This is a genomic window from Marinobacter sp. (genome assembly GCF_044799475.1).
Classification (GTDB): domain Bacteria; phylum Pseudomonadota; class Gammaproteobacteria; order Pseudomonadales; family Oleiphilaceae; genus Marinobacter.
This window is the reverse complement of sequence record NZ_CP085217.1, coordinates 971,050-1,426,473: the sequence shown is the minus strand read 5'-3', so window position 1 is coordinate 1,426,473 and position 455,424 is coordinate 971,050. Positions and strand designations below refer to the sequence as shown.

432 protein-coding genes, 2 tRNA genes, 5 pseudogenes and 1 riboswitch (2 of these 440 cut by a window edge) are annotated in these 455,424 nt (G+C 58.0%); of the genes and pseudogenes, 180 read left to right on the top strand and 259 right to left on the bottom strand.

Annotation, left to right across the window (positions count from 1 at the left end; translation table 11 throughout):
- The 3 genes from LG327_RS06655 to LG327_RS06645 all read right to left on the bottom strand — a co-directional run.
- Positions 1-1,371 carry the 5' portion of an ABC transporter substrate-binding protein gene (locus tag LG327_RS06655; protein WP_404367511.1) on the bottom strand. The gene continues 195 nt to the left of window position 1, outside the view, so only the first 1,371 of its 1,566 coding nucleotides appear in the window; it begins with the start codon at positions 1,369-1,371; the stop codon falls past the left edge of the window.
- A 148-nt stretch (positions 1,372-1,519) separates the two neighbouring features.
- Positions 1,520-2,251, bottom strand: coding sequence for an LrgB family protein (locus LG327_RS06650; RefSeq protein ID WP_404367508.1), 732 nt, complete (start codon positions 2,249-2,251; stop codon positions 1,520-1,522).
- Complete coding sequence (locus LG327_RS06645; RefSeq protein ID WP_404367505.1) at positions 2,244-2,609, bottom strand: CidA/LrgA family protein; 366 nt, start codon at positions 2,607-2,609, stop codon at positions 2,244-2,246. Before LG327_RS06645 ends, LG327_RS06650 begins: the two co-directional genes overlap by 8 nt.
- 176 nt (positions 2,610-2,785) lie before the next feature.
- On the opposite strand from LG327_RS06645, the gene LG327_RS06640 reads away from it, so the two are divergent.
- Positions 2,786-2,862 (top strand) — tRNA-Arg (locus LG327_RS06640).
- Positions 2,863-3,350: 488 nt separating this feature from the next.
- Here LG327_RS06640 and LG327_RS06635 read toward each other — a convergent pair.
- From LG327_RS06635 to LG327_RS06620, 4 genes are all read right to left on the bottom strand, one after another.
- Positions 3,351-3,629, bottom strand: coding sequence for a hypothetical protein (locus LG327_RS06635; RefSeq protein ID WP_404367503.1), 279 nt, complete (start codon positions 3,627-3,629; stop codon positions 3,351-3,353).
- 144 nt (positions 3,630-3,773) lie between these two features.
- Positions 3,774-4,349 (bottom strand): DUF6448 family protein, encoded by a 576-nt coding sequence (locus LG327_RS06630; protein ID WP_404367500.1) that lies wholly within the window; start codon positions 4,347-4,349, stop codon positions 3,774-3,776.
- Entirely contained in the window at positions 4,333-5,658 is a 1,326-nt protein-coding gene (locus LG327_RS06625; RefSeq protein ID WP_404367497.1) for an ATP-binding protein, read from the bottom strand. The genes LG327_RS06630 and LG327_RS06625 overlap by 17 nt, the downstream gene beginning before the upstream one ends.
- A complete protein-coding gene (locus LG327_RS06620) occupies positions 5,648-6,313 on the bottom strand; it encodes a response regulator (RefSeq protein ID WP_404367494.1) in 666 nt (221 codons plus the stop codon). The genes LG327_RS06625 and LG327_RS06620 overlap by 11 nt, the downstream gene beginning before the upstream one ends.
- 167 nt (positions 6,314-6,480) lie before the next feature.
- On the opposite strand from LG327_RS06620, the gene LG327_RS06615 reads away from it, so the two are divergent.
- The 8 genes from LG327_RS06615 (at position 6,481) to LG327_RS06580 (ending at position 16,811) form a co-directional block, all read left to right on the top strand.
- Positions 6,481-7,794, top strand: a complete 1,314-nt coding sequence (locus tag LG327_RS06615; RefSeq protein ID WP_404367491.1) for a ferric reductase-like transmembrane domain-containing protein — start codon at positions 6,481-6,483, stop codon at positions 7,792-7,794.
- Positions 7,795-7,881: 87 nt separating this feature from the next.
- A complete protein-coding gene (locus LG327_RS06610) occupies positions 7,882-8,280 on the top strand; it encodes a PepSY domain-containing protein (protein ID WP_404367488.1) in 399 nt (132 codons plus the stop codon).
- Between the two features lie 57 nt (positions 8,281-8,337).
- Positions 8,338-8,808 carry a DUF2271 domain-containing protein gene (locus LG327_RS06605; RefSeq protein WP_404367485.1) on the top strand — a complete coding sequence of 157 codons (471 nt, stop codon included), beginning with the start codon at positions 8,338-8,340 and terminating at the stop codon, positions 8,806-8,808.
- Positions 8,809-8,830: 22 nt separating this feature from the next.
- A complete protein-coding gene (locus tag LG327_RS06600) occupies positions 8,831-11,050 on the top strand; it encodes a PepSY domain-containing protein (protein ID WP_404367482.1) in 2,220 nt (739 codons plus the stop codon).
- 71 nt (positions 11,051-11,121) lie between these two features.
- Complete coding sequence (locus LG327_RS06595) at positions 11,122-11,676, top strand: cytochrome b/b6 domain-containing protein (protein WP_404367479.1); 555 nt, start codon at positions 11,122-11,124, stop codon at positions 11,674-11,676.
- 1,260 nt (positions 11,677-12,936) lie between these two features.
- Positions 12,937-14,349, top strand: a complete 1,413-nt coding sequence (locus LG327_RS06590; RefSeq protein WP_404367476.1) for an OmpA family protein — start codon at positions 12,937-12,939, stop codon at positions 14,347-14,349.
- A gap of 42 nt (positions 14,350-14,391) precedes the next feature.
- Entirely contained in the window at positions 14,392-15,969 is a 1,578-nt protein-coding gene (locus LG327_RS06585; RefSeq protein WP_404367473.1) for a hypothetical protein, read from the top strand.
- Positions 15,966-16,811, top strand: a complete 846-nt coding sequence (locus LG327_RS06580) for a hypothetical protein (protein WP_404367471.1) — start codon at positions 15,966-15,968, stop codon at positions 16,809-16,811. The genes LG327_RS06585 and LG327_RS06580 overlap by 4 nt, the downstream gene beginning before the upstream one ends.
- A gap of 243 nt (positions 16,812-17,054) precedes the next feature.
- Here the strand turns inward: LG327_RS06580 and LG327_RS06575 are convergent, their stop codons facing one another.
- The 4 genes from LG327_RS06575 to LG327_RS06560 all read right to left on the bottom strand — a co-directional run bounded on the left by LG327_RS06575 (position 17,055) and on the right by LG327_RS06560 (position 20,000).
- A complete protein-coding gene (locus LG327_RS06575) occupies positions 17,055-17,222 on the bottom strand; it encodes a hypothetical protein (RefSeq protein WP_404367468.1) in 168 nt (55 codons plus the stop codon).
- A gap of 128 nt (positions 17,223-17,350) precedes the next feature.
- On the bottom strand, positions 17,351-18,367 hold the full coding sequence (locus LG327_RS06570; RefSeq protein ID WP_404367465.1) for an Acg family FMN-binding oxidoreductase: 1,017 nt from the start codon (positions 18,365-18,367) through the stop codon (positions 17,351-17,353).
- A 104-nt stretch (positions 18,368-18,471) separates the two neighbouring features.
- Positions 18,472-19,350 carry a carboxylate/amino acid/amine transporter gene (locus LG327_RS06565; RefSeq protein WP_404367462.1) on the bottom strand — a complete coding sequence of 293 codons (879 nt, stop codon included), beginning with the start codon at positions 19,348-19,350 and terminating at the stop codon, positions 18,472-18,474.
- 122 nt (positions 19,351-19,472) lie between these two features.
- A complete protein-coding gene (locus tag LG327_RS06560) occupies positions 19,473-20,000 on the bottom strand; it encodes a cytochrome b/b6 domain-containing protein (RefSeq protein ID WP_404367459.1) in 528 nt (175 codons plus the stop codon).
- 542 nt (positions 20,001-20,542) lie between these two features.
- Between LG327_RS06560 and LG327_RS06555 the strand changes: the two genes are divergently transcribed.
- Complete coding sequence (locus LG327_RS06555; RefSeq protein WP_404367456.1) at positions 20,543-21,796, top strand: diguanylate cyclase; 1,254 nt, start codon at positions 20,543-20,545, stop codon at positions 21,794-21,796.
- 36 nt (positions 21,797-21,832) lie between these two features.
- Here the strand turns inward: LG327_RS06555 and rlmE are convergent, their stop codons facing one another.
- Positions 21,833-22,456 (bottom strand): 23S rRNA (uridine(2552)-2'-O)-methyltransferase RlmE, encoded by a 624-nt coding sequence (gene rlmE, locus LG327_RS06550; RefSeq protein ID WP_404367453.1) that lies wholly within the window; start codon positions 22,454-22,456, stop codon positions 21,833-21,835.
- A 162-nt stretch (positions 22,457-22,618) separates the two neighbouring features.
- Between rlmE and LG327_RS06545 the strand changes: the two genes are divergently transcribed.
- The 20 genes from LG327_RS06545 (at position 22,619) to LG327_RS06450 (ending at position 40,115) form a co-directional block, all read left to right on the top strand.
- Positions 22,619-24,268, top strand: coding sequence for an NAD(P)/FAD-dependent oxidoreductase (locus LG327_RS06545; RefSeq protein WP_404367450.1), 1,650 nt, complete (start codon positions 22,619-22,621; stop codon positions 24,266-24,268).
- Entirely contained in the window at positions 24,265-25,002 is a 738-nt protein-coding gene (locus LG327_RS06540; protein WP_404367447.1) for a TrmH family RNA methyltransferase, read from the top strand. Before LG327_RS06545 ends, LG327_RS06540 begins: the two co-directional genes overlap by 4 nt.
- 139 nt (positions 25,003-25,141) lie before the next feature.
- Positions 25,142-25,924, top strand: a complete 783-nt coding sequence (gene phnP, locus LG327_RS06535; protein WP_404367444.1) for a phosphonate metabolism protein PhnP — start codon at positions 25,142-25,144, stop codon at positions 25,922-25,924.
- The gene (locus LG327_RS06530; RefSeq protein ID WP_404367440.1) at positions 25,917-26,771 is read left to right on the top strand and encodes an EamA family transporter; all 855 of its coding nucleotides are present in this window, start codon (positions 25,917-25,919) and stop codon (positions 26,769-26,771) included. Before phnP ends, LG327_RS06530 begins: the two co-directional genes overlap by 8 nt.
- 175 nt (positions 26,772-26,946) lie before the next feature.
- Positions 26,947-27,795, top strand: coding sequence for a phosphonate ABC transporter ATP-binding protein (gene phnC, locus LG327_RS06525; protein ID WP_404367438.1), 849 nt, complete (start codon positions 26,947-26,949; stop codon positions 27,793-27,795).
- Between the two features lie 54 nt (positions 27,796-27,849).
- Positions 27,850-28,860 carry a phosphonate ABC transporter substrate-binding protein gene (gene phnD / locus LG327_RS06520; RefSeq protein ID WP_404367435.1) on the top strand — a complete coding sequence of 337 codons (1,011 nt, stop codon included), beginning with the start codon at positions 27,850-27,852 and terminating at the stop codon, positions 28,858-28,860.
- Positions 28,861-28,957: 97 nt separating this feature from the next.
- Positions 28,958-29,767: a phosphonate ABC transporter, permease protein PhnE gene (phnE, locus tag LG327_RS06515; RefSeq protein ID WP_404367432.1), complete on the top strand. Its 810-nt coding sequence runs from the start codon at positions 28,958-28,960 to the stop codon at positions 29,765-29,767.
- A 71-nt stretch (positions 29,768-29,838) separates the two neighbouring features.
- Positions 29,839-30,570 carry a phosphonate metabolism transcriptional regulator PhnF gene (phnF, locus tag LG327_RS06510; protein ID WP_404367429.1) on the top strand — a complete coding sequence of 244 codons (732 nt, stop codon included), beginning with the start codon at positions 29,839-29,841 and terminating at the stop codon, positions 30,568-30,570.
- Positions 30,567-31,043 (top strand): phosphonate C-P lyase system protein PhnG, encoded by a 477-nt coding sequence (gene phnG / locus LG327_RS06505; RefSeq protein WP_404367426.1) that lies wholly within the window; start codon positions 30,567-30,569, stop codon positions 31,041-31,043. Before phnF ends, phnG begins: the two co-directional genes overlap by 4 nt.
- Before the next feature lie 3 nt (positions 31,044-31,046).
- Positions 31,047-31,676 carry a phosphonate C-P lyase system protein PhnH gene (gene phnH, locus LG327_RS06500; protein ID WP_404367423.1) on the top strand — a complete coding sequence of 210 codons (630 nt, stop codon included), beginning with the start codon at positions 31,047-31,049 and terminating at the stop codon, positions 31,674-31,676.
- A 2-nt stretch (positions 31,677-31,678) separates the two neighbouring features.
- A complete protein-coding gene (locus LG327_RS06495) occupies positions 31,679-32,884 on the top strand; it encodes a carbon-phosphorus lyase complex subunit PhnI (RefSeq protein WP_404367420.1) in 1,206 nt (401 codons plus the stop codon).
- On the top strand, positions 32,881-33,774 hold the full coding sequence (locus tag LG327_RS06490; protein WP_404367417.1) for an alpha-D-ribose 1-methylphosphonate 5-phosphate C-P-lyase PhnJ: 894 nt from the start codon (positions 32,881-32,883) through the stop codon (positions 33,772-33,774). Before LG327_RS06495 ends, LG327_RS06490 begins: the two co-directional genes overlap by 4 nt.
- An 11-nt stretch (positions 33,775-33,785) precedes the next feature.
- On the top strand, positions 33,786-34,580 hold the full coding sequence (phnK, locus tag LG327_RS06485) for a phosphonate C-P lyase system protein PhnK (protein WP_404369267.1): 795 nt from the start codon (positions 33,786-33,788) through the stop codon (positions 34,578-34,580).
- Positions 34,581-34,626: 46 nt separating this feature from the next.
- Positions 34,627-35,331 (top strand): phosphonate C-P lyase system protein PhnL, encoded by a 705-nt coding sequence (phnL, locus tag LG327_RS06480; protein ID WP_404367415.1) that lies wholly within the window; start codon positions 34,627-34,629, stop codon positions 35,329-35,331.
- On the top strand, positions 35,328-36,515 hold the full coding sequence (locus LG327_RS06475; protein WP_404367412.1) for an alpha-D-ribose 1-methylphosphonate 5-triphosphate diphosphatase: 1,188 nt from the start codon (positions 35,328-35,330) through the stop codon (positions 36,513-36,515). Before phnL ends, LG327_RS06475 begins: the two co-directional genes overlap by 4 nt.
- Before the next feature lie 20 nt (positions 36,516-36,535).
- Positions 36,536-37,171, top strand: coding sequence for a ribose 1,5-bisphosphokinase (gene phnN / locus LG327_RS06470; RefSeq protein WP_404367409.1), 636 nt, complete (start codon positions 36,536-36,538; stop codon positions 37,169-37,171).
- Between the two features lie 31 nt (positions 37,172-37,202).
- The gene (locus LG327_RS06465) at positions 37,203-37,814 is read left to right on the top strand and encodes an acetyltransferase (RefSeq protein ID WP_404367406.1); all 612 of its coding nucleotides are present in this window, start codon (positions 37,203-37,205) and stop codon (positions 37,812-37,814) included.
- Between the two features lie 48 nt (positions 37,815-37,862).
- Positions 37,863-38,180 (top strand): ArsR/SmtB family transcription factor, encoded by a 318-nt coding sequence (locus tag LG327_RS06460; RefSeq protein WP_404367403.1) that lies wholly within the window; start codon positions 37,863-37,865, stop codon positions 38,178-38,180.
- Positions 38,181-38,229: 49 nt separating this feature from the next.
- Positions 38,230-39,276, top strand: a complete 1,047-nt coding sequence (locus LG327_RS06455; protein ID WP_404367400.1) for a permease — start codon at positions 38,230-38,232, stop codon at positions 39,274-39,276.
- Positions 39,273-40,115: a transglutaminase domain-containing protein gene (locus LG327_RS06450; protein WP_404367398.1), complete on the top strand. Its 843-nt coding sequence runs from the start codon at positions 39,273-39,275 to the stop codon at positions 40,113-40,115. Before LG327_RS06455 ends, LG327_RS06450 begins: the two co-directional genes overlap by 4 nt.
- Positions 40,116-40,201: 86 nt before the next feature.
- Here the strand turns inward: LG327_RS06450 and LG327_RS06445 are convergent, their stop codons facing one another.
- Complete coding sequence (locus LG327_RS06445) at positions 40,202-40,819, bottom strand: OmpA family protein (protein WP_404367395.1); 618 nt, start codon at positions 40,817-40,819, stop codon at positions 40,202-40,204.
- Positions 40,820-41,060: 241 nt separating this feature from the next.
- Positions 41,061-41,474: a DUF4398 domain-containing protein gene (locus LG327_RS06440; RefSeq protein WP_404367392.1), complete on the bottom strand. Its 414-nt coding sequence runs from the start codon at positions 41,472-41,474 to the stop codon at positions 41,061-41,063.
- A 534-nt stretch (positions 41,475-42,008) separates the two neighbouring features.
- On the opposite strand from LG327_RS06440, the gene LG327_RS06435 reads away from it, so the two are divergent.
- The 3 genes from LG327_RS06435 (at position 42,009) to LG327_RS06425 (ending at position 44,698) form a co-directional block, all read left to right on the top strand.
- Complete coding sequence (locus LG327_RS06435; RefSeq protein ID WP_404367389.1) at positions 42,009-42,479, top strand: Crp/Fnr family transcriptional regulator; 471 nt, start codon at positions 42,009-42,011, stop codon at positions 42,477-42,479.
- A gap of 257 nt (positions 42,480-42,736) precedes the next feature.
- Entirely contained in the window at positions 42,737-43,465 is a 729-nt protein-coding gene (locus LG327_RS06430) for a Crp/Fnr family transcriptional regulator (RefSeq protein ID WP_404367386.1), read from the top strand.
- 153 nt (positions 43,466-43,618) lie between these two features.
- Positions 43,619-44,698 (top strand): diguanylate cyclase domain-containing protein, encoded by a 1,080-nt coding sequence (locus LG327_RS06425; protein ID WP_404367383.1) that lies wholly within the window; start codon positions 43,619-43,621, stop codon positions 44,696-44,698.
- Positions 44,699-44,718: 20 nt separating this feature from the next.
- On the opposite strand, the gene LG327_RS06420 is transcribed toward LG327_RS06425, so the two are convergent.
- From LG327_RS06420 to LG327_RS06395, 6 genes are all read right to left on the bottom strand, one after another.
- Entirely contained in the window at positions 44,719-46,773 is a 2,055-nt protein-coding gene (locus LG327_RS06420) for a nitric oxide reductase activation protein NorD (protein WP_404367380.1), read from the bottom strand.
- 38 nt (positions 46,774-46,811) lie between these two features.
- Positions 46,812-47,630 carry a CbbQ/NirQ/NorQ/GpvN family protein gene (locus LG327_RS06415; RefSeq protein WP_404367377.1) on the bottom strand — a complete coding sequence of 273 codons (819 nt, stop codon included), beginning with the start codon at positions 47,628-47,630 and terminating at the stop codon, positions 46,812-46,814.
- A 2-nt stretch (positions 47,631-47,632) separates the two neighbouring features.
- On the bottom strand, positions 47,633-48,997 hold the full coding sequence (locus LG327_RS06410; protein ID WP_404367374.1) for a cbb3-type cytochrome c oxidase subunit I: 1,365 nt from the start codon (positions 48,995-48,997) through the stop codon (positions 47,633-47,635).
- A 60-nt stretch (positions 48,998-49,057) separates the two neighbouring features.
- Positions 49,058-49,888, bottom strand: a complete 831-nt coding sequence (locus LG327_RS06405; protein ID WP_404367372.1) for a c-type cytochrome — start codon at positions 49,886-49,888, stop codon at positions 49,058-49,060.
- A gap of 14 nt (positions 49,889-49,902) precedes the next feature.
- A complete protein-coding gene (locus tag LG327_RS06400) occupies positions 49,903-50,028 on the bottom strand; it encodes a hypothetical protein (protein ID WP_404367370.1) in 126 nt (41 codons plus the stop codon).
- 219 nt (positions 50,029-50,247) lie between these two features.
- Entirely contained in the window at positions 50,248-51,123 is an 876-nt protein-coding gene (locus tag LG327_RS06395) for a DMT family transporter (RefSeq protein ID WP_404367367.1), read from the bottom strand.
- Positions 51,124-51,222: 99 nt separating this feature from the next.
- Here LG327_RS06395 and LG327_RS06390 point away from each other — a divergent pair, with 99 nt between their 5' ends.
- Both LG327_RS06390 and LG327_RS06385 read left to right on the top strand, forming a co-directional pair.
- Positions 51,223-52,158, top strand: a complete 936-nt coding sequence (locus LG327_RS06390) for a LysR family transcriptional regulator (RefSeq protein ID WP_404367364.1) — start codon at positions 51,223-51,225, stop codon at positions 52,156-52,158.
- 94 nt (positions 52,159-52,252) lie between these two features.
- Positions 52,253-52,876, top strand: coding sequence for a LysE family translocator (locus LG327_RS06385; RefSeq protein ID WP_404367362.1), 624 nt, complete (start codon positions 52,253-52,255; stop codon positions 52,874-52,876).
- 126 nt (positions 52,877-53,002) lie between these two features.
- Here the strand turns inward: LG327_RS06385 and LG327_RS06380 are convergent, their stop codons facing one another.
- The 6 genes from LG327_RS06380 to LG327_RS06355 all read right to left on the bottom strand — a co-directional run bounded on the left by LG327_RS06380 (position 53,003) and on the right by LG327_RS06355 (position 61,378).
- On the bottom strand, positions 53,003-53,626 hold the full coding sequence (locus LG327_RS06380) for a cytochrome c peroxidase (protein ID WP_404367359.1): 624 nt from the start codon (positions 53,624-53,626) through the stop codon (positions 53,003-53,005).
- A gap of 100 nt (positions 53,627-53,726) precedes the next feature.
- Positions 53,727-54,293 (bottom strand): DinB family protein, encoded by a 567-nt coding sequence (locus LG327_RS06375; protein WP_404367356.1) that lies wholly within the window; start codon positions 54,291-54,293, stop codon positions 53,727-53,729.
- 150 nt (positions 54,294-54,443) lie between these two features.
- Positions 54,444-54,734 carry a hypothetical protein gene (locus tag LG327_RS06370; RefSeq protein WP_404367354.1) on the bottom strand — a complete coding sequence of 97 codons (291 nt, stop codon included), beginning with the start codon at positions 54,732-54,734 and terminating at the stop codon, positions 54,444-54,446.
- Positions 54,735-54,926: 192 nt separating this feature from the next.
- A complete protein-coding gene (locus tag LG327_RS06365) occupies positions 54,927-57,371 on the bottom strand; it encodes an amylase (protein ID WP_404367351.1) in 2,445 nt (814 codons plus the stop codon).
- Positions 57,372-57,614: 243 nt separating this feature from the next.
- A complete protein-coding gene (locus LG327_RS06360) occupies positions 57,615-60,242 on the bottom strand; it encodes an AAA family ATPase (RefSeq protein WP_404367348.1) in 2,628 nt (875 codons plus the stop codon).
- Positions 60,239-61,378: an exonuclease SbcCD subunit D gene (locus LG327_RS06355; protein ID WP_404367345.1), complete on the bottom strand. Its 1,140-nt coding sequence runs from the start codon at positions 61,376-61,378 to the stop codon at positions 60,239-60,241. The genes LG327_RS06360 and LG327_RS06355 overlap by 4 nt, the downstream gene beginning before the upstream one ends.
- 262 nt (positions 61,379-61,640) lie before the next feature.
- Between LG327_RS06355 and LG327_RS06350 the strand changes: the two genes are divergently transcribed.
- Positions 61,641-62,168, top strand: a complete 528-nt coding sequence (locus tag LG327_RS06350) for a DUF309 domain-containing protein (protein ID WP_404367342.1) — start codon at positions 61,641-61,643, stop codon at positions 62,166-62,168.
- On the opposite strand, the gene LG327_RS06345 is transcribed toward LG327_RS06350, so the two are convergent.
- The 14 genes from LG327_RS06345 to LG327_RS06280 all read right to left on the bottom strand — a co-directional run bounded on the left by LG327_RS06345 (position 62,169) and on the right by LG327_RS06280 (position 77,603).
- Positions 62,169-63,086 (bottom strand): helix-turn-helix transcriptional regulator, encoded by a 918-nt coding sequence (locus LG327_RS06345; RefSeq protein ID WP_404367339.1) that lies wholly within the window; start codon positions 63,084-63,086, stop codon positions 62,169-62,171.
- A gap of 52 nt (positions 63,087-63,138) precedes the next feature.
- The gene (locus tag LG327_RS06340) at positions 63,139-63,888 is read right to left on the bottom strand and encodes an ABC transporter ATP-binding protein (protein ID WP_404367336.1); all 750 of its coding nucleotides are present in this window, start codon (positions 63,886-63,888) and stop codon (positions 63,139-63,141) included.
- Positions 63,885-64,655 (bottom strand): ABC transporter ATP-binding protein, encoded by a 771-nt coding sequence (locus LG327_RS06335; RefSeq protein WP_404367333.1) that lies wholly within the window; start codon positions 64,653-64,655, stop codon positions 63,885-63,887. The genes LG327_RS06340 and LG327_RS06335 overlap by 4 nt, the downstream gene beginning before the upstream one ends.
- Positions 64,656-64,659: 4 nt before the next feature.
- Positions 64,660-65,733, bottom strand: a complete 1,074-nt coding sequence (locus LG327_RS06330; RefSeq protein WP_404367331.1) for a branched-chain amino acid ABC transporter permease — start codon at positions 65,731-65,733, stop codon at positions 64,660-64,662.
- Positions 65,734-65,747: 14 nt separating this feature from the next.
- A complete protein-coding gene (locus LG327_RS06325; protein WP_404367328.1) occupies positions 65,748-66,608 on the bottom strand; it encodes a branched-chain amino acid ABC transporter permease in 861 nt (286 codons plus the stop codon).
- A gap of 74 nt (positions 66,609-66,682) precedes the next feature.
- A complete protein-coding gene (locus LG327_RS06320; RefSeq protein WP_404367325.1) occupies positions 66,683-67,861 on the bottom strand; it encodes an ABC transporter substrate-binding protein in 1,179 nt (392 codons plus the stop codon).
- Between the two features lie 194 nt (positions 67,862-68,055).
- Positions 68,056-68,505: an acyl-CoA thioesterase gene (locus LG327_RS06315; protein WP_404367322.1), complete on the bottom strand. Its 450-nt coding sequence runs from the start codon at positions 68,503-68,505 to the stop codon at positions 68,056-68,058.
- A gap of 10 nt (positions 68,506-68,515) precedes the next feature.
- Positions 68,516-69,691 (bottom strand): benzoyl-CoA 2,3-epoxidase subunit BoxA, encoded by a 1,176-nt coding sequence (gene boxA / locus LG327_RS06310; protein WP_404367319.1) that lies wholly within the window; start codon positions 69,689-69,691, stop codon positions 68,516-68,518.
- An 85-nt stretch (positions 69,692-69,776) separates the two neighbouring features.
- Positions 69,777-71,234: a benzoyl-CoA 2,3-epoxidase subunit BoxB gene (gene boxB / locus LG327_RS06305; RefSeq protein ID WP_404367317.1), complete on the bottom strand. Its 1,458-nt coding sequence runs from the start codon at positions 71,232-71,234 to the stop codon at positions 69,777-69,779.
- Positions 71,235-71,237: 3 nt separating this feature from the next.
- A complete protein-coding gene (boxC, locus tag LG327_RS06300; protein WP_404367315.1) occupies positions 71,238-72,881 on the bottom strand; it encodes a 2,3-epoxybenzoyl-CoA dihydrolase in 1,644 nt (547 codons plus the stop codon).
- Between the two features lie 182 nt (positions 72,882-73,063).
- Positions 73,064-74,644: a 3,4-dehydroadipyl-CoA semialdehyde dehydrogenase gene (locus tag LG327_RS06295; protein ID WP_404367312.1), complete on the bottom strand. Its 1,581-nt coding sequence runs from the start codon at positions 74,642-74,644 to the stop codon at positions 73,064-73,066.
- A complete protein-coding gene (locus LG327_RS06290) occupies positions 74,637-75,449 on the bottom strand; it encodes an alpha/beta fold hydrolase (RefSeq protein WP_404367309.1) in 813 nt (270 codons plus the stop codon). Before LG327_RS06290 ends, LG327_RS06295 begins: the two co-directional genes overlap by 8 nt.
- Positions 75,446-77,041 (bottom strand): benzoate-CoA ligase family protein, encoded by a 1,596-nt coding sequence (locus LG327_RS06285; protein WP_404367307.1) that lies wholly within the window; start codon positions 77,039-77,041, stop codon positions 75,446-75,448. Before LG327_RS06285 ends, LG327_RS06290 begins: the two co-directional genes overlap by 4 nt.
- A gap of 91 nt (positions 77,042-77,132) precedes the next feature.
- Positions 77,133-77,603: a DUF4863 family protein gene (locus tag LG327_RS06280; protein ID WP_404367304.1), complete on the bottom strand. Its 471-nt coding sequence runs from the start codon at positions 77,601-77,603 to the stop codon at positions 77,133-77,135.
- 205 nt (positions 77,604-77,808) lie between these two features.
- Between LG327_RS06280 and LG327_RS06275 the strand changes: the two genes are divergently transcribed.
- The gene (locus LG327_RS06275; RefSeq protein ID WP_404367301.1) at positions 77,809-78,627 is read left to right on the top strand and encodes an enoyl-CoA hydratase/isomerase family protein; all 819 of its coding nucleotides are present in this window, start codon (positions 77,809-77,811) and stop codon (positions 78,625-78,627) included.
- Between the two features lie 70 nt (positions 78,628-78,697).
- Here LG327_RS06275 and LG327_RS06270 read toward each other — a convergent pair whose 3' ends face one another.
- The 7 genes from LG327_RS06270 to LG327_RS06240 form a co-directional block, all read right to left on the bottom strand.
- Positions 78,698-79,150, bottom strand: coding sequence for a DUF6455 family protein (locus LG327_RS06270; RefSeq protein ID WP_404367298.1), 453 nt, complete (start codon positions 79,148-79,150; stop codon positions 78,698-78,700).
- Between the two features lie 161 nt (positions 79,151-79,311).
- Positions 79,312-80,493, bottom strand: a complete 1,182-nt coding sequence (locus tag LG327_RS06265; protein WP_404367296.1) for a thiolase family protein — start codon at positions 80,491-80,493, stop codon at positions 79,312-79,314.
- A gap of 18 nt (positions 80,494-80,511) precedes the next feature.
- Positions 80,512-81,663, bottom strand: a complete 1,152-nt coding sequence (locus tag LG327_RS06260; protein ID WP_404367293.1) for an acyl-CoA dehydrogenase family protein — start codon at positions 81,661-81,663, stop codon at positions 80,512-80,514.
- Positions 81,664-81,835: 172 nt separating this feature from the next.
- Complete coding sequence (locus LG327_RS06255; RefSeq protein ID WP_404367291.1) at positions 81,836-82,597, bottom strand: SDR family NAD(P)-dependent oxidoreductase; 762 nt, start codon at positions 82,595-82,597, stop codon at positions 81,836-81,838.
- Positions 82,598-82,696: 99 nt separating this feature from the next.
- Entirely contained in the window at positions 82,697-84,322 is a 1,626-nt protein-coding gene (locus LG327_RS06250; RefSeq protein WP_404367288.1) for an acyl-CoA synthetase, read from the bottom strand.
- Positions 84,323-84,504: 182 nt separating this feature from the next.
- The gene (locus LG327_RS06245) at positions 84,505-85,911 is read right to left on the bottom strand and encodes a sodium-dependent transporter (protein WP_404367285.1); all 1,407 of its coding nucleotides are present in this window, start codon (positions 85,909-85,911) and stop codon (positions 84,505-84,507) included.
- A gap of 79 nt (positions 85,912-85,990) precedes the next feature.
- The gene (locus LG327_RS06240) at positions 85,991-87,091 is read right to left on the bottom strand and encodes a Glu/Leu/Phe/Val dehydrogenase (RefSeq protein ID WP_404367282.1); all 1,101 of its coding nucleotides are present in this window, start codon (positions 87,089-87,091) and stop codon (positions 85,991-85,993) included.
- A 645-nt stretch (positions 87,092-87,736) separates the two neighbouring features.
- Between LG327_RS06240 and LG327_RS06235 the strand changes: the two genes are divergently transcribed.
- From LG327_RS06235 to LG327_RS06180, 12 genes are all read left to right on the top strand, one after another.
- Complete coding sequence (locus LG327_RS06235) at positions 87,737-88,924, top strand: thiamine pyrophosphate-dependent dehydrogenase E1 component subunit alpha (RefSeq protein WP_404367279.1); 1,188 nt, start codon at positions 87,737-87,739, stop codon at positions 88,922-88,924.
- Between the two features lies 1 nt (position 88,925).
- Entirely contained in the window at positions 88,926-89,903 is a 978-nt protein-coding gene (locus LG327_RS06230; RefSeq protein ID WP_404367276.1) for an alpha-ketoacid dehydrogenase subunit beta, read from the top strand.
- A 26-nt stretch (positions 89,904-89,929) separates the two neighbouring features.
- The gene (locus LG327_RS06225; RefSeq protein WP_404367273.1) at positions 89,930-91,582 is read left to right on the top strand and encodes a dihydrolipoyllysine-residue acetyltransferase; all 1,653 of its coding nucleotides are present in this window, start codon (positions 89,930-89,932) and stop codon (positions 91,580-91,582) included.
- 9 nt (positions 91,583-91,591) lie between these two features.
- Positions 91,592-93,457 carry a protein kinase gene (locus tag LG327_RS06220; RefSeq protein ID WP_404367270.1) on the top strand — a complete coding sequence of 622 codons (1,866 nt, stop codon included), beginning with the start codon at positions 91,592-91,594 and terminating at the stop codon, positions 93,455-93,457.
- 148 nt (positions 93,458-93,605) lie between these two features.
- Positions 93,606-94,094, top strand: a complete 489-nt coding sequence (locus LG327_RS06215; protein WP_404367267.1) for a MerR family DNA-binding transcriptional regulator — start codon at positions 93,606-93,608, stop codon at positions 94,092-94,094.
- Positions 94,095-94,189: 95 nt separating this feature from the next.
- Complete coding sequence (locus tag LG327_RS06210) at positions 94,190-95,356, top strand: isovaleryl-CoA dehydrogenase (protein ID WP_404367264.1); 1,167 nt, start codon at positions 94,190-94,192, stop codon at positions 95,354-95,356.
- A gap of 83 nt (positions 95,357-95,439) precedes the next feature.
- Positions 95,440-96,984 (top strand): carboxyl transferase domain-containing protein, encoded by a 1,545-nt coding sequence (locus LG327_RS06205; RefSeq protein WP_404369264.1) that lies wholly within the window; start codon positions 95,440-95,442, stop codon positions 96,982-96,984.
- Positions 96,985-97,032: 48 nt separating this feature from the next.
- Positions 97,033-97,863 carry an enoyl-CoA hydratase-related protein gene (locus LG327_RS06200; protein ID WP_404367262.1) on the top strand — a complete coding sequence of 277 codons (831 nt, stop codon included), beginning with the start codon at positions 97,033-97,035 and terminating at the stop codon, positions 97,861-97,863.
- Positions 97,853-99,850 (top strand): acetyl/propionyl/methylcrotonyl-CoA carboxylase subunit alpha, encoded by a 1,998-nt coding sequence (locus LG327_RS06195; protein WP_404367259.1) that lies wholly within the window; start codon positions 97,853-97,855, stop codon positions 99,848-99,850. Before LG327_RS06200 ends, LG327_RS06195 begins: the two co-directional genes overlap by 11 nt.
- Complete coding sequence (locus LG327_RS06190; RefSeq protein WP_404367256.1) at positions 99,847-100,791, top strand: hydroxymethylglutaryl-CoA lyase; 945 nt, start codon at positions 99,847-99,849, stop codon at positions 100,789-100,791. Before LG327_RS06195 ends, LG327_RS06190 begins: the two co-directional genes overlap by 4 nt.
- The gene (locus tag LG327_RS06185; protein ID WP_404367253.1) at positions 100,778-101,368 is read left to right on the top strand and encodes a peroxidase-related enzyme; all 591 of its coding nucleotides are present in this window, start codon (positions 100,778-100,780) and stop codon (positions 101,366-101,368) included. Before LG327_RS06190 ends, LG327_RS06185 begins: the two co-directional genes overlap by 14 nt.
- Positions 101,369-101,408: 40 nt before the next feature.
- Positions 101,409-103,097 (top strand): AMP-binding protein, encoded by a 1,689-nt coding sequence (locus LG327_RS06180; protein WP_404367250.1) that lies wholly within the window; start codon positions 101,409-101,411, stop codon positions 103,095-103,097.
- A 77-nt stretch (positions 103,098-103,174) separates the two neighbouring features.
- On the opposite strand, the gene LG327_RS06175 is transcribed toward LG327_RS06180, so the two are convergent.
- The 12 genes from LG327_RS06175 to LG327_RS06120 all read right to left on the bottom strand — a co-directional run bounded on the left by LG327_RS06175 (position 103,175) and on the right by LG327_RS06120 (position 115,196).
- The gene (locus tag LG327_RS06175) at positions 103,175-104,170 is read right to left on the bottom strand and encodes a branched-chain amino acid ABC transporter permease (RefSeq protein WP_404367247.1); all 996 of its coding nucleotides are present in this window, start codon (positions 104,168-104,170) and stop codon (positions 103,175-103,177) included.
- Positions 104,171-104,172: 2 nt separating this feature from the next.
- Entirely contained in the window at positions 104,173-105,060 is an 888-nt protein-coding gene (locus tag LG327_RS06170; RefSeq protein WP_404367244.1) for a branched-chain amino acid ABC transporter permease, read from the bottom strand.
- 122 nt (positions 105,061-105,182) lie between these two features.
- Positions 105,183-106,397 carry an ABC transporter substrate-binding protein gene (locus LG327_RS06165; protein WP_404367242.1) on the bottom strand — a complete coding sequence of 405 codons (1,215 nt, stop codon included), beginning with the start codon at positions 106,395-106,397 and terminating at the stop codon, positions 105,183-105,185.
- 120 nt (positions 106,398-106,517) lie between these two features.
- Entirely contained in the window at positions 106,518-107,240 is a 723-nt protein-coding gene (locus LG327_RS06160) for an ABC transporter ATP-binding protein (RefSeq protein WP_404367235.1), read from the bottom strand.
- Entirely contained in the window at positions 107,237-108,010 is a 774-nt protein-coding gene (locus LG327_RS06155) for an ABC transporter ATP-binding protein (RefSeq protein WP_404367232.1), read from the bottom strand. The genes LG327_RS06160 and LG327_RS06155 overlap by 4 nt, the downstream gene beginning before the upstream one ends.
- 154 nt (positions 108,011-108,164) lie before the next feature.
- A complete protein-coding gene (locus tag LG327_RS06150; RefSeq protein ID WP_404367229.1) occupies positions 108,165-108,989 on the bottom strand; it encodes an alpha/beta fold hydrolase in 825 nt (274 codons plus the stop codon).
- Positions 108,986-109,402: a PaaI family thioesterase gene (locus LG327_RS06145; RefSeq protein ID WP_404367226.1), complete on the bottom strand. Its 417-nt coding sequence runs from the start codon at positions 109,400-109,402 to the stop codon at positions 108,986-108,988. Before LG327_RS06145 ends, LG327_RS06150 begins: the two co-directional genes overlap by 4 nt.
- Positions 109,399-111,051, bottom strand: coding sequence for an AMP-binding protein (locus LG327_RS06140; protein ID WP_404367224.1), 1,653 nt, complete (start codon positions 111,049-111,051; stop codon positions 109,399-109,401). Before LG327_RS06140 ends, LG327_RS06145 begins: the two co-directional genes overlap by 4 nt.
- 126 nt (positions 111,052-111,177) lie before the next feature.
- Complete coding sequence (mmsB, locus tag LG327_RS06135) at positions 111,178-112,071, bottom strand: 3-hydroxyisobutyrate dehydrogenase (protein WP_404367221.1); 894 nt, start codon at positions 112,069-112,071, stop codon at positions 111,178-111,180.
- A gap of 24 nt (positions 112,072-112,095) precedes the next feature.
- The gene (locus LG327_RS06130; RefSeq protein WP_404367218.1) at positions 112,096-113,193 is read right to left on the bottom strand and encodes an enoyl-CoA hydratase/isomerase family protein; all 1,098 of its coding nucleotides are present in this window, start codon (positions 113,191-113,193) and stop codon (positions 112,096-112,098) included.
- Positions 113,194-113,208: 15 nt separating this feature from the next.
- On the bottom strand, positions 113,209-113,988 hold the full coding sequence (locus LG327_RS06125; protein ID WP_404367215.1) for an enoyl-CoA hydratase: 780 nt from the start codon (positions 113,986-113,988) through the stop codon (positions 113,209-113,211).
- A gap of 41 nt (positions 113,989-114,029) precedes the next feature.
- Entirely contained in the window at positions 114,030-115,196 is a 1,167-nt protein-coding gene (locus LG327_RS06120) for an acyl-CoA dehydrogenase family protein (protein ID WP_404367211.1), read from the bottom strand.
- 165 nt (positions 115,197-115,361) lie between these two features.
- On the opposite strand from LG327_RS06120, the gene LG327_RS06115 reads away from it, so the two are divergent.
- Positions 115,362-116,237 (top strand): AraC family transcriptional regulator, encoded by an 876-nt coding sequence (locus LG327_RS06115; RefSeq protein ID WP_404369262.1) that lies wholly within the window; start codon positions 115,362-115,364, stop codon positions 116,235-116,237.
- Positions 116,238-116,243: 6 nt separating this feature from the next.
- On the opposite strand, the gene LG327_RS06110 is transcribed toward LG327_RS06115, so the two are convergent.
- Positions 116,244-117,143, bottom strand: coding sequence for a LysR family transcriptional regulator (locus tag LG327_RS06110; protein WP_404367208.1), 900 nt, complete (start codon positions 117,141-117,143; stop codon positions 116,244-116,246).
- 148 nt (positions 117,144-117,291) lie between these two features.
- Here LG327_RS06110 and LG327_RS06105 point away from each other — a divergent pair, with 148 nt between their 5' ends.
- A complete protein-coding gene (locus tag LG327_RS06105) occupies positions 117,292-118,800 on the top strand; it encodes a CoA-acylating methylmalonate-semialdehyde dehydrogenase (RefSeq protein WP_404367205.1) in 1,509 nt (502 codons plus the stop codon).
- A 171-nt stretch (positions 118,801-118,971) separates the two neighbouring features.
- Entirely contained in the window at positions 118,972-119,418 is a 447-nt protein-coding gene (locus LG327_RS06100) for a very short patch repair endonuclease (protein WP_404367202.1), read from the top strand.
- A gap of 41 nt (positions 119,419-119,459) precedes the next feature.
- On the opposite strand, the gene LG327_RS06095 is transcribed toward LG327_RS06100, so the two are convergent.
- Complete coding sequence (locus LG327_RS06095; RefSeq protein WP_404367199.1) at positions 119,460-120,473, bottom strand: DUF2235 domain-containing protein; 1,014 nt, start codon at positions 120,471-120,473, stop codon at positions 119,460-119,462.
- Between the two features lie 193 nt (positions 120,474-120,666).
- Between LG327_RS06095 and LG327_RS06090 the strand changes: the two genes are divergently transcribed.
- Positions 120,667-121,608, top strand: coding sequence for a sodium-dependent bicarbonate transport family permease (locus LG327_RS06090; protein ID WP_404367196.1), 942 nt, complete (start codon positions 120,667-120,669; stop codon positions 121,606-121,608).
- A 52-nt stretch (positions 121,609-121,660) separates the two neighbouring features.
- Positions 121,661-122,290: a metallophosphatase domain-containing protein gene (locus tag LG327_RS06085; RefSeq protein WP_404367193.1), complete on the top strand. Its 630-nt coding sequence runs from the start codon at positions 121,661-121,663 to the stop codon at positions 122,288-122,290.
- Positions 122,291-122,329: 39 nt separating this feature from the next.
- Here the strand turns inward: LG327_RS06085 and LG327_RS06080 are convergent, their stop codons facing one another.
- Positions 122,330-124,006 carry a methyl-accepting chemotaxis protein gene (locus LG327_RS06080; protein ID WP_404367190.1) on the bottom strand — a complete coding sequence of 559 codons (1,677 nt, stop codon included), beginning with the start codon at positions 124,004-124,006 and terminating at the stop codon, positions 122,330-122,332.
- Positions 124,007-124,187: 181 nt separating this feature from the next.
- On the opposite strand from LG327_RS06080, the gene LG327_RS06075 reads away from it, so the two are divergent.
- Complete coding sequence (locus LG327_RS06075; RefSeq protein ID WP_404367186.1) at positions 124,188-125,651, top strand: patatin-like phospholipase family protein; 1,464 nt, start codon at positions 124,188-124,190, stop codon at positions 125,649-125,651.
- Positions 125,652-125,680: 29 nt separating this feature from the next.
- Here the strand turns inward: LG327_RS06075 and LG327_RS06070 are convergent, their stop codons facing one another.
- Complete coding sequence (locus LG327_RS06070) at positions 125,681-127,939, bottom strand: YgiQ family radical SAM protein (RefSeq protein ID WP_404367183.1); 2,259 nt, start codon at positions 127,937-127,939, stop codon at positions 125,681-125,683.
- 167 nt (positions 127,940-128,106) lie between these two features.
- Entirely contained in the window at positions 128,107-128,805 is a 699-nt protein-coding gene (locus LG327_RS06065) for an SDR family NAD(P)-dependent oxidoreductase (RefSeq protein WP_404367180.1), read from the bottom strand.
- 194 nt (positions 128,806-128,999) lie between these two features.
- Between LG327_RS06065 and LG327_RS06060 the strand changes: the two genes are divergently transcribed.
- Positions 129,000-129,284, top strand: coding sequence for a YebG family protein (locus LG327_RS06060; protein WP_404367177.1), 285 nt, complete (start codon positions 129,000-129,002; stop codon positions 129,282-129,284).
- An 18-nt stretch (positions 129,285-129,302) separates the two neighbouring features.
- Here LG327_RS06060 and LG327_RS06055 read toward each other — a convergent pair whose 3' ends face one another.
- From LG327_RS06055 to LG327_RS06015, 9 genes are all read right to left on the bottom strand, one after another.
- Positions 129,303-130,238 carry a DMT family transporter gene (locus LG327_RS06055; RefSeq protein WP_404367174.1) on the bottom strand — a complete coding sequence of 312 codons (936 nt, stop codon included), beginning with the start codon at positions 130,236-130,238 and terminating at the stop codon, positions 129,303-129,305.
- Positions 130,235-131,431 carry a MalY/PatB family protein gene (locus tag LG327_RS06050; protein WP_404369259.1) on the bottom strand — a complete coding sequence of 399 codons (1,197 nt, stop codon included), beginning with the start codon at positions 131,429-131,431 and terminating at the stop codon, positions 130,235-130,237. The genes LG327_RS06055 and LG327_RS06050 overlap by 4 nt, the downstream gene beginning before the upstream one ends.
- 43 nt (positions 131,432-131,474) lie before the next feature.
- A complete protein-coding gene (gene ggt / locus LG327_RS06045) occupies positions 131,475-133,028 on the bottom strand; it encodes a gamma-glutamyltransferase (RefSeq protein ID WP_404367171.1) in 1,554 nt (517 codons plus the stop codon).
- 680 nt (positions 133,029-133,708) lie between these two features.
- Complete coding sequence (locus LG327_RS06040; RefSeq protein WP_404367168.1) at positions 133,709-135,274, bottom strand: indolepyruvate oxidoreductase subunit beta family protein; 1,566 nt, start codon at positions 135,272-135,274, stop codon at positions 133,709-133,711.
- A 24-nt stretch (positions 135,275-135,298) separates the two neighbouring features.
- Entirely contained in the window at positions 135,299-137,434 is a 2,136-nt protein-coding gene (locus LG327_RS06035) for a thiamine pyrophosphate-dependent enzyme (protein WP_404367166.1), read from the bottom strand.
- Between the two features lie 114 nt (positions 137,435-137,548).
- Positions 137,549-138,862, bottom strand: coding sequence for a TRAP transporter large permease subunit (locus LG327_RS06030; protein ID WP_404367163.1), 1,314 nt, complete (start codon positions 138,860-138,862; stop codon positions 137,549-137,551).
- 1 nt (position 138,863) lies between these two features.
- Positions 138,864-139,391: a TRAP transporter small permease gene (locus LG327_RS06025; RefSeq protein WP_404367160.1), complete on the bottom strand. Its 528-nt coding sequence runs from the start codon at positions 139,389-139,391 to the stop codon at positions 138,864-138,866.
- Positions 139,391-140,362, bottom strand: a complete 972-nt coding sequence (gene dctP, locus LG327_RS06020) for a TRAP transporter substrate-binding protein DctP (protein ID WP_404367158.1) — start codon at positions 140,360-140,362, stop codon at positions 139,391-139,393. The genes LG327_RS06025 and dctP (LG327_RS06020) overlap by 1 nt, the downstream gene beginning before the upstream one ends.
- 303 nt (positions 140,363-140,665) lie before the next feature.
- Positions 140,666-141,919, bottom strand: coding sequence for a CynX/NimT family MFS transporter (locus LG327_RS06015; RefSeq protein WP_404367155.1), 1,254 nt, complete (start codon positions 141,917-141,919; stop codon positions 140,666-140,668).
- Between the two features lie 250 nt (positions 141,920-142,169).
- Between LG327_RS06015 and LG327_RS06010 the strand changes: the two genes are divergently transcribed.
- The 4 genes from LG327_RS06010 (at position 142,170) to LG327_RS05995 (ending at position 144,238) form a co-directional block, all read left to right on the top strand.
- Positions 142,170-142,637, top strand: coding sequence for a MarR family winged helix-turn-helix transcriptional regulator (locus LG327_RS06010; RefSeq protein ID WP_404367153.1), 468 nt, complete (start codon positions 142,170-142,172; stop codon positions 142,635-142,637).
- 253 nt (positions 142,638-142,890) lie between these two features.
- Positions 142,891-143,319, top strand: a complete 429-nt coding sequence (locus LG327_RS06005; RefSeq protein ID WP_404367150.1) for an acyl-CoA thioesterase — start codon at positions 142,891-142,893, stop codon at positions 143,317-143,319.
- 50 nt (positions 143,320-143,369) lie between these two features.
- The gene (locus LG327_RS06000) at positions 143,370-143,828 is read left to right on the top strand and encodes an acyl-CoA thioesterase (protein WP_404367147.1); all 459 of its coding nucleotides are present in this window, start codon (positions 143,370-143,372) and stop codon (positions 143,826-143,828) included.
- Between the two features lie 17 nt (positions 143,829-143,845).
- On the top strand, positions 143,846-144,238 hold the full coding sequence (locus LG327_RS05995; RefSeq protein ID WP_404367144.1) for a RidA family protein: 393 nt from the start codon (positions 143,846-143,848) through the stop codon (positions 144,236-144,238).
- A gap of 335 nt (positions 144,239-144,573) precedes the next feature.
- Here LG327_RS05995 and LG327_RS05990 read toward each other — a convergent pair whose 3' ends face one another.
- The 10 genes from LG327_RS05990 to LG327_RS05945 form a co-directional block, all read right to left on the bottom strand.
- Positions 144,574-145,254, bottom strand: coding sequence for an ABC transporter ATP-binding protein (locus tag LG327_RS05990; RefSeq protein ID WP_404367141.1), 681 nt, complete (start codon positions 145,252-145,254; stop codon positions 144,574-144,576).
- The gene (locus tag LG327_RS05985) at positions 145,242-146,000 is read right to left on the bottom strand and encodes an ABC transporter ATP-binding protein (protein ID WP_404367138.1); all 759 of its coding nucleotides are present in this window, start codon (positions 145,998-146,000) and stop codon (positions 145,242-145,244) included. Before LG327_RS05985 ends, LG327_RS05990 begins: the two co-directional genes overlap by 13 nt.
- Positions 145,993-147,030 (bottom strand): branched-chain amino acid ABC transporter permease, encoded by a 1,038-nt coding sequence (locus LG327_RS05980; protein WP_404367135.1) that lies wholly within the window; start codon positions 147,028-147,030, stop codon positions 145,993-145,995. Before LG327_RS05980 ends, LG327_RS05985 begins: the two co-directional genes overlap by 8 nt.
- A complete protein-coding gene (locus LG327_RS05975; protein ID WP_404369256.1) occupies positions 147,023-147,877 on the bottom strand; it encodes a branched-chain amino acid ABC transporter permease in 855 nt (284 codons plus the stop codon). The genes LG327_RS05980 and LG327_RS05975 overlap by 8 nt, the downstream gene beginning before the upstream one ends.
- A gap of 210 nt (positions 147,878-148,087) precedes the next feature.
- Positions 148,088-149,230, bottom strand: a complete 1,143-nt coding sequence (locus LG327_RS05970; RefSeq protein ID WP_404367133.1) for an ABC transporter substrate-binding protein — start codon at positions 149,228-149,230, stop codon at positions 148,088-148,090.
- Between the two features lie 151 nt (positions 149,231-149,381).
- The gene (locus LG327_RS05965) at positions 149,382-151,064 is read right to left on the bottom strand and encodes an AMP-binding protein (RefSeq protein WP_404367130.1); all 1,683 of its coding nucleotides are present in this window, start codon (positions 151,062-151,064) and stop codon (positions 149,382-149,384) included.
- 30 nt (positions 151,065-151,094) lie between these two features.
- A complete protein-coding gene (locus LG327_RS05960) occupies positions 151,095-152,249 on the bottom strand; it encodes an acyl-CoA dehydrogenase family protein (protein WP_404367127.1) in 1,155 nt (384 codons plus the stop codon).
- Complete coding sequence (locus tag LG327_RS05955; protein ID WP_404367124.1) at positions 152,249-153,058, bottom strand: enoyl-CoA hydratase family protein; 810 nt, start codon at positions 153,056-153,058, stop codon at positions 152,249-152,251. The genes LG327_RS05960 and LG327_RS05955 overlap by 1 nt, the downstream gene beginning before the upstream one ends.
- 43 nt (positions 153,059-153,101) lie before the next feature.
- Complete coding sequence (locus LG327_RS05950) at positions 153,102-153,845, bottom strand: SDR family NAD(P)-dependent oxidoreductase (protein WP_404367121.1); 744 nt, start codon at positions 153,843-153,845, stop codon at positions 153,102-153,104.
- A 4-nt stretch (positions 153,846-153,849) separates the two neighbouring features.
- On the bottom strand, positions 153,850-156,141 hold the full coding sequence (locus LG327_RS05945; protein WP_404367119.1) for a bifunctional salicylyl-CoA 5-hydroxylase/oxidoreductase: 2,292 nt from the start codon (positions 156,139-156,141) through the stop codon (positions 153,850-153,852).
- Positions 156,142-156,387: 246 nt separating this feature from the next.
- Between LG327_RS05945 and LG327_RS05940 the strand changes: the two genes are divergently transcribed.
- From LG327_RS05940 to LG327_RS05930, 3 genes are all read left to right on the top strand, one after another.
- On the top strand, positions 156,388-157,617 hold the full coding sequence (locus LG327_RS05940; RefSeq protein WP_404367116.1) for an acyl-CoA dehydrogenase: 1,230 nt from the start codon (positions 156,388-156,390) through the stop codon (positions 157,615-157,617).
- A gap of 141 nt (positions 157,618-157,758) precedes the next feature.
- Complete coding sequence (locus LG327_RS05935; RefSeq protein ID WP_404367113.1) at positions 157,759-158,616, top strand: alpha/beta hydrolase; 858 nt, start codon at positions 157,759-157,761, stop codon at positions 158,614-158,616.
- Positions 158,617-158,641: 25 nt separating this feature from the next.
- Positions 158,642-159,322 (top strand): isochorismatase family protein, encoded by a 681-nt coding sequence (locus LG327_RS05930; protein ID WP_404367110.1) that lies wholly within the window; start codon positions 158,642-158,644, stop codon positions 159,320-159,322.
- Positions 159,323-159,526: 204 nt separating this feature from the next.
- On the opposite strand, the gene LG327_RS05925 is transcribed toward LG327_RS05930, so the two are convergent.
- The 5 genes from LG327_RS05925 to LG327_RS05905 all read right to left on the bottom strand — a co-directional run bounded on the left by LG327_RS05925 (position 159,527) and on the right by LG327_RS05905 (position 167,033).
- Complete coding sequence (locus LG327_RS05925) at positions 159,527-160,879, bottom strand: sigma-54-dependent transcriptional regulator (protein ID WP_404367107.1); 1,353 nt, start codon at positions 160,877-160,879, stop codon at positions 159,527-159,529.
- The gene (locus tag LG327_RS05920) at positions 160,876-162,690 is read right to left on the bottom strand and encodes an ATP-binding protein (protein WP_404367105.1); all 1,815 of its coding nucleotides are present in this window, start codon (positions 162,688-162,690) and stop codon (positions 160,876-160,878) included. The genes LG327_RS05925 and LG327_RS05920 overlap by 4 nt, the downstream gene beginning before the upstream one ends.
- 95 nt (positions 162,691-162,785) lie before the next feature.
- Positions 162,786-164,966, bottom strand: coding sequence for a TRAP transporter permease (locus LG327_RS05915; RefSeq protein WP_404367102.1), 2,181 nt, complete (start codon positions 164,964-164,966; stop codon positions 162,786-162,788).
- 84 nt (positions 164,967-165,050) lie between these two features.
- On the bottom strand, positions 165,051-166,007 hold the full coding sequence (locus tag LG327_RS05910; protein WP_404369253.1) for a TAXI family TRAP transporter solute-binding subunit: 957 nt from the start codon (positions 166,005-166,007) through the stop codon (positions 165,051-165,053).
- Between the two features lie 327 nt (positions 166,008-166,334).
- Positions 166,335-167,033, bottom strand: a complete 699-nt coding sequence (locus tag LG327_RS05905) for a GntR family transcriptional regulator (protein WP_404367099.1) — start codon at positions 167,031-167,033, stop codon at positions 166,335-166,337.
- Positions 167,034-167,209: 176 nt separating this feature from the next.
- Here LG327_RS05905 and dctP (LG327_RS05900) point away from each other — a divergent pair, with 176 nt between their 5' ends.
- The 6 genes from dctP (LG327_RS05900) (at position 167,210) to LG327_RS05875 (ending at position 173,897) form a co-directional block, all read left to right on the top strand.
- Positions 167,210-168,208, top strand: a complete 999-nt coding sequence (gene dctP, locus LG327_RS05900; RefSeq protein WP_404367097.1) for a TRAP transporter substrate-binding protein DctP — start codon at positions 167,210-167,212, stop codon at positions 168,206-168,208.
- Positions 168,209-168,403: 195 nt separating this feature from the next.
- On the top strand, positions 168,404-168,859 hold the full coding sequence (locus LG327_RS05895) for a TRAP transporter small permease subunit (RefSeq protein WP_404367094.1): 456 nt from the start codon (positions 168,404-168,406) through the stop codon (positions 168,857-168,859).
- Between the two features lies 1 nt (position 168,860).
- On the top strand, positions 168,861-170,198 hold the full coding sequence (locus LG327_RS05890) for a TRAP transporter large permease (RefSeq protein ID WP_404367091.1): 1,338 nt from the start codon (positions 168,861-168,863) through the stop codon (positions 170,196-170,198).
- A 36-nt stretch (positions 170,199-170,234) separates the two neighbouring features.
- On the top strand, positions 170,235-171,596 hold the full coding sequence (locus LG327_RS05885) for a malonyl-CoA decarboxylase (protein WP_404367088.1): 1,362 nt from the start codon (positions 170,235-170,237) through the stop codon (positions 171,594-171,596).
- Complete coding sequence (locus LG327_RS05880; protein WP_404367085.1) at positions 171,593-173,116, top strand: malonyl-CoA synthase; 1,524 nt, start codon at positions 171,593-171,595, stop codon at positions 173,114-173,116. The genes LG327_RS05885 and LG327_RS05880 overlap by 4 nt, the downstream gene beginning before the upstream one ends.
- A gap of 25 nt (positions 173,117-173,141) precedes the next feature.
- Positions 173,142-173,897 (top strand): Asp/Glu racemase, encoded by a 756-nt coding sequence (locus tag LG327_RS05875; protein ID WP_404367082.1) that lies wholly within the window; start codon positions 173,142-173,144, stop codon positions 173,895-173,897.
- Positions 173,898-173,988: 91 nt separating this feature from the next.
- Here LG327_RS05875 and LG327_RS05870 read toward each other — a convergent pair whose 3' ends face one another.
- Complete coding sequence (locus LG327_RS05870) at positions 173,989-175,071, bottom strand: TRAP transporter substrate-binding protein (protein WP_404367080.1); 1,083 nt, start codon at positions 175,069-175,071, stop codon at positions 173,989-173,991.
- Positions 175,072-175,250: 179 nt separating this feature from the next.
- Here LG327_RS05870 and LG327_RS05865 point away from each other — a divergent pair, with 179 nt between their 5' ends.
- The gene (locus LG327_RS05865) at positions 175,251-175,748 is read left to right on the top strand and encodes a TIGR00645 family protein (protein ID WP_404369250.1); all 498 of its coding nucleotides are present in this window, start codon (positions 175,251-175,253) and stop codon (positions 175,746-175,748) included.
- A gap of 14 nt (positions 175,749-175,762) precedes the next feature.
- On the opposite strand, the gene LG327_RS05860 is transcribed toward LG327_RS05865, so the two are convergent.
- From LG327_RS05860 to LG327_RS05850, 3 genes are all read right to left on the bottom strand, one after another.
- Positions 175,763-176,326, bottom strand: a complete 564-nt coding sequence (locus LG327_RS05860; RefSeq protein ID WP_404367077.1) for a gamma-glutamylcyclotransferase — start codon at positions 176,324-176,326, stop codon at positions 175,763-175,765.
- A gap of 37 nt (positions 176,327-176,363) precedes the next feature.
- Positions 176,364-177,749, bottom strand: a complete 1,386-nt coding sequence (mltF, locus tag LG327_RS05855) for a membrane-bound lytic murein transglycosylase MltF (protein ID WP_404367074.1) — start codon at positions 177,747-177,749, stop codon at positions 176,364-176,366.
- Between the two features lie 162 nt (positions 177,750-177,911).
- Positions 177,912-178,508 (bottom strand): phenylacetic acid degradation protein PaaY, encoded by a 597-nt coding sequence (locus LG327_RS05850; protein ID WP_404367070.1) that lies wholly within the window; start codon positions 178,506-178,508, stop codon positions 177,912-177,914.
- 476 nt (positions 178,509-178,984) lie between these two features.
- Here LG327_RS05850 and paaG point away from each other — a divergent pair, with 476 nt between their 5' ends.
- From paaG to paaZ, 11 genes are all read left to right on the top strand, one after another.
- Complete coding sequence (gene paaG / locus LG327_RS05845; protein WP_404367068.1) at positions 178,985-179,776, top strand: 2-(1,2-epoxy-1,2-dihydrophenyl)acetyl-CoA isomerase PaaG; 792 nt, start codon at positions 178,985-178,987, stop codon at positions 179,774-179,776.
- A gap of 4 nt (positions 179,777-179,780) precedes the next feature.
- Entirely contained in the window at positions 179,781-181,301 is a 1,521-nt protein-coding gene (gene paaH / locus LG327_RS05840; RefSeq protein ID WP_404367065.1) for a 3-hydroxyacyl-CoA dehydrogenase PaaH, read from the top strand.
- A complete protein-coding gene (gene paaI / locus LG327_RS05835; protein WP_404367062.1) occupies positions 181,298-181,741 on the top strand; it encodes a hydroxyphenylacetyl-CoA thioesterase PaaI in 444 nt (147 codons plus the stop codon). Before paaH ends, paaI begins: the two co-directional genes overlap by 4 nt.
- 17 nt (positions 181,742-181,758) lie before the next feature.
- Positions 181,759-182,988, top strand: a complete 1,230-nt coding sequence (gene pcaF / locus LG327_RS05830; protein ID WP_404369247.1) for a 3-oxoadipyl-CoA thiolase — start codon at positions 181,759-181,761, stop codon at positions 182,986-182,988.
- A gap of 57 nt (positions 182,989-183,045) precedes the next feature.
- A complete protein-coding gene (paaK, locus tag LG327_RS05825) occupies positions 183,046-184,347 on the top strand; it encodes a phenylacetate--CoA ligase PaaK (protein ID WP_404367059.1) in 1,302 nt (433 codons plus the stop codon).
- Positions 184,348-184,669: 322 nt separating this feature from the next.
- Positions 184,670-185,659 carry a 1,2-phenylacetyl-CoA epoxidase subunit PaaA gene (gene paaA, locus LG327_RS05820; protein WP_404367056.1) on the top strand — a complete coding sequence of 330 codons (990 nt, stop codon included), beginning with the start codon at positions 184,670-184,672 and terminating at the stop codon, positions 185,657-185,659.
- A gap of 16 nt (positions 185,660-185,675) precedes the next feature.
- Positions 185,676-185,957 carry a 1,2-phenylacetyl-CoA epoxidase subunit PaaB gene (gene paaB, locus LG327_RS05815; protein WP_404367053.1) on the top strand — a complete coding sequence of 94 codons (282 nt, stop codon included), beginning with the start codon at positions 185,676-185,678 and terminating at the stop codon, positions 185,955-185,957.
- Positions 185,958-185,968: 11 nt separating this feature from the next.
- A complete protein-coding gene (paaC, locus tag LG327_RS05810; RefSeq protein WP_404367050.1) occupies positions 185,969-186,733 on the top strand; it encodes a 1,2-phenylacetyl-CoA epoxidase subunit PaaC in 765 nt (254 codons plus the stop codon).
- Positions 186,717-187,286 (top strand): 1,2-phenylacetyl-CoA epoxidase subunit PaaD, encoded by a 570-nt coding sequence (gene paaD / locus LG327_RS05805; RefSeq protein ID WP_404367047.1) that lies wholly within the window; start codon positions 186,717-186,719, stop codon positions 187,284-187,286. The genes paaC and paaD overlap by 17 nt, the downstream gene beginning before the upstream one ends.
- A gap of 13 nt (positions 187,287-187,299) precedes the next feature.
- Entirely contained in the window at positions 187,300-188,379 is a 1,080-nt protein-coding gene (paaE, locus tag LG327_RS05800; RefSeq protein ID WP_404367044.1) for a 1,2-phenylacetyl-CoA epoxidase subunit PaaE, read from the top strand.
- 58 nt (positions 188,380-188,437) lie between these two features.
- Positions 188,438-190,480, top strand: a complete 2,043-nt coding sequence (paaZ, locus tag LG327_RS05795; RefSeq protein ID WP_404367041.1) for a phenylacetic acid degradation bifunctional protein PaaZ — start codon at positions 188,438-188,440, stop codon at positions 190,478-190,480.
- Between the two features lie 94 nt (positions 190,481-190,574).
- Here paaZ and LG327_RS05790 read toward each other — a convergent pair whose 3' ends face one another.
- The 6 genes and pseudogenes from LG327_RS05790 to LG327_RS05765 all read right to left on the bottom strand — a co-directional run bounded on the left by LG327_RS05790 (position 190,575) and on the right by LG327_RS05765 (position 195,829).
- Positions 190,575-191,279: an ABC transporter ATP-binding protein gene (locus tag LG327_RS05790; protein ID WP_404369244.1), complete on the bottom strand. Its 705-nt coding sequence runs from the start codon at positions 191,277-191,279 to the stop codon at positions 190,575-190,577.
- A gap of 258 nt (positions 191,280-191,537) precedes the next feature.
- Positions 191,538-191,939, bottom strand: a pseudogene (locus LG327_RS05785) (ABC transporter); the annotation flags it as partial.
- 17 nt (positions 191,940-191,956) lie between these two features.
- A complete protein-coding gene (locus LG327_RS05780) occupies positions 191,957-192,715 on the bottom strand; it encodes an ABC transporter ATP-binding protein (RefSeq protein WP_404367038.1) in 759 nt (252 codons plus the stop codon).
- A complete protein-coding gene (locus tag LG327_RS05775; protein ID WP_404367036.1) occupies positions 192,712-193,719 on the bottom strand; it encodes a branched-chain amino acid ABC transporter permease in 1,008 nt (335 codons plus the stop codon). Before LG327_RS05775 ends, LG327_RS05780 begins: the two co-directional genes overlap by 4 nt.
- The gene (locus LG327_RS05770; RefSeq protein ID WP_404367033.1) at positions 193,719-194,594 is read right to left on the bottom strand and encodes a branched-chain amino acid ABC transporter permease; all 876 of its coding nucleotides are present in this window, start codon (positions 194,592-194,594) and stop codon (positions 193,719-193,721) included. The genes LG327_RS05775 and LG327_RS05770 overlap by 1 nt, the downstream gene beginning before the upstream one ends.
- Positions 194,595-194,674: 80 nt before the next feature.
- On the bottom strand, positions 194,675-195,829 hold the full coding sequence (locus LG327_RS05765) for an ABC transporter substrate-binding protein (protein ID WP_404367030.1): 1,155 nt from the start codon (positions 195,827-195,829) through the stop codon (positions 194,675-194,677).
- Between the two features lie 413 nt (positions 195,830-196,242).
- Here LG327_RS05765 and paaX point away from each other — a divergent pair, with 413 nt between their 5' ends.
- The 7 genes from paaX (at position 196,243) to LG327_RS05730 (ending at position 202,851) form a co-directional block, all read left to right on the top strand.
- Positions 196,243-197,208 (top strand): phenylacetic acid degradation operon negative regulatory protein PaaX, encoded by a 966-nt coding sequence (gene paaX, locus LG327_RS05760; protein ID WP_404367027.1) that lies wholly within the window; start codon positions 196,243-196,245, stop codon positions 197,206-197,208.
- Between the two features lie 130 nt (positions 197,209-197,338).
- Positions 197,339-198,364: a TRAP transporter substrate-binding protein DctP gene (gene dctP / locus LG327_RS05755; protein WP_404367024.1), complete on the top strand. Its 1,026-nt coding sequence runs from the start codon at positions 197,339-197,341 to the stop codon at positions 198,362-198,364.
- Between the two features lie 98 nt (positions 198,365-198,462).
- Positions 198,463-199,056 (top strand): TRAP transporter small permease, encoded by a 594-nt coding sequence (locus tag LG327_RS05750; RefSeq protein ID WP_404367021.1) that lies wholly within the window; start codon positions 198,463-198,465, stop codon positions 199,054-199,056.
- Positions 199,057-199,088: 32 nt separating this feature from the next.
- Entirely contained in the window at positions 199,089-200,372 is a 1,284-nt protein-coding gene (locus LG327_RS05745) for a TRAP transporter large permease (RefSeq protein WP_404367018.1), read from the top strand.
- Positions 200,373-200,399: 27 nt separating this feature from the next.
- On the top strand, positions 200,400-200,840 hold the full coding sequence (locus LG327_RS05740) for a universal stress protein (RefSeq protein ID WP_404367015.1): 441 nt from the start codon (positions 200,400-200,402) through the stop codon (positions 200,838-200,840).
- 62 nt (positions 200,841-200,902) lie between these two features.
- Positions 200,903-201,991 (top strand): diguanylate cyclase, encoded by a 1,089-nt coding sequence (locus tag LG327_RS05735; protein ID WP_404367012.1) that lies wholly within the window; start codon positions 200,903-200,905, stop codon positions 201,989-201,991.
- A 128-nt stretch (positions 201,992-202,119) separates the two neighbouring features.
- Complete coding sequence (locus tag LG327_RS05730; protein ID WP_404367009.1) at positions 202,120-202,851, top strand: sulfite exporter TauE/SafE family protein; 732 nt, start codon at positions 202,120-202,122, stop codon at positions 202,849-202,851.
- A 10-nt stretch (positions 202,852-202,861) separates the two neighbouring features.
- On the opposite strand, the gene LG327_RS05725 is transcribed toward LG327_RS05730, so the two are convergent.
- On the bottom strand, positions 202,862-203,284 hold the full coding sequence (locus LG327_RS05725) for an ion channel (RefSeq protein WP_404367006.1): 423 nt from the start codon (positions 203,282-203,284) through the stop codon (positions 202,862-202,864).
- Between the two features lie 203 nt (positions 203,285-203,487).
- On the opposite strand from LG327_RS05725, the gene ccoM reads away from it, so the two are divergent.
- Entirely contained in the window at positions 203,488-203,607 is a 120-nt protein-coding gene (gene ccoM, locus LG327_RS05720) for a cytochrome c oxidase subunit CcoM (protein ID WP_404367003.1), read from the top strand.
- Positions 203,608-203,639: 32 nt separating this feature from the next.
- Here the strand turns inward: ccoM and LG327_RS05715 are convergent, their stop codons facing one another.
- Complete coding sequence (locus tag LG327_RS05715) at positions 203,640-204,026, bottom strand: gamma-glutamylcyclotransferase (protein ID WP_404367000.1); 387 nt, start codon at positions 204,024-204,026, stop codon at positions 203,640-203,642.
- A gap of 144 nt (positions 204,027-204,170) precedes the next feature.
- On the opposite strand from LG327_RS05715, the gene LG327_RS05710 reads away from it, so the two are divergent.
- Positions 204,171-204,587: a YkvA family protein gene (locus tag LG327_RS05710; protein WP_404366997.1), complete on the top strand. Its 417-nt coding sequence runs from the start codon at positions 204,171-204,173 to the stop codon at positions 204,585-204,587.
- A 17-nt stretch (positions 204,588-204,604) separates the two neighbouring features.
- Here the strand turns inward: LG327_RS05710 and LG327_RS05705 are convergent, their stop codons facing one another.
- Positions 204,605-205,270 (bottom strand): energy-coupling factor ABC transporter permease, encoded by a 666-nt coding sequence (locus tag LG327_RS05705; protein ID WP_404366995.1) that lies wholly within the window; start codon positions 205,268-205,270, stop codon positions 204,605-204,607.
- 206 nt (positions 205,271-205,476) lie between these two features.
- Here LG327_RS05705 and LG327_RS05700 point away from each other — a divergent pair, with 206 nt between their 5' ends.
- Positions 205,477-206,256 (top strand): adenosylcobinamide-GDP ribazoletransferase, encoded by a 780-nt coding sequence (locus LG327_RS05700; RefSeq protein WP_404366992.1) that lies wholly within the window; start codon positions 205,477-205,479, stop codon positions 206,254-206,256.
- A gap of 143 nt (positions 206,257-206,399) precedes the next feature.
- Positions 206,400-206,561 carry a DUF1328 domain-containing protein gene (locus LG327_RS05695; protein ID WP_404366989.1) on the top strand — a complete coding sequence of 54 codons (162 nt, stop codon included), beginning with the start codon at positions 206,400-206,402 and terminating at the stop codon, positions 206,559-206,561.
- Between the two features lie 44 nt (positions 206,562-206,605).
- Here the strand turns inward: LG327_RS05695 and LG327_RS05690 are convergent, their stop codons facing one another.
- A complete protein-coding gene (locus LG327_RS05690; RefSeq protein WP_404366986.1) occupies positions 206,606-207,154 on the bottom strand; it encodes a YaeQ family protein in 549 nt (182 codons plus the stop codon).
- Between the two features lie 226 nt (positions 207,155-207,380).
- Here LG327_RS05690 and LG327_RS05685 point away from each other — a divergent pair, with 226 nt between their 5' ends.
- Both LG327_RS05685 and LG327_RS05680 read left to right on the top strand, forming a co-directional pair.
- Positions 207,381-207,803: a CBS domain-containing protein gene (locus LG327_RS05685; RefSeq protein WP_404366984.1), complete on the top strand. Its 423-nt coding sequence runs from the start codon at positions 207,381-207,383 to the stop codon at positions 207,801-207,803.
- A 144-nt stretch (positions 207,804-207,947) separates the two neighbouring features.
- Entirely contained in the window at positions 207,948-208,196 is a 249-nt protein-coding gene (locus LG327_RS05680) for a YkoF family thiamine/hydroxymethylpyrimidine-binding protein (RefSeq protein ID WP_404366981.1), read from the top strand.
- Here LG327_RS05680 and LG327_RS05675 read toward each other — a convergent pair.
- The gene (locus LG327_RS05675) at positions 208,193-211,060 is read right to left on the bottom strand and encodes an AMP-binding protein (RefSeq protein WP_404366978.1); all 2,868 of its coding nucleotides are present in this window, start codon (positions 211,058-211,060) and stop codon (positions 208,193-208,195) included. The two genes, LG327_RS05680 and LG327_RS05675, sit on opposite strands and share 4 nt — an antisense overlap.
- Before the next feature lie 188 nt (positions 211,061-211,248).
- On the opposite strand from LG327_RS05675, the gene LG327_RS05670 reads away from it, so the two are divergent.
- A complete protein-coding gene (locus tag LG327_RS05670) occupies positions 211,249-212,562 on the top strand; it encodes an MFS transporter (RefSeq protein ID WP_404366975.1) in 1,314 nt (437 codons plus the stop codon).
- A 130-nt stretch (positions 212,563-212,692) separates the two neighbouring features.
- On the opposite strand, the gene LG327_RS05665 is transcribed toward LG327_RS05670, so the two are convergent.
- Entirely contained in the window at positions 212,693-213,286 is a 594-nt protein-coding gene (locus LG327_RS05665) for a rhomboid family intramembrane serine protease (RefSeq protein WP_404366972.1), read from the bottom strand.
- Between the two features lie 76 nt (positions 213,287-213,362).
- The gene (locus LG327_RS05660) at positions 213,363-213,695 is read right to left on the bottom strand and encodes a low molecular weight protein tyrosine phosphatase family protein (protein ID WP_404366969.1); all 333 of its coding nucleotides are present in this window, start codon (positions 213,693-213,695) and stop codon (positions 213,363-213,365) included.
- 175 nt (positions 213,696-213,870) lie between these two features.
- On the opposite strand from LG327_RS05660, the gene LG327_RS05655 reads away from it, so the two are divergent.
- The gene (locus LG327_RS05655) at positions 213,871-214,614 is read left to right on the top strand and encodes a spermidine synthase (protein ID WP_404366966.1); all 744 of its coding nucleotides are present in this window, start codon (positions 213,871-213,873) and stop codon (positions 214,612-214,614) included.
- Positions 214,615-214,630: 16 nt separating this feature from the next.
- Here LG327_RS05655 and corA read toward each other — a convergent pair whose 3' ends face one another.
- Positions 214,631-215,584 (bottom strand): magnesium/cobalt transporter CorA, encoded by a 954-nt coding sequence (gene corA, locus LG327_RS05650; RefSeq protein WP_404366963.1) that lies wholly within the window; start codon positions 215,582-215,584, stop codon positions 214,631-214,633.
- A 282-nt stretch (positions 215,585-215,866) separates the two neighbouring features.
- On the opposite strand from corA, the gene LG327_RS05645 reads away from it, so the two are divergent.
- Complete coding sequence (locus tag LG327_RS05645) at positions 215,867-218,008, top strand: TonB-dependent siderophore receptor (protein ID WP_404366960.1); 2,142 nt, start codon at positions 215,867-215,869, stop codon at positions 218,006-218,008.
- 69 nt (positions 218,009-218,077) lie between these two features.
- Here the strand turns inward: LG327_RS05645 and LG327_RS05640 are convergent, their stop codons facing one another.
- The 8 genes from LG327_RS05640 to LG327_RS05605 form a co-directional block, all read right to left on the bottom strand.
- On the bottom strand, positions 218,078-218,830 hold the full coding sequence (locus LG327_RS05640) for a (2Fe-2S)-binding protein (protein WP_404366957.1): 753 nt from the start codon (positions 218,828-218,830) through the stop codon (positions 218,078-218,080).
- Positions 218,817-220,829, bottom strand: coding sequence for a Fe(3+)-hydroxamate ABC transporter permease FhuB (gene fhuB / locus LG327_RS05635; RefSeq protein WP_404366954.1), 2,013 nt, complete (start codon positions 220,827-220,829; stop codon positions 218,817-218,819). Before fhuB ends, LG327_RS05640 begins: the two co-directional genes overlap by 14 nt.
- Positions 220,819-221,784, bottom strand: a complete 966-nt coding sequence (locus LG327_RS05630; protein WP_404366951.1) for an iron-siderophore ABC transporter substrate-binding protein — start codon at positions 221,782-221,784, stop codon at positions 220,819-220,821. The genes fhuB and LG327_RS05630 overlap by 11 nt, the downstream gene beginning before the upstream one ends.
- A complete protein-coding gene (locus LG327_RS05625; RefSeq protein ID WP_404366948.1) occupies positions 221,774-222,559 on the bottom strand; it encodes an ABC transporter ATP-binding protein in 786 nt (261 codons plus the stop codon). The genes LG327_RS05630 and LG327_RS05625 overlap by 11 nt, the downstream gene beginning before the upstream one ends.
- Positions 222,560-222,680: 121 nt before the next feature.
- The gene (locus LG327_RS05620; protein WP_404366945.1) at positions 222,681-224,471 is read right to left on the bottom strand and encodes an ABC transporter ATP-binding protein; all 1,791 of its coding nucleotides are present in this window, start codon (positions 224,469-224,471) and stop codon (positions 222,681-222,683) included.
- 95 nt (positions 224,472-224,566) lie between these two features.
- Positions 224,567-225,313 (bottom strand): substrate-binding periplasmic protein, encoded by a 747-nt coding sequence (locus tag LG327_RS05615; RefSeq protein WP_404366943.1) that lies wholly within the window; start codon positions 225,311-225,313, stop codon positions 224,567-224,569.
- Positions 225,314-225,410: 97 nt separating this feature from the next.
- The gene (locus LG327_RS05610; RefSeq protein ID WP_404366940.1) at positions 225,411-226,502 is read right to left on the bottom strand and encodes a calcium/sodium antiporter; all 1,092 of its coding nucleotides are present in this window, start codon (positions 226,500-226,502) and stop codon (positions 225,411-225,413) included.
- A 117-nt stretch (positions 226,503-226,619) separates the two neighbouring features.
- Complete coding sequence (locus LG327_RS05605; RefSeq protein WP_404366937.1) at positions 226,620-227,516, bottom strand: mechanosensitive ion channel domain-containing protein; 897 nt, start codon at positions 227,514-227,516, stop codon at positions 226,620-226,622.
- A gap of 144 nt (positions 227,517-227,660) precedes the next feature.
- Here LG327_RS05605 and LG327_RS05600 point away from each other — a divergent pair, with 144 nt between their 5' ends.
- On the top strand, positions 227,661-228,239 hold the full coding sequence (locus LG327_RS05600) for an HdeD family acid-resistance protein (RefSeq protein ID WP_404366934.1): 579 nt from the start codon (positions 227,661-227,663) through the stop codon (positions 228,237-228,239).
- Between the two features lie 33 nt (positions 228,240-228,272).
- Here LG327_RS05600 and LG327_RS05595 read toward each other — a convergent pair whose 3' ends face one another.
- The 3 genes from LG327_RS05595 to LG327_RS05585 all read right to left on the bottom strand — a co-directional run bounded on the left by LG327_RS05595 (position 228,273) and on the right by LG327_RS05585 (position 230,958).
- Positions 228,273-229,760 (bottom strand): M17 family metallopeptidase, encoded by a 1,488-nt coding sequence (locus LG327_RS05595; protein WP_404366931.1) that lies wholly within the window; start codon positions 229,758-229,760, stop codon positions 228,273-228,275.
- A 122-nt stretch (positions 229,761-229,882) separates the two neighbouring features.
- The gene (locus tag LG327_RS05590) at positions 229,883-230,572 is read right to left on the bottom strand and encodes an aspartate/glutamate racemase family protein (protein ID WP_404366928.1); all 690 of its coding nucleotides are present in this window, start codon (positions 230,570-230,572) and stop codon (positions 229,883-229,885) included.
- Positions 230,573-230,643: 71 nt separating this feature from the next.
- Positions 230,644-230,958: an antibiotic biosynthesis monooxygenase family protein gene (locus tag LG327_RS05585; RefSeq protein WP_404366926.1), complete on the bottom strand. Its 315-nt coding sequence runs from the start codon at positions 230,956-230,958 to the stop codon at positions 230,644-230,646.
- Between the two features lie 130 nt (positions 230,959-231,088).
- On the opposite strand from LG327_RS05585, the gene LG327_RS05580 reads away from it, so the two are divergent.
- Positions 231,089-231,313, top strand: coding sequence for a hypothetical protein (locus tag LG327_RS05580; protein WP_404366923.1), 225 nt, complete (start codon positions 231,089-231,091; stop codon positions 231,311-231,313).
- A 288-nt stretch (positions 231,314-231,601) separates the two neighbouring features.
- On the opposite strand, the gene LG327_RS05575 is transcribed toward LG327_RS05580, so the two are convergent.
- Positions 231,602-232,354 carry a BON domain-containing protein gene (locus tag LG327_RS05575; protein ID WP_404366920.1) on the bottom strand — a complete coding sequence of 251 codons (753 nt, stop codon included), beginning with the start codon at positions 232,352-232,354 and terminating at the stop codon, positions 231,602-231,604.
- 270 nt (positions 232,355-232,624) lie between these two features.
- Here LG327_RS05575 and LG327_RS05570 point away from each other — a divergent pair, with 270 nt between their 5' ends.
- On the top strand, positions 232,625-232,801 hold the full coding sequence (locus LG327_RS05570) for a hypothetical protein (RefSeq protein WP_404366917.1): 177 nt from the start codon (positions 232,625-232,627) through the stop codon (positions 232,799-232,801).
- Here the strand turns inward: LG327_RS05570 and LG327_RS05565 are convergent.
- The 7 genes from LG327_RS05565 to LG327_RS05535 form a co-directional block, all read right to left on the bottom strand.
- Positions 232,777-232,998, bottom strand: a complete 222-nt coding sequence (locus tag LG327_RS05565; protein WP_404366914.1) for an amphi-Trp domain-containing protein — start codon at positions 232,996-232,998, stop codon at positions 232,777-232,779. The two genes, LG327_RS05570 and LG327_RS05565, sit on opposite strands and share 25 nt — an antisense overlap.
- Positions 232,999-233,055: 57 nt before the next feature.
- Positions 233,056-233,622, bottom strand: coding sequence for an MgtC/SapB family protein (locus LG327_RS05560; RefSeq protein ID WP_404366911.1), 567 nt, complete (start codon positions 233,620-233,622; stop codon positions 233,056-233,058).
- 100 nt (positions 233,623-233,722) lie between these two features.
- Positions 233,723-234,127: an acyl-CoA thioesterase gene (locus tag LG327_RS05555; RefSeq protein ID WP_404366908.1), complete on the bottom strand. Its 405-nt coding sequence runs from the start codon at positions 234,125-234,127 to the stop codon at positions 233,723-233,725.
- A 55-nt stretch (positions 234,128-234,182) separates the two neighbouring features.
- Positions 234,183-234,605 carry an MAPEG family protein gene (locus tag LG327_RS05550; protein WP_404366905.1) on the bottom strand — a complete coding sequence of 141 codons (423 nt, stop codon included), beginning with the start codon at positions 234,603-234,605 and terminating at the stop codon, positions 234,183-234,185.
- Positions 234,606-234,638: 33 nt separating this feature from the next.
- Positions 234,639-235,382 (bottom strand): ParA family protein, encoded by a 744-nt coding sequence (locus LG327_RS05545; RefSeq protein ID WP_404366902.1) that lies wholly within the window; start codon positions 235,380-235,382, stop codon positions 234,639-234,641.
- Entirely contained in the window at positions 235,379-235,801 is a 423-nt protein-coding gene (locus tag LG327_RS05540; RefSeq protein ID WP_404366900.1) for a thiol-disulfide oxidoreductase DCC family protein, read from the bottom strand. The genes LG327_RS05545 and LG327_RS05540 overlap by 4 nt, the downstream gene beginning before the upstream one ends.
- Positions 235,802-235,970: 169 nt before the next feature.
- Entirely contained in the window at positions 235,971-237,614 is a 1,644-nt protein-coding gene (locus tag LG327_RS05535; protein WP_404366897.1) for a methyl-accepting chemotaxis protein, read from the bottom strand.
- A gap of 277 nt (positions 237,615-237,891) precedes the next feature.
- Between LG327_RS05535 and LG327_RS05530 the strand changes: the two genes are divergently transcribed.
- Positions 237,892-239,652, top strand: coding sequence for a GGDEF domain-containing protein (locus LG327_RS05530; protein ID WP_404366895.1), 1,761 nt, complete (start codon positions 237,892-237,894; stop codon positions 239,650-239,652).
- A 180-nt stretch (positions 239,653-239,832) separates the two neighbouring features.
- Positions 239,833-240,048, top strand: a complete 216-nt coding sequence (locus tag LG327_RS05525; protein WP_404366892.1) for a hypothetical protein — start codon at positions 239,833-239,835, stop codon at positions 240,046-240,048.
- A 153-nt stretch (positions 240,049-240,201) separates the two neighbouring features.
- Here LG327_RS05525 and LG327_RS05520 read toward each other — a convergent pair whose 3' ends face one another.
- The 4 genes from LG327_RS05520 to LG327_RS05505 all read right to left on the bottom strand — a co-directional run bounded on the left by LG327_RS05520 (position 240,202) and on the right by LG327_RS05505 (position 244,010).
- The gene (locus LG327_RS05520; protein WP_404366890.1) at positions 240,202-241,497 is read right to left on the bottom strand and encodes a cation:proton antiporter; all 1,296 of its coding nucleotides are present in this window, start codon (positions 241,495-241,497) and stop codon (positions 240,202-240,204) included.
- A 121-nt stretch (positions 241,498-241,618) separates the two neighbouring features.
- A complete protein-coding gene (locus LG327_RS05515) occupies positions 241,619-241,909 on the bottom strand; it encodes a hypothetical protein (protein ID WP_404366887.1) in 291 nt (96 codons plus the stop codon).
- A gap of 246 nt (positions 241,910-242,155) precedes the next feature.
- Positions 242,156-243,757, bottom strand: coding sequence for a diguanylate cyclase domain-containing protein (locus tag LG327_RS05510; protein ID WP_404366884.1), 1,602 nt, complete (start codon positions 243,755-243,757; stop codon positions 242,156-242,158).
- 58 nt (positions 243,758-243,815) lie between these two features.
- Entirely contained in the window at positions 243,816-244,010 is a 195-nt protein-coding gene (locus LG327_RS05505; RefSeq protein WP_404366882.1) for a putative inorganic carbon transporter subunit DabA, read from the bottom strand.
- Positions 244,011-244,053: 43 nt separating this feature from the next.
- On the opposite strand from LG327_RS05505, the gene LG327_RS05500 reads away from it, so the two are divergent.
- The gene (locus tag LG327_RS05500; RefSeq protein ID WP_404366879.1) at positions 244,054-244,203 is read left to right on the top strand and encodes a hypothetical protein; all 150 of its coding nucleotides are present in this window, start codon (positions 244,054-244,056) and stop codon (positions 244,201-244,203) included.
- 16 nt (positions 244,204-244,219) lie between these two features.
- Here LG327_RS05500 and LG327_RS05495 read toward each other — a convergent pair whose 3' ends face one another.
- Together LG327_RS05495 and LG327_RS05490 are read right to left on the bottom strand one after the other, a co-directional pair.
- Positions 244,220-245,509 (bottom strand): DUF2254 domain-containing protein, encoded by a 1,290-nt coding sequence (locus LG327_RS05495; RefSeq protein ID WP_404366876.1) that lies wholly within the window; start codon positions 245,507-245,509, stop codon positions 244,220-244,222.
- Positions 245,510-245,661: 152 nt separating this feature from the next.
- Positions 245,662-247,674 carry a methyl-accepting chemotaxis protein gene (locus LG327_RS05490; protein ID WP_404366873.1) on the bottom strand — a complete coding sequence of 671 codons (2,013 nt, stop codon included), beginning with the start codon at positions 247,672-247,674 and terminating at the stop codon, positions 245,662-245,664.
- 465 nt (positions 247,675-248,139) lie between these two features.
- On the opposite strand from LG327_RS05490, the gene LG327_RS05485 reads away from it, so the two are divergent.
- Positions 248,140-249,324, top strand: coding sequence for a phosphatidylserine/phosphatidylglycerophosphate/cardiolipin synthase family protein (locus LG327_RS05485; RefSeq protein WP_404366871.1), 1,185 nt, complete (start codon positions 248,140-248,142; stop codon positions 249,322-249,324).
- Between the two features lie 73 nt (positions 249,325-249,397).
- Here LG327_RS05485 and LG327_RS05480 read toward each other — a convergent pair whose 3' ends face one another.
- The 3 genes from LG327_RS05480 to LG327_RS05470 form a co-directional block, all read right to left on the bottom strand.
- Positions 249,398-250,438, bottom strand: a complete 1,041-nt coding sequence (locus LG327_RS05480) for a CNNM domain-containing protein (RefSeq protein WP_404366868.1) — start codon at positions 250,436-250,438, stop codon at positions 249,398-249,400.
- On the bottom strand, positions 250,435-250,704 hold the full coding sequence (locus tag LG327_RS05475; protein WP_404366866.1) for a hypothetical protein: 270 nt from the start codon (positions 250,702-250,704) through the stop codon (positions 250,435-250,437). Before LG327_RS05475 ends, LG327_RS05480 begins: the two co-directional genes overlap by 4 nt.
- A gap of 99 nt (positions 250,705-250,803) precedes the next feature.
- Positions 250,804-252,774, bottom strand: coding sequence for a winged helix-turn-helix domain-containing protein (locus tag LG327_RS05470; protein ID WP_404366863.1), 1,971 nt, complete (start codon positions 252,772-252,774; stop codon positions 250,804-250,806).
- A gap of 187 nt (positions 252,775-252,961) precedes the next feature.
- Between LG327_RS05470 and LG327_RS05465 the strand changes: the two genes are divergently transcribed.
- Positions 252,962-253,567: a DUF1326 domain-containing protein gene (locus tag LG327_RS05465; protein ID WP_404366860.1), complete on the top strand. Its 606-nt coding sequence runs from the start codon at positions 252,962-252,964 to the stop codon at positions 253,565-253,567.
- Positions 253,568-253,580: 13 nt separating this feature from the next.
- Positions 253,581-254,354 carry a DUF2182 domain-containing protein gene (locus LG327_RS05460; protein WP_404366857.1) on the top strand — a complete coding sequence of 258 codons (774 nt, stop codon included), beginning with the start codon at positions 253,581-253,583 and terminating at the stop codon, positions 254,352-254,354.
- A gap of 78 nt (positions 254,355-254,432) precedes the next feature.
- Here the strand turns inward: LG327_RS05460 and LG327_RS05455 are convergent, their stop codons facing one another.
- From LG327_RS05455 to LG327_RS05435, 5 genes and pseudogenes are all read right to left on the bottom strand, one after another.
- Complete coding sequence (locus LG327_RS05455; protein ID WP_404366854.1) at positions 254,433-256,637, bottom strand: OsmC domain/YcaO domain-containing protein; 2,205 nt, start codon at positions 256,635-256,637, stop codon at positions 254,433-254,435.
- A 98-nt stretch (positions 256,638-256,735) separates the two neighbouring features.
- Positions 256,736-257,671, bottom strand: coding sequence for a DMT family transporter (locus LG327_RS05450; RefSeq protein ID WP_404366852.1), 936 nt, complete (start codon positions 257,669-257,671; stop codon positions 256,736-256,738).
- Between the two features lie 141 nt (positions 257,672-257,812).
- Positions 257,813-259,873, bottom strand: a complete 2,061-nt coding sequence (locus LG327_RS05445) for an ABC transporter permease (RefSeq protein WP_404366849.1) — start codon at positions 259,871-259,873, stop codon at positions 257,813-257,815.
- Positions 259,874-260,142: 269 nt separating this feature from the next.
- Positions 260,143-260,943, bottom strand: a pseudogene (locus tag LG327_RS05440) (glycine betaine/L-proline ABC transporter ATP-binding protein); the annotation flags it as partial.
- Between the two features lie 149 nt (positions 260,944-261,092).
- Positions 261,093-262,022 (bottom strand): ABC transporter substrate-binding protein, encoded by a 930-nt coding sequence (locus LG327_RS05435; protein WP_404366846.1) that lies wholly within the window; start codon positions 262,020-262,022, stop codon positions 261,093-261,095.
- 663 nt (positions 262,023-262,685) lie between these two features.
- On the opposite strand from LG327_RS05435, the gene LG327_RS05430 reads away from it, so the two are divergent.
- From LG327_RS05430 to LG327_RS05420, 3 genes are read left to right on the top strand one after another with little or no spacing between them, the layout of a single operon-like run.
- A complete protein-coding gene (locus LG327_RS05430) occupies positions 262,686-263,936 on the top strand; it encodes a TolC family protein (RefSeq protein ID WP_404366843.1) in 1,251 nt (416 codons plus the stop codon).
- Positions 263,933-265,087, top strand: a complete 1,155-nt coding sequence (locus LG327_RS05425) for an efflux RND transporter periplasmic adaptor subunit (protein ID WP_404366840.1) — start codon at positions 263,933-263,935, stop codon at positions 265,085-265,087. Before LG327_RS05430 ends, LG327_RS05425 begins: the two co-directional genes overlap by 4 nt.
- Positions 265,074-268,274: an efflux RND transporter permease subunit gene (locus LG327_RS05420; protein WP_404366838.1), complete on the top strand. Its 3,201-nt coding sequence runs from the start codon at positions 265,074-265,076 to the stop codon at positions 268,272-268,274. Before LG327_RS05425 ends, LG327_RS05420 begins: the two co-directional genes overlap by 14 nt.
- Before the next feature lie 31 nt (positions 268,275-268,305).
- On the opposite strand, the gene LG327_RS05415 is transcribed toward LG327_RS05420, so the two are convergent.
- The 4 genes from LG327_RS05415 to LG327_RS05400 form a co-directional block, all read right to left on the bottom strand.
- The gene (locus tag LG327_RS05415) at positions 268,306-269,004 is read right to left on the bottom strand and encodes a ZIP family metal transporter (RefSeq protein WP_404366835.1); all 699 of its coding nucleotides are present in this window, start codon (positions 269,002-269,004) and stop codon (positions 268,306-268,308) included.
- Positions 269,005-269,134: 130 nt separating this feature from the next.
- Positions 269,135-269,596, bottom strand: coding sequence for a methyltransferase family protein (locus LG327_RS05410; protein WP_404366832.1), 462 nt, complete (start codon positions 269,594-269,596; stop codon positions 269,135-269,137).
- Between the two features lie 102 nt (positions 269,597-269,698).
- A complete protein-coding gene (locus LG327_RS05405) occupies positions 269,699-270,100 on the bottom strand; it encodes a hypothetical protein (RefSeq protein ID WP_404366829.1) in 402 nt (133 codons plus the stop codon).
- A gap of 61 nt (positions 270,101-270,161) precedes the next feature.
- Positions 270,162-270,425, bottom strand: a complete 264-nt coding sequence (locus tag LG327_RS05400; RefSeq protein WP_404366827.1) for an SHOCT domain-containing protein — start codon at positions 270,423-270,425, stop codon at positions 270,162-270,164.
- 162 nt (positions 270,426-270,587) lie between these two features.
- Between LG327_RS05400 and LG327_RS05395 the strand changes: the two genes are divergently transcribed.
- Positions 270,588-270,839 (top strand): type II toxin-antitoxin system Phd/YefM family antitoxin, encoded by a 252-nt coding sequence (locus tag LG327_RS05395; RefSeq protein WP_404366824.1) that lies wholly within the window; start codon positions 270,588-270,590, stop codon positions 270,837-270,839.
- On the top strand, positions 270,836-271,090 hold the full coding sequence (locus LG327_RS05390) for a Txe/YoeB family addiction module toxin (protein WP_404366821.1): 255 nt from the start codon (positions 270,836-270,838) through the stop codon (positions 271,088-271,090). The genes LG327_RS05395 and LG327_RS05390 overlap by 4 nt, the downstream gene beginning before the upstream one ends.
- 95 nt (positions 271,091-271,185) lie before the next feature.
- Here LG327_RS05390 and LG327_RS05385 read toward each other — a convergent pair whose 3' ends face one another.
- Both LG327_RS05385 and LG327_RS05380 read right to left on the bottom strand, forming a co-directional pair.
- On the bottom strand, positions 271,186-271,590 hold the full coding sequence (locus tag LG327_RS05385; protein WP_404366819.1) for a VOC family protein: 405 nt from the start codon (positions 271,588-271,590) through the stop codon (positions 271,186-271,188).
- Between the two features lie 115 nt (positions 271,591-271,705).
- Positions 271,706-272,242 (bottom strand): GNAT family N-acetyltransferase, encoded by a 537-nt coding sequence (locus tag LG327_RS05380; protein WP_404366816.1) that lies wholly within the window; start codon positions 272,240-272,242, stop codon positions 271,706-271,708.
- A gap of 184 nt (positions 272,243-272,426) precedes the next feature.
- Here LG327_RS05380 and LG327_RS05375 point away from each other — a divergent pair, with 184 nt between their 5' ends.
- Both LG327_RS05375 and LG327_RS05370 read left to right on the top strand, forming a co-directional pair.
- The gene (locus LG327_RS05375) at positions 272,427-272,672 is read left to right on the top strand and encodes a type II toxin-antitoxin system CcdA family antitoxin (RefSeq protein WP_404366813.1); all 246 of its coding nucleotides are present in this window, start codon (positions 272,427-272,429) and stop codon (positions 272,670-272,672) included.
- Positions 272,672-272,989, top strand: a complete 318-nt coding sequence (locus LG327_RS05370) for a CcdB family protein (protein ID WP_404366810.1) — start codon at positions 272,672-272,674, stop codon at positions 272,987-272,989. The genes LG327_RS05375 and LG327_RS05370 overlap by 1 nt, the downstream gene beginning before the upstream one ends.
- Positions 272,990-273,063: 74 nt before the next feature.
- Here the strand turns inward: LG327_RS05370 and LG327_RS05365 are convergent, their stop codons facing one another.
- The 35 genes and pseudogenes from LG327_RS05365 to LG327_RS05195 all read right to left on the bottom strand — a co-directional run bounded on the left by LG327_RS05365 (position 273,064) and on the right by LG327_RS05195 (position 296,916).
- Complete coding sequence (locus tag LG327_RS05365; RefSeq protein WP_404366807.1) at positions 273,064-273,345, bottom strand: type II toxin-antitoxin system RelE/ParE family toxin; 282 nt, start codon at positions 273,343-273,345, stop codon at positions 273,064-273,066.
- Entirely contained in the window at positions 273,342-273,614 is a 273-nt protein-coding gene (locus LG327_RS05360; protein ID WP_271979996.1) for a CopG family ribbon-helix-helix protein, read from the bottom strand. Before LG327_RS05360 ends, LG327_RS05365 begins: the two co-directional genes overlap by 4 nt.
- Before the next feature lie 144 nt (positions 273,615-273,758).
- Positions 273,759-274,022, bottom strand: a complete 264-nt coding sequence (locus LG327_RS05355) for a Txe/YoeB family addiction module toxin (protein WP_404366804.1) — start codon at positions 274,020-274,022, stop codon at positions 273,759-273,761.
- Positions 274,019-274,261 (bottom strand): type II toxin-antitoxin system Phd/YefM family antitoxin, encoded by a 243-nt coding sequence (locus LG327_RS05350; protein WP_149600852.1) that lies wholly within the window; start codon positions 274,259-274,261, stop codon positions 274,019-274,021. Before LG327_RS05350 ends, LG327_RS05355 begins: the two co-directional genes overlap by 4 nt.
- An 88-nt stretch (positions 274,262-274,349) precedes the next feature.
- A complete protein-coding gene (brnA, locus tag LG327_RS05345) occupies positions 274,350-274,619 on the bottom strand; it encodes a type II toxin-antitoxin system BrnA family antitoxin (RefSeq protein WP_074396173.1) in 270 nt (89 codons plus the stop codon).
- Positions 274,609-274,872 (bottom strand): BrnT family toxin, encoded by a 264-nt coding sequence (locus LG327_RS05340; protein WP_404366800.1) that lies wholly within the window; start codon positions 274,870-274,872, stop codon positions 274,609-274,611. The genes brnA and LG327_RS05340 overlap by 11 nt, the downstream gene beginning before the upstream one ends.
- A gap of 20 nt (positions 274,873-274,892) precedes the next feature.
- Positions 274,893-275,048 carry a transposase gene (locus LG327_RS05335; RefSeq protein ID WP_404369241.1) on the bottom strand — a complete coding sequence of 52 codons (156 nt, stop codon included), beginning with the start codon at positions 275,046-275,048 and terminating at the stop codon, positions 274,893-274,895.
- Between the two features lie 321 nt (positions 275,049-275,369).
- Complete coding sequence (locus tag LG327_RS05330) at positions 275,370-275,810, bottom strand: hypothetical protein (RefSeq protein WP_404366797.1); 441 nt, start codon at positions 275,808-275,810, stop codon at positions 275,370-275,372.
- 88 nt (positions 275,811-275,898) lie between these two features.
- Positions 275,899-276,468 carry a Crp/Fnr family transcriptional regulator gene (locus LG327_RS05325; protein ID WP_404366794.1) on the bottom strand — a complete coding sequence of 190 codons (570 nt, stop codon included), beginning with the start codon at positions 276,466-276,468 and terminating at the stop codon, positions 275,899-275,901.
- A 373-nt stretch (positions 276,469-276,841) separates the two neighbouring features.
- Positions 276,842-277,156 carry a group II intron maturase-specific domain-containing protein gene (locus tag LG327_RS05320; RefSeq protein WP_404369238.1) on the bottom strand — a complete coding sequence of 105 codons (315 nt, stop codon included), beginning with the start codon at positions 277,154-277,156 and terminating at the stop codon, positions 276,842-276,844.
- A 162-nt stretch (positions 277,157-277,318) separates the two neighbouring features.
- Positions 277,319-277,980 (bottom strand): annotated as a pseudogene (locus LG327_RS05315) (reverse transcriptase domain-containing protein); the annotation flags it as partial.
- A gap of 759 nt (positions 277,981-278,739) precedes the next feature.
- The gene (locus LG327_RS05310) at positions 278,740-279,036 is read right to left on the bottom strand and encodes a hypothetical protein (RefSeq protein WP_404366791.1); all 297 of its coding nucleotides are present in this window, start codon (positions 279,034-279,036) and stop codon (positions 278,740-278,742) included.
- Positions 279,037-279,141: 105 nt separating this feature from the next.
- On the bottom strand, positions 279,142-279,696 hold the full coding sequence (locus LG327_RS05305; RefSeq protein ID WP_404366788.1) for a hypothetical protein: 555 nt from the start codon (positions 279,694-279,696) through the stop codon (positions 279,142-279,144).
- 65 nt (positions 279,697-279,761) lie between these two features.
- Complete coding sequence (locus LG327_RS05300) at positions 279,762-280,175, bottom strand: hypothetical protein (protein WP_404366786.1); 414 nt, start codon at positions 280,173-280,175, stop codon at positions 279,762-279,764.
- A gap of 111 nt (positions 280,176-280,286) precedes the next feature.
- Positions 280,287-280,829 carry a hypothetical protein gene (locus tag LG327_RS05295; protein WP_404366783.1) on the bottom strand — a complete coding sequence of 181 codons (543 nt, stop codon included), beginning with the start codon at positions 280,827-280,829 and terminating at the stop codon, positions 280,287-280,289.
- 87 nt (positions 280,830-280,916) lie between these two features.
- Positions 280,917-281,164: pseudogene (locus tag LG327_RS05290) on the bottom strand (DUF1272 domain-containing protein).
- A 109-nt stretch (positions 281,165-281,273) separates the two neighbouring features.
- Positions 281,274-281,675, bottom strand: coding sequence for a hypothetical protein (locus LG327_RS05285; protein ID WP_404366780.1), 402 nt, complete (start codon positions 281,673-281,675; stop codon positions 281,274-281,276).
- A 75-nt stretch (positions 281,676-281,750) separates the two neighbouring features.
- Positions 281,751-282,137, bottom strand: a complete 387-nt coding sequence (locus LG327_RS05280) for a hypothetical protein (RefSeq protein WP_404366778.1) — start codon at positions 282,135-282,137, stop codon at positions 281,751-281,753.
- A 94-nt stretch (positions 282,138-282,231) separates the two neighbouring features.
- Positions 282,232-282,534, bottom strand: a complete 303-nt coding sequence (locus LG327_RS05275) for a type II toxin-antitoxin system RelE/ParE family toxin (protein WP_404366775.1) — start codon at positions 282,532-282,534, stop codon at positions 282,232-282,234.
- Positions 282,522-282,779, bottom strand: a complete 258-nt coding sequence (locus LG327_RS05270; RefSeq protein ID WP_022992576.1) for a type II toxin-antitoxin system Phd/YefM family antitoxin — start codon at positions 282,777-282,779, stop codon at positions 282,522-282,524. Before LG327_RS05270 ends, LG327_RS05275 begins: the two co-directional genes overlap by 13 nt.
- 499 nt (positions 282,780-283,278) lie before the next feature.
- On the bottom strand, positions 283,279-283,746 hold the full coding sequence (locus LG327_RS05265) for a hypothetical protein (protein WP_404366769.1): 468 nt from the start codon (positions 283,744-283,746) through the stop codon (positions 283,279-283,281).
- Positions 283,747-283,832: 86 nt separating this feature from the next.
- Positions 283,833-284,312 carry a hypothetical protein gene (locus LG327_RS05260; RefSeq protein ID WP_404366766.1) on the bottom strand — a complete coding sequence of 160 codons (480 nt, stop codon included), beginning with the start codon at positions 284,310-284,312 and terminating at the stop codon, positions 283,833-283,835.
- A gap of 151 nt (positions 284,313-284,463) precedes the next feature.
- The gene (locus LG327_RS05255) at positions 284,464-284,901 is read right to left on the bottom strand and encodes a hypothetical protein (protein WP_404366764.1); all 438 of its coding nucleotides are present in this window, start codon (positions 284,899-284,901) and stop codon (positions 284,464-284,466) included.
- Between the two features lie 332 nt (positions 284,902-285,233).
- Positions 285,234-286,178: an IS5 family transposase gene (locus LG327_RS05250; RefSeq protein ID WP_404366761.1), complete on the bottom strand. Its 945-nt coding sequence runs from the start codon at positions 286,176-286,178 to the stop codon at positions 285,234-285,236.
- Between the two features lie 517 nt (positions 286,179-286,695).
- Complete coding sequence (locus tag LG327_RS05245; RefSeq protein WP_404366759.1) at positions 286,696-287,646, bottom strand: endonuclease domain-containing protein; 951 nt, start codon at positions 287,644-287,646, stop codon at positions 286,696-286,698.
- A 208-nt stretch (positions 287,647-287,854) separates the two neighbouring features.
- Complete coding sequence (locus LG327_RS05240; protein WP_404366756.1) at positions 287,855-288,697, bottom strand: hypothetical protein; 843 nt, start codon at positions 288,695-288,697, stop codon at positions 287,855-287,857.
- A gap of 291 nt (positions 288,698-288,988) precedes the next feature.
- Positions 288,989-289,552 carry a hypothetical protein gene (locus tag LG327_RS05235; RefSeq protein WP_404366753.1) on the bottom strand — a complete coding sequence of 188 codons (564 nt, stop codon included), beginning with the start codon at positions 289,550-289,552 and terminating at the stop codon, positions 288,989-288,991.
- Positions 289,553-290,261: 709 nt separating this feature from the next.
- Entirely contained in the window at positions 290,262-291,104 is an 843-nt protein-coding gene (locus tag LG327_RS05230; RefSeq protein WP_404366750.1) for a DUF2971 domain-containing protein, read from the bottom strand.
- Between the two features lie 45 nt (positions 291,105-291,149).
- Positions 291,150-292,694, bottom strand: coding sequence for an IS66 family transposase (gene tnpC / locus LG327_RS05225; RefSeq protein ID WP_404366747.1), 1,545 nt, complete (start codon positions 292,692-292,694; stop codon positions 291,150-291,152).
- A gap of 75 nt (positions 292,695-292,769) precedes the next feature.
- Complete coding sequence (gene tnpB, locus LG327_RS05220; protein WP_404366744.1) at positions 292,770-293,105, bottom strand: IS66 family insertion sequence element accessory protein TnpB; 336 nt, start codon at positions 293,103-293,105, stop codon at positions 292,770-292,772.
- Positions 293,102-293,476 (bottom strand): IS66-like element accessory protein TnpA, encoded by a 375-nt coding sequence (gene tnpA / locus LG327_RS05215; RefSeq protein ID WP_404366741.1) that lies wholly within the window; start codon positions 293,474-293,476, stop codon positions 293,102-293,104. Before tnpA ends, tnpB begins: the two co-directional genes overlap by 4 nt.
- A gap of 198 nt (positions 293,477-293,674) precedes the next feature.
- The gene (locus LG327_RS05210; protein ID WP_404366739.1) at positions 293,675-294,085 is read right to left on the bottom strand and encodes a hypothetical protein; all 411 of its coding nucleotides are present in this window, start codon (positions 294,083-294,085) and stop codon (positions 293,675-293,677) included.
- Positions 294,086-294,161: 76 nt separating this feature from the next.
- Positions 294,162-294,488 carry a hypothetical protein gene (locus LG327_RS05205; protein WP_404366736.1) on the bottom strand — a complete coding sequence of 109 codons (327 nt, stop codon included), beginning with the start codon at positions 294,486-294,488 and terminating at the stop codon, positions 294,162-294,164.
- Positions 294,489-294,943: 455 nt separating this feature from the next.
- On the bottom strand, positions 294,944-296,065 hold the full coding sequence (locus LG327_RS05200; protein WP_404366733.1) for an IS91 family transposase: 1,122 nt from the start codon (positions 296,063-296,065) through the stop codon (positions 294,944-294,946).
- Positions 296,065-296,916 carry a tyrosine-type recombinase/integrase gene (locus tag LG327_RS05195; RefSeq protein WP_404366730.1) on the bottom strand — a complete coding sequence of 284 codons (852 nt, stop codon included), beginning with the start codon at positions 296,914-296,916 and terminating at the stop codon, positions 296,065-296,067. The genes LG327_RS05200 and LG327_RS05195 overlap by 1 nt, the downstream gene beginning before the upstream one ends.
- 325 nt (positions 296,917-297,241) lie before the next feature.
- On the opposite strand from LG327_RS05195, the gene LG327_RS05190 reads away from it, so the two are divergent.
- Positions 297,242-298,207 (top strand): integron integrase, encoded by a 966-nt coding sequence (locus tag LG327_RS05190; RefSeq protein ID WP_404366727.1) that lies wholly within the window; start codon positions 297,242-297,244, stop codon positions 298,205-298,207.
- 9 nt (positions 298,208-298,216) lie between these two features.
- Here the strand turns inward: LG327_RS05190 and LG327_RS05185 are convergent, their stop codons facing one another.
- Entirely contained in the window at positions 298,217-299,104 is an 888-nt protein-coding gene (locus tag LG327_RS05185; protein WP_404366724.1) for a cobalamin-binding protein, read from the bottom strand.
- A 138-nt stretch (positions 299,105-299,242) separates the two neighbouring features.
- A riboswitch (cobalamin riboswitch) is annotated at positions 299,243-299,458 on the top strand.
- Positions 299,459-299,608: 150 nt separating this feature from the next.
- Here LG327_RS05185 and LG327_RS05180 point away from each other — a divergent pair.
- The 6 genes from LG327_RS05180 (at position 299,609) to LG327_RS05155 (ending at position 307,530) form a co-directional block, all read left to right on the top strand.
- The gene (locus LG327_RS05180; RefSeq protein ID WP_404366721.1) at positions 299,609-301,582 is read left to right on the top strand and encodes a TonB-dependent receptor; all 1,974 of its coding nucleotides are present in this window, start codon (positions 299,609-299,611) and stop codon (positions 301,580-301,582) included.
- Between the two features lie 33 nt (positions 301,583-301,615).
- Positions 301,616-302,803 (top strand): hypothetical protein, encoded by a 1,188-nt coding sequence (locus LG327_RS05175; RefSeq protein ID WP_404366718.1) that lies wholly within the window; start codon positions 301,616-301,618, stop codon positions 302,801-302,803.
- Positions 302,804-303,006: 203 nt separating this feature from the next.
- Positions 303,007-304,059 carry a nicotinate-nucleotide--dimethylbenzimidazole phosphoribosyltransferase gene (cobT, locus tag LG327_RS05170; RefSeq protein WP_404366715.1) on the top strand — a complete coding sequence of 351 codons (1,053 nt, stop codon included), beginning with the start codon at positions 303,007-303,009 and terminating at the stop codon, positions 304,057-304,059.
- Complete coding sequence (locus LG327_RS05165; RefSeq protein WP_404366712.1) at positions 304,049-304,663, top strand: histidine phosphatase family protein; 615 nt, start codon at positions 304,049-304,051, stop codon at positions 304,661-304,663. Before cobT ends, LG327_RS05165 begins: the two co-directional genes overlap by 11 nt.
- 208 nt (positions 304,664-304,871) lie before the next feature.
- The gene (locus LG327_RS05160; protein WP_404366709.1) at positions 304,872-306,749 is read left to right on the top strand and encodes a putative nucleotidyltransferase substrate binding domain-containing protein; all 1,878 of its coding nucleotides are present in this window, start codon (positions 304,872-304,874) and stop codon (positions 306,747-306,749) included.
- 40 nt (positions 306,750-306,789) lie between these two features.
- Positions 306,790-307,530: a 3'-5' exonuclease gene (locus LG327_RS05155; protein WP_404366706.1), complete on the top strand. Its 741-nt coding sequence runs from the start codon at positions 306,790-306,792 to the stop codon at positions 307,528-307,530.
- On the opposite strand, the gene LG327_RS05150 is transcribed toward LG327_RS05155, so the two are convergent.
- The 6 genes from LG327_RS05150 to LG327_RS05125 form a co-directional block, all read right to left on the bottom strand.
- On the bottom strand, positions 307,527-309,155 hold the full coding sequence (locus LG327_RS05150) for a histidine kinase N-terminal 7TM domain-containing protein (protein ID WP_404366703.1): 1,629 nt from the start codon (positions 309,153-309,155) through the stop codon (positions 307,527-307,529). The two genes, LG327_RS05155 and LG327_RS05150, sit on opposite strands and share 4 nt — an antisense overlap.
- A gap of 90 nt (positions 309,156-309,245) precedes the next feature.
- On the bottom strand, positions 309,246-309,683 hold the full coding sequence (locus LG327_RS05145; protein WP_404366700.1) for a hotdog fold thioesterase: 438 nt from the start codon (positions 309,681-309,683) through the stop codon (positions 309,246-309,248).
- A gap of 51 nt (positions 309,684-309,734) precedes the next feature.
- Entirely contained in the window at positions 309,735-311,150 is a 1,416-nt protein-coding gene (locus LG327_RS05140) for an aldehyde dehydrogenase family protein (protein WP_404366698.1), read from the bottom strand.
- Between the two features lie 248 nt (positions 311,151-311,398).
- Positions 311,399-312,583 carry an acetyl-CoA C-acyltransferase gene (locus LG327_RS05135; protein WP_404366695.1) on the bottom strand — a complete coding sequence of 395 codons (1,185 nt, stop codon included), beginning with the start codon at positions 312,581-312,583 and terminating at the stop codon, positions 311,399-311,401.
- A gap of 93 nt (positions 312,584-312,676) precedes the next feature.
- Positions 312,677-314,773: a 3-hydroxyacyl-CoA dehydrogenase NAD-binding domain-containing protein gene (locus LG327_RS05130; protein ID WP_404366693.1), complete on the bottom strand. Its 2,097-nt coding sequence runs from the start codon at positions 314,771-314,773 to the stop codon at positions 312,677-312,679.
- A 278-nt stretch (positions 314,774-315,051) separates the two neighbouring features.
- Entirely contained in the window at positions 315,052-315,858 is an 807-nt protein-coding gene (locus tag LG327_RS05125; protein WP_404369236.1) for an IclR family transcriptional regulator, read from the bottom strand.
- A gap of 297 nt (positions 315,859-316,155) precedes the next feature.
- Between LG327_RS05125 and LG327_RS05120 the strand changes: the two genes are divergently transcribed.
- Both LG327_RS05120 and LG327_RS05115 read left to right on the top strand, forming a co-directional pair.
- Positions 316,156-317,085: a 2-hydroxyacid dehydrogenase gene (locus LG327_RS05120; RefSeq protein ID WP_404366690.1), complete on the top strand. Its 930-nt coding sequence runs from the start codon at positions 316,156-316,158 to the stop codon at positions 317,083-317,085.
- 456 nt (positions 317,086-317,541) lie between these two features.
- A complete protein-coding gene (locus tag LG327_RS05115; protein ID WP_404366687.1) occupies positions 317,542-318,708 on the top strand; it encodes an acyl-CoA dehydrogenase in 1,167 nt (388 codons plus the stop codon).
- On the opposite strand, the gene msrA is transcribed toward LG327_RS05115, so the two are convergent.
- Positions 318,701-319,945, bottom strand: coding sequence for a peptide-methionine (S)-S-oxide reductase MsrA (gene msrA / locus LG327_RS05110; protein ID WP_404366684.1), 1,245 nt, complete (start codon positions 319,943-319,945; stop codon positions 318,701-318,703). The two genes, LG327_RS05115 and msrA, sit on opposite strands and share 8 nt — an antisense overlap.
- Before the next feature lie 276 nt (positions 319,946-320,221).
- On the opposite strand from msrA, the gene LG327_RS05105 reads away from it, so the two are divergent.
- Complete coding sequence (locus LG327_RS05105) at positions 320,222-320,812, top strand: hypothetical protein (RefSeq protein ID WP_404366681.1); 591 nt, start codon at positions 320,222-320,224, stop codon at positions 320,810-320,812.
- Between the two features lie 33 nt (positions 320,813-320,845).
- Here LG327_RS05105 and LG327_RS05100 read toward each other — a convergent pair whose 3' ends face one another.
- The 3 genes from LG327_RS05100 to LG327_RS05090 all read right to left on the bottom strand — a co-directional run bounded on the left by LG327_RS05100 (position 320,846) and on the right by LG327_RS05090 (position 322,961).
- A complete protein-coding gene (locus LG327_RS05100) occupies positions 320,846-321,613 on the bottom strand; it encodes an ABC transporter ATP-binding protein (RefSeq protein WP_404366678.1) in 768 nt (255 codons plus the stop codon).
- On the bottom strand, positions 321,613-322,581 hold the full coding sequence (locus LG327_RS05095; protein ID WP_404366675.1) for a FecCD family ABC transporter permease: 969 nt from the start codon (positions 322,579-322,581) through the stop codon (positions 321,613-321,615). The genes LG327_RS05100 and LG327_RS05095 overlap by 1 nt, the downstream gene beginning before the upstream one ends.
- Before the next feature lie 200 nt (positions 322,582-322,781).
- Positions 322,782-322,961, bottom strand: coding sequence for a periplasmic nitrate reductase, NapE protein (locus tag LG327_RS05090; RefSeq protein ID WP_404366672.1), 180 nt, complete (start codon positions 322,959-322,961; stop codon positions 322,782-322,784).
- A 219-nt stretch (positions 322,962-323,180) separates the two neighbouring features.
- Here LG327_RS05090 and LG327_RS05085 point away from each other — a divergent pair, with 219 nt between their 5' ends.
- Both LG327_RS05085 and LG327_RS05080 read left to right on the top strand, forming a co-directional pair.
- Complete coding sequence (locus LG327_RS05085) at positions 323,181-324,392, top strand: alginate export family protein (RefSeq protein ID WP_404366669.1); 1,212 nt, start codon at positions 323,181-323,183, stop codon at positions 324,390-324,392.
- A 161-nt stretch (positions 324,393-324,553) separates the two neighbouring features.
- Positions 324,554-325,948 (top strand): MATE family efflux transporter, encoded by a 1,395-nt coding sequence (locus LG327_RS05080; protein ID WP_404366666.1) that lies wholly within the window; start codon positions 324,554-324,556, stop codon positions 325,946-325,948.
- 3 nt (positions 325,949-325,951) lie between these two features.
- Here LG327_RS05080 and LG327_RS05075 read toward each other — a convergent pair whose 3' ends face one another.
- Positions 325,952-326,968, bottom strand: a complete 1,017-nt coding sequence (locus LG327_RS05075; protein WP_404366664.1) for a GGDEF domain-containing protein — start codon at positions 326,966-326,968, stop codon at positions 325,952-325,954.
- 234 nt (positions 326,969-327,202) lie between these two features.
- Between LG327_RS05075 and LG327_RS05070 the strand changes: the two genes are divergently transcribed.
- The 6 genes from LG327_RS05070 (at position 327,203) to LG327_RS05045 (ending at position 332,087) form a co-directional block, all read left to right on the top strand.
- On the top strand, positions 327,203-327,652 hold the full coding sequence (locus tag LG327_RS05070) for an acyl-CoA thioesterase (protein WP_404366662.1): 450 nt from the start codon (positions 327,203-327,205) through the stop codon (positions 327,650-327,652).
- A gap of 129 nt (positions 327,653-327,781) precedes the next feature.
- The gene (locus LG327_RS05065; RefSeq protein ID WP_404366659.1) at positions 327,782-328,906 is read left to right on the top strand and encodes an HD-GYP domain-containing protein; all 1,125 of its coding nucleotides are present in this window, start codon (positions 327,782-327,784) and stop codon (positions 328,904-328,906) included.
- Between the two features lie 167 nt (positions 328,907-329,073).
- A complete protein-coding gene (locus LG327_RS05060) occupies positions 329,074-329,754 on the top strand; it encodes a type 1 glutamine amidotransferase domain-containing protein (RefSeq protein WP_404366656.1) in 681 nt (226 codons plus the stop codon).
- Positions 329,755-329,807: 53 nt separating this feature from the next.
- Positions 329,808-330,776, top strand: a complete 969-nt coding sequence (locus tag LG327_RS05055) for an NAD(P)H-quinone oxidoreductase (RefSeq protein ID WP_404366653.1) — start codon at positions 329,808-329,810, stop codon at positions 330,774-330,776.
- Between the two features lie 76 nt (positions 330,777-330,852).
- A complete protein-coding gene (locus LG327_RS05050) occupies positions 330,853-331,215 on the top strand; it encodes a thiol-disulfide oxidoreductase DCC family protein (RefSeq protein WP_404366650.1) in 363 nt (120 codons plus the stop codon).
- Positions 331,212-332,087, top strand: a complete 876-nt coding sequence (locus LG327_RS05045) for a DUF6279 family lipoprotein (RefSeq protein WP_404366647.1) — start codon at positions 331,212-331,214, stop codon at positions 332,085-332,087. The genes LG327_RS05050 and LG327_RS05045 overlap by 4 nt, the downstream gene beginning before the upstream one ends.
- Here the strand turns inward: LG327_RS05045 and fghA are convergent.
- The 3 genes from fghA to LG327_RS05030 are packed head-to-tail and all read right to left on the bottom strand — an operon-like array spanning position 332,057 to position 334,468.
- Positions 332,057-332,905 (bottom strand): S-formylglutathione hydrolase, encoded by an 849-nt coding sequence (fghA, locus tag LG327_RS05040; protein WP_404366644.1) that lies wholly within the window; start codon positions 332,903-332,905, stop codon positions 332,057-332,059. The two genes, LG327_RS05045 and fghA, sit on opposite strands and share 31 nt — an antisense overlap.
- A gap of 22 nt (positions 332,906-332,927) precedes the next feature.
- The gene (locus LG327_RS05035) at positions 332,928-334,037 is read right to left on the bottom strand and encodes an S-(hydroxymethyl)glutathione dehydrogenase/class III alcohol dehydrogenase (protein ID WP_404366641.1); all 1,110 of its coding nucleotides are present in this window, start codon (positions 334,035-334,037) and stop codon (positions 332,928-332,930) included.
- Positions 334,038-334,039: 2 nt separating this feature from the next.
- The gene (locus LG327_RS05030; RefSeq protein ID WP_404366638.1) at positions 334,040-334,468 is read right to left on the bottom strand and encodes a CBS domain-containing protein; all 429 of its coding nucleotides are present in this window, start codon (positions 334,466-334,468) and stop codon (positions 334,040-334,042) included.
- A 180-nt stretch (positions 334,469-334,648) separates the two neighbouring features.
- On the opposite strand from LG327_RS05030, the gene LG327_RS05025 reads away from it, so the two are divergent.
- A complete protein-coding gene (locus tag LG327_RS05025; RefSeq protein WP_404366636.1) occupies positions 334,649-335,089 on the top strand; it encodes a VOC family protein in 441 nt (146 codons plus the stop codon).
- Positions 335,090-335,094: 5 nt separating this feature from the next.
- Here the strand turns inward: LG327_RS05025 and LG327_RS05020 are convergent, their stop codons facing one another.
- Positions 335,095-336,045, bottom strand: coding sequence for an alpha/beta fold hydrolase (locus LG327_RS05020; protein WP_404366633.1), 951 nt, complete (start codon positions 336,043-336,045; stop codon positions 335,095-335,097).
- A gap of 210 nt (positions 336,046-336,255) precedes the next feature.
- Here LG327_RS05020 and LG327_RS05015 point away from each other — a divergent pair, with 210 nt between their 5' ends.
- The gene (locus LG327_RS05015) at positions 336,256-336,909 is read left to right on the top strand and encodes a peroxiredoxin (protein ID WP_404366630.1); all 654 of its coding nucleotides are present in this window, start codon (positions 336,256-336,258) and stop codon (positions 336,907-336,909) included.
- Between the two features lie 130 nt (positions 336,910-337,039).
- Here the strand turns inward: LG327_RS05015 and LG327_RS05010 are convergent, their stop codons facing one another.
- The 3 genes from LG327_RS05010 to LG327_RS05000 are packed head-to-tail and all read right to left on the bottom strand — an operon-like array spanning position 337,040 to position 339,531.
- Entirely contained in the window at positions 337,040-337,819 is a 780-nt protein-coding gene (locus LG327_RS05010) for a MetQ/NlpA family ABC transporter substrate-binding protein (protein ID WP_404366627.1), read from the bottom strand.
- A 39-nt stretch (positions 337,820-337,858) separates the two neighbouring features.
- Positions 337,859-338,524, bottom strand: coding sequence for a methionine ABC transporter permease (locus LG327_RS05005; RefSeq protein ID WP_404369233.1), 666 nt, complete (start codon positions 338,522-338,524; stop codon positions 337,859-337,861).
- Positions 338,524-339,531: a methionine ABC transporter ATP-binding protein gene (locus tag LG327_RS05000; protein WP_404366624.1), complete on the bottom strand. Its 1,008-nt coding sequence runs from the start codon at positions 339,529-339,531 to the stop codon at positions 338,524-338,526. Before LG327_RS05000 ends, LG327_RS05005 begins: the two co-directional genes overlap by 1 nt.
- 188 nt (positions 339,532-339,719) lie before the next feature.
- Here LG327_RS05000 and LG327_RS04995 point away from each other — a divergent pair, with 188 nt between their 5' ends.
- Positions 339,720-341,132, top strand: a complete 1,413-nt coding sequence (locus tag LG327_RS04995; protein WP_404366622.1) for an HDOD domain-containing protein — start codon at positions 339,720-339,722, stop codon at positions 341,130-341,132.
- Positions 341,133-341,159: 27 nt separating this feature from the next.
- Here the strand turns inward: LG327_RS04995 and LG327_RS04990 are convergent, their stop codons facing one another.
- Both LG327_RS04990 and LG327_RS04985 read right to left on the bottom strand, forming a co-directional pair.
- Positions 341,160-341,735 carry a hypothetical protein gene (locus tag LG327_RS04990; protein WP_404366619.1) on the bottom strand — a complete coding sequence of 192 codons (576 nt, stop codon included), beginning with the start codon at positions 341,733-341,735 and terminating at the stop codon, positions 341,160-341,162.
- Between the two features lie 120 nt (positions 341,736-341,855).
- A complete protein-coding gene (locus LG327_RS04985) occupies positions 341,856-343,343 on the bottom strand; it encodes an amidase (protein WP_404366617.1) in 1,488 nt (495 codons plus the stop codon).
- Between the two features lie 186 nt (positions 343,344-343,529).
- On the opposite strand from LG327_RS04985, the gene LG327_RS04980 reads away from it, so the two are divergent.
- Positions 343,530-344,627: a hypothetical protein gene (locus tag LG327_RS04980; protein WP_404366614.1), complete on the top strand. Its 1,098-nt coding sequence runs from the start codon at positions 343,530-343,532 to the stop codon at positions 344,625-344,627.
- Between the two features lie 33 nt (positions 344,628-344,660).
- Complete coding sequence (locus LG327_RS04975; protein WP_404369231.1) at positions 344,661-345,431, top strand: sulfite exporter TauE/SafE family protein; 771 nt, start codon at positions 344,661-344,663, stop codon at positions 345,429-345,431.
- On the opposite strand, the gene LG327_RS04970 is transcribed toward LG327_RS04975, so the two are convergent.
- Together LG327_RS04970 and LG327_RS04965 are read right to left on the bottom strand one after the other, a co-directional pair.
- Positions 345,408-346,328, bottom strand: coding sequence for a DMT family transporter (locus LG327_RS04970; protein ID WP_404366611.1), 921 nt, complete (start codon positions 346,326-346,328; stop codon positions 345,408-345,410). The genes LG327_RS04975 and LG327_RS04970 overlap by 24 nt on opposite strands.
- On the bottom strand, positions 346,325-348,685 hold the full coding sequence (locus LG327_RS04965) for a diguanylate cyclase domain-containing protein (protein ID WP_404366609.1): 2,361 nt from the start codon (positions 348,683-348,685) through the stop codon (positions 346,325-346,327). The genes LG327_RS04970 and LG327_RS04965 overlap by 4 nt, the downstream gene beginning before the upstream one ends.
- A 160-nt stretch (positions 348,686-348,845) precedes the next feature.
- On the opposite strand from LG327_RS04965, the gene LG327_RS04960 reads away from it, so the two are divergent.
- The 5 genes from LG327_RS04960 to LG327_RS04940 all read left to right on the top strand — a co-directional run bounded on the left by LG327_RS04960 (position 348,846) and on the right by LG327_RS04940 (position 351,919).
- Complete coding sequence (locus LG327_RS04960) at positions 348,846-349,619, top strand: MotA/TolQ/ExbB proton channel family protein (RefSeq protein WP_404366606.1); 774 nt, start codon at positions 348,846-348,848, stop codon at positions 349,617-349,619.
- Positions 349,620-349,638: 19 nt separating this feature from the next.
- Positions 349,639-350,007 (top strand): ExbD/TolR family protein, encoded by a 369-nt coding sequence (locus LG327_RS04955; RefSeq protein ID WP_404366603.1) that lies wholly within the window; start codon positions 349,639-349,641, stop codon positions 350,005-350,007.
- 3 nt (positions 350,008-350,010) lie between these two features.
- Positions 350,011-350,421, top strand: a complete 411-nt coding sequence (locus LG327_RS04950; RefSeq protein WP_404366600.1) for an ExbD/TolR family protein — start codon at positions 350,011-350,013, stop codon at positions 350,419-350,421.
- Positions 350,418-351,107, top strand: a complete 690-nt coding sequence (locus LG327_RS04945; protein WP_404366597.1) for an energy transducer TonB — start codon at positions 350,418-350,420, stop codon at positions 351,105-351,107. The genes LG327_RS04950 and LG327_RS04945 overlap by 4 nt, the downstream gene beginning before the upstream one ends.
- A gap of 110 nt (positions 351,108-351,217) precedes the next feature.
- The gene (locus LG327_RS04940; protein WP_404366594.1) at positions 351,218-351,919 is read left to right on the top strand and encodes a hypothetical protein; all 702 of its coding nucleotides are present in this window, start codon (positions 351,218-351,220) and stop codon (positions 351,917-351,919) included.
- A 55-nt stretch (positions 351,920-351,974) separates the two neighbouring features.
- Here the strand turns inward: LG327_RS04940 and LG327_RS04935 are convergent, their stop codons facing one another.
- Both LG327_RS04935 and LG327_RS04930 read right to left on the bottom strand, forming a co-directional pair.
- Positions 351,975-352,376 (bottom strand): NINE protein, encoded by a 402-nt coding sequence (locus LG327_RS04935; RefSeq protein WP_404366592.1) that lies wholly within the window; start codon positions 352,374-352,376, stop codon positions 351,975-351,977.
- 45 nt (positions 352,377-352,421) lie between these two features.
- A pseudogene (locus tag LG327_RS04930) lies at positions 352,422-352,628 on the bottom strand (helix-turn-helix domain-containing protein); the annotation flags it as partial.
- 114 nt (positions 352,629-352,742) lie between these two features.
- Here LG327_RS04930 and ftsH point away from each other — a divergent pair.
- On the top strand, positions 352,743-354,818 hold the full coding sequence (ftsH, locus tag LG327_RS04925; RefSeq protein WP_404366589.1) for an ATP-dependent zinc metalloprotease FtsH: 2,076 nt from the start codon (positions 352,743-352,745) through the stop codon (positions 354,816-354,818).
- A 49-nt stretch (positions 354,819-354,867) separates the two neighbouring features.
- Here ftsH and LG327_RS04920 read toward each other — a convergent pair whose 3' ends face one another.
- Entirely contained in the window at positions 354,868-355,524 is a 657-nt protein-coding gene (locus LG327_RS04920; RefSeq protein WP_404366586.1) for a phosphoribosyltransferase, read from the bottom strand.
- A gap of 201 nt (positions 355,525-355,725) precedes the next feature.
- Between LG327_RS04920 and LG327_RS04915 the strand changes: the two genes are divergently transcribed.
- The 3 genes from LG327_RS04915 to LG327_RS04905 are packed head-to-tail and all read left to right on the top strand — an operon-like array spanning position 355,726 to position 357,930.
- On the top strand, positions 355,726-356,112 hold the full coding sequence (locus tag LG327_RS04915; RefSeq protein ID WP_404366583.1) for an encapsulin-associated ferritin-like protein: 387 nt from the start codon (positions 355,726-355,728) through the stop codon (positions 356,110-356,112).
- A 2-nt stretch (positions 356,113-356,114) separates the two neighbouring features.
- Positions 356,115-356,921, top strand: coding sequence for a family 1 encapsulin nanocompartment shell protein (locus LG327_RS04910; protein ID WP_404366580.1), 807 nt, complete (start codon positions 356,115-356,117; stop codon positions 356,919-356,921).
- A 7-nt stretch (positions 356,922-356,928) separates the two neighbouring features.
- The gene (locus LG327_RS04905; RefSeq protein WP_404366578.1) at positions 356,929-357,930 is read left to right on the top strand and encodes an FAD-binding oxidoreductase; all 1,002 of its coding nucleotides are present in this window, start codon (positions 356,929-356,931) and stop codon (positions 357,928-357,930) included.
- 21 nt (positions 357,931-357,951) lie between these two features.
- Here LG327_RS04905 and LG327_RS04900 read toward each other — a convergent pair whose 3' ends face one another.
- Both LG327_RS04900 and LG327_RS04895 read right to left on the bottom strand, forming a co-directional pair.
- Positions 357,952-359,037 (bottom strand): GGDEF domain-containing protein, encoded by a 1,086-nt coding sequence (locus tag LG327_RS04900; protein ID WP_404366575.1) that lies wholly within the window; start codon positions 359,035-359,037, stop codon positions 357,952-357,954.
- A gap of 93 nt (positions 359,038-359,130) precedes the next feature.
- A complete protein-coding gene (locus LG327_RS04895) occupies positions 359,131-359,946 on the bottom strand; it encodes an SDR family NAD(P)-dependent oxidoreductase (RefSeq protein WP_404366572.1) in 816 nt (271 codons plus the stop codon).
- A 213-nt stretch (positions 359,947-360,159) separates the two neighbouring features.
- Between LG327_RS04895 and LG327_RS04890 the strand changes: the two genes are divergently transcribed.
- Together LG327_RS04890 and LG327_RS04885 are read left to right on the top strand one after the other, a co-directional pair.
- On the top strand, positions 360,160-360,615 hold the full coding sequence (locus tag LG327_RS04890; protein WP_404366569.1) for a nodulation efficiency, NfeD-like protein: 456 nt from the start codon (positions 360,160-360,162) through the stop codon (positions 360,613-360,615).
- 2 nt (positions 360,616-360,617) lie between these two features.
- On the top strand, positions 360,618-361,652 hold the full coding sequence (locus tag LG327_RS04885) for an SPFH domain-containing protein (protein WP_404366567.1): 1,035 nt from the start codon (positions 360,618-360,620) through the stop codon (positions 361,650-361,652).
- A gap of 23 nt (positions 361,653-361,675) precedes the next feature.
- Here LG327_RS04885 and yfbR read toward each other — a convergent pair whose 3' ends face one another.
- Complete coding sequence (yfbR, locus tag LG327_RS04880) at positions 361,676-362,269, bottom strand: 5'-deoxynucleotidase (RefSeq protein WP_404366564.1); 594 nt, start codon at positions 362,267-362,269, stop codon at positions 361,676-361,678.
- Between the two features lie 123 nt (positions 362,270-362,392).
- Positions 362,393-365,329, bottom strand: a complete 2,937-nt coding sequence (locus LG327_RS04875; protein ID WP_404366561.1) for a DUF748 domain-containing protein — start codon at positions 365,327-365,329, stop codon at positions 362,393-362,395.
- Between the two features lie 203 nt (positions 365,330-365,532).
- On the opposite strand from LG327_RS04875, the gene pdxH reads away from it, so the two are divergent.
- From pdxH to LG327_RS04855, 4 genes are all read left to right on the top strand, one after another.
- Positions 365,533-366,168: a pyridoxamine 5'-phosphate oxidase gene (gene pdxH / locus LG327_RS04870; protein ID WP_404366558.1), complete on the top strand. Its 636-nt coding sequence runs from the start codon at positions 365,533-365,535 to the stop codon at positions 366,166-366,168.
- Complete coding sequence (locus LG327_RS04865) at positions 366,146-366,904, top strand: 4'-phosphopantetheinyl transferase family protein (protein ID WP_404366556.1); 759 nt, start codon at positions 366,146-366,148, stop codon at positions 366,902-366,904. Before pdxH ends, LG327_RS04865 begins: the two co-directional genes overlap by 23 nt.
- A complete protein-coding gene (locus LG327_RS04860) occupies positions 366,901-367,527 on the top strand; it encodes a DNA-3-methyladenine glycosylase I (protein WP_404366553.1) in 627 nt (208 codons plus the stop codon). The genes LG327_RS04865 and LG327_RS04860 overlap by 4 nt, the downstream gene beginning before the upstream one ends.
- 98 nt (positions 367,528-367,625) lie before the next feature.
- Positions 367,626-368,075 (top strand): DUF3429 domain-containing protein, encoded by a 450-nt coding sequence (locus LG327_RS04855; RefSeq protein ID WP_404366550.1) that lies wholly within the window; start codon positions 367,626-367,628, stop codon positions 368,073-368,075.
- An 8-nt stretch (positions 368,076-368,083) separates the two neighbouring features.
- On the opposite strand, the gene LG327_RS04850 is transcribed toward LG327_RS04855, so the two are convergent.
- The 8 genes from LG327_RS04850 to LG327_RS04815 form a co-directional block, all read right to left on the bottom strand.
- Positions 368,084-369,082, bottom strand: a complete 999-nt coding sequence (locus tag LG327_RS04850; protein WP_404366547.1) for an RNA polymerase sigma factor RpoD/SigA — start codon at positions 369,080-369,082, stop codon at positions 368,084-368,086.
- 169 nt (positions 369,083-369,251) lie between these two features.
- Positions 369,252-370,718, bottom strand: coding sequence for an aspartate kinase (locus LG327_RS04845; protein WP_404366544.1), 1,467 nt, complete (start codon positions 370,716-370,718; stop codon positions 369,252-369,254).
- Between the two features lie 37 nt (positions 370,719-370,755).
- The gene (ectB, locus tag LG327_RS04840; protein ID WP_404366541.1) at positions 370,756-372,027 is read right to left on the bottom strand and encodes a diaminobutyrate--2-oxoglutarate transaminase; all 1,272 of its coding nucleotides are present in this window, start codon (positions 372,025-372,027) and stop codon (positions 370,756-370,758) included.
- Between the two features lie 155 nt (positions 372,028-372,182).
- Positions 372,183-372,695 carry a diaminobutyrate acetyltransferase gene (ectA, locus tag LG327_RS04835; RefSeq protein ID WP_404366538.1) on the bottom strand — a complete coding sequence of 171 codons (513 nt, stop codon included), beginning with the start codon at positions 372,693-372,695 and terminating at the stop codon, positions 372,183-372,185.
- Between the two features lie 114 nt (positions 372,696-372,809).
- Positions 372,810-373,718, bottom strand: a complete 909-nt coding sequence (locus tag LG327_RS04830) for a hypothetical protein (RefSeq protein ID WP_404366536.1) — start codon at positions 373,716-373,718, stop codon at positions 372,810-372,812.
- Positions 373,719-373,785: 67 nt separating this feature from the next.
- Positions 373,786-375,189, bottom strand: a complete 1,404-nt coding sequence (locus LG327_RS04825) for a sodium:solute symporter (protein WP_404366533.1) — start codon at positions 375,187-375,189, stop codon at positions 373,786-373,788.
- Positions 375,190-375,427: 238 nt separating this feature from the next.
- Complete coding sequence (locus LG327_RS04820) at positions 375,428-376,429, bottom strand: radical SAM protein (protein ID WP_404366530.1); 1,002 nt, start codon at positions 376,427-376,429, stop codon at positions 375,428-375,430.
- Positions 376,430-376,570: 141 nt separating this feature from the next.
- Positions 376,571-378,748 (bottom strand): FAD-dependent oxidoreductase, encoded by a 2,178-nt coding sequence (locus tag LG327_RS04815; RefSeq protein WP_404366527.1) that lies wholly within the window; start codon positions 378,746-378,748, stop codon positions 376,571-376,573.
- A 490-nt stretch (positions 378,749-379,238) separates the two neighbouring features.
- Between LG327_RS04815 and LG327_RS04810 the strand changes: the two genes are divergently transcribed.
- The 4 genes from LG327_RS04810 (at position 379,239) to LG327_RS04795 (ending at position 383,451) form a co-directional block, all read left to right on the top strand.
- The gene (locus LG327_RS04810; RefSeq protein ID WP_404366524.1) at positions 379,239-380,261 is read left to right on the top strand and encodes an amino acid ABC transporter substrate-binding protein; all 1,023 of its coding nucleotides are present in this window, start codon (positions 379,239-379,241) and stop codon (positions 380,259-380,261) included.
- Positions 380,262-380,359: 98 nt separating this feature from the next.
- Entirely contained in the window at positions 380,360-381,547 is a 1,188-nt protein-coding gene (locus LG327_RS04805; protein ID WP_404366521.1) for an amino acid ABC transporter permease, read from the top strand.
- Positions 381,547-382,632 carry an amino acid ABC transporter permease gene (locus LG327_RS04800; RefSeq protein WP_404366518.1) on the top strand — a complete coding sequence of 362 codons (1,086 nt, stop codon included), beginning with the start codon at positions 381,547-381,549 and terminating at the stop codon, positions 382,630-382,632. The genes LG327_RS04805 and LG327_RS04800 overlap by 1 nt, the downstream gene beginning before the upstream one ends.
- 108 nt (positions 382,633-382,740) lie before the next feature.
- Positions 382,741-383,451 carry an amino acid ABC transporter ATP-binding protein gene (locus LG327_RS04795; protein WP_404369228.1) on the top strand — a complete coding sequence of 237 codons (711 nt, stop codon included), beginning with the start codon at positions 382,741-382,743 and terminating at the stop codon, positions 383,449-383,451.
- A 77-nt stretch (positions 383,452-383,528) separates the two neighbouring features.
- Here the strand turns inward: LG327_RS04795 and LG327_RS04790 are convergent, their stop codons facing one another.
- Positions 383,529-384,152, bottom strand: a complete 624-nt coding sequence (locus tag LG327_RS04790) for a YbhB/YbcL family Raf kinase inhibitor-like protein (RefSeq protein ID WP_404366515.1) — start codon at positions 384,150-384,152, stop codon at positions 383,529-383,531.
- A gap of 342 nt (positions 384,153-384,494) precedes the next feature.
- Here LG327_RS04790 and LG327_RS04785 point away from each other — a divergent pair, with 342 nt between their 5' ends.
- Together LG327_RS04785 and LG327_RS04780 are read left to right on the top strand one after the other, a co-directional pair.
- Complete coding sequence (locus LG327_RS04785) at positions 384,495-385,805, top strand: NAD(P)/FAD-dependent oxidoreductase (protein ID WP_404366512.1); 1,311 nt, start codon at positions 384,495-384,497, stop codon at positions 385,803-385,805.
- Between the two features lie 94 nt (positions 385,806-385,899).
- On the top strand, positions 385,900-386,871 hold the full coding sequence (locus tag LG327_RS04780; protein ID WP_404366509.1) for a sterol desaturase family protein: 972 nt from the start codon (positions 385,900-385,902) through the stop codon (positions 386,869-386,871).
- Here the strand turns inward: LG327_RS04780 and LG327_RS04775 are convergent.
- Positions 386,837-386,910: transfer RNA gene (locus LG327_RS04775), tRNA-Gly, on the bottom strand. The genes LG327_RS04780 and LG327_RS04775 overlap by 35 nt on opposite strands.
- Positions 386,911-387,053: 143 nt before the next feature.
- On the opposite strand from LG327_RS04775, the gene LG327_RS04770 reads away from it, so the two are divergent.
- From LG327_RS04770 to LG327_RS04755, 4 genes are all read left to right on the top strand, one after another.
- Positions 387,054-388,778, top strand: a complete 1,725-nt coding sequence (locus LG327_RS04770; protein WP_404366507.1) for a potassium/proton antiporter — start codon at positions 387,054-387,056, stop codon at positions 388,776-388,778.
- Complete coding sequence (locus LG327_RS04765; RefSeq protein ID WP_404366504.1) at positions 388,768-389,760, top strand: CobW family GTP-binding protein; 993 nt, start codon at positions 388,768-388,770, stop codon at positions 389,758-389,760. Before LG327_RS04770 ends, LG327_RS04765 begins: the two co-directional genes overlap by 11 nt.
- A gap of 90 nt (positions 389,761-389,850) precedes the next feature.
- Positions 389,851-390,399, top strand: coding sequence for a murein L,D-transpeptidase family protein (locus tag LG327_RS04760; RefSeq protein WP_404366501.1), 549 nt, complete (start codon positions 389,851-389,853; stop codon positions 390,397-390,399).
- A gap of 227 nt (positions 390,400-390,626) precedes the next feature.
- Positions 390,627-390,911: an Lpp/OprI family alanine-zipper lipoprotein gene (locus tag LG327_RS04755; RefSeq protein ID WP_404366498.1), complete on the top strand. Its 285-nt coding sequence runs from the start codon at positions 390,627-390,629 to the stop codon at positions 390,909-390,911.
- Between the two features lie 62 nt (positions 390,912-390,973).
- Here the strand turns inward: LG327_RS04755 and LG327_RS04750 are convergent, their stop codons facing one another.
- From LG327_RS04750 to LG327_RS04715, 8 genes are all read right to left on the bottom strand, one after another.
- Positions 390,974-391,750 (bottom strand): slipin family protein, encoded by a 777-nt coding sequence (locus LG327_RS04750; protein ID WP_404366496.1) that lies wholly within the window; start codon positions 391,748-391,750, stop codon positions 390,974-390,976.
- A 55-nt stretch (positions 391,751-391,805) separates the two neighbouring features.
- Positions 391,806-393,293 (bottom strand): nodulation protein NfeD, encoded by a 1,488-nt coding sequence (locus tag LG327_RS04745; protein WP_404366493.1) that lies wholly within the window; start codon positions 393,291-393,293, stop codon positions 391,806-391,808.
- Between the two features lie 50 nt (positions 393,294-393,343).
- On the bottom strand, positions 393,344-394,096 hold the full coding sequence (locus LG327_RS04740) for an SDR family oxidoreductase (RefSeq protein ID WP_404366491.1): 753 nt from the start codon (positions 394,094-394,096) through the stop codon (positions 393,344-393,346).
- A 22-nt stretch (positions 394,097-394,118) separates the two neighbouring features.
- Positions 394,119-395,189 (bottom strand): L,D-transpeptidase family protein, encoded by a 1,071-nt coding sequence (locus LG327_RS04735; RefSeq protein ID WP_404366488.1) that lies wholly within the window; start codon positions 395,187-395,189, stop codon positions 394,119-394,121.
- A gap of 21 nt (positions 395,190-395,210) precedes the next feature.
- Positions 395,211-395,780 carry a TMEM165/GDT1 family protein gene (locus tag LG327_RS04730; RefSeq protein ID WP_404366485.1) on the bottom strand — a complete coding sequence of 190 codons (570 nt, stop codon included), beginning with the start codon at positions 395,778-395,780 and terminating at the stop codon, positions 395,211-395,213.
- 226 nt (positions 395,781-396,006) lie between these two features.
- A complete protein-coding gene (locus LG327_RS04725; protein WP_404369225.1) occupies positions 396,007-397,398 on the bottom strand; it encodes an MDR family MFS transporter in 1,392 nt (463 codons plus the stop codon).
- 25 nt (positions 397,399-397,423) lie between these two features.
- Positions 397,424-397,864 (bottom strand): MarR family transcriptional regulator, encoded by a 441-nt coding sequence (locus LG327_RS04720; protein ID WP_404366482.1) that lies wholly within the window; start codon positions 397,862-397,864, stop codon positions 397,424-397,426.
- 143 nt (positions 397,865-398,007) lie between these two features.
- Positions 398,008-399,291: an MFS transporter gene (locus tag LG327_RS04715; protein WP_404366479.1), complete on the bottom strand. Its 1,284-nt coding sequence runs from the start codon at positions 399,289-399,291 to the stop codon at positions 398,008-398,010.
- A gap of 316 nt (positions 399,292-399,607) precedes the next feature.
- On the opposite strand from LG327_RS04715, the gene LG327_RS04710 reads away from it, so the two are divergent.
- The 3 genes from LG327_RS04710 (at position 399,608) to LG327_RS04700 (ending at position 403,576) form a co-directional block, all read left to right on the top strand.
- Entirely contained in the window at positions 399,608-400,513 is a 906-nt protein-coding gene (locus LG327_RS04710; protein ID WP_404366476.1) for a helix-turn-helix transcriptional regulator, read from the top strand.
- The gene (locus tag LG327_RS04705; protein ID WP_404366473.1) at positions 400,488-402,254 is read left to right on the top strand and encodes an ExeM/NucH family extracellular endonuclease; all 1,767 of its coding nucleotides are present in this window, start codon (positions 400,488-400,490) and stop codon (positions 402,252-402,254) included. The genes LG327_RS04710 and LG327_RS04705 overlap by 26 nt, the downstream gene beginning before the upstream one ends.
- Before the next feature lie 167 nt (positions 402,255-402,421).
- A complete protein-coding gene (locus LG327_RS04700) occupies positions 402,422-403,576 on the top strand; it encodes an AraC family transcriptional regulator (RefSeq protein ID WP_404366470.1) in 1,155 nt (384 codons plus the stop codon).
- Here LG327_RS04700 and queE read toward each other — a convergent pair.
- Both queE and queC read right to left on the bottom strand, forming a co-directional pair.
- Positions 403,510-404,166, bottom strand: coding sequence for a 7-carboxy-7-deazaguanine synthase (queE, locus tag LG327_RS04695; RefSeq protein WP_404366468.1), 657 nt, complete (start codon positions 404,164-404,166; stop codon positions 403,510-403,512). The genes LG327_RS04700 and queE overlap by 67 nt on opposite strands.
- Complete coding sequence (gene queC, locus LG327_RS04690; RefSeq protein WP_404366465.1) at positions 404,166-404,831, bottom strand: 7-cyano-7-deazaguanine synthase QueC; 666 nt, start codon at positions 404,829-404,831, stop codon at positions 404,166-404,168. Before queC ends, queE begins: the two co-directional genes overlap by 1 nt.
- 112 nt (positions 404,832-404,943) lie before the next feature.
- On the opposite strand from queC, the gene LG327_RS04685 reads away from it, so the two are divergent.
- Positions 404,944-405,462 carry a hypothetical protein gene (locus LG327_RS04685; protein ID WP_404366462.1) on the top strand — a complete coding sequence of 173 codons (519 nt, stop codon included), beginning with the start codon at positions 404,944-404,946 and terminating at the stop codon, positions 405,460-405,462.
- A gap of 598 nt (positions 405,463-406,060) precedes the next feature.
- A complete protein-coding gene (locus LG327_RS04680) occupies positions 406,061-406,384 on the top strand; it encodes a hypothetical protein (protein WP_404366459.1) in 324 nt (107 codons plus the stop codon).
- Positions 406,385-406,419: 35 nt separating this feature from the next.
- Here LG327_RS04680 and LG327_RS04675 read toward each other — a convergent pair whose 3' ends face one another.
- The 3 genes from LG327_RS04675 to LG327_RS04665 all read right to left on the bottom strand — a co-directional run bounded on the left by LG327_RS04675 (position 406,420) and on the right by LG327_RS04665 (position 410,989).
- On the bottom strand, positions 406,420-406,833 hold the full coding sequence (locus LG327_RS04675; protein WP_404366457.1) for a response regulator: 414 nt from the start codon (positions 406,831-406,833) through the stop codon (positions 406,420-406,422).
- A 74-nt stretch (positions 406,834-406,907) separates the two neighbouring features.
- On the bottom strand, positions 406,908-407,447 hold the full coding sequence (locus tag LG327_RS04670; RefSeq protein ID WP_404366455.1) for a hypothetical protein: 540 nt from the start codon (positions 407,445-407,447) through the stop codon (positions 406,908-406,910).
- 17 nt (positions 407,448-407,464) lie between these two features.
- Entirely contained in the window at positions 407,465-410,989 is a 3,525-nt protein-coding gene (locus LG327_RS04665; protein ID WP_404366452.1) for a 7TM diverse intracellular signaling domain-containing protein, read from the bottom strand.
- A 167-nt stretch (positions 410,990-411,156) separates the two neighbouring features.
- Here LG327_RS04665 and LG327_RS04660 point away from each other — a divergent pair, with 167 nt between their 5' ends.
- Positions 411,157-412,182 (top strand): hypothetical protein, encoded by a 1,026-nt coding sequence (locus LG327_RS04660; RefSeq protein WP_404366450.1) that lies wholly within the window; start codon positions 411,157-411,159, stop codon positions 412,180-412,182.
- Positions 412,183-412,203: 21 nt separating this feature from the next.
- Here LG327_RS04660 and LG327_RS04655 read toward each other — a convergent pair whose 3' ends face one another.
- Positions 412,204-412,449: a hypothetical protein gene (locus tag LG327_RS04655; protein WP_404366447.1), complete on the bottom strand. Its 246-nt coding sequence runs from the start codon at positions 412,447-412,449 to the stop codon at positions 412,204-412,206.
- 255 nt (positions 412,450-412,704) lie between these two features.
- Between LG327_RS04655 and LG327_RS04650 the strand changes: the two genes are divergently transcribed.
- On the top strand, positions 412,705-413,052 hold the full coding sequence (locus LG327_RS04650; protein ID WP_404366444.1) for a hypothetical protein: 348 nt from the start codon (positions 412,705-412,707) through the stop codon (positions 413,050-413,052).
- Here LG327_RS04650 and LG327_RS04645 read toward each other — a convergent pair whose 3' ends face one another.
- Entirely contained in the window at positions 413,053-414,339 is a 1,287-nt protein-coding gene (locus LG327_RS04645) for a serine hydrolase domain-containing protein (protein WP_404366441.1), read from the bottom strand.
- Between the two features lie 147 nt (positions 414,340-414,486).
- Here LG327_RS04645 and LG327_RS04640 point away from each other — a divergent pair, with 147 nt between their 5' ends.
- A complete protein-coding gene (locus tag LG327_RS04640; RefSeq protein WP_404366439.1) occupies positions 414,487-415,329 on the top strand; it encodes a zinc-dependent peptidase in 843 nt (280 codons plus the stop codon).
- Here LG327_RS04640 and LG327_RS04635 read toward each other — a convergent pair.
- The 10 genes from LG327_RS04635 to LG327_RS04590 form a co-directional block, all read right to left on the bottom strand.
- Entirely contained in the window at positions 415,284-416,858 is a 1,575-nt protein-coding gene (locus tag LG327_RS04635) for a diguanylate cyclase (RefSeq protein ID WP_404366436.1), read from the bottom strand. The two genes, LG327_RS04640 and LG327_RS04635, sit on opposite strands and share 46 nt — an antisense overlap.
- Before the next feature lie 102 nt (positions 416,859-416,960).
- Complete coding sequence (locus LG327_RS04630) at positions 416,961-418,340, bottom strand: sodium:solute symporter (RefSeq protein WP_404366433.1); 1,380 nt, start codon at positions 418,338-418,340, stop codon at positions 416,961-416,963.
- A gap of 112 nt (positions 418,341-418,452) precedes the next feature.
- Entirely contained in the window at positions 418,453-420,693 is a 2,241-nt protein-coding gene (locus LG327_RS04625) for an NADP-dependent isocitrate dehydrogenase (protein ID WP_404366430.1), read from the bottom strand.
- 258 nt (positions 420,694-420,951) lie between these two features.
- A complete protein-coding gene (locus tag LG327_RS04620) occupies positions 420,952-422,940 on the bottom strand; it encodes an acetoacetate--CoA ligase (RefSeq protein WP_404366427.1) in 1,989 nt (662 codons plus the stop codon).
- 39 nt (positions 422,941-422,979) lie between these two features.
- Positions 422,980-423,759: a 3-hydroxybutyrate dehydrogenase gene (locus LG327_RS04615; protein ID WP_404366424.1), complete on the bottom strand. Its 780-nt coding sequence runs from the start codon at positions 423,757-423,759 to the stop codon at positions 422,980-422,982.
- 77 nt (positions 423,760-423,836) lie between these two features.
- Positions 423,837-425,207 (bottom strand): TRAP transporter large permease subunit, encoded by a 1,371-nt coding sequence (locus tag LG327_RS04610; RefSeq protein WP_404366421.1) that lies wholly within the window; start codon positions 425,205-425,207, stop codon positions 423,837-423,839.
- A 16-nt stretch (positions 425,208-425,223) separates the two neighbouring features.
- On the bottom strand, positions 425,224-425,850 hold the full coding sequence (locus LG327_RS04605; protein WP_404366418.1) for a TRAP transporter small permease subunit: 627 nt from the start codon (positions 425,848-425,850) through the stop codon (positions 425,224-425,226).
- A 97-nt stretch (positions 425,851-425,947) separates the two neighbouring features.
- Entirely contained in the window at positions 425,948-427,033 is a 1,086-nt protein-coding gene (locus LG327_RS04600) for a TRAP transporter substrate-binding protein (protein ID WP_404366415.1), read from the bottom strand.
- A 280-nt stretch (positions 427,034-427,313) separates the two neighbouring features.
- Positions 427,314-428,726 carry a sigma-54 interaction domain-containing protein gene (locus LG327_RS04595; protein ID WP_404366413.1) on the bottom strand — a complete coding sequence of 471 codons (1,413 nt, stop codon included), beginning with the start codon at positions 428,724-428,726 and terminating at the stop codon, positions 427,314-427,316.
- A 647-nt stretch (positions 428,727-429,373) separates the two neighbouring features.
- Complete coding sequence (locus LG327_RS04590) at positions 429,374-429,802, bottom strand: OsmC family protein (protein WP_404366410.1); 429 nt, start codon at positions 429,800-429,802, stop codon at positions 429,374-429,376.
- 192 nt (positions 429,803-429,994) lie between these two features.
- Between LG327_RS04590 and ybaK the strand changes: the two genes are divergently transcribed.
- Positions 429,995-430,465, top strand: coding sequence for a Cys-tRNA(Pro) deacylase (gene ybaK / locus LG327_RS04585; protein ID WP_404366407.1), 471 nt, complete (start codon positions 429,995-429,997; stop codon positions 430,463-430,465).
- Between the two features lie 31 nt (positions 430,466-430,496).
- Here the strand turns inward: ybaK and LG327_RS04580 are convergent, their stop codons facing one another.
- On the bottom strand, positions 430,497-430,856 hold the full coding sequence (locus tag LG327_RS04580; RefSeq protein WP_404366404.1) for a DUF6164 family protein: 360 nt from the start codon (positions 430,854-430,856) through the stop codon (positions 430,497-430,499).
- Positions 430,857-430,976: 120 nt separating this feature from the next.
- On the opposite strand from LG327_RS04580, the gene LG327_RS04575 reads away from it, so the two are divergent.
- The 4 genes from LG327_RS04575 to LG327_RS04560 are packed head-to-tail and all read left to right on the top strand — an operon-like array spanning position 430,977 to position 435,513.
- On the top strand, positions 430,977-432,434 hold the full coding sequence (locus LG327_RS04575) for a DUF2868 domain-containing protein (protein ID WP_404366401.1): 1,458 nt from the start codon (positions 430,977-430,979) through the stop codon (positions 432,432-432,434).
- Positions 432,431-433,861, top strand: a complete 1,431-nt coding sequence (locus tag LG327_RS04570) for a GTPase/DUF3482 domain-containing protein (protein ID WP_404366398.1) — start codon at positions 432,431-432,433, stop codon at positions 433,859-433,861. Before LG327_RS04575 ends, LG327_RS04570 begins: the two co-directional genes overlap by 4 nt.
- 48 nt (positions 433,862-433,909) lie before the next feature.
- Complete coding sequence (locus LG327_RS04565; RefSeq protein WP_404366395.1) at positions 433,910-434,302, top strand: ectoine synthase; 393 nt, start codon at positions 433,910-433,912, stop codon at positions 434,300-434,302.
- 20 nt (positions 434,303-434,322) lie between these two features.
- Positions 434,323-435,513, top strand: a complete 1,191-nt coding sequence (locus tag LG327_RS04560; protein WP_404366392.1) for a CynX/NimT family MFS transporter — start codon at positions 434,323-434,325, stop codon at positions 435,511-435,513.
- A 62-nt stretch (positions 435,514-435,575) separates the two neighbouring features.
- Here the strand turns inward: LG327_RS04560 and LG327_RS04555 are convergent, their stop codons facing one another.
- The 9 genes from LG327_RS04555 to LG327_RS04515 form a co-directional block, all read right to left on the bottom strand.
- Positions 435,576-436,751, bottom strand: a complete 1,176-nt coding sequence (locus LG327_RS04555) for a type III PLP-dependent enzyme (protein ID WP_404366389.1) — start codon at positions 436,749-436,751, stop codon at positions 435,576-435,578.
- Between the two features lie 164 nt (positions 436,752-436,915).
- A complete protein-coding gene (locus LG327_RS04550) occupies positions 436,916-437,119 on the bottom strand; it encodes a DUF3185 family protein (RefSeq protein ID WP_404366386.1) in 204 nt (67 codons plus the stop codon).
- Between the two features lie 91 nt (positions 437,120-437,210).
- The gene (locus LG327_RS04545; protein ID WP_404366383.1) at positions 437,211-438,029 is read right to left on the bottom strand and encodes a RimK family alpha-L-glutamate ligase; all 819 of its coding nucleotides are present in this window, start codon (positions 438,027-438,029) and stop codon (positions 437,211-437,213) included.
- Between the two features lie 90 nt (positions 438,030-438,119).
- Complete coding sequence (gene hrpB, locus LG327_RS04540) at positions 438,120-440,618, bottom strand: ATP-dependent helicase HrpB (RefSeq protein WP_404366380.1); 2,499 nt, start codon at positions 440,616-440,618, stop codon at positions 438,120-438,122.
- 32 nt (positions 440,619-440,650) lie between these two features.
- The gene (locus LG327_RS04535; protein ID WP_404366377.1) at positions 440,651-441,328 is read right to left on the bottom strand and encodes an SCO family protein; all 678 of its coding nucleotides are present in this window, start codon (positions 441,326-441,328) and stop codon (positions 440,651-440,653) included.
- Positions 441,329-441,355: 27 nt separating this feature from the next.
- The gene (gene cyoE, locus LG327_RS04530; protein ID WP_404366374.1) at positions 441,356-442,267 is read right to left on the bottom strand and encodes a heme o synthase; all 912 of its coding nucleotides are present in this window, start codon (positions 442,265-442,267) and stop codon (positions 441,356-441,358) included.
- Positions 442,264-443,310 carry a heme A synthase gene (locus tag LG327_RS04525; protein WP_404369222.1) on the bottom strand — a complete coding sequence of 349 codons (1,047 nt, stop codon included), beginning with the start codon at positions 443,308-443,310 and terminating at the stop codon, positions 442,264-442,266. The genes cyoE and LG327_RS04525 overlap by 4 nt, the downstream gene beginning before the upstream one ends.
- Before the next feature lie 62 nt (positions 443,311-443,372).
- Positions 443,373-443,996 carry a hypothetical protein gene (locus tag LG327_RS04520; protein WP_404366371.1) on the bottom strand — a complete coding sequence of 208 codons (624 nt, stop codon included), beginning with the start codon at positions 443,994-443,996 and terminating at the stop codon, positions 443,373-443,375.
- Positions 443,989-444,729 (bottom strand): SURF1 family protein, encoded by a 741-nt coding sequence (locus LG327_RS04515; protein ID WP_404366369.1) that lies wholly within the window; start codon positions 444,727-444,729, stop codon positions 443,989-443,991. Before LG327_RS04515 ends, LG327_RS04520 begins: the two co-directional genes overlap by 8 nt.
- Positions 444,730-444,787: 58 nt before the next feature.
- Here LG327_RS04515 and LG327_RS04510 point away from each other — a divergent pair, with 58 nt between their 5' ends.
- Positions 444,788-444,994 (top strand): twin transmembrane helix small protein, encoded by a 207-nt coding sequence (locus LG327_RS04510; RefSeq protein WP_404366366.1) that lies wholly within the window; start codon positions 444,788-444,790, stop codon positions 444,992-444,994.
- Positions 444,995-445,021: 27 nt separating this feature from the next.
- On the opposite strand, the gene LG327_RS04505 is transcribed toward LG327_RS04510, so the two are convergent.
- From LG327_RS04505 to coxB, 4 genes are all read right to left on the bottom strand, one after another.
- Positions 445,022-445,909 (bottom strand): cytochrome c oxidase subunit 3, encoded by an 888-nt coding sequence (locus LG327_RS04505; protein ID WP_404366362.1) that lies wholly within the window; start codon positions 445,907-445,909, stop codon positions 445,022-445,024.
- Positions 445,910-445,925: 16 nt separating this feature from the next.
- Complete coding sequence (locus LG327_RS04500; protein ID WP_404366359.1) at positions 445,926-446,507, bottom strand: cytochrome c oxidase assembly protein; 582 nt, start codon at positions 446,505-446,507, stop codon at positions 445,926-445,928.
- A 39-nt stretch (positions 446,508-446,546) separates the two neighbouring features.
- Positions 446,547-448,166, bottom strand: a complete 1,620-nt coding sequence (ctaD, locus tag LG327_RS04495) for a cytochrome c oxidase subunit I (RefSeq protein ID WP_404366355.1) — start codon at positions 448,164-448,166, stop codon at positions 446,547-446,549.
- Between the two features lie 99 nt (positions 448,167-448,265).
- Positions 448,266-449,390: a cytochrome c oxidase subunit II gene (gene coxB, locus LG327_RS04490; RefSeq protein ID WP_404366352.1), complete on the bottom strand. Its 1,125-nt coding sequence runs from the start codon at positions 449,388-449,390 to the stop codon at positions 448,266-448,268.
- A gap of 373 nt (positions 449,391-449,763) precedes the next feature.
- On the opposite strand from coxB, the gene LG327_RS04485 reads away from it, so the two are divergent.
- From LG327_RS04485 to LG327_RS04465, 5 genes are all read left to right on the top strand, one after another.
- Entirely contained in the window at positions 449,764-451,095 is a 1,332-nt protein-coding gene (locus LG327_RS04485; protein ID WP_404366349.1) for an MATE family efflux transporter, read from the top strand.
- Positions 451,096-451,257: 162 nt separating this feature from the next.
- Positions 451,258-451,908, top strand: a complete 651-nt coding sequence (locus LG327_RS04480) for a hypothetical protein (RefSeq protein ID WP_404366346.1) — start codon at positions 451,258-451,260, stop codon at positions 451,906-451,908.
- A gap of 135 nt (positions 451,909-452,043) precedes the next feature.
- Positions 452,044-452,715 (top strand): methylamine utilization protein, encoded by a 672-nt coding sequence (locus LG327_RS04475; protein ID WP_404366343.1) that lies wholly within the window; start codon positions 452,044-452,046, stop codon positions 452,713-452,715.
- Positions 452,715-455,078: a putative bifunctional diguanylate cyclase/phosphodiesterase gene (locus LG327_RS04470; RefSeq protein ID WP_404366340.1), complete on the top strand. Its 2,364-nt coding sequence runs from the start codon at positions 452,715-452,717 to the stop codon at positions 455,076-455,078. Before LG327_RS04475 ends, LG327_RS04470 begins: the two co-directional genes overlap by 1 nt.
- Before the next feature lie 50 nt (positions 455,079-455,128).
- Positions 455,129-455,424, top strand: the beginning of a protein-coding gene (locus LG327_RS04465) for a DUF3034 family protein (RefSeq protein ID WP_404369219.1). 529 nt of this gene lie beyond the right edge of the window; 296 of the gene's 825 nt are visible here — the first part of the coding sequence; it begins with the start codon at positions 455,129-455,131; the stop codon falls past the right edge of the window.

Below are 455,424 nucleotides of genomic sequence, written 5' to 3'. Positions count from 1 at the left end.
CTCGTTCACCATGGCATCAATGACCGGATTACAGTAGTTGCCCGCATTGTACTGGCCAATGCCTGTTTCCTCGCTCGGACACATGGTCAGGAACTCGTAGAAGTTCGCAGAATCTTCGGTATCCGCGTGCCAGCCAATCATCATCATGTCCCCGGACCGCTTGTCATACTCGGGCCAGTACTGGGCCTTCGGCAGGGTTTTGAGGTTCACCTTGATGTTGATCCGGGAGAGCATGGACGCCACTGCCTGGGCAATCTTGGCATCGTTCACGTACCGGTTGTTGGGCGCCATCAGGGTAATGGTGAAACCGTCCTCGTAGCCGGCTTCCTTCATCAGGGCCTGGGCTTTGGCAACATCGTAGCGGGGTTTCAGGGTTTCGTTATGGCCCTGATAGCCTGCAGGTGACAGCTGGGCCGCAGGGGTGGCAAAGCCTTTCATGATCTTGGCTGCGATACCTTCCTGATTGATGGCGTGGGCTACCGCCTGGCGAACACGGACATCCTGGAAGGGCTCAAAGCGCTTCTGATTGAGCTGGAAAAGGATGATGCGGGTGCCGCTCATGGTGACCAGGCTGGCATCGGGATCCTGCTTTATCCGCTCAAGATCGGTGGGAGGAACCGGAGCAATGAAATCCACGCCGCCGGACAGCAGAGCCGAGACCCTGGTGTTGTTTTCCTTGATCGGCGTCAGAACCACCTTGCCCACATTGCCCGGGGAGTTCTCATCCCAGTAGTCAGCAAAACGCTCGAACTCGACCCTCACTCCCTGCTGCCGGGACGTTACCCGGAAAGGGCCTGTGCCGGACTGGTTCCGGGAAGCAAAGGTGCTGCCCTGCTTGCTGATCTCGCTCTTGTCTCTGCCCTCTTCGTCCGTGCCGGAGTAGAAGGCCTTGTCCATCGGGAAAATATAGGTGGCAGCATTAAGGGCCAGAGGATAGGCCTCACTGGTGACCAGCTCAAACGTATGGTCATCAATTACTCTCAGCTCAGTGAAAGGCTTGAAAATGCCCTTGTAATCCTGGCTCTGCTTGAGGCGGTCAAAGGTAAATCTGACGTCTTCGGAGGTGAGCAGGTTTCCTGAATGGAACTTGACGCCTTCACGGAGATGAAACCGCAGGGTTCTGTCGTCGATCCGCTCCCAGCTCTCGGCAAGCCGGGGCTCAAACTCCAGATTCCTGGTCCAGCGCAGCAGCGGATCAAACGTCATGTGAGACAGCTGCACCACCCCTCCGGACAGCTGCTCGTGAATATCCAGTGTCACCGGGTCGGCATCATATGCCATTTTCAGTTCCCTGTTCGCCTCGGCAGAGGAGGCAATGGGTGCAACAGCAAGCACCATACAGCCCGCAAAAGCAGTCAAAAGTTTTTTCATGACTATTCCGTCGCTCTTGTAATTGAATTTTTCGACCGGCACACAGCAGCTCATGGCTCCCTGTGCGATGCTGAACAAAGTTAGTGTGACCGGGGGTAATGAGCAATCGAAATAACGACATGGCCTCATGCGCGGGATGAATCAGCGTTCAGGGAACGAAAACACTGAACGCCAGCGGCAGCATCAGGGCGGTGAACAGGCCGGTCAGGCCCATTCCCAGAGAAGCGAAGGCGCCGGCAGCAGGACTGATCGCAAAGGCCCGGGCAGTACCGATGGCATGACCATTCAGGCCCAGGGCGAAGCCCAGGATGCGGTCATCGACAATCCCCAGCCAGCGGCCCAGTCCATCCACACAGAGGGTGGCGAGCACACCGGTCACCAGCAGCCCGCCCATCATCAGCGAAACAGAGCCGCCAAGCTGTTCAGTAATGCCAATGGCGATAGGTGCAGTCACAGATTTGGGCGCCACCGAGGCCAGCACCTCGGGAGAGGCACCGAACAGAGCTGCAAACGCCAGGGCATAAACCGCCGCCAGGGTGGCGGCCACTGGCAGGGTCACCAGAATCGGACGCCAGAGCGCACGAATATGATGCATCTGCTGATACAGCGGCACACCCAGCGCCACCGTTGCCGGACCCAAAAGCCAGGTCAGCCACTGGGCCCCCTCACGGTATTGGCCAAACTCCAGCCCCAGGACCAGCAGAAAGGCACTGAGCAAAAATGCAGAAAGCAGCACAGGCGGGCACCAGATGGGCTGGCGCAGCAGCCGAAAACCCCGCTCTCCGACAAAAAAAGCGGCCAGGGTGAGAGCCACCGCGAGCATGGGAAGGCCGGACAGCTCGTCCACCAGAGCCCTGAAGCGCAACCACAGGTCACTCATCGGATGTCTCCGCACCTTGGCGGCTCACCAGCGCGCGCATCAGCAGAAGCGTAGTCAGAACACTGAGCAGCGTCCCCACGCCAAGCGCGACACCCACCGCCAGCCACTGGCCAGCGAACTCGTCTGCGAGAAAGAAAACACCCACCACGCCCGGCATGATCAGCAGTACCAGCACACTGATCAAAGCCTGGCTGGCACCGGCCAGGCCCTGCCCGATCTGCCCGCGCAGCATCAGCATCAGGGTCATCAGAGCCATGCCAATCACTCCACCGCTCACCGGCAGCACAAACAGATGCTGCAGGGCTTCACCCAGCAAATAGAAGAGCGTCAGACTCAGAAAACCGCGCAGAACTGCCATGAACCGCCTCAGTTGAATACCGGGAAACAATGGATACCGGGAAGGCTAACCCGGAACGGCACGGTGCACCACGCCAGCAACACAAAAGCCCGACATTCACCGCGAGGGGCTGGACAGACGCAGGCGTCACACGTAAGATTGCGCACTCGAAATTGACGCACCGCTGTCGGTTTCATGCGCCCGTAGCTCAGCTGGATAGAGCGCTGCCCTCCGGAGGCAGAGGTCAGAGGTTCGAATCCTCTCGGGCGCGCCATCTTTCATAAAAAACCCCGCCACAGTGCGGGGTTTTTTATGAAAGATTGTTTGCCGGAGCGATTTGATGAGAACCTCAGGTTCGACAAATCACGAACGCGATTTGGGCGCCGCAGCAAAGCGAAGGCGGGGCAAAGCCCCGAAGATCGCCCACAGGGCGATCTGAGTCCATCCTCTTTTGTCAGGTCTCCAACCACGGCCGACCTGAGCGCAGATCCTTTTTTATTTCCTGTGTCCAAATTGTGTCCAGGGTCTGTCCGAGGCTTTGGCCCGATAGTTTTAGAGTGAAAAATTTTGACCTTTGCCTGCAAAAACCGCCCTGCTGAACTCCCGGAGGCTTCATCGATCCGAGTGTCGTGGCCTCAAATTTCTGGGTCCGACCGGCGCTATGAACCCGTATTTCACCAGCGCCTTCTGCTTCGCATCCTCGTTCAAATCAAAGAAAGCAAGGCTAGCTGAACAGCCTTGCTAGCAGTGTTGCAATATGGTTTATATGAGGTGACCTGCCTGGAGAGCCGCCATGTTCTGCTCCATGTTTATCATAATTGCCAGCAATGGCAGGGTACCCTCAGGAGGTTGGGTGATCTGAAAGGGGATACCAGTTCTCTGTCTCAGCCCGTCCGATTGGTTGTTTCCCTTTTCTTCCTTCGAGTTGGTTGCGTGAGCATTTTGCTCGTCCGTTTGGGCATTGGCAGGGCCACTGGCCCCGGACCCGGCCATGAGAACAACGAGCAATGCGCCAAGGCTTAGTGAGTAGAACCGTTTCATCTTTGAATCCTCCTGATCGTGCGTCATCTAGCTGGACTGGAACGTTAAGCTGTTCTTTCAAGATAATTTAAATCGTTGAGGGGCGACAGCATAAGGCAGTGCTTTGTAGCAATGTGCCCCCCTTACCACTCGGATTGCCTTCCCCTAAGTCGGAGTTACCTTTCTCAGCCGGCACGGACTGCGTTTGTACTCAAGAGAGGCTTGGTGCCCTCCTCCCCCTGCGGCACCATGTACGCCTTCGACGTAATGGATGTAGTTGACGTAGTCAGTGACGAAGTCGCGGCCTTTCTCTACGCTCTGATCGGCACGGGTCCGGGCGCGGCGCGCCTCCTCGTATCGTTCACGAATACCGTCTTCGGTCTTGCCGGTGATGTTCTCGACCAGGCGATCGATCTGTCCGGGCGGCTTGATGCCGGTATACGGCGCACCTTCGGAGGCACGATGCACCTTCACGAGGGTCGCGTACAGATAGAGCGTCCCCGCTTGCAGAAGTCCGAGGAGAGTCCCAAGGCAAGCGATGTCAGGATACTCAAGCGCAAGTCCGCTTCCGTACAGAAAGATCTCACCTAGCCAGGCAGCGAAGGAGACCAGTGTAGCGACCAGGAGCCGATTGCTGACAAGACGGACGTTGAAGGGAAGCAGCAGGAAAACGGCCAGACTCAGTGACTGAATGATGCTCGTCAGCAGCAGAAGTCGGTAAGTGTCAGGTACATGCCACATCCAGCTCCGCTTCAAAGCCGTCCTGCCGCCCGGTTGCCGGCGAGCGCAAATGCAACGTCATGCCGGCACCTGTGGCAATCGCGTCCGCAATAGCCAGGCCCAGGCCGGAACCGGCGGCATCCGTTTTTGAGCGTGCAAACCGGTTTCGCAACAGGACGAGTTGTTCTGGTGGCACGATGTTACCGCCATTGCTTACCTTCAACGAACCATCATCGGACATGGTGACCGCCACGGGCTGTTTCCGGGAGCCATGTTTGAGTGCGTTCTCAATAAGGTTGCGTACCAGGATGGCAAAGGTGTCTGGGTCCAGAAAGGAGTGCACCTCACTCTCTGGCACGCTCAGAACAATCCTCCCGGGTACCTGTCTCTCAAAATCCCCAACAATCATCGTCAGTATTGGCACAAGGTTATGCCGGGTTTGCGATGTTGCGCCGCCTCCTTCTGCCTTCGCCAGTTCGAGCAGCTTCCCGGTCAGTAGCGACAGGCTGCGCAGGGTTTCCTCAATCTCGCCAACATTGTTCCTGAGTTGGTCGCTCTGTACCTGGGTCTTCAGCCGCTGCACTTTGGCAAGTGCTGTTGCCAGGGGGGTCCGCAATTCATGGGCACTGTTGGCGGTAAAACTTCGTTCTGTCTCAAGAGCACGTTGCAAGCGCTCCAGCAACCGGTTGACGGCAACGGCGATCGGCTCAAATTCTGCTGGTAACTGCTCCCTCTCAACGGGAGAGAGATCTCCTGCACCCCTGGATTCTATCGATTGCCTGAATTCGACCACCTCGCGCAGGGAAAGCCGGACAATCCACCAGACACCCATAAGGCTGATCGGGATCAGGATGATCAGAGGCACCAGCAATGCCAGCCCCGCCTCCAGAGCGGATTCGCGACGGTGAGCCAGGGGTTCGGCTACTTCAATATAGACGGTATCGCTGACGGCAGACGCGCCGTATATCCGGTGCGTCGGTGTGTTTGAAAAACCTTCCTGTGGCAGTTTTCCAAAAACGCCGGGATCGGCATCGTGCGACTGGAGCAGAAGGTTGCCCTTTTCGTCCCGGACCAGGTATGTGAGGTATTCGTCATGGTCTTTAAGAGAAGGGGCTGTTTGATTCCCCGTGCCATTTTCCCGGTTCAGGATGTCGGTAACGGCCAGCGGTAGAATTCGTTGGGCCGTTTCCTGAAGGGCACTGTCAAACACCTCGTTCATCTCGTGCTGGGCCACCAGTCCGGAAGCGGTAACACCCAACAGCCAGAGAAGGGTGACGCCAAGTGTAAGGCCGATGCTCAGGCGTTTCTGTAAGCTGGTTCTATTGGTCATGTGTGTCCAGGCGATAGCCCATGCCCCTGACGGTTATGATGGCATCCTTTCCCAGTTTTTTACGCAAACGGCTGATATAAACTTCAATGGTGTTACTTTCGATTTCCGCCCCGAAGGCGTAGAGACGGTCCTCCAGCTGCGATCGCGATAACAACATTCCAGGGCGTTGGATGAAGCCCTCGAACAGGGCCCATTCCCTGGCAGTAAGCTCCACCGGCTCACCGTTGCGCCTGATGCGGTGACCACCGAGATCCACCTCCAGATGCCCCACGCGTATCAGCGGGCTCGGATTGCCTCGGTAACGACGGGCAACGGCAGCCACACGAGCCGATAACTCGGAAAGATCAAAGGGCTTTACCAGATAGTCATCGGCACCGGCGTTCAGCCCTTCAATCCGGTCAGACACCTGATCTCTGGCCGTAAGGATGATGACGGGTGTCGTGTGTTTGGTTGTCCTCAGCTTTCTCAAAAAATCCAGGCCATGGCCGTCCGGCAGGATCAGGTCAAGCAGAATAAGGTCGTAGGCGATTGTCTGAATACTGGCTTCAGCAAAGTTCAGTGTTTGCGCCCAGTCCACCGCGTGGCCGTCATCGGCGATCTGATCCCGCACCGCCTCACCAAGCCCGACAGTATCCTCAACCAACAGTACCCGCATCGTTCGCCTCTATTCCAGCCCTGGGAGAAAGATACTACAGCCGGAAGCTGACAGCAGCCTGAATGGCGTTGAACCTTGCCCTGGCACCTCACCGACCTTCAGCTGGCTGTCAGGTTCGGACGCTAGTCTGGCCCCAAGTATTTCAGGATCTGGTCGGAGGAGATGTCATGATCCGGATAATTTTACCTTTCATTGTGCTGGTTGTGGGCCTCTGGAGCTGGAGTCTCGCCGCAGGTCCAGGGGCCGGTTCGCCCTGGGCGGTCTATGAACAGAGCCTGTTACTGAGCGGGTGGTTAGCCATCGCGTTGATGTCGCTGACCATGATGCTGGCATTGCGCCCGGCCTGGTTGGAAAGGCCGATGGGCGGACTGGACAAGATCTATCACACCCATAAATGGACCGGTATCCTGACGGTGGTATTTGCTGCTGCTCATTGGCTGATTGAAATGGGTGATGATGTTATCGAGTCGGTTTTCGGCGAAGCGGGGGAGCAGCACGAGCCCCATTATTCCGGGTTTATAGAGATGATGCGCGACGCCGCCGAAGACATTGGCGAGCTCGCCATTTATCTGTTGTTCGCCATGTTGCTGATTACCCTGTGGCGCAAGTTCCCCTACAAATACTGGCGCTATCTGCACCGGTTGATGCCCGTGCTTTACCTGTTGCTTGCTTTCCATGCGGCCTGGCTCGCTCCGCTGCAGTGGTGGCAGCAGCCGATTGGTATGCTGATGGCCATTCTGCTGCTGGGAGGCAGCATCGCCAGCGGGCTTTCCCTGGGCGGCAGAGTTGGCCGTCGTCGTCAGGTTCGCGGCACGATCACCGGTATCAGCACCCTGGCCCGGGATGTCACCGAGGTTACCTGCGATTTGGGGCCGGCATGGCCCGGACACCGTGCAGGGCAATTTGCGTTTGTAACCTTTAACACCGTCGAAGGCGCCCACCCGTTTACCATTGCCAGTGCTGACCAGGGAAATGGCACTGTCACATTCCTCATTAAATCGCTCGGAGACTTCACCCGTAATCTCAGTGACAAGATCAACATGGGGCAGACCGTGAAGATTGAAGGGCCTTACGGCTGTTTTGATTTCGACCGACGAAACCGTAAGTTCCATCAGATCTGGATTGCTGGTGGCATCGGTGTGACACCGTTCCTGGCCTGGCTTGAGGCAATTGATCCCAGCACAGTGACCGCGCCGGAGGCAGACCTTCACTACTGCGCCCGAAATGCCAGCCAGGATCCCATAGTGGAACGACTACGGAAGCTTTGCTCGCGCTTTGACCGCATCAATCTGCAGGTTCACGACAGCAGCAAGGGCGAGAAGCTCTCACCAGAAAAGCTGGCTACCGACGGGCGTTCTGCCGCAGGCGCGGAAGTATGGTTTTGCGGCCCGGCAGGGCTGGGACGGACCATCCAACAGGGGTTGTGGTCAGCGCCCTTCCGCTTGCGGCGATTCCACAAAGAGGAATTCCAGTTCCGCTGATCCTCAGTAATCCAGACCGGCCCCGTTCAGGCCAGTGTCAGGAAAACCTCATAAAGTGGTCATTGTGGATTCAACAGGAGACATTTCATGAAGACCAAACCCGTGATTTTGAGCCTCTCTTTATTGTTGGTGGGCACTCCGCTGCTGGCTGACGATGACTGTGATGATCCGGTGGCCAACTGGCAGCCCCGGGAAAACCTGCGCCAGAAACTGGAAGCTGAAGGCTGGACGGTGTACCGCATCAAGGTGGATGACGGTTGTTATGAGGTGAAAGGTCTCGCCCCGGAAGGGTTTCGGGCAGAGGCGTCCTATGCACCGGCCTCCCTGAAATTGATGGAACTGGAGCGGGAAGAAGACGATGACGATGATGAGGACGACGATAACCGTTATGGAAATCAGAGACAAAAAGGTGCTGAGGCCAATGGCCAAAGGCCGGCTCCCAGCAATGGCATCGTAAAGGGTCGCCCCAGCGTAACGGTTGAATAATCCGGCGTTTCTTTCTGTCTACTTTTTCGCGGTTCACGTTTTTACCGGAGAGACTGTATGAAAAAGCTCTTTTTTGCTCTGGGCCTGGCAATAGCCGTTGCCTTGCCCGCGCTTGCCCAGGCCCGTGAAGTAACCTTCACGACCGAATTGCTCAACTATGGCGGCGATGGCGCCTATCTGGCGCTTTACCTCACGGACGCTTCCGGCAGATACCAGGGTACGCTCTGGGTCGCAGGCAAGAAATCCAAATACTACAAGCACCTGACCGGCTGGGCCCGTGGCAGCAGGCTGGACCCGGCGGAGTACGATGGCCTGACCGGAGCCAGCATAACCAGCGGGCGAACCCTGAAAATCACTCTTGACCTGGATGATGCCCTGATTGACAGCGGCCACGAGATCCGTATCGACACCGCCGTTGAGGATATACGGGATAATCGGGCGGACATCGCGGTACCACTGACCAGCGAAGGTGCCGGCAAACCGGTCACCGGCCGCGGCTATGTTCGCTCCTTCCGGTACGATTTCTGAGGGACTGGCAGGAGCCAAGGTGATGTTACGACAATTGCACGGTTTACCGGGTCTGCTTGCGGCCTTGTTCCTGATGTTACTTGCCGTCACCGGAGCGGTTCTGGCCCTGGCGCCCGCCATGGACAGAGCGTCAGCGGTAATCCCGCCCGTCGGCGAAGTGAGCGTGGCAGAGCTGGCAGGGCGTGTGGTGGATCATTACCCGGGAACCGAACAGATTGTACGCGGCCCTTCCGGTGGAGTAATCGTATATTACAGCCGGAACGGCCAGCCCGGAGCCGATCTGGTCAACCCCCTGACCGGGGAAGGCATTGCACCCTACGAACCATCGGCGTTATTCACCTGGGTCAGGGATCTGCACCGCTCCTTTCTGCTGGATGACACAGGCCGGATGCTGGCTGGGGTGATGGCCGCAGTCATGCTGCTTCTCTGTATTTCCGGAATTTTTCTGCTGGTCCGTCAAACCGGTAGCTGGACAGCATTACTACGGCCGTTACCCGGTTCCGGCGGCAAACGCATCCATGCCGAACTGGCACGGTTTGCTGTTCTGGGATTGCTGCTGCTGGCATTGACCGGCAGTTATATGTCCGCGCAGCGGTTTGGCTTGCTGCCGGGAGTTTCCGAAATCGGGCCAGCATTTCCCGCTGAGGTCACCGGCGGCCAACCGGCGCCGGTGGCCACACTGGACGCCCTCTCGAAAGTTGATCTCACTGAACTGCGGGAACTGGTGTTTCCCTATCCTGATGACCCCCAGGATATCTATTCCCTGACAACCCGCGGCGGTTTCGGGTTTGTTGATCAGGCAACCGGGGAGCTGCTGAAGTACCAGCCGCGCTCAGAGGATGGCGTGATCCAGCAGTGGATCGTCAGTTTGCACACCGGCGAGGGGCTATGGTGGCTGGGCCTGATTCTGGGAGCGACTGCGCTGACCGTACCAGTGCTCTCGGTAACAGGAATAACAATCTGGTGGCGGCGTCGTCGGGCGCTGGAGCAGTTGCCGGACAATGCTAACGTCTCTCAGGCTGAGGCCGTAATCCTCGTCGGTTCAGAAGGCAATACCACCTGGGGGTTTGCCCGCGCGCTCCATGCCAGCCTGAATCAGATCGGTCTTCGGGTGCATTGCAGCGAGATGAACGCCCTGGCGGACCATTACCCACAGGCATCCATGCTTTTTGTACTGACCTCGACCTATGGTGACGGCGATGCGCCGGCATCGGCCCGGCGATTTATCGCCAGGCTCAGTGAGTTCAGGGAGGAGAAAGCTCTGAAATATGCTGTGTTGGGTTTTGGCGACAGGCAGTTTCCGAACTTCTGTCAGTTTGCACTGGATGTGGATGCGGCGCTCGCCAGCAAAGGGCTGAGCCGTTTGCATAGCGTTGAACTGATTAATCGGTGTTGCGCGTCGCAATTCAGCGAGTGGGGCGACAAGATCAGTGAGCTTATCGGGACTCCGTTTTCGTTGATCTACGATCCGTTACCGCCGCGCACGGTAAAACTGGAGCTTGTGGAACGGGCGGATTACGGTCTCGCGGTGCAGGCGCCTACCAGTATTCTTCGTTTCGAGGCGGCCGAGCAGCGCGGGTGGCCGAAGTTTCTCCCCCGGGCCCGCAAGGCTCTGCCCTCGTTCGAAGCTGGCGATCTTCTTGGTGTTATACCTCCTCAGGGGCAGGCCGCGCGATTCTATTCTCTGGCGTCCTCGTCTGCGGACGGTGTGCTGGAGATATGCGTCCGCAAAAAACCTGGTGGTATCTGCTCCGGCTATTTGCATGATCTGAAGCCGGGCGACCGTATTGATGGTTTTCTCCGCCACAATCCCGACTTTCGACCAGCAACCGGTAACACCCCGGTCATTCTGATCGGGGCCGGTGCCGGAATTGGCCCATTGACCGGGTTTATCCGGAAAAATACCAAAGGTAACCCGATGTACCTTTATTGGGGCGGACGCAATTCGCAATCGGATTTTCTGTATCAACCGGAGCTGGGGCGCTACCTTGAAGACAATCGGCTGACCGGGCTGAATACCGCTTTCTCTCGATCTGATGAGCGCGCTTATGTTCAGGACAAGCTCAGGCAGGATGAGATCGCCGTGCGCCAGATGGTCAGGACCGGAGCTCAGATTCTGGTCTGTGGCGGCCGGGATATGGCCGAGGGGGTAAAGCAGGTCATTGAAGAGATTCTAAAGCCCTTACCGGTGGATGTGGAAACACTCAGAGCGGAGGGGCGCTACCTGGAAGACGTTTATTGATGGAAGACCATACGAATATCAACGACTACGGGGTGGCCGGCAGCTACCCAGCTACTCAGTAAGGAGAAAGGATGAACGCACCGCGCAGCTACTCAGGCATCTCAACTCTCAATCACTGGATCACCGCCCTGTTGGTTATCGCCATGCTCGTGCTGGGTTTCGTGGCCGGCTACGCACCTACCGAAAACGCAGGGAGCTACATCATGGGCGTACACATCGCCTTGGGATTCTTCGTTTTCTGGTTCATCCTCTGGCGGGTGGTCTGGCGGCTCCATGAAGGCTTTCCGCCCAATCAGGGGCGCACACGATTTGAGCACCTGGCAGCTTACTGGATACACAGGCTGATCCTTCTGGCCCTTGTTTTCCAGGTGATCACCGGACCTCTGTATATTTTCACGGAAGGCGAGGCCATGGATGTCTTTGGCTGGTTCAGTGTTTCTCTGCCACTGGAATCGCTCGGGGTACTGCACGAGCCAGCTGAAATCGTGCATATCTACCTGGGTAGCTACGTGTTGCCCATTATCATAGGTCTTCATTTTCTGGGAGCGGCCAGACACTACCTGACAAAGCGCCAGGAGACACCCGCGGATCTGTCCCCTCTTGAGCAAGGACGAGGAGACTTCTAAGTCGGCTTTGAAGCTCAACTTATTCCGTCAGCGACTCTGTGCATCCACATAATACTGAGCTCGGTATCACCCGGCGGCTACTTTTACACAGGACGATCCACTGGCATCAAAACGTCCGCCGGGGAATTCCGGTGAACCGGCTCTACCGTTAACTCACGGAAACAATTGAAAGAGACCAACGACCTCATCGTTGTCCGATTTCCGGACACTCGTTACCTAACAGTTGCAGACGAACCAGGGAGCGTAAAATACAGAGGACCAACGGCAAAAACCGGTTTGGGGCACCGATCAAATGTCCGCTTTCCGCACATCCAGCTCCTATCAGTCTTGTGCCCCAAATCGGCCTAAATCTGTCAAGATACTGATATATTGGGGTTTTTACATCAATAGTTTTTGGAGCAAGTAATTGATCATGCGGGTTTTTGGTCCATTAAGACCACTTGCTATCGGGTAGTAGCGGCGCTCTCCGGAGGCAGAGGTCAGAGGTTCGACAAATCACGAACGCGATTTGGGCGCCGCAGCAAAGCGAAGGCGGGGCAAAGCCCCGAAGATCGCCCACAGGGCGATCTGAGTCCATCCTCTTTTGTCAGGTCTCCAACCACGGCCGACCTGAGCGCAGATCCTTTTTATTTCCTGTGTCCAAATTGTGTCCAGGGTACGTCCCACACTTTCAGAACCGTCTCTTCGAAACCGAGCTTCTGATCTTTGCGCCCGTCCTTAAAATCACGCCCTGTATCGGGTGCTCGCCAATTGTTGCGATCATCATGAATTACGTGAAGCGCGGCGCAATGACCAATCCGGTCATGCAGTCACACCTCAAGTGGCTGATTTAAATGATCATTAGCGGCTGGCGGGCTATCCATGACTGACAGTCAGCTATGCCTGCCCGTGTCCAATTCCACCAAAGACCATTTTTGCTACAGAGCTTCCTCGTTAACTCCGTCACCATTTCAGCCTGGGGTTCATGACGGCAACCACACTGAGTCATTGAACCCCAATCCAGAATGTCATTCGGCCTACTCCCAAAGAGGCGAAGGTATGTATATAGCGACGGCGCCATAAAACCAAAAAGCCCAAAAAAATACCTGAACGTCCACCTTTATGAGCTTAATAATCATTCATTTGCGTTAAAAAATGTGAAATCTTGCGCAGCAGTTGCATTTAAATCACATGACGTATATTTAATGCGCAGCCCAATTAATAGCGTTCAAATCATCGCAGACCAATCATCAAAAAAAACACCGAAGGAAGATGAGACTAATGAATCGATCAAATCTCGCGCTGGCTGTTGCACTTGGATCTACAGTGCTCGTGTCAGGTTGTGCGACGATGGACCAGCACGGAGGCAAGATCCTTGGCGCAGTCAGCGGTGCGGCTATCGGCGCTCTGGCCTGCGATGGCGAACCAACGTGCATTGCCGCTGGCCTGATTGGCGGACTTGTTCTGGGTGACCTCTATGACAAACGTCAGGAAAAGCTCCGCAAGCTGGCCCAGGAGCGAGGCATCTCTCTGGAAAGCCAGCAGGTAAAAACCTTTAACTCCAGCAAGAAAAACGCGCTGGAAATGGCAATTAATGATGGCGGAATGTTTAAAGTTGGCTCGGATAAGCTGAAGACAAAAGCCAAACAGGATCTCATGGCGATTGCCTCGGTCTACCGCGGAGACAATCCGCAGAAACTTCTTGTGATTGGTCATTCCGATGCAAGCGGATCGGATGCGTTCAATCAAACCTTATCCGAGAGCCGCGCGCGCACTGTCGCAAGACTGTTCGAAGAAGTCGGCGTTCCCTCTGACCAGATTTATTTCCAGGGCGCAGGCGAATCGCAGCCGATTGCCACCAATGATACCAAAACCGGACGCTCAGCAAACCGGCGGGTGGAGATCGTCGAAATCGACTCTGAGAAGTCGCTGGCGGCCTACAATCTGCAACGTCAGAACGACAGCAAGTACCTAGCCCACTCCAACCGCACAGCGAGCGAGAAGGACGCAATCCGCAAGCGCGTCAAGGACACGCCAAAACCAGAGCCCATTGTTGCCGAACAGACAAAAAAGGCGAAACCGGCACCTGCTGTAAAAGCTCTGGTAGATTTCGGTGGCAAACCGGCGTCCTCCGACTTCAGCCAGATCGCTCAGGCTACCGGCGACACCAACACTGATTCAGGTGGCATCAGTTTTTCTCTGTTTTCAGAAGCAGTGGCTGGCGGGCCAGCAGAACTATCGCCCTGCTATATGGACGCACCTCGTGTGACGGGCAGCATTCAGAATCTGGCCACCGGCCAGAAGCTGAATGTGGCTGATCTGGATATGTCGGACTACTGGCCCGGTCTGAATGGCAATGTATGGCACGACACAGTCAATGGCCACATGGTTGCCTATCAGGATCTGCGCGTCATGCGGGCGTCTGGCTCCCCGGAGGGCCGGCCAACTGTTCGTGTCTACGAGGACATTGGAAATGACAAAACCGCAGATTTTGTGGCTCAGCCTCACATAGAGTCTTATCCCGGCCAGAGTGGCCTTCTCCTGCGCACCTACTTCACCCCGGAAGACCCGATGGAATGCATGGATGTAGTGATGCCCAACACTGGCAGTAAAACCGCTAAAGCTGGCGTCCTCTACTACGCCCAGGGCGAGGGCATTTACGAACAGAATGTCACGCTCCAGCGTCTCCGCTAACTGATTCTTACTGACCACAAAAACACACGAAAGGAATTCACAATGGATAGTCTCCTGAGTGCCATCAATGAATACCGCATCATCCTTGGTGCGATTGTCCTGACGCTGGTTGCTGTCTTGCTCGTACGAAAGTTCTGGCAGGAAGTGTCATTCTTCGTTCTTCGCATCCGGATGAACCTGCCCTTTATCGGGAAGATCGCTCGACTGACAAAGAACCCGGGCCGTGACGAGTCCGGCTGGTTTCATTCCGAGAAGGACCTTTGCGGCGAGTTTCGGCCCTACTTCACTGATGTGGACCAGAGCCCCAAGCTTTACGATAACTGTAAAAGCTATCTTCGAAAAGTCGAAGAGCTTGGTCGTAAAAAACTCGGCGTTTTCGGGTGGGTAGCCATCTGCATCATGGTCTTCATCGAAGCGATGGGGTTCTCCTACGTGCTGGCGGGCTTCACCATCCCTGGAGCCAGTGAGTCACTGCAACAGCAGGGAGCTATCGGTATTGCTTTGTTGATCTCCGGTCTGCTTGTCGCCCTGACCCACAATACCGGTCACGAGTTGCACAAGAACAGCCTCGTCAACAAAGTGCGTACCTGGTGGTCCCAAACTGACACCAAAGACCCCATGCACCCGAACCAGGAGGTATCGCTTGAGCATGACACCAAAGACGACCAGGATCCCGCCTGGCGCAGAATCCTCAGTCGTGTCGATACCAATGCCTCGGTTAAACCATCGTTCAAGATAACTGTCTGCACCGCGATCTTTGTCATTCTGGTAGGCGTTGGTGCCACTTATGTCCGCGGCCAAGTGCTTCAAGCCGAAACAATCGAAGTTCACAAAGCCGACATCGCGGCAGCAACTGGCCCGATCAACTCAGCTGATCCATACGCACAAAGCGCGTTCCCGCAGGAACTGCAGGAGAGCCAGAAGGAAGCCGATACTGCAGTTGCCGATCAGCTCATGGACGCGAACCTCAAAGGCGGCTGGGCGACCTTTATCGTGCTGGCAGTCATCTTTGCCTTTCTGCAAATCCTCGGTGTGCTGATCGGTTACAAAACAGGATTTGCTGGCAAAGAAGCTGAAACGGCATACGACTTCAGCCACAAGTTTAAAAATCGCGATGAATTCGAGGCGTATCACGAGCGCAAGCGCAACTTCATCTCCCAGGTTGCACAGCGAAGCCTGACCAAGCTTCAGGCAAAGATGGCCGAGAGGCTTAGCAAGACGGCAACCGACAAAGGTTTACTAAAGACGCTCGGAGAGGGTAACGGACGCACCTTCCTCGCCTACGCCCGGAAGGATAACCAGGACAAAGGCTCCTACGATGTCGAGTCTTCCGTCGAGCGGCGTGAACGCAATGCGAAACTGGCAGAAGCACATTCTGACCAAGCCAGGTCTTCTGCTTCGCCAACACAGCCAGAAACCCCTGCTGCAGCGCCAGAACTCGCTACCAATGACCAGGATCTGGCAGAAGAGGATATCCAGCAGTGGATGGACAAGTTGGGCTGGGACCGCCAGCGTACAGTCGATCTGCTGATCAAACAGCGAGAGAAGAAGCAGGCTGCGCAGAAGCAGGAAGTTTCCGAGGAAGAGGCTCTGCGCATGATGGAGGTGGCCAGCAAATGACAAAAGAAATCAGATCCGTCATTGCGAAAGCTTTGACGGCCTGCCTGATTGCGGGGGCGGCTTCGGCCGCCCACAGCGCCAGCCGGGACGACTTCCCAACATGTTATGGCATGCTGGGTGGTAGCGCAGAAATGAAGCAAGCTGAGCGCGAGCTGTTTGTGGTGATCGACCAAACCCTCATATTCAATCTGGATCTCAAGCGCCACGTTCACAACAAGGTGCATGAGTATCTGCGGCCGGGAGACCGAATCACCGTTTTGACATTCAGTGCTTACGCTGAAGGCCGTTATTCACAAATGCCACTGACTGGGAAGCTTGATCACACCTTGAGTGAAGAGGACCGGTTTAACACCGGCAAAACAGCTCTCAGAAAGTTTGATCAGTGCATGGAGCGCCAGAAGGCGTTTGTTCGCGGGAAAGTGGATCAGGTACTGAAGACAGCCTTTGAGGAGGCGAGCACAGACTTGCCCAAGACCGAGCTGATGGGCTCATTGGTCAACTTTGGGCAAGGCGTCATCAGCGCATCCCAGTCGCCCAGGAAAGCTGTTCTGCTCGCGTCAGACATGATGGAGAATTCTGCTGTCGTTTCTTTCTATGGCAATGGCGGAATCAACAACCTGGACATTGATACGACGCTCAGTACGACCAAGAAGGCAAACCTGTTAAGCAATATGGGTAATGCAACGGTGAATGTGGTCGGGGCCGGAATTTCCGGAAATCAGGGTTATCTCAGCCAGACCGCCATGCAGAACATGCAAGACTTCTGGACCAGATACTTTGAACAGTCCAACGCCACACTGGCGGGCTGGGGCCAGCCTCAGCTATTCGGGCCCATCCAGTAAGCTCTCCTACTCTGGCCCGGCTCTCGAGCCGGGCCAGATCAGCTCGCACACTCAGAAAATCGCGAACTGCAACCTTCCCGAAAACTGCGTCATTAACTGGGGCCGAGCTATACGGAAACCTCTGACGACAGCCGGTGGTCCTACAAATTCAGTTAAAGGCCCACTAACCGAGTGGTCCGTTATGCGCCTCGAAGCCCCTGGGTTGTATTTCCTCACGCCAACGATCCCAGGGCGGTAGGTGGCCTAATGATTCGAACAGATAGTCGAGGAAAGCGCAGACCTTGTGGGAGCGGGCGCACCGAGACGCCGTTCCGTGAATCCGAGCCCCGTGTCCCTGGCGACTTCTATTACCCGCTGGAAGATGTGCTGCTCGAAACCGCCGAGCATCAGGGCTTCGCCTGGAACGTGCATCGTCCGCACACCGTGATCGGCTACGGGCCGAGAAGATCATTGCCTGATCGCAGCAGCCGGAAAGATACCGAGCCAGCCCAATAGCAGGAAAGGCAGGAGCAACTGGGTAAATAACGTGATCCAGGGCATCAGTTTGTCCTCAAGACCTCATCCACCGGGCGACGCAAGGATCGTGGCGCTTCAGGCCCACGACCGATTCTCACGATGAGATCCGGCCGCCGATTCCCGATGCCCAGAAAACGGGCGAACTCCGCGCGTAAGGGTGCCACCTCAACCGGCTGGTTAATAAAGGCGGTCTTTAAGTCCAGCACAGTTGCCGTCAGGGCGAGTCGCTCATAGCAGCGGCCTGCCTCAATCCAATGGGGTTTGTCGTCAATATCGGAAACCAGTATGGCAATGGCGGATGAGCTCCGGATGTTCCGGTAGTCTTTCTGGTTCTGCTTTTTCGCGGAGAAGCCGAAGCGCATCGCCAACAACCCAAGCCACCGGGGCACATCGGGGCTGCCCATGACCGGTCCATACAGACCGTCACCGCTAGCGACGGCCTCTCGCCCGTTAAACCGAATCCAGGATTCAAGCTCCCGGGCCCAGGCATTGTCCCGAAATTGGGCGGAGTTACCTTCAGCGACATATCGGGCTATCTGCTCTTTTTGGTCATCAGCAGTGAACAACATGATGGAGACACCGTCGCCCTGCCCCGCTTCCTCCAGCTGCTGCAACTGCTCGGTGGAGATTTGCGAACCATCGTATTTCACCCGACTACACTGCCTGCGGGAAATGGCTTCAAACAAAGGTGATCGAAAAGGGGGCGCTTCCTCAAAGTCAATTTGAACACCCGAGGTCGAGGCGTCGTAGGAGCAGTGGCCCTTTAGCCCCGCCGCTTCCGCTGCCAGCAACAGATTCTCGGCGGCACAGCCCAGGCTTACATAGAGGTGGTGGTCATCGGGATCTACAGCGGGACAACGCCGTGACAGATCTGGAAGAATCCGGATCCGATGCTTTTCCAGCCTGAAGATCCAGGGCTGGGTGTTGTGGCTGGATGCCGCCAGGGTCGCGTACCGCACCAGGTTTCTGTAATCCGGCGTCACTGTTTCAGGCTCAGGCGGCTGCCATATTTCCCTGACTTTTTCTGAGTAACTGACCATTTTACTCTCCTTTTAACTACGGGGTGATTACCCATCCTTTTTGATCAGGCCCTCCAACCATTGGAAGCGCAGAACCAGACACCCTTTCCCCCCGTAAACCGATCCTACAGCCCCGGCGCTCTGGCCCAGACCGCGTAGCGCGAGAACCGGGCGTTCAGCCAGAGCGACAACAGGATCACAGCTCCACCGAGGAGCAACCGAGCAATGTCCGCCCCCTGGTTCCAGATCAGCAGATTCACCAGTAAACCGGCCGGTACCAGGACATTGTTCATCACCGCCAGGGTGCCGGCATCAACCAGACAAGCTCCGCGGTTCCAGAGAAACAGCCCCAGCCCCGACGCCGCCAGCCCCAGCCAGGCCAGTACGCCCCACTGGAGCCCGGTGGCAGGTAGCCGTTCAACATCGCCAAAAGCCAGGAACGATGGCAAGGCGATCAGCAGAGCACCCACGTAAAAGTAGCCGAAGAACCGGTACAGAGGAATATCCGTCGGGTAGCTCTGAATCAGATGTTTGTAACCAATCTGTCCAGCGGCAAAGGTCAGGTTCGCGACCTGCAGGAGCAGGAAACCGGTGAGAAAATCGGTGCTTAATCCATCATACCGGATGATACCCGCCCCCAGGGTCGCAAGCGCCGCCGCCGCCAGGGCCACGGGCGAGAACCGTCCCTTCAGGAGGTCGTCAATCAGGGTGATGTACAGCGGCGTAAAAATGGTGAACAGCAGGACTTCCGGCACGCTCAGGTAGCTGAAGGACCTGTAAAGGCACAGATAGGTTATGCCGAACTGAAGGGCGCCGACGACCGTCACTCCCAGCTTGAGTTCATTCCGGACGCCACGCCACCGGGTCAGCGGCAGGAAAGCCACCCCCGCCAGCACCACGCGGCTGAGGACTGCGAAGTCACTATCCACCTGCCCCGCCAGGAATTCACCGATCAGACTGAAAGAAAACGCCCAGAGCACGGTCACAAAAACAAGAAACGCCATTACCCAGCTCCACGAAAAATTTGTGGAGGAGTATACGTCATGTTGCCGTCTGATTTTCAGTCCAGTGGTTCACGCAACCCGGACACCAGAGTGAGCGCTAGCGCTAAGGGTGCGACAGATACTCAGGACAGGTCCGCAGGGGTTTCCTGACGCTTTGTCAGATAATGTCTGGCCGCCCCCAGAAAGTGTAGCCCGATCATGGCAGGCAACAGGTAAACGCCCAGGATAATGTGGACGGATTCGGCCGGTTCATGCAGCACCTCCAGCGATTTCAGCGGCAGAGAAACACTGAACCAGCCGAAGACATTGATGGCCTCGCCTTCGGTGAAAATGTACAGAGGTCCGGTGATTACCTGGAAGACAAGGGCCAGCAGGATCAGCCTGTGCATCCAGTAAGCTGCCAGGTATTCAAATCGTGTGCGCCCCTGATTGGGCGGAAAGCCCTCATGGAGCCGCCAGACCATTCGCCAGAGGATGAACCAGAAAACGAAAAAGCCCAGGGCGACGTGTACGCCAAGGATATAGTCTCCGGTATTCTCGCTGGGAGCATAGGCGGCCACGAATCCGAGTACCAGCATGGCGATTACCAGTAGGGCTGTGATCCAGTGATTGAGGGTCGATATGCCTGAATAGCTGCGCGGGGTGTTCATGGATTCTCCTGAGTCAGTAGTTGCACGGTAATTAACGAACTGCCCTCGCCCCCATTGCGAACACCCCCTAACCAGATCCGATGTTCCATGTCGTCGATTCTTTATTGGAGTTGACGTCAGACTCGGATGGCCCGCGGCCGAAGATATCATGCTGAAAATTCAGTCTGAAAGCGGTGCAGGTTCATTGCAACAAAAGATGCATTCTGTTTATTGTCTTTCAGCTATCCCATCCAGTAAGCCTCTGACATACTTTAGATATGTTCGCGAACACAGGGATTGGTTAACAGACTCCGACGGAGATTAAGGAAATCTACTGATGGAAGGTATCCAATTGAGCAGGAAAGTCTACATTCAGAAATTGGCGGATGCCTTTAGAGGCAACGATGAAAATTTCTTTACCTGGCCCATTGAGGATGCTTGTAACTGATCCGGAAAACATTTTGATCATGAATCAGTTGATCTTTTTTTCTCGGCGGCCTCGACACTTTGCTTCACATTAAAATCAGCTATCAAAACCTGGGATTTTGCACCAAAGGAAAAAGATGACGTTTGACGACGTAAGCTCGATGATTAATCTCATTCCGGATGCTGCCATCCTGATCTCTCGGGAACAGATGATCGTCGTTGTCAATCCGAAGGCGGCCGAAATGTTCGACACAACCCTGGGAAAGCTGGAAGGAAAACCGCTGAGCAGCCTGGTTCCGCATCCGGCTAAACTCAAGCATCAGCAATACGTCGAAGGATTTTTCGATCAACCCAAGTCCCGGCCTATGGGATCGGGAATGAAATTAAACGGCCAGCGCGAGGACGGCAGCATTTTCCCCGTCGACATCATGATAAACCGGGTTGAGATTGCTGGAGCCGGCTACGCCATTGGGATCATTCGCGACGATTCCGATCGGGTTGCACTTCGGACGATGAAAGAAGCTCTTGAATTGGCCAATGCCCGGTTGGCAAGAGCTCAGGATGTCGGAGGCCTGGGTTGGTGGGAAGTCGATCAAAGACAGAACCAGTTGACCTGGTCGGCCATGATTCCGCGGATCCTTGGTGTCCCGGAAACCATTACACCGTCATTCCGGGCGATTTCGGAACTCTGTGTGCCAGAGGATAAAGAGCACCTGGATGCTTTTCGGAGCAACCTGGAAGGCCGGTCCGGTGAACGGATAACTTACCGGATTCAGCAACCCGATGGGAACATTCGCTGGATTGAGGAGACAATTAACCAGGAGCCTTATCACAGGGTGCTTGGAGTAATGCGCGATGTCACCTGGCAAAAACGACTGGAGCAACGATTGAGAGCGGAGTCAGTGACCGATCCGCTGACCCGTTTGTTCAACCGGAGACAGTTCAACCGGGATTTAAAAGCGCGCTACGCCAAATTCACGCGCTCCGGTGTGAACGGTGTTCTCGTGGTGTACGACTTTGATTATTTTAAACGTATTAATGATCGCTATGGTCACGCCATGGGAGATGAGGTTCTCAGGGAATCCTCAACACTGGTCAATAGCCAGCTAAGGGCTTACGACCATGCTTACAGGCTTGGCGGCGAAGAATTTGCAATCCTGCTGAATGGCGTAACTACACGGGAGACGAAAGCCCTTGCGGAAAGAATCCGACAATCCATTGAAGCGGCATGTTTCAGGCGGGAGGATGCGAGGGTACAGGCAACCATCAGTCTTGGTGTGGCACAGTTCCGTGAGTCCGATAACAGATATGATGACGTGATGCGTCGGGCTGATGCAGCGCTCTATGAGAGCAAAGTACGTTCGAGGAATGCCTTGACGTATACCGAATAGCCCGCTTGGGGTCGCAACGCCCACCGGCCGCGATCCTCAGCCCCCCCGAAACCCCTTGCCCACCAGATACACCTCACGGGAACGCGCTCTGGAGGAATCCGGCTTGCGCACCACCACCTTGTCGAATACTTCCCGTACGGCTTTGACATACTCGTCATAGCCTTCGCCGTGGAACACCTTGGCTACAAAACTGCCTTTCGGCTTGAGGACCTGGCTGGCCATGTCCAGCGCCAGCTCTACCAGGTACATGGACGCGGCCTGATCAGCCGCATTCACGCCACTGATGTTGGGGGACATGTCGGAGATAACAGCGTCGGCGAGTGCGCCATCCAGCGTGGCCATGATCTGGTCAAAGACCTCCTGCTCGGTGAAATCCCCCTGGATGAACTCGACTCCGGCGACAGAATCCATGGGAAGGATATCCGACGCCACCACGCGCCCCTTGTTGCCCACCAGTTTCGCGGCCACCTGGGACCAGCCCCCAGGTGCAGAACCCAGATCCACGACCAGCGCATTGGGCTGGATCAGGCGATCCTTGTCGTTGATCTCCAGCAGCTTGTAACTGGCACGGGAACGGTAGCCGTCCAGCTGTGCCTGCTTCACAAAGGGGTCGTTGACGTGCTCTTCGAGCCAGCGGTTACTGCTTTTGGAACGGGCCATGGAGGTGTCTTCTGTTCACTGCGGGAAAGGCCGTAGTGTACGCCGCCACATGGGCTATCGCAAAAACGGCCTGGCAACTGACAAGCCCCCTGTGCGGCAGTACAATGAGCCCACTTTTCCAGCCGCAACCTGCCGGATATCATCCCGCAGCCAGGAAATATCATGATTCGCGTTACCGAACTGGCATTACCCCTTGACCACCCGGAGGAAGCCCTGCGGGCTGCTATCCTGCAGCGGCTGCAACTCCGCGATGCTGAGCTGCTGCACTTCACCGTCTTCAAACGCAGCTACGACGCCCGGAAAAAGAACAGTGAAATCAAGTTCGTCTACATCGTCGACCTGGCCGTGCAGGACGAAGCAGCGGTGTTGGGACGGTTTTCCGATGACGCCCATGTGCGCCCGGCGCCGGATACTTCCTATCACCCCGTAGCCCAGGCGCCTGCCGGCCTGCTGGAGCGCCCGATCGTTGTTGGGCTGGGGCCCTGCGGGTTATTCGCAGCCCTGCTGCTTGCCCAGATGGGATTCCGGCCGATTGTGCTGGAGCGGGGCAAGGATGTGCGGCGGCGCACCAAAGACACCTGGGCCCTGTGGCGCAAAAAAACCCTGTCGCCGGAATCCAATGTCCAGTTCGGTGAGGGCGGCGCCGGTCTGTTCTCGGATGGCAAGCTCTACAGTCAGATCAAGGACCCGAAGTTTTACGGCCGCAAGGTCATGGCGGAATTCGTCAAAGCCGGCGCTCCGGAAGAAATCCTGTTCGTCAGCAAGCCACATATCGGCACCTTCCGCCTGACCGGCGTGGTGTCCCGCATGCGGGAAGAAATCATCAGTCTGGGAGGCGAAATCCGCTTCGAGCACAAGGTCACCGACCTGCTGCTGGAGGCCGGCGAGGTTCGTGGCGTGGAACTGGCCAGTGGCGAGCAGCTGATGAGCCGCCATGTGGTCATGGCCCTGGGCCACAGTGCACGGGACAGTTTCCGCATGTTGCACCGGCGCGGCGTTTTCCTCGAAGCCAAACCGTTCGCCATCGGATTCCGGATCGAGCACCCCCAAAGCCTGATCGACCATGCCCGGCTGGGCAAATACGCCGGCCATCCGGCCCTGGGCGCGGCTGACTACAAGCTGGTGCATCACGCCAGCAATGGCCGGGCTGTGTACAGCTTCTGCATGTGCCCGGGCGGCACTGTGGTAGCCGCGACTTCCGAACCTGGCCGGGTGGTGACCAACGGCATGAGCCAGTACTCCCGCAATGAGCGCAATGCCAACTCCGGCATAGTGGTGAATATTGAGCCGGAGCAGGACTTCCCGGGCGACCCACTGGCAGGCGTGGAATTGCAGGAAGAACTGGAAGCAAAAGCCTATGTTCTGGGTGGCAGCGACTACTGTGCCCCGGCGCAACTGGTGGGGGACTTTATTGCGGGCAAGCCGTCGGAGAAGCTGGGCGAAGTGGAACCCTCCTACAAACCCGGCATACGGCTGGGCGATCTCGCGCCCTCCCTGCCGGATTACGCCATCAAAGCCATCCGCGAGGCCCTGCCCGCCTTTGGCCGACAGATCCGGGGTTTTGATCGGCCGGATGCCCTGCTGACCGGAGTTGAAACCCGGACATCTTCCCCGGTCCGCATTACCCGCGACCGTGAAAGCCTGCAAAGCCTGAACACCCGTGGCCTGTATCCGGCAGGTGAAGGCGCAGGGTATGCCGGCGGCATCCTGTCAGCAGGCGTGGACGGTATAAAGGTGGCGGAGGCGGTGGCCAGAGCGATCCTGGCGGACCTCGAAGCTGGCCTGGAAATTCCGGCGGAAGCCAGATCGTGAAACTGGATGACGTCAAAAAACTGCATCAGAAGAAATACCGCCAGTCCCTTGGGCACTTTCTGGTGGAAGGGGAGCATCTGGTGCTGGAGCTGGAAAAGGCAGCGGCAGCCAACCCCCACTGGCAACAGGCCCAGCTGTTTGTCACCAGTGCTTACCAGGACTGGCCCAGCACCTGGACCCGGCACCTGATCGGCGACCGGCAGATGGCACAACTGTCGGACACCAGAACTCCGCAAGGCATCCTGGCAGTCGCGCCTCTGCCCCCTGCTGGCAACACTGCCTCCCCAGCTGATGAAAAGGCTGTTTATCTTCATGAGGTGCAGGACCCCGGCAACCTTGGCACCATTCTGCGCACCCTTGCCTGGTTCGGCGGCTTTCGCTGCCTGCTCAGCCCCGGCAGCGTTGATCCCTGGAACCCGAAAGTCGTGCGCTCAAGTATGGGTGCCATTTTCCATGTGGCGGTGGAAACCGAAGTAAGCCTGGACACCCTGGCCAGTCGTTACTCTCGTACTGCCTGCCTGGACATCGGCGGTGAGCCCCTCACCAGCCCTGATTTCCAGAACCATGACTGTTACCTGTTCGGCAATGAAGCCCGCGGTGTACCTGCCGAAGCGCTGAACAGGCTGGGCGCCGGGCGGTTCACCATCCCCGGCGCCGGCGCCATTGAATCCCTGAATCTGGCGTCTGCCGTTAATATGGCGATGTATGAGCTGAACCGGGTGAAAGTCCGGTAAGGCCCGCCTGTCTGCATAAAACAGCAACCGATCTCCTCCTGTCACATCGCTTTAATCCGCGGCTATTATGGTGTGGACACACTCCAGTCTCAGGCAGACCCTGAAGCCTGTCCGGATCACACAATTCTGGAAGCACACCATGCGCATAACCTTTCTGGGAACCGGCGCTGCTGGCGGCGTACCGCTGTTTGGTTGCGACTGCGCGGCCTGTACCGCCGCGAGAGATAATGCAGCCCTTGAACGGAAGCCCTGCTCGGCCCTGATTGAATCCGGGGATACGCGGATTCTGATTGATGGCGGTCTGATGGATCTGCATCAACGGTTTGCGCCAGGCGAGCTGGATGCCATCCTGTTAACCCACTTCCACCCGGATCATGTACAGGGCCTGCTGCACCTCCGCTGGGGCAAGGGCCCGGGCATCCCAGTACTCACGCCACCGGATCCGGACGGCTGCGCTGACCTTTTCCGACATCCGGGCATTCTGGAGTTCACCCCACAGGTGGCATTCACCCCGTTTGAGATAGGTCCGCTGAAGATTACCCCCCTGCCCCTGATTCACTCGAAACCCACCTTCGGATATGCCTTTGAGCTTGCCGGGGGGGCATCTTTTGCATACCTGACCGATACCCGTGGCCTGCCTCCGGAAACCCGGAATTTTTTGCTCGCAATGAAGCCGGATGGCCTGGCTATCGACTGCTCATTCCCGCCTTCCAGCAAAGCAAAAGGCCATAACGACTGGAACATGACTCTGAAATGTATTGCTGACACAGCTCCGGAGCAGGCGTGGCTTATCCACATCAGCCACGAACTGGATAACTGGCGCCTGCACACAAATCCCGGGCTGCCACTTCACATCAGCCCTGCCAGAGATGGAGAGCAGGTTGACCTGACATCAGCGCCGGGCAAGCGCCAGGGTGAATGAGGCCGAGATTGCGCTCACAGCCTCGGTGCTTATGCACGTAGTCTGGAACATGCTGGCACGGCATCAGGCCGCGAACACCTTTGCCCTGTGGTGGGCGCTTGCTGCGCATCTGCTGATCCTGGGCGTATGGGGATTTCCGGCGCTCGTACTGGAAGCTCACTGGACACCCGGATTTTCAGCCCTGCTGGCGACATCGGCGGTAGCCAATGGCATCTACTTCATGGGCCTGCGCCGCGCCTATACCCATGCACCGGTGGCCCTTGTCTATCCCCTCGTCCGGAGTTCGCCGCTGCTGATTGCGGTCTGGGGCCTGCTGCTATTTGGCGAAGGCCTTACAGCGATGGTCTGGACTGGAATTGCCATCAGCGTAGCCGGGCTGTTGTTCATGTCCACCGGCGACAGGCAGGGCACGGAAAAGCGGGCGGTTCCCTGGGCGCTTCTGGCCATGCTGGCTACCAGCGCCTATTCGATCAGTGACAAGGCGGCGACGGCTTCCATTGAAAGCTTCCGCGGACTGGTGGGCTTTGTCAGCGTCGGTTACTTCACAGCCTGGATAGCACTGAGTGTGGAACATTTCCGCACGGCAGGACGATGGCTGCCGGCTGCCCGGCCCGCCTGGTACGTGATCCTCACTGGCGGCCTGTGTGTGGGCCTGGCCTATGCTCTTGTGATTCACGCCATGCGTTTCATGCCTGCGGCAGAAGCAGTGGCCTATACCAACGCCGGCATAGTTCTGGCCTGTCTTGCGTCGATTTTCATCTTCCGGGAGCGGCATTGCTGGCAACGGCGCCTCACCGGCGCCGGCATTATCTTATCCGGACTGCTTTTGATGCGACTGGCCGGCTGAGACCCTCCACCCCTGCCCGCGACCTGAAGACCTCTTTCTCCTCCTCTCACTCTCTCCCGCGGTCATATTCCCGTCTTAAAAGCTTCAACTGACTGTCACCCAGGCGACACTCAACCGTCACGCGTCACGAAGACACTGTCTATACAAGTTGAAAACACCAGACGGGAGGCGCCCCATGGAGTCCGAAATCCAGATTCAGGGATTATCCAAGACATTTGGCAAGAAAAAAGGCTGTGGCAAGGCCCTTAAAAACATCAGCCTGAACATCGAATCCGGTGAAATGGTGGCCCTTATCGGACCGTCCGGCTCCGGCAAATCCACCCTCCTTCGTCACCTCGCCGGCCTCAGTTGCGGCGATGCAGACAGCGGCGAAATTCGCGTACTGGGCCAGTCAGTGCAATGCAAAGGCCGGCTGTGTTCCGACGTCCGCAAAACCCGGGCACGGATAGGCTACATCTTTCAGCAGTTCAACCTGGTTGGACGCATGAAAGTAATGACCAATGTGCTCACCGGCACCCTGGGCCGGGTCCCCGCCTGGCGTGGATCCCTGGGCCTGTTCAATGCCGAGGAAAGAGCCCTGGCACTGAAGTGCCTGAACCGTGTTGGCATGGACGCCTGGGCGAACCAGCGGGCCTCCTGCCTTTCCGGCGGCCAGCAACAGCGAGTCGCCATTGCCCGCACCCTGACCCAGAAAGCCGAAGTCATCCTTGCGGATGAACCCATCGCTTCCCTTGATCCCGAATCGGCCCGCCGGGTCATGGAAATTCTCGCCGACATCAACAGCGTGGACGGTCGCACCGTGGTGGTTACTCTTCATCAGGTGGATTACGCCCGGGAGTTCTGCCGCCGCGCGGTGGCACTGAAGGATGGCGAGGTGGTTTTCGACGGGCCTTCGCAGGAACTGACCCCCTCACTGCTTGCCAGCATTTACGGCACCACATCGTTCGATGTCGACGGCGAACCGGTTAAAAGAAGAAAAATCCGCGAGCCCGCCAAAGGGTTTGCGCTGGCACCCGCCAGCTAATTCCGAAACTGTTCACGCACTTTAACCAAGAGCCACAAACCAGAGGAAATAACGATGTTCAAGCAATGGATTAGTCATTTGACCTTGGCGGCGGCAGTCACTGTCGGCGCTACCGGCCTTCAGGCCGAGGAACAGAAAACCCTCAACTTCGGCATCATCTCAACCGAATCTTCCAGCAACCTGAAAACCGTCTGGGAGCCCTTCCTGGAGGACATGTCGGAGCAGCTGGACATGGAGGTGAAAGGCTTCTTCGCACCGGACTACGCCGGCATCATCCAGGGCATGCGCTTCGACAAGGTTGACATCGCCTGGTATGGCAACAAGTCCGCCATGGAAGCCGTGGACCGGGCCGGTGGCGAGGTTGTGGTGCAGACCGTTGCAGCGGACGGCTCGCCGGGCTATTGGAGCCTGATGATCGTCCACAAGGACAGCACCCACCTGAACAGTGTTGAGGATGTTCTGGGCAACGCCAAAGACCTCACCTTTGGTAACGGCGATCCCAACTCCACCTCCGGCTTCCTCGTTCCCAGCTACTACATCTTTGCGAAGAACGGCGTCAATCCCAAGGAAGCCTTCAAGCGCACTCTGAACTCCGGACACGAGACCAACGCCATGGCCGTCGCCAACAAGCAGGTGGACGTGGCTACTTTCAATACCGAGAGCATGGAGCGGCTGCAGATCAACTTCCCGGAGAAAGCGGACAACCTGAAAGTGATCTGGAAATCGCCGCTGATTCCTTCCGACCCACTGGTCTGGCGCCAAAACCTGCCGGCCCAAACCAAGCAGAAGGTTTACGACTTCCTGATGACCTACGGCACCACCGGTGACAGGAAAGAGCTCAAAGTACTGGAAGACCTTCAGTGGGCGCCCTTCCGGGCCTCCAGTAACGACCAGCTGATTCCCATTCGCCAGCTGGAGCTCTTCAAGCAGAAAGCCTCCATCGAGAACGACGAAAACTATTCACAGCAGGAAAAGGCCCAGAAGCTGGCTGAAATCGAAGCCCAGCTCGCCGGTCTGGAACGGCGTCTCGCAGCTCTGGACGCTGCCCGCGAAGAAACCAACTGAAGAGCCTGATGGCCGGCCGGCAGGGCCAGCCTTTTTTCGGCGGGGCGCCGATCCCGCCGGCCCCAGGTTAATCATCCAAAGGCGACGGGCGATTTTCATGCATAGCGCATCGACAACACCAACAAACCTCTCTGGCAGTCAAAGCAATCTGCTGTCGCGGAACTGGACGAGCCTTCTGGGCTGGGGGATCGGCTGCGCGATTCTGGTCTGGTCCTGGGGCGGCGCGGAGATGAATCCGGCGGCTCTGTTCGCCGACGGCAACAACATGGCGGTATTCGCCGCGGATTTCTTCCCGCCCAATTTCCACGACTGGCGCCTCTACGCGAGCGAAATGGTCACCACCGTCCAGATTGCCATCTGGGGCACGGTCATGGCGGTGGTGCTGGCCATTCCCTTCGGCATCATGTCGTCGGAAAACCTGGTGCCCTGGTGGATCTGCCAGCCGGTGCGCCGGCTCATGGATTCGTTCCGGGCCATCAATGAAATGGTCTTTGCCATGCTCTTTGTGGTGGCCGTGGGGCTGGGACCCTTTGCCGGGGTAATGGCGCTGTTCATCCACACAACCGGGGTGCTGGCCAAACTGTTTTCCGAAGCGGTGGAAGCCATCGACCCGGGCCCCGTTGAAGGGGTCCGCGCCACTGGTGCCAGTGGTCTTCAGGAAGTCATTTACGGTGTTATTCCGCAGGTTCTGCCGCTGTGGATCTCCTATTCACTCTACCGATTCGAGTCCAACGTCCGCTCCGCCACGGTGGTGGGGATGGTCGGCGCCGGCGGTATTGGCGTGATTCTGTGGGAGAGCATGAGGGGCTTCCAGTTCGCCCAGACGTGCGCGGTGATGATCATCATCATCGCCGTGGTGACGTCGCTGGATATCGCTTCACAGTGGATTCGCAAACGCTTCATCTGAACCGGCACATCCGGATTCCCGCTTCGGCGGGATTTTCAATACGCCGGGTTGTCTAGACAAGAGGAAAATCGATGGCTGTTTACCAGGAAGTCGCCCAGACGCTGGAACAGGAAATTCGCCGGAATCTGAGCTGCGGAGACTATCTGCCTTCAGAGGCCGAGCTGGCGAAGCGCTTTTCGATCAATCGCCACACCCTGAGGCGTGCGGTGGATCAGCTGGTTGATGCCGGCATGCTCCTGCGCCAGCGGGGCAAGGGCACGCTCGTGGTGGAGCATTCCGTGCAATACAACATCGGCGCCCGGGCCCGCTTCAGTGAATCCCTTGAGGCCATGGGCCGCGCCCCGCACGCCGAAGTGATCGGCCGCCGCGTGCTGGTGGCCGATGAGCGTCTTTCCATCTCAAGCGGCATCCCCGCGGGAACACCCATCCTCCAGGTGGATACCCTGCGCAGCATGGATGGACGCCCGGTCAACCTGATCAGTCACTACCTGCGCCGGGAAGCTTTTCCCGGCCTGGAAACCAGTTATCAGGGCGGTTCCCTGCACGCCCACATCGAAAACAGTCACGGTGTGAAACTACTTCGCCAGCAGGCGCTGATTGGCACCACCCTGCCAAGTCAACGGGAGGCAGAATTGCTGCAATACCCGCGGCACATGCCGCTGCTGGTGGTGAAGTCCAACAACGTCCGGGCCGGCACCAGCGAAGTGCTCGAATACAGCGTTTCCCGGGGCCGCGGCGACAGTTTCGAATTCCGGATCCAGCCTCGGATCACCGATCTACCCACGGGAGAACCAACCCCATGACCATGGCGAATGCTTTTTCAGAAACTTCCGGAGCCACTCCGGAGCTCGCCGCCCGTCAGCACTGGATGTCCGTACTGGCCAGAGCTGATATCAATGCGCTTGAGTCCTACTGGCGAAACCTCGCACAACAGCCCTCCTACCGATGCCTGCGCAAGCCGGAAATCGGCCTGGCCATGGTGCGTGGTCGCGCCGGAGGCACAGGTGCGCCCTTCAATCTGGGAGAGGTCACCGTCACGCGATGCGTGGTTGAACTGGAGACCGGCGCCCAGGGTTTTGGCTATGTCACTGGCCGGAGCCGGCGTCACGCGGAGCTGGCGGCGCTGTTCGACGGCCTTATGCAACAGGACAGCGACCAGCACGGAGCCGCGCTGATTCAGCCCCTTCACAGGCAATGGCTGGCGCGCCGAGAGCAGGTATCCCGCAAGGCGGCGGCCACCAAAGTCAATTTCATGACCATGGTAAGAGGAAGCTAGCCAGTGAACGCTCGAAACGAATTTCAGTCTCCGGCGATGCACCCCCTGTCGCTGACGGGCCTTTGTGCAGGATTCGACGATCCGGTCCACCAGTCGCAACAGGTGTTTCGCCGCGTGCTCACGGCACTTTCGGAGCCGGGAACACTTCAGAATCTGCCCGCGAGCGAGACCCCGGAGGGGGTCCACACCGCCTCCTACCAGGTCTGTCTCGTACTTCTGGACGCTGAAACGCCCCTGTGGATTGCGCCTTCCCTGAAAACCAGTGCCCTGGTCAGCGCACTTCGCTTTCACTGCGGCTGCCCGCTGGTGGACGAACCCGGCCGGGCAGAATTTGCCCTGATAACACCGGATCTTGATGGTGATCTGACCCTTTTCGCCCAGGGCAGTCATGAATACCCCGACCGGTCCACCACGCTGATCGTTCAGGTTCAGAGTCTGGATGCGCCCGGCGCCTGGACCCTGAGCGGCCCCGGCATCGATGGCATTCGCAGGGTCGGCGTTGCCGGCCTTGACCCGCGCTGGCCGCGCATGCTGGCGGACAACCTCGGTCGCTTCCCCTGCGGTGTCGACCTTCTGTTCACCGCGGGAACCAGCCTGATGGGTCTGCCGCGCACCACCCAAGTGGAGGTTTAACAATGTACGTAGCTGTCAAAGGCGGTGAAAAAGCCATCGACCAGGCACACAGCTGGCTGGATGAGACCCGGCGCGGCGACACCTCGCTGCCGGAACTGACCGTCGCCCAGATCCGCGAACAGATGGGCCTTGCCGTGGACCGCGTCATGACCGAAGGCTCCCTTTACGATCCGGAGCTCGCGGCACTGGCGCTCAAACAGGCCAGCGGCGATGCCATAGAGGCCATATTCCTTCTGAGGGCCTATCGCACCACACTGCCCCGTTTTCTGTCTTCCCTCCCGGTGGAAACCGGCAGGATGGCCATCCGGCGCCGCATTTCAGCGGCCTACAAGGATCTGCCCGGTGGACAGGTACTGGGCCCAACCTACGACTACACCCACCGTCTGCTGGATTTTACTCTGCTGGCCAACGGTGAGCGTCCTGCCGCGGAGCCCTCTGAAGAGACCGTGGAAGACTGCCCCCGGGTACTGGACTTCCTCAACTACGAAGGGCTGATTGAAAGCCCGAGTCTGAAAAGCGGAGCCAGCGGCTCCAGTAATTCAGCGGAGCCCGCCGACCTTACCCGGCAGCCACTGGACTACCCTGCCGACCGGGACCTGCGGCTTCAGGCTCTGGCCCGTGGCGATGAAGGCTTTCTGCTGGCCCTGGCCTATTCCACCCAGCGCGGCTACGGACGCAATCACCCTTTCGCCGGTGAAATTCGCCAGGGCGAAGTGGCGGTGGAAATAGCGCCCGAAGAACTCGGTTTTCCCGTTGTCATCGGTGATATCCAGGTAACCGAATGCGACATGATCAACCAGTTTATCGGCACTGAGACCGAGGCGCCCCGTTTCACCCGGGGTTACGGGCTGGCTTTCGGCAATTCCGAGCGCAAGGCCCTCGCCATGGCACTGGTGGATCGGGCGCTGCGGGCGCGGGAGCTTGGCGAGGACGTTGTTTCACCAGCCCAGGATGAAGAGTTCGTGCTTTCCCATTGCGACAACCTGGACTCCTCGGGTTTCGTGTCCCACCTGAAACTGCCCCATTACGTGGATTTCCAGTCGGAACTGGTATTGCTGCGCCGGCTCCGCAAGGAGTTTGAAAAGCGCAGATCCGGCAACCGGACGCCGCCCGCTGATACCGGAAGCGGCACCGGCAAAGAGGAAGGGCAGAGCACTGATAACGAGAGCCCGGACACCCAGGAACGCCGGGAGACGAAACGCGCATGACCACTGCAACCCCTGAACAGACCACAGACGCCCAGGCGAATGACACTGGCTACAACTTTGCCTATCTGGACGAGCAGACCAAGCGCATGATTCGCCGCTGCCTCCTGAAAGCCGTGGCCGTGCCAGGCTACCAGGTGCCTTTCGGCGGCCGCGAGATGCCCCTGCCCTATGGCTGGGGCACCGGCGGCATGCAGGTAACCGCCACAGTGATCGGCCAGGATGACGTGCTCAAGGTCATCGACCAGGGCGCCGACGACACCACCAACGCGGTCAGCATCAGGCGCTTTTTCGCCCGCACCGCTGATGTTGCCACCACGGAATCAACCCGTGAAGCCAGCGTTATACAGACCCGTCACCGGATTCCCGAAACGCCCCTCACCCGGGGCCAGATTCTGGTCTACCAGGTACCCATTCCCGAGCCCCTGCGTTTCATCGAACCCCGGGAAACCGAGACCCGGAAGATGCATGCCCTGCAGGAGTATGGCGTCATGCACGTCAAGCTCTATGAGGACATCGCCCGTTTCGGCCATATCGCCACCACCTACGCCTATCCGGTCAAGGTCAATGGCCATTACGTGATGGACCCCTCCCCCATCCCCAAATTCGACAATCCCAAGATGCACGGCAGTCCCGCACTGCAACTGTTTGGCGCCGGGAGGGAAAAGCGCATCTACGCGATCCCGCCCTTCACCCGGGTTGAGAGCCTGGACTTCGAGGATCACCCCTTCGAAATCCAGGGCTGGGACAGGGTCTGCGAGTTCTGCAGCTCCGACCACTCCTTCCTCGACGAAGTCGTCATCGACGATGAGGGCGGGCGCATTTTCATCTGCTCTGATACCGACTACTGCAACCAGCGCATCGCAAGCGGCGCAAACCGGGAGGCCGTATGACCAGCACCGCAATGGCTCTGACCGACGCCGACCAGGCCGAGTCAGTACTCAGGGTAAGCGACCTGCGCAAGCTCTACGCCCCCGGCAAGGGTGTCGACGGCGTGGACTTTGAACTCTGGCCGGGCGAAGTCCTGGGCATCGTCGGCGAGTCCGGCTCCGGCAAGACCACGCTTCTGCAGTGCCTCTCCGGAATGCTGACGCCGGACTCGGGGCAGATCGAGTACACCGGCAAACAGGGGCAGAAACTCGACATCTACGGCATTTCCGAAAGCCAGCGGCGCCTCCTGTTGCGCACCGACTGGGGCATAGTTCATCAGCATCCCCGGGACGGGCTGAGGATGGGCGTAAGTGCCGGGGCGAACATAGGTGAGCGCCTGATGGCCATAGGCGAGCGCCATTACGGCACCCTGCGTTCAACGGGAGAAAAATGGCTGCGGGAAGTGGAAATCGACACCAGCCGCATTGACGACCTGCCGCGCACTTTTTCCGGCGGCATGCAGCAGCGACTGCAGATTGCCCGCAACCTGGTCACCCAGCCAAGGCTGGTGTTCATGGATGAACCTACCGGAGGCCTGGATGTTTCTGTTCAGGCACGTCTGCTGGACATGCTGCGCAACCTGGTGGTGGACCTGGGCCTGTCCGTGGTGCTGGTCACACACGACCTGGCGGTCGCCAGACTGCTGTCGCACCGGCTCATGGTCATGCGTGGCGGCAAGGTGGTGGAGCAGGGTCTGACCGACCAGATTCTGGATGACCCGCAACATCCCTACAGCCAGTTGCTGGTGTCCTCGGTGCTCACTCCATGAACCCGCGCCGCGTGAGACATCACCCCGATCGAACTGGAGAATTGCAATGACTGTCATGATCCAGGTCACCGACCTGAACAAACGTTTCACCCTCCACAACCAGGGCGGGGTGTCCTACCCGGTGCTGAACGATGTGTCCTTTGATGTAAATGCAGGCGAATGCGTGGTGCTGGACGGCCGCTCCGGCTCCGGCAAAAGTACGCTTCTGCGCTCGCTCTACGCCAACTACAAGCCCCAGTCGGGCCAGCTTCACGTCCGCCACCAGGGCCAGCTTGTCGATCTGGTAACGGCCACCCCCAGACAGATTCTGACCATTCGCCGGCAGACACTGGGTTATGTGAGCCAGTTTCTGCGGGTAATACCCCGGGTTTCCACCCTGGAAGTGGTGATGGAGCCGTTGCGGGCCCTGGGCACCGACCGGGAAGCCTGTCGCGAGAAAGCCGCCGGCCTCCTGCGCCAGCTGAACATACCGGAAACCCTCTGGCACCTGGCGCCCTCAACCTTTTCCGGCGGCGAGCAGCAACGAGTCAATATCGCCCGCGGCTTTATTGTCGACTACCCGATTCTGTTGCTGGACGAACCCACAGCTTCACTCGATGCGGACAATTCCGCCGTGGTGGTGGCGCTTATCCAGCAGGCCCGGGAACGCGGCGCAGCCATTGTGGGAATTTTCCACGATGCGGCACTTCGCGAACAACTGGCCGACCGCCGGATACCCCTGACCAGCCCCGCCAAGGAGGAAGCAGCATGAGTGCCATGGATCTGACCCTGGAACGGCCACGGGTTAAAAGCAGTGAACTGCTGCTGACCAATGCCCGCATCGTCACTGAAACCGAAGTATTTACCGGCACACTCAAGGTCCAGAAGGGGCTGATAAGTGCCATGGACCGGGGCAACAGCCGGGCCCCCGGAGCACAGGACTGCCAGGGCGCCTATCTGATCCCGGGTCTCGTGGAGCTGCATACGGATAACCTGGAAAAGCATTTTTCCCCGCGACCGGGGGTTGTCTGGCCCAGCCATCCGGCCGTGCTGACCCACGACGCCCATATCGTGTCGTCCGGCATAACCACTGTGTTCGACGCACTCTCCGTGGGGGATGTGATCGACGACAGCAACCGCCTCCAGCATCTGCGCACCCTGATTGACGCCCTGGCCGAAACCCGAAAGGCGGGCATGTTGCGGGCCGATCATCTTTTGCACCTGCGCTGTGAAGTCAGTTTTGGCGAAACCCTGCAGCTGTTTGAAGATCTGGTCGATCACCCGCTGCTGCAGCTTGTGTCGGTGATGGATCACACCCCTGGGCAGCGTCAGTTCGTCCGGGAAGACAAGTACCGCCAGTACTACCAGGGAAAGCATGGGCTCAACGATTCCGAGATGGACACCTTCACCCGCAACCGAAAGGAATCCGCCCGGCTGCACAGTGACCACAACCGCAGGGCCATAGTCGCCATCTGCCAGGCGAGGGGTATCCCCCTTGCCAGCCACGATGACGCCACCCTGGATCACGTTGTGGAGTCTGCCGGTTTCGGCATGTGCATCGCCGAGTTTCCCACCACCCTTGAAGCAGCAAAAGCTTCCCACGACCATGGGTTGAGGGTATTGATGGGGGCACCCAATATCGTTCGCGGCGGGTCTCACTCCGGCAACATCGCAGCCGCCGAGCTGGCCTCCGCTGGAGTGCTGGACATTCTTTCCTCGGACTATTACCCCGCCAGCATGCTGGACGCCGCTTTCCGTCTCGCCTGCATGGAAGACAACAGCTACAGCCTGGCCCAGGCGATCGCCACGGTCACCACAACCCCGGCCCGATGCGCCAATCTCCATGACCGGGGCGTGATCGAGCCCGGTAAAAGGGCGGATCTGGTGCTGGTGGAGCCCAGGGGGCAGTTGCCGGTCATTCACAATGTATGGCGAAATGGCGACCGGGTTTACTGAAGATTGCTGAGGAGGTGAAGGTGTCAGGATTAACCGTTCAACAGCACCCAGGAGCCAGCACCGGGCGCCTGTTTTACGTCATGGGCGCATCCGGTGCCGGCAAGGACACGCTCCTGAAGGGCTGCCGGGATCGCCCAAGCCCCAGCCCTCTGGTGGCCCACCGCTACATCACGCGGGAGCCGGATGGTGGCACCGAAAGCCATATCCAGCTTTCGGAGGCCGATTTCGAACAGCGGGTAACCATGGGCGCCTTTGCCATGCACTGGTCAGCCAATGGCTTCCGCTATGGAATTGGCCGGGAGGTAGACCAGTGGCTGGCCTGGGGCGCCCAGGTCCTGGTTAACGGGTCCCGTGGCTATCTCGATGAGGCCCGCTCCCGCTATGGCAGCACCCTTGTGCCAGTGCTGATAAATGTCGACCCTGACAGCCTGCGCCGTCGCCTCACCCTTCGGGGTCGGGAAACAGCAGACGAAATCGAGGCCCGGATTCGCCGCGCCCACAGGCTGGAAAAGAATCTGCCCACCGACTGCCTGGTGATCGAAAACAACGGCAATGTTTCCGAAGCCGTGTCAAACATGCTGGCTGCAATCACTGAACAAAAGAATGCCCGGACGACTGACGATAACCGCAGTGAATTCCGGCCCCAGTCCACATAATAGGGAATCACGTGAATCAGAGGAATTTCAGATGAAAAAGATACCGGGCACAGAACCGCTCCTCGGCAAGGATGTCGAGCTCAGGGAAGCCAGCTTTGGCCTGGCCTGCGAGGTTGGGGATCGGTGCAAAATTGTAAATACCCAATTTGACGATTATTCCTACATCGGCAACGACTCAGATGTTATCAACACACAGGTGGGCAAATTCTGCTCGCTGGCGGCGTTTATCCGCCTCAATCCCGGCAATCACCCCACTGACCGTGCAGCCATGCACCACTTTACCTACCGCAGTGAAATGTACGGACTGGGCGAGGACGACCCGGAGTTTTTCCAGTGGCGCCGGAGTTCACCGGTGATACTGGGCCACGATATATGGATAGGCCATGGCGCCACCGTGCTGGCCGGCGTCAGGATCGGAAACGGGGCTGTGGTTGGCGCGGGCGCGGTGGTCTCACGGGACGTGCCGGCATACACCGTTGTTGGTGGTGTGCCGGCGAAACCGATCCGGAAACGTTTCAGTGAGAAAACGATCGACGGCATGGAACAACTGGCCTGGTGGGACTGGGAACCGGAAAAGCTGAAGGCGCGAATTGAGGATTTCCGTCTGCTTCCCGCAGAGGCGTTTGTGGAAAAGTACGCATAGGCTGCCCAAAATATTTACATAACCGGTTTTCCGGTTATAATTGCCTGCATGATGACAACAAGCCAGACAGCCCGTGCTCTTGCCGCGCTGGGACATGAAGCGCGCCTTTCCATTTTCCGACTCCTCGTGAGGGCGGGAGATGAAGGATTAAACGTGGGAGAGATTATCCAGCATCTCGGGATTGCACCGTCCACCCTGGCGCACCATCTCTCCACACTGGTGGACGCAGGTCTTGTAGTGCAGGAAAAGCGCAGCCGTGAGGTGATAAGCCGGGTGGATTACGCAACCATGCGCGGAACGCTGGATTTTTTGACCTCCGAGTGCTGCACCGGAGTGAAGCTTCAGACGTCAAAGGAATCGGCCTGAGGGGCCCATTTTTTTGGGAAATTAAAACCATTAATTTAGGGATATGGTTATGGAAAGTATCAGTACTGCCCTCCCTGGAAGTCGGTGGCGTAGCAGGATCTGGCAGGATTACCGGGTCTGGCTGGCCTCCCTGGCGATAGTGTCCCTGCTGGCCATATCTGATCCCGAACAGGCACTGACCAGCGTTCTCTTTGCGGCCAGCGCGATGCTGGAGACCGCACCTTTTCTGGTGTTGTCCATCGCCATTGCCGCCTGGGCTTCCGCAACGGGGGCCGACAATCTGATCGCGAAGGCTTTCACCGGCGCTCCCTCCATCATGATCCTGATGGCCGCCATTGCAGGGGGAATCTCGCCATTCTGCTCCTGCGGTGTGATCCCTCTGATCGCGGCGCTACTCGCCATGGGCGTTCCCCTGTCAGCCGTGATGGCTTTCTGGCTGGCCTCCCCGGTGATGGATCCCTCCATGTTCGTGCTGACCACCGGCGTTCTCGGCCTGGAATTCGCAATCGCCAAAACGCTGGCCGCAGTGGGCCTGGGCATACTGGGGGGCTGGGCCGCACACCTGCTGAGCCGGGCAGGTGCCCTGTCGGATCCCCTGCGGGAGGGAGTGGGAAATGGGGGTTGCGGCGGCAGCAAAGTCCGGACACCAAAACCCGTGGTCTGGCGGTTCTGGACAGACCCCGAGCGCCGCGCAAGGTTCGGACGGGAGGCATCCAGCATCACCCTGTTCCTGGCGAAGTGGCTGTTGCTGGCGTTCCTGCTGGAGAGTCTGATACTGGCCTTCGTTCCGGTCGAAACTATTACCCCGGTTCTTGGCGGCACCGGGGTCGGCCCCATTGCCCTCGGTACCCTCGTCGGAGTGCCTGCCTATCTCAACGGTTATGCAGCACTGCCACTGGTTGGCGGACTGGTTTCCCAGGGCATGGCGCCCGGCGCTGGCCTGGCGTTTCTTGTCGCCGGAGGTGTAACGTCGCTGCCTGCAGCTCTTGCAGTCTGGGCTCTCGTCAAGCCCCGTGTGTTTGGCCTTTATATCGCGCTCGCACTCATTGGCGCTTTCCTCGCCGGCGTTCTCTTCCAGAACTGGAGCGTGACATGACCGCCCTGATTATTGATGTTCCGGATATGGAACCCGACGCTCTTCTGCTGGCGCCAGTGGGGATAACAACCCCTTACGACTCGGTGACCTCAGTCAGACCGGAGGGGGCGCGAATTGTGGAGGTGCTAAATGAGCCGGAGCTGGGCCTGTCCGCATTGCTTCTCGAGGCAGAAGGCGGAAATGTCAGGCTCACTCATGGGGTTTGCCCTGCCCCCGGAACGGCGGTCTATCCCGAATCAGTGTTTGCCCCCCGCAGCAATCAGTACACTGAAGCATCACCAGAGCTGGCGCTCGCCAGCCGTGAAATCGCTTCTGCGGCAGGAGGGGGTGCTGAAGCTATTCGGGCGCTCGTCGCCGAGGCGGAAGCACGTTTCACTTACGCACATCCGGAAATTCGATTCAACGAGGGTGCGGACAGGGTGCCGTATCTTTCCTGCGGACTGACACCCGGCTCCTGCATCGACATCCATACCTATCTGGTGGCGAGTCTCCGTGCTGCCGGCTTTGAAGCCGGCTATGTTTACGGCTATTTCTTCTCCCGGGAGAGCGGAGGCCAGACGGACGACATGCATTGCTGGGCAGTAACGAGGCATAACGGGGAACTACTCGAATGGGACGTCGCTCACCACCTCAAAGCAGGCCTGGGTAAAACCCGATCCGGTCTCAATCCACGGCCGGGACACAGAGTGGCGATTGGTCATTCGCTGGGACACAGGTACACCAAAGGAGATGGCGGGATTGCAGATCTCAAGCTGCTTGCCGGGCCCCTTGTCCAGTCGGAATCCGGGACCTGGAACAAATGCAGGCTGAAAGTCCACTGGATGGGAGGTCAGCATTAATAAAAATCCCCCAACCGGAAGTCCGTGTCGAGGGATTGGTTTGTTATCCCTTTGCGCTCTCAGCACATCGGGACTGTTGACCAGGCTTACGAAGGATTCTCAATGATGATCTCAACCCGACGGTTCTGCTGGCGACCGGTTGAGGTGTCATTGTTTGCAACCGGACGGTCCATGCCAATACCCGCCACGGAAAGCCGCTGGGAAGCGACTCCCTGCTGCGTCAGATAGGACCTGACGGAATCAGCACGACGCTGGGACAGATCCTGGTTGTATTCGCCGCTACCCACGTTGTCGGTATGGTCCTCAATCTGAACACTGCGATCCGGATACTGATTCAGAAAGTTCACCAGCTTGTTGAGATTGCCGCTGGCGCCGCCCTGAAGCTCCGCACTTCCGGTTGTAAACAGGACGTCGCCCAGTGTCAGGACAACGCCACGGTCGGTGATTTCCGCCTCCAGGGCATCAATCTGGCGCTGATACTCCGCTGCCTGCCGGGCTGCAACGGCGTCCGCTGCCGCCTTTGAGCTCGCCGCGGCATCTGCTTCACTCCGCGCCATGGCCGCTTCATCACGGGCCTTTCCCACTTCGGCAGTCCGTGCTCTCAGCCTGGCCGCATCACGCTCCTCGGCAAGCCGGGCACGCTGGTCCTCTGCGTACCGGGCAGACGCTTTGGCTTCGGCAATCGCCACGCTTCGATCCGCCATGTACACCCGATGCTCGCCCAGGATTCAGGAAACGGCTGCTCGGCGGTGACCACCGCTGCTTCTGCTTCCCTGACCTCGATCCGGGCCCGATCAGCCAGGTTCGGATCATTCTTCAGCGCGATCAGTTTGGTGCGGGCGTCCAGCGGGCTCTCAGGAGCCGCAGGTGCCACGGCGCATGATGCGAGCACAAGCGATGACAATACCATTCCGGTAAGCGCGGTTCCCCGCTTGAGATTCTGAGTTACTGCAAGTTTGATTGCCGATCTCCTGTCCGCTGCATTTCTTCGGTCAGCGCCTCAGCGCTGCGACCCAGCTGCCTGTTAATTTCTGCCGCTTTCGCGGATTCAGTCCGCGCGGATGCAAGCCTTGCGACAATCGCTGACTCCTGGGCCAGGCGCTCTGCTTCAACCATCTGCTCGTTACTGACGGATTCCTCTGCCATCGCCAGCTTCTGTTGTGCTTCATCCAGTTCGGCGCCGGCATGTTGCCGCGCTCCGGCCTGCTCAGCACTGGCGATGGCATCTCTGGCAGCGGTCAGCTCGGTGGTGGGAGCCATTGGCGCCGACGCGCAGGCACTTAAAAATACAATGGCCACAGCCAGACCCAGCGCGCCGAATACGCGGCCACTGAAACTCCTGTTGGTTAACTGGTTCATTCTGAAGCTGAAGCCCGGGTCGGACTTTTTCACTTCAACTATAGAACTGAGAGGGGTACTGTATCTGTGTGCTAGCGAACCGACAGGAGCGGTCTGCCCGGATTAGAATCTGAGTGGCAACTCAGACATGGAATCCCTGAATTACCAGTGGGTGCGTTTCCCCTCTGATGTGTTGTATGGCGCACAGACATCGCGCTACTGCTGGCTCATCTTCTGTGTTGGCCCGGAGACCGCACCGCCGGTGAAACGTCTGCCTGGTTCATGTAATGGGAAAACCAATGTCGCCAAAAGGAAACGGCGAATCTGTCGATACATCAAAAGATGGAAACCACCTGATTGACAGCCTGCCAGAACAGCCGCGGGCAGATGTTCTGGCTCGGTGTGAGCGTGTTGAGCTGGGTTTCGGCACGGTTCTGTGCGAGATCGGCAAACCTCTGGAGTACGCCTGGTTCCCCCTGGCCGGCAATATCTCCCTGACCAATGCTCTCCCCCGGTCACCCGACGTTCGAAACAGAGAATATAGGAAGCGAGGGCATGCTTGGTGCGTCCCTGATTCTGGATCTAAATCGCGCTACCCAGCGTGGGATCACCCAGGCCTCCTGCATTGCGCTGAGGATGAAAGCCGTCAGCCTTCAGCCAGCTTTGCAAAGCCATCCTGCGCTACGGAATGTCCTGCAGCGCTACCTGTATGTCGTGATCGAGGAACTGCTGCAAACAACCGGCTGCATCCGTTTTCACGATGTGGGCAAGCGGCTGGCCCGTGGTCTTTTGCTCGCCCATGATCGCGCCTGCTCCGACCATTTCGTTCTGACTCACCTGGTGCTCGCCGAGATGCCAGGCGTGCAGCGGGGAGCCGTCACCATTGCAGCAGCCGGATTGCAGCGGGCAGGCATCATCCGCTACAGGCGTGGCAAAATCTCCATCCTCGACCGCAAGCAGCTTGAAGCCACAGCCTGCGGATGCTACAGGGCCCGCACTGAAAATTATGCCGGGATTCTGGCCTGAGAACTGGTTCAAATGGCACACAGGCACCCCCCTCCCCCATGCCGATAGCCTACAGAGAGCCTGCAGCTGAAAGGCTAGTCTCGGCAGTGCGCGTGCTGCACGAAGCCTCTTTAGCGCCCCTCTGATGCACTGCATGCATTTCATGCTGCAGGGAAAAACCTGTCATTAACTGTCATTAACTGTTTCCCCCGTGCTGTATGCCTGACAATTAAACTACACTCAAGCTCCTACTTTGCCGAAAAAGGAAGCTGTCACCGATGTCCGCGGACATGCAACCAGAGCACAACCGCATCCTCGCCTCCCTGCCAGCTGACGTACGGGAACGGATTTTCCCCCATCTTGAAGAAATCCCCATGCCTCTGGGCAAAGTACTCTATGAGTCCGGGGATACAATGCGTCACGTGTATTTTCCCACCAACTGCATTGTGTCCTTGCTCTATGTCATGGAGAACGGTGCATCGGCGGAAATTTCCGTGGTGGGCAATGAGGGCCTGGTAGGGGTTTCCTTATTCATGGGCGGTAAAAGCACGTCAAGCCGCGCCGCCGTCCAGAGCGGCGGCAATGGGTACCGACTACTGGGGCACCGGCTCGTCGACGAGTTCGATCGACACGGCGAGTTGATGACCCTGGTATTACGCTACACCCAGGCGCTGATCACCCAGATGGCCCAGACCGCGGTATGCAACCGCCATCACTCCATTGACCAGCAGTTGTGCCGCTGGCTGCTGCTCTCGCTCGATCGGTTGGGCACGAATCACCTGGTCATGACCCAGGAGCTGATCGCGAACATGCTCGGTGTGCGCCGGGAAGGCGTGACGGAAGCCGCGGGAAAACTGCAGGATCTTGGGGTTATCGAATACAGGCGCGGCCATATCAAAGTGGTGGACCGCCCCAAACTGGAGACCCTGAGTTGCGAATGTTATGCGGTGGTCAAAAAAGAGACGGACCGCCTGCTGGAACCCGCCGTCCCAACACCCACACGGTGAGTCATGAATGGCTCAGTGCCACTCGCGGCTTTGCCACCGCGGACGCAGGTGATCAGCCTCCGGCTGTACTGACTGGCCTGGGGCTTCCCCCTGCCTTGAGCCTGTGTGCGATTACGTACAGACCCAATAAAACCCTGTGTCTAACATGAGCGCATGACCAATTACACGGACAAGATCATGAGCATGACGCCCTGGCCTAAGAACGGCCACCCCCCGGAAAAAAAGGCGGAATGCCCACAGTGCAGCGCCCAGTTGCCCGGGGACGGGGAGCCCGGTCAGCCCCCGGTAAACTCCCTCGGTAATTTCACGTTTGAGGATATGGCCCAGATCACCCTCGACGCCATCGGGGATGCGGTGCTGGTTGTTGATCCTGAGGGGACGGTGATCTATCTCAACAGAGTGGCCGAAGCCCTCACCGGCTGGCCCCGGGACAAGGCGCTTGGGCGCCCGGTGGAGCAGGTATTTTTCATCTTTGAAGGTGCTACCCGTGAAAGAGTCAGCAATCCCGGACAGCGGGCCATCAACGAGAACCGGATCGTGGAACTGGCCCTGGGTAGCGTACTCATCTGTCGGGACGGCACCGACATGGCAATTGAAGATTCCGCAGCACCCATTATCAACCAGCAGGGCGAGATTAGCGGAGCAGTGATTGTCTTTCATGATGCACGTCAGTCCGGGTCCGCCATACGGGAAATGAGCCATAACGCCCAGCACGACTTCCTCACCGGCCTGCCCAACCGGATGCTGCTTATGGAGCGCCTTACCCAGGCCATTGGTATGGCCAACCGGCATCACAAGCAGATTGCCCTCCTGTTCCTGGATCTGAATGGCTTCAAACAGATCAACGACTCGCTAGGTCACACGGTGGGTGATCATGTCCTGCGGGAGGTTTCGGCTGAAATCGTGGACTGCGTGCGCGCCACAGACACGGTCTGTCGCTATGGCGGTGATGAGTTCGTGATTCTGTTAACTGAGATCACAGAGAGCCAGGATGCAGCCCAGATTGCCGAAAAACTGCTGGCGAGATTCGCCGCGCCGCGCACAATCGACGGTCACGAACTCCAGATAACCCTGAGCATTGGCATAGCTGTGTACCCGGAAAACGGCCCGGATTCCGACACCCTGCTGCGCAATGCAGACAAAGCCATGTACATCAGCAAGGAAAGCGGTCGAAACAGGTACGAGTTCTTTCAGTCGGGGCACGACCAGACGCGCAATGGTTCAGCAGGCTAACGACTTAACCTGCCGGGTCATCAGGTTGTCACCAACCGCTTCATCCAGTCCAGCAGGGCTGAAGACAGCAGCTCAGGCCTGGTCAATAACGCGTAGCCGTGAGCTCCAAAAACCCGGGGCAGATAGCTGGCAGCCTGACGGTCAATGGTCAGACAGAAACAGTGAATGTCCTGCAGACCCGCTTCGGTTACTGACTGGCGCATGTCCTCCACCCCGTAACGGCCCTCGTAGTCATCCCTGTCGCTGGGCTTTCCGTCGGAAATCAGCAGCAGCAGTCTGTGAGCCGCCGGCTGTTGCATGAGGCCGGCGCTGGCGTGACGGATTGCGGCGCCGGCGCGGGTGTAATGCTGGGGCTCCAGGGCACTGATTCTGAGGGCGACTTCATTACTGTAGCGCTCCTCGAAGTTCTTGATCTGTCGCACCGTCACTGCGTTGGGGCCCTCCCCTGAAAACGCCTGCACCGACCAGGGCTCACCCAGGCCCTCCAGTGCGGCGCACACCAGCAGAAGTGCTTCTCGCTCCACATCGATTACCCGCCGATTCCCAGCAACCCAGCTGTCGGTGGAACCACTGATGTCTATAAGCAGGGTTATGGCCATGTTGCGCTCTGCTGTCCTTCGGGTCTGATACAGGCCCTCGGCCATGTATTTACCTGCCCGGAAGTCGGCGTAACTGTCGATATAGGCATCCAGATCTATGTCGTCGCCATCGAGTTGCCTGCGGTGGGTTACCCGCCGGGCCTGCAGCATCTCGAAGCGCTTGCGTATTGCATGAAGCATGGATTCATGGGCAGCCAGGGTCTGGTCTACCCAGCGTTGGGAGCCGCCCTGGGAGGACAGCAGCCGGACGGTCGCACCCGGCTCCCGGTATACCTGCCCACGATAATCCCACTCCGGATAACTGAAGCCTTTGCCCTCCGCGATCGCGGCCTTGAGCTCCTGACGGGCACGGGCATCCGGTGGATCATCCGACAGAAGCACTTCCTTTGGGCGGCCGGGAGTCGAAACCAGCCGCGCGTTCGACAGCTCCGAAACCATGTCACCAAATTCCTCGGCACTGGTTTCCTGGTCCCGATCCGTCGGCCGCTGAAGGCCAAAGGGGTCCTCTGCATGCTGGTGTGGCTCGTCTGCCTGAATCATCCAGATGCCAGGCTCCGGATCCTCTTCTTTCTCGTCTTCCGTGGTTTCGCGTTCCTCGGGGCGGCGTGAAAGCCTGGCTGAACGGGGCGTATTGTCTTCCGGACCGGTTGCAGATTCATCGCCCGTGCCTGATGCCGGCAGAATTTCAAGGGCGCCGGGAAGTGGCCGGAACTCTCCTGTCCACCAGTCCTTTACCAGCGGGCAGGGTCCCAGCTGACGCTCCGAAAATCCCTCTGGCAATAACTGCAAATCCCCGATTAAAAACCGCGCATTGGCAAGCGATTCTTGCGGAGTACCTGCGACGGGAATGCCGGCATCGGGATAGCCACACTCACTGGCCAGAAGCCTGCGTACGAAAAGCTCCAGTGGTCTGCGGGCGCCGGAAAATGCCTTCAGTGGGGGCCGTGCTGCCAGTGCCTGTCGGCGCAGGACATTCACTGATGCTGTCATTCCCGGCAAAAGCGCAGCCAGGTCCTCGTCTGCCCCGTAGGCTTCAAGCAGAAGATAGACATCCGCCAGCAGCGGGCTCAGCCCGGCGACGGCAAGCTCGGCGCCTCCCCGGCGCGCCCGTATTACCTGTTGCAGCGCCATTACCCGGTATAGCTCGGTGGCCCGTGCCGGCTCGGAAATACCCGAATCAGGGGGTAACCAGAGGGATGCGCCATTGGTGGCGGGTATGGGCTGTTGCCGGCGGGGCAGGCGATGATGACTGAACAGGATGGCCAGAAGGGTAGCCCGGGCTGGCAGCTGTGCCGAACGCATGGGATAACCGGTGCCAAAGACCGCGGTTATCAGCAGGTCCAGCCGCGAGGCGGTATCCCCAAGCATGACGTTCTGTGGCACATCCGGCGGTGTCCGATGTCTGCGCCAGAGCTTCTGCATAAATACCGTGGCGTGGCGCGCCGCGTCGCTGATGACCTCTTCGGCTTCAGCCATGGACGGCGCCCCGCAGCCTCTGCCCTGCAGGCACGGCTCTACACAAAGGTTGCGTCAACCAGATCACGCATGGCTCCCACGAGTGATTCATCATCAGACAGGGGAGAGATGAGCCCTGCATAACAGGCTTCACGGATGGGAACACCATTTTTCGCCAGCAGGGCTGTGGCAATCAGCAGGCGGGTACTGGGAACTTCCGCCAGACCCCGGTCTCTCAGGGCGCGAATACGATGCGCCAGTGACACCAGAGCGTGCGCGGTGGGGTGGTCCGCCCCGCTTTCCTCTCTGATAATGGCAAGTTCCCGCTCCGCCGCCGGAAAGTCCAGGTCCATGGCCACAAAGCGCTGGCGGGTGGAAGGCTTGAGGTCCTTGAGCATGCGCTGGTAGCCGGGGTTGTAGGAGACCACCAGCTGGAAGCCGGGGGCCGCCTTGACGGTTTCTCCGGTTTTATCGATTGGAAGAATGCGCCTGTGATCGGTCAATGCATGCAGGATGACAATGGTGTCCTGCCTTGCTTCGACGACCTCATCGAGATAGCAGATGGCGCCTTCACGGACGGCACGGGTCAGGGGCCCGTCGTGCCAGTGGGTACCGTCATGCCGGATCAGAAAACGGCCGATGAGGTCGCTGGCGGCCAGGTCGTCATGGCAGGGAATGGTGACCAGCGGCCGGTTCAGCCGCCAGGCCATGTGCTCCACCAGACGTGTTTTACCACAGCCGGTTGGACCCTTGAGCATGACCGCGAGATTCTGGGCATGACACTGCTCGAAAATCTCGACTTCATTGGCAGTCGGCAGATAGAAGGGCTCGGAGCCCGCTCTGGTTTCATGCAGCTGGTGCAGGCTCTCGGCTGTCACTGTTACACCGCTTCCATGTTGTCTGATCTCTCTGTTCCGGTTTCGTCAGATGTTTCAAAATGCGGCCGATACCGGAAAAAGTCGTAAATGAACAGCGCAACGCCCACAGTGAAAAGGGAAGCCGTGGCGATCAGCATCAGGAAATGCACCTGGATCTTGAGCTGGGCATCCAGATATCCCATACCCATGATCCGCTCCAGGTAGACCTGCCCCAGGCCCGCGGTTGCAAACGACAGGGTCATGCCAAACATACCTGCGAGCTGTAGCCAGAATGCCCAGTAGCCCAGGGATGTCCCCTCTTCCGGCCGACTGGTCATCTTTGGCAGCGCATAGGTAATCATTGCCAGCACGATCATGGCGTAAGCACCGTAAAATGCGGCATGGCCGTGCATCGCCGTGATCAGGGTACCGTGGGTCCATTTATTGACTGCGGGAAAGGTATGGGCGAGGCCCAGCAGGCCGGCACCGAAAAGCGCAAACAGCGCACTTCCGATGGTCCAGTGCAGCGCCAGCATATTGGGATGGGCCAGCCCGGAACGGCGCATGGCCGCGTAGGCGAACATGGCCATGCCGGCCAGAGCCGCCGGTTCAAGAGCGCTGAAAAGCCCACCAATAGGCAGCCAGTACTGGGGAACGCCCACCCAGTAATAATGGTGTGCGGTGCCGAGAATACCGGCGATGAACACCAGCCCCACAATGACATAGAGCCATTTCTCCATGACTTCCCGATCCGCCCCGGATAACCGGATCAGGAGATAGGCCAGAAACGCGCCCATGATCATCATCCAGACACCTTCCACCCAGAGGTGAATGGTCCACCAGCGGTAAAAGATGGACACCGTATAGTTCTCGTAATGCAGCAAAGCCGGGAAGAAAAGCAGGGCTGAACTCACCAGCCCGATCAGGAGCACCCCTTCGGTGGTGGTAAAACGGCCTGATTTTCTGATGGTCATGCCAATGTTGTAGAGAAAGATCAGCATGCAGATAACAATGACAATTTTGTGGGGAAGCGGCTGTTCCAGAAGCTTGTTGCCGGTGCCATAACGGAACAGGTAACCGATGATTGCCGCTACGCCCATACCAGTCCAGAGAATCAGCTGCAGATAGGCGAGTTTCACGCTGTGCAACTCGGTACGGGACTCGTCCGGAATCATCCAGTAAGTCGCCCCCATAAAGCCGGTCAGCACCCAGACGATGAGCAGATTGGTGTGGATCACCTTGGTGACATCGAATGGAAGTATGTAAAGCAGTGGGTCGGGCCCAAGGTATTTGGCAGCAGACAGAAGACCAAATACCAGCTGCAATCCAAACAGGACCATAGCCACGGCAAAGTACCAGTAGGCAACTGATTGCGATTTATACCGCATCCTTATTCTCCTTGGAGTTTCGGGCTTCCTGCCATGCAGGGGACGAGATGCCGTGAAGCGTCATTTGAGGGATGCCAGATAGGCCGTGAGCTGATCGAGCTCTTCCTCAGTGAGGCTCTCGTCATAGCCTGTCGGCATGAAAGAAGTTCCCCCCGAGGAGTACATGTCTCCGGGCACAATGTAGGCGCTGGGCGCTACGATGGATTCCCGGATGTACCCTTCGACGCTGGTTGCATCACCCTCATATTCCGGGGAGTCGATAGTTTCTGCTGCCCGGCTGGCCATGCCAGCCAGTGAAGGGCCGGCCATGTTGACCCCCGGTTCAATGGAATGACAGGAGCTGCAGGATGGCTGGGCTGTGCGGAACACCTCTTCACCCATTGCCCGGGGATCATCCCCGGCATCGACCGGTGTGGTGCCCGGGGGAATCTGACCTGCCTGCACCCCACCGGAAACGCCGCTACCGGTAACAGTTATGGGGCGGGGCGGCCAGCCCTGGTTATCCACGTTCGCCACCCAGTCGAGAAATTTGATCAGATCAGCTATCTCTTTCTCGCTCAGATCCTGGGTAGGCATCAGGCGGCGATGTTTCTGCTCATCATAGAATTTTGAAGGGTCGCGCATGTAAGCGGTGAGATAGGCCTCACCGCGATGCTGCGTTATTTTCGTCAGGTCGGGGGCGTAATAGGCACCTTCCCCAAACAGCGTATGACAGTTGATGCAGTTGTATTTGTGCCAGACATCCTTGCCGCTGGTCACTTCCGGGGTAATGTTTTCAGCGTTGGTCAACTCGCCAAACTGGCGGTGACTGTCGAGAGTCAGCACGAGGAATATCAGTGCTGCCACGGCCGTTGATGCAATCGCAAATATTCGAGCCTGCCGGTTGGTCATGGTTATCCCTCGTCCTAGACGCTGATTCCAGTCCAATGAAGAACTGAAATGGAGGCAGCGTAGACAATGCCCGATGCCATGAGCAGCAACACCACGTAGCTGACTATCCGGAAGGGTCCGTAGAACTTTTTCTGTTGCATGCGACCTCCTGTCAAATGTTGCACGTTCCACAGCAACGGGCCGACAACCGGCACGAGCCAACATGCTTAAAAAAACATGTTTATCCTGGCACAGGTTTCAGGAAACTCAATTGACCTTCATCAAACCAGTCAGTGCATTTACCTGCTCGGCCGGTATGCCCGGATCTTTTAACAGATCCGGAATGTTAGCTGTTCGGACGGGTTCAAGGCCGGAATGCCTCAGCAGTTGACTGCCGGCCTCAGGCTGCGCACCCGCCTGCGCTCATTCAGACTGAGTAGCACCAGTGGCCCGACAATCATGACTGAGCCCACCACAAACCAGATTCCAGGCACCTCCGCGAACAGAATCCAGCCCAGCAGCATCGCCCAGATCAGGCCGGTGTATTCCGCACTGGTGACCTGATTGGCAGGTACGTGGCGGTAGGCCAGGAGGACCGTTGTGTTGTAGCCCAGAATAAACAGGGCGGAGCCCAGAGCCGTGGGCACCATGGACCATTGCCACGCTGCGCCTTCCCATAGCATGAGCGCTGTCGCCGTGGGCAGCATCAGCACATTCATCAGAAATGCCGTATGCAACAGGGGCTGCTGCCTGGGCAGCCAACGTACCAGCAGCGCGGCCAGTGCCAGCATCAGGGCTGCGGCCAGGGCGCTCAGACTGTGCCAGGTCAGCCCCACCGGCTGCAGGATCACCAGAATGCCCGCGAAACCACTGAACACCGCCAGGGCACTAAGCCGGGTCAGCCGTTCGGCAAAAAGGATCACGGCCAGCACCATCACGAGCACCGGCGCGGCATAGAAAAGTGCATTTGCTGTGGCCAGCGGCAGCGTATTGAGGGCAATAACCATACATACAATGCCAGCAAAACCGATATGAGCCCGCAGCAGATGGATCCTGATTCCGCTAAAAAGCGCCCTGCGATTGAACTGCCACCAGAACGGCAGCACCAGAATCAGGGTGCAGGCAACGCGCATGAACACGAACTGGAAAATGGGTATGTCGCCGCCCTGCCACTTGATGAGGACATCCGAAATAATCGCAAGAAAGTTTCCCAGCACGAGCAGAGCGATGGCTCCATTGAGTGTATACCCGGACATGGTTTTCTCCTCCGCGCCTGAAAGTGACCAGCGGAGTCTGGAGCAATCGTATTATTATGTATAATGACGTTTTCGCTGAATCTATGAGATATTTGGATAATGAACCTTCCTCCGCTGCGTGCTCTGGCCTGTTTTGAAAGCGTAGCCCGCCTGAACAGCTTCTCCCGAGCCGCAGAGGCCCTGCATGTGAGCCAGAGTGCGGTCAGCCATCAGATCCGCCAGCTTGAGGAATATCTGGGTGAAATCCTTTTCCTGCGCCAGGGCCGCACGCTGAGCCTTACCCCTGAAGGCCAGATCTATTACGAGCAGATTGCCGACGCTCTGAAACAGATAGAACATGCCACTGACAGCCTGCAGGGGCGGACACACAAACAGCTTCGCTTTGCCATCATCAGTTCCTTTGCCGTGCGGTGGGTCATTCCCCGCCTGCCGGCGCTTCAGCAGCAATATCCGAGCCTGGACCTGAGTCTGGAGATGACCACGGGCAACCCGGTTTTGTCGGAACGAATGGCAGACTGTTTCGTGACACTGTCCGCTGAACAGCGTGGCTTCACCTGTGATCTGATTTACAGGGAGCAGCTGTTTGCCATCTGCAGTCAGCGCTTCTGGCGACGGCTATGTCAGCAACTGAAGCGTACCGAAGACCTGAACGTCCCCTTGTCGGCGGAGCACCTGCAAGCCTTTCCACTGCTGTCAGCTTATGGTTTCTTCCAGCGTGCAGGGGAGGACTGGCGGCGTTTTCTCGGTGCGGCTGACGCGACTCTCACCCCGGAAGCGCGGGTGCAGCACTTCAGCCACACTCTGCTGGCCCTCGAGGCAGCCCGCCATCACCAGGGTATCGCCCTCACTAACGACTACATGTACAACGCCCCCCATGACCCGGACCTGGTGCGCCTGCCCTGCCATACCTGCAGCACCGGCGACAGCTTCTATTTCGCTTTCAAGACCAGTCGGCGGGACGAACCTTCCATCCAGTTGCTCCGTCAGTGGGTGCTATCCGAAGCTCGTATTTCAGGATTATTGACGGCGACATAAGCCTTTTGACCCCGAAATAACTCATACGCTCATCCAGACCGCGCCGACCCTGCTAGAATCCGCAGCAACCGCCCGACAAAAGGACCGATCCGCAATGACCCTGGCCACCTGGCTAACCGTTGTCACAATCTGCGTGCTGGGTGCCATGTCCCCTGGACCGTCACTCGCCGTTGTGCTGAAACAGACGCTGACCGGTGGGCGCCGCAATGGCATGGTGACAGCGATCGCTCATGGCCTGGGTGTCGGGCTTTATGCCTTCCTGAGCATTCTCGGACTGGCCGCCATCATTACCGCCTCCCCTCTGGCTTTTTCAGTACTGCAATGGGGTGGGGCGGCGTATCTGGCATGGATTGGCGTGAAGGGTCTGATGGCAAAGCCGCAGGCCGATTCCCCGTTACCAGATGCGCCAACCACTGCCAGCGCCGCCCGGGACGGCTTTCTGATTGTGCTACTAAATCCGAAAATAGCTGTGTTTTTCCTGGCACTGTTCAGTCAGGTGGTGGGCACCGAGACCACTCTGGTTGCGAAGATGGGCTATGCGGCCACCGCAATGGTCATTGATGGAGGCTGGTATCTGTTCGTCACCTGGATGTTCTCGAGCCCCCGCTGGCTCCACCTGCTTCGTCAAAAGGGCGTCTGGTTCGAGCGTATCTTCGGGGCAGTTCTGGTGGGGCTGGCCGGCCGCCTGGTGTTCGGCATTCTCACCGCAAAGCAATGACCCCGCCATTTTCTGTTCCCTGGAAGGGACCAGCTTGCGATCGCGGGGTTCAGAGCACCGGAACTGTCTGGGGCTGCCGGGGAACCCTCACGTCGGGGCAACCGCCGTGAGGGTCAGCGGTGGTTTTTATTTTCCTTTTCTGAACTTCTTCTGTTCCACGCGCATGTATTCCGTCAGGGCAGCGAGTTCCTTTGAATCCCAGTCAAGGGCGTCAGCGCCCATGGGCGCCACCATGCAGATCTGCACCATTTCATCCAGGTGCACCTCGTCCATGCCAAAGTCCCGTTTGCCCATCGCCACGAAATGCGGGTATTCGTTGGCAAAGGTATCAGCGTACCCGGAGCCATCCATATGACAGGTCTGGCAGGACAGGCCGTTGGCAGAAAGTGAGGTGTCCTTGAACAGTTTCTCACCCATGGCCACCAGGGATTCGGTATCGCCCTGCCAGGGTTCATAGTCGCTGGGACGACGCACAGATTCGCGCTTTTCTGCGGACACAGCTTCGCCCTCACCCTCGGCTTCTCCTTCTCCTTCTCCTTTTGCCTCGCCTTCGGCTTTCCCCTCGGCTTCACCTTCACCCTCAGCCTCTGCTTCGCCCTGGGCCGCTTCCGCAGAGGGAATGAGGCCGAGGTTGAAATCGGATACGGCCGTTGCACCGGCCATGGCCACCACCGTCATTACAGGCACGGACACCATGAGATTACGGGAGAGTCTTTGCAGGAGTTCTTTGCGGTTCTTATCGGTAGACATGGGCAACCTCCGGTCATTCTTTCTGGTTTGTTTATACGGACAATTTCAGGACCTTCCTGTTACAGAAAAAAAGCCAGCACTGTGGGCCGGCTTCGATTGTTCAGGCACTCTGAGCCAGTGATGTCTGGAGCCGCTGCTGGTGGCGGAGTGTTGACGGATGCACGCCAAACTCATCGCTCACCTCGATTCCGGCCTGTTCCACCAGCATCCCTATAATCGCCATGTGATGAATGCTGTGGCTGGACAGGAAGACAAGCTCCCGCCCGACGCTGGTGGTCACAGGACTTTTGCCGTCGTCACTGCCGTGTTCCATCGCCAGAAGCCTGGACTGAAGGTCCGGATGAATGCTGGCGACTGACTCGCGAATGGCCAGGAGCCGCTGGCAGGCAGCGCGGGCATCCAGTTCGAGAAGCGCTTCCCTCTCGCGGTTCTCATAATTGAGTGGCGCCTCCGGCTTCTCATAAAGAGCCGTCAGAAGCGCGGTGTAGTGGTCAATGATGTGGCGAACATGCTTGCCGATTACGTGCTGCTTTTTGACGCCAAACCGCTCCCTGTACAGGGGCGGAGGCAGCCTGATGAGCAGTTCGACCAGTTGGGAAATCGCATGCAGGTTTTCCGCGACAAGGCTTCCCGGATCTGCAGAACCCTTCGAAAAATATTCTGACATCGTGTTCACCCTGTTCGTCCGGATGGCTTTAATGTTGCGAAGGTGACGGTAAAGTGGTTGCTGGTCGACATTCAGGACAAAAGGGCAGCGCCAGTCTGCCGCTGCCCCCTGCAATGGCAACCTGTATCAGGACTGCCTTCAGATCGGGGTTCAGCCTTCAGCTTCGCCTTCACCCTCGCCTTCTCTTTCTCCTTCTCCTTCTCCTTCTCCTTCTCCTTCGCCTTCTCCTTCAGCCTTGCCTTCACCTTCGCCCTCTCCATGGGAGGAGGCCAGCATGTATTCGTTGTCCACGCTGGTACCGGTCTGGAAGACGGAGTCGGTCTCCGTGGCGTGGGCATTCAGGGATGCGGCCCCAACCACAACGGCAAGCACAGGCCCGGTGTAGGCAATGCCTCTGGCCAGTTTGCTCAACAGGCGCTGTTTCTGGATATCATTAGGCATATCAGATCCTCTTTTTTCGGTTGCCTGGGTAATAGTCAGTGGGCTCCAGGCATGAGGCCCGGCCCTTTATGACCACGGATGAACAGGAACACCGCCAGCATGACCAGGATCACCTGAAACATCATGGCATCCGTGGAGTTGACGGTGCTGGCAGAAAAACACCGGCACCGCCAAATACAGCATCCATTTTTATCAGACGCCCCCAGGCCCTTTGCCGGGGCACGCGACCTCCCATTGGGCCGTCGCTATGCTGGATAGCGCCCGTGCAGCCGAGGGCAGGTCATGGGCATCCACCAGGTAGCGGTCGCAGAGTTCAAGCCAGTCGGCAAGCCTGGAGAATCCGCTGGCGTCCAGCGGCCGGCCTTCGCTTATGCAGCACCCGGAAATGAGATGGCGCATGGTTTCACTCACCGATAGCGGTCGCATGCCGTCTTTCTCCTCCAGCGCCGCGTGGCTGGGGACAACCACCGTATTGACCCGGAAATATCCCCCTGCCAGCTGAGCCGATGCAGGGAGAAGGGTGCCTTCCCTGCCGGCGGCTGGCCGATTGCCCGCGACTGTTTTTGCCTGGCCGAACAGATCAAGCATCGGCTCCGGTATCCGTGCCGGCAATCCGATGGCGCAGGAGTCACCCTCCACAGTTTCGCGGATCCGGATTGCGCGGCTGAAGCCGACACCCTGGCGGCTGGCAAAATCCTGAGCCACGGCATCGTACAACTGGCTGTCACCACCAGCGACCAGTACAGCGGTGTCGGGACTGGCGGGGTCTGCAACCAGCCCTGCATCAATGATGATCTCCCCGGGCAGAGCGGCATTGCGGGCGAGGCAGGCCATAACGGCCGATGCCACACTGGCCAGCTCGAGTCTGGACTGGAGGACCTTGCCGTCGAGAATCAGGGTATAGCCGGGGGTATCGCGAACCACTTCAAAACGCGAACAGTTGCCCCGGCGCTTTTCCGATGCCATAGGAAGCAGAATGGCCTCCAGCCTGCTGACCACAGGTCGGCTGTCGGTATAGAACTCAACCTGGAAAGCACCACAGTCAAGCAGCAGGGAAAACGGGTCGATGGCCGGGGTCAGGCGGCTGACTTCCGGGGCGGAGGCTTTCGACCCTGCGCCGCTGTCCTGCCAGCGCTGGATCAGCAAACCGCTGGTAGCCCAGCCTGCAAGGGAGTCCCAGACATCTTTCCGGATAACCCATGCATCCACCGGCGCCGCAGACATCTTGCCCGCAGATTCAACCAGAGCATCGGCAATGTCATCAGGACCGGCTCCCTCAACTGCCATCAGCCAGATCAGTGAGGCTGCTTCATTCAGTGCGCTCAGATGGCCACCGCGGGTGTGATAGAGATAGACCTGGTCATCACTGATCATGTCTTCGGCAAACCGCGGTTCAAGCGCTGGCTGGGGCACTGGTTTTTCCGCCGCGTCCTGGACTACGACCCAGTCCTCCAGACGCGGCAGGGTGAAGTAAGGGAGATAGCGCTCGGGGTCGCTGCAGGGGAACAGCCGCTGGAAGTTTCCGGCCTGCTCCAGTTCGTTCCGGGTTTCTTCAATCAGCTGCTCTTCAGGCGAGGCTGCCCGGAGCGGGGCTGATTCGATATTAAGCCCGGTCAGGCTCACCAGATCCGCTACCATCGAGCCCTTGATTCCCTCCTCTATGTCCCCCCCGCTCTCCGGCCCCGCGCAGACTTCCAGGGAAGGACTGAGGTTGCATTCCAGGATCCAGGGTTTGAGCTGATCATCAATCAGGCAGTCGATGCCAAGCAGTTCATAGCAGCCCTGGGTGTCTGCCTTTACCGCCCTGGAGCGCTCGCGCATGGATTCCAGGGCTGAAAGACAGGTCAGAGTCACCATGTCTTCGACTCGGCTGAACAGTATCTGGTCGTCATGGCCCTGCTCCCGAAGCCACTCCCGGTAACGGTCCAGATCCACGAACTCCACCGGCACCTCGGCATCAAGATTCAGGGCGTTGACGTCGGGATTGGTCAGGTAACTGTAGGGGTTGTCTGCGTTGGCCTCGTCATAAGGGGCGGAGGCCAGCTTGGCGAAGCCCTGCCGGTAAAGATAAACCCGGAAGGGGACAACAGATGACACCAGCACATAAAGCCGCAGAACGTATTTGCGGCCGTGCATGGTGTGAGGGTTTTCAATGTATTCCTGCACCATCCAGGAGGATTCGAGGGGCACGCTTGCAGGATCGCGGACCAGCTGTATGCCTTTACCACGGGCCGCGTTTTTGGGTTTGAGAATCCAGCGTTTTGCGGGATTATCCACCGCCGCCTGCTGGAACGCGTGGTAATCCTCCGGCATGGAGAATACCCCGGGCACGAACTGCAGCCGGTCTGTCAGGCCTGAAGAGTCCTGCTGCTGGGTTTCAACCCGCTCCCGGAGAGTCACCAGGCTCTGGTGTAGCCGGCTTTTGACCGTCAGGGCGTTATTGCCGGGAATGTGGTTGATTTTCCGCCCGGGCCCGACTTTGCTGAAAAATTTCGGGCCGGGCATGCCAGTGTACCAGCAGGCGTCCCAGTTCTCCCCGTTTTCGGCTGCCTTCCAGATGCTTTTATCAAGCGATGCTTCGAAAAAGCGGTCCTGTTCGTAGCTGCGATTGCCACCCACCCAGTAATGACGACTCATGTTGGACTGATTCCCTTTCAAACCTTTCGCCGAACGGCTTGGTATTGTGGTTATGAAGGAGAGACACCCCACCAGGTTGGGCGTTACAGAAAAAGGAAACTTTTCTATTTCCGCAATTCTGATACCTGAGTTCAGACACCTGTAAGCAGGTCCAGAATCAGGGCCAAAATGGAAGCGGAAGTTGCAGGTATAGAGAGGGAGGGAATAGCCACTGGCTACCCCTGTTGTCAGTCCAGTATGCCGCTAGCCGGTTTTCAGGGCCTGCAGATCTCTCGGTGCCACACCCAGATCCTGCCAGTTATCCGGATGGCAGGTCAGCAGGAGGATCTGGTGACGCCGGGCTGCGTCGAACAGGATGCGTTTCATCTGGGCAAGGCGCTGCTGGTCGCTGTGTACGAGGGTGTCATCGAGGATGATCAGAGTTGGGCGGCCGGCTTCTTGCAGCAGGTCGGCATAGGCCAGACGGCTGATCAGGCCCATCTGTTCCCGGGCACCGAAGCTCAGTTCATTCATCTGACCCTGCTCCCCTGACCGTCTGAACTGGCCGGGAATCAGCCTGTCGTCCACGTCCAGTTCTGCCTGTGGAAAGAGCACACCCAGGTAATGGTTCAGATGACGCTGAAGCGGCGCCTGCAAACGGCGGGTGAGGGCCTGGCGCTTTTCCTGCAGAAGCGCGAGCAGCAGATCCAGCGCCCTCGCCCTTCTGTCCAGTTCCGCAAAGCGGCGCTGGGTATGCTCAAGCCTGGCTGTCAGCTCGTTGTGCTGCTCTTCCAGGCCTTCCGCTCCCAGGCTTTCGAGCTTGCCCTGCAGACCTTCGATCTCTATGGCCCTCTGGTGATGGGCCCGCTCCAGCTGTTCGGCGCTTGCCAGGAAGCGCTTCATGTCCTGTTCCAGCAGGTCGGGTCGGGCCTGGTCGATCTGGCTCTGGCGTGAGGCGACGACGGCTTTTATCCGTTCTTCCTTTTCGCCAGCTTCGACAATCTTCTGCTGGAGTTCTCTGCGGGCCGCCAGCTGTTCCGGACCTTCCAGCTCTTCCTTCAGCTGCTGCCATTCCCTCTCGGCACTGGTTTCGGCGTGGGCTGCCTGCAGCAGCAGTTTCTCGTGCTCGCGGTGAGCGGATTCAGCCGCATTGAGCCTCTGTTCTGCTGCCTCCCTCGCGGCCTCGGCGCTGGCCAGTGACAGGACCTCCCCGTCCGGCTCTGGCAGCTTTTCCAGATCCTGGAGGTTGCGGGACAGCTGCTGCTGATGGGCTTCATGCTCGGCTGCCAGGGCATCGAGCCCCCGGGGCGCGACGGAGCCCAGCAGTTCTTCCAGCCGCCGGACGGACGCACGGCTTTCCGCCTGAACTGCCGCACGGCGTTCCGCCTCCTCCAGGGAAGTGACATTCAGCGCTTTCAGCTCCCGGGCATGTTCATCCTGCACGCGTTCCAGCCGGCGCTTCAGTTTGCCGAGATCTTCCCCGCCCGGGGTGATCTGCAGGCGGCCAAGCCCGGGCATGACCAGGGTGGTCTCATCCAGCAGCAGTCGGTCGCCGCTGCCATGAATGGCTTTCCCCCCGATTTCCAGGCTTCTGCCTTTCTCCAGCTCATAGCTCACGCGGGTGGCCACGGCCTGTGACCGGAGGGTTTCCAGGTCGAGCTGGCGTCGTGCTTCCTTCAGCTTCGCGAGCGCAGCCGGATCAATGGCCTTGTCCTGCTCCTTTTCCCGCGCGGCCGCAAGCTCCGTCTGGTACTTCCGGCCATTGGTCAGCCGCTCATCCAGGCTCTGCTGCTGCCGGGTCAGACGGTCGATCTCCCTGACAAGCCCCTCTCTCTGATCCCTGAGTTTTGCCTGCTCCACGGAGGCGGTAGCACTGCGATACCCGGCATCCGCCTGCTCCCGGCTCTGATTCAGGCCAGCAGTTCTGGCCTTCAGCTCGCTCATTGCCTGCTGAGCCTTGCGGAACTCTTTTTCCCTCCGGGCAAGCTTGCCGGCCTGCTCTTCCGCCTGCTGCTTCTGCTGGCGCAACAGCTTCAGGTTCTGCTGCCAGTGATCCAGCTCCTGCTGTTCCCGGGCCTGTTGCTGTCGCAGCTGTTCGATCTCCCGGAAGCGCTTTTCCGCCTCATGGTAATGCTGGCGCGCCGTCTCCCAGGGCCGTTCGCTCTCATCTTTACGGTGCTTCTGGCGCAGCTCACCCAGCCGGTCCACCTGGGACTGATAGGTGTTTATGCGCTCCTGGAGTTCACGGGCCTCCTGCTCCAGTGTTGCCTGAAGCTGGGCAAGTTCGCTGTATTCACCCCGGGGCCGGCCGGTGGCCGTCAGCAGCTCACCGCGCTGATCCCGCACGGCATTGATGATGTCATCGCCGCCGGTGCTGGCTACCTCGCCCAGCAGACTGCTCAGGGCCGACTTGAGATGGTTACCGGCATGGCTCACCGCCTGTTCCACATCCTGACCTGTACCCTGTTCGATCCACAGCAGGCCGGGAATGCCCTGGATTTTCGCCTGGGAAGCGCCCTTGGCAGGCATCTGGTAACCCAGAAGCTCCGCCAGCTTTTCCTCGGCTTCATCCCCGGACCAGGATTCGCTGTCCACTACGAGGTCACAGCGCTTGCGCTGCAGAAAACTCTTGGTCAGATGCCAATCCCGACCCTGACACCGGAACTCCAGCTCGACAAAAGGCGCGGCTGCGGAGTCTCCCCAGGGCCGCAGATATTCCACACTCCGGGACCGGTGGCGCTCGAAAAAAGCCGCGCGGATGGCTGCCACCAGGGTGCTTTTTCCGGATTCATTGGGGCCGTGAATCAGGTTCAGGCCGGGAGCGAGGTCCCGGAGCTCCAAGGGTTGGCGGAACTGTTTCATCTGCTCAATGCGGATATGCCTGAGCTTCATGACTGGCCCTCCCGGGAAGCAGAATCTGCCTGCTGCCTGTCCCGCAACAGGCCAGCAAGGATCGCCAGAGCATCCCGGGAGGCGGTGTCATCCGGCCCTTGGCGGCTTTCCCTGAGCTCCTGGATGACCTCCCCCAGATAGCCGTCCGCATGGAGTTCGGCGATATCCTCATCGGTGGGACGGAGCTTCAGGGCCGATCGATCACACTGGACACTCCGATGACGGGCCTCGGCCACCGAGAGCGAGGCCAGCAGCCGCTGCTCGCCACTCAGGGTAATCTCACCGTCAAGGCGGATATCCAGAACAGCCGGGGCTGGCAGTTCATTCAGACGCTGGATCAACTGGTCCAGATCCGTCTCCACACTCAGGGTTTCCCGCCACTGGCGCCAGTCGTACTGGCCTGTCCGGTGCCGGGCGATCTGGGGCTCGCTGCCGGGAGCTGTAATATCCACCACCAGCGCAAAGCCCGCTTCATTATTCCGGAAGCGCTCCGGCTCCGGGGTGCCGCTGTACCAGGTGCGAGCATTGATCTGCTTCACACCGTGCCAGTCCCCAAGAGCGAGATAATCCAGCCTGGCCCGCTCGGTTCGGTCAGGCGCAATGGGATTGGTGGCGTCTATTTCCTCCGCAAGAATGCCCTGCACGCTGCCGTGGGCCAGACCAATACGCAGCAGGCCAGGCGTGGTCTCAGGCTGGTCAAAGGCAGCAGTCAGGTCCTCGTAGGTGTGACGCTGAGTCAGCGGCGCAGAAAGAATGGCCAGACCCTGCTCAGGCAGTTCCAGAGCGCCCGCCTCCAGAGCCAGCCAGGCGTTGGCAGGAACCGCTCCCAGACGCCTGGCCCGGCTCCACACACTTTCCGCCAGCGCGGCATCATGGTTGCCTGGCAGCAGTACCCAGGGCCCGGCAAAGCCCGCCATGGCATTGAATACCCGCCGGATGGTCCTGTCCGACACCGTCTGGGCATCGAACACATCGCCGGCCACCAGAACCGCATCGCAGGCCTGCTCACTGGCCAGAGCCGCCAGGCGCTCAATGGTGCTGAAACGTGCTTCCGCCAGGGCCGTGGCGTCTTCGTTCTCAAAACGGCTGTAATGACGGCCCATCTGCCAGTCAGCGGTGTGGAGAAAGCGGGGCATTGGTGGTTCCTGTCCGGGTGGCTGGCTGCTTTGTCAGGATTAAAGACGAGCAAAACATTTCCTGTTGCTAGCTATGCCTTTTGTCGGGCCGGTTGTCGCCTGAATATTGCAAAGCGTTATACTGATTTCGTGGCAATTTCGCCATTTGCTAATAACGATTATCATGAACAAGGTATTTCATTATTAAAGATGAAAGTCCAGATTACAGGAAATCTGAGCTCTTTCGCCGGGACCATTTGAATATTATCCTGAGTTCGTGCCAATGAAGCTTTCTGCCCCCCGTTACTCTTCCGGCCTTTTTCCCTCTTATGCCTTTTTGCCAGGTACGGATCCACATCCCACTGCTGATGTCCGGGGCCACAGCTATCGAAGAACCTCGGAGCATTGTGCACAAGGATTGGGCACGGAGTGGCGTGCGAATAAGTGCTACCTGTACGGCTGTGACCTGTTCAACCACGGTTACTGGTGGGAGGCACACGAAGCTTGGGAAGCCATATGGCTACACAGCCCCCGGGGAGGCGGTGACGCATTATTCCTTCAGATGCTGATTCAGGCAGCGAACGCTCTATTAAAACAACGCATGGGAAAGCGTCACGCCGCACTACGACTGCAAACGCTGGTTATCGATTTGGCCACCGGCCTGGACGAGGAGAATATGGGGCTGGAGATAAGGCCCTGGCTAGCCGAATTCAGTTCCTATCTGACCTCTCAGGGAGAGAGCGGGCTGCGAGAGAACGGCTTCCCTTATCTTTTTCTAAAGCATTTATGCCCGTGTAAGGCCCCGGAGTAGTCAGGCCCCGGCTTGTGCTTTTTTCGTGGCTCCTTCGGGCACGTTCGTCAGGTGAGGACGGCACACATCGGCGAGTTCCGAAAAGCAGTCGTCGATGCTGCGATTTGACGTATCGAGAATATAATCGGCCTGCCGGTATTCTGCCTCCCGTTCGGCCAAGATTCGTTTGAGGTCGTCCATGGCTCGGCTAGTTCCTTTCATCGGTCGCGTGTCGCCCTGCTCGATTACGCGCTGCATGTGCTCCTGAGGAGCTGCCTTGATCCACACGGTATAAAAACTGCTTAAAAGGCGTTGAAAAGTCTCAGGCTCGGACACCAGACTGCCACCCGCCTCCAATATGACGGGGCGGGGTTGTTCAAGCACATGCTCAAGGGCCTCACGCTCAATACGACGATAGCCAGGTTGACCGCCAAGAGCCATGATTTCGCCAACACTCATCCCACCCAGCTGCTCGACGTTATTGCTGAGACGAATATGTAGCTTGCCGAACTCTGATGCCAGCATTCGGCCGAGAGAGGTCTTGCCTCCGCCGCGAAGACCGATCAGAGCGACTCCAGCTTGCTGCGTTTTATGGGGCCCGAAGTGCTGGTTAAGCAGCTTGAAAGCCGCATCGAGCTCGCTCGCACTTAATCGATGGAGCAGGTCCAACAGAGCCGCAGGTAAGGCATTTTCCATCCTCCCCGGCAGCAACTCCTGAAGCGGCACCCCCATGGCGGCGGCCAGACCCTGGAGCAAAACTATGGAAATATTGGCCTTGCCGCTTTCAACTTCTGCCAGGTAGCGCTCGGAAATGCCAGACTGATTCGACAATTCTTTGCGGGGCATTCCGCGCCTCGCGCGAATTGCCCGAACCCGCTCGCCAATTTCAGCAGTATAATCCTGCGCGGCAGCACCCTTACGGTTTTTGGTTGAGCCCATCCTCGGTCTCCGGTGATTCCATATACGCCTTAAAGGCTGAGATAAGTCGGGATTATCCCATGCCCAGGTGGGCGTCGAGAATACCTGTATTTCTCCGTATCATTTCAGTGCTGCCTTCGAACACCACTTCACCCTTGACCAGCAGGATGTGACGATCAGCAACCTCCAGAAGATTGTCGATATTCTTGTCGACAATAATGCTCGCAATCCCGGATTTTTTGATTTCCGCAATTATCTTCCATATTTCATCGCGAATCAGTGGTGCCAAGCCCTCTGTCGCTTCATCGAGAATCATCATCCGCGGATTGGTGGTCAAGGCTCGCCCAATGGACAGCATTTGCTGCTCGCCGCCCGAGAGCAAGGCACCATCATGATTGATACGCTGGGCCAGTCGCGGAAAGGTCTCGAGCACCCGTTCCATATTCCAGTCCGACTTGCCGCTGGCTCCGGGCCTGGCAGCCATGATCAGGTGCTCACGCACGCTGATGCCGGGGAAGATTCCTCGTCCTTCCGGAACATAGCCGATGCCCTGACGCACAATCTGCCAGGGTCTGAGCCTGGCAGTGAGGCCACCCATGACGCTCACTGTGCCTTCCCGCGGCTTGATAAACCCGAGCAGAGTTTTAAGGGTCGTGGTCTTGCCCATGCCGTTTCGGCCCATAAGGCTCAGCGTTTCGCCTGGAGCCAACCTCAAATCAACTCCGTGTAGCACATGGCTTTCGCCATAAAAGGTGTGCAGGCCCTTTGCTTCTATCAGGGGCTGAACCATGGCAGCGGTCTGTGCCGGATGTATGGCATTCATGCTGCCCCCTCTTCTTCAAAATGTCGCCCAAGGTAGACGTCGCGGACTCTGGGGCTTTTGCGAATGGCCTCTGTCGTCCCGGTTTCAAGTACAGAGCCATCGACCATTACCGTGATCTGATGTGCGAGGGAGAAGACCGAATCCATGTCATGCTCGATCAGCACGAGAGCGTATTCGCTCGACAAAGTCCGGAGAAGCTCGGTAACCCGAATCGTTTCCTCACGTCCCATGCCTGCCATTGGCTCATCCAGCAACATCAGGATCGGGGCTGTTGCCAGCACCATGGCGATCTGCAACTGGCGTTGCTCGCCATAGCTCATGGCATGGGCCGGAGTATATGCCTGATCAGTCAGCTGGCTTGTTTCCAGGGCCTTTTCGGCAGCCTCGTTGACCCGATCACCCAGGGCCCGAGAACGCCAGCTGGCAATCACTCCGCCTTGGTGTATGCGGGCAGCAAGACGACAGTTGTCCAGACAGGACAGGCGCGGAAAAATACTCGTTTTCTGGTAGCTGCGGCCAATTCCCAGCCTGGCGATGCGATGAATCGGGAGACCATGAATTGGACGCTGCCGAAACTGGATCTCACCATGGGAAGGTGGCAGTTCTCCCGACAACATATTGATCAGCGTACTTTTGCCGGCCCCGTTAGGTCCCAGAACAGCATGAATCTGACCGGGAAACACATCAAAGTCGACCTTGTTAACGGCTGTCAGTCCGCCGAAGTGACGGCTCAGGCCACGAGTGGATAATAGTGGGGTTTCTGTCATGACGTCATCCATCCTTTCGCTTATGCGGCAGGCTGATTCCCAAAAAAGTCCTGGGCATTGATTTGGCAGACCCCGTCTTCAGCCGGCTGGCTGGCAGGTGGCCCTTAAAACTCGGCGGATCAAGAATGAGCCCGGCCAGCCCCCTGGGGAGGACCAGGACCGTAACGATAATGGTAGCGCCCATTAAGAGATGCCAATGAGTAGTCAAGTGTTCGAATCCATACTGCAGCAGGAGATAGGCGAAGGCGCCCAGAAGCGGGCCAAATATGGTACCCATGCCGCCGAGAATAACCATCATCAGGACTTCACCCGACATATGCCAGTTCAGAAGGCCCGGATTGGCAAACCCGTACTGCATGGCCATCAGCATGCCGGCAATACCCGCCAGTACGCCCGAAATCATAAAGGCCACCAGTTTGTATCCGTCGGTGGTATAGCCGAGAGCTTTCATTCGTTGCTCGTTGTCATAGATTCCGTCCAGCACTTGCCCGAAGTAGGATCGCGTGAGCCAACGCAGAAAACAGTATCCAAGAGCGATCACGCCTAGAGCGAAGTAGAAGAACACGAGGGGATTCTCAAGATCAAGAATCTGCCAGTTTCCTATGGCCAGGGAGGGCTTGAACATGACGAACATTCCGTCGGTGCCCCCGGTAATGGTGGCATCACTCACCAGATAATAGAGCATCTGTCCAAATGCAAGCGTGGTCATGATGAAATAGATGCCTTTGGTGCGGATGACCAGCGCCCCGACAACCAGACCCGTCAGTGCGCATACCGCGATCACCAGCGGTACCATCCACCAGAGTGAGGCCGGGCTGTACTCCGGGCTGGCAATTGCCAGCGTGTAACCTGCGAGGCCGAAGAAGAGCGCATGGCCAAGACTGACCAGCCCGACAGTGCCAACCAAAAGGTCGAGACTCATGGCGAAGAGGCCAAAGATCAGCATGGTCGTCAGCTTCTCTATGAAGAACGCGCTTTGACCACCGAGCACAAAAGGTCCCCATAGCGGATAGGCGATCAGCAGAGCAGTTAAGGCGAGCATCAGATAGGTGACGCGCCTGGGGTAATGATGCAGCATTGGGTAATTCCTGTTCAGGCGGCCAGACCGCGGGGTTTGACGAGAAGCACCGCTGCCATAACCAGATAAATGATCACACTGGCCAGAGCAGGCACGAGAACAGGGCCGAACGTTGCAACCTGACCAATCAGAAGCGCACTCCAGAATGCACCCTTAACTGAGCCGATACCGCCGATGACGACAATGACAAAGCAGGTAATTAACACACCGTCGCCCATGCCGGGATAAATCGAACTGATCGGCGACGATAACATGCCCGCGAGTGCCGCCAAGCCTACCCCGGCGCTGAAAATCACAGTGAACAGAGTCCGGATATTGATACCAACGCCTTCAACCATGTCTCTATTGACGGCACCCGCGCGGATCACGATACCCAGCCGGGTATAACGCATGACCCAGTAAATCAGGCCGGCCACGACCAGGCAGACGCCACCCACAAAGAGGCGATAGACCGGATACTGAAGGTTGTCCGTCAACTGGATACTGCCGTCGAGAATTGGCGGAATGGGAACGCTGTGCACGTCGCTGCCCCAGATGATTCGCTGAGCTTCGTTCAACACAAGTATCAAACCGAACGTAAGCAAAACCTGGTAGAGGTGATCCCGCTGGTAGAGCGTGTCAAGAAAAAGCCGTTCGATGACAAGTCCCACCAGCAGAGCGATGGGAACGCCCAGAGCCAATGCCAGCCAAAAGCTGCCGGTACGCTGTGTGAGGTCATAGGCAAGGTAAGAGCCAATCATGTACATGGCGCCATGGGCCAGGTTAATAATACCCATGATGCCGAAGATGAGTGTCAGCCCGCTGGCAATAAGAAACAGCAAAAGGCCATATTGCAGCCCATTAAGGACCTGTATTGCGAAAAACGTCGAATCCATACTCGCTGTCCTCGGTTTGATTCACCGGGAGACGGCGGTGCAATCTCCCGGTGAAGTCAACGGCCGAATGCTGCCTACATGCTGCAGCCACGTGCCGGATCCGCCAGAGCTTCTGCTGCAGTAGCAATAACTACATTGCGACCGTCTTTGACTTCGCGGAGATAAATGTTCTGGATGGGGTGGTGAGCGGAGGAGAAGGATACCGGACCACGGGGACTGTCCAGCTTGACACCCTCCAGCGCCTTGATCAGGCCTTCCTTGTCGGCGGTGTTTCCGCCGGTCTTGCCCAGTGCCTGCACCAGCATCTTACCGGTGTCGTAACCCTGAACCGCATAAACGTCGGCTCTGGCATCAAACTCCTCGCTGTATGCCTCGACAAAGTGTCGGTTCGCCTCGTTATCCAGCGTTACTGCGTAGTGCAAGGTTGTGAGAACACCCTCTGCAGCTTCGCCCTGGGCTTGCAGGGTGCCATCGGTAAGAAACCCTGAACCCAACAGCGGAACACTGTCTTTCAGGCCTGCAGCGTGATAATCCTTCACAAATTTGACGGCGCCGCCGCCGGCAAAGAAGGTGTAAACGGCATCCGGCTTCATGCTCGCAATTTCAGTAAGGTAGGACTGGAACTCGGTCTGGGGGAAGGGCACCAGCATCTGGTTCATAATTTCGCCGCCAGCCTCTGTGAAGCCTTCTTCAAAAGCCGCCAGGTCTTCCTTGCCACCTGCATAGTTCCAGCTGATGGTGGCGATGTTACGATGGCCGCGATCGTAAGCCACTTTGCCCATGGTGTGCGCATTCTGCCACATGGTAAAGGATGTGCGGAAAACATTGGGCCTGCATAGCTGGCCGGTCGCTGCAGCCAGGCCCGCATTGGGAATAATGGTAATAGCATCGGTTTGCCGCGCCATTTTTACCATGCCCATGGCAACGCCTGAATGAACCGGACCTATGACGAAATCAACTTTGTCGCCTTTAGTCAGTTGGCTCATGTTCTGGGGCGATTTTGAGGCGTCGGCCTCGCTATCCACCACAACGTATTCCACCGGGCGGCCGCCAAGCTCGTTGTTGTTCTCCTGAATCGCCAGCTTCAGGCCATTGGTGATTGCCTCACCAAGCGCCGCGTATGTCCCCGAGTAAGGCAACATCAGACCGACCTTGACAGGATCTTTGTCCTGCGCTGCCGCTGGCGAAAGCGCCGCCATGGCAGCAAGACCCAGTATTCCGAACATCGTATTTTTCACGCTTGAACGCTTCATCGCTGAACTCCTTGGGGCTAATTATTATTGTGTCATGGGAGCTACACCCATATTTGCACTATAATTCTTATTTTCTTCGGGTCAAGCATTAAAGTGCACAAATGAACTCGGCTGACTGTTTTAACAATGACCAGAATTTGCGCCTCTCCAGTGCCTTGCATCATCCGTGGTGTCTGGAAGTTTTCCTTTGTGGCTCATGCCAGCTCCGCGGCGACACGCCTCGATTCTTCCTGATAATGAATGGCTGGCTCCCGCACCCACTCCGGGATGTCGATCGGCTCAAAGGTGGACATATTGCTAAAGCAACAGGTAAAGCGGCCATCAAAAACGGATTGACTGTCCCGGGCCCGAAAGCCGTTAAGGATGAAGCTCAGGGATTTATTGCCTATTCGCTCAATGTCTATCTGGACGCTCAGTGTATCTCGGGGAGTCACAGGCGCCCGAAAGTCGACTTCGGCGTGCACAAAAGGCGTACCTATGCCGAGGTCGGCGTTCATGCTGAACCAGTCTGTTTCCAGAATGTCGATAAACCAGCCTTCGAGGGCTTCCATGCAAATATCAAAGTAATGCGCCGTATAGACGATCCGGGCCGCATCTGTGTCGCCCCACCGCAGCGGGCGGTAGTAAATGTAGGGAACGGTCATAGGTGAGGCCTCAATAGGTTTCGACGTGATAGCGACCCATGCGGACCATTTCCTCACGCAACGAATCCCACCCAAGACTGTGCTTTTCAGCAATGATCCTCAAGGATTCCTCGACGCCTTTCTCCATCCCTTTCAGGCCACAAATGTAGATATGCGTGTGCTCACTACCCAGCAAATTTCCAACTAAATCACTACGGGCAAGCATGCGGTCCTGGACGTATTCCCTGCCTCGGGACGGTTCTCGTGAAAACACCAGCTCCTTGTGGATGAGGCTGTCCGGCAACTTGTTCAGAGGCCCGAAATAAGGCAGCTCACCCGGAGTGCGGGCTCCAAAAAACAGGACCAGGCGCCCGCTGGCCTGGGGCTGTTGCCGGCGGCGGCGCTCGGTCATGGCACGGAAAGGCGCTGAGCCCGTCCCCGTACAAATCATGATTATGTTGGATTCCGGGTGGTTCGGCATCAGGAAACTATCGCCGAAAGGTCCCACGACCTTGACCTCGTCGCCTTTTTTAAGGTCACAAACGAAGTTCGAAGCCAATCCACCCTCTACCCGTTTTACGGTCAGGGCAAGATTGTTATGATTCGGCCGCTCACCATCCCTGGGACTGGCAATCGAGTACAGGCGCATTACGTGAGGTTTGCCACTGGCTGTCGTACCCGGAGGCAGGATGCCGATGCTCTGACCCTCAAGCACTGGAAAGGCCGTGCTACCGAAATCAAGCACGATGTGGCAGATGTCCGAGTCAGTATCGGCACTGGTGATACGATAATTGCCCACCACCTTGGCCAAACCGGGGTTGTCCCGGGTAAATACGTTCAAATAAGGGTGCGAGGCGGAATGCGGTGGAACGGCTTTGACGCCGGAATGTGCTTTTTCAAGAATCGCGAGCGCTTCAGCGTCTTCAGCGGTATGACCAGAGACATCTGACTCCTCATGAGTTTCCTCGGGCAGATCGTCCCACCCGAACTGCGCTTCCAGTGTGTAAGGCTCGCTGACCATCCGCCAATTATCGATAGCACCGGTCGGACAGGGAGCGATGCAATCCATGCAGTAATTACAGATATCCGCATCCACGACGTAGTTATCGTCATTATGGGTGATCGCGTCGATCGGACAGGTCTCTTCGCAGGTGTTGCAGCGAATGCAGATTTCCGGATCGATCAAGTGCTGTCTTAATACGCTCATGGCATCTCCTAACAAACGCGTTACGCCTCCCCGACTCCGGATTGCAGCTGGTGCCAAGGAGGTGATAGACGAGTCAGACCCAATATCAACCTGCCAACTGAACGTACTCAAAGTCACCGGGCTTGTTGTCGATACCCACTTTCGGCGGGGCAATCCAGCCAGCGTAAGTACCCGGTTCGGTCACCGGCACCATCAGGGAATTCAGATAATCCAGGTCCGCTGTTGTAGGCAGCCACTGATCCCGGCTGGCTTCAAAGGTTTCCGCGTCGACAATTTCACCTTCCGGCGAAACCGATACGCCGCTGAACTCCCCGATCTGGCGGTTGAAAGCGATATGCGGCAGCTTCAACTCAAAATCGAAACCGGACTTGGCGATCAGTTTGTTCCAGCGCTTGACGCCGCCGGCCGCATCCTTGACGTAATCGTCCCGCAGGCGCGCATTGATAGCATTCAAAGCGGTCTCATCGACCATTTGCAACTGACCGTCGACGACTTTCAGCACCGGATAAATCTGACCATGTAACTGATGATCATCGTCGATCTTGGTTTCATGATAGCGCCCCTTGATTCCAGCTTCGTATGCGGCGGCCGCGTTAGTCGAAACTTCGTTGCCAAACAGGTCCAGGGTCACCGAGAGATGGAAGTTCATTTTTCGCTGCAGCATGGGCAGATCGATTACGCCAAGCTTGCGCACCGCTTCCACATCGTGGGGGTCGGTGATGCCGGCTTCTTTCATCGCATCACAGGTGCGCTCGATAACCCTTGCCACCCCGGACTCACCCACAAACATGTGATGAGCTTCCTCGGTAAGCATGAAACGGCAGGTGCGCGAAAGCGGATCAAAGCCCGACTGCGCCAGCGATTCGAGCTGCATTTTGCCATCACGGTCCGTAAAGTACGTGAACATAAAAAACGACAGCCAGTCCGGGGTTTCTTCGTTGAAGGCGCCCAGCATACGCGGCTTGTCTTCATTGCCGGAGGTGCGCTGCAACAGGTTTTCAGCCTCCTCGCGGCCATCCTTGCCAAAATATTTGTGCAACAGATAGACCATGGCCCAAAGATGGCGACCTTCCTCGACATTGACCTGGAACAGATTGCGGAGATCATAAAGCGAGGGAGCAGTCTTGCCCAGATGGCGCTGCTGCTCTACCGAAGCGGGTTCGGTATCACCCTGGATAACGATCAGGCGCCGCAGAATGGTGCGATATTCACCGGGCACTTCCTGCCAGACAGGCTCACCTTTGTGCTTTCCAAAGGCGATTTTGCGGTCTTCTTCCTGCGGTGCCAGAAGGATACCCCAGCGATAGTCGGGCATGTTGACATAGCCGAACTCGGCCCACCCTTTGGGATCGACGCCAACGGCCGTGCGAAGGTAAACCGGCGTTTCCTGGAAGCCCTCCGGCCCCTGCCCCTTCCACCAGTCAATGAATCCCGGATGCCATGCTTCCAGCGCTTTCTTCAGGCGCCGGTCTTCGGACAAGTTGACATTGTTGGGGATAAGATCGTCGTAATTCACTTCCTGCTTCACAGTTGCCAAAGTCATGATTTAAACCCTCTCGAAGTTGTAGGTCGGGCGTGAGCCGCTGCCGTAGAGTTGCAGGGCGCCTTGTTGACCGACCGCATTGGGACGCTGGAAAATCCAGTTTTGCCAAGCGGTCAGACGGCCAAAAATCCGGGTTTCCATGGTTTCCGGCCCGGCGAAGCGAAGATTCGCTTCCATGCCGGTCAGTGCGTCTGGAGAGAAGCTGGCTCGTTCCTCGATAAGAAGCCGGAGCTCTTCTTCCCAGTCGATATCGTCATTAGCTTCAGTGATCAGACCATTCTCCAGAGCTGCGCGAGCATCGAGGCTCTCACCTATTAGTGCCCTTGCACGTTCCAGGCTCTCCGGTTCGCCATAGAAGCGGGTCGCAAGCCGCGTCAAGTCATTGCTCATCGGAAACGACCCGAAATTCATTGCGCTCAGACGCAGCTGCGCGGGCGGTGTGTCATCATCTTCCCATTGCCCGTCGAGCATGAAGCTGCGGTCCGCCGTAAACAGGATCTCAGCAAGCATGCCAGCAAAACAGCTGCCGGGCTCGATGAGCGCAAACAGCGTGCGAGAGGTTACATCGAGGCGCTTCATGGTGCGCTTCCAGAACAGCCGGACTTCGCGCATCAACCAGTGATCCTGATCAAGCAAGGACTCATAGCCGGCGACAAGGCCACCATCACCCTCGCTTTTGAGCAGCCAGGTGCCAACCTCGGGCTGATTGAGGCGCAGGTGCAGGATGGCGTCATCCAGATCCCGACACAGGGCAAGCGGCCAGAATGCGTCGCCCTGGCCCCGAGCTTCCTCGACAGAGGTGGGAGCCGGACGTTCAGGACCTTTCACGATCAGGGTTGCGGTGCGCGCGCCGGCATCAAGCTCGACCCGCACCTGATTGTAGCGAACCAGGTCATCGGTGATCTCGCGCTCAAGTGGAGTGAACTCGATGCCCTTCGCACCGTCCGGACGGTCCGAGCGCTTGGCAAGCGCCCTGGCCCGCGCCTGCACCGCCTGATCAAATTGCGACGACGGCACTATTTCATCAACCAGGCGCCAGTCAATGGCTCTCTGGCCGCGAACACCGTCTTCCGTGCTGCAAAAGATGTCAGCGAGATCACGGCGAACCTTGCGCTTGTCGGTAACGCGGGTCAGTCCGCCGGTGCCAGGCAATACCGCGAGCAAAGCTACCTCGGGCAGGGAGACCGTGGTGGTGCCGTCGTCGATCATCAGAATATGATCAGTCGCCAGCGCCAGTTCGTAACCGCCGCCAGCAGCAGTGCCGTTAATGGCACACATCCAGGTTTGACCGGACTCGGCCGTGGCTTCCTCAATGGCATTACGCGTTTCGTTCGTAAATTTGCAGAAGTTGACCTTGTGGCCATGAGTTGAGCCGCCCAGCATGCGGATGTTGGCCCCCGCACAGAAAATCTTGTCGTTGGCCGACCCCAGAACTACGGTTTTAACTTCTGGATGCTCAAAGCGCAGACGCTGGACTATATCGTTGAGCTCAATGTCGACCCCCAGGTCATAGGAGTTCATCTTCAATTGGTAGCCCTGAAATAGTCCGGCGTTTTCATCAACGGACATATCAACATAGGCAATGTCTTTATCAAACTTCAGGCGCCAGTGCCGGTAACGTTCAGGGGAGGTTCGGAAGTCAATCATCGGGTTACCTCAGTCATTGTTTTGACGCTGCCTGGTAGAATGGCAGCTTTATTGCTCCTGACATGCAGTATAATGCACTATTCAACCAGTACAAGCACTAAACTACTTAATTTTGAGATTTTTTATAGAATTGATGAGATATAGTGCATCTACCAAAAACAGCGATGGCCATCTTCTAGTGGTCAGGCGCCCGGCCAGACCGCTGCATCCCGGGTCAACTGCTGGACGCGATCCGCATGACCCTGCACAGCTGTGCGCTGCAGATAGAGCTCAAGCCCGCGCAGTCCTCCCAATTCCTGGCCTCCGCCAGCGCGCCCCGGCCCGCCGTGGGTGCATTGCGGCATAACCACGCCGTGTCCCGGCTGCTGCTTGCCCAGGGCCGCATCAATAAACAGCAGACGCCCGTGCCAGGGGGCGGCAGCATCCAGCAGGGCACTTGCATGTGACGCCTCGTCGGTGAACACCGAGCTGACCAGTGAGCCTTTGCCACGACCGACAAGACGCCCGGCCTGTGCGTTATCCCGGTAAGGCATCAAGGTGGCCACCGGGCCAAAAACTTCCTTTTCGTGGACATGGACAGCGGATTCGGGATCCCGACACCACAAAAGAGTCGGCGCAAGAAAGCAGTCTGGGCGGGTACTGTTACCCACCAGGGCTGCCGGCGTGTCACCGCCACAGACCAGATCGCACTCCGCCCGCAGCAAGGCAAGGCCTTCGGCCGCTGCGCGGCGCTGACCAACATTGACCAGGGGCCCCATCCTGACACCCTCAACCGCGGGATCGCCCACCGACACCCGGGATAACTGGGCGGAAAGGTCTTCCGCCACCGAATCCAGCATTGCCTCCGGCACCAGAATTCGCCTGATCGCGGTGCACTTCTGGCCAGCTTTGACAGTCATCTCCCGGACCACCTCCCGCAGGAACAGGCCATAGGTATCAGAGCCCGGCGCCACGTCCAGCCCCAGCACAGCCGCGTTCAGACTATCAGCCTCGGTGTTGAAACGAACGCCACCCACGGCGACCGCCGGATGCGCGCGCAGCAGGTTGGCGGTATCGGCGCTGCCGGTGAAGGCGATAACGTCACCTGCACCAAGGCAATCCAGAAGATCGCGGGCGCTGGCACAGATCAGAGTAAGAACGCCGGGCGGGATCACGCCGGCGTCAGTCAAAGCCCGAACCATGGCAAAGCTCACCGCAGCGGTTGCGCTCGCCGGCTTTGAAATGCAGGGCACGCCGGCGAGAATCGCTGGCGCCACTTTCTCCCATAGCCCCCAGGAAGGAAAATTGAAGGCGTTAATATGAACAGCGACGCCTGGCACTGGACTGAGGACATGACGGGCAGTGAAATGGCCCTCTTTATCAAGCAACTGAATGTCCGGCTCGGCAAAGCGGCGGGCCTCGCCGAGCCCTTTGCCAAGGCCGGAATAATATTTCAGCGTGGCGATACCACCGTCGATGTCAAAGGCGATGTCACCTGGAGTATTGCCGGAGTTGCGGCGGGCAAGATCCACAAACTCGTCACGTCTCGCCTGCAGGATGTCAGCCATCTTCCGCAGCAATGCCGCGCGCTCCGCGAAATTCATCTCCGCCAGCGACTGGCGTCCCGCCGTCCGTGCATGGGCGACAGCAGAAGCAAAATCCAGACCTTCACCACCGATCTGGGCGATAGTCTCATTGGTAACCGGATCGATAAGGGCCGTCTGGCCCGCCCCATATTGCCACTGATCCTGCAGGTAACTACTGATTTTGATGATTTCACTCATGGGAGCTGCTCTTTGCGAAGGAGGTCAGGGGGAGTTGCGAAATAAATTCCTGGATGACTGAAACAGTGGTATCGGGGCGGTCCCGGTGAGGCGAGTGCCGGCAGTCGTCGAGCCAGACCACGCGGCAGGGAGCCGACGTTCCCGCTTCGATAGCGTCAAGTTGGGCGCGGGTGGCATACTCATCGTCGTAGCCCTGAATCAGTAACATCGAACAGGTCAAACCGGGGATAAAGCCTTCAAGGTTCCAGGCTTCGAAACCGGGATCCAGCCAGGCGTCATTCCAACCACGAAAAGCCACATCCACATTGACATGATATCTGGCCAGGCCTTCCCGCAGCCGCCCGGTGTTGTATGCCTCCCGGGCTTGCCGAATACTGTCCAGACACATGGGTTCGGTAAAAACGTGGGGCGCCATCAGCACCAGCCCCCGGACACGAGGGTCCCGCACAGCGCTGGCGTTTATCAGTGCAATGGAGGCGCCATCGCTATGGCCGACCAGCACGGCTTGCTGGATATTGGCAGCATCCAGAATGCGCGGCAGGACTTCCCGGGCTTCCTCGTGCATGTAGGTCAGTGGTCTCGGCAGGTCTACCGGAGCCGACCTGCCGTAACCGGCCCGACTATAAGCGAGGACGCCGCAGCCGGTTGCTTCGGCGAGACGGTGAGGAAAGTCTTTCCACAGCGCTACGCTGCCCAGGCCTTCATGCAGCAGCACAAGAGTCGGTGCTTCATGCGGCAGGGGCCCCGCCCAGGCCACTTCCAGTTCACGACCCTGTATGACCAATACGCCGGACTCGTGGATCATGAAGCCAGATCCCGCTGGGCATCCCGTAATTTGAAACGCTGAATCTTGCCAGTTGCCGTTTTAGGCAGTTCATCGACAAATTCAATCCACCGGGGATATTTCCAGAGTTCGATTTGCTCGCGAACAAAATCCTGCAATTGTTTCTTCATGACTTCATCGCCAAGGCCACCGTCCTTGAGCACGACATAAGCCATCGGCTTCAGGTTACCCGAGGCGTCGGCCCGCGCGATGACAGCGGCTTCGAGAACATTGGGGTTTTGCACCAGGGCAGATTCGACCTCGAACGGCGATACCCAGTTACCGCCTGATTTGAACATGTCATCACTGCGGCCACAGTAGTGATACAGGCCCTGCTCATCGCGATAATATTTGTCACCAGTATAAGTCCATTCGCCGACAAAGGTTTTCAGGTTCTTCTCACGCTGGTTCCAGTAACCTTCGGCGGCGCTCGGACCCTTGACGAGCAGTTCACCAATCTCGCCATCGCAAATATCCCTGCCTTCGAAATCCACAAGGCGAAGCTTATAACCCGGCACGGCGCGGCCGGAGCAGCCGTAATGGATGTCGTTGGGCTGATTGCTAAGGAATATATGCAGCATCTCGGTGGATCCGACCCCGTCCATAATGGGTGAGCCAAAGCGCTCTTCCCAGCGACGGCCAACCTCGCCCGGCAGCGCCTCGCCGGCAGAGATACTGCATCGCAGGGCGATTGAACCAGGTCGGCTTTCCAGTGATTTATCCCCGAGTAAAGCGGCGTAAAGCGTTGGGACGCCACAAAAAATGGTTGGCTGATGTTGTTCCATTATGTCCAGCGTGGCAGTTGCCGAGGGACGCCCATCGAACAGGATAGAAGTAGCTCCGACGGAAAGAGGAAATGTCATGCCATTGCCCATTCCGTATGCAAAGAAGAGCTTTGCTATGGAAAAGATCCGATCGTCTTCGGTAATTCCCAGCACGCCGCGACCGTAAAGCTCAGCACACCAATAAAGGTTAGCGTGCCGATGTCGAACGCCCTTGGGTTTTCCAGTGGAGCCGGATGAATACAACCAGAAAGCAGTGTCGTCGCGAGTGGTGACGGTCGTTTCCGCCTGCTTTGAAGCCTGCTCAAGGAGCGATGAAAGCGCCGGCAGGTTTTGCTCCCCTCCTCCCACTATGATGACATGTTCAATGCTGGGCACCTCGTTGATCAACTCTGCGAATAATGGATAAAGCAGACGGTCGACAATCAGGACACTGGGCCTGGAATCCTCAAGGACATAGCGATATTGCGGGGGGGTCAGAAGCGTATTCAGACAAATCGGAACTACGCCGGCCTTTAGCGCTCCCCAGAAGCATGAAAAGTAATCGGCAGTATCCAGCATGGCCAGGGCGACCCGCATTTCCTGCCGCAGCCCAAGGTCGCGATACATGTTCGCAGCGCGGTTGACCTGTTCGGCCAATTGTTCATAAGTGGTTTCGCCTTTGCTGTCGATGACGGCAAGCCGGTTCCCGCGACCTTCTTCCAGATGTCGGTCAATAAAATAACTGACAGCGTTGAATTCGCGGGGGAGCAGGTCTTCGCGAGGCTCACGGATCAAAGCGTTGTGGTTCATGGTCGTTTTTGTCTCCGTTCAAATGGAGTTTTTATTTTTATATGCTGGAAAACCAGGCCAAAGCGATGTGCTTTGCCTATCGTTGTGTTTTTCAGGCCCGGGAAAATTCGATGGCCCCTTCCGGTAGCAGGTAAAGCACGATTGCGCGCCCCTCCGTTACAGTCGGGTGGTGGGCTGAGTCAGGCGGGTATACCACCCACCCTCGCGAGTGGCCGTCAAAGCGGGCCGACTCGTCAAGGGGCAATACCAGGTCGATTTCGCCATTGGGGTGGCCATGATGTGGCCCTTTAACATCTTCCATCTCCACAATATCAAGGCTGAAGCCCTGGTACTCCGGAGCCGGCTTGAACACACGGCCAAACCGTATGCCGCCTGCTTCGTGACGACCCAGCTCACCATTTTCCATACCCTCACGGCAAAGGCGCTCCACATCTTCACACCACTCCCCGTCAGGGGGATAGGCCCTGGTCAGTTCGGCGGCCAGCTCAGCAGTAAGCGTCTGCCCGCTGAGCCAACCGGTGATATCGGTCAATCTCGGGCTCAACCTCTCAATTACGGACATGGATCGCACTCCTCTGCTTTGAATTGATGGCTGTGACAGTACGTGACTTGTCAGTCGCCGTATTTGCACTATAATGCATCCCAATCAGGAATCAAGCTCTCAGCAGCACCAAAATCGATCAGTTTGGACTAGTAAAAGTCAAAATATGGTCAGCCGGCTCCTGCCAGCTCTTATTTAATGCACTATAATACAAAGGATATCTTCCATGACACTTGTCAATTATGACCTGAAAGAGGGGGTGGCGACGCTCACCCTCTCCAATCCGCCTGCGAACGCCTATTCAACCAGGATGTTTGAAGAAATGGATGCAGCGATTCTGGATGCGCGTCGAAACAAACAGGTTGAGGTGATTGTAGTGACTGGTGCCGGGGAGAAATTCTTCTGTGCTGGGGCCGATATTGGAATGCTCGCCGAAGCCGATCCTGAGGAAAAATACTATTTCTGTCTGCATGCCAATGAGACCCTGCTTCGCCTTGAAAACACCCCGAAACTGGTCATTGCAGCCCTCAATGGTCATTGTGTCGGTGGTGGTCTGGAGGTAGCACTGGCGGCCGATTTGCGGGTTGCCTTAACCACTTTCAGTGGCAAAATCGGCCTGCCTGAAGTGGGGCTCGGCGTCCTTCCCGGGACAGGTGGCACGCAGCGCCTTGCCCGCCTGCTCGGAAAGTCCCATGCGATAGAGCTGATGGCCGAAGGAACGCTCCTGACAGCAGAGGAAGCGAAAGAGAAAGGACTGGTGAACCGGTTACTGGAGGGTGATAACTTTCAGGCGGTGGTGCATGAATATGCGCGAAGCTTTTGCAACCCCGTTAAATCGAGCCGGGCGATCGGACACATCAAACGTGCCGTTTCGGGTGGTATCGACCTTCCACTGGAAAGCGGGCTCGCTCTGGAGCGTGAGTTGCAGCAGCGGCTATTCACTGGCCCAGATGCCGCGGAGGGCATCTCCGCATTCAATGTCGGCCGCAAGCCTCAGTTTGGCAACCAGGTGGAAACTGGAGCAGCGGCCCCGCACTCATCCTGAGGGACCCGCTTCCGCTGTTCCGGGCGGTGGTTAGAAAGCGACCGCCTCGGTCATTCAGAGGCGGCTCCTCTTACTGATTTTTCGATTCTTCGAATGCTTCGAAAGTGCCGGCGTTCAAACAGAAAGACCGAAAAGGCTGACTCCCCTCTGTCTCCTTGAGCAGGCGACGACACTGAACCTTATGCGGACAAGTCGTGCACACACGTTGGACATCACGTAAAACTTCAAAGTTTTGCTGGCTCAGCGCCTCCGTGACACCAAATCGTTCCATCACCTGGGCCATCAAGGGCTGAGAACTGTCACCGCCCCGCAAGAGCGCATTCAAGCCTCTCCGAGTCAAACCCGACTCGGAGAGGAGCCGATCCAACTCTGCGCTGTCCCATTGATCGAGCCCCCGAATAAGTGCCTGATTATCGAACCACTGTCTCAGTCGGTGCTTGCTCCAGTCCAGCACCCCTGCAGAGCAGGCATTTTCAGAGGAATGATTCTGTTCGCAATCCTGTCTGTCGGTCTGTTTATCCATTGCGTCGATCTCCAGTGAGAAGATACTAATAAGAATAGACTCTCATGCTTCCCGGCCGATCTTCTTGACGCAGATCAAAGATGCACGTTCACTGGATTTCACAGCCCCTGAATCTCTGTCCATAGGACCGGCCATACCGCAGACGGCAGCCAGTGCAAGCACTACAACAACTCGACCGCGACTGCCGTTGCCTCACCGCCGCCAAGGCAAAGTGCCGCGATGCCTCGTTTCAGGCCACGCTGTTTCAGGGCGTGAATGAGGGTGACAATGATCCGGGAGCCGGAAGAGCCGATGGGATGGCCCAGGGCACAGGCGCCGCCATGGACGTTGACCCTGTCTGCCTTCAGGCCGAGCTCCTGGATTGCGGCCAGAGTAACCACTGCGAAGGCTTCGTTGATTTCATAGAGCTCGGCGTCGTCCTTGCTCCAGCCTGCCTTTTTCAGCACCTTCTCGATGGCGCCAATAGGGGCGATGGTGAACTCCGCAGGCAGCCGGGCGTGGGTGGCGTGTGCCACGATGCGAGCCTGGGGCGTAAGGCCACGCTTCGATGCCTCTTCCTGGCTGGTCAGCACCAGCGCCGAGGCACCGTCGCTGATGGAGCTTGAGTTGGCGGCAGTCACGGTTCCATCTTTGGCGAAGGCCGGCTTCAGATGGGGGATTTTTTCCGGCCGGGCGTTGCCGGGCTGTTCGTCCGTATCCACCAGGGTTTCCCCGCCACGCCCTGGTACCGGAACGGCGGCAATTTCCTGCTCAAACCACCCCTCCCGGATGGCCCCCAGGGCCCGTGTCAGGGACTCCATGGCAAAGTTGTCCATGGCTTCCCTGCCTATACTGAATTTGTCCGCTGTACGCTGGGCAAATACGCCCATCAGACCACCTTCGTAGGCATCTTCCAGGCCGTCAAGGAACATGGAGTCCATGACCTGGCCATGGCCCATGCGCATGCCGCTGCGGGCCTTGGGCAGCAGATAGGGCGCCTGGCTCATGTTCTCCATGCCCCCGGCAACGGCGATGCTGTTGGTGCCGGCGCGGATCTGGTCATGGGCCAGAATGACTGCCTGCATGCCGGAGCCGCACATCTTGTTGACGGTGGTGCAGGTGGTGCTGTCGGGAATGCCTGCAGCCCGTGATGCCTGGCGGGCCGGCGCCTGCCCGAGACCGGCGGGCAGCACGCAGCCCATGACCAGGTCCTGAATGTCCGCAGGGGTCAGGCCGGCACGCTCGATGGCGGCCTTGATGGCGACTGCGCCCAGATCGGGAGAACGCACGGAACTCAGGGAGCCCAGCATGGCGCCCATGGGTGTGCGGGCGGAGCCCGCGATCACTACGGAATTATCAGACATGTCTTTCTCCTCGATTTATCAGGCTCTTCCCAGCAGGGAACGGGCAATGACTTCCTTCATCACTTCGGAAGTGCCGCCGTAGATCCGCTGCACCCTGGCGTCCAGAAACGCCCGGGATATCGGGTATTCGGTGGTGTAGCCGTAGCCGCCGAAGATCTGCAGACAGCCATCGGCGACACGGAACTGCATTTCAGTTGCGCTGTACTTGGCCATGGAGGCCGTGGCGGCATCCAGTTCGCCGCGGCTGTATTCGGCAACGCACTGGTCGACAAAGGCCTTGTTGATACGGCAGTCAGTTTCCATTTCGGCAATGCGGAATCGGGTGTTCTGCAGCTGTTTCAGCTTCTGGCCAAACAGCTCACGCTCGCCGGCGTAATCGATGGTGATATCCAGTGCGCCTCTGGCAGCCGCGACACCTATTGCGCCGATTACCAGCCGCTCCCGGGGCAGTTCCCGCATCAGGTACATAAAGCCCTGGCCTTCCTCCCCCAGCAGTGCCGAGCGGGGAATCCGCATGTCGGAGAAGAACAGTTCGGAGGTATCGCCGCAGTGCTGGCCGATCTTGTCCAGGTTGCGACCGCGGCTGAATCCGGGCAGGGAGGTATCCACGAGGAACAGGCTGATGCCCCGGGCACCGGCCTTGGGGTCGGTTCTGGCGGCAACGATCACCATGTCGGCATGCTGGCCGTTGGTAATGAAGGTCTTGGAGCCGTTGAGTACGTAATCGTCGCCGTCCGTCACGGCGCTGGTGCGCATGGCCTGGAGATCACTTCCGGCACCGGGTTCGGTCATGGCGATGGCGCCCACCACTTCTCCGGAGACCATCTTCGGCAGCCAGTACTGCCGCTGCTCCTCGTTGCCAATGTGACTCAGGTAGGGGGCGACTATGTCCGAGTGCACCATGACGTTGGTGGCCAGGGCGCCAAATCCCATGCGGGCCATTTCGGCACCGACGGCTACCGAGTACTCGAAGGGTACCCCGCAGCCGCCGTATTCTTCCGGCACATCCACGCAGAGCATGCCGGCCTCGCCCAGGGTTTGCCACAGGGCTCTGGGCACAATGCCTTCCCTGTCCCACTGCTCGTAATGGGGTCTCACCTCGTGATCGAGGACTTTCACCACCGTGTCACGAAACAGCACCAGTTCTTCGGCTTCGGCGTTAGCGGCCATAATTATGCTCCAATGATGTCTTTTATCTCTAACTGTCTTGCCCGAGCAAGCGGGCAGATCTTTTCAGAACACGCTGTGAATACATCCATGTACGCTCGGCCTCCGCCTTCCATGGCTCCGGACGGTTCTGAAAAGATCTGCCCGCTTGCTCTATGTGCTGTTCGCTAAAATGTCACTTCGGCGCCATGCGCAGCGCGGAATCCAACCGGATGACCTCACCATTCAACACAGGGTTGCGGACCATCTGGTCCACCAGCATGCCGAATTCCTCCGGTTTACCCAGACGCTGGGGGAACGGCAGCGTGGCCGCCAGGCTGTCCTGCACTTCCTGCGACATGCCCGCCATCATGGGTGTCATGAAAAGACCCGGGGCAATGGTGTTCACCCGTATGCCGTTGCGGGCCAGTTCCCGGGCCGCCTGCAGTGTCATGGCGACCACGCCGCCCTTGGAGGCGCTGTAGGCCACCTGGCCGATCTGGCCCTCGTAGGCGGCAATGGAGGCGGTGGATATGATTACTCCCCGCTCTCCATCCGCATTGGGTTCCCGCTGGGCCATGTCCGCCGCAGCCAGGCGGAGAATGTTGAAGGTGCCCACCAGGTTGACCTGTACCACCCGGTTAAAGTTTTCGAGTGGCATTACGCCTTCCCGCCCCAGAATCTTCGCGGCGGGGGCAATGCCTGCGCAGTTCACGGCAATGCCGCAGAGGCCGTGGGCTTCCCGTGCTTTTGCCACTGCGGCTTCAGCGCTTTCGGCAGAAGCTACATCACATTCGACGAATATCCCGCCTATGTCCCTGGCTACGGCTTCGCCCTGCCCCTTCTGTAAGTCAAAAATAGCCACTTTGCAGCCGGCGGCTGCAAGCGCCCTGGCGGCGCCTTCACCCAGTCCGGATGCGCCGCCGGTGACAATGGCCGGTACTCCCTGAAAATCCATAGTTTCTCCCTCCTGAAAATGGGCTCCGTTGACGGGAGCACAGACCCTCTAAGCGCAGAGCGCTCTGATTCACATTTCTCTGACTCGGAGCTTTCCCGTTCAGAGCTCCCTGGCCTGGTCCCGCAGTACAAACTTCTGCACTTTGCCGGTGGATGTTTTGGGCAACTCGGTAAACACCACGGTCCTGGGCAATTTGAACTTGGCCAGCCGTTCCCGACAGAAGTCGATGATGTCTTTTTCTGTGACGTCCTGGGCCCCGGGTTTCAGAGTGACAAAGGCACAGGGCGTCTCGCCCCATTTTTCGTCCGGGCGCGCCACCACGGCGGCCTCCAGGACCCCGGGATGGCGATAGAGCGCATCTTCCACCTCGATGGTGCTGATGTTCTCGCCACCGGAGATGATGATGTCCTTGAGCCGGTCCTTGATCTCCACGTAGCCATCCGGATGCCAGACTGCCAGGTCTCCGGTATGGAACCAGCCCCCGCGAAAGGCCTCGGCCGTCGCTTCAGGATTCTTGAGATAGCCCTTCATCACGGTATTGCCCCGCAGGAAAATCTCACCGACGGTGCGGCCGTCCTTCGGCACGGCTTCCATGCTTTCAGGATCACCTACCATTAGTCCCGCCAGCGTGTGGTAGCGGACCCCCTGTCGGGCCTTGATGGCGGCACGCTCTTCCACCGGCAAGTCATTCCACTGGTCTTTCCAGGCACAGACGGTCACTGGACCGTATACCTCTGTCAGCCCGTAAACATGAGTTACCTGGATTCCCATCGCCTCGACGGCCTCGATCACCTTGGCCGGCGGCGGCGCACCCGCCGTCATGGCCTGCACGGTGTGGCTGAAGCCCGATTTGGCAGCCTCAGATGCTCCCAGCAGTGTGTTGAGCACGATCGGCGCGCCGCACATGTGACTGACATGGTGGTCAGCGATCAACTGGAGAATCTTCTCCGGATCTACCTTGCGCAGGCAGACGTGGGTGCCAGCAAAGGCCGTGATAGTCCAGGGGAAGCACCAGCCGTTGCAATGGAACATGGGCAGAGTCCAGAGATACACCGGATGCTGACCCATGGACCAGACCGCCTGGTTGCCCATCGCATTTTCACAGGCGCCACGGTGATGATAGACCACGCCCTTGGGATCGCCCGTTGTGCCCGACGTGTAGTTCAGGGAGATCGCCTGCCATTCGTCGGCCGGCATTTGCCAGATAAAATCCGGATCGCCGCCGGCCAGGAAATCCTCGTAATCCAGTTCACTGATCGCGGTGCCCTGACCATATTCCGGATCATCCACGTCGATCACCAGCGGAGGGTTGTCAAGCCGGCTCAGCGCCTTGCGAATTACCTCGCCGTATTCCCGGTCCGCTATCAACACCCGGGCTTCACCGTGCTCCAGCATGAAAGCAATGGCTCCAGCGTCAAGACGGGTGTTCAGGGCGTTCAATACCGCCCCCAGCATGGGGACGCCAAAGTGGCACTCCAGCATCGCCGGAATATTGGGCAGCATGGCTGCAACCGTATCGCCCTTACCAACCCCACGGTCAGACAGAGCCGATGCCAGGCGTCGACAGCGCTGATAGGTTTCCCGCCAGTCCCGGCGGATCCCGCCATGTATGACCGCAGGATAATCGGGATAGACCTCGGCCGTCCGGGCAATGAAATCCAGCGGCGACAAGGTGGCGTAATTGGCCTCGGTGGGCTCAAGCCCGGTCTCGAATAATGAGCTCATAACGGACTCCAGGGTTCTTGTTGTTTACGGGAGCAACCAACATATTACGTTTACGTAAACTGAAATGGAACAACCCTTACTGACAGCAGGCGCCACCCTCGCTGCTGACAGAAGGCCATGCCCCCTGGCGGAGCCAGGACTGACGCCCGCTGGATCTGCGTCAGCCCTGCCGTTTCTCCCGGTCAGACGAGGTTATAGATAAACACTACCGCTACAGCGATCGGAGTGACATAGCGAATGGTGTTATACCAGAGCGAAAAACCGCCCGCCGGCATGGCCAGTTCGCTCTCCAGGGCTTCGCGGGTCATGATCCACCCGGCAAACACTGCCACCAGAAGACCCGCCAGGGGCAGCATGATGCTTGCAGTGACGAAATCCAGCAGATCAAAGATGGTCTTGCCTTCGAACATGGCAAACATGCCCAGTGGCGTGACATCAGACCACACGTTCAGCGACAGGATCGAGGCAATGCCCAGCAGCCAGCAGGCAATGCCAGCGCCGACCGTGCTCGAAACACGGGTCATGCCCTTCTTCTCTTCCAGCCACTCAACCACCGGTTCCAGCAGCGAGATGGCAGATGTCCAGGCGGCAAAGGTCAGCAGGATAAAGAAGAGCGTGCCAAACAGGCTGCCCCAGGGCATCTGACCGAAGGCCAGCGGCAGGGTCTGGAAGATCAGGCCCGGGCCTGCTCCTGGCTCAAGGCCGTTGGCAAATACTATGGGGAAGATAGCGAGACCGGCCAGCAGTGCTACGCCGGTGTCCATAACCGACACCACAATAGATGTCTTGACGATGGATACGTTCTTCGACAGATAGGAGCCGTACGCCATCATTACCGCCATACCAAGGCTCAGGGTGAAGAAGGCATGCCCCAGGGCTACCAGCACACCCGCCGTGGTCAGTTTGGAGAAGTCAGGCTGGAACAGGAAGGCAACGCCTTCGCCGAAGTGGCCTGTTGTCATGGCATAACCGACCACAATCAGCAGCAGCACAAACAGCGCCGGCATCAGAATGGTCACAGCCCGTTCCAGACCGCCACGAAGGCCCCGGCCCACCACGAACATGACCAATGCCATGAACAGGGTATGCCAGCCCAGCAGGGTCCAGGGATTGCCCAGCAGACCAGAGAAGATTCCACCGATGGCCTCGGCCGACTTGCCAACAAGCTCACCGCTTGCCGAGGTCCCAATATAGGATACCGCCCAGCCGCCGATCACGGAGTAGAAAGACAGAATCAGAAACGCGGCCAGCACACCGACCACGGCGGTAATGCGCCAGGCCGGGTTGTGACCGTCACGCTCGGTGAGTGTGCGCATGCTCCTGATGGGGCTGGCGCCACCACGCCGGCCAATAAGTATTTCTGCCATCATGATGGGCAGACCCACCACTGCGATACAGAGCAGGTAGACCAGCACAAAAGCGCCGCCGCCATTTTCACCGGTTATGTAGGGAAATTTCCAGATGTTGCCGAGGCCGACTGCAGAGCCGGTGGCCGCAAGTATAAAGGCCATTCGGGATGACCAGAGGCCTCGCTTGATCGAGGCCTGGCTGTCTCCGCCGTTCTGACCGGCTGGGGATGGACTGTTCATGATGCTCTCCTGGTGCCTGTTTTTTATTTTCGAAAAGAAATGCCGACTGCCGCGAGCCGGCGGCCTTCAAGGGTGACGGCTAGCCAGGGTTGCTGGCGCCGACGGGTTGATGATTGTGATGATGCTCAAATCGCTCTTCCGCCAACTGGTTGGCAATCTCACCTGTAGGTCGCTCGTCCCTTGCCGAACGGGTAAAGATTTCGTCGAGGGTGTCACCTATGCTTTCCACGTGCTTGCGCACAATGGCCGGATCGGCGCCGATGCGTTCGTAATGGATATCGATGATGCCGCCAGCGTTGATCACGAAGTCCGGTGCATAAAGGATGCCTCTTTGCCACAGGGACTGGTCGTGACTGGCACGTGACAGCTGGTTGTTGGCCGCTCCGGCAACGATGGGAGCCTGCAGCCTTGGTATGGACTCGTCATTGAGCACAGCCCCCATGGCACAGGGCGCCAGCACATCGACTGGGAGGAACAGGATATCCTCGGCGCTCACCGCGGTTGCCCCCAGTTCCTCCACGGCCCTCTCCACGTAGTCCTGGTGGATATCAAAGACAGAAACTTTTGCCCCGGCATCCGTCAGGTGGCGAGCCAGGCGATAACCCACATTGCCGATACCCTGGACTGCCACGGTCAGGCCCTCCAGATCGTTGACATCGGTCCGTCCCAGCTTGTGCTTCACCGCTGACTGGATCCCGACAAAAGTGCCATAGGCAGTGGCTGGCGAGGGGTCACCGCTGCTGGGTTTTCCGTCAAATCCGGGACGGGAGGAAATGCCGGCCACGTGAGACGTGTGCCGTCCCATCACCTTGAGATCAGGAACACTCGTGCCGGAATCTTCCGCAGCAATATAAAGGCCACCCAGGCTTTCCAGGAAGCGCCCCATACTCTCCAGAAGCTCTTCCGTCTTGTGTTCCCGGGGATTGCCAATGATGACCGATTTGCCGCCGCCCAGGTCCAGATTGGCAAGGGCGGACTTGTAGGTCATCCCACGCGACAGGCGCAACACGTCGGTCAGGGCTTCATCATCGCTGCTGTAGGGAAACATCCGACAGCCACCCAGAGCGGGACCACGAGAGGTATTGTGGACCGCGATAATGGCGCGCAGTCCGGTTTTCGGATCGCAGTGGAAGGACAGGTGCTGGTGGTTATCAAATTCGGGATGAGTAAACACACTCATGGCTCATTACCTTTTTGGAAGCACGGCCACGATCAGCAGCGGTGCCTGTATTCACCTCGACAACAGGATGGTGCTCTGGCGGCCAGAGCTGCGATGACCAGGCCTGCTGACCAGAATGGACGCGCAATCAGTGACTGCAGGAAAGCTGCATTATGCCCGTGATTAAAATGTCGTGCGCGCCCCTGCGCTGGCTGAAACCGGGGATGCCCAGTGAAATCGTATCTGGCGAAGACGAATCGGACAGACCTGTCCTGGATGAAACTGCTGAAATCATTGCGGGGGTGCGGGGTGCTCCCGGGGAGCCGTCACCTTTCAGGGACGCATTAACCAATAGCATACTGAAACCCTCTTTACAGTTCGCCGGATCACGGCGCTCGGGGTTGTGTTTTTTGCCACCGGCGTTTTTGGCCAGTGGCTGCTTTTCAGCTGTGCAGGCTCTTTTGGAGCCGCACAATTGAACGATAGGTTAACCAAGACGTCAACGTCAATGGTTATCTTTTCTCCATTGGCATTTTACGTTAAGGTAAGCTTAAGACCGGTTTCAAGGAGCTCCAAAAGGGTTCCGGGAGAGCTGGCTGCAACTGACTCAACGGTGCCCTCACAAGGGGTATTTTGTCCCTCAACCCTTACCCCAGGAAGAGGATTATGAACAAGACAGCAAAATCCGAAGCCGTGCATACGCCGTCATTCACCGACGGGGCCGAGTTTCATATTCCCACCTTTCAGCTTCTCCAGCAGGACGGCACGCTCTACAAGGGCGCTAAAGCCCCTGCCCTTAAAAAAGAACACGCTCTGCGCATTTACCGGTCCATGGTTTTCACCAGGGTTCTGGACGAACGCATGCTGGCCGCACAGCGCCAGGGCCGGCTCAGCTTCTACATGCAGTGCATCGGCGAGGAAGCTGCCGCCATTGGCAGCGCCGCGGCTCTGGATGACGACGACATGATCATGGCCCAGTACCGGGAACAGGGCGCCCTTGCCTATCGCGGTTTCACCACCGACGAGTTCATGAATCAGCTGTTCGGCAATGAGATGGACTACGGAAAAGGCCGTCAGATGCCGGTTCATTACGGTTCCGCCAAGCTGCACTATATGACCATTTCCTCTCCCCTGGCTACCCAGATTCCCCAGGCCACTGGCTACGCCTATGGCCAGAAACTGGCCGGAGACGGCAAGTGCACCATCGTGTATTTCGGTGAGGGCGCCGCCTCGGAAGGGGATTTCCACGCTGCTCTCAACATGGCGGCAGTGCACCGGGTACCGGTCATTTTCCTATGCCGCAACAACGGCTACGCCATTTCCACGCCTTCAGTCGAGCAGTTTGCCGCTGACGGTGTGGCCCCCCGGGCTTATGGTTACAAGATGGATGTGATCCGGGTGGACGGCAACGACATCCTGGCCGTGTACGAAGCCACCCGCCTTGCCCGTCGCATGGCGGTAAAAGAGAACCGCCCGGTGCTGATCGAAGCCATGACCTACCGTCTGGCTGCCCACTCCTCCTCCGATGATCCCTCCGGCTACCGCAGCAAGGACGAAGAGTCCGTATGGCGGGAGAAGGACCCGATCCTGCGCATGCGTCACTGGCTGGAGAGCAAAAAGTGGTGGAGCGAGGACCAGGAGAAAGAGATTCAGGAACGCCTTCGCCGTGAGGTGCTGGAGACCATGAAAAAGGCCGAGAAACGGCCACCACCCCCCCTCGAGAGTCTTGTTACCGATGTGTACGACGAGGTGACGCCGGAACTGAACCGGCAGATGGACAACCTCAAAGCCCATATCCGCAAGTATCCGGATGCATACCCCAAGACCGCCGAGCAGGCCAGGGGAGGTGAATGACATGCCCAAGATGAACATGCTCCAGGCCATCAACAACGCACTTGATATCGCCATGGCCGCCAACGACCGGGTGCTGTGTTTCGGTGAAGACGTCGGCGTCTTCGGCGGGGTGTTCCGCGCCACCAGCAATCTGCAACAGAAATACGGTAAAGACCGCTGTTTCAACACTCCGCTGGTGGAACAGGGGATCATCGGTTTCGCCAACGGCCTTGCAGCACAGGGCTCAGTGCCCGTAGCCGAGATCCAGTTCGCCGACTACATTTTTCCCGCCTTTGACCAGATCGTGAATGAGTCAGCCAAGTTCCGCTATCGCTCAGGCAACCTGTTTGATGTTGGCGGGATGACCATACGCACTCCCTATGGCGGGGGGATCGCCGGCGGGCTCTACCATTCGCAGTCACCGGAAGCCTATTTTGCCCATACGCCGGGCCTGAAGGTCGTTGTGCCCAGGAACCCCCACCAGGCCAAGGGCCTGCTGCTGGGCGCAATCCACGACCCCAACCCGACCCTGTTCTTCGAGCCCAAGCGACTCTACCGGGCATCAGTGGGCGAGGTGCCGGAAGAGGACTATCGGCTGCCGCTCGGCAAGGCCGAGGTACTGAAAGAAGGCACAGACGTCACTCTTCTGGGCTGGGGTGCGCAGATGGAAGTGATCGGCCAGGCCGTGGAAATGGCGGAGAAAGAAGGTATTTCCTGCGAGGTGATCGACCTGCGGACCATCCTTCCCTGGGATGTGGATACAGTAGTGGACTCAGTTCTGAAGACCGGGCGCCTGGTAGTGAGCCACGAAGCACCACTGACTGGCGGCTTCGCCGGCGAGATTGCTGCAGCAGTCCAGGAACGTTGCTTCCTGTATCTGGAATCCCCCATCGCCCGGGTGACCGGCCTGGATACTCCCTTCCCGCTGGCGCTGGAAAAGGAATATCTGCCCAATCATCTGAAGGTGTTTGATGCCATCAGGGCGAGCGTCGAATTCTAGGTCGATATCAGGACAGGAGAGCAACCATGAGTGATTTTATACTGCCCGATATCGGCGAAGGTATCGTGGAATGCGAACTGGTCAAATGGCTGGTGAGCGAAGGCGAGATGATCGAGGAGGACCAGCCGGTCGCCGAGGTCATGACAGACAAGGCCCTCGTGGAAATCCCCGCGCCCTACAAGGGTCGGGTCACCCGGCTGTACCACCAGGAAGGGGAGATCGCCAAAGTGCACGAGCCCCTGTTCGAGCTGGTGGCCGAAGGCGAGGAAGGCGAAAATGCGGGCGAAGGCCCGGCGCCCTCTTCTGCCCCCTCTCCTTCTTCTGCAATAGGAACGGAAGCCGGTCAGCCTCCGGCAGAGAGCGCAAGCGAAACTGCCTCCGCCCGGGTGAAGGGCGAGGCAGAGACGGCGGGCTCAGCCGGGGAAGTCACCGAAGACTTCATCCTGCCGGATATCGGTGAAGGCATCGTGGAGTGTGAGGTCGTCGAATGGCGCGTCGCCGAGGGAGACGAAATCGAGGAAGATCAGCCGGTGGTGGACGTCATGACTGACAAGGCCATGGTGGAGATCACCGCGCCCAAGGCTGGGCGGGTTACCCAGCTCTATTATCAGAAGGAGGACCTGGCGAAGGTCCACTCACCCCTGTTTGCCTTTGTGCCCAGGGACCAGGAATCTGCGCCTGCAGCTGCCGAAGCGCCAGCGCCGAAGCAGTCAGCTCCGCCAACCGTGTCAGGTCAGCCTGCCGCAGCAAAGGCGGGCCCTGCAGGCAAGCGGATTCCCGCCAGCCCCGCAGTCCGGCGCATAGCCCGGGAACATGAGCTGGATCTTGCAGACCTTCCGGGCTCAGGAAAGGACGGCCGGGTACTCAAGTCCGATGTGCTGGAGTACCTTGAGCATGGCAAAAAGGCTCCCCAGCCCGCCGCTGCGCCAGAGCCGGCAGCTCAGCCCGGACAGCCACGGCGCACGGAAGAGCAGAAAGCCCGGGTAGAGCCCATCCGGGGCGTGCAGGCGGCCATGGCCAAACACATGGCGTCGGCAGCAGCGAATATTCCCCACTTCATCTACAGCGAGGAAATCGACGTTACCGACCTGCTGACCCTGCGTGCCCGGCTCAAGCCGGAAGCAGAGGCCGCCGGCTCACGGCTGACTCTCATGCCCTTCATCATGAAGGCCATGGCGCTGGCGGTGCGGGAATACCCGGTGCTCAACAGCCAGCTCAATAAAGAGGTGACGGAAATCCACTATCAGCCCCAGTGCAACATCGGCATGGCAGTGGACAGCAAATCCGGACTGATTGTGCCTAATGTGAAAGGGGTGGAAAAGCTCACTCTGCTGGAGATCGCCGATGAGGTGGCCAGGCTGACCGAGGCGGCCAGATCGGGCCGGGTGAGCCAGCAGGATCTGCGGGGCGGCACAATTACCATCTCCAACATTGGGGCCCTTGGCGGCACCTACGCTGCGCCCATTATCAATGCGCCGGAAGTGGCGATTGTGGCACTGGGCCGCACCCAGAAGCTGCCACGTTTCGACGCCAGCGGCCAGGTGACGGAAAGGGCCATCATGACCGTGAGCTGGGCGGGGGATCACCGCATCATTGATGGCGGCACCATTGCCCGCTTCTGCAACCGCTGGAAGAGCTACCTGGAAGAGCCCCAGTCCATGCTCCTGCATCTGGGCTGAGCCGACGCCATGCCGCAACAGGCCGAGCTGCAGCAGTTCTATATCCCGGAGGAGCAGTCTGTCTACCTGCTCAGCCAGGACGACGCCAGAAAGCTAAAAGACTGGGTGGCACTCTGCGCCACCCAGCTTGAACAGCTGGGGTACCGGGATATAGAGATGATCGGCAAAGGGGCCTATGGCTTCGTGTTTGCCGGTGTGCTGACGCGGCCCGGGGGGGGAAACCTCGAGCATGTGTTCAAGTTCACCCGGGTCACTCTGCCCCAGCACCTGCAGGACAGGCTGGAGGAAGAAGCCTTCATGCTGGAGCAGGTTCGCCATCCACGGGTACCCCAGCTGGTAGCCTATCAGCGGGCGCACAACCAGCCCATCCTCGTCATGGAACGCGCGCCCGGCCTCAATCTGGAGGAAGTCTCCCTTCGGCACGGCCGGCTGCAGCCAAGGCGAATCATGCGCATTGCCGACCAACTGGCCGACATCCTCCGCAGCCTGCGACAGGAGTCCGGCCCGGCCGGCCGTCCCATCGTCCATGGGGACATCAAACCGTCCAATCTGGTATTCGACGAGCACACCGAGAACATCGCCCTGATCGACTGGGGTTCCTCAGTGTTCGCCCAGCTGGATGCAAACCATCAGTTCATCAATTCCAATGTCATGGAACTGATGTCCGACAACCTGCAGCAGACCAACGCCAGACTGGGTGACGTCTATTTCATAGGCGAGGAGCAGCTCAATGGTGGCCTGTCCTCCCCCAGATTTGATGAACAGGGTGCTGCGGGAACTCTCTATGCGCTGGCCTCGGGCCAGTCCTGCCGTTTCGGTCACCGCGCGATTCCCCCCACCTCTCTGGGACTGCCCATGGAGTTTGCCCGCATGCTGGAGGGCATGCTGGACCCGGACCCGGACACACGCCGGAAGGCCGGCGATTACTATCTGAAAGAGATGCCGCGCATGGGCCGGGTGGTGATGATCGACCTGCCGGAGGCTCCTGTCACCCCCATGGTGCCGGTGTGGATGCGCCCGGCCAGACGGGAGATAGACACGGTGGTCTACAGCTCCCGCAAGTCCTTCTTGCGCCAGGAGGATGCAAAGGAAACCCTCAATGACGTCAATGACGTACAGCTGGACCGTTACTACAAGAACTTCATGCAGGGCATGGGAGAAACCGAAAAGGCCTTCCTCGCGGCGGTAAGCCGGCTTGGCAAGTACCCGGTAGTAGGCGGGTTGGCGGTGCGCTGGGAGACCGATGGCGTTTACATAGACACCTCCCTGAACCTGCATGACCCTGAGCTGCGTACCTCGTTTGTAACCGCAGTGAACAACATGGTGAACCTGGCCCGGGCTATCTATCGCCAGGGTATTTTCAAGAGCTGCCTGTTCAACGCCAGGGACACCCTGCACATCGACCGCGCCAGCCCGGACGAGCCTTTCGTGGTGTCGTCGGACATGCATCTGCCCTATGAGGTCAGCGCGGCGCCTGAGGTAGAAGACCGTACCCGGGTACACTCCTACTTCGAGGACGGGCCGGACCCGGAAGAATTTCTGGTGCTGCCGGTGGCCATTATCCGGTCCCTGGAAGCCCTCAACGACATACACCATACCGGGATGATCATATTTGAGGCCCTGCCCACCCACCTCAAGATCCACAGCCACTACCGGCTGCTGGATCCGTCCCGGGAAGTAGAGTTTTCCCGGCGTCTGGAGGAGATTCTTTCTTCCGTTGGGCACATCGAGGGACTGGGTGTTTCGGGGTTCATGAAAATGCCCTACAAGGACACCCGTCTCTTTACCCATATCGAACGTGTACCGGAGCGCTATTACCCGAAAAATCCGAGAGCTGTTGACCACTCGGCACCGGAGCAGAGCCAGTCGCACTGACGGGAAAACAAAGACCCGTCTTTTTGCCGATACAGGAATCAGAGTCCAGGTACCAGCCTGGTGGCGTCACAAAAAATCTTTACGTTTACGTAAACTTTAATTAGGCTTGGGATAATTTATCCCCTCCTGGCATTAAAAGGTGGTAGCCATGTCAGTCAAAGATTCATCCATCAAAGAGGTCCCTGCCAGGGAATCGGGCGGGAAGGAAACCTATAGCATCAGCGATCTGGCCCGGGAGTTTGATGTAACCACGCGAAGCATGCGTTTTTACGAAGACCAGGGCCTGCTGAAACCTGCCAGAAAGGGGCAGACGCGCATTTTCAGCTCCCAGGACCGGGTGCGCCTCAAGCTTATTCTGCGGGGCAAACGCATGGGTTTTTCCCTGGCAGAGATCAAAGAGCTCTTCGACCTCTGGGACAAGACACCCAGAGGCAATGAGAAACAGCTGCACCTGATGCTGGAAACTCTGGACCGCAAACGCGCCCAGCTCGAGCAACAGAAAAGGGACATCGCCATGGTCGAAATGGAAATCGACACCGCCGAATCCAGATGCCGGGACGCTCTGAAGGAGCTGGAGAACAGAAAGAAGGCCAGGGCCGAACAGCCGCCCTCCTCCAACGCCCTCCCTGAAGGGTGATCATGAAAAGGCGGGGGCAGAACGCCTTAATTTGACGGGCGGCGTTCCGGCGCTGCACCGACACAACAAGTTGAGCAAACCAGAGGGTAATGACCATGATTTCACAGTACTCCGAGTTCAATTTCGGTCTGGGCGAGACACTTGACATGCTGCGCCAGCAGATCAACAACTTTGCGGCCACGGAGATTGCCCCCAGGGCGGCCGATATTGACCGTGACAATCTGTTTCCGGCCGATCTCTGGCAAAAGCTGGGGGCCATGGGGCTGCTGGGCATCACGGTGGATGAGAAATACGGCGGCTCGGGTATGGGCTATCTGGCCCACGTAATCGCGATGGAGGAAATCAGCCGCGCATCTGCCTCGGTGGGGCTGTCCTACGGCGCCCATTCCAACCTCTGCGTGAACCAGATCCACAACAACGGAACGGACGAGCAGAAGCAGAAATACCTGCCGAAGCTGGTCAGCGGTGAACACGTCGGAGCCCTGGCCATGTCCGAGCCCAATGCCGGCTCCGATGTGGTGTCCATGAAACTGGCCGCAAAGGACGCAGGCGACCACTACGTGCTCAACGGCAACAAGATGTGGATCACCAATGGCCCGGATGCCAACGTTTATGTGATCTATGCCAAGACTGATCCGGGCACCGCTCACCGCGGCATCACTGCGTTCATTGTGGAGCGGGGTACTGAGGGCTTCACCCAGGCCCAGAAACTGGACAAGCTCGGCATGCGGGGCTCCAACACCTGTGAACTGGTATTCCAGGACTGCAAGGTGCCAAAGGAAAATATCCTGGGCGAACTCAACGGTGGCGCCCGGGTTCTGATGAGCGGCCTCGACTACGAGCGACTGGTGCTTTCCGGCGGCCCCCTCGGCATCATGCAGGCGGCGCTGGATATCACCGTACCCTACATTCGCGAGCGCAAGCAGTTCGGTCAGGCCATCGGCGAGTTCGAGCTGGTACAGGGCAAGGTTGCGGACATGTACACCCGCATGAATGCCGCCAAATCCTATGTCTACATGGTGGCCCTGGCGGCAGACCGGGGCGAAACCACTCGCAAGGATGCTGCGGGTGCCATTCTGTACTCCGCCGAAACCGCCACCCAGCTTGCCCTGGACTCCATCCAGTTGCTTGGGGGTAACGGTTACATCAACGAATATCCCACTGGCCGACTGCTGCGGGACGCCAAGCTCTACGAAATCGGCGCCGGTACATCCGAAATCCGCCGCATGCTTATCGGCAGAGAGTTGTTCCTCAACAAATAACCAGCACCAGGGGAATGTTCATGCCCGTACTGCAGAACAAGGTAAACCCGCGGTCTGACGAGTTTCAGACCAAGTACCAATCCATGGCCGACGCCGTAGCCGACCTGCGGGAAAAGGTGACGGAAATCCAGCGCGGCGGTGGCCCGGCGTACCAGGAGCGTCATCTGGCGCGCGGCAAGTTGTTGCCAAGGGAGCGCATCAACCAGCTGCTGGATGACGGCTCGCCATTCCTGGAGATTTCCCAGCTGGCAGCCTACCAGGTCTACGATGAAGACGTGCCTGCCGCGGGTGTGATCGCAGGGGTCGGACGGGTGTCAGGCACTGAGTGCATGATCATCGCCAACGACGCCACGGTGAAGGGGGGGAGCTACTACCCGCTGACGGTCAAGAAACACCTGCGGGCCCAGGAAATCGCCCTGCAGAACCGCCTGCCCTGCATCTACCTGGTGGATTCGGGCGGCGCCAACCTGCCCCGTCAGGACGAAGTCTTTCCCGACCGGGACCATTTCGGCCGCATCTTCTATAACCAGGCCCACATGTCCGCCCAGGACATCCCACAGATCGCTGTGGTGATGGGACTTTGCACCGCTGGTGGCGCCTATGTGCCGGCTATGGCGGACGAGTCCATTATTGTGCGCAACCAGGGCACGATCTTCCTGGCGGGCCCGCCCCTGGTGAAGGCCGCAACCGGCGAGGTAGTCAGCGCCGAGGACCTGGGTGGCGCAGATGTGCACTGCAAAATCTCCGGAGTAGCGGACCATTACGCCGAGAATGATCGCCACGCCCTGGAAATCGCCCGGCGCAGCATCGCCAACCTGAACCGCCGCAAGCCGGCGGATATCACGCTGCAGGAACCCAGAAGCCCTCTTTACAGCGCCGAGGAAATTTACGGCATCGTGGGCACGGATCTGCGCAAGCAGTTTGATGTGCGGGACGTGATTGCACGGATCGTCGACGGTTCGGAATTCGACGAATTCAAACGCCTCTACGGCCAGACCCTGGTTACCGGCTTTGCCCATATTCATGGCTATCCGGTGGGCATCATCGCCAACAACGGCATCCTGTTCGGCGAGTCCGCCCAGAAAGGTGCCCACTTTGTGGAGCTCTGCTGCCAGCGCCAGATACCCCTGCTATTCCTGCAGAACATCACCGGCTTCATGGTGGGCCGCAAGTACGAATCCGAAGGCATAGCCAAGCACGGCGCCAAGATGGTGATGGCGGTGGCCTGTGCTCAGGTGCCCAAGATCACCGTGCTGATTGGCGGTAGCTTCGGCGCCGGCAACTACGGCATGTGTGGCCGCGCCTACAGCCCGGACTTCCTGTGGATGTGGCCCAACGCTCGTATTTCCGTCATGGGCGGCGAGCAGGCCGCCGGCGTGCTGGCGACTGTGCGCAGGGAGGGTTTCGAGCGCAAGGGTGAAGCCTGGAGCAAGGAGGAGGAAGAAAATTTCCGCAAGCCCATCGTAGACACTTACGAGCATCAGGGTCACCCCTACTATGCCAGTGCCCGGCTCTGGGACGATGGCGTCATAGACCCGGCCCAGACCCGGGAAGTTCTGGCTTTGAGCCTGTCCGCGACTCTCAACCGCCCGGTCAAGCCAACACGCTTCGGCGTATTCAGGATGTAACTGTTTACCGGATGTGACTCTCTTTCACATAAGACCAGGAGAACAACCATGCAAGACACAGAGGCAGCGGTTTTGCTCAGGCACCTGGACGGCGGGGTTACCGAGGTGGTCCTGAACCGGCCGGATAAGCGCAACGCCTTTGATGACGTGATCATCCAGCAGCTGATCCAGGCACTGGAGGAAGCTGAGCAGGATGGTGCCACCCGGGTCGTGGTTCTGCGCTCCGAAGGCAGACATTTCTCCGCCGGAGCTGATCTGGCCTGGATGCGCCGCATGGCGGACAACAGCCATGAAGCCAACCTGGAAGATGCCCGCCAGCTGGCGCGGCTACTGGAACGGCTCAATACCCTGAGCAAACCCGTGATTGGCCTTGTTCAGGGTGCAGCCTACGGCGGCGCCGTGGGCCTCGCCGCCTGCTGCGACATAGTCATCGCCACCCCCGAGACCCGTTTCTGTCTCAGCGAGGTCAAGCTGGGCCTGATTCCAGCGGTGATAAGCCCCTATGTGGTCCGGGCCATCGGTGAACGCCAGGCCAGGCGCTACTTCCTCTCGGCGGAGGTCTTCGACGCCGTCGAAGCCCAGGCATTCGGCCTTGTGCATCTGGTCGAGGGTACCGAAGTGGCCATGTGGGAGCGCTGCGACCAGTTGCTGGAACAACTCAGGCAGAACGGACCCGAGGCCATGCAGGCCGCCAAGTCACTGATTTTTGCCGTCAGTCACAAAACCATAGATGGCGAACTTATCGAAGACACCGCCCGGCGCATTGCCGATATTCGCGTTGGCGAAGAGGGCCAGGAAGGTCTCGGGGCCTTTCTCAACAAGCGCCGCCCCAGCTGGACTCAGGCTGACAGAAACGGGAATGAAGACAATGTTCAGTAAAATCCTGATCGCAAACCGCGGGGAAATCGCCTGCCGGATCATCCAGACCGCACATCGCATGGGCATACGCTGCGTCGCGGTCTATTCCGATGCGGACCGCAACGCCCGGCACGTGGCGATGGCGGATGAAGCCTTCCGGCTCGGGCCGGCTCCGTCCAGCGAGAGCTATCTGAAGACCGACCTGATTATCGACGTCGCTCTGAAAAGCGGCGCGCAGGCCATTCATCCGGGCTATGGTTTTCTCTCGGAGAACACCGGGTTTGCAGAGGCCTGTGAGGCCAACAATCTGGCCTTTATCGGCCCGCCCGCCTCGGCCATCGCTGCCATGGGTTCAAAGTCCGCCGCCAAGGCCATCATGGAAGAAGCCGGCGTGCCGCTGGTGCCGGGCTACCATGAAGCCGATCAGTCGCCGGACAGACTGCGCGCAGAGGCGGAAAAATGCGGCTTTCCCCTGTTGCTAAAGGCGGTCGCCGGGGGTGGTGGCAAGGGCATGCGGGTAGTGGAGAGCATCGATGAATTCGATGAAGCCCTGGCCGCAGCGAAAAGGGAGGCGAAAAACGCCTTCGGCAACCCGGACATGCTCATCGAACGCTATCTCACCCAGCCCCGCCACGTGGAAATCCAGGTATTCTGCGACCAGCATGGCAACGCCGTCTACCTCGCGGAGCGGGACTGTTCAGTCCAGCGCCGCCATCAAAAAGTGCTGGAAGAAGCACCTGCCCCGGGGCTTTCCCCTGAGACCCGGAAAGCCATGGGGGAAGCAGCCGTCAGAGCGGCCCAAGCCATTGCCTATGTGGGCGCAGGCACCGTGGAATTTCTCTATGACGTGGACGAATCCTTCTTTTTCATGGAGATGAATACCCGCCTGCAGGTGGAGCACCCGGTCACTGAGATGATTACCGGCCAGGATCTGGTGGAATGGCAGTTGCGGGTTGCCGATGGCGAGCCCCTGCCCCTTGCCCAGGACCAGGTCCGCACCCGTGGCCACGCCATGGAAGCACGGATCTATGCGGAGGACCCGGACCAGGACTTCCTGCCCGCCACTGGCACCCTGCGTTACCTCCGTACACCCGATGAAAATACCCATGTGCGGGTCGACACCGGTGTGGTGGAAGGGGATGAGATCAGTATTCATTACGATCCCATGATTGCCAAGCTGATCGTATGGGATGAAAATCGTGAACAGGCCGTCAACCGCCTGGTTCATGCCCTGGAGAATTACCGCATCGCCGGTGTGAAAACCAACATCCGGTTCCTCCATGCGCTGGCAGACAGCCAGCCTTTCCGGGAAGAGGAACTCAACACAAAGTTCATCGCAGATCATCAAAACCTGCTGTTTCCTCCGCCGAAGCTGGACCTCCACAAGGCCCTGGTTCTGGCGGCCGGGTTTATACTGCGCCAGCGCCGGTCCATTCAGACAGAAAGTGCCGACCGCTGGTCACCTTTTGGCCGCCAGAACAGCTGGCGCATGAACTCCGAGTTCGCCCAGCCCCTGCAGTTGCAGGTGGGAGATGAGCGCCATGACCTGAAGGTTCTGGAGCGGGACGACGACTACCAGGTCTACGTCGGAGACAGTGTCTACAGCCTGAATGCCCGGCTGGATGATGACCATCTCCAGGCGAGGATCAACGGCCACCGGCTGAGCGTTCACGGCTACCTTCATGACGACCAGCTGGTGCTATTTCACGAAGGCGACACCTTCACTTGCCGACTGTTCCGGGAGACTTTCGAGACGGAAGATCTGGCGGCAGAGGGCAGCCTTACGGCCCCGATGAACGGCACCGTGGTGGCGCTCAACGTAAAGCCCGGAGACAGGGTGAAAACCGGCCAGACCCTGGTGGTGATGGAAGCCATGAAAATGGAACATGCCATCAAGGCGGGAGCGGATGGCGTGATCAGCGAGGTTTTTTTCCGCGAGGGGGACCTGGTGTCGGAAGGGAATGAGCTGCTGGCCATAGAGATACCGAAGGAGGAGCCCGCCCCATGACCCTGCCAAAACACGTACGACTGGTGGAAATGGGCCCCCGGGACGGGCTGCAGAATGAACCCGGCCCGGTGATTGCCACGGCAGTGAAAACGGAGCTGATCGAGCGGCTGGCGACCGCCGGTCTCAGTCACATTGAAGCCGCCAGCTTCGTATCACCGAAGTGGGTGCCGCAGATGGGCGACGCCGCCGAGGTCATGGCCGGCATTGAGCGGCGGCCTGGAGTGCGCTATTCCGTACTGACCCCCAATCTCCGGGGCTTTGAAAATGCCCTTGCCGCGGGGGTGGATGAAGTGGCCGTGTTCGCTGCGGCGTCCGAATCCTTCAGCCAGAAGAACATCAACTGTTCCATTGCCGAGAGCCTGGAGCGGTTCCGTCCGGTGATGGAAGCTGCCCGTAAAGAAGGCATTGCGGTGCGGGGCTATGTATCCACCGTGATCGACTGCCCCTATGAGGGAAGCATTTCCCCGGGCCAGGTGGCAGTGGTGGCCCGGGATCTGGCTGCCTTGGGCTGCCATGAGATCTCGCTGGGCGACACTATTGGTACCGGCACACCGCTGAAGGCAAAAAGGATGCTGGAAGCGGTGGCCCGGGAAGTGCCGATGGAAAGGCTGGCAGCTCACTTCCACGACACATACGGCCAGGCTCTCGCCAACCTCTACGCGGTGATGGAAGAAGGCATTGCGGTGATTGATGCCTCGGTGGCCGGACTTGGGGGCTGCCCCTACGCCAGGGGCGCCTCGGGCAATGTGGCCACGGAAGATGTGCTGTACATGCTGAACGGGCTGGGCATCGAAACAGGGGTGGATCTGGAGAAGCTGGTGGACGCCGGCGCCTGGATTACCTGTCAGCTCAAACGCCGTAATGGCTCCAAAGTCGGCCAGGCCCTTGCGGGCCCTGATAACGGTAACGTCCAGAAGAGGAAATCCCATGACCAGGACTGATCAGCCAGTGGCGCTGGATCTGCCCATTCCGTCGCTCGAAGCACTGCCGTCGGAAACCCGCCGCTATTTCGACATCTGCCAGGAAAAGCTGGGCATGATCCCCAATGTGCTCAAGGCCTACAGCCAACGCGTGACGCAGCTCGAAGCCTTTACCCGCCTGTATAACGAAATGATGATGGGAGAAAGCGAGCTCTCCAGGCTGGAGCGGGAAATGGTCGCCGTGGTGGTCTCCTCGGAGAACAAGTGCTTCTATTGCCTGGTGGCCCATGGGGCCGCAGTGCGCACACTGAGCGGTGACCCCGCACTCGGCGAGCACCTGGTTATGAACTACCGCAGCGCCGATCTCAGCTCCCGCCATCGCGCCATGCTGGACTACGCCAGCCTCTTGACCCGTAATCCGGCCGCCGTCACCGAAGCTGATGCCGACAGGCTGCGACAGGCCGGATTCAGCGACAGGGCAATCTGGGACCTGGCCAATATCATCGGCTTCTACAACATGACCAACCGGGTGGCCATTGCCAGCGACATGAGACCAAATCCGGAATATCACAATCAGGACCGCCAGCCGACTTTGTGAAACCGCTGGCTCTCTAATACAACAACAACGGAGACAAAGCATGAACGAGACATTACCAAGCTACACCAGCGGCATCTCCGACAAGCCGCTGCTGGGCATGACCATTGGCGACATGCTGGACCGTACCGCCGCACGGTTCCCCGATACCGAAGCGCTGGTGGCTCTGCACCAGGACATCCGCTGGACATATCGCCAGTTTCAGGAAGAGGTCAACCGCGCCGCCCGCGCCTTTCTGGCCCTCGGCGTCAAGCGTGGTGACCGGGTTGGCATCTGGTCTCCCAACCGCTACGAGTGGACCATTACCCAGTTTGCCACCGCCAAGCTGGGCGCCATTCTGGTGAACATCAACCCGGCCTATGGGGTGCATGAACTGGAATATGCCCTTAACCTGGCCGGCGTCCGCTTCCTGGTCACTGCGGACAGCTTCAAGGCTTCCGATTACCGGGGCATGCTGTATGAACTGGCACCGGAGCTCAAGGCCAGCAAGCCGGGAGAGCTCAAGTCCAGCCGCCTGCCGCAACTGGAAGGCGTTATCAACCTGAACGCCGAGAACCATCAAGGCATGTGGTCCTGGAGGGACTTCATGAAGCGGGGGGACGACGTCAGCCAGGCCCAGGTGGATGAGATCCAGACGAGGCTGCAGTTCGACGACCCCATCAACATACAGTTCACGTCCGGCACCACCGGAGCGCCCAAGGGCGCCACTCTCTCACACCACAACATTCTCAATAACGGCTATTTTGTGGCGGAGAGCATGAATTTCACCGAACGCGACCGACTGGTGATCCCGGTGCCGCTCTACCACTGTTTTGGCATGGTGATGGCCAACCTGGGCTGCGTCACCCATGGCGCGACCATGATCTATCCGGGCGAAGGCTTCGAGCCGCGCGCGGTACTGGAAGCGGTCCACAGGGAGCGGGCGACCGCTCTCTACGGCGTGCCCACCATGTTCATTGCCGAGCTGGGTCATCCGGATTTCGAGGAGTTCGATCTGTCCAGTCTGCGCACCGGCATCATGGCCGGCTCCATCTGCCCCTCCGAGGTAATGAAGCAGGTCAACGGCCGGATGAACATGAAGGAAGTGCAGATTGCCTACGGTATGACCGAGACCAGCCCGGTATCAACCCAGACCAGCTCCAGTGATCCCTTTGACAAGCAGGTCACCACGGTGGGCCGTACCCAGCCACACCTGGAGACCAAGGTGGTAGACCCGGCGACCGGTTTTATCCTGCCGCGAGGCGAGATCGGCGAACTCTGCACCCGGGGCTACAGCGTGATGCTGAAATACTGGAACAATGAAGAGAAGAGCCGGGAAGCCATCGACGAGGCCGGCTGGATGCATACCGGTGATCTGGCCCAGATGGACGAAGAGGGCTTTATCCAGATCGTCGGACGTATCAAGGATATGGTCATCCGTGGCGGTGAGAACATTTATCCCAAGGAAATCGAGGAGTTCCTTTATACCCACCCGGCTGTGTTAGAGGTACAGGTCACTGGCATTCCCGACGAGAAATACGGTGAGGAACTGATCGCATGGGTCAAGCCCAGGCCGGAGGCGGATGACGTCACTGCCGAGGACCTGCAGGCCTTTTGCAAGGGCAAAATCGCCCACTTCAAGATTCCCCGTCATTTCAGGTTCGTGGAAGAGTTCCCGATGACCGTGACCGGCAAGATCCAGAAGTTCAGGATGCGGGAGATTTCCATTGAGGAGATGGGGTTGAAGAAGTGACCCGTTAAATGAAACAGTTATTCATTCTTAAAAAACCCCGGCCAGCCGGGGTTCTTTTTTCAGCTCAACATCCTGCCTCAACTTAGATTCTTCTTAACGAACTTCTGTATCTCCCCCACGATACCCGACCGGAAGGCAATGACCGTCAGGATAAAGATTGCGCCCAGTATGGCGTCCACATAGTCTCCAAGCGCTCCCTGGGAAAGCTGATACTCGAGGTTGACCACAAAGGCGGCACCAACCACCGGCCCCAGCAGAGTGCCGGTTCCCCCCAGCAGCGTCATCAGAATGACCTCGCCGGACATGTGCCAGTGGGCGTCATTCAGCGACGCCAGCTGGAAAACCACGGTCTTCATGGAGCCTGCCAGGCCTGCAAGCCCCGAGGACATGACGAAGGCCACCAGCTTGTACCAGTTCACGTTATATCCCAGGGAAATGGCTCGGGGTTCATTCTGTTTGATGGCTTTGAGCACCTGACCGAAGGGTGAATTCACGGTCCGCTGCACAAGCAGGTAGCCAAACAGGAATACCGCCAGCACCAGATAGTACATCGCGGTGTTGTTGCTGAGATCCACCAGGCCGAAAAGATAGCCTCGCGGCACCCCGTGCATGCCATCCTCACCGCCGGTGAATTCGGCCTGTACAAAGAAGAAGTAGACCAGCTGTGCCAGCGCAAGGGTGATCATCGCGAAGTAGATGCCCTGGCGGCGGATGGTGACCAGGCCGAAGGCAAGTCCGAGCAGGGTCGCAGCACCTGTGCCTGCCAGGATGCCCATTTCGGTAGTGACGCCGGGGTAGGTCGAGAGCAGATAGCCGGTGGTGTACCCGCCGCATGCCAGAAAAGCCGCATGACCAAAAGACAGCAGCCCCGTGAACCCGAGCAGAAGATTAAATGCTACCGCAAACAGGGCAAAGCACAGAATCTTCATCAGGAATACCGGGTACATGACCGCCGGCGCCAGTAGTAGAAGTGCCAACAGTACAAGGTTGAGAATCAGCTTTTTCCGGTCAGCGGACTTCTGCTGCTGGGCCATGCTGATTCTGATTTCTGACTGATTTACCGAACCGGCCATGGTTACGCCTCCTTACCAAACAGGCCTGACGGACGTATTAACAGAACCACGACCATGACCAGGAAAATGACGGCGGATGAGAACTCCGGCCAGAACACCTTGGTGAAACCCTCAATAACGCCCATCAGCAGACCCGTGATCACTGCCCCCGCAATGGAGCCCATGCCACCGATAACTACAACCGCAAACACGACAATCAGGATGTGAGAGCCCATGACCGGAGTGACCGAGTATATGGGAGCAGCAAGAACACCGGCAAAGGCCGCCAGGGCAACTCCGAAGCCATAGGTCAGACTCACCAGCAGCGGCACGTTGATGCCGAAGCCCTGCATCAGTTGGGAATCTTCCGTGCCAGCACGGAGATAGGAGCCCAGTTTGGTCTTCTCGATCACGAACCAGGTTCCGAAGCACACGAGCAGCGCCATCAGGATGACCCAGCCCCGGTAATAGGGCATGAACATGAACCCGAGGTTCACGCCGCCCTGAAAGACTTCCGGCATGGAATAGCGCAGGCCGGATACACCGTAGATATTCGTCAGTACACCCTGGATCAGCAGGGCCACCCCAAATGTGAGGAGCAGGCTGTATATGTGATCCTCATGCGCAATCCGGCGCAGCAGAAAATACTCAATCAGCACCCCGAAGGCGCCTACCACCAACGGAGCCAGGAAAAGGGACACCCAGTAGTTGACCCCGAAGGCATCAAACATCACCACCGTGCAAAGCGCACCCAGCATATAGAGGGCGCCATGAGCAAAATTTATGATTTTCAGCAATCCGAAGATAACCGCCAGGCCAAGACTTAACAGAGCATAAAAGGCGCCGTTAATCAGTCCCAGCAGCAGCTGGCCCAGAAGCACAGCAATGGGCACTCCCAATATCATGGTCATGTCGAGAACTCCAAGGGCATTACCGCTGGCACAACCGGTCAGCGAATCTGATCAGGACAGTTGGCCCCTTCCCCCCTTCGCAAAGCGCGCGCCAGGGAGAAGAGGCATTTGCAGTCAGAACATCAGTTTTTGGTTACGAGCGGACACTTGCTTTCGGACAGCGGACGATATGCTTCCTCGGCAGGAATGGTCCGGACGATCTTGTAGAGGTCCCATTCGTCCTTGGATTCCTCGGGTGTCTTGACTTCGGCAAGATACATGTCGTGAACCATGCGGCCATCTTCACGAATGATGCCGTTTTTGGCGAACATGTCGTTGATGGGAGTGGCCATCATCTGCTTCCGAACATCCTGGGCGTCATCAGACCCGGTTGCCTTGACGGCGTTCAGATACTGCATGGTACTGGAGTAGATACCAGCGTGGACCATCGTTGGACGGGCGCCTGTAGCCTCATAAAAACGATCAGACCAGGCACGGGTCTCATCGTTCATGTCCCAGTACCAGCCAGTGGTCAGCTGGATGCCCTGGGCAGTCTTGGGACCAAGGGCGTGTACGTCCGTCAGGAACAGCAGCAGAGCCGCCAGGGTCTGACCGGACTGGGTTACTCCGAATTCATTGGCCGTGGTGATGGCATTGGTGGTGTCAGCCCCGGCATTGGCAAGCGCAACGACGTCGGCTCCGGAAGATTGCGCCTGGAGAATGAACGAGGAGAAGTCAGAAGTGGGGAAAGGATGGCGCACAGTCTGGATCACTTCGCCGCCATTTTCCTCAACAACTTTGGTGACGTCCCCCTCGAGGGCGTGACCGAAGGCGTAATCCGCCGTCAGAATAAACCATTTCTTGCCACCCTCCTTCACAACGGCACTGGCAGTGCCGTTGGCGAGCGGATAGGTGTCATAGACATAGTGGATATGGTTCGGCGTACAGTGCTCATTGGTGATGCTGGATGCCGCAGAGCCGGATACAATCCCCAGCCGGTTGTTGGCCTCAAGAATATCGCTGACCGCGATGCTCACCGAAGACGCCACCAGGCCTGCTACCATGTCGACCTGTTCATTTTCCACCCAGCGCCTTACGGTACTTGATGCAACGTCCGGGCTGTTCCGGTCATCGGCGCTGTCTACCTCAATTTTGGCACCGTTGACGGTGCCACCAAAATCGGCCACAGCCATTCTCAGTGCCGCCAGGCCATTGGGGCCCGCCAGGTCACGATAAGTTCCGGACATGTCCGCCAGGTAGCCAATCTTGACCGTGTTATCCGATATCGCTGCCTGGGCACCGCTTACAAGCATGGTGGAGGCAATTGCCGACGTCAGGAGCTTTTTCATAATTGTCATTGTTGTATCTCCGTTTGGTGTCTTGGTTCTCTTTGGCTTTATCAGGGTCCGGAGCTTCCGGTTCTGATTCCCGGCCTGCGGGGCCAGTTTCCGGCCAGTTCCGTTCTCTGCTACCAGGCGTCAGACGCCAAGATAGTCATTGAGCAGTGACTGCTTGGCTGCAAGCTCATCACTGCTGATTTCTTCAGCGATCAGGCCATGTTCCATCACGTAGTGACGGTCCGCCAGTGGCGCTGCGAAATGAAAATTCTGCTCTACAAGGACGATGGTCAGGCCCTTGGCCTTTAACTTCATAAGCACATCCGCCAGGGTCTGCACTATGACAGGTGCCAGGCCCTCGGTGATCTCATCCAGCAACAGCAGGTTGGCGCCGGTACGCAGGATCCTCGCCATGGCCAGCATCTGCTGCTCCCCCCCTGACAGTTTGGTGCCCTGGCTGAACCGCCGCTCATACAGATTGGGAAACATTGAATAGATTTCTTCCAGACTCATGCCGCCACTACGAACCACTGGCGGCAGCAGAAGATTTTCCTGAACGTTGAGGCTGGAGAAAACACCGCGGTGTTCGGGGCAGTAACCCACTCCCAGGCGCGCAATCTGGTGCGGCGCGCAGGCCAGGGTGTCATTGCCGTTGATCATGATGGAGCCGGTGCGGCGTCCCACCATGTTCATGATGGCCTTGAGCGTGGTACTGCGGCCGGCACCATTGCGGCCCAGCAGGGTCACCAGCTCGCCACGGCGCACCACCATATTGATACCGTGCAGAATATGGGATTCGCCGTAGAAAGCGTGCAGCCCGGAAATCCGCAGCTGTTCGTAATCCCTGTCGACTCCCTCACTCATTGCGCCACCTCCGCTGCCGTCGAGGCGGTGCCCATGTACACCTCGCGCACCCGTGGATCGTCGGATACCTCCTGATAACTGCCTTCGGTCAGGACAGAACCCTGGGACAGCACGGTGATACGATCGCACAGCTTGCTGACCACACTGAGGTTATGCTCCACCATAAGCACTGTTCTGCCCTTCGCCGCCTTCCGAACCAGCTCCACTACCCGCTCGACGTCTTCGCCACCCATGCCCTGGGTGGGTTCGTCCAGCAGCAGCAGCTGCGGCTCCATCGCGAGGGTAGTGGCCAGCTCCAGCGCACGCTTGCGGCCATAGGCCAGCTCCACAGTCAGCGTATCGGCGAACTCTGCCAGCCCAACCGAGTCCAGCAGTTCCATGCAGCGCTCGTTCAGGCTGTCAAGGGTGCGGGCGGATTTCCAGAAGTGAAAACTGTTGCCAGCGAAACCCTGGAGCGCGATCCGCACGTTCTCCAGCGCGGTCATATGGGGGAACACGGCAGAAATCTGGAAGGAGCGAACCACTCCTTTGCGGGCGATAGCCGCTGACTTCATGGCCGTGATGTCCTCGCCCTTGAATAGAATCTTGCCCCGGGTGGGCGGAAGAAACTTCGTGAGCAGGTTGAATACTGTGGTCTTGCCCGCGCCGTTGGGCCCGATCAGGGCATGAATATGCCCCTGTTCAACCTTCAGGTTGACATCGTCCACCGCGACGAAGCCCTTGAATTCCTTAACCAGGCCACGGGTTTCCAGAACTAATTGGTCACTCATGGTGCCATGCCACCTCTTATTTTTGTTTTCATGTAGAACCCTATCACAACAGCAGTTGACGTTAACGTCAATATAAAGCGGGCGCTGTCGCTATTAGACTTTGAGCTAACAGCTTTTATGTCCTATGACAGCGACCGGTTCCGGCTGTCTGACTTCACGCTGAACCATTTCCATTCCGGGAGTCGGCGACTATAGGCGTCACGAACTCACGGATGGCGGTCACTACAAATTCTGGCTGCTGGTTCTGGGGGAAATGACCAGCATCCGGTATTAAAATGCCACGCGCATTCTGTCCGAGTCGCTCCACGATGGTGTAAACCTGGTCGGGTAAGCCGTACTCGTCATTCTCGCCCTGCATGATCAGCGCGGGACATCGGATGTTCGCCAGCCATGGCTCGAAGTTCATACGCCGCTGGAATCCGGGTTCAAGCCAGGTATCGTGCCAGGCATCAAAAAGCAGCCTGCCACGCTCGCCATGGCGACGGGCAAGCCGCTCCGGCAGGTCGCTTGTCCGATAACGCTCGCCAGCTTCCCGGATTCCCTTGATGGTAAGCGAATCCACGGTTAAGTGAGCGGCTATCGAGATAACCCCCATGACCCTGTCGGGCATGGCGCCGGCGCCAACCAGAACGATGGAGCCGCTGTCACTGTGCCCCACCAGGATAACTTTCTCCAGTTCCAGTGCGGCCAGCAGACGCGGCAACCAGATTTCCCCTTCCCGTTCAAGATAATCCAGCGGCCGGGGATACTCTTCCTCTGTTGAGCGACCATAGCCCCTGCGATCATAGGCAACCACGTCAAGGCCCGTCGCCAAAGCAAGCCGCTCGGGAAAATCCCGCCACAGGTCAATGCTGCCGAGGGCCTCATGGAGCAGGACCAGGGTATAATCCGACGCCGGCTGCTGATGCCAGTGTCGGACCTGGAGCCTGACACCGTCACCCAGCTCAACTGCCTGGTCCGAAATGCTGAGGCCACTCATCTTTGCGCGGGAATGGAGTAACTGATAGTGGCATGAGCCACCGGATCTTCACTGCCCTCGGAGCGAAGGTAGACCTCCCCCACCCCAAGTACCCGGCCCACCTTGAACATGCGGGCGTATGCGACGATAGGCTGTCCGGCCACCGGCTTGCGCAGGAAACTGATATTGAGATTGCTGGTCACAGCCAGCGGCACAAGGCCGATCTGGCTGAGCAGCGCTGCATAGAGTGCGACGTCTGCCAATGCCATCAAGGTAGGCCCCGACACCGTGCCACCCGGCCGCAGGTGCTCATCACCCACCGTCAGACTCATCTCGGCCCAGCCCTCCCCCGCGCGCTCCAGGGTGCCGAAGCGCTCACCCTGGGGAAACTGCTCGGTCAGGAAACGCCTCAGTTCGTCCGCCGAAACTGTCATTGCTCCAGTTCCTCCCTGGCCTGGTTACGCAGGATAAAGCGCTGGATCTTGCCGCTAGGCGTCTTGGGTAGCTCAGAGACAAACTCGATTTCCCGCGGATAGGCATGAGTGGACAAGCGACGCCGGACCAGCTCCTGCAGCTCGGTCTTGAGCGCCTCTTCATCGTCCGGCTCATGGCCGGAGCGGATCACCACGTAGGCCTTGATGATAGCGCCCCGTTTCTCATCCGGCTTGGCCACCACGCCTGACTCAGCCACAGCGTCATGCTCCAGCAGCGTGCTTTCCACATCTGCCGGGCCTACGCGGTAACCGGCCGTGGTAATGATATCGTCGTCACGGCCACTGAACGAAAAGCTGCCGTCGCCATGGGCGATGGCCATATCTCCGGTCAGGTAATAGCCCCCGGTAAACGGGTCCTTCTCGCCCCAGGTGTAGCCATCAAAGCAGAACAGCGGCGACGCCTCCACATCCACCGCCAGTTGCCCCACTTCACCGGCACCCACCTCCTCGTTTCTTTCATTGAGTGCCACCACCCGATGACCGGGCGAGGAATAACCCATTGAGCCAGCCTCTTTGGGATGGGACAGGGCGTGGAAGTTGCAACAGGTCATACCGGTTTCGGTCTGGCCATAATGATCCAGCACTACGCAGTGATGACGGCGGCTGATCCAGTTGGTCACCTCGGGATTCAGCGGCTCACCGGCACTGCTGGCAACGCGCAGACCCAGGACCTCTCCCTCCGGCAGCACATCGTCATTGGCCTTGAGCAGTCGGTACGCTGTGGGGGCCGCCGCGAGGTTGGTGATCCCGTACTTGCGGATCATGTCGTAAGTGGTCTCAGGGGTGAAAGGATTCGGGTTGAAGTGGGTGGCGTGTCCCATCAGCAGGGGGCCGATCACCGCGTAGTAAAGACCATAAGCCCAGCCCGGGTCGGCGACGTTCCAGAACACATCTTCTTCCCGCAGGTCGATGGCGTACTTCATGTAGACATAGAACGACAGCAGCGCCCTGGCCGGTACCGCAACCCCTTTGGATTTACCCACAGTGCCGGAAGTGAACATCTGCAGGAAGGGGTCCGAGCCTGTGATCATCACCGGCTCGAAATGGTCGGACTGCTGCTCCAGAACCTCATGAAAATCAGCAACCTCAGCACCGGTATCGGCTGCGGATACGCAGATTACCGGCGGGCAATCCTTCACCTCGGTGAGCTTGGGATAGTTCACCGCGTCGGTCACCACCAGGCGGGTGCTGGCCCGCTCCAGGCGATACTCGATGGCACCGGAGCCAAAGGCAGTGAACAGCGGCTGGTAAACCGCTCCGGCCCGCAGGGTACCGGCAATCACGATCAGCAGTTCGGGGCTGCGGGGCAGAAGGCCGGCAACCCGGTCGCCCTTGCCGATGCCCTGGGCAGCCAGGTAGTTGGCAAAACGGGCAGAGGCTGCTTTCAACTCGGCAAAGGTCAGCTTGCCTGAGCCGCCATCCGGCGTCTCGTAGAACAGCGCGACCCGCTCGGGGTCGTCTTTCGCCCACTTGTCGCAGATCTCGTGGCATATATTGAGACCGGACTCCAGGCTGCCGTCCAGAATCTCGTCAGCCAGACGGTCAGGGTCGAAATCTTCGTAGACGGATGCGTATTCCGGAAGGGCCATGATTAGCTCCTGTTGTTTTTGTAGTAGGCTTTTCGTGTATCAGATTTAGCACACCTTTCTGTTTACGTACAGGTAAGCCTGGAGACGGATCAGGCTCCCGCAAGAGTCCGACCCGGATCCCGTGACCTAGTGCTTATCCTGATAATAGAACCGCTGAATACTCGAGAAATCCAGGGTGCCGTTGCCCTGGCTGGCGTGCAACTGGAACAGGTTGCGGGCCAGAGAGCCCATGGGCACGGCAGCCTGGTTTTTCACTGCGTTGTCCAGGGCCAGCCCCAGGTCCTTGTTCATCAGGTTCACCAGAAAGCCGCCCTGGTAATCCCGGGATGCCGGCGCACCCTCCATGACGCCGGGCCATGGGTTGTAGACATTCAGTGCCCAGTTGCCGCCGGAACTCTGTTTCATGATTTCCGACAGCACGGCCGGATCCAGGCCGTTCTTCACACCGAGAGCCAACGCCTCGCTGGTGCCACTCATCAGGATGGCCAGTAGCATGTTGTTGCAGATCTTCGCTACCTGTCCGGCGCCGTGGGGGCCGGCGTGGAAGATGTTCTTGCCCATGCCTTCGAGGATGGGTTTGGCTTTTTCGAAGGCCTCCGGCTCACCGCCGCAGATGAAAGTGAGTGTGCCGGCTTTGGCCCCGCCGACGCCGCCGGAAACCGGGGTGTCCATGAAGGCGATGCCCTTTTCGACGGCGGCTTCGGCCACCTTGCGGGCGGTCTCCGGGGCAATAGTGGAGGAATCCAGCACCATGGTCGTTGACGGAATACTCGCCAGCAGACCATTGTCGCCCAGATACACCGTTTCCACATGGTGGCCGGCAGGCAACATGGTGATCACGCATTCGGCGGCGGCTGCAGCCTCCTGCACGCTGGCTGCGGATTTCGCACCTTCATCCACCAGGGTGCGGACCGCGTCTTCGGAAAGATCAAACACTGTCAGGTCGTGGCCGGCCTTCAGCAGGTTGGAAGCCATGGGTCCACCCATGTTGCCCAGACCGATAAATGCAATAGTCGCCATTGTTATTCTCCATGCTGTGTAGGTTCAGGCAGGGTTTTCAGTGCCTGTGAAAAATTCATCCACCCAGACCGGGTCAACGCTCGCCAGGTCCGGGTATTGCCACCTTGGCTGCTTGTCCTTGTCGATCAGCAGGGCCCGGATACCTTCGGCAAACTCGCCTTTCTCCAGGCTCTTGAGAGAGATCGCACGCTCACTGGCGAGAACCTCCGACAGGCTTTTCAGCCGAGACTCATGGAAATGCCGCCACAGAATGGCCAGGCTTGTGGGCGATCCGGAAACCAGGGTCCTGGCTGCAGTCGTGAGCCAGGGGTCTGTGTTCACAAAACGGCTGATGTTGTCCACCACCTCAATGAGAGAATCGCCATCCGTCATGGTCTGAATCAGGTCAAAATGGGCGCGCACCGTGGATCCGGGCCGGGCTTCCCGTGATTCGCTTTCAAAAAGCCGGAGCGCCTTGCTGATGCCGGTATGGGGTGCCTCGCCCAGTTTGGTGTTCAGCAATACGGCCATGACATCGTCCCGGCGGTCGTGGCTGATGAAGCGGTCCGCCAGACCGGTGAACAGGGCATCGGCGCCATTGAGGCGTGCGCCGGTAAGGCCAAGGAAGAGGCCGGTGCGGCCGGGCATGCGGTTGAGGAACCAGCCGGCGCCTACATCGGGATAAAGCCCGATGGTGACTTCTGGCATGGCGAGCTTCGAGTTCTCTGTCACCACCCGGTGAGAGCCGCCCACCATGAGGCCGATGCCGCCGCCCATCACCAGGCCATTGCCCCAGACCACAACCGGCTTGGGATAGGTGTGGATCAGGTAGTCCAGCTCATACTCATGGGTGAAAAACTGCTCTCCCACGCCGGGCCGGCTGCGGTCAGAACGGGGTTCGGTCATGTCCCGGTAAAGGGCCACTATATCACCGCCGGCGCAAAGGGCCCGGTCGCCCTCGCCTTCCAGCCAGATGGCGTGGATCATGTCGTCGTCGGCCCAGGCAATCAGTTTGGCCTTGAGCAGGAATATCATGTCCAGCGAAAGCGCATTCATGGAGCGCGGGGCATTCAGCCGGGCAACCCCTATGCGGCCGCCATCGGCCACCGCCAGTTCTTCGAAAACTACGGACTGTTCATTCATAAGATCCCCTTTCCCCTAGCGGTTTTTCCATTCCGGTGAACGCTTCTCCAGAAAGGCATTCACCCCTTCCCGCTGGTCTTCGGTACTGAACAGGTCAACGAACAGCTCCCGTTCCATGCGCCAGCCGTCACTGTGACTGCGGCCTTCCCGGGCGCTCATCACAAGGGTCTTGCAGCGGGCGGTGGAAGACGGGCTCTGCTTGCAGGCCATGGCGGCCAGTTCCAGGGCCTTGTCCAGGGCAGCGCCTGTGGGGACCACTTCCTCCACCAGACCGATGCTCAGGGCCCTATCCGCTTTTATCCTTTCACCGCACAGGATCATGCGCTTGGCCCAGCCCTCACCCACCAGCCAGGGCAGGTTCTGGGTGCCGCCGGCGCAGGGCAGAAGGCCCACGCTGGCTTCCGGCAGGGCCATCTGGGCCTGCTCTTCCGCAATCCGCAGGTCGCAGGCCAGGGCGCATTCCAGTCCGCCGCCCATGGCATAGCCGTTGATGGCGGCAATGGACACGCCGCGAAAGCGGCTCAGGGCTTCAAAGGCGCGACCAAATGCCTGGGCCATGTCATTGGCTTTCGCAGGGTCGCCGTCGGCGAAGGTTTTGAGATCGGCGCCGGCGGAAAAGAATTTCTCTCCCTGGCCGGTTACCACCAATGCGAAGATGTTGTCATCGCCATTGAGGGCTTCCACCGTATCCGCCAGTTCGCCCAGGGAATCCCGGGTCCAGGTGTTGGCGGGAGGATTGTTGATGGTGATAATCGCGATGTGGTCGCGTTTTTCAAGCTGAATCAGTGAGCTCATCGAAAATCTCTCCATTCCTTGTGTGTGTCCGGCGTGCCCGTTTACTGGATGGCCTCGGCAACACCCGGCTCCAGGATCCGGCGGGCAATGATCATCCGCATGATCTCGTTGGTACCCTCGAGAATCTGATGCACCCGCAGGTCGCGGACATAGCGCTCAAGGGGGTATTCCCGGATATAGCCGTAACCGCCGTGAAGCTGCAGGGCGTCGTTGCAGACATCAAAGCAGGCATCGGTGGCGAAACGCTTGGCCATGGCGCAGAGCATGGGGGCTTCGGCGTGGCCTTCATCCAGTCTGTAAGCACCGAGGCGCACCATCTGGCGGGCAGCAACCAGATTGGTGGCCATGTCCGCCAGCTTGAACTGCAGGGCCTGAAAGCCCCCCAGAGCCTGGCCAAACTGTTGACGCTCATGCATGTAGTTGCGGGCCCGCAGCAGGGCGGCCTGGGCCCCGCCAAGAGAGCAGGTGGCTATGTTCAGACGGCCGCCATCGAGGCCTTTCATGGCTATGCGGAAGCCTTCACCTTCATCGCCCAGCCGGTTCTTCGCCGGCACCCGGACGTTCTCAAAGGTGATCTGGCGGGTGGGCTGGCTGTTCCAGCCCATTTTTTCTTCCGCCTTGCCGTAGTGGATGCCTTCGCTGTCCGCCGGCACGGCAAAGGCACTGATGCCTCTGGCCCCGCTGTCCGGCGCGCCGGTTCTGGCCATTACCACCAGCATCTGGGTGCTGCCGGCGCCGGAGATGAAGACCTTGCTGCCGTTCAGGACATAGTCGTCACCATCCGGCACCGCCCGGGTCCGCAGGCTGCCGGCATCAGAACCGGCACCTGGCTCGGTCAGACAGTAGGAGCCGAGCCATTCACCGCTGGTCATCCTCGGCGCAATGGCTTCCTTCACATGGTCATTGCCAAAGGTGGCGACCATCCAAGTGGCCATATTGTGGATGGTGATATAGGCCGCAGTTGAGGGGCAGGCCGCAGCCAGTTCCTCAACGATGACCGAGGTATCCAGACGGGAAAGCCCCATGCCGCCCTGGGCTTCCGGTGTGTAGATTCCGCAGAGTCCCATGTCTCCCGCTTCGCGGATTACATCCACGGGAAAGAAATGCTCGGCATCCCATTCAGCGGCGTGGGGCGCCATGGCTTTTTCGGCAAAGGCCCGGGCGGCATCCCGGAATGCCAGCTGGTCGTCCGTCAGATCAAAATTCATCGGCTCTCCTTCATGGGCCCGGCACCTGGCCCTGCAGGTAAAAAGAAAAGACTTCTGCTGTTGTGATTTCCCCGATGCTAACACGGCCTGGCGCCTTTCCTGATTGACTAAATTTCGCCCATGATGGACTATATTTCGCCCACCCATGTGGATCCGAGCAAGTCCATGACGAGAATCTCCCAGTGGCCAGTACCGCGGGACAGCATCCGGTATGTCATCCCTGAGCCTGTAATCAGAGCGCTTGCCGAACACCCATTGACCCGGGACCTCTATCCCGTTGCGTTCGGGCATTACCGGAAAGCAGCCGGGCACCATATGCACCGGGAATATCACAACGACGATCTTTTGATTTATTGCACAGAAGGGGAGGCTTACCTGAGAATTGGGGAGGAGCCCTGTGTGGTGCGAGGCGGAGATCTTGTGCTGTTGCCTGCCGGGGCTGCTCATCGTTACACCGCAGCACCGGACAACCCCTGGAGTATTCACTGGGTGCATTACACCGGCCCGCTGGCGCCGGATTTCCGCAAACACATGGGCTTTGGAAAGAGCGCGCACGTCCTGCACCTGGGACGCCAGCCGCGACTGCTCGTAGACTTTAACGGCCTGTTGTCCGTGCGCCAGACGGGCTTTCGCACCCCGGGGCTGGTGCATGTGGCAAACCGTCTGCGCCAGCTGCTGGCAGCTGTGCCGCTAAGTGCGGGAGAAACCATCCAGGCCCAGCAGCCAGACCTGGAGCTCATCCATGGCTTCATGCGGGAACATCTCGATGAGCGCATCAGCCTGAACCAGCTGGCCGACCTGGCGGGGCTGTCGCCGGCCCATTTCGCGACCCGGTACCGGGCCCTTACCGGCGTTTCTCCCATCCAGCATTTCCTGCACCTGAAGGTAGAGCAGGCCTGCCAGATGCTGGATACCACCGAGCTGTCATTCACGCAGATCAGCGATCTGCTTGGCTACGACGACAACTACTATTTCTCCCGTCTGTTCAAGAAGGTCATGGGCCAGTCCCCCACGGACTACCGCCATACCCGGCGCCACTAGGAAAAATCAGTCGCGGCTGGTGGCAAGCAGCCTGGACTGGGAATGTTCTGCCATCTCCCGCAGGTAATCCCAGGTCACCCTGACCCGTGCAATGTCCTTCAGCTCCTCGGGCATCATCATCCAGAAAGTACGGCTAAAGCGGATCTGGCCTGGCAGGACTACTTCCAGCCGGCTGTCCGGGTCAGCAGCGAAAGCCGGCAGAATCGCCAGCCCTGCACCAGCGGCCACAGCTTCCTGCTGGGCGAGAATACTGGTACTGCGAAGGCCCACATCGTCCGAGCCGCCTACCTCATCAAGAAACAGCAGCTCCCGGCTGAACACCAGGTCATCCACATAACTGACAAACCGGTGATTTTTGAGATCTCCGCGCCTGCTTATTTTTTCATGCTGCTGGAGATAATTTCGGCTGGCATAAAGCTGCAGTACATAGTCTGTTAACTTGGTGATGATGTAGGGCCCCCGCTCCGGCCGCTCCAGGGTGATCGCTATGTCGGCTTCATGGCGAGAAAGCCGCAGTGCTCTCGGCATGGCCAGAAGATCGATGTGGAGATGGGGATACCGCTGACAGAAGTCGGTCAGCTGTGGCGCCAGCAGTGATGTGCCATAGCCCTCGGTAACCCCGATGCGCACATGCCCGGATAACCTGTCCAGGATCTGGGGGAGCTCCTGCTCGATCTCCACGCTGGCGCTCTCCATCAGCTCGACCCGCGGCAGAAGGTTCCGCCCCGCCTCCGTGAGGATGTAGCCGGAGGTTTCCCGCAGGAAAAGCTGCACCCCGAGGTTTTTCTCCAGCGTCTGAATACGCCGGGACACTGTCGTGTGATCCACACCCAGCCTGCGGGCGGCGGTGGTGAGGCGCCCTGCCCGGCTCAGTTCGAGAAAGTAGCGCAGGTTGTTCCAGTCCATGCTGTTCGCCCCGCTGTGCAAAAATGCAGACCAGCTCTGCATCGCGACCCATTGTTGCATGGACAAACGCACTGATACCATCAGACTAAATCTTCCCCGGCATTTGCGCCGGGGCACCAACAACAGCCATTCCTGGACAGGTGAACCCATGACTTCGAACCAGAATGTTCCTACCGTCAAACTTCTGATCGACGGCAAGTTCGTCGAATCCGCCACCACCGAGTGGACCGAGGTAATCAACCCCGCGACCCAGGAAGTACTGGCAAAGGTCCCTGCGACCACGCCGGAAGAAATGGAAGCGGCCGTCAGTGCTGCGAAAAAAGCATTCAAAACCTGGCGCAAAACACCCATCGGTGCCCGTGCCCGGATATTCCTCAAATACCAGCAGCTGATCCGCGAGAACATGAGCGAGCTTGCGGCGATACTCACCGCCGAGCAGGGCAAGACCATCCCCGACGCAGAAGGGGACGTCTTCCGCGGCCTTGAAGTTGTGGAACATGCCGCCGCCATTGGTAACCTGCAGCTGGGCGAAATGGCCAATAATGTTGCTTCCGGGGTGGATACTTACACCCTGCAGCAGCCCCTCGGCGTCTGCGCGGGCATCACACCTTTCAACTTCCCGGCCATGATCCCCCTCTGGATGTTCCCCATGGCCATCGCCACGGGCAACACCTTCGTTCTCAAGCCTTCCGAACAGGATCCGATGGTCACCATGCGGCTGGTCGAACTGGCCGTTGAAGCCGGCATCCCGGCCGGTGTACTCAACGTGGTTCACGGGGGCAAGGACGTGGTCAACGCCATCTGTGACCATCAGGACATCAGGGCAGTCTCTTTCGTGGGCTCCACGCCGGTTGGCACCCACGTGTACAACCGGGCCTCCCAGGCCGGCAAACGTGCCCAGTGCATGATGGGGGCAAAGAACCATGCCGTGGTCATGCCTGACGCCAACCGGGAACAGACTCTTAACGCAATTGCCGGCTCTGCCTTCGGCGCAGCTGGCCAGCGCTGCATGGCGCTGTCAGTGGTGGTTCTGGTGGGCGAGTCCGCTGAGTGGATACCGGACATCGTGAAGCGGGCAAAAACCCTGAAAGTGAACGCCGGCCATGAAAAGGGCACAGATGTTGGGCCGTTGATTTCCCGCACTGCTCTGAACCGGGTAAACACCTTTGTGGAGAAGGGCGCAACCGAGGGCGCAAAACTGGAACTGGACGGCCGCGGTCCGAAAGTGCCCAGCTATGAGAAGGGCAACTTCATTGGCCCCACCGTGTTCTCTGGCGTGACCCCGGAGATGAGCATCTACCGGGAAGAGATCTTCGGCCCTGTACTTTGCATACTCACCGCTGACTCCATGGATGAGGCCATCGAACTGGTCAACGCCAACCCCCATGGCAACGGTACTGCGGTCTTCACCCGTTCTGGCGCGGCCGCACGGCATTTCCAGGAGGAAATCGACGTGGGCCAGGTGGGCGTGAACGTGCCCATTCCTGTTCCTGTGCCCCTGTTCTCCTTCACCGGCTCCCGCGGTTCCAAGCTGGGCGACCTTGGCCCCTACGGCAAGCAGGTCATTCAGTTTTACACCCAGACCAAGACGGTCACCTCCCGCTGGTTTGACGAGGACGATGTAGGCACCCTGAACACCACAATTTCCCTGAAGTAACGCAACTGGCCTCCCCCTCCTCAGGTGGGAGGCCTTTTCTGTTTCCGGACCACGACTGGTCGGTCTGCCGGAAATCCTGATCCACTTCTGGAAATGCTGACCCCTTCCCTTCTGATTTCCCGCCACAAAGCTGTAGCATGAAGTCCTGACCGAAAATCAGGCGATTACCCCATGGCCGATATTGTCGACAGCAAAACCCGGTCCCGGATGATGTCCGGCATAACGGGCAAGAACACGAAACCGGAAGTGCTGATCAGGAAGCACCTGCACAGCCGGGGATTCAGGTTCCGGCTGCACCGGAAGGACCTGCCGGGGAAGCCGGACATAGTCCTGCCAAAATACCGGGCGGTGATCCTGGTGAACGGCTGCTTCTGGCATGGTCATGGTTGCGCCCTGTTCAAATGGCCGGGTACGCGAAAGGAGTTCTGGGAGGAAAAGATCAACGCCAACGTTAGCCGGGACCGTCGCAACATCAACGCTCTCAGGGACATGGGCTGGCGGGTGTTTGTGGTATGGGAGTGTTGTATTCGTGGTCCGGATTCTCTGAGCGTGGGTCAGGCCGCAGACAGGATTGAACGCTGGCTGAAGGAAGGTGGCGAGTTCTCTGAGTGTCCCTGAGTTTCCGTGCCTGCAGATCCGTGCATCAGTAAGCGAACAGGCTAAACATCAAGCATCTCCGCCGTCAGATTTGGCGGACGGTAGCTTTTATCCTGCTCCCAGCGCTCCCGAACCGACATGTGTATCTCCGTGGGAATGTCGTCGTACTGAAGTGGCCGCTCCAGTGGCCGGGCAAAACGGAAAACGTGACGGCGGGACTTGTGGAGTTTTGCGAGAGGGCCTGTGTTTACCGATTCCGGCAGATGGCCCTCAATCTCCAGGCCCGCCGCTGCCGCCTCATCGACCATCCACTTCAGCGGGTAATCAGAAGCCAGAAGAGCGTTTTCATCCGCCGGATAACCACCGCCCACATCACTGTGAGAACCGGCAAACCAGACCTGTCGAAGATCCAGCCCAGGCCTTGGCAGCCAGAGGGTCGGCTCGAAATCCTCCCGTCTTTCGTCAATGGCCAGCGCATGCCTTGCAATGCGGACATTGGCGCCCAGCTTGGTGTCGTAGAATTCGTCCTTGCTGTCAAAAAGGCCCATGAGAGAAAAGGGCACGCCCAGCGCTCCCACCGTATCCCAGGCGCCGGCAAAACGGATCTCCCGGGACTCATGGCTGTGGTCCCGGCGAAAGCGGATCGAGGCTTCGCCCTCAGGAGCCCAGGCCTTTCCGGGCTTCTTGTAATGGTCGAAGGCCTGCTGGATCAGCCGGGCATCCGGTCGTTTGAGAATGCCACAGTTGTTGACCAGCCCACACAGGGAACGGATGGTGTAGGCGCCACGGCTGAAGCCGAACAGATAGATTTCCGTGCCGGTGGTGTAGTTCTGCACTATGTAGCGATAGGCATCCATGACGTTCTTATGAATGCCGCTCCCAGTCACGCCGCCGATGATGGCACTGTGATAGGACCCTATACCCCAGTCATAGAAAACATGCTGTGCCTGACCATCCGCCGCGAGGGGTGCAATGGCCCTTGCCAGCCGCAGGACGTTGGTGGGAACGTCTTTCTGGAGATCTTCTTCCGGACGGTTCCAGGTTCCGTCCGCACACACTACAAGCCGCTTTGCCATGACCGACTCCTTTCGTCTGGCTGAGTACTGCCGCAAAACAAGTATAGTCCACAGGATTTCAAAGCGCGCCGAGTGGTTGAAGCAGCGCACTGGATGAGTTGGCCGAGGATAGCTACCATACATTCAGACAATAGGATTATGATCTTGCCTGTTTAAAATGAGAACTCCATTCATCCACTGATTCGAACCCGCCATGCCAGATATCATTGTAATGTTCTTTCTGCTCGGCCTTGTTGCAGGGGTCCTGAGATCCGATCTCGCCATACCCAGGGCCGCCTACGACATCCTCAGCCTCCTGCTGATGCTTACCATCGGACTGAAAGGTGGCATGGCCCTTTACGGCAACCTGCACCCGGCGCTTCTGATCGAAGCTGCGGCCATTGCCGGCCTGGGCTTCGCAATACCGCTGCTGTTGATCCCGTTGCTGCGTTACGGGGTGAAACTGTCACTGGCGGATACCGCCAGTTTTGCCGCCCACTACGGTTCGGTAAGTGCCGGCACGTTCGCCGTTGCCCTGGCCTGGGTGGAAGCCAGAGACCTGGATGTGGGGGGCCAGGTGACCCTGTATCTGGTGCTCCTTGAACTACCCGCCATTCTGGTGGGGTTGTGGTTCTATCGCCGCTTCAGCAAATCCAGACCAAAATCCGAGGCCGCACCCCTGTGGCAGGAAACCTTCACTAACCGCAGCGTGGTGCTGCTGGTGGGCGGCGTGATCATCGGGGCGCTCTACGGCCCGGAGAAAGGCGTCGGCGTCACAGCGCCCCTGACCGGGGCATTTTCGGTCATCCTCTCCCTTTTCCTCCTGGAAATGGGGCTGGTGGCGGCTGAGACCCTCCGCGGCCTGAGTCTCAGATACTGGCGCATCATCATGTTTGCCCTCTGCATGCCTCCGATTCTTGCCATTCCCGGGCTTGCAACAGGAGTGGCACTGGGCCTGGATACCGGCTCCGTTGTGATTCTTGCATCCCTGACGGCAAGTGCGTCCTACATCGCAGCCCCGGTAGCTGTCCGGCACGCCATTCCGGAAGCCGATATCGGGCTGACCATGCTGGCCTCCCTCGGTGTAACCTTCCCGTTCAATGTTTTGCTGGGCATTGGGCTATATCATGGCATGCTGACGTTCGCTACAGGCTGATGCCACTGCAGGCATTCCATTCTGGTCGCAACTCAGGCTCCGGGAGCCCTCCATGAAAATTGTCTGTATCTCGGATACCCACGGCATGCATCGCCAGGTCTCTGTTCCCGGCGGGGACCTGCTGATTCACGCCGGCGATTGCCTGGGGGTGGGAAGCCTGGAAGAACTGGAGGATCTGAATGAGTGGCTGGGCAGCCTGCCCCACCGGCATAAAATTCTGGTTGCCGGCAATCACGACTGGTGTTTGCAGGACGAACCCGACGAGGCGCAGAAACTGGTAACTGCTGCCGCCTACCTGCGGGACAGCGGCGTGATGATCAACGGTCTGAGATTCTGGGGCAGCCCCTGGACGCCGGTCTTCCATGACTGGGCGTTCAACCTGAAACGGGGTCAGCCGCTGGCAGAACGCTGGGCCCTCATTCCCGCGGAAACAGACGTTCTGATCACACACGGCCCGCCGGCCGGCATCCTGGATGGCGTCATGACCGGCATCCACGAACAGAGCGTGGGCTGTGAAGAACTGAGAAAGGCGGTGGATCACCTTCAGCCACGGCTGCATGTTTTTGGCCACATCCACGAAGGCCATGGCCAGCATGAACAGGACGGCACCCTGTTCGTCAATGCCAGCACCTGCCTTGCCAGCTTCAAGCCCCTCAATCCGCCCGTGGTGATCGAAATCTGAACAGGGGAGGCAGTAAAACCGTCGGCCCCAAAAAACTTTTTAGACTTTGAACCTGGACACCAGGTCCCTGAGGCTCTCGCCGAGTCGCGCCAGCTCATGGCTTGCGTCGCTGGTCTGGCTGACGCCGATACCACTCTGCTGGGCTGCTTCCACAATCCGCACCACGTTTTTGTTGATCTCCTCAGACACCTGCCCCTGCTGCTCGGCAGCGGCAGCAATCTGGGTTACCTGGTCATGAATGGTGCCCACGGAGTTTTCGATGGTTCGCAGCACTCCCGCAGCGTGATTGATGCGCTCCACCGTTTCTCCGGAGCGAGTCCGTGATTCCCGCATCCCCTCTACGGCGCCACGGGTTTCATTGATGAACCCTTCAATCATCACACGGATCTGGCCAGCCGACTCAGAACTGCGACGGGCCAACTGGCGAACCTCATCAGCTACCACTGCAAAGCCACGGCCGTGCTCCCCCGCTCGCGCCGCCTCGATCGCGGCATTGAGCGCCAGCAGGTTGGTCTGATCGGTAACCGCATGGATTACGTCAAGGACCTGCTGGATGTCACCGGACTTCTCCGCCAGCTTGTCAATGGCGGCTGCGCTTCTGTCAATATCGTCCGACAGCTGGTTGACAGAAGTCTGGGTGTTGGCAACCGTCTCCCCACCTTCCCGGGCAAGGCGATCCGCATCAGAGGCAGCGCCTTCCACTTCGCTGGCATTGCTGGCAATCTGCTGGACCGTGGCTGCCATTTCACTGATGGCAGAGGCAATCTGATCCGTTTCCGACCCCTGGACCTGAACCGAGCCACGGGTTTCAGCGGCCACGCGGCTCAGCTCTTCCGCAGCTGAAGCCACCTGGTCGGTGGTCGAGCCAACTTCCCGGATGGTGTCCTGAATTCTCGATACGAAGGCGTTGAAACGGTCACCCAGCTCCGCCAGTTCATCAGTACCTTCAGCAGGCAGCCTCTGGCGCAAATCCCCTTCGCCCTGCGCAATGTCCTGCATGAGATTGCTTACGGTTTTAAGAGGCTGGGTTACAGATCGTCCCACCACAATACCGATTCCCATGGCGAGCAGAACCACAACTACGGAGTCCACCGCCATAAGCGTCAGTGTGGCCCCTGCCTGCTCCTCAATATCCTCTTTTGCGGCTGCCACCATCTGATCGATATCGGTGGTATAAACCCCTGCCCCCATCATCCAGTCCCATTCGGGGATTATAATGGAATAGGAGACTTTCGGTTCTTCCTTTCCCGACGCCGGATTTGGCCAGTTATAACCGTGGAATCCGTCATCCCTGGCAGAGGCTATGATATTGCTGACCAGCGTCCTCACTGCAGGTTTTGTCGTGGGACCTTCGGCAGCAGGATTTGGCCGGTAGGCAAGATTGTTCAGTTCCATATCATAGGCGAACACATAGTTGCTATCGCCAAAGTCGATGGATCTGAGGAGTTCTCTGGCCCGGCTTTTGGCTTCTGAGTCGCTGAGCCCCGGGTCTGCCATCACGCTACGAACTGCGGAACTGGCGCTTTCGACCAGATTCTTCAGACCCTCCTTACGTGCGTCCAGAAGGTTCTGCTCCAGGCGTTCCACCTCCTGTGTCCCCTGATTCTGAATTTCACCCATTGCCACCCAGGCAATACTGGCGGCCGTAACGATTACGGGCAACATGGTGGCCAATAGCAGCCGTGACCGGATGCGCAAATGGTTGAGCAACTTCATGGGGAAAACCTGAATCAAGAGAGGATTTGGCGGGACATAGCCAGCGACACCTCATTATCCTCTGATGGCATTTGCGTTTCAGTTTCTGTTTGTTAAATAAAATTGCAGAGCAGTTTCCGCAAGGCACCCGGCCCCAAAAGCCGGTGTTCCAGAAGGACCACTCCAGGTTATGGTTAGCATCATGAAAATCCAGAACCGAAATCGCAAACAACTGAAAAGCAGACTTGAGTCAGCGGAGTCCTACAGCGAATGGCATGCGGCGGCGGAAGCGCTGGACGAGATGGACGGCCTGCTTGCCTGGCGCGAGGACGACAGCACCCAGCTGTTGCATGAGTCGCTGATACGGGATCACATTTCCCGGATGAAGCGCCTGCGGGAGCAGTGTGAGATGCGGAAGCTCATCCGGGTTTTGCAGGAGAGCCTTTACCGGCATCTCGGCGAGCTTTCCAACCCTGAGCTCTACGCCTTTGCCCGGACGGGAACCAAATACCTGGCTGGCGAGTTTTTGCGGGAAGTCGAGACATCCATGCAGTTTATCTGCGACAACCCCATCCCGGATGTTCCGGAAAGCAGAAAGCTGGAACTCTTCCAGGAAGCGGAGCACGTTTATGGGCAGCCAGCCCTGATGCTTAGCGGGGGTGCGGCTTTTGGTGTCTATCATGTGGGCGTGACACGGGCCCTCTGGAACGAGGATCTGCTTCCCCGGGTGATCGCCGGATCCAGCATGGGGGCCATAGTGGCCGGGATGATCTGCTCTCGTAACGACAGTGACCTGGAAGAATTTTTTCAGCATCCCCAGCGAGCTCACAGAGAAGCTTTCCGTTGGCGCAATCCGGGCCAGGCGTTCAGGGATGGATACATGATGGATCAGGACCAGCTCCACGAGCATATCCAGGCCAACATCGGCAGCGTCAGCTTTCAGGAAGCCTTTGAGCGCAGTGGGCGCGAGCTGAATATCTCCATCTCCCCGACCAGGACGCAACAAAAGCCCAGGCTACTCAATCGTATGGCTTCACCCGGCGTACTGGTTGACTATGCGGTGCTGGCGTCCTGCGCTGTTCCCGGCCTGTATCCGCCGGTGATGCTCAGGGCAAGGGACCCCGAGCCCGGCTCCCATGATGACACTTCCTACATGCCCAGCGAGCGCTGGATCGATGGCAGCATTCATGGAGACCTGCCGCTGATGCGCATGGCGAGGCTGCATAACGTCAACAAAACCATTGTCAGCCAGGCTAATCCCCATGTAGTCCCCTTCATCAGTCACCACCACCATCGGGGCACTGCCGTCTCTCTCAAGCGTGCAGTACAGTCGGTTGCCCATGGACAACTCGCCACCACGCTGAATCTGACCCGCAACTGGTCCTCCCCGGTATTCCGGCCGTTGATGGAGCAGGCCTATGCGATGACCACCCAGACCTATCTCGGCGACATCAACATCCATTTCCCCTTCCGGCCGACCCTCTATCGCAAGGTGCTGTCCAACCCCAGCGCGGAAGACCTGGAAATGTATATCCGGATGGGGGAACGGGCAACCTGGCCGCGGATTGCCATGATCAGGGACCAGACCCGGATCAGCCATGCATTCAAGGAGTGCATTGAAAAGCTGAAGAAACGCGCGGAGAAGGAGCAGACACAGGAGAAGTAGCAGCCGGCCGCCTGGCCGGCCGCCTTCAGTCAGCTTCGAACCGGCCTTTGCCGGGCCACCTTGCCCGGGCGACGGGCTTTGACGCGCGCCGGGGGCCTGCCCGTTGCCGGCTTGCTGCCACCGTTTTTACTGCCGTCAGTCGAGCGCGGCGGCAGGCCGGTATGCTGGGTCAGAAGCGGCCTGCCACCTTTGCCGGCACCCGGTGGCGTGGAATTTTTGCGGCGGGCGCTGTGATAGCCCTCGGTTGCCGGCTGATAAATCGGAATCAGGTGTTTCCTGCCGTTACCGATCAGATCCGCCCGGCCCATGCGCTCGAGCGCTTCCCGCAGCATCGGCCAATTCTTCGGATCGTGATAGCGCAGGAAAGCCTTGTGCAGGCGGCGCTGTGCCGGGTCCTTCACCGAATCCACCTTGTCGGACTTGTAGGTCACCTTGCGTAGCGGATTCCTGCCTGTGTGATACATGGTCGTAGCAGTGGCCATGGGGGACGGATAAAAGGCCTGCACCTGGTCCGCCCGGAAGCCCTTGGATTTCAGCCACAGCGCCAGATTCATCATGTCTTCATCGGTGGTGCCAGGGTGGGCGGCGATGAAGTAGGGAATCAGGTACTGCTCCTTCCCTGCCTCTTTGGTGTATTTCTCGAACATCTGCTTGAAGCGGTCGTAGCTACCGATTCCCGGCTTCATCATCTTGTCGAGCACGCCCTCCTCGGTGTGCTCCGGCGCGATCTTGAGATAGCCCCCCACATGGTGGGTGACCAGCTCCTTCACGTATTCCGGTGACTCTACCGCCAGGTCATAACGCAGACCGGAAGCAATCAGCACTTTCTTGACTCCCGGCAACTCACGGGCATTGCGGTAGAGCTGGATCAGGGCTGAATGATCGGTATTCAGGTTGTCGCAAATGCCCGGGTAGACGCAGGAAGGCTTACGGCAGGCGGACTCGATTTCCGGCGACTTGCAGGCAATGCGATACATATTGGCGGTGGGGCCGCCCAGATCGGACACCACACCGGTGAAGCCGGGCACCTTGTCCCTCATGGCCTCAATTTCCCGCAGGATGGAATCTTCCGAGCGGTTCTGGATAATCCGGCCTTCATGCTCGGTGATCGAACAGAAAGTGCAGCCGCCAAAGCAGCCCCGCATGATGTTCACCGAAAAGCGGATCATGTCGTAGGCAGGAATTTTTTCATCGCCATAGGACGGATGAGGCACCCTGGCAAAAGGCTGGTCGAAGACGTAGTCCATCTCTTCCGTGGTCAAAGGAATCGGTGGCGGAGTGAACCAGACATCGTGTTCACCGTGCTTCTGCACCATCGAACGGGCATTGCCCGGGTTGGTCTCCTGATGCAGTACCCGGTTGGCATGGGCATAAAGCACCGGGTCGTTGCGCACTTTCTCAAAAGACGGCAGGCGGATAACCGTATTGCCTCGGGTCACCTTCGAACTGGGCAGCAGATCCACCACGACGGTTTCGTCACTTTCCGCCTGGGGACCGGCTTCCTGGGTGGTGGCGCAGCTCTGCAGTTCCTGGGTGTTCACATAGGGGCTGATGAGCTTGTCGACCCGGCCGGGCCGATCCACCCTGGTGGAATCCAGTTCGTAAAAGCCTTCGGCAGAATCCCGGCGGATAAAGGCAGTACCGCGAACGTCGGTGATGCTCTCCACCGGATGACCAAGGGACAGGCGATTGGCCACGTCGGCTATGGCTCTTTCGGCATTGCCATAGAGCAGGATATCGGCGCCGGAATCGACCAGGATGGATTTGCGGACCTTGTCCTGCCAGTAATCGTAGTGGGCTATGCGGCGCAGGGAGGCCTCGATGCCGCCCAGCACCACCGGTACATCGCCAAAGGCTTCCTTGCAGCGGTGGGTGTAGACCAGACTGGCGCGATCCGGGCGCTTGCCACCCATTCCACCCGGCGTATAGGCATCGTCAGAACGGGGTTTGCGATCCGCGGTATAGCGATTGATCATGGAATCCATGTTGCCGGCGGCCACGCCGAAAAACAGGTTGGGTTTACCCAGCTTCATGAAATCGTCTTTTGAGCTCCAGTCAGGCTGGGCGATGATCCCCACCCGGAAACCCTGCCCTTCCAGCAGTCGCCCGATCACCGCCATCCCAAAGGATGGATGGTCCACGTACGCATCCCCGGTGACAATGATGATGTCGCAGGAATCCCAGCCCAGCTGGTCCATCTCCTCCCGGCTCATGGGCAGGAAGGGCGAGGGCCCGAAACATTCGGCCCAGTATTTGGGATGATCGAAAAGGGGCTTGGCTTGCTGCATGACGGTGACCGGGCTCCTCGTCCAGGGACGGCAGAGTCAAAAGGGAAGCGGCTTGATTTTCATCAAAAAGGACGGAGAAGATAGCACGTTTTTTGATCAAAACCTACCGCTAAAACCCCTGCTCCGCTCCACTGGACATCAGCATTTACCCCACCCGGAAATGATCCCTACCAGTTTTCACCAAACGGCCGCAGATCCATCTCGAACGTCCAGGCTGACCGCTCCTGCTGGCACAGGGCCCAGATGGCATCGGCCACGCCGTCCGCATTGATGAAGAAGTCATCGGGCTTGTCCGGGAGCATTTCCCGGGTTCTCGGCAGGTCTATGACGCCGTCGATGACCAGGTAGCCCACGTGAATGTTTTCCGGCCCCAGCTGGCGCGCCAGGGACTGGGCCAGGCTGCGCTGGGCCGCCTTGGCGGAGGCAAAGGGCGCGGTGCTGGCTCGCCCGCGCCAGGCCGCAGAGGCACCGGTCACCATCAGGTTCGCCTGTTTATGGTCCCGCAAGTGAGGCAGAGCGGCCTTTGCCGCCAGCATGAGGCCGAAGGTATTCACCCGCCAGGTCTTCTCGAAATCCTCCTCGCTGGCATCTTCCACGCTTTTGAAGACACCCGCCCCGGCGTTATAGACCAGGGTTGAGACCGGCCCAAGCTCACGGCGTATGAGATCGAATGTCCGGTTTACTGCCTCCCCATCCGTGGCGTCGCAGGGAAAAGCTTTCGCTTCGGGCAGTTCGCCTTCCACTTCCGCCAGATAGTCCTCATTGCGGGACAGCATCGCAACCCTGTAGCCCTCGCGGCAGAAGCGGCGGACCAGCGCAAGGCCGTTACCCGGCCCGATACCTATGACTGCACAGACTTTCTGCATGATGCCTCCCTGGACATTGTCCGGTTATTGATCAGCTGAAGCTCAGTATGACACCACAAAGTGGGCGCAAAAAAGAGTGGTGCTCCCTGATAAACCAATACTGTATAAAAACACAGCTCCCGGTGATACACTCGCTGCTGAATGATCAGTCTGGCTGGCCCTGAGAGGCCGGCGACCCAATGGAGACTCAATGCATGGCTGTAAAAGCACTTTATTATTCGGAAAGGGATGGGCTGGAAATGGCGCTCAAGAATGCCGACAAGATGCTGTTCTCATCCAAAGCTGAGGCGGATGCCCGGGATCGAATTCTGGAGCTTTCCGAGGAGGTGACCGTCTTCCTTCAGAAGCGGGTGGAAGGTCTGTCGGAAGAACTGGCCGAGCAGTGCGCCCTGGCCATCGCCGAGGAAAAGGATCTGTTTGCCCGGGCTCTGAAGAAGCCGGAATTGCTGAACCAGCCGGAAGAAAAAGCCGGAGAGTAACTGGTCCTTCTGTGATATCTACCGCCCCTCCCCCGGTGCGGCCGGCGCTTCGGGTTTTTTCTGGGTCATCACCAGGTAGACGCCGCTGACTGCAATGGCGGTGCCTGCCGCCGCCATCCAGCCCAGACGCTCGTCGAACAGCAGCCAGGCCTCCAGTGCCGTGACCGGTGTGACCAGATAGAAAAGGCTGGCCACCTGTGCCGATGCACCCCGCTTGATCAGTGCCATCAGCAGGCCGATGGCGCCCAGCGAGAGCACCAGCACCAGCCAGGCGAGGGCGAAGATCAGCTGGGGCGTCCAGTCCACCACCATGGTCTCGAGGCTCACTGCGAGAATACCAAAGAGGGTGGCCGCAGCGCAGTACTGGATAAAAGTGCCGGTCAGAAGATCCGTGGCACCACAGAAACGCTTCTGGTAGAGCGTTCCCATGGAGATCCCGAACAGCGCCGCCACTGCACACAGAACGGCCCAGAGGGGGAAGCCGGCAAAAAGCCCGGCAGAACCCGGTTCCAGCTTTTCCGCCAGCACCAGAATCACGCCCGCAAGCCCCATCAGAAGCCCCAGCCAGACCCGACCGGTCAAACGTTCGTTAAGCAGCAGCACCATGGTCATACCGGTCAGCAGAGGCTGAAGGCCAACCACCAGGGCTGTCAGCCCTGCCGGCATGCCGGCTTCAATGGCGTAGAACACACCCCCCAGGTAGGCTCCGTGCACCAGCAGCCCGGTTACACCCAGGTGCACCGCCTGCTTCCAGCTCCGGGGCCAGAGTGGCTTCAGTATCAGAATAAGGCCCCCCAGGCACAGCAGGGTCAGCAGCATGCGGTAAAAAAGCAGGGTGAAGGGTTCGGCATAGGGCAGGCCGAATTTGGCACCAATAAACCCCGTGCTCCACAGCAGCACGAAGGTCACAGGCATCAGCCGGATCCAGATGCTATCTCCGGTTGCGTCTGTCATTCGGGGGATGCCCTGAAGCCAGGTTCAAGGCGCGAAACCGCTAGCGCAATACGGTCAAGCGCAGCCTCAAGCACGGATCTGGGCGCTCCGATGTTCATCCGCATATGGCCACTGCCTCCCTCGCCAAACTGGGTGCCGGGATTCATGCCCACACCAGCCCGGTGAATGAAAAACGCCTTGAGTTCATCGTCTGACAGGTTCAGGGCTGAACAGTCCAGCCACAGCAGATAGGTGCCTTCCGGGTGCACCAGACGGACTTCCGGAATTCGCGCCGCCAGGTAGTCTGCCACGAAGTCCCGGTTGGCCTGCAGGTACACAAGCATGTCTTCCAGCCACTCCTCCCCATGCCGGTAGGCCGCTTCGAACCCCGCCACGCTGAACGGATTGCATTGTCCCATGTGCAGGCTTTCAAAAACCTTCTTCAGAGCAGCCCGGTGGCCCGGATCCGGCGCCACAAGGCTGGACAGGCCCAGGCCTGGAATATTGAAAGTCTTGCTGGGAGCAACGGTGGTGATCAGCTGATCCTCGTCACCTGCCAGGGTTGCCAGAACCCGGTGGCGCGGCTGATCCGGGTAGACCAGGTCACAATGGATCTCATCAGAAATCACCACCAGCCCATGGCGCCTGGCTATGGCCAGAACCGCTTCCAGCTCCTCACGGCTCCAGACCCGGCCCACAGGGTTGTGGGGAGAGCACAGAAACAGAACCCTGGCGCCGTCACGGGCGCAGGCCTCCAGGTGTTGCAGATCCATCTGGTAACGGCCATCCCGCAGCTGCAGGGGGTTCTCAATCAGACGCCGACCGGTGAGTGTCACCGCGGAGAAGAACGGAAAATACACCGGGGGCTGCACAATGATGCCCTCCCCCGGCCCGGCAAAAGCCAGGGCGGCGGCATGCAGAGACGGCACCACGCCGGGCGCCATCATCACCGAGGACCGATCAATGGACCATTGGTGACGGCGCTCAAACCACCGGATCAGGGACTGATAGAGGCTCTCGGGAAAAAGCGTATAACCATAAACGGGATGCTTTGCCCTTGCCACGAGGGCTTCGGTAACCGCCGTCGGCGCCGGAAAGTCCATGTCCGCTACCCAGACCGGAATGACCTTCTCGGAGCCGAAGACCGCCTTGCGGGCATCGTACTTCACCGCCTGGGTACCAGCCCGGGAAAAGGGGGTATTGAAGTCAGGCATCTTGGTTCGGGACCGACTCACACTCACTTTCAAGAAACTATCCTCAGTATCCCAGGGCAATTCCGTCCAGTCGCGGGTCAGAACCACCGAAACGCACCTGACTCTCAGGATCAATGCGCACGGCCTGGATGGCGCCGAAAAAGGTTTTGCCAACAACCACCTCATGACCTAAGGCCTCAAGAGCTTCCTTGGCGTGGGCGAGGGCTGGCTCAATATGGACCTCGCCGGATTCCGACAGTGACCACCGTGGAGCTTCGATCGCCTGTTGCAAGGGGTAATCACTGACCAGGTAGTTTAGCAGGAATTGCTGGAGCCCCTGAGTCTGCTGGTGGCCCCCAACACAGCCGAGCGAAATAAGGGGGACGCCTTCCTTGAAAACCATGATCGGATTAAGGGTATGCATGGTTCGCTTGTTGGGCGCCAGCCGATTGGCAGAATCAGGGTCAAGGGAGAAGTCCTTCCCCCGGTTCTGCATCAATATGCCGGTACCCTCGGCGACAAGACCTGAGCCGAACGGGTTGCGCAGACTATTAATAAAAGAAGATACATTGCCGTGTCGATCTACAACCGTGATATAGGTTGTGTTCTCCTGCTCCGGCAGGCCCGCCATTATGTTTTTCGCTGCAGCAGCCGGATCGATAAGCGCTCGGCGCTTGGCGGCATATTCTTCCGAAAGCAATTCTGATACCGGAATGTCGGCGAACTCCGGGTCGGTGATGTATTCGTGAAGATCCGAGAATGCGAGTTTGGCCGCCTCTATTTGTAAATGCAGCTTGTCTGCCGACTCCGGGTGAGTATTTGTAAAATCATAGCCACTCAGCACGTTCAGTTGCTGGAGTAGTGCGATTCCCTGAGTGCTGGGAGGTAACTCGTATACCGTAGTGCCACCGTAACTGGTTGAAATCGGCTCGATCCAGTCTGAAGTATGAGCCGCGAGATCTTCCTCGGTCATCAGTCCGCCATGTTTGCGAAGGGCGGCCACGACCTGTTTTCCCAGCCGACCTTTATAGAAAACATCGCTGCCTTCCTCGCCAATCATCCGCAAAGAACGAGCGAGGTCCGGCTGCTTCAGAACCTGTCCAGTCGCCGGTATCTCACCATTTGGCAAATATACGGCGGCTGATTCCGGAAATTGAGAAAGCACTTTCCTGCCGCGAATACGGTAGAAAAAGTTGAGCATTGGATTGACTGGGAAGCCTTCTTCGGCATAACGGATGGCAGGTTGTAGAAGTTCACTGAGAGGCTTTGAGCCAAATCGTTCGAGTCCCTTCACCCAGCCGTCCAAGCCGCCGGGAACCGTCACTGACAGGGGGCCAACAGCCGGCATTTCTTTAATGCCCTGTGAATTATATGACTCCAGTGTGGCGGCACTTGGCGAACGTCCACTGGCATTTAAAGCAAAGAGTTTCTTCTTGTCGGCGGCGTAATAGAGAAAAAATGCATCGCCACCGATACCGCACATGGCAGGGTCGAGCACATTTAACGCGGCATTCATGGCAACGCTGGCATCCATGGCATTACCGCCGTTCTGTAATACGTTCACTCCTACCAGCGAGGCTAAAGGATTGGCGCAGGCGACCATGCCGTTCTGGCTCATTATTGTCCCGCGTTTTGCCGGTCGTGGCGTATCTGGCAAGTCTGTATGAGCTGACTTTGCGGACTGAGCCAAAGCGCTTGCCGTCCACAAAGTCCCCCCGCTGCCCGCCAGTGCAGCGGTTGCGGCCGCGCCACTCAAAAACGTTCTGCGTGAATGCGTCATTGTTTTTCCCCTCGGCTCAGTGCCTGCTTATCGTTATATTTTATAATTGGCTGATGCTAATTACTGAGACATATTATCCGTGTCGCCCATATGCTGAATGGCCTGCCCTTTCCGGGGCAAGCCGTGCAGGTGGACGGGATTAAATATTTTATTTTTAAACAATCAACACTTAAAGCATAAAGTTGCTCTAGTCAAGAAAACATGAACAACCCGAGCTATTTCCAGTTTTCGACATCGATAGATTCTTAAAAAAAGAAGATTTGATATTTTGAGAGAGGTAAAAATTAAATAGAGTTTTCACAAAGTGGATTTTTGCGCAATTGTAAGGGGCTTCCGACGGTGGAACGGTCCCCTCCCAATGCCGGAATCACTGAATGATTATTCCAGGTGACGAGTTGCCCCGTGGACCTGTCCGAGACATGGTGGTAACAGGCTCCGTGATTTGCGCTCGAAGAAAGCAGAATTTCCATCCTTCAGAGGTGTCTCTCAAGGGATTCCGGAATCCGGCCGCCGTGTTCTCATTCTCTGCTGGTGGCCAGAAGGCTGGCATTTCCCTGCCCCTGCTCCAGTTCGCTGATCAGAGATCTGAGTTCCCGGCCTTCTTCATCAGCCAGCCCTGCTTCGCGCAAACGATGGACTTGTGCGGGGAGATCTGGCCGCTCGGGGTGTCTGTCCATAACCGTCATTATAGCAGCGAAACTGCCCAAACCACGGGCCAGAGTATCGCCGTATCCTTTGACCAGGCGCTGACACTGGACCACTTCCAGCGCAAGTGCTGGATCCTGCGCCAACGCGATCCTGACTCGCTCGAGCCAGGCTTCGATGCGGCTGTTCTCTTCGGCAAAACGCAGTGTATGCCGGCGCCAGCGACGGAGCCCGGCAATTGCATAGAGCAACAGGAACCCGCTGAGTTTGGCAGTACGGATGTGACGCCCTCGATGGGTAATGCGCCCGAGCATTGCACGCAAACGCTGCGAACCAAGGATCCTGCGGCCTAATCCTGCCGGCAGCGTATCGCAAATTTCTTCTATGCGCGGATGCATGAATTCCGTGACATAGACGATCTGATCATCCGTTGCGCGAACCTCATCATGGACACGCTTAAAGCGCTTGCCGCGGGTTTTTAAATCCGCTACCCGGATTGTGTCCTCATAACTCATCCAGAGGGCTAAATAGCGTGCCGTCTCGCTTGTAACCGGATAGTTGCGGACATCGCCCTCGTTTTCCTGCTCCGCTGCGTGTATTTGTTCGAGACGGTCAAGATAGCTGCGAGCGTAGCGGATGTCCTGAAAGTCAATCAGGCGGCGTATGCCCTCGCGGGCATTGAGACGAACGGGTTCCGGTAGGCGTGCATCGATGCGTTCGAGTAACTCTCGTACTTCCGAATGTGGTTGTTGTCCTGCGCCAGCCTGGTCATTCGGCGGATTTTCGCGTTCGTGTCTGCCAAGTGCCTGGGCGAAGCCGGCAGAGAAAGCCCGTAAGCTCGGCTCGACTCCAACGCCGCCTCGGCGGATGGCATCTTCGAAGGCTTCGCGGGACATGGGCAGCACTTCGCTGGCAGCAAGTGCGCCGAAGAGCACTGCGCTGATTACACTGCCGTGGGCCTCGGCGGTCGCGTTCATGTCGAAGTGAATGAAATGCCTGGCGGCAATCTCTGCATCCTTACGGATCGGTTCCGGATCCAGAATGCCGTTCCCCATTACGATTTTTTCCGTGATGCCGTAAACGCGGTGGCTGGAGGCAATAAGCGTCGTCCGGTCTGGGGTAACAAGGCCTCGCTGAAGGGCGCGGCCAACTTCCATAAACTCCGCCGCCATCACGACATCAACGTCGCCAGGCACTGGCATGAGCGCAAGCACCGGATCCTGGCCTGCATTCTTCGCGGCCTGCAGCGGGAAAAGTTCCACGTAGTAGATAGTGGCGCCGGTACGCTGGGCCACGCCCGGCACCGAAGTCGTTTGGGCAAGGTAGTCAGAATTTTCCGCCAGACTTGTGATCCAGTCGGAGAGCACCCCGCCCCCTTGTCCGCCCATTGCCAGGATGGCAATGGTGATCGGCCGCGGTTTGGATATTGCTTCGCTCACTATGTGCTCCTCAGTTGACTGGACTCAAAATGCGTAACGGGCAACCCGACGCTCGGTGCGCGCTTGCAGAAAACCAATAACAGCCCGGCGCACCCGGTGAGCGAAACAATCCCAGCGATTGGGATTATTGATAATCTCGGCGCGGTAGAACGATGGGCAAAGCACCGCTGCGTGAGCAATTTCACCGCATAAGCCACATCCCACACAGGTGTTGTCGACGTGGGCAATGGGATCTTGCCGAAGGGCATCAGGATTGGGTTTGATTGAAAGCGAAGGGCAGCCGGATAGCCGAATACACGAATGATCACCGGTACAGGTGTCACTGTCGATGCCGAAGCGCTCCCGGACGACACGTTTTCCGGCTTTCAACGCACTGCGATAAATAGGTTTTTCGCGGCGCTGAAGATTAAGCATGCACTCGGACTGGGCAATGACAACCTTTGGCCCCTTTGCCGTGGTGGTAAGGGCCTCTCTCAGCGCATCCTTCATCTTCTGTAAATCGTAAGTCCTGTCTACAGTGCGCACCCACTTGACACCAACTCCGCGGACCGCTTGTTCGATCGGGATATTGGTCTGACGAATGGGATTTTCGGCTCGTGAAGACGGAACATCCTGGCCTCCGGTTGCGGCCGCGTAATAGTTATCCACCAGCAGCAGCACATGATCATCATTATTATAAACTGCACTGGCAACGCCGCTGGTCAAACCATTGTGCCAGAACCCGCCGTCTCCCATGACGCTGATTGCCCTGTGCCCCTTGGCGCCATGAAAGGCCGAGGCGCCGGAGGCGCCCAGCCCGTAACCCATCGTGGTGTTACCCAGATTGAAGGGCGGCAGGATCGAAAAAAGGTGGCAACCGATATCACAACTGATGTGCTGGGGCCCGAGCTCACGTTCGATAAGTTTCATGGCTGTAAAAATTGGACGCTCCGGACAGCCGGTACAAAATCCGGGAGGGCGCGGAGGCACAGCATTTTCCAGGTTTTCAAAGATTACCGGCGTGGGAATGGCGCCTCGTTCGGAGAAAAGATCTGGGGCATGCCTTTCACAGAATGTGCGGAGGCCGTCGATCAATGCCTGACCGGTGTATTCGCCGGCTTTGGGCAACATGTCCTTGCCGTGCAGCTTGGTTTCAACATCGGCGCGGCGAAGGATGGTATTCATGTTCTGTTCGAGATAGTCCGGTTGCCCTTCCTCGATCATCAATACCGCTTTTTTGCCAGCGCAAAACTTCACGACTTCGTCGTCAACTAGCGGGTATGTAACGTTGAGAACGTACAGAGGGATTTTGCTGTTGCCAAAGCTATCGGCCAGGTCCAGCCGCTCAAGCGCGCGGATAACCGTATTGTAAAGCCCACCCTGTAAGACCAACCCGAGTTCTTCGCGGTCGCCCGTAAAAAATTCGTTGAGACCCTGTTCCTGGATAAACCGTACAGCCGCAGGCCATCGTTTGTTGACTTTGTCCTGCTCATGGGCAAACGCGGCTGGCGGAAGAACGATGCGGCTGACATCCCGCACGGGATTCTCCAGGGCCTGATCTATCGAGAAAGGCGGGCGCTTGTTATCTGTCGCCGTGAAGCGACCATGCACGTGACAGGCACGAATACGTAGTTCCAGCATGACCGGGGTGTTGCTTGCCTCGGAGAGTTGAAAACCGTGTTCAACTGCAGCCACGATGCTCGGCAGATTGGGACGAGGGTCGAGCAGCCAGATCTGACTTTTCATGGCGAAGGCATGGGTCCGTTCCTGCATGATACTTGAGCCATCGCCGTAATCCTCACCGACAATGACCAGCGCGCCGCCAGTCACACCGCCTGAGGCAAGGTTGGCAAGAGCATCGGATGCCACGTTGGTGCCTACAGTCGATTTCCAGGCAACGGCCCCCCGTAGGGGATAATTAACAGAGGCTGCAAGCATGGCTGCCGCTGCGGCTTCGCTGGCGTTGTTTTCAAAATGTACGCCCAGTTCTTTGAGGATGGGGTCAGCATCATGAAGAACATCCATAAGGTGGGAAATCGGCGCGCCCTGGTAACCACCCACATAAGCAACTCCGGACTGCAATAGCGCCTTGGTGACGGCAAGAATACCTTCGCCATGAAACTCTTCGCCTTCTCCAAGTCGTAGCTTTTGTACCTCGTTGACGAAAGATCGTTCTGCCATGTATTCGCTCCTCAGAGTTTCAGCCGCCGGCTTCGAGCCGGCTGAATTTTGTTATGTGTGAACACGCCAAAGTCAACGCTGACCAAGGAAATCTGAAAGACAAAGTCCCTCGCCTTATTTCATTAGCGCCGGCAACCCCAGCGACAGCCATGGCACGAAAATCACTGCGATCAGTACCAGTAACTGCAAAAGCAGAAATGGGAAAGCAGCCTTGTAGACCTGTGTGAGAGTTATGCCCGGGGGCGCAACTCCCTGCATCACAATGAGCAGAAGCCCAAATGGAGGAGTGAGAAAACTGATTTCCATTGCAATTAAAAAGAGAACCCCAATCCAGATCGGCTCAAGACCGAGTGAGTCCACCAGTGGCATAAAGAACGGCAGGGTGATCATGATCATGCTGATCTGATCGGCAAAACAACCCAGCACGAGCAGCACCAGCAACATACACAGGACGAGCATCAAGGGGGTGAGTTCCCATGCACCAACTAACTCGAGTAACCCATTGGTGCTGCCGGAGAATGAAAGCAGCTGAGAAAAAGTAGTGGAGGCGACCAACACGAAAAGAATCATGATTGAAATCTTTGCCGTTTCCATCAACGACTTGATGAACGAGCTCAGATTCAGCGAGCGATAAAGTGCTGCCGCCACTGTGGCCGCCACCGCGCCGAACGCCGCCGATTCGGTAGGCTCGGCCCACCCCGCAAGCATGCTGCCCACCACCACGACAAATATTCCGAATAGGGGCAGCACGTAAACAAAGAACGGTTTCCAGCGCTCCCACCCTTTCAGCTCTACGCCCTCGTCAACAGGAGCGAGTTCAGGATTGCGAATACACCGGATGACCACATAGCCAAGGATTGCTGCACCCATCAGAAGACCGGGGATAATTCCCCCGATTAACAAGCCCCCAATCGAAATACCGGCCAAGCTACCGAGGGTTACTGCAAGTGCAGACGGAGGGATCAACATCGCGATGCCACCTACAGCCATGATCGGGCCCATCGCGATGGATGGATGGTAGCCCCGTTTCAGCATGTCAGGGAGGAGCGCGCTTCCCATCATCGCGGTGTTGGCAATGCTTGATCCGGAAAGGGTCGCAAAGGCGGTGCCGCCAAGTACGGAGACAATGCTCAGTCGTCCGGGGACGCGAGCAATCAGGCGTTCGATTGCAGTGATTGCGCGATAGGCAAGGCCCGTGTGAAACAGGACCTCACCCATGAGTACAAACAATGGAATGGGGATCAGTGAGAAGGAATTCACGGCACCGACAGTGTTCCGTGCCATTTGCATCAGGCCCATTTCACCGCCGAGGAACAGATAGGCGCCTATGATATTGATAGCAAAAAAGCCCATTACCACGGGGAGCCCCAGAGCCATCAGGACCATGAGGCCGCCGATCAGCAGCGTCAACGCATACTGCCACTCCATATCAGGCTACCCCGTCGATAAGGCGCCAAAGTCGCCTGATGAATTCGACCACAAGAAGAGCAAAGCAGACCACGGGCACAGTAAAAGTCCACCATTCAGGGAAAGTGAAGGCTTTGAACACCTGGGTTCCGCGCTCATAGTACTCAAACCCCGTAATCGTCATAAAATGCAGAAATATGGCAGAAACAAGCGCCCCTAAAAGGTTCACAAGAATTTCCAGCCAACGGCCAGCGTGGTGCGAAAGACTGTTCAAGAGAATATCTATGCGCACGTGCGCCCCTTCATATAGAACCCAGGGGGCGCCCAGAAAAGTCGCCGCGCCTAATGCATACTCGCTGCCCTCCATAATCCAGCTCACAGATCCAAAGCCAAGATTCCGACTTAGAACGTTATAGACGACCAGGATCGATATGGCGGCAATGATTACCCCGGAAAGCAGACCAAAGGCTTGCATCAGGTAATGATAGGCATTGCCCAGCCAACCCCGACTCGGAGCCGGCTTTACTTCGGTGTGGGTAAGGGTGTCCATTACTTATCAAGAATTGCCCGGAGTTTTTTAGTGTTTTCGGGAGCTTGATCTGACAGGGCTTCCCATTGCGCCTCATAAGCGGTTTTCAGGAACTTTTCTCGTTCCGGACCCTCAAGCTCGATCACCTGGACGCCGGCCTCTGCCTGGCGTTTTGCTTCCCTCTCGTTGATTTCCTCATTCAAATCATTCAGGGATTCCAGCCAGACCGCTTTTTCGGTCAGGTACTCACGCTGTTCATCATTCATCCGCTCCCAGGCGTCCTGATTCACCAGTACGCCTACTTCAACCTGATAAAACCCGGGGTCGACGCGGTACTTCGTATGCTCATGCCAACCCAGATCAAGAATTCCCTGGATCGGCCAGCCGTAACCATCGACGGTTCCACGCTCGAGAGCCGTGTAGACCTCGCCTGGCGATGTCTGAGCGACATCCGCACCCAGATCCTCGAAGAAGGCGCGATACACAGGGGTTATGCGCAGGCGTTGTCCGCTCAAATCAGCGCTATTGATCTCCTTATTCGTGTAAAGATGAAAGCGGTTGCCGTAGTTGGTGAATGCCAGGTAATGAACGTTCATCTGTTCTTGCCAAATATTCTGGAGATCTTCCCACCGGCCCGTTTCCCGAAGTTCTTGCGGCGAGTACTGGGTTAGATTAAGGGCATTGGCAGCGGGCAACAGATTGGTATAGAAGGCACTGGTTACAAATGCCACGTCCACCACACCGGTACGAACGGCATTGCCGAGCTCAAAGGCAGGCATGACTTCCGGCCCGCCGATATAGTTCAACTTTACAGGTGCCCCCGTATCCGAATTGATCTCCTTAACGAATTTTTCAAAGGTATAGGGTATTGCGGTACCTTTGGAGAAGGCACTTGCAGTTTTCAGAGTGATTTGCTCAGCGAGAGCATAACCGCTCGTTCCGAGTGCCATAGCCGCCATCACGGTGCCCAGCAGCTTAAGTTTTGTAGTCATTGTTCTGTTCTCCCGGTGCTTTGTATGCCTACGAGTGTCTAGTGCCGATGCTTCTTTTTTGAGCTTCGCCTTTTGGAGTGCTGCTGGCAACATAGTTCATCAGGTCGCTCTTGTCATGCAATATAATGCATAGCATTTTCATGATTAGCCTTTCGATAGGAGCGACCGTGTTGCAGTTGCCTTTCGCCAATTAACTTAACATCAAAATATTTTATTAGTGAATTAAATGCAAGGAGCATTAGACCTTTTGGGCAGATTTATTGGAACGGATTGGCATGTGTGTCTGAGTCGGGACTGCTGGTCCTACTGGAACTGGCACGCCGACAGGGAGCCGTGGCGTCGCTCCAGGATCCCCAGCGGTACAGCCATTGTGGCGGTCAGGGCAGCCGCAGCAATTAATGCCCAGCCGGCATGGTTCCAGTTCCCGGACCACGCAACCAGCCAGGAAACCACTGTCGGCCCCAGAAATTGCCCCGCTTGACTTCCCTGCACCACCAACCCGCTGACGCTCCCAGTCCGGTGGGATCCGGGCGTGTGCAGCGGGATTCCCGAGAATATGGCTCCGGGAATCAATCCGCCGAATCCGGAGATGGCGACCGCGCAGATATAACGTAGCTCGCCGGGCAAACCTTCGCTCATCATGCCCAGTGCGGCAACGGCTAGAACCAATGACGCCCCACCGATCAATGTTGCGCGGGAAATGCCTCGGGCTAGCAACCAGCCGGCAGATATGCCGCCGATAATATTCGCCGCTACCACCCAGCTTGTAAGGACCGCTGCATGGCCGATTGAGTGGTTATGCTGCTCCACAAGTAAAGTCGGCAGAAAACTGATCAGCGCTAAATGCTGGAATGCGAAGCCGGCGAAACAGGCCGCGAGAAGAAGCGGTCCCGGAGACATGAGCACAATCTTCAGATCCTTCAGGCGTCCGCCCCGCTCTTGCCCTGGCCGGGCGGGGGGAGTGAGGCCCAGAATCAGCAACCACATCAATGCAGCGAGTGCAGAACCGGCCCACCAGAGGCCCCGCCACCCGTAGGGCTCAAGCAGATACGGACCCAACACCAGCATAAGGATAATCCCGGTCGGCATATAAGTGCTCCATAAGCCCAATACCAACCGTTGTTGCGGGCCCGACACCAGCGCAATTATGAAGCGTGGCGCGGAAGTGCATACCAGGAGGAAGCCGATTCCCTCAATCATGCGGCTCGCTAGTAACTCTGCAATGCCGCTCGATGTCGCGCCCCAGGCGCCGGCGAATGTTATGATCGCCAATCCGCTGGCCAGCGTACGACGATATCCCAGTCGGTCTACTGTCATCCCCGAGAACAGGCCACACAACCCGGTCAAAAGGCTGAATATGGCTACTAGCCAGCCAGTCATGACAAGCGTCAGGTTCAGGTCGGCACGAAGCGCAGGGAGAGCTATTGGGGCTTTGCCTACCTGCAAAGCAGCAATGATGCCGGCGAGTAATACGGCAGCAATCGGAATCCAGGATTGAGTGCCCCCGCCGGGTGCTGACTTAACACCATTGCGAGGTAAGGTGCCTTTTGGCTGCACTGGGCTTCTCCCCCCGAAATTGATGGCTCATCGCTGGCGCAAAGGCTTTTTTACCAGGTGTGAAGTTGAGTTTTGTCAAAACTACAAATTAACTAAATATTATATACTTGAAGCATCTGCAGGCGAATGGTATCTTGGCTTTTGGCGATCGGTGAGTTGCTAGTTTTTGCCCTTTCCGATAACCAGCAGACAATCTCCCCCCATTAATGGGCGGGAGATAAAGCCATCCCACACCACAAAGTAAGCCAAGATGAAAGAAAGTCCGATTCGGAGCAAGGAAACCCTGCGCTTATGGCTGCGAATGCTGCCTTGCGTCAACATGGTGGAGCAGATTCTGCGCGCTCGATTTCGTGAACATTACGGCATGTCCCTGCCTCAATTCGATGTGATGGCGCAATTGGGTCGTAGCAAAACACCTCAGACCATGTCCGAACTTTCGCGTCACCTGGTTGTTTCAAGCGGAAATGTGACAGGCCTGGTTGACCGCTTGGTGAAATCGGGATGTGTTATTCGCGAGCCCAGCGAAACCGATCGACGCGTACAGTACGTGAAGCTTACCGAAAAAGGCCATAACGAGCTCGAAGACATGGCCAAGGCCCATGAGATCTGGCTAACCGAAATTTTTCACGTGCTTAGTGATGACGAGTTGGCAGAATCGAATCGCCGGTTGATGCGCGTGAAAGCGTCATTGCTCCAATTTTCTGAAATCCGAACTTGATTCCCGCCCAGTCAAGCTGTCCATCAGGCAAGGTTATTGCTGCCTGATGGACAGCTTGCCTCGCGAGCCAGTTGCTCACTCCCGATTTGTCCTGTCCCCTGCCCTTAGGGCAGGGCAGCGCACCCACCGCATCGAAGCACGCATTAGTTGAAAGATAAATAGTTTATAATTGAATTAAATTCCCAGCAGTGTTATCTTTCGCAAAATCATCGTCGATTTGCTGTGCGGCTAATATTAATAACCAGAGACTAAAATGAATCGGTTTATCATTCGACTCAGGATACGATCGAGCCATTGCGACCCTCAAGGCAGATTGCAAGCAGCCCGCTATTTTGAGCTGGTCAATCGTGTTGTCGAAGAATGGTTTGGTGATCCCCTGGAATTTTCGTTCGCATATATGCACAGCCAGGAAAATCGTATTGGGATTCCTACCGCTAGACTGGTCCTGGAAACTCACCAACCCGCATATTTGGGCGAGGAACTGGAGATATCCCTGCAAGTGCTGGAGTTGCGTCGAAGCGCTATTAAGTTAGCTATCGACGCCTCTTGTGAGAATCAGCCTCGTTTCAGCGCCCGAGTAGTCATTGTTCTGGCGGAGGCTTCCAGTGGCCGATTGCGAAGCATGGAGATTCCCGCTGATTTGAGGGCGGCAATGGAGCGCTATTCGGTGCCGGCTATCTGAAGGGCGCTCCGTTGAACTCGCGTCGGCTGCCGGGAAACCGGAATGCTCGATTGTGTAATCAAAGAGAAATTACGGGTGATGCTGTGAACTTTCATTGTGAACGACGGGTGCTTTTTCAGGACTGTGACGCTGCGAAGATTGTGTTCTATCCGCGTTACATGGAAATGCTGGACGACGTAGTAGAGGACTGGCTGCGTGAGATTGGTGTTTGGGGCTATCCTCTGGCAAACGGGGATTCAGATTGTAATCGACCCCAGCTTACAAAGGCGGAAATCGATTTTCAGCACCCAAGTCAACTGGGTGACAATCTTCAGTTTGCCTTGACGTTACAGAAGGTTGATGAGTACCGGATATGGTTGCTGGCCAGCGTAAGCTGCCACGACGAATCACGCTTGAAAGTGAAGCTTGAGCTTGCTTCAGCTGCAAGGGGAGAACAAATCGGGCGCTCTGCGCTGCCACATGCAATGTACCAGTCACTGGTAGCTCAGTTCGCCGCTACTAAACCTTGAATCCAGGAGACCAATCCATGCAAATGCTCAATCCGCCCCATTGGAAACGCCCCAAGGGTTATTCCAACGGCATTAGTGCCCGTGGCCGATTAGTAGTCACTGGCGGTCTCGTAGGCTGGGACGAGACGGAAACTTTCCAGAGCAGTGACTTCATTGCACAGGTAAAACAGACATTACAGAATATTTTGACGGTCCTTAAAGAGGCTGACGCGGGTCCCGAGCATATTGTTCGTTTGACCTGGTACATCACGGACAGACAGGAATACCTGTCGCGTCTTGGAGAGATGGGCGTTGTCTATCGCGAGGTTATGGGACGCAACTTTCCTGCCATGGCTATGGTGCAGGTAGTTGCACTGATAGAGGAGGCGGCTAAGGTAGAGGTCGAGGCCACTGCAGTTGTTCCAGATTAGTCATGAAAACTTCTGCAGCCCTGATTCGTCGATATCTGTAGGCTGCAGGGGCATTGGCGCCTGTTTCTGAGGGAGACCTAACAGCCAGGCGCCACCCGAACTTGAGCTTTCTCTGCCTGGGAAGGACCTGGCAAAGGATTTTCCGGCACAGCTGCATAGGCAACCTGCCTGGAATCGCGCCGAACAGTTTCGGCGCTTGCGTTCCCACCACGATGCGAGAATCATTAGCAGTCTGGGTGGTGTCGAACTTTTCAACCACTAATGACTCAGCAATACGGCATGGACTTAACCGGCTGGTCCACTACTGCAAATATCTGCAATGGATATTCCTGATCTTAAACGCCCAGGTAACGATTTTTAATCTCCTCACTGAGTTCTTTGGGTTCGCCCGTCCAGACGGTTTTGCCCTTCTCGAGAATTATGCAACGATCTGCGCGAGGGAGCAGTTCTCTTAACGTTTTGTCGACTAACAAAATGGACAGGCCGGCATCCTTCAGGATGGCAATAGCGCGCCAGATTTCCTGCCGGATCACCGGCGCCAGACCTTCTGTTGCCTCGTCAAGCACCAACAACCTGGGATTAGTCATCAAGGCCCGACCAATGGCGAGCATCTGTTGTTCTCCTCCTGAAAGCGTCAGCGCAAGTTGGTGGCGTCGCTCGGCCAAGCGTGGGAAGACCTCTTCGACCCGGCTAAGCGTCCAGTCCCCTGGTCGAGCAGTCGCGAGCAGGTTTTCGCGCACGGTCAGGTTGGTAAAACAACGTCGGCCCTCAGGCACCAGCCCCAGACCCAGCCGAGCGATTCGGTGTGGTGCCATTCGAGTGATATCCTGACCGGCAAACTCTATGCGTCCGGCGCGAGCCGGAGTCAGTCCGAATATGGAGCGGATGCTGGTCGTTTTGCCCATGCCGTTGCGACCCATTAATGCCACCAGTTCGCCCGCTTGCAGGTTAAGATCTACGCCAAACAAGGCTTGGGAGGGCCCATAGTATGTGTTGATGCCACTTACGCTGAGCATGATTCGTCTCCAAGGTAGGCTTCCCGGACTTGCGGATTGTTGCGGATGCTTTCGGCGTTGCCCTGGGCGATCACGCCGCCGGCGACCAGAACAGAGATTCGATCCGCCAACCGGAACACGGCATCCATATCGTGCTCGATCAATAAAATTGGAACCTCTTCCTTCAGACTTTCCAGCAGGACTGTCAGCATGGAGGAGCCCTCAAGGCCCAGGCCGGCCATAGGTTCATCCAGCAGAAGTGCTTTTGGTTTGAGCGCCAGGGCGCAGGCCATTTCTACCTGGCGACGTTCCCCGTGGGAAAGCTCTGCTACCGGCGTGTCAGCTCGTGCTTTCAGGCCCATGCGATCGAGGGCTTCGAGGGCCGGGTTGACCAGCCGGGGATCGGTCTGGACCGGTGTCCAGAATCGGAAAGAGCTGCCCTGTAGAGCCTGAATGGCGATCATGACATTGCGTTTAACGCTCAGCTCTTCAGCCAGAGAGGAGATCTGGAAGCTCCGCCCAAGTCCTCGGCGTGCCCGTTCGGCGACGGATAATTGGGTAAGAACTTCTCCTCCCAGCACAATATCGCCGCTATCCGGCCGCAGAGTTCCGGCAATTTGTGCAATCAGAGTAGACTTGCCAGCACCGTTGGGACCAATCAGAGCGTGGATTTCGCCGGGCATCAGATCAATCGTGACGTCCCGGGTGGCGCGCAAGGCACCGAAGGATCTGTTAAGTTTTTCTATTCTGAGGACGGCTTCAGACATGCTGAGGTCTCCCTGCCAAAAGGCCCATCACGCCGCCGCTGGCGAAAAGCACCACACCGAGCAGTACCAGACCCAGGAAAAATTGCCAGTATTGGGTCAGCCCTCCAAGCAGGGTTTCCATCAGGACAAACAGAATAGCGCCCGCTAATGGCCCACAGTGGCGGCCAACGCCGCCAAGAATGACGATTACCATGATCTCGCCGGAGGTGTGCCAGCTCAGCATGGAGGGTCCGACAAAACCGTTCAGATCAGCAGACAGCGCGCCTGCCAGCCCGACGATCATGCCGCTTATCACGAATGCGGCCAAGCGTATGGGCTGGGGTTCGACTCCGGCCGTGGCAAGCCGGACCGGGTTGATTCGGGCCATCGTCAGTGCCGCCCCGAAGCGGGCTCTCATTATCCGGTGAGAGAAGCCCAGAGCCAGCAACAAAAGGGCGAAACAGATGATAAAGAAAATCAGGCTATTGCTGGTATCCAGGCCAAAGAATTGGTTTCGTACATAAATCGGGAGCCCGTCCTCGCCTCCGTAAGTTGGCCAGGAAATGGCAAAATAATAGATCATCTGTGCGAACGCCAGGGTGATCATGATGAAGTAGACCCCCGATGTGCGGAGGGAAATTCGGCCGATCAGCCAGCCCACTATGCCGCAAAGGAACATCGCAGTGATCCAGAGCGTTATCATCTGATCGCTGCCTTCCGGCAGGCCCGGAACTCCGAAAACAGGCGACATTTCGAAGGCGTGGAAGGCGCCAATGCCCGCGACATACCCACCCAAACCAAAAAAAGCGGCATGGCCCAGGCTGACCATGCCGCCAAACCCGAGTGCCAGATTCAGACCGACGCCGGCAAGAGCAATGATGGTAATGCGTGATGCGAGATTGACGAAGTACCGCTCTCCCATGAAGTGCGCAATCATTGCGGCGGCCACCACGCCAACAAGCAGAATCAGGCTGATCCATTGTTCGCGGCTCACTTGCGGTACCCGCAGGAGGGGACGAGCCAGGGTCTCTTTGAGTTCGATATTAGTCATTGGCAGCAAACAACCCGTGTGGTTTGAAGGCAAGAATAATGGCCATCAGCACATAAATCAGCATTGAGGCGAGCGCGGCTCCCACGCCGGATGCATCTGACGAGGCCATAAAGAGCTTGAAAAAATCGGGTAGCAGGATTCGCCCGAGAGTATCGACGATGCCGACCATCAGAGAGCCAATCAGAGCGCCCTTGATGGAGCCGATGCCACCAATCACGATGACCACGAATGCCAGAATCAGAACCGGCTCACCCATCCCCACCTGAACCGACTGCAAAGCGCCAACGGTGGCGCCGGCGATGCCCGCAAGGGCGGCGCCCAATGCGAATACCAGGGTATAAAGGGTACTAATGTCCACACCCAGCGCGCCGATCATCTCCCGATCGTTCTCACCGGCGCGGATGCGCATACCCAGTCGTGTTTTGCTGATCAATAGATAGAGCCCGACCGCGATAACCACCCCCATCAGGATGATCGCCAGACGGTACAGGGAATAATTTACCCCGCCAGGAAGGGACACCGAACCTTTCAGTATATCCGGTACGTTCAACCACAGAGGCGAGGATCCATAAAGCCAACGGGTGCCTTCGGAGAAAATAAGAATCAGGGCGAAGGTGGCAAGTACTTGATCGAGGTGATCTCGGTGGTAAAGCCGTCGCATGACCAGGAATTCGACCACGGCGCCGACCACAGCGGCTGCCAGAGTTCCTGCGAGCAAGCCTATCCAGAAGGAGCCTGTGGTTCCGCTGACCCACGCAGTGACGAATGCACCCGTCATATAAAAGGAGCCATGCGCGAGGTTGATCAGTCCCATAACCCCAAATACCAAAGTCAGTCCACTGGCCATGAGAAACAGCATGGTGCCCAGTTGAACGCCGTTTAAAAGTTGTTCGAGTATTAAGGGTAAGCTCACAACGGCCTCTTTCGGGTAGGTTCAGAGCTGGTATACCGGGCCTCAAACGATGGTGTGTCTGTCATCAGCCGCGGCATTTTTCATATTATTGAGTTCGGAGAAAGTGCCCGCTTAACGGGCACTCGTTTTCATGGATAACAGAATTCAGAGTTTGCACTGATCTGCATAAACATCCTGCAAGTCTTCTATGGCAACACCGATCAGTTTGTTGGTGGGCTTACCGTCTTCACCGGCAACTACCTCACGCACATAGATGTCGTGGATCGGATGGTTATTACGGCCGAAACGGAAATCGCCCCGGGTCGAGTTGAAATCGGCTGCTTTTAACGCCCGGCGGAACGTTTCCTTGTCATCAGGATGAGCTTTTTCGAGAGCCGATAGAATCAGGTTGGCGGTATCAAACCCTTGCGATGCGTAGAGCGTGGGCACGCGGCCATACTCTTTGGTAAAACTTTCGACAAATGCCTTGTTGGTGGGATTGTCCAGGTCGCGGGCCCACTGCGATGTGTTCTTTACCCCCAGAGCCGCGTTACCAACCGCTCCCAGAATGACCTCGTCAAATGAGAATGCTGGCCCATAGACCGGTAAGGTGAGACCGGCGCTCTGGTACTGTTTCATGAACGCAATGCCCATGCCCCCGGGTAAGAAAAAGTAGACGCTTTCGGCATCGCTGGCGCGGATCGCCGCAATTTCTGCCGCGTAATCGGTTTGCCCCAACTGGGTATAGACCTCATTCGCCAGTTCTCCGGTGTAGTAGCGCTTAAAGCCCGTCAGAGCATCGGTTCCGGCGGGATAGTTCGGTGCCAGGATGACCGGTTTTCTGATGCCTTCCTTTTGCATGTAGGCGCCCATCCCTTCATGCAGACTGTCATTCTGCCAGGCCACATTAAAGTAGTTTTCGTGACACAGGCGTCCAGCCAAGGGCGAAGGGCCGGCGTTGGGTGAAAGATAGAACACGTCCTGGCGCACAGCTGAAGGTACCACCGCCATGGCCAGATTGGACCAGATGATGCCGGTCAGAATATCGACGTCTTCCCGCTGGATCATTTCATTGGCCAGGTTTTTCGCCACGTCCGGCTTGCGGGCATCATCATGAATCAGTACCTCGACGTCCTCTCGCTCGGACTGTTCGATCGCGAGCATGAATCCATCTCGAACATCAACCCCAAGATGCGAACCGCCTCCGGATAGTGTGGTGATCATGCCGATCTTAACCTCTTCGGCATAACTGGTTGCAACGGCGGCTGTCATTACCAGCCCCAAGCTTACACTGAGTATTTTTTTCATTATTTGCTCCGTTGGTGCTTTTGTTGTTGCTCACTTGGACGTGCCGTTGTAGCCGCGTCTCTAACCCGTCCCTCAAGGCTGGGCTCCTTAGGTTCTGTCTGACCAGAACGCTGAGTCATGGCCCTGCATTCCAGCCTAGCCTGGCTGATATCTACAGGCTCCTGTTTTCTTTGAGCCTGAAGCGCTGGATTTTCCCCGTTGGCGTCTTCGGCAAAGCTTCGCTGAAACGGATTGACCGAGGATATTTATAAGGTGCAATTTTGGCCTTAACATACTCTTGAAGCTGTTTAATGCACTCCTCATCGGGAGATACTCCCTCTGTCAAAACCACATGGGCCTCGACGATCTGGCCCCGGTCAATGTCCGGAATGCCCACCACTGCGCATTCAAGCACGTTGGCATGGCTCAAAAGGCAGGCCTCTACTTCCGGACCGGCAATGTTGTAACCTGAGGAAATGATCATGTCATCACGGCGCGCGCAAAAGTAAAAATAGCCGTCTTCATCCTGTGAGAATGCGTCGCCTGTAAGGTTCCACCCATCCAGCACGTAATTCTTTTGGCGTTCATCGGCAAGATAGCGACAACCAGTGGGTCCGCGCACGGCCAAAGCCCCTACCGTGCCTCTGGGCGCTTCTTTACCGCTGGTGTCCAATATGCGGGCTTCATAGCCAGGCACGGGCTTGCCAGTGCAGCCGGGCCGGGCGTCATCAAGACGATTTGATATAAAAACGTGCAGCATCTCGGTCGAGCCGATGCCGTCCAGCATGAGCTTGCCTGTCTTCCTGGTCCATTCCGCGAAGACTGGGGCTGGAAGGGTTTCACCGGCGGAAACGGCCGCCTTTAGGCTGGATAAATCAGCGCCGTCCTCCATGGCCTTGAGCATCACCCGATAAGCCGTGGGAGCCGTAAAGCAGATGGTTGCGCTGTAGGTCTCGATGATTTCAACCATATTTGGCGGTGATGCGTTTTCCAGCAAAGTAGCTGTGGCACCAAACCGCAGAGGAAATATAGCCAGCCCTCCGAGGCCGAAAGTGAACGCCAGAGGGGGCGAGCCCACAAAGATATCGTCTGGCGTAACTTTAAGAACATGCTTGGCATAGGTGTCAGCAACGGCAAGTAAATCCCGGTGAAAATGCATCGCGGCCTTCGGTGTGCCGGTCGTACCCGAGGTAAACGCCAGCAGGGCAACATCATCCTGACTGGTTGCAATGGCATCAAAATGCCCCGGTTTTTCAAGCGCAGCTTGATCGAGTTCGGCATGGTGGTTGGCGGTGCCATCAAATCCCACGACCGTGCGCAAGTATCGACTTTTCGCCGCACAGAGTTGTAATTCATCCAGTAGCCGGGTATCGCAAAGAGCATGCGAAATCTCGGCCTTATCGACGATTTCCCCCAGTTCGCCGGCCCTCAGCATAGGCATGGTATTCACAGCAACGCCGCCCGCTTTGGTGACAGCCAGCCAGCAGGCTACAAAGGCAGGATTATTGGCAGATCGAATCAACACCCGGTTGCCAGGTTTGATGCCGTAGTCCTCCACCAAAGCGTGAGCCAGACGATTGGTCCAGTCTGACAACTCCTTGTAGGTGCGTTTCCGGCCATTGCCTACCAGCGCTGTACGATCGCCATAACCCTCTTCCACCAACCGGTCGGTCAGTTCCACACCGGCATTAAGCCTTTCCGGATATTCCAGCCCTGTTAACAGGAAGTCCGGCTGCTGATCTGGAGGAGGCAGGTTGTCACGAGTAAATGTGTCGATGTGCGCCGAGGGTCCCATTATAATTGGTCTCTTAACTGTGATTGCTGTTTCAGGAAATGCTTCCAGGTTGCCTTTCACGCGCCGGCTATTTGACCCGCTCGTCACCGCTTAATCGCTTGGTGGCTGGTAATTTGCCAGCGTATTTTTCGCAATGACCACTTTCTGAACGTCCGAAGCGCCTTCATAGATGCGTAACGCACGAATCTCCCGGTACAGGCTTTCTATGATATGCCCCTTGCGTACGCCGTCGCCGCCGTGCAATTGCACGGCTTTATCGATCACGCTCTGCGCCTGGTCGGTGGCATAGAGCTTGGCCATGGCGGCTTCGCGACTGACTCGCTGGGCGCCCTGATCTTTAGTCCACGCGGCCCGGTAGACCAGTAAAGCAGCGGCATCGACGTCGAGAGCCATGTCAGCGATATGACCCTGTACCAGTTGAAGGTTTGCCAGGTTCCCCCCGAAAAGCTTTCGACTCAGGCAGCGTTGCGCGCTTTCATCCAGCGCACGGCGGGCAAATCCAAGTGCTGCTGCACCTACAGTAGAGCGAAAAACATCGAGTACTGACATGGCAATTTTAAAGCCTTGACCAGGCTCGCCGATACGATTGGCCGCCGGCACGCGCAAGCCGTTAAAGCCCAGCCTTGCCAGGGGATGCGGTGACATGGTGTGCAATCGCTCTCGAATTTCCAGACCGGGCCGATCAGCCTCCACGAGGAATACGGATAATCCTTTGGCGCCCGAGGCTTCGCCGGTTCGCGCAAAAACGGTGTAGAAATCCGCAATGCCCCCGTTTGAAATCCAGGTTTTTTCGCCATCGATAATGTAGTCGTTTCCGTCCCTGGTGGCGGTGGTGCTCAGATTGGCGACATCGGAGCCGGAATCCGGCTCGGTCAACGCAAAGGCAGCAATAGCCTGGCCAGTTCGGGTTTTATCAAGCCAGCCCTTCTGGGCTTCGTTACCGTAAAGACTGATAGCGCCTGCTCCCAGCCCCTGCATGGCAAAAGCAAAATCCGCCAGGCCTTGATGGCGGGCAAGGATTTCCCTGGCAAGACACAGAGTCCGTACATCTAGCTGATTTCCACCCGTAGGCTGGAGCCAGCCGTCCGCTCCGAGCCGGGCCACAAGGCGCCTGCAGCGATCGTCAGTATCCGTCTCGGTATGTTCCTGGTCGAGATTGGCATGACACCAGGTATCCAGTTCTGCGGCCCACTGGCGATGACGATCTTCAAAGAAGGGCCAGTCCAGGTAGCTCGAATCGCTCATCAGTTGCCTCCGAACACGGGTTTTTTCTTGTCGGCAAAGGCATTGTAAGCGCGCTCGAAGTCCCTGGTCTGCATGCAAATGGCCTGGGCCTGAGCCTCCGACTCGATCGCTTGCTCCAGGCTCATGGACCACTCCTGGTTGAGCTGGGTTTTGGTGATCCCATGGGCGAAAGTGGGGCCTTCGCACAGGCGTTGCGCATACTGGATCGCTCTGGATTCAAGCTCGGAGGCATCAACAATATGGTTGTAAAATCCCCAGGCCAGGCCTTCATCCGCGGTCATGGTTCGACCGGTATAAAGCAGGTCTGCGGCGCGGCCCTGGCCGATAAGCCGCGGCAACATGGCGCAGGCTCCCATGTCGCACCCGGCCAGTCCGACCTTGGTAAAGAGAAACGCGGTGCGACATTCGGGCGTGCCAAAACGGATGTCCGAAGCCATGGCAAGGATGGCACCGGCGCCAACACAGATTCCATCAGCAGCTGCAATAACCGGCTTACCACAGCCGAGCATGGCCTTGACGAGATCGCCAGTCATACGGGTAAAGGCGAGCAAGTCTTTCATCTCCATGCCGACCAGTGGCGCAATAATGTCGTGAACGTCCCCGCCAGAGCTGAAATTGCCGCCGTTGGCAGCAAAGACAACGGCATCTACATCTTCCGCATAAGCAAGGTTGCGGAAGGTATCGCGCAGTTCAGCATAGCTTTCAAATGTTAGCGGGTTTTTGCGTTCGGGACGGTTTAGCTGAATGATGGCAACGGCTCCTTCCATGCGCCAGATAAAGTGTGTGGGCTGATGTTGGGCCATTTTCATCCGTTTTCTCCTGCCTGCTTCGCTATAAATGATGTTGTCGCATTCATATTTCGCCCCCGGAAATGGAAATCGCCTGGCCCGTAATCGAAGAAGCCTCCCCACTGGCGAGCCAAAGTGCAGTTGCGACAACATCGCCGGGCTGTATAAGCCGTCCCTGGGGATTGTGGGCGGTCAGCTGCGCTCGTGCTTCTTCGCGGCTGAGTCCGGTGGTTCGGGTAATATTGTCGAGGCTTTCTTCTAAAAGCGGTGTTTCAGTGAAACCCGGGCAAAGAGCATTGACCGTGATTCCCTTACGAGCGGTTTCCAGCGCCAAGGCTTTCACCAGGCCGATCACACCGTGCTTGGCCGCGCAATACGGGGCTACATAAGGGTAACCTTTAAGCCCAGCAGTGGAGGCTACGGCAATCAAGCGACCACCATCACCCATTCTTGCCAGGCCGGCCTGCAGTGTCAGAAAGACGCCGGTAAGATTAACGTCCAGCATTTGTTGCCACTGAACCAGTGTGACTTTTTTAAAGGGGGCGCTCTGCGCGGCGCCAGCGTTGGCTATGACTATATCCAGCGAACGTCGATCAGCAAAGAGGGCGGCGACAGAGTCGGCATTGGTAATATCAGTGACCTGGTAACGGATGTTCCGGTGCTGAGCGGAGACGGCAGCGAGCCGATCTTCATTGCGTGCAGCAATGGTGACCTGTGCTCCAGCCCGTGCAAAAGCCACCGCCATTTCTGCGCCAATGCCGCTGCCGCCGCCGGTGATGATGATTTCTTTATCGGTAAAGTCGGCCATGGCGTCAGATCGACCCCTCTTCTCGTTCCCGTTCGGCAAGCCGCATTAACTGGTCGCGACCTGCCAGATAGGGATCCGGCCAGTGCTGTCGGTCATTGCCGATGGTGGCTGCGGCATGCAAGGTCCAGTATGGATCGGCAAGGTGGGGACGCGCGAGGCAGACCAGATCCGCCCGCCCGGCCATCAGAATTGAATTGACGTGGTCCGGGTCGAAGATGTTCCCGACAGCCATGGTAGGCATGTGCACTTCATTGCGAATTCGATCAGCAAAGGGCGTCTGAAACATCCGGCCATAAACCGGCTGGGCCTGTTTCGAGGTCTGACCCGCCGAGACGTCGCAGATGTCAACACCAGCTGCTTTAAGATGACGGGCAATATCGACGGCATCTTCGGGTGTTATGCCATCAGCGCCGACCCAGTCCTGAGCGGAAATCCGCACCGAAATAGGTTTGTCCTGGGGCCATACTTCCCGGACAGCGTGGAAAACCTCCAGGGGAAAGCGCAGTCGGTTTTCAAGCGAGCCGCCATATTCGTCAGAGCGCCTGTTGGTAAGAGGCGTTATGAAACTCGACAACAGATAACCATGGGCAGCGTGAATCTCCAGCATGTCGAAGCCCGCTTCATCGGCCATGCGCGCTGCTGCAACGAACTGCTCCCGCACGAGATCCATGTCATCACGATCCATGGCTTTGGGAACTTGATTACGTTCAGACCAAGGTACCTCCGAGGCCGCCATGATTGGCCAGTTTCCACTCGCCAGCGGGACGTCCATGCCCTCCCAGCCAAGTTGGGTAGAGCCTTTGGGGCCGGAGTGGCCAATCTGGGCGCATATTTTTGCCGAGGTTTCCCCGTGCACGAAATCAACCAGGCGTTTCCAGGCTGTCAGGTGTTCGGCTGCATAAAACCCGGGGCAGCCGGGAGTGATTCGGCCCTCCGGGCTGACGCAGGTCATTTCTGTGTACACCAGCCCGGCACCGCCCTTGGCGCGCTCAGCGTAATGCACGAAATGCCAGTCGGTGGGGCAGCCGTCGACCGCTTTATACTGTGCCATGGGTGAAACGACGACCCGGTTTTTCAAGGTCAGGCCTCGCAGTTTAAAGGGCGCGAACATCGGTGCCTCATCACTGTCCAGATTGCCAGCTTGTGCCTGGAACCAGCTTTCAGCGCTGGATAGCCATTCTGGATCCCGCAGGCGCAGGTTTTCATGGCTGATGCGCTGTGAGCGAGTCAGCAGGGCATAATTGAACTGGACCGGGTCAAGATCGAGATAGCGTTCTATGTTTTCAAACCATTCTGTCGAGTTCCGGGCAGCCGACTGGAGTCGCAATACCTGGGTCCGACGCTCTTCTTCATAGCGCTGAAACGCCTGGGGCAGACTTGATTCAGACTCCACATAATCGGCAAGAGCAATGGCGCTCTCAAGCGCCAGCTTGGTGCCGGATCCGATGGAGAAATGGGCCGTAGCCGCAGCGTCGCCCATTAATACGACGTTGTCGTGACTCCATTTGTCGCAAAGAACCCGGGGGAAATTAATCCACGCAGAGCCCCGAATGTGATTGGCGTTTGTCATCAGGGAATGGCCGCCGAGGTGGTCGGCAAAAATCTTTTGGCAAACTTCGATGGACTCCTGCTGGTTCATTTCACCAAACCCGAATTTGTGCCAGGTGTCCTCAGAGCATTCAACAATAAACGTGGCCGTGTCATTGTCAAACTGATAGGCATGGGCCCAGACCCAGCCATTCTCTGTGTGTTCGAAAATAAACGTAAAGGCGTCATCGAAGGTCTGGTGAGTACCTAGCCAGACAAATTTACAGGCACGGACGTCAATGTCCGGTTTGAATACCTCGGCATAATGGCTGCGTACTCTGGAGTTGAGACCGTCGGAGGCCACGACCAAGTCGTACTGTTCTCTAAAAGCGTCAATCTCCTCTTCATTAACCGGAGTCTCGAACTGTAATTCGATACCGAGTTCCTGTGCCCGTTCCTGCAACAGGACAAGTAGTTGTTTGCGGCCGATGCCACAGAATCCATGGCCGGTAGATTTGGTGAGAGTGCCTTTGTGATGAACGGCAATATCGTCCCAATAGGCAAAGTGCTCCCGGATTCGTGCGGCACTGACAGGGTCGTTATTGGCCAGGTTGTCCAGCGTTTCATCCGACAGGACGACGCCCCATCCAAAGGTATCGTCAGGACGATTCCGTTCCACCACCAGGATGTCGTGTTTGGGATTACGGAGCTTGGCGCTGATGGCGAAGTAAAGTCCGGCAGGACCGCCGCCCAGGCAGGCTATTTTCATCGTTGTTCACCTAATACTGGATGCTGTTGGGTGCGAGATTGACTTTCGACGTAACGGCGCATGGATTGTCTTCCTGGTCCGGTATTTGCCTTTGCCCTACGTTGGGCGGCTAGGTCGATTTTATGCCATAAGTCACTTTAAGGTAGCCACAGATATATTTCAATACTAAAATTTATGATATTGAACATTTAACTCATAAAGCATAACATCGAAGCCTTCCCTGAGAACTTGATAGGCAATGACAACATGAACGACTTAGTGGTTGTGCCGGCGACGCCGGAAAACGCACGCAAGAAGCTTCCGGCCTTGAACTGGGCGGATCCATTCCTGTTAAGCGATCAGTTAACGGATGAAGAACGCATGATCGTGGACAGCGCCAAGGGATATTGCGCTGACCATCTGGCTCCTCGGGTACTGCAGGCCAACCGGCATGAGATTTTCCATCGGGAAATCATGACTGAGCTCGGGTCGTTGGGCCTGCTTGGCGCCACCATCCCCGAAACCTATGGCGGCGCTGGTGTCGGGTATGTTTCCTACGGATTGATAGCTCGAGAGGTCGAAGGTATCGATTCCGGATATCGTTCGGCTATGTCGGTTCAGTCCTCTCTGGTAATGCACCCGATTTTTGCCTATGGGACTGAAGAGCAGCGAGAGCACTACTTGCCTAAGCTGGCTAGCGGTGAATGGGTGGGGTGCTTTGGCCTGACTGAGCCCGACCATGGCTCGGATCCCAGCTCTATGGCCACGCGCGCCAAAAAAGTCGACGGGGGATATAAGCTGTCGGGATCTAAAACCTGGATTACCAATTCACCTATAGCGGATGTGTTTGTGATTTGGGCTAAATCCGAGGCGCACGACAATAAGATCAAAGGATTTATTCTGGAAAAAGGGATGCAAGGTCTCGCAAGCCCTAAGATTGAAGGGAAATTTTCCTTGCGGGCTTCCGTCACCGGAATGATCATGATGGACGAAGTCTTTGTGCCTGAAGCCAATCTGCTCCCGAATGTGCAAGGCCTGGCGGGTCCGTTTGGCTGTTTGAATCGCGCTCGTTACGGTATCGCCTGGGGCGCAATGGGCGCTGCCGAATCCTGCTGGCATGCGGCTCGAAAATACACTCTGGAACGCCAACAATTCGGCAGGCCTCTGGCTGCTAACCAGTTGATTCAAAAGAAGTTAGCCGACATGCAGACCGAGATATCCCTGGGATTGCAGGGAGCCTTGCGCCTCGGCCGACTAATGGACGAGCATCGCGCGCCTGCAGAGTTGATCAGCCTCATGAAACGTAACAATTGCGGGAAAGCATTGGACATTGCCCGTCAGGCGAGAGACATGCACGGTGGTAACGGTATCAGTGACGAATATGACGTTATTCGTCATATGATGAACCTTGAGGCAGTGAATACCTATGAAGGCACTCACGACATTCATGCGTTGATTCTTGGCAGGGCGCAGACAGACATTCAGGCATTTTTCTGATACTTGTTTTTGAAGATTGCGAAGCGCGCTGACTCCTGAAACTGCCTCAACGGAGTGCTCGACGACCACAGTTCATTGAGATATCCGTCTGACGCAGTTTCTCAGCGCCGAGAAAGTTTCGGAAGGAGAGGAGAGTGCCGAATGCTCTATCGTCAATTTAATAGCCAGGAAGAAATTGACCGGCAATACGATCCAAGACGTCTGGTCGATATCGCCCCTCATCTCCTGCGGTATCAGGAAAACAGCGACGATGCGCGGGAACGGTTCAATAACATACAGGATCTGTCTTACGGGCCGACCCTCCCTGAATATCTTGATTTATTCGTGGCAGATGTCCCGAATGCGCCTTTACACGTGTTTTTCCACGGGGGTTACTGGCGAGCATTAAGTAGCAAGGAATTTGCCTTTGTGGCCGGGGGTCTTGTGCCAGCTGGAGTGACCACGGCTGTGGTTAATTACGCTCTTTGCCCAAGCGTGTCACTAAGTGAAATCGTCAGGCAGTGCCATTCAGCGATGGCATGGCTGTATCGTCATGCCGAACGTTATGACTATGACGCTCACAGGATAACGGTATCGGGACATTCTGCAGGGGGCCAAATAGTCGGTATGCTGCTGGCAACGGATTGGACTGAACAGTATGGACTTCCGAACGATATCATCAAAGGGGCTTCTCCCGTAAGCGGCGTGTTTGATCTGGCGCCACTGCCTTTTTCGTGGCTTCAGCCCGCGCTTCAACTCGACTGGCGGGAAGTATCCGTCCTGAGCCCCCTGAATCGACTCCCTGTTGTGTGTTGCCCCGTATCGGTGATGGTGGGCGGCCTGGAATCGGAAGAATTTCTTCGGCAATCGCGCGACTATGCGGCCTGGCTTGATGAGGCAGCGCCTTCTGGACCTGTTAGCCATACGATTGTGCCGGGGGCTCATCATTTCTCGGTACTCGATGGTCTCAATACCGGCCGTGGGCCTTTGTTCCGTTCGATACTGGATCAGATCCAATAAATGCAGGAATAAAGAGGTCAGCGACATGCACCAGGTAAGCATAAGACAAGAGATCATTGATCGAGTTATGGCTCGACGCCAACGGTTTCATTTGTTTGATCGCCTTGATCCGACGAAAACTGCTGTGATTGCCATTGATATGCAGAACACCTTTCTCCAGCCTGGCTCGCCAGCCGAGGTACCTCTTTCGAGACAGATTGTCGAGCCTATAAATCGACTGAATGAAGGGGTTCGCGGTCTCGGTGGTCATATAGTCTGGGTTACGCATGCAAACAGCGGTTCCGGTGAAGACAGTGACTGGCCATGTTTTTTTAACAATTTCGTGGCTGATGATGTACGTGCACGGACTATCGATAGTCTTTTACCCGGACGTCACGGTCAAGAGATTTGGCCAGAGCTTCACGTGGAAGCTACTGATATTCAAATTACGAAAAACCGCTACAGCGCGCTGATTCCGGGGGCTTCTGATCTCGACCAGGTCCTGCGCGGCCTTGATGTTACTAACTTGTTGATTACCGGTACAAAAACCAATGTTTGCTGTGAGTCTACTGCCAGGGATGCCATGATGATGAATTTCAATGTTGTCATGGTTTCAGATGCTACAGCCGCCCTCTCAGACAACGAACATCAGGCAACTCTGGAAACAGTTATTCAGCAATTTGGCGATGTCTTGACGGTCAGTGAAGTTCTGGAAATTATTAAATAACCACTTTTCGAAGATGTCTAGCGTCCAGGCAGGGTGTTGAGGCAGGCCGGCTCAAAGATATCGGTCCAGTTCCGGATGCTTTTGAGTCACCAGGGCTGGATCGAATGATCCGCTTTGCCAAGGGGACGGCGGTTGCCAGGGGCTTGGGCCGGGGCTTCGGGATAGCAGTCTGGCGGCTGGCGTAGCGCAGGGTAACGGCGGCCCTCACTCCTTGAAGTCGGCCTTGTCCAGGCCATGTTTTTTCATCTTGTCATAAAGCGTCTTGCGGGCCAGCCCCAAGTGCAACATGGTGTCCTTGATGCTTCCCTGGCTGGCATTGAGGGCATTGACCAGGGCGGAGCGTTCAAACCCATCGGTCATTTCCGCCAGGGTCTGGCGCCCCGCTATGTCGGAAGTCCCGGAGCCGGAGCCATCCTCCAGTGCGGCAGGACCCAGGAGCACGTATCGCTCCGCCAGATTGCGGAGCTCCCGGACATTACCCGGCCAGCTGTGCTGCATCATACGGGCCGCCTGGCTGGCATCCAGAGGAATGCTTTCGCGATCATAGCGGGCCGCCGCGATGAGCACAAAATGGTGAAACAGCAGAGGTATGTCCTCCTTGCGTTGCCGCAGCGGTGGTATGTGCAGTTCCATGACATTGAGACGGTAGTAGAGATCGGGCCGGAACTCTCCTGCCTCGCTAAGCTGTTTCAGATCAGCCTTGGTAGCCGCAATGATCCGTACATCCACGTCGATGGCGGTGTTGCTGCCCAGACGCTCTACCCTCCGATCCTCAATCACCCTCAGCAGTTTCACCTGCAATGTCAGAGGCATGCTTTCCACTTCATCCAGAAACAGGGTCCCCCTGTGAGCATGCTCAAACTTCCCGATGCGGCGTTTTTCAGCGCCGGTAAAGGCGCCGGCCTCGTGGCCAAAAAGTTCGCTTTCGATCAGGCTTTCGGGAACTGCGCCGCAGTTGATGGCAACGAAATTGTGATTCCGCCTGGGACTGCTTTCATGAATATAACGAGCGACGGCGTCTTTGCCGGCTCCAGTTTCACCATGAAGGAGTATGTCAGCAGAAATGTCCAGCAACGGGTCAATGGTCGCCATAACCCGCTGCATGGCCGGAGAATCACCCAGCAGACGCGGCCCGGGTCGGGCCAGGAGTTTCAACTGGGCTTTGAGTCTCCGGTTCTCCAGTGCCAGTTGCCGTTTTTCAAGAGCCCGCTTTAGCAGCTCAATAAGCTCGTCGTGGTCAAAGGGCTTCTCTATAAAATGCCAGGCGCCCTGCTGCATGGCTGAAACGGCGGTACTGATATCCCCCTGACCGGTGAGAATGATCACCGGAATGTCACTGTCGACCCGGCCCACCGCCTGGAGCACCTCCAGCCCGTCCATACCCGGCATGTTGTAGTCACACAGAACCACCCCCCCGAAATCCCTGTCCAGGACGTCCACGGCCGTTTTCCCATCCTCATAGCAGGCCACCGGCATGTCTTCCAGCGTCAGAGTCTGGGCCATGACCTGGCGGATGTCCGGATCGTCATCAATAAAGATCACGCTGACTTGAGTCATTCAGTCTCCTCCCGCCTTTTCAGTGCCAGCACAAACTCTGCTCCGGGTCCGTCAGTTCGGTTATGACCGGTCAGATGCCCACCCAGCGCATCGACAATCTGTCGGGAAATCGACAGACCCAGGCCAAGGCCCTGCTTGACGGATTTGGTGGTAAAGAAGGGTTCAAATATCTGCTCGGTGTTTGCCGGAAGGCCAGGGCCGTTGTCCCGCACCCGACACTGCCAGAAGCCATCGTCTTTGAGGATATCGATGGTGACGGTCGGGCTGTTCGCATCCTCCACGGCCTGCACTGCATTGGCCATGAGGTTTACCAGCACCTGCTCGATCCGGATCAGGTCGCCATGGCACATCACCGGGTGATCCGGCCGATGCCACTCGACATGAATTCCCGCGCTACTGTCCTGTGCGGTAACAAGCTTGATAGCCGCATCCACCGCCAGCCTGAGATCAACCCGGGCGGGAAGGCCCTCAGACTTCCGGGCGAACACCTTGAACTGCCGGGTCAGCTCAGCCATTTTGCCGCAAAGGGCAACTATTTCCGCCAGGTTGGCATCCACCATGTCATGGTCACCCCGCTCCAGGAACCGACGACTGTTCCTGGCATAGGCCTGGATGGCCGTCAGTGGCTGATTCATCTCGTGGTTGAGGCCGGCAGACATCTGGCCCAGTACTGCCAGCTTTGCCGCCTGAATGAGTTCCTCCTGGGTTTCCTTCAATTCATTCTGGGCTTTCTCGCGCTGACGGATCTCATCCAGAAGCTGCCGGTTGGAGGCTTCCAGATCCGCTGTCCGCTCCGTGACACTGAGCTCAAGCTCTTCACCCCGGTGGGCCAGCTCGGCCTCTCGCCGATAACGTTCCCGCAGGTAAAGCCAGGTCAGGAAGCCACCCAGAAACAGTACCAGGCCTCCGGCGAGAAACTGGACGCGGGTCCAGAGCACCGGCCCTGTGCCGATCATCACCTGGAGACTCCAGTCCAGTCGGGGCAGCGGGGTGCGTACACTCAGGTACTCCCGGATACGCCCATCCACGTTCAGCCGGACACGGCGGGAATGCTCGGACACGGATATCGGCCGGTCCAGGTCGGTAATTTCCATGGCAGCGAGCTCCTGTCCGGGGTAGCGCTGCTGCAGCCTGCGCATATCCCCGGGCTGCTCACTGGGCCGAAAGTCACGATAGAGCCAGCCGCGCCGGCTGGCCAGGAAGCTGATGCCCTCATTGTCCAGCACCACCATTTCAGCCTCGGTAAAGGATCCCGGGCGTTGCCACTGGGATTCCAGCTCCCTCACCTGCACCTTGACCGCGATAACCCCCAGAAATTCATCCTGGCGATTATTTATCGGATGGGAGAAATAGAGGCCGCGAAGGTCGGAGGCCAGCCCCAGGGCAAAATAGATGGCAGACTCGCCGGTAGCTTTTGCCTCGCTGAAATACGGCCGGAAATCGTAGTTGTTCCCGACAAAACTGCTTTCCTGATCGTAATTGTTGGCGGCAATCGTCAGGCCGGCGCGATCCATCAGGTAGACATCCGAACTGCCCACGATCTCCGCCATCCGCTTCATTTCCTCGTTGGCCTGAAGAATCAGCTCATGATCTTCAGGGTTTTCCAGAGCCGCCTGCAGCAGGGGATGCTCTGCCATAAGCTCCGGCATCGGCCGGTACCGATTGAGTTCGTTCGCGATCAGCTGGCTGTAGCGGAAGGATTCCTCCAGGCTTTCCTGCTCCACCAGGCGAAAACCCACCCATCCGCCCAGTTGCCATGCCAGGCCGGCGGTCAGCAGGAAAAGTACAAATGCCTGGAATCGATAGGTCATCAGGAACCATTCATAAATAAAAGGCCGGAGGCGAGGGTAAACATTGCCGACCTGCGGGACAACCCGCGGACTTACGCCCGTGGGTTGTATTCTTCTTACGACTGACTAACCGGCGCCTGCCGCCCCCGCTGCTTCTGCAGCAGGACGGCAATGACCGCAGCCGCTATGCCGGCAATGTCGGTGTACAGACCACCTTCAATCATCAGCAGAGCAGACACCAGTAGCAGGATGCGGGTGTACCAGGCGGCCGGCTGGCTCAGGAACCAGGCCTGCACCGAGCCGGACAGCAGGTAAACCCCAAAGGTGGCCGTAACCAGGGCCCTGGCGATTTCCATTACGCTTGCATCCATCAACAGGGCACTGTTGTAGAAAAACATGAAAGGCACAATAAAGGCCGCCAGACCTATCCTGAACGAGGCCACCGAAGTTTCCATGGCATTGGCCCCGGAAATCCCTGCGGCCGCGTAGGAAGCCAGCGCCACAGGTGGCGTGATGGCTGAGACCACCGCGAAATAGAACACAAAGAAGTGAGCTGTCAGGGGCTCGATGCCAAGCTGGACCAGACCCGGTGCAACTACAGAGGCGGCCACCGCATAGGCAGCGGTGGTCGGCATGCCCATACCAAGCAGAATGGAAATCATCATCGCAAAGATAAGGGCCAGTAGCTGGCTGGTTTCCGCCACGCCAAGCAGAAGCGACGAAAACCGTGCGCCTACGCCAGTGAGAGAGATAACCCCCACGATGATACCAGCTGCCGCACAGACCACGATGATCTGGATGGCCATAATGCTGGCCTGATCAAGGGCGCGGAGAATGGCCCGGATGCCCATCTTGTGGGGTGATATCCAGCTCACCACCGCCGCGGAAACGGTGGCCAGTGTACCTGCCCGTATCACCGAATAACCCTGGAATAGCGCATAGATCAGAATAATTATGGGAATGAACAGATACACCTGCTTGATCAACTTGCGCAGCTCAGGCAGCTCGTCCTTGCGCATTCCTCGCATGCCCGTGCGGGCGGCTTCAAAGTCCACCATGAAGTAGACCGAAGCAAAATACAGGATCGCCGGGATAATGGCCGCAACAGCAATCTCGGTATAGGGAATGCCGGTTATTTCCGCCATGATGAAGGCGCCAGCGCCCATGATCGGGGGCATGATCTGTCCACCCGTGGATGCAGCTGCCTCCACCGCGCCCGCTGATTTGCGGCTGTAGCCCACCTTTTTCATCAGGGGAATGGTGAGAGAGCCGGTCGAGACCACGTTACCGGCACTGGTGCCGTTGATCATTCCCATCAGGCCAGATGCAAAGATCGACACCTTGGCTGGACCGCCCCGGGCCCGACCGGCAGCGGCGAAGGCAAAATTGACAAAGTAGTCGCCCACCTTTGAGGCCTGCAGAAAGGCCGCAAAGATAATGAACAGAATAATGTAGGTGGAAGACACTGCCGTGGTGGGGCCAAGTATGCCCGCGTCAGTATAGACCTGGCTGAAGAACCGTTGCACCGACAGGCCGGGATAACCCAGAAAGCCGGGCAGATAGGGGCCAGCGAACACGTACAGAAGGAAAATCAGGGAAATAATGACCAGGGCAAGACCGGTAAGGCGCCGGGTCAATTCCATGATCAGGCCGGTGCCCGCAATGGCCGCAAATGAAATGCCTACAGGCGCAAAAGGTGTACCGGTGCTCATGCGCATGGGGGTGTTGTAGACCACGAGAAAATAGGCCGCTGTGGCAATGGAACAGACAATAAGCACAAGATCCGGAAAGCTGAACGCGGAACGCTCACGCTGGTGAAACCAGCTGACAAGAATGCCCAGACCGGTGGCGGCAAGTAGCGGCCAGCCAAAATGCCAGGTTTCAAGCTCTGCCGGTATGCGGAGGGTGCCGGCCTGAACCATTTGGTACATGACCAGGGTCTGCCACAGGGCATAGACCGCAGGTACCAGAAGAATGAAGGCTGCCGGTGTGGTCCAGGCATGCCGGCGCTTCACCCTGTCCTCGTCAGTAAAGCGGGCACCGGAAAATACCAGATACCCCAGTATGAGCGCGCCACAGACGTGAATGATGCGAAAAGACCAGGTTTCAAGGGGTGCCACGTTCAGGGTGTAAAGATGAAAGCTGGAGTAGAGGATACCCAGAATGGAAATGGCTCTGAACATCCAGCCGGTAAAAAGACGGCGATTGGGTTCTACTGGTTCTTCGTCCACGCCCTGGACGATCACCAGATCCTCCGCATGGGCGGCTGATGGCACTTCTTTTTTGTCGTTTGTCATGACTCACCCGGGTGATACGGCGACCACTGCCACCGATTGACGTGAACAGAAAAAGAGAAGGGGCCACAGGGGCCCCCACACTGTTTACTTGATCATGCTCTCTTCGATTTTGTAGCCATTCTCGTTGAACCAGCGGGCAGCACCCGGGTGCCAGGGCAGCACGGTGTTCTTGTCGTAGTTCTCAGGCACAGTGCTGCGTGCCGCTTTGTGTATTGAAACCATCTTGTCGTTATTTTCCATGGTCAGCTTTGTGACTTCATAGACAAAGCTTTCCGGAAGGTCACAGTTGGCGATGGCAAAGTTCCACATGGACACCGCACGTGCCGGCTCGTCCAGCGAGCTGTAAGTAGCAGCTGGAATGGTGAATTCCGACACCGGGAAGTTATCAATGATTTTCTGCTGCTCTTCCTCGGTAAATTCAATGATGTTGATGTCAGTCTGAACTTCCAGCTGACTGACGGCGGGAATCGGAATACCAGCGGCAAAGGCAACAACGTCAATCAGACCGTCCTGCAACTGACCACCCAGGTCGGACCAGCTGCCGTTACGGCGTTCAAAATCCACTCCCAGGGTTTCCATCATGCGGGGAAAATAGGTGTCAGATGTGGAGCCGGAAGGGCCAAAACCGATGGTGGCGCCATCCGGAATATCGGAAATGGACGTGATGCCGGTTTTTTCCAGTGCGGTGACGGAGAAGGGCGTCTGGTACATGGGGAAAATGGCACAGACGTTATCCATCTCCATGCCTGGGGCGATTGGACTCTGGCCTTCACGTGATTCACGGGCCGGCCCCATGGTGGTGAGACCAAGTGCCAGATCGCCGGTATGCACCAGTGCCATATTCTGCATGGGGCCACCCGTAATCTCGGCACCGCCGGATACACCGAGGTTTTCCGCGACGAAGTTTGCCCAGCCGGAACCATAGGAAAAATAGGTGCCACCCTGGCTGGCAGTGCCCACCGTGAAATTGTCTGGCCACTCGGAACGGTCCTGCGCGCTGGCCACTCCGGAAACGGTAACAGAGGCAGCGACAGCCGCCATAGCGAATGCAAGGGTCTTGTTCATGTCTTACTCCAAAGATTGTCTTTGTTTTAGGTGAACGGAAGTCGGGCTGACCTTCTTGCTCCGGATCCTGCAAGCACCGGGCCAGGTTGCCCAAAGCTCTGATATCAGGGTACAGGCGCAGTCGACCAGTTCAACATATGAGCGGGAAGTTACCCATGACCTGAGCCGGATGGGTGAAAATCCACCCATTCGGCCTGATGCATCAGGCCATGAGAGGCCCGAGAAATGATGTGTGAAACGCAAGACCCTCTGCTAAAAAGCATGCCAGGAAAAGGTATTGTAAGCAGGGAAAAGCCCAAAGGATCAAGGGAGATCAGCGGGCGATATTTTTGTCCCTGGCTGGCCAGTCTGCAGCTTCTTCAGACTGGCAATAAAATCACTGAAACGCTCACCCTGAATAAGAACATGCTGCCGCATGGCGTTTTCCGCAGCCGCGGCATCCCCGGCCTCAATGGCCTTATATATATCAAGATGCTCCTGCATGGACCGGGCCATCCTGTTCCTGACCCTTAGTTGCAGGCGCCGGTATGGCTTGAGTCGCTGCTTCAGCTGCTGCACCTCTTCCGCCAGAAAGGCGTTATGACTTGCACCATAAATACACTGGTGGAAGACCTCGTTTTCATAATAATAGTCATCCGGGTCTCCCTGGCGCTGGGCGCTCACTTCACAACGATCCAGGGCGGCGCGCAACTGCACAAGCTCTTCGGTACTGATACGACGCGCAGCCAATCTGCCGCACATGCCCTCGAGCTCAGCCATAACCTCAAACATTTCAATGAGTTGATCAACTCCTATCTTGGCAACGAAGGTGCCCTTTTTGGGCACGACCACCACCAGACCGCTGGCTGTAAGTTGCTGGATAGCCTCACGAATCGGAGTCCGGGACACATTGAAGGTTTTTTCCAGGGCTTCAGGATCCAGTCGCTCCCCCGGGGCAAAGCGACCATTGATTATGTCGTTTTCAAGAGAGTCTTTCAGCCGCTGGGCACTGGAAATTTTCAAACCCTGATTCTCCTGTTGAATCAATGTTTCCTGGAATCGATTCGCTCCGATTTAGGACAAAGCAGTAGTCGATTTTTTGATCGCTCGTTTGACATCAGTATAGTCACCTATTATACATATATACATCAGCGTTGCCTGATAGATATCTTACAAAAACAATATTGGAGAAAACAATCATGAAACGCCAGCTTGCCACAGTTGCAGCCGCATCCCTCCTGTCCCTTTCCACCGCCAGCATAGCATTGGCAGATGTCACTCTGAGAGCCTCGCATCAGTTCCCGGGGGGCAAAGGCGACGTGCGTGACGAAATGGTCCAGATGATGGCCAGAGAAGTCGAGAAAGCCGATGTCGGCCTGAATATTCAGGTGTATCCCGGACAGTCGCTGTTCAAGGCAAAGGAACAATGGGGAGCCCTGGTTCGCGGCCGCCTCGACATGACCTCCCTGCCTCTCGATTACGCCAGTGGCCGGCACCCTGAGTTCTCCGCCACCTTGATGCCGGGTCTGGTCCGGAACCACGAGAGAGCGCAGCGTCTGAACGATTCCGAGTTCATGAATATGATCAAAAAGGTCATTGACGATGCCGGAGCCCGGGTACTCGCTGACGCCTGGCTGGCTGGCGGCTTTGCCTCCGATGTCCGGTGCATTACGTCACCTGATTCCGTTGAGGGCCAGACCCTTCGCGCTGCCGGCCCCGCTTTCGACGAGATGCTGGCCACCGCCGGTGCCTCGATCGCATCCATGCCCTCATCCGAAATCTATACCGCCATGCAGACCGGCGTGCTTGATGGTGCCAACACTTCTTCCGGTTCCTTCGTCTCGTATCGTATCTATGAAGTCACCACCTGTCTCACCGCGCCCGGGGACAACGCTCTGTGGTTCATGTATGAGCCAGTCCTGATTTCCGAGCAGAGCTGGAACAAGCTTGACGAAGCCCAGCAGAATGCCCTGACGGAAGCGGGCCAGAAAGCCGAAGAGTATTTCGCTGGAGAAGCGGCCTCTCTCGACCAGAAGATGGTCGATGTCTTCAAAGAGAATGGCGTAAAAGTAGTCAGCATGAGTGCCGAGAACTACCAGGCCTGGCTCGACATCGCCCAGAAGAGCTCCTACGAGACCTTCATCAAGAACGTCCCGAACGGAAAAGAGCTGATTGATGCCGCTCTGGCCGTCGAATAGTCACCAGACGCACCGCTGACTCTTATTGCCTCAACCAGATTGCCGCTCCCGGCCGGGCGGCGCCACCCATAATGCTCCGGGGAAATGATGTCGCAACCTTCTCGCTATACACCGGAACCCATAGGGCTTCCGCCAGAACCGGTAACGCCTCCTGAACCTCCAAAAGGAGGCATTGCCGGCGTCTACATTCGATGCATGGACAAAATCACGCTGGGGGCGGGCATCATTGCTGGCCTGCTTTTGATTACTGGTGTTCTCGTTGTGTGCCACATGGTGTTCTCCCGCTATGCACTGGGCCTGAGTACCACCTGGCAGACTGAATTCACGACCTTTGCCATTGCTGGTGCAATGCTGGTCGGCGCGCCCTATGTGCTGCTGACGCGAGGACACGTGGCGGTCACTGTACTACCGGATTCTCTGTCGCGCCGGCCGCGCAAGGTCATGTATCTGATAGCGTCGCTGGTGGGCCTCACCTTCTGTCTGGCCCTCGCCTACGGGTCCTGGGTCTATCAGCTGGAGGCCTGGCACGAGGGCTGGTCCACAGGCACCGTATGGAACCCTCCGCTCTGGCCCGCAATCGTTCCGATGACTATTGGCTCCACGCTTCTTTCTCTGCAGTACGTGGCAGAAATTCTTCGGGGAGAAATCTGAAATGGATCCTGTTACAAGCGGAATTCTAGTTGTCATTGCGCTGGTCGTACTGATGGCGATCGGAACCCCGATCGCTTTCGCCCTGGGCGCCGTCGCAGTCGGAGCCCTGGTTCTGGACCGGGGAATGGGAGAGCTGACTTATTTTGGTGAGACCTTCTTCGGCGCCGTGGCCTCCTTTGGCTTTGTGGCTATCCCCATGTTTATCCTGATGGGCGCGGCGGTTGCCTCATCGCCAACAGGCCGAGATCTGTATCGGTCCCTGGATCTGTGGATGGGCCGTCTTCCCGGCGGTCTGGCCATTTCCAATATTGCGGCCTGCTCGATTTTTGCAGCACTTTCCGGCTCTTCGCCAGCAACTAGTGCTGCCATCGGTAAGCTCGGAATCCCGGAAATGCGCAAGCGCGGCTACCCGGATGGGGTCGCTGCCGGCTGTATTGCCGCCGGCGGAACCCTGGGCATCCTGATTCCCCCTTCGGTTACGATGATCGTCTACGGGATTTCTACTGAGACTTCCATCGGCAGGCTGTTCATTGCCGGGGCTATACCTGGCCTCATGCTGGCAGGTCTGTTCATGGTGTGGACGCTCATCGCCTGCAAACTGGCCGGTGGCTACAACACCCCCAGTGCCATTGTGGAAGCGGCGGCCAAAGTAAAGGATAACGTGCAGGCCAATTCCCGCGCATTAATCCGGGTCATCCCCTTTCTTGTTGTGGTGGCAGGTATTCTGTTTGCGCTATACGGAGGTGTAGCGACGCCTTCGGAGGCAGCTGGCATCGGGGCATTCCTCTGTCTCGCCCTTGCCATCATAATTTATCGCATGTGGCAGGCCAAACCGCTGATCAACATCATGCGTGACGCTCTACGTGAGAGCGTTATGATCATGCTGATCATCGCCGCTGCAGAAATCTTCGCCTTCGCCCTGTCGTCACTATTCATAACTCAAACGGTAGCCGGCGGCATTGCCGACATGGAAGTCAACCGCTGGGTGTTGATGGGGGCCATCAATCTGTTCCTGCTGGTTGCGGGCTTTTTCCTGCCACCAGTTGCCGTTATTGTAATGGCCGCTCCGATACTGCTGCCGATCATTCTTGAGGCCAATTTCGACCCCTACTGGTTCGCGGTCATCCTGACCATCAACCTTGAAATCGGACTTATCACGCCCCCCGTAGGCCTGAATCTTTTCATTATCAAAGGCATCGCCCCAGACATTGCCCTGCGGGACATCCTGATGGGCAGTCTGCCTTACGCCCTGTGTATGGTCCTGGCCATCATCCTGCTGTGCATATTTCCGGAAATAGTCACCTGGCTGCCGGACCTCATCATGGGTCCGGAACTCTGATCGATTCAGCCTTACAGGCGTAAAAAGGTTGCATATATGAACATGACTTTTCTGCAGGAACTGTTTTCAAGCATTACCCAGCGCGATGCGATTCTGCGCCGCCGGGGAGGCAATCTTCAGAATGTTGATCACAATGATCTTATTGAGGCGTGCAATGCGCTGCTGCAAAGCGATGGTGAAGTATCGGGCATTACGCTGGCCGGCCGCGCCCTTGAAATCTACTCAAGGCTCCATGCCGACGAAAAACTGAGGTTTTTCGAGCAACTGGCCTCGGATTTTTCCGCTACGCCCCGAACCATCGACCTTGCCTACGAGCGATACCGCCAGAACCGCAACAGCAGGAACCTGGAACTGCTTTTCGAGGCTTGCGAGCCTAAACGCCAGGAACTGCTTCGCCGTCTGAACCTGGCCCCGGGAGGCACCCACGAAATTGTTAAAATGCGCGCTGACATGCTGGAACTGATGCAGGGTCGCCCGGATCTTCCGGCAATCAACGCCGACTTCATCCACCTGTTCTCATCCTGGTTCAACAGGGGCTTTCTGGTCCTGAAACGGATCGACTGGACCACCCCTGCCAATATCCTGGAAAAGATCATCCGCTATGAGGCGGTGCACAAGATCCAGGACTGGGGGGATCTTCGTCGTCGCCTGGATGCGCGGGATCGCCGCTGTTTCGGCTTTTTCCACCCTGCCATCGGCGACGAGCCCCTCATTTTCGTGGAAGTTGCTCTCAGTAAAGGCTTGCCCGACCAGATCCAGGTCATTCTGGCCAGCGATCGCTATGACATAGATGAGCCCGAGTCCGCCAATACCGCCGCATTTTTTGGCATTAGCAACTGCCAGACCGGGCTGCGAGGGATTTCCTTTGGCAACTTCCTGATCAAGCAGGTCGTCCAGGAGCTCAAGCAGGAACTGCCCAATCTGCGTAATTTCGTGACCCTTTCTCCCCTGCCCGGTTTCCGCAAGTGGCTCGAGGAAACCTGCACCGCAGAGTCCGGCTTCCTCACTACGGAGGCCCAGGAAACACTGAAGCATCTGGAAAATCCGGAGTGGCACCTTGACGAGGCCCTGGCCCATGAGCTGGAAGAGGTCATCAAGCCGCTTGCAGCCCGTTACCTGCTGAAAGAAAAAAATGCCAAAGGCCTGCCCCACAATCCGGTCGCCCGTTTTCATCTGGGCAATGGCGCCGAGCTGCATCGCATTAACTGGTTGGGGGACACCTCGCCCCAGGGCATGCAGCAGTCAGCAGGACTGATGGTCAACTACCTGTACGTACTGGACAACATCGAGCGCAATCACGAGCAATACGCAACTGACGGCACCATCGCATGCTCGTCGGCGATCCGGGAGCTCAGCAGGCGCGGCCGCAAGATGCTAAAGGGAGAAAACGATAAATGAATCACAATCTGTTCGAGAGCTTTGCCCGGCGCATGACAGAGCGCAAGGAGCATGATTTCATCGTCACGCCCGAAGGCCGGAACTACACCTATGGCGAGGCGCTGGAGGTGACGGCGCAACTGGCCGGAGCGCTGATTGAGCTGGGAGTAAAACCAGGCGACCGGGTCGCAGTTCAGGTGGATAAAAGCCCGGAAGCCATTCTCCTGTATCTGGCCTGCCTCCAAATGGGGGGGGTCTACCTCCCTCTGAACACCGGCTACACGGCCGGGGAGATCGGCTATTTTCTGGGCAATGCCGAGCCGACGCTGTTCGTGTGTCAGCCGGATGCCCTGGAAGTCGCCCGCGAGGTTGCCCGGGAAACTGCCTGCCCCAATGTGGAAACCCTGGGTACTGACAGCACCGGCAGCCTCATGGTTCGAGCCCGCGAGTCGGCCGCCTGCAACGGCGTTGCGGATCGTGCGAGGAACGACCTGGCTGCCATTCTCTACACGTCGGGCACTACCGGCCGTTCCAAGGGTGCCATGCTCACCCATCACAACCTGGAATCCAACTCCAGGACCCTGGCGGAGGTCTGGCGCTTCACCGAGCAGGACAGACTGATCCACGCTTTGCCGATTTTCCATACTCACGGCCTGTTTGTGGCCTGCAATGTCATTCTCATGGCCGGGGCCAGCATGCTCTTCCTGCCCCGCTTTGACGTTGATACCGTTATCGAGGCCTTCAGGGAAGGCACTACCCTGATGGGCGTGCCCACCTTTTACACCCGTCTGCTGCAGGATGACCGGCTCAGCCCGGAGCTCACCTCCAACATGCGCCTTTTTACCTCCGGCTCAGCCCCCCTGACTGCCGAAACCCACCAGGAATTCTACCGCCGCACCGGCCATGCCATCCTTGAAAGATACGGCATGACCGAAACCAACATGAATACCTCGAACCCGTACGACGGTGAGCGCATCGCTGGCACCGTGGGGCTGCCGCTACCGGGAGTTGAGATCCGGATTACCGATCCCGACACCCATACACCGCTGCCCCGTGGCGAGATCGGCATGCTGGAAGTAAGGGGGCCAAATGTATTCAGGGGATACTGGCGGATGCCGGAAAAAACCCGGGAGGAGCTGCTGGATGATGGCTTCTTCGTGACTGGGGACCTGGCGCTCCAGGATGAAAAGGAATACATCCACATTGTGGGTCGCGACAAGGATCTTGTCATATCCGGGGGATTCAACGTCTATCCGAAAGAAGTGGAGCAGGTGATCGACGAGATGGACGGAGTACTGGAGTCTGCGGTCATCGGCGTTCCTCATCCTGATTTTGGCGAGGGAGTAACTGCAGTAGTGGTGCCCGAGACGGGCGCAAGCCTGGATGAAGCCGGGGTTCTGGACGCCCTCAAGGGTCGCCTGGCCAAATACAAACAACCCAAACGGGTGTTTTTCGTCGAAAGCCTGCCTCGTAACACCATGGGCAAGGTGCAGAAAAACCAGCTTCGGGAAACTTACCGGGTGATCTATCAGGATGCCTGACCCAGCCAGAAAGGGCACGAGCTCAATGACCAGGAATAATTACAGGATCGGGCAGATTGTGCCCAGCTCCAATACGACTATGGAAACCGAAATCCCGGCCATGCTTCGCGCGCGCGAAGCCATTGCCCCGGAACGCTTTACTTTTCACTCCAGTCGGATGCGCATGAAAAAGGTAACGCGGGAGGAACTGGCGGCCATGGACGTCGAGTCGGATCGCTGTGCCCGGGAACTTTCCGATGCCGAGGTGGATGTCATCGGATACGCCTGCCTCGTGGCCATCATGAGCCAGGGCCGGGGATACCATCGCAAATCCCAACAGCGATTGCACGAGGCGACAGTCATCAACGGTTATCCCACTCCGGTGATAAGCAGCGCCGGCGCACTCACAGAGGGCCTTGAGGTGCTTGGGGCCCGGAAAGTTGCTGTTATCACCCCTTACCTGAAACCCCTCACCGCCATGGTGGTGGATTACATCGAATCCGAAGGTATCCATGTCCTTGACAGCATCTCCCTTGAAATCCGGGATAATCTGGAAGTGGGTCGCCGGGACCCGAACGCGCTGCTGGATATCGTAGAGAATCTCAAATGGCAGGGGGCTGACGCGGTCGTCCTTTCAGCCTGCGTTCAGATGCCTTCTCTGGGAGCGATACAGACGGTGGAGGACGAACTGGGAATACCGGTGGTGTCGGCCGCGACATGTACGACCTATCAGATGCTCAGGGTGCTGGGATTGCCTACCAGAGTTCCCCGGGCCGGACGGCTTCTCAGCGGTGACTTCTAAGCGGTGACTTCTAAAAGGAGGCTGAAGTGGAGCTGTGGCAGTTCATTGGAACTGCCACAGCTGGGGAGCCTTTAATGACTCCCACGTGCAATCACTCCTCGATAACAGAAACCGTATCCAGGTAGGCCTTGTCGGAAATATTCGTCCACTTTCGGATACTTTTCAGGTATTCCGCCTGGGAGGTGATTATTTCCTTCGCCAGCGGATCCTTCGCAGCGGCCTCCGCCAGGAGCTTGTCGGTAGCGTCACGAAGCGCGTCAATCACTTCCGGAGGAAAGGTTTTGGCGCTGACATTGGGATAGTCTTCTTTCATTTTGCTCCAGTTCTGGCCGCTTACATGCATGCTCTGGGCATACATGTCATAGGCTGCAGTACGCATCGCCACCCGGAGAATCTCCTGCAGATCTTCCGGCAAGTCGCTCCAGACCTTTTCGTTGATCAGGAATTGCAGCTCCGCCGCAGGTTCCTGCCATCCTGAATAGTAATATTTGGCTATCTGATGAAAACCCATGGCCAGATCCAGCGCCGGGCCTACCCACTCCAGGGCATCGATTGTGCCGCGTTCAAGGGCTGTATAAAGCTCACCTGGCGGAATGTTGGTCACCGACACGCCGAGTTCTGACATCACTTCGCCGGCAAAACCCGGAGTCCGCATCTTGATGCCTTTCAGGTCTTCCAGAGAGTTGATCTCCTTGCGAAACCAGCCACCCATCTGGTTGCCCGTATTACCTCCTGGAAAAGACAGCAGGCCGTGGGGCTGGTAGACCTTTTGCATCAGGTCCATGCCATCACCATAGTAAAACCAGGCGTACTGTTCCGAAGCGATCATGCCAAATGGAACGGTTGTAAAGAACATTGCATTGGGGATCTTGCCCTTGTAGTAGTACGACGCGGTATGACCCATGTCGTACTGGCCGGCTTTGACCATGTCAAAGATGCCGAAGGGTGCCTTGTGCTTGTTGGACGAATCAACTGTGATCTTCAGGCGGCCAGCAGACATTTTTTCAGCCATGGCCGCCATGCTGCGGGAGGTTTCACCAAGGATGGGGTAATTCGGACCCCAGGTTTCCGCCATTTTCAATGTGTAGGTCTTTTCCGCAAGGGCTGGCGCACTTGCGATAAGCGAGGTGACCAGTAATGCCCCCAGGGTCTTGAAGGTAGAGCGAAGTATCATTATGAGCACTCCAGAGTGAGTCTTTTTGTTTGAATCGGGCAACAGTGTGTCGGGGTGTCCGTGGCTCCGGCCGGATCAGAATAAGAAAAAGCTTGCCACACCACCCTATCCGAGCTTGTTCGCGCCGAATGACGCTATAGAATGGTGCACTGAATTCTTTATGGAAGAAAGCTCTAATGATCGAAAGCACCCTTGAACGAGCCATGTACGCCAGCCGCTGGATTCTGGCGCCCATATACTTTGGCCTGAGCCTCGTGCTGCTCGCTCTGGCCATCAAGTTTTTCCAGGAAGTCTTTCATGTCCTGCCCAGCGTGTTCAGCATCCCCGAATCAGACCTGATCCTACTGGTTCTGACCCTGATCGACATTGCCCTGGTAGGTGGGCTGCTGGTCATGGTGATGTTCTCGGGGTACGAGAACTTTGTGTCAAAACTGGATATCGGCACCGATGAAAAGCTGAGCTGGCTGGGCAAGGTGGACACCACCAGCCTGAAAAACAAGGTGGCAGCCTCCATTGTGGCGATTTCCTCGATCCATCTGCTCAAGGTGTTCATGAACGTGGAAAAAATCAATAACGACAAGATCCTATGGTACGTCCTGATTCACCTGACTTTTGTGGCATCTGCTTTCGCCATGGGGTGGCTGGATCATATGACCAGAAAAAAGGAGCCCGTCTGAAAACCCGCACTGGCTCAGAGGTATTCCAGCAGGAAACGCTCGATGTCGAATACGTGAGGGTCATGGTCACCCAGTGACCTGATCGCGTCAGCCAGCCTGAGCAGGTATTCGCGGTTGGGGCCGCTGGGACCACAGGAGCGGGCAATCTGGGCGGCGATTTCCCGCTCGGGCGCCGCGCCCAGAAACGCCGCGTTGTCCGACGCGGCTATGTAAACCAGACCCTCCGCCCGGCTGCCATCGCCGAAGTGCAGCGGCGTCATGAATCGCAGGTAGCCATTCTTTTCCCGGAAATCCAGGTGGGCAAATACATCGGGCGAAACCCGGTAGGCCATTCCCCTGCAACAGGCACCCGCTTGTTCAATCAGCGTAACCACGCGGCCCGGCGCTTCCGGTGTGCCGCGATGGTCGCAGGAGCCCTGCCAGAAACGCCGCGACCAGCCTTCGATGCTGGCCTCACGCCGGTCGAGGAAGGGAAAATCCGCCTTGAAAATCAGCGACCCGTACCCAAACAGCCAGACCGGCTTGCCGGCTTCCAGCGGGTAGCGCCGGCGGTTGATTTCGATGGTATTGGCTGTCATGACTCCACTGGTGTCCGATTACCGTCTGCCTGTTAATCTACTCGAAGGCCGCGGCAATGACATCCCTGTAGTTACGGATGCGGGTGACGTAATGAACCGGCTCATAACCCCGGGCATAGCCATACCGAAGGTTGGGGTAATAACGGTCATCCGCCAGCAGGGGCAGCACCTGACTCATGTCAGCCCAGGAATCCGGATTTTTTCCCAGATCACGCGCCAGCTGGCGGGCATCCAGCAGATGGCCGCGCCCCACGTTGTAGCTCGCCAGAGCCAGAAAGGTCCGGTCCGGCTCCGGGATTGACTCCGGCAGGCGACGGTGACGGTCCGCCAGGTACCGGGAGCCACCGTCTATGGCCTGCACCGGGTCCAGGCGGTTCTCCACACCCAGGGATTCGGCCGTCCGCCGGGTCAGCATCATGATACCCCGGACGCCGGTGGGGCTCCTGGCCTTCGGATCCCAGTGGGACTCCTGATAAGAGAGGGCTGCCAGAAGGTCTGCAGGCATGCCCGTGCGCTCAGCGGCGGCCTCGAATTCATCGATGAACCCGGGCAGACGGTCATTGATCCGACGATTCAGTGCACGCAGATCCACGTAATCGAATTCACCGATGTACGAATAGTGACGCTCTTCCATCCGGCCCATCGCGTCGTCGCCCTCCTGACTGTTCATCCAGCTGCGAACATTCTGGGCGAGCTGATCCGAGCCCGCCGGCAGGTACCAGCCCAGGTTCTGGCCCCCGGTCAGATTCATGGCCACGTCCAGCTCATGCATGTAACGCCGGTTGACCTGAACAATATTGGAGTCCCCCACGGTGCAATCCAGCTCTCCCCGCGCAACCTGGCCCAGCAGTATCTCTGTGCTGCGCACGGAGTCCTCCTCAAAAGTCAGATTTTGATGCTCCAGGGCAAGCTGCGACAGGGTTTCGGCATAACTTGAATCTGCAGTGACCCGGATACCCACCTCTGTAAGCTGTTCCAGGTTACGGGGCAGAGGTCGCATTTCACGGTGACAGACCAGTTGCTGAGTGATCTCAGTATGGGCGGGGCCTCTGACAAATCGCTCAGTGCGAGAGGGCAGATGGGTCAGTCCGGCCGCCGCCAGATGGACCTCGCCAGACTCCAGCACCTCCAGCACGGCGGATGTAGAGTTGAGCACCTGCCATTCCACCTCCAGGCCCTGATGTTCGGCATAGGCCGAAACCAGATCGTATTCGGGGCCGGCGGGCTGTTCATGGCGATTCAGGTAGTAGGTTGTTGAGCCGTTGCGGGTAACCACCTTGAGCACACCACTTTCCGCAGGAGGTAGCGGATTCGGAAGTTGCTCCTGCGGGGAACCCGGCCCCGGCCCGGCATTGCCATTTCCACAACCTGCGACCAGAACGGCCGCCGCCAGCGCGATCGACACCTGAACGAGTGCTCTCATGGGTCCCTGCTCCCTGACGGATCTCCCGTAAGTTTAGTACACAAAAGATACGGGGGAGAGCCGGATGTGGACCTCAGGACGGCAGAGTGACTGCCGGACTGCACCGGACGGCGTATGGTCAGGACATGATTTCGCAGGGCGCCGGGTCTGACCAGGCCACTCTCACCCCTGCGTATGCTTGGGCTGATACGAGCCCGCATCCACCCGGGGGCGACCCTGCTCTGCTTCGGGTACCGGCTCACACTCCTCCAGGGATTCCATGCAGCGGCGCGTCAGGCGCTGGTATTCCTTGGTACCTTTCTTCTTCCAGTCAATTTCCTTCTCGCTCAGCATTCTGAGGACCTTGGCGGGACTGCCTACGATCAGGGAGCCGGGTTCGCACTGGAAGCACGCCTTGACCAACGCCCCGGCGCCGACAATGGAACGGGGCGCAATATGGGCCTCGTCCATGACCACTGCGTTCATGCCTACCATGGCATCTTCACCCACCACACAGCCGTGAAGCACGGCGCCATGGCCCACATGGCCATTCTTTTCAATCACTGTGTCCATGCCGGGGAAGGCGTGCATCACACAGGTGTCCTGGATATTTGAACCTTCCTTGAGAATAACCCGCCCAAAATCGCCCCGGAGTGAGGCCGCGGGACCCACATAACAGTCGGGACCAATCCAGACATCGCCAATCAGAATGGCGGTTGGATGAACATAGGCGGACGGATGAACTACCGGAATCACGCCTTCGATACGGTAACTGGGCATAACATTCTCCTGCAGGCAAGAAGCCATGGCTGCGAACCACCCGGTACGCACGGCTCATGTAAAGGGAACTCAAATAATAACCCGGGTTGGTTTTCTGTATCACATTATAGGTTCGGGGATCGTATTTCATATTTTTCGTGCCGGATCCGCGCAAATTGACTACCACGACTGCAGCCAGACAATACACGGCTGACATTAATTACTGGATATCATGTATATGGGCGCCGATCCTTTCGACTTTCGTCCGATGTGATACATAATCCTGCCTTTTCAGGCCTTGACGAGTATCAATTGTTATATATACTAAATTTTCACATTCAGCCCGTCGGCGCCACGCCAAAAGCCTCGCCAGACAAGGAGAACCGGTCCAGGCCGGCTTTCGACCACGGACACCTGGCGGACTATTCATACACGAGCACCGGCCCGCCACACAGTTCAACCGCCGCTCATCAGCCAATTCGCAAAAGGATAACGCCATGACTCAGCCGAGCATTCTTCTGGAAATCGATCAGGGCGTGGCGACACTGACCCTGAATCGCCCGGACAACCTGAACAGCTTCAATATCGAGATGCACGAGCGGATGCGCTCTTCCATCAGGCAGGTTCGGGAAGATTCCTCGGTTAGAGTGCTGGTCATTACCGGTTCCGGCAGAGGCTTCTGCGCCGGCCAGGATCTTTCAGACCGGAGCGTCGTACCCGGTCAGGAGGCACCCGATCTGGGCGCCTCTCTTGAAAACTACTACAACCCGCTGATGCGCAGCCTGCGGGACCTGCCCATGCCGGTTGTATGTGCCGTGAACGGCGTCGCCGCCGGGGCAGGAGCCAATATCGCACTGGCCTGCGATATTACTCTGGCAGCTCGCTCGGCCAGCTTTGTGCAGGCCTTCTGCAAGCTGGGACTGGTTCCGGATTCCGGCGGCACCTGGACCCTGCCCAGGGTAGCCGGCATGGCCCGCGCCAAGGGCATGGCCCTGCTGGGCGACAAAATCAGCGCCGAGCAGGCGGAAAGCTGGGGCATGATCTGGCGCTGTGTCGACAACGACCAGCTGATGGACGAAGCCATGAAGCTGGCACGTCATTTCGCCACCCAGCCCACCAAAGGCCTGGCGCTGATCAAACGGGCCCTCCACGCCAGCGCCAACAATACCTTCGAGGAACAGATCAACCTTGAAAGGGATCTGCAGCGGGAAGCTGGCCAGAGCGAAGACTATCGCGAAGGCGTTGCGGCCTTCATGGAGAAGCGCACCCCCACCTTCAGAGGGAAGTGAAAAAATGCAGGCACTTGATATCCAGATCAACATTGCGGTCATCGGGGCCGGCGCCATGGGAGCCGGCATAGCCCAGGTAGCGGCCCAGGCTGGCCATCGGGTTTACCTGCACGACCAGCGTGACGCCGCCGCCGATAGCGGGCGTGACAGCGTTGCCAAACAGCTTCAGCGCCGTGTGGATAAAGCCAAAATGACCCAGCAGGAAGCTGACGACATCGTGGGACGGATCCGCCCGGTCAGCGAATTGTCCGAAGTTGCCGATGCCGGCCTGGTAATCGAAGCCATCGTCGAGGATCTCAGCATCAAGCGCACGCTGCTGGCGGAACTCGAAAGACTGTGCGGCCAGCAGACCATCCTGGCATCCAACACCTCCTCTATTTCCATTACCGCGCTGGCAGCGGAGCTCGAGCATCCTGAACGTGTGGTGGGCATGCACTTTTTCAATCCGGCGCCACTTATGGCCCTGGTTGAGGTAGTAAAGGGCCTTGCCACCTCCAGCCGGGTCGCGGAAATCATACATGCCACTGCTGCTAACTGGGGCAAGACGCCGGTTTTCGCCACCTCTACTCCCGGCTTCATCGTTAACCGGGTGGCACGGCCGTTTTACGCCGAAGCTCTGCGGCTGCTGCAGGAAAAAGCTACGGACGCACCCACTCTGGATGCGCTCCTGCGAGAGGCGGGGGGGTTCCGAATGGGGCCCTTCGAGCTCACCGACCTTATTGGCCACGACGTCAATTATGCGGTGACCTGCTCGGTGTTCAATTCCTATTACCAGGATCCCCGTTTCCTGCCCTCTCTCATCCAGAAAGAGCTGGTGGAGGCCGGGCGGCTGGGCCGCAAGAGCGGCCAGGGTTTTTACGACTACAGCGGGGGCGTGGACAAGCCGCTTCCCAGGACCGAACCTGCATGCAAAAGCGGCAGCACCCCGGTGATCGTGGAAGGCAAACTGGGTCCGGCAGAGCCTTTACTTGATCGCATTCGCGAGACCGACGTGGAAATCATCGAACGGGACGGCCCGGGTCAGTTGCGATTCGGTGAAGCGGTTCTTGCCCTGACGGACGGACGCATGGCGACGGAAAGGGCTGCTGCCGACGGTGTATTTAACCTGGCGGTTTTCGATCTGGCCTTTGACTACTCAAAAGTCACGAGACTGGCAATCGCCATGGCCGACCAGGCCACAGATCGCGCCACCTCCGATGCCTGCGCGCTGATCCAGAGAGCCGGCATTGCGGTCAGCCTGCTGGAAGATCGTCCGGGCCTGGTGGTTATGCGGACGGTTGCCATGCTGGCGAATGAGGCCGCCGACGCTGCCCTTCAGGGCGTGGCCACGCCATCCGACATTGACCTGGCGATGAAAGCCGGGCTGAACTATCCGGAGGGGCCGCTGCGCTGGAGCGACCGCCTTGGCGCTGGTCGCGTCTTCCAGGTTCTGCGAAACCTCCAGGACAGCTACGGCGAAGACCGATACCGGCCTTCCCTGCTGCTGAGGAAAAATCATTTTGCCGAAAGGAAGTTCTACTCATGACCGATCCTGACGCCCAGAAGCTGGCGGAAGAATGCGCCAACGCCATGTTCGCCCGCGACCAGGCGAGCCAGCACCTGGGGATGGAAATTGTTTCTGTTTCGCCGGGCAAAGCGGTCCTCACGATGACCGTCACTGAGCAGATGATCCAGGGTCACGGCTCCTGCCACGGCGGCTATCTGTTCACCCTGTCCGATTCCGCCTTCGCCTTTGCCTGCAACAGTTACGACAAGGCGACCGTGGCCTCAGGCTGCAGCATAGATTACATGTACGGAGCGAAGGTCGGGGACAAGCTGACCGCCACCGCGGAAGAGCAGTCTCGCGGTGGCCGCACCGGCATCTACGACATCACCCTGACCAATCAGGACGGCCGCACTGTGGCCCTGTTTCGCGGCCGGTCCTATCAGGTTCGTGGCAGCGTTCGTAATCTGGAGGAAAGTTAATGAGTGCAGATAACCGCTTGCAAGACGCCTACATCGTGGATGCGATCCGCACGCCCATCGGCCGCTACGGCGGTGCACTGGCGCCGATCCGTGCAGATGATCTTGGCGCCGTACCCATCAAGGCGCTGATGGATCGCCAGCCGGGCGTGGACTGGTCAAAGATCGATGACGTCTACTACGGCTGTGCCAATCAGGCTGGTGAAGACAACCGCGATGTGGCCCGGATGTCGCTGCTACTGGCCGGGCTGCCCGTCGACGTGCCTGGCAGCACGATTAACCGGCTCTGCGGTTCTGGAATGGATGCAGTGGGCAGTGCTGCCCGCGCCATCCGCACCGGCGAAACCCAGTTGATGATCGCGGGCGGTGTGGAATCCATGACTCGTGCGCCTTTTGTGATGGGCAAGGCAGACCAGCCCTTCAGCCGCAAGGCCGAGATCTTTGACACCACCATCGGCTGGCGTTTTGTAAACCCATTGCTCAAGAAGCAGTACGGGATCGACTCCATGCCGGAGACGGCCGAAAATGTCGCTGCCGATTTCGGCGTCTCGCGGCAAGATCAGGATGCCTTTGCCCTGCGCAGCCAGCAACGCACGGCAGCAGCCCAGAAAAACGGCCGCATGGCCCGGGAAATCACGCCGGTGTCAGTGCCCCGGCGCAAGCAGGACCCATTAATCATTGATACTGATGAACATCCCCGGGAAACCAGCCTGGAGCAACTGGCCAAACTGCCCACTCCGTTCCGGGAAAATGGCACCGTCACCGCAGGCAATGCTTCCGGGGTCAATGATGGCGCCTGTGCCCTGCTGCTTGCCAGCAGCGCGGCACTCAAGCAATACGCCCTGAAGCCCCGGGCGCGGGTGATCGCCATGGCCACCGCGGGAGTCGAGCCTCGCATCATGGGCATGGGGCCTGCGCCGGCAACCCGCAAGGTGCTCGAAGTTGCCGGTCTTAAACTTGAGGACATGGATGTTATCGAACTGAATGAAGCCTTCGCTGCTCAAGCGTTGGCGGTATTGCGGGATCTCGGCCTCCCGGACGATGCCGAGCACGTTAACCCGAATGGCGGTGGCATCGCCCTGGGCCATCCTCTGGGCATGAGCGGTGCCCGTCTTGTGACCACCGCGGTCAATGATCTGGAGCGACGTCACCAGGAAGGCCTGCCGGCCCGGTATGCCCTTTGCACCATGTGCATTGGCGTGGGCCAGGGCATTGCATTGATCATCGAGCGGGTGGAATCTCCACTCTGACGGCACCAGAAAACCATGGGGCATCCCAGGGCAACAAAAACAGAGCAGGACAGACCGATGACATTACCCTTGAAGAAAATTGGCAAACTTGACCGTATGGAGACGGCCAGCATTGATGAGCTGAGGCATGAGCAACTCCAGCGGCTGCGCTGGAGCCTGACACATGCTTACACCAACGTTCCGTTTTACCGGAAGGCGTTTGATGACATCGATCTGAAGCCGATGCACATAAACTCCCTTGAGGACCTCGCCAAAGTCCCGTTCACCACCAAAAGCGATCTGAGGGACAACTACCCCTTCGGCATGTTCGCGACCCCCATGAAAGACGTCGTTCGAGTCCACGCGTCCAGCGGCACCACGGGCAAACCCACGGTGGTGGGCTATACCCAGGGCGACATCAACACCTGGGCTGATATCGTCGCCCGTTCCATTCGGGCTGGTGGCGGGCATGCCGGCGACAAGGTTCATATTGCATACGGCTATGGCCTTTTTACCGGCGGGCTCGGTGCTCATTATGGGGCGGAGCGCCTCGGCTGTACGGTTATTCCCATGTCGGGCGGGCAGACAGAGAAGCAGGTTCAGCTTATCCACGATTTCGAGCCAGACATCATCATGGTGACGCCTTCCTATATGCTCAACATTGCGGACGAAATGGACCGCCAGGGCATGGACCCGCATAAACTGCCGCTGCGTTTGGGCATCTTCGGCGCCGAACCCTGGACCAACAGCATGCGCACTGAGCTGGAAGAGCGTCTGGGCATCCAGGCACTGGATATCTATGGGCTTTCTGAAGTGATGGGGCCGGGCGTTGGCATGGAATGCGCCGAAACCAAGGACGGCCCAACCATCTGGGAAGATCATTTCTACCCGGAGATCATCGACCCGAACACGGGGGAAGTATTGCCAGACGGCGAATACGGCGAACTGGTGTTTACTTCTCTGACCAAAGTGGCGCTGCCGATCCTGCGTTATCGCACCCGGGATCTGACCAGGCTACTGCCGGGTACGGCCCGACCCATGCGGCGGATAGACCGGATCACCGGACGCAGTGATGACATGCTGATTATCCGCGGGGTCAATGTCTTCCCGAGTCAGATCGAAGAACAGGTCCTGAAGGTAGAAGAACTTGCCCCCCACTATGAAATCGAGGTTTACAAGGAAGGCAACCTGGATCACGTCACTGTGCGTGTTGAGCTGACCCAGAGCCAGGAACAGGAAGGCCGGGAGCGGACGGCCAAGACGCTGTCCCATCACATCAAGTCCTATATTGGTATCAGCACTCGCATTGAGGTGCTTGATCCCGGCAGCCTGGCCCGCTCTGAGGGCAAGGCCAAACGGGTGTTCGACCGTCGCAAATAACTTCCTTCCCCCCTGAACCCGCCCTGCGCCACTGCATGGCGGGTCCTGCTCTCTCCGCTCCGGAAACACCTTCAAAAATATCGATTAATTTTTCATTCTTCTTCTTTCAGGCCTCCCCGTAGATCACGTCACCGTACTATTTGTTATTTAATATCAGCACACTGGAAAACACCGAAGCTTCAAAAAAAGATAACATGACACACAATTTTCGTCCTTGATATTTATTCAGTATCATATAGTATTGGTGTTACAGCACTGCATAATTTTTTGGGCAATGCTGTTTTATACACAGGGACACCATTGCCCGACCTGGAGGAAAACTATGTACGCACAAATGGTTGATACCGGCACCAAGCGACTCAAGACGATTGAGGAAATGTCGCCTGAAGAGCGGGAGTTCCAGCTCAAGGTCGACGCTGAAACCAAAATCGAACCCAAGAACTGGATGCCAGACGCCTACCGCAAGACCCTGGTTCGCCAGATTTCCCAGCATGCCCACTCGGAAGTGGTTGGGATGTTGCCTGAAGGCAACTGGGTCACCCGCGCCCCCACACTGAAGCGCAAACTCCAGTTGATGGCAAAAATCCAGGATGAGGCCGGCCACGGTCTTTACCTGTACAGCGCCATGGAAACCCTGGGCGCAGACCGGGACGAAGAGATCGACAAACTGCACAGCGGCAAGGCCAAATACTCAAGTATCTTCAACTACCCGACCCTGAACTGGGCTGATATGGGTGCCGTTGGCTGGCTGGTGGATGGCGCAGCCATCGTCAACCAGGTGGTGTTGCAGCGCACCTCCTACGGCCCCTATTCCCGGGCCATGGTCCGTATCTGCAAGGAAGAGAGCTTCCACCAGCGCCAGGGCTACCAGATCCTGCTGGACATGATGCGTGAAGGCACGCAGGAGCAGAAGGACATGGTTCAGGATGCCATCGACCGGCTGTGGTGGCCGGCGCTGATGATGTTCGGCCCCCATGATGATCAGTCTCCAAACACGGTTCAGTCCATGGCGTGGAAAATCAAGCGCAAGGGCAATGACGAACTGCGTCAGATGTTCATTGATCAGACCATTCCGCAGCTGGAACTCCTTGGCTGCACCGTGCCCGATCCGGATCTGAAGTGGAACGAAGAGCGCGGTCACTATGATTTTGGCGAGATCAACTGGCAGGAATTCTATGACGTGCTGAAGGGCAATGGCCCATGTAATCGCGAGCGTATCAGCACCCGCAAGAAAGCCATCGAAGGGGGCGCCTGGGTACGTGAAGCTGCCGTCGCCTACGCCGAAAAACAAAAGCAGCGTGCTGCAGCCTGATACCGGAGGAAACTGTATGTCTGAATGGCGTCTATACGAAGTCTTTGTACGCAGCAAGCACGGCCTGAATCACAAGCACGTGGGAAGCGTTCATGCTGCGGACGACAAGATGGCCCTGGAAAATGCCCGGGACCTTTACACCCGCCGTAGTGAAGGTGTGAGCATCTGGGTGGTTCCCTCCGCCAGCATCACAGCTTCCGCATCCGATGAAAAGGAAGTGCTGTTCGATCCTTCGGAGGACAAGGTATACCGGCATGCCTCGTTCTATGAATTACCGGACGAAGTTGGACACATGTGAGGAGCAGTCCCATGACAGAACACGAAGCTCTGCAGGATTTCCTGCTACGCATGGCCGACTCCGACATGATTCTGGCACAGCGTCTGTGCGAGTTAACCGGCAAGGCGCCGGCGCTTGAGGAAGAAATGGCCCTGATGAACGTGGCGCTCGACCTGGTAGGCCAGGCCCGCAACTGGTACGAGTACGCGGCCGAAGTCAAGGGCAACGGTCTCGACGCCGACCTGCTGGCGTTCCGGCGGGATGCTCATGAATACCGGAATCATCTCATCGTGGAGCAGCCGAATGAGGATTATGCGGTGACCATGGGCCGCCAGTTCTTTTTCGATGTCTGGCATTACCTCACCCTCAAAAGTCTGGCAAAGGCAAAGGACGAAAGAATTGCCGGAATCGCGGCCAAGTCGCTCAAGGAAGCGACTTACCATTTGCGCCGATCCTCGGAATGGGTCGTGCGCATGGGGGATGGCACGGAGGAGAGCCACCGCCGCATGCAGGATGCCGTCGATATCCTCTGGCGCTTCACCGGTGAACTGACCCTTCCGGACGAAGTCGACCGGATCATGTTCGACATGGGTATCGGCCCGGATCCGGACCAGCTGAAAGCCGACTGGCACGAGATGGTGAAGAATGTACTGACCGAAGCCACACTCGAGCCCGGCGAAGAAGATGCCTGGATGTATCTGGGCGGCAAGCGCGGCGAGCACACCGAGCACCTCGGCTTCATCCTCGCGGAAATGCAATTCCTGCAAAGGGCCTATCCCGATGCCAAAGTATGGTGAACCAGAATCCCGGTCACCACTGGAAGCCCTTATCGCCAGTGATCGGGTGCCGAGCGATGCTCGCCCTGATCTGCTGACCGAAGAGGACATCTGGCTGCTGCTGGAGGATGTCAAAGATCCGGAGATTCCTGCGGTCAGCGTGGTGGAACTGGGCATAGTCCGGGACCTGAGCTGGGACGGAAAGACGCTTGATATCGACGTCACGCCGACATATTCCGGCTGTCCCGCAACCGAGCTGATCGAGGAGCTGATCTTCGAGGCCATGAGAATGGCCGGTATCCGGGACATCCGGCTCCACCGCAAGCTCACGCCAGCCTGGACGACCGACTGGATTACCGAACAGGGCAGGGAAAAGCTTCGGAAATTCGGAATTGCGCCGCCTGAGGGCAGTTCCAGCAAAATGAGTCTTTTGGGCAAATCCGAGACCATCGCCTGCCCCCACTGCGGTAGCGAAGACACGGAACGACTCAGCGAATTCGGATCGACGGCCTGCAAGGCGCTTTATCGCTGTAAAGATTGCCGCGAGCCGTTCGACTACTTCAAATGCATCTAGGGCCGACACAATCATGACTAAATTCTACCCCTTGACCATCAAAGAGGTCAGACCCGAAACCAGAGACTCCGTTTCACTGTTCTTCGATGTGCCCGAAGACCTGTCGGATGAATTTCGCTACGAGCAGGGCCAGCACCTGATCCTGCGGAGCAAAATCGACGGAGAGGAAGTCCGGCGGTCCTATTCCATCTGCACCAGCGTCAACGACCAGCAGCTGCGCATCGCCGTCAAGAAGGTTCCGGGGGGGCGGTTCTCGACCTTTGCCAATGAAGAACTGCATGCAGGCGAAACACTGGAAGTCATGCCGCCCCAGGGGCATTTTTCCATTGCACTGGACCCTGAGCGGGAGGGCAACTACCTGGCCGTCGCCGCCGGTAGCGGGATTACACCGATTCTTTCGATCATAAAGACCACGCTGGAAACCGAACCCAAGAGCGAATTCGCCCTCTTTTTCGGCAACAAGGCGACCGCGACCACCATGTTCCGGGACGAGTTGCAGGATCTCAAAAACGAATACATGGACCGCTTTAACCTGGTCTACATTTTCACCCGTGAAGAGCAGGACATCGACCTGTACAACGGCCGCATCGACAGCGACAAGTGCGACAAGCTTTTCGATTACTGGATTGATGTAAAAAACCTGACTGGAGCGTTCCTTTGCGGCCCTCAACTGGTCACGGAGACAGTACGCGACTCTCTGGAACGTCATGGCATGGAAAAGAGCAGGATCCATTATGAGCTCTTCACTCCGGTGGGCGGTATACCTCAGCCACGCAAGGATCGTGATGATGTCAAGCACGATCCGGAGGCCGTCAGTGAAATTACGGTCAAGGCCGACGGCCGGAGAATCACCTTTGATCTGGTCCAGAACACCAAAAGCATTCTTGATGCCGGCAATGACGAAGGCGCTGATCTACCCTTCTCCTGCAAGGCGGGCGTCTGCTCCACCTGCAAGGCCAAGGTTATCGAGGGCGAAGTGGAGATGGACCAGAACTTTGCTCTGGAAGACTACGAAGTGGAGGAAGGCTACGTGCTGTCCTGCCAGTGTTACCCCGTGAGCTCAAAGGTTGTTCTCGACTACGACGAAGTCTGATATGCAACGCCCAACACCAAATTGAAATCCAACAAGCAACCGATGGAGCCTACCCGAAATGCCCGTTCTCAAGAGTTTTATTGCCGGTGAATGGCTGGGCGAGAGCCCTGCCCAGGCGCTGCCCAGCGCCATTAATGGCGAGACGGTCGCCCATACTCACGAAGAGCAGATCGACTTCGCCAAGGCTCTCAGCTATGGCCGCAAGGCCGGCAAAAAACTTCTCGACATGGATTTCCAGGAGCGCGCCCTCGCCCTGAAGGCGATGGCGCTGTATATCCAGGAGCACAAAAAGGAGCTTTATGCCCTTTCAATGCATACTGGCTCCACCAAAGCCGACAACGGCATCGACATTGACGGTGGCTTTGGCACCCTGTTCTCCTATGCCAGTATGGGCCGCCGCGAACTGCCTTCCGGCAACGTGCTTCACGAGGGGCCGGTAACGCCTTTAGGCAAGAATAACCACTTCGCCGGCACCCACATTCTGGTGCCTCGAGGTGGCGTGGCCGTGCATATCAACGCTTTCAACTTTCCGGTCTGGGGCATGCTCGAGAAGTTCGCGCCGACATTCCTTGCCGGCATGCCCTGCATCGTCAAGCCAGCGACATCCACGAGTTATGTGACTGAAGCTGCGGTGCGACTGATGCAGGAATCAGGAGCCCTTCCGGAGGGTGCCCTGCAACTGGTGATTGGCCGCACCGGCAACCTTCTCGACCTGCTGGAAGAGCAGGACCTGGTCACCTTCACCGGCTCTGCCAGCACTGCGCTCAAGCTTCGTAGCAATGCTAACCTCATGGCCCGGTCGGTACCCTTTAACGCCGAGGCTGACTCGCTTAATAGCGCAATCCTGGCGCCGGACGTAAAGCCGGAGCACGAAGAGTTCGACATCTTTGCCAAAGAAGTGGCCCGCGAAATGGTCGCGAAGGCTGGCCAGAAATGTACGGCGATTCGCCGGGTTTTCGTGCATCAGTCCCAGGTGGATGCGCTGTGCGAAAAGCTCAAGGAGCGTCTGGGCAAGATCAGGGTCGGTGACCCGGGCGTTGAAGGCGTTCGCATGGGCGCACTGGCGTCAATGGACCAGTTGAAGGACGTCCGCGCCAGCATCAATGAGTTGCTCAAGACCAGCGAATGCGTCATCGGCAAAAATGAAAGCTTCCGTCCGGAAGGGCCGGGGACCGAAAACGGCGCGTTCATCGAGCCGCACCTGCTTCTGTGCCGTACCCCGGAGAAGGACGGTGGTGCTCATGACATTGAAGCATTCGGCCCCGTCGCTACCGTCATGCCTTATGAAACCATTGAGCAGGCAGTCGAGTACGCTGCCAAAGGCAGGGGCTCTCTGGTCACTACCCTGACAACACGTGACCCGGAAGTCGCAGCCAGGATGATTCCGGCACTGGCGCCCTATCACGGTCGTTTGCAGTTGCTGGACGCAGAAGCAGCCAAAGAGTCCACCGGGCATGGTTCACCCCTGCCCATGCTCAAGCATGGCGGCCCGGGCCGTGCTGGCGGCGGTGAAGAGCTCGGCGGTATCCGCGCGGTACACCATTACCTGCAGCGCACTGCTATTCAGGGCTCCCCCAACATGCTGGCGGCAATCACCGGCGAATACGTTCGTGGCGCCCAGCTCAAGGAATATGACGTGCATCCGTTCCGCCGTCACTTCGAAGATCTGCAGATCAACGAATCCCTGCTGACCCATCGTCGCACCGTGACCGAAGCGGACATAGTCAACTTCGGCTGCCTTTCCGGCGACCATTTTTACATGCATTTCGACGATCTGGCTGCGAGAGAATCGCAGTTCGGCAAGCGCATCGCCCATGGCTATTTTGTGCTGTCGGCAGCAGCCGGCCTGTTCGTTTCGCCGGCTCCAGGGCCAGTGCTTGCCAACTATGGTCTGGAGACCCTGAGGTTCATCGAGCCGGTGGCGCCGGGGGACACTATCCAGGCCCGACTGACCTGCAAGCGCAAGATCGACCAGGGACGCACTTCGCCAGACGGTCACCCCCAGGGGGTAGTGGTCTGGGACGTCCAGGTTCACAACCAGGAGGGCGTCATGGTGGCGAGCTACGACATCCTTACGCTGGTCGCCAAGAAGCCCGAGTAATCCACTCCGACAGAACGAAAAAGGGCAGGTCTCGCGACCTGCCCTTTTTTTGTGCCTCAGTGCCTCTTGCCAGCCCGCGGGAGGGCCCAAGGCTTTACATCCCCAGGTAGGCCTCTCGCACCTTCTCGTTGCTCAGCAGTTCCCGGCCGGTGCCTTCAATCACCACATTGCCGGTCTCCAGAACATAGCCGCGATCCGCCAGGGCAAGCGCCTGAGCGGCATTCTGCTCCACCAGGAAGATGGTAATACCTTCCTTCTTCAGCTCCCGCACGATATTGAAGATCTCCTCAATGATCAGCGGTGCCAGCCCCATGCTGGGCTCATCCAGCAGTAACAGGCGCGGACGGGACATAAGGGCTCGGCCGATGGCTAACATCTGCTGCTGGCCGCCAGACAGCTCACCTGCCAGATTATGGCGTTTTTGCCGGAGAATCGGGAACTTGGTGTACATTCTCTCCAGGTCATCCGTGACCTCCGTTGAGCTGCCACGGGTGTAGGCACCAAGCAGGAGATTATCCTGCACACTCAGGTCCTTGAAAACCTGGCGGCCTTCCGGTACCTGCACGATGCCCTGCTGAACGCGCTTCTCCGACGGTATCTTTGCCAGGTCCCGGCCTTCGAAGGTCAGTGTGCCCCGGTCCACCGGCTGCAAACCGGAAAGTATCATCAGCAGCGTAGACTTCCCGGCACCATTGGCGCCGACCAGGGAGACAATCTCACCGGCGTTGATGCGGATATTCACATCGTGCAGTACCTCGATCTGACCATAGGAAGTCACGAGGTTCTGGACCGAGAGCATTTCCTTCTGATCATCCTCCGGCGTCACTCTCTCCGCATGCTGAAGTCCCAGGCCGCCAAAACGCTCCGGTGTATAGGTGACAATTCGGTGTCTCAGCTCCTTGAACTCTTCGCGAACGCGATCCCCAAAAAGCGGATCATTCTCCTGGTCACGTGCTTCGATGATCTCGTCCCAGTCCTCATCGCTCAGAACTTCCCGGGCGCGGGGGATGACCACGCCTTCTTCTTTCTTGATGTGCTTGCGCAGAGCACCAGTAAAGCGTGCAAGAGCGTGGCTGAACTCTTCCCGGCCCTGGGGCCAGTTCCTGATGCAGACCTTGAGCAACTCCCGCAGTTCGTTCAGCTTTTCATTACCGACCAGGTAGCCCCTGGAGAGCTTTTCCAGCAGCGGTACCGTCTCCGGTGCCTTGACTGCCAGCAGCCGGTACAGAGTGATCTCGGAGGGCGTGCTATGCACCCGGCGGGCAAAGTGCTGGATGTAATCAAAAATGGTCAGGAACAGCCGCTCATCCGGGCGCTGCTCATTGATGTTCATGTCGTACTGCAGCTGGTCCAGCAGATCCAGCGTACGCCATAAGCCCTGGTGCTCCCGCACGATGATGCCGATGGCTTGCGACCGGCGCGACTGGGCAGACGCAATGTCAGTGTTTTGCTGTGTCATTTCAATTGCCTTCTTGCTCAGCCACCCAGGTAGGCAGCGATTACATCAGGATTGTCGCGGATTTCAGCCGGGGTGCCTTCCGCCAGTACACGTCCGTAGTTGAGCACCAGCAGATGATCCGAAATCCCCATCACCAGTTTCATATCGTGCTCCACCAGCATGACGGTGGTGCCACCAGCTGCGATCTTCCTGATCAGGTCTTCCAGTGCCGCTGTTTCGGTCGCGTTCAGACCTGCCGCCGGCTCATCCAGCAGGATGACTCTGGGATCTGCAGCGAGGGCGCGAGCGATTTCCAGGCGTTTGAGTGCACCGTAGGACATGGCCGACGCTTCGGCGTCCAGATACTCGCCACAGCCGACATACTCCATGAGCTCAGCCGCCCGATCCCGGGCGGATTTCTCATCCCGGAGCAGTGCCGGCAGCCGAAACAGAGTGGTCAACAGGCCGCTTTTCAGCTTCAGGTGACGACCCAGCATGACGTTCTCTATTGCGGTCATGTTCATGCAGATCTGCATCTGCTGGAAGGTCCGGCACATCCCCCTCTGCGCCAGTTCGTTCGGCTCGAGGTTGGTGGTGGTCTCCCCGTTAAGACGGATTTCCCCGCCGGTTGGCGTATAGAGCCCGGTAATCAGGTTGAACAGGGTGGTCTTGCCAGCCCCGTTCGGCCCGATGACCGAATACACCTGACCGGCCTCCACCGCAAAACTCACATTCTCCACGGCATGGACGCCGCCGAACGCCTTGTCCAGGCCTTTTACTTCGATAAGTGCAGTCATGGCTGGCCTCCCGGTTTTTTCTTTACCCTGCTCTGGATCATCGTCTGGATGGTAGGGAGGAGACCCTTGGGCATGAATATCATGGTCAGCATGAGAATCGCGCCAAACATGACCATTTCCAGTTCCTGGAAGTCCGCCAGCACCTGGGGCAGGAGTGTCAGTACGGCAGCACCCACGATGACGCCGTAGGTCGAGCCCATGCCACCGAGCACCACCATGGTGATCAGAATGATGGAAAACTCGAAACCGGCAACTGCGGGCGTAATAAAGCCCTGGAAGTGGCCGTACAGACTTCCCATGACACTCGCGTATACCGCCGAAATGACAAATACCAGACTCTTGTATCGGGCGGTATTTACGCCCACGACCCGGGCAGCTACCTCGGACCCATGAACCGAGCGCAAGGCGCGGCCAATGGGAGAGTCAATAAGATTCTGCGCAAGCCAGACCCCCAGAAGCAGTACCAGGCCTGCGAATGCGTACCAGACTTCATAGCCCTGGAACTCCGCGCCAAAGAACGAATACACAGCGAATGAACTAAGCTCCCACCCGAAAATATCCAGGGCAGGAACTGGCATCCCGTCAGGCCCCCCGGTGAGCTGCGATTCGTTGTTGATTGCAATGGCAATGATAAAGCCCACCGCAAGGGTGGCCATGGACAGGTAATGGCCTTTCAGCCGGAGGATCGGGCGCCCGACAATCCACGCAATCGCGCCGACCAGCGCCCCGCCCAAAACCAGTGTCGGCACTGCTGACCAGCCGTAGGTGCCAGTCATGATGGCCGTGAAATAGGCTCCGAGGCCAAAAAAACCCGCATGACCAAGACTGATCTGGCCCGCAAAGCCAACCAGCAGATTGAGCCCCACGACGGCAGTGGCCACAATGATAATCTGGGTGGCGAGGTCATATTGAAAAGGATTAGTCAGGAGTAAAGGAATCACCAGCAGGATGATGGCCAGAACAATCATTCCTTTCAGGCGGATCTGCATAAATCGGTCAAACATCAAACACGCTCCACTACCTTGGCCCCGAACAACCCGCGAGGCATAAAGAACAGAACCAGCAGGATCATGGAGAATGCAACCGCATCCTTATAGTCGGACGACAGATAACCAGCCGCCATGGCTTCCACAATGCCAAGGCAGATTCCGCCAACAACTGCCCCTACTCCACTACCAAGCCCGCCTATTGCGGCAGCCACGAATCCCTTGAGCCCGAGCATGATCCCTATGTCATAGGAAGTGAAAGTTATGGGCGCCACTACCGCTCCCGCAATTCCACCCAGCAGGCCGGAGACCAGGAAAGCGAGCATGAGAACAAACTGGGTGCGTATACCTACCAGCCGCGAGGCCTGCTTGTTCATGGCGGTAGCGAGTATGGCCTTGCCAACCATCGTCCGTGTAAAGAAGAGCACCAGGGCCACCACAACGACCGAACCTATGCCCAGCACCCAGAGGCTCTGGGTGTTCATAACTGCGCCAGCAACCTGAATGGGCTCATTGCTGCTGAAATTGGGCACCACATGGTACTGCTTGCCCCACAGAAGCTGGGCCAGGCCACGAATAAAGATCGACGCACCAATAGTGATAATGATGAGGGTTACCACATCGGCCTGTTTGGCCGGTGCAATGGCAAACCGCTGCAAAAGGACACCCATCAGGCCAGCGAGCAGAACTGCCAGAATGATGGCAAGCGGCATCGGCAATCCGAGCGCCATGAAGGACACCGTAGCCATGCCGCCAATCATCAGAAACTCGCCCTGGGCAAAGTTGATGACGTGGCTGGCATTATAAATAAGGGTAAAACCGAGTGCGATCAGCGCATAAGTTGCGCCGATGGTGATTCCGGTGAACAAAAACTGCAGGAATTCTGAAAACATAGCCTTGGTTCCGGTCGGAAATCGGTCCGCCTGCCTTCGTCAATGAAGGCAGGCGGACCGGAGACTGCTGGTAGAGGGGATTAGTCGATCAGCATCCAGCCGCCGTTCTGGACCTCCAGGATCCGGAAGGAACCGGCATCGAGGCCGTTGTGGTCGTCGGCGGACATATTGAATTCACCGGTCACACCCACGTAACCCTGGATAGACTCAAGTGCGTCCCGCACAGCGGCCTTGTCGGTGGAGCCGGCAGCTTCAATAGCCCTGACCGCGAGCATAAGTCCGTCGTATGCATAGCCGCCAAACGTGGAAACACTCTGGCCCCACTGCTCTTCATACTCGGCCTTATACTTCTGCACCACTGATTTCTGGGGGTCCTCATCAGACAGGGAATCCGGAACCAGTAGCGGGGATCCGGGAAGGCGCAGGCCTTCCGCTGCTTTTCCTGCGAGGTTCAGGAATCCATCCGACGCAACCCCGTGGGACTGATAGAAAGGCAATTCCATGCCCAACTGATCATAGTTACGGGTCACGATGGCAGGGCCCTGGCCGAAGCCGAAGTTGATGACGCCTTCCACACCTTTGGTGTTTCGAATGTTGGTCAGCTGAGCGGTCATATCAGTATCCGAACCGCTGTAGGTCACATCCGCAACCACCTCGATGCCCATGTCTTTGGCAACATTCAGCGTCTGGGTGCGGCCGGATGCACCAAAACCGCCAGTCCCGGAAATCAGTCCGATTTTAGTGATTCCGCGGTCTTTCATATCGGCAAGAATCCGCTCAGCCGCCATACGGTCGGACTGGGGAGTTTTGAACACCCACTTCTTGACCGGGTCGGTGATAACCACGGCCCCTGCCAGTGAGATAAAGGGAATGCCAGCCTGCTCCACCAGAGGGACGGATGCCATGGTGGCGCCAGTGGTACTGCCGCCGACAATGATATCCACCTGGTCGGAGCGGATCAGACGGCTTGCGAAACTGCGGGCATTGGACGCATTACCCTGATCATCGTAATGGATCAGTTCCAGCTGGCGTCCGAGAACGCCGCCATTTTCATTGATCCTTTCGACATACATCTCGAGCGTCTTCAGCTCAGGGTCGCCCAGAAAGGAAGCCGGGCCGGTGACTGACAGAAACGAGCCGATCTTGATGGGTTCGGCAGCCTGAACACTCATTGTGAACGCGGCTGCAGCGACAGCTGTGTACTTGGCCAAGCGGCGCAAGGTTGTTGTAAGCATTGTTTTTGTTCTCCCAGGTTGAGAGGCTTTCGACGTGGTCGCCGTTGCCCGGAAATAAGCTCGAAATTCTCACTAAATGACACAGGTCCCGTGTCAAATTCGCTCAATCATTCCGATCGGTCCGCATATTATCTGCCTGTTAATAGGCTCTTAACAACAGATTCTGTTCTTTTTCCGACCGGATTATTCGATACCATTTGAGAATTATCAATAAACTTATTGTATCATAAGTGGCGTGTCAATCCGTTTAAGGTGTCCGGATTCACCATGCTCAGTAAAGCCGATCACGAGTCGCTACGCCAGAAGCGCGAGGCAGAATCGGCCGAGTGATGCAAGAGTTTCATGTGAAAAGCGGGAAGAGCATAATTGTCACTCCTGTGCTCTATCGAATTTCCATACAGCGAAGTCAGGTCATGTCTGCAAAAAACCAGCTAGATCTTCTGGTAAACAATTTCCAGAACCAACGACCCCTCCGGGCCGGCTCCCTCATCATTACCATTTATGGTGATGCCATCGTGCCCAGAGGGGGGACCGTCTGGCTTGGCAGCCTGATGAAACTGCTTGAACCGGTCGGTATCAGCCAGCGCCTGATCCGGACTTCAGTGTTCCGCCTGGTCCAGGAATCCTGGCTGCAAACTGAAAAGGTGGGGCGCTGCAGTTATTACAGCCTGACCGGGCCTGGCCTGAGAAGATTCGAACAGGCGTTCCAGCACGTTTACAGCCTGTCAACCAGGGAATGGAACGGCAGCTGGTGCCTGGTCTTCCTCAATCAGCTTGATCCTGAAAAGAGGCAGAAAGTCCGTGAAGAGCTGGAGTGGCTGAGCTTCGGCAGCATGGCGCCCGGAATCATGGAACACCCACGGTTCCATCGCAATGAACTGCTGCCGCTGCTGCAGGAATGGGGCGCGCAGGAAGACACCATTGTGATGCAGACCCAGCCACTGGAACAAAAGAGCCCCCGCGCGCTGCGCCGGCAGGTGCGCGAGAGCTGGAATCTGGATGAGCTGGCGGCCCGTTACCGCGGATTCCTTGAACAGTTCCGTCCACTCTGGCGGGAGTTACAGTCTGGCGATCCTCTTACGCCACAGGAATGTTTTACCGTCCGCACCCTTCTTATCCATGAGTACCGCAAGATCCTGTTGCGGGACCCCCGGCTACCCGATGAATTGCTGCCGGGAGACTGGGAAGGCCGGGGCGCGAAACAACTGTGCCGCAACCTCTACAAGCTGATCCACGCTCGCGCCGAGCAATGGCTGGACCAGACCCTGGAGAATGCCTCCGGACCACTGCCTGGACCAAATGAGAGCTTTTACAGGCGGTTTGGGGGGCTGAGGGCTGAAACCACCGACTTACAACCCGAACTTGAGATGAGCAAATAGTCTGAAGGCGCCACTTGGCGCCTTTTTTGTTACTCATTTCACCGGATTCCTTGCGGAAACGTAATTTTTTGACCAATCTTTGTAAATGTCAGAGGAGAATCAGAAAACCAAAATAACGGAGAAGAATGCCATGAGCACCTTGATGACACTGAAGAAACTCGCAGGAATCTCAGCGATTGCCTTCGCAGCCATGACAGCCGCCAACTCGGTAAACGCAGCCAACTGGCGCTATGCCCACGAAGAGTACGAGGGTGACGTTCAGGACGTATACGCCTACAAGTTCAAGGAATACATCGAGGAGAATTCCGACCACACCATCCAGGTGTTCCGGTTTGGTGAACTGGGTGAGTCGGACGACATCATGGAGCAGACCCTGTCGGGCATCCTCCAGTTCGTCAATCAGTCTCCGGGCTTTACCGGCGCTCTGATCCCCGAAGCCCAGATCTTTTTCATCCCCTACCTCATGCCCACGGAGATGGACAAGGTCGTGACTTTCTTCAGGGAAAGTGAAGCAATCAATGAAATGTTCCCGGAGCTATACGCGCAGCATGGACTGGAACTGCTTCAGATGTATCCGGAAGGCGAAATGGTGGTTACTGCAGACGAACCCATCACCTCACCTCAGGAGTTCAGCAACAAGAAAATCCGCGTGATGACCAACCCGCTGCTGTCCGAGACCTATGCAGCCTTTGGCGCCACTCCGACACCCCTGCCCTGGGGCGAGGTCTATGGCGCCCTGCAGACCAATATGATCCAGGGCCAGGAGAATCCGATTTTCTGGATAGAGTCCGGCAAGCTTTACGAAGTGTCGCCACACCTGATCTTCACCAGCCACGGCTGGTTCACCACCGCGATGATGGCCAATCAGGACTTTTTCGAAGGCCTGTCAGACGAGGACAAGAAGCTGGTTCGCGATGCATCGGACTATGCCTTTGAGGAAATCATCGTCCACATCAATGGTCTTGCCGACGAGGCGCTCCAGAACATCATGAAGGCCAGTGACGAGGTCACGGTCACCCGCCTGAACGAAGAGCAGATTGAGAAGTTCAAGGCCCGCGCACCCCAGGTCGAAAAGAAGTTCATTGAAATGACAGGGGAAGAAGGCAAAAAGCTTCTGAACCAGTTCAAGAAAGACCTTGAAGAGGTACAGGACTGAATTCCGTCCTTTGCAACAGTGTGCCGGTCAGGATCAACCGGCACCTTTCCGCCCGCCCCGCTGTGCGGTGGCGGGCCGTCATTTAGCGGAGCAGCGCCATGAGCGAGAAGCCCTCCTTCGTCGAAGATGACACCGCCGGTTACGAATCGGGTCTGCCCGGGTTCCTCGGCACCATCGACGTCATCATCAGCAAAATTGAAGCGATACTTCTGGCAATGGGCGTCATTCTCATGGCGGTCAACACCTGCGCCAACGTGATAGCACGCTTTGTTTTTGGTGAGGGTTTTTTCTTCTCCGGCGAGATCAACCGGATCCTGATCATCCTGGTCACCTTTGCGGGCATCGGTTATGCCGCCCGCCATGGCCGCCACATTCGCATGTCGGCCATTTACGACGCCCTGCCTCCGAAAGGCAGAAAGATCCTGATGATCATCATTGCGCTGGTCACCTCAGCCGTGATGTTTTTCCTCTGCTATTACTCAGTAGGCTATATCGAAACCCTGCAGAGCCGCGGACGGATCCTGCCAGCTCTCGGTATTGAAATATGGATGATTTATGTCTGGGTGCCTGTTGGCTTTGCCATTACCGGCATCCAGTATTTTCTGACCGCCATCAAGAATTTCACCTCCGAAGACGTCTATCTGTCTACGGGCGTGGTCGATGGTTATAGCGATACAGAGTCCGAAGTCTGAAGCAACGGCGATAGCGGAGAAAAGGACGACCCATGGCAACGACCCTAATGCTCATCATGATCGGACTGCTGCTACTCGGCTTTCCAATGATGATCCCCCTGATCGCTGCTTCCATCGTCGGATTTGTGATGATGTTTGGCGATCTTGGCCAGACTGAAACCTTCATTCAGCAGATGGTGGCAGGCATACGACCCGCCTCCCTGATCGCCGTGCCCATGTTCATTCTGGCAGCGGACATCATGACCCGCGGCCAGTCGGCCGACCGGTTGATCAATATGGTCATGGCATTCATTGGTCATATCAAGGGTGGCCTTGCCATCAGCACGGCCACCTCCTGTACGCTCTTCGGGGCTGTCTCCGGTTCAACCCAGGCTACTGTGGTTGCGGTAGGGTCGCCATTACGCCCAAAGCTGCTGAAAGCCGGCTATTCCGACTCCTTTACCCTCGCTCTGATCATCAATTCCAGTGATATTGCGTTTCTGATACCACCCAGCATCGGCATGATCATCTACGGCGTGATTTCGGGCACCTCCATTGCCGAGCTTTTCATTGCAGGTATTGGACCGGGCCTGATGATCCTGATGATGTTTTCGATCTACTGCCTGATATACGCCACCGTGATGAAGGTACCAACTGAAGAAAAAGCCACCTGGCGGCAGCGCGGGCTTTCAGTCCGGGACGCCAGCTGGCCGCTGTTCTTTCCGGTCATCATCGTCGGCGGCATCTATGGCGGCATTTTCAGCCCGACAGAAGCTGCAGCCGTGTGCGTGCTTTACGCCTTCTTCCTGGAATTTATTGTTTTCCGCTCCCTCAAAATGCCGGACATCTACCGGATCGCAAAATCAACCGGCCTGATCACTGCTGTTGTATTCATTCTGGTGGGTGTTGGCAACGGCTTCTCCTGGATCATCTCATTTGCCCAGATTCCCCAGGCTCTGCTCGAGTCCGCTGGTATCAACGAAGCCGGGCCTGTGGGTGTCCTGGTTGCCATCTGTATCTCCTTCTTCATCGCCTGCATGTTCGTGGATCCGATCGTCGTGATTCTGGTACTTACCCCGATCTTTGCTCCAGCGATTCAGGCAACGGGGCTTGATCCCGTGCTGGTAGGGGTACTGATCACGCTGCAGGTGGCCATTGGCTCGGCCACGCCACCCTTCGGGTGCGACATCTTCACAGCCATTGCGATATTCAAGCGGCCCTACTGGGAAGTCATTCGGGGAACTCCACCTTTCATATTCATGCTGATTGCCGCGGCCGGAATCATCATCGCATTTCCGCAGGTAGCACTTTTTCTCCGCGATCTGGCATTCAGGTGATCGCAAGCAGGCTGACGGGAGCTTGATATGTTCAGGAAAATCCTTGTTGCGATTGACGGCTCCAGGCATGCCATCGAGGCTCTGGACAAGGCGATTGAGCTTCAGAAGCTGACCGGTGCCGAGCTCTATCTGCTCTGCGTTTACAAGCACCACAGCCTGTTTGAAGCGTCTCTTTCAATCGGCCGGCCTTCTGATGTGCAGATCCCCGACAGCGCACTCGAGAGCTTTGCCAAAGAAGTCGTGGAGGATGCCAAAAATCACGCAAAAGAGCAGGGTTCTGCTGAGGTCAGGGGCTTTGTGAAGAGCGGCAAACCGTCGAAGACCATTGTGGAATTTGCTGCCGACAAGAGCATTGACCTGATTATCCTGGGCTCGAAAGGCACCCATGGCGACAAAGACGGCTTATTCCTGGGTAGCGTGGCGCAGCGTGTGGCCGGCTCGGCAAAATGTGCCACCATGGTGGTCTGAGCTGGCGGAGAGGCCGGCTCGACGTGTTCACTCTTGATCAAATTGGGGTTGGGTCGGATAAAATGGATACGTCCCGGGATTATGCCGCCCACCTGGCCCAGCCGCACCGAAAGGCTGTTCTGAGGGCCCTGCTGTGGATCACGATCAGCGCCGGGTTGATGTTCGCCCTGCTCAATTTTGTCTATGGATCAGTCCTGCTCGGCGCCGTTGAAATCGTCATGGCAGCCTACTCCCTGGTGCTGCTCCGGGTTCTCCGTCGGACCCGTCATCTTGAAAGCTGGACTCTTGCCTTCCTGCTACCCTTTTTCACCGCCATGATGTTTGCCATGGCCGTGCCCAGAGCCTCTGCCTCTGTGTTCGCATGGGTTCTTCTGGTCCCCATCATCTCGCACCTGCTTCTTGGGCGTCGCCTGGGGCTTGCCATATCCATCGTGTTCATGGCCGTCGCCGGCGTCATCTTTTTCCTGAAACATGCCGGCAACCCCGCGCTGATGCAGGCTCTTCCCGTTGCCAACATCATGATTATTTCAGTAAGCATCCTGGTCTTTTCCCATGTCTATGAGGTCAGCCGGGAGCGCTCGGAGGTACGCCTTCTGAACATGGCGAAAACAGACTTCCTGACCGGCCTGGCTAACCGGTCACGGTTCAAAGACGTCTTTGAAAGGGAGAAACATGGTGTCGAGCGGGAAAGAAAGCCCCTTTCCCTCCTGGTGATCGACCTGGATTTTTTCAAGGAGGTCAACGACAGGTATGGCCATGAAACCGGTGACGAAGCTCTCATCTTTGTGGCCAATCTGCTGTCCGGCCGGCTTCGGGCGACAGACCTGCCGTGCCGGCTCGGCGGCGAGGAGTTTGGGGTTATTCTGGTAAACACCCCTGGTGCCCAGGCGATCGAGCTGGCCGAGGATCTGAGAAGAACCCTGCAGGATACGCCCTTCGTCTCCGGCTCCGACAGCATCGCCCTGACCATGAGTGTTGGCGTCGCTGAATACGGGCCCGACGGTGTTAGCCTGCAATCGCTGCTTTCAGCCGCGGATGAGCGGCTTTACCTCGGCAAAGCCGAAGGCCGCAATCGGGTTATCGGGCCCCTGGCACACCACTCGCCAAACAGGCCGAACAGGTCCCTGGCGGAGGAAGCGAGCCAGGTGTGACTCTGCCTCTCGCTGCTTTCACGCGAGCCTGACAGGCCAGGGTACGAAGTGTTTATGCTGCGGGTTGCCAGCCGCGTTATATCGGTCAACCGGTGCGGAATCCAATTTTCCATCAACTGGACAGCTGCGTGAGTGATGTCACTCTTTTCCAGATTCTGCTGGCCAATGCGGCCATTCTTTTTGGTGCCTGCCTGCAGGGCGTTGCAGGCTATGGAATAGGCACTCTGGCGGCCCCTCTCCTGTTTCTGATCAGCCCGCTGTTCGTGCCCGCACCCCTGATCCTCAATGCAATTCTGCTCACGCTCATGATGCTGGTGCGGAACAGGGCCAGCCTCGGCTTTCGCCAGGTCCGGTTCGCCATTGCCGGAGACATTGCGGGTACCATCCTGGCAGCTCTCACCCTGCTTGTGCTGTCTTCCCAGGGCTTCCAGTTGATGTTCGGTTTTCTCATACTTGTGGCAGTCAGCCTGAGCGTGGCAGGGATAAGACCCACACTCACCACCCCGGCCAGCGTGATGGCCGGGGCCGCCTCTGGCTACATGGGAACCATCACTGCGGTCGGCGGGCCGCCAATAGCGCTGATTTACCAGAATGAAAAGGGTCCACTGGTTCGCGCCAACATGTCAGCGTTTTTTCTTTTCGCCAGCTGTGCCAGCCTCGTGGCTCTGTTTTTCTCGGGCTATGTGGGCCTGACAGAGCTACAGCTCTTCGTCGTCACCTTTCCGGGGACGCTTGCCGGGTTCCTGGTTTCCGGCCCCCTTATCAACCGCCTGCCCTTTCATGCCTTGCGCCCGATCATCCTGGGCATCGCTGCGCTCGCGGGAATCGCAGCCCTGGTTCGTGGCATTGTGACCTGGTGAAGTGGTCCCTTCATTCCCGCCAGTGCCTCTGCATTTCGAGGAACAGGAAGGAAGCCGTCCAGGTAATCAGCACAAATCCGGTTAGTGCTTCGATTCCGACCAGGTAGCGCACTTCCTGCAGGGGTTCGATATCGCCAAATCCCAGTGTGGTGTAAGTGGTGAAGGAAAAGTAGGCACAGTCCAGCAGGCTGCCATCGAAGTTTCCCCTGAAGGTGCCCCATCCCGAGGCCCGGTTCATGAAAAAATAAGCGACAGCAAAGACCCATATTTCAATGGCATGGGCGATCAGCGCGACGAAAACCCCCAGCAGTACCCGGTATCGGTGCACGATATTCATTGTCGGCATCAGTTTATTGAGCCGGAACAGGAACTCGTAGTGGACAAGAACCGCTACGGCAACAATCAGCGAATTCACCAAAAAAATTAGCACCACAATGGCCTTCCTGTTCTGATTTCTGACGGCACCGGGTCAATCAACGCGGATCGGGCAGGGGCAATCCGATATTTATCAGCAGGTTCCCTGAGTCGCCACCCCTGGAGTTCATTTTCCTCAACACCCTTGACCCGGATCAAGAACCCGGGCCCAAAAGGATCATACAGTGGAAGCAGACACTGGATCCTGAAGGAGCAATCACCATGTATGTAGACACATTTGTTCTCGCCGGCATTGGTACCGTGGCGCTCATGTTTGCCTTCATGGGTGGCGTGGGTTATTTCATCTATCGCGATTCCCACAAAAAGCAGCAGAAACACTGACGCTGGATCGTTTTTATATCCTTCCGCGGACTTTACTGCTGCAAGGGCCAACTGCCACGCATAATCGGCCGCCGGCCCAGGGTGCTGCCCTGGTACAGATAGACCCAGGCGTCACCATACCGGGAACTGAAACGGCGGCGGATAAATAATCCGCTTTCCGGAGATCCGGGGCGATAGTCCTCGATTTCATCCATCCGCTCCATCTGCTGCTCATTCACTTCATAGACTTCGACGTCGATGCCGGAAGATGTCCCGGCAACTGCTCCCGGCCAGGGACCAAGATCGTAGAGCCGGATGGATTTCAGCCTGTCCCTGCCCAGGAAACGGGCATCGCTGATTAGCCCGTGGTTGCTATTACCCCGTTTCAGGGTGCCATAGACGGCAACCAGATCCCTGCCTTCGTTCGAATTCTCCGACATGCTCCTCCCTGCTTTGGTCGATGGTCTGGCACCACCAATACTCCCCCGAGTGGGCGATGGCCGCCTGATTCTCAAATATGGACCGAGTGTGGCATGCTTGAAAAGGTATCAGCGGGTGATCCACATCCGATAACCGGGGGCAGCATGCGAGAACGCACGATCAGTAAACTACAGGCCGAGGATGCACTCCAGCAGGAGAGCGATAAAATCCACGAAGAGGACCTGGACGCCGTGCTGGCGACCCAGGCCGTGGTCGAGCGCAAAGCCGAGCGAAGTGGCCGCCTGCGACGCTTTCTGGGCGACATCCGCGTGATGTTCCAGATGCTCCAGGACTACTGGCGTGGAGAGTACCGGGCAATTCCCTGGCTCAGCATTGCCGCCATGGCGGGGGCGCTGCTTTACGTATTCAATCCCATGGATCTCATTCCGGATCTGATCGCCGGTTTTGGCCTGTTTGACGATGCCACAGTTATTGCGGCCTGCCTGACAATTGTCCGGTCAGACATGGACGCCTATCTGGCGTGGAAAGCCGAACAGAAGAGCCCGAGTGTTAAAAAGTAGCTGCTCCGGCCGGCGTGTCAGTGCTCCCGATAGCGCCGCTGGTCCAGGGTAAGGAGCCGGTCCGGATGGAACACCATCAGGCCGGTGACTACCACACCATTAATGAATCCCTCAGGCAGCAGGATCAGCGGCAGGTAGCGTAGATATTCGTGAACCAGGTGTCCCCAGGAATAGGCGCCATCGAGCCAGAGAATGGCGACCATGGTGCAGCCGGCGACCGCGACCGCTATGCCGGCGCCAAAAAAGCCGCAGAAAAAGATATAGGCAAAGAAATTACGGAAATCCCGGCGACGCTCCCACATCATAATGCCATGGCTTACCAGGGCCGGGACCATCACCGTAATCAGGCCATTGACGGCGAACAGGTGCGCTGGTTCCCTCCCTGTTATGACCACCAGAACCAAAGCCAGAAGGCCGGCAAACGCCGCAAGGCCCCACCCCATCATGAGAGTGATGGCGGTCATGCCGAACAGGTGAACCGATAGCCCCGGAGAGATCCCGGCTCTGAGTTGCCAGAGAAAGCCAAGTACCACTGCCGCCCCGAGAAAAGTGTGCTGGAGCGACTGATCCCTGCGCAACCGCCGCCAGTCGGCGTGACGGAAGGCGAACCAGAGAAAGACAAGGAACGCCAGGCTCGCCAGCACAACCTGGGCGCCGGAAAGCAGGTTATCTGTCAGTCCCATCTACCTCCCCCCTGCGGTCTTTTCTCACCTGTTTTTACCCTGGCCTGCATGAGTAAGCGGACAGGTCTTTAGCAACATTCTGCGATTATCCTATCGCTTCAACAGCGAATCGTTAACCACAATGCTGACCGGGCCGGGATCAGGACAGGCGATCACGAGACAAATCCCCTAAACTGCCTGCTCACTCATTCAGGGAGCAACAGTCGGTGACCCCCGGACACGGCACTGCATCAGCGATCCAGCGGGAATGGCAGGCATTCTGGCTTGCCCTGGGATTTCTTACCCGCATACCCATGGTTATGAGGATTGACTATTCCCAGAGCCTGATGAATCAGAGCAGTGTCTATTTCCCTCTCGTCGGCCTGCTGCTGGGCGCATTATACGCTGGCCTGTTCAGCCTGCTGGCTCTGGCATGGGGTCCGCTGGTGTGCCTGCTGCTGGTGCTGGTCTTTCATCTCTGGATCACCGGCGCCTTCCATGAAGACGGCCTTGCTGACAGCATTGATGCGCTCGGAGGTGGCTACACTGTGGAAGCGCGGCTCCGGATCATGAAGGACCGCCGCGTCGGCACCTATGGCAGTGTCGCGCTGATTCTGGCACTGGCACTCAAGGCGGCCCTTCTGATGGCAGTGGAACCTGTCTGGCTGGCCCTGCTGGTCACGCCCTGCGCGGCGCGACTCACGCCGCTTCTTCTTATGCGCGCCATGGTCTATGTGACCGACCCGGACAAGAGCAAAAGCAGGCCGGTGGCCAGCAGCTTTCCGGCAGTCCGGCTCGTCATTGCGGCCAGTTTTGTACTCCTTGTCTGTGTAATCCTGGCGCCCTGGCACCTGTTCCTGGTCCCGCTGACGGTGATTGCTGTCGGAGCAGTGGCATTGTGCTGGGGACTGAATCTGCGCCATACCCTCGGCGGCTACACCGGCGATGCCCTGGGAGCCAGCGTGGTTTTCACGGAACTGATCCTGCTTCTGGGTCTGGCAATCTGAACGCGACAGCGGCTGATTAAAACCTGGCCAGAAAGCGCACGGAAATTTGCAGTTTCCCGGTTTTTCTACGATGGTAAAGGTACACACAACGCGGAGATGGCACGGACCCGGTCATCCGGATCCGGCATTCAGGGAGGGGAAATATGCTTTACTGGGCAGTGGTATGTCTCATCATAGCGATTATTGCGGCCGTACTCGGCTTCGGCGGTATTGCCGGCACAGCGGCGGGCATCGCAAAGATCCTGTTTTTCGTTTTCCTGATTCTATTCGTGGTTTCCCTGGTCATGGGGCGCCGCGGGCCGTGACCCTGGTGTCCCGCAGCAGGTCAGCGAATTAACCAAACAGGGCACTAGGCCTGGCGCCGGTTGCCCTGTAACCACTCCAGCGGCAGCTCGTACTGCTCATCGGCGTTGCTCACGTAGAGCACGTCGTCGGCGATCATCAAACCCCAGTCGATGGTCCTGTTCACCTGTTTGCACAGGGCGGTCAGGGGCTGCTCGGGCAACACCGCAATGTGCAGGTTTTTCAGGGTCCCGACGCTGGACAGCACCTTTGGTCCCCACACTCTGGTGCTGCCATACACCAGAAGTGAAACCTTCTCAGCCCGCCGGGAGCACCAGGTCAGGCGGTCCGAATCCGGCTGCCCCACTTCAACCCAGTGCTCAAGACGACCGTCAAGGCTTTTCTGCCAGATAGGCGCTTCATCGACATCCGACAGCCCCCGGCCAAACTCGAGCCGTTCGTGGTACCAGAGGCCGTAGGCCAGAACCCGGGCGGCCAGTCGCTGTTCAGTTTCCGAGGGATGACGGGCCACCGTCATCCGGATATTTTCGTACACATCCCGGTCAACGTCCGAGAGATTAAGATTCACCTTGTAGGGTGTTGCCTGCAGGGCCATGGCTGATCTTTCCTGGGGACAGAGAAACTGAAAAACTGGAGACCGGAGTCTAACCTGGAAAATGCATTTTTTCTGCAGGTTAAAACATCCGGTTGCCAGTTGAATTTCAGCAAGTTCACCATCACGTCTTTTATATGCAGCTTGATAGCGGGCTGCAGATCTGCTCATTGGTCAGGATGCGGATAGCATCCAGGCAGAATACCCAAGCAGGAAAGGAGGCTTAACCATGCAAGTCAAAGAAGTCATGACAACTCGTCCGACCTATCTCGACGCCGATGTAAGCATCAAGGAAGTTGCTGACACCATGCGCCAGTACAATACCGGCTTTGAACCCCTGAACGAGGGCAACAAGGTTGTTGGCGTAGTCACAGACCGGGATATTGCAGTTCGCGCCGTGGCCGCAGGCAAGGATCCCAATGAGAAAGCAAAGACCATCGCTACGGAAAAGGTACTTTACACCTTTGAGAATGAAGACATTGAGGACGTTGTCCAGAACATGGTCGAACAGCAGGTTCAGCGGCTGCTGGTGCTGAACAATCCTGACAACAAGGACCTGGTCGGCGTGGTTACCCTGGGCGATATTGCAGATCATTGCAAAGACGAAGCAATGGCGAAGAAAGTGGTCAATGCTGCTCGCCATTACCAGTGATAACTTGATTGTCATGCCTGCGAAATAACGATCCGGTCGCTGGTAACAGGTCGAGGTCGCCTTCAGGCGGCTCTCCACCTGTTTTCTTCAATCATCATTGCAGCACCGGAAAGCCATTCGCCGGCTGGCCATTTAGGAGGTTCCATGTTTCTTTCCGCACAGATCAGCTATTACCCTCTGGAAGAGGACTTCAAGGAGCCGGTTCGGGAGGTAATCGAAAAACTGGAACACAGCAACATCGAGGTGCATCCGGATCGTATGAGCACCCAGCTCTTTGGTGATTATGACGAGGTCATGAAAGTCATCAACGATGCGATGAAGTGGTCTTTCGAGAATCACGGAAAATCGGTTTTCGTGGCCACCTTCCATGAAGGTGACCGCCGCCCCCGCTAGCGGGAGAGCCGGTCCGGCTCACCTGTCATTTGCAGTATCGATTTCCGCGCGCGGTCCCGTAGCTGGACCGCGGATTTCCAGTCATCTCCCTCCGGCTCAATCCAGTTACCCACCTCTATACTCAACGCCCCGGGTCTGGGGTTCCACCTGTCAGCCGGGAGTTTGCGGCGGGTGCCTTTCAGGGCAATGGGTATGACTTTCTCCTCCAGTGCAGCCGCTGTCATGAAGGCCCCCATGTGAAAGGGCCGAAGACCCGGCGCGGCATCAAAACTGCCCTCGGGAAAGAACACCAGGCGACGGCCCTCTGCGCTCTCAGCAATCCGCCTTGAGTCCCGGACACTGCTTTGCGCCCCCGCGCGTTCCACAGGCTCCGCTCCGAGCCGTTGCAGAAACCGCCTCAGGCCGCGAACTTTCAGCAGCTCTGCTTTGGCGACGAAACCGGCGGGCAGGGGAATCACTGCGGCCAACACCAGAGCATCGAGGTAACTGGCATGATTGGAAACAATCACACAGCCCTCGGGCAGATTCCTGAGCCTGTCGCCTCCCTCAACTTTCAGCCGGGTGCCGGTCAGCAGGGCCAGCAGTCTGGCTGCGCGATGGACCAATTGCCACCGAAGCTGAAGGCCCGGCAGAATATTGACCAGCAGCCAGACAGGCAGGGAAACCAGACCCAGCGACAACCACGCCCAGCCTGAATAGAGCCAGAGGCCGGCGCTTTTCATCCCGCGGTGGCCCTGCTGACGCCAGGTACCCCTTACCAGTCTTGCCAGCTGTCGCCATACTGGCTCCTTTTTCCGTTCCAGCTCATCGCGCTCGTACCGCAAACGGCACTCGTTTCGGCGCAATTTGCCACTGGATGTCTTTGGCACGGTATGGGGCTTTACCATCAGCACCTCATCCACTTCAATGCCCAGGGAATCCATGGCTATGTGGTGTATTTTCTCTTTGACCTTCTCGAGTTTCTTCTCATCCTTTTCGCGGGTCTCGGCGACCACTATGAGCTTTTCCCCTTCGCTCTCTCCCATGCCGGAGGCAAAAGCCGCAACGCACCCGGCCCGGACCAGGTCAAGGTCCCCCACAGCCTCCTCGATCTCGCCGGGGTAGATATTGCGGCCGGCCCGGACAATCAGGTCCTTGTTGCGGCCGCTCAGATAGAGTTCGCCGTCGGCGATGTAGCCCCGGTCTCCCGTGTTCAGCCACTTTCCGTCAAAAAGCTCTTCCGTCTTTTTTTCATTGCGATAGTAGCCTTCAGTGGCAGAGGGGCCGGTGAATTGCAGGTTGCCCTCCTGACGTTCAGCGAGCTCCTTCCCGTCATCATCCACAATACGGATCCGGTGGTTGGGAATGGCCTTACCGCAGGATACGAACCTGAGCGCCTTTTCATCATCTTCGGAGACCGGCTTCGCCTCCCCGTCTTCCTGGAACCTGTCCCGGTCAACATGGTCAATGATCGGCTCGCGGGGCTCATCGGGAAAGGTGAGTGCGACGCAGTTTTCAGCCAGGCCGTAAACCGGCGCCATGGCATCTGCCCTGAACCCCCACTCACTAAAACGGTCGGTAAAACGTTCCACCGTATCGGGGCTGACGGCCTCAGCACCGTTGAAGGCAACACGCCAGGAACTCAGATCCAGCCCTTCCATGTCTTCGTCGTCTATCCTTTTCAGGCAGAGTTCGTAACCAAAATTGGGCGATGGCGAGAGGGTGCCGCCAAACTGGTGAATGGCCCAGAGCCAGTAACGGGGTCTGGTGAGAAAAAGCAGAGGCGACATGATGACCAGGTGCATGCCATACCAGAGGCTGGACAGGCAGGTACCGATCAGCCCCATGTCGTGATAAAGCGGCAGCCAGCTGACGAATACATCATCCTGATCCACCTGGAGCACTTCATTCCCGGCCCCGATATTGGCGAACAGGTTTGTGTGGCTGAGCCTGACGCCCTTGGGGTCCCCTGTGCTGCCTGAGGTGTACTGCAGAAAGGCAATATCATCGCCCCTGACCCCGCCTACCGGCCGGTCCATGGGTTTCGCCCAGACATCGTCCGGAGTCAGAACATGCTCAAGGGATGGCACCAGCCCTTTGATCACGGCGGCGAGCTTTTTTGCTTCCGGTACGGTGATCATGACCCTGGCCTTTGCATTGTTCAGGATGGAGGCCTGCCGTTTAAGGTGCTCTTCAATCTCCGAGGCCCTCATGGGCGGATAAAGGGGCACCGGAATGGCATTGGCGTAGAGGGCGCCGAAAAATCCGTAGAAATAGTCGTGACTGGTGGGCAGCATCAGGGCCACTGCGTCCCGCTGATCAATGTCGTTCTGGAACAGACCATTGGCAACCCGGAGAGCGCCTTTATGAAGATCCCCGAAGGTAAGGGGGTCGACATCATCGTAACTCTTTACCCAGTGAAGATAGGTGCGGTCGGGGTGCTCACGGTTGTGCCAGCCCAGCGCCTCCTGGAGAGTTTCAAAATCGGGAACTGAAAAGTGCTCACGGTCCTCCTTTCCGGATTCAAGACCGGCTTCGGACTCTTTGTCTTTCTCGGTGTCACCTTCAGATTTTTTCTCCGGCTCCTCCCCCTGAAGACGCATGACTTCATCGAGAATGTCGCGGGGCGTGTCGGCATCGCTGAGAAGCTGTTCCGGCAGTTGCACACCAAACTTCCGCTCCACCGCTACCAGCAGTTCAGCGCGGGTGAGACTGTCCAGCCCAAGATCACTGTCGAGTCGGCTATCCAGCCTGACTTCGGGCCGGCGCTCCCGCTCCTCCGGCATGGCTTCGGCCATGGTTTCTCTGACCGCGTCCACCATGTCCTTTTCCATTCTCTGCTGACTTCCCGATTCGGCCACGGCTCCTCCAGAAATCCAGTTCATGGACATTCATAGTGAGGTATCAAACCAGTGCTGGCAACACCGCTTCAGAGCAGGGTTACTGGCCTCCCGGCACTCAGAACCAGGCTGACTGAATGGGAAGCTGGTATCCCGCCTGCCTGATTCGTTAACCTGTTGAGTGACACGGGACATCAGCAGAGCCACCTCAAACCTGTAAATGGATTGCCTCTATGCAGAATGAGCAGCAGCCCGGGAATTCCACTTCAGCTGTCCGCCCCGGGGCCCTGTGGTCCTGGGCTCTGTACGACTGGGCCAACAGCGCCTTCTTCACCATCATTCTGACTTTCGTCTTCGCACGGTACTTCAGCCAGTCCGTGGTTGGCGATGAGGTGGCAGGCACCGAGTACTGGGGCAATATCGTGGGCATTTCCGGTGTAGTGGTCGCCATTGCAGCTCCGGTTCTGGGAGCTGTTGCAGACAGATCTGGCCGGCGCAAACCCTGGCTCATTGGTTTCACGCTTCTGTGCGTGCTTGCCTGTGCCATGCTCTGGTTTGTGCGCCCCGGGATGGATGATTTCTGGTGGGCAGCAATATGGGTGAGCCTGGGCATCCTGGGCGCCGAGTTCGCCTTCATTTTTTACAACACCATGCTGCCGGACCTGGCGGCGCCGGAAAAACTCGGTCGCTGGTCCGGCTGGGGCTGGGGTCTGGGTTACGTGGGCGGCGTAGTTTGTCTGGTCATCGCGCTCTTCGGATTGGTGGAAGCGGAGCCCTCCTTCCTGGGCCTCGACCGGGAGGCGGCGGAGCATGTGCGGGCCACCTTTGTGCTGGTGGCTGTCTGGTATCTGGTCTTCGCGATGCCTCTGTTCTTCCTCACACCGGACCGGCCGGCCTCCGGACTGTCCGCCCGAGAGGCACTACGGGCCGGCCTTGGCCAGTTGCGGGATTCTCTGGCCCAGGCCCGTAAATACAGCCACGTACTTCGTTTTCTGGTGGCCCGAATGCTGTACACGGACGGGCTCGCCACTGTGTTCACTTTCGGCGGTGTGTACGCCGCCGGAACCTTCAACATGAGCCAGACAGAGGTTCTTCAGTTCGGCATTGCCCTCAATGTGACGGCCGGCCTTGGCGCTCTCGTTTTTGCCTGGGTGGACGATGCCATAGGGGGTAGAAATACAATTTTTCTCGCCCTGATTGGGCTGGGCGCCAGCGGCACGGCAATTCTGGTGGTGGAAAGCGCTCTGTGGTTCTGGGTGTCTGGCATGACTCTAGGCATCTTCGTCGGCCCGCTGCAGGCGGCCAGCCGGTCTCACCTCGCCCGGGCAGCTCCCGAACACCTGCGCAACCAGATGTTCGGGCTGTTCACTTTCTCGGGCAAGGCTACGGCCTTTGCCGGGCCGCTGCTGGTGGGATCTGTTACCGCGGCAACCGGCAGTCAGCGCTGGGGGATGAGCATGGTGCTGGTGTTCTTCGCGATTGGCTTTCTGTTGATGCTCACCGTACCTGATGCAGGCACCGGCCGGAAAAAGAGTGAGGGAACCTGACTTGGGGAGAGCAAGCGGAGAGGTCTTTCCAGAACCGTCCGGAGCCATGGATGGCGGAGGCCGAGCGTACAGGGACGTATTTACAGCGTGTTCTGGAAAGACCTCTCCGCTTGCTCCTGATCTCCGGCCCCTATCCGGTCCCCAGGACCTTGCTGAAGAACCGTGGCAGCAGCGCCGGTTCCAGCGCAACCATGAACACCACCCCCCATGCGGCACCCCAGAGGTGAGCACCATGGTTGAGATTGCTGCGGGAGTGGCGCTCGGCCCAGAGGGAGTAGGCCACAAAGAGTGCCGCGAAAATCACCGCCGGGACCGGCACGAAGAACACCAGCAGCATCGCCCAGGGGTCCAGCAGAATGTAGGCAAAGAGCATTCCGGCCACCGCACCGGAAGCCCCAAGGCTGGCGTAGTCGGAATCCCGCCGGCGACGCAGCAGGTCGGGGATACTGGCCACCACTATCCCTGCCAGGTAGAAGAGCGCAAAGCCCACAGCCCCTATGCGCTCGAACAGGATGTTCTCCATGACCGTGCCGAAGAAGAACAGGGTGATCATGTTGAACAGCAGATGGTTGCCATCGGCATGAATGAAACCATGGCTCAGAACCCGCCAGAATTCGCCCCGCCACACCGCCGGGGGGCGGAGGATCAGAGTGTCCAGCAGTCGGGGGTTCTGCCAGGCCAGGAATGAAATGATTACCGTGACAACGATGATGATCAGGGTCATTGGCTTGCGACTCTTTCCTTCTGGCAGTCAGCGAATGGGCGGAAATCTCCCGGAGCCGTATTGGAACCGGCAGCTTTCATTGAGCCGGCAACTGCACCAGCTCCGGAACCCTTTTCTCCAGAAGCCTGACCAGCTCCGGCTGCATGTAGGCATACTGATCCGGAATATCCAATGAGATCAGTGGCCTGTCGCCCAGGGCGTCGCCGAATTCCCCCTGAATGGCCTCCTTCTGATCCTTTTCCATGGCCACTACGACGTCCGCCCATTCAATGAGCGGCCCGGAGACAGGTGTTTCCGCGAATGGCCCCAGGCCCGCACTTCTGGTCTGTACTCCTTCGTACTGGGAAAAAACCGCCTCGGCGGTGGGGCTTCTCAGACGGTTTTCGCTGCAGACAAATAGCAGTTTCATGATCACTCTCCGGAATGGCAGGTCATGATAAAACAGGATCCGGAGCCGATGTTCGTGCCCCGGCTTTGCAACATTCTCACCCTCATCGTATTGTGTTGAGCCTCAAGCCGCTGAATTCAACACCGGAACATCGAGCGGAGGCTGCCTCCAGCCCGCACAGGACACGATGATGCACATGAAACTGCGCGGCAGTGTCACCTATGAGACCAGGGACAGTCTTGGGCCAATTCTGGTGCTCGATCATGGCAAGCACCGGATCCTCACTTTTGATTCGGTCTTTGAACAGAGCAAGATCAAACGCAAAAGTCCTCACCTGCCCGTGCATGAATATAACCGGGCCATGCTTTTGCCAGTGGCCTGGGCCGACCCTGCCCATGTGACGGCACTTGGTCTGGGAGGAGGTGTCCTGGTGAGCGCTCTGCATCACCTGCTGCCCGCCTGCGAGCTTCATGCCGTGGAGCTGCGCAGTCAGGTAATTGACGTGGCCCGGGAGTTTTTTGCCCTTCCAGATACCAGCCGGATCAAAATCACCAATGCCGATGCCAGACCGGCGCTCCGGGCCATGGAGGATGCCAGCACAGATCTCATTCTTACCGATCTGTACGACGCCAACCGGATGAGCCCTGCTCCGGCCCAGAGCAGCTTCATCGACCAGTGTGAGCGGGTACTCACTGCGCAGGGCTGGCTTGCGATCAACTACCATCAACTGCCGGACCAGAAAGGCCCGCTGTTCCGGCAGATCTGCCGGCTGTTTGCCAGCGTGTTGCTGTTCCGCAGCAAAACCAACAATTACGTGCTCTACGCCAGCAAGGCGTCAGTCGAGCCCCTGCCCACCGATCATCCCCGCCTGAAAGAGCTTCAGAAGCACCTGCCTATCGACTGGCAGGGGCTGATGGGCAAACTTGACCGGGTCACTTGAGCGGCCGGATAACGGATCAGAGCCAGCCCTTGCGCTTGAAAAACCAGTAGGGAGCAATACCAGCGCAGATCATCAGGAGAATGGCGCCAGGATATCCCAGAAGCCATTCAAGTTCCGGCATGTACTTGAAGTTCATGCCGTAAATGCTGGCAATCAGGGTTGGTGGCAGAAACACCACCGCAGCGATGGAAAAAGTCTTGATGATCTGGTTCTGCTCGATGTTGATAAAACCCTGGGTGGAATCCATCAGGAAGTTTATCTTCTCGAACAGGAAGGTGTTGTGGGACATCAGGGTTTCTATATCCCTCATGATGTCCCTGCAGGTGGCCGTCAACTCCGGATGCCGGCGCAGATGCTTCAGCAGAAAGGAAATATCCCGCTGGGTGTCCATCAGGCACAAGCGAATACGGCCGTTGCTGTCTTCCAGTTTGGCGAGCTGGCCAATGGCGTCCTCAAGCTCGGCATCTTCATCCTCCAGCACCAGATGGCTCACTTCCTCCAGCTGCCGGTGGATGTCTTCCACAATGTCGGCGTGATTCTCCACCTTCTGCTCGAACAGGGTCACCAGCAGCTCGGCCGGATCATGACTCTCCACCTGACCCCGGCGGGCACGCATTCGCATCAGCCGGAAATCGGCAATGTCCTCATCCCGTATCGTGATAAGGCGCTCTTTCTGAAGAATGCACGCAACTGAGGTGGTGGTGTGCCGCCCTTCGCTCTGGGTCAGGAAAAGAGCATGCAGGTGAAGGCCAGCCTGATCCACGAAACAGCGGGCGGATGCCTCGATTTCTTCCACGTCGTCGGACTCGGGGATGTCCGTCTGGAGCAGCATCTGGAGAACGGCCTTTTCATTATCCTCCGCATCGTAACAGTCGATCCAGTCCGCCTCCCGGACCTGTTTTTCCAGCTGATCGGATGTGGTTTCAATCTCTCTGATCCGGCCATTGGCAATTCTGTACAGTCGAAGCATGTGTTTCCTCCCAACACTCAATCCGGCCCGGGGCATCCCATACCTGTAGCCCAGCAGGGAAAAGACACCGTTAAACATACTAGATAATGAGACTTCGGGGGTGTTTTTCCCGATCTTCCCGGCCGGCGGGCCCTGTCTTCAGTAGGGCACTTTCTCTTCAGGACTGCGCTGCCATGTGTCGCAATCTGAAACAGAACATTTTCCCCTCTCACTTTTAAATCGGAATGATTCCTATTATGATGCGCATGAATTTTCCCATCCTGATCTGTCGGAGAGTAGTCCATGTCCCAGGTTATGCCTGTCCGTTTTCGCCGCAAGGCTCTGATTTCAGCCATTATGTGCGTATCCCTTCCCATTCAGGCGCTGGCACAGGAAAGCCAGCCCATAGAACTGGGGGCCATTGAGGTGTCCGGAGAGCGCGGCGAGCCAGCTTCGGAAGCCACCGAGCGCTATACGACCACATCCAGTAGCACCTCTATGAAGCTTGATCTTTCCCACCGCGAAACACCTCAGGCGGTAACGGTCATTACACGGGAACAGATCGACGACTTTGCGCTGAACGACGTGAACGATGTACTGAAAAACACCACCGGTGTGACCGTGGAGTCGGTGGAGACAGACCGCACTTATTACACCTCCCGCGGTTTTGACATCAACAACTTCCAGTACGATGGCGTGGGCATGCCCATGGCCTATGGCAACATCCAGGGCGAACTGGACACGGCCTTCTATGACCGGGTGGAAGTGCTCCGGGGCTCCAACGGTCTTATGACCGGTTCAGGCAATCCTTCGGCGACAGTGAATTTCATCCGCAAGCGGCCGACCGCTGAAACCCAGGCCTCGGTCGCAGGCACTGTCGGCTCCTGGGAGAACAAACGGCTGATCGGGGATCTTTCCGGCCCCATGACCGATTCCGGCAACGTGCGCGGACGTGTTGTCGCAGGCTACCAGGACCGTGAGTCCTATCTGGACCGCTACCAACTGGAGAAGCAGATGTTTTACGGTGTCGTGGAAACGGACGTGACTGCCACCACCCTCCTGACTCTCGGCCATGCCACCCAGGTCTCCAATGCAGACAGCCCACTGTGGGGAGCGCTACCCCTCAACTACACGGACGGAACCCCTACAGATTTCAAACGCTCAACCAGCACCTCCTCGGACTGGTCTTTCTGGGACAACACCCAGCACAACAGTTTCATAGAGCTCCAGCAGGATCTTGCCAGTGGCTGGCAGGCCACCGTTACAGGGATGCGGATTGAGCAGGACAGCGATTCCGAGCTCTTTTACCAGTTCGGCACACCAGATCCGCAGACCGGACTAGGACTTTTCGCCTACCCAAGCGATTACGAACTGAATACAGAACAGCTGATCGCAGATGCATACGCCAACGGCCCCTTCGATCTTCTGGCCCGCACCCACGAACTGGTCGCCGGGGCCACCTGGTCCCGGGCCGAAACTGAAGACAGGTCCTTCTTCAGCCAGAATGTCGCTACTGGAAACTTTCAGCCTCTGCCGCCTCTGAGAGACTGGGATGGCGACTATCCCAAACCCGCCCTTGAAAGCGCCCGTTCCGGCTCCGACTGGACGGACAAGGAAATCGCCGCCTATCTTGCTGCCCGCTGGACCGTCACCGACCGCCTCACCGCAATCACCGGGGTACGCCGCACCTGGCTGGACAGCGACGGGGACAGCTATGGCAACACCAAAGAAACCAGCTACGACGCCGTGGATGCACCCTACGCCGGCCTGATTTACGACATCAATGGCAACCACTCGGCCTACGCCAGCTACACGGAGATTTTCTCCCCCCAGACCGAGGTGGATATCAATGAGGATCGCCTCGAGCCGCTGGAAGGAGAAACCGTTGAGCTGGGCCTGAAAAGCGGATACTTCCAGGACCGCCTGCTTTCCACCGTTGCGATCTTCCGGACACGGGAAAACAACGTAGCCGAAGAGGATCCCAACACGCCTGCCGGCAGCCGGTTCTTCCAGGCGGTGGACGGTATAACCTCAAAGGGCTTTGAAGTGGAACTGGCCGGTCAGCTGACAGACAACGTCCAGCTGTTCGCGGGTTACGCCTTCGTGGAGATCGAGGATGCCGACAACGACCGGACCAAGCATTACATCCCAGAGCGCAAAGCAAACCTGAGGGGCGTATGGCAGGTAGCGGAAGTGCCGGGGCTGGAGCTGGGCAGTCAGGTGCGCTGGCAGTCGGAAATCACCAACGGAGATCCGGCCACCTTCAAGCAGGGGACCTACACACTGATAGACCTGATGGCCAGCTACGACTTCAGCCGAAACTGGAACGCCACCCTGAATGCAAGGAACGTGACCGACAGGAAATACATCAACAGCCTGCAGTGGGCCCAGGCTTACTACGGGGCGCCAGCAAGTGCGGACCTGACAGTGACCTGGAATTACTGATCCGGAAGCTTTAGCTGGGGAGCAGCCCTGTGCCGCTCCCCGGCTTTTAGTTAACCCGGACCAACCCGCCTACTCTCTGCAATCGCTCATCCTCTCCTTCCGGTAAACCCCACAGGTACCGCAATACCCTTCTTCCGGCAGCTTGAATTTAAGGCAGCAACCTCGACGCTGAGGTATGGCGCATTGCTGCTGATTGAACTCGGCGGGAATCCAGTCGATGAACTCGCCTGCGTCGCAGTCAAACAGCTCAAGCCAGCCAGTAGCCTGGCGGCAGAGGGCTTCAGGTGGGGCCTTATCCCAGAGCGCAGAGAAAGGCGCGCACAGTGCCAGCCCAACGCTGCTCCAGTAAGCACCTGGGCTGACGCCAAACTCCTGACGGAATACCGGGTACCAGGCATTGACCAGCCCGGCTGTCCGGCTTACAAAAACTTCCATGCTGGCCTGCGGTCCCTGCGAATCAAAATGCCATTGGGGAGATTCTACGCCTGGAACCAGCCGGATTTGCGAAGGTTCCGGAAGGTAGCTTTCCCCCTCCAGGAAAAGCCGGGTGACCAGAGGCCCGATGATGCTGAGGGCCAGATCCTGCTGGAGTACCGACGCGTGAACCCGCAAATCGCGGAAATCGGCTATCGTTCCGGCTTTCTGTCGCAAAGCTGTTGCAAGCACAGATGGCCGGTCAAGGCAGGCAGCAAGGCTTACACCACCGCCAGTGCCGGCAGGGGGCCTGGCGTATTCGTACAGGGAAGAGGGGCAGACACCGGCCTGATCAAGCAGCTGGCCATAGCGCTTGATCGGGGCCTGGGCTGCGTCAGTGCCGGCCATGCCGACTCAGCCCCCAGAGGAAGTAGCCCCCGCCCAGCAAAGCTGCGAGCAGGCCGGCAGGGAGCTGATTGGGGAAAAGCACGACCCGGGACAGGTAATCTGCAACTCCCAGCAGGATCGCCCCTACCAGAGCTGCGACGAGCAGCTGGCGACCCACCGTCTGCTGACCCAGTACCCTCGCCAGATGCGGCGCCATAAGGCCGACAAAACTGAGTGGCCCAATGATCATGGTGGCAGAGGCGGTCAGCAGGGCTGCCACCAGGAGAAGGAACAGGCGTGTTGTGGCGACCGGAAGGCCAAGGGCCACAGCCGTGCTTTCACCCAGCGGCAGCAGCGTGAGCGCACGACGGCCGGCGACCGTCAGTACTGCCAGCACCAGCGTGACGGCAGCAAGCGCCATCGCCTCCGGGCCGCTGACCAGCCAGGTCGAACCGGACATCCAGGTGAGCAGTCGCACCGCCTCGGTACCGCCACCCGCCAGGATCAGACGCAATCCGGCGTCCATGAAGACATAAATCGCCACGCCACCGAGCAGCAACTGATGACCGGCAAACCGATGACGCCGGGACAGCAGGAGCAGAAAAGCCAGTACGCCGGCCGCGCCCACCGCGCCCGCAGCCAGTTGCCCGGAACGCCCGGGGCTTATCCCGAGCAGGATCAGCGAGACCATGGCCAGGGCGGCGCCGCCACTGATGCCAAGCACTTCCGGGCTGGCCATGACATTTCCAGTCAGGCGCTGGATGATCGTACCTGCCAGCCCCAGCCCCACACCGGCAGCGAGGGCCGCAAGCAGCCTCGGCCCCCGCCAGTCCCAGACCTCCGCCCATTGCCCGGGCGGCGTCCACTTCCAGGTTTCCAGCCCGGGCGACCAGCCAAGAGCCAGTGTCACAATTGCAAACAGAAGCAGAACACAGACAACCAGGGTAGTTTTAACCGGGCGCCGGTGGGGACGGAACTGCGCAGGCGCGGCACTTTCACCAGGCATGTGGCGATCGTTTTTCATGCCCCGCAAGGCCAGCAATATGACCGGCCCGCCAATCAGTGCAGTTGCTGTGCCGGTAGGAACCAGCGTGCCATCGGCCCAGCGGGTGGCCCACTGGGCAAAGGTGTCTGCCAGCAACAGAAGGCCTCCTCCCATCAGGGTGCTCCAGAGCAGTTTCTGGCCGAGGGTGCGGGCACCCAGAAGGCGGGCAAGCACAGGCGCAGCAAGGCCGACAAAGGCAACCACGCCGACACGGCTCACCACAGAGGCAGTCATCAGTACCACCAGAAACATCGCAAGCAGCCGCAGCACCCCGACGTTCGCCCCCAGTGAGCGGGCAGAATCAGCTCCCAGCTGGAGCAATTGCAGGGGTTTCATCAACAGCAGCATTGCGATGCTGATAACCACCACCCGCGGCCAGAGGTCGGCAAACTGGGACCAGTCGTTCTGTACCAGCGAGCCGGCACCCCATATGAACAGGTTGCTTAAATACTCGCCGTGAAGCAGCAGGAACGCTGAGTTCAGCGCACCCAGAAAGAAACTGATGACAAGGCCCGCAAGAATGACCGTCACCGGTGAAAAACCCAGTTTCCAGGTCAACGCCACAACCAGACCTGCCGCCAGAAGGCCTCCGGCCACCGCCGTCAGATCCGGACTGAAGGCCAGCACTGCCGGCGCGTAAAGAGTGGCAACCCCAATGGAAAACTGGGCGCCAGACTCCACGCCAAGGGTTGTGGGGGACGCCAGCGGGTTTCCCAGTACCTGTTGCAAAACCGCGCCGGCAAGGCCCAGGCCAAGGCCTATCAGTATTGCCATGGCAAAGCGGGGCGCCCAGCTGTAGTGCACCACCATCTGATCATAGTTGTCTGTATCAACCGTCCAGAACCCCTGGATCAGCGCGGACACATTCAGCTGGTCGAGCCAGGGCCAGACCGCAAAGGTCACGGCGAGGCACCACAGCAGGCCAGCCACCACCGGCAGGCGCGCAGGATACCGGGGCAGAGCACTAGCGGACACTGCTTCCACCTCCCGCCAGCAGTGCTTCGGTCAGCAACCCTGCCAGACGTTGGACCGCACCGACCCCGCCATAGGCCCAGACCGGATCGATCTGATATACCTCGTTCTGCCGGACCGCGGGCAACCAGGTCCAGAAAGGGCTTGCCGACAGCTGCTCCCCAAGTCCCGCCGCAGTGGGGGAAATTGCCACAATGCGGGCATCCGGCCGATCCGCCAGGTCTTCCAGACCGATCATGGCAAATCCCCAGACGTTGCCAGGCCTCTGCCAGGCGTTCTTCAGCCCCAGGCCCTCCAGGGCAGCATCGAATATGCCATTGGACGCATTGATACGCACGTGGCGGTCGTCCATGAAATTGACGAGAGCGATGGGTCTGTCCGTGAGCCCCGCTACTTCCAGGCGACGTCGATTCCCGGCCAGGGCCGCATCCAGCTCATGAAGCCGGGCCCGGGCCAGCTTCTCCCGGTCGAGAATATCCCCCAGTATCAGCAGCATGGTGCGGGCACGCTCAAAAGGCTCGCCACTGCGATCGTAAATGCTCATGACGTAAGTTGGCGCGATGCTCTCAAGCAATGCCCAGGCAGGCACCAGGTGGCCGCTGGTCACTATCAGATCCGGTTTGAGTTCGGCAATGGCTTCCAGGCTGGGGGATCTGCGGGCGCCCACATTATGGGATCCCTCTGGCAGGGCCGGCTCCCGGACCCAGATGGGGTAATAGTCCCGGTCGCCCACCCCAACAGGCGTAATGCCGAGCAGCAGAAGGGCCTCGGTTGCCGCCCAGTCCAGCGCAACAATCCGCTCCGGGGTACTCAAAAGCTCAAGCTGGCCCCGCTCATGCTGCCATGTCGCAGGCTGGGCAGAACCCGCAAAGAGCATCAAAAGGATGCTGATGAAAACAGTCAGGCCATGATTCCCGGCGCCTGACGCGACCAGATCAGAAGAGAACTCAGTGGACATAGGACACCCAGTGTCCGGGCGCCCGCTCCATCACACCCATGGGCACACTGTAGATTTTCTGCAGGGTGTCATGGTTCATGATCTCGGGCGGACCACCGTCGGCAATCAGCTCACCACCCGTCTCACCGGCACGCAGAGCCACCATGCGGTCACAGAAGCGGGACGCAAGGTCCACATCGTGGAGCACCATGATGACCGTGAGTTCCCGCTCTTCCGCCAGGCGGTGAATCAGACGAAGGGTTTCCACCTGGTGACGCACGTCCAGGGCGGAGATAGGCTCATCCAGCAACAGGCACCGGGTCTGCTGGGCCAGCAGCATGGCAATCCACGCCCGCTGACGCTCCCCGCCGGACAGGGTATCCACGGCCCGGTGACTGAAGCTCTCCAGATCCGTATCGGCGATGGCCTGGTCAATCAGCTGGTAATCTTCCCGGCCATAGCGTCCAAGGGGACCGCGCCAGGGATAGCGGCCCAGGGCCACCAGTTCCCGGACGGTCAGCCCATCGGTAGACGGAGGATGCTGGGGCAGGTAACCGACAGTACGGGCGAACTCACGGGCACCGGTGGCGCCGAAATCCCTGCCTTTCAGGGAAACCCGGCCACTGGTAGGAGAAACCTGCCGGGCCAGTACTTTCAACAGCGTGGACTTTCCAGAACCATTGTGGCCAAGGAGTGCAGTCACTTCGCCTTCGGCAAAGCCAATGCTGACATCATTGAGAATGCTGGTGCTTCCGGCCTGGACAACAAGCTGCTGCGCTTCGAGAAACGTGGACATGCGGGCTCCCGGGTTCCCCGGATTCGGAGGAGGTTTTGACGAAAGCAACCGCCGGTCACAGCCGGCAGTTCAGAGCCCGCAAGAATAATCTAAATGCGAATCAGTATCAACGTTAAGTGTGTCATGCCTGGCCTGTCTGCACCTGCCACTGGGCCGCGTAGGCGCCTTCCTGTTCAAGAAGCTCCCCGTGGCTGCCGGACTCCACAACTCTGCCATCGGACACGACCGCGATGGTGTCTGCCTCTACGATGGTAGACAGGCGGTGAGCGATCATGATTACCGTGCGATTGTGGCCGATTCTTTTCAGGGAGCGCTGAATGGCGGCTTCGGTTTCGTTGTCCACCGCGCTGGTCGCCTCATCCAGCACAAGAATGGCCGGATCCTTCAGCAGTGCCCGGGCCAGAGAAAGACGCTGGCGCTGGCCGCCGGAAAGGCGTACACCCCGCTCACCCACCTGGGTATCCAGACCATGGGGCAGTGCTTCGATGAACGACCAGGCTTCCGCAGTGCGGGCTGCCTCAATGATCTGCTCATCGCTGGCCTCCGGCCTCCCGTATGCCAGGTTTTCGCGGATGCTGCCCTCGAACAGGTACACGTCCTGGCTGACCAGACCAATGGCCTCCCGCAGGGATTTCAGACTGACGGACTGGATGGGCTGGCCATCGATGCGGATCTCGCCTTCGGCGGGATCGTAGAACCTCAGCAGCAGTTTGATCAGGGTGGACTTGCCGGAGCCTGTGGCCCCGACCAGGGCCAGGGTATGACCAGCCGGCACGATCAGGGAAATCTTCTCAATGCCGGCACCGCTGGAGGCATACCGGAAGCTGACCCCATCAATTTCCACCTCGCCACGGACCGGCTGGTTCAGCGGCGTGCCAGCCTCATCCCTTACGTGCACCGGTTCTGCCAAAAGGTCCAGGATACGCCTGGTGCTGGCCATGGCCCGCTCGAACAGATCAACCACAGCTGCCAGCCCGGTCAGGGGCCAGAGCAGTCGCTGGGTCAGAAACACGAGTACACCATAGGCGCCCACGTTCAGGGTGCCTTCCAGGGCCATCATGCCACCTACTGTAAAAGTGGCCAGAAAACCCGCCAGAATGGCCATGCGGATCACCGGAATAAACGCAGAGCTGATGCGAATCGCTTTTCTGTTGGCCTCAACATAGGCTTCACTGCTGGCCTTGAGACGCTCTGCTTCCCGCTGTTCGGCGGTAAAACTCTTGATCGTGGCGATACCGCCCAGGTTGTTCGCCAGACGGCTGGACAGGTCGCCCACTTTCTCCCGCACATCGGCGTAAAGGGGACCGGCCTTGCGCTGGAAATAAAAGGCGCCCCAGACAATCAGCGGGATTGGGGTGAATGCCAGCAGGGCAATCAACGGAGAGAGGACAAAGAAAACAGCACCCACCGCCAGCACCGTCACCACGACCTGGATCATGGCATTGGCGCCACCGTCCAGGAATCGCTCCAGCTGATTGACGTCATCATTCATGGTGGCCACCAACTGGCCGGAACTGCGGGCCTCGAAGAAACTCATATCCAGTTTCTGGGCATGCTCATAGGCGTCCTGCCGAAGATCCGACTGCAGGCGCTGGGCAAGGTTGCGCCAGAGAATCTGGAACAGGTACTCAAACAGGGACTCGCCCGCCCAGATGAAAAAGGTAAGCACTGCAAGAATGGTGATCTGTTCGCGGGCCGACTCAAAGCCCAGAGAAGCCACAAAGCTCTCTTCCTGGTTCACCACCACATCGATAGCAATGCCGATGAGAATTTCAGGGGCAATGTCAAAAAGCTTGTTGATAACGGAGCAGGTAGTGGCCGCGATGATCTGGCGCCGATAGCCGCGGGCATATCGCAGAAGGCGACCAAGAGCGGCAAAGCTGCTGGTGGAGCCAGTGGACTGTTCGGACATAATGAGGGTCACTCGCAACGGAAAAGCCGCAAGAGTAGCGGATTCCGATGACGAATCAAACAGGAATGATTATCAGATGGCAGAGGGAGAGGAGGTCAGCCGGCATCCGCGGTTGGAAGCCAGCGTTCATGGATGCGCTGGTATTCGCCGTTCTGGAAAATGATTTCGAGCCCCTGCTGAAACAGGGTGGCAGCCTCCTCGCCATCAGGGTGTGTCCTGGAGAAAAACGCGTGCAGAGGCACTTCTTCAATCAGGCCAACAATTTCCAGCCGGCCATCGAGAACAGGAGCAGAGGATGACTGGACAATTTCATGCCCTATCAGCTCTGTCACCAAAGCATAGTTCGAGCGCCCAATTGCCAGCATCTGCATGCTGCTGGCATCGGAGGGCGCTTCTATCTTCTTCACGCTCTCATTCTGGTCGATGGCGTCCGTGTAAAAGAAACCCCGGGTAATGGATACCTTTTGGCCTTCCATGTCCTTCGCTGAGAGCCCGGTTTCCGATTCTCCCTTTCTTGCCCAGATCACAAGGCGCACGATATCAAGGGGTGTTTCGTGCCAGAAGAAGGCTGACCTGTTGGAATCATCAATGGAGCCCGCGAAGCCTCCCAGGGCCTGCCCCCTTTCCACCATCATCAGTACCCTTGAATAGGGGCGGATAATGAAATCAACCTCCACGCCAACCGCTGCAAAAGCTGCTCTGGCAAGATCAGGAACCATCCCAACCAGCTCGCCGTCTACCTGGGCAGAATAGGGGTAGTAATCATCCTCGGCGGCCAGGGTGTATGCCTGGACAGGTACACTCGCAAGAAAAATCAGCAAGACAGCAAGGCGAAACAGCATATTCATCCTTATTACAGCAGAACCCCTATTGCAGCAGAACCCCTCAAATAAGGTTTCCAAGGGCACAAAAAACTCAGTGTAAAGACCTCCCGCCTCATCATGAGAGCTTCTTTGTGTCGCCCCGCATCTGCCGCATGACCACAATGGCCAGAGTGATGGCGGTGAGAGGAACAACAAAGTACAGCATGGCAGCGCTGAACTCCGGCAGAGCATCGTGATGGGAGGCAGCCAGGATCAGATAAAGGGTATAAGCCACATAGTAGCCAAGCAAGAGCCCACCTTCCTTCCGGTCAATAATTCCGCCGGTGAAAAATATCGGCAGGCAGGCGAAAGCAACGGCAATCATGACGGGCATGTCGAACGCAAGAACGGACGGGGCAACCGCTATACCTTCCGGCGCAATGATACTGGCAATACCCAGAACGCCCATGATGTTGAAGATGTTGCTGCCCACCACATTGCCCACGGCGATATCACGCTCACCGCGCAGGGCAGCGATAATTGATGTCACAACTTCCGGCAGGGAAGTGCCGGCGGCCACGATAGTCAGGCCCACCACCAGTTCACTCACCCCCAGGTGCTGGGCGAAGGCGACAGCGCTGTCCACCAGCCAGCGGGAACCCAGAACCAGCAGGACCAGACCCACCACCACCAGGCCGAGGTTCTTCCCCCAGCCACCTGACTCCGGGCCATCTCCCAGCCCCGGAATGCCTTCAAGCTCCGCCTTCCCGGCGGCTTCATTACGTTCGCGGCGGCTCTGGATGATCAGGAAGGACACATAGACGACCAGTCCGGTCACCAGAAGCAGACCGTCAATCCAGCCGATGGCGCCGTCCAGTGAAAACAGCAGGACGATCACCGACAGGCCGATCATCAAGGGCACGTCAATCCGTATCAGCTGCTGCGAGACGATCAGCGGCACAATCAGGGCCGACACGCCAAGAATGAACAGCACGTTGAAAATGTTACTGCCAACAACGTTGCCCAGGGCAATATTGGCCTGGCCGGACAGTGCCGACTCAATACTCACCGCCAGTTCCGGCGAGCTGGTGCCGAAGGCCACCACCGTCAGGCCAATAACCAGGGGCGCGATACCAAAGGCGGCAGCCATTCGGGAAGCGCCCCGCACGAGGGCTTCGGCACCGACAATCAGGAAAACAATACCCACTACAAACAGCAGAATTGCCATGGCCTTACTAACCTCGAGTTATCCGGAATGTCGGGGGAAGGAGCAGGATCAGATTAGCCTTAACCGCAAAAGGAAGATTGTGAGTACAAACCGGTGGGTACGGCCAGGCCTTGAGAATCACTTTTCCTCCTCATCCGGCATTTCCTCAGCAGCGGCCTTCTCTGTCTTTTTGCTGGAAAACTCATTATTGCCAAATACCTCGGCCAGGATGCTCTGTTCGAGATAGCTTCTCTGGCCGGATTTGACCGGCAGCCGCACAATCAGGTGAATTTCTCCCGCCACCGGCGCCTGGATGGTGACCCTTGGATCCACTGAGGGCACTTCCAGGCCGCGCTGGGCGCCGAATTTGCTCATGTACTTGCGGACCTGTTCGAGATACGGAAGACAATGGCGGTTTGCCGCCTCCAGGAAGGCAGTCTGGGCAGAGCGCCAGTCATCCTCACGCTTGAAAGGCACCACAAATACATGGAAGTCGTAATGATCGGTGAAACTTTCGTTTATGACCGGCTCGGCAACAAACAGGGCATTGGGTATGACGATCATCCGCCCGGTACGCTGATGGCTGGTTTTGCCTGGCCCCACTTCAAGGATGGTGGTCGCCAGAAGACTCTGATCAATAACATCTCCACGAAACTCCTTCACCTGGATACGATCCCCCAGATTGAACGAACCCGCCCCGCTCTTTAACAGCGAACCCGTGATACAGAGAATCAGCTCCTTGGTGGCCACCACAAAGGCCACGGCGATCGCGACAATGGACAGTGCCAGGGCTCTTATCTGGTCACCCCAGATGAGAACCAGGCCGAGGAGACCGAGAAGGAGAAAGCCGTTGCGGAAATTCACCAGCAAGCGGCCCCGCAATTCAGACGAAGCCACCGTCCGCCGGATGAACCTGGCCGTCAGGGTGCGAAGGATAATGATGACCACAACCAGCAGGGTTGTATTCACCACAAGGCTAAGCATGGAGTCGGGAAACGTAAAGTTCTCCGGCAGCCAGGGAATACTTTCGAGCATCGTGTGTTCCTGTTTTTCTTGACTGTAACTGGTTCGCAGATTACCACAGCCAGGCGGGTTGAAATGCATGGCTGCAACGCAATAGAAGTTTCAGGGGCTGCGAATCCGAAGCCGAACGATTTGACGCTGGAACGGAGATAAAGGATGAAAACCGAAAGCCGTCATTACGAAGTCAGGGTCCAACATAATCTGCTGGATGACATCCGTAACCGCAGCGGCTGGTTCACCGCCATTGGCGTTATTTTTCTGGTACTGGGGATCGCTGCCATTGCCTTTCCCTGGACTGCGGCCCTGTCGCTGGACCTGGCCATTGGAACCATTCTGGTCATAGCCGGTGCTGTCCAGGCCGCACAGTCTCTGTCCGGACCCAGAGGAACAACCTTTATGCCCAGCCTTGCCCTGGGCATCCTGGCTCTCGTCATAGGCGCCCTGATGCTGTTCTTCCCCCTGGCCGGCGCCATCACCCTGGCTTCACTGGTGATGTTCTTTCTGCTGCTAACCGGCACCATCAAGACCCTCTTTGCATTTCAGGTGCGCCCTGTCACAGGCTGGGGCTGGATCCTCGCCAGCGGCCTGCTCTCCCTGGCTCTTGGCTTTCTGATCCTGTTCCAGTTCACCGCTACCAATGTGCCCTGGATTCTTGGTCTGTTGCTGGGTGTGGATTTCCTCTTCACTGGCGTATGGATTCTGATGCTGGTAGCCAGCGCCCGCCGCCTCTCCTGAACGCGGTCGCCAGCGCCGGCAACCGGCCAGGGATCACTCCTGGGCCATTTTTTCCAGCCATTGAACTCCAAACCGCACGCCAAAACCCTGGAGATCGGTCGGAATCTGGGCAAGGCCGCCTTTGTGGGTGCCGGAGGACGCCATGTCCACATGAACCCAGCCAATATCCTCACCGACGAACCGCCCCAGAAAACGGGCGGCGTAGAGATGGTCGCCCGCACCGGTGGTGCGGCACTGAAGCGTATCTGCCACACTGGATTCCAGATCCTCGTCGTAATCATCTTCGTAAGGCATGGGCCAGACGCGTTCGCCGCACTGCTCACCCGCCTGGATCAGAGGCTCCACCCACTCTCGCCGGTTGGTGATCGCCCCCGCCATCCTCTGGCCAAGGGCAGACACCACGGCACCGGTGAGGGTGGCGTAGTCCAGAATGGCCCGTGGTTTTTCCCGGCTTGCCAGCGCCAGGGTGTCCGCCAGCACCATCCGGCCTTCGGCGTCGGTATTGATGAGCTCGATGGTGGTGCCATTGAGGGCGGTGATCACATCGTTGCATTTGACCGCTTTCGGGCCTATGTGGTTCTCCGCCAGTGCCAGCCAGCAGTCGACGGGCTGGTCGAATTTCAGCCGTGTCAGAGCCAGGAATGTACCCAGCGCTACCGCACTGCCCTGCATGTCGCCATGCATTCCCAGCATGCTACCGCCCACCTTGAGGTTGGTGCCGCCAGTGTCGAAACAGATGCCCTTGCCTACAACCGCAAGTGGCTGACCCTGCGCGCCCTCGGGGCGGTAGCGCAGATGCAGGATGCCTGCATCCTGGTTTGGGCTAGCCTCGATGACCGACAGAAAAGCACCGGCACCAAGCTCTTTCAGCCGCTCGACATCGATAAAATCGGTTTCCCAGCCCTCCTCCTGCGCCAGGGACTCTACATAGCCACGGTAAATTGCCGGGGTCAGATAGTTACCGGGCAGCTGGGTCAGCCAGCGGGCGAGATTGTTGCCTTCGGCGGTTGCTTCGGCGTTGCGGAAATCCGCTTCCCCGAGATCGCCGAAAAAGTGAAGGGCCTTTAACGGTGACGCTTCCGACGGGGCTTCGGTAATTTTTGGCAAAGCGAATATGTCGGCGTGAACAGCGGCTACCAGCGCCTCTGCCATCGCAGCCGTCGCCGACGCATCCTCGAGAAGTGACACTACGTTGATCTGTTCCGGCCGATCCTTCAGAAGAGGCCCCACCAGTTTCCGCGCCAGGGTCAGAGCCTTGAAACAGCTGGCGCCGCCTGTCACAGAACCAACGGAAATGCGCTCGCCGCCGGGGCCGGAAAGCACAACCGGGTTCGCTTTGTCCGGGAATGCACCCAGGCGGCGGCCGAGGAAATCGCCCCATGGCGTCTGTCCGACCGCCTCCCGCTGCCCCTCGGGTACCAGAATCACCACACCATCACCTTCGGCAAACTCCCAGGAGGCAGGAATCCCGTCATTTCTTTTCAACTGGATAAGGGGAAACTTCGGAATTGTCGGTTTCATAGCTACGCCCTCAAAATGGATGAGAGCCTGGAGCCGTGACAGCCGGTACTCTCATTGAGTGAATGTCACTGGAATATCCAACACTAGCATACGGGGCCCGGCAGCACAGGCTGAGACCGGTTTTAGTCGATAGCCCGGGCCACCGCCTGAGCAGCATGTATCTCAGTGGTGTCATAGAGGGGCACCCTGGTGTCCGAAGACTGAATCAGGAGGCCGATCTCGGTGCAGCCAAGCACCACCGCCTCTGCGCCCCGCCTCGCCATTGCTTCGACCACTTCAAGGTAGGCTTCTCTGGATTCTTCCCGGACCACGCCCTGGCAAAGCTCCTGATAGATTACATCATGAATCAGCGCCCGGCCTTCTTCATCCGGCACAAGCACCTGGATTCCACTGGCCTCCAGCCTCTCCCGATAGAAGGCCTGCTCCATGGTGAATCTGGTTCCCAGCAGCCCAACCCTGGCAACGCCATCTCTGGTCAGGACCTCTGCGGTGGCATCGGCTATGTGAAGAATGGGGATATCAATCTCCGCCTGAATCTGTGGGACCACCTTGTGCATGGTGTTGGTGCAGATAATCAGAAAATCGGCTCCGCCTGCCTTCACAGCCCCGGCCGCCCGGGCGAGGATTTCGGCCATCCTGTCCCAGTCCCCCTGACGCTGCAGCGCCTCGATTTCCGCAAAATCCACGCTGTACATGAGGATTCTGGCGGAGTGAAACCCGCCCAGCGCTGCGTTGATGCCCTGATTGATCGCCCGGTAATAGCTCTGGGTTGATTCCCAGCTCATGCCCCCGAGCATGCCGATGGTTTTCATCCTTGCCTCCTTGTGTTGCGCTTCCATAAGGACCCGGCACTAACTGCCATGGACATTGTGCAGGCGGCCAGCTAACGTTCCGGGGGTATTACCATCCACTCCGGCTCTTCGAATTCCCCGATGGGACGGATATCACAGAAAGCCGCGGCGCTGCGGATGATCTCAGCAACCTCCGGATCATGCCTGGCCTCCATGGCGTCCCGGTGCGCCTTGGTCTCCCAGTGGGCTATGGCAATCAGGACCTTCGGATCACCGATCTTACGGTGCAGCTCCGTACCCTTGGCCCCCGGCGCACGCTGGATGATCTCGCTGGCACGGACCCAGGCATCGGCGTATTCCTCTGCAGTGTGGCCTTCCCTGATATGAACCTCGAACATGTACTTCATCCGTGACTCCTCTGCTGAATTTGGGTGTAATCTTCTGAACGCCATCATCAGCCTTCATTCACATCCTGCCCGGCAACCGCTAATACTGCATCAGAACATCCGGGGAGCTATAGGCGGAGGACCAGCGACCATGAGTGACTGGAGCATATACACCAACCTGCCAGATGTACGGGATGGACTCAACGTGAAGGAGCGAACTGTGCTTTTCTGTCTGAGGGAACTGCAGAATGCCCGCGACGGCCGGAACGTTCCGACCGCCATGCTCTACGGCCGGGTTGTCGAGCATGTCGACATGAGCGTCGACGAACTGCAGGCCATACTGCAGCGGTTTGTCGGCGTCCACGGGGGACACTGAGCGGCCCCGGGCGCGACTGCATCAATGCAGGAGGCTGGAAGATACACAGCCAGAAAACCAGATCCGGATTTCGCACAGCATAGTCACAGCAAGCTGTAACAACGATTTTGCCCCGGTGTCTATTGGAGTGAGGAAAACGCTGATCAGCTTCTGATCAGTTTGCGCTTACAAAACAGCACAAGGGGGTGCCAGCAATGAAAACTCCCGGCTCAACCCGGAGATGAGAGCGGGCTCTGAGCTTGCGTCAGAGCCCGCTACATTCAGACGGTGGAAATGATGCCCGATCAGTCAGGCGGGCTCAGATCCCTTGACTGACACACGGTCAACCACATCCCAGACACCGGACACCGACCAGACATCCATAACTGCATATTTTTTCATCATATCATCAGCGGCCAGGCCCTCAATTTGCACAACGTGGTCTGAAGTTCTCGTGTGGAACTGATCCGCGTCAAGGGTGGGGTCTTTTTCGAGGACAATGCGGACGGCATCGTTGATCTCGTCGTCGGAGTCTTCCTCGTCCGGCATTACTGCCAGCTGATTCTCCACGGTTTCGCAGCCATACACCCACCAGGTCATAGCCTCGGCGACCCGTCTGTGCGTCAGGCTGCCGACCGAACCCTTGAGGGTTACCTTCCCATCGTCCACATGAACAATGATCTCATGGCTGCCAGGACCGGAGTCACGGATGGTTTCAACCCTGTTTCCTGTTTCGGCGCCCAGGGTATATTCCAGGAACATCGACTCCATGGACAGCCAGTCCATCACTTTGTCCCGGATCTGGCGATCGCCCTGCTTCTCCACCGGTTCCCGGCGGAGCCTGTCGTCAACGGACAAGTGCTGCCCTACCAGGCTTTCGGCCAGAACCCGGGCGCGCCGCTTGGCAGCAACATGCTCCACAGTACCGTCCATCACCAGCCGGCCATCTTCACTTCTGAACTCTACCGGGTAACTGTGCAGATTGATCCATGGATCACGCTCAAAAGCTGCCTGCAGCCTGTCAATTACCTCATCAACCTGAATGGCTGGGTTATCGAACATAGGACCTCCTTCCATAAAGTCGTGTGTATCGATTAACTGCGCGGCTTTGACCATCGCCTCGCAATCCGCACCTCTATGTATATGTGGCCTGATTACTATGGCCTCAACCGTCTAGCCGGAATGTTTGTTCTGACTTGCGCCGGCCTGCCACTTGAATATTCCAGGCCAGGCCTTCAGGTCTATGGCGCGCTGACAAAAATCGTGCAGGGGTCGGTCTGACTCGGGAGATCACAGCCATGGAATACAGTCGCCTGGGTAGCATCCAGGCCGGTGGTCACTGCGCCCATCGTCGGAGCCAGCAGAGAGAAACACCTCGACGATGCGCTGACAGCTCTGCAAGTAGAGCTTACCCGGGAGGAAAAGACATTCTGGGGCCGCCGTACAGGCCACATGAGGTTTCAGGTGAGGAGCGTTGTTGCCAGCTACCCAAGCTGCCATTTGATCTGAAACTCGATCTCTTCCTCTTCCTCGGATCTCTCGTGCTCGATATTGAATCTGGCCCTTACAGGGACGTAAATCCGCTCCCCGGAGATCTGTATTTCAAATCGGTCACCGTTCTCAATGGCATCCGCAAGGCGGCGCAGCTTGGCCACGAACTCTGCCTTGGGATAGTCCTTTTCTATATCTCTTTCGGGTCTGGACATGATGTTCTCTCACTCTCGGTTTTTGCTCAAATGCTTCCATAATTCCGGAAAACCCTCTCAGGTTCTTTCATCAGAGTTACGAATCTGGGCTTCGGCGGGGCTCTCATCTGCGTCTTTTCCGGAAGCTGAATCCGCGGATTTCCTCCGACGTATCGAGCGTGAGAAGAATGGCACTACATAAAGCACGAGCCAGGCCAGAAGAGTACACAGAATGGCAGTCTGCTCACGCCCCAGGCCAACGGCTACACCTATGGCTGCTGTGAACCAGATCCCCGCCGCGGTGGTAAGGCCGGTGGAGCCCCGTTCGTCCTTGCCCGTGATGATTGATCCGGCGCAAAGAAAGCCGATACCCGCAATCACGCCCTGAATAACACGGCTCATTTCCGAATCACTGATCCCGCTCTGCTCTGGAATCAGTATGAACAGGGCAGCCCCCATGCAGACCAGCATGTGAGTTCGCACTCCAGCAGCCTTGCCACGCTGCTCCCGTTCAAGCCCGAGCAGACCCCCGAGAAGGGCAGCCACCAGCAGCCTGATCACTACAACAACGAATTCACCCAGATCATTAAGGTCCGAAAATTCGGCAACTATCGTATTGCCTATCAGCTCCACTGCTTCATTCATGCGGACCACGTCTGTGCTGGAAAGAAACCCAGCTTAGCAGATCCTTCACCTTTGGCTGCAGCGCCTTAACGGTGCTTTCGGAGAAAACCAGGCGGAAACGTCAGGAACCAGCCTCGGCAATAACATGCTCAGCCAGCTGTGCCCGGACATTTTCCGGAATCGGCACAGCCTTTTGGGTTTTGTAGTCGAAATGAATCAACACTGTCAGGCCCCGGGCGATCCGGGCGCCGCTCTGAAACGCTTCCTGGATCACATGAAATGAAGAGTTGCCAATTCTGCCAATACCGGTGGTGATCTCAACAGGCTTGTCCCAGTAGCTCTGGGCCATCAGGTCTATTTCCAGCCGGGCAACGATCAGCGGCCAGGTTTTGGGCTCCAGGGACGGATGAAAGATCTCGAATATCGGCTTACGGGCCTGCTCAAACCAGACCGGCAGAACAGTATTGGTGATGTGACCGAGAGCGTCGGTATCGCTGAAACGCGGCTCCAGCTCGAAATGAAACATTGTGCCTCTCCTGGGTGGAAAACCGGACATTATACACCTGCCAGCGGCCTGTTTTTCAGGGCAGGGCCAGAAGAATTTCCACCGCCAGCCCAACCAGACAGACCACCCCGACGCCGAAGAAGATCGTCCTCCAGGGCTGCATGGCAGCCAGGTAGCTCACGGTATGCAGTACCCGGGCAGCGGTAAATATGATAAACCACCAGGCCACTGCTCCCGGCGCGGCTCCCGTCCAGAGACAGGCCGCCCCCAGGGCGAAAAAGATGGGAATATTCTCCAGATCGTTAAGCCAGGCCTTTGCCCCGCGCTGCACCTCGGGCAGTTCTTCCGCCACAGGCTTCACCCCGACAAAGGCCGCATCCTCCGGCGTTTTGTAACTGGCCTTGGTGATCCGGTGAAATGCCTGGTAAAGCGACAGGCCGAACATTTTCAGAAAAAGAATAATTGTGCAGACTGCGTACCAGTAGATCGCTTCATTCATCGCATCGGCTCCGCTTTGGTCAAAACATCATGTCTAGCCGATAATGCCACGGATCTCCTGCCAGAGCCGCCGGTAGGCATCAGCCGCTATCGAAGCCGGTGCCAGCCTCTCTACCGGAGCGCCCTTCTCACCCATTTTTTCAACGACGCTGGCATTGGGAATGATGGTCCTGAGCCCCGAAGGAAGATGCTTCTCGCGGGCATCAATCAACTCCCGGTGCAGTGATTTACGACGGTCAGCCAGGGAGTAGAAGGGATGAAGCCTTGATGGTTTGAGCTTTTTGTCTGTGGCAAATGCCTGCAGCTGATTCCAGCTGTTGAGCGACAGCCAGGTTGGGATAACCGGGACAAAGGTCGCGTCAGATGCTTTCAGAACCTGCTCTGACAGCCTTGAAAGTGACGGCGGGCAGTCCAGAATAACGAGGCTGGTGTCTTCGGAGAGGGGCGCCAGCCATTCCTTTATCAGATTGTTGCTGTCGGACTGTTCCAGCCTGACATCCAGGTTGCGGAAACTGGTATGGGATGGAATAAATTCCAGATTCGGGTACTCGCTCTGATGAATGAACTCCGCTATCGGAGATTTACCCTTTATCAAAGCTGAGAGCTTGTGGCCGGAAACGTCTTCCGTCCCTGCCAGATACCAGCTGGACGCACCCTGGGGATCCAGGTCCCAGAGCAGCGTGGAAACACCCGCCTGGCTTGCGAGGTAAGCGATATTGACCGCAGCTGCTGTTTTGCCAACGCCCCCCTTGAGACTGTAAAAAGCGATCGTTCTCATGTTTCGCGAACTCCGGGGAACCGATCCCTGACTTCTCTGGACGGAACCATGCATTTCTTCCTCTTCCCGAAGAGCCGGTAGCGGTGTCTGGCAAAGACGCGATAGAAATAATCACGGACGGGCCTGGGGATAATCCTGAAGACGTTGAACAGCCACCACAGACCCTTCAGGTCCTTCGTGATTTCCAGCACTGCATCCGTCCGGACGTAACCGCGACCATTCTTGAGAAGAACGAGGGTATCCACGCCTGCATCTCCACCCTGCTCTATGCCGTGGCCCGACATGAGTTCCCGCCCCAGTTCTGTCTGGATCGGCACAAATGCAAATTTGCCCTCCGGGTCCCGGGCGATGATGAAGTTCACGGCGCGGTTGCAGAAATTGCAGACCCCATCAAAGATCACGATGTGACGATTATCCATGTTCAGTCAGACTCCCCGTCCAGGCTCGACCTCGAGCCAGGTTACTCATCCTGACGAATGCGTCATGCCATGGTCAACCGGTCATGGTGCTGAAGGCCTGTGAGCGAGGCTGAAGGCATCCCGGACGCTCTCAGAGCGCCGGGCCAGCCTCCGGTCCGCCCCTTGCCAGTTACTGGTCAGCCGAGGTGCGGAATCGGGATATCATCTGCCGCATCGACAGTGCTTCCTGCCTCAGGGCTTCGCTTATCTCACGGCTACCGGCTACGGTCTGGACGAGAGTGCCGGCATTGGCATCAAGAGCAACAGACCGACGACCGACCCGGCCGACCTCATCCCTCTGCGTCGCCACGGCCTCGCTGATGGTGGTGCTTCGCAATTCCAGATCCGAGAAACGATGGTTCATGGCTACGAGGTGTTCCTTGAGTGTCTCAAGGGTTCGCCGGTTGCCCGTTCCCGCTTCATTCATCTCCAGCAGGAGCCGGTCAACTCCCTCCACGCCCTGAACCAGATCGACAACCCATTGCCGGATCTCACCGGTCGAATCCGCAGTGCGTTTCGATAGTGTTCGCACCTCGTCCGCAACCACCGCAAAACCGCGCCCATGCTCCCCGGCCCTCGCGGCCTCGGTTGCCGCATTCAACGCCAGCAGGTTGGTCTGTTCTGCAATGTCAGCAATCACCCCAATCACTTTTTTGATCTTCCCAGTGGACTCACTCAGAGCATGGATTGACCCGGACACCCGGCTGATCACCTCCACCGTATGCTCCGCCGCGCGCTCGCTGTTTCTCAGGCCTGACTGAATATCCGCGTTGGCGCTGACAGCCTCCCTGACAGTGTCGGCAGATTCCCGGGTCGAGGCCTCAATGGCAGACGCCTGGTTCTCAATGGCCCGCATGGAGTGTGTGACATCCCGGATCTGCTGGCGTGTGGCATCAGAGGCAGTCTCGAGCTCTCTTGCCTGGGCATCAAGTGCTGACGAGCGCTCGTTGACGCTGTGAGACGCAATCCTGATGTCCCCGATGAAGTCTTCGAACCGGCCAACCAGGCGGGTCAGTGCCGTGGTGACCCCAGCCACTTCATCGGAGCCCGTGACTCTGGGCGGATTGGCGAGGTCCGAGTCCTCATCCATTCTCCGGAGGTCAGCTTTGATGCGCTGAAGGCGGAAGATAACGGTGCGCCTCAGCCACAGCGTCATCACAACCACCACCAGCAGGAAGGCGCCGGTGCCCATACTCAAGGAGGACTGCTGGCTGCTGAGGTAATCCAGCAATTCGGTGGATTCCTCACTGATCCTGTCCCGACTCGCCTCTTTGCGGGCGTTGATGCTTTTCAGAACCGGCTCCAGAGCGGGAAAGAGCTCAAAATCCACAAGCTTGCCCGCCTGATAGTAGCTTCGGGCCTCGACTGATTCGCCCAGCGAGTCCAGGAAGGCTCGAACGTCCCTGAACAGGGTCTCGTTTTCGGAAGCCCACTTACTCAGCTGTGGATTATCTTCGATTGCTCGCCAGTTTTCTGGAATTAAGCCGGAAAGTGACGAAAACTCTGCGGCAATTTCATCCCACAGCAATAATTGTCCCTTCACCTTGAAGGAAAGATCCTGCAGTTCTCGCAGGCTCTGTTCCATGTCATTCAGCAGCCATGATTCCGTCAGACGGTTCTGTATCAGCTGCTCAGCAGCGTTTTCCGCCTTTGTAATGATCGACCAGGACAGCGCCGCAAGGGCCGAGAGAGCGAAAACTGAAAGAAATGAGAAGAAAAGGATTCGACTGCGAACGGTTCTTAGCATGATGCCCCCATCAGGTTGTGCGAGCATGCTGCGAAACCAGGATGACAGACCCATTACAAAAGCGCGGAATTCACATTTCTTGACAAAATCATGACGCGGGCACCTTCATGAAAAGCCAGTAATTCGGCGGCCTCGAAATATCACTGTCACAATCCTCACCCATTATGCGTCCGCAATCATGACTGTTGGCACAGCCGGACGTGAATCAGTTGAATGGGCAGGCTCAGCACTTTCGGTGGAGTCACACAGGGCGTGACACGAAATGCTTCCTGCAAAGCCTTTACTGAATTCCGGAGTGCCCAGCATGCAGGACTTTCTCAGCCAGGAACTGAAACGTTTACTTTCTGACCAAGACGTCACCACGCTCTTTCAGCCTATTATTAATACTGATAACAAGAACGTGTTCGGTTATGAAGCACTCAGCCGGGGGCCCTCAGATAGCCCCCTTCATCCGGCCCAGATGCTGTTCGAGACCGCCGAGCGCTGTAACCGCACTCTTGAACTGGAAGCGCTATGCCTTCGCATCGCGGCACGAACATGGTCAGGGCAGGGGGCGCCCCAGAAACTTTTCGTGAATGTCAGTCCGGCAAAACTGATGCCGGCCGAGTTTGAACCCCTTCGGCTGAAAAACCTGCTGGCAGTGAACGGCCTGAAGGCCTCGGACATAGTGATCGAGATTTCCGAGCGCTACCCCACCACCGATCCCTGCGGCCTGCAGAAAACGCTTGCCTGGCTCAGGGCGGAGGGATTTCTGATTGCTATCGACGACCTTGGCAGCGGCTATTCCGGTCTGAAACTCTGGTCGGAGCTCAAGCCGGATTTCGTGAAAATTGATCGGCATTTCATCAGGGACATCCAGGATGACCTGGTGAAGCGGGAGTTTCTCAGATCAGTAGTGGAACTGGCTGACCGCCTGGGCTGCACACTGATCGCCGAGGGCGTCGAGACTGATGCTGAATTCCGTGTGGTCTCGGGCATGGGTATATCCCTTATCCAGGGTTTCCTGTTCGGGCGGCCAAAGCCCATTCCAACGGCGTGCCTGGATCCGCTCGAGGTTCACCCCCTCTTTTCCGGTCAGTTGCCCCAACGGGAAAAAGCCGGGACCCTCTGCACCCATATTGAACCCATCGCCGGAGACGCTACCCTGCAACACGCCTGGGCGCGACTTCAGGACGAGCCGGGTATGTTTGCGCTGCCTGTCGTTGACAATGGGCGGCCCCTGGGCCTCGTTCATAAATGGCGGGTTCTGGAGACGTTCAGCACGCCCTATGGCCGGGCTCTTTACGAAAAACGCCGTGTTTCACAGATGCTGAACTCAGATGCTCTCGTCGTGGATTACGACATGCCCCTGGAGGAGGTCAGTCAGCGTCTGATTGATGACGATGTGCATTATCTGAAACAGCACTTCATTATCACACGGAATGGCGAATACGTCGGACTGGGAGCCACCCGCTCACTCCTCCAGCAGATCACTGCCCGCAAGATCGAAAAGGCACGTTATGCCAATCCCCTGACTCTGCTGCCCGGCAATGTACCCATCCAGCAGGCTCTGGCGACCCGGGCCCGAAATGATATCCCATTCACTCTGATGTACTTCGACATAAACGCCTTCAAGCCTCTCAACGATCTGCTGGGCTATCGGGTTGGGGATCAGGTCATACTCCTGCTGTCCGATCTTCTGCTCGAGCATTTCTGTGCCGATACCGATTTTGTCGGCCACATCGGGGGAGACGACTTCGTCGTCATCACCAGCTCCCATTCTGCAGCATCATTGGCGAGAAGTGTTCAGGGCAGCTTCATTGCAAAGACACGGCACTTTTACACGGCAGATGTGCTGCAAAGCAACTGTGTGGAGTCGGAAGACAGAAACGGTCAGGTCAGCCGCTTTCCGCTGGTATCCCTGTCAGCAGGCCTTGTCGAAGCGGGGCCAGCGGACAGCCGCACTGCGGATCAGCTATCTGATGCCGCGAGTTTTGCCAAAAAACGTGCAAAGACATGTCCCGGGTTCTGCTTCACTGATCCGGCTGCCAAGCCCTGGGTTACCAATCTGGCAGTGAGAGCATAAGGCCTGCGGCGGGGAACGATCTGTCAGGTCGCGAACGCGGGAAGATAGGTAATTCTCGCAGCATAGCCAGATTACCCGATACCCCGCCAGATAAAAGCGCATACTGCCCCACCTGAGCGCAATGCGGAGTCAGAACCGTGAAAAAAGCTGCGAGATCAGGATCATAATCAGGAAGTTTTTATGGCAACTACTCAGTCTGGCAGCAACAACGTGGCAATCGTGGCAATCATCGTGGTTGGCCTGCTCATTGGTGGCGCGGGCATTCTTTTCTACACAGGCGCCATCGGCGGCGGCAACACGACAACGATCGAAGCCCCTGCGGAAAAAGAAAGCGGCCTCAGCCTGAAATTTGAAGACAGCAAAGACGGCATCAAAACCGAAATCACCACTGACTGATCTTCAGTATGAGTCAGTCCAGTGTGCAGGGTCCCAGAGCCCTGCACACTGTCCCGCATCCTTCTGTTCCGACACCCGGAATTATCCAAAGTCCTTTTCAGGCTATTCTTTCCCTGCCCTTTCAGCCTCTCTGGTTCTGCCAACTCTGAATTTTTACGGCCACCATTTTAACATCATCGGCCTGACGGTTAGCCCGTGGATGATGATCGAAAGCACGATAACAACCAGCGTAATATGGATGAACTCCACCGCCAGGTCCTCCGGCAGGCCGAACACAATGGCGAACATCAGATAATAGATTGAACCGATGCCGCGCACGCCAAACCAGCCGACCAGCATCCGCAGCCGCCACGGTGTGCCAGAGCCAAGCAGGCCAAGCAGTACGCTGACCGGGCGAACAACCATAAACAGGAACAGTGCCAGCCCGACGGCCCGGAAGCTCCAGGAGTCAAAAAACAGCATGCCGCCCAGCAGAAGAACGAGCACCAGCTCGGACAGGCGCTCAAGCGGCTCTTTGAACAAAAGGGAACCTTCCGAAATCCGGGGGCTGCGTTCTGGTGTTGACTCACCGGTTTGAATGGAAGTAACGGAAGAATCAGTCACGGCTCCAGCATCTCTGGCCGGCAGATTCGTTCCTGCCAGCCTGAGTTCCGACTGGCGAAGAGAAATGGCTGCGACAAAAACGGCCAGAAACCCCCAGGCTTCCAGCAACAGGCAGATGCCGTAAACCACGCCGATCAGACCCAGGCCAAGAAAGTCATCCAGTAATGGACCTTCGCTACTGAGGAAATGCTGTTTCCTTACAATCTGCGCCAGTAAACGTCCCATCACAAGCCCGACAACAAGGGCGGATACCGTCGCCCACAAGACATCCTTCAGCATCCAGGCGCCCAGCAATTCGTAACTGGTGGGAGCGCTGAGCAGTGCCAGCCCAAGCATGATAAACGGAAAAGCACTGCCGTCATTCATGCCAGCTTCACTGGTCAGGGTGAAGCGTAAAGGGTCTTTATCACCCATGTGCCGGACCTGCACATCGGTGGCCAGCACAGGGTCGGTTGGTGCAAGAATGCCCCCCAGCAGGATGGCGGCCCCCAGGGGGAGAGCGAGAACGTAGTAACCAAATGCAGCCGTCAGGGCGACGCTGATTGTCATGGAGATAAATGCGAGTCGCACCGGGGTATGCCATTCCTGCCACCTGAATGGCACGGGCATTTTCATGCCGGCAATAAACAGGGATACCAGAACCGCAATTTCAGCGAGAACTTCCAGTAAATGCGCCTGTTTTAACGGATTAAAATGGAAGGCGCCAAAAACCGAAGGGCCGAGAACTATCCCGACAGCCAGATAGACAAGGGTCGGTGTGAGGCGGAAACGCTGAAGAATGGGTGAGCGCAACCCCATCATGATCAGGAGGGTACCGATTAATACAAACCAGACGGCCGTGGTCAAAGCTGTTCTCCCGGTGCGGGATCAGTCGTAACGTGGCTCAGGAATGCTGTCTGAGCACGACCTTCAATCCGCAGACAACATCCCACGGATCAAAGGCATCAACTCTGATTCACTTGCAGATTTAGCGTTTCAGTCTCGCGATCGCGTCATTCGCCCCGGATTTCACAGATTCCCAGCCAGATCTCACATTTTCACTGGCGGAGTCCCAGGTTTCTTCGCCAAAGTCTGAGATTTCAGACAGCTTCTTCCTGCCCTCCTCGATTTTGGCTTCAAGGGATTTCAGATTCCTGTTGATGTCCAGTTGGCTGTCGGCGCTGGCGTCCGACGCTTTGGCCTTGAACTTGTCAAAATCTGCTCTCCACTCATCGAGCTGAGCCTGCACTTTCTGCTGGTATAATTCTCTGTTTTTCATGCAATTCCCTTTCAGTGGCTGTGTTCTGGATCCAATGCCGGAAAATCCAGATTGAACGAGCCATTCCAGCTCAGCACGTGGAACTGTGCTTTCGCCCACCGGCTACTGATCAATGTGACAGGTTATCGAGCTAATAACATGGGCGAAGATACACCTACGCCCACTTGGGTCAGAAGCGACCCAGCCGCTCTGCTGGCTGCGCCGGCGGAGCAGGAGCAGGCCGGCTCAGGCCTGTCCGCCCCGGATTCACGCAGCCCTGGCACAGTTCCTTCCTGCCGCTTTTGCCTGATACAGTGCTTCATCCGCGCGGTTGAACAGCTCTTCATAAACAAAAGGAGCTTCTGCAGGCTTCTCGGCAATGCCAATGGACGCGGTGAGGTAGCTGGCAGCACTGGAACGCTCATGGGGAATTGCCCGTTTTCGCACCGCCTCGAGAATGCGCTCTGCTACGGCTTCCGCCCCGGCTCCATCAGTATCAGTGAGCACCAGAATGAATTCCTCGCCACCCCAGCGGGCCAGCAGATCCGTGGCTTTATGGGTATTGTGCTTCATCGTCTCGGCAAGTTCCTGCAGAGCCCGGTCTCCTGCACTGTGGCCATAATGATCGTTGTATTCCTTGAAGTGATCCAGATCCACCACCAGGACACTGCATGGCTGGCTGTCACTGACAGGGCTCCCTGCCATTTTGCGGAGCCTCGATTCAAGAAAGCGCCGGTTGGCCAGGCCAGTCAGCTGGTCGGTATCGCTGAGTTTCTGCAATTTGAGATTGTGGGAAGCCAGCTCCTGCTGCTGGGAATCAATGGTTTCGAGCATTTCATCAAGACGCTGACTGAGTCGCCCCAGTTCGTTGTTGGCCGCCAGGCCGGTTCTGGACCTGTAGTCCCGGGAACGGATAACGTTGCCAACAACCCGGTCCAGGTGGAGGATGGGGTTTATGGTGCTGCGATTCAGCCAGGCGTAGAACAGAATCAGAGCCAGGGTAGCCGTGATCAGCTGCACGAGCAGGCTGCCATTCAGCAGAGCTGCATTGTAGGCGGAGGGGTGTGCGTCTATGCTCAGCGCCATAAAGGGATCTTCATCGATGTCCCGGTATAACAGGCTCAGCTCTCCCTGATGCCGGTTGACCTCCACCTCCCGATCGTAGACCACCTCTGCTTCAACAATTCCGGCCCCCGAAATACCACCACCCGGCTGTGACGCCATTTCCGCCCTGAGAGGCTGCCGCAGTACCGTGGTGAGACTGTCCAGAAACCGCTTGTCGATGAACCGCCAGAAGGTGGCAGTGCCCTGAAACGCTTCCGGCTGGCCAGGCCTCATGATCGACACGCTGACAAAAAGCGCAGGCTGACTGTTTACATAGAAGAAGCCCCGGCGGGTAATCGGGTTTTCCTGCCCGTATTGCTCCTCGGCATCAACCAGCACTGCCTCCCGCGTGCGCTGATCAGGCTTCTCAATCGTCGGAGCCTCCACCGGCTCCAGCTCCGCATCCAGGGTCAGACCCCACACCAGGTCGCCCTCGGCTCCAAAGTAATGGACGCCGTTGATCTGGAGGACATTGAAAAAATCCGGATCATTATAGGTGTCTTCGAGAAATTCAGCGTCAGAGTCCGCCATCCGGATGGTCATCTCCTCCCAGACGGCATTGTCGTAGACAACATTCTGAAGGGCATTGAAAACTGCGTCGGTAGCGGATCTGACACGCTCAAGGTCCTTACGGTCGATGGTGGCCTGCTGATCATCGAGTCGCGGGAGTATGACCAGGTAGCCAATCAGTAACTGGACGGTCAGGATGGCAGCCAGGGCGAGAACCAGGCTCAGAAGAAGTGTCTGACGCAGGCTTGCTTTCATTGAACCCTCGAGTGGATGACCCATTCTTTCAGGTAATATCGCCGAGTATGATGAAAGACTAGCACGTAAAACAAAGAGACCCAGCATTTGCAGGGGGCAGCAGCTTTATGCCCCTGAGCCACCTCCCGCTACCGCCCCACCTCCCCTGAAAATGGCGGCATGCGCTACTCTGGCAGGCAATGGGCAGTTCGAAAAAGCCGGCAAAACCGCGGGTCTGGATCCGCTCATCCTGGGCCTCCAGTGTCTGGCGCATGACCGCGGATCGGGTATCGAAGAAGACCGCCTGAAGCCCCAGAGTGGATTCGTCTGGCCCTGGCCGGGCAAAGGACGAACTGGCCAGCGATAAACTGGTGGAGCACCAGGCGGTGGCGAACATCCACGAACGGTTCTATGCCATTACCGTTGAGCGGGTATTCGCGCCAGAGTTACTGGCCACGTATCAGTAGACCGCACGCGGCATGGTCAGCAAGAGGCGGATTTCGGGGCAGCCGATTCCACAGCCTCCCGCTCCTCCGGTAATTTCAGGGACAGGTCTGCGTACCTGAGGGCCAACTTCGAGTGCGTAATTGCAGCCTGTTCCATATCTCCATGCCCCTGCAGAGTGAGAGAATGAAACGCCTTTTGCAGGCGCACAGCCACCTCCACTGACGATGCGCCATCCCGGGCAATCCCGCTGAAGGCCGCGTCGAACATGCGGGTGAGCGAAACCGCCGGCATCCTTATGCGACCGTATTCCACGGGGGGTTCGTCGCTTTTCTCAGAGGCCTGAGCCCAGCGCACAAAAAGGCGGATCATGGATCCAGTGATATCGATCGCAGTACCTGGGTCATTCACGGCGGGAGACATGGCACGGCTGGCGATCTCGGACAGAACACTCAGGCCGAAACAGGGATCCGACTCAAAGCTTCTCTGACTGGCGATCTCAAACGCCTCAACAATGGTCTTCCGGAGCCCGTCTTTGTCCTGGGGGCCCTGCTCCTCGAAGTAGGCCAGCGGGCTGCCCGGGGTGACAAAGGCGCCCGGAAGAGCACACACGGAAATGGTGCCGTCATTCTTCTCAGCCAGCCGCTGCAGCTTCTCAACGTCTATGTTCTGCACGTATCCGACGGTTTCCGGGTAGATGGCGGTGCCATGGCCCGCAGCGTCTGCGTTGACAGCCCCCAGTGTCGGCCGCTGAGCCTGCATTTTCAATGCGGCATCCGTGGCCGCTTCCACCTTTTCGATGGTATTGCCCATCCGCCCGAGCCTGGCAATCCGATCAACCCAGCGCACGAAACCGAGAATGACCATGGCAAATACAAAGATCGTAATAACAAACAGGACAAACCGTCCAGCCTGGTCGTAATAACCGTTGAGTATCGCAACCAGGGCAACGATGCTGAATATGAACGCCCCAATGAACGTGGACAGGGCGTTTTGTGATACATCGTCAGCGAGCACCAGAGGAAATGAATGCGGTGTTGCGGCGCTGCTTGCGGAGGCGTAGGCCGACACCATTGCCCCGACGGCAAACACCGCAATAACGAGCATACTGGCGGACGTGATCGAAAGCAGGGCCTCGATGGACTCTGAACTTATGTCCGGGAAGGACTGCGCCGTCTCAACATGATCCGCCAGACCGGCAACGAAAGCCGCGACCAGCGACAGAGCGCAGCTTATCAGCGGTTTGAACCAGAGGCGCTCCCGGAGCCGGGCCATAAGGAATCTCGCCCGGCTGTGCAGCCCCAGGGTGGCGCCTGACCCACGGCTCACAATGCCCGGCTTCGATCAGACCAGGTCCCGCAATAGTGCAACAACCTGTCTTCCTGGCGAATCGGGGACTCGTGGGCATCCATGCAGGCATCTCCTCTTGTTTGATCAGGAGCTTAAACTACCCCAGGGTTTCCCGTCACGTAATCATTCCCTCAGGCCACAATCCTGAACTCGTGGGCGAGGTCCTGCAGCTGCCGCGCCAGCCGTGCCTGCTCGTCGGTCACCGTACTGATTTCCCGGGAACCGGTCAGAGCCATGGTGGCTGACTCATTGACGGCCTCCATGTTCCTGGTCAGCTCCCGGGTCACGGACACCTGCTGATCAGCCGCAGTGGCGATCTGTTCGGCCATTTGCGAAATTGCATTGATGTCAGTGAGGGTCTCGGCGAATGTCCGCTCCAGGTCAGAGGCCCGGTCGCTGGTGTCATTGGCCAGAGTGTAACTGGCGCTCATGGACCGGCTGGCGTTACTGGTTACTTCCCGGAAGCTGTTGATGATGGCCTCGATGTCGGCGGTGGACTTGTGGGTCTGCTGGGCCAGGGTGCGCACCTCATCAGCAACCACGGCAAAGCCACGGCCCTGATCCCCGGCACGGGCCGCTTCAATCGCAGCATTGAGGGCCAGCAGGTTGGTCTGCTCAGCCACCTGGCGAATCACACCGATCACATCGCTGATGGAGGCACTGCGCTGCTCCAGCTCCGTAATTACCGAATTCACATCTTTCACTGACTCGGCCAGATCATGAATGCTACTCAGGCTGCTCCGCAGAACCTGCTCCCCCGCCTGGCTGCGTTCCATGGCACTGCCCGCTGCATCGGCCACCTGCTGGGTGTTGCGGGAAATCTCTTCCGAGGTGGCGGACATCTCCAGGGTTGCGCTCGCCACCTGGGCAATCTGTGCCTGCTGGAATTCAATCTGACTGCTGTTCTGACTGGCGGTGGCGCTGGTCTGTTCGGTGGCCGTGGTCAGCTGAACGCTGGCTTTGTCGATCTGTAGCAGCGCCTCTCCAAAACGGCGGTAGAGCTCATTTATGGCCGCGCTGATGGTGCCGATCTCGTCCCTGGACGAGACCTCGATGGGCTGGGTCAGGTCCTTGTGTTCCATGGCATGTCGGACCCCTGCAAGCAGGCGACTGACCTGGTGATTGATCGAACGGATGATCATCAGCATCAGGATCACAGCGACAGAAACAGACACCAGGGCAATCCCGGCATGGGTCATGAGGTTTTTCCGGGTCACTGCAACGGCGCCCTCCGCCAGCGCGGAGATCTGCTCCAGCAGGGCTTCCCGCAACGTGTTCAGCGCCTCAATCCGTTTACTGGCAGCGGCAAACCAGGTCTCCGCCTCAAGACCGTAAAGCCCGGAAGGGCTCTTGAAAAGGGTGTTCCTCTGCGCCTGCAAAGCCTGATTGACCTCACCGGCAAGGAGTTCTTCAATGGCTTGGCGCATCGCCGAATCCTGGGGAAGCATGGCCAGCGCGGCGGCGAAATACGCCTGCTGCTGACCGTTCAGCACGGCGATTTCCTCGGCTGCAGGAACATCAAAGCTGCCCCGGCGGATCAGGCTGGAACCAGCGGCCCGCTCCAGTCCTGCCTTTTCAGCCGCCTCGGCAAGCGTGTAATAGGCATTTACCTGGCGCGCAAGGCCGGCGTCGGTGGAGCGGCGAATGATCAGCGGGATGCGGCTGAGCAACTCACGAATCAGGTCAGTGTATTGGCCGGTAGCTTCAGCAGCTTCGATCTGGCGGGAAACCACGGCATCCCGAAGGCTGGGCAATTGGTCCAGCCGCTCTCCGAAGGCAGCCACATTCTCCCTGATTTCGGCATCAAGGCGATCCTCTTCAAGGAGGCTGGCGATGCGTTCCCGGTAGGTCGCCAGACGCGCATCCGTCTCCTGGTGCTGGTCCGCCAGCTCCCTGGCAGCGCTCTCCGGCTCGAAACGACTGGCAAAGAACACAACCGAACGGTCGCGCTCCTTCTGCAGGGCCTCCACCAGAGGGTCGCCAGTGTCCGCGATCGCCACCATCTGCTGAAGGTCCCGCATGTCGGTCAGGGCCTGCGCATTTTCGGAGAAACTCTCAAGGGCAAAGTAAGCCACGACGATCAGCGCAGGTACCACCAGAGCAAGCAGTTTGCCGCGCATGGAAAGATTATTGATCAGACTCATGGGGATAGGTCACACCAGTTATTGTTTTTCGATCTCAAGCCCGGACCCTGACGGGCCGGACGCGGGCGGCCACACCCGTCGGTGCGCCAGAAGTAAATATCTCCAGCAAATAGTGCGCCGCTTTTGAGTTAATCTTTCAATTCATGGAGTTGGAGAAAACGTGCAACCTGTAGCGGTGTGCATTGCCCGGAAAACCGGACAGCTGAAGAGAAAGAAAGCAGCACTGTCCCGTGAAGCCCCTCTAAACCAGCCCCAGGGACAGCCGAACGCAGTCCTGTTTTTCGGACACTGCCCGAATATCAGGACAGGTCTGGATACTTGAACAGATGGCTGGCAGTTCTGAACAAAACCTTGATGCGACTATCCAGCATCAGCTGGACAAGCGCGAGGAGCGGTGGGATCGTGGGAATACAGCCCGATATTCAATCTGCGGCACTTCTGAACGCTGCACCTGAGGGTCAAAACTTGAACCACTCCCTGACAGACAGTGATGCTGAGATCGATTATCAGCAGGCGCTTGAGACCACGCTTGGCATTCCCTTCACTCGTGGCAACCGGGTGCGGGTGCTACGCAACGGTGTTGAGATTTTCCCACCCATGCTTGAGGCGATTCGTCAGGCGCGCTTCAGTGTGGAATTCCTCACCTTCATCTACTGGAAAGGTGACATTGCCGATGAATTTGCCGAAGCCCTGGCTGAGCGGGCCCGGGCCGGCGTTCAGGTACGGGTCATCCTGGATGCCGTCGGTGCGATGAATATGTCCGGAACCCTGGTCGACTCCATGCAGACTGCGGGGGTGGACATCGTGTGGTTTCGTCCTCCCGTGCGATGGAAATTCTGGCAGGCCGATAATCGCACACACCGCAAAGTGCTGGTCTGCGACGGCCGCATCGCCTTTACCGGCGGGGTTGGCATCTCAGAGGAATGGCAGGGGGACGCCCGTAACCCGGATGAGTGGCGGGAAACCCATTTCCAGATTGAAGGCCCGGCGGTGCATGGACTCCAGGCGGCCTTCATCGACAACTGGGTGGAGGCAGACCGGTCGGTGCGCGGTGAAGTTACCCGGATCATCCGGGCCGAAGCACTTGAGCCAGCCGGAAATAGCCAGGTTCAGGTGCTCAAGGCAGCCGCAGCCGTCAACTGGAGCCCAATCGCCACAATGTTCCATGTCCTGCTCACGCTGGCACGCCACAAGGTGCGCATTACCACAGCCTATTTTGTGCCAAACCCCGGTCTAGCTCAGCTCCTGCAGGAGACAGCGCAGCGCGGGGTTGATGTGCAGATCCTGATCCCTGGCCCGTACCACGACCAGCGTATGGCCCAGTTGGCGCAGGAGGATGAGTACGCTCCGCTCCTGGAGGCGGGTGTGCGCATCTGGTCCTACCAGACCAGTATGATTCACGCCAAGGTTGTGGCAATAGATGACACGGTCGCCTGTGTCGGCTCCGCCAACTTCAACCAGCGCTCCATGAGCAAGGACGATGAGCTGGCCCTGCTCATCATGGACGAGGCGGTCTTGAGCGAACTCGACCGCCACTTTGAAGAAGACTGCACACGTGCCGCGGAGATGCAGGCCGGGGACTACCGCCAGCGCGGTCTGTTCAGGAGATCGAAGGTCAAGGTGCTCAGTCTGTTTCGACAGCAGATGTGATGGCCGCTGAGTTGGCAGTACCGGTAACCCGTACGAGTCCGGATCGCATCATGTCCCTGCCCATGCATCCATCTCAATCCCTGTCAGGCCTCCCAGCGGCCTTTCCTTGCCGCAGTTTTCTGCTCCAGCGTTGTCTGGCATATTTGCGCAGATTGGACACATTGTCCGTCTCATCCATGATTTCGGTGCCCAACAATGTCTCCAGAATGTCTTCCAGGGTGGCGATGCCGAGCCAGGTGCCCAATTCGTCATAAACGAGAACCATGTGCTGGCGCTCACGGAGCATCTCGGCGAACAGAAACTCAATGTTGGTATTCCATTTGACCCGTTTGGCCGGGCGTAAATGGTTCATGAGGTTGGCATCGTCGTCGATGGTAAGCAGATCGGATTTGTGGACATAACCCCAGGCCTCGTCATTTTCATCGATCACCGGATAGCGGGAAAACGGCAGGGATCTGGCCAGGTTTCGGAAGGCTTCAACCGTAATATCCGGCCCAATGGTCTTGCACACTGTTCTCGGCGTCATCACCCCACTTACCTTGATCTCGTGGAAACGCAGGACGTTCTGAATCATCCTGCGCTCGTCCTCATCCAGGGCCTGCTGGTCGCGCCCTATCTCAACCAGCGCGCTGAGTTCGGCGCGGATATCCGTCTCATTTTCACCCTGTGTCAGGCGCCGGGTCACCTGTTTGGACAGCCAGACAAAAGGCAGCAGGCTCTTGATCAGAAAGCCAAGGACCCCCGGCAGCCAGGGGGCGATCCCGCGCCAGTATTTGGCACCGATGGTCTTGGGTATGATCTCAGACAGTAGCAGAATCGCCAGCGTCATTATCGCAGATGCCGCCCCCAGCCAGACTTCGCCAAACACTACCGCCACCTGGGCGCCAACGCCGGTAGCGCCTGCGGTATGGGCAATGGTGTTCAGGGTCAGGATGGCGGCGAGCGGGTCCTCAATGTCGTCCTTGAGTTTGCGCAGACGCTGAAACAGGGAGGGGTTCTCTTTTTTCAGCGAGGCGATGTAGCTTGGGGTTACCGAGAGAAGTGATGCTTCAAGAATGGAGCAAAGAAATGAAAAACTGATGGACAGAACCGCAAAGGCGATCAGAAGACTCATACAGATCCCGGAGCAGCAGCCTCCACCGGCTGTCGGCTGAAAATGCCCAAAATGGGCGTACCATGGGCGCGCAGAATGGGTTCGATCTCACGATGCAGGCGGTGGGACCGCTCCTGCCCGACTCCAACGGCGAACAGCCACAGATTCCCCACAAAACCCGCAAGCACTGCCGCCACAAGAATAACTGTAGGCCAGGCAACCTCCCCCATGTGGTTTTTCGCGGCGGCGATAGCCTGCCTGTTGAGTAGGGTCAGGTCCTGCGACACAAATAACCTCCGGGTGAGACGTCGACCATATGCAGTTTAGTCTGGCTGGCGCGGTTAACCAGTAGCCTGACAGGCGAGGAGTAGCGCGGTCGTACAGGCTCAGCCGCCAGCCACCCCGGAAGCCCTCAGCCGATAGCCCACCCCGGTCACCGTCTCGATCCGAATAGACTCCGGACCGAGCTTGCGGCGGAGGGTGCGCATCACCGCATCAACGACATTGCTCCCCCCCTGATAGCTCGTCCCCCACACATCCCGCAGCAGCTCGGTGCGCGACACAATCCTGCCCTGACGTTCAACCAGACGTCGCATGACGCCAAATTCCAGTGGCGTCAGGGCTACAGGGCCCTCCGCCAGCATCAGCTCCCTGGACTCCATGTCCAGTATGCCGGGCGGACGTTTTACTCCCAGCTCTGCCGCCGCAAGATCCGCCAGCCAGCCATCCACGGAATTCGGCCCGAAATCGAGTACAGCGCTCGGATAAGTGACTCCGTCCAGTTCAACCTCCCGTCCGGCCAGGATTTCCAGTCCCAGGCGCTGGGCTACCTGACTGTATGCTGCAAGGTCGCAAGCCGTAAGATAAACCCGACGGAGTGCGGGGCGCAATTCCATGTAGCTGCGCTTGAGATCCAGCCAGACAGCCGCCTGTATTTCACTGGGTGAGTCGCCCTCCTGGAAACTCAGCCACCGGCGGCAGAACAGCGCTATCTCGCCCTGGCGCATGGGGTTCTTCTTGAGATGATCGCACCACTGGGCCGTCACGGGGTCACCGAGTAACCAGGCAGGCTCAATCTGGTCAGCGCGCAGTTTGCAGTAAAGCCCTTCCACCCTTCCCTCTTGTCCCCGCACAATGGAGAAGGCCTGCGGAAGGCGGCGCCACCATTGCAGCAGCAACTCACCGGCCTGCACTCCGTCATGGGCCCGCACAATCCCCGTGAGGGCTTCACTGTCACCGGGTTGCGCAGGTTCTACTGTGTGCCGCGCTGCACCGGTGGGGAAAAAAGCCTCACGCACAACGGGATTTTCAATCAGGTAGAGCATATCCGCCGTGTAGCGCCAGAGATCGTCGCTGGCGGCGGATTCCGCCTCTGCGATCAGTTGCCGCCAGGCTGAACGGCGATAATCCAGATACCGGCAGGGATCGCTTGCATGCAAAGAACGGGCGAGCGGATCGCGGACTGCATCATGGATAACCAACCCGTCACGAACACAGTCCACAAAGGGCAACTGACACAGACGGTCGTAGGCATCCTGGGGTGCAAACTCCGGAAAGAGTGCCTTCAGCAGCGAAACTGTGACCCGACGCATCACCACGGCCCCCTCCAGCACGCGTCGGCTTACCGGGTCATCCACATCAGCAAGAAACATCCGGCTCAGTTCATCAACCGCCTGCTGAAGCACTGTCTCCTGCGGCCAGGACCGGGTCTGATTTTCCCGGCTGGCGGCGGCTGCCAGCTTCAATGCCAGCGGGTGGCCGTGAGTAGCCCGAGCCAGAGATACCGCCTCTTCTTCTGCGATGTCGTGCAGAACAAGAAAGGCTCTCGCCTCGAGCTGACTCAAGGACTTCAGTGCCAGGCACCGCACAAGCCTGCCCCAGCCGGGAGCTGTAGTCCAGGCGCCAATGGGTCGCTGACGACTGAAAATGAGCATGCGAACATTGTCGGGCAACATGGGGACAAAGGTCTGCCGCAACCAGGTGTCGAGCAGCCTGAATCCGTCATAGCCGTCCAGAGCAAGCACAACCGCGTCGCCAAGGCGAGCCAGCCGGTCCATGAGCGAGTCCGGCCCGGGAGCAAGGCCTCCAGTGGCGGATTCCAGAGCCTGGACAAAACCAGATTCCGTAGGCTCAACCGTGCCGCAGTCCAGGCGGATGATAATGGCTCCTTTCTCCCGAGCCTCCATCGCAAACATGTCCATCAGAGCGGTTTTGCCAATACCGGCAATACCGTGGACATGAATCACATGAGGCCCTCCCGGCGACAGCATCCCCCGCAGGGTCGCGAGTTCACCAGTGCGACCAACGAAAGCCCGGGATGCCTGGCGGGCGGTCAAATCCGACATTCGTTGCCACATGGCAGGTTCCTCCTGTCTGCAGCATAGCTCTAAAACACACCGGGCGGGAGCAACTGACTTCCAGCCCCGGGTCAGCCCGCTCGATTCTCATGAAATCCTCATCCGTCTCTCACATCTGATGATCGGTTCAGGGCTATAAAGAGTGAGAGCAGACGAGACTCAAAAGCATCGCAGGAAGGAGCAGAACATGAGCAACGAATGGAGCATGCGGGGAGAATACCTGGAAAGCTGCAACTGCAGGGGCGCGTGTCCCTGCATCTATCTCGGCGACCCGACCGAGGGCGAATGCATGGCGCTCCTGGGCTGGCACATAACCGAGGGCCTGTACGGGGAGGTGGACCTCAGCGACCGAAATGTGGCTCTCGCCCTTCACTCGCCCGGCCCCATGCCGGAGGGTAACTGGAAAGTCGTGCTCTACGTCGACCAGCGGGCAGATGAACGCCAGAATGAGGCGCTGAGCACAATATTCGGCGGTCAGGCTGGGGGCCACCCTGCCACACTGGCGTCATTCATCGGCGAGGTGCTTGGGGTAGAGTCGCTGCCCATCGTGTTCGAGATGGAGCAGGGCCGTCGCCACCTGAAACTGGGGCAGTCCGCCGGAACAGAAATCACTGCTCTGGAAGGCCAGGAAGGGGCCGAAGTTACCATCCGCAATCATCCGCTGGCAGTGGCGCCCGGCGAAACCCTGGTCGTGGCGAGGTCGCAGTCGTTGTTGCACCAGTCCCATGGCATCAACCTTGATCTCTCGGAGCGGACAGCTTTTTATTCGCCTTTCGCTTACAGCGGATCCTGAGGAGAGCACGCCCATGGAACTGACAATGAGCAGCATCAGGTCCTGGGAACGCGGCGTGGTGTGGGCTGCCCTGGCGGTTTTGACAGGGCTGGCGTGGAGCTACCTGATCAGTCATGGCCTGCATGGCGAAATGTCGATAACCCAGAGCGCCAGCGGGGAGAGCGGCCTCGGCCCAAGCCTGGTGGCCATGTCCATCCTCATGTGGAGTGTGATGATGGTTGCCATGATGCTGCCCAGCGCCGGGCCAATGATCCTCACCTACCTCAGGGTTAACCAGCAACGTGACAGCAGGGGCCGCAGGTCTCCGTCCGTCTGGGTCTTCGTGGCCGGTTATCTCGCTATCTGGCTGGCATTTGCACTAACGGCAGCACTGCTGCAGGGAAGCCTGCATCAGAATGCCCTGCTAAGCTCCGCCATGGGACATGTCGGCCCGCTCCTGGCTGGCACATTGCTGCTTATCGCCGGCATTTTCCAGTTCAGCCATCTTAAAGTAGCCTGCCTGGACAAGTGCCGCTCTCCCCTGAGTTTCCTGATGACCGAATGGCGGGAAGGAACCAGGGGAGCACTGGTCATGGGGATCCGCCATGGATTCTACTGTACTGGCTGCTGCTGGGCGCTGATGCTACTGATGTTCGTCGGCGGAGCCATGAACCTTGTCTGGATGGCGGGGCTGGCCGTCTATTTCCTGTTGGAAAAGCTGCTGCCCTGGGCCGGGCAGCTTCGTCGCATCAGCGGATTGCTTTTTATCTGTGCCGGCGGTGCCACTCTGCTTGGTGCCGCGCTGTAACCGTGGCCGCAAGATCCAGAAACCCGGAAAGGCCCAGACAACATATCGGCTGACGGGGGGAGACCCACCCCGGCAAAGTCATGCTGGTTCGCTGGCAACCCTGTGTTGACCAGCGAAGGCGCGCACCGCATGCAGTTTCTTATAGCTCTCAATCAGCCGCAGATGCCTGTCCAGCCCTTCAAGTTGCATATTGGTCGGAGTGAGGCCGGCAAACCGCAGGCTGCCATTCACTGAACCGAGTACAGTATCCAGGGTTTCCTCACCGAACATGCGGCGGAGGTTCAACAGGAAATCACCCAGTTCAAGCTCGTCATCCAGCACGATTTCCAGCACCGCGTTCATGGCCTGATAGAACAGATTCCGCTCCACGGTGTTGTCGTTGAACTGCAGAAAAGCATCGACCGTGTCCAGAGCTTCCTCATGCTGTTGCAGGGCGAGATAGATCATCAGTTTCAGCTCCAGAATGGTGAGCTGTCCCCAGACAGTGTTTTCGTCAAACTCCACGCCGATCAGGTTGATGATCTTCATGTAATTGTCGAGCTGGCTTTCCTCAAGGCGCTCCACCAGGTCCGCCAGCTGATCGTCATCCAGGGCGTGGAGGTTGAGGATGTCTTCGCGGTAGTCCAGGGCCATGTTGGTGTTGTCCCAGACCAGATCCTCTACCGGGTACACCTCGGAATAGCCAGGCACCAGGATGCGGCAGACAGGTGCGCCCAGATCTTCGTGGACTGCAACATAGGCCTCTTTACCCATCTCACTGAGGATATTGAACAGGCCATCGGCTTCTTCCTGGTTGGTGCCGGAGAAATCCCATTCGCAGAATTCGTAATCAGCCCGGGCGCTGAAAAAGCGCCAGGAAACGACCCCCGAGGAATCGATAAAGTGTTCCACATAGTTGTTGGGCTCGGTGACTGCCTGGCTGTTAAAGGTGGGCGGCGGTACATCGTTCAGGCCCTCGAAGCTGCGGCCCTGCATCAGTTCCGTCAGGCTGCGCTCCAGTGCCACCTCGAAGCTCGGGTGGGCGCCGAAGGACGCAAATACGCCGCCGGTCTTCGGATTCATCAGGGTGACGCAGGCCAATGGGTACTGGCCGCCCAGAGATGCATCCTTCACCAGTATCGGAAAGCCCTGTTTCTCCAGCGCCTGCACCCCTTCCAGAATTGTCGGAAACTTCTCCAGTACCGACAGGGGTACATCCGGCAGGGCGATCTCCTCTTCGATGATCTGCTTCTTCACCGCCCGTTCAAAGATCTCCGACAGGCACTGCACCTGGGCTTCCGGCAGCGTATTACCGGCACTCATGCCGTTACTGAGGAACAGGTTTTCGATCAGGTTGGAGGGGAAGTAAACCACCGCCCCATCGGATTGCCGTATGAAAGGCAACGAACATATTCCCCGGTCCACCCGGCCGGAGTTGGTATCGATCAGGTTGGAGCCGGCCAGTTCGCCGTCCGGGTTGTAGATGGCGAGGCAGTGGTCATCCAGAATACCCTCCGGCAGTTCGTCCCCGGGACCGGGTTTGAACCATTTTTCGTCCGGGTAGTGGACGAATTCACGATGAGCGACGTCTTCACCAAAATACTGGTCGTTGTAGAAGAAGTTACAGCTCAGGCGTTCGATGAACTCACCCAGTGCCGAACACAGGGCGCTTTCCTTGGTCGCCCCCTTGCCATTGGTGAAACACATGGGTGAAGCCGCATCGCGAATGTGCAGCGACCAGACATGGGGCACGATATTGCGCCATGAGGCAATCTCGATCTTCATACCCAGCTCCGCCAGGATGCCGGTCATGTTGGCGATGGTCTGCTCCAGCGGTAGATCCTTGCCCTCGATGTAGGTCCGGCTGCCTTCAGGGATGGTCATCAGCAGGGCCTGGGCATCTTCGTCCAGGCTGTCCACGGTCTCAATCTCGAAAGTGGGCCCGGTCTGCACGACCTTTTTGACGGTGCAGCGGTCAATGGAACGCAGAATGCCCTGCCGGTCCTTGTCGGAGATGTCTTCCGGCAGTTCCACCTGGATCTTGAAAATCTGGTTGTAGCGGTTTTCCGGATCAACAATGTTGTTCTGGGACAGACGGATATTGTTGGTGGGAATGTCCCGCGCCAGACAGTACACCCGCACGAAATAGGCCGCACACAGCGCCGAAGATGCCAGAAAATAGTCGAAAGGACTGGGCGCGGAGCCGTCGCCCTTGTAACGGATGGGCTGGTCGGTGATGACGGAGAAGTCGTCAAACTTCGCTTCCAGTCTGAGGTTTTCGAGAAAGTTGACGTTGATTTCCATTGGGGGACTACCGGTTCTGGAGAATTTGGCGGACTGGTGAAACTTTGACCGCCATTATCCAGATTTGAGGGGGCTGCGTCTGCAGGCCAGAGACAGGTTTAGTTGTAAGTGGCCCGTGGAACGCTCGAATAGACGCTCAGCCCGGTAACCGTGACCAGGATCAGCGCCATGCCAGAGATCTGCAGGCCAGTCAGCATTTCATCCAACAGTACTACACCAAATAATGACGCCGTAACCGGCTCGACCATTGCGACAACTGACGCCACTGCGGGAGCGGTATAGCGCAGGCCGACGACGTAAAAAATGAACGACAGGCCCGCGCCAAACACGCCCAGTGCTGCAAACAGGGGCCAGGAGGGGGTACTCAGAACTGCCAGTGTCTGGCCGGCATCGCCAAGCCAGACGAGTATTGAGGCAAGCACCGCGAAAGCTATTACGAGAATCGCCTGCGGACTACCGTAGGGAGCGGCATACTTGAAGCCAAAAATGAACAGTGCGTAGGACAGGCCGGCAAGCAGACCGGCGGCTACGCCCAGGAGCGTGACGCCGGCCGCACCTACCTCGTAAATGCGTGTGAGCAGCACGATTCCGAGCATCACCATGGCCATCGCAGACCACTTCAGCGGAGTGGCTCTCTCGAGTTTCAGCAGGAAGGAGACGAGGTAGACGAACACAGGAGCGCAGTACATCAATGTGGCTGCAACCGCGACGCTGCCCTCTGAAATGCTCAGAAAATAGAATGAGAAGTTGCCAGCTACACCGAGACCGGCAATCGCCGACCAGAACCATAATCGCCGGTTTGCCAACCCGCTGCCCCCAGGGCGCAATGCCAGCCAGGCGAGAACGAACAACAGGCCGATTGCCCCCCGGTAAAACGAGACCACGAACGCATCCCAGCCGTCCGCCATGAGAATAGCGCCGATCCCACCCGACAGCCCCCAGCAGAACGCCGCCAGTATTACGAATGTCGTACTGAGAGCTGCCACTCTGTCTGGCGGATTCAATCCTGCCGGCGGTGGCGAGTGCCGTGCCATCTGAAAAATCCTCCAGCATCGGTTTCAGCCGGGCTGCCTGCCGCAGATCCTGCTGACAGGCAACTTTTGATTTGACGCGTCAAGTCAGTTGATCAGCGTTATGCGGCCCGGATCATTCCACTGCTTTACCAGACCGGACTGTCAAACGATCCCCAACGCTTTCTTGCGCTGCTCGGCCCAGGTATGTATCAAATGGTCCACTGCGAGACCAATAAAAGCAACGCATAAACCGAGCACAATGCCCTGGCCCATACCGTTAGCTTGCGACAGGGACTGCATGATCAGCTGGCCCAGGTCGTCGGTACCGATAAAAGCGCCAATAATAATCATAAACAGAGAGAAGATGACCGTCTGGTTAATGCCCAGCATGATGTGCGGGAAAGCCAATGGCAGTTCAATTTTTAATAGACGCTGCAGGCGGTTAACCCCTGACATGGAGCCTGCTTCCTGCAAGGCCTGGGGTACATTGCTCAAGCCTTCTACGGTATAACGTGTCGCAGGAATTGTGGCGTATACGATCACCGCAATAAGCACGGATAAATCACTCACCCCAAACAGCATGATGACGGGGATCAGGTAGACAAACGATGGGAATGTCTGAAACGTGTCGCACACCAGCAAGATGAATTTCGTTGCCCGGGTGCTTCGAGAGCACAAAATGCCAACGCTGCAACCGATAATCACGGACATGACGACTGCGAAGGTGGTCATATAGGCTGTGATGAGCGCTCGGTCCCACCAGGGTGTTAATGCAATAAAGGCAATAAACCCGGTCACAATGATAGCGGAGCGAAGGCCGCCAACGATGTAACCCGTGCCTGCAACCAGGAACAGCGTTGCAGCAACTGGCATGGACAAAAAAGCCTCTTTCATGGGCATCAGAATTGAGGTGGTCATGAAGAAGTTGAAACTCTGCACGCTGTGGTAGGTGTTGGTGATGATCCAGTCAACGATAAAGTCCCAGAAGTTTTGTGTGCTTAATCCCTGTGATTCCTGGATGAAGTAGAGGTAGTTAGCCTTTTCCGGGAAAACCATCGACGCAAGATAGGCAATAACAGAAGTGAAGATCAAAATGCCCAGAAAGGCTAGCGAATGCCTGTGACGCACATGAAATGGCAAGTCGGCGAGGTAATCCACCTGTTTATGGGCCCAGGCCAGGGATAACTTATCCAGAACCACAGCAATCAGTACAATAGACACACCAAGTTCCAGTGCCTGACCTATCTCAAGCATGTTCAGGGAGACAAGCAAGTCGTAGCCCAGGCCCCTGGCTCCGATAAAAGAAGCGATCACGGCCATGGCCAGACACTGCATGATGACCTGATTTACACCGATCAGAATGTCATGGCGCGCTGAAGGAATGAGCACTCTGAACATGAGTTGCCGTGAATTACAGCCGCTCATCCTGCCAGCCTCCAGAACTTCCGGAGGAACTTTTTTAAGGCCCAGAATGGTCAGGCGAATCATTGGTGGCGTAGCAAAAATAACCGTTGAAATAGCGCCAGCGTGGTCACCAATGCCAAAGAACACCACCACCGGGATTAGATACGAGAAGTGGGGCATGGATTGAGCCACGTTTAACAGTGGCGCCAGGACGGACTCGAAGGTCCTGTTCTTAAAGGCAAGGATACCCAGGCCTAATCCCAGGAAAAACGACAGGGGCACAGTCACAAGAACAAATGAAAGGGTTTGCATTGCCGGTGTCCACTGACCAAATACAGCAATGTAGATGGTGCTTGTGCCGGCCAAGATAGAAAGGTTACGGCCGCCGAGGTAGTGGCCTGTTAAAAATGCGCCGGCAGCAACCGCTGACCAGGGCAATGCAGGGATACGCGCCCACTCATTTTCGCTGATAAAGTCCCAGCTGGTAAAGGCTACAACGGTTTTAACGCCGCCTAAAAGGAGTTCACGAATCAGATTGATACTAAAGAGGATCACGCCAGACAGAGCGCGGGTAAACTCTTTTGTCATGGTCGATTCTTCGGTGAGGTCCAGCTCAGCGTCGTAAATATCGACAACCCAGAAATCATCGATGAGAAACTTCAGGCCATCGTTAACTACATCGGGCAGCAGCCAGAACATCGTCTCCTGCAGGCGCCACAGATTGCCACCCGTGGCTGGATCTATCGCAATTACAAGGGCATAGAAAACTGCCAACAGGGCGACAAACTGAACCCATTTATGTTCAATGAAATATTGCATCAGGTTTGGCTCGCGACTTAATTATTAACTGGCACTCTATTAGCCTCACCAAACAGGGCGTGTGCCATGATATTGCTGTTCAGAACACCAACAATCTCGCCTCTGGCGCCGGTGACGGCCACTGGTTTTTTCGCGGTCAGCACGGGCTCTGCTACGGTTTCGATTATGGCGTCCTCAGATACAGTGATGTCACTCATCTCTGCGGAAGCGTCATATTTTCCCATGATGGTCTGACAGGAGAGCACCCGCTCGCGTGGCACCTCATGGGTGAATTTGGCGACATATTCCGTGGCCGGGCTTAGCACGATATTGGCAGGGGTATCAATCTGTTCGATGACACCGTCTTTCATAATGGCGATACGGTCGGCAAGGCGTAGCGCTTCATCAAAGTCGTGGGTGACGAACAGGATCGTCTTGCTTAATTTTCTTTGTAAACGCAGGAACTCATCCTGCATTTCCCTGCGAATCAGAGGGTCCAGCGCTGAAAATGGTTCATCGAGGAACCAGATATCCGGCTCCACGGCCAATGAGCGAGCAATGCCAACGCGTTGTTGTTGACCACCAGAGAGCTGGCGCGGGAAGTAATTTTCGCGACCTGTCAGCTCTACCAGATTTACCATGTCGATTGCGCGATCCATGCTCTCGCTGGTGCTCATGCCTTTCACCTGTAACGGCAAGGCAATGTTTTCCAGCACGGTTTTATGCGGCAGCAGGGCGAAATTCTGGAATACCATGCCCATCTTGTTACGACGGATGTTGATAAGCTCTTTTTCATTCATGGCAAGCAGATCTTCGCCATCAACAAATATATCGCCTGCAGTAGTGTCGATCAGGCGTGAAATACAGCGTAAAAGCGTCGATTTTCCAGAGCCTGACAGGCCCATGACTACGAGAATTTCACCTTTATGCACTTCAAAAGATGCATTGTTGACACCAATGACACATCCGGCTGCAAGTAATGATTCGGTTTCTACTTTTCCGCCCGACTTTTGCAGTACTTTTACAGCGTTGTCACCAAAAATTTTATAAACAGACTCGCATTTAATAACCGGCTGAGCTGAAGTCGACATAATTAAATTCCCAAAAAAGAGCTGATAAAACGATGTATTTTCAGCTAATTAATCTATCGGACTAAAAATATCTATAGATTATCTTGTTAAAAAAAAAGAGGACATAAGGATCGGCCTGAATGCAACGCACTCAGGCCAGCGGCTTTGATTTAAAGCCAGGCTTTCCAGGTTGCTTCATTGTCAGCCAGCCATTTGGCAGCCGCTGCTTCGTGGCTCATGCCATCGACATCAACCAATGCAGCCATGTTGCCGATATCGCTTTTAGTGAAGGAAATGTTGTTGAAGATTTTGTACGCATCCGGCCATTTTTTGGGCATCTGATAATAAGCTGCCTTCTTCAGCCAGCCTGCCGGTGGCGAACCACATTTGCCATCACCGCCATCCGACTTCTTGCAGCCATCACTATAGGCGGGAAATTCAACGAAGCTGCCGCCGTCACCAGCATCGGTGAAGTTGGGTGACCAGTTAAATACTACGACTGCCCGGTTGTCTTTCGCTGCTGACTCCAGTTCAGCCCAGAGAGCACCAGAAGACCCGGCAAACTTGGCCGTGAAGTTCATATCAAGCGCTTCGATGCGCTCCAGGGTTTCCTGACCATGCCAGTCCATAGGTCCGTCCAGATAACGGCCTTTACCGTCGCTGCCTGCTGTTGCAAACAATTCAGAACAATCGTTCAGCGCTTCCCAGGAAGGCAGGCCGGGGCACAGGTCGCCCACATACGCTGGATACCACCACTCTTCCTGAGTAACAGAAGCGTGTGTGCCCACATCAATGATGCCGCCAGCGTCTAAAGCATTGTTAAAAGACTTGCCAAACGTCGACTGCCATACTTCGTGCGCAATAGTGACGTCACCGTTACGAACTGATTCGTAAACCGCCTGGCTATCCGCCGGTACGTAAGAAACATTATTGCCAATGCTTTCAAACATACCGCCAATAACGTACGCCATGGTAATTTGGCTGGTCCAGTTATGGGTGGCAATTACAATAGGCTCTTTCGAGTCTGCCTGGGCTACAGTAGCGCCAAGTGCCAGAGAGCTGACTGCAGCAGCAGTAGTGAGTTTCTTTAAGAATTTCATAGTGATCTCCTGATAGAATTATCATCCGTAGCAAATCGTTACTGGCTTTCTTTGATTACAGGCAAAAGCCAGGACCTGGCCTGGCAGTCAACCTGGGCCGCACCTTGTATCGGTCGCGATGGGAAACTGTTCCGGCGACGATTGAAAGCAAAAAATAGCGCAGGTCTGACCGGTAGCAGTCGAGCCATGAGGCTCCGCAGTGAGACTTACCAAACTCGGGTTAACCGATGGTGTAACAGGGTAAAAGCAACATCTGTGGGGAGAAACAGACGTCCGGGGGCGGGCAGGCCACCAATCTGAATGCGAGCGTTCGAGAAAGCGCTGGAGGGTAGCGCTCGAAGGGGTCAAGTATATGGAAAGTACCTGGTAGCCCGCATGTCAGAATAGGATCCTAACACATTTCAGGGCCTGGCGTTTTTGCCGCCCTTGGGCGAGTGGGGACGAGGCCCGCGTCTGGTAGCTTGCCCGGCGTCTTCACATGGCCGCAAAGCCAGGCGTGCTTTAAAATTGATACCCTTGATTGCAACACAGGTTTCCGCGCCAGGTATCGATTGCGCGGGGATCAACATAAATCCGGAGTAAAATGGCGAACAGGGAGCTCCGTTGTTTTATAAATGGACTTTAACACTGACGAGCCTTCTGCTTCCGGCGACCATCAGTGCCATGTCATTGACTCAGGCGCTGGAGGTTGCAAGGCAGGAAGCGATCACCCTGCAGACTCTTTCCGCTGAAACCCGGCAGGCAGAAGCTGTTCGCCAGCAGTCCAGCCAGGCCTATCTTCCCTCCATCAGCACCGATGCCTCCTGGCTGCGAGCGGATTCTTCCCTGATTACCGGGGTTCCGGTTCCCACTCTGGGCATCCCCCCCACTATCCAGCACACGGATTTCGGCCCGGTGGAAGGCACCGTGACCGGCGTCCAGGTGGTGCAGCCCCTGTTCAATGCCGATGCCCTCCAGTCAAGCCATGCGGCGTCACTGAACGTGGATGCCAGGCGTCATGCTGAACAGTGGGGCCGGCAGGCCATTCGTCTGGAAGTATCCCGGCTTTATTTCAATATCCTTCGAGAGCAGGAACGGGTGGATGCCGCCCAGATGTCCTACGCTGCAGCCAGAAAAGCGGCCACCCTGGCGCATGCAAGTTATCAGGAAGGTCTGGCATCACGCCTGGATACTGAACAGGCGGATGCGGAACTTGCAGCCATCCAGGCCCGCATGGAGCACACCCGCGCAGACAGAGAGCAGGCACAACTTGAGCTGAAAGCTTTACTGGGAATGGCTCCGGAGCAGGAACTGACCCCGTCTACTCCGCTGCCGCGCCCCCCACCTCCCGTTAACCTCAATGCTCCACTGGCACGGAAAGACCTCCAGGCACGGGAAACAGCTGTTGAGGCAGCCCATGCCAATACCCGCGCATCTCAGGCGGAGTGGATACCCAGAGTGAATCTTCTGGCAAGGCAGCAGTGGGTCGAAGGCGACCAACCTCTGGAGGGAGATGCGGATGGGTGGCTCGTCGCCATCAACCTTCACTGGACCATTTTCGATGGTTTTGGTCGTCAGGGCAGGATTGCTGAATCCAGAGCGAAGGAACAACAGGCGCGGATTGAACTTGATGGCATCAAGCGTCGCATTCAGCGGGAACAGGCCATCGCCATGAGCCGCTGGCAAGCCAGCTGGGCCGGCTGGCTTGCGGCTCGCAAGGCGACCAAAGCCGCCAGCCGGGCGGAACAGCTCGCATTACGGCGCTATGAAGAGGGCATCGGCTCGATGACCGACCTGCTTGCCGCCCAGGCCCGCCTCGACCGTCAACGCATGACACTTATTGATGCACGTTACCAGGCTGTCCTTGCCGCCATGAATTATCATCTGCAGAACGGTTATGATCCGATTCTGGCTGTTCAGGAGCAAGTACCATGACTGCTGCCCCCCGCTTTCTGGCCCTGATTCCTGTCTTTTTCTGGGCAATGACAGGTTGTTCTGACCAGGCGCCCTCCAGCCTGGAAGAAACTCCGGAAACCCAGCCGGTTACCGTGGCCGAAATCAGTGAGTGGGATTACCCGACAACCCGCCAGTTGCCAGGTATTGTCCGACCGGGTACGCGGGCCATACTGAGCACCCGAATTGCCGGCACCCTGACATCTGTTATCCGGGAACCCGGGGACCAGGTAGCAGCAGGCGAGTTGCTTGCCACCATTGACGCCAGAGACGTACAGGCGGCCATCGCGGCTGCCCGGGAAAAGATCACGGCAGCGGAGGCTGCGGTTCGGCAGGCCCGACTGGACAATGAGCGACTCCAGAGGCTGTATGAGGAGGATCTGATCGCCCGGGTACGCACCGAACGGGCCAGTGTCAGGCTCAGGGAACTGGAGGCACAGCAGCAGGCAGCGCAATCTGAACTCAAAGCCCAGCAGACCAACCTCAGCTATACCCGGTTAACAGCTCCGTTCGACGGCCTGGTTTCTGAAAAACTGGTGGACGCTGGCAGTTTTGTCGGCCCTGGACAGCCGATTCTCGTTCTGGAGGAGCGGCGTCAAATGAGGATTGATGTGCCTGTGTCCAGCGGTCAGGCCGCTGCTCTGGTCCCGGGGCAATCCCTCTCGGTCATTGCGGGGCCAGACAGGCAGATGCTTGAAGCACGATTGGTCGGCGTGATACCCGCACTGACTGACTCGGGCACCGGCCAGCGGCTGAGACTCGCTCTCAGCACAGAAACATCGACCCTCGCGCCGGGACAGGTTGTCTCGGTGGTGGTGCCGGTTTCCGACCGGGAACGGCAACAGCAGGCCACTACGTGGGTGGGCTTGCCGGAAGAGGCTCTCATCCGGCGGGGACAACTGACCGGAGTGCTGGTGGTGAGGAGCCGGGATGGAGAGGCTTCCGGCGAATCGGCAGTCATCAATTTAAGATGGGTCAAAACGGCGACCACTCCGGCGAACATGAGTGGCCTGATTCCCGTGACCCAGGGGCTTCAGGTGGGTGACCTGGTGGTTCTGAATCCCTCTCCTGATCTTCAGGATGGCCAGCCGGTGACCATTGATAACCCGGGCGCAGTGCATGGAGAAGGATAAGTTGCGCCTGGGCCTGGCCGGGCACATTGCCAACCGGTTGCTGGACTCTCCCGTGGTGCCCCTGTTTATTATCGCCTGTTTCCTGCTGGGCGGTTATGCGCTTCTGATTACTCCCCGTGAAGACCGGCCAGACATTGATGTTCCTACGGCTCTGGTGCTCCTTCCATGGCCAGGCGCTGGTGTGGAACGGGTTGATGAGCAGCTTGCACGCCGGACGGCCAGTTGGGTCCGTGAAATTGCTTCAGTCACCGAGGTGCGAAGCAGCAGTTCCGATCATGCGGCGCTTCTCTCCATTGAGTTTGAGGCGGGGACTGGAAAAGCAATCGCATTCTCGAGGCTCAATGAAGTATTTGAGGCCCGCGCAAACGAGCTGCCGGAAATGGCCGGCCCTGCAAAGATCCAGACCTTTGGCGAGGCAAGACTGGTCGTGCTCCTGGCCACCATCACCAGCAAGACCCTTGGCCCCGGCCGGCTCGAAGACATAGCCGGCGAGCTCTCGGCAGATCTTCTCACCATTCCCGGCGTGCGGGATATCGGACGCTTTGGCGGCGACCGTCCTGCGATCGAAATCCTGCCCAGACCAACGGACCTGGCAGGCCGGAAAATCCCGCTGAATCAGCTGGCCGAAGCCGTTGCCGGGGCAACCCGTCAGGTGCCGGCAGGCCGGCTGGAAGGCAAGCCGGTGACAGACCTGCAGGCGGGAATGGATTTTACCAGCACGGCCCAGCTTGGCCGCATACCCGTAGGCAATGACGGCGGCGGGCCTGTGTATCTGGACGAAGTGGCGGACATCCGGATGGGCCGGGTAGAGCAGAATCAGGCTGTTCTGCACTGGCAACAGGGGCAATCGGTTCCCTTTCCCGCCGTTACTTTGGCGGTCACCACACTCGAAGGCATGAATGTCAGCGACATTACCCGCCAGGTGCGCGTGAGACTGACGAAATCTGCCAACACAACTCTGCCAGCTGATGTGCAACTGGATATCACCCACGATGCCGGCACAGATGCTACAGAGCGTGTTTATAACGTATTGTTCCAGCTACTGTCGGGCACACTGGTGGTTGTCGGCATAATCTGGCTGGGGCTGGGGTGGCGCGCCGCGGTGATTATCGCGATCATGATGCCGGCCTCGCTTTCCGTTGTTCCCTACCTCTACCACCATCTCGACTTTACCCTTAACCCGGTATCCATAGCCGCCATGATCCTGGCAATCGGCATACTCTCGGACGATGCCGTGGTCATGCTGGAGAACGTGTCCCGCCATTTTCAGCGAGCCGGAGAAAAAACCCGTGAGTTAACGGTCAGGGCCGTGAACGAGGTGGGCAATCCGACGATCCTGGCAGATCTGCTGGTCGTGGCCACACTACTGCCCACCGCCTACATCACCGGAGAAATGGGCCAGTATGTTCGCGCCATTCCTGTTGGCGCCTCAGCTGCCGTCCTGTTTTCGCTCCTGATTGCTCTTACCATCACGCCCTATTTCGGCTTTCGTCTGCTGAGGGTGGATCGTGATAGCACCAGCAGCGAGGACGACGGCGACAACGGTCACTCCGGAAGTCAGGAACCCCGGGAACCACCTTTCGTTGCCCGCTATCGCCGGGTTCTGGCCCCGTTCCTGGCTGCCTCCTGGCTGCGCTGGGCGTTCTACCTGGGGCTTGTGATTCTGCTTATAGCCAGCTTTTCCCTGGTCGCTTTTCGAACCGTCCAGATTGGCCTGACCCCTCTGCTGGACCGCAACCTGTTCGCCGTCAATATTGAGCTGCCGCCGGCCTCGACCCTGACCGAGTCTCTCACGGTCGCCTCGGAGATCAACCGCCACCTGCGAGCGGTTCCGGAAGTGAGGGGAGTCACTATTTATTCAGGCCTGGCCGCTCCGCTGATTTATCCACCCGAAACACTCTCCTCACCGCAACCGAAGGCCCCCAGCGACCTTGCACTGCACGTGATTCTGGTTCCGGAACAGCAGCGGGACCGCCAGAGTTATGAAGTCAGCCGGGAAATTGCACATAGACTCAGTGACTGGCTGGCCCCCTATGGCGGAAAAGGCCATATCAGCCGGATTCCATCGGGCCCGAGCAGCGATCGGGCCATTACAGCAGAAATCTATGGGCCAGACCCGGAAACTCGCCGCTCGGTTGCACGGCAGGTTGAGCAATGGCTCGGTGAACAGAAGGGCGTGATCTCCACCGATCAAAGCCCCTCACAACCACTCCCGAGTCTTAATCTGGATGTGAATCCCGAGCGCGCCGCAACATTTGGCGTCATCCCGGCGGAAGTAACCCGCAGCCTTTATCTGGCCATCCAGGGAGAAGCTCTCGCCAACTGGTCCGGCAGGAAAAACTCCCGGGAGCCCATTCCAATCATAGTGAGACTGGCAAAATCCGACCGGGAAACGGAACAGGCCATCAAAAGCCTGTACGTCATGAATGTTGAGGGCCAGCCGGTATCCCTGGAGTCCGTCGTCGATTTCAACTACGCCGATGGGGAACCCGCACTCTTCCGCCGCGGGCTTATGCCGGTAACAACCGTGTTTGCCGATCTGGACCGTTCTCTGGCGCAGCCCCTGACAGTACAGCTGGAGTCTCCTGTCAGCGTCGAAAACACCGAGGTGCGCTGGCTTGCACCACCGGATGAAGCCAGCAGGCCGCTGCTCTACTGGTCGGGGGAATGGGAAATGACACGGGATGTTTACCGGGATCTGGGCGTGGCAGGGCTCGTTGTCATGATCCTGATTTACGTATTGCTTGCCGGCTGGTTTCGCTCCTACCGCTTGCCCCTGCTGATCATGCTGCCTATCCCGTTGATCTTCATCGGGGTAATTCCGGCACACTGGGCCTGGGGCATCAATATCGCCGGTACCGGTGTGCTTGGCGTTATCGCATTGGGCGGCATAGTGACCCGCAATGCCATCCTGCTGGTGGACTTCATCGAGAAAAGACTGGAGGAAGGCATGGATCTCGAAGAAGCCGTCGTTCAGGCAGGCGCACAGCGCACAAGGCCCATCATCCTGACCGCCGCCACCGTCATGTTCGGAAGCGGGGTTCTCATTTTCGAACCCTCACTCGAACCATTGGGCCTTACCCTGGCAAGCGGGGTTCTCGTTTCCACTCTGCTCACCCTGGTGCTGATTCCGTTGCTATATTTCCATGCCGCCAGCGGTAGATCCGCAGGTAAAGGTAAGCATTGAGTTGCTGTTCTATCGTTGGGTGGCGCCGTGTTCATGCATTCCACATCGCGAGGAATAGGGTCAGTGCCATCCCGACCCCAAAGAAACCGAAATGCGTGGCGGCGGCACGGAAGCTTTGATGTGTTTTGATCTCCGGTACCAGGTCGGAAGCTGCAATGTAAATGAAGTTGCCTGCGCCAAAGAGTACAAGGCCGGACACTTCAAACTGTTGCGCCGTAAAGTAAGCCACCAGACCTCCCAGGGGGAAAGTCAATCCCGAGAGTAAATTCCACAGCAAAGCACTTCGTCGGGGAAAGCCACCGCGCACCAGAATGCCAAAGTCGCCCAACTCCTGTGGAACCTCGTGGACTGCCGCCGCCACCCAGGCTGTAATGCCGGCAGTGGGATTAATCAGGAAGGTACTGGCAATTCCCAGCCCACCGAGGAAATTGTGAACTGCATCGCCAATAAGGATCAGATAGGTTACTGGTTGACGCCTTGAGCGCTGGGAACGGTGTGAGTGATGCCAGTGAAGAAACAGCTCCAACCCCAGAAAGGTGGCAAAACCGGCAGCCAGCCACACGCTGGCCAGCAACGGTTCGAGAGCGGCGGAACCTTCAGGCACCATGTGAAACAGGGCGCCACCAAGCAGTGTTCCCGCTGCAAGTGAGACAAAGGGAAGCAGCAGACGATCGAGGGCGGCCGGTTTGAGCAGTATGGTAATACTGCCCACCAAAGCGATGCCGCTCATGAGAAGTCCACCGGTGACAATCCAGGCCAGGTTATCGATATGCGCATCCTCCCTCGCGGCTAACGCTGAAGCACAGCGACGACTCTGGAAGGCCAAAAGCCCGGAAGATCCATGATGGCCTTGTTGGACATCAAACCCACCGGCGAACCGCTTTTTCGTACTGACGGTAGGCCTCGCCAAACTTCTCGTGCATGTGCCGCTCTTCCGGGATGATTTGAAACCGATTCATATAAATGACGAAGACCGGAAGCAGCATAAGACTTGCGACATTGCACAGAAAAACTCCCCAACCAGTCAGCACGAGCAAGAAACCAACGTACATCGGGTTTCGGCTTATTCGATAGACCCCGCGAACGACAAGGCTGACTGATTGGTCTGGCACTCTTGGATCAACGGTTGTACCCGCGGACCGAAATTCCAACACGCCAAGCAATGCGAAAACTACACCGGCTATTGCAACCGCTGGTGCTACAAGCGGAGTTGCGGAAAACGTGAAGCCTGCAGCCGGCAACGTGGCCGCCAACGTCCACATGAGGCCAGCGATGATCAGCACTTGAACAACTGGTGGAATTTTTAGCTCTAATGTCTCCACAACGATTCCTTTAGTGTCCAACGCCGCCAGCATGCGTGGTTTTGGAGTGGAGGCGAAACCGCAACGAAAAAGGCATCGCCGTGTCTGGGATGGTCAGGCTTACTAAACCCCGCCCCTCAGTTTTGCGGCAATGTACGGTGCAAGTGCCGTTGTCGTGAGGACAACAGGCCAGAGATTGCCGCCCTTGAATGTGTATGCCTCTAGCAACTCTGACCACGACTTGCCTTGCCAGAGCCCGAAGGAAAACTCAAAGAGGAGCGTGAATGCGAGCCAGCCCAACCCGACGACACAGAGCTGAAAGGGCCCGCCAATTCCCAGCCACGGAAGCGATAGGTACGCCACACCAATGATCATGGCCGAAAGCAGCAACCCGCTCAACACGAGTGCGGCCGGCACCCCAAGCCCTGGTATAAGTACAGACTCACGCAATGCTCCATTGGCAATAGCGAGAACGAGAATGCCGGCCCAAACCACCAATGCCTTTAAAGCGACTACCGACAGCATCGATTGCTCCTGTAACGCCTAACCCGAGCTTTGCGGCAATTTTTTCGCATGCTTCCTCCGGTTAGCTCTCGATATCTTTTTTGACCTGCTCAAACTCTTCTCGCGTGATCTCACCCCTGGCGTAGCGCTTCTTGACTATGTCTATCGCCGTTTCAGAATCCTTATTCTGGTTCGACGATCCTTCAGAGTTGTTCCACCACGGGAGCCTGGGCCCACCTCCTCCAAACACAATGTAAAGAACAATGATGAGAAAAATAATCATAACCAGCGGCATGACAACGGGGAACACCCACCAACCGCCCCAGCCAAAATGTTCAGGACCCATACTTTTTCTCCTTCTTCGACGATGCCTGGCCTATAACGGCCGGTTCACGCGCAGGTTTGGAGCCGCGAAGCGGCGGAAAATCGATCGCTGTGCAGCCGATTGTTAAATCCTTTGACGTACGGTATCCTGACCATGATCAATATCCTGTACAGGAGCAACCTTATGGATGCCATTAGCTACACAGCCGCCAGAACCAATCTGGCAAAAACCATGGAGCAGGTCTGTGAAGACCATTCCCCCGTGATCATCACCCGGAGCAGATCACAGTCCGTGGTCATGATCTCTCTTGAGGACTACGAGGCGTTGCAAGAGACCGCCTATCTCCTGCGCGCACCAAAGAACGCCCGTCGTTTGCTGGAATCCGTTGCCGAGCTGGAGCAAGGCGGTGGTCAGCAAAAGGAACTTCTTGAATGAAACTCGTCTTCTCCGAGAACGCCTGGGAAGACTATCTGTACTGGCAGAAAACTGACAAAAAGATACTTAACCGAATCAACAAGCTGATCAAGGAGACCAAACGAGAACCCTTTGAAGGTGTCGGTAAACCCGAGCCCCTCAAACACAGCCTCGCCGGTTACTGGTCTCGGCGAATCAACGAAGAACACCGAATGGTCTACAAGGTCACGGATGACGCTTTGCTTATTGCCCAGCTTCGGTATCACTACTGATTTAACGCCAACAGCACGTGCGGCTGCGGAATGCAGGCGAAGCCGTAATGGAGTGCCGTGACTGTGATTGTCAGGAACTGCCGATGATTCCGCCATTACGTCAGGTCTTGATAAGGGTTGTAGGCTACTTCCCAGTAATGACCTTCCGGATCCTGAAAGTAACCGGAGTAACCGCCCCAGAAAACGTCCTCCGCCGGTTTGATAAGTTCCGCGCCTGCGGATACTGCCTGACTAAGTACAGCATCAACTTCTGACCTGCTTGCAACATTGTGGGCCAGCGTAATGCCGGAGAAGCCAACCTGAGTGGGCGTGGCTATCCCAATGTCCTTAGCCAATTCCTCCCGCGGGTAGAGCGCTAACCAGGTGCCTTCCAGACTGAAAAAGGATATGTTGCCGCCCTCAAACTCGTACTTTGGCAGACCCAGACCTTCGGCATAGAAACGAGTGGCCCTACCCAGATCACCCACACCAAGCGTGATAACGCTGATTTTCGGCTTCATGATTCCCGTCCTGACGCCCGCCATCCCCGGTGACAATACCGCAGCGAAGCGACGGCCCGTCAGGGACGTCCGCCTGACGGGAATTGTTATGTGATCCACCACCCGCCACTTGGGCTCACCAATACCGAGGGTCGTTGAATGCCTCAACGCACCGGGCCCTTCCAGACAGGGGCTTGATACCGCGCCCATTTAAGGACTGGCCCAACCAGCCGCCTGGATAAGCTAGTTCAAATGGTGCCTTCACAACCTCTTGAGGTACGTGCTTGAAGCCCATTTTTGAATAATAGTCCGGATCGCCGTAGATAAATATGAGTTCAACGCCCAGTTCATTTAATCGATTGATTCCAAAATTAATGAGCTTTCGGCCAATACCTTTACCTTGATGACCTGTATCGACGGCGACCGGTGACAACAGAAAAGCCTTAATCGGGGAGTCGAACGACAGCCTGGTAAAAAAGATACAGCCGACTATCTGCCCTGGTTCGGTGGCAATAAAACCGAATAGATCTTCCTTTTCAGCCCGGGCCATCAGTTCAAGCGTCAAATGCCCAATCGACTCTCCTTCCTCCCGCCCCTCTGAATCAGAGAAGGTCCGGGTGAACAAGGCCTCGATTTCCCGTTGATCAGACTGGCGATACGTCGAAAGTTTCATTCTTTGTAGACCCTGTGGGGACTCATTCAGAGCTGCTGGACCTGACACATAACGCCTTGGCTTTGCGCCGTGACGGAGCGCCAGCGTAGGCACGTCCGACAACAGCCACTAGTTAAATGCTTGCATGCGCATATCCATGCGCATAAGATCAAACTGTGCATTAAAAATCTACTTGGAGGCCCTCATGGCCGAACTCTATAATTCAGCCGCCCCCAAAAAAGCAGCGAACCTCTCAATCAATAGCGATCTGCTGCGTAAAACCCGGGAACTGAACATTAACTTGTCTGCCACCCTGGAACGAGCTCTGAAAGAAGAGCTTTCGAAACACCAAGCCGCACAATGGGTTGAAGAAAATCGCACTGCGATAAAAAGTTACAACGATTTCGTCGAACAACATGGATGCTTCGGCGACGAGTTCAGGGAGTTCTGATGGCACAGTTCGATGTGTACCCCAACCCGAGCAAAATCAGCAAGACTCACTACCCTTACCTTGTGGATATTCAGAGCAGCCTCCTGAGCGGTTTGGCAACTCGCATTGTTATCCCTTTGGGCAAACGTTCTGCCTTCGGTGGCGAAGCCATGCAAGGGCTCACTCCGGAAATCAGCTTTGCCGATCAGGAGCTGTTGCTGTTAACTCCGCAAATTTCCTCCGTGCCTGAAAAACATCTCAAGAGCCCCATTGGCTCCCTCTCACATTTCAGAGACCAGATTGTTGGAGCTCTGGACCTGGCTATCACCGGCATTTAACGCAGAGCTTTGCGGCAATTTTGGAGCCGCGAAGCGGTGGGAAAATTGTCCGGCAACAGCGGCTGGTTAAATTGCTACCGTTCACCCTCCAGCTCATGCCATACCCGTAAAATGATGATGGCACTCACATGTACTGAATAGCGGACAACATACTTGCCAAAAACCATGTCGCGGATGGAATCAGGTACCGGCGCCAATTCAACCGGTGTTCCAATTCTGGGGAAGTCTGGTAGTAATTCGATTTTGCTAACCAGTTCTGCGGCTATCCTGCCTGCCGCAGGAGGATTGTGAACTGCGATAAACTCCCTGAGGCGCTTCAAATCTTCAATGGCTTCGTCCGTGTAAACCAGTTTCACTTACCTGACCTCGGCGCATCCTGCTCGTTTTCGGTTCCCCAGCTATTGAGCCAACCATGGACCTCGCTAGCATCGACTACCTTTCCTTGGGCAGCCGACTCCATTGCCTCTAGCGTTTGCTGCCAACGCTCCTGCTCACGCTGCTGCTTTTCAATGTATTCTGATAGTGCCTGATTGATCACCCAGCCTTTACTCCGATGGAGTCTGCCGGCGATTGCTTCCAGGTGCTGTTCAACTTCTGCCTGAAGACGAACGGTAGTGACGCTCATAACTGTACCTCCAATGCGGGTTACTACATTGTATTACAGCATAGTCGATGAGGGTCAGCAAAAAAATTTAACGCAGAGCTTTGCGGCAATTTTGTAGCCGCGAAGCGGTGGGAAAATTGTCCGGCAACAGCGGCTGGTTATGTATTATTCGTAGTGGCTCCAGAGCCTGAGAACTTTCACCACCTGCTCGTCTTCGAGCACCTGGTAGACCAGACGATGCTGAATATTGATGCGGCGTGAATAGGCCCCCGTGAGATCGCCAATGAGCTTCTCAAACGGAGGCGGCTTGCGGTATGGATCTTCCGCTATCAGCACTAAAAGTCCCTGAGCTTTTAGTTTAAGGCCGCTGGAGGCCAACTTCTTTGCATCTTTCTGGGCTTGCTTGGTGTAAACCAACTTCCATGTCACCAGTCCAGCTCCTCATCGCATTCATCCACCGGGGTGTCCATCCCCTCACGAACAGACTCCCGCATACCCGGTACAGAAAGAAGGTAAAGCGTTTCCTGAATGGCCGACCAGTCTTCTTCAGAAACCAGGACAGCTTTATTCCGTTTACCCATAATGACGATTGGTTGGTGGGACTCGGCGGTCTCGTCAATCAACCGATAAAGGTTGCTGCGCGCCTCAGTTGCTGTGATTCCGGTCATGACGCACCTCTTGCGTGTTTAACTTTTGATTAATTGTACGCCTTTAAGTACGTACGTCAAGACGAACGCGTCTCCCCATAACGCTCCGCTAATGTGCGCCGCCTGCGGCGTCACCATTGAGCGGCTTGTTAGCAGATTCTGCCTGAAGACGCTCCACCAACCACACCTTGATGATCGATTGACGGGTAACGCCTATGCGCGCAGCCTCACGATCCAACGACTCGACAACCCAAGCCGGGAAATCGACGTTGATTCGCTTTTGTTCCTGATTAACGCGGCGAGCAGAGGACAGATCGAGGTCATCGACAATATCTTCCTGGCCTTCCTCAAATTTCTTGTCGAAGTCTTTAGCTTTCATAGAGATCAACCTCCTTCTTACGGGAACGTCTGACTGAAATCACACGAATACGAGCATCCCTGTATGTGACGACAGCCGACCAGTGCTTTTCATCAATCTTGCCTATCAGCAAAAACCTCTGCTCATCCTCTGATTTTGCGCGGATCTCCAGCAGGCATGGGTCTTTCCACAGCCCTTGGGCAGCACCGAAATCTATACCGTGCTTGTCCCGGTTGGCCTGGCTTTTGGCTTCGTCGAATTCAAACTCATCCATGAGTACAAATTATTCCTTTTTTACTCAATCCGCAAGATTTGGAGGGAAGCTGTAGCTGCTAACGAGGCTGTAGAAAAACCCGATTTCGAGCCAATGTTGCCGAACACCGGTTCCACCACCGACTTTCGGTGACTGTAGATCTCCTTGCCCTGCGGACTGTCCACCCGGTGCTTCATCCTTGGCCTGGTTAACGCTACAAGGGTGAAGGCTACTGCTTTTGGATCCCCGCCACGCTGCTGCTCCACCACCGCGAATCCGCTTTAAAGACCACACTCTCAGGCTCCCTTTGAGGCGAGTACCGATTCCGCAGGATACTGCAAAAAGCACCCAGCCCTGCAGACCGGGAAAGCTTGCTGCCAGGGCTTGGCACCATGTTTGCCGACGATTTCGGATACCGATGAACTCCGTCGAAACAGCCGATCCAAAACACACGGTTTTTATTTTTATAGGTCTTGACCCGCCGTCAGAGAACTTTCAGACAATGCCTAGTGCCAACTTTAAAGCATTTTTTCAGTTCTGAAATTTAGCGTCTTTTCCCAATTTTGATCTGCTGACTTCAACAGATGAAAGAAGTAGTAGGAAAATAAAATTAAAAATATGCTATCACCAATGACTATTATAAAAATTATAGGAGAAGCTATACCAGCAACATATAGCTGCAACAAAGTTATAATATAACCTAGTTTGCCGATGCCGCCAGTTATGACAATACCATAATGTTTTTCGGGGTTGCGTGCTACGATCAGATAGCCAATAAAGTAGATTAATGTTGTTCCCCATGCACCTTTGTACACCGCAAGCATCAAAGGATCTTCAATCATACGGTTAAAAATAACTTCAAATGTAAAGGCTGTGTTAAAAAATCCAAAAATTGCACCTGTTAAATTCCACAGCGCCGCAACCAGAAACAACTTGGTAAAAAATGATAAGTGTGCCATTTTTTCGAACCTAACTAGTGATAGAGGTGCCCTAAGGTGAAGGTTTGTGAAAGAAAAAGCATTTACATATGTAAACGCTTCATGAAAGTTACTGTTTTTTTTGTCGAATACGGCTCAGCTGTGTGGGGCTAATGCTTAAATATGAGGCAATATGATACTGTGGAATCAAGTCTTCAATTCCAGGATGCTCTGCATTAAAAATTAAATATCTTTCTTTTGCTTCCAGCAAAGCCATCTCCAGCTGCTTCTTTTCATTCTGCACAAAAAATTTCTCAGCAATCTTTCTTCTCAGGTGCTCAATTTCATAATTATTTTCAGATAACCGCTCAACGGTATCAAATCTTGTACGCCAGATAGTACAATCTGTTAAGGCTTGCTGAGGCAATCTGTTTTTCTCTTTACTGATCAACGCAGCGTAAGAGCCAATAATGGCCGGACCAACAAAAAATGTTTTATTATACTCCTTTCCTTGGCAGCCAGTATAAAACGCCCGGACTACGCCGTTTTCGAGAAAAGCTATTTCATTCGCATACTCTCCTTCTCGTATAAAATAGTCTCCTTTCTTTAACTCATCTAGCTCAAAAATAGATTTCGCATACGCCAACATACTCTCCGAGACTATGCCAAAATTATTTAAAAATAATATGAGATTTTTCATTCCACTTAATCCGATTATATACACTAACAGTTCAATATCCGACACTGTCAAATTGAATTTAAGGCTGGCATCAATTCAGCCAGATACTAAAAAATGTTCCCAGCCCCCGCAGACTGGGAAAGCTTGCTGCCAGGATTGGTACCCAGCCTGGCGGCGGCTTGGGATACCGATGAAACCGGCTGAAGCCACTGATTCAAAACACGGCGCTGTCGGGCATGCACCATTTCTGTACACCAAAATTAGATAGGCTCCAGAGGCTGAAAGTGGATGCACTTGGCGTTAATCGGGATAGGGAGACGCCTCACGGCGCCTCTCCCCCCACACCACCGGGCATACGGATCACGTACCACGGCGGTTCGGTTGATTGAGTGGTTCAACGCTCAACAAGATCCGGTAAACCCAGCGACAGGAAGTACTGGCGGGGCAAGGCTTGCGCCAGACCCGGACTGCGGCTCATGCGCCACGGACCATGAGCGGATTTGGCCGTGTTCCAAGCCAACCTTACACTCACTCCGCGCTTTCGCAACTGGCGGTAGCCGGATCGATCCCACTGCTTCAGGTGATAACATCGAAGTTTGCGCCTTACCCACTTTTCCAGATCCTGGATCGGCGATTTTACCTGCGCAAAACCGTAATATCCTTTCCAGCCTCTCAGGTACACCGCCAACTCGTCGATCACCGTCTGCATGGTTCGACCCCGCGTTCGCCGGGTGATCGCCCGGACGCGATACTTGAACTGGCGTATCGCGTCGTCGCTCACCTTGCGACGCTTTTCCCGACCGCTGCGCGTGAACGTGAACCCCAGGAACACACGCTCCCAGGGACGACCCACAGCGCTCTTTTCCTCGTTCACCGTCAGTTTCAACCGGCGACGTAGATAGCCGGTAATGCTCGCCAATACTCGCTGGCCTGAACGCTGGCTCTTGACGTAGATATTGCAGTCGTCCGCGTAGCGGACGAACCGATGACCACGTCTTTCCAGTTCTTTGTCCAGGCCATCCAGTAACAGGTTTGCCAATAACGGTGACAGCGGGCCGCCCTGTGGGGTGCCTTCCGAGGCCGGAGCCCAGATATCCCCCACCATAGCACCCGCTTTGAGGTAGCTGTTGATCAGTTTCAGTACTCGTTCATCGCTGACTCGTCGCTTCACCAGACTCATCAGTTTGTCGTGATTGACCCGGTCAAAGAGCTTTTCCAGGTCCATGTCCACCGGTGCCCTTCGTTGATATAACGTTGGGCCTGATGGACAGCCTGATGGGCGGAACGCCCCGGTCGGAAGCCATAGCTGGAATGAGAGAAGCTTCGGTCCCACTCCGCCTGCAAGACCTGGAGCAACGCCTGTTGGATCAGGCGATCGAGTACGGTCGGAATGCCCAGTTTGCGCACGCCACCTTTGGGCTTGGGTATTTCTACCTGTCTGACCGGCTGGGGCCGGTAGTTGCCCGCCAGAAGCTGAGCGCTGATTCTGGACCAATGCTGCTGAACAAAGGCGGACAGGTCGTCAACGGTCATACCGTCTATCCCCGCGCTTCCTTTGTTGCGTTTGACCTGACGGAACGCGCTGCGCAGGTTGTCCCTTTCCAGCACCCGTTCCATCAGTTGATCGTGAACAACCGGAGCGTCTTCTCTGCCGGATCCAGCCACCACTTCACCCCCTGTTTCCAGGGACAGCGTTTGCTGTTTTTCCGGTGCGGTGTGGGGTCTTATCACGACAGTGACTGCTCTCTTCAATTAAGCCCGATAAAGGGCACCGTTCGGGCCTTCCCGCCGACATTCACTTCAGGCCATGCCTGCCGAGTAATCCGCGGTACTACGCCTTCTGCTGACTTCTCCTGTGCGGTCGGGGTCGATCACTCAACCCTCAGCGGTTTTCAGCTGCACGCAGCGTCCCGGCGCAGCAACAGGAGATCTCCCAGGGTAAGACACCAGACTTTCATTGCGTAGATGCTGGATTTATAAAACGCCGGCCAATTGCAGATGGAGGGCTTAATGGTCACGTGCCCACTGGCCCCGCCGGCGTCACACCTAATATCCAGTTCCTGTTCGTCACCCCGCAATTTTGCGTTGAGCTTCCTCCAAACATTCCCTCGCGGGTTTGCCCTTGCCCTTTCGCTAACCTTCGGCTCTGCGAATACCTGGTATCGGGACTTTCACCCGACAAGTCTGGTGCCATGCCTGGCACACACGCGGAGCACAGCGGCGCCCTGTCAAGGGCGTCCGGCGGCCGCAGGCCGCGTACTGCTGCGAATTGTTATACGTTTTGAACACGCTCTAAGCACCATACTTTGCCAACGTGGGCGCCGACAGGACCAGAACCACCAGCCCTATGAAAACAGCAAACTTGACGGCCAGGATTGCCAAAGAGGTACGCCATATCGTCTTGATCCCTTCCGGATTACTCCACTCGCCCGGCATGTCATCGTCAAGTGTGATTAGGTGACCAAAAGCGACCCAACCCGAGAGACCGCATAGCGTATAGATATAGGCAATGTCAGCGAACACCGATAGTCCAATTGTGACACTGAGGAAAAACAGTGTGGAGTAAATAATGTTTTTCAGAGTAGGCACGATCCGTTGCTCATACACGTATAACGCCGCCAGCATGCGCGGCTTTGAAGTGAAGGCGAAGCCGCAACGGAAAAGGCGTCGCCGTGCCTGGCCTGGTTAGGCCATCTACTCAAACTTGACGCTTGATCTTTCGCCAAATGGACCCTTCCAATTCTTGGCCAACAGTACTTCAAGACGCTCGCCGTAAAGTTCAAACACTCTGTTGTATTCCGACCAAAAGGCTGGCGTAACAATTCGTTCTTCTGTTTCTTGGTCGATAGACAAACTGCAAGGGTATCTTGCCCACGAGTTCACACCATCTTCGAGGGTCTCAAACACGTGGAGAGTTCTTTTCGGAGAAGGAATTTTCCGACATTTTTTCTGGAGGTTACTCAATTTGTGACTTCGTAAGGCACCCGATATTTTGCCATTTTCGATGTAATGTGGGTTCTCATACACCAAGAAGGCTTTGATTAGATTCTCCAGCGCAAAGGCCGCCAATAAAAATACGGATCGATTGGAAGTAGATCGGGCATAGGTCTTCCCGTTTACGGAACGAACCACCGTACCCTGTGGAGCTGCATGTAGCTGAGTTGCATTCTCATGCAGTAGCTTTGCCACCTCATACCAGTTTATTGGCATGGCGGAGTTGGCGAACTCTGTCTCCTGGGTGCTCGTCATACTTTCCTTTGTGCCTAACGAAAAAACGAAGCGGCGCGTTTCACGCGCCCGCCTTACGTGACTGGTTAAGAGGCAATGCCGCTGCCGCTGACCGCGCTTGTAATCGCAAGGGAAACAAGGGTGCCAACAGCATCTGAAGCCTTTGACCGCCCAAATATCGAAAGCCGCTCACCGATGGATGCCGTTCCCTCAAGCGATTTAGGCACCCTTCGCAAAGTTTCTAGGCCCTTCTCACTGAGCACGACATCGAACTCTGGGCCTCCATCATCGGAAAGATCCTGAGCGACCCAAATATATCCGGCAGTCTCAAGCCACTTAACAGTGCTTTCAAAGTACTCCATGAAATTGAATGAGCCCTCGTAATCTTCCTTGTCGACTATCTCATCGAGAAATTGCTCGGGGGTTACGCGGAGAGAAACCGGAAACTCCTCGTAGAGTCTCCCGAATAATAGACCGACTAGTAAATTGAACTTCGCCATCAATCATCTCCTTGGGCCCATTTGCCTCTTAACGCGAAGCTTTGCGGCGATTTTGGAGCCGCAAAGCGGTGGAAAAATTGTCCGGCAACAGCGCTTTGTTAGACCTGGCCATCAGGAGCCTGCCAGAAGCTTGCCTAATAAGAGTGCCATTTTAATTGCCCAATATAGAAGCAGCCCAAAACCGGACAACATGAGGACAGCGACAACGACAGTTAGCCATTTTGGGTAAATGGGCTGGAACCTAACTTGGATTAGCTGCGCCGGTCCTTGATCTGACCTTACCCTGCGCAGAACAGGCGGTTTAATGTGGCTGAGATACTGAATATTAAGGAATTCTTTAGGGCCCAAACTAGCGATCTTGATCAGGTACTCGCCGTTCGGGTTTTGGTCCTCGGAATAAGAAATTGCCTGAGAAAACTGAAAGTGATCTGGGCGTTCCTTATGGACTAGTTCGATATTGGTGGCGGCCTTTCTGCCAGCATTTTGCAGTGTAAGGGAGTCAGTCTGGAGCGTTACCTTCGGATCAGTCACGTCAAACATGAACGTTCCCGGAATGAAGTACTGAAGTTTGGGTTTATCCGCGAACCTTTGCAGAGCTAGCCCAACAACCAACGCAACAACGCCGGTGATTACATGTCCCAGAATGGGGTCCATACCTTCTCCCTAGGGGTCTAACGCTGAGCACAGCGGCGCCACGACAGTGGCGTCCGACAGCCGTAGGCCGCGTACTGCTGCGACTGGTTATGAATTAGCGCTGCAACCACCGGCCTTTACCACACGTTGCTTTGACGCATGATATTTACCAAGCAGTGACGCTGGGCGAATAGGACGTGGCACGAAATTACCACCACAGTTGGGACACTGATTACCCAAAACACAAGATGCGCAGACTCACAGAACGTGCATTCAAATGTGCAAATGACAGCCTCAGTGGAGTCCGGCGGCAAATCCTTGTCACAGCACTCGCAATTTGGTCTCAATTCGAGCATAGAGTTCTCCGTGCTGATTCATAACGCGAAGCTGAGCGGCGCCCTGACAATGGCGTCCGGTGGACGGCCGTCAGCCCGGGAACGTACTTTAGCGATTTATTAACCGCTGTCACGACATCCTCCTGATCTCGGCTTTACCCACCTTCTTTCCCTCCTTGACACCGCGATGGTCGTGGTAGGGGCGACGAAAGCTGAAATTGGCTTCCTCGTTCGTTGTAATAACAACGTAATCGATTTTTGCCCGCTTGAACGTGGAAGTGGCGGTTTTGATTGCATCCCCAACTGAAGTAAAAAATTGATCGTCTTTTTGAAGGTTGCCACTCTGGCGGAAGATTTTGACCCGGAATTTGCCTGGCTCTGCAAGACCGCAAACTTGAGGCAGCTGATCTAAATACACGACCTCGGTGTTGTTCGGGTCATCCAGTTTCTGCTGCTGGTTGAGCATGACGACAAACACTCCGATTACGAGCGCTCCCATCAGCAGAAAACCGATAATCGCCTCACCTTCCATGTTGCTTCATCCTAAACGGTTAACGCTGAGCGAAGCGGCGGATAAAAGCCGTCACCCTTTCGCGTTTTGTTATGACTATTTAATCACCCACTTATCCTCTAGAGCACCGAAGTGTATCGGACAGTCTTTCGAATCTGTTGCGAAGTAGGCATCGTCGGGCTTTAAAATAACCCCGGAAACGAAATTTGGCTCGATGAAAGTTAGCTTTCCACAGTCGGGAACTTGGAAGATGATTTCTCCGTCCATACTTTTTATGAATGCCGGCATATCATTCTCATCTACAAGAGTAGCGGTTGTCTCAATCAAAGTGCCATCTCGATAACGAACCATCAGGCTATAATCACTTTCTTGCAGATGCACTAACTGACCTCCAATTGTTGGAGGCTCAATAGTGGGATTGGAATCACTACAACCACCGAGTATAAATATTCCTAAACCTGCAACAGCCTTTTTGATTTCCATACTTCTTAACTTTCTCCGAAGTCATAACGCCGAAGCGCACCGGTGACTTTGACGTAGCGAAGCGGAGACAAAGGCATCCGAGTGACGCGCCTGGTTAGCTGTTCCCAAGCATGTACGCACGAAGCTGCCGCTCCTCTCGCATAACATAGAGGACGAGAACCCGCTGCTCATCCTCACGATAAAAAATGCGACACGGTGGAACTACTACCTCCCTGTATACTGAATTAGGGAGCTCTGGAGGAATCCGTCCGGATTGGGGAAAATCTTCCAAACGATCGGTCTTATCGAAAACTTCCCGGACCAGATGACTTGCGGCGGCAGGGTTATCCAGAGCAATGTACTCGGCGATGGCATCCAGTTCTTGAAGGGCCGGCTCCGTCCAGACTACTTCAGCCATTTACTCATTTTCTCCCTGGCCTCACTCTGGCTGTACGTTCTTCCCTCCAGTACAGCACGCTCTCCCCGGGAGAGCCCCTCAAGCAGCTCAAGTCGGCGCTGCATAAACTCATAATCCTGCACATCAACAAGGTATGCGGATGGCTGACCATGCTCCGTGATCAGTATCGGCTCTTTAGATAAGTGCAGATCTGCCAGAATCTTTGTGGCCTGGCGCTTTAGGTTCGTAACAAGCTCAACTTTCATGGGCTCACCCTGAATCATACGAATAGTGACACTATAGTATCACTTTCTAGGTGAGGCAATCACAGCTAACGCCCGCAGCACGCGCGGCTTTGTAATGGAGGCGCAGCCGGAATGAAAAAGCCGTCGCTGTGCCTGCGATTGTTATGTGCTGAGTCCATTGATGAACTCTAGCATTTCGTTTAGTACTTGCCTTCCCATGGTATCGGCTACCAAATCTTGCATTGAGCCTGACAAAAAATCCCCGACGCTGACAGTAGTGGCACCGGAAGAATGAGAAAATCTGCCGACCGCTGAAGTGACGCAACCTTGGTCAGTGACATACGCTTCGTATAGCTCACCATCGGGCACGTCGTTAGCCCATTTCTTGAGAATCGTAGGTGGTTTGTACGCCATCTATCTCACCTTCCCAGGCACATAACGCTTTTGTTCAGCGGCGGCCCGTCAGGGGCGTCCGGTGGAGGGCCTTCAGGCCCGGAACGTACTGGAACTATTTGTTAAATTATTTCTTACAACCCTGGGCACTCATTCCGTGGCGAACACGGACTATGGATTCCTGGCTTTCCTCGTAATCAACTACAATACCGGTGGCCGGATACTTTTTGGATTGTATACACTGGCCCCGCTTCTGAAGCAGGCTCGTTGGAAAAAGCTCACTTTCGCGATTTTTGAAATTTGCGTCACCGCGGGAATACCACCGAGAAATCACGTTATTGATCATCATTTTGTTCACGGTTTGACCGAACTCAGATGCTTGCATACAACTTTGATCATCAAAGGTCAGCACGCCGATATTTGCGGTGACCCCGTCGTGAAAGTAATGGGAGCCCTCAACAACTTTTTGGTGATACCAGCACTGCTCTCCCTGATCATTTTGGATGAATCCCTTCGGCTGAAAAAGAGACGAGCCAGCAAAGGCGGGGTTTGCTAGAACCAATGCCAAAATTGTAGAGAAACGTGTGAAGGGCACGGTGTTATCTCCTCCCTGAAAATTTAACGCCCTGAATAAGCAGCCGTTTGGAGCGCCGGCGCAAAACGGTCAGCTTGATTCATTGGTTATGCGAATAGATCGCCAAACCCCCAAATGAAAGTGCCCGCCACCAAGACAAAGAGGACTACCATTTGGTACCGCTCCAGAAGCCTGACCTCTTTTTGGGAAATGTAATTTCCTGCAGATTTGGCTTTAGCTCCACGTTGATAGGTGCCAACCAACTTGATTATCCACAAGTCAACTATGACAGCTCCGATAGTAGTGAGGGAGCCAAACCGTCCAAAAAGTGTGGCTGCGTTTTCACCATCGCTATTGGGAAGAGATTGAGTGAAAAGTATAACTGGCTCAAAAAAAGACAAAATAGGTAGAAATAAAAGAGTAGCCAATAAAATCGGTATGCCTAAAATTTCTTTCCACCCTAAGCCATTAAAATATTTTTCTACAGTTTTCACGCGCCGAAGCTGGTCTTTGGGGTCCGTTACCACAACCTCCCCCTTGGTTGTCGCAGGACCCGCTTGATCTGAACTTTTTCCAGTTACATTCATTTAATTCGCTTACCCCAAATTCTATTCAGACCAACATCAACCGCATAACGCCAGCAATAAACGGCGCCCTGACAAGGGCGACCGGTGGAGGCCGAAGGCCGGAACGAATTTGATTGGCTTGTTATGATCCGCACCCGTCGAGATCCGCCCATTAGTGCTTGTTGTGTGCCGGCAACTTCTTATGGGTGATAACGTACTGCAAGATAAGTGCTCGTTCATAAAACTCAATGTAAGAGCCGGCTAAAGGGCCGCTCGTATAAGAATTGCCAGACCATTCCGAGGACGCCTTTACATACCAAAGATTCTGGCACGAGTGATCCCCTGTCGCATCCCTGTAACTCATGACTGCGGTGTGCGACTTCGCTAATCGCTGATCAACATGTCTGGACATTCCTATGTAGAAAACCTCTTCAGGAATGTTTTTCGGATCAAAAACCATCTCATCAGGCCCACCAAAAAAACTTCCCAATATGTAAATGCCATATATCCCGAAGCCTTCTGGCACATCAAGATCATGCGACGGAATCTGCCTGTGTGACCATTTCTCCCAGTCATGGAAGAATATCTTTTCAAAGTTTACGCCGCGCATATATCCAAGGCTCATAACAGCTTATTAGTTTGAATTCGCACTAAACCCAGTCGGCTCTTTCAATCTAGACCTGAATCACAGTGCAAATTTCCAATCCATTTCAAAGGGATACTAGCTGCCTTTCCACGATTCTGCGAACCCGGGCTCTGTCGAAAGTTTCGCACGCGGCTTATCTGAGCACATTTCAGCAAGGGAAGGTCTGAATAACCGCTGATTTTTGCCTATCTTGGTTTTAGCCGGCAAAAAATCGAAGATTCAGGCACTATTTCCCCGTTATTTGTGTGTTTTGTGCCTGTTTCCCGCCATTTTGGCGGAAAACAGGCGCACTGGCCCTACGCCAGTATGTATTTTTCACCGATCAGCAGGTTGCTGAACGCGGCTAGCAAATGCAGCCGGTTACTGTTTTTGGCAAGGCCGCGATAGCGGACCTTGTCATAACCAAAGACCTGCTTGATGTACCGAAAGGGATGCTCCACTTTGGCGCGAACACTGGCTTTGATTTTTTCGGCTTTCAGTTTGTCGGCGTCCAGCGTCTTTCGGGTGCCAGGCCGTTTGGCAATGAACCAGGAGACATCTTCGCGGTGCTTATGCTTATCCCGCTTCTGAATGCCAAGGTAACCGGCATCGCCGAAGACCCGTTGCTCTTCACCGTGAAGCAGGTTGCCAGCGGGCACAATGTCGTGAACGTTGGCAGCGGTGGTATCAATGCTGTGTATCAGACCGAACGTGTCGCCGACACCAATGTGCATCTTCATGCCGAAGTGCCATTCATTGCCCTTTCTGGTCTGGTGCATCTCCGGATCGCGCTTGCCGGTACTGTTCTTGGTGGAGCTGGGAGCAGAGATAATGGTGGCATCTACGATGCTGCCTTCGCGCAGCATCAGGCCGTTCTTCTCCAGGTGTTTGTTCACCTCTTTAAACAGCGCCTTGCCAAGACCGTGTTGCTCCAGGAAATGCCGGAAGTTGAGAATGGTCGTCTCGTCCGGCAAGCGATCCAGCTTCAGACCCGCGAAGTGCCGCATGGATTCGATCTCGTACAAAGCGTCTTCCATGGCCGGATCGCTCAGGTTATAGAACAACTGCATGCAGTGAACTCGCAGCATGGCAGGCAGCGGATAAGGAGGCCGTCCGTTCTGGCCCTTGGGGTAATAACGGGCTACCTTCTTCTCCAACTGCTTCCAGGGAATCAGCTTGTCCATCCGTTCCAGAAAGATCTCGCGGCGGGTCTTGCGCTTCTTGGTCTGGTACTCGGCTTCGGAGAAGGTGATTTGATCCATGGTGGCAACGAATCCTATGCGGTTGGCGATGGCCGTATTATCGCTGATTTCGAGACTTATTCAGAGTCTCCCAAGTTAAAACCAGGGGGCTGAAAAAGTTCTTCTCTAAAACAATGATCTACAAGGGTGGCTTGTGAAAAGTGTGCAGCACTGTGCAAATTAAACCGCAAGCATTTTGCGGATTTCAGGTGTTTTTCATTATATGCCAATAAATGCTACAGGCCTGTTTGCCGACCAAAAGCCCTCACAGAAACTCAGGTTTAGACCAATTCCGTAGCGCCAGAAAGGATGGACTCCTTAGGTTAGAGCTAGGAAAACGGGCTTGGATTGAGTGCGAGGCGAATGTCCGCTTTTGTTTAAGAGATTGGTGATCTCGGTCTGGTCGCAAAGCGGACATTCGGGTACGACGTTTAACGCCTGGCTCTGCGGTTGGGTTGAACTGGCGGTTTTTTTGCTAGCGCAGCGCCGTAGAAAAGGTGCCAGTTTAACCCAATCCGCAGGAGCCACTTGTTAGGCTTTACATTTCATATAGATTCAAGCCCATGGAGGCGCCGATAACATACCAAATTCGCTGCCAGTGCACGTAAACCAGTTCGCTACCAACATAGGATGTATTTTCGTTACCATGCCGTAACAACTTTCCATTGGCTAAGTAATTAAATTTATGATCTCCAATCTTTTTTTCGCTTAAATTAGAGGGAAGAACCGAACGAAGAGGCTCCACATAAACAGGATCATCGGCCACCAAAAAAAACTCATCAAACAAATGAGAAAAGCTCTTCATATGATCGCCCAACTCAAGGCTATACCACTCTTCCGATACCGTATTAATGCGAACTTCGCCTATATCAAACTCTTTCACAAAACCGTCTAAATTTTTTATTTCATGATGATCTTCAGGCGGGTGAAAAACAAATGCAGTAATAAACGACTTTTCGTGAAGCCATTCAACAGCATGAGGAACTAGCTCATCAACACTCACAGACCTTAATTCGCGACCGGGATGTAATTTTTTAAAGAAAGAAAGTGCCTTACTTGTTTCCCTATAAAGAAATGGATAATCAATATACATCACGCGATACTTAGCGGGAGCCCTTTGCATTCGTTCCTTGTATATCTCTCGAACTTCAGAAACACATGCTTTAGGGTTTTTATTTATCTCTCGGCCAGTAAATCTTATTACTGTGTATCCTGCTCGAGAAAGATAACGCTGCCTGATAGCATCTTTCTCTAGTTGTTCCTTTGTTGAATGGTAATCATGCCCATCTAGCTCAATTATTAGTCGGGCATCCTTTAAAATAAAATCGACACGAAATCTGCCATGCTTTTCCTGATCACCAAACCAATGCTCACTTTCAATAGCATCAGCCAAATCACTTAATTCTTTACTAAATTCCTTTTCAATATAAGACTGCCCTCTATCTTTGTACCAGCCAGGAGGGGATTTTGGTTGACCTGGATACTTCATTAATGCCTCTATTGGTTATTGAAGCCTAACGCCAGCAGCAGGCGCGGCTTTGTAGTGAAGGCGCAGCCGCAACGAAAAAGGCGTCGCTGTGCCTGTGATTGTTAGCGCAGTTGGTAGAGCACCGTATGCCAGCGAGACCCCACCGCGCCCCCTCCAAATCAGCGGAGCGCAGCTCGATTAGAGGCGGAGGGTTTTCGCCCTGCACGCACTATCGGAACTCATCCTGCGACTTAATGATGTACGACAGTGGCAGGTGAGGGTTATTCGCTTCATGTTCAAGGAGATCTGCCTTGGTCTTGCGAATGGTAGCCAGCGTTTTAGCCGCCCTTCCGAACCTCAAGGTGAAGACGTCTCCAAACGCCCCCAGCCCTTGGCACAGAATCTCAATCTTACCTGGTTTGAACCTCAAGCGGCCTAGCTCTTCGTGCCTTCGAAACCCTTCAATCATTTCCGAGAGCTGCTCTTTTCCTGCGTTCACGCCATCTGTCAGCGCATTGCCCGTCGCCCAATACATTAGTCGTCTATATTCTTTAGCATACTCTTCTTTGAATGACAGGACTTCGTCAAACGGAACTTCATCGCTAAGCACGGGAAGATTTTCGATTAGTATAGAAAAAAAATTGGATTCTTTTTTATGCACACCCTGGGAAGGGAGACACCTTGACAAGGTGCTTGCCGGCACGAAAGTTTCTTCGGATCCGACAGAAAGCTTTTTTATAAACATCCTTTCAAGCATATTACCAAAAACGAGTTTGGTATCCTCGCTTATGCCGCCTGCTTTTGCGTTATACCTGCGAATGTTGGCTAACGCGTTTTCGACTATCTCGGATGATTCGTCTGTGAGCGGGTTTTGAACCACCACACCTTTAGACTCTAGGTATTCTACATCCTCAATGGATACTCGCTTGGTGTGGAGGTCTAGCTGCAATGTCGACCTATCCATTTCACTCTTACCTTGAGGAATGTAGATTTTGTCGAAAGCCAAAAGCGATGCGTTGATATCGCGCAGCCTCCAGAAGCTAGCCTTTTCGCTTACTGCTATAATTTTCACTATATATCCTTTTGATGGCGACGATTCAGATCCGACTGCGTGGCGCTTTAGATTGTACCTTTGTTCCCTTTAATAGGCCGACTACGGCGCCACGGAAGCCGGAAACCGGAAACCGCTAACGCTTGCAGCATGCGCGCCATTGGAATGGAGCCGAGGGCGCAATGTAATGGGCGTCGCCGTGCCTGCACTGGTTATGTTTTGCCCCAATAACCAACTCATAACTCCTTGCGACCGTTTGCGTAGCTGTATTGACAGTTATTGCCCAGTATTCTGCCGTATCTGTAAGACTGTTCATGTGCCGCGCATCGATAATTCGCGATTCACAAGTAGAGTCTGCCCTTCATAAGCTCGAACGTGGCTGATGGGAACGCGGATATTTTGAATAAGATCAGCAATTTTCGGCTCTGGGTCGGTACCTGAGGGGAATACCGAACTTATATATTCTTTATCCTTATAGACATAACCAATTCTTATTGCGTTAGGCGAATGAGGGTTGGCACCAGCATGTATAGCTGTCATATGTGCACTGGCGTCTCGCCCAGAGTCCCATCCCCGATCATCATCATCCTCTAGCCATCGCGGTGCAGAGTCCCCCGCCCGCACATAGATATCTTTTATCGCACTTCGAATTGTCACAATCGCAGTATCTGCGGAAACCGCGTTCATAAACAAAAATGCCTGAGAAGGATTTATATGAACTAACTCCTTTCGAACCCGATGCAGTTCAGCGATCTGCTGCCATGTACCGCTTCCCCAATCTATGCTGGCTAAACCGAGTTGCGATAAAGCACTATCTAGATTCTCTCGAAAACGCCTGCCAATACCACTCGTCTGAAGCGCGTGCTCGCAAGCCATCTCTAAAACTGTCCAGCTCGTGGTGATTGCCCAGCGAACATAGGTTCCACGATCCCATCTATTTTGCGCTTGGTGCGCTAGCGCGCGAGCATGCAAAGCGTCGGTCCAAACATGATAGTGGGGACTTTCAACAACCTTGGGAAAATTAGTACTGTCAGTCGTAGGCTCTGAAGTGTTCCTGACACATAACGCCAGCCATAAACGGCGCCCTGACAAGGGCGTCCGGTGGAGGCCGAAGGCCGAAGGCCGAAACGAATTTGATGGCCTTGTTAGCTGCGAACAACCGAACCAGAATGAAACCCGATCTTTGGCAACCAAAATGACCGCCTGCTCCGATGCCCCCTGGCACCGACAACCGCCGATGCACTGTGATTGAAAACACCACCGATGATCCGGTGAACGAACCTGAACTTCAGAGTAGCAGGTAAGCAAGGAACCAGGTTTCGCCGGACGACCCCGCACGGTGAACACCCAAGCTTTTACCAACACTGCTGACCGATTGAGCTGCCAACCTGACCGCAGATTCTGACGGCCTTGGCGAACCACCAACCCTGCCGGCTTTGCTACCCGTTTTCCGCCAAGGCCCGCTGGCACCGAGCCACCCAAAAGGAACAACGCACTACTCAGCTAACGCAAAACTTTGCGGCAATTTTGGAGCCGCGAAGCGGCGGAAAAATTGTCCGGCAACAGTGCCTTGTTATACCAATCCTCAAATTTCTCTGTAGGGAGCAATTGACCTTTTCACTCGCACAAAAGGTGGCTCGTCATATTTAGCCCGCTCTCCGGCCAAAAAGGTGGTCAGTGTTTTTTCCGATAACTCAGAGTTTCTATGGGGTGCAACGTAAACTTCTGAAATCGGGATAAATAGTTCTGGTTTTTCCGGGCTCACCAGAGGTATTTCGAAATATGGAACAAGCATTCCTTTACCAGCCCGGTATCTTAGATTCGGATGGTTCGCGTAGACGAACGTCTTTACAAAGCGCCACTCTTGCTCTTCTTCAAATGCTGGATGCTTAATTTCGTTTGCCAATCGGTTGATTTGGCCGTATACGTGATCGGCATGAAACTGCAGTGCCTGATTTCGATCTGTGATCGAAGCACCTTTTTCCGAAATCTGCTCGAAAAGTTGGTCAGCAAAATCAGCTACTAGCTTTTGATGCTGATTAGGACAGTAACTGCACTTAACGATTTCTAGCTGGCAACGTTTGGCGATCTCAGGTATCGCTTTGTTATCAAGTCCTATCGAGTAGCCACCATCTCGGCAATATGCTCTCCACTGGCTAAGCAGGTCGGGCTTTTCGGACAAAGAGGTAACGTAGGTAGGTCCACCATCAGAGTTTTCGATCAGCCGCACCAGCCTCTCAACAAGCTCCTTGTGCTCGCTCTTTTTCCATATTTCGTCGAGGTGCGGTCTTAGAATCTTCGTGGTGTATCGATATTCTTTCTCGTCGTTTAGAAAGGCTATATTTGATGCCCAGATCACACGATTCGTCATGATACCCAGAAAAGCATCAGCAGAGGTGTAATGAAATAGATCCTTATCCGGAAACATATATTGTTCTAATCCTTTTGACCTTAATTCGTAAGCGTCCGGGCATCACACCTTGTCAGGTATAGCCGGCTGCCAGTTGTGGGGCAATAGCTCGTCGATGGCACTGTTCTTCTGCGTCGGTAGACGCGTCATTATATCCTTCAGATAGGCGTACGGATCATGCCCGTTCAGCTTGGCCGACTGGATCAGGCTCATGATGGCCGCCGCACGCTGGCCACTGCGCAGTGACCCGGCGAACAGCCAGTTGGAACGGCCCAGTGCCCATGGCCGGATCTGGTTTTCCACCCGGTTGTTGTCGATGGGTACAGCTCCGTCGTCCAGGTAGCGCGTCAGCGCTGCCCACCGTTTGAGGCTGTAATCCAGGGCTTTGGCCGTGCCGGAGCCATCCGGCACTTTCTGTCGGTGGGCCAGCATCCACTGATGCAACGCATCAGCAATGGGCCTGGCTTTCGCTTCCCGGATTTCCTGTCGTTTATCCGGCGGCAGGTCTCTGGTTTCCCGCTCGATCTCGTAGAGTCCGCCGATGTATTCCAGTGCCCTGGCAGCCAGCTCGCTCTTGTTGGCTTCGTGCAGGTCGTAGAACTTGCGCCGGGCGTGGGCCATGCAGCCGATCTCGGTAATGCCGTTGCCGAACCCGGCCTTGTAGCCGGCGTAATCATCACAGACCAGCTTGCCCTGCCAGTCACCCAGGAAGGTGCGGGCGTGTTCGCCTGCTCTACTCGGGGCGAAGTCGTAGACGGTCCCTTTCAGATCCGAGAACGGCGTGGTGCAGTAGGCCCAGACGTAGGCTTTATGGGTTTTCTTCTTACCCGGAGACAGCATGCTAACCGGTGTTTCATCGGCATGCAGAACATCGTGCTCCAGCAGGGTGTTTCTCAACGCATCCACCAGGGGCTGCAACTGCACACCGCAGGCACCGACCCATTCGGCCAGGGTAGAGCGCGGGATTTCAAGGCCGGCGCGACCGAAGATCCGTTCCTGACGGTACAGCGGCAGGTGGTCGGCGTACTTGGCCACCAGCACCTGAGCTAACAGACCGGCGGTTGGGATGCCCTTGTCGATCACTTGCGGTGGCACCGGGGCCTGGATCAGAGTCTCGCATTTGTCGCAGGCCCACTTGCCTCGGATGTGGCGCTCCACGGTGAACTCGCCCGGGACGTAATCCAGCTTCTCACTCACGTCCTCGCCAATGCGCTTAAGCTGGCAGCCGCAGCGGCACTGGGTGTTTTCGGGCTCGTGATGGATCAGGGTGCGGGGCAGTTCCGGCGGTAGCGGTGTGCGTTTGGGTTGCTGCCTGGGCCGAGCGGCTTTCTGCTCTTCGGTCATCGCCTGATCCAGTTCGGCTTCGATCGCCGCCAGGTCACTGTCGATCAGTTCGTCCAACAGCTTTCCCTGAACCGCGTCCAGCTGCTCGCTACGCCGGGCGTACTTGTGGCGCTTGAGGACGGCCAGTTCGTGGGTCAGCTTTTCGATGACCGCATCGCGATGTACCAGTGCCCGTTCCCTGGTCTCGACACGATCGAACAGTTCCGTAGCGAGAGCACGGAGCTGGTCGGCAGAGAGTTGGTCGAGATTGGGGCGCTGAGTCATGCCCGTTAGTATGCCAGGCCCTTGTGCTGCAAGCGATTCGCAGTTCTGGTTATGGCGATATCACGCAGCTTGTGGTTACAGGATGGAGATCACGCCGTCGGCCCCAAGACGCTGCCATGGTAAGCCCTGAACCATGGCGGACAACTGCTCTTCGGTCAGGCGCAACTGGTCACCGCGCCAGGATTCGCCCCAGTGGAACTTGCCCCGATTTAGCCGGCGGGCACACAACCAGATGCCCAGGCCATCGTGGATCAAGACCTTCATCCGGTTGCCCCGTTTGTTGGCAAACAGGTAGGCGCAATGTGGCCTGGCCGAACCAAAGACCTGAATAACCCGGGCCAGGGCCTTGTCGGGCCCGGCTCGCATATCCAGCGGTTCGGTAGCCAGCCAGATCTCGTCGATTCGGATCATCCCAGCAGGTCCCGCAACAGGGCAGCACACTGGTGCGCCTGCTCCGCCGGCCACTCCACCACCACCGCGCCACCCGCGCGGGGAATCTCGATGCGGATGGTGCTACGCTTGTCCGAGATCGACTGGTTGCCGGGCCCAGAGGGAACGGCTGGCAGATTAACCGGAACAAATGCCGGCGTTGCTGGTGCTTTATCCGCTCGCTGCGCTTCACTCATCCAGCGCCGGACCATGTTGGCGTTGAGACCGTTATCCAGCGAGATCCGGGAAACGGAGGCACCGGCCTCCAGGCATTGGGCGACGATCTCGGCTTTGAATTCGCGGGAAAACCGGCGACGGCGTTGGTAGGGCTTGGTTACGCTTACGTTGTTCATGTTAAGTGTCCACTAGAAAATAAGTGGACACTATCCTGACGGCGGCAGCGCCAGGCTCAAGATGGGATCACCGGACGCTTACCTTAATTCGCTCTCAAGATGCCTGAGCTGGTATAACGCGAAGCTAAGCGGCGCCCTGACAAGGGCGTCCGGTGGAGGCCGAAGGCCGGAGCAAACTTAAGCGCATTGTTAGAAGTGCTAGAAAAAACCACTGCACTCTCCGGCGCTGGAGCAAGACTGGCCATAGAAAACAACCCAGCCGACCACGCTTGATACGACGAAGCCACCAAGGCCAACCCGGTATAAAAGTGCACCGTGTTTTAACCCCATTTCAGCATATATTTCGTTGGCCTGCGTCTTTGACTGGGGCGTGGAGCGAGGAGGGAGGTTCATGAAAAATGCGATAGCTGCCGCCAATGCTGGGATTGACACTGACCAGTTGAACGCGGCAGAAACAAACCAAAGAAGGCCACCGACGGCTGCCGCTACTAAAACCCATAAGAAAGGCTTCCCGCCGAGGTAGAAAATAAAATTGTAGGTTTGCTTCAGCACTACGTTGACAAAAAAGCCAAGGGCCAATATTCCAATGATGCTGAGCACCATATCCATATGCTTTACCTTCTAACGCCTTGCTCACCGGAAAATTAGGAGCGTAGCGAGTAATTTTTCCGCGTGCAGCAATTTGTTACGTGATTTCGTGGCAGATGCTTTCATAAAAGTACTGAGCCTGTTCTTTTGTTGGAAAGCAATCAACGGTTATTTCTGCTTCATATAAATGCTCTGGTACGGTGATATTGTGAATCGGGTAGTTATCGATGAACATGACGACTGTAAGATTCAGATCACCACCTAATGCATTCAATCGATTACAGCCATCTAAACCTATTTTTAATAGTACAGAATCCGGCTGATCGCCGCTCCCATAAATGTGCTTGGCGCCAGAAACATGCCGACCATCTAGATATACGTCCGGAAAAACAAAAACTGGCCATGACTGGTTTAGAACGTTCACTGGTACAGTGCCAGTAACCGCTTCAGAAGAAGCGATGCGGAACTTGATAATTGAAGAAGAGGCTACTCTTTAGCTTTAGGTCTAACCCCGCCTCTCCTCAGATTCTCTCTAACTTTGTCTTTATTCATATCTCACGTAACACCTAAGCATTTAATGGTCGTGCGCAGCATGACCTTTAAATGTCTGTTGGACTAAGCCGCCGGCACCGAAGCTGTCGGGCGACGCATAAGGGTAAAGTAATCAGGAGGCAAGGCTCGGAACGGTGAGGCTGGCTGCTGAAGGACCTCAGCACCGGTGAACAGGAGCCGCGTTATATCCATTATTGGCCGATTCCTTCTTGTGATGTAGCCCAGACTACCCCGCCGATACCGCTTTTTCCAGTCTCGAACCGCACAGGGGCCCAGCTCACAAGGAACTGTAAGCCCTCGGCCGCCAGATCAGGAGCGGCAGGACAGCTATCCGGTTGGCACGGCCGCTATTCTGAAGCGGGGGATCTGACGAACCATGCGAACCAGACCACCATCGCAGCGTGGGCAAGGCCAACATCGATGGGGTTCCTGGCTCACCCGGTTTGTCTCTGGCTGGGATGGCTTCAGCAGACAATGCCGGATAACATCCAGCTTCTGTCGTCGCGTTCGGTTACTCAGGTAACCAAAGTGGCGGATGCGCATGAAGCCTTTTGGCAGAATGTGCATCAGGAACCGCCTGACGAACTCGTGCCCTTCCAGCCACTGGGTCTTTAGCCGCCCTTGATCCCGGTAATCCCTGTATCGGAACGAGATCCGGTCACCTTCCATCGACAACAAGCGCCCGTTACTGATGGCGATCCGGTGCGTGTAGCGAGCGAGATAATCCACAACGGTGTCAGCCTGGTTCAGGCAGTGCCGGGTGTAGACAACCCACTCCTGTTGCATCAGGCCGTTGAGCACACCATCAATCTCACCACTATTGGTCACGCGGTGCAGCTCACCGGCGTTCGCCGACACTCTCAGCAACGACACCATTCGCCCCCGAAAGCGCCGCGATAATGCCCGTACCGGGAACAGGTAATGGCTTTTTGCCCTGTGCCATTGACCACTGTCTGTCAGTACACCTCCAGGGATCAGGCAATGCACGTGAACATGGCGACTCAGGTTCTGCCCCCAGGTATGCAGCACCGCTGTCATGCCCAGCTCGCCCCGCAGATGGCGCGTATTGCGACCGAACTGATTAAGCGTGTTCCAGACGGCCCGGAAGAGGCAGTGGTAGAGCACTTCCGGATGCAGCTGAACCCAGCCATTCAGGGTGTGGGGCAGCGTAAACACCACATGGAAGTAGGGTACCGGCAACAACAACGCCCGCTGACGGTCACTCCATCGCTGGCTGGCGCGACCCTGGCACTGCGGACAGTGCCGATCCCGGCAGCCGTAATAACAGACGGAGCGGGCCTTGCAGTGATCACACTGCATCTCCATGCCGCCCATGCGGGCCGTCCGGCACCCGGTTAACCGGGCACAGACCTTGAGGCGATGGCCGTCCAGTGGCTCATCGGGGAGGAACTGGTCCAGAATTGTCTGGACGGTCAGTGAACTGGCCATCATCCACCTCCCAGACCTGCAATCAGGTCGACAGGTCCACGGTTTTGGGGTGTCACGCCCGGCAGCCAATGCAGATACCGTTGTGTGCTGCGCAGATCGCTATGCCCCAGCAGCCGTTGCAACTCATGGAGGGGAACGCCCTGTTCTAACTGATGGGTGGCGTAAGCATGGCGCAAGGCATGAATGCCGCCGCGTTTCTGAATGCCACTGGCGCTCTTGGCCTGATGGAACACCTTCTGGGGCGTGGTGATATGAAGGTGCCGATCTGGCAGCAAGTCACTGGGGAACAACCACGGCATGGGGCGACGGGCCCGCCAATACCGACGAAGCACCTCAAGTAGTCCTGGTGACAGGGGCACCATTCGGTCCTTGGCTCCCTTACCCTGGGCAACCCGAAGCAGATGACGTTCCCCATCAATGTCCTTCACCTGCAACGCCACCGCTTCACTGACTCTCAGGCCGCAGCCATAGATGGTGGACAGCAAGGCCTGATGCTTGGGGTTGGAGATGCCCGCTAGCAGGCGAGTGACTTCCTGACGGGTCAGCAATTCCGGAATGCGCTGGGGGCGCTTGGGTAAGACCAGCGTCACATCGAAATGCGCCCAGTACAGCACTTGCAGGTACAAAAACCGGATGCCGTGTAGGTAGAGGCGACAACTGGCTGGTGACAGGGCGCGCTCCTGAACCAGATAGTTGAAATAGACCTGCAAGTCATCTACTTGCAGTTGATCCGGCGAGCGCCGGTAGTATCGAGCCAGCTCGGTTACAACGTACAGATAGCTTTGCTGGGTTCGGGGGGAAAAGCCATGTTGGCACATGGCCTGGATCATGGTCTGACGTAACGGTGTCATGACGGATTCTCCTCTTCTGAAAAGCCCACCTGGGCTCATCAAAAGTATCCGTCAGTTCACCTGATCTCGCGGGAAATCCCCCGGCCCGCTCGCTACCGCGAAGCGGTTTAGTTCAACAGCAATTAGACCGCGTTCCGCGATATTGCAAAAACGTGCCGTCTGGATAACTCCAGGAATACTGGTCAATCATCACCGCACGCCTCCATTTTAATCAGTAGCTTAGACTACCCGATCTTCCTCACCATGTAATCGCTTGACTTCTCGATTTTGCTCATTTAATAATGCTGTATATATATACAGTGTCAATTTCGGAAGGAGTTTTGCCATGGAGCGGCCATCTCGCCCAATGCGCCTGCAGGATCAGTTTCGTGCAGTGATTCGGGTCAATCACTACAACATCAGAACGGAGAAGTCCTACTGGTACTGGATTCGCTACTTCATCCGGTTCCACGGTATGAAACACCCAAAGGACCTTGGCGCCAGTGAAGTCAGTGAGTTCCTGACGTGGCTGGCGGTGCATCGCAACGTTGCCGTCGCTACTCAGAATCAGGCTCTTAATGCGCTGGTTTTTCTTTACAGGTATGTGCTGGAAAAGCCACTGGGCGAGATCGGCTCGATTGCCCGGCCGAAAAAACCGCGGCGCCTGCCAGTCGTGCTAACTCATGAAGAGTCCATGAAGATCATCACACATCTGGGGTCGCCCTACCGTCTGATTGCATCGCTGATGTACGGTGCCGGCCTGCGGGTGACGGAAACGGCTCGACTGAGAGTTAAAGACCTGGATTTCGATTTGGGCACCGTAACTGTCCGGGATGGCAAGGGGGCGAAAGACCGGACAAGCCTGATGCCTGCAACGCTCCGGGAGCCACTGCAGGATCACATCGAAACTATCCGTACTGCCTGGCGCGCCCAGGAGCCCGAGCTTGTCACCCCGGTCAGCCTGCCATTTGCGCTGGATCGCAAGTTCCCGAAGGCAAACCGGTCTCTTCACTGGCAGTGGCTGTTTCCTTCCCAGGGGCTGACTACCGACCAGAATGGCAGGGTCGTCCGGCATCATCTCCATGTGAGCGCAGTGCAAAAAGCCATCAAATCCGCGGTAGGCCAGTCAGGGGTGGGGAAACCCGCAGGCTGTCATACCTTTCGCCACACTTTTGCCACTGAGCTGTTACGACGGGGGACTGACATCCGGACAGTGCAGGACCTCCTCGGCCACGCTGATTTGCGTACAACCCAGATCTACACCCATGTGCTTGGCGATGGCTTTGCTGGCGTGCGGAGCCCGCTGGGTTAGAGCCTGCGGCTATCGCCTGTTACGGGCCCGGTCCAGTTTTTCGCAGAAGATCCGGCTGCCTTCCAGCATACGCGGGGTGGGCCGCTGGATCAGAGAGGGTGGTACAAGAAAAAGATTGTCCCGGCGCACAGCTGTGAGATCCGGGAACTCCTGCCAGGCTGTCAGCCAGTGGCGGTTTTCCTCCCCCATGCCACCGGCGACAATGGCTTCGGGGTCGGCGGCCAGAACCGCTTCCCTGCTAATTCTGGGCACCAGCCTGGGCAGTTCGCCAAACACATTGTCGCCACCGCAGAGGCTGATCACCTTGCCTATCAGATGTTCGTCATTGATGGTCATCAGCGGCTGGTCCCAGACCTGGTAAAACACCGGCACCGGGTCGGCGTCCACGTATTTCGCCGCCAGGCGGGTCATGCCCTGGCGAAATGCCGACGCCACACGATTGCCCTCAACTTCGGTGCCGGCCAGAGTAGCCAACCGCTCGATGGCGGTGGAAATCCCCTCAAAATCCCGGGGTTCGATGAAAAACACCGGGAAACCCAGGTCCATCAAGGTGTCCATCTGCTCGGAAGGATTGCCGGTCACCCACCCGACCACCAGGTCCGGCTTCAGGGCCACCAGGGCTTCGAGATCAAGCCGGGCATGGCCGCCCACTGAGGTTATGTCTTTCGCTTCGGGCGGGTAATCACTCCAGGAAACTACGGCCACAACTTTGTTCCCGGCACCGGCGGCGTACACCAGTTCCGTTGCTCCCGGAGAAAGGGCGGCAATGCGCCCTGCAGGCTCGTCAAGGCAGACTTTGCGGCCCCGGTCGTCGGTGGCGCAGAGCGGGGAGGATGTTGCCGACGCTGAAACCATCAGCAATCCCATAAGCTGTATTCGCAGTAACCACTTGCTCATCAGCAGGTTGTCCTCTGTGTCGTGGCAGGATCAGGTATCGCAGACGCGGTGCCGCAGGCGCTGTTCATTGACTCGGCGCGCGGCGCTACCTTATCATCTTTTTTTATTCTTTCCGTAGCAGGTTCTCCAACACGCGTTGACGAGGTTGTCCCAGCGGGCATCACGACCTCGGCGCCGGAGTTAAACTGGGAAGTCGGTGCAAAACCGACGCTGCCCCCGCAACGGTAAGCGGCATGAACGGGTACGACAGGCATACACAATGCCAGCCACTGCAGAGTACTGCGGGAAGGCGTCCTGCCCCGGCTTTCGAGCCTGCCGCGAGCCCGGAGACCGGCCTGCTACCGGCTATCAGTGACAGTTGACGGAGGGTCAGCTGCACGGTGTGCACCTGTGGCAATGTGTCTTCGCCACTGAATCACCCGAATTGGTAGCTGCTTGCTGGCGGTCATCTGACAACGACCGCCTTACAGTCTCAGCATACCAGGCGGGTTGTTTCAGAAAATCATGCGCTTTCCACGATCAGGCATCCTGCTGCTTACGCTCATGCCCCTGCTTGCCAGTGCCAAAGAGCTGCCCTTCATTACGGTCGAGGCACCCCTGATCAATGCAGCCTCCGAGGCAGACCCGTCCAATTCCACTGGCCCCGTGCGGATTATCGAGCGGGCGGATTTCGACAACCGCACAGTGACCCTGGCCGATACTCTCAGCGAGCAGACCGGTGTACAGATCCGCCAGAGCGGTGGCCTGGGCAGCTATGCTTCGGTATCCATGCGCGGCTCAACCAGCCAGCAGGTGCAGGTGGTGGTAGATGGCATGCTGCTGAATGACCCGGTCACCGGAGGGGTGGACGTCAGCCAGCTGGCGCTTCATGACATCAGCCGCATCCAGGTCTACCCCGGCAGCGCACCAGTGCAGTTCGCCCATTCCGGCATCGGCGGCGTGGTGGTCATGGAAACCCTGGGCCGGGATCTGGAAGACACCACCCGGGTATCCCTCGGTGCCGGCTCCTTCGATACCTACAAGGCCGGTCTGTTCAACTCCGGAAGCCATGGCCGCTTTTACTACTGGCTCTCCGGCAACCACCAGACCAGCAACAATGATTTTTCCTACCCCAACAGGGCTGACTGGTTCAATCCCAATGATGGCGAGACCACCAAACGCCGCAACGCCGGATATGAGCAGGACGATGCCAGCGCCAAGCTGGGATGGCAGTTGAATGACACAAGCCAGGTAGATGCCCTGATCCAGTGGAGCGATCAGGAGCGTGGCGTGCCCAGCATCCAGAACTGGCGCAGCAATGAAGCCGAGCTCACCACCGAGTCCCTGCGCAGCCAGCTCCATTACCGCCAGCAGGGCTGGCTGGACGGACAGCTTCATAGCAGTCACCGGCTTGTGTGGTCCGACTCCGACCAGCGCTACGACAACCGGAGCGGGCTGGTAGGAATCAAAAAAGTCGATGTCCGCACGGATATCCGGGAGCTGGGCCTGATCAACACCCTGAGCCTGCTGCTCGGATCTCATACCCTGACAGCCACGGTTGATACCACGAATTACGACTACACCCAGGAGGACATCCTGGACAATGAATCAGAAGACCAGCGGGACCGCCTGATGATTTCTTCCGCCCTCAGTCACCAGTGGCTGAGCCCGGGTGGAAGCTGGCGAACCCGGGCCTCGGTGCGGCGCTTCGACGTTCGCGATGAATCGGACGAAGTCCAGCCTGACGGTGCGGTTACAAGAGAGGGGTTGGACAGCAGCTGGTACAGCTGGGATCTGGGCCTCAGCCACTATTTTGCGGATTACTGGACGATTTCCGGCAACCTGGGCCGCCAGGTCCGCATACCGACCCTGCAGGAAACCTTCGGTCAGCAGGGCCTGTTTGTCGGCAACCCGGAACTTGAGCCGGAAGAATCCCTCAACACCGACCTCACCCTGCGGACGGACCGTAGCTGGGGCTACCTTGAGGCCACCGGCTTTTACCGGGATCTGAACCCAGCCATCGCCCCCCTCTACGATGCCCGGGGCATCGGCCGCTTCATCAATCTTGAGGCGATAACTTACGGCACGGAGCTGGAAGCCTCTGTGCGGCTGACCAGCTACTGGCGGCTGCTGGCCAATGCGTTACTGCAGGAATCTGAAAACCAGTCTGACAAGGTGCGTGACCGGGAAGGCAAACGGCTGCCAGGCATCTATCACGAGTCGGCAATGATCAAGAGCATCTGGGAGGTTCGCCCTTTCAGCTTCAGCCTTTCTTACCACCACGACGATGAGCTTTTCTATGACGCATCCAATCAGTTGGCCGCCGAAGCAAGGCAGATCGTCAATGCTTCTGCCACCTGGTCCCGGGTCTGGCCGAACCGCCACGAAAGCGTTATCACCCTGGAAGCCCGCAACCTGACCGATGAGATCTACCAGGACTTCAACCGGTTTCCCGGCCCCGGCCGGAGCCTGTTCCTGAACCTGAAACACTCGTTTTGAAAAACGGACCTGCAATCAAAAAGGAGAAAACAGATGAACCGATTCAATCCCTTTAACGGCCGACCGCTGCTCGGCTTTGGTACCAGTCTCTTCGCTGCTATTGTTCTGAGCGGCTGTGGTGGTAGCTCGTCGAGTGATTCAACCACGCCGCTGGCAGATTCATCCAGCGTCGGTGTGATCGCAACCGCATCGTCCGATTTTGAATCCGGAGCCGTGGAGCTTGTAGATCTTAATGCCAGCGATCTGACTGCAACAGGGGGCTTTTTTGCCACACTTTCAGACATCGCTGTGGTGGGAGGAGAACAGCATTATTACCGTCTCGGCCGGTTTGGCATCGACACCGTCCAGAAAGTGGACGTTGAGAACCCCGCCATTGAAGAATGGCAGTATTCGACACTGGTTGCCGGAGAGGAGGGGTCGGGTAATCCGCAAGACCTGGTCATCGCCAGCCCCACCAAGGCCTATCTTTTACGCTATGACAAAAGCGAGGCGCTCATCGTCAATCCTTCGGCAACCCGTCAGGAAGACTTTGTAACCGGCGAACTTGATCTCTCCGCTTACACGCCTGCCAATGGAAACCTGCCAGGAATGGTGAAGGGGCTCATTGTGGAAGGAAAGCTATTCGTTGCAATGCAGCGCCTGGACAGTGATTTCAATCCATCCAATGACAGCTATGTGGCAGTGTTCAATATCACCAACGATAAAGAACTCGAGACAGGGCAGGGCACCGGCGATATCAAAGGTATCCCCCTGGTGGGACGCAACCCCGGCACCGTGACCTATCACCCGCAGCTGGGCATAGTTGTACAAAGCGTTGGCCAGTATTTTCCCCAGAAATTCACCGGCGGCATTGACACCATTGATCCTGAAACCTTTGCCGTAAAGCAGCTGGTGGACGACACTGAAGAAACCGGTCAGATCAGTGGACTGGCCATCGCCAGTGAAACCCAGGGTTACTTCATCAGTTATGCAGGTTGGCTGAATACCAGCATCGTCCCATTTGATCCTTCAACCGGCGACGTCAGCGAAGCCGTCAATCAGCTTTCAGGAGGCGATTTCCGGGCGATTGATGTCAGTCCCGCGGGCAACCTCTGGGTCGCCGATGCCAATGCGAGCGCCCCGGGGGTCCGCGTGATCGACACTGCCGACAACAGCCAGATCCACTTCATCCGGACAGACTTGCTTCCTAACGGCTTCGCCTTCGTCACCAACGGAAACTGAAGCCGTCACACAAGCGCCTGATATTTCCAGTTATCGCCGGTAGCGTAACAGTGGGTTCCGCTACCGGCCGCAGGTGCACATTCTGTTTGCGGGGCTCCCGAATGCAACCCCAGCGGGGTTCTGGGTGGTCAGTCAGTGTACTTGACAGCCCCCCGGGGTCGTTAGACCATCATCCGCTTCCCACCCTCCAATGAGTGCTCGCGATGACTGCGCCCAGTTGCTGGCAAGCCGCTATTCCCAGTCCCGATCCAGCCCGTATCAAAGCGGCCAGGTCCCGCCAGAACTCCCTGACCAAGCCTCGTGGCTCGCTTGGTCGTCTGGAGGCCGTGGCCATTGCGCTTTGTGGCCAGCAAAACACCGATCGGCCGGGCCTGGACCGTGTCCACATAGCGGTATTCGCTGCTGATCACGGAGTCTGCGCCGAAGGAATTTCAGCTTTCCCCCAGGAAGTGACGGGGCAGATGGTCGCCAATTTCGCTGCCGGCGGCGCAGCCATCAGTGTGCTTGCCCGAAGTCTTGGTGCCACGCTGGAGGTGGTCAATCTTGGCACTGTGTCGGCCCTGCAGCCACTGCCCGGCGTACTGGACCAGGCCATCGCGCCCGGCACCGCGAATCTTGCCATCCAGCCTGCCATGACCATCGGCCAGGTGGAGGCTGCCCTGACACGCGGCGATAAAGCAGCACAACGGGCGGCCGATGCCGGTGCCCAGCTATTCATTGGCGGCGACATGGGCATTGGCAACACCACCAGCGCTGCGGCTCTGGCGTGTGCCCTGCTGAAAGCCCCTGCCGGAGAACTTGCCGGGCCGGGCACCGGGCTGGACAGAGCCGGAGTCTCCCACAAGGCTGCGGTAATCCAGCGCGCCCTGGCTCGTCATGGCGATAATCCCGAGCCACTGGCAGCACTGGCATCCCTCGGCGGTTTTGAGATTGCAGCACTCGCAGGCGCATTCCTCGCCTGCGCGGCCAGACGCATTCCGGTTCTTGTGGACGGTTTCATCGTATCGGTTGCGGCCCTTGTAGCGGTGAGGCATAACCCCGACCTGCGGCCATGGCTGCACTTCGGCCACCTTTCCGGGGAGCCAGGCCATGCCAGTGTGCTCGCAGCCATGGAAGCCGAGCCCCTGCTGGACCTTGGCATGCACCTCGGCGAAGGGAGTGGCGCCGCGGTGGCCGTACCCCTGATGCGGGCTGCCTGCGAGTTGCACAACAGAATGGCCAGCTTTGCGGACGCGGGGGTGAGCGATGGCCGATGAGGTGAAAACCACCCTGGTTGACCTTATACGCCATGGGGAGCCGGAAGGCGGGCCCATGTTCAGGGGCGGCAAGGATGACCCGCTCAGTGAACTGGGCTGGCAGCAGATGAACGCCGCCATTGGCAAGGATGAAAAGTGGGACTGCATCCTGACGTCGCCGCTGCAGCGTTGCATCAGGTTCGCGGAAACCATGGGAGAGCGTTACGGAATCCCTGTTCACACTGATGACCGCCTGCGGGAAATCGGCTTTGGAGAATGGGAGGGTCTGACCGCGGAAGCTATTGCAGAGCGTTACGGGAAACGGCGGCTGGCCCTGTTCTGGGCCGACGCCAGCACCAATCCGCCTCCGGGCGGAGAGCCTTTCGCGGATTTCCAGAGCCGGGTGCAGACTGCATGGGACATGTGGACTGAACGCCTGGCCGGTCAGCGGGTGCTGCTGGTCTGCCATGGCGGAGTCGTCCGGGTAAGTCTGGCCCATGTGATGGGCATCAGCCGCGAACGTGTGCTCTCGGCGATGCTCGTGCCCTACGCCTGCCGCAGCCGGGTGAGGCTCGATCATTCCGAACACGGCACACTGTCCTGTCTGGTATCCCACGGACTTTGAGCGCGAGGCTGTTCACCTATCCGGAGTAAAAGGACAAGCGGGCAGTCAGATCCTGATTGCGCCAGCCAGGCTCCTCACAGAACCGCCAACTCAGCCGTGTCGTGGGAACCCGACATGGCTGCTACAGGGAATGCACTGCTACACTTGACGGCTGAACCGACCAATCACCGCCCGACCCGGGCCCACCTCAGGAACATCGGGATTATCCATGCAGGCTGAACTGATCGAGATCCGAAACCACCTGGCCCAGCACGAGCCTTTCGAGGACCTGCCTCCGGCAACCCTGGACAAAGTCGCCGCCAGGGTTGAGATCGCCTATTACCGGGCCGGCTCCACCATTACCGAGTTCGGCGAGCCAGCAACCGATCTCCATTATATTCGCAGCGGAGCTGTGGAAATTTTCCGGCGTTCCGGTGAGCTATACAATCGTCTCAGCGAAGGGGACATCTTCGGCCAATTGGGACTGATGATGGGCAGAAGCATACGTTTTCCCGCCAAGGCGATAGAAGACACGCTGCTTTACTGCATTCCGGCGGACCTTTTCGAGGAACTCTGGGAAACCGAAGAAACCTTCGCGGACTTCGTGGAGATTGAGGACCGCACCCGCCTGCGCTCGGCAGTGGAAAAAAGCGCCAGGGGCAGCGAGCTGATGACGGCCAAGGTAACCCGCCTGATTGCCCGACCGCTGGTGAGCGCTTCCGACGACATCCGCCTCCAGGAAGCAGCACGCATCATGACCGAAGAGCGGGTATCCGCCCTCCTGCTGATGGATGAATCCGGAGACCGTCCCCGTATGTCAGGCATCATCACCGACCGGGACTTTCGGACCCGCGCCGTCACCGAAGCCCTGCCTTCCGAGACCCCTGTCAGCGATGTCATGACAACGGAGCTCATCACTATCCGCTCCGAAGCCTTCATCTTCGAGGCCATGCTCACGATGCTGCACAACAACGTGCACCATCTGCCAGTGGTTCATAACGGCGAGCCGAGGGGCATCATCGGGCTGTCGGACATCATCCGGTATGAATCCCAGAGTTCCGTGTTCGTGGTCAGCAACATTCATCGCCAGACAGATGTTCAGGGACTCAAGGCCGTGAGCAAAGACGTGCGGGACAGCTTCGTTCGCATGGTCAACGAGGACGCCAACTCCAAAATGATCGGCAGTGCCATGGCCGGCATTGGCCGCAGCATCAGCCAGCGCCTGCTGGAGCTTGGAGAGGAAAAGCTGGGCCCCGCCCCTGTCCCCTACTGCTTCATGGCACTGGGGTCCATGGCCCGGGATGAACAGCTGGTTGTAACAGACCAGGACAACGCTCTGGTGCTGGACGACTCCTTCGACCCGGCTGTGCATGACGACTATTTCCAGGCGCTGGCCAAGTTCGTCAGCGATGGCCTGGCGGCCTGCGGCTACACCTACTGCACCGGCGATATCATGGCCACCAACATCAAGTGGCGCCAGCCTCTGAGGATCTGGAAGACCTATTTCATGGACTGGATACACAACCCCAAAGCGGAAAACCTGCTCAACAGCAATATCTTCTTCGATCTGGAAGGCATCCATGGCCGCCTGGCATTTACCGAAGAACTCAAGGAGCTTGTGGCGAGCGAGGCAATGAAGAGTCAGAGGTTCCTTGCCCTGATGGCCCGCAATGCCCTGAACCGGACCCCGCCGCTGGGCTTTTTCCGCACCTTCGTGATGGAGCAGGATGGCAAGCAGAATGACACTATCAACCTGAAACGCCGTGGCACAGGGCCCCTGTCGGATCTGATTCGCATCCACGCCCTTGCCTGTGGCTCCCGGGCCCAGAACTCCTTCGAGCGACTGCAGGCGGTGAAGGATGCCAAGCTACTGCCCGCCGGAAGTGTGGAGAACCTGCGGGACGCGCTGGAATTCATCGCCATTGTCCGGATCCGCCATCAGGCCGCCGCCATCGAGGCCGGGCAGGAGCCAAACAACAACGTACAGCCGGAAGAGCTGTCACCATTTGAGCGCCGCAACCTCAAGGATGCCTTCCAGATCCTCAGCAATGGCCAGAAATTCCTGCGATTCCGCTATCAGGCACCCACCGGCCGTCATCTGGCCTGAACCGCCAGCACCATTCAGCAACGGAGATACCAACCCAGCCATGACGGATTCGCAGAAACCCACCACAGCAGAGCCAGCCAACCCCCGCATGGCACCCTGGCCGGAGCGCATGCAGAAGCTGGCTCAAGAGGCTGTGAACCCGCAGCTGAAAAGCTTTTACGAGGCGGGCTGCGTTGATCCCAGCACCCCGGTGGCAGAGGTGCCCATGGTGGCACTGGACTTCGAGACCACCGGACTGGATCCCAATGAGCACTCCATTGTCAGCATCGGCCTGGTGCCCATGAATCTGCAGCGGATACACTGTCAGCAGGCGAAACACTGGATCGTGCGGCCACCTCTGCCACTGCAGCAGAAATCCATCACCATTCACGGCATAACCCACAGCGACATTGACCAGGCACCAGACCTGGCGGAAATTCTCGACGATCTGCTGGCGGCCCTGGCTGGGCGCGTAGTGGTGGTCCATCACCGGGGAATTGAGCGTCCCTTTCTCGACGTGGCGCTCAGATGGCGATTGCGGGAGGGCATCGAGTTTCCGGTGATCGACACCATGGCTATCGAAGCGGCAATCCACCCTCGCCGCCAGCCGGGCTGGTTTGACCGGATCCGGGGGAAGAGCCCGGTATCCATACGTCTGCCGGACTGTCGGGAGCGCTATGGCCTGCCTTACTATTCACCCCACCACGCCCTCAGCGACGCGCTGGCCTCGGCGGAACTGCTGCAGGCGCAGATCCAGTATCACTTCTCGGAAAAAACCCCGGTGGGGGAACTCTGGCATTAGCCGCCCACGGGCGGTTGCCGGAGGTCATTTTCACATACCGTGACGAGATTGCGACCGGCACGCTTCGCCCGGTAAAGGGCGGCGTCGGCACCCCGGAACAGGGTGTCCCGGCTCTCCCCGTGGATGGGGAAAGCAGCAATGCCTGCTGAGAAGGTGACCTGCTCCGGCCCTTCGGGCGCATAGTTCCGGCGCCTGAAGCATTCGAGCAGCTGGTCGATCCGCTTGCGGGCATTCTCCGGCGATGCCATCGGCAGGATAAGCAGGAACTCTTCACCGCCAAAACGACAGGCAATGTCCATATCCCGGCTCAGGAATCGCACGTCCTCGGCCAGATCCACCAGAATCCGGTCCCCCATATCATGTCCGTAGGTGTCGTTGATGCGCTTGAAATGGTCCAGGTCAATAAGACACAGAGACATTTCAGTGGCGTCACGGCTTGCCCTTGCCAGTTCCCTGCCCAGGGTGGATTCCAGCCAGCGGCGGTTGAACAGGCCGGTCAGTGGGTCACGAATCGACTCCTCCTTGAGGGCTTCCCGCAGCCGCTCATTCTGTTCCAGCTGATGCCTCAGGCTGGCTTCGACCCGTTTCAGCTCGCTGATGTCCCGGAATACATAGATATGTCCCCGCACATCGTCCCGGCGGTCCTTCAGATGGCTGTGCTGGACGCTCACCGTGTGGCTTTTCTCGCCCCCGCCAAGCGTGATCTGGCCTTCGCCGCCGCTGTCTTCTCGGCTGCCTCCACTGACCTCGCCGATCCCCTGGAATTGCTGATCACTGAATTCCATGCCAATCCTTAACTGTTGGCTGGCATCTGTGAACAGGCGTCTGGCAGCCGGATTGAAATCAATGAGGCGCTGGTGATTATCGGTAACCATGACAGCGTCTTTCATCAGTTCAACCACCTGGGAACGGGCCACCGGCATGAGGTTCAGAAAGCCCTCCCGACGAATGGTATAAAGCATCATCAGGGCCAGCACCAGGAAGCCAAATGGCGACAGATCCAGGAACTCATAGGGCTCGGGCAAAGCCCCGGTGACAGTCAGCAGGTTGGCGACCGCTGGCATCAGCGCGCCGATAAATAACAGTATCGCCTGGCGCCGATAGAGGGGGGAGGCGGCAAAGGCAAATATCAGCAGCAAGACCTCGGAACTCAGGACCAGAAGGTAGGAATAGGCAGTGTGAACCCAGAACACGGGTCCGCCTTCAAACCGTTCACTGGTTCCCGGGCTAAAACCACCCATGAACAGGCCATGTTGATGGTCAGTGGCTATGGTCGCCAGAATGATCACAGGGGGCGCCGCAAGAGCAGCAATAATGCCAGGGCCAATCCGCTGCCGATAGCCCGTGTACTGAAGGACAAACACAAGAAAGGCCGGAGGGATCACGATCACCCCGACGAACATGACTTTGAGCCAGAAAAGCGGGTCGGAAACCTGCACCAGTGCCAGCTGGGGCAAACGAACGCTCACCAGTTGCAGTGCATACGCCAGAGTCCACCAGCTCAGGCCCAGCATGAGCACGCCAATGGCCTTTGCGCCGGCGACATCCCTCCGGCTAAAGGCATAGGTGGCCATCAGGAGCGTCGCCAGGCAGCTTAGCAAAAATGCGAAAACAAACAGGATCACGAAGCCTGACCTGACACAGTTAGCATCCGCTAGGGGGGTTGGTATGTGTAATCATAGCAAACAGACCCGGACCGGGCCCTGAAATATCCCTCAGGAAGAAACGGATATGATCGCCATGGTGATCCGGGAAACGCACACCAGCCTGCCGTCTTCTGTTTCGATCCGGATCTCCCAGACCTGGGTGCTGCCGCCAATATGCAACGGCCGAGCGGTGCCCACCACCCAGCCTGAAGACACCGAGCGGATGTGGTTGGCATTGATTTCCAGCCCCACTCCCGCCTTGCCCGAACCTCGAATGCAGTGGTTGGCAGCATAGCTTCCGAGGGTTTCCGCCAGCACGACAGATGCGCCTCCATGGAGGATACCCGCCGGCTGGATGGTGCGCTGATCCACTGGCATGCGAGCCACAAGGCAGTCATCGCCGACCTCGAGAAGCTCGATTCCCATGGCCTCGACGGCGGTACCGCGGGCCCGCTCGCGCATTCCTTCCAGCGTTGGGGGGACTGTCCAGATACTCTTGCTGGTCATTTATCTGCCTTGTGATGTTCAGGTTAAGTCCGGATAGCGCCCGAACCCGGGTTATAGTTGCAGGGAGCGCACCTCAAGAAACTCCTCCAGCCCCCATTTGCCGAATTCGCGCCCTACCCCGGAATGGCCGAAGCCACCAAAAGGCGCCAGCGGATTGAAGGCTCCTCCATTGACGAACACCTGACCGGTGCGCAGTTTGCCCGCCACTTTTCTGGCCTTGCCATCATCGCCCGACCAGACCGCGCCGGAAAGGCCGTAGGCAGTTCCATTGGCGATACGAATGGCCTCTTCCTCGTCCCTGTAAGGAATGACGCAGAGCACTGGGCCGAAGATTTCCTCCTGGGCGATTTTGCTGTCCGGTTTGACGTTGCCAAACACGGTGGCTTTCACGAAATAGCCCTCGCTCAGGCCATCCGGTGCTTCCGGGCCACCGGTAACAAGTGTGGCGCCGTCATTGACACCAATGCGGATGAAATCCAGTACACGGTCCCGCTGTTCCGCCGATGCCAGGGGGCCCAGCCGCGTGGTTTCCTCCATTGGGTTGCCGGGCGTCATTTTCGCCACTGCCTCGGCCGCCAGCTGGCAGGCTTCATCGTGCCTGTCTTCAGGCACCAGCATGCGGGTAAGGGCAGTGCAGGTCTGGCCGGAATTGAGCAGGCAGTTGCTGACCGTGCCCTTCACCGCAGCCTTGAGATCGGCGTCCGGCAGGATCACCGAGGCGGATTTTCCGCCCATCTCCAGGGCATAACGTTTGAAATCGTCGGCGGCTGCATGGGCCACCAGATGGCCGGTACGGGTGGAGCCGGTAAAGGACACCATGCTCACATCGGGGTGCCTGATCAGGGCATCGCCAACCACCTGCCCCAGGCCGGAGACCAGATTGAAGCAGCCTGCCGGCAGATCGGTGCCATCGAGAATCTCCGCCAGGATATACGCGGTTGTGGGCGCAATTTCGCTGGGCTTGAGCACCACTGTGCAGCCGGCGGCCAGGGCGGGCACCACCTTCAGGATGACCTGGTGCAGAGGGTAGTTCCAGGGCGTGATACAGCCCACCACCCCTACCGGCGTGTACTGGACTTCCGAGTTGCCCACCTTTTCTGTAAAGGGGAAGCTGGGCAGCATCTCCAGGTAACTGGCAGTGATGGCTGCCGGCATGCCGGCCTGGATCTGCCTGGCCAGCTTCAGGGGCATGCCCACTTCCCGGCTTACGGCCTCGGCGATCTCCTCTGATCTTTCCTTGAGGCCGGCATGAAGCTGCTTCAGCACTTTCAGACGCTCGTCCATGGAGGATTCGGACCAGCTTTCGAAGGCCCTGTTGGCCGCCTCGATGGCACGATTCATCTCGTCGCGGGAAGCGGCCGGAACCTGGGCGAGAACTTCGCCGGTGGCCGCCTCATGGACCGGAAGGGTTTCGCCGCTCCATTCTTCCCACTGGCCATCAATGTAGAGTTTACTGATATTTTTCATGGCTTTGCTCCGATCGGTTCGGGGGCTGTCAGTCGAAAACAATGACGCCCCGTGCATTTTTGTCCGAGACATGTGTCTGCGTGCATGTTGGCATGTTCAGCGATCATCCCGCAGGCGGCGACCTTGATGGCGATTTCATTTCGCTTCGGAGCAGCGACGGTGACGGGTTTGCCCCATTCCCGGCAAATGACCGCTTTCGATTCCCTCGTCACCGTTTACTTTCTCCTGTTTTTTCAGGCCGTTGTGGCTCAGACCACCTCGAACAGGCCTGCCGCACCCTGGCCGCCGCCAATGCACATGGTGACAACCACATACCTGGCACCCCGGCGCTTGCCTTCGATGAGGATGTGGCCTGTCTGTCGTGAGCCGGTCACGCCGAAAGGATGACCAATGGAAATGGAGCCGCCGTTGACGTTGAGCTTGTCCATGGGGATGCGCAGTTTGTCGCGACAGTAGATCACCTGGGAGGCGAAGGCTTCGTTGAGCTCCCACAGGTCAATGTCATCCATCTTCAGGCCGGTGCGCTCAAGCAGGCGCGGGATGGCATAAACCGGACCAATGCCCATTTCATCGGGTTCGCAGCCTGCCACTGCGAAGCCACGGAAGATACCCATGGGTTCGATGTTGTTCTTCTCGGCGTAGGTCCCGTCCATCACCACACAGGCCGAGGCGCCGTCCGAGAGCTGACTGGCATTGCCGGCGGTGATGAAATGGTCCGGGCCCCGCACTGGCTGCAGGCCAGCGAGGCCTTCCAGGGTAGTGCCGGGGCGGTTGCACTCATCCTTTTCCAGGGTGACCTGCTTTTCGCTGACTTCGCCGGTTTCCTTGTCCTTGACTTTCATGACGGCGTCGAATGGCACGATCTCGTCGTCGAAATAGCCCGCTTCCTGCGCCCTGGCGGTGCGCTGCTGGCTGGTCAGGGCGTATTCGTCCTGGGCCTCACGGCTGATGTTGTAGCGGCGGGCGACGACGTCGGCAGTCTCGATCATGGAAAGATAGAGTTCGGGCTTGTGCTGCAGCAGCCAGTCGTTGGTGGCGTGGAACGAGTTGGCATGCTCGTTCTGCACCAGGGAAATGGACTCGACGCCACCGGCAACCATGACCGGCACCTTTTCGGAAAGGATGCGCTGGGCTGCCAGGCTGATGGCCTGAAGGCCCGAGCTGCAGAAGCGGTTTATGGTGAGCCCGGCGGTAGTTACCGGCATTCCGGCCCTGATAGCCGCCAGCCGGGCCACGTTCCGGCCCTGGGTGCCCTCCGGATAAGCGGTGCCCATGATGACATCTTCGATCACTTTGGGATCGACTCCGGCGCGCTCAACTGCCTGCTGGATGACATGGCCTGCAAGGTCGACGGCATGAGTGTTATTCAGTGACCCCCGGTAGGACTTGGCGAGGCCGGTACGGGCAGTTGATACAATGACTGCGTCAGACATGAGAGTTTCTCCTGTTTACACAATGGTTGCCGTTTACACAATGGTTGCCGTGGACAACTGATTTTTGGCCACGGAACCCACGGTCAAATGACTTCAGTTAAGGTCGCTGAACCGGCGCTTCTCGCTCACCAGCTTCTCCAGCAGCGCCGAGGGCTCCCACTGGTCGCCGCCGGAGGTGTCGCGGAAGCGTTTGATGCTTGCAAGGATGGTCTCCAGACCGACCTGATCGGCCCAGAACATCGGGCCGCCCCGGTAGGACGGGAAGCCATAACCGTGGATCCAGACGACATCGATGTCCAGAGCCCGGGAGGCAACGCGCTCATCCAGAATTTTGGCCCCCTCGTTGACCATCACGTAGAGGCAGCGCTCGAGGATTTCGTCGTTGCTGATGCTGCGGGGCCGAATCCCGTGCTCCATACGGAACTGCTCGATCAGAGCGTCTACTGCCGGGTCGGGGACAGGCTTTCGGCTGCCCTCTTCGTACCTGTACACGCCGGCCTGTGTTTTCTGGCCAAGGCGGCCCTCTTCCGCCAGCTTGTCCATCCAGTTGGGCGCGACCTGCTCTCCAGCCTTGCGGCGCTCCTGTCGAATGCGATAGCCGACATCGATGCCCGCCAGGTCTGACATGGCGAACTGGCCCATGGGGAAGCCGAAGTCGGTCAGCACCTTGTCGACCTGCTGGGGCGTGGCACCTTCGTTTACCAGAGCCGTCGCTTCCGCGCCCCGGCGGTGTAGCATGCGATTGCCCACGAAGCCGTAGCAGTTGCCCACCATAACGCCGACCTTGCCAATACGTTTGGCCACCTTCATGACCGTGGCCTGGACCTCGCTGGAGGTCTTGCTCCCACGTACGTTTTCCAGCAGCTTCATGACGTTGGCAGGGCTGAAAAAATGCATGCCCACCACGTCTTCCGGGCGGCTGGTGGCAGACGCGATCTCATCGATGTCCAGGGTGGAGGTGTTGGAGGCCAGAATGACGCCGGCCTTACAGACCCTGTCCAGCTCCCCGAAAATCTCCTTCTTGACGTCCATGTTCTCGAACACGGCCTCGATCACAAGATCCACGTCACTGAAATCATCATAGGAGAGGGTAGGACGGATCAGCGCCATGCGCTCTTCTACCTGCTGGCTCGTGATGCGGCCTTTTCTGGCGGTGCTTTCGTAGTTGCGGCGGATAAGGGCCAGGCCCTTGTCCAGCGCTTCCTGCTTCTGCTCCAGCAGAAATACCGGGATACCCACATTGGCAAAGTTCATGGCAATACCGCCACCCATGGTGCCGGCTCCGATGATCCCTGCGCTATCCACGCTCCGCACCGGGGTATCCCTGGGCAGGCCTGGCACTCTGGAGGCTTCCCGTTCGGCAAAAAACGCATGCACGAGGCCATCCCGCTGGGGGGATTTCATGCATTCCATGAACAGCTCGCGCTCACGCTTCACTCCTTCCTCAAAAGGCAGATCAGTGGCCGCCTGCACGGCGTCCACACACCTGAACGGTGCAAACAGGTTTGGCGATTTCTTCTCCAGGGTTGCGCGGAATTCATCGAACACATCGCTGCCTCTGTCCGCCCGGACCTTCTCCTCCATGTCCCGGACCCGGCGGGGCGGCTTCATCTGGGCGATGACGTCGCCTGCAATGACCACGCCAGCAGCACGTGCAGTGTCTTCACTTCTGACTTCATCCAGAATGCCTGCTTCCAGGGCTTCCTCTGCGGAAATGAAATTACCGGTAGTGATCATTTCCAGTGCCTTGCGGGCACCGGTGAGCCGCGGCAACCGCTGAGTGCCACCGGCACCGGGCAGCAGACCAAGCTTGACCTCGGGCAGGCCCACCTTCGCACCAGGTACGGCTACCCGGTAATGGCAACCCATGGCCAGCTCGAGTCCGCCACCCAGGGCGGTGCCATGAATGGCTGCCACGATGGGCTTGTCGCTGCTCTCATAGGCATTCACCACGGACGGTAGGCTGGGCTCCTGCATGGGTTTGCCGAATTCACGGATATCCGCGCCGGCGACGAATGTACGGCCTTCGCAAACCAGCAGGAGCGCCTTGGCTTCCTCATCCGCCTGACCCTGGCTGAGTGCGTCCAGCAGGCCGGACCGCACAGCGTGACTCAGCGCATTCACGGGCGGATAGTCGATGGTGATCACACCAATCGCGCCTTCCCGTTTATAGGTTACGACCTCAGACATAAATCCTCCTCGTTGCGGTCAATTTTTGATCCGGGAGCTGCATTCGTACAATGGAATGCAGTTTTGATGAGCAAAAAATCAGGGAAATCCAATAGAAAAAGTTCCGCGACATTTCAGTCAACACTTTTATCCAGTGTCTCGCACAACAGGACTTCCAGAAAAGACTTAATGCAGGATTGGTCCTGAGTGGCCAGCCAGCCGGGTTTTCAGCCAGGCACAAAAAACCGCAGGAATGGGCGTTCCTGTGGCTTCGCAGCTATAGCCGACACCGGAATGTCCTACACGCCGAGAGACTCGATATCGCTGCCAAGTATCGCCAGCTGATGGGCAATGGACTCCCGCAGCTCCTCCTCCGGGACCAGATAGGCTGGCGCGGCGCAGGTGAGCGCCATGACGGTGCCGTCCTGCAGTCGCACCGGTACTCCCGCAGAGTTGATGTTGCGGTCCCATTCCCTCAGGGACAGGCAGAACCCGTGGGCCTTGAAGTCTTCCATGGCCCGCTCCAGTCCTTCCTTTTTCTCCGGCCAGGCCTCGGGGCCATATTTTTCGGCCAGCGACTGGGTGAGAATCCTGCGGTCGTCATCATTAATGGCGCAGTAATAGGCGCGCCCTGCAGAAGTGGTGGCCATCGGGAGTTTGAGGCCGATTTCCGTCCGCAACAACGAGGCCTCCGGCGGTAGCCGGTTCTCGACGTAGATCATGTGCAGGCGGTCACGGCAGGTCAGCCCCACCGACATATTGGTGCGACGGGCGAATTCGTCCATGTAGGGTTTGGCCAGCTGACGCACTCTCAGGTTGGAAACATACGCGTACCCCAGTGCCAGGACTCCGGAACTCAGCTGGTATTTTTCCAGCAGTGGGTTGTAGCTGAGGTAGCCAAGTCTGGTCAGCGTATAGGTCATGCGCGAGATGGTCGGCTTCGGCAGTCCGGTCAACCGGGCAATGTCCTGATTGCCCAGAATTGCCGAACCCTGACTGAATGCCCTGAGCACATCCAGCCCGCGAGACAACGCTTCGACGAACTTGCGGTCCTTTTGCGGTTTCGCGGAGTCATCGTTGCCTGATGTCGTGGTCAGGTCCGGCATGGCGTCCAAACTATCAGTCATGGTTACCCTGGTATCCTCCGAAGCTCTGCGTCTGCAATCAACCGCTTGCGCTGTTCCGGGCCAGAATGGCTGTATTTTAGATTGGGGCGCGCCCACGAATACAAAGAAGCAAACAGAACCCGTGCCAGGCAGGAAACAGACCTGCTTTTTTGTTTCATTGCCGTTTGGAGCATGATGAACCTAAACACGTTTTCGCTGGCTTTGCGATTTGTTATTTTGCAATGCGAAACTAAATCGTTCAATAAAGAAGCTAATTTTTGTCAGAAGGACACCGCGATGAAGATCCTTTTTGTGGCCGGCGACCCCAAGCCCGAGCGCTGGACAGCCCTCATCAGAGCGCTTCTTCCAGAGGCAGAAGTGCTCGCATGGCATCCCGATTCACCTCCGGTCAATGCCGACTATGCCATTGTCTGGCAGCCGCCGGAGGCTCTGTTCGAGCAGGAGAAGAGCCTGAAGGCTGTGTTCAACCTTGGCGCAGGTATCGATGGTCTGCTGAAGGTGCGCAACCTCCCGGGGGACATTCCGGTGGTACGGCTGGAAGACGCCGGCATGTCGGTCCAGATGGCTGAATATGTGCTACATCAGCTGATTGACGCGAGCCGGGGCTTGGACATGTACCGTGTCCAGCAGCAGGATTCCCACTGGAAGATTCATCGCCCCATCAAGCGCGAGGAGTGGCCGGTGGGGGTCATGGGACTTGGCCATATCGGGAAGCGCGTAGCGCGCGCCCTGACCGGCCTGGAATATACGGTCAACGGCTGGGCCCGCAGCGCTCATGAGATCGCGGGAGTGAGAGCTTTCGCTGGCAACGAGAGATTTGGCGAATTCCTGGCCTCGACCCGGGTACTGGTCAATACCCTCCCTCTCACCGAGGCCACCCGTGGAATCATTAACCGCGATACCCTGAGCCGTCTGCAGCCGGACGCGGTGGTCATCAACGTTGGGAGAGGCGAGCATCTGGTCGACCAGGACCTGCTGGACGCACTGGATACCGGCCAGGTGATGCGCGCCTCCCTGGATGTCTTCAGCAGGGAACCGCTGCCGGAGGATCACCCTTTCTGGACACGGCCGGAAATCACCGTCACACCGCACATCTCAGCACGCACCCTCCGGGATGCGACCCTGGAACAGATTACCCGGAAGATCCGGGACCATGCGGCAGGAAGGGAGGTCAGCGGCATCATTGATATCGGACGCGGCTACTGAGACCTGCCACCATAGCCGGCCGCTTCTGGTCCACTGGTCGGACGCCATGACCAGAACCATAAGAGCACCAGCGGGACCGCAGCGCTGGCGCTGAACGGCAGTAACCGACTCCAGCTCAGCTGCGGCACTTCCCGGCTGACGATCGCTACCGCGACGCTTGAGGGGCAATGAACGGCACCAGGGCACAGCCGCGCAAGGTACTGGTCAGTACCCGCCAAGGCTGCTTGCATTTGGCAAGCCCCGGGATTAATCTTTGGAATTAAGGACATACAGAACTCCATTCCGCGTAACGGAACTATAGCGACATCTATAACAAGACAAGTTCGCTTTGCCTTTCCCGGTGCAGTCAGTTCCGGCCCGGTGACCGGCCTGGATACACGGCCGATGCTCTAACCGGTCGCACTGGCATGGAGGGCGGTAGTTATAGCCACTCTCATAAGATATCAGGAGACAATCATGGCTTCCGCATCCTGGGATGACCTGCTGCACTTTGACAAGCAACTGGACGAGACTGAACGCCAGGTTCGGGACAGCATCCGATCTTTCTGCGACCAGCGGCTGATGCCCGGCATCATTGAAGCCAACCGGCACGAGAAGTTCGATCGCAGCATCTTCACTGACATGGGCGAACTGGGCATGCTGGGCGCCACTCTGCCAGAAGAGTATGGCGGCCCCGGACTGAACCACGTGTGCTACGGCCTGATTGCCCGGGAAGTGGAGCGCGTGGATTCGGCCTATCGGTCCGCCCTCAGCGTGCAGTCCTCTCTGGTCATGCACCCGATCTTTTCCTACGGGCAGGAACCGCTGAAAAAACGCATTCTTCCAAAGCTGGCCTCTGGTGAAATGGTCGGCTGCTTCGGCCTGACCGAGCCCAACCACGGCTCCGACCCCGGCGGCATGGAAACCCGGGCGAAAAAGGTGGATGGCGGTTATCTGGTCAGCGGCTCCAAGACCTGGATTACCAATTCTCCCATCGCCGATGTGTTTGTGGTCTGGGGGAAACTGGAGGGGAAAGTCACCGGCTTCGTCATCGAGCGGGGCGCGAAAGGCCTGGATACTCCGAAAATTGAGGGCAAATTCTCCCTCCGGGCGTCGGAAACCGGGTCCATCTTCATGGACGAGATATTCGTGCCGGATGAGAACAGGCTGGACGTGGAGGGACTGAAAGGGCCGCTGAGCTGTTTGACCAAGGCCCGCTTCGGTATCAGCTGGGGCTCGCTGGGGGCGGCGGAGTTCTGCTGGCACGCCGCCCGCAATTACACCCTGGAGCGCAAGCAGTTCGGCCGGCCTCTGGCCGCCAACCAGCTGATCCAGAAAAAGCTGGTGGACATGCAGACGGAGATAACCCTCGGACTGCAGGCGGTGCTGCAGCTGGGCCGGCTAATGGATGAGGGTCTGGCCAGCCCGGACGCCGTGTCCCTGCTCAAGCGCAACAATTGCGGCAAGGCCCTGGATATCGCCCGGGTGTCCCGTGACATGCATGGCGGGAATGGCATCTCTGACGAATACCACGTGATCCGCCATGTGATGAACCTGGAAGCCGTCAATACCTATGAGGGCACTCACGACGTTCACGCCCTGATTCTCGGGCGCGGCCAGACCGGTATCCAGGCCTTCAGCTGATGGGATCGCCCACCTGATCAACGTATTCGCCGTAGCCCGCCTGTTCCAGGTCCTCCTTGGGGATGAATGTCAGCGCCGCCGAATTGATGCAGTGTCGCAGCCCGGTGGGGGGCGGGCCATCTTCAAACAGGTGGCCAAGGTGCGAATCCGCCACGGCGCTGCGCAGTTCCGTCCGTACGCCAAACCAGGAGCGGTCCTCCCGGGTGACGACCACGTCCTCGCCGATGGCGCGGATAAAGCTGGGCCAGCCGGTGTTGGACTTGTACTTGTCGCTGGAGGAATAAAGAGGCTCGCCGGACACGATGTCCACATACAGCCCCGGCCGCTTCTCATCCCAGTAGGGATTGTCATAGGCCCGCTCGGTGCCGTCTTCCTGGGTAACTTCGTACTGAAGAGGAGTCAGGTGTTTCCGGAGTTCTTCCTCGGAAGGCTTTTCAAACGAGACCGGGTCAAATCCCGTACCCGGCATGCCCCGGTCGGCCCATTCGGCGTCTGCACTGGCGGCGTCAGCGGATGAGACTGTTTCCTCTGCCGGCGAGCCATCCATCGAGGCTGCCGGGTCACGCCCTTCCGGATCGTACTTCGAATAGTCGACCTTCTGATCTTCACCCCAGACCCTGTCTATGAACTGATACCGGCCGGAGTTGAAGGTGTAGACGTTGTATCGAACCGGGCTTTTTTTGTAGTAATCCTGGTGGTAATCCTCCGCCGCATAAAAGGACTCGAAAGGCACTATCTCAATCACTACCGGATTATCGTAACGCCCGGATTCTTCCAGCGCCTTTTTTGACGCTTCCGCGATCTGTCTCTGTTTGTCATTGTGATAGAAGATCGCCGGACGGTACTGGCTGCCCCGGTCGACGAACTGGCCTTTGGCATCCGTGGGATTCATCATTCTCCAGAGAGCCTGAAGAAGACCTTCGTAGGTGATCTTTTCCGGGTCGTAGTACACCTGGACAGCCTCTGTATGGCCAGTTCTTCCAGCGGAAACCTGATCGTAGGTGGGGTTCTTTTCTTCCCCTCCGGCATAACCCGAAACCGCCTCTTCAATGCCGGGAACCTTCTCTTCAAACGCCGCTTCCACACACCAGAAACAGCCGCCAGCAAAGGTGGCCACTGCCAGTGACGGGTCGTCCGGCGCGTGTTTGCTGTTCCCGGAATCCGCAGTGGCACTGAGCTGAACGCCGATCAGCCCGGCCATCAGAATCAGTGCTGCTATTCCTACCTGTTTCATCATGACTGTTACCTCAAGTATGCGAAGCGGACATCCTTCATTCCTTGGAAGACTTATACGAATCCATCCGGCCCGGGAGATCAGTTAACCGTCAGACTGGTATACCGGGCGTACCCGTTACCGAAACACTGTCAGTATGATGGCCGACCCGGGGATTCGTTCCCGGAGATCCCGGTTAGCCGGGTTGCCGTGGCGCAGGGAGGACACTATCTTGAAAGCTCAGGCACTAAATCCAGGCTCGGCTGAGCCGCCCGTTTGAATATGCCAGGGAGCCCACAGATGAATATCATTCAACGACTTGGCCAGATCATGCTCTTCGGCATGCTGATGGTCGCCCTGCCTCTGCAGGCCGAGAAACTGACAGATCTCCAGATCGAATCTTTCATAGCCAGCATGGAGGAACTGCAGGAAAAAGAGGCCGATTTCGAGGCGGCCGCACCTGACATGGAAAACGGCGATCCGGCGAGCCTTCCCAGTATGGATACTCTGATTTCCGACAACATCAAGAGAATGAAGGGGCATGTGCTTTATGACCAGGTAGATACCATTGTTCAGCAGCACGGGTTTGAAGGCGTGGAACACTGGGGCAAGATGGGAGACAGGATACTGAACGCCTATGTGGCGGCGAACATGGGCGCGGAGAGCAGGGAGGTCCGGAACGAGATGGCCGAAACGCTCCGCGAGATTGAAAACAGTCCAGATCTCACCCCTCCCCAGAAAGAGCAGATGAAAAACATGCTCGGTGGTGCAGTATCCTCACTTGAACAGATGGTGACCGCGCCCCAGGAGGACATCGAGGCGATCAAGCCGCACATGGGTGCACTGCACCGGGTTCTGGAGACAGAAGAAAACGGAAAGAGAGGACAGTAGACAGCAGGGCAGGGGAAGAGCTTCCGGCTGATCTCAGAGCCCTGGCACGAATACCGGCGCCCCGTCGATTTCCGTCGAAAGCAGCTTCTGGCCATAGAGCTGCTCCAGAGCCTCCGGCACCAACATGTCCCGGGACTTGCCCCAGCAGGCATCACCACTGGGATACAGCAGAAGGATGTGATTGCACCATCTCGCTGCCAGGTTCAGATCGTGGAGACACATCACTACGGTACTGCCTTGTCGGGCCTGCTCCGCCAGCAGTACCATAGCTTCCACCTGGTGGTGCAGATCGAGATGATTGGTGGGTTCATCTGCCAGCCAGACCGCAGGTGCCTGGGTTAACAGGGTGGCCAGTGCCACACGCTGGCGCTCTCCCCCGGACAGTGTGCTGACCAGGCGGCCCGCCATGCCTTCAAGACCCAGTTTTGCCAGCGCCTGGCGGGCCCGGGCCAGATCATCAGCGGTTTCCGACTGCCAGGGAGACAGAAACGGATGTCGGCCGATCAGAGTGGTTTCCATCACCGTCGCCGGAAAGCCGTCGTGACGATCCTGGAACAGCAGCCCCAGCTGACGGGCAACCTGACGCCGGGGCATCTGGTTAACCCCGGTGTCATCCAGCCTGACCTCCCCGGAACGGGCCGGGTACAGCCCTGCCAGCGTATGCAAAAGGGTGGACTTGCCGGCCCCGTTGGGTCCCAGAATGCCCCACACCTGCCCCGGCTCAAATCTCAGATCAAGGGCATAACCCGGCGCCCGGTCCGGAATCCGGATGATCAGTTCGTGGGTGGACAGGGTCGTCATCAGCGGCTCCGGTAGAGCAGGAACAGGAAAGCCGGCACCCCGAGAAGTGCGGTGATCACGCCCACCGGCAGCTGCTCCGGCGCAATAATAGTGCGAGCCAGGGTATCCGCCAGCACCAGCAGCGCGCCACCGGCGAGGGCACAGGCCGGGAGGATGAGTCGCTGGTCATTGCCCAGCACCAGCCGCAGCATGTGGGGCACAATCAGCCCCACAAAGCCTATGCTTCCGGCCGTGGTAACCGCCACTGCGGTCACCAGGCTGGCGGTGATATAGACCGTCCATTCCAGGGGCCTGACGGAAACCCCCAGCGCTGCGGCCTGCAGTGGCCCACGGGCAAGCACGTTGAGGCTCCGGCCAAGCGGCAGCAACAGCAGACAAAGCAACAGCAATACCGCAAGCGGCGCAACGGGGCTGCCGGCATAGGTCAGGTCCCCCATCAGCCAGTACAGCATTCCCGGCAACTGCTGTGAGGGACTCACCGCCAGCATCAGGGTAATGACCGCGCCCCAGCCTGCGGCCACCACCACCCCTGTCAGCAGTAACCGGGTGGGCGTCCAGCTGCCGGTTCCATGGGCGAGGCCAAATACGAGAAGAGTGGAAAAGAGAGCGCCGGCGAAGGCCGAGCCGGAGACCACCAGGGTGCCGAGGCCACCCAGCATGGCCAGCAGGGCGCCGACCGCCGCTCCGCCGGAAATACCCAGAACGTAGGGATCAGCCAGAGGGTTGCGCAGGAGAATCTGCATCAGCGCGCCGGCCACGGCCAGCAGGCCTCCGGTCGCAAAGGCCGCGAGGGCCCGGGGAAGGCGAAGGTCCAGAAGCAGGGTATCGTGCAGGGGGAGGCCCTGGCCCCCGACCACCGCCAGGATTTCAGCCAGCGAGAGCGGGACGCTGCCCACCATGATGGCCAGCATCACAGCCCCGAAAGCCAGTGCCAGCAGCACAGCCAGCGGCCGGAAAAATCTTTCCATGGCTCTGTTTTACCCCACCACCCCGAAGAATCAGAGCGGCACTTTACCATACTCTCGGGGACCGTATTCTCCGGAGCAACCAGCCGTTTCGCGCTGGTGAATCACACTTATGTCCGGCGCTTCGTGGGCAACAACACCCTGTGGCATTGGATGGCAGGCCTCCCAGCCCTCTTCCTGTCACCCAGGCGCAATAATGGCTATCACTGGCCTGGCGGCGCCGGGGCCCCAGACACAAAGGACTGCAGCATCCAGACGGCAAAGCCGTAGCCTCCCACAATGGCCACTGCCAGCATGGGAAATAAAAACACGATAAGAAAAATGAACAGCCGGCGCTCGTCCTGCTTCCGGGTTTCCTGTGATACCTGCTGGGGATCATCCATAAGCACACCTTTAATTGCATCTTTATCCAACCTAGCAGAGGCGAAAAAGAGTGCAATTGACCCAAATCAAGAACGAATGGATCAGCTCCGGTACCCTTTATGCAGGCAGTCCGAGTAATCATTGCTGGAATTTCCCGGACGGAGAGGCACTGTGTAGTCCATCTGGCAGAACCCGGATGCCATCCAGCCGGACACTCAGTCCCGAAGAGGAAACATGACATGAAACACATTGTCTGGACCGCTGCTGGAATTTTTGCTCTGTCCTTCACCCCCGCGCACTCACAAACCAACAGTAATTTTCTGGATGCCCTGGCGGGGGGCAGCGCAACCCTCGATCTGCGTTACCGTTTCGAACATGTTGACCAGGAAAACATTTCCCGCGACGCCGAAGCCTCGACGCTGCGGACGCGGCTGGGTTACCGGACCGGTGAATTCAAAAGCTTTTCCGGGTTTCTGGAATTCCACGACACCAGAGAGGCATTCGCCGACAACTTCAACGACACGGTGAATGGCAAGACCCGGTTTCCTGTTGTCGCGGATCCGGACATGACCGAGCTCAATCAGGCCTGGCTCAGGTATTCCGTCACGGACACCAACAGCTGGCTGGGCAGGCGGCGAATCACCAGGGACAATCACCGCTGGATCGGCAATGTCGGGTGGCGCCAGAAGGAACAGACCTACGACTCCTTTTCGCTGGCGAGTAGCTTTCTGCCAGACACCCGGTTTCATTATGACTACCTCTGGCAGATCAACCGTATTTTCGGCGACGAGTCCGCCATGGGTGAATGGGACAGCGACAGCCATCTGGCCCATATAAGTCATGATGCATGGCCATGGCTCACTGTTACTGGCTACGCCTGGCTTCTGGATTTCGAGGATGACGCTCCTGGCGCTTCCTCCAATACCCTGGGCCTCCGGTTTGAGGGCAAACAGACCATCAACCGCGTGGTCGTTGGCTACAACCTGGAGTACGCCAGGCAGAAGGATGCCCATGACAATCCGGGCAATTACCATCTGAGCTACGGTCTTGCGGAACTGGAGATCCCGGTTTACGGCGTAACCATAAAGCCGGCCTGGGAAATTCTGGAAGGAGACGGAGAGAACGCAGTGCAGACACCGTTGGCCACTCTGCATGCCCACAACGGCTGGGCAGACATCTTCCTGACCACACCACCGGACGGGCTTGTGGACCGCAGCCTCGCGGTTTCGGGCAGCCCCTGGGAAAGAATATCCCTCGCTGCCAGCTTTCACGACTACCGCTCCGACAGGAGCAGCAGAGACTATGGTACCGAGTGGAACCTGCTGGCTACCTGGGCGGCCACCGACGACCTGACCCTGGGCGCCAAGTACGCAGATTACAATGAAAAGGGCTTTGCCCAGGACACCCGCAAGGGGTGGTTATTCGCAGAGTACGGTTTTGATCAGCGGTGACCGGCCCGCAACATCAGCGCTTTTTTTCGACAGAACGGAATGTTCCGGGCCGGTGAACTCCGGGCCTGACGCAAAGAGCGCCGACTGAATCCCTGGTTCCGGTATACTCCCCGGCATTGAGCAACCCCCTGCACTTTTGCGCAACCAGGGACTGATTATCCGTGGATGAAACCCATCAGCCGATACCGGAGCCCAGGCAGCCCCTGATCCGGCGCACCCTGTCCGAATGGCGCACCCTGGCCCTGCTGGGCGGGCCCATTCTGATTGCCCAGTTGGCACAGATGGCCAATGGCGTCATTGACACTGTAATGGCTGGCCATGCCAGCGCCGAGGACCTTGCTGCCGTGGGGATCGGCGGCAGCCTGTGGGTGCCTCTTTTTCTGCTTTTCATGGGGGTTCTGGGCGCCCTCCAGCCGATTATTTCCGGCTATCGCGGCAGCAGGGAGCTGCACAAGGTGATGCCGACCACCTGGCAGGGGCTGTACATTGCCGCAGTTGCAGCCGTGCTGATGATCATTCTGCTGCTCAATGTGCGGCCGGTGCTGAATGCCCTGCGGCTGGATACGGAAACCGCCCGCATCAGCCAGGGCTATCTTGATGCCTTTGTGTGGGGCGTGCCGGCCCTGCTGCTGATGGCTGCCCTGCGGGGCCTGACGGACGGCCTGGGCCACACCAGGGTGATCATGATGTTCTCCCTGCTGAGCACGCTCCTGAATCTGCCCCTGAATTACATTTTCATCTACGGAAAACTGGGCATTCCCGCCATGGGGGGGATCGGCTGTGGCTGGGCCACCAGCCTGTCCAATGGCATTGCTGCCATTGGCCTGCTGTTCTACCTCAACCGGAGTGCGGCCTACCGCAGCTTCAACCTGATGGCTGAGTGGGTCCGCCCGGATCCGGCAGCCATCGCCGACATCCTGCGCCTGGGCATTCCCATTGGCTTCACGATTTTTGTGGAGGTCAGTCTGTTTTCCGCAATTGCGCTGTTTCTGGCGCCCCTGGGGCCGGTAGTGGTGGCGGGACATCAGATCGCCCTCAACGTGGTGTCCCTGCTTTTCATGCTGCCCCTGAGCATAGGCATGGCGCTGACTCTGAGAGTGAGTTTCCTGATCGGTGCCCGGGCTCCGGAAACCGCCCGTCTGCTGTCCCGCAGCACTCTGATACTGGCGGCGGCAGTGGCCCTGGTATTTGCCCTGGCCCTGTTTGTCTGGTCGGAGACCATTGCGCGGCTCTACACCGGTGACCCGGCGGTTCAGGGGGTATCCGTTTCCCTGCTGCTTTACGCAGCCGTGTTCCAGATTGCGGACGTGATCCAGGTGACCTGCATCAGTGCACTAAGAGGCTACAAGGACACCCGGATTCCCATGATGATCATGCTGTTTTCGTTCTGGGCACTGGGCATGCCGCTGGGCTATGTGCTGACATTCACTGACTGGCTGGTACCGGCTATGGGAGCCGCGGGATTCTGGGTGGGACTGACCAGCGGGCTTGTGTCCGCCAGCATTCTGCTTGGGGCTCGGCTGTTTCTGTTTACCTCTGCGTCCTCACGGAAGTAGAAACTACACTTCCGTCTCGACCTTTTCCGAGCTCCCTGCCGTGGCTTCATCCGCCACCCGGATCTGATTTCGGCCGTTCTCCTTCGCCTCATACAGGGCAGCGTCCGCACGGTCCAGCCACTCATCCGGACTTTCACCGGAGCGCAGCAGCGCCAGCCCGCAGGAGGCAGTTACGGGGCCATCAGGGTCCCGCAGTTCCCGCTGTAGCGCCCGGTGCAGGTTATCCAGAACGGCACGCATGCCGGAATCCTCGACGCCCGGCAGCAGCAGAACAAACTCCTCGCCACCGTAACGGAACAGCTGGTCGGACTGCCGGGTGTTACGCTCGATCACGTCGACGCAGCTCATAAGCACCTCGTCCCCCACTGTATGACCATGAGCGTCGTTCACCTTCTTGAAGTGGTCCAGGTCAAGCATGGCAAGGGCATAGGAAAGGCCGTTCCTCTCATGGGTGGCTACTGCCGCCCGCAGCTCTTCCTCCATGGCACGGCGGTTCTTGACGCCTGTAAGAGGATCCAGGGTGGCCAGCTGCTCCAGCCGTATGCGCTGGCTTTCATTACGCAGGGCGAAGATGTAGGCGCAGGCACTCACCACAACGGCAGTGGTTACGAACGACAGCATGTGCTCGGTTGACTCGAAGGCAATGTCACCCAGAATGAGGACTGCCACTGCGGCGCTGTTGATAAACACCGCAATCCGGGGGGTGGTAAGGAAAAAGCTGGTGATGAATGGCGGATAGAGCCAGAACAGCCCCACATTGCCCAGCAGCGCAGCCACCGCCACACCACCGCTACAGGCAATCAGCGCCATGATAAACCCGCTGCGACGGGTGTCACCGGTAACCCAGGCGTAGACCATGGTGGCCGTAATACTGACCATGATCAGCGTGTCCGCCACCCCCGCAGCAGTGTTGCCGTCCAGGAAGCGGAATACGGCAAAGGGGGTGATGCCACCGATTGCGCAGACACCCAGCATGGTAATAATGGAGAGACGGAAATTGTGACGCAGACGGTAAAACATCAGGTGCTGGTGTCCTTGCTGGGCGGGGCTGGCTTCGCTTTTTTACCTGCCCCGAAAGCATATCTGGAATAAGACCCCCGGATAGCGCGGGGTGTCACAAAGCGCAGCCTTACTCACCAGCTCTGCACTGTTTTCGGGCATTTCATGGCAACACACGGTTCACGGGGCCCGCCTGTCCATGTTATGAAGGCCTGTGCTGAAACATCCGTTCTCTGCAGGCCGACAGGAATCCGTATGAACACCGTCCCCTTTGAATTCCGTTTTCGCGTCCGCTATGGCGAATGCGATGCCCAGGGCGTGGTATTCAATGCCCGCTATGGCGACTATGTCGACATCGCCGTGAATGAATACGTGCGGACCCTGTTTGGCGATTACCAGAACCTGCTGAACCAGGATATGGACATCCAGGTGGTAAGCCTGACCATCAACTGGAAAGCCCCGGCGCGCTTTGACGACGTACTCTGCGCAAGAATAACGCCGGGACGGGTGGGCAATACATCCTTCACCCTGCATCTGGATTTTCACCAGTACGACAGTCAACGTCAGGTAGCCGATGCCGATATAACCTACGTGATGGTCGCACCTTCCACTGCCTCAAAAAAGACAATACCCGGCACAATACACAAGATATTACAGACCGGCGCCGAAGGGGTGACAATCAGCCATGCCGGAGAGCAGGTTTGACTGGAATTGACCTTGTGGGGGTGCCTTCAGAAGCCGGATGGTCTACCTTTACCGGGACAGAACCGGTCCGTACAGCCTGACCGGCCAATCTTACCCCGTCTCCCGATTAACCACAGGTGAAGAGCAAGCGTGTCCAAGCATGTCCGTGTTGCACCCGGCGCCCTGATCGTGGGCAAACCTCTGCCCTGGACGGTCTACGATTCGGAAGGCCAGGTCCTCCTCCGACAGGGCTATGTTATCCAGAACGAGATGCAGCTCGAACAGCTCTTTGAGCGTGGCCTTTTCCAGCCGCGGGAAATAGGGCGCGAAGCAGCACCAGGGGTGGTCGGAGACGACCGGGACCGGAACCCTTTTACCGACTACCCCATGCTTCTGCAGTCGCTGGAAGCAGTTCTGAAAGCCATAAACAGCAAGGACCCTTCCGCTCTCAAGCGGCTCACCGGACTCACCCGTCTGCTTGACCGCATCTGCCAGGAAGCACCGGACCCATGCCTGGCACTGGTGCATCTGTATTCAGTGGAACCCACCGCGTACGAGCAGACCCTTTTCTACGCCATTATCTGCCATTTTGTTGCCGAGCAGCTGAAGCTGGATGAGAAACGTCGGGTGCTATTGATGGGCGCTGCCCTGACTGCAAACCTTGCCCTGCTGCCTTTTCTCGACAAACTCAATAGCTCCCGCAAGCGGTTGAGCGAAGAGCAGCGCCTGGTAATCCGCAAACACCCGCTGCTCAGCACCAAGGCCCTGGAAGAAGCTGGAATCGGCAACCCCAGGCTTCTGAAAATCATCGAGCAGCACCACGAGCATCATGACGGTTCAGGTTACCCTGCTGGCCTCCGTGATGAAGACATCCTGACCGAGGCACGCATCCTCGCTCTGGCAGAACGCTACACCGCAATGATCACCCAGCGCGCCTATCGCGAGCGTCTCAGTGTTGCCGAGGCCATGGAAGCCATACATGAAGCCTTCCGTGACCAGCCGCGGCCCGAGATCTACCGGGCCCTTCTGAAGGCCCTTACCCGCTATCCTCCAGGCTCCCTCGTGCGCCTGGCCAACAACGAGGTCGCCGTCGTCGTACACCGCCCGGTCCGGCACAGGGACCATATCGTCCAGGCCATTATCGGGCCCACGGGCAACCGTTACATGGGCGCGTTCAAACGTGACTGCGGCCTGCTGGAATTCAACATTCGCGCCCTGGAGGATGTGGATGTACTGCCGCCCATGGACTTTGGCCTGTTCTGGGGATTCAGGTAAAAGCCCATCGTCCGCTTGAGGCTCATTTGGCAGAGAGGCTGGCATGAGGCACCCGGCGTGATACACACTGTGTCTTCGACGTATCATAACCGCATTAACATCCAGAGCGCCTCCGGGACGCGGGCTTGTAGCCCGGCACGGGAAGGCCGCCTGACAAGGAGTGCTGAATGAAGATTCTGATGGTTCTCACATCCCATTCTGAGATGGGCGACACCGGACACAAAACCGGCTTCTGGCTGGAAGAATTCACTGCCCCCTGGTACGTATTCCGTGATGCCGGCGCAGAAGTCATTCTGGCCTCTCCTGCTGGTGGCCAGCCACCCATTGACCCCAACAGCGAAGCGGAAGACGCCCAGACTGAAACCACCAGACGTTTTCATGAAGACCGGGAGGCCAACGAGGCGCTTGCCAATACCACGATGCTGACCGAGGTTCCCATAGACGCCTACGATGCCGTGTTTTTCCCCGGCGGCCACGGTCCTCTGTGGGATCTTGCCGGGGATCCGGCCGTCATTGCCCTGATTGAAGATGCAGTCAACCGGGACATGGTGGTGGCTGCGGTCTGTCATGCCCCCGGCGTATTCCGTCATCCGCGCAATGGCTCGGGGGCGTCTCTGGTGAGTGGCCGCAAGGTAACCGGCTTCAGCAACTCCGAAGAAGAGGCTGTGGGACTGACCGGCGTGGTTCCCTTCCTGGTAGAGGACATGCTCAAAAATCATGGCGGCCATTACAGCAAGGGGGACGACTGGGCCCCTTACGTGGTGACCGACGGCCGGCTGATCACCGGCCAGAATCCGGCGTCATCTGCAGCTACTGCCGAAGCGGTTCTTGATGCCATGAAACACTGACGCCGGAATCACTCAAAAGCCATCCTCAGATATCGCCGGAGCGACAGCACACAATGGATGCAATTGCGGTAACAGATAACGGTCTTCGCTGGCAGCCCCACCCGGACCTGCCAGCACCTTCGGCAGATGAAGTCCGGATCAGGGTCCGGTGGGCCGGCATGAACCGGGCCGACCTGATGCAGCGCACCGGACATTACCCGCCGCCGCCCGGCGCTTCAGAGATTCTGGGTCTGGAAGTCAGTGGCACAGTGGCCGACGTGGGGGACAGCATTACTCACCTGAAACCGGGAGATGAAGTCTGTGCTCTGCTCACCGGTGGCGGCTACGCCTCCCAGGTACTCGTGCCGGCGGTACAGGTGCTGCCGGTGCCTCCCGGCCTGAGCCTGGAGCAGGCGGCAGCGCTGCCCGAAGTATTCGCCACCGCCTGGCTCAACCTTTACATGGAAGCCGCCCTGAAACCCGGCGAACGCATTCTGCTGCACGCAGCCGCGAGCGGCGTGGGTACCGCGGTCATCCAGCTGGCCAGAGCCATGGGCAACCCGGTATTTGCCACCGCAGGCAGCGATGACAAGCTGGCGGTATGCCGGCGCCTGGGGGCCGATGGCACCTGGAACCGGCACAAGGGAGACTTTTCCGAGGCGGTAAGGGAATGGGGTGGCGCCGACATGGTGCTCGACCCGGTAGGCGGCGATTACATAGCCCGGGACCAGAAAGTACTGAATACTGGTGGTCGCATCGTGCTGATCGGTCTTATGGGAGGCCGTCACGCGGAAGTGGATCTGGGCGTGATGCTGATGAAACGCCAGCGACTGATCGGCTCCACCCTTCGGGCCCAGCCGGTTGCTGTGAAGGGCGAGATCATGGATGCCCTTTATGAAACCGTCTGGCCCAGGCTCAGCGCTGGAGAAATTGTACCGGTGATAGACCGGACCTGGCCCATTGTGGAAGCCGACGAAGCTATGGCATGGCTTCAGAGCAACCGTAGCACCGGCAAGATCCTGCTGTCCGTGCCCCAGGGCTGACAGGTTAGGACACAAGGCAACATCCAGCCCGGACAAGGCAACGTACAATCAGCATTGCCCGGACCGGAGACAGCTTGTGGATACCCTTTTTTACGACAGCCAGTGCCCTCTCTGCCGACGGGAAATCAAAACCCTTCAGCGCCTGCAGTCAGGAGGCCTGACATTTTCCGACATACACCGGCCTGCTGAAAGCGGAGCCTCGCTGCCCTCCAGGGAGAGCCTGTTGCGCCGCCTTCACCTGCTGAAGGCCGATGGCAACTGGGCGGTTGGACTTGAGGCGAACGTCCAGGCCTGGTCCCACACCCCCCTTGGCTGGCTGTTCCGCCCGCTGCTCTGGCCAGGGATACGGGCCATTGCAGGCAAAATCTACGAACGCTGGGCAGACCGGCGCTACGAACGACGTTATGCCTGCGATTCATGTGGAAGCTCAGGGTCATGAAATCCGTCTTTCTCCGTCAACTGGTGCTTGTCATCCTGCTGGTTGCGCTGGCCGGCTGCAGCTCAACCCGGGTGGCTTACCGTTACGCTGACTGGGGCATCGCCTGGTGGGTTGAGGATTATGTAACCCTGAGCGGTCAGCAGGAGTCCCTGCTGGACGCCCATATTGCGGATATCCTGCAGTGGCATTGCAGCGAGGAGCTGCCCCGCTACAGCGAGTGGCTTGCGACGGTGGAAGCAGATGTCACGGAAAAAGCTCCGGGCAGAAACACCATTGCCAACCATCAGGAGAATGCGCTGCGTGCAATGGACCGGCTGCTAGTGGCCACCACCCCTGCGGCGACCCAGCTACTGGCCAGCCTGAGTGATGCCCAGGTGGCGGAGCTTGAGCGGACCATGGCGACCAGACAGCAGGAAAAGGAAGAAGAGTTTCTGCGGCCGGACCCTGGAGAGGAACGACGGGAGCGGAAAGAGCGCATCATTGAACGGGCGGAGCGCTGGCTGGGTCAGGTCAACGAACAGCAGCGTGAAATCATCAGTCAGTGGAACAGGGAACGAGGCAACCAGACCCGCATCTGGCTCGAGGGCAGAGCCAGGTGGCAGCAGGCTCTGCTTGCCGCGCTTTCAGAGCGTGACAGCCCGGAGTTTCAGGAACGCATAGCGGCGCTGATTCAGAACAGCGAGGAATTCCGGGGTGAGGCCTACCAGGAAATGGTCGCCGAGAGCCGCCCTGCCCTGACTGATCTGCTCAGCGGCCTTCTGAAGACCGCTGAGCAGAGCCAGAAACGTCATCTCGGCGCCGAGCTCAGGTCCCTCAGAAAAGACTTTGAGGCCCTGACCTGTCAGCCGCGGAGCCCCAGCGCCGACGCGTGATGTTCGAGGTGCTCATCAATGAATGATGCGATGAAAAAGTAGCTGTGATCATAACCGCGACGCATCCTGAGGCGGATCGGGTGGTGGACCTTTTCGCAGGTTTCCGCCAGGGTCTCGGGGTTCAGCTGGTGCTCCAGAAATTCGTCGCTGGTACCCTGGTCAATCAGAAGGGTCAGGCGCTCCGGCGCGCCGGGTACCAGCAGCGTCGCATCCCAGTCCGCCCACTCCTGACGGTCCTCCCCCAGATAACCGGAGAAAGCCTTCACTCCCCAGGGACAGTCGCTCGGGTGACAGATGGGCGAAAACGCCGAAACCGACACATAGCGACCAGGATTGCGAAGGGCACAGATCAGGGCTCCGTGACCACCCATGGAGTGGCCGCTGATCGACCGGAGGGAGGCAAGCGGCAACGACCGTTCCACCAGAGCCGGCAGCTCATCCACAACATAATCATGCATGCGGTAGTGCCGGGCCCAGGGTTCCTTCGTGGCATTAAGGTAAAAACCCGCGCCGCTGCCAAAATCGTAGCTGTCATCCTCACCCGGCAGGTTCACCCCCCGCGGACTGGTGTCCGGACACACAATGGCCATGCCCAGCTGAGCCGCCCGGCGATGGGCACCTGCTTTCTGCATGAAGTTCTGGTCCGTGCAGGTAAGTCCCGACAGCCAGTAAAGCACCGGCACCTGTGCGGGACTGTCTCCCAGCGCTCTGGGTGGCAGAAACACGGAAAACTCCATGTCGCAGTCCAGTGTTTCCGACCGATGACGGTAGCGGCGGTGTTCACCGCCGAAACTCACGTTGGAGGCAATCTGTTCCATGACACACCTCAGAATGTGTTTTTCAGAATAAAACCACTGACCGGATGCTCTTGCCTTCGTGCATCAGATCAAAGGCCCTGTTGATGTCTTCCAGGGGCATGGTGTGGGTTACCATCGGATCAATCTTTATGTCACCCTTCATGTAACGCTCCACATAGCCGGGCAGCTCGGTACGCCCCTTCACGCCGCCAAACGCACTGCCACGCCAGACCCGCCCGGTTACCAGCTGGAATGGACGGGTGCAGATTTCCTCGCCAGCGCCGGCAACGCCAATGATGATCGATTCGCCCCAGCCCTTGTGACAGCATTCCAGCGCTGAGCGCATGATGTCGACGTTGCCGATGCATTCAAAGGAGTAGTCGACGCCACCCCTGGTGAGCTCCACCAGTACTTCCTGAATCGGGCGGTCATATTTTTTCGGGTTGACGAAATCCGTGGCGCCCAGCATCCGGGCCATTTCAAACTTGTCTTCGTTAATATCCACACAGATGATGCGGGAGGCTTTGGCCATCACGGCACCCTGCACCACGCTCAGGCCGATGCCTCCCATGCCAAATACTGCAACGGTTGAGCCTGGCTCCACCTTCGCGGTATTGAGCACGGCGCCTATGCCGGTGGTCACCCCGCAGCCGAGCAGGCAGACCTTGTCCAGAGGAGCTTCTTTACTGATTTTTGCCAGCGCTATCTCAGGCAGCACCGTGTATTCAGAAAAGGTGGAGGTGCCCATGTAATGCTTGATCTGTTTCCCGTTCATTGAAAACCGGGAGGTGCCATCCGGCATAAGGCCCTGGCCCTGTGTACTGCGGATCGCCTGGCACAGGTTGGTTTTGCCGGAACGGCAGAAGGCACATTCGCCGCACTCGGGTGTATAAAGGGGAATGACATGGTCGCCGGCTTTAACCGAAGTCACCCCGGCGCCCACCTCTTCCACCACGGCACCACCCTCATGGCCGAGAATCGCCGGAAAGTTACCTTCCGGGTCTGCCCCCGAGAGGGTGTAGGCGTCCGTGTGACAAACACCGGTGGCCACAACCCGGACCAGGACTTCGCCCGCCTTCGGCCCTTCTACATCTATCTCTTCAATGGCCAGCGGCTTTCCCGCTTCCCAGGCCACAGCAGCACGTGATTTCATATTTATTCCGCCGAAACATGTTTGGGCAGTTCAATACCAAAGCCGGCGCGTGCCAGCTCGGCAAGTATGCCGTTGCGGGTCACAATGCCCACCAGCCGGCCGTGATCCACCACTGGGTAAACCTTGGGTTTACCGTGCCCCAGATTCTGGGCAAGGTCAACGAGCCCCAGCTCCGGGCTGATGGTTACCGGATCTTTGTTCATGACATCGTCAACATTCGGCTCGCCTTCCCCGTGATAGCCACGCACCAGCAGGGCGTGAATGCAATCCTGTTCGGAAACGAAGCCCAGAACCCTGCGATGGGCATCCACCACCGGCAGCCCGGTCACGTGATTGGCCAACAGTGTCTTGACCACCCTGGTGAGCGGTGTCCCGCACCGGATCGGCTCGATGTGATTCCACATGACATCGGAAGCCTTGAGTGAACGCATGATATTTCCTCCCTTATCCAGAAAATTTGGCAGTGACAGCGGACAGCTGGACACTTTCGGTGCCATCCTGCCCCCTGACCATTAGACGTTTGGGGCTGATTACCTAACAATAGGCAATACCGATGGAAAACTGAAATCAGAAGCGGGGAGAATCCCCCTCCCCCCAGGCGGAGATTCGTTATGCAGTACCTGCACACCATGATTCGCATCAGTGATCTGGATGGCTCACTGAATTTCTACTGCAGCCTGCTCGGTCTGGAGGAGATAAGCCGGCGCGATCATGAAACGGGCCGCTTCACCCTCGTGTTTCTCGCTGCCCCGGCAGACCGGGAGCGGGCCCTGCGGGACAAAGCGCCCATGCTGGAACTGACTTACAACTGGGACCCGGAAAAATACGATGACGGCCGTAACTTTGGCCACCTCGCCTTCCGTGTCGACAACATCTATGAGTTCTGCCAGCGCCTCCAGACCGGCGGTGTGACGATCAACCGCCCTCCCCGTGACGGACGCATGGCATTTGTGCGTTCGCCGGACAACATATCCATCGAGCTGCTGCAAAAGGGCGAACCACTGCCGCCCCGTGAACCCTGGGCAAGCATGGAAAACACCGGCTCCTGGTAGTAGCTCTACGCCGCTACTGGACTGTGCCGGCTTATGTTCTTCATGCTCATCTCAGCGAATTCCTCCAGCAGGGGCTCTGGCAGGTCATGGCCCATGCCTTTGACAAGCTCCAGTTGGGCGTGGGGGATCAGATATTTGAGCTGCTCCGCCGCCACTGGCCGCACCAATGGGTCAGAATCGCCGTGAATAATCACCGTAGGCACGCGAATACGGCGGGTAAGGGATGACAGGCTACCACTGGCCAGAATGGCCCGGGTCTGGCGCAGGATGCCGGCCGGATGATAACTGCGGCGGAATTCGCGGATGATCCGGTCCCGGACTTCCTGCTCCCGCGGCGGAAACCCCGGACTCTGGATGGCTTTCCAGAACGCCAGGCTGCGGCCGAGAACAGCATCTTCATCGTGGCCTTTGGCCCCGATGCCGGCCAGTTTCCAGATCAGCTTCGGCTGAGGCATGGGAAGTCGCGGGCTGTTCGTGGATGTCATGATCAGGGTGAGGGAGCGCACCTTCTCGGGGCAGGTTGCCGTCAGCACCTGACTTATCATGCCGCCCATGGAAACGCCCACCAGGTGAACACTGCCAAGGCCCATAGCATCAAGCAGGCCGGCCACATCGCCGGCCATGTTGTGCAAAGTATAGGGAGCCTGCACGGACAGACCCACCCGGCTTCTCGCCATAACCGTTACCGGATGGCCTGCGAGACGATCTTTCAGGTGGCTGGACAGGCCGATGTCCCGGTTATCAAATCGGATGACCCGGTAGCCGGCATCGGCATAGGCATTCAGCAGCTTTTCCGGCCAGAGGGTCATCTGGGCTCCCAGCCCCATGACGAAAAGCACTGGCTCCCCTGCCGGGTTACCCCGGGTTTCAACGCAGAACCTCAGACCATTGGATTCCACATAGCGGACCTGTGGGGCTTCGTGCAGCTTCTCTGAGTGAGGATTTTCCCTGGTCATGGCTCGCCATTCATCTTTCTGTATATGGCTTTAGCCTACCGCATTTCCGGCCGGAATCGTTACTCCGGAATCCTGCTACACTGAAACCCGGCACGAATCACAAAGTAAACGGACAGGGTTGATATCCGTACCCTTCACCCCGAGAGTTTAATTCCGAACCTGGTGGCGCTGACAGCCGGCCGGGTTCCCCCGCGGAAGAGGAGTAGAATTATGGCTTTACATCTGGGCGATACCGCCCCCGATTTTGAACAGGATTCCAGCGAAGGCCGGATCCAGTTCCACGAATGGCTAGGCGACAGCTGGGGCATTCTGTTCTCTCATCCGGCTGACTTCACCCCGGTATGCACCACCGAACTGGGTCTGACGGCAAAGCTGAAAGATGAGTTCGCCCGGCGCAACGTCAAGGCCATTGCCCTGAGTGTGGATCCAGTTACGTCACACCAGGACTGGATCAAGGACATCAATGAAACCCAGGGCTGCACCGTGAACTTTCCCATCATCGCGGATCAGGACAAAAAGGTGGCAGCGCTGTATGACATGATCCACCCGAATGCCAGCGGGACGCTCACCGTCCGCTCTCTGTTCGTGATCGACCCGGACAAAAAGATACGGCTGATGATCACCTACCCGGCCAGCACTGGCCGCAATTTCAATGAGGTGCTGCGGGTGGTGGACTCGCTGCAACTGACCGATGAGCACAAGGTAGCCACCCCGGGTAACTGGGAGCGCGGCGAGGATGTGGTCATCGTGCCCTCTCTGCAGGATGAGGAGGAAATCCAGCGCCGGTTCCCCAAAGGCTACAAGGCGGTCCGCCCCTATCTCCGCATGACGCCGGATCCGAAGACCAACTGGGGTGGTGAATAGCATCATTCATAAGGGTGTCAGGAAAGGCGAATAATCCCTGGCACCCGAAAATGAAAAACCGGCCAGGGATAATTCCCTGGCCGGTTTTTTTGTGCCAGAACGCCTTCAATGAAGGCTGAAAAGCTCTCCCTCAGAAGGCGGGAACAACGGCACCTTCGTATTTTTCATTAATGAACTTCCGGACCGGCTCCGAGGTCAGCGCATCCGCCAGCGCCTGGATCGCCGGTGAATCCTTCTTCTCTTCCGTGGTCACCAGAATGTTCACATAAGGCGACTCGGACCCCTCAATAATCAGGGCATCCTCGGTGGGGTTGAGGCCGGCTTCCAGCGCGTAGTTGGTGTTGATCATGGCAAGTTCCACCTGATCCAGCACCCGCGGCAGAGTGGCCGCTTCCAGTTCATAGAACTCCAGATCTTTCGGATTTTCGGCGATGTCCCTCGGAGTTGCGGTGATTTTGCTGTCGTCCTTGAGCTTGATCAACCCGGCTTTCTGAAGCAGCAGCAGGGCCCGGCCACCATTGGTGGGGTCATTGGGAATGGCTACGGTGGCACCTTTCTCCAGATCCTCAAGGGAATCGATTTTGCGGGAATAGGCACCAAAAGGCTCTACGTGAACGCCCGCAACACTGACCAGACTGGTACCCTTGCCCTCATTGAAGGACTCAAGGTAGGGCTGGTGCTGGAAAAAATTGGCATCCATCCGGCCTTCGGCCACCTGAACGTTGGGCTGGACGTAATCGGTGAATACCTTGATGTCCAGTTCCACACCCTCGTCTTTCAGCGCCGGCTTGAGGAATTCAAGAATCTCCGCGTGGGGGACGGCGGTGGCGGCAACGCTGAGCTTTTCAGCGGCCTGGACGGAAAACGCGGCGAAGGCCGCAAGCAGTACGATCAGTCTGTTCACTTTCATAAATAACCTCGTGTGTGGTCGTGAAAAATATGACGCCTGTCAACGGCGACTGAAATAGAGCACCAGCCGGTCGCCCAGCATCTGCAGTAACTGAACAAAAATCACCAGAAGCACCACAGTAATCACCATGACGTCTGTCTGGAATCGTTGATAACCGAAGCGTATGGCCAGATCGCCAAGGCCCCCACCCCCTACTACACCTGACATGGCAGCATAGGAGACCAGGGTAATGGCGGTTACGGTGATACCCGCGATGATGCCAGGCAGAGCTTCCGGCAGCAGGGCGCCCAGCACCACCTGCCTCACGCTGGCGCCCATCGCCCGGCTGGCCTCAATAATGCCCCGGTCCACTTCCCGCAGGGAGGTTTCCACCAGGCGGGCAAAGAAAGGCGCGCCGCCGGCAATCAGCGGCGGAATGGCCCCCGCCACCCCCAGCGAGGTGCCAATCAGCATGACTGTGACGGGAATCATCACGATCAGCAGAATAATGAACGGCACCGAGCGCAGGACATTCACTACGAACGACAGGGCCGCGTAGACCAGAGGCTGCTCCAGCAATTGCCGCTTGCCGGTGAGAAACAGAAAAACACCCACAGGCAGACCAATCAGCACGCTGAACAGCAGGGAGGCACCCACCATGATCAGGGTCTCCCAGCTGGCCCAGCCAATTTCACTCCAGTCGACGTTCGCGATCAGCTGCTCCATCATCGCAGCACCTCCACATCCACGTCCGCCGCTTTCAGGGCTGTCATGGCCTGCTCCAGGTTGCCGCCCACCAGCGAGAGGGTCAGCTGACCATAGGGCGTGTCCTTGATATGGTCGATACGACCGGACAGGATGCTGAAATCCACGCCCGACTCCCGCGCCACATGGCCCAGCAGAGGCTTGTAGGTATTCTCACCCCGGAAGGTCAGACGCAGGATGCGGCCACTGGCCTTTTGCAGGTCCTCCTGCATTTCGTCCCTGTCGATGTTCTCGCTTTCAAACACGAAATCCCGCGTCGTGGGATGCCGGGGATGAAGGAAAACATCCGCCACCGGCCCCATTTCCACCACTTCCCCCGCATCCATTACGGCCACCCGGTCGCAGATACGGCGGACAACGTCCATCTCGTGGGTAATCAGCACGATGGTGAGACCCAGCTCACGGTTGATGTCCGCCAGCAGGCGCAGAACGGACTGGGTGGTCTGCGGATCCAGGGCACTGGTGGCCTCATCGCACAGCAGAATGCTGGGCCGGCAGGCCAGCGCCCGGGCAATGCCAACCCGCTGTTTCTGGCCGCCAGAGAGCTGGGCCGGGTATTTCTTTGCCTGATCCGCCAGCCCCACCCGGGCCAGCAGTTCGTCCACCCGGTTCCGGATCTCGCTGCGGGAATAGATCCCCGCCAGCTTCATGGGGAAGGCAACATTGCCGGCAACCGTTTTTGATGACAGCAGATTGAAATGCTGGAAGATCATGCCGACCCGACGCCGGAAAGCCCGCAGTTCTCCAGCATCATAATCGGTGACATTCTCGCCATCGATCAGAATGCGGCCACCGGAAGGGCGCTCCAGAAGGTTGATCAGCCGGACAAGAGTGGATTTGCCAGCGCCTGAGTGGCCAACAATGCCAAACACCTCGCCGGCCTGAACGGTCATGCTGGTTGGGTGCAGCGCGGGAATCGCCCGACCGCCAACCTGATAGGACTTCTGGACCTGGTCAAATTCGATCACGTAGCAGCCTTGTGAGTGCAGCGTCTGAAGCGCGTGAGTATAGCCCAAACCACCTGTGAACCCGAACGCCCCCGCCTGTTAAATTGCTCCGCACCGTTATCAGGGCCTGGCCGAATACGCTAGACTGGTCATCACGCACGACAGTGAAATCAGAGGCATTAAATACCTTGCTGAACAAGACGGACACATTGCCAGTACGCATGAACTCCACCCAGGCCTGGGTCGAATACCTGAGTCAGGTGGAACTGCCTGTGCTTGCCAATACCCTGCGGCGCATCAACGAGCTCACCGAAAGCAACAACAGCACGGTTAACCAGCTCGCAGAAGTCATTCTCAACGATGCCCAGCTGACCTCCCAGGTTCTGCGGCTTTCCAATACCGTTTTCTACAACCAGACACGTACCCAGGTGGGAACAGTAAGCCGCGCCATCACCCTGATCGGCTTCGATGCGGTCAAGTCCATGACCATTTCCTCACTGATCGTGGACACCCTGCTGGCCCGCAGCAAACGGACACATCTGCTCAAGTGTCTTGCCCGGGCTCTTCACGCCGCAGTCCAGGCCCGCTGCCTGCTGCCCAGACGCAACGAGCACGCGCTGGAGGAAGTCTTCATCGGCGCCCTGCTGATGAACATCGGTGAACTGGCCTTCTGGTCCTGTGACACAGACCAGGCGTCCGAGCTTGAAAAGAAACTGAGGGAAGATACCCCACCCGTCGAGGCCCAGAAGAAGATCCTGAAATCCACTTTCACTGAAATCACCAGGGGGCTGGTGGAAGCCTGGTCTCTGGGACCCTTCATGAAGGATGTGGTGGCGGCAGGGCGGCCGAATTCGAAGGCAGCCAATCTGGTGAGGCAGTCCGTGGAAATGGCCCGCCTGGCCGAGTCCGGCTGGCGGGGTACCGACATGGATCAGATGATGGAAAGTCTGGCGAAAGAACTCGATGAAACACCGGCCGCCATCCGGGACCAGGTCCGGGTAAATGCCGGGGAAGCCTCAAAAATTGCGCTTTCCCTTGGCATCCCCCAGGTCCGGGCGCTGCTGCCGGACGCCGGGCCCGTGTCTGCGGATGAAGTCAGCGAGCCGGCCGTGGAAGCCGGCCAGGAAGACCCGGAACTCCAGCTGCAGATTCTTCGGGACCTTGCAGAATGCCTGACCGAGAAACCCGACATCAACCAGGTGTGTCAGCTGGTCATGGAAGGCGTGCAACGGGCCATTGGCATGGAGCGGGTAGCCCTTCTGATGGGCGACCGTTCGGGAACAAAACTGATTCCACGGAAAGTGGTGGGGCCGGAGACAGACCACTGGCGGGAAGAATTTATCATCGAGCGGGACAGGAACACCGGCCTGAACCGGCTGCTGCCGCAGGGCGCATGTGAGATATACAAGCCGCCGGCCAAAGGCGGCGCTGTGGGCTTCGACCCCTGGCTGGGCCGGAAGCCGGCACTTGTGGGCCCGCTAATGGCCAAAGGACGCCTGGTGGGGCTTTTCTACGCCGACAATGCGGGCGCCGGACAGGGCCCGACCTCCAGCCAGCTTACGGCCTTCAGTCACTTCGTGCGCCATGCCCAGCTTTGCCTGACCCTGCTTGCTGTCTCCTGACTTCCTGTCGGCAGAACCTGCAGCAGTTCAGTGCAGTGCCCGCAACTGCCTCGGGTAAAGAGCAGCACTGACCTCCGGTTCCTCCAGCATGTCGGCCAGCTCCCGGTCCACGTCGGTCTCTTCGCCTTCTTCAGGCAGCGGCTCGAAGAGGGTGTTCAGCCAGGCTGCAATGTCCGGCGCTTCGCTGCGCTCGTAGTCGGTGGACAGGGCCCGGATACGGCGGAAGCCGATAATGCGCTGATGCCGTGGATCGCGGATCTGCTCGTAGCCACGCCAGTATATCCGGTCACGGGTGTGCAACTGGACGAACAGGGTATCAATCGGGTCCGTCGTTTCTCCGGGCTGGTTGTTTTCGTCTTTGTGGCGAATGGTGGTCCATGCAGGATAGAGGACTGCTACGGCATCCCCTTCCACATGTTCGCGGGCTGCCCTGAGAATAAGACCCCAGCGTGCCTTGTCAGCCTCTGTCTCCAGGGAGTTGATTGGCAGGTCGTAGCTTTGTTCACTGGACAGGACAATTGCCATCATGGGGGCGTCCAGTTCTCCCATGGCTTCGGCCTGTGCTACGGATACCAGTTCGTCGATTGCCATCGGTTGGTTCATAATGCGCCCGCCTCCTCGATGCCATCATGGATGAGGGTGATGATCACCCTCATCCACAGCATAGCCTGTAAACGCCCCAAAGATAAACGCTCTGGCAGGGCGATCAGATTACAGGCCGTATCAGGTCAACTGTTCCGTGCGCTCATACTGGACAAACCAGGGGTCGGCCTCCTCCAGTTGGGCCGCCAGCTGCAGAAGGATGTCCTCCCCACCATGGGGAGCGCCGAACTGGACACCGACCGGCAGGCCCTCAGTTGTCCAGTGCAGCGGCACGGACATGGCCGGTGTGCCGGTCAGATTCGCCAGCTGGGTAAAGGGCGTCCTCGCCAGGTTCTCCAGCGCCAGCTCCTCCACCTGGCCGCTTTTGTGGACCAGACGACCGGCCTTGAGAAGCAACATCAGCCTGGACGCCAGCCGGATATGAGTTGGCGTATCAAGTTGCCCGATACGGGCTGGCATCTGAGCGGTCGTGGGGCAGAGGTAGACATCGAAGCCCTCGAAGAAAACCCCCAGCGCGCGGGAGAAATCATTCCATTGCTGACGCAGACGGACATAATCCGGCAGCGGCAGGCTTTTGCCCAGCATTCCCAGCAGGCGGGTCTCCAGCTCGAAGTCGGCATCTTTCGCGCCCATTTCGGTGACCGCTTTGTGCATCATTGCTGACACCTCACCGAAGTAAAGGCCGAGATAACTCCGGGCCAGCGCCCTGCCATCGAATTCTGGACGGGCAAGCTCAACCCGGTGGCCAAGGTTTTCCAGTGTCCTGGCTGCCGATTCCACTGCTTCGACGCACTGGCTGTCCACCTCGGTGCCGTAGGGAGAGGCGGTAAACATGCCAATCCGAAGCTGCCTTGGCGCCTGCTGCATCAGGTCCGAGTAGGGAACCGCAGGAAGCGGAATCTCGAAAGGATCGCCAGGCGCCGGGCCGGCCAGAATATCCAGCATGGCGGCACTGTCTCTGACAGTACGGGTCACCACATGGTCGCAGGATGCACCAGTCCACTGTTCATCTCTCTGAGGCCCGGCCGAGATGCGGCCACGGGAAGGTTTGAGGCCAAACAGACCGCTGTAGGCGGCAGGGATCCGGATGGAGCCGCCGCCATCATTGGCTCCAGCCATTGGCACCACCCCGGCGGCCACAGCCGCGCCGGAGCCGCCGCTGGAGCCCCCCGGGGTGAGATCCCTGTTCCAGGGGCTCCGGCAGGGACCCCATAATTCCGGTTCAGTGATTCCTTTCAGGCCAAGTTCCGGCGTTGCCGTGCGGCCGAGGAATACCAGGCCGCCAAGGCGGCTGCGGCGCACGAATTCGGAATCCTGGCGCGGGAGATAATTGCGGTAGGCCCGACTGCCGTAAGTACAGGGAATTCCCGCCTGCTCCTGGCTGAGGTCCTTGAGCAGAAATGGCACCCCGGCCAGGGGAGCATCTTCCTTCACAGTCTGCTCCCTCGCTTCGCTATACTGAGGCTGGCAGATGGCGTTGAGGCGGCCATTGACGGTTTCTGCACGTTTAATTGCAGCCTCGCGCACTTCCCTGGCAGTCACATCACTCCGGCGGATCAGGTCGGCCAGTGCAACAGCGTCATAGCGAAGGTATTCCGATTGTTTCATTTTGACTTCCAGTCTGATGATCGTTCATTGGGCCAGCGGACCGGTAAAGCATAGCGTAAGCGAAAAATTAGTGAAGTGACCCGGCAGGCCCCCTCACCGGTCACCTGAGCAGCCAGATCCATGGACCTTCTGCAACCCAGACTATAGGATTTGCTGAAATCGGGTTCACCCTCAGCAACAGATGGCATGAAAATGAGATTTACCAGCATCCTGCTTACCCTGTCCCTCCTTGTGGCAACCAGTGCAACGGCCTCGCCCGCTCCCAGAGGCAGCTGGACGGACATTGTGCGGGAGACTCCCTACTGGATCAGTCAGGGCGTGTACAGCAACATGCTCACCATACGCCGCTGGGTACTTCAGGAGTCCGGCTATTGCAGTAAGCCGGACCGCCACATTCTGTTCGACCTGAGAGGTGAGTTCCTCGGTTATGTTGATGACGGAAGTTCCCGGGAGGGCACCCAGGCAAGACTGAACACCACCCGCGCCAGCCTGGCCGAGCGCGGCAAAGCCGGGAACTGGACTCCCGGCGACGAGGCCACCCTGGGCTATCCGTTTGCGCTTTCATGTGACCAGCCCCATGTACAGCTCGATGAAGCCATCGCCCGATACCTGGGGATGCTTCCCGGGGACCTCATCTGGGGAACATGGGATGACCTCACCCTGGGCAACGCCGACAGCCCCAGGCCCCTGCATGAAGCGCTGCTCCAGGTCTATCGGACGCGCCAGAGACAGCAGCGGCTGAACCTGCCGGAAGAACTGCCCAGGTACCTGGCAGGGCAGGTTCTCATTGAGAGCGGAGCCCGGCCGAGGGCCCATTCGGCAGCGGGGGCCAGGGGCATTCTCCAGCTTCTGCCTGGCGTCCTGAACGACTGTGGCGTGGCACAGAGCAACCACTGGCACAGAATGGCCCAGATTGACTGCGCCCTGAAGCTGATGAATCAGAACGCCCGCAACCTCAGGCCGGTTTTCGAGGAACGCTTCGGCGCCCTGCCAGAGAAAAAACGCGACCGCCTGTTCACGCTTCTGCTCATTCAGGCCTACCACGGCGGCGCAGGGCGTGTTGAAAGTCTGCTGGCCGACCAGACCCTGGCACGGCCAGCCAGATACTTTGCCAGCCACCATGAACAGTTCACCGCCGGCGATATCGCCTTCGGACTGATTTTTCACAACCTGGGCCGGGGCCGCTTTGGCCTGGCCTCTCTGTATTATGTGGCTGACGTCCAGCTTGCGACCGAAGCGCTCTGCTCTACCAGCAAGCTGAAAAACAGCGACTTCTGCCAGTAGCCGCAGAGCAACACGACCGGAGCAACCGCCATTCTGGACCTGCCGCTGATTCCCGATGCCCTTTCGCTGCCAATTGCCCTGGTGCTTCTGGCCTGCTCTGTTCTGACGTCGATGATCACCGCCAGCCTTGGCGCCGGAGGCGGCGTCCTGCTGCTGGTGCTCATGGCGCTCTGGCTGCCACCAGCCGCAATTATTCCCGTACACGGCATGATCCAGCTTGGCTCCAACACGGGCCGGGCGGCACTCACCTGGCAGAACATAGACTGGCGAGTGATCGCCGCCTTCGCGCCGGGGGTTCTGGTGGGGGCTGCCGTTGGCAGCTGGCTGCTGGTGGAACTGCCGGCTGCTGTCTGGCAGGTCAGTATCGGGGTATTTGTGCTCTATCTCTGCTGGGGGCCGGCCCTGCCCAGAAAGGCCGTGGGTATTCCAGGTACCTTCCTTGTATCCTGCGCGACCAGCTTCCTAAGCCTGTTTGTGGGAGCCAGTGGCCCGCTGGTTGCTGCCTTCATCAAGCAGATCCACAGCGACCGATTCACTGCGGTTGCCACCTTCGCCACCGCCATGACCCTCCAGCACGCTCCCAAGGCCCTGGTATTTACTCTTGCAGGCTTTGTATTTCACGAATGGGTGGTGTTCGTTATCGCCATGATCGCCTGCGGCTTTGCCGGCACCTGGGTTGGCCTGAATATGCTGAACAGCCTGAGCGACCGGCGCTTTCACCTGGTATTCAATCTGATACTGACCCTGCTTGCCTTGCGGCTGCTCTGGCAGGCAGCCTGGTCATTTTGGGGGCAAAGCGCTTAGCCGGATACGGGCTGAACGGATCCGCCATTCTTCGTACAGGGCATTGAGGGCAAGCGAAGCCAGGATAATGCCGCCCCCGGCGAAGCCCAGCGGCGGCGGCACTTCTGCCAGAAACAGCCAGACCAGAAATGTACCTATGACAGTTTCAAGCAGAAGCAGCAGGCTGACTTCAGCGGCAGGCAGATACCTGGGGCCGGTCTGGATCAGGATACTCGCAGCCGGCAGAAAGCCCAGGCAGAGCAGGAGTATCAGCCCCATGTCGGGCCAGCCGGGCCACTGGGCTCCGCCCAGCAACGCACTGATACCGGCCGTTACCACTGCCCCCAGCACCAGCATGACACTCATGTCGGCACTGGATCGGGAGCGGGCCACCGCAAGGTTGGATGCGAGTGCGAACGCAGCCATACCCGCCATGACAAGCCCCAGGGGTTCACCCTTGCCCATCTCCCCCGCCGCCATCAGGCTGGCGCCGCTGACACACACCACAATGAGCAGCCAGGTGCGCAGGGGCAGTTTTTCCTTCCAGATCAGCCAGGCCAGCAGGGCCGCTATCACGGGTGCAGTGTTGAGAATCACCAGAACATTGCCAGCGGCGGTGTATTTGACACCCGTAACAAAGCCCACCGTACTGACACTGAAGGCCAGGCCACAATATACCCCTGGCCAGCCGCAGCGCCGCATCTCTGCCGGAAGGCGGCGGCCATAACGCCAGCTGTTGATGACCATGAAGCCGACAGCCAGCAGCAGGCCGCGCCAGAACAGGAATACCAGCGGCGACACCTCGGTACTTTTGACCAGCAGCGAGTCCGGAGACAGCAGAAGAACCCCCAGGCCTGCGATCAGAAACCCCCGGCGGCGGTGAAGCCTGAGCCGCTCTGCCTCGTCAGCGTGGATCACGGAGAGACAGGCAGGGAAGGCAGGGTAATCACGCAGTTCCGTCCCTGCGCCTTGGCGGCATAGCAGGCCTCGTCGGCCCGGGCTATAACTTCTCTGATGTTGGCATCGCCGGGGGAAATATTGGTCACGCCTATACTGGTGGTGACACCGAAAAATTCGCCATTCCTGTCCAGTTTCAGCGCCTCCACCCGGCTCCGGATATTTTCTGCAATGTCTTCCGCCCGCTCAAGGCCGCAGGCGGGCAGCAGAACACCAAACTCATCGCCGCCCAGACGGGCAACCAGGTCGGATTGGCGCACTGCCTGCATCAGAATGCCGGCCAGTTGCCGCAGCATTTCGTCGCCCAGCAAGTGGCCACCCCGATCGTTCACTGGCTTGAAGTGGTCCAGGTCGATCAGCATCAGCACACTCGGCGTGGTTAACCGGCCAGCTTCCGGCAGCCAGGTACCCATGGCCGAATTGAACGCGCGGCGATTAAGCAGACCCGTGAGGCTGTCATGGGACGCTTGCCAGGAAAGCTGCTGTTCGTGGCGGCGGCGCTCACTTACATCCCGGAGGACGAACACCAGCCGCTCAGCCGTGTCATTCCGGTCAAACCGGAACATGGTCAGTTCCACGTCAAGGTTTTCATCCTGGCGGTTGGCTATCACTGCGTCGAGGCTCTCGATATGATCCTGCTCCAGGAATTCTGCCAGATGCCAGGTCTTGCCATTCACAAGAATTTTCACCTCCTCGAGAAAACGTACCTCGGCGGAGCTTTTTTCCATGCCCAGAAAGCCCCAGCCGGCGCTGTTGCAATGCCGGATCACACCCTGCCGGTCCACAAGCAGTACACCTTCATACAGGGCTTCGAGAATCCTGTCCGAACGCTGCTGCTCTGTTCTCAGCCGCTCACCGATTTCCACTTCGTGGGTAATGTCCCTGACCACGGTGATGGTGCCCAGACACAGCTCCGACGTCGTGATCGGTGAGGCCATGATCTCGATCCAGACCATCCGGCCGGAGGCGGCATTGCGAACCTGGAGTCGATCCTGGTAGGGTCGTCCCGAAACCCTTGCACCCTGGAGATTGCGGAGAACCTGCTTCCGGTCCTTCTCATTCAGGCCGTGGATGATGTGGCTGCCCCGCAGCCGATCCCTGCTCCAACCCATGATCTGCTCAAACGCCGGATTAACGAACTCGATATGACCCAGAACATCCGTCTGAACAATCCCGATGGGCGCACTCTCGGACAATGCCCGGTAGAAAGCTTCCTGTTCGGTCAGCGACAACATCACCGTCCGGCGCTCATTGCTGACCTGGTTAAAAGCCCTGGCCACCTGGCGAATCTCCTGACCGCCCCCGACGCTCACCGGTTTTGTCCTGCTGCCCAGATGGCTGGCGGTTATCTGCTCGCTCAGAAGGGCCAGCGGCGTCATGAGTCTGCGAAAAATCAGCAGGGCGAGGGGGATCAGCACCAGTGCTATGCCCAGGGTAACCCAGAACATGATGTCGGTAAGCCGCCGGGCCGGCGCCAGGGCATCCTGCTCCGGCCACACCGCCGCCAGAAACCAGGGCGCCTGGTCCAGCTGGCGCACCGCAGTCAGTGTGACAATGCCCTGACTGTTTGTCGTCAGCCGCACACCTTCGTAACCTTTCATGGCATCGATCAGAACCTCATTGGATGCCGGCAGCGGCTTCAGGACTTCATTCTCCCTGGGGTGTACAAGAGTGAGACCTGAACGGCTGCCCATGGCAACGTAGCCGGTCTGACCAAGTCTTGTGCGCAGCAGATCCCCCATGAAATCTTCTTCGCCCAGATAGATGGTTCCACCAATGGCTCCGATAAACTTCTCGCGATGATCAAACAACGGTGCTGTCATGATCACCAGAGGCCGGCCCATGCGGCCCATGAACGGCTCAGATATGAGAGTGGTCATCTGCTGGGCGGTCTGGCGGAAGTACTCCCGCTGGCTGGCATCGAATCCCTGTAACCCGCCGTCCTGGGGGTACTCTGCCATGACGGTGCCGCTGGCATCGAACAGATAAAGCCCGTTGAACATCTGCCTGAGAGTCGTCTGCCGGTCCAGCAGCAACTTGGCACGCCCGGTCAACGCGAGTTCGTCCATGGTCAGGTCTTCGGCCACAGCGGACAGCATGGAAAACCGTTTGGCCAGTTTGGCATCAAGTTCCCGGGCAATCAGCCCGGAAAGACTGGTCATCTGGTCGCGGACCTCCGCCTCCAGCTCCTGCCGGCTCACGAAACTGTTTACCAGTGTGACCGTGACCGCGGTCAGAACCACTGCCACCACCACGAGAGTCACGGCCCTGTTTTTAAGGCTGTCGAACCAGCGCTTGTAGACTTTTTCCGGATTCATTTATCGGCTCTTGCTGGACCATCCCACCTGGGTTTTGGTCCGTTTGATCTGTACACAGTTGAAGTCTAACAGACGCGGGGGAAAGCGGGAGTTACCTCTGGAAAACGTGAATATTAATCGTTATCATTAAGGACCACATTAACTTCCATGAGACGACACAATGTCGGAGATCCAGACTTCCGCCCCATCAGCCGAGCTCCTCACACCCCTTCAGCAGCTGATTGAGATGGGCGGGCCGGTGATGATGGTACTTGTGGCCCTCGCCATTGCCGGTCTGGTGACGTTTTTTTATCTGATTCTCGCCGGCGCCCTGTTTGCGCCCCGTTTCACTGCCGACATCCGCCGCAATGTGAACGATTGGCGCCGTAATCCTGGGCCCGAATACGAGCAGCAGATGAGGGGCGCGCGAAGCTGGTACCAGCGGCTCAACCCGCTGCGGCCCCTGGTCGGCTTTGCCATGAAAGCCTGTATGGAAAAACGGAATCCGGTGAGTCTTCGTGAAGAGCTCGCCTGCCGCAGCCAGAAAGTACTCCAGCCCTTTGAAGCACCACTGAAGATTATCGAAGTCATTGCCGCGCTGGCGCCCCTTCTGGGGCTGCTGGGGACCGTCATGGGCATGATGGAGGCATTCAGTGCCATGTCTGCCTCCGAAGGCCGGGCGAGCGCCACCCAGCTCAGTGGTGGCATCTACGAGGCTCTGACGACAACTGCCGCGGGCCTGGTTCTGGCCATCCCCTTTGCGGCCCTGGCGGCCTGGGTGGAATTCCGGCTTCGGCGGATGAACACCCGTCTGAATGAGCTGCTGATTCAGGTCGTCACGGCGACAGCCGGGAGCGAAGAGGTCGGGGCAGCCTTCGGCCCTGTACAAAAGCCTGCCGCGGCAGCCGATGACGACCAGTGGCAGAAGCGCCGTATCGCCCATGCAACTGGTTAATCCGAGACCGGCACGGCCAATGCCGATACGTATGACGCCGCTTATCGATGTGGTGTTCATACTTCTGGTCTTCTTCATGCTGACCACCCGTCTGCTGCCCACGGGCCACCTGAATCTGGAAAACACCACCGCCCCCGCCAGCAGTGTCACGGGAGAGACAAAACCGGAACTGCTCCTTGCCGAAACCGGGAACCTGCGCTGGCAGGGGCGTGACTGGCCGCTGGCCGAGCTGCTGCCCGCGCTCGCATCATCCGGAATCAGTGAAGTGAATCTGAAAGCCAGCGGCAGCGCCAGTCTCGCCGATTTCACGCAGGCTCTCGGGGTGCTCGACCAGGCCGGCATTGAAGCCCGCTGGCGGCGCACCCCACCGGAAACCGGAACACCCTGAACCATGCCCTACCTCCCAGCAAATACACCCGGCAGCGGCAAAGCGCTGCTGGACCGGGTGGAAGACAGCCTCCTGCCTCTGATCAACCTGGTATTTCTGCTGCTGATGTTTTTTATCGTTGCCGGCCAGATGAGCGAGACCAGCCTGCCGGATCTGCCGGGCATGCGGGGGAAAGAGCAGCCGGACGCTCCGCGGGCAGATCTGATTGTGCGGCCCCCCGGCGACTGGTCCGTAGGCGGCCGGAGAGTCACCAAAGCCACCCTCGCCTCCAGGCTGCCATCCCCGGAATCAGGTGTCCCTCTGCGTGTCGCCGCCTCTGAAGCGGTCTCCATGGCGGAGCTGGAAACACTTTTCCGGATCCTGGAGGAGGCAGATCATACCGACATCCTGCTACTTACGGAGCCATCGCAATGACCGCCCCTGTGCGCTGGCTGCTGGTTCTGGCCTCGGTATTGCTGACTGCCCTCTCAGTGCTGGCGGCATTGCCTTCCGCCCCGGACATGGAGATGCCCGCTGGCAATGCCCCGATTACCCGGCCTGATACTCTCCGCATACAGCTGGCCGAAAGGTCCACGGCCAGTGAACCGGAACCGGAACCAGAGCCAGAGCCAGAGCCAGAGCCAGAGCCAGAGCCAGAGCCAGAGCCAGAGCCAGAGCCAGAGCCAGAGCCAGAGCCAGAGCCAGAGCCAGAAAGTGTGGCCGAACCGGCACGGAAAACGACAGCCGAAGCTCCCAGGGTGCAGAAACCCGAGTCTTCTGCCCGGCCGGAAAGCCAGCCCGAACAGGTGGAACTGAAAGCCGGCGTTTCCGGACAGATGGACAGCTATCTGAACAGGCTCATGCGCCATCTCGGCAAACACCGGGAGTACCCGCGCCGTGCCCAGCGGCTGGGCCAGGAAGGCACACCAATGGTGGAGTTCAGGATAAATCGTGATGGCAGGCTGCTGAGCTACCGGCTGGTGGATGCTTCTTCCCACAGCCTGCTGGATGACGCCGCCCTCGCGATGCTGAAAAAGGCAGAGCCATTGCCCGACGTGCCGCCAGACCTGACTGGGGAGTCTTTTACCTACACCCTGCCGGTACGCTTCAGCCTGCGCTAGACGCCCGCGGCCGAAGCCACTGCCCCGACCGGAAGGTTTCTCCCTGTTTCCTGGCAGGGTATGATTCTGGTCCATCCCGGTCGCAAACCTGCCAGAAATCTGCCCTTATCATGCCTCTGACCCGCCACGACGCCCGTACCCTTGGACAACTGCTCTGCGACACCACCGAGGAGGTGCTGTGGGCGCCGTCCCGCGACCGGATCCGGCGACAGCGGCCGGGCGCCCGGCTGGAATGCCGCGTAGGGTCGGGTCAGGCCACCTGGCACCGTTTTGATCCCGCCCTGAGACAGCACTGCATCACCTATGGCGTGCGCATGATCCTCGCCAAGTACCAGGCGGACACCGCAGCTGGCTGGCTTTCCGCCAGGGAAATCAGGAAAAGACGCTATTTTGACGGCAGAGTCTCCACCCGGACACTTCTTGCCCATACCTGCTGCCACGAGTTCGCCCATCTGCTTCAGCAGGTAGCAGGCCAGCGGCTGCGGGGTTCGGTGCATAACCAGCACTTTTACCACATCCTGGACGAACTCCACGCCAGTGGCGCAGCCAGCGAGGTAAAAGACCGACTCACCGAGGGCGCCCTGAAAAACGGCCTGCCCTTTCCGGACAGTTCCTTCGAAAGTCCGCCGGCACTGGTTTCCCAGACTTTGTGGCAGGCCGGAGACCGGGTGACTTTTGGCAGCCGAGGACGGTGCCATACCGGTCTGATTCAGCGGGTCAACAGGAAGACCTGCACAGTCAAGGGCACCGGCCCTTCCACAGGACTGCGCTATCGGGTCCCGTTTTCACTCCTCAGCCGGCCTGAACCGTGACTGAGACCAGATTCGGCTGAAGATTCAGGCAAAAGCGGAAGCAGTCGCCGCCTGATCAGCCTGTGATCTCACTGTTTCTGACCGCGACCTGTTCGTTCAGGGTCCAGAAGTCATAGAGCACGCCGAGCAGGAAGATGCCCCCGGTCAGCAGGTAAAGGATGCCGGTGATCCACTTGCCCATGTACATACGATGGATGCCAAAGACGCCAAGGAAGGTCAGCAGAATCCAGCTGACGGAGTAGCTGAAAGGACCTTCCTGGAAACGGTAATCCGCTTCCCTGTCCATGGCGGGGATCAGAAACAGATCAATAATCCAGCCGATGAAAAACAGCCCCAGAGTCAGGAACCAGATGGTTCCGGTAATGGGCTTGCCATAGTAAAAGCGGTGGGAACCAAGAAAGCCGAAAATCCACAACAGATAACCGATAACCTTGCTGTGCGTATCTGGCTGGGCCATGAATGCTCCTTCAAGAACGGGTTGGTGCAGGCCTCCCGGAACCATTTACGGTCCCAGCTCGGGGGCCGGGTCCGCGCCGCCCTCGCGGAATTCACTGGCGGACTTGCCGGTCCACTTACGGAAAGCACGGCTGAAACTGCAAAGATCAGCATAGCCGAGTTCGCAGGCGATTTCGCTCACCGAACGGTTTGTATACCGCAGAAGCTGAATGGCCCGGGCCTTGAGCACAGACTCACCCAGCTCCCGGTAGCTGATCTGCGAACTGCCGGCAGCGGCGGACGCTGCCGGTATTGAAATCCGCTTCTCCCGCATCAAGATCTACACTTACTAATGTCTATGAAATAGTAACTGCAGGGGGAGCTCTCCGTGTCCAATGGTGACCAGAAACCCGACCAGAGGAATGACCGTAACCGGAACGACCGTCGTCAACGCGGTCCCCGGGACCCAATGAAGGAAATGCATCAGCCCCCCGAGCCACCCCAGTGGACCCGGATGATCCACCTGCTCCTGATTGCCTTTGTGATTTTCTATGGCATCCAGGTGCTGTCCCAGTCCAATGCCGAGCAGATGACCTTCAGCGAGTTCAAGGAGAAGGTTCGCGAAGGCAGGGTATCGGAAGTCACCATAGAAGGTCACCAGGTAACGGGCGAACTCGATACCGCCGGTGATGCTGAAGGTATTCAGACCCCCCGGAGGTTCCGCACTCACATCCCGGAAGTCGGTGAAACCGGAGTACTGGAACTGCTGGAGCAGAACAATGTCACCATTGATGCCAGAGAGGCCGAAACAGACTGGTTCGGCCGGCTGCTGATCAGTTTTCTGCCCTGGCTGATCATCCTGGGCCTGTTCATCTTTTTCTGGCAACGCATGCAGAAGCAGATGGGTGGTGGCCAGCAGGGCGGCCTGTTCAACATGGGCAAATCCAAGGCGAAAAAGTTTCGCAAGGATCAGCCCCAGAAAACCTTCGATGACGTGGCCGGCTCGGAAAATGCCAAGAAGGACCTGACCGAGATTGTCGATTATCTCAAGAACCCGGACTTCTACCAGACTCTGGGCGCGAAACTGCCCAGAGGTCTCCTGATGGTCGGCCCCCCCGGTACCGGCAAAACCCTCATGGCCCGGGCCATTGCCGGAGAGGCAGACGTTCCCTTCTATTCCATTTCCGGCTCGGAATTTATCGAGATGTTCGTTGGTGTTGGTGCCTCCCGGGTGAGGGACATGTTCAAGGAGGCCCGCAAGGAGGCACCGTCGATCATTTTCATTGATGAGCTGGATGCCATAGGCCGCTCCAGAGGTACCGGGGTTGGCGGCGGCCATGATGAACGGGAACAGACCCTGAATCAGATCCTGTCGGAGATGGACGGCTTCTCCCCCCACGAGACCGTGGTTGTGATTGCAGCAACCAACCGTCCGGATGTGCTGGACCAGGCCCTGCTGCGCCCCGGCCGTTTTGACCGCAAGGTAACCCTGGACCGGCCGCACCGGGAGGCCCGAGTAGAGATTCTGAAGATCCACACCCGCAAAATCCCGCTGGATGACGACGTATCCCTGGAGGCCATGGCGAGGCGCACAGTAGGCTTTTCCGGGGCCGACCTGGAAAATCTGGCCAACGAAGCTGCCCTGTTTGCCGGCAGGGAAGACTGTAAGACAGTTACCATGAGGCACTTCGACATGGCCCGGGACAAGATCATCATGGGCGCGGAAAGGGAGCAGACCCTCAGCGACGAAGAAAAGCGTGTGATCGCTTATCACGAGTCGGGGCATGCCCTGACCGCCCTGCTGTTTCCCAAGGCAGACCCCCTGGAGAAGGTCACGATTATCCCGCGCGGGCGCGCTCTGGGAGCCACCGAACAGGCGCCGGATGAAGACCGCTACAACATGACCGCCAGCTACGCCAAAGACCGGATTGCGGTGATGCTGGGCGGCCGGGTCTCGGAACGTCTTGTGTTCGAGGAAGTAAGCAGTGGCGCGGAAAATGATATCGAGCAGGCCACCAAACTGGCCCGCCGCATGATTTCCCGCTGGGGCATGAGTGATGTAATCGGCCCGGTTTCGGTCAGCTCCAGTCAGGAAGAGGTGTTCCTCGGCCAGGAGATTTCCCGGGAAAAGGACTTCAGCGAGGCCACCGCCGAGAAGGTCGATGATGAGGTGAGAAAACTCATCACCGGCATCGAATCCGAGGTGGAGAAACGCCTGAAAGAAAACCGCAAGCGCCTCGACAAACTGGCAGAAGCCCTGCTGGAAGACGAAACCCTGGAGGCAGGCCGCATCAGTTCACTTCTGGACCTTGATAACGGAAAGAGCGACGAAAGCTCAGAGAGCAAAGACCGCAAGGCTAAAGAGAAAGAAAAAAGCCGGGACGCGGACCAGAAGAAGGACAAGGGGAACGAGGACGGCGAGGAGAAAGGCAAAGGCGATTCAGACCGGAAAGAAAAGGCCTGAGCCGGAACCCGGCCCACCGGGCGATACTCGCCGGTGGGCCTTTCCATCTTCAGCCCTCTTCCCGCTTCCAGGCCTCATCGAGCAGCTGTCGCACCTCATCGTCACTGGTCTGGCCAAAATCCCGATACCATTTACCAATGGCCATGAAGGGCTCAGGCGTAGCCAGACAGGCGATGTGGTCCACCTTTTTGCCCAGCCGGTCCAGGGTTTCCTGAGGGGCTACTGTCACCGCCAGCACCACTTCCCCGGGATTCTGTTTTCGCACCGCATCAATGGCCGCCTCCATGGTGGCACCTGTAGCAATGCCGTCGTCCACGAGAATGACACAGCGGCCTTCGATTTTCGGCGCCGGCCTGTCTCCCCGATAGGTGGTCTCCCGCCGCTTGAGCTCCCTGCCTTCTTTCTCTGCAACTTTCTCGATATCGGCGTCCGACACCCCGTGGGCACTGATCACGTCATCATTCAGCACCTTCACGCCGCCGCTGGCGATGGCACCCATGGCCAGTTCCTCCCAGGCTGGCAGCCCGAGCTTGCGTACAAGCATGAGGTCGAGACCTGCCTCAAGGGATTTTGCTATCTCCGCGGCCACCGGCACGCCACCCCGTGGGAGGGCAAGAACCAGGACGTCATCACGATCCCTGTAATTGCTGAGCTCTTCCGCCAGTGCCTCACCGGCAACCATGCGGTTCTTTATCGGGACATCCATAGTCAGGCTCCTTTCGTAACCATTTCTGTGTAGATGTATTACAGCTGCCTGAATGGTATCTGCGGCCTAAGGCCGGCTTATCAACCGTCTTTGCTGATTCCACGGGGTTGCAATCGCCCGGACGTGACATAAGGTATTAGGGTAACTTCTGAAGGATTGCCTGCGGGGCATCCCACCAAACAACAGGTCTGGGAGAGAAAAATGGCTGGCGCAAGTGAAAGCTATCATGAGCCTGGAGAACTGCTATCGGAAAAGACCAAGGACATGCATCGGGCCCTGGTGTCAGTTCAGGAAGAACTTGAGGCCGTTGACTGGTATCAGCAGCGCGCAGACGCCACCAGTGACGAGGAACTGAAAGGCCTTCTGCTCCATAACATGCGTGAAGAAGTGGAGCATGCCTGCATGGTGCTTGAATGGCTGCGCCGCAACAGCTCCGACTTTTCAGAACAGATGGACATCTATCTGTACACAGACAAGCCCATCCTCGAGGCCGAAGAAGATGACGGCGACGTCGGCGGCGGTGGCTCAGGCAGCCGGAACCGGTCCCTGAACAAATTCACCATTGGCGATATGAAGGGCAAGAAATAATCATGACTTATCTCAATCGGGAACAAGCCTCATTTTCCAGTGATATCTGGGACAGAATCGACAGTGCCGCAGTGGGCGCCGCCAGCGATATCCTTACTGGCCGCCGCTTCCTCGATGTCGAGGGGCCCTACGGCGTAGGGCTAACCTCCATCGAAGTCGGTGAAGAGGGCTACTGCCGTCAGCCGAAACCTGACGAAGCCGGCGCCGTGCTCAGCAGGGCCATTGCCATTCCCATGCTGCGCAAGAACTTTGGACTGAGCGTCCGCCGGATCGACGGCTTCGAATCCATGGGCCAGCCGCTGGATCTGCGTGCTGTCGAGGATGCCGCGGAGGCCGTGGCTCGCCGTGAGGAAGAGTTCATCTACTACGGCCAGCCTGACTTTGGCCTTGAAGGCCTGCTGACAGCCAAGGGCCGAAATCAGGTCGAGTGCGCGGACTGGAGCAAGATCGAGCAGGCCCTGGAGGACGTACTCAATTCGGTGAACCAGCTCGACGACAATGGTTTTCACGGTCCTTATGCCCTGGCTCTGTCGACCAAGTGGTATAACCTGCTTTTCCGACGCTACGAAGGCACCGACATGCTGCAGCTGGAGCACCTGAAACGGCTGTGTGAGCTGGGTGTGTTCAAAGCAGATATCGAGGGCGCCGTGCTGGTGGACGCCAGAGTCGGCCGGATCATCGTCGGCCAGGATCTGATGACCGGGTACTCAACCAACGACGGCATCCATCACCAGATGTTTGCCAGCGAGAGCCTGGTCCTGATGGTGGAGGAGCCAGGCGCCATCTGCACTCTCAACAGAAAGAAATAGGCGCCGCATGGCCAGCACCAGGGACATAGAGCGAGCTCGCAGTGGCAGCCGGGAGGTCCTGGATGACCTGAACTCCATCAGCCGGGCCAGGGAAGCGACGGGGGATCAGGCACTTGGTTCGCTGTTGGGCGACATTGGACGCCGCAGGGCCAGACAGAGCTCCAGGCTTCAGGCCTGGCTGAGCCGGCACGAGGAAACCCTGGTCGAAACCGGGGAAGAAGCCGCTGATGCTCACGATTCCGTCAGGGCCCCAGGGCAGGATACCGCCACGATCAGCCCCGGGGCGGTATCTGATGAACGGCCCGCGACGGCGGAAGGGGGAGTCACCGTAACCGAGTGCCGGGAAGTCGCACCCGGGCTGATCATATTCCGCGTGCCACGTCCCCGGGATTTCAGCTTCCGGCCTGGCCAGTCAGTCAAGGTGGGCCTGGATGGAGTCAAACGCAGTTTTTCCATTGTCTCCGCCCCTCACGAGGAGACGCTCGAATTTTTCGTGGAGCTGGTGCCCGGTGGCCAGATGTCCGAGCGCCTGCGCAGCCTGTCCCCTGGCCATACAATCACCCTCGATAACCCGAAAGGCAGCTTTCTGCTGGATACCCGCTACCGTGAACATCTGATGGTGGCTACGGTGACCGGCATCAATCCCTTTGTCAGCATGATCCGGGATGCCCTTCACCAGGGGCGTGATGACCACCGGTTTCATGTCCTTCATGGCGCCAGCTACCAGAACGAGTTCGGCTACCGGGAAGAGCTGCAGGGCATTGCCTCCAGCCACCCGGAGCTGCTCGACTATGTGCCGACAGTCAGCCGGCCAGAAGAACCCGCAAACTCGGGATGGTCAGGTAGCCAGGGTCGGGTGGACACCCTGGTGGAGGACTATGTTGCCCGGAAAGGCCTGGATGCCAGCTCGGCCATGCTTTATATCTGTGGCCACTCGGGAATGATTGGTGCGGTGGAGCAGCAGTTCCGGCCCAGGGGATTCCAGATAGAAACCGAAGACTACGATTGATTCCGCGGGCAGTGTCGGACACTAGGCCGAAGTAGGCATCTCACTGCCTGACGAACAGGCGACTACCACGTTCCTGCCTGCATTCTTGCCTTCGTAAAGACGACTGTCTGCCACCCGGTAAAGCTCGTTCACGTCCGATGCATCCTCCGGCCAATAGGCTATACCGAAGGAGGAAGTCAGCTGGACCCGCGCCCCCTGATAGATGGCATCGGTTTCGGCAATCTGCTCCCGTAGTTCATTGATCAGGCTGAAGGCGCCAGGGGGGTCGATCTCACGCAGAATCAGGCCGAACTCCTCTCCCCCCAGCCGACCCACATAATCCGTGTTCCGCAGCCGTGCCATGAGACAGCCGGCGATATGCCGGAGCACATGGTCTCCCGCGTCATGGCCAAGGCTGTCGTTGACGCGTTTGAAGTGATCTATGTCCATCAGCACCAGGGCAAAGCCATGATTATGGCGTCTGGCATCCCTGACACAGCGCTCCAGATTCTGGTGAAAACTGCTGCGATTGGGTAAGCCCGTCAGAGCATCCGTTTCGGCAAGACTCACCAGCCTGTCCTGGGCGTCCGCCCGGCGGGTTTCGTACACATGCATGAAAAGCAGGATGAGCACACCGCAGGCCACCGGATTGAGCAGGTCAATCATCACCCGTGCGCTGTCCAGAGATGCAAGCTGCTGATAGAAAAAATAGCCGCCCACCAGCATGAAGGGGACCGCCAGGAAAAATCCGGCTACCCGTCCCAGCAGAAGGTAGGACAGGATGGGCATGATGAATACCCAGACAAAAGCGGAAGTTGAAGCCTCCGGCATCATGATGATGTAGAGAAAAAAGCTGAACGCAGCAACCAGGTAGCCGTATATCCAGGCCTGCAGATAACGGGTGGTCATGATCCGCGTGGCACTGATCACCAGCACGGCGCTCGCGGCCAGTTCGACAACAGCCAGCGGGGCATTGTTATTGAACATCTGAAGACAGGCAAACAGGGAAAGCGCCACCCCGGTGGCGATAAAAATCAGACGCATCAGCGAACGCCGGTGGGCATTCCGGAGCCCTGACTTGCCATGGGCATCGCTGGCGTAACCGTTAGCTTCTCGCGCTGGTTTCATAACGGATCTGGTCCTGACCTCCGGCCAGTATAGAAGCCTGGAGACAGATGCGCCACAAGCCATCCAGCTCCGTCAATACCAGCTCGTTGCGGCTCACAGATACAGATTTTTGCGGGAAAATCGCTCGACGAGTGGCTGATAGGCGGCACCCAGCACCCGGTTGATGACTTCAATACCCCAGGCGTCCGGACCGACCAGAATGCGGGACTCGTCCTTCAGGATACCTTTGACAATGGTCCGCGCCGCTTTTTCCGGTGACGTCACAGCCAGCTTGTCGAACCCCTTGCGCTGAGCTTCGGCATTCTCCGATTTACCCATGCGCGCGGCATTGGCAATGTTGGTGCGGATTCCACCGGGGTGCACGCAACTGACTGCCACCGACTGTTTTTCGAGCTTCATTTCCTGTCGCAGGGCTTCAGTGAAGCCCCGTACGGCAAATTTGGCAGCGTTATACGCACTCTGCTTGGGTACGCCGATCAGGCCAAAGACACTGGAGATATTGACCACATGCCCATCGCCGGACGCAATCAGGTGAGGTAAAAAAGCCCGCGTACCATGCGCAACGCCCCAGAAATCAATATCCATCACCCACTTGAAATCCACGTCCGTCATTTCACGGACAGAGGCGGATAGGGCAACCCCGGCGTTATTGATTACAAGGTTGACCTCGCCAAAATCCTTTGCCACCTGATCGGCGTGGGCAAAGATGGCGTCCCGGTCCGACACATCAAGACGATAGGTCTTGATGGCGGCCGCATCGCACAGGCTTGCTGTTTCTCCAAGCCCGATCTCATTGACATCGGACAGCGCCAGGCGGCAGCCCCGGGCCCCCAGTTCCATCGCCAGTGCCCGGCCGATGCCGGAGCCGGCGCCGGTAATGACGGCAACCTTATTGTTCAGTTTTTTCATGGCGGTGATCTCTCATTAATGATCTTGAAGGAACGGGGCATTAAATCAGACACATCAAAGCGAGAACACTTTAACACCAGCCAGTCTGTGGGATATGGCAGCAGATTCGCCTCACGCCGGCGCTTGAGCCAGCCCGGCTGCCGATGGCGGCAGTCCTCCCAAGCTGATACTCTCCCGACCTGAATTCCCCCCCTCCCTGAGCGGAAACAGACGATGGAATGGAATATTGCGCACTTCTGGCTGGTCCTTGCGCTGGCTCTGAGCCTCGCTGAACTGACCTCCGGTGTTATGCTCCTGCTGGCCTTGGGCATTGCTGCAGCGCTGACAGCCGTACTGGCATTCGCCGGTGTTTCTTTTACCTGGCAACTGGTGGGGATGGGCCTGTTTTCCGGCGTGCTGGTTCCTCTGGCTGTCTGGGTCATCCGCCCGCGATTTTCCCCCCGAGGGGTGGCTTACGGCACCACCGGAACCGGAGTCGAGCAGGGAAAGCACTACCGGATTGTCAAACGGGATTTCGACGGCGCCCCCGGTCTCAAGATGAACGGTGACTTCTACCGGGTACGGGTGACGCCTTCCGGCGAAACCGACCTGCCAGAAGGCACAGAGGTTATATTCGAGCAGTTCGATGGCACCACCGCTGTCGTCCGATTTCACCACCAGGAGCAGTAAACATGGAATCGTTCATGTCACCGGGGCTGGTTCTCAGCCTGATTTTTGTCGTTATCGGCATCCTGATCATTGCCAAGGGGCTGGTGATCATCCGCCAGTCCGAGGTGATGGTCATCGAACGCCTGGGCTCTTTCCACCGGGTGCTGGAGAGCGGCGTCAACATCATTGTGCCTTTTGTCGAACGGCCAAGAGCCATCACCATGATCCGCTACAGGAAAATGGGTGAGGACTACCACGCGGTAACCACCGACGAAATCCGCATCGACCGGCGTGAAACGGTCATGGACTTTCCCGGCCAGCCGGTGGTGACCACCGACAATGTTACGGTCACCATAAATGGCGCCCTGTACTACCAGATCATAGATCCGCGTCGGGCAATTTACGAAGTGGCCAACATGAGCCAGGCCGTGGAAGTCCTGGCCAAAACCACCCTGCGCTCCGTGGTGGGCAAGATGGAGCTGGACAAGCTGTTCGAGTCCCGCGCCGAGGTCAACAGTGCCATCCAGGCCGAAATGGAAGAGGCTGCATCCAAGTGGGGAGTGAAGCTCACCCGGGTTGAGGTGCAGGACATCAACATGCCGGAAGAAGTGGAAGAGGCGATGCGCCTGCAGATGGCCGCTGAAAGAAAGCGTCGCGCCACGGTTACAGAGGCCGAAGGCGAAAAGACCGCAGCCATCGCCATGGCCCAGGGCCAGCGGGAATCCGCCATTCTCAATGCCGAGGGCGACAAGCAATCAGCCATCCTGCGGGCCCAGGGCGAGCAGGAATCCATCAAACTGGTGCTGAACGCACTGGGTGATACCGAAGAAAACAAGCGCACGGTGGTGGGCTACCTGCTGGGCCAGAGCTACATCAAGGTGCTGCCCAACATGGCCAAAGACGGGGAGCGGGTGTTCGTGCCCTACGAATCCTCCGCCCTGCTGGGCTCGATGGGCATGTTCCGGGAGATGGCTGGCAATCCGGAAGATGTGGTGCGGCAATCACTCAGGAAGGATGGCCTGCGGGATGGCCTTGTAGCAGGCGCTGGCGGCGCCTGAGCCCGGAACCCCGCCGCTGAACTTCACTCCAGCAGGTGGTCCAGCGGCCTCTGATAGCTGGGGGCGAACACCTCAAGAAAATAAAGGACTTCCGGCAGGGCATCCTGCCGGATCCTGTTGTGAATCGTCGTGGCCGCAGGCTCGAACTCCTTGTTCCCTGCCTGAATTTCCGCCAGGCACTTGAGCCAGGCAGAAATCCGGTCGGCCGCCTTGATAATCTCTTTCATCTCCGCAGACCAGTCAGACTCCTGGATATAGGGCGCAAAATCCCCCCGCAGATCCTCAGGCAATAGCGCCAGCAGCTCATTCTCTGCCTGATGCTCAATGGCCCCGAAAGCCTCCCGCATCACCCTGGAGTGATACTTCACCGGCGTTGGCATGTCCCCGGTGATCACCTCCGTGGCGTCATGATAAAGGGCGGCCGTGGCCACCTGATCTGCATTGATGTCACCACCGAAGTGCCGGTTACGGATCAGCGACAGCGCATGTGCGATGGTGGCCACTTCCCAGGAATGGGTCGCCACATTTTCCTCAATCGCGTTGCGCATCAGCCCCCAGCGCCGGATCCAGCGCAGGCGGGCAATATAGGCAAAAAAATGGCTGGTTCGCCGGGTCATGGTTTATGGTCATCCTGTTTTGGCATTTCCAGGGTTGCGCCCCTGCTGTTGTACCGCCTTTAATGTGCCCTGCAAGTAGCAATCCACGTTTGCTGCATATCCACTCAGGCAATATCGGACAGCTCACCTTGTCCCCAGCTCGAACGGCACCCTGACCAGCCCCTGGTCGTCGTCCACCGCGGCGTCGAGGGCCGGGCTCCGCATGTACAACTGCTCGGAGGGAACCCCGTGGGTCTCAAGAAGACGACTCTGCAGCAACTGACCTCTTTTGCTGGCCAGTTCCCGCAGGGCATTGTCGGGCAGTGACCGGTCTTGAATCAGCTTTGAAATCAGCGCTTCCTGCCACTTTTCAGTCCGCCCGGAAGCTGATTCTGTCTGCGCTCTGAGCCTGTCCAGGGGCGGGCTCAGATCAGCGGCCTGATAAGCCTGCTCAAGGCGGCGTGCGCGCTCCTCGCTCGCCCCATCAGGCGCAATCTCCAGGTCGTCGAACAACTGCTGTCGCAGCAGCGCCGGCCGGTCAAGCTCAGGTGCCGCCCCGCCCCGGACATCCAGCGCCAGTTGTGGGCGTTTCGCGAGGGCCTCGGCGAGAGCCTCCAGCTTTCTGCTCTCATCGTCGCCCAGCTCGGCGATTCCCGGCCGGAAACCGACATTCCCCAGTTCCGGGCCGGTAATGCCCGCCAGATCCGCAACCGAGCCAAGCACGCTGAAAGGGGAAGTGGCCGCCTTGATCACAAGATTGGCGAAGGTACCCATGACCACCCGGGTGATCTGGAAATCGGGATCCGTCAGGTCCCCTTCCACCGGCAGATTGATGTCAATCCGGCCGTCTGAGTCCCGCAACAGGGCCAGCCCGAGCTTTATCGGCGCATTGATGCCTCCTCCACCGGGAGCCGCGCTGCCCAGTTCGAGTCGGTCCAGAACAATGTGATTGGTGGCGGTTATACGGGATCCTTTGAAGGTATAGTCCATCTCCAGCCCAAGCTTTCCACCGTCTACTCCGTAACCAAGAAACTGAGCAAAATAAGGGCTCAGAACCGGCAATCCGAGCTGTTTCAGGGTCAGTTTCAGGTTGCTGGTGGCCTCACTGCCAAGGGTGCCGAGGGTGCCTTCAACCTTCAGGTCACCAGCCTGGGCTACCCGCCCGGTCAGGTTCATCCGTCCTTCCTGTGGCGTGACGTTGCTGAGTCCGGACACGGATCCGCTCAGCTGATCCAGGCGGGTTTCAAAGTCCGGATCCACGGAAAAGTCTGCGTAATCGAGGGTGCCATTTTCCAGAACCACCTCCCCGATCCGGAAAATAAACCCGGGCGCTTCGTCCTGTTCCTGTTGCTGGTCCCGGGTTTCAGCATCCTCTGTCGCGGTGTCGTTGTCCTCACCGTCCTTCGTGATGGCTGCCAGATTCAGCGCTCCGTTTTCCGAGCGCTCAACCACCAGGCTGGGATCCCTGAGGGTGACCCTGCCAATCTCCAGCCGTGCTGGCGCAAGGTTGTACTCAATGGGATCAAGCCGGAGGGATTGCCAGGCCACCAGGGGCTCACCGCTGCCAATAGCTGACGCGTCCATGCCGGCAATTTCTCCCGCCCCGTTGAAGGTTCCGGTCATCGGATCCGTCTGGCCATCCAGGTCCAGGTCCCCTGCCAGAGTCAGGCTGCCGCCGCGCAGATCCAGTGCTGCGACTTCCTGCAGGTAGGGCTCGAAGCTGGCCAGCGCCAGATTATCCGCCGACAGGCCAGCTTCAAGAGTGAAGGGCGCCATGGTTAGCTGCCCCTGAGCCGTCATCCGGCCTTCGTCGGCCACAGCCAGGCTGGCCTTATAGCTCACTGGCTCGGCGAGTTCATGGCTGAGCCCGGAAACGCTCAGCCCCAGCTGGCTCAGGGTGATTTCCGCGGGCGTTGCCAGCGCAGCATCCCGCCATCGCAGGTTGCTCTCCTGCAGTTTTGCGGTCTCGACAGACCAGCGGAAGGGCTGTTCAGCGGCCTCTCCCTGATCCTCTTTCTGGCCCTGGTTTTCGTCTTTGGTGGTGGCAGGCGAGGGCACCAGGTTGATCCTGCCCTCGCTATCCCTGTTGACCAGCACGTCCGCCCCGGAAAAGTCCACCGCGCCCACAGCCAGGCTGCGGCCCCGGAAATCGTAATTGATGCTGTCCACCACAAGCCGGTCCAGTTGCACGGCGGGTGGATCCTCCTGCGCCCCGGTCGCCAACGCCAGATTCTCAACAGTGATCTGACCGTTGGAGGTGACCAGACGCAGGCCACCGTCCATTGAAATCACATAGTCGGATTCAATGGTCAGCCGACCCTCACGGAGCTGCCAGGGAAGAAAGCGGCCGGCAAAATGGGAGACAGTGGCGTGATCAATATTGGCAATACTCAGGCGACCCCTGGATACGAAGGGTGAAATATTCATTTCGCCCTTCCAGGCCAGGGTCTGCTCTCCGAGGGCGGCATTCAGGGTATAGCCGCTGTCTTCCGGACGGGAAAAGGTGGCCAGATCGTTCAGCGTCAGATCCAGCGATTCGATTTGGAAGCGCTCTTCCTCCCCCTGGCTGAAATCCCGCAGGAGAACATCGCCATTGTCGAGGCTGATGCGGCCAAAATAGAGGCGGGGACCATCCCCTTCAGTTTCAGAGGATGGCTCGTCGGCAGTTGCATCGTCGGGGTTGCTGGCGCGCCAGTCCCGGGCGAAGTTGAGGTCATAATCTTCCAGCAGATCCACCCTGACAAAGGGGCCTTCAAGCTCGACGACATCCAGCGATATGACTCCACGAAACAGCTGAAGGAAGCCAAGGTCCACATGGAAGCGGTCAAATTCCAGCACTCGATCACCAGCCCGGTCCTCGGCTGCAAGGCCTTCCAGGTCGAGAGTCATGGTGAAGGGATTGAATGTCACCTGGTTGACCGAGGCCGACCAGCCCAGGTGCTGCTCCAGACGGTCAGGCAGTGCCCGTTCCAGCCACCAGGGTAAAAGGATAAAACCCGCGAGGGCGTAGAGCACCAGTAACAGCAATAACCAGAACGTCCATCTCTTGTGTACTGGTTTACCCGCGGCAGGTTTCGCCATAATCACGCTCCTTGGCCGGACCTGGTGGCGCCCGGGAGTTAAAGAATATCGGTCAAGGATAGACGGCCGAGGGGCCTTTTGTCATGGCGGTGGCCGGATTGCGCGTCCGGGGCCGCCGCCTGGCCCGCATACCGTTTGTAGTGATGAATCCGTATGATGATACCAGCACGCTTTCCGCAACCAGAAACCAGAGGGTGAGTTTCATGGACATCAGCGATATGCGGCGGGACTTCGAGAGTGAAGGTCTCGACCGGGATGCTCTCGACCCGGAGCCCAGCCGGCAGTTTGAAATCTGGTTTGAAGAAGCCCGCCTGGCGGGTATTCTGGAGCCCAACGCCATGTCCCTCGCCACCACGGGAGCAGATGGCCTGCCGAACCTGAGAACAGTCCTGCTCAAGTATTTTGACGATCGCGGGTTCGTGTTCTACACCAATTACGGCAGCCGCAAGGCCCGGGAGCTTGCTGAGAATCCAAGAGCCGCACTGCTTTTCCCATGGATTGGTCTGAACCGGCAGGTGATCATCCAGGGCCTGGTAGAGAAAGTCAGCAAGGCCGAGTCACTGAGATATTTTTCCTCCCGCCCGCGGGGCAGTCAGATTGGGGCCTGGGTGTCGGACCAGAGCCGTGTCATTTCCTCAAGAGGCCTGCTGGAACAGAAAGTCGCCGAAATAAAGCGCAAATTCGGCGAGGGCGAAATCCCCCTGCCATCTTTCTGGGGCGGCTACCGGGTGGTTCCGCAGCGGATTGAGTTCTGGCAGGGGCGGCCAAGCCGGTTGCATGACCGTTTTGAATACCTGAGGCAGGACAATGACTGGCATGTCCAGCGACTACAGCCCTGAGATGCCCGTTTCGATCTGGCTGAGTCGCGCACCGGCCGCGCCGGACTGGAATGAGCTCTGCCGCTGCCTGAGCGGCCCGGAGCAGGCCTGGATGAAGAAGCTGGGGCCCAACCGGCAGCTGGAATACTGCCATAGCCGCTGGCTGCTACGGCAGGCCCTGGCTGGTGCCACGGGCACGCCGGCCAACCTGTGCCATCCGGTGGCAGGGCGCCCTGTCCAGTCGGCGGTGCCTGGTGGATGGGGCCTTTCACTAAGTCACAGCCATGGCATTGCCGCCTGTGCCGTCGCCCGCGGCAGCTCTGTAGGGGTGGATATGGAGCCGGCGGACCGGCGCGCCGACTGGCGCAGGGTGGTAAGGCGCTGGTTTTCGCCCACCGAGCAGGAATGGCTGCTGGCCTCCGACAGCCGGACAGATTTTTTGCGGGTCTGGACCCTGAAGGAAGCCTGGCTGAAGGCCACCAGACGCGGCATTGCAGGCAATCTGCAGACGCTCAATGTGGCTGCCGATGGTTCACTGACCGGCGACCAGAACAATCACCCCTGGCACGCCTGCGCAGGGGAGGCCAGCGAGCTGACTCTCGCCATTGTCCATGACTGCATGACTGGGCCCGGGACGGCTCCCGGGGTCTTCTGGCTACCACCCCCTGATCGTGAAAAAAAAAGGAGGGCCGGGAAAGACTGCGTCCGGGTCAACTGGTGGACCTGCACCGAAATCGGACAGGGGGAGCCCCGGTGAGCGGTAGTGGACAAAACACTGCAGGCGTCCGCTGCGGATGGTGCGGGACGGATCCACTCTACCAGGCCTACCACGATCAGGTGTGGGGACGCCCCCAGTACGATGATCTGGCGCTGTTTGAAAAGCTGTGCCTCGATGGCCAGCAGGCGGGACTCAGCTGGCTGACGATTCTGCGTAAACAGCACAACTATCGTGAAGCCTACGATTGCTTTCAGCCGGAGATCATCGTCCGGTACGACGAGGAGCGGATCCAGGAGCTGCTGGCGAACCCGGGGATCGTACGTAACCGCTTGAAAATAGAGTCCATCATACGAAACGCCCGGGGGTTTCTTGCCCTCCAGGAAGAGGGCCTGTCCTTCAGCACATTTCTCTGGTCCTTTGTTGGAGGAGAACCCCGGCAGAACACCTGGAAAACCCTGACGGAGGTTCCCGTCTACACTCCCGAAGCGCAGGCCATGTCAAAGGCTCTGCGCCGTCGGGGTTTCAATTTCGTCGGCCCCACCATCGTGTACGCATTCATGCAGGCGGCCGGCATGGTCAACGACCATCTCGTGACATGCCCTTCCTACCGTCCCTGCCGGGCGCTCGCAAGTCAGCCAGGCGATTCCCCGGCACCCCTCTGACCCTCGGGTTGATCCTGAATCCATAGCCCGTCGTATTGGCTTCCATCAATACAGAATCGGAGTGGCAAGACGGTGAAGACAACCCAGGGGCAGGAAACATGATCGCTGTTGCAAGGCTGGCCATCGCCATTGGCCTCGCGGGCCTCGTGCCCTTCATTCTGGGGACATGTGCGCTGCTCATATGGCCCGAATACAGTCCTGTTACGGTGGGCTATTTCTATCTTTACAGTGCTGGCATTCTCGCCTTCATGGCTGGAGTCTACTGGCCCATCGCACTGCAACTGGAAAACCGCTGCTACCCGCTGTCCCCCCTGTACACCATGTTGATAAGCCAGCTGTTTTTCCTTACGGCGGGTATTGCCCTGCTGCTACCACTAACGGCCCAGATGATTATCTATCCAGTCGCGTTTCTCGGGCTTTATATTGTGGATGCACGATGGATGCGGCCCTACTGGCCCGGATGGTACCTCAATCTCCGGCTGACGCTGACAGCCGTCGCCATTGCCACCCAGGTAATTACAGCTGCCTGGCTGGTAATGGCACACTGATCAGGGTTTCAGTTTCCCACCAGATCTCCGAGCCCGGCATATTGCTCTTTCAACCTTGCCAGAGCGGTTTTCTCTATCTGGCGCACCCGCTCCCGACTGATACCCATATCATCGGAAATGACCTGAAGTGTTTCCGGTTCACGACGGTCAAGACCGTAACGCCGCGACAGCACCAGTTGCTCCCGCTCATTCAGGTTTTCCAGAATGCTGTCCAGCAGGCGCCGCCGATCCCTGGGAGCGAGAGCCTCCTCGGGCGCCTGCTCCATTCCCAGGGTCAACGCATCGCCTACAACCAGGCTGCCATCGTCGCTGGCCGGAGCCTCGGTTGACACCTCGCTGCCACCGAAGGAAAGCAGCTCGCCGAGGCGGCCGGGCGATACCTCCAGCTCACGTGCCAATTCGCTCTGCCGCGGCATCCGTCCAAGTTCCCTGTGCATTTTCAGAGTTGTATTCTGCAGGGCGCGCAGTTCGTCCACGATGTGATCCGGGGTTCTGACTACCCGCCGACCCCGCTTCAGGCACCGCTTTACTTCTTCACTGATCCACCAGTACGCATAGGTGGAGAAGCGGAAGCCCTTGCCCGGGTCAAACCGCTCTACGGCCTTGATCAGACCCACATTGCCATCCTGGATGAGATCCGGCATGCCCACACCCCGGTTGGAGTGGCGGCGGGCGATATGAACGGCGAGACGGAGATTGCTCTGTATCAGCAGCTCCCGACTTGCCCGAATGAGCCGCCACGCTTTCTTCGCACGCCGGCTTTTCATATCCGACTCGCTCAGGGTTCCGAGAATATCCCGGATGGTGCGGGGGACCTCCTCCCCCAGCTGCTGCTCGGCAGCAATGATTTCAAGGCAGCGCACAAGGCGCTCACCGAGCCGGCGTTCTCCCCGCTCGGTGAGAAGATTGTGCCGGGAGGCATCCCGGAAGTAGTGCCCGACGAGGGATTCAGGGTCATTACCCTGACCGTTGGTTGGGGGGTCAACCCGCTGTTGAAGATCACTCATGGCGCTGCTCCCGTCTCCAGAAATATTGACAGGAAATACGGCAAAAAGCTGATGGCGGATTGCACGAAAAGAAACTGCTGAGAGCTGTTGCTACGCTGGAGGCGGGGCGCGCGGTCAAAGGCGAAAAAATGGCAAAACGGGCCCCGGGGGCCCGCTTCTGCTCGCCCTGTCAGGCTGCGACTATTGCATATTCGTGCTTGTGGGGCTCAATAAGGATCTCGTGCAACCTGGTGATTGCCTTTTTGTAGTGATCCTCCTCAACCACGAACTGCATGTCCACCTGCCTCAGGGACTGATGAATGGCCAGGATGCTTATATCCTCATCAGCCAGCGCCTGCACCGTCTTGGCCAGCATGCCCCGAACGTGCATGTCGCTACCTATGGCCGAAACCAGAGCCACTTTCCGGGTGTTTATTTCCGCATTCGGAAACTCTTCCTTCAATGCCCGGACTACCCGCTTCACATGTTTGAGTGTGCTATCCACGTAATGGGTAATGGTGTTTGCGTTGGTGTCCTTGGTCACGAACCGGATTTTGTGACGGGCAAGCACGTCAAGGATCCGGCGGTCATAGGCGGGTTCACCCTGCATGTCCTGGTCGAACACCTCGATGGCAAATACACCTTTGTGACCGGCAATAATCTCAACCCTCGGCTTTTCACTGATGTAATCACGGGTAATGAGGGTGCCCGTGTGTTCCGGATCAAAAGTGTTTTTCACCCTTAAGGGTATGTCATTCTGACGGAGGCCCTTGGCTGCCCTTGGGTGAATCGCTTCCATGCCCAGGTTGGCGAGCTGGTCGGCAACGTCGTAGTTGGTCCGGCCGATGGGCACAACCTTGTCCTCACCCACGATTTTGGGATCCGCGGAACTGAGGTGATATTCCTTGTGAATAACCGCTTCCGCCGCCTCGGTGATCACAGCAATACGGCTGAATGTCATTTCGCTGTAACCCCGGTCAAACGTCCGCATCAGGCCTTCCTTGCACTGGGCGTAGCCGGTAACAATCGCCAGCTCGCGGGTCAGGTCGATGGGATCAAAGGCCTGCTTCAGCTTCTCGTCCAGAGGCAGTAGCTCATTGTCGCGCCAGCCGGTCAGATCGATAAACCGGGCATTGACGCCCTCGTGCTGAAGCTTGAGTGTCGTGTTGAAAGCGCTGTGGGCTTCGCCGATGCCTGCCAGCATTTCCCTGACCGTCAGAAGATGCTCTTCAAGCTGGAACTGGCCGTAGGAACACAGGCGCTGGAGATCGATCAGGCAACCCCGGACACCTTCCACCCGGTCGGTAATGAACTGGTCGGCCTGCTGCTTGAGCATTGCATCGTCGAAGAGCTCACCGTTCAGGTCAGTCAGGAATTTCACCAGTTTGGTGAGATCATCTCCCCATGCCCAGTCCGATTCCGCATCGGCGAACAGGGCATAGACCCCGGGTTCACCGGTCTTCTTGTGCTCAAGGAGTTCATCGGTAACCCCGGCGTAGGCCGAAACCACAAAAATGCGATTATAGAGTTCGTCTTTTTCCCGGTTTCCCAGAATGATGTTGTCGCGAACGGCCTCGTAATTCGCCATCGAGGTCCCACCGATCTTTTCTACGGTGTGCTGTCTGGTCTGTTGCTGAGTCTGCTGTTGGCTAGTCATAGTCTTGTCTTCGGTCGCATTGAATTTGGGAGCCCTCTCAAGACGCCTGACTCATTTCGTCCTTCATGATTTCATTTACGCTTTCGGTCAGCAAGTCCAGCCCCCTGTTCAGGTCGTCTTCAGTGATGGTCAGCGGCATGAGGCACTTGACTACCTCATCATCCGGCCCGGCCGTTTCGATGATCAGGCCCTTTTCAAAGGCGAGACTGGTGATCCTGTCCGCCAGTCCGCCGCTGCTGCAGGCGATGCCCTGCATCATTCCACGGCCTTTCAGGCGGAACTGGTTCGGTCCGTACTGGTCGCAGATGGCCTTCAGCCGTCTGCCAAGAATGTCGCTTTTCTTTCTGACGTCACTGACGAAGGCATCATCCTGCCAGTAGGTCTCAATGGCCGTTCTGGCGGTAATAAAGGCCATGTTGTTGCCGCGAAAAGTGCCGTTATGCTCACCCGGGTTCCAGATGTCCAGTTCCGGCTTGAGCAGAACCAGCGCCATGGGCAGGCCGTAGCCACTCAGTGACTTGGAGACGGTGACTATGTCCGGAACTATGCCGGCAGCTTCAAAGCTGAAGAAATCGCCGGACCGGCCATTACCAGCCTGGATATCATCGAGAATCAGCAGGATGTCGTGCTTTTTACACAGCTGTTCAAGATCTTTCAGCCAGGTCGCACTGGCGGCATTCAGGCCGCCCTCGCCCTGAACGGCCTCGACAATAACGGCGGCCGGCAGATCCGTACCAGAGGAGTTGTCGCTCAGCAGCTTGTCCATCATCTTGATGGTATCGATATCCTTGCCGTAATAGCCGCAGTAAGGCATGAACTCCACGCTGCTCAGCGGCACGCCGGCACCGCCCCGGTGGTTCTTGTTACCAGTGGCGGCAACGGCACCGAGTGAGACACCATGAAAGCCATTGGTAAAGGAGATGATGCCATCGCGGCCCTTGACCTTCCGGGCCAGCTTGAGCGCCGCTTCCACGCAGTTGGTGCCGGTGGGGCCAGTGAACTGCATTTTGTAGTCCAGGCCGCGGGGTTTGAGAATCAGGTTCTGATAGCTCTCAATGAAGTCCTGCTTGGCTGTTGTCCAGAGATCCAGCCCCTGGCTGACGCCGTCATTTTCTATGTACTCGATCAGCGCTTTTTTCAGTATATCGTTGTTGTGGCCGTAGTTCAGGGAGCCTGCGCCGGCGAGAAAGTCGAGATATTCGGTACCGTCCTGAGCATACAGGTGTGCATTCTTGGCCCGGTTAAAGATCATCGGGAAGGCACGGGAGTAGACACGTACCTGGGATTCAGTCGCTTTCAGAAATTCCATCGTTTTGCCTCTTGGCATTCAGGTTTTGAGGGGAGTGCGGGGAAGCTGCGGCCGGATTCATGGCGGGCCGGCTCCGCGCGTCAACATAGGCCGGAATGTGGGTGGCTCCTCAAGCTCGCCCACAGGCCTCAAATAACAAGCGGTTACAACCCGGATCAGGTCTTTTTTAACGGACCTATCCGCAGCAGAAATTCGGAATCGTGCTTGCCGCCGAAATGCTTTTCTTTCTCGAAGTGCAGGTGGGACGTCAGTTCTGCGTCCATATCCCGGGCGAATGAGCGGAACAGTGCCCAGGATGCTTCATTGTCTTCCGTGATGGTGGTTTCCATATGAGTCACGTTGCGGCAGGCATCCCGCGCTACAATCTCTTTCAGCATCCGCTTGGCCAGGCCCTGGCCGCGGCCTTTTTCGTGGACGGCCACCTGCCAGACAAAGACGGTGTCGGACTGCAAGGGTGGGATATAGCCGGAGATAAAGCCAACCAGATCGCCGTCTATCTCCGCGGCCACGCCGGTTTCGGCAAAATGGCTACACTGCAGGAGGTTGCAGTAAATCGAATTGGGGTCCAGAGGCGGGCATTCTGCTACCAGCTGATGAAGCCTGTATCCATCGTCTTTCACTGGTTTACGCAACTGAATGTCGCTGGAATCCGAGCCTTTATTTGTCATGGTTGGTCAATTTTCCTCCAAAAGTTGGACTTAAATTATATAGACCACAAAATAAAAATCAACTGCAGGTCCGGCCCGCATCCCGGGACCAGAGGGTTTCCGGCCTCTTCCAGGCTAGGTTCCGAGCGTTCCGCAGGGGCTCTGACGCAAATCGCCGGCGACCAGACCCGTACCGGAAATGATACGCTGGCGATATGACAGTTCTGCGTCCGAACCAGGCGGCCAGAGCCGATCAAACAGCTCAAGCCAGCCTGCCAGATCGAATGTTACCGATTCCAGCGACAGCTTCATGCTGCCCAGTTGATGCTCCACCACGGGAGTCTGAAGGGATGGGTGAGCACTCAGGCGGGTAATCAGACCACGCCCGTCGTCCTGCAGATTACCCATGCCGGCAGACCCGTTGTTCATGAACAGGCGGCGCTGGCCATCTACCTCACCGGACCAGGTAACTGGCAGACAGGTGTGAGTGCTCGCAATGACGTCGGCACCGGTACGTCTGAACCAGTCCGCCAGTTGTCTGTTACCCGAAGCCAGCAGCGATTCCCGGGACAGGCCCCAGCCCGCCAGCGATTCCGGGTCGCCATGCAGCACCAAAACCTTTAGGCCACCAAGTATCAGGCTTCGCCAGCGCGGCAGTTGCCGCAACTGCCCCTGAACCCCGCCGTGGCGTCCCGCCACTTTCTGCAACTGGCCCATAATGCGATTGGAGCGTTCCACCACCGCCTCTTCCACGAACTCCGGATAGGCGCAGCCGCAACCAGCCTCCGGGCTAGGAGTGGCCAGCTCATATTCCACATTGCCAAGCATGGCATCATATTTCAGAATCCGGCAGTTTATCGCAGTGAAGAGTTCATCATCGGCGTTGAACCAGTTGAAATCCCCATTGAACAGAATCCGCACCGAACGGCCGGCGGCCCGCTCCCCGGCGGCCATGGCTTCTATTTCGTCCAGCGCAAAGGGGTTGCCGTAAAGGCCACCCACGAGGTACACCACGTCATCCGGCCACTCTTCCGGGCTTTTCATTAGAACTTCCGGCCGGTAGCGGTAATGAATGGGGCAGCTGCGGCCCTCGGCTCCCTGACCTCCCATTTCAGGCCCGCCCCACAGCGGCGGAACGCCCCGCCAGACGCCGCAGAGCCAGCGGCAGGAAAAAGCCTGCAGAGCAGATCAGGAAGCCCCAGGCATTGACTCCCAGCAGACCGGCATAATTGCCTTCGCCGATATGCCAGCTCTGGGGGATAAGACCTGTGGCCAGCAGGAGGCCCAGGGCAATGCCTGTCCAGAAGCTCAGATGGAAGCTCCAGGGGGACCAGCGGGTAAAGCCGTAAAAGAGGAATACGGGGGCAAGTCCCATAACCATGGTGCCGGAGATGGTGGTGGCCTTGAGGATGTCGGTGCCGGCGAACATGGGCAGGTTGCCCAGGATGGCAAATATGACCATGACCACCGCGCCGACTCTTACGCTGGGCATTCTTCCCGACGTCCGGCGGATGAGCTGGGGCATGTCGATAGCGAGAGACTTGGACAGGGAGCTGAAAGTGGAATCAAGGGTTGAACCGGCCGAGGTCATCATCACCACACTCATGAAGAAAAGCGCAGCCAGGCCGAGAGACTGGCCCACGGCAGCCGGCGCGTTGCCGGCAACGGCGATGTCGTTGAGCTGGGCATGCACACCGACCAGGCTGAATATGAAGACTGCTACAAAACCAAGCAGGCCGGCGACCACAAAGCTTTTCAGCATGGTCTTTTCTTTATTCACGAAGCCCCGGTCGGTCAGCACCGGATCATGGAAGGGGTAGCTGAACAGCTGCAGCCCGGCCACCAGCAACAGGTCCATGCCGGCCTCAAGCCTGAACTCCCCGGCATTGGCCAGGGCGCTGACGTCGTTGGCGGGTATGATCAGAAAGAGCACGGCGCCGACGAAGAATACAAAGACTACAGCCTGGATGACGTCGGTGAATATGGAACTGCGCAGTCCGCCTTTGAGGCTGTAGGCCAGGGTAAAGGCGGTGAAAAGCATGGCGGCGGTGTAGTACTCCCACTCGCCGGGAAGACCGAAGTAGCCGCCAACGACGGCGGTGTTGCTCCAGACTTCGTTGTACAGGCGGATGAGAATGGCGGCGGCGAAGCTCAGGGATGCCATGCGTCCAAAACGGGAGGTCAGGAAGTTCTGCAGGCTACTGGCGCCGGTCTGGATGCGGATCAGGTAGATGATGTAGCCGGCGACGGGGATGGAGAGCCAGTAGGTGGCGTAGGCAAGCCCCCCGACGACTCCGTAGGCGGCACCAAGATTGGCGGCGTTGGTGACGGATTTGGCGAATATCCAGCTGATGAAGATGCTGGCGGTGAGTGACCACTGACCAACCGGGTTACCTTTGTCGTCTGCGCCCCGGTAAAAAGAGGCGGCGTTTTTGCTGCGGGGTGACAGGGCGTACATGACGACGCCGTAGACCACCAGAAATCCCCAGAAGAGGGCAGCTTCAGTGAATGGCATTTTTCCCTTTTCTCCGTTTTTGAAAGGCCACTCAGGCCCGCTTGTTCTGTGAAGTCAGCCGGGCTTTTTAAAAGGCCTCTGGTATCTGACTGGGTGGAAGTGGCAGTGGGCAGGCTTTCCGGAAACCGTGAGTGGCCAGGGATGGCCATGCCCGAGCCCTACAGGGATGTATTTACGGGCGTGTTTCCGGAAAGCCTGCCCACCGCTTGCCAGCCTCCCAAGTCAGACAAACACACTATCAAACAGGAGCCGAACAGCTTGCCCCAAACCGGTAACAGGAAAAGCACCTGTGGTGCCGCAGCATGATTCTTTCATCCATGCTTTCTTTCAGCGTACCGCCCAGGTCGTACTCCGGATCGTCGTCCACCAGGGTGCAGGCATAAACCCGGACCTTGTCGCCCTTTTTCACCAGCATGCGGGTGTACGTACACATGAAATGGGAGCGGCTCTGTTCCGTCGGGTACTTTTCCATGCAGGCTTCGGTAATTTCCGGGCTGCCATCCTCTGAACCAGGTGTGCCCAGATCCGGAAAGGCAGTAAAGGCCAGGGTTTCGGGAATACCCCATTCACGGAAAATGGCCCGAAATGCATCCTCCACTTTGGACGGAATTTCGTCGTCGTCCGTCTGCCGTGCAATCGACACCTTGAAGCCCTGATCGTGCAACCACCGGATGCCTTCCAGTGCCTTGTCGAAACTGCCTTCACCCCTGTCTTTGTCGTGCCGGGCGGCATCCGGGTAATCCAGACTGACCCGGAAATGGACGGGATAAGGATTGTTTAGCAGTGGCAGCACCTGATGGGTACGCTTCAGCAGGGGATCCGTGGCGTTGGTGAGCACGAAACAGGGCCGGTACTGGCTGGCATAATCGAGAATATTGACGAAGTCCCTGATCACAAATGGCTCGCCGCCAGTGAAGGAGAACTGTTCCACCCCCATGCCCAGGGCTTCGTGGATAAACGGTTTGACGTCCGACAGCTTCATGCCAGGTATGCGGCCGTCGCCAGGATGCGAGCCCTCAAGACAGAAGGGGCAAGCCAGGTTGCAGGCTGTACCCGTGTGAATCCAGAGCTCCTGAAGCTGCACCGCGTCGATATAACCGCGGGGGTCGCCAGCTCGGGTATGGGTCCAACTGTCCACTGCCCGCGGCGTGACCACTTCAACGACCGGGATCTGGCGGCCGGGCTTCCGGCGGACAGCCCCCCCTGCGATAACCAACTCATTCGGTAGATCAAAAGCCATATCTGCTCCGTCGAATCTGTTCATTCGCCCCGCTGGAGGGGTGCATGCATTTATCTCGAGACATCATTACGCGCTCAGTCATAGTTCAGGAACTCGATATCCGCGCCCTTTACTACCAGGCGCTGGGCGTTACTCCCTCGCTCAACCTGCCGAGGTCACTGAAGAGGAGCTGCCGCGGCGCCAGCCATGGAATTTCTCCAGCAGGCGGAGAATCCCCTGAGGTGCGTTGGCCCGCTTCCACTCCCCAGCGGTGAACTTGGCGGCCTCATTCCAGGTTGGATAAGGGTGCACAGTGCCCAGAATCTTGTTGAGGCCCAGGCCGTGCTTCATGGCCAGAGTGAACTCCGCGAGTATTTCTCCCCCGTTGTGACCAACCACAACCGCTCCGAGAATTCTGTCCTTGCCCGGCGGGGTCAGCACCTTGATGAAACCGGACGTATGGCTTTCAGCGATTGCCCGGTCGAGTTCTCCCAGGTCATACCGGGTCACCTCGACTTCAACACCTTGCTGTTCCGCCTCCTCTTCACTGAGACCGACCCTCGCCACTTCCGGCTGAGTGAACGTCACCCATGGTAGAACCCGGTAGTCCACCTTGAACCGCCTGAAGTTGCCGAACAGTCCGTTCACCGAGGCATACCAGGCCTGATGGGCCGCAGCGTGGGTGAACTGGTAAGGCCCCGCTACGTCGCCACAGGCGAAGATATTGGGGTATCTGACGCTCATATCCTCCTCAGTGGGCAAAGTGCCGTCCCGCTCTGGTTCTATTCCAAGGACCTCAAGATTCAGCGATCTGGTGTTGGCAGCGCGCCCGACAGCGACCAGCACCCGGTCAAAAGGAATACGCACCTGCTCTCCTTTGTGCTCACAGTAGGCCACTTTTTCACCGTTTTCTTCGGTGAACCCGGAGGCCTTGTGATTAAGCAGCACCTGAATGCCTTCGCACTGGAACTGCTCGAGCACCACCTTTGCCACGTCCGGATCCTCCTTGCTCAGCAGCCGGCTCCCCATTTCGACCTGAGTCACGCTGGTTCCCAGTCGATGAAACGCCTGACTGAGTTCACAACCAATGGGGCCACCGCCCAGCACGAGCAGACGCTCTGGCTGCTCGTGCAGATCCCACAGGTTTTCGGAAGTCAGCGGATCCATGTCTTTCAGGCCGGGAATGGGGGGCACTGCCGGCTTGCCGCCGGTGGCGACAATGATGGCGCGGGCGGACAGACGTTCGCGCCTGCCATCGCTGTGCACAACGTCCAGCTCCCAGGGTGATGCAAAGCTGGCCTCGCCGGAGATGCAATCAACACCAAGTTTCCGGTACCGCTCGGGAGAATCGTGAGGTTCGATCTCTGCAATGATGCGTTTGACCCGGTCCATGATGGTCCGGAAAGAACCTTTCACTTCAACTGTCTCCAGTCCGTAGCGGTCGGCGTGGCGCATGGTTTCAGCCACTTTGGCGCTCTGGATGATGGCCTTGGAAGGCACGCAGCCGGTGTTGAGGCAGTCGCCGCCCATTCTGTCACGCTCGATCAACGCCACTTTGGCTTTGACTGCAGCCGCTATGTAGGCGGAGACCAGGCCGGCAGAGCCGCCGCCAATCACCAGCAGGTTGTAATCGAAGTGTTTGGGCTTCTCGAATTTCCCGTAGAGCCTGGCTCGGCGCAGGATGCCCACAATGACCTTGGCGATCAACGGGAACAGCCCAAGCAGTACAAATGCCAGAAGCACATCCGCTGACATGATGTCCCCCACTGCATCAATCTGAGCCAGTTGCGTCCCGGCGTTCACATAGACAAAGGTTCCCGGAATCATGGCCAGCCAGCTCACCAGGGCATAGGTGCGCAGCTTCATGCCGGTCAGGCCCATGGCGAGATTGATCAGAAAGAAGGGAAATACCGGAACCAGACGAAGCGTGGCAAGATAGAAGGCCCCATCCTTTTTTATACCCTTGTCCATTCGCTCCACGGTCTTCCGGTAACGCTTCCTGAGGGTGTCCCTGAGGAGAAAACGCGCCGCCAGAAAGGCCAGGGATGCGCCAATGGTTGAAGCCACCGAGGCGGCGAGAAGACCGGCGAAAATGCCGAAAAACGCGCCTGCTGCCAGGGTCATTATGGCGGCGCCAGGCAACGAAAGGGCAGTTACCACGATGTATACGGAAATAAACCCCAGCAGCGCGGTGGTTGTGTTGGCTGCAATCCACTGGTCGATGGCGGCCTGATGACGCTGAAGATTTTCAAGGGTGAGCATCTCATGACCGTCGAGTCCTATGAAGACGGCGACCGCGGCAAGGATTACCGCGATGATAATCATTTTTTGTCGGTTCATTTCGCTGACCCGTACTGAATGGTGGATTAAATGTTGGATTAATTGTCCCTGCTGGACACCTTAAATACCGGAAAGTTACAGGACTGCACGGAATCGGATCTGGGAGCTTCTTCTGGCCGCTGCTCTTCTGACCACTGGCCGGCCGGAGGAAAAGATTCCGGCCACTCCATCTTACGCCCCCGAGGAGCATCTGGTTAAAAACGATAAGCATTCTCCGGATTCTGAACTACGCTTGTTTATCAGATCCCTGGATTTAACGGTCCGGATGGCATGTTGTAGTACGGCCACAGGCGCGGGGTTCCAGATTCCTTACGCAGGCCGGCCTGCACCAGCCTGGAATTAGTGCCCGGAATGATGGCATCATTTGCTTCCGGGACCGATCGTAAATCCAGGATCTTTTATAAAAATCAGAGATCTGAAAGGCCTGGCTTGCACTTTGCTGAGAAAACAAGGTGACAGGCAACTAACCGAAATCCGGAGACTCAGAAAAATGAAAAAGACAATAACTTTCGCTGCCGCAGCAACGCTTGCCGGCACCCTGATCGCTGGTTCTGCCAGTGCTGCAACCACCCTCGAGAGCGTCAAGGAACGTGGCCATCTCCAGTGTGGCGTCACCTCTGGCCTGCCCGGCTTTTCCCAGCCCGACGACAAGGGCAACTGGACAGGGCTCGACGTGGATACCTGTCGCGCTGTGGCAGCTGCCATATTCGGCGATGGCAAAAAGGTGCAGTTCACGCCCCTGACCGCCAAGGAGCGCCTGACCGCCCTGCAGTCGGGAGAAATTGACGTTCTGTCCCGGAACACCACCTGGACCCTCACCCGCGACGCCTCCCTGGGTCTCAACTTTACCGGCACCAACTACTACGACGGTCAGGGCTTTCTGGTGAAAAAGGCCGTTGGTGTAGATGATGCCAAGCAGCTTGGCGGCGCCACCATCTGTATTCAGGCCGGCACCACCACCGAGCTCAATCTGGCGGACTACTTCCGCAAGGAGGGCATGGACTTCCAGCCCATAGTGTTCAACACCTCCGAGCAGACCGTTCAGGGCTTCTCTGCCGGCCGCTGTGACGTGCTGACCTCCGACCGCTCCCAGCTGGCAGCACTGCGCAGCAAGCTGTCTGATCCGGAGAGCGCCGTCATTCTGCCCAACATCATTTCCAAGGAGCCCCTGGGCCCGGTGGTCCGTCAGGGCGATGATCAGTGGTTTAATATCGTCAAGTGGACCCTGTTCACCCAGATCAATGCCGAAGAACTGGGCATCACTCAGGAAAATACCAGCGACATGAAAAAGTCCGAGAACCCGTCAGTCCAGCGCCTGCTGGGAACCACCGGCGACATGGGCGAAAAGCTGGGGCTGCCGGCTGACTACGGTGTGAAAATCGTTGAGGAGGTTGGCAACTACGGGGAGATGTACGATCGTAACGTCGGGCCAGACACCCCGCTTGGCCTGGATCGCGGTCTCAACGCACTCTGGACCGATGGCGGCATAATGTACGCACCGCCGGTACGCTGATTTTTCAGCTGCTGGCAATTCAGTTCCGGCCGCCACCCCGGCGGCCGGAAGGTTTCCTGTTTTAAAATCCCTGAGCGGGACGCATTCCGGGGCTTTACATGAATCAGACCAAGACGACACCGGCAAAAATCCAGCGCCGGCCCTGGAACGACCCCAGGGTTCGCTCGCTGGCATTTCAGGTGATCGCAATTTTTGCGGTGGGCTGGGCTGGCTGGACTCTGTTCCAGAATACCCTGTCCAATATGGAAAGCCGTGGCATCAGCACTGGTTTTGGCTTTCTCGATGAATCCGCGGGTTTCGGCATCATCATGAGCCTTATCCCCTACGATGCCACCATGTCCTATGGCCGCACATTCTGGGTGGGCCTTCTCAACACGTTGCTGGTATCGGCCATGGGCATAATCGCCGCCACCATCATCGGTTTTCTGGTGGGCATTGCCAGGCTGTCGAGCAACTGGCTGGTGGCGAAACTCGCCCTGGTCTATGTGGAAACCCTGCGCAACCTTCCTCTTCTGCTGCAGATTTTCTTCTGGTATTTCGCTGTTCTCCGGTCTTTGCCTTCACCAAGACAGAGTGTCGATGTGGGGGGCGTGTTCTTCCTGAACAACCGGGGTCTGTACACACCGGAGCCACTGACTGAACCAGGATTCGGCTGGGTGATGGCTGCATTCGCTGCAGCCATCATGATAGTCATTGCCATCACCCGATGGTCCAGAAAACGCCAGATCAGGACCGGCCAGCTGTTCCCGACTTTCCGGGTTAACCTGGCCATCCTGATAGTTCTGCCCATGCTGGCCTACTTCGCCACAGGCGCCCCTCTGCAGTGGGAAATACCCGAGCTCACCGGGTTCAATTTTTCCGGCGGCATCACGATCATTCCCGAATTGGCGGCGCTCTGGGTAGCCTTGTCCCTTTACACCGCCAGTTTCATTGCGGAAATCGTGCGCTCGGGCATCCTCGCCGTCAGTGGCGGCCAGACCGAGGCGGCCAAGGCCCTGGGGCTGCGCTCCAACCTGATCATGCGCCTGGTGGTCATCCCCCAGGCCATGCGAGTGATCATACCGCCGCTGACCAGCCAGTATCTGAACCTGGTGAAAAACTCATCCCTGGCCACAGCTATCGGCTATCCGGACCTGGTGGGCGTCTTCATGGGCACCACCCTGAACCAGACCGGCCAGGCCGTCGAGGTGGTTGCCATGACCATGGCGGTATACCTGACCATCAGCCTCTCTATTTCGCTGCTGATGAATATCTATAACCGTTCTGTTGCCCTTCAGGAGCGCTAATGACCACTCCTTCGGAATTGCCTCCAAAATCGGAGATCGGGTTTTGGGGATGGGTGCGCAAAAACCTGTTTTCCACCTGGTACAACACTCTGCTGTCCCTGGTGATCGGCTATCTGGTGATCTCCAGCGTGACGCCGCTGGTCAACTGGCTGTTCCTGGAAGCCACCTTCACCGGGGAAGATCCGGCAGACTGCGCCAGTGCCGGCGCGTGCTGGCTGTTCATCAATCAGCGGCTGAACTTCTTCATTTACGGGTTTTACCCGGATGATCTGCAATGGCGGGTGAACATCATGTTCTTCCTGCTGGCGCTGTCCTTCCTGCCCCAGTTCATCGAGCGCTTTCCCGGCCGCAAGTGGTTCGGGGTATTCGGCCTGACCGGCCTCCCGGTGATCGGCTTCATCCTGATCTCCGGCGGCATGTTCGGCCTCGAAGAAGTACCCAGCAGCAAATGGGGCGGCCTGATGCTGACCCTGATCATCGCCTACGTGGGCATACTCGCTGCCCTGCCTATTGGAACCATGCTGGCCTTGGGGCGACGCTCGGAAATGCCCATCATCCGGGGACTCTGTGTCACTTTTATCGAGGTGTGGCGAGCGGTACCCCTGATCACCGTTCTGTTCATGGCTTCGGTCATGCTGCCCCTGTTCCTGCCCGAAGGCCTGAACTTCGAGAAGCTGTTGCGTGCCCTGATCGGCATCACCCTGTGGCAGTCCGCCTACATGGCGGAAGTGGTCCGCGGGGGGCTCCAGGCCATCCCGAAAGGCCAGTATGAGGCCGCCAGCGCCCTGGGACTGGGTTACTGGCGGAAAATGGGACTGATCGTGCTGCCCCAGGCTCTGACCCTGGTCATCCCGGGCATAGTCAACACCTTCATTGCCCTGTTCAAGGACACCACCCTGGTGCTCATCATTGGCCTGTTCGACATCCTGGGCACGGTGCAGTCCACCATTACCGACCCCGCCTGGCGGAATGTGACGACAGAGGGCTATGTCTTCGTGGCCTTCTGTTTCTGGATATTCTGCTTCGGCATGTCCCAGTACAGCCAGAAGCTGGAACGCAAACTCGACACCGGTCACCGGACCTGACGGAAACTGATCATGACTGAACTGACAAACCAGCAAGAAGCCAACCGGCCGGCAGAACCCGTGAAGTCAGCGGCCGATTCCGAAAATGCGATCATCCGGGTCGAGGACATGCACAAGTGGTACGGCAAGTTCCACGTGCTCAAAAACCTCAACCTGAATGTCACCCAGGGCGAACGCATTGTCATCTGTGGGCCTTCGGGTTCCGGCAAATCCACCTTTATCCGCTGCATCAACCGGCTGGAAGAGCACCAGCGGGGCAGGATCATCGTGGACGGAGTGGAACTGACCGACGACCTGCGCCAGATCGACAACGTCCGCCGCGAAGTGGGCATGGTGTTCCAGCACTTCAATCTGTTTCCCCACCTGACGGTACTGGAAAACTGCTGTCTGGCCCCTTTGTGGGTGAGAAAAACGCCCCGTCGCGAGGCCGAAGCTGCCGCCATGGAGTACCTGGAGAGGGTCAAAATCCCGGAGCAGGCCAAAAAGTTTCCCGGCCAGCTTTCCGGTGGCCAGCAACAGCGGGTAGCCATTGCCCGGGCCCTGTGCATGAAACCCAAGGTGATGCTGTTCGACGAACCCACGTCGGCACTGGATCCGGAGATGATCAAGGAAGTGCTGGACGTGATGATCGAACTGGCCGGAAGCGGCATGACCATGATCTGTGTCACCCACGAGATGGGTTTCGCCAAGACCGTCGCAGACCGGGTCATATTCATGGATCAGGGGGAGATTGTGGAAGGCGCACCGCCCCACGAGTTCTTCGATAACCCCAAAGAGGCCAGGACCCAGCAATTCCTGCAGCAGATCCTTCACCACTGAAGGCCTCTGACCAGAAGACAAACCCCGACCGGTGAGGTGCACCGGTCGGGGTATTTATACGTTTTTCCGACCCAGCGCTATCTCAGATCGGGATTGAGCGTATAGGTGCCGGTAACCCGGGCACTGTCCAGCACATGGCCAGACATGGCTTCGCGCACAGCGCGGCCGTCAAACTCCCCGGTCAGGCCGAGAGAAGCCACATCAAGGGCATGAACCTCGAAATGATAATGGTGGATACGCTCGTCATTCCACGGCGGGCAGGGGCCGTCATAGCCGGCGTAGGTGCCCGCCATGTCTGGATTGCCTGCCAGGAAATTCGTAAAGTCGTTGACGCCGCGGATGCCGACATGGCCCGCGCCTGTGGGTTTGCCCTTGGGGATCACGCCGTCACTGTCTGAGGCCTCGGGAATCTGGTGAACGTCAGCAGGAATGTCCACCAGCAGCCAGTGGAAAAAGTCCACCCGCTCAAGATCCTCTGACACGGTTTTGCCTTCCTGATTGACGTCATCCGCGTCCGCCGGCACATCCGGGTCAAACATGATGACAGCAAAGCTTCTGGTGTGCTCCGGTGCATCGGACCACTGCATTTCGGGGTTCCGGTTGGGCCCGAACTTCATGTGGTCCTCTTCATCGTAGACGCCAAATGCAAAGGTTTCGGGGATAGGCTGATTCTCTGATATGCCCTTGACGCGAAGTTTCACGGTGCTCTCCTTTTCAGGTTCAGGTGGGCTTGCAGTTACAGCTGTTAACGGGGCGGTAGTAAGTGGGGAGATCTTTCCACTTACTCTGTTACTCATTATTAACAGCCCCGGAATGGCCCTGTCCACCCCGGCACCGAAGGGGGAGAAAGCCCGGTCACAGATCGCATTGTCCCGGACCCCGCGCCATGCGAGGATATCGGCTGCCAGGTGCGCAGTCGGCCCTCCCGTGCCCCTCCTCCTGCCGGATTGACGGCAATGCCTGTAATTGCCCGGTGAAGAAAGCCATGGGTTCTGATCCCCAGAGTTCATGGCTGTCTTCATCTGCAGTAAATGGACCGAATCATGGAAAAACTTCACCGCATTGTCGTGGTTGGCGGCGGCGCCGGAGGCCTGGAGCTTGTAACCCGGCTGGGCAGGAAAGCAGGGAAAAAAGGCCGGGCCCACATCACTTTGGTGGATGCAGAGCTGACCCACATCTGGAAGCCCCTTTACCACGAAGTAGCCGCCGGCTCGCTGGACGCCAACGCCAACGAAATCAATTTCCGGGAGCATGCCCGCAAGCATCACTTCGAGTTCCAGTTGGGCCGAATGACCGGGCTGGACCGGGAAGGCCAGACCATCAAGCTTGCTCCGATCCACGACAGTGATAACGACGAAGTGGTGCCGGAGCGTGGGGTTCCGTACGACACCCTGGTAATCGCCGTGGGCAGCACCGCCAACGATTTCGGCACCCCCGGCGCGCAGGACTACTGCCTGTTCCTCGACAGCCTTCCCCAGGCCCGCCGCTTTCACAGCCTGATGCTCAATGCCTTTCTGAGAAAGAACTACATGGCACAGAACGGCGATCGCAGCCGGCTGGCCCTGACCATTATCGGCGCAGGGGCCACCGGCGTGGAACTGGCCGCGGAGCTTCGGCTCGCTTCCCGGGAACTCCCGGTATACGGCATGAACAGCCTCAAGTCGGAGGATGTGAGTATCCGGCTGATAGAAGCGGCCGAGCGGATTCTTCCTGCCCTGCCGGAGCGGCTTTCCGGCGCTGCCGCCCGGGAACTGGAACGACTGGGCATAGACCTGGTAACCGGCCAGCCGGTAAAGGAGGTGCTTGCCAGCCAGGTGGTCCTGAAGGACGGCACCAGCCTGACATCGGAAATGACCATCTGGGCCGCCGGCATCAAGGCTCCTGCATTTCTCACGGGCATCGAGGGCCTGGAAACCACCCGCACCAACCAGCTGGTGGTGGAGCAGACCCTGCAGACCACCCGGGACCCCGGGATCTTTGCCTTTGGCGACTGCGCCGCCTGCCCCCAGCCGGACTCAGACCGGCCTGTACCACCCAGAGCCCAGGCTGCCCACCAGCAGGCCGATACACTCTACCGCAGCCTTATGAACCGGCTGGAGGGCAGGGCGCCGGTGCCTTTCACCTACCGGGATTACGGCTCACTGATCAACTTCAGCCGCTACACTACCGTGGGCAACCTGATGGGCAATCTCTCCGGCCGCAGTCTGATGATCGAGGGCCGGGTGGCCCGGCTGTTCTATCTGTCCCTGTATCGCATGCACCAGGTCGCTCTTCATGGTGTTATCCGCACCGGGGTCATCTGGCTCATGGACCGGGTCAGCCGTGCCATGCATCCGCGCCTGAAGCTGCACTGACGGAATTCACCAGGGCATTCGTCGCAATCGGCCAACGTCTGGAGGCGGAAGCGGTGAGATACTGGTTTCAGTAGAATCACCGTCAGGAGGCCCCATGACACCCACACCGCTGACCGACCTGCTGGGCTTCGATCCCCACCTGGTGACCCTGGCTCTGGCGCCGGCCTTCATGCTGGCCATGGCCGGCGAGTTCTGGCACCTGCGCCGGCCAGGCAAAGGCCGGGATTCCGCCAGCTACACCTGGGTGGACACCCTCAGCAACATGACGCTGGCAGGTCTCTACCAGGCCGGGGATGTGCTGGCCGCGCTGTTCACCATCGTGGTCTACAATGCGTTTTTTGATTTCCGCCTGTTCGACATTCCGTTCAATGCCTGGACAGTGGCTCTGCTGTTTGTGGTGCAGGACTTCTTCTACTACTGGTTCCACCGGGCCCATCACCGCATCCGTCTGCTCTGGTGCTCCCACGTAGTCCATCATTCCTCGGAAAAGCTCAATCTCTCCACTGCCTTCCGCCAGAGTCTGACCTACCCCATTACCGGCATGTGGGCCTTCTGGCTGCCAATCGTGCTCATCGGCTTCCCCCCGGAAACAGTCATCTTTGCCGTCGCCATCAGCCTGGCCTACCAGTTCTTCATCCATACCCAGGTGGTGGACAGGCTCGGGCCCCTGGAGTGGATACTCAACACCCCCTCCCATCACCGGGCTCATCATGGCCGCAATCCGGAATACATCGACCGGAACTACGGCGGCATCCTGATTATCTGGGACCGGCTGTTTGGAACCTTCGTGGAGGAAAAAGAAACACCCAGGTACGGCATCCCCGAGCGCATCAAGTCCCACAACCCGCTGGTGCTCACATTCCACGAGTGGCAGGCCATGCTCGCCGACCTGGCAAGACCCGGCTTCACCCTGAAGCAGCGCCTCGCCCTGCTGGCAGGGTCACCGGAAGCAGCGGCGACGATACGGCAGGCAGCACTTCGCCGCCGGGAAGCATCGGATATGGAAAGCGGGGAAGAAGGACAGACCGGGATGGAGCGGGTGAAGGGAATCGAACCCTCGTCGTAAGCTTGGGAAGCTTCTGCTCTGCCATTGAGCTACACCCGCCTTTCGGCCCGTGCCCACTATAGGGCCGGCGCACATTCCCCACAAGCTCTATGCCCCGCAATTTTTTTGCGCCGACTCCCACCATGGGCCCATCCCGGCTGGCCAAGCTGTTATGATGGAATCCTGATTTTCCCGGAGTCGCCATGCCCACAACCGTGATTCTGCTCGGCGCCATGATGCTTGTGATGAGTATTATGCTGAGCCCGCTTTCCAGCCGCCTGGGCATGCCGGTGCTGCTGATCTTCCTCGTGGTGGGGATGATGATGGGGGAGGACGGGCCTGGTGGCATTCTGTTCGATGACTTCGAGCTGGCCTTCCTGATTGCCAACCTGGCGCTGGCGGTGATTCTGCTGGATGGTGGGATGCGCACCCGGGCCGAGACCTTTCGTGTGGGGCTGCGACCCGCTCTGGTGCTGGCTACCTTCGGTGTTCTGATCACCGCCCTCGTGGCGGGCTTTGCGGCCTGGTACCTGTTCGGCCTGCACTGGCTGACCGCCCTGCTGGTCGGGGCCATTGTGTCGTCCACTGATGCCGCTGCGGTATTTTCCCTCTTGCAGGGCCATGGCCTGCACCTGAACGAGCGGGTTAGTGCCACTCTTGAGATCGAATCCGGCAGTAACGACCCGATGGCGATCTTCCTTACCCTGATGCTGCTGATGCTGGTTCAGAACCAGGGTGAAGGCTCGGTGGTGGACAGCCTGCTGCTGCTGGTGATGCAGTTTGGAATCGGCAGCATCATGGGCGTTCTGGGCGGCCTTGCTCTGGTGGAGATTACCAACCGCCTGCGCCTGACCCCTTCCCTTTATCCCCTGCTGGTGGTCGCCGCCGGCATGATCGTGTTTGCCGGCACCAACGAGCTTGGCGGCAGCGGTTTTCTTGCCATCTATCTGGCCGGTGTTGTGCTTGGCAACCGGCCGGTACGGATGATGCCCATGATTCTGCAGGTACATGACGGTCTGGCCTGGCTGGCCCAGCTCTGCCTGTTTCTGATGCTGGGTCTGCTGGTGAATCCCAGTGAGCTGCTGCCCCTTGCCGGTGGTGGCCTGATTCTGGCGCTGGTGCTGATCTTCGTGGCCCGACCGCTGGCTATTGTCACCACCCTCTGGCCCTTTGGTTTCAACCGGCGGGAACTGACGTTTATCAGCTGGGTGGGGCTTCGTGGAGCGGTTCCGATTGTGCTTGCCCTGTTTCCGATCATAGCCGGGCTGCCGGAAGCCAGTCTCATCTTTCACATTGCCTTCTTCATAGTGCTGGTGTCGCTGCTGGTGCAGGGAATGTCCCTGGCACCCCTGGCCCGTTTCCTCAAACTTGAGGTTCCGGCCACCAATGAACCCTTCCGTCGTCTTCCCCTGGATGTAGCCGCAGCCGGGGATCACGAACTGATGCTGTTTCCTCTCAGGGGCGACCAGTGGCAGCAGGAACGCCCGCTGGGCCAGCTACAGCTGCCGGAAAACACGGCCATTGCCGGGGTCTTCCGGAATCGCATCTGCCACCCCCCCAGTCCCGACCTGAAGGTCACCTCCGGCGATGTGGTGGGTGTATTTGCCACCCCGGCGACCCTGCCCCTTCTTGGCAAGGCTCTTTCCGGCCGCCACTCGCCCCGGCATCTCGCCGAGCGGGCATTTTTCGGGGATTTCGTGCTCAATGGCGATGCGCTGCTGGGGGACGTGGAACAGGTCTACGGCATAGAATTCGACGAACTGCCGCCGGAACTGTCTCTGGCGGAATGTTTCGCAAAGCGCACCAAGGGTCATCCGGTCATTGGTGACCGGGTGCTTCTGGGCCCGGTCACCCTGGTTGCCAGAGCCACCGATGCGGACAAGGTGACCAAAGTTGGCCTCAAGATGGACGACAGCCATGGCAAATGATTACCCGCCGATTCCCACGCATCTGATACTGGGGTTTCTCGGGGCCGGCAAGACCACCGCCATCCTGAATCTTCTGAAACAGAAGCCGGAACACGAAACCTGGGCGGTGCTGGTAAACGAATTCGGCGAGGTGGGCATTGATGGCGCCCTTCTGCGTACCGAGGGCGTCGCCATCCGGGAAGTGCCCGGAGGCTGCATGTGCTGCGTGTCGGGGGTGCCAATGCAGATTGGCCTCAACAGCCTGATCCGTTTTTCCCGGCCTGACCGCCTATTCATAGAGCCCACTGGCCTGGGTCACCCGGCACAGATCCTTGAGATGCTGACCAGCGTTTTCTATCAGGATGTCCTTGCCCTGTCCGCCTCCGTCTGTCTGGTTGATCCCAGGCGGCTGGAAGATCCCAGGGTGCTGGAGAACAGGCAGTTTCAGGATCAGGTAGCGGTTGCGGATGTGCTGGTGGCCAGCAAAACTGACCTGTGTACTCCCCAGCAGATCGAGCACTTTGACCAATGGGCTGGGGCGATCGAGCCGGCCCGGCAGCGAATCGCCCACATCGCCAACGGCGGAATCGAGATCGACTGGCTCACGGGCACATCCGATCGCCATGATTCATGGTTTCCCCACAGTCACCGGGCACATAATCACGACAGACCTCCGCAGGCAAAGCCATCTCTTGCAGATCAGCCCTGGCAGGTTTATCAAAATCACGGGGAAGGTTTTCACAGCCTGGGGTGGCGGGTCCACCCGGAGAAGATGTTTGATGCCGCGGCCCTGCATCAGCTCGCCCATGAGGACAGCTTTGACCGGCTCAAAGCCGTTGTAAACACCACCTCGGGGTGGCTCTCATTCAATGCGGTGGATGGCATGGTTACCCTGCTGGACAGCGATCCAGCGGACGAATCCCGGCTGGAGATTATCGGCCGCGAGCTCGACACCGACGCTCTTGAGCGGCGCCTGCAGGCAGCTGTTCTGGCGATGGTTTAACAAAACCAGGCTTCGTAACAGAGTCCGTGTTCACGTTGTGCCAGGGCTGTGCTATAACCCCAGTGTCCAGGCATTAACCATTGGTAAGCTATGTCCGCGCAACTCAGGTACCCGATATTTTTCCCCGCCCTTGCCGTTTCTCTTGTGCTGACGATGCTGTCATCAGCGGGGCAGGCCACGGAATTCAACGTCGCGATGCTCGACCGATCCCCCCTCCATGTCAACCAGGTGCTGGTGCGCAAGGAAGAACGCCGGCTTTACCTCATGTCCGACGAAGAGGTGATACGCAGCTATCGAATTTCCCTGGGGGGCAACCCATACGGGCACAAGCTCTTTGAAGGTGACCAGCGCACCCCCGAAGGCTCCTACACCCTTGACTGGCGCAACCCCGGGAGCGATTTTTACAAATCCATTCATATTTCCTATCCCAATAAGAATGACCGCTCCCAGGCGGCTGCATGGGGCCAGGACCCTGGCGGCAGTATCATGATCCATGGCCTGCCCAATGGCGCGGAAGACATGGCTTTTGCCTACACGGGCCTGGACTGGACCGAGGGGTGCATCGCCGTGGCCAATCACGAAATGGATGAAATCTGGCAGCTGGTGAGCGACGGAACCCCCATCCAGATTGTTCCCTGAGCAGGCGCTACTGCGCGCCGGGACAGCGAAAAAACGGCCCGGTTTCCTTACGTCTGCGTAATATCGTCAGAAGTTTTACCTATGCATTGTTAACATTTGCTTTCATAGTGTTTTACACTGTTTACGATCTTGGCAAATCGTGCATGCCAAATGAAAGCCAACAGGATGTTGGCACTGCATGAATCAGGTAATTCAGGAAGCACAACGACTAATAAGGGGATTCAATAATGCGCAAGTTGACACTAGCAGGGTTTGCACTGGCTACCGCTCTTACCGCCGGCTGTGCCTCACAGGCAAGCCAGGAGTCTATTGACGAGGCTCAGGCATCTGCGAATTCAGCAGAGCAGACCGCCAACCAGGCACTGAACACAGCCAATGATGCCAATGCCCGGGCCAACAACGCCCAGCAGACCGCAGAGCAGGCACTGTCCGCAGCACGGGCAGCTCAGAAATCTGCCAACGAGGCAAATGAGCGCGCCAAGCGCATGCTTCAGAAGGCCAGCCAGAAGTAAGGCTGACTCAAGCAGAAAAGGCCGGTATCAACCGGCCTTTTTTGTGTCTGGAGATCAGTGAATCAGGATTTTGATTTGGATTTTGACTCCCTGGCGGCGCCAAAGGTTTCCATGAATTCCATGGGCAGGGGAAACACGATCATCGAAGAATTATTGCTGGTACTCATATCCGACAGCGTCTGCAGGTAGCGCAGCTGCATTGAGCCGGATTCCTTCGCCATCACCTCGGCAGCTTCAACCAGTTTTTTGGATGCCTGGAGTTCACCCTCGGCATGAATGACCTTGGCGCGCCGTTCCCGTTCGGCCTCTGCCTGACGGGCGATGGCCCGGATCATGGATTCGTTCAGATCCACATGCTTGATCTCGACATTCGCCACCTTGATGCCCCAGTCCTCTGTCTGGGAATCAAGGATCTCCTGGATATCCGCGTTCAGCTTGTCCCGTTCGGAAAGCATTTCATCGAGATCGTGCTTGCCCAGCACCGACCTCAGGGTTGTCTGGGCGAGCTGACTGGTGGCGGAGCCGAAATCCTCCACCCGGATAATGGCACGCTCCGGGTCCACTACGCGGAAATAAATCACCGCATTCACCTTGACCGTCACGTTGTCCTTTGAGATGACGTCCTGGCCGGGAACATCCAGCGTAATGACCCTCAGGTCCACTCGCGTCATCTGCTGGATACCGGGGATGATGATGATTAGACCTGGTCCCTTGACCCCCTGAAAGCGGCCAAGGAAGAACACTACCCCCCGCTGGTATTCCGGAAGGATCTTGATTGCTGACGCCAGGATGAGAAGCAGTACAACGGTTGGCGCGACATAGGGGATGAATTGCTCCATTGGGTATCTCCTTGGTTGAATCGTGATCGGTGGTCGGTAATTCCAGAAAGCTGGTTTACGAACCGGATTCTGTCACCGCGACCTTCACCGACAGGCCGTCTACATCCACTACTTTCAGTTCCTGACCTTTCTCCACCGGCCCGTCACTGGTCGCGTTCCACCGCTCTCCGCCCAGTCTCACATGGCCCCGATAGTGACCGTCGGTGGACTCAAAACTGTCCAGCGCCACCGCGCGCTCCTGCCTGATCTGGTCCACACCGCTGACGGCCGGCTTGCGACGCAGGCTCAGGAAGCGGGTGACGGTCCAGAGCATGAAGCCTGCAGCTATGGCGGCGGTGCCGCCGACGAGGGGCAGGGAGACTTCCCGGTGGCTGCCATCCATCAATATGATGGAGCCCACCACAAAGGCTACCAGCCCGCCAATACCCAGGATGCCAAAACTTGGCATGAAGGCCTCCCCTACGATGAATGCCAACCCCAGCAGAATGAGCGCAAGGCCAGCGTAATTCACCGAGAGAACCTGAAAGGCGAAGAGTGCAAGCACCAGGCAGATGGCACCAATGACACCGGGAATCATGGCTCCCGGATTGGAAAGTTCAAAGATGAGCCCGTAAAACCCGATGATCATCAGGAAATAGGCCACGTTGGGATCGGTGATGACCGAGAGCAGACGGGTGCGCCAGTCCGGCTCCAGGCGGATTATTTCGAGATTGCCGGTATTCAGGGTCCGCTCCCCGTCCCGCATTTTTACTGTCCGACCGTCCATCTGCTTCAGAAGGCCAGGGATGTCAGCTGCGATCAGGTCGATTACATTGCGCTCCAGCGCTTCATCGGCGCCCAGGTTTGCGCCTTCCCGCACTGCCTCTTCCGCCCAGTCAGCATTACGGCCGTGACGTTCGGCCAGCCCCCGAATCCAGGAGACGGCATCTTCCAGAATCTTGCGTTCCATGGCGGAGCCACCCCGGGTCTTTTCCTCCTCCGGAGACCCGGATTCTTCTTCCTGACGGTCCCCGGCCTCCTGTTTTTCAGTGTCTTCAGCTTCCCCTGCATCCCCGGAGCCGGAGGAATCCTCCTGCTCCTGCGGGCTTCCGGGCATTCCTCCCATCTGCACGGGGGTTGCCGAGCCCAGATTGGTTGCCGGGGACATGGCGGACACATGACTGCCATAGAGAATGAAGGTCCCGGCGCTGGCCGCTCTGGCGCCTTCCGGATGGACATAAGTTGCCACAGGTACCTCTGAGGCAAGAATGGCCTGGATGATGCTGCGGGTGGAATCCATCAGGCCACCAGGGGTGTTCATTTCAAGAATGACCACTTCGGCGTCGCCTTGCCGTGCCTGCTCCATGCCACGAACAATGTAGTCCATGGTGGCGGGCCCTATGGGGCCTTCCACCGTGAGCACCAGGGCGGTGCCGTCACGCTTCTCCTGGGCCAGCAACTGCTGACCAAGGGAAAACAGGGCGAGAACCAGACCGATGGCAAGAACGCCGGACCAGCACCGGAGGCGGAAAAAACCCGAAGACGTTGTCGATTGTCTGATCAAGGAAATCACCTCCCGTGGGGAAATGGTGGCTTAAGCTTTCCTGGCAAACATCAAACCATTCTGGCCAGCAGGGATACTGGCAGTCGCTTCATGATGAAGCCTATTGGTCGCCATGGCCAGCCAGGCACATAGGCCCGGGCACGTTCTGATTCAATGGCGCGAACCATGGCGCGGCATCCGGTTTCTGCGTCCACAATAAAAGGCGTGTTCCTTACCTTCTCATTGAGTTCGGTGCGGATGTAACCCGGATAGAGGGTTGTCAGTTTTATCGGGGAACCCTGTTTTGCCAGCTCGACCTGGAGCCCTTCCATCAGCGCAGCAAGGCCTGCCTTGGTCGCGGCATAGGTGGTGATGTTTTTGGGCATGCCCCGCACCGCTGATACCGAAGATACGGCAACCAGATGGCCACGGTTCTGCGCGCGGAAAATTTCCATGGCCGCTTCCACCTGCGCCAGGGCGGCCACGAAATTGGTTTCAGCAGTCTGCCGGTTGGCGCTGAAGTGGCCCGTGCCCAGTGGCTGGCCCTTGCCTATCCCTGCGTTGACAATGATTCTGTCCAGACCGCCAAGGTCATCGCGGAAGGCCCGGAACACCTCGAACACCTGGTCGTGATTATTGACGTCGAGTGCCCGCACGCTGATTTTGAGTGTCGGGTGCCGTTTGAGCAGTTCCTCCCGCAGCTCCTCAAGGCGCTCAGTGCGCCTGGCACAGATGGCCAGATTGCAGCCGCGGCCTGCAAACTCCCTGGCCATGCCTTCGCCAAGGCCGGAGCTGGCGCCGGTTATCAAAACATTGCCTGTCATTCACTGCTCTCCCGGGTTTGATTCAGAAGAGCCCTCTGACGGGTTGGTCCTCGTCGGCAGGGCTCCTTTCAGACCTTTCTCCCGGCAGCTCGCCCGCCACCTGGGTCAGGCGTTCGCCAATCATTCTGGGCAGCCCATCTGCCTGATCAACAGCCAGTTCAATGGCCCGGCGCTGGAACTCAACACCTGGGACATTCTGTTCAAAGGCAGATATGACGCGGCCCACTTCGTCCCAGAGGCGCTCCCTGGCATCACTGTCATAGTCTTCTTTCGGGCGGTGCACTTCAAGCCAGACCTCGCGACCGCTCATACCGATCTTGACCGGCTGATGAATGATCTGGACCGACGTACCCTTGTCCACCATGTTGATGAACTGCGAAATGTCCTCGTTGTACATGCGGAAACAGCCATGGCTGACCTGCATGCCAATGCCAAACTGTTTGTTGGTGCCGTGGATGAGATAGCCTTTTTTGCTCAGTAACAGCGCAAAGGGGCCCAGCGGGTTGTCGGGGCCGGGGGGAATCACGCGTGGGAGATATTCGCCGCTGGCGTCGTATTCAGCGCGTACGCTTTCGGGCGGATACCAGGCAGGCGATTCCAGCCGCATGGTTACTTCGGCATCGGTAAGGGGCGACGGATTGTCTTCCGTGCCCACCCCTACGGGGTAGACCTGGACTGCGCCGCCGCTGAAATAATAAAGCCGGTATTCCGCCAGATTGATGACGATACCCTCCCGTTTGCTCTCCGGCAGCACATACCTGCGGGGCAGAGTGATCTGGGTTCCCTCGCCCGGCAGCCAGGGGTCGATGCCCGGGTTCGCCTTGACCAGTTCCAGATACCCCAGGCTTTTTTCGTTGCCTATGCCGGCAAAGGTGTCCTCGTAACGGGTTCTCATGACCGAAAGCTCGCCCACTACGTCACCCCGCAGGCTCCAGCGCGGTACCCGCGGAGGCACGGTATGGACATCTTCGGGCGATGCGCTGCCGATTGCGGGGCTGTAAGGGCCCGACTGGGCCGCCAGGGGCGCGGACGCCGTCATCACTGCCCCGATCAGGAATGCCCGTGCACTATTGTTAAAGAAATCAGACCACATAATTGGTTTTCCAGAACCGACTCACAAGCCCAGCAGGGCAGCCCAGACCGTTGCCGCTGCCAGCGCCAGGAACAGACCACTCGCGGCGATTCGCGCCGTAGCCAGGGGTAAACGTTCCATCAGCCACCTGCCCGCCAGAATCACGGGTATATTAGCTGCCAGCATACCAATGGTACTGCCGACAATCACCCAAAAGGTGGCTTCGTAACGCGCTGCAAGCACGACTGTGGCAATCTGGGTCTTGTCGCCTATCTCCGCAAGAAAAAACATCAGAGTGGTGGCAGCAAATGCACCCAGGCCCAGCAGGCCGGATTCTTCATTTTCATCCCGGTCGGGAAACAGCAACCACAGGGCGATGACAAGAAAGCTGCCCGCCACCAGCCAGGGCAGCCAGCTGGGCGGCAGCCATTCCGCGACCCAGGCCCCGAGCAGGGCTGACAGGCCATGATTCAGAAGAGTGGCAACGAGTATACCGAGAATGATGGGCGAGCGCCGGGCAAAACGGCTGACCAGGAACAGCGAGAGAAGCTGGGTCTTATCGCCGATTTCAGCAATGAATACGGCAATGGACGAGGTGATCAGGGCATCCATAAACAGGACTCAGGGCGGATCGCGGACAGGAGGCAGCTCCATTCTCCGCCCACCGGGAATGTCACTGCCTCAGGTCTTGCCAATCCCTGCCCTGGAGGGCCGGATGCAATGGCCACGGGATTGAGTCCCAAGTGTGTTGACCATTGCCCTGGGCCTGCTGACAGGCCGATGGAGACTACTCCCCTGAAGAGAACTTCATGATAATCAAAGTTTTTCGGCAACGCAATCACGGCCGGATCCGCCACACGGGCCAGAGTGCGAGGAGTACGAAGCCGGCCACCAGCCACCAGGCCGTGTGGAATGCCCCAATGGTGGGCAGTGAACCTGCGTGCTCTCCGTACTCCAGGGTCAGCGCCACCAGATTGATGCCGTAGGCGCCCCCGAGCTGCCGGGTGAAATTGATGGTGCCAGAACCATAGCCCAGCTCATGGGGCTCAAGCGGATTCAGTGCGGCAGTCGACAGGGCAGGTAACATGAAGCCGAGGCCAATGCGCCCAATCACCGCCCAGAGCGCCAGCCAGGCAAACCCCAGGGTCATGTCTGATAATGCAAACAGCACAGCTGACAGGGCGAACAGGGCCATTCCGGTAATGATCAGCCCCCGGGGGCTGCGGCGGTCCGCAAGGCGGCCGGCTATGGGGAACACCATACCCAGCACAATACCTGCGGGGAGCATCAGGAGCCCTGCCTTGGTGGCGGAAAACCCGAGCGCCGACTGCACAAACAGCGGGATCAGGTAGGTTGATCCAAACAGGGCCAGGCCAAGGGCAACAGCGCCAATGTTGGCGAACAGGAAACTGGGACGTCGTAGCAGACGGACCTGCAGCAGAGGATGCTTCACCCGACGTTCCCGGCGGACAAACAGCACCAGCGTGGTGACGGCACCCATCAGGCCAGCGCCGATCCAGAGGCCATTACCCGCTGGTGCCTGCAACCGGTTGAGCGCATCGAGACTGCAGACGATGGTCAGCGCCAGCAGAACCAGGCCGCGGAGATCGAACGGGTAGGAAAGCAGGGGCGCAACCGGCCTTGGCAGGAACTTCCAGACCATGAAAACCCCCAGCAAGGTGACAGGCGCAGGGGCGAACATGACAAAACGCCAGTCAAGCTGGTCGACGAGCACCCCGCCAAGGGTGGGGCCCAGTGCCGGCGCCAGAATGACCCCCATGCCATATATGCCCATGGCCTGGCCCCGGCGCTCGCGGGGAAAAATCCGGAATACCAGGTACATGGCCATGGGCTGCATGAGTCCTGCCACCGCGCCCTGGGCAATGCGGGCGGCTATCAGCATTTCAGGTGTCTGGCTGAAGCCACCGGCAACGGAAATGATACTGAACAGCAGCATGGCACTGGCGAGGGTCTTGCGTATTCCGAAGTGATCCAGCAGCCAGCCGGTGGTCAGCATGGTGGTGGTCATGGCGGCGATAAAACCGGTAGCCAGCCAGTGGGCCTTGCCCTGTCGGATACCAAACTCCGACATGATATCCGGCAGGGCGACGTTCACGATGGTGGCACTGAGCACTGTCGCCATGGTGCCAAGCATGACCGTGGCTACCGCGAACCAGCGCCAGCGGTCGCCGTAACGGCTCTGCAGTGCTTCAAGGGAATGGCTGGACAGAGAAAACTCCCAGGTGACATGGCATTTACTTCAGACGGTCACCGTTCACCATGATGCGGTTGAATACGCGGACGGACACCTCAAGGTCAGCATCATCAACACCTTCCAGCATTTCATCACGCAGAGCCCTTGCTCTGGCATTGAGTTCGTCCATGAAGGCCTCACCGGCACTGGTAAGGTGCAGGCGCCTTGCGCGCCGGTCTTTCTGGCAGAGACGGCGTTCGATCAGGCCCTGCGCTTCCAGGCTGTCAAGCAGACGGACCAGAGTGGGATTCTCAATGGCCATGATGCTGGCCAGTTCCCGCTGGGTCAGGCCTTCCCCTCCGCGCTGCAGGTAAAACATGGTCGACCACCGGGCCTGGGTTACCCCCAGATCCTTCAGGCGCTCATCCAGCAACTTGCGCCAGCGCCTGGTTACCCGGGCGACTGCAAACGGAAACTGCTCTCTTGTATTTTCACTATCCATCAAAAACCTCGGTGCTCAGATGCCGGACAGGTTCTGTAAGTGCCCAGCCACTTACAATAGTAAGCTAATTGTTGCCATAAGAGGAGGCCCTCTGGCCTTCAGAAATCAGGGATAATCGAAGACTCGCCGAGCTCCGGCCCTGCTCAGCCGGCCTTTGGCAGGGGATCCTCCACAGTGAGGACCTCGCCGGTTTCCTGAAACTCCTCGTTCCGTGGATCCATTTCCGTCAGCACTGCTGAAGACTGGGGCATGGCCGCCACGAAATTCTCCTGGGCGGCGACCGGAATATCGTAGGTGGTGCGTATACGGTGCCAGGTGGTTCCCGCAAGTAACAGAAGGAAGACACCATTACCCAGAAACAGCCCCCTGGGGCCGAGTTGGCTCACCAGTTCGGCCATTACCACCGGGCCGATGACGCTGCCAATACCGTAACTCAGCAGCAGGGTAGCGCTGGCAGCCACGATCCGGTGATGTTCCATGCGATCATTGGTGATAGCCACCGCAACCGGATAAAGAGTGGCAGACAGGCCGGTGAAGACGCCAACCACCAGCAACAGCAGCCAGAATCGGTCCGGCCCCAGCAGGCTCGTGGCAAACGCAGCCAGCGCAGCCACTGTCGCAACCCACAACAGCACCCAGCGGCGGTCATAACGGTCACAAATCAGACCCAGAGGCCAGGCGAAGAGCATGGCAGCAACGATGGCACAGGCCATGAAGATGGAGGTGTCACCCAGGTCAAGGCCGATGAGTGTGGCGTAGACCGGTCCCAGAGCGTAGAAAGAACCAATCAGCACGCCGCAGACCAGGGCCCCTGCGACGCCGGTAGACGATTCCCGGAACAGGGTGAAAAATGACATGCGGTCAACCGGCGTGATGGGCGGCGCTTCCATCCTGGTCAACGACAGGGGTATCAGGGCCAGGGTCAGCAGAACCGCAGCCAGGGTGAAGGGCATGAAACTGGCCGGGTCCCCCAGATTGACGATCAGCTGACCGCCTGCGGCGGACAGATAGAACACTATCTGGTAAATCGCAAACATGGCGCCACGGTTGCTATTGGTGGCGCGGCTGCTGAACCAGCTTTCGATAACCACCAGAACCCCGGCAATACTGAAGCCGGAGAGTGCCCGGAGAAAGGCCCAGAAAATCACCGAGATCGCCAGCGGATAGAGCAGCGAAGCCACCGCCGCCATGGCGGCAAATACCGCGAAGGCCCGGATATGGCCCACCCGGCCGATAATCTTGTTCACATAAAGCGTGCCGACAACGAAACCGACGGAATAGCACACCAGCACCCAGCCAATGGTGGCCGGATCCACTTCTTCGATGCTAAGGCGAATACCCAGCAGGGTCATCAGGAAGGCATTGCCGCTGACCAGAAGTACGATACTGAGAATCAGCGCTGACAGGGAAGTGACCATGCGGGTCATCCTGCAATCTCCAGAAGTCTGCACCGCTGAATGCGGATATTCAGGGCGGGGGCGAATTAAGAGGCTCAGGCAGAAACATAACAGCCACAGGCCGCACTGCCCAATCCGCTATTACAGCAGCCAGGTCCCGACGGCGCCATTACGCAATTGCCGCAATGAGCAACAATCGGTGCCTTGCGGACTGACCTCCCACCCGTTTAACATTTTTTGACATTAATGGCCTGTAACACCCCAGCTCCGTCCAAAGCTGATAATATGAAGTTACTGATCAGGGATTGGTCAGTTTTCAGTCAGTCATTTGAAAGAGCCCATCGTCATGAAGAAAACGGAATGGCCCATCCGCTGGGACTTGCTTCTGCGTTACCGCTTGATCGAAATCATCGCGCTCTGGGAGGGGCGGCTGACCACCAACCACATCTGCCACGGTTTTGGTATCGGGAGACAACAGGCCTCCAAGGACATCAACACCTATCTCCGGGAAATCGCCCCCGACAATCTTGTCTATGACCGGCACCTCAAGGGCTACGTACCGACGGCGGAGTTCCGTCCCGTGGTCACCCAGGGACATTCCGGGGAATATCTGGATCTGTTGACAAGAAACAATGCCCTCAGCCAGACCTTCGAATCGCTCAATATAGGGCTGCCCAACAGCACCGTCATCAATGTGCCCCGACGGCTGGCAGAACCTTCCGTTGTGCGGGCGCTGGTGGCAGCAACGCGCCAGGGCAGGCGACTTCGGGTGGAGTATTTTTCCCTCAGTGACCCCCGTAGCGTGCATCGGGTAATCGAGCCCCATACCCTGGTCTACAGCGGCCAGCGCTGGCACGTCCGGGCCTGGTGCGAGGAGCGCCGGCAATTCCGTGACTTCGTGCTGAGCCGTTTCCGTGGTACCCCGGAAATCCTCCCCGAGCGGTGCCGGCATACTGTGGATCACGACGCTGACTGGAACCAGATGGTGACTGTGGAGCTGAGGCCCGACCGGCGCCTGACCCAGGACCAGCAGGCTATCATCGCCAGCGATTTCGACATGTCCGACAATCGACTGAGAATGGAAACCCGAGGTGCTCTGGTGCGGTATCTCCTCGCCCTGGTTGGTGTACGGCCCTATACCCGCGATCCCGACCCCCTTGTTCAGCAACTTGAACTTGCCAACCCCGAGGCGGTGGCACCCTGGTTTGCCGCCCGCAGGAAAAAGCGTGAGGAAGTGGCAGAAACCTGCTGAAGGAGAAAGCCACCTGAATTGGCTGCTGGCAGTAACCGTTTTCCTGGCCCCGGCCTCCGGTGCACTGGCTTCCGAGTGCGGCCAGCCCGCCGATGCCATTGCTGCCGTGCAGGGGCACGGAGACACTTCTCCCATGGCGGGCCAACAGGTCACCGTCGAGGGCATTGTGACTTTTGATGCGCGCTATCCGGGCGGCTTCGGCGGATTCTATCTGCAGACAGCCGATGACGAAGCAGATGATGACCCGGCGACATCCGAGGCTGTCTTCGTGTATACCCGCAGGACCGGGGGTCGCCACGGCCAGAGGCTTAGAATCAGCGGCCAGGTCAAGGAACACCATGGCCTGACTGAACTGACCGCTGTAGAGCCGCTGACGGATTGCGGTCAGGCCCGGCTTCCTGCCCCCATCCGCGTTTCCGGACTCTGGCCGGACAACCAGTTGCCTGAAAGCCTGGAGAACATGCGGGTGGCCATCACCCACCCCCTGACCGTGATAGACAATTACGGTCTGGCCCGTTATGGCCAGCTGACCCTTGCCGAATCCATCCAGTTTGTACCCACCCAGTACCTGTCTCCAGGGCCTGAAGCCTTCCGGCAACACCTTGCCCAGGAAAAAGCCCGCCTGATTCTGGACGATGGCCGGTCTGCCACAAATCTGAACTCCGTGCCCTGGCCCCCGCCGGCTCTCAGTCACCGCAATACTGTCCGGTCGGGGGACCAGGTCAGTGGGCTGCATGGCGTTCTCGACTACCGTTTTGGTGACTGGCGGCTTCATCCACTCCGCCAGCCAGTATTCAAAAGCCGGAATCCCCGGCCCGGGACGCAACCGGAGAAGGGTGGAAATCTGCGGGTGGCCACCATCAACCTTCACAACTACTTCAATGGCGATGGCAGCGGGAGTGGATTCAAAGGGCAGCGGGGCGCGGACAGCCGCCGGGCTCTGGCAGCCCAGACGGCACGCCTTAAAGCTGCTGTGGAGAATCTGGAGGCGGACGTGATCACCCTCATGGAACTGGAAAATGATGGTTACGGCCCCGACAGCGCCCTGGCAACCCTGACGGCCGCCCTCGGACGTGACTGGCAGTTCGTGCCAACCGGGAAAAATGCCGGCCAGGACGCCATCCGCGTGGGCATGATCTATCGCACATCCAGGGTGGAAACACAGGGCATTGCCCTGCTCCAGCGCGGAATAGGGCGACCGGCCATGGCCCAGAGTTTTCGGCCGAAGGGGAAGACCGAAAAAGTACGAATCGTGGCTGCCCATTTCAAGTCGAAAAGCTGCCGTAATGCGGGACCCGCCGAGAGGGGTCAGAAGGACGGTCAGGGCTGCTACGCCAACGTCCGCCGGCAGGCTGCCGTGGATCTTGCCCAATGGCTGGACGCAATGCGTGTTTCACCAGATCACACCGGCACCCTGGTGACCGGGGACCTCAACAGCTATGCCATGGAAGCTCCACTGCAAGTCCTCAGAGAGGCCGGTTTTCGGGATATGGTCCGACACTTTCATGGTCCGCTTAGCTATACCTACAGATACCGCGGTCGGGCCGGAACTCTGGATTACGTGCTCGCGGACCAGTCTCTGGCAACGCGGGTGCATTCAGCCCGCGTCTGGCACGCCAATGCCGACGAACCCCGTGCGCTGGCTTATGATGGTTCTCTGGCGCCTTTCCCGAATCCCGCTACCATGCCCTGGCGCTCCTCGGATCATGATCCTGTCGTGACCGACCTGATACTCCATTAAACAACAGCTTCTGATTTTGCCCTCATTCCCCTGGACAGAGCACCGCCTGATTGGCCTATCCCGCCACATACCGCGTCAGTGAGGTCATGGGGTGGCGGAATCGATCAGTCCATACTCGTCAGATACTGATCACCCTGATAACAACAGACCAGACGGGGACGAGCATCATGCGAGCCAATACAGCCGAGGACCTGGGCCTGCCTTCGATCTATGTCCACCTGCTGGCCGAGCTCCTTCAGACTATGGGGGTTGATGCACAGGGACTGTTACTGAGAGTGGGGCTTGATCCTTCCCGCCTGCGTTCTCCTGAAGTCCGGGTCAGCCAGTCCCAGTCCAGCGAATTCATGACCCGGGCCATCATGGAAAGTGGCGAACCGGGGCTGGGCATCCTTCTCGCAAGCGAGCTGAAGCTGCCGCTGCATGGCGCCCTTGGCACCGCTGTCATGAGCAGTGAGACTCTGGGCGGGGCTCTCGATCTGATGAGCCGCTATCTGATGTTGAGGTCGCCCTCGGTAAGCGTCGTGCAGCGGCGGGAAACCGACCAGGCGGTGTTCGGCATTGTCTGCGATCTTGATCTGGGCCCTCTCCAGGGCTTTGCCGTGGACGCCACACTGTTCGGCTGCGTGGGAATGAGCACTCAGCTGATGGGTGCCCCCATACCGGGAGCCTGTGTCAGACGGCGGGGCCGGGAGCCTGGCTATTTTCAGCGTTTGCGCCACCGTATACCGGTACCCGTCACCTGGGAGGCCGCCGACGATGCAATTGTAATACCCGCGGCCAGGCTTTCGGCACCTCTGCGTTTCAGTGATGAGCAACTGGCAGCCATTTCCCGGGCCCAGTGCGAGGATTCACTGCGCAGGCTCACCGGGGACGCCGGATTCAGTACCCGAGTGCTGCGTGTCATCGAAACAAGTCATCCGTTTCCCGCCAGACTGGGCCGGGTGGCCGGAATCCTGTTTGTTTCCGAACGCACGCTGAAGCGAAGACTGAACGAGGAGAACAGCAGCTTCCAGGCCCTGGTGGACAGAGTCCGCCTGGGCCGGGCAGAGGAACTGCTGGAGGGGACCAGCATGAACCTGAGCCAGATTGCCGATGCCCTGGGTTATGCCGATGCCGCCAATTTCACCCGGGCGTTCAAGCGCTGGACGGGCACCAGTCCCAGTCAGCATCGTAGTGACTATCACGATGGCTATCACGATGACCGTCACGACGACTCTCACAGTGACCAGCAAAGGGGCCAGAATCAGGCTGCTGCTCAGTCAATGCCCAGCAGTTTGTGGAGCTGCAGAGTCAGTCGCCAGCGTGGATTGGCCAGACAATAGTCTGTCGCCTTTCGGGTATTGCTCTGCTTGATGGCATCCTCACCGTCTTCCGGCAGGGACGGCGACGCCATCGGTGAGAGGAAAAAATGCCTGGCCTGAATATTTTCAAAAGCGTGAGGCGGGGCGAGGGGCTGGGGAAATACCAGTTTGAGTTCGTCACAGCGACTGATCACCACCGGGGCATTGGCCTTGGGGCTGACACAGAGCCAGTCGATTCCCTCGGGAGCAGGCAGCGTTCCGTTGGTTTCCACACCAACCTCGAAGCCCCGGTCATGGAGCGCGCGGATCAGCGGCTCGTCCAGCTGCAGCAGTGGCTCGCCGCCGGTGCAGACCACATAGGGCACCCCGGGCGCTTCTGGCCAGAGGGCGGCAAGGTGGTCCGCCAGGGCCTCCGCAGTTTCGAACCTGCCACCGTTCTGACCGTCGGTGCCGACAAAATCCGTGTCACAGAAACTGCACACAGACGCCATCCTGTCCGCTTCCCGACCATTCCACAGATTGCACTTGCTGAAGCGGCAGAACACCGACGCCCGACCAGCCTGGGCGCCCTCACCCTGCAGGGTGTAAAAAGCTTCCTTGACCCGGTACATCAGGCCTGTTCCTCATAGGGCAGCGGATCCCGCAGACCATGGTTGGCGAATGCTTCCAGACGTTCCTGGCAGGACCCACACCGGCCGCAGGCCAGCTTGCGACCGTTGTAGCAGGTCCAGGTTTCGCCATAGTCGAGGCCCATGGCCAGCCCTTCTGCCAGGATCTGTGTTTTGTCCGCTGCAATATAGGGAGCCTCTATGCGAACCGGCTGATAGTTGGCTATCCGGCACACGGCGTCCATCCTCTCCACAAATTCCGGCCGGCAGTCCGGGTATATGGCATGATCACCGCCATGGGCCCCATACCAGACGGCGCTGGCCTCATTGGTCACTGCGTAGCCGGTGGCCAGGGACAGCAGGATCATGTTCCGGTTTGGCACCACTGTCGCTTTCATGCTCTCTTCAGCGTAGTGGCCCTCGGGCACCACAGTTCCCCCGGTAAGGGCTGATCCCGCCATGACGGCGCCCAGCGACGTTATGTCGATGATCTGATGGGGCACGCCCGCTTTCTGGCACACACTGCGGGCGCAGTCCAGTTCACGCACGTGACGCTGACCATAGTCGAAGGACAGGGCATGAACGCTGAATCCCCGGGAGATGGCCCGGTGCAGGAGGGTGAACGAATCCATACCCCCCGAATAGATGACCACAACAGTTTCTGACATACAGGTCTCCTGACTCGATGTACGTATTGTAACAGCGCCGGAGCAGTATGGGTTCGCGTGGATCGCACGAGACAGTTACACTTTCCATTTCTGACCAATAAAAACTGACTGTATGACAGCCCTGAACAGCCCAGCTTTTCTGGACTTCGAGGCATCGAGCCTTGACCTGATTGCCAGCTACCCCATTGAAGTCGGTGTCTGCATGCCGGATGGAGACCTGCACAGCTGGCTGATCCGTCCCCACGTACTCTGGCGGGACTGGTCGGAAAGTGCGGAACAGGTGCATGGCATCAGCCGCGCCACCCTGGAGCAGCAAGGCATGGAGCTGCAGGAGGTTGCCGCCGAGCTGAACCGGCTATTGTCCGGAATGGTGTTCTGCGATGCATGGACCTTTGACAGCTTCTGGCTGCATCGGCTGTTCCGCGCCGCCAATTGCCTGCCCAGCTTCCAGCTGGAATCCGTATCCATGCTGCTGACCTCGCCCCAGGTTCAGCTCTGGCCGGCCATTCGTCAGCAGGTAATTGCAGAGCTGGGGCTTCCCATCCACAGGGCCGCAAACGATGCCCTGATCCTGCAGAAAACCTGGCACCAGATCACAGAGCTGCCTGTCCCCTCACAGCCGGCGCCCTGACTCTTCACCGAAGACGGAGCTGGCGGGCGTGATGGTTTTCGCCAGCAGGGGAATTACGGGCAAAAAAAAGCGTAACCGAATCCGGCTACGCCATAAAAAGGAGAAATCCCCACAAGGTGTCTGCCATGGCAGTACGCCGAGAATTGCACAACATAAAACACGTGACCAATACAGTATCCCCCGGGATTCGATGGCCGTATGTAAGGGTTTGCCGAATAGTATTAATCGCATTCACGCCGCCTCTGCAACCGCTTTGCAAAGCAGGTGGCAATCGATACACTGACAGATAGCAGGCGTCCCCGAAAAATGACCGGACGTCAGCTGCCGGCCAGAACCACTGGCACTTTATTATCTGGAACCTGAACCTATGCCAAAGCCGTTTAAACAGACAGCAGGTCACGCCATGAAGATCCGTGCGAGCGTGCGGCTTGTGAGTGTTCTGATAATGAATAACTAACGGCTTTCGGCCATTACCCGGGAGCCCAGAGCGACCGGGTGAGCTTCTCATGACAAACCCCGGCGCTTCCCGAGTCCCGGGGTTTTTATTTGCATCGCCGCAGCACATTTTGCGTTGCCACAGCACAGTGAGGAGCAAACCATGAGCACAAAGAGAAAACCGGATCATCGCGCACGGGCTGCCAATCAGCCCTCCCCGCAGCGTCTGCGTCAGGGCGGGCGTCCTGCGGTGCCGGGAAAGAGCCAGGCTCCCATCAAACGCCCGGAGAAACTGCCTTTACTGGACGCGATCTGCCAGAAACTGAATCAGCGGGTCAATCTTGAAGATGAGCCCCGGGTGCTCGGGCTCTACGAACGGGGCTGGATATTCAAGGGGGTGCTTACCAATCTTGATGGCCCCGAGGCAAGGTACGTGCGGGCCCTGGCAACCCGCTACAACTCCTGGATTGCGCGTCAGGTCGCCTGACCTGCCACTTTTTCCGGCCCATGGCCTGAACCCCTTCAATGATGCCGGTTCAGGCCCTTCATCATGTCTGCATCCGAGCCATGCACCATCATGTAATTGTTGACCACATCGTGGATTTTTTCCTGCGAATAGGGCTTGACCACGTAACCATTGGCTCCGGCACTTATGGCTTTCTGAATACTCTCAATGGAGTCATCCGCAGTCACCAGGACTACATGCTGCCGGGGCCTGGTATTCTTGAATGCAGTCATCAGCTCGTGTCCGTCTCCGTCCGGCAGGCCGAGATCCAGCATGACGATGTGGAAATCCCCTGATTCATAACGCGCACGGGCTTCAGCAGCATCAGCCGCTTCCGTGATTCGGGTGGCGCCCGCCTGATACAGCATGTCCCTGAGCAGTTCCCGCATGACTGGCTCGTCTTCCACTACCAGTACTCTGAGATTATCCATGATCTGTCCCCTTAATCGAACCATTTGGTCCTTCACTGACCATTATTACAGCGCCCGAATTAACCGTCGGCACGCTAGCTGGCTTCGCCATTGGTTGAACGTCGTGGGATGACCAGCGGTTCGTGGCGGGCTGACTGAGTCTGATTCTCCTCTCTCTCCGGACCGCCCTCCGGCTCGTCACTGGCGCGGGTCAGTATGTTACTGATAGTGATGGCTGTCGTGTAGAGTGAAATTGAAACAACAAGCAGTACCGGCTGGACAAATGCCACGAAACCCGGGACCTCCCTGTCCCCCAGAATGCTCAGAATGAGAATGATGGAAGGCCCAAGCACGACAAAGAGCGTAAGCGCGATAAAAAAGACGATACGCTCCCTGAACTGGCCCAAGTCCCGGTCGCTGACCAGCCCCAGCACGAATTTCCCGATCGCCAGACCGGCCAGGATCGCCGCAGCGATACTCAGGTCCGGCCGTAAAAGGACGTCTGCCAGCTGGCCATCCCACAGCCTCTGCATGAAAATCACCAGAAACGGAAACAGCACGAACAGTACGTCTGCGTAGGTGCCGTATATGGTGCTTAGTGATTGGCTTTCACTGTGTCTGGAGTTTCCACTCATGGTGCGATTTTTCCTGTTCAACTGGTACGTTGGTCGGTCCTCGACGCAAGCGCCTGACCCATGATCTGGTTGAGCTGCTCCAGCTCCCGTCGGACAGCAACCCAGTCCGTGATGGAGGTCCTCAGGTACTGGTCCACACGACCAGCCTGCTCCGTCATCCCCGGATGCCCCATGGCCCCGGCTGTGCCCTTTATCTGGTGCACATCGGCATGAAGTGCCATTGCATCCCGACGGGCGAGAGCCGCCGCCATCCGCCCCCGCCGGCCTGCGAGGCCGTCCAGGAACTGCTCAACCAGGCGCTCGATACCCCTTGATTCAAGCACCTCCTCCCTGGCCTGGGCCGAAGTCAGAGGGTTCCGGCTCAGAAGCCCAACCAGCTGATCCTCCTCCACCGGCTTCATGAGAACGTCGGTGCAGCCGGCTTCCGTCAGTTCGTCAATCTCACTCCTGCTCCCGGACGCAAGTCCGATCAACGGCCGCTGAAAACCCGCCTGACGCAACAGGCGGGTAGCGGCTGCGCCAGCCATTCCGGGCAACTGAAAGTCCAGGAATACCAGCCGGAACGAACTGGCGAGGGCTGCCCGCACTGCCTCGTCGCCGGAGGTAACAGATTTCACCTCCAGCCCCAGGCGGCTCAGCATCTCACCGGTCCGTTGCCGGCTGTCGTCATCACTGTCAGCCAACAGCACCGCGCCGTCATAAACTATCCGTTCCGACAGCTCTTCGCTATCTGCCGCCTGGAGGTAACGGCCGAGAACCTCATGGAATTTCTGTCTGTCGATGGGTTTGGCCAGATGATCGGTACAGCCCGCAAGACGATAGTCGTCAATGTCTTCGGACATGACATTGGCCGTAAGTGCGACAACCGGGGTGCCAATGCCGGCTTCGCGCAGGGCGGCGGTGGCATCGCGGCCATTCATTACCGGCATCTGTATGTCCATCAGGATGAGATCGAAGTGTTCCCGCCGCAGTGCTTCCAGAACCTCCTCGCCATTACTTACGTGAACCATCTCTGCGCCGGTACGGCTCACCAGCAGGGAGACCAGGTGTCGGTTAACCTCGCTGTCCTCGGCACAGAGGATCCGCCCCTGCAGCCGGGGCGCCTTCACCAGGGGTAAATGCCGCTGACGCCGGGTCATTTCTGACGCGTCTCGCAGAAAGCGGACCCCTTCCAGACTGCCCGTCGCGATGGAAATTTCAAACTCGCTGCCTTCACCCAGGGTGCTATGAACTGAAATTCGGCCACCCAGCAGCTCGGTGAGCCGCCGGGAGATACTCAGCCCCAGGCCTGTGCCGCCGTACTGGCGGGCGATAGCGGCGCTGCCCTGGGCAAAGGGGTCGAACAGCCGGCTGAGCTGCGCCGGCTCCATACCAATGCCAGTGTCCACCACCCGAGCTACCAGCTGCTCCGTTTGCCGCTCACAGCGGATCATCAGGGAAATCGAACCTTTTTCCGTGAATTTGAGAGCATTTCCGCAGAGATTGATAATGATCTGGCGGAGCCGGGTAGGGTCGGTCTGGATCTGCTCTGGCAGCGGAAATTCACAGACAATGCTGAACTCCAGGCCTTTTTCCCGGGCCCTGGGCTGAAAGAAGGCGCGGATTTCATCCAGCAGCTCCGGAAGATTGACCGACACTATGTCCACATCGAGCCTGTTGGCGTCAATCTTCGAGTGGTCGAGAATGTCGTTGACCAGATCCAGCAGATGCCGACCGCTGCGCACCACGGTTTCGGCGCTGCTGCGCTTTTCCTCGCGGGTCAGCTCCGGGTCCAGCAGGGTCTCGCCGTAGCCGATGATGGCGGTCAGAGGCGTGCGGATTTCATGGCTCATGTTGGCCAGGAACTGGCTTTTGGCCGCCGCGGAGTTTCTGGCCAGATCCCGCTCCATGCGTTCCTGCTCCCGCTCTTTTTCGATGCGCTGGCGCTGATGCCGCTCGGTGGCGTCAATGCAGGTGCCCTCCAGATGCAGGGGCTCTCCCTCACTGTCGTAAACCGTGTGCAGGGATATGGTGGCCCAGCGTTCATCACCCCGCCGGCTGACGTACCTCGCCTCCACCCCTTTGAGCGTGCCTCTCTGTTCAAGCTGCTCGACCACCCAACGGCGCATGTTGGGGTCGACGAAACAGGTGTCCAGAACGTCCAGATTCTGGCTGATCAGCTCCCGATTGCTGTCATACCCGAGCAGATCCGCCATGGCAGGATTTGCGGTAATGAAGCGACGCTCCAGAGACATCTGAAAAACGCCTTCAATGGCGTTATCAAAGAGGGACTGATATCGCCTCAGGTTGGCCAGGGCCCGCTTGCTCCAGTCCAGTGACTCGGCCTGTACCAGCTTGATCCGGTCGGCGAGGGCGAAGGAAAAGAGAATGATCTGTGCTGTCAGGCCGGTCTGGGGTGAGTAGGCGGTAAAGGTGTTCAGGGGCAGGTAGCCCATCACCGTAAAGGCGTAGATCACGAACCCCGTCAACGCGGCCGTCCAGGCAAAAAAATAGGCCCTGGCCGCGGGGTTGTAATAGCGCCAGGACAGATAGCTCACCACGATCATGGTGATACAGAGCACGATGGAAGCGATCACGATCCATTCCATGGCTATGTGATACGGCATGAACAGGCTGAGCACAAAGGAGACCACCACCCCCGCCAGACAGAGCCGGAGGACCTGATCAAGGTCCGGAGACTTTTCCCTGGTTTCAAGCAGGGCGCGGGCCATCAACAGCCCCCAGAACCAGGTCATCATGATCTGGTAGTGCAGGTACTCCTTGTCCAGAAACGCCGGCCGCTCATCCAGTAGCTGAATGCCATGAACCTGCTCTGTCATGATGAACACCGCCGCCGACACCAGGTACAGCACGTAATAGATGTTGCTGCGCTCCCGCACAGACACTGCCACAAACAGGTTGTAGGCCAGTATGGCGAGCAGGCTGCCCAGAAGAACACCCCTGACCGCCTCCTCCACGGAAACGTTTTCAATATAACTGTCGGGCTTCCACAGCGTGAGCGGCAGGCGGAAGGTGTTCAGCGTGCTTACCCGGAGATAGACGGTAGTGGTGGTATCCGGCACAAGGCGCAGCTTGAAACTGGGATTGGGCAGGGCCAGATCCCGTTCGGACCAGGGGTCTTCGTAGCCGGTCCGGCTCTCCTGCACCAGTTCACCGTTCCGTATGGCGTACAGCTCAACCTCATCAACAAGGGGAAGCGCCAGTTCAAGTATCCACTCCCCACCGGTCGCCCCGGAGGCCAGGCGAAGCTCAAAACGGGCCCAGTAGGCCGAATCGGTATAGCCAAAGTTGAGCATTCCACCCTGGTGACGGGTAAACAGATGAGAATCCCCACGCACATCCTGCAGAGTCAGGGAATGCTCCGGGTCTTCCAGGTACCATAGGCAGGAGGCCAGGTCATAGACCCCTTTATGGTCCGTCACTCTGACGCCTTCCTCTCCGCATGCATTTGCGCTGGCAGCAGCTGCACCAGAACCGGAAAAAGCCAGAAGAAGCAGGGCAACCAGCCAGGCCAGGCTGGCGGACGTTACCTGTTGCTGCAAAATGTGATCTCCACGCGGGACGGAACCTTCGTTTTTGTCTATTGTCCCAGCTGTCGGGCCAGAGTTGATCCGGAATCTGTCAGCCCGGAACCGGAACAGGGGTATCTGCTCCCAGCTTCCTCACTTTAGCCTCAAAACGCGATCGCCGCATCCCGGGGAACCCTGAAATGAAACACCGTCACATTCTGCCCGTTCCACTTCTGACGGCACTGTTGCTCGCTGGCTGCGGCCCGGACGATTCAGACAGCGCTAATAACCCCGCATCCAGTGTGAACCTGGTATTTTCCACGTTTACCATCGACAGACAGGAAGATCTGGAAGAAAGCCTGTTCCGGGATTTCTATCGCGGCATTGAACCTGCGTCAGCGGACAATACGGACGCCCGGGCATGGGCCCACGCCCTTCGCGACCACATTGGCATTTTCATCGGCAGCACCCCCGTTGAGGACGGGCGCGCCTATAAGTCGGTACGGAATCCGTTCGATTTGATGGCCCAGGTAATAGCCTCCAACCAGGTAGACAATTTCAGGGACGGAAGGCGGTTCATAAGCGATCGTATAGACAAGGAGGTCGCCGGAACCTTCAACACCCGCTCCAACGATGCCAGCATCCGCTTTGTCGACCAGGAAGCCGTTAACGACGAGAAGTCCGCAGTTGCTGACCGGGAATGGCGGTACGAGACCCTTGCCTGGACTTATGCCCCCGCTCAGGACGACGGCGTTTCCGGCACAGTATCCCGCATTATCCAATATACTGCCCGCCCGCCTGCAGGTGCTGATACTGCTGAGCCACCAGAGCTTCAGAGCCTGCTTGTGGGCAGTCAGTTCAGTGAGGAGTTTAAGGCTATCGGTTACAACCAGCCGGAGATAGTGGAAGCCTCCTTTACCGCCCTCACCATCGGCCGCATGTCCCTTTCACAGGATTTCATTTCCGAAAAGCGGGATAACCTGTTCATCAGCGAAACCAATGCCATTGAGGTTGGCGGCCAGATGCCAGACTGCGTCCGCGTGGAGCTGGATTACCAGATGGCGAGGGTGACCGTTTTCACATCGGAGAGCGAAGACCCCCTGATTGACGATGAAGCCACAGCGGACCCTGATGACAAAATGAAAAACATGGCCTATTGCGGTAACCAGGAATCAGGTAGTGAAGAAATAAGTTATGCTGCGGAAGCCGTGCCCGACCGCAAGTAACCGGAATAAAAGCGGTCAGGCTCAGCCCTGCCCGCTTCCCATACCCCAGCGCTTCATGAAGCCTTTCTTCCGATCAATCATGCGCTCGTAGGTGGCAATAATGATGCTGGCGTGGGGAGCCTGGGTATCGCGCAGGGTTTCCAGACGACGTTCGAGGCGGACGACTTCGTCGTTGAGGCGCAGCCAGACATGATCCCGGACACTGTCGTACTGATCAAGCTGAACGGGGCGGGCCATGTTGATGGCGGTGTTCCGGGGGCTATCCATAAAATCTCTCATCCATTGAGTCATGGTGCGGTCCGATCCGGGACGATCCTGATCTCCGGTGTTCTCTGGCGCCCACTGCTGGACGGAAACGCACGTCTCAGAGAATCTTGCACGACTGTCTGACAAAACGCAATAATAATGAACTTAAATTCACACTATAAAGATTCAAGTGGCCAGCCCCGGCATAACCATCCACTGCTATAGTCTGAACATTACCCCTTCATCATTATCCCCCGCCATCGGAGTAGCCAGTTCATGCCCCCTACCTCAGTTGCCGACACCCTCCGGGAATACCTGTCCCTGCTGGAACTGCTGGACGACGCCTACTGGGAGGCGGCCAGCATCAGCCACAAGGACATGATCTACGACATTATCAGCATCTTCAGCCAGGAGGTCGCCGAGCTCAACAAGCTCAGCGTCATGGATCACCATTATCCCTACGAGGTGATTACCGAGGGAATCAGGCGGGTCGTGCCGAAGCTGGAACGGCTGGACGACTATCGCGAGGATGTCATCCAGCGCACCCAGACTCTGACGGACTTCAGGGATATCCTCTCATCCGTTATCGGAATTCTTGAGGCCCAGATGGACGATACTGTCTGATCAGATGATGGCCAGTGGCCGGTGCCTTTCAGGGATCAGGGGAAATTCCCGATTCACCGTATAAACGAACTTCCCCAGCGCCGGCAGTTGATGTCCGAATATCGGCAGGCCGGTGTTCAGGAGGCTCACCGAAATGTCCCTGGCGGCATCAGCCCAGCACAACTTGTTGATCAGGCCGATGTGACCAAAGGCGTGACGGCTGTGCTGCCCCCAGAGACCGACCGGGTCACCACCCAGCATCAGCCCTGCGCTGAAGCGCATGGGTATCATCATGGTGCGGTCGATCTGGAGAGAGCCATACTGCTGGATTGCGCGCCGTACAGTCATGGGATCGCAGATCCTGCGCCCTTCCCAGACACCGCCATTGAGCATCATCTGGAAGAACCGTCCCATTTCCTCGGCGGTGCCACAGAGGTTACCTGCCGGAATCACTGCCTCCTGAAACCGGGGGTCATTGATCACCTGCTCCACGGTATAGATGTCGCCCCCCAGCGCCCGGTTTACGATCCAGGATATGGGGAATCTGGGGGTGGGCCCAGTGGCATAGTTGGTGGCCAGCTCGGAAACCTGGTCCCTCGCAATGCCGTAGGTGAACCAGCGCATGCCCATGGGCTGGCGGATGTGACGATCCAGAAACACCTCAATGCTCTCACCGGTCACCTTCTCAAGCACTCGCTCCAGGACATAACCGCCGGTGATGGCATGATAGGCTACTCTGGAACCGTCAACCTCCACCGGCTGTGCCTCGCACAGTAGCCGCCATACCTCGTCCCTGTCCCAGAGCACATCAATTGGCGTTTCTTTCGGAATTGCCGGAATTCCACCCCGATGAGACAGTATCTGGTGGATATTGATGGTGCGTTTGCCGCCCTGGGCGAATTCCGGGCAATAGTAGGAAACCGGATCCAGCAGGTTGATCAGGCCCTGCTCCGCCAGTATGTGTATGAGCAGAGCGGTTACTGCCTTGGACGCGGAGAAATAGCAGATCGGCGTGTCCGTTGTCATTGGGACCTTGACTGCATCCGGCCGGTCGTGGGGCCCATTGCCGCTCGCATGACCCAGGGCCCGGTGCATGACCTGCACGCCCCGGTGACGGACCGAGAGCTGAATGCCGGGATGGGTGCCGGTGCGATACAGGCTTTTTACGCTGCCCCAGATTGCATCCACTGTGTCCTGGCTGACGCCGGCGGCTGCCGGGTTTTCCCCTGCGGCATCCGTGAAGGTCACCGCCTCCAGATTGTCAGGGACGACACAGGTGTGGAGGGCCCGGCGGACAAGTCGTTTCATCAGTTACACCTTGATTGGATTTTGTTTGTTGTTCCGGAGACGGTTAAAGATGCGTTCATCATTATAGATGGAACTCCGTGTTACATTGGCCGCCAGCCGACCTCCCTGCGTCAGCAACCTCAACTGCATCATCGGAGACTCATTTTCATGACGGGCTATGGGCTTGCCCTTGTCGCTATTGTCCTGGGCGCTTTTTACGGGCTTTTCATTCACCCCCGGTTGCGCCGCAAGCGTATAAGAGCCAGGGAGTTTCCGGCCGTCTGGCGGCAGCAACTGAGCCGGGACATGGCACTTTACCGCCGCCTGCCCCCGGATGTCAGACGGCGTCTGCATCAGAATACCCTGCTCATCCTGGACGAAGTCAATTTTTATGGCTGTGCCGACCTTGAGGTGACCGAAGCCAGGAAAGTCCTGATTGCCGCCCATGCCGGCCTTCTTGTCACCGGCCTGTCTGTCGACTATTACCGGCGGCTGCAGGCGATACTCGTCTATCCCGGGGCCTACCGGTCAGCGGTTGAATGGCAGGATGGGAGCATCGCGGGAGTTTCCCGGGAGGACCGGCTTGGGGAATCCTGGGACACTGGCCGGGTGATTCTGGGTTGGGATCAGTTGGCCCGGGAGGCAGCGGACCCGGAAACCACAAGCAACGTCCTGCTTCACGAATTCGCCCACCAACTGGATCAACTTGATGGTGACGCCGATGGAGCGCCTCCTCTGGGTTCAGGAGCTGTCGCCGCCCACTGGGAGGAAGTGTTCAGCGATGCCTGGGAGCGCCTGCAGGCTGAAGGACACAATGGCCGGGGCCGGCATGAACAGGGAGTGATCGATCGCTACGGGGCGACCAGCCCCGCCGAGTTTTTTGCGGTGGTCACCGAGGCTTTCTTCCTCACACCAGTCAGACTCAGGGATGCCGAGCCGGCACTTTACGAATGTCTGGAGCGGTTCTACGGACTCTCCCCTGCGGGCTGGCCCGAAGCCAGACAGACCTGATTGCGGCCCCGCGCCTTGGCCCGGTACATGGCGCGGTCGGCCGCCCTGCAGAGAGTGTCCGCTCGTCTACCATGCTCCGGAAAAACCGCCACACCTATGCTGATGGTCAGGTCCAGACTCAGGCTGTCACTGGCCACGACAGGCTCGTCTGCGATCAGCTTGCGGAGCCGCTCGGCCGTGTCCATGGCATCCTGACTGCTCATTTCCGGTAGCAGGATCATGAATTCTTCACCCCCGTAACGCCCCATGGTATCGACGTTGCGGATACTGCAGGACAGCCGTTCACAGAGCGCCCGGAGTATCCTGTCACCGACCGAATGACCGTATCTGTCGTTGACTGACTTGAAGTGATCCAGGTCGATCCAGAGTATGGCAAGGAAATGATCATAGCGGCTGGCGCGGTCTATTTCCTCCTGCAGGATCCGGCTGGTTTCCCGCCGGTTGTAAAGGCCAGTCAGGGCATCCCGGGTGGCCAGCTTTGCCAGTTCCTGCTCCAGCATTTTGCGGTCGGTGATATCCAGGATGATCCCTTCGAGGGTCAGCCCTGAATGAGCATCAGAGGCGCGGCCGCGCTCCCAGACCCATATCCGCTCACCGTCCTTGCGAATAAGCTGATACTCAATGGAGAAGGTCTCAGCCGAACCTATGGCCTCCTCCACGGAGCGCAGCAGGCCTTCAGGGTCATCTGAGTGGATCAGCTCCGCAAACGCAACGTCCCGGTTGTCCACCAATTCCCCAGGGGTAAAGCCGGTCAGCTCATAGCAGCCACTGGACACGAACTTCATGGTCCAGTGCTGGTCGTAGAGACACCGGTACGCCATGCCTGGAAGGTTATCCATGAGGGTAGCCAGCTGCTGCTCACGTCTTTTCAGGGCCCGCTCGGCCTGCCTGCGCCTGGTCACGTCTGAGCCGATGGCAATGGACCCGACCAGACGTCCCTCATCATCAAAAAGCCGTCTTGAGCTCCATTCAATAAGACGCTCCTGGCCCGCTCTGGTGATTATCCAGGTTTCAAATGCTTCCAGCACTCTGCCTTCTGACAGCACTTCCTCCGCGGCCTTCCGGATTTCTTCCCGGTAGGCCGGATCCGGATAAAGCCACTGCCAGACATCCTCCCGCCCAACCACTTCGTCACGGCTGTAGCCGCTAATTCTTTCCGCGGCCTTGTTCCAGAGCACCACGCAGCCGGAGGAGTCCAGCACGTTGATCCATACATTGGCATTGTCGATGACACCTTCACGAAACTGGCTCAGATCGTGGATTCTTGTCGTCTGTTCCTCCCCTCGCCTCATCATTTCCCGGTCGCGGCTGAACTGTCGGTACAGTGTGCCAAACAGCGCCAGACCTGTGGCCAGGATGAATCCCCAGCCCTTCCAGGTCTGGGCCCGGGTCAGCAGCTCCGGATCTGAGATCCAGCGCGCCAGAAGGGCATCCGAAAGAGAAATCCAGGCGCCCCCTATCAGCAGGTAAATGAAGACCACCCACAATGTGCGTTGCAGAGGCGGTTTCCCGTTGTTAGAGCGGCTCATCGCAGTATCCCTGAGAGCTGGCAGGACTTGATTGCAGGTTACTCTCCATCATAGTCGCCATCACAGTCTCCACCATAGTCACGGAAACCATGGACGTCGACGTCAAACCCGCTGTTTCGCCGCCGGGAAAACCAGGGCAACAGACAGACTTGTCACCGTTGAGGCCAGCAAGGCCCCGAGGAAGGGGCCGAGTGTCGGAATGCCACCTGGGAAGCTGGCTGTCACTATGCCATCCAGCGGTCCGGCGCCCGCCATCCAGCCGGGCAATATCGCACCCGCAAGCCCCGCCAGCGCACCAGCCACAGCGGCGGTCGTCGTCATCCGGGGCCACAGCCCCATCAGGACGGGGACTACCGCGGTGGCACACAGCAGATCCGCGATCAGAAACAGCCGTAATACCGAATACCCCTGCAGGGCAATGAGCACCACCGGAATCATGAGAACCACCGTGATCCAGCGGGCGGAGGTCAGGGACAGACCCGCTTTTTCGGTAACCGCCAGCGATGCCAGGGCATTCTGCAGAGTATCTACGGAGGAGGCCACCAGGGTGAGCGCCAGCACCAGTGCCAGTACCGAAAGCCAGGGCGGGGCGCCACTGAGAAGAGCGAAGAAGGGGATCGGGGGTGACCCCAGGTCAGTGCCGCTCATTGCCGCGATGATTCCCAGACCACCGACCAGTGCCACCACCAGAACGGTGACCAGGCCTCCGAGCAGCGCACCCTGGCCAAGCACCAATCCGTCACGGGCGGACCACACCCGTTGCCAGTAGCCCTGGTGGAACAGGTTCGCCGCGGTGACCGCGATGACCAGAGTCAGGGCAACCGCCAGCGCGCTACCGACAGGCACGGCAGGAAGAGCTGTTTCGACGGGCATGGCTGGCAGCTGCTGCACGCCAACAACTCCGACCACGAGAAGCAGGGCAACCAGCAGGAGGGCCTGCCAGCGATCGGTCACCAGACTGGCCCGGAGGCCACCCCAGGCGGTATAGGTGAGAGTGGCCAGCGCCACCCCCAGTATGGCAATACTGCCATCCAGTCCCGACAGAAGACTGGTGATGGCACCTATGGCGGTCAGCTCTGCTGTCAGGAAACACAGCATATAGAGCACGGAAATGAATCCGACCCAGCGTCTGACACCTGTGCCATAACAGGCCTGGGCGAATTCGCCAATGCTGCGCCCTGCCGGCAGGGCCCGGCGGATCGCTGGGCCGCAGAACGCGAAGACGACGAAGGGCAGCGCCGCACCTACGGCATAGCCTGCAAGTGCGACCGGGCCTACCAGCGCGCCTACTTCCGGCGGCGCGAAGAGTATCCAGCCGCCCATGCCCGAAGCAAGAAAAGAGAGCCCCAGGGCCCGGGCGCCCTGGGAGTTCCGGGCGGTAACAAAATCATCGAGGCCGCCGTCCGCCAGGCGTGCCCGAAGACCCAGCCAGGTAAACAGAACCAGGGCTCCAGCCAGAGCTGCAGCAGTGATATAGACCATGTCACTTTTCCCATGCCGGCGGGGCCGGATTCATTAGCCACAAAAAAGCCCGGCCAGGACAAGCCTGGACCGGGCCTTGATCAGGTACAGAGCCCCCGGAGGGAGCCATGCTTCAGGCCCTGGTGCGGGCCTCAGCCAGCCCACGGTTCAGGGTTTCGCTTGGCTGCATGATGGCATCCGCCTTGGTGGGGGATGGGTAATAATACCCGCCGATATCGGCGGGCTGTCCCTGGATAACACTCATTTCTTCCAGGATTTTGTCCCGGTTCTCATTGAAGAACTTCGACAGCGGTCTGAACCACTCCTGAAGTTCTTTGTCTTCCGTCTGCTTTGTCAGCTCGTCGGCCCAGTACATGGCCAGCCAGAAATGGCTGCCCCTGTTGTCCAGTTCGCCGGTCTTGCGGGAAGGCGCCTTGTTTTCCTCCAGCATGCGACCGGTGGCCAGATCCAGGGTTTTACCCAGGATGGCCGCCTTGGGAATGCTGTTTTTCTCGGCCAGATCCTCCAGGGATACCGCTATGGCAAGGAATTCACCGAGAGAATCCCACCTCAGATGGTTCTCTTCCAGAAGCTGCTGCACGTGCTTGGGTGCAGAGCCGCCAGCCCCTGTTTCAAACAGGCCGCCGCCCGCCATAAGCGGCACGATGGACAGCATCTTGGCGCTGGTTCCCAGCTCCAGAATCGGGAAGAGGTCGGTAAGGTAGTCCCGCAACACGTTGCCGGTAACGGAAATGGTATCCAGACCACGTATCAGACGCTCCATGGTCCAGCGAATGGCCCGCACCGGAGACTTGATCTGGATATTGACGTCCGAGGTATCCAGTTCGCCAAGGTAGGTTTCCACCTTTTTGATCAGCTCGGCGTCGTGGGCACGCTCATCATCCAGCCAGAACACCGCTGGCATTCCGGAGGACCGGGCACGCCTGACCGCCAGCTTGACCCAGTCGTGAATCGGGCCGTCCTTGGTCTGGCATGCACGCCAGATATCGCCCTTTTCCACCTGATGCTCGATCAGCACGTTACCGTCTTCGTCCACGACGGTCACTGTGCCGTCAGCGGGCATTTCAAAGGTCTTGTCGTGGGAGCCGTATTCTTCGGCCTTCTGGGCCATCAGCCCCACATTGGCCACTGTACCCATGGTGGTGGGATCAAAGGCACCATGAGTCTTGCAGAAGTTGATCACTTCCTGGTAGATGGTGGCGTAGGTGCTCTCCGGCATGACCGCTTTGGTATCTTTGAGCTTGCCATCCGGACCCCACATCTGACCGGAGCTGCGGATCATAGCCGGCATGGAGGCGTCCACGATGACATCGCTGGGCACATGCAGATTCGTAATGCCCTTGACCGAATCCACCATGGCCAGTTCCGGACGCTTGGCGTAGCAGGCGTGCAGGTCTTCCATGATCTCTTCGCGCTTGGATTCCGGCAGGCTCTTGATGCGGTCGATCACGCTGCTCAGGCCATTGTTCGGGTTCACACCCAGCTCTTTGAACAGCTCGCCGTGCTTCTCGAAAAGGTCGCTGTAGAAGATGGTCACCGCATGCCCAAACACGATGGGATGGGATATCTTCATCATGGTCGCCTTGACGTGCAGGGAGAACATGACGCCGGTTTCCTTTGCATCCTCGAGCTCGTGCTCGAAGAAACTGCGCAGGGCCTTGCAGCTCATGAACATGCCATCCAGCACTTCACCCTTTTCCAGCTTCAGCTCCGGCTTCAGGACTGTGGTTTTGCCATTTTTGTCGGTGAAGTCGATATGGACAGTGGTCGCCTTGTCCAGGGTCAGGGACTTTTCGCTGGAGTAAAAGTCACCCCCGTGCATGTGGGCCACGTGGGTGCGGGAGGCCGGGCTCCAGGCTCCCATGCTGTGGGGATACTTGCGGGCGTACGCCTTGACTGCCGGCGGGGCCCGGCGGTCCGAGTTTCCTTCCCTCAGCACCGGGTTGACGGCGCTGCCCAGAATTTTTGAGTAACGGGCCCTGATGTCTTTTTCGTCCTCGTTCGCCGGATTCTCGACATAGTCGGGAACGGCGTAGCCCTTGCCCTGGAGTTCGCGGATGGCGGCTCGCAGCTGCGGAATGGAGGCGCTGATATTGGGCAGTTTGATGATGTTGGTTTCGGGACGCTGGGTAAGCTCACCCAACTCGCGCAGCGAATCGGGAACCCGCTGCTCCTCTTTGAGAAACTCGGGGAATGCTGCGAGAATCCGCGCGGCGAGGGAAATGTCACTGGTCTCAACCTCAATGCCTGCAGGAGCCACAAAGGTCTGCAGAATCGGCAGTAATGAACGGGTTGCGAGCGCAGGTGCCTCGTCAGTGAGGGTATAGATGATCCGGGGTTTTGATGTGGTCATTTTCGTCCTCAGAAAATTGTGTTAGTTCAGGACGGTCAGGGCTGAATCCGGCGTCTTTTGAACACCAGAGTGAAGCAAAGACAGAGTGCGAACTTGTTGGGAACTTACAAAGATACCAGTTTTTGCGCCTTTCTGAGTACGATTTTAGTCTAAACACGGTTCTTTGCCTGCGCAAAGACTCTGGTTGGCGGCATGCCCCTGACCGCTGGAAGCCGCCCTTGCGGCGACTTCCAGACTGGGTACAGGAGGCGGTCGGCTTTAGCCGGGAAGGAGCTTCTCCTCAGCCAGCCGGTCCCGGATGGCGTCGAGAGCTTCCGGATTCGCCAGGGCATCGCGATTGTCCGCTCGGGCGGCCCCGTTGATCAGGCGCGCCACCGCCAGTTCCACCTTCTTGCCACTGCGGGTGTACGGAATGTCGGGCACCGCAAGGATATGGCGGGGCACATGCCTCGGGCTGGCGCCTTCCCGGATGCGCGTTTTCAGCCGTTTCACAAGATCATCCCCCAGCTCAGTGCCTTGTGCAGGCACCACCAGCAACACCACTTCCACATCTCCTTCCACCTGGCGGCCCACCACGAGGCTGTCGCGAACCGCCGGCTCGGTTTCCACCTGACGGTAGATTTCTGCTGTGCCTATACGCACGCCGCCGGGGTTCAGCGTGGCATCAGAGCGGCCATAGATCACCGCGCCACCATGCTCGGTGAAGCGGACAAAATCGCCGTGGGCCCAGACATCGGGATAAGTCTCAAAATAGGCGGCATGGTAGCGGCTACCATCCGGGTCATCCCAGAAACACACAGGCATGGACGGCAGGGGCTGCCGGCAGACCAGTTCTCCCCGGCCACCGTCTACAGGATGCCCCTGCTCATCATAAGCCACCGCATCGACGCCCAGCAGACGGCACTGGATCTCACCGCGGCGGACCGGCAGCAGAGGCGTGCAGCCCACAAAACAGCCACAGATATCCGTGCCTCCGGCGATGGAGCCGAGCAGTGCGTCCGGGGCACCCTCACTGTAGACCCAGTCATAATCCTCCGGCAGCAACGGAGAACCGGTGGAGAAAAGAACTCTCAGAGACCCCAGATCAAAGGTTTTCTCCGGCGTAAGCTCCGCCTTGCGGCAGCCGGCCAGAAAGCGTGCACTGGTGCCAAAGTGGGTAACTCTCTCGTCAGCCACTGTCTGCCAGAGACTGTTCAGGTCGGGATAACCGGGGGAGCCATCTACTGTCACCAGGGTTGCACCGGTGAGCAGGGCCGAAGCCTGCCAGTTCCACATCATCCAGCCACAGGTGGTGAAATAGAGAAAGCGGTCGCCAGGCCCCACATCACCATGAAGCATCAGCTCCTTGGCATGATTGACCAACAGCCCCGCAGCGCCATGAACTATGCATTTGGGTTTGCCGGTGGTGCCGGAGGAATACAGGATATAGACCGGCTGCTCGGGCGGCAGCGGCGTGAACGATGGCTTCTCACCGGCACCGGCGGCCAGAGCATCCTCCCAGGCGGTGACCAGTTTGCCGCTGACCGGGGCCGTATCCGGAAGCTGCTGGATACTCACCACGCAGCGCAGACTCTTCAGCCCTCCAATCAGCTCACCAAAATCGCCGCGGCGATCAAAGACCTTGCCGCCGTAGCCGTAGCCGTTAACCAGAACCAGCGCTGCTGGCTCAATCTGGCTGAAACGGTCGAGAATCGCGCCAATGCCAAAGTCCGGCGATGCCGAACTCCAGACGGCCCCCATACTTGTGGCTGCCAGCATACCCACCAGGGCCTCATAGCCGTTGGTAACAACGCCTGCGACCCGGTCTCCCGAAGCTATGCCTTTTGCTCTGAGGAAAGCCTCCAGTGCCCCCACATCGGCCAGCAGTTCGCCGTAGGTCCGGCGCAGCACCGGCCGGGTTTCGCAGTGAGCTACCACCGCCTCCCGGTCTGCCCCTTCACCCGTCGCCGTACGCAGAAGGTTGGCCGCAAAATTCAGACGCATGCCGGGAAACCATTCGGCCCCGGGCATTGAGCGCTTGCCCAGCACCTGCCTCGCCGGAGTCTCACAATGCAGTCCGCAATAATCCCAGACTGTCTGCCAGAAAGTGTCCAGTTCCCGTACGGACCACTGGTGGAGCGCGTGATAATCCGCGAAGAGGCCGTGGCCGCTGCTTTCCAGCCAGCGCCGGTAACGGCCCATGTGGCTGTTTTCAAGCATCTCAGTGTCAGGGCGCCATACCACCGGCGCCTGGTTTTCATTACTCATCAAGTGCTCCTGTTGGCTTGGCAAGTGTCCCTGTGCCTATCATTGCATATGCCAGCCGTGGCTGACGACGATGGACTGGCCGGTCATGGCGGCGGAGGGGAAGGCGGCCAGATGCACCGCTATCTCGGAAACATCCTCCAGGGTTGTAAACTCGCCGTCCACAGTATGCTTCAACATGACATCACGGATCACGGCCTCTTCGGAAATTCCCAGGGCCTTCGACTGTTCGGGAATCTGCTTGTCCACCAGCGGCGTTCGCACAAAACCGGGGCAGATGATGTTGCTTCTCACCCCCTGAGCGGCCCCTTCTTTTGCCACCGACCGGCAGAGCCCGAGAAGGCCATGTTTGGCGGCCACGTAGGGGGACTTCAGGGGCGAGGCCTCCATGGAATGCACTGATCCCATGAAAATCATGGCGCCGCCGCCATTTCCGTACATCTGCTGCAAAGCGGCGCGGGTCACCAGAAACGCTCCGTTGAGATGCACATCAATGACCCGGAACCAGTCTTCATAGGCCAGTCTGTCAATGGGATCGATATGCTGGATGCCGGCATTGGCCACGGCGATGTCCAGGCCGCCCCACTGGCTGACCACGGCGGCAAATCCGTCGTTTACGGCCCGCTCACTGGTGACATCCATCGCCAGCGCCATGGCTTCGCCACCCTGCCTTTTGATTTCCTGCACCACTTCTTCGGCGGCGTCCAGATTCAGGTCAGCGACCGCAACCCTGGCACCCTCCCTGGCATAATGCTCCGCGATGGCCCGGCCTATGCCCCGGGCGGCGCCTGTAATCAAGGCAATACGATTGTTGAGACGCATGACTGGGTTCTCCTGATAACTGTTGAAAGGGCCACTGGTGACTGTTTAATGGTTGCCGGCCTCCTGCTGACTGCCGGTCATGGCCCCCCGTAAACTTCATTTGGCAACCAGGTGGCAATGGATTCGAACCAGAACACCAGGCCCAGCCCCAGAAGCTGAATCGCAATGAACGGAATCACGCCCAGATAGATATGCCGGGTAGTAATGCCCGGCGGGCAGACCCCCTTGATGTAAAACAGCGCGAACCCAACCGGCGGCGTCAGGAACGAAGTCTGCAGGCACATGGCAAACATGATGGCGAACCAGACAGGCTCCACACCCATGGCAAATATCACCGGTGCCACCAGCGGCAGAACAATCAGGGTGATTTCCACCCAGTCCAGGAAGAAACCCAGCAGGAAGGTGACAAACAGAATGGTTATCAGCACGCCGGTCGTACCAAAAGGCAGACCGGTAATGGCCGCCCGGATGACGTCGTCGCCGCCCAACCCCCTGAGGACCGCGGCAAAGACAGTCGCGCCGATAAAGATACCGAAAATGAACGCCGTGGTCCGGCTGGTCTGGTAAAGCGCATCTTTCAGCACGCCCGCATCCAGCCGCCGGCTCAGCAAAGCCATCAGAAGAGCACCAACGGCGCCTACGGCCGAGGCTTCCGTGGTAGTGGCGATACCGAAGAAAATGGAACCCAGCACCGCGACTATCAGCGTCATGGGGGGCACTACCGCCAGCAGCACCTCGCCCCATACCCGGATGGTCATGGGCTCCCGGTCTTTGGGGGCCGGAGCCAGATCCTTTTTGATCCAGGATGCGATTACTATATAGAGAATGTACATGACCCCGAGCATGACACCTGGTATCAGGGCGCCCATGAAGAGCTTGCCGACAGATGCGGCAGACGTTCCCAGCCGATCGGACATCAGCACCAGCATGATGCTGGGGGGCACCAGAATCCCCAGGGTGCCGACCGAGCAGGCCGTGCCAACAGCCAGCGACTTGTTGTAACCGGCCTGCATCATCGGCCCGAGGGACAGCATGCCCAGCAGGACCACCGAAGCGCCCACGATACCGGTGGAAGCGGCCAGCAGGATACCCACAATAACCACGGTGACAGCGTAGCCACCCCGCAGGGGACCCAGCACCTTCACCAGGCTGTGCATCAGCTTTTCAGCAATACCGGACCGGTCCAGCATGATGCCCATGAAAATGAACAGAGGCAGCGCCACCATCAGTTCGTTGGCTACGACACCATATAGCCGGGCGTCCAGAACGCCGATGGTGCCCTGCCAGGTAAACCAGAGGTCGGCATCAAAGTATTCGACAAGTACGTGACCAACGACGGCAAATACAAGGCCCACGCCGGCCAGCGACCAGGCGACTGGAAAACCCAGCAGTAGCAGCCCCATGAAGCTTGCAAACATGGCGATAACGAGAATTTCTTCCAGACCCATAATACTAATCTCTCACTCAGGGAGCAGGGCGATCGTCATTGCGATCACCCTTGCCATCACCCCGGGTTGGCAGGGGGCGGGGAAACCGGAATAGCAGCGTGCTGCAGCGCAGAGCCCGGGAAAACAGGGCGATCATGACCAGGGTCATGGCGAGGGCAAGCACACCCTTGAAAATAAACCGGTGGGGCAGGCCGCTGGGAGCCTGAGACCTCTCATCGTAGATGTAAGCCGTCCAGGTATAGGAAATGAGAGAGTCAACCATCAGGTAGATGATGGGCAGCGCCAGAAACACTATGCCCAGCAGATCAATCATCGCCTTTGTCCTGGGCGAGAATTTTTCGTGCAACACATCAACTCGTACGTGATCATCTCTCACGACGGCGTAGGCGAGGGTCAGCATCATGGCGGCACCAAAAAGATGCCAGGAGAGTTCCTCCAGGGCGATGGATCCTTCCGCCATCACAAATCGGCTGAAGACGTTGGCCAGCACCACCGCGAGCACGGCCAGCCAGAGCCAGGATGCGGCTTTGCCTATGCCAACGATCAAGTGGTCAAGCCACCAGGACAGCCGGTTCTGGGGCAGTCCATCCGGTGGGGCGCCATGGGGTACTGCGGATTCAGGGGGATTTTGCCGGGAAGTCACGGAAACCTCGGAATTACCAGTATGTTGGAAAGTCGGGGCAGCCAGCGCTGCCGGCGCCCCGAACGATTATCCAGCGGTCACCAGTCGCACTGGTACCTCAGTCGTACTGGTAGAAGTCCCGTGGCAGGTAGCCCTTGCTGTGCCAGATGGAGTGATGTTCCATGAAATCACGCTGGCTGGTGAGTACCCGCTTGAACATCGGGTCCTCGGCGGCAATCTCGTCCAGCACCTCATTGGTGACGGTCTGCAGTTCACGCAGTACCGGCTCAGGCAGAGTCTGGGCGTTCACGCCTTCCTCCTCGTATTCCCGCAGGGCGGTTGGCTGGGCGTACTCACTCTGGGCAAAGCCCTTCATGGTGGCAGCCTCACAGCCCATTTCGATCAGGGCACGGCTCTGGGGCTGAAGCTTGTTCCACACATCCTTGTTCACCAGCAGGTGGGAGGTGGTCAAAGTCTGGTGCCAGCCGGGCATGATGTAGTTCTTGATGATCTGGTCAAGACCCAGCATCTTGTCGATGGCCGGCTGTGAGAACTCGGTGGCATCAATGGTGCCGCGCTCAAGCGCCTGGTAGAGCTCGCCCGCCGGCAACATGGTCACCGAAGCGCCCAGTTTTTCCAGAACCTTGCCGCCAATGCCGGCAAATCGGATTCGCAGACCATCGAAGTCGTCCAGGCCTTCGATCGGCTTGGCAAACCAGCCTGCGCCCTCAGGCCCGATCACGCTGCACAGCATGGGGTGAATGTTGCGCTCGTCGTAGATTTCCTGCAGCAGCTGCTTGCCCTCCCCCTCGTAATACCAGGCGAGATAGGCCGGCGGCTCCATGTTAAAAGGAGCGCCGGAATACAGCGGAAGGGAGGGAATGGTGCCCTGGTCATAGCCTACCCAGGTATAACCTGCGGGGTATTTTCCGGTGCTGACTGCATCCATGATCTCAAACGCGGGAATCAGTTCGCCCGGCTCATAGTAACGCAGCTGCACATCTCCGCCAGAGACATCCTTGAGGGTTTCCGACAGGTATTTGACGGGCGTGGTCAGACCAATCAGGTGTGAAGGGAAGGCCAGCGGAACCTGCCAGCGGATCTTTTCGGCCGCGGTCACGTTAGTGGCCATGGTAGCGCCGGTGATCAGCGCGGCGGCAGTCATGCCGCAGGATATTCTGGAGATCGACTGTTTTAGTGACATGTGTCATTCCTTGTTGTTTTTGTCTTCTGTCTGCCAGTTGCGTGTCTGGTCAGACCCATCCGGTTTTCACCAAGGTTCTGACAGGATTGTGCAATCTGCCAGACCTTTAGCGTCGTGCAAAGCGAACATTGCAGATTCCATGCCGCAAAATAAAAAAGCTTTAATATCAGAATGTTGAGATTTTTTAAAAAATCGTTGTCCAATGACGTGTCCGGATTTCCAGACAATTCTAAAAAGCAAAGCCAAAATATGTCCGAAATTCAGGACATTCGTCCGGCGATCAGGACAGTTTTGCCAGCTTCTCATACAGAGCCGAACGGGAAATGCCCAGTTGCTGGGCCGCCCGGGAACGGTTTCCGCGGCAGGCGACCAGTGCCGACTCGATAGCTTCTGCCTCGGCGGCGGCCAGCACTTCGGCCAGCGGGCGCCCAGCCCCGCACCTTTCAACCCGCCTCGAACCGGAGCCCTGTCGTGGCAGAACCCTGAAAATCGCATCAGCATCCAGGGTACCGGACTCTTCATCCATGGTGAGCGCCCGCTCCAGCACATTGCGCAATTCCCGGATGTTGCCCGGCCAGTCATAACTGCTCAGAGCTGCGACACCTGTATCGGTAATTTCGCCCCGCATATCCAGGCCCTGGCAGATATCCTCCAGAATCGCCTCGCAGAGAATGCCCAGATCCGGCAGACGTTCCCGTAACGGCGGAATCCCGATCTCCAGTACATTGAGACGGTAATAAAGATCGGAACGAAAACTGCCATCCGCCATCATGGTTTCAAGATTGCGACTGGTGGCGGCGATTACCCGAACGTTAACGCTCTGGACCCTGTTGGAGCCCAGCGGCTCGACCTCGCCCTCCTGAAGGGCCCGTAACAGCTTGGCCTGGAGAGTCAGCGGCATGTCGCCCACTTCATCCAGGAACAGGGTGCCGCCATTGGCCAGCTGGAACTTGCCTTCCCGGGTCCGCTTGTCAGCACCGGTATAGGCCCCGGGGGCTACCCCGAAGAACTCAGCCTCAAGCAGATTTTCAGGCACCGCCGCCAGATTGACACCCACGAAGGGCTTGTCTGAACGCGGGGAAACCGAATGAATCGCCTGGGCTAGCACCTCTTTTCCGGTACCTGTCTCACCCAGTATCAGCACTGGCATGTCACGCCCGGCGGCCAGCCTGGCCCGGCGCTTCACCTCCAGGGCAGCGGGTGTTGCACCAACGAAATCGCCCAGGCTGTAACGGGTACTGCGGGTCTTGCAGGCCAGCGCTTTGCGGGCCGCCACCAGGTCCTGATGCAGGCGGCGGTATTTGCTGACCAGAGGCGTCAGGGGCTGCAGGTCGTCGTAGAGCACAAAGGCCACGGCGCCAATCACCTGGCCGGCATCGTCGAAGTAGGGCAGCCTGGTGACAACCAGCTGCTGGTCTCCGTACTCCATGATGTCCAGTAGCAGCGGGCGGCCGGTCGCAATCACCTCGGGCATCCGGGTCTTGGGAATCACCGGCTGAATGGGTTGGCCAATCACCGCTTCGGGGTTGTCCACTCCAAGCAGCGCGGCATAGGTATGATTGAGCCAGATGATGCGGCAGTCCCGGTCCACCGCAATAGCACCGGCACTGGCCTGCTCGAACATCGGGAACATTGCCTCAATGAGATCACGGGTAAGGCCGGTCTTGTTATTATGAATAAAGGGTTGTGCCATGAACGGGAGTCCGCCTGAAGATGAGTATTTCATTGTCGTGGCCTTCCATGTTCAGGAGCATACGATAAAAAAGCCCCGGCTCGTAGACCGGGGCGAGCTCTGAGTGAACCCACTATCACCTCAGCAATCAGAAGTTGTGCTGGCCGGCGGCACCGAAAGGCCTCAGCCCGGCATCCGGAGTTGCTGGTTTTGAAAAAAATGGGGAGCTTGCCCGAAGGTAAATTCAGGGCGGTCGCAGAAAGGGGGGACGGCAGAAAAAACCCCTGGTGGAAGCACGAGAGCGGCTCTGATCGTCATACAGCACTCCTTTGTTTCTTTGTTATTGTTTGGCGTGGATCCGGTCCCTGGCATGACGGCCGCGGGCGGATCCCCTCAGAACCCTAGCGGTTTCTATGCCAATTTAATTTTCATAATAAAATCAGTTTATTAGGGTTTTTTTTAAGACTCCAGAGCGCTCCAGGCGTCCGCGAATCCGGACAGTTGGGAGGTAGAGTCAAGTGATGGGCGGGGAGAATGCAGGCGCCGGCCCGGTTATTCGGGCGTTTCCGCAGCGGATGTCCGGATATCCGGACAGTGCCCTGATATCCGGATTCCCAATTGCAGTGGTCGGCCTTTCCCGGCGCCGACCCCGGCCCAACGCCGCGAATTCAGCCATTGTCCAGATGAATATCCATGGTAATGTCGGTTTTCAGGGCCCTGGACACCGGGCAGTTCATCTTGGCAGTGTTGGCCGCCTCCAGCAGTGCGACTTCATCAGCACCCGGAACCTTTGCACGAACATCAAAGTGGATGGCGGATATCTCGAAATTGCCCTCTACTTCCGTGAGTTCAACACTGGCCTTCGTATCGATGCTTTCCGCTTCGAAGTCCGATTCGCCGAGAATCATTGACAGGGCCATGGAAAAACAGCCGGCGTGGGCTGCTCCCAGGAGCTCCTCCGGGTTGGTTCCCTTGCCATCCTCAAAGCGCGTCTTGAAGGAGTACTGCTGTTTTGAGAGCACACCACTTTCCGTGGACACCGTACCCTTGCCATCCTTCAGGCTACCTTCCCAGTGAGCACTTGCATGACGTTTCATAAGTCCTCCTTGCGTCGTTCTGGTTCCTGTGGCGTCCGTCCTGCTCAGCCCTGACGGACATACCCTGACTTCAACAGCTCCGGGATTCTTCGTCAAGAAGCTTTACGCTCTTGCCCTGCTCTATAATCAGATGCGCTTCAGGCCGGCCTGAGCTCCCAGTATGAAATCCGACTCAGGATGAAGGAGACTAGTATGACGCCCGGAATCAGGATGGCCAGAAAGGCCGGAATCAGCCACACAGTTCACGAATATCAGCATGACCCTGCTGCCGCATCCTGGGGCACGGAGGCGGCTGAGAAGCTTGATATCGAGCCGGCAAGAGTGTTCAAGACCCTGGTTGTCAGGCTTGCTTCGGGGGAACTTGTGGTGGCGGTGGTTCCGGTGAGTGACATGGTCAGCATGAAACTGGTAGCCCGGGCAGCGGGGGCCAAAAAAGCCGCCATGGCGGAGCAGTCAGCGGTGGAGCGCGCCACCGGCTATGTACTGGGCGGCGTCAGCCCCCTGGGCCAGAGAAAGCGTCTGCGAACCTTTATCGACGAATCCGCGACAGCCTTCGCCACAATCTGCGTCAGCGCGGGACGGCGTGGCCTGGAAATTGAACTGGCGCCACGGGATCTCGCGGCACTTACCGCAGGCCAGCTGATGCCTCTTGTCCAGAACTGAGTCCAGCCATCCAGGCTCGGTAACGCATCCGTCAGAATCTGACAAAGGGCGCCAGACTGATCGCCAGGATGATCAGAATCGCCAGAAAGGTGGTCGCCAGGGTCAGCGGTTTCTGACGGAGCCGCTGCCAGAATCCGGGGATACGACCGGCCTCGCGATCCCGCTCAAATTCCGCCCGCAGCCGGGCTGACCGCTCGCGCTGATAGGACTCAAGCAGGGCTTTCGCGCGCTCGGCTTCCTTCGGGTCGTTGGCCCAGAAACCGCCCATGCTTATGCCCCAGCGGCTGGAAGGAGTTTCGTAGTAGATCACCTCGTGCTCTTCGAAAAGCGCCCGGACTTCTTCCGCCTCGTCTTCCGGGACATGGCGCAGATTCATCAGATGATAAGGCATGGGAGGGGCCGCCCTGTGCTGGATTTATCGCGATATACTAGCATTTCCGGCGCTGGCAGTTTGGCCGGCTGCCAATGGATCAGGTTACACTTCAGGCATGAATCATGTCCGGAAGACCCAATGACCAGGCCACCGCTGACGCTGCTACTCGATTTTGATGACCAGGTTCGCCGGGACCGGGATCAGCCAGCGGCATTCCTTCATCGCCGGGACCGCCGTTTTGCCCTTGCCTGTGAAGCGGCCGGCGAGGCTCCCGGTCCGGCGCGCTGGCTGGATCAGCTGAATGCAGTCAGCAGTACCCGCAGGAAAGCCGGGCCCCACCCATGGCTGCGGGGCTGGCAGCGATTTACCCGCCTGTTTGCCATTGCGGGGGCTTTGCTCGGCGTTATGGCAATGCTGGGGCTGCTGTTTTACGACGGCAGCCAGCAGATCAATGTTACCGTCATACTTGGCTTCATCGCTTTTCAGCTCTTGCTGGCAGTCGCCACCAGCCTCCAGTCGCTGATGGGGTGGCGACCCTGGGGCCCACTCGCAGACTGGATTCTGCACAGGTTTCAGGGCCGGGAAGCCAGCCCGGCGGGCTGGGCGCAGCGTCGTCTGCAACCCCAGCTGATGGCGCAGTCAGCCCACACTGGCGGACTGATATTCGGCCTTGCCGGCCTGATGACGCTGATTGTTCTGGTGGTGGTGCAGGATCTGGCCTTTGGCTGGAGTACCACTCTGGATACCGGTCCCGGGACTTTTCACCGGCTGGTGGAAATCATTGCCATGCCCTGGCAGAGCCTGTGGCCGGCGGCGGTGCCCTCGCCGGAACTGGTGGCCGAGTCCCGCTTTTATCGTCTGACAGATACCCCCCAGGCAGTTGCGGCGAGCCGATGGGGCGACTGGTGGCCATTTGTCGCCATGAGCTGGCTTTTTTATGTGATCACCCCCCGCTTCTTCCTGCTGATTCTGACCCGGCTCCACCTGAGATGGCGCGCCCACCATCTGCTGGCAAAGCATCCTGGCCTCACGGCATTACGATACCGGATGGAAACGCCCGCGCTTGAAACCGGCAGTCAGTATTCCGACAGCGCGGATCAGCCCGATCTCAGCACACAGATGGCGGTTCAGCCTTTGCCTGCATCGGGCACTCTGGTTCGCTGGGCTGGCGCGGCCTCCGTCGCGGAGGCCAGACTCCTGACGGACAGTCCGGCGCCTCTGGTACTCGATGCCGGCGGCTCATCTTCCCTGCAGGCTGACCGCGCGACCCTGGAAGCAGCCGGGCTGAATCTCCAGAAGTCCGGAGGAGCAGGCCTGGTGCTGGCCCGCGCCTGGGAGCCCCCGACCGGCGAACTGGCCGATTTCCTCGAGGAGGCCCGGGACCGGTGGCCGAAAGATGTGGAAATAGCCCTGGTGCCAGCAGGCCATTCAGTCACACTGCGGCCCCCGCCTCAACACCTGGATCAGTGGCTGCGTTTCGCAGAACGGCATCCGGATCTGCGCCTTGTCGTATGCCACCCCTCTCGTAATCTGGAAAATGCAGGGAACCCTGAACCGCATTCCTCCGGACCGGAAGACCGGGAGATGCTCTCATGAGGCAGGCGCCTGTATTTGCCGTGGTCGGCCATCCCAACAAGGGCAAATCCAGTGTCGTGGCGACTCTCTCCCAGAACGATGCCATTGCCATTGCCCTGGAGCCCGGCACCACCCGCCGCCGGCAGACCTACTCCATGACCGTTGATGGCGAAGTGCTGTATACCCTGGTTGATACCCCGGGCTTCCAGCGACCCCGGCGGGTCCTTGAGTGGCTGGAAGCCCACAGCCTGTCGGCTTCGGACCGCGCCGAGACTGTGGCTGCCTTTGTGCAGCAGCACCGGGACGACCCCCGCTTTCACGACGAATGCGAGCTTCTTGCCCCGGTAGCCGGGGGCGCCGGCATCATCTATGTCGTCGACGGATCCGTGCCTTACAGCGCAGAAAATGAAGCAGAAATGACTATCCTCCGCTGGACTGGCCGGCCCAGCCTCGCTCTCGTCAACAGCATTGGGCCGGAAGATTACGGCGACACCTGGGAAGCTGCTCTTGGCCAGTTTTTCCAGGTGGTTAGACGCTTTAACGCGGTCAGAGCACCCTTTGAGCAGCATCTCAGCCTGCTGAGAGCTTTTGGCCAGCTCGAGCCTGGCTGGGAGCAGCCGCTGGAGCAGGCGGTGGGTCATCTGGTCCATCAGCGCCGCCAACGCCGCCGACAGGCAGCCGAGCTGACCGCCAGGGCTCTCGTGGACATGCTCTCGTGGCAGGAACAGCGCACATTGACCATGAATCAGGCCGCCAGCCAGTCTGCTGAAGCTCTGGCGGCAGAGTTGCGGGAAAAGTGGTATCAGCACCAGCGCGAGCGGGAACAGGCCCTCCGCGTAGCCGTAGAGCGCCTGTATCAGCACAATCAGATCCGACGGCAGGAGGCGGCCCTGTCCTGGCACAATGATCATGATCTGTTCAGTGAGGGCAGCCGGCGCGCTTTTGGGGTCAGTCGCAGCTATCTCGCCACGGCCGGTTTTGGAGCTGGGGCTGCCGGTGGAGCGGGCGTGGATGCTCTTGCGCTCGGCCACTCTCTGGGCGCCGGAGCTCTGGTGGGCGGTCTGATCGGCGCGGCGGGGAGTTATTTTTATGGCGATCGACTCGCTGTCTCCGCGCTGAATCTCGGCCCCTGGAATCAGGGCCTGCAGACCGCCAGCTTCGGCCCTGTCCGGGACACCCAGTTCGGATATGTGGTACTGGGCCGGGCTGTGGATCACTGGTGGCGGATAAGCCGCCGCAACCATGCAGGCCAGGATCTGCTCGACCTCGAGCCTACCAGCTCACACTGGCTCAACAGGCTGGATCGGACCAGCCGTCGGGACATCCAGCGGGCCTTTGAGCTGTGCCGGAAAAAGCGACGCCCGGACAGTGAGACACGGGATCGTCTGGCCCAGGCCATGGAAGCCGCTTTTCAGGCTTACGACGATTGGCGGTTGAATCCTGAATGAAATGAGTGTTTATATTGGAAGGCTGTTCATTACAACATGGGGTATTGCATGAAGATCGTAAGAGTCGAAGACATCAAGGGAACCGAACGTGAAGTTGAAGGCCCGGGCTGGACCAGCCGGCGTCTGCTATTGAAAAAAGATGGCATGGGATTTTCATTTCACGAAACCATCATCCCTGCTGGCGCTGAACTTCATCTCTGGTACAAATACCATCTGGAAGCGGTTTACTGTGTCGAGGGGGATGGCGAAATCGTCGACCTGGACACGGATGAAACCCATAAGATCGAAAATGGCACCCTTTACGCGCTTGACAAGAATGACCGTCATATCCTCCGGGGCGGCAAAAAGGACATGCGCCTGATATGCGCGTTCAATCCGCCCGTCACCGGCCGTGAAACTCACGACGCCGACGGCGCCTATAACCTGGTTGAAGAAGAGTAAACAGCCAGCCGGCCAAAGACTTGACAGGGAACAGCCCTCAACCACCAGCCACTTCGCGCCTGCTGCCAGTTCTGGCGCTGCTGTGGCTGGCGGGGCTGTACCTGCGTATTCCGATTCTGGTCGCGCCGGCACTTGCTCCCTTCATTGCGGATGATCTGGCCCTGTCACAGGCCCTGACGGGCGCCCTGACCGCCGTACCCGTGCTTATGCTTGCCATTGGGGCCATGCCTGGCTCCCTTGCCATTTCACGCTTTGGCCCCCGCCATACCCTGGCCGCCGCCCTTCTCATTGCCGCCCTCGGCTCCGCTGCCCGGGGCCTGGCTCCGGACCCGGCCACCCTGCTCATGACCAGCGCCGTAATGGGACTCGGCATTGCCATGATGCAGCCATCACTGCCCGCACTGCTGCCCCGCTGGCTCGAGCCCCATCACCTGGCGCTGGGTTCCGCGGTCTACATGAACGGCATGCTGATGGGCGAGTTCATTGGCGCCGGGCTCACACTGCCGGTCATCATGCCGCTATTCGACAACAGCTGGCGGGTGACCCTGATGGCCTGGTCGGTGCCTGCGCTCTTTATTGCCGGACTGCTGTATCTGCCCATCCGGGAGCGCAATCGCCCCCTGACGAGACCTGCCTGGCTGCCTGACTGGAAAAACCCCCTGACTCTGCGGCTTGGCCTTCTGCTGGGGGCCTCTGGATCCCTGTTTTTTGGCGTAAACGCCTATCTGGGCAGCCTCCTTGACCAGCGGGGAGAACTGGAGCGGCTGGACACCACCCTGTTCTGGTTCAATATCGCCCAGGTCGCTGCTTCACTGGTGATGCTGGCGATGGCCCGGCGCTGGGTTGGCCGCAAAAACCTGATTGTTGTGATGGCGGCCCTGAGTCTGGCCTTCATCGGCGGCATCATCATCACCGGCGGCTGGCTCAGCGTTGTCTTCGCCACGGCCATGAGCTTTACCGCCGGAATCCTGCTTATCCTTCTGGTGGCCCTGCCACCCCTGCTCAGCAGCCAGGGCGATGCCGGCCGCCTTGCCGCAGGCAACTTCACCGTGGGGTACACCCTGTCATTCGCGGTGCCCATGCTCGGTGGACTGGTGGCCGATGCCACCGGCGACACCCGCCATGCACTGGTGGTCATGCTCGGATATGGGCTGCTGGTAATGCCGATCGCCTGGACACTGGATCTCAGAGAACGGCGTCAGAAAAACTGAGAGGAGGAGAAGGCGCAGGAAAGTACCGTCCGGTCGTTGAGACCGGACACTGGGCTTACCAGCTAGATGTAATAGTCTTTCAGTGGTGGAAAGCCATTGAATTCCACTGCGCTGTAGGTGGTGGTGTAAGCGCCCGTGGAGAACCAGTACATCCGGTCGCCGATGGCCAGATTCAGTGGCAGGCCATATTTGTAGTGCTCATACATGATGTCAGCGCTGTCGCAGGTTGGGCCTGCGATGACCACATCCTCATGCTCACCCTGCTTTTCGGTATAAATCGGGAACTTGATGGATTCATCAAGGGTCTCGATCAGGCCGGAAAACTTGCCCACGTCCGTGAAAACCCAGCGGTGCAGGGCAGTGCGGGATTTTCGGGAAATCAGTACCACCTCGCTTACCAGGATACCGGCATTGGAGATCAGTGATCGGCCGGGCTCGATGATGATTTCGGGAAACTCATCACCGAAGTCTTCCCGGATGAAGCGCTCGATCTCTTCCGCATAGGTCTTCAGCTCATTGGTACGGTTGATGTAGTTGGCCGGAAAGCCACCGCCCATGTTGATCATTTTGAGCTCGATGTTGTCTTCCTGCTTCAGACGCTCGAAGATCACCTTTACCTTGCCCAGGGCGGCATCCCATGCGCCAATTTCACGCTGCTGGGAACCTACGTGAAAGGATACGCCATAGGGTACAAGGCCCAGGTCCCGGGCCAGAATCAGGAGATCCATCGCCATGTCGGCCTGACAGCCAAACTTCCGCGACAGGGGCCAGTCCGCCGTCAGGTTGCCTTCAGTCAGAATTCGCACATAGATTTTCGAGCCGGGGGCCGCCTTGGCAATATTCCGCAGGTCGGCTTCGGAATCCGTGGCATACATCCGTACCCCTTTCTCGTAGAAGGTACGGATATCACGGCTCTTTTTGATGGTGTTGCCATAGCTGATGCGATCCGCCGACACGCCCTGCCGCATGACCTTATCCAGCTCATAGACAGACGCGATATCGAAATTCGAGCCCCGGTCGCGCAGTAGCTTCAGGACTTCCGGCGCCGGATTGGCCTTTACCGCATAATAGATACTGGCGTAGGGGAAACCGTCGATCAATTCGTCGTACTGCCGGCCAATGGTGGCCGTATCGATCACCACGAAGGGAGTTTCCTTTGTGTCAGCAAACGTCTTGAGCCGGCTGAAGGTTTCAGCATCATAGTAATCGGCAAGATTGATAGCAGTCTGATCAGTCATGGCTTTTGGGTTTTCCTCCAACGGGAACAAGCCGGAAACGGACCCGCCCTGCAGAGGGCCTGCAGTGCGGAAGCGGCGGAAGATTAAAGGGTTTCGGAAGACCGGACCATGAGCATATCTACCGACCGCCCCGATAACACCGGGTCGGTCAGAGCCGCGCTGGTTCAGCGCTTGAAGAACAGCAGGAAAGCCCCTCCGATCGCGGCGGCAGCACCCCCGATGAGGAACCACATGGTTTCATCAGTGGGCTGCCCGGTCACCGTCTCACTCAGTTGGTCCCCAAGGGACTGACTGCCCTGCCAGCCGAAGTAAAGAAGGCCAATGCCCACAACAAGCAAAACAATTCCAACCAGTTTCTGACCTGACATAGATGATTCCTTTCCCGGGTTTCAAACCATCAAGTTAGCCTGCCCGGTCGGGAAATGAAAGCAGGCGCAGAATAATCCCCTCGAAGCTTCTCTACACGGCGATGGGCCAGGGCGGCACTGGAGTGACCGGTGTTGGCGGATCTCTGGGTTCCAGCTCACCTGCCAGATAGTCAAAAATGGCCTGCCGCAGCAGCCCGGCGTGATTGACGCCCTGATTGCCAAACAGGCGATTGAACTCCAGGAGGTAGGGCACACTGCCAACCATGGCTATATCAAAACCGGCGTGATTGACATCCAGGGTCCGGGCCACTTTCAGGGCCAGATCCGTCGCTGCGGACGGAACCGCGGAATGATCCGCCCAGCCCCCGCGGGCTATATTGTTGTAGAAACCCTGATCGGCCTGGTGGCGCCAGTAGGCAGTTACCACCCGGTCCCCTGCGACAACCACCCGGATGTCCCGGTCAATGGGCAGGTATTCCTGGGTGTAGAGCACCTCGGCGCCATCGCAGTATTTCTGCCAGTCCGCCTGGTTCTCAATCAGCCAGACACCCTCACCCATACTTGCGCGAGGGCGCTTTGCCACAAAGGGCAGCAGCATCCTGTCCCAGATTTCCTCACGCTGACGGGGGCCGTTGGCTTCGATCAGGGTCCAGGGTGTGTTGTGGGGAGCCACGGTCTGGAAGGCCCGGGTCATTTCAATCTTGTCATGGCCTATTCGGTAGCTTGCCACGCTGGGGAATACCCGGCATTTGAGGCCGTGGACCAGAGCATTCAGCTGCCAGTATTCGGGAAACAGCACCCAGTCGGCATCGCGAAGATCATCCCGGTGGCGCAGAAAATGCTCCGGCTTTATCACCTGTACATCGGGAAGGCCAAGAGTCCGAAACACATCAAAAGAAATCAGGCGCATGGCGGTTAAAAACTGACCAGAGGGAAGATGACGCATTCTAGAGGGCTTATTTTATTTGGCAAGCACTATTGCCGCCCCCATGGTTAATAATCAGTAGCCCTGTTTTTTTGTGCCTGCCCGGGGTTCGGCTGTCAGAGGATCCTCCGGCCAGGGGTGTTTGGGATAGCGTCCCCGCATGTCCTTACGCACATCCGGATAGGCGTTGCGCCAGAAACTGGCCAGATCCGAGGTGACTGCCAGAGGCCTGCCGGCCGGCGAGAGCAGATGGATAACCACCGGCTGTCGGCCGTCGGCGACCCGGGGGCTTTCGGACCAGCCGAAAAATGCCTGCAATTTGGCCGCCAGAACCGGCCCGGAAGGGGTGGTATAGTCCAGCGCCAGCCTCTGGCCGGTGGGAATGGTCAGGGCGGAAGGGGCCAGGCGATCAAGCGCTGATCGCCTGGTGTGATCCAGCTGGGCCGCAAGTACATTCAGCAGGTCAAGCTGGAGGACCTCGGACCAGCGGCTCAGGCCGGCGAGAAAAGGCGCCAGCCAGGCATCCAGGGTGTCCAGCAGGGCCTGGTCATGAACCTCCGGCCAGGCTTCAGGTTCAAACCGGCGGAGCAGCTCTACCCGGGCCTGCCACTGTTTCGCCGCTGGCGACCAGGGGAGGCTTGCCAGGCCCTTGCGCCGGACTGCATCAATGAGCCCCTGCTGGATCTGTTCAGACGGCGGATCGGGCAGAATCTCCTCCTGGAGCACCAGCTGTCCCAGACGCTGCTGGCTGCGCACAATCACCCTGCCTTTACGGTCGTCCCATACGGCTTCAGTAACCCTGCGGAGGTGGTGGGCAAGATCGGTCTCTATCACCGCCGGATCCAGCGGTGCCGCCAGATAGATCCGCGCCTCTCTAGCCTGGCCGTCCAGCTCGGCTGTGGCCAGCCATTCATGACGCGCCAGCGCATCGCCTTCCTGCAGACAGGCACCCCGGCCATTGCTGAGCTGGTAGCGGACAGACTGGCCGGCGCGGCGCCTGGCTATCCGGTCCGGCCAGGCACAGGCCAGCAGACGGCCTGCGTCTTCGGTTGAAAAGACAGTGTTCCGGTCGGCAGCGCCGTCAGGGAGTAGTCGCCGGACCGACTGTCGCACCAGTTTCAGTCTTCCCTGGTCCATGTTCCGGGTGGAAAATTCGCCACGAAGGAGCTGGAGCCGCAGGTTTATATCCGCACCTGCTCCGGGACCCTGCAGGTCACGTTCTTCCAGCAGCGCCGCCAACTGGGCCGCGAGCAGAGGCCAGCCCATGGCCCGGCCCCGCAGCACCATATGGGCCAGCCGGGGATGGCAGGCAAGGGTGCGGGCGGCCTTGCCATGGTCGGTTATGGCCCCCTGGGCATCAATCAGATCCAGCCATTGCAGAAGCTCCACGGCCTGCTGCCAATGAGCCGCTGGGGGCGGGTCTATCCACTCCAGATCGCCCGGGTCCCTGGCCCCCCAGTGAGCCAGTTCCAGCGCGAGCGGTGCCAGATCCGCGGACAGAATTTCCGGTGGCGTATGTTCCGCCAGACTGAAGTGTTCGCTCTCGCTCCAGAGCCGGTAGCAGGCACCGGTGCGTGTCCGGCCCGCCCGGCCTTTGCGCTGCTCCGCAGCCGCCCGGGAGACCCGGCCAGTAACCAGTCTGGTCATACCGCTGTTGGCGTCAAAGGCCGCGCTACGCTGCTGGCCACTGTCTATGACTACGCCAATGCCCTCGATTGTGATGCTGGTTTCGGCTATGGCGGTGGCCAGAACAATCTTGCGCTCACCCTCTGGGGGCGCACTGATGGCCCGGTCCTGATCGGGGCCGCTGAGATTGCCAAACAGGGGTGCGAGATGGACGTTCCGGGGCAGAGAGCCCTCAAGCCCCTGCTGAACCCAGCGGATTTCCCTCACGCCGGGAAGAAAGACCAGGAGTGAGCCGGTCTCTTCCCTCAGGGCTTCGTGCACCGCCCGGAGAGTATGGTCTGAAAGTCGTTCGTTCCGGCGGGGAGGGCGGTAATGCACAGTTACCGGAAAGGCCCGGCCTTCACTGACAAGAACCGGCACATCACCGAGAAGCCGGGCCAGAGGCAGGGTATCCAGGGTGGCCGACATCACGATCACTCTCAGGTCCTCCCGCAGGGCCTGCTGGGACTCACGGACCAGGGCCAGGCCAAGATCCGCCTGCAGGGAGCGTTCGTGAAATTCATCAAAAAGTACGGCTGCGTAATCTTCAAGAGCCGGGTCGTTCTGGATCAGCCGTGTCAGTATGCCTTCGGTGACAACCTCGATGACCGTTTCCCTGGAAACACGAGTATCCAGACGGGTGCGGTAACCGACGGTCTGGCCCGCTTTTTCTCCGAGCTGTCCAGCCATGAAACGCGCGGCGGATCGTGCAGCCAGACGTCTGGGTTCGAGCATCAGTATCCGGCGGTTCCTCCGCCAGCTGGTGCTGAGCAGGGCAAGGGGCACACGGGTGGTTTTGCCGGCGCCGGGAGGCGCCTGCAGAAGCAGGGTGGTGTCCGACTCCAGCCGGGCCAGCAGTTCCGGCAAAAGGGCATCAACAGGCAGCTCGGCAGGAATGGGCGTGGGCATGGCTGTTCCGGAGTGAAGCCGTGGTGTGGGGTCTAGCCCCCCGTCTGCGGAGCCGTCATTTCCCGGCTTTTGGCCCATTGATAGATGCGCTCAAAGGCCTCGGCAATCGACTCTGGCTCGTGGGGCGGCTGGAGCACCGCAATCATCCGGCCTCGCGGATCAAGGAGTGCCAGGTGGGCGCTGTGATCCACCATCACCATGCCATCCTCAAGGACCCGCTCGACAAACACGGCATTGAGGCTCTTCGCGAGGGCGCGGACTTCCTTCACGTCGCCGGTCAGGCCGTGAAAATCGTCCCCAAAGAAGTTCAGATATTCTTTCATTTTCTCCGGCGTATCCCGCTCCGGGTCTGCGGAAATCAACAGGTAATCCGGCTGCGGCAGGACGTCGGGAATCAGCTTGTCCGTGCGCCTGAGCATGGCCATGGTGGCGGGACAGACATCCGGACAGTTGGTGTAACCGAGGAATGCAAAGGTCCACCGGCCCTGGAGGTCCTCCGGGGTGGCGGCCTCGCCTTCTTCATTTTTGAGCTCAAAATCCGCCAGCGGCCGAGGCTCCTCATAAACGTAGGTATTGAGATGGGTTAACAGGGGAGCAGGCTCAGGTTCTGCAGTTTCAGGCGCAATCAGCTGGCGCCCCACCACCACGCCGAATATCAGCGCGACCAGCAGCACGAGTACAATCAGTGTGCGACGAATCGAAGGATCCATGCAGTCTCCGCTTTCGGGGCCGGGGCCTCAGAAAAATATAAAGTGATCTACCAGCAGGAAGACAAACAGTGCCATCAAGTAGGTAATGGAATATTTGAAAGTGGCCAGAGCCACCCGCCGGTCATCACCCCGCATCAGTCGCACCGCATACTGCAGGAACCTCAGACCCAGCAGCAGTGCGCCCGCAAGATAAATGGGGCCGGACATGCCGGTGACGAAGGGAAGAAGGCTCACCGCCAGCAGCATCAGGGTATAAAGAACGATGTGCAGTTCCGTATACCGGTTACCGTGAGTGACCGGAAGCATGGGTATGCCGGCCTGGGCATATTCCTCTTTGCGATGGATCGCCAGCGCCCAGAAGTGCGGTGGCGTCCAGGCAAAGATGATCAGTACGAGAAGCAGGGCGTGGCCATCAACCTGGCCGGTGACCGCAGTCCAGCCAAGCAGCGGCGGCATGGCGCCGGCGAGACCGCCGATGACGATATTCTGGGGTGTGGCGCGCTTGAGAAACAGGGTGTATACACCGGCATAGCCCACCAGGGAGGCAAGGGTGAGCCAGGCGGTCAGGGCATTGACCTGCCACACAAGCACCAAGACCCCTGCCAGGGACAGGGTCACTGCGAAGATCAGCGCGTCGACCGGGCTGATGCGGCCAGTCGCCACGGGGCGCTTCCGGGTGCGGGCCATGATGGTGTCGATTTTCTGATCCACCACATGGTTGATCACAGCGGCCGCGCCTGCCAGCAGGGCAATACCGAGATTGCCGAATACCAGCACCGACCAGTGAGGCAATCCCGGCCGGGCAAGCAGCATGCCGATAACGGCGGTCAGCATCATCAGTGCCACTACCTTGGGCTTGGTCAGCTCCAGGAAATCCCGCCAGGACACTGAAGGCCGCTCCACCGAATCCATGGCCAGTGTTTTGACCTGCTCACTCATACTGCTGCCTCTCGTTTTATTGTTGTTTTGTGAATGTGGAAACCGGCGCCCAGTCGATAGCCGTGAGTTCGCCAGACAAGATGCACCAGTGTCAGCAGGAGACCGGCGCCCATCGCATTGTGAGCCACTGCGATCCCCAGGGGAATACTGAAAATGACGTTAGCCAGGCCAAGGAGGATCTGGATTGCCAGTGCGGCCCCGGCCAGTGCGACCGCTCCCCGGATTCCGGCAGGCCCACCGTGCCGCCATAATGCCGCAAGGAGACCACCGAGGTAAACCAGCACCACCAAAGCGCCGAGGCGGTGGCTGACGTGAATGGCCACGCGGCCATCTGCAGCCAGTTGGCCTCCCAGATAATTGGGCCCCACCGCCTGGGTGATATCAAAGCCGTGGCGGAAATCCATTTCGGGCCACCAGTGCCCCTGGCAGGTGGGCAGGTCGGTGCAGGCCACCGCTGCGTAATTGGCCGCGGTCCAGGCGCCGAGTGCGATCTGCATGATGACCAGCGCCAGCCCCCCGTAAAGCCAGGGCCGGAGCCGGACAAGCGGTGGATACTTCCCGACCGGTGGGCTGGTGGGTTTTGCCCGCAGTCTGAGGGCGAGCAGAGTCAGCAAGGTAAGCGTGGTGAACCCTCCCAGCAGATGCAGGGCCACAACCTGGGGCCATAACTTGAGGGTGACGGTCCACATGCCAAAGGCCGCCTGGAGCACAACAAATCCGGCAATGAAGAGGGGAAGCCTGAAGGGTACGCCAGAGCGGCGATGTCGCACGCCGAAGGCCGCCAGACCAAAAACCACCAGGCCCAGACTGCCGGCGGCGTACCGGTGAATCATTTCCGGCCAGCCCTTGCTGACATCCACCGGTGAGTCCGGGAATCTGGCTTCGGCTATGGCGATGCGGGCCGCATCCTGGGGGACTGACAGAAAGCCGTAGCACCCGGGCCAGTCCGGGCAGCCAAGGCCGGCATGCACCAGCCGGGTCCAGGCTCCGAGCATGACCACGACCACTGTCAACAGCGAAGCAAGCGTTGCCCAGCGCGCCATGATCCGCAAATGTTCTGCCGATTCGGGGGTTGTGTTCACAGGTTTCACCTCAAGCCGTGGCATCAGCCTATCTGGGACAGTTTCAGGAGGTGCTTGAGGTCCTCAAGCATTTCCTTGCCGCTATGCTCAGTCGTGTAGCGCATCATGATATTGCCAAAAGGGTCTATCACGAGAATCTCGGGAGCTTCACCCGGATCAACTCCCGGAGGCCAGTCCGGGCTTTCGCCATTGCGGACTTTCAGGCGGCCCATGGAGGGATATTCGCTGTTCCAGCTGCCTGCCAGATCCTCCGGCACCTGCTCAACCCAGGCTGCCCTGCTCAACCGGTCGGCGTTCTTGCCCAGCGCCACGTTGACCTGGCGAGCCAGATACAGGAGCTGCTGGCATTCGTCGCCGCAGTTTTGCGCCACGATCAGCAGAAGCCAGTCGGGGTCTTTAATCTGGGGGCCAAAACGCGTTTCCAGCGCTTCCCCCCGCGGGCCTTCCAGCTTCAGTTCACTCACCGGCACCGGTGGGCTCACGAGTAGCCCGTGATTGGAATGGCCTGCCGGATTTAGCCAGCCAGTGTAATACATCACAGTAGCCAGAATCATCGGGCCAAAGCCGATGGCAAAAAGCAGCAGCACCATGCGACGACCGCGGCGGACCCGTTCCGGCGATGGTTGGTCTTCTGTCTCGTCAGCCATATCTGTCGTCATGCCCTGTGTCAGTTTTGCGATAACTGGCAACCGCTGTCAGTACGACCAGCGCCAGTGCCAGGGAAAACCATTGAACTGCATAGCCATAATGGGTCTGTGGGCCCATCAGGTCCGGCGCCCAGTCAGCCCGGAACGCCCCTGGCTGCTCCGGTCCTGCCAGCCGGACCAGATAATCAGCCAGCGCCGGTTCCGCGCTACTGGCCTGGTCCGGAGAAAGCGCCTGAACCCTGCGGGGCCATCCAGATCCAGAGGGTGAGTCGGCCAGTACCGGGGGTTCCGGAAAGTCGGCGACCCTTCCGGCCAGGGATACCGGCTGTGCGGGCGTGGGAATGGCGGGCAGGTCTTCTCTTTTACGCGGCGCTGCAAGCCAGCCCCGATTGACCACTACCGGTCGCCCGTCATCGGGATAGAATACGCTCAGCACTTCGTACCCCGCCCGCCCATCCCGGGTCCTGTTGTCCAGGAGCCAGTGAAAACGACCAGAATAACTGCCGGTCAGCTCAACCGGTTTTCCCGGCTCCAGGCCGGCGTCCAGTTGCTCCTTCCAGGCCGCGTCTCCGGCCTCCTGCTCCCATCGCTGCAGCTGGTTTTCCTTTTCGCCAGCACGGTCAAGCTGCCAGAATCCCAGGGCAAGCAGCAGCGGTAAAAAAAGGCCGGAAAACGCCATCAGTCGCCAGTCCCATTGCCACCGGCGTTGTTCTGGTCGCTGTTGATTTGCCATGCTCTGCTATAGTGACCTCAGATTCGACGTACCCCGAACCGGAACAGGAGAGTGGCATATGCTTAAAGTGATTATCGTTATCCTGCTGTTGGCGGTGATTGTCAGTCTGTTCACAGGCCTGGTTTTCCTGATCAGGGATGGCAGTCGATCCACGCGGGTGGTCAATTCACTGGCAGTCCGTGTCGGCCTCAGCCTGCTACTTCTGGGCATCATCCTGGTGGCGCTCTGGCATGGGGATCTTACACTGAACCCCACCCCCTATTGAGCGGCCACACTCTGCACCGTTAATACGTCAGATAATGTAAACGAAAATAAAGAGCCCCAGCCATACCACGTCGACAAAGTGCCAGTACCAGCTTGCAGCCTCAAAACCGAAATGGCTGTCAGGGGTGAAATGCCCCTTCTGCACACGGATCAGCATGATGATCAGCAGCAGCGTTCCCAGTATTACGTGAGCCCCATGGAAACCGGTCAGCATGAAAAAGGTGCTGCCGTAGATGCCAGACTGGAGGGTCAGATCCAGGTCCCGATAGGCTTCAACATACTCCTCGGCCTGGAAGAACAGGAAGACCAGCGCCAGCAGTATGGTTGCACCCAGCCATGCCTTGACCTTGCCCCGATGCTCCTTTTTCAGGGCATGGTGAGCCAGAGTGACCGTGAAAGAGGAAGTCACCAGCAGGATAGTGTTCAGAAGCGGCAGCCCCCAGGCATTGATAATGCCTTCCGGTGACGGATATTCCTTCGGATCCGGATTCTGCAGAAGCGGCCAGTTGGCCTGAAAGCCTTCCCACAGCATGTTGCTGGAGCCCCGGTCACCTTCGCCGCCCAGCCAGGGAATAGCAAAGGTGCGGACATAGAACAGGGCACCGAAGAAGGCAGCAAAGAACATCACTTCGGAAAAAATGAACCAGGTCATACCCCAGCGGAACGAGCGGTCCATCTGGGCGCTGTAAAGTCCCTTGCGGCTTTCCTCGATGACATTGCCGAACCAGCCGAACAGCATGTAGACCATGATAACGGCGCCTATGCCGAAGACCACCCAGTCACCAGTAGTTGAGTCACCCTGATTGCTGCTCACCATGATGGAGGCGGCCCCGAACAGCATAACCCCCAGGCCAACCGTGGCGATTATGGGCCACTTGCTCTGTTCCGGTACGTAATAGCTCTGATCTGTCGCCATGGCGGTCTCCGACGGCTTATCCGTTATCGTTTGTTGTTTTACGGGCCTGATCCACGTCCGATACCTTCTTCAGTCGCTGCTGGTCGTAGAGGGTATAGGACAGCGTCAGTTTATGAATATCGGTGGGCAGGTCGGCATCGACAATGAATACCAGAGGCATGTCGATAGCTTCTCCCGCCTTGAGCTCCTGCTGATTGAAGCAGAAGCATTCCGTCTTGTGGAAATACAGCGTGCCCTCCGAGGGCGCCAGGCTGGGAACAGCCTGGCCCGTCATGGTCTGCCCGGTGGGATTCTCTGCACGAAAATGCACGGTGGTAGCTTCCCCGGGGTGCACGCTGATACTGCTGGTGGCAGGACGGAACACCCAGGGCATGTCCGGCCCGTTCTGCGCCACAAACTGCACTGTCACTGTCCGGTTCTGATCCACCCGGGCGACTTCAGTACTCTCGTACCGACCGCCGGTCTTGCCATTGATGCCGGTGATCTCACAGAACACCTCATACAGGGGCACAAGGGCAAAACCAAAAGCGAACATACCCACTACACCGGCCATGCACCAGCCTACCACGCGAGTATTGGAACGCCTTGATTCAGCCATGACCTGTACTCCTGTTTGCGGACCTGGTTACGAGTCTGGTTACTTCGCGTCCCGGACTTCCGCATGATCGGTAAAGTTTACATCAGGCGGTGTCGCGAATGTGTGGTACGGCGCCGGTGAGGGCACAGTCCACTCCAGACCCTCAGCACCATCCCATGGATTGGCCGCTGCCTTCTCGCCACCGCGCACGCACTTCACCACGATCCAGAGGAACAGCAGCTGCGTCGCGCCAAACATGAAGGCGCCAATGCTCGAAACCATGTTGAAATCGGCGAACTGCAGGGCGTAATCCGGGATCCGGCGCGGCATCCCCGCAAGGCCCAGAAAGTGCATCGGGAAGAACGCCAGGTTCATGCCGATGAACGACAGCCAGAAGTGGGTTTTGCCCAGGGTCTCGTCGTACATGTGGCCGGTCCACTTGGGCAGCCAGAAATAGGCAGAAGCAAAGATGCCGAAGATCGCCCCTGGTACCAGCACGTAATGGAAGTGAGCCACTACGAAGTAGGTGTCGTGGTACTGGAAGTCAGCTGGCGCAATCGCCAGCATCAGCCCTGAGAAGCCACCGATGGTGAACAGGATTACGAAGGCAATGGCAAACAGCATGGGGGTTTCAAAGCTCAGGGAGCCCCGGAACATGGTGGCCACCCAGTTGAACACCTTTACCCCGGTCGGGACCGCGATCAGCATGGTGGCGTACATGAAGAACAGCTGTCCGGCGATGGGCATGCCCACGGTAAACATGTGATGGGCCCAGACCACAAATGACAGAACCGCAATGGCACCCACCGCGTAGACCATTGAGGCGTAGCCGAACAGGCGCTTGCGGGAGAATGCCGGGATGATATGGGAGACCGCACCGAAAGCCGGGAGGATCATGATATACACCTCCGGATGGCCGAAGAACCAGAACACATGCTGGAACAGGACCGGATCACCACCGCCGGCGGCATCAAAGAAACTGGTCCCGAAGTTGATGTCCATCAGCATCATGGTGACCACGCCTGCCAGTACCGGCATGACTGCGATCAGCAGGAAAGCGGTGATCAGCCAGGTCCAGACGAACAGAGGCATTTTCATCAGGGTCATGCCGGGAGCGCGCATGTTGATGATGGTGGCGATCACGTTGATGGCGCCCATGATGGACGACACACCCATGATGTGAACGGCGAAAATGAAGAAGGTGGTACTTGGCGGCCCATAGGTTGTCGAGAGCGGGGCGTAGAAGGTCCAGCCAAAGTTCGGCGCACCGCCCTCCATGAACAGGGTGGAGACAAGAATCAGGAAGGCACAGGGCAGAAGCCAGAAGCTCCAGTTGTTCATCCGCGGCAGGGCCATATCCGGCGCGCCGACCATCAGCGGCAGCATCCAGTTGGCCAGGCCAACGAATGCGGGCATTACCGCCCCGAACACCATGATCAGGCCATGCATGGTAGTCATCTGGTTAAAAAATTCCGGCTCCACTATCTGAAGCCCGGGCTGGAAGAGTTCCGCCCGGATGACCATCGCCATGGCCCCGCCCAGCAGGAACATGGTGAAACTGAAGATCAGGTACATGGACCCGATATCTTTATGGTTGGTGGTAAACAACCACCGCGTTATGTAGCCCTTGGCCGGACCGTGATGATGATCCTGGTCGTGGGTATCGATGACCGCACTCATGAAGAACCCCCGTAGACGCCTGTTCTCTCTTGTTGGCGACATGTATTAACTGGCGAACGTTTCAGTCGGGGCGGAAGCCGGAACGCCCGCCCGCTGCAATCATTCCTGGTTTTTGTAATCGAACACCTGTTTGGGCGTGACCATTTCACCTGTGTCATTGCCCCATGCGTTGCGCTCATAGGTAATAACTGCGGCAAGATCCACCTCGCTGAGCTGGGGCCCAAACGCCTGCATTGATGTACCGGACACACCATTGACCACTACATCCAGGTGAGCCTGCATGTCTTCAGTGGCAATCATGCTGCCTTTGAGGGCAGGGAAAGTCGGCGGCATGCCAGAACCGTCAGCCTGGTGGCAGGAGGCGCAGTTGGTGGCATAGGCCTGTTCCCCGCGCTCCATCAGCTCGTCCATGGTCCAGTCTTTCCCGGTCAGATCACGCTCTTTCTGGGCAGCCGCTTTCTGCCCGGCAACCCACTCGTCGTATTCTTCCTGGGGCACAGCCTTGACCACCACAGGCATGTAAGCGTGGCCCCGGCCACAGAGCTCCGTGCACTGGCCGCGATAAATACCCGGCTCGTCCACCCGGGTCCAGGTCTCATTAATAAAGCCGGGAATGGCGTCCTTCTTGACGCCAAAGGCAGGTATCCACCAGGAATGGATGACATCGTTGGCGGTCAGCAACAGGCGGACCTTTTTGCCAACCGGGATGACCATGGGATTGTCCACATCCAGCAGATAGTGCTCGGATTTTTCGGTCCGGTTGTACATCTCATCCTGGGAAGTAGTCATGTTGGAAAAGAAACCGAACTCCTCTCCGATGTAGTCGTACTTCCAGCGCCACTGGTAGCCGGTCACCTTGATGTCTATATCGGACTCTTCCGAGTCGTACATGTCTACAAGGGTTGCGGTGGCAGGTATTGCCATAACCACAAGGATGACGAAGGGAATAATGGTCCAGGCCACTTCCACAAGGGTGTTTTCATGAAAATGGGCCGGCTTGTAGCCCTTGGACTTGCGGTGGGCAAAGATGGACCAGAACATTATCCCGAATACCACGATGCCGATGACAACGCAGATCCAGAGAATGGTCATGTGGAGATCAAAAATTTCGTTGCTGGAACCGGTGACACCCGGAGCCATGTTCAGCGTCCAGGCTCCGAAAGCCTGGGATGATGCCAGACATGCGCCCAGAAGAGCGCCCGCCCGTTTAACGTGCACGTGCATACCGTGTCTCCACAGAGTGTTGTTCTTGTCATGAGCACACAGCCACTCGCACGGGCTGCCAGATGAAAATTTCTGGCGGCGAGGCAGGGCAGCTGGCATGTTCGAATGTTCTGCGTGACACTTCCCTGCTGCAGGAAGTTTAGCTTTCCGATGAACCACTCCGAAGTGCTCGCACACACCACAGAGGCCGATCGGAAGACTCTGTTCACGGATAATCGCGCCTAGTATAGGCAGAGGATGCCCCAACTCTCAAAAAAATGGGTGAACTTTAAATGCCTAAAAGATTGCTTGGTTATATTAAAAATGAATAAGAGAGAAGCTGCCAACACAAACAGCGGTAAATTTGAGAAGCGCCGCCGGGACAGAACCTGAGATGATTCGGCTGATTCCGCCTTTTTCCGGAACAGACCGGAGACTATGGGCCCTGGCCTGGCCACTGATGCTTACCAACCTCAGCGTCCCTCTGCTGGGGCTGGTGGACACCGCCGTTCTGGGTCATCTCGAGCGGCCGGAATACCTTGGGGCAGTAGCAGTGGGAGCGAATCTGTTCACCATTCTGTACTGGAGCTTTGGCTTCATGCGGATGGGCACTACAGGGCTGGCAGCCCAGGCCTGGGGGCGGCGAGACAGCGAGGCTCAGGCCGGATTGCTGGTGCGCTCGGTGGTGCTGGCTGTGGTGATCGGACTCATCCTCATCCTGTTTCATCAGCCGGTCATTCGGCTCGGCCTGGTGCTTATGAATCCGGGTCCAGAGGTGGCAATGCTGGCCGGCGAGTATGCGGCAATTCGCATCTGGAGTGCACCTGCCGTGCTCTGCCAGTACACCCTCGTGGGCTGGCTGATTGGCATGCAGTTCCCCCGAGGGCCGATGCTGATGCTGATCACGGCCAATAGCCTCAACATACTGCTGGATGTCCTGTTCGTGACGGTTCTTGGCTGGAACAGCCAGGGCGTTGCGCTGGCCACGGTGATCGCGGAATACGCCGCCGCGGCCCTGGGGTTTGCCCTGGTCCTCAGGCGTCTGCCCGGGAACCTGCGCCTGACACGAGCCCTACTGGGATCACTGGCAGACTACGGGCGAATTCTGAATGTAAACCGGTACATCATGGTGCGTACCATCACCCTGCTGCTGGTGCTGGCTTTTTTTACCGCCCAGGGAGCGCGCCAGGGAGATATCATTCTGGCCGCCAACGCCGTGTTGATCACTTTCCTGATGATTATCTCCAACGGTCTGGACGGCTTTGCCAATGCTGCCGAGGCCCTGGTGGGGGAAGCCGTTGGTGGCAACGACCGCCACCAGTTCCGGGAGGTGTGCAGAACCACTCTGCGCTGGTCCCTCTGGGGGGCACTGCTTTTTACCCTGCTTTTTGTGCTCACTGGCCACACCCTCATTGGCCTGCTCACCAGCATCCCCGAAGTCCGGGAAACCGCCCGACTCTACCTGCCATGGCTGTGGATGCTGCCCCTCGCGGCAGTGTGGGGGTTCCTGCTGGACGGTATCTTCATTGGCGCCACCCGCACCCGGGATATGCAGAACACCATGCTCTTTTCGGCCCTGGTGATCTTTCTTCCCACCTGGTGGCTGACCACCGGGTGGGGCAATCATGGTCTGTGGTTTTCCCTGGTTTTTCTCATGCTGGCGCGGGCAGCCACCATGGGACTGGTGTTCATGCACCGCAGTCACAATGATTCCTGGTTCACATAAATCGCTCTGCCCGGGCAACCACAGGAATCTCAACTACACTGATCAGAAACGGCGGGCTTACGCTGCAAGCGGTCAGTAGAGTCTCGCCTGACGATGGATAGCTGACGGTTCCCTGGAGGCGCCTTGCGACCCTTTTCAGTACACAGATCGGTCTCTCCGGATATGACACCAGAGGCGGTACTCGAAATCATCGATCATGCGCGCCGGCAGGAAGCAAGGTCCGGGGCTTTCCTGCGTCAGCTTCAGACGAAGGCTGCCGCCCTGCCGTCGACCATTGTCGTGGATGGCCATGACCCGGCGACCAGCCTGTTCCAGTTCGCCGTGGAATACATCGAAATGGCCCCCCGGCTCATCGAGTGTGTCGATGCCTGCTCCCGGGAGGCCGGGAAAACGGTGCTGTTTGAACCCTTTATCCATGCTGCAACCCGGTATTTTACCCAGCCCTCCGTGCTGCTGGCCAGATACGATGGCCTGGATGGACTGCTGATACGTGCCTACCAGTGCCATCGCCTGATGGAAGAAATGTACGAAAACAACTACTCCATCCGCCGCAGCCGACTGGTGGACATAGAGGCTACCCAAGCCAACCTTGTGGCTCATCAGCTCATCGGCGAGCCCTTTGCCAACGAACTTGATCAGTCCATCACGATTACGGTGCTCCAGATTGCAGGCTCACCCGATTATTATGAACTGAATCTGGATCCATTCGTAAGACAGGTCAGGCATACGGCCTGGGGCTGGATGAGGAAGTATTGGGAAAATCTGCTGAAACGCAACCATATACACTTCGTACTGGGTCCGGGGCCCAGGTAGAGCTGTAATTCGCATTCACAAGCGTTATGCTTCCGTAATGTCCGGAACCACCCGGGGAAAACTGGTGCCGTCGCAATACCCGTGCTGATGACCGGGTGAAATTTTCGCCAGTGCAAATGTACGGGTAAAACAAGCATGCTCCCAAAGTTATGGCCAGACCAGACCCTCATCTACTGCGGACTATTCCTGCTGATCTGCGGCACGGCCCGGGCGGGGGTAGTGGAGCTGACCTTTACCGAGGCAGCAAACGCCAGACCTCTGGCAAATGTAATTGTCCAGGTGGGAGGCACTGCCGGGGTGGTGCCTGACCGGGCCGTAATGTCCCAGAAAAACCGCGCCTTTGACCCCCACATTCTGACTGTTGTCAGGGGGTCGGAGGTGTCTTTCCCCAACAATGACAACACCCAGCATCATGTCTATTCGTTCTCCAGCACGAAACCCTTCAACATCGAGCTTTACGCCGGCCACCCCGAGACTCCGGTGGTGTTCGACCGGACCGGGATTGTCGAACTGGGCTGCAATATTCACGATCATATGCAGGCGTTTATCCTGGTGGCGGACACACCCCATGTCGCCCGCTCCGGCGCCGATGGCCGGGTCCGGCTGGACGTCCCGGACCGGATGCTGAGTGGGAGCGGCCTGGAGATAAGGCTGTGGCATCCCCGGCTGCAGGATAATACGATCAGCGAAGTCCGGCATTTACCCGGCTCCTGGCCGGTACAGCAGTCGCTGACACTGGAACTGGCTCCGGAGCAGGCCGACAGCATGGGTCTCGGAGGCCTTCAGAAACGCTTCCAGGAACTGTGATGGCGCCACGACACCTGTTCGCCGGCTTCCGGGCCCGGCTGATGATCACCATGCTTGCCATAGTATTCATCACAGTGGCCAGCATTGCGGGTCTATTGCTGGTAAATCTGTTCGAGGCGGAAAAAAGTCGCGCCCGGGACCAGTTGTCCGTCGCTCGCGAAGTGGCCAGTGAACTGCTGGCGAGGCGCACCGAACTCCTGGCCTCCCGGCTCCAGGTGGTAGCAGAGGATTTCGGCTTCCGCTCCACAGTCGCAGCCGGGGATGTGCCCACCATTACCAGCGCCCTGGCAAACCAGACCGCCCGGGCCGGGGCCGACCTCGCCCTGGTCACGGACAACTCCGGCAAACTTGTGGCGAATCTTCAGGGCCTGGAAAACGGAGCCCCGGCGCCGTTTCAGAAGCTGCTGGCTGAAGCCAGAGGCCCGGGCCAGGCGGCCGACATCCGGACGTGGGAGGGGCAGGCCTGGCAGCTCATCGTGGTGCCTGTGCGGGGCGCCGGGTTGCGGGCATGGCTGCTGGCCGGATTCCTCCTGGATGACCGGTTTGCGAGTTCCATCAGCAATCTTACCGGCACCGAGGTGCTTCTGAGGAATCACCAGAACGGCAAGGTGACCCTGCTTGCCAGCAGCATGACGGGCCAGGCAGTCGACCCGGACCTTCTGGAAGCTTCCGACTCCGCGCCGGGCGAGCGGATGCTGGAAACCCAGCGATATTTCAGCCGGGTGCTGCCGGTCAGCGATAGCGACAGGGGGGCGGTCCACCTTTTGCTTCTGAGCAGCCGGAGCGAGGCCCTCAGAGGCTATTATCAGCTCGCATGGGACATTGCCCTGCTGGTTTTCATCGTACTGATTGCAGCAGCGGTTCTGGTCATGGCCATGGCAAGGACCCTTGGCCGCCCGCTCCTGCAGCTGGCCAATTTTGCCCGCGCCATCGGCGAGAGCCGGAACGTCAGCCCACCCGCACTCCAGGCCGGTGGCGAACTGAAAGTGCTGGCCGATGCCCTGACCAGGATGCTGTTCCGTGTCCGGGAGCGGGAACATCAACTTGAACACAATGCGATTCATGATGAGCTTACAGGGCTGGAAAACCGGAAAGCCATAGACGCTGGCATCAGGAACTGTCTTGAAGCGCGCTGCTCACAGTATGTGGTGGCGTTTACCGTTGCCGACTTCAAGGCCATCAATGACACCCTCGGTTTTGCCTTCGGAGACCAGGTCATCGTCGCTACCGGCCTGAGGCTCCGGGGCCAGCTGCCGGTGGAATGCTCCTTTGGCCGGACTGGCGGCAACGAATTCATGGCCCTGGTGCCGAATGAGGGGAGAGAGCGACTGGAGGCTCTCATTGACGAGTTGCGGGGCCAGGCAGAAAAGCCCATCGTTATCTACGAGACTCCCATCCAGCTCCAGATTCATATTGCCGTTCTGCAGCTGCCTGAGCAGGCCGGCACTCCGGACGAAGTGCGCCGACGGGTGAATCTGACCCTTGAACAGGCCCGCAGGGCTGAAAGTCATACCGCCTTTTACCAGCCAGGGGGCGACGAAAGTCACCTGCGGGAATTGCGGCTGATCCGGGATCTGGAAACCGCCATGACCAATGGCGAGCTGCACATGAACTACCAGCCCAAAATCGCCTTCGACTCCGTCCGGCTTCACCAGGTGGAAGCCCTTGTGCGCTGGCGACATGCGGAACTCGGGTTCATCAATCCGGAAGAGTTCATCATGCTGGCGGAACGATCGGGGCAGATTCACCATCTGACCGGCTTCATCATGGAGCAGATTGCCCGGGATTCTGCATCCTGGCGGAGGCAGGGACTTGATACCGGCGTTGCCATCAATCTGTCCGCTCTCGATCTCAGCAACCGGAAGCTTCCGGACCTTGTCATGACCATCTTTGGCAACTGGAACGGGCTGCGGGAAACCATCACCTTTGAAGTAACCGAGAGCGCGGTCATGTCGGACCCGGGTCTGGCCATCCAGACCCTTGAGAGGCTCCGTGCTCTGGGATTCCGGCTTTCCGTGGACGACTTCGGCACCGGCTATTCCTCGCTGGCCCAGCTGCGCTCGCTGCCAGTCCATGAGCTGAAAATCGACAAATCCTTTGTGCTGCGACTGAATGAGCAACCCCAGGACCAGCTTATCGTTCAGTCCACCATCGACATGGCCCACAGGCTGGGACTGAGCGTGGTGGCAGAAGGCATCGAAAACCTGGAAAGCTGGCGATTGCTGCAGCGCTGGGGCTGCAATCTGGCCCAGGGCTTCTTTCTGGCGAGGCCCATGGCACCGGAGGCCCTGCTGCAGTGGGCCATGGATTTTGCCGCGCGAGCCCCCGAGCTGCGCAGGCAAGCCGGAGAAAAAACCGGATGAGACAGCTGCCTGTTCCCTCCCTGGCGCGCTCCGGAGTCTGCGGCATGCTGATGATGCTGGTGCTGGCCCAGGCTCAGGCCGGCCCCGGCAGCCGGCTCTGGGCGACCGGCGGCGTGACCACCATAGAAGGCAGTGCCGGCGGCGGGATTGTGCCCTGGGCGCTACTCAGCGGCTATGCCAGCGACGAGGAATGGGGCGGCACACTGGCCGTTAGCCGGGCTGAGCTGGACGACTACACCCTGGGTTTCACCGGACTGACCCTCAACTGGCGCAATCGAATTGAATTGAGCGCCGGCCGTCAGACCCTGGATCTCGACACGCTGGGGGCAGACCTCGGTGAGGATGA

What these genes read in the sequence shown, in the direction of transcription:
- LG327_RS06650 (WP_404367508.1), bottom strand. Translation starts at nt 2,251, where the DNA reads ATGAGTGACCTGTGGTTGCGCTTCAGGGCTCTGGTGGACGAGCTGTCC.
- LG327_RS06645 (WP_404367505.1), bottom strand. Translation starts at nt 2,609, where the DNA reads ATGGCAGTTCTGCGCGGTTTTCTGAGTCTGACGCTCTTCTATTTGCTG.
- LG327_RS06635 (WP_404367503.1), bottom strand. Translation starts at nt 3,629, where the DNA reads ATGAAACGGTTCTACTCACTAAGCCTTGGCGCATTGCTCGTTGTTCTC.
- LG327_RS06630 (WP_404367500.1), bottom strand. Translation starts at nt 4,349, where the DNA reads ATGTGGCATGTACCTGACACTTACCGACTTCTGCTGCTGACGAGCATC.
- LG327_RS06625 (WP_404367497.1), bottom strand. Translation starts at nt 5,658, where the DNA reads ATGACCAATAGAACCAGCTTACAGAAACGCCTGAGCATCGGCCTTACA.
- LG327_RS06620 (WP_404367494.1), bottom strand. Translation starts at nt 6,313, where the DNA reads ATGCGGGTACTGTTGGTTGAGGATACTGTCGGGCTTGGTGAGGCGGTG.
- LG327_RS06615 (WP_404367491.1), top strand. Translation starts at nt 6,481, where the DNA reads ATGATCCGGATAATTTTACCTTTCATTGTGCTGGTTGTGGGCCTCTGG.
- LG327_RS06610 (WP_404367488.1), top strand. Translation starts at nt 7,882, where the DNA reads ATGAAGACCAAACCCGTGATTTTGAGCCTCTCTTTATTGTTGGTGGGC.
- LG327_RS06605 (WP_404367485.1), top strand. Translation starts at nt 8,338, where the DNA reads ATGAAAAAGCTCTTTTTTGCTCTGGGCCTGGCAATAGCCGTTGCCTTG.
- LG327_RS06600 (WP_404367482.1), top strand. Translation starts at nt 8,831, where the DNA reads ATGTTACGACAATTGCACGGTTTACCGGGTCTGCTTGCGGCCTTGTTC.
- LG327_RS06595 (WP_404367479.1), top strand. Translation starts at nt 11,122, where the DNA reads ATGAACGCACCGCGCAGCTACTCAGGCATCTCAACTCTCAATCACTGG.
- LG327_RS06590 (WP_404367476.1), top strand. Translation starts at nt 12,937, where the DNA reads ATGAATCGATCAAATCTCGCGCTGGCTGTTGCACTTGGATCTACAGTG.
- LG327_RS06585 (WP_404367473.1), top strand. Translation starts at nt 14,392, where the DNA reads ATGGATAGTCTCCTGAGTGCCATCAATGAATACCGCATCATCCTTGGT.
- LG327_RS06580 (WP_404367471.1), top strand. Translation starts at nt 15,966, where the DNA reads ATGACAAAAGAAATCAGATCCGTCATTGCGAAAGCTTTGACGGCCTGC.
- LG327_RS06575 (WP_404367468.1), bottom strand. Translation starts at nt 17,222, where the DNA reads ATGCACGTTCCAGGCGAAGCCCTGATGCTCGGCGGTTTCGAGCAGCAC.
- LG327_RS06570 (WP_404367465.1), bottom strand. Translation starts at nt 18,367, where the DNA reads ATGGTCAGTTACTCAGAAAAAGTCAGGGAAATATGGCAGCCGCCTGAG.
- LG327_RS06565 (WP_404367462.1), bottom strand. Translation starts at nt 19,350, where the DNA reads ATGGCGTTTCTTGTTTTTGTGACCGTGCTCTGGGCGTTTTCTTTCAGT.
- LG327_RS06560 (WP_404367459.1), bottom strand. Translation starts at nt 20,000, where the DNA reads ATGAACACCCCGCGCAGCTATTCAGGCATATCGACCCTCAATCACTGG.
- LG327_RS06555 (WP_404367456.1), top strand. Translation starts at nt 20,543, where the DNA reads ATGACGTTTGACGACGTAAGCTCGATGATTAATCTCATTCCGGATGCT.
- rlmE (WP_404367453.1), bottom strand. Translation starts at nt 22,456, where the DNA reads ATGGCCCGTTCCAAAAGCAGTAACCGCTGGCTCGAAGAGCACGTCAAC.
- LG327_RS06545 (WP_404367450.1), top strand. Translation starts at nt 22,619, where the DNA reads ATGATTCGCGTTACCGAACTGGCATTACCCCTTGACCACCCGGAGGAA.
- phnP (WP_404367444.1), top strand. Translation starts at nt 25,142, where the DNA reads ATGCGCATAACCTTTCTGGGAACCGGCGCTGCTGGCGGCGTACCGCTG.
- phnC (WP_404367438.1), top strand. Translation starts at nt 26,947, where the DNA reads ATGGAGTCCGAAATCCAGATTCAGGGATTATCCAAGACATTTGGCAAG.
- phnD (WP_404367435.1), top strand. Translation starts at nt 27,850, where the DNA reads ATGTTCAAGCAATGGATTAGTCATTTGACCTTGGCGGCGGCAGTCACT.
- phnE (WP_404367432.1), top strand. Translation starts at nt 28,958, where the DNA reads ATGCATAGCGCATCGACAACACCAACAAACCTCTCTGGCAGTCAAAGC.
- phnF (WP_404367429.1), top strand. Translation starts at nt 29,839, where the DNA reads ATGGCTGTTTACCAGGAAGTCGCCCAGACGCTGGAACAGGAAATTCGC.
- phnG (WP_404367426.1), top strand. Translation starts at nt 30,567, where the DNA reads ATGACCATGGCGAATGCTTTTTCAGAAACTTCCGGAGCCACTCCGGAG.
- LG327_RS06495 (WP_404367420.1), top strand. Translation starts at nt 31,679, where the DNA reads ATGTACGTAGCTGTCAAAGGCGGTGAAAAAGCCATCGACCAGGCACAC.
- LG327_RS06490 (WP_404367417.1), top strand. Translation starts at nt 32,881, where the DNA reads ATGACCACTGCAACCCCTGAACAGACCACAGACGCCCAGGCGAATGAC.
- phnK (WP_404369267.1), top strand. Translation starts at nt 33,786, where the DNA reads ATGGCTCTGACCGACGCCGACCAGGCCGAGTCAGTACTCAGGGTAAGC.
- phnL (WP_404367415.1), top strand. Translation starts at nt 34,627, where the DNA reads ATGACTGTCATGATCCAGGTCACCGACCTGAACAAACGTTTCACCCTC.
- LG327_RS06475 (WP_404367412.1), top strand. Translation starts at nt 35,328, where the DNA reads ATGAGTGCCATGGATCTGACCCTGGAACGGCCACGGGTTAAAAGCAGT.
- LG327_RS06465 (WP_404367406.1), top strand. Translation starts at nt 37,203, where the DNA reads ATGAAAAAGATACCGGGCACAGAACCGCTCCTCGGCAAGGATGTCGAG.
- LG327_RS06460 (WP_404367403.1), top strand. Translation starts at nt 37,863, where the DNA reads ATGATGACAACAAGCCAGACAGCCCGTGCTCTTGCCGCGCTGGGACAT.
- LG327_RS06455 (WP_404367400.1), top strand. Translation starts at nt 38,230, where the DNA reads ATGGAAAGTATCAGTACTGCCCTCCCTGGAAGTCGGTGGCGTAGCAGG.
- LG327_RS06450 (WP_404367398.1), top strand. Translation starts at nt 39,273, where the DNA reads ATGACCGCCCTGATTATTGATGTTCCGGATATGGAACCCGACGCTCTT.
- LG327_RS06445 (WP_404367395.1), bottom strand. Translation starts at nt 40,819, where the DNA reads ATGGCGGATCGAAGCGTGGCGATTGCCGAAGCCAAAGCGTCTGCCCGG.
- LG327_RS06440 (WP_404367392.1), bottom strand. Translation starts at nt 41,474, where the DNA reads ATGAACCAGTTAACCAACAGGAGTTTCAGTGGCCGCGTATTCGGCGCG.
- LG327_RS06435 (WP_404367389.1), top strand. Translation starts at nt 42,009, where the DNA reads ATGCTTGGTGCGTCCCTGATTCTGGATCTAAATCGCGCTACCCAGCGT.
- LG327_RS06430 (WP_404367386.1), top strand. Translation starts at nt 42,737, where the DNA reads ATGTCCGCGGACATGCAACCAGAGCACAACCGCATCCTCGCCTCCCTG.
- LG327_RS06425 (WP_404367383.1), top strand. Translation starts at nt 43,619, where the DNA reads ATGACCAATTACACGGACAAGATCATGAGCATGACGCCCTGGCCTAAG.
- LG327_RS06420 (WP_404367380.1), bottom strand. Translation starts at nt 46,773, where the DNA reads ATGGCTGAAGCCGAAGAGGTCATCAGCGACGCGGCGCGCCACGCCACG.
- LG327_RS06410 (WP_404367374.1), bottom strand. Translation starts at nt 48,997, where the DNA reads ATGCGGTATAAATCGCAATCAGTTGCCTACTGGTACTTTGCCGTGGCT.
- LG327_RS06405 (WP_404367372.1), bottom strand. Translation starts at nt 49,888, where the DNA reads ATGACCAACCGGCAGGCTCGAATATTTGCGATTGCATCAACGGCCGTG.
- LG327_RS06400 (WP_404367370.1), bottom strand. Translation starts at nt 50,028, where the DNA reads ATGCAACAGAAAAAGTTCTACGGACCCTTCCGGATAGTCAGCTACGTG.
- LG327_RS06395 (WP_404367367.1), bottom strand. Translation starts at nt 51,123, where the DNA reads ATGTCCGGGTATACACTCAATGGAGCCATCGCTCTGCTCGTGCTGGGA.
- LG327_RS06390 (WP_404367364.1), top strand. Translation starts at nt 51,223, where the DNA reads ATGAACCTTCCTCCGCTGCGTGCTCTGGCCTGTTTTGAAAGCGTAGCC.
- LG327_RS06385 (WP_404367362.1), top strand. Translation starts at nt 52,253, where the DNA reads ATGACCCTGGCCACCTGGCTAACCGTTGTCACAATCTGCGTGCTGGGT.
- LG327_RS06380 (WP_404367359.1), bottom strand. Translation starts at nt 53,626, where the DNA reads ATGTCTACCGATAAGAACCGCAAAGAACTCCTGCAAAGACTCTCCCGT.
- LG327_RS06375 (WP_404367356.1), bottom strand. Translation starts at nt 54,293, where the DNA reads ATGTCAGAATATTTTTCGAAGGGTTCTGCAGATCCGGGAAGCCTTGTC.
- LG327_RS06370 (WP_404367354.1), bottom strand. Translation starts at nt 54,734, where the DNA reads ATGCCTAATGATATCCAGAAACAGCGCCTGTTGAGCAAACTGGCCAGA.
- LG327_RS06365 (WP_404367351.1), bottom strand. Translation starts at nt 57,371, where the DNA reads ATGAGTCGTCATTACTGGGTGGGTGGCAATCGCAGCTACGAACAGGAC.
- LG327_RS06360 (WP_404367348.1), bottom strand. Translation starts at nt 60,242, where the DNA reads ATGAAGCTCAGGCATATCCGCATTGAGCAGATGAAACAGTTCCGCCAA.
- LG327_RS06355 (WP_404367345.1), bottom strand. Translation starts at nt 61,378, where the DNA reads ATGCCCCGCTTTCTCCACACCGCTGACTGGCAGATGGGCCGTCATTAC.
- LG327_RS06350 (WP_404367342.1), top strand. Translation starts at nt 61,641, where the DNA reads ATGAAGCTTTCTGCCCCCCGTTACTCTTCCGGCCTTTTTCCCTCTTAT.
- LG327_RS06345 (WP_404367339.1), bottom strand. Translation starts at nt 63,086, where the DNA reads ATGGGCTCAACCAAAAACCGTAAGGGTGCTGCCGCGCAGGATTATACT.
- LG327_RS06340 (WP_404367336.1), bottom strand. Translation starts at nt 63,888, where the DNA reads ATGAATGCCATACATCCGGCACAGACCGCTGCCATGGTTCAGCCCCTG.
- LG327_RS06335 (WP_404367333.1), bottom strand. Translation starts at nt 64,655, where the DNA reads ATGACAGAAACCCCACTATTATCCACTCGTGGCCTGAGCCGTCACTTC.
- LG327_RS06330 (WP_404367331.1), bottom strand. Translation starts at nt 65,733, where the DNA reads ATGCTGCATCATTACCCCAGGCGCGTCACCTATCTGATGCTCGCCTTA.
- LG327_RS06325 (WP_404367328.1), bottom strand. Translation starts at nt 66,608, where the DNA reads ATGGATTCGACGTTTTTCGCAATACAGGTCCTTAATGGGCTGCAATAT.
- LG327_RS06320 (WP_404367325.1), bottom strand. Translation starts at nt 67,861, where the DNA reads ATGAAGCGTTCAAGCGTGAAAAATACGATGTTCGGAATACTGGGTCTT.
- LG327_RS06315 (WP_404367322.1), bottom strand. Translation starts at nt 68,505, where the DNA reads ATGACCGTTCCCTACATTTACTACCGCCCGCTGCGGTGGGGCGACACA.
- boxA (WP_404367319.1), bottom strand. Translation starts at nt 69,691, where the DNA reads ATGAGCGTATTAAGACAGCACTTGATCGATCCGGAAATCTGCATTCGC.
- boxB (WP_404367317.1), bottom strand. Translation starts at nt 71,234, where the DNA reads ATGACTTTGGCAACTGTGAAGCAGGAAGTGAATTACGACGATCTTATC.
- boxC (WP_404367315.1), bottom strand. Translation starts at nt 72,881, where the DNA reads ATGATTGACTTCCGAACCTCCCCTGAACGTTACCGGCACTGGCGCCTG.
- LG327_RS06295 (WP_404367312.1), bottom strand. Translation starts at nt 74,644, where the DNA reads ATGAGTGAAATCATCAAAATCAGTAGTTACCTGCAGGATCAGTGGCAA.
- LG327_RS06290 (WP_404367309.1), bottom strand. Translation starts at nt 75,449, where the DNA reads ATGATCCACGAGTCCGGCGTATTGGTCATACAGGGTCGTGAACTGGAA.
- LG327_RS06285 (WP_404367307.1), bottom strand. Translation starts at nt 77,041, where the DNA reads ATGAACCACAACGCTTTGATCCGTGAGCCTCGCGAAGACCTGCTCCCC.
- LG327_RS06280 (WP_404367304.1), bottom strand. Translation starts at nt 77,603, where the DNA reads ATGTCCGTAATTGAGAGGTTGAGCCCGAGATTGACCGATATCACCGGT.
- LG327_RS06275 (WP_404367301.1), top strand. Translation starts at nt 77,809, where the DNA reads ATGACACTTGTCAATTATGACCTGAAAGAGGGGGTGGCGACGCTCACC.
- LG327_RS06270 (WP_404367298.1), bottom strand. Translation starts at nt 79,150, where the DNA reads ATGGATAAACAGACCGACAGACAGGATTGCGAACAGAATCATTCCTCT.
- LG327_RS06265 (WP_404367296.1), bottom strand. Translation starts at nt 80,493, where the DNA reads ATGTCTGATAATTCCGTAGTGATCGCGGGCTCCGCCCGCACACCCATG.
- LG327_RS06260 (WP_404367293.1), bottom strand. Translation starts at nt 81,663, where the DNA reads ATGGCCGCTAACGCCGAAGCCGAAGAACTGGTGCTGTTTCGTGACACG.
- LG327_RS06255 (WP_404367291.1), bottom strand. Translation starts at nt 82,597, where the DNA reads ATGGATTTTCAGGGAGTACCGGCCATTGTCACCGGCGGCGCATCCGGA.
- LG327_RS06250 (WP_404367288.1), bottom strand. Translation starts at nt 84,322, where the DNA reads ATGAGCTCATTATTCGAGACCGGGCTTGAGCCCACCGAGGCCAATTAC.
- LG327_RS06245 (WP_404367285.1), bottom strand. Translation starts at nt 85,911, where the DNA reads ATGAACAGTCCATCCCCAGCCGGTCAGAACGGCGGAGACAGCCAGGCC.
- LG327_RS06240 (WP_404367282.1), bottom strand. Translation starts at nt 87,091, where the DNA reads ATGAGTGTGTTTACTCATCCCGAATTTGATAACCACCAGCACCTGTCC.
- LG327_RS06235 (WP_404367279.1), top strand. Translation starts at nt 87,737, where the DNA reads ATGAACAAGACAGCAAAATCCGAAGCCGTGCATACGCCGTCATTCACC.
- LG327_RS06230 (WP_404367276.1), top strand. Translation starts at nt 88,926, where the DNA reads ATGCCCAAGATGAACATGCTCCAGGCCATCAACAACGCACTTGATATC.
- LG327_RS06225 (WP_404367273.1), top strand. Translation starts at nt 89,930, where the DNA reads ATGAGTGATTTTATACTGCCCGATATCGGCGAAGGTATCGTGGAATGC.
- LG327_RS06220 (WP_404367270.1), top strand. Translation starts at nt 91,592, where the DNA reads ATGCCGCAACAGGCCGAGCTGCAGCAGTTCTATATCCCGGAGGAGCAG.
- LG327_RS06215 (WP_404367267.1), top strand. Translation starts at nt 93,606, where the DNA reads ATGTCAGTCAAAGATTCATCCATCAAAGAGGTCCCTGCCAGGGAATCG.
- LG327_RS06210 (WP_404367264.1), top strand. Translation starts at nt 94,190, where the DNA reads ATGATTTCACAGTACTCCGAGTTCAATTTCGGTCTGGGCGAGACACTT.
- LG327_RS06205 (WP_404369264.1), top strand. Translation starts at nt 95,440, where the DNA reads ATGGCCGACGCCGTAGCCGACCTGCGGGAAAAGGTGACGGAAATCCAG.
- LG327_RS06200 (WP_404367262.1), top strand. Translation starts at nt 97,033, where the DNA reads ATGCAAGACACAGAGGCAGCGGTTTTGCTCAGGCACCTGGACGGCGGG.
- LG327_RS06195 (WP_404367259.1), top strand. Translation starts at nt 97,853, where the DNA reads ATGTTCAGTAAAATCCTGATCGCAAACCGCGGGGAAATCGCCTGCCGG.
- LG327_RS06190 (WP_404367256.1), top strand. Translation starts at nt 99,847, where the DNA reads ATGACCCTGCCAAAACACGTACGACTGGTGGAAATGGGCCCCCGGGAC.
- LG327_RS06185 (WP_404367253.1), top strand. Translation starts at nt 100,778, where the DNA reads ATGACCAGGACTGATCAGCCAGTGGCGCTGGATCTGCCCATTCCGTCG.
- LG327_RS06180 (WP_404367250.1), top strand. Translation starts at nt 101,409, where the DNA reads ATGAACGAGACATTACCAAGCTACACCAGCGGCATCTCCGACAAGCCG.
- LG327_RS06175 (WP_404367247.1), bottom strand. Translation starts at nt 104,170, where the DNA reads ATGGCCGGTTCGGTAAATCAGTCAGAAATCAGAATCAGCATGGCCCAG.
- LG327_RS06170 (WP_404367244.1), bottom strand. Translation starts at nt 105,060, where the DNA reads ATGACCATGATATTGGGAGTGCCCATTGCTGTGCTTCTGGGCCAGCTG.
- LG327_RS06165 (WP_404367242.1), bottom strand. Translation starts at nt 106,397, where the DNA reads ATGACAATTATGAAAAAGCTCCTGACGTCGGCAATTGCCTCCACCATG.
- LG327_RS06160 (WP_404367235.1), bottom strand. Translation starts at nt 107,240, where the DNA reads ATGAGTGAGGGAGTCGACAGGGATTACGAACAGCTGCGGATTTCCGGG.
- LG327_RS06155 (WP_404367232.1), bottom strand. Translation starts at nt 108,010, where the DNA reads ATGAGTGACCAATTAGTTCTGGAAACCCGTGGCCTGGTTAAGGAATTC.
- LG327_RS06150 (WP_404367229.1), bottom strand. Translation starts at nt 108,989, where the DNA reads ATGAGTGGCCTCAGCATTTCGGACCAGGCAGTTGAGCTGGGTGACGGT.
- LG327_RS06145 (WP_404367226.1), bottom strand. Translation starts at nt 109,402, where the DNA reads ATGACAGTTTCGGCGGACGAACTGAGGCGTTTCCTGACCGAGCAGTTT.
- LG327_RS06140 (WP_404367224.1), bottom strand. Translation starts at nt 111,051, where the DNA reads ATGGCCCTTCCGGAATACGCATCCGTCTACGAAGATTTCGACCCTGAC.
- mmsB (WP_404367221.1), bottom strand. Translation starts at nt 112,071, where the DNA reads ATGGCGACTATTGCATTTATCGGTCTGGGCAACATGGGTGGACCCATG.
- LG327_RS06130 (WP_404367218.1), bottom strand. Translation starts at nt 113,193, where the DNA reads ATGAATGAACAGTCCGTAGTTTTCGAAGAACTGGCGGTGGCCGATGGC.
- LG327_RS06125 (WP_404367215.1), bottom strand. Translation starts at nt 113,988, where the DNA reads ATGAGCTCACTGATTCAGCTTGAAAAACGCGACCACATCGCGATTATC.
- LG327_RS06120 (WP_404367211.1), bottom strand. Translation starts at nt 115,196, where the DNA reads ATGAATTTTGATCTGACGGACGACCAGCTGGCATTCCGGGATGCCGCC.
- LG327_RS06115 (WP_404369262.1), top strand. Translation starts at nt 115,362, where the DNA reads ATGACGAGAATCTCCCAGTGGCCAGTACCGCGGGACAGCATCCGGTAT.
- LG327_RS06110 (WP_404367208.1), bottom strand. Translation starts at nt 117,143, where the DNA reads ATGGACTGGAACAACCTGCGCTACTTTCTCGAACTGAGCCGGGCAGGG.
- LG327_RS06105 (WP_404367205.1), top strand. Translation starts at nt 117,292, where the DNA reads ATGACTTCGAACCAGAATGTTCCTACCGTCAAACTTCTGATCGACGGC.
- LG327_RS06100 (WP_404367202.1), top strand. Translation starts at nt 118,972, where the DNA reads ATGGCCGATATTGTCGACAGCAAAACCCGGTCCCGGATGATGTCCGGC.
- LG327_RS06095 (WP_404367199.1), bottom strand. Translation starts at nt 120,473, where the DNA reads ATGGCAAAGCGGCTTGTAGTGTGTGCGGACGGAACCTGGAACCGTCCG.
- LG327_RS06090 (WP_404367196.1), top strand. Translation starts at nt 120,667, where the DNA reads ATGCCAGATATCATTGTAATGTTCTTTCTGCTCGGCCTTGTTGCAGGG.
- LG327_RS06085 (WP_404367193.1), top strand. Translation starts at nt 121,661, where the DNA reads ATGAAAATTGTCTGTATCTCGGATACCCACGGCATGCATCGCCAGGTC.
- LG327_RS06080 (WP_404367190.1), bottom strand. Translation starts at nt 124,006, where the DNA reads ATGAAGTTGCTCAACCATTTGCGCATCCGGTCACGGCTGCTATTGGCC.
- LG327_RS06075 (WP_404367186.1), top strand. Translation starts at nt 124,188, where the DNA reads ATGAAAATCCAGAACCGAAATCGCAAACAACTGAAAAGCAGACTTGAG.
- LG327_RS06070 (WP_404367183.1), bottom strand. Translation starts at nt 127,939, where the DNA reads ATGCAGCAAGCCAAGCCCCTTTTCGATCATCCCAAATACTGGGCCGAA.
- LG327_RS06065 (WP_404367180.1), bottom strand. Translation starts at nt 128,805, where the DNA reads ATGCAGAAAGTCTGTGCAGTCATAGGTATCGGGCCGGGTAACGGCCTT.
- LG327_RS06060 (WP_404367177.1), top strand. Translation starts at nt 129,000, where the DNA reads ATGGCTGTAAAAGCACTTTATTATTCGGAAAGGGATGGGCTGGAAATG.
- LG327_RS06055 (WP_404367174.1), bottom strand. Translation starts at nt 130,238, where the DNA reads ATGACAGACGCAACCGGAGATAGCATCTGGATCCGGCTGATGCCTGTG.
- LG327_RS06050 (WP_404369259.1), bottom strand. Translation starts at nt 131,431, where the DNA reads ATGCCTGACTTCAATACCCCCTTTTCCCGGGCTGGTACCCAGGCGGTG.
- ggt (WP_404367171.1), bottom strand. Translation starts at nt 133,028, where the DNA reads ATGAGCCAGAACGGCATGGTCGCCTGCGCCAATCCTTTAGCCTCGCTG.
- LG327_RS06035 (WP_404367166.1), bottom strand. Translation starts at nt 137,434, where the DNA reads ATGGCAGAACGATCTTTCGTCAACGAGGTACAAAAGCTACGACTTGGA.
- LG327_RS06030 (WP_404367163.1), bottom strand. Translation starts at nt 138,862, where the DNA reads ATGGAGTGGCAGTATGCGTTGACGCTGCTGATCGGCGGCCTCATGGTC.
- LG327_RS06025 (WP_404367160.1), bottom strand. Translation starts at nt 139,391, where the DNA reads ATGGACACCCTTACCCACACCGAAGTAAAGCCGGCTCCGAGTCGGGGT.
- dctP (WP_404367158.1), bottom strand. Translation starts at nt 140,362, where the DNA reads ATGACTACAAAACTTAAGCTGCTGGGCACCGTGATGGCGGCTATGGCA.
- LG327_RS06010 (WP_404367153.1), top strand. Translation starts at nt 142,170, where the DNA reads ATGAAAGAAAGTCCGATTCGGAGCAAGGAAACCCTGCGCTTATGGCTG.
- LG327_RS06005 (WP_404367150.1), top strand. Translation starts at nt 142,891, where the DNA reads ATGAATCGGTTTATCATTCGACTCAGGATACGATCGAGCCATTGCGAC.
- LG327_RS05995 (WP_404367144.1), top strand. Translation starts at nt 143,846, where the DNA reads ATGCAAATGCTCAATCCGCCCCATTGGAAACGCCCCAAGGGTTATTCC.
- LG327_RS05990 (WP_404367141.1), bottom strand. Translation starts at nt 145,254, where the DNA reads ATGCTCAGCGTAAGTGGCATCAACACATACTATGGGCCCTCCCAAGCC.
- LG327_RS05985 (WP_404367138.1), bottom strand. Translation starts at nt 146,000, where the DNA reads ATGTCTGAAGCCGTCCTCAGAATAGAAAAACTTAACAGATCCTTCGGT.
- LG327_RS05980 (WP_404367135.1), bottom strand. Translation starts at nt 147,030, where the DNA reads ATGACTAATATCGAACTCAAAGAGACCCTGGCTCGTCCCCTCCTGCGG.
- LG327_RS05975 (WP_404369256.1), bottom strand. Translation starts at nt 147,877, where the DNA reads ATGGCCAGTGGACTGACTTTGGTATTTGGGGTTATGGGACTGATCAAC.
- LG327_RS05970 (WP_404367133.1), bottom strand. Translation starts at nt 149,230, where the DNA reads ATGAAAAAAATACTCAGTGTAAGCTTGGGGCTGGTAATGACAGCCGCC.
- LG327_RS05960 (WP_404367127.1), bottom strand. Translation starts at nt 152,249, where the DNA reads ATGAGCGATTCGAGCTACCTGGACTGGCCCTTCTTTGAAGATCGTCAT.
- LG327_RS05955 (WP_404367124.1), bottom strand. Translation starts at nt 153,058, where the DNA reads ATGAAAATGGCCCAACATCAGCCCACACACTTTATCTGGCGCATGGAA.
- LG327_RS05950 (WP_404367121.1), bottom strand. Translation starts at nt 153,845, where the DNA reads ATGGCCGACTTTACCGATAAAGAAATCATCATCACCGGCGGCGGCAGC.
- LG327_RS05945 (WP_404367119.1), bottom strand. Translation starts at nt 156,141, where the DNA reads ATGAAAATAGCCTGCCTGGGCGGCGGTCCTGCCGGACTTTACTTCGCC.
- LG327_RS05940 (WP_404367116.1), top strand. Translation starts at nt 156,388, where the DNA reads ATGAACGACTTAGTGGTTGTGCCGGCGACGCCGGAAAACGCACGCAAG.
- LG327_RS05935 (WP_404367113.1), top strand. Translation starts at nt 157,759, where the DNA reads ATGCTCTATCGTCAATTTAATAGCCAGGAAGAAATTGACCGGCAATAC.
- LG327_RS05930 (WP_404367110.1), top strand. Translation starts at nt 158,642, where the DNA reads ATGCACCAGGTAAGCATAAGACAAGAGATCATTGATCGAGTTATGGCT.
- LG327_RS05925 (WP_404367107.1), bottom strand. Translation starts at nt 160,879, where the DNA reads ATGACTCAAGTCAGCGTGATCTTTATTGATGACGATCCGGACATCCGC.
- LG327_RS05920 (WP_404367105.1), bottom strand. Translation starts at nt 162,690, where the DNA reads ATGACCTATCGATTCCAGGCATTTGTACTTTTCCTGCTGACCGCCGGC.
- LG327_RS05915 (WP_404367102.1), bottom strand. Translation starts at nt 164,966, where the DNA reads ATGACAAACGACAAAAAAGAAGTGCCATCAGCCGCCCATGCGGAGGAT.
- LG327_RS05910 (WP_404369253.1), bottom strand. Translation starts at nt 166,007, where the DNA reads ATGGCGGCTGTCGCTGCCTCTGTTACCGTTTCCGGAGTGGCCAGCGCG.
- dctP (WP_404367097.1), top strand. Translation starts at nt 167,210, where the DNA reads ATGAAACGCCAGCTTGCCACAGTTGCAGCCGCATCCCTCCTGTCCCTT.
- LG327_RS05895 (WP_404367094.1), top strand. Translation starts at nt 168,404, where the DNA reads ATGGACAAAATCACGCTGGGGGCGGGCATCATTGCTGGCCTGCTTTTG.
- LG327_RS05890 (WP_404367091.1), top strand. Translation starts at nt 168,861, where the DNA reads ATGGATCCTGTTACAAGCGGAATTCTAGTTGTCATTGCGCTGGTCGTA.
- LG327_RS05885 (WP_404367088.1), top strand. Translation starts at nt 170,235, where the DNA reads ATGAACATGACTTTTCTGCAGGAACTGTTTTCAAGCATTACCCAGCGC.
- LG327_RS05880 (WP_404367085.1), top strand. Translation starts at nt 171,593, where the DNA reads ATGAATCACAATCTGTTCGAGAGCTTTGCCCGGCGCATGACAGAGCGC.
- LG327_RS05875 (WP_404367082.1), top strand. Translation starts at nt 173,142, where the DNA reads ATGACCAGGAATAATTACAGGATCGGGCAGATTGTGCCCAGCTCCAAT.
- LG327_RS05870 (WP_404367080.1), bottom strand. Translation starts at nt 175,071, where the DNA reads ATGATACTTCGCTCTACCTTCAAGACCCTGGGGGCATTACTGGTCACC.
- LG327_RS05860 (WP_404367077.1), bottom strand. Translation starts at nt 176,326, where the DNA reads ATGACAGCCAATACCATCGAAATCAACCGCCGGCGCTACCCGCTGGAA.
- mltF (WP_404367074.1), bottom strand. Translation starts at nt 177,749, where the DNA reads ATGAGAGCACTCGTTCAGGTGTCGATCGCGCTGGCGGCGGCCGTTCTG.
- LG327_RS05850 (WP_404367070.1), bottom strand. Translation starts at nt 178,508, where the DNA reads ATGCCCAGTTACCGTATCGAAGGCGTGATTCCGGTAGTTCATCCGTCC.
- paaG (WP_404367068.1), top strand. Translation starts at nt 178,985, where the DNA reads ATGACTCAGCCGAGCATTCTTCTGGAAATCGATCAGGGCGTGGCGACA.
- paaH (WP_404367065.1), top strand. Translation starts at nt 179,781, where the DNA reads ATGCAGGCACTTGATATCCAGATCAACATTGCGGTCATCGGGGCCGGC.
- paaI (WP_404367062.1), top strand. Translation starts at nt 181,298, where the DNA reads ATGACCGATCCTGACGCCCAGAAGCTGGCGGAAGAATGCGCCAACGCC.
- paaK (WP_404367059.1), top strand. Translation starts at nt 183,046, where the DNA reads ATGACATTACCCTTGAAGAAAATTGGCAAACTTGACCGTATGGAGACG.
- paaA (WP_404367056.1), top strand. Translation starts at nt 184,670, where the DNA reads ATGTACGCACAAATGGTTGATACCGGCACCAAGCGACTCAAGACGATT.
- paaB (WP_404367053.1), top strand. Translation starts at nt 185,676, where the DNA reads ATGTCTGAATGGCGTCTATACGAAGTCTTTGTACGCAGCAAGCACGGC.
- paaC (WP_404367050.1), top strand. Translation starts at nt 185,969, where the DNA reads ATGACAGAACACGAAGCTCTGCAGGATTTCCTGCTACGCATGGCCGAC.
- paaD (WP_404367047.1), top strand. Translation starts at nt 186,717, where the DNA reads ATGCCAAAGTATGGTGAACCAGAATCCCGGTCACCACTGGAAGCCCTT.
- paaE (WP_404367044.1), top strand. Translation starts at nt 187,300, where the DNA reads ATGACTAAATTCTACCCCTTGACCATCAAAGAGGTCAGACCCGAAACC.
- paaZ (WP_404367041.1), top strand. Translation starts at nt 188,438, where the DNA reads ATGCCCGTTCTCAAGAGTTTTATTGCCGGTGAATGGCTGGGCGAGAGC.
- LG327_RS05790 (WP_404369244.1), bottom strand. Translation starts at nt 191,279, where the DNA reads ATGCTCTCGGTCCAGAACCTCGTGACTTCCTATGGTCAGATCGAGGTA.
- LG327_RS05780 (WP_404367038.1), bottom strand. Translation starts at nt 192,715, where the DNA reads ATGACTGCACTTATCGAAGTAAAAGGCCTGGACAAGGCGTTCGGCGGC.
- LG327_RS05775 (WP_404367036.1), bottom strand. Translation starts at nt 193,719, where the DNA reads ATGTTTGACCGATTTATGCAGATCCGCCTGAAAGGAATGATTGTTCTG.
- LG327_RS05770 (WP_404367033.1), bottom strand. Translation starts at nt 194,594, where the DNA reads ATGTTTTCAGAATTCCTGCAGTTTTTGTTCACCGGAATCACCATCGGC.
- LG327_RS05765 (WP_404367030.1), bottom strand. Translation starts at nt 195,829, where the DNA reads ATGCTTACAACAACCTTGCGCCGCTTGGCCAAGTACACAGCTGTCGCT.
- paaX (WP_404367027.1), top strand. Translation starts at nt 196,243, where the DNA reads ATGTCTGCAAAAAACCAGCTAGATCTTCTGGTAAACAATTTCCAGAAC.
- dctP (WP_404367024.1), top strand. Translation starts at nt 197,339, where the DNA reads ATGAGCACCTTGATGACACTGAAGAAACTCGCAGGAATCTCAGCGATT.
- LG327_RS05750 (WP_404367021.1), top strand. Translation starts at nt 198,463, where the DNA reads ATGAGCGAGAAGCCCTCCTTCGTCGAAGATGACACCGCCGGTTACGAA.
- LG327_RS05745 (WP_404367018.1), top strand. Translation starts at nt 199,089, where the DNA reads ATGGCAACGACCCTAATGCTCATCATGATCGGACTGCTGCTACTCGGC.
- LG327_RS05740 (WP_404367015.1), top strand. Translation starts at nt 200,400, where the DNA reads ATGTTCAGGAAAATCCTTGTTGCGATTGACGGCTCCAGGCATGCCATC.
- LG327_RS05735 (WP_404367012.1), top strand. Translation starts at nt 200,903, where the DNA reads ATGGATACGTCCCGGGATTATGCCGCCCACCTGGCCCAGCCGCACCGA.
- ccoM (WP_404367003.1), top strand. Translation starts at nt 203,488, where the DNA reads ATGTATGTAGACACATTTGTTCTCGCCGGCATTGGTACCGTGGCGCTC.
- LG327_RS05715 (WP_404367000.1), bottom strand. Translation starts at nt 204,026, where the DNA reads ATGTCGGAGAATTCGAACGAAGGCAGGGATCTGGTTGCCGTCTATGGC.
- LG327_RS05710 (WP_404366997.1), top strand. Translation starts at nt 204,171, where the DNA reads ATGCGAGAACGCACGATCAGTAAACTACAGGCCGAGGATGCACTCCAG.
- LG327_RS05705 (WP_404366995.1), bottom strand. Translation starts at nt 205,270, where the DNA reads ATGGGACTGACAGATAACCTGCTTTCCGGCGCCCAGGTTGTGCTGGCG.
- LG327_RS05695 (WP_404366989.1), top strand. Translation starts at nt 206,400, where the DNA reads ATGCTTTACTGGGCAGTGGTATGTCTCATCATAGCGATTATTGCGGCC.
- LG327_RS05690 (WP_404366986.1), bottom strand. Translation starts at nt 207,154, where the DNA reads ATGGCCCTGCAGGCAACACCCTACAAGGTGAATCTTAATCTCTCGGAC.
- LG327_RS05685 (WP_404366984.1), top strand. Translation starts at nt 207,381, where the DNA reads ATGCAAGTCAAAGAAGTCATGACAACTCGTCCGACCTATCTCGACGCC.
- LG327_RS05680 (WP_404366981.1), top strand. Translation starts at nt 207,948, where the DNA reads ATGTTTCTTTCCGCACAGATCAGCTATTACCCTCTGGAAGAGGACTTC.
- LG327_RS05675 (WP_404366978.1), bottom strand. Translation starts at nt 211,060, where the DNA reads ATGAACTGGATTTCTGGAGGAGCCGTGGCCGAATCGGGAAGTCAGCAG.
- LG327_RS05670 (WP_404366975.1), top strand. Translation starts at nt 211,249, where the DNA reads ATGCAGAATGAGCAGCAGCCCGGGAATTCCACTTCAGCTGTCCGCCCC.
- LG327_RS05665 (WP_404366972.1), bottom strand. Translation starts at nt 213,286, where the DNA reads ATGACCCTGATCATCATCGTTGTCACGGTAATCATTTCATTCCTGGCC.
- LG327_RS05660 (WP_404366969.1), bottom strand. Translation starts at nt 213,695, where the DNA reads ATGAAACTGCTATTTGTCTGCAGCGAAAACCGTCTGAGAAGCCCCACC.
- LG327_RS05655 (WP_404366966.1), top strand. Translation starts at nt 213,871, where the DNA reads ATGAAACTGCGCGGCAGTGTCACCTATGAGACCAGGGACAGTCTTGGG.
- corA (WP_404366963.1), bottom strand. Translation starts at nt 215,584, where the DNA reads ATGCTTCGACTGTACAGAATTGCCAATGGCCGGATCAGAGAGATTGAA.
- LG327_RS05645 (WP_404366960.1), top strand. Translation starts at nt 215,867, where the DNA reads ATGTCCCAGGTTATGCCTGTCCGTTTTCGCCGCAAGGCTCTGATTTCA.
- LG327_RS05640 (WP_404366957.1), bottom strand. Translation starts at nt 218,830, where the DNA reads ATGGCCGGCACTGACGCAGCCCAGGCCCCGATCAAGCGCTATGGCCAG.
- LG327_RS05630 (WP_404366951.1), bottom strand. Translation starts at nt 221,784, where the DNA reads ATGTCCACTGAGTTCTCTTCTGATCTGGTCGCGTCAGGCGCCGGGAAT.
- LG327_RS05625 (WP_404366948.1), bottom strand. Translation starts at nt 222,559, where the DNA reads ATGTCCACGTTTCTCGAAGCGCAGCAGCTTGTTGTCCAGGCCGGAAGC.
- LG327_RS05620 (WP_404366945.1), bottom strand. Translation starts at nt 224,471, where the DNA reads ATGTCCGAACAGTCCACTGGCTCCACCAGCAGCTTTGCCGCTCTTGGT.
- LG327_RS05615 (WP_404366943.1), bottom strand. Translation starts at nt 225,313, where the DNA reads ATGCTGTTTCGCCTTGCTGTCTTGCTGATTTTTCTTGCGAGTGTACCT.
- LG327_RS05610 (WP_404366940.1), bottom strand. Translation starts at nt 226,502, where the DNA reads ATGGCAATTCTGCTGTTTGTAGTGGGTATTGTTTTCCTGATTGTCGGT.
- LG327_RS05605 (WP_404366937.1), bottom strand. Translation starts at nt 227,516, where the DNA reads ATGCTCGAAAGTATTCCCTGGCTGCCGGAGAACTTTACGTTTCCCGAC.
- LG327_RS05600 (WP_404366934.1), top strand. Translation starts at nt 227,661, where the DNA reads ATGAAAACCGAAAGCCGTCATTACGAAGTCAGGGTCCAACATAATCTG.
- LG327_RS05595 (WP_404366931.1), bottom strand. Translation starts at nt 229,760, where the DNA reads ATGAAACCGACAATTCCGAAGTTTCCCCTTATCCAGTTGAAAAGAAAT.
- LG327_RS05590 (WP_404366928.1), bottom strand. Translation starts at nt 230,572, where the DNA reads ATGAAAACCATCGGCATGCTCGGGGGCATGAGCTGGGAATCAACCCAG.
- LG327_RS05585 (WP_404366926.1), bottom strand. Translation starts at nt 230,958, where the DNA reads ATGAAGTACATGTTCGAGGTTCATATCAGGGAAGGCCACACTGCAGAG.
- LG327_RS05580 (WP_404366923.1), top strand. Translation starts at nt 231,089, where the DNA reads ATGAGTGACTGGAGCATATACACCAACCTGCCAGATGTACGGGATGGA.
- LG327_RS05575 (WP_404366920.1), bottom strand. Translation starts at nt 232,354, where the DNA reads ATGTTCGATAACCCAGCCATTCAGGTTGATGAGGTAATTGACAGGCTG.
- LG327_RS05565 (WP_404366914.1), bottom strand. Translation starts at nt 232,998, where the DNA reads ATGTCCAGACCCGAAAGAGATATAGAAAAGGACTATCCCAAGGCAGAG.
- LG327_RS05560 (WP_404366911.1), bottom strand. Translation starts at nt 233,622, where the DNA reads ATGAATGAAGCAGTGGAGCTGATAGGCAATACGATAGTTGCCGAATTT.
- LG327_RS05555 (WP_404366908.1), bottom strand. Translation starts at nt 234,127, where the DNA reads ATGTTTCATTTCGAGCTGGAGCCGCGTTTCAGCGATACCGACGCTCTC.
- LG327_RS05550 (WP_404366905.1), bottom strand. Translation starts at nt 234,605, where the DNA reads ATGAATGAAGCGATCTACTGGTACGCAGTCTGCACAATTATTCTTTTT.
- LG327_RS05545 (WP_404366902.1), bottom strand. Translation starts at nt 235,382, where the DNA reads ATGAGAACGATCGCTTTTTACAGTCTCAAGGGGGGCGTTGGCAAAACA.
- LG327_RS05540 (WP_404366900.1), bottom strand. Translation starts at nt 235,801, where the DNA reads ATGGATAATCGTCACATCGTGATCTTTGATGGGGTCTGCAATTTCTGC.
- LG327_RS05535 (WP_404366897.1), bottom strand. Translation starts at nt 237,614, where the DNA reads ATGCTCGCACAACCTGATGGGGGCATCATGCTAAGAACCGTTCGCAGT.
- LG327_RS05530 (WP_404366895.1), top strand. Translation starts at nt 237,892, where the DNA reads ATGCAGGACTTTCTCAGCCAGGAACTGAAACGTTTACTTTCTGACCAA.
- LG327_RS05525 (WP_404366892.1), top strand. Translation starts at nt 239,833, where the DNA reads ATGGCAACTACTCAGTCTGGCAGCAACAACGTGGCAATCGTGGCAATC.
- LG327_RS05515 (WP_404366887.1), bottom strand. Translation starts at nt 241,909, where the DNA reads ATGAAAAACAGAGAATTATACCAGCAGAAAGTGCAGGCTCAGCTCGAT.
- LG327_RS05510 (WP_404366884.1), bottom strand. Translation starts at nt 243,757, where the DNA reads ATGAAAGCAAGCCTGCGTCAGACACTTCTTCTGAGCCTGGTTCTCGCC.
- LG327_RS05505 (WP_404366882.1), bottom strand. Translation starts at nt 244,010, where the DNA reads ATGCGCCAGACACTGGAGGCCCAGGATGAGCGGATCCAGACCCGCGGT.
- LG327_RS05490 (WP_404366873.1), bottom strand. Translation starts at nt 247,674, where the DNA reads ATGAGTCTGATCAATAATCTTTCCATGCGCGGCAAACTGCTTGCTCTG.
- LG327_RS05480 (WP_404366868.1), bottom strand. Translation starts at nt 250,438, where the DNA reads ATGAGTCTTCTGATCGCCTTTGCGGTTCTGTCCATCAGTTTTTCATTT.
- LG327_RS05470 (WP_404366863.1), bottom strand. Translation starts at nt 252,774, where the DNA reads ATGTGGCAACGAATGTCGGATTTGACCGCCCGCCAGGCATCCCGGGCT.
- LG327_RS05465 (WP_404366860.1), top strand. Translation starts at nt 252,962, where the DNA reads ATGAGCAACGAATGGAGCATGCGGGGAGAATACCTGGAAAGCTGCAAC.
- LG327_RS05460 (WP_404366857.1), top strand. Translation starts at nt 253,581, where the DNA reads ATGGAACTGACAATGAGCAGCATCAGGTCCTGGGAACGCGGCGTGGTG.
- LG327_RS05455 (WP_404366854.1), bottom strand. Translation starts at nt 256,637, where the DNA reads ATGGAAATCAACGTCAACTTTCTCGAAAACCTCAGACTGGAAGCGAAG.
- LG327_RS05450 (WP_404366852.1), bottom strand. Translation starts at nt 257,671, where the DNA reads ATGGCACGGCACTCGCCACCGCCGGCAGGATTGAATCCGCCAGACAGA.
- LG327_RS05445 (WP_404366849.1), bottom strand. Translation starts at nt 259,873, where the DNA reads ATGCAATATTTCATTGAACATAAATGGGTTCAGTTTGTCGCCCTGTTG.
- LG327_RS05435 (WP_404366846.1), bottom strand. Translation starts at nt 262,022, where the DNA reads ATGAAATTCTTAAAGAAACTCACTACTGCTGCTGCAGTCAGCTCTCTG.
- LG327_RS05430 (WP_404366843.1), top strand. Translation starts at nt 262,686, where the DNA reads ATGTCATTGACTCAGGCGCTGGAGGTTGCAAGGCAGGAAGCGATCACC.
- LG327_RS05425 (WP_404366840.1), top strand. Translation starts at nt 263,933, where the DNA reads ATGACTGCTGCCCCCCGCTTTCTGGCCCTGATTCCTGTCTTTTTCTGG.
- LG327_RS05420 (WP_404366838.1), top strand. Translation starts at nt 265,074, where the DNA reads ATGGAGAAGGATAAGTTGCGCCTGGGCCTGGCCGGGCACATTGCCAAC.
- LG327_RS05415 (WP_404366835.1), bottom strand. Translation starts at nt 269,004, where the DNA reads ATGAGCGGCATCGCTTTGGTGGGCAGTATTACCATACTGCTCAAACCG.
- LG327_RS05405 (WP_404366829.1), bottom strand. Translation starts at nt 270,100, where the DNA reads ATGCTGTCGGTAGTCGCTTTAAAGGCATTGGTGGTTTGGGCCGGCATT.
- LG327_RS05400 (WP_404366827.1), bottom strand. Translation starts at nt 270,425, where the DNA reads ATGGGTCCTGAACATTTTGGCTGGGGCGGTTGGTGGGTGTTCCCCGTT.
- LG327_RS05395 (WP_404366824.1), top strand. Translation starts at nt 270,588, where the DNA reads ATGGATGCCATTAGCTACACAGCCGCCAGAACCAATCTGGCAAAAACC.
- LG327_RS05390 (WP_404366821.1), top strand. Translation starts at nt 270,836, where the DNA reads ATGAAACTCGTCTTCTCCGAGAACGCCTGGGAAGACTATCTGTACTGG.
- LG327_RS05385 (WP_404366819.1), bottom strand. Translation starts at nt 271,590, where the DNA reads ATGAAGCCGAAAATCAGCGTTATCACGCTTGGTGTGGGTGATCTGGGT.
- LG327_RS05380 (WP_404366816.1), bottom strand. Translation starts at nt 272,242, where the DNA reads ATGAAACTTTCGACGTATCGCCAGTCTGATCAACGGGAAATCGAGGCC.
- LG327_RS05375 (WP_404366813.1), top strand. Translation starts at nt 272,427, where the DNA reads ATGGCCGAACTCTATAATTCAGCCGCCCCCAAAAAAGCAGCGAACCTC.
- LG327_RS05370 (WP_404366810.1), top strand. Translation starts at nt 272,672, where the DNA reads ATGGCACAGTTCGATGTGTACCCCAACCCGAGCAAAATCAGCAAGACT.
- LG327_RS05360 (WP_271979996.1), bottom strand. Translation starts at nt 273,614, where the DNA reads ATGAGCGTCACTACCGTTCGTCTTCAGGCAGAAGTTGAACAGCACCTG.
- LG327_RS05350 (WP_149600852.1), bottom strand. Translation starts at nt 274,261, where the DNA reads ATGACCGGAATCACAGCAACTGAGGCGCGCAGCAACCTTTATCGGTTG.
- brnA (WP_074396173.1), bottom strand. Translation starts at nt 274,619, where the DNA reads ATGAAAGCTAAAGACTTCGACAAGAAATTTGAGGAAGGCCAGGAAGAT.
- LG327_RS05340 (WP_404366800.1), bottom strand. Translation starts at nt 274,872, where the DNA reads ATGGATGAGTTTGAATTCGACGAAGCCAAAAGCCAGGCCAACCGGGAC.
- LG327_RS05335 (WP_404369241.1), bottom strand. Translation starts at nt 275,048, where the DNA reads ATGAAGCACCGGGTGGACAGTCCGCAGGGCAAGGAGATCTACAGTCAC.
- LG327_RS05330 (WP_404366797.1), bottom strand. Translation starts at nt 275,810, where the DNA reads ATGGCACACTTATCATTTTTTACCAAGTTGTTTCTGGTTGCGGCGCTG.
- LG327_RS05325 (WP_404366794.1), bottom strand. Translation starts at nt 276,468, where the DNA reads ATGAAAAATCTCATATTATTTTTAAATAATTTTGGCATAGTCTCGGAG.
- LG327_RS05320 (WP_404369238.1), bottom strand. Translation starts at nt 277,156, where the DNA reads ATGCAGACGGTGATCGACGAGTTGGCGGTGTACCTGAGAGGCTGGAAA.
- LG327_RS05305 (WP_404366788.1), bottom strand. Translation starts at nt 279,696, where the DNA reads ATGACGAGCACCCAGGAGACAGAGTTCGCCAACTCCGCCATGCCAATA.
- LG327_RS05300 (WP_404366786.1), bottom strand. Translation starts at nt 280,175, where the DNA reads ATGGCGAAGTTCAATTTACTAGTCGGTCTATTATTCGGGAGACTCTAC.
- LG327_RS05295 (WP_404366783.1), bottom strand. Translation starts at nt 280,829, where the DNA reads ATGGACCCCATTCTGGGACATGTAATCACCGGCGTTGTTGCGTTGGTT.
- LG327_RS05285 (WP_404366780.1), bottom strand. Translation starts at nt 281,675, where the DNA reads ATGGAAGGTGAGGCGATTATCGGTTTTCTGCTGATGGGAGCGCTCGTA.
- LG327_RS05280 (WP_404366778.1), bottom strand. Translation starts at nt 282,137, where the DNA reads ATGGAAATCAAAAAGGCTGTTGCAGGTTTAGGAATATTTATACTCGGT.
- LG327_RS05275 (WP_404366775.1), bottom strand. Translation starts at nt 282,534, where the DNA reads ATGGCTGAAGTAGTCTGGACGGAGCCGGCCCTTCAAGAACTGGATGCC.
- LG327_RS05270 (WP_022992576.1), bottom strand. Translation starts at nt 282,779, where the DNA reads ATGAAAGTTGAGCTTGTTACGAACCTAAAGCGCCAGGCCACAAAGATT.
- LG327_RS05260 (WP_404366766.1), bottom strand. Translation starts at nt 284,312, where the DNA reads ATGAATGTAACTGGAAAAAGTTCAGATCAAGCGGGTCCTGCGACAACC.
- LG327_RS05255 (WP_404366764.1), bottom strand. Translation starts at nt 284,901, where the DNA reads ATGCGCGGCGTAAACTTTGAAAAGATATTCTTCCATGACTGGGAGAAA.
- LG327_RS05250 (WP_404366761.1), bottom strand. Translation starts at nt 286,178, where the DNA reads ATGGATCAAATCACCTTCTCCGAAGCCGAGTACCAGACCAAGAAGCGC.
- LG327_RS05245 (WP_404366759.1), bottom strand. Translation starts at nt 287,646, where the DNA reads ATGAAGTATCCAGGTCAACCAAAATCCCCTCCTGGCTGGTACAAAGAT.
- LG327_RS05235 (WP_404366753.1), bottom strand. Translation starts at nt 289,552, where the DNA reads ATGGCTTGCGAGCACGCGCTTCAGACGAGTGGTATTGGCAGGCGTTTT.
- LG327_RS05230 (WP_404366750.1), bottom strand. Translation starts at nt 291,104, where the DNA reads ATGTTTCCGGATAAGGATCTATTTCATTACACCTCTGCTGATGCTTTT.
- tnpC (WP_404366747.1), bottom strand. Translation starts at nt 292,694, where the DNA reads ATGACTCAGCGCCCCAATCTCGACCAACTCTCTGCCGACCAGCTCCGT.
- tnpB (WP_404366744.1), bottom strand. Translation starts at nt 293,105, where the DNA reads ATGATCCGAATCGACGAGATCTGGCTGGCTACCGAACCGCTGGATATG.
- tnpA (WP_404366741.1), bottom strand. Translation starts at nt 293,476, where the DNA reads ATGAACAACGTAAGCGTAACCAAGCCCTACCAACGCCGTCGCCGGTTT.
- LG327_RS05210 (WP_404366739.1), bottom strand. Translation starts at nt 294,085, where the DNA reads ATGGATATGGTGCTCAGCATCATTGGAATATTGGCCCTTGGCTTTTTT.
- LG327_RS05200 (WP_404366733.1), bottom strand. Translation starts at nt 296,065, where the DNA reads ATGGCCAGTTCACTGACCGTCCAGACAATTCTGGACCAGTTCCTCCCC.
- LG327_RS05195 (WP_404366730.1), bottom strand. Translation starts at nt 296,916, where the DNA reads ATGACACCGTTACGTCAGACCATGATCCAGGCCATGTGCCAACATGGC.
- LG327_RS05190 (WP_404366727.1), top strand. Translation starts at nt 297,242, where the DNA reads ATGGAGCGGCCATCTCGCCCAATGCGCCTGCAGGATCAGTTTCGTGCA.
- LG327_RS05185 (WP_404366724.1), bottom strand. Translation starts at nt 299,104, where the DNA reads ATGAGCAAGTGGTTACTGCGAATACAGCTTATGGGATTGCTGATGGTT.
- LG327_RS05180 (WP_404366721.1), top strand. Translation starts at nt 299,609, where the DNA reads ATGCGCTTTCCACGATCAGGCATCCTGCTGCTTACGCTCATGCCCCTG.
- LG327_RS05175 (WP_404366718.1), top strand. Translation starts at nt 301,616, where the DNA reads ATGAACCGATTCAATCCCTTTAACGGCCGACCGCTGCTCGGCTTTGGT.
- cobT (WP_404366715.1), top strand. Translation starts at nt 303,007, where the DNA reads ATGACTGCGCCCAGTTGCTGGCAAGCCGCTATTCCCAGTCCCGATCCA.
- LG327_RS05165 (WP_404366712.1), top strand. Translation starts at nt 304,049, where the DNA reads ATGGCCGATGAGGTGAAAACCACCCTGGTTGACCTTATACGCCATGGG.
- LG327_RS05160 (WP_404366709.1), top strand. Translation starts at nt 304,872, where the DNA reads ATGCAGGCTGAACTGATCGAGATCCGAAACCACCTGGCCCAGCACGAG.
- LG327_RS05155 (WP_404366706.1), top strand. Translation starts at nt 306,790, where the DNA reads ATGACGGATTCGCAGAAACCCACCACAGCAGAGCCAGCCAACCCCCGC.
- LG327_RS05145 (WP_404366700.1), bottom strand. Translation starts at nt 309,683, where the DNA reads ATGACCAGCAAGAGTATCTGGACAGTCCCCCCAACGCTGGAAGGAATG.
- LG327_RS05140 (WP_404366698.1), bottom strand. Translation starts at nt 311,150, where the DNA reads ATGAAAAATATCAGTAAACTCTACATTGATGGCCAGTGGGAAGAATGG.
- LG327_RS05135 (WP_404366695.1), bottom strand. Translation starts at nt 312,583, where the DNA reads ATGTCTGACGCAGTCATTGTATCAACTGCCCGTACCGGCCTCGCCAAG.
- LG327_RS05130 (WP_404366693.1), bottom strand. Translation starts at nt 314,773, where the DNA reads ATGTCTGAGGTCGTAACCTATAAACGGGAAGGCGCGATTGGTGTGATC.
- LG327_RS05125 (WP_404369236.1), bottom strand. Translation starts at nt 315,858, where the DNA reads ATGCCGGACCTGACCACGACATCAGGCAACGATGACTCCGCGAAACCG.
- LG327_RS05120 (WP_404366690.1), top strand. Translation starts at nt 316,156, where the DNA reads ATGAAGATCCTTTTTGTGGCCGGCGACCCCAAGCCCGAGCGCTGGACA.
- LG327_RS05115 (WP_404366687.1), top strand. Translation starts at nt 317,542, where the DNA reads ATGGCTTCCGCATCCTGGGATGACCTGCTGCACTTTGACAAGCAACTG.
- msrA (WP_404366684.1), bottom strand. Translation starts at nt 319,945, where the DNA reads ATGATGAAACAGGTAGGAATAGCAGCACTGATTCTGATGGCCGGGCTG.
- LG327_RS05105 (WP_404366681.1), top strand. Translation starts at nt 320,222, where the DNA reads ATGAATATCATTCAACGACTTGGCCAGATCATGCTCTTCGGCATGCTG.
- LG327_RS05100 (WP_404366678.1), bottom strand. Translation starts at nt 321,613, where the DNA reads ATGACGACCCTGTCCACCCACGAACTGATCATCCGGATTCCGGACCGG.
- LG327_RS05095 (WP_404366675.1), bottom strand. Translation starts at nt 322,581, where the DNA reads ATGGAAAGATTTTTCCGGCCGCTGGCTGTGCTGCTGGCACTGGCTTTC.
- LG327_RS05090 (WP_404366672.1), bottom strand. Translation starts at nt 322,961, where the DNA reads ATGGATGATCCCCAGCAGGTATCACAGGAAACCCGGAAGCAGGACGAG.
- LG327_RS05085 (WP_404366669.1), top strand. Translation starts at nt 323,181, where the DNA reads ATGAAACACATTGTCTGGACCGCTGCTGGAATTTTTGCTCTGTCCTTC.
- LG327_RS05075 (WP_404366664.1), bottom strand. Translation starts at nt 326,968, where the DNA reads ATGTTTTACCGTCTGCGTCACAATTTCCGTCTCTCCATTATTACCATG.
- LG327_RS05070 (WP_404366662.1), top strand. Translation starts at nt 327,203, where the DNA reads ATGAACACCGTCCCCTTTGAATTCCGTTTTCGCGTCCGCTATGGCGAA.
- LG327_RS05060 (WP_404366656.1), top strand. Translation starts at nt 329,074, where the DNA reads ATGAAGATTCTGATGGTTCTCACATCCCATTCTGAGATGGGCGACACC.
- LG327_RS05055 (WP_404366653.1), top strand. Translation starts at nt 329,808, where the DNA reads ATGGATGCAATTGCGGTAACAGATAACGGTCTTCGCTGGCAGCCCCAC.
- LG327_RS05045 (WP_404366647.1), top strand. Translation starts at nt 331,212, where the DNA reads ATGAAATCCGTCTTTCTCCGTCAACTGGTGCTTGTCATCCTGCTGGTT.
- fghA (WP_404366644.1), bottom strand. Translation starts at nt 332,905, where the DNA reads ATGGAACAGATTGCCTCCAACGTGAGTTTCGGCGGTGAACACCGCCGC.
- LG327_RS05035 (WP_404366641.1), bottom strand. Translation starts at nt 334,037, where the DNA reads ATGAAATCACGTGCTGCTGTGGCCTGGGAAGCGGGAAAGCCGCTGGCC.
- LG327_RS05030 (WP_404366638.1), bottom strand. Translation starts at nt 334,468, where the DNA reads ATGCGTTCACTCAAGGCTTCCGATGTCATGTGGAATCACATCGAGCCG.
- LG327_RS05025 (WP_404366636.1), top strand. Translation starts at nt 334,649, where the DNA reads ATGCAGTACCTGCACACCATGATTCGCATCAGTGATCTGGATGGCTCA.
- LG327_RS05020 (WP_404366633.1), bottom strand. Translation starts at nt 336,045, where the DNA reads ATGACCAGGGAAAATCCTCACTCAGAGAAGCTGCACGAAGCCCCACAG.
- LG327_RS05015 (WP_404366630.1), top strand. Translation starts at nt 336,256, where the DNA reads ATGGCTTTACATCTGGGCGATACCGCCCCCGATTTTGAACAGGATTCC.
- LG327_RS05010 (WP_404366627.1), bottom strand. Translation starts at nt 337,819, where the DNA reads ATGAAAGTGAACAGACTGATCGTACTGCTTGCGGCCTTCGCCGCGTTT.
- LG327_RS05005 (WP_404369233.1), bottom strand. Translation starts at nt 338,524, where the DNA reads ATGGAGCAGCTGATCGCGAACGTCGACTGGAGTGAAATTGGCTGGGCC.
- LG327_RS04990 (WP_404366619.1), bottom strand. Translation starts at nt 341,735, where the DNA reads ATGAACCAACCGATGGCAATCGACGAACTGGTATCCGTAGCACAGGCC.
- LG327_RS04985 (WP_404366617.1), bottom strand. Translation starts at nt 343,343, where the DNA reads ATGAAACAATCGGAATACCTTCGCTATGACGCTGTTGCACTGGCCGAC.
- LG327_RS04980 (WP_404366614.1), top strand. Translation starts at nt 343,530, where the DNA reads ATGAAAATGAGATTTACCAGCATCCTGCTTACCCTGTCCCTCCTTGTG.
- LG327_RS04965 (WP_404366609.1), bottom strand. Translation starts at nt 348,685, where the DNA reads ATGAATCCGGAAAAAGTCTACAAGCGCTGGTTCGACAGCCTTAAAAAC.
- LG327_RS04960 (WP_404366606.1), top strand. Translation starts at nt 348,846, where the DNA reads ATGTCGGAGATCCAGACTTCCGCCCCATCAGCCGAGCTCCTCACACCC.
- LG327_RS04955 (WP_404366603.1), top strand. Translation starts at nt 349,639, where the DNA reads ATGCCGATACGTATGACGCCGCTTATCGATGTGGTGTTCATACTTCTG.
- LG327_RS04950 (WP_404366600.1), top strand. Translation starts at nt 350,011, where the DNA reads ATGCCCTACCTCCCAGCAAATACACCCGGCAGCGGCAAAGCGCTGCTG.
- LG327_RS04945 (WP_404366597.1), top strand. Translation starts at nt 350,418, where the DNA reads ATGACCGCCCCTGTGCGCTGGCTGCTGGTTCTGGCCTCGGTATTGCTG.
- LG327_RS04940 (WP_404366594.1), top strand. Translation starts at nt 351,218, where the DNA reads ATGCCTCTGACCCGCCACGACGCCCGTACCCTTGGACAACTGCTCTGC.
- LG327_RS04935 (WP_404366592.1), bottom strand. Translation starts at nt 352,376, where the DNA reads ATGGCCCAGCCAGATACGCACAGCAAGGTTATCGGTTATCTGTTGTGG.
- LG327_RS04920 (WP_404366586.1), bottom strand. Translation starts at nt 355,524, where the DNA reads ATGGATGTCCCGATAAAGAACCGCATGGTTGCCGGTGAGGCACTGGCG.
- LG327_RS04915 (WP_404366583.1), top strand. Translation starts at nt 355,726, where the DNA reads ATGGCTGGCGCAAGTGAAAGCTATCATGAGCCTGGAGAACTGCTATCG.
- LG327_RS04910 (WP_404366580.1), top strand. Translation starts at nt 356,115, where the DNA reads ATGACTTATCTCAATCGGGAACAAGCCTCATTTTCCAGTGATATCTGG.
- LG327_RS04905 (WP_404366578.1), top strand. Translation starts at nt 356,929, where the DNA reads ATGGCCAGCACCAGGGACATAGAGCGAGCTCGCAGTGGCAGCCGGGAG.
- LG327_RS04900 (WP_404366575.1), bottom strand. Translation starts at nt 359,037, where the DNA reads ATGAAACCAGCGCGAGAAGCTAACGGTTACGCCAGCGATGCCCATGGC.
- LG327_RS04895 (WP_404366572.1), bottom strand. Translation starts at nt 359,946, where the DNA reads ATGAAAAAACTGAACAATAAGGTTGCCGTCATTACCGGCGCCGGCTCC.
- LG327_RS04890 (WP_404366569.1), top strand. Translation starts at nt 360,160, where the DNA reads ATGGAATGGAATATTGCGCACTTCTGGCTGGTCCTTGCGCTGGCTCTG.
- LG327_RS04885 (WP_404366567.1), top strand. Translation starts at nt 360,618, where the DNA reads ATGGAATCGTTCATGTCACCGGGGCTGGTTCTCAGCCTGATTTTTGTC.
- yfbR (WP_404366564.1), bottom strand. Translation starts at nt 362,269, where the DNA reads ATGACCCGGCGAACCAGCCATTTTTTTGCCTATATTGCCCGCCTGCGC.
- LG327_RS04875 (WP_404366561.1), bottom strand. Translation starts at nt 365,329, where the DNA reads ATGGCGAAACCTGCCGCGGGTAAACCAGTACACAAGAGATGGACGTTC.
- pdxH (WP_404366558.1), top strand. Translation starts at nt 365,533, where the DNA reads ATGGACATCAGCGATATGCGGCGGGACTTCGAGAGTGAAGGTCTCGAC.
- LG327_RS04865 (WP_404366556.1), top strand. Translation starts at nt 366,146, where the DNA reads ATGTCCAGCGACTACAGCCCTGAGATGCCCGTTTCGATCTGGCTGAGT.
- LG327_RS04855 (WP_404366550.1), top strand. Translation starts at nt 367,626, where the DNA reads ATGATCGCTGTTGCAAGGCTGGCCATCGCCATTGGCCTCGCGGGCCTC.
- LG327_RS04850 (WP_404366547.1), bottom strand. Translation starts at nt 369,082, where the DNA reads ATGAGTGATCTTCAACAGCGGGTTGACCCCCCAACCAACGGTCAGGGT.
- LG327_RS04845 (WP_404366544.1), bottom strand. Translation starts at nt 370,718, where the DNA reads ATGACTAGCCAACAGCAGACTCAGCAACAGACCAGACAGCACACCGTA.
- ectB (WP_404366541.1), bottom strand. Translation starts at nt 372,027, where the DNA reads ATGGAATTTCTGAAAGCGACTGAATCCCAGGTACGTGTCTACTCCCGT.
- ectA (WP_404366538.1), bottom strand. Translation starts at nt 372,695, where the DNA reads ATGACAAATAAAGGCTCGGATTCCAGCGACATTCAGTTGCGTAAACCA.
- LG327_RS04830 (WP_404366536.1), bottom strand. Translation starts at nt 373,718, where the DNA reads ATGAAAAGCCCGGAAGAGTGGCCGGATGACGTGGTGTACCTCGTGGGT.
- LG327_RS04825 (WP_404366533.1), bottom strand. Translation starts at nt 375,189, where the DNA reads ATGCCATTCACTGAAGCTGCCCTCTTCTGGGGATTTCTGGTGGTCTAC.
- LG327_RS04820 (WP_404366530.1), bottom strand. Translation starts at nt 376,429, where the DNA reads ATGGCTTTTGATCTACCGAATGAGTTGGTTATCGCAGGGGGGGCTGTC.
- LG327_RS04815 (WP_404366527.1), bottom strand. Translation starts at nt 378,748, where the DNA reads ATGAACCGACAAAAAATGATTATCATCGCGGTAATCCTTGCCGCGGTC.
- LG327_RS04810 (WP_404366524.1), top strand. Translation starts at nt 379,239, where the DNA reads ATGAAAAAGACAATAACTTTCGCTGCCGCAGCAACGCTTGCCGGCACC.
- LG327_RS04805 (WP_404366521.1), top strand. Translation starts at nt 380,360, where the DNA reads ATGAATCAGACCAAGACGACACCGGCAAAAATCCAGCGCCGGCCCTGG.
- LG327_RS04800 (WP_404366518.1), top strand. Translation starts at nt 381,547, where the DNA reads ATGACCACTCCTTCGGAATTGCCTCCAAAATCGGAGATCGGGTTTTGG.
- LG327_RS04795 (WP_404369228.1), top strand. Translation starts at nt 382,741, where the DNA reads ATGCACAAGTGGTACGGCAAGTTCCACGTGCTCAAAAACCTCAACCTG.
- LG327_RS04785 (WP_404366512.1), top strand. Translation starts at nt 384,495, where the DNA reads ATGGAAAAACTTCACCGCATTGTCGTGGTTGGCGGCGGCGCCGGAGGC.
- LG327_RS04780 (WP_404366509.1), top strand. Translation starts at nt 385,900, where the DNA reads ATGACACCCACACCGCTGACCGACCTGCTGGGCTTCGATCCCCACCTG.
- LG327_RS04770 (WP_404366507.1), top strand. Translation starts at nt 387,054, where the DNA reads ATGCCCACAACCGTGATTCTGCTCGGCGCCATGATGCTTGTGATGAGT.
- LG327_RS04765 (WP_404366504.1), top strand. Translation starts at nt 388,768, where the DNA reads ATGGCAAATGATTACCCGCCGATTCCCACGCATCTGATACTGGGGTTT.
- LG327_RS04760 (WP_404366501.1), top strand. Translation starts at nt 389,851, where the DNA reads ATGTCCGCGCAACTCAGGTACCCGATATTTTTCCCCGCCCTTGCCGTT.
- LG327_RS04755 (WP_404366498.1), top strand. Translation starts at nt 390,627, where the DNA reads ATGCGCAAGTTGACACTAGCAGGGTTTGCACTGGCTACCGCTCTTACC.
- LG327_RS04750 (WP_404366496.1), bottom strand. Translation starts at nt 391,750, where the DNA reads ATGGAGCAATTCATCCCCTATGTCGCGCCAACCGTTGTACTGCTTCTC.
- LG327_RS04740 (WP_404366491.1), bottom strand. Translation starts at nt 394,096, where the DNA reads ATGACAGGCAATGTTTTGATAACCGGCGCCAGCTCCGGCCTTGGCGAA.
- LG327_RS04735 (WP_404366488.1), bottom strand. Translation starts at nt 395,189, where the DNA reads ATGTGGTCTGATTTCTTTAACAATAGTGCACGGGCATTCCTGATCGGG.
- LG327_RS04730 (WP_404366485.1), bottom strand. Translation starts at nt 395,780, where the DNA reads ATGGATGCCCTGATCACCTCGTCCATTGCCGTATTCATTGCTGAAATC.
- LG327_RS04720 (WP_404366482.1), bottom strand. Translation starts at nt 397,864, where the DNA reads ATGGATAGTGAAAATACAAGAGAGCAGTTTCCGTTTGCAGTCGCCCGG.
- LG327_RS04715 (WP_404366479.1), bottom strand. Translation starts at nt 399,291, where the DNA reads ATGACCCGCATGGTCACTTCCCTGTCAGCGCTGATTCTCAGTATCGTA.
- LG327_RS04710 (WP_404366476.1), top strand. Translation starts at nt 399,608, where the DNA reads ATGAAGAAAACGGAATGGCCCATCCGCTGGGACTTGCTTCTGCGTTAC.
- LG327_RS04700 (WP_404366470.1), top strand. Translation starts at nt 402,422, where the DNA reads ATGCGAGCCAATACAGCCGAGGACCTGGGCCTGCCTTCGATCTATGTC.
- queE (WP_404366468.1), bottom strand. Translation starts at nt 404,166, where the DNA reads ATGTACCGGGTCAAGGAAGCTTTTTACACCCTGCAGGGTGAGGGCGCC.
- queC (WP_404366465.1), bottom strand. Translation starts at nt 404,831, where the DNA reads ATGTCAGAAACTGTTGTGGTCATCTATTCGGGGGGTATGGATTCGTTC.
- LG327_RS04685 (WP_404366462.1), top strand. Translation starts at nt 404,944, where the DNA reads ATGACAGCCCTGAACAGCCCAGCTTTTCTGGACTTCGAGGCATCGAGC.
- LG327_RS04680 (WP_404366459.1), top strand. Translation starts at nt 406,061, where the DNA reads ATGAGCACAAAGAGAAAACCGGATCATCGCGCACGGGCTGCCAATCAG.
- LG327_RS04675 (WP_404366457.1), bottom strand. Translation starts at nt 406,833, where the DNA reads ATGGATAATCTCAGAGTACTGGTAGTGGAAGACGAGCCAGTCATGCGG.
- LG327_RS04670 (WP_404366455.1), bottom strand. Translation starts at nt 407,447, where the DNA reads ATGAGTGGAAACTCCAGACACAGTGAAAGCCAATCACTAAGCACCATA.
- LG327_RS04660 (WP_404366450.1), top strand. Translation starts at nt 411,157, where the DNA reads ATGAAACACCGTCACATTCTGCCCGTTCCACTTCTGACGGCACTGTTG.
- LG327_RS04655 (WP_404366447.1), bottom strand. Translation starts at nt 412,449, where the DNA reads ATGGATAGCCCCCGGAACACCGCCATCAACATGGCCCGCCCCGTTCAG.
- LG327_RS04650 (WP_404366444.1), top strand. Translation starts at nt 412,705, where the DNA reads ATGCCCCCTACCTCAGTTGCCGACACCCTCCGGGAATACCTGTCCCTG.
- LG327_RS04645 (WP_404366441.1), bottom strand. Translation starts at nt 414,339, where the DNA reads ATGAAACGACTTGTCCGCCGGGCCCTCCACACCTGTGTCGTCCCTGAC.
- LG327_RS04640 (WP_404366439.1), top strand. Translation starts at nt 414,487, where the DNA reads ATGACGGGCTATGGGCTTGCCCTTGTCGCTATTGTCCTGGGCGCTTTT.
- LG327_RS04635 (WP_404366436.1), bottom strand. Translation starts at nt 416,858, where the DNA reads ATGAGCCGCTCTAACAACGGGAAACCGCCTCTGCAACGCACATTGTGG.
- LG327_RS04630 (WP_404366433.1), bottom strand. Translation starts at nt 418,340, where the DNA reads ATGGTCTATATCACTGCTGCAGCTCTGGCTGGAGCCCTGGTTCTGTTT.
- LG327_RS04625 (WP_404366430.1), bottom strand. Translation starts at nt 420,693, where the DNA reads ATGACCACATCAAAACCCCGGATCATCTATACCCTCACTGACGAGGCA.
- LG327_RS04620 (WP_404366427.1), bottom strand. Translation starts at nt 422,940, where the DNA reads ATGAGTAATGAAAACCAGGCGCCGGTGGTATGGCGCCCTGACACTGAG.
- LG327_RS04615 (WP_404366424.1), bottom strand. Translation starts at nt 423,759, where the DNA reads ATGCGTCTCAACAATCGTATTGCCTTGATTACAGGCGCCGCCCGGGGC.
- LG327_RS04610 (WP_404366421.1), bottom strand. Translation starts at nt 425,207, where the DNA reads ATGGGTCTGGAAGAAATTCTCGTTATCGCCATGTTTGCAAGCTTCATG.
- LG327_RS04600 (WP_404366415.1), bottom strand. Translation starts at nt 427,033, where the DNA reads ATGTCACTAAAACAGTCGATCTCCAGAATATCCTGCGGCATGACTGCC.
- LG327_RS04595 (WP_404366413.1), bottom strand. Translation starts at nt 428,726, where the DNA reads ATGGCACAACCCTTTATTCATAATAACAAGACCGGCCTTACCCGTGAT.
- LG327_RS04590 (WP_404366410.1), bottom strand. Translation starts at nt 429,802, where the DNA reads ATGAAACGTCATGCAAGTGCTCACTGGGAAGGTAGCCTGAAGGATGGC.
- ybaK (WP_404366407.1), top strand. Translation starts at nt 429,995, where the DNA reads ATGACGCCCGGAATCAGGATGGCCAGAAAGGCCGGAATCAGCCACACA.
- LG327_RS04580 (WP_404366404.1), bottom strand. Translation starts at nt 430,856, where the DNA reads ATGCCTTATCATCTGATGAATCTGCGCCATGTCCCGGAAGACGAGGCG.
- LG327_RS04575 (WP_404366401.1), top strand. Translation starts at nt 430,977, where the DNA reads ATGACCAGGCCACCGCTGACGCTGCTACTCGATTTTGATGACCAGGTT.
- LG327_RS04570 (WP_404366398.1), top strand. Translation starts at nt 432,431, where the DNA reads ATGAGGCAGGCGCCTGTATTTGCCGTGGTCGGCCATCCCAACAAGGGC.
- LG327_RS04565 (WP_404366395.1), top strand. Translation starts at nt 433,910, where the DNA reads ATGAAGATCGTAAGAGTCGAAGACATCAAGGGAACCGAACGTGAAGTT.
- LG327_RS04555 (WP_404366389.1), bottom strand. Translation starts at nt 436,751, where the DNA reads ATGACTGATCAGACTGCTATCAATCTTGCCGATTACTATGATGCTGAA.
- LG327_RS04550 (WP_404366386.1), bottom strand. Translation starts at nt 437,119, where the DNA reads ATGTCAGGTCAGAAACTGGTTGGAATTGTTTTGCTTGTTGTGGGCATT.
- LG327_RS04545 (WP_404366383.1), bottom strand. Translation starts at nt 438,029, where the DNA reads ATGCGCCTGATTTCTTTTGATGTGTTTCGGACTCTTGGCCTTCCCGAT.
- hrpB (WP_404366380.1), bottom strand. Translation starts at nt 440,618, where the DNA reads ATGCCCACGCCCATTCCTGCCGAGCTGCCTGTTGATGCCCTTTTGCCG.
- LG327_RS04535 (WP_404366377.1), bottom strand. Translation starts at nt 441,328, where the DNA reads ATGGATCCTTCGATTCGTCGCACACTGATTGTACTCGTGCTGCTGGTC.
- cyoE (WP_404366374.1), bottom strand. Translation starts at nt 442,267, where the DNA reads ATGAGTGAGCAGGTCAAAACACTGGCCATGGATTCGGTGGAGCGGCCT.
- LG327_RS04525 (WP_404369222.1), bottom strand. Translation starts at nt 443,310, where the DNA reads ATGGCGCGCTGGGCAACGCTTGCTTCGCTGTTGACAGTGGTCGTGGTC.
- LG327_RS04520 (WP_404366371.1), bottom strand. Translation starts at nt 443,996, where the DNA reads ATGGCTGACGAGACAGAAGACCAACCATCGCCGGAACGGGTCCGCCGC.
- LG327_RS04515 (WP_404366369.1), bottom strand. Translation starts at nt 444,729, where the DNA reads ATGGCAAATCAACAGCGACCAGAACAACGCCGGTGGCAATGGGACTGG.
- LG327_RS04510 (WP_404366366.1), top strand. Translation starts at nt 444,788, where the DNA reads ATGCTTAAAGTGATTATCGTTATCCTGCTGTTGGCGGTGATTGTCAGT.
- LG327_RS04505 (WP_404366362.1), bottom strand. Translation starts at nt 445,909, where the DNA reads ATGGCGACAGATCAGAGCTATTACGTACCGGAACAGAGCAAGTGGCCC.
- LG327_RS04500 (WP_404366359.1), bottom strand. Translation starts at nt 446,507, where the DNA reads ATGGCTGAATCAAGGCGTTCCAATACTCGCGTGGTAGGCTGGTGCATG.
- ctaD (WP_404366355.1), bottom strand. Translation starts at nt 448,166, where the DNA reads ATGAGTGCGGTCATCGATACCCACGACCAGGATCATCATCACGGTCCG.
- coxB (WP_404366352.1), bottom strand. Translation starts at nt 449,390, where the DNA reads ATGCACGTGCACGTTAAACGGGCGGGCGCTCTTCTGGGCGCATGTCTG.
- LG327_RS04485 (WP_404366349.1), top strand. Translation starts at nt 449,764, where the DNA reads ATGATTCGGCTGATTCCGCCTTTTTCCGGAACAGACCGGAGACTATGG.
- LG327_RS04480 (WP_404366346.1), top strand. Translation starts at nt 451,258, where the DNA reads ATGACACCAGAGGCGGTACTCGAAATCATCGATCATGCGCGCCGGCAG.
- LG327_RS04475 (WP_404366343.1), top strand. Translation starts at nt 452,044, where the DNA reads ATGCTCCCAAAGTTATGGCCAGACCAGACCCTCATCTACTGCGGACTA.
- LG327_RS04470 (WP_404366340.1), top strand. Translation starts at nt 452,715, where the DNA reads ATGGCGCCACGACACCTGTTCGCCGGCTTCCGGGCCCGGCTGATGATC.